Genomic DNA, 461,373 nt, shown 5'->3' with positions numbered 1-461,373 from the left:
GTGGCCAGACGTGTTCCTGCGTCGTTTGCTGAAAATCGTTAAATTTCAGTTTGATGCCCTGCCGGGCAATAAGCAGATCCGGTTTGACCTTCAGTAAGCGTCGTTCAAGTTCAGGATAGAGTTGTTCCGTAATAATGGTTTCACATTCGGTCCAGTCATGGATATCTTCACTCAGCGTGCGTTCAACGCCGACCGATTTACGCAGCCGTTCGTTGTTCACATCCCGGTCATCAATGCCCTGACTGCGTTCCCACAGTACGCGGCCAAACTTGCCAAAACGCTTAAGCAGCAGCGCCAGATCGCTGCGCTGAACGTCTTCGCAGGTGCGTAGCCCCATACTTTCCAGCTTCGCGGCGGAGACTTTGCCCACTCCGGGGATTTTGCGGAGCGGCAGCGTCTTTAAAAACGCAGAAACCTCTTCCGGAGTGATAACGTACTGGCCGTTGGGCTTATTTAAATCGGAGGCGATTTTGGCGAGAAATTTGACCGGCGCGACACCCGCCGATGCCGTCAGGTTCAGCTCGTTGAAAATAGTCTGGCGGATCTCCTGCGCCATCAGGGTGGCGGAGCCGTGGCAGTGCACGCTGTGGGTGACATCCAGATAGGCTTCATCCAGCGATAACGGTTCAATCAGTGAGGTGTAGCGGGAAAAGATCTCCCGAATGTGGCTCGATGCTTCTTTATAGGCATCAAAACGTCCGGGCAAAAGAGTGAGATGCGGGCACAGTTTCAGCGCCATCGCTGTCGGCATGGCGCTGCGCACGCCGTATTTGCGAGCAGGATAGTTGGCGGTGCTGATGACACCGCGCTGTACCCGGCTGCCGCCAATGGCAATGGGAATATCCCGCAGCGCCGGGTTGTCACGCATCTCCACTGCGGCAAAAAAGCAGTCCATATCGACGTGGATTATTTTGCGCATAGTAAGCCCTCACTCGTTACTGGATAAGTATACAGTAAACAAATGAGGGTTGAGAAGTGTGCATGGAAATTGTCGGGTGGCGGCGTTGCCTTACCCGACCAGGAAGACTAAATAATGCGTTGCTGCTCGCGAGCCATCCGCTTTTTCCGCGCATCGCACGGTTCCGGACAATCGCACACTTTTTCCATTCCGATGGAAGAGATGCCTCCGCAACTGCCCTGAATGCTTTTACGCTTGATGATCCAGCCTAAGGACATGCCGAAGATCACCAGCACAAACACCGCAAAGGTCGCCAGAAAGGTCAGCATAATCAGCCTCCGAAATCATCGAGCATGATGTTCTCATCTTCCACGCCAAGATCTTTTAGCATCTTAATCACGGCCGCGTTCATCATTGGTGGACCACACATATAGAACTCGCAGTCTTCCGGTGCCGGGTGCTGTTTGAGGTAATTTTCATACAGCACGTTGTGGATGAAGCCCGTATAGCCTGTCCAGTTATCTTCCGGCTGCGGATCGGATAACGCCACATGGAAGGTAAAGTTAGGGTTATCACGTGCCAGTTGTTCAAACTCATCGTCATAGAACATTTCGCGCAGTGAACGCGCTCCGTACCAGAAGCTGATCTTGCGCTTGCTGCCAAGTCGTTTGAGCTGGTCAAAGATATGCGAACGCATCGGCGCCATACCCGCTCCGCCGCCGATAAAGACCATCTCCGCGTCAGTATCTTTGGCAAAGAATTCGCCGAACGGGCCGGAAATCGTCACTTTGTCGCCAGGCTTGAGGGACCAGATATAGGATGACATGACGCCAGGGGGGGCATCAGGCACATTCGGTGGCGGCGTGGCGATACGCACGTTGAGCATAATAATGCCCTTCTCTTCCGGATAGTTAGCCATGGAATAGGCGCGGAGCGCGGGCTCTTTTACCTCGGAAACAAAGCGGAAGAGGTTAAATTTATCCCAGTCGGCCCGGTACTCTTCGGGCACGTCGAAGTCAGCATACGCGACGGTGTGTGCCGGACATTCAATCTGGATATACCCACCCGCACGGAACGGGACGCTCTCCCCTTCAGGGACACGCAGCTTGAGCTCTTTAATGAACGTGGCTTTGTTATCGTTAGAGATAACTTCGCACTCCCATTTTTTCACGCCGAAGATCTCCTCCGGCAGCTCAATCTTCATGTTCTGGCGCACAGCGACCTGACACGCCAGACGGCATCCCTCTTTCGCTTCACGCTTCGTAATATGCGACAGTTCCGTTGGCAGAATATCACCGCCGCCCTCTTTCACCGTCACACGGCACTGGCCACAGGAGCCACCGCCGCCACAGGCAGACGAGACAAAAATCCCGTTGCCGGAGAGCGTGTTAAGCAGCTTATCCCCTGCCGGGGTACGGATCTGATTCTGCGGATCGTCATTGATATCAATGATCACATCCCCGGAATTGACCAGCTTCGCACGCGCCGCCAGGATCAGCCCTGACAGCACCAGTACTATCAGCGTGAACATCACCACGCCAAGAATAATTTCCATTTGTTAGCCCTTATAGCTGCACACCGGAGAAGGACATAAAGCCCAACGCCATCAGGCCGGTGGTGATAAAGGTGATCCCTAAGCCACGAAGCCCCGCAGGTACGTTGGCATATTTCATTTTTTCACGGATCCCCGCCATGGTAACAATCGCCAGCATCCAGCCGATACCGGAACCGAAGCCATACACAACCGATTCACTGAAGTTGTAATCACGCTGAACCATAAAGGAAACACCGCCAAAAATGGCGCAGTTCACGGCGATCAGCGGCAGGAAGATCCCCAGCGCGTTGTACAGCGACGGGAAGTATTTATCGAGGATCATCTCCAGGATCTGAACAAGCGCCGCAATCACTCCGATAAAGGTGATGAAGTTCAGGAAGCTAAGATCAACCCCCTCCACCAGCGCGCCATCGCGCAGCACGAAGTTGAATACCAGGTTGTTAATCGGAACGGAAAGCCCCAGCACAACGGTAACTGCCACGCCCAGACCAAATGCCGTCGATACCTTTTTAGAAACGGCAAGGAACGTACACATGCCCAGGAAGAAAGCGAGCGCCATGTTTTCAACAAACACCGCGCGCACAAATAAACTCAGGTAATGAGCCATTGTCGGTTACTCCTTTTCCTGCTGTTCAGGCTTCAACGTACGAATCAGCCAGATCAGCAAACCGATAATGAAAAATGCGCTTGGGGCCAGCAGGAACAGGCCGTTCGGCAGATACCAGCCGCCGTTCTGTACCGTATCCAGCACCGAAATGCCAAACAGCTTGCCGCTGCCAATAAGTTCGCGCAGGAAACCAACCGTCAACAGGATTACGCCGTAACCCAGGCCGTTGCCGATACCGTCCATAAAGCTCGCCAGCGGCGGCATTTTCATCGCATAGGCTTCAGCACGCCCCATCACGATACAGTTGGTGATAATCAGGCCGACAAACACCGAAAGCTGCTTCGAGGTTTCATAGGCGAAGGCGCGCAGGAGCTGATCGACCACGATCACCAGCGAGGCGATGATCGCCATCTGCACGATGATCCTTACGCTGTTGGGTATGTGGTGGCGGATCATTGAGATAAACATGCTGGAAAAAGCTGTCACCAGCGTTACCGCCAGCGTCATGACCACCGCCGTTTCCAGCTTGGTGGTGACCGCCAGCGCCGAGCACACCCCCAGCACCTGAAGCGTTATCGGGTTATTGGCTAACAGCGGGCCAATCAGCACCTTTTTAACTTCTTTCAGTTCACCCGTATCAGCCATTATTCAGCGCTCCTTCACGTACATTCTTCAGGAAGGGACCAAAGCCCAGTTCACCCATCCAGAAATCAAAGCTGTGCTGCACACCGTTTGAGGTGAGCGTGGCGCCGGAAAGGCCATCAACGGCAAATTCATCGCCGGGACGCGCGCCCCCTTTTACCACCTTCAGCGCAGGCTGGCCGTTGTCGTCGAGCACTTTTTTACCAACAAACTGTGCCCGCCAGTTAGGGTTCTCAACTTCGCCCCCCAGCCCCGGCGTTTCGCCCTGATCGTAATAAGTAATGCCTTTAACCGTACGGCCGTCGGTATCCAGCGCCACAAAGGCGTACATCATTGACCATAAACCGTTGCCATAGATGGGCAACACGATTTTCTGAATGCGTTTTTGCTCGTCACGGACGAGGTAAATCTCCGCGACATTGCTGCGGCGCTTAATGCCTGCCGGATCCTGCGAGGCGTCAAGCGTGGTGCTCATTTGCGGATCTTTTAGCGCCAGCGCCTGGTTGTATTTCGCCGGGTCTTTATCCATTAACTCCCCGGTTTTTAAATCCACCAGCCGTGCGGTAATACGTTCGGCAAACACCGCTGCGACGTCATCCTTCGTCATGCCTTCCTGCATCAGCCCGGCAACGGCCAGGATGTTACGCTGTTTATCCAGCGCACGTTGCTCCTGCTGTAGCGGTTTCAACCCTACGGCAGAACCGGCCACGACAATGGAACAAACCAGACACAGTACCAGCACCACCAGCAGCGTTTTGCTGATGCTGTCGTTATTTTTGATCTCAGCCACGCGCCTTCCTCCGTTTAATGTTGGCGCGCACGACCAGGTAGTCGAACAGCGGCGCAAACAGATTGGCAAACAGAATGGCCAACATCATCCCTTCCGGATAAGCCGGGTTGACCACGCGAATCAGTACACACATCACCCCAATGAGCGCGCCGTAACACCATTTACCTCTGTCGGTAAACGAAGCCGAGACGGGATCGGTGGCCATGAACATCATGCCAAACGCAAAGCCTCCCAGCACGAGGTGCCAGTACCACGGCATGGAGAACATCGGGTTTGTGTCTGAACCAATGAAGTTGAAAAGCGTGGCGGTGAGTACCATCCCGAGCATGACGCCAGCGACAATGCGCCAGGACGCCACGCGGCCAAAGAGGATGATGGCTCCGCCGATCAAAATCATCAGGGTAGACACTTCACCGATGGAGCCTGGGATATTGCCGATAAACGCATCAAACCAGGTGACAGGCTGTCCGGTTGCATTATTGACCAGCGTTTCGCCGCCGCCTGCCGCCCACTGTGAAAGTGGCGTCGCGCCGGAGAATCCGTCTGCTGCCGTCCACACCAGGTCGCCCGAGATTTGCGCCGGATAAGCAAAGAACAGGAACGCGCGTCCTGCCAGCGCCGGGTTGAGGAAGTTGCGTCCGGTCCCGCCGAAGATCTCCTTGGCAATCACCACGCCAAAGCTGATCCCCATCGCCGCCTGCCAGAGCGGCAGCGTTGGCGGAACAATCAGCGCAAACAGAATAGAGGTAACAAAGAAGCCCTCGTTGATCTCATGTTTGCGAATAATGGCGAACAGCACCTCCCAGAAACCGCCCACGATAAAGACAGTCATATAGATGGGGAGGAAGAAGACAGCGCCCAGCGTCATCATGCTGATCCAGCCGGCATCTGCCGCAAAGCTCACCCCCAGCGACTGTGCCAGACGATAGTGCCAGTCAGACTGAATCACCTGCGCCAGCTGCTCTGCATCATACATATGGTGCAGCGCCGGAATAGACTGCAACCCAACGTTATACATCCCCCAGAACATGGCCGGGAAGACCGCAAACCAAACCAGAATCATCATTCGCTTGAGGTCGATGGCGTCGCGAACGTGCGCCGCGCCTTTCGTTACCAGACCCGGCGTGTAGAAAATGGTCGTTGTCGCTTCATACAGCGGGTAGTACTTTTTGAGCTTACCTTCGGTAAAGTGCGGCTCAATTTTTTCAAAGAGGTGTTTTAAGCCCATGTTTATCCTTCCTGCTCAATGCGGGTTAACACCTCGCGCAATACGGGTCCATATTCGTATTTACCTGGACACACATAGGTACACAGCGCCAGATCTTCTTCGTCCAGCTCCAGACAGCCCAGCGCCTGGGCACCGTCGGTATCACCGGCCAGGAGATCCCGCAGCAGCACGGTGGGCAGAATATCCAGCGGCATCACGCGTTCGTAGTTGCCAATCGGAACCATGGCGCGCTCACCGCCGTTGGTGCTGGTGGAGAAGTTAAACAGCTTATGACGCAGGAAGTGGCCGAGCGTGGTGCGGGTTACCGAGTATTTTTCTGCGCCAGGCAGTACCCAGCCGAACAGCTCTTTATCGCGTCCTTCAAGCACCACACTCACCTGAAGATGGAAACGACCCAGCCAGGCCATCGGGCCTGTCGCGTGCCTGCCGCTCAGCACCGAACCGGAAATAATACGGTTTTCACCCTCTTTCGTTTCGCCAGCCAACAGCGCCGTCAGGTCAGCCCCAAGCAGCGTGCGAACCAGACGCGGTTGGGTTGCCTGAGGGCCGCCGATGGCAATAATGCGTTCTGCGCACAGCTCACCCGTGGTGAACAGCTTACCGATAGCGATCACGTCCTGATAATTAAGATGCCAGACCTGTTTCGTCAGGCTTACCGGCTCCAGGAAATGAATATGCGTTCCCACCAGCCCCGCCGGATGCGGGCCGGCAAATTCATTAAAGGCCACCTGCCCTTGCGGATGACCGCCCAGCTTACCGCCGCTGGCCTGGCAGACATGCACTTTGCCCGGCGTCAGGCGTGTTAACACGGTGAGGCCGGCATCGAAAGCTTTTCGTTCCGCCAGGATAAGAGGCTGCGGATCTGCGCTGAGCGGGTTGGTGTCGATGGCCGTAACGAAGATAGCGGCCGGCACAGTGCCTGGCACGGGCGTTTTGCTATAGGGCCGCGTGCGAAGCGCCGTCCACAGTCCCGACTCCAGCAGTTGCGTCTGCACCACGTCGTGGCTGAGGGTGGCGAGATCGGCGGCGTCAAAACGCGCAAATTCGCGTTTCTCATCACCTTCAATTTGAATAACAACCGATTGCAGGACGCGACGCTCACCACGATGGATGGCAACAACGGTGCCGCTGGCTGGGGCTGTAAACATAACGCCAGGATTTTTTTTATCCTCGAAGAGTGCCTGGCCTTTTATTACGCGATCGCCTTCCTGTACCAGCATCGCAGGACGCATGCCCACGTAATCATCACCTACAATGGCGACATGATGAATACTGGCGCCGGTGGTAACGTGCTGTTCAGGCACGCCAGAGATTGGCAGATCGAGTCCTTTTCTGATTCTAAACATGTGGTTAGCAGGTATCCATGAACAACAATCCAGAGAGGCCGGAGTGTACCATTTTCGGCCCTGCCAGGGGCAGCAAATCCGCCGTCTGGCGCGCCGAAATGCGAGCTATTGCGCAAAGTTCCTGGAGTCAGGACAATGTGAATGGGTTATAAAGTAAAACTAATTTGTAAACGCAAAGGTTGGCTCTTGCGAAAATCTCCATCGGTGCTAATGTGAGCGCTCCTGTCCAGATTAGTCTGATTTCGGGTGTCTTTTGCCGTTCTGGCAAGTTGGTCATTGTTTTATCAAGGAACCAGTAGTATGCGTAAAATCGCATTGTTCATTGCGATGCTTCTGATACCGTGCATGTCGTTTGCCGGGCTGCTTGGCAGTAATAGTTCAACGACGCCGATCAGTAAAGAGTATAAACAGCAGTTGATGGGATCCCCGGTTTATATTCAAATCTTCAAGGAAGAGCGCACACTCGATCTGTTTGTCAAAATGGGCGAGACGTATCAGCTGCTCGATAGCTACAAAATCTGTAACTATTCTGGCGGGCTGGGGCCGAAACAGCGGCAGGGTGACTTCAAAAGTCCGGAAGGGTTTTACAACGTTCAGCGTAACCAGCTAAAACCGGACAGCCGCTTCTATAAAGCGATTAACATCGGTTTCCCCAATGCCTTCGACCGTGCGCACGGTTACGAAGGGAAATACCTGATGATCCACGGCGCCTGCGTGTCTGTCGGCTGTTATGCGATGACGGATTCCGGCATTGATGAAATCTTCCAGTTTGTCACGGGCGCACTGGTCTTCGGTCAGCCGAATGTTCAGGTCAGCATCTATCCGTTCCGTATGACGGATGCGAACATGGCACGCCATAAGTACTCTGTTTACACAGATTTCTGGAAACAGCTAAAACCGGGCTATGACTACTTCGAGCAGACCCATAAGCCGCCGGTGGTGTCCATCGTCAATGGCCGTTACGTGGTGAGTAAACCGCTCAGCCATGAAGTGGTTCAGCCGCAGCTGGCGTCAAATTACGCGGTCCCCGAGACAAAATAGCGCCCACTCGCCTGGCATGATCTTTTGCCAGGTTTCGTTGCCCGTCAGTGGCTGCGTTGCAATGACAGTGACCACATCGTTCGGTGTGGTCTCCTTCTGAAAATCAATTTCCACATCCTGATCGAGCAGCGTGGCGACGCCAAACGGCGCACGTCGGGTGATCCAGAACAGATTTGTCGAGCAGAACGCCATCACGTAGCGCCCGTCAGACAGCAGCATATTAAAGACGCCTTTCGCGCGTAACTCAGACGCCAGTGACGCTATGTACTTAAAAACGGCGGTCATGTTGCCGGGCGTACGGGGATAGCGCTCGGTCAGCTTGTGCAGCAGCCAGCAAAATGCTTTTTCGCTGTCCGTTTCACCGACAGGACGAAAATTGCCGGTTTCCAGCGATTTATAGCCCGAGAGCTGCCCGTTGTGCGCATAGGTCCAGTTACGGCCCCACAGTTCACGGGTAAACGGATGGGTATTTTCCAGCGCCACTTCGCCGCGATTGGCCTGGCGGATATGGGCGATCACCGAACAGGATTTAATAGGATAGTCCTGCACCAGTCTGGCAATGGGTGAGTTAAAGCTGGGCTGTGGATCTTTAAACGTGCGGCATCCTTTGCCTTCGTAGAAGGTAATGCCCCAGCCGTCTTTATGCGGCCCGGTTCCTCCACCGCGCTGAACCAGCCCGGTAAAACTAAAGCAGATATCGGTTGGCACATTGGCGCTCATCCCGAGCAGTTCGCACATAGATCACCTCCACAACAGCGGGGGGCACCGGCGCCCCCCAGCGAAGTCTTACTTAACCATCTCTTTTTCGATCAATTGGATCAGGATGTGGATCACTTTGATGTGAATTTCCTGAACGCGATCGGCATAACCGAAGTGTGGAACGCGGATTTCAATGTCCGCTGTACCGTCCATCTTACCGCCATCTTTCCCGGTCAGGGTGATCACTTTCATGCCCTTCTCACGCGCGGCGGCGATCGCTTTGATCACGTTAGCGGAGTTACCGGACGTGGAGATACCGAGAAGCACATCGCCTTCACGGCCTACGGCTTCAACGTAGCGGGAAAAGATGTGGTCGTAACCAAAGTCGTTGCCTACACAGGAGATGTGGCTCACGTCGGAAATCGCAATCGCCGGGTAGCCCGGACGGTTTTCGCGATAGCGTCCGGTCAGCTCCTCGGCGAAGTGCATGGCGTCACAGTGGGAACCGCCGTTACCGCAGGAGAGCACTTTACCGCCGGCTTTGAAGCTGTCGGCAAGCAGGACCGCCGCGCGCTGAATAGCGTGAATATTGGCATCATCTTTCAGAAAGTTCGCCAGCGTTTCCGCCGCTTCGTTCAGTTCGTTACGAATAAGATCCTGGTACATGAGGATAATCCTTCAGTATTGATGAAATAACACAGTGGAGTGTACCGGATAGCAGTAAAAGCGAGAAGCTAAAGCCATGCGAATCGTCCGGCGTTTTGATTTTTTGTGCCGGCTAAAACGCGAACAATGTGAACCAGGTTGTAATTATTTTGTAAACACATTGCTAAAGGAAATGACATCAACTACAACCATATCATCACAAGTGGTCAGACCTCCTACAAGCAAGGGAGCTTTTCTTTATGATGATTTTGAGCATTCTCGCAACCGTTGTACTGCTCGGTGTGTTGTTCTATCACCGTGTCAGTTTATTCCTGAGTAGCCTGATTCTTCTGGCCTGGACGGCTGCACTTGGCGTCGCTGGCCTGTGGAATATCTGGGTTCTTGTTCCCCTGGCCATCATTTTACTGCCGTTTAACCTGACGCCGATGCGTAAGTCGATGATCTCTGTGCCGGTGTTCAGGGGATTCCGTAAAGTGATGCCGCCGATGTCGCGTACAGAGAAAGAAGCGATTGACGCCGGTACGACCTGGTGGGAAGGCGATCTGTTCCAGGGCAACCCGGACTGGAAAAAGCTTCACAACTATCCACAGCCGCGTCTGACCGCCGAAGAACAGGCCTTTATTGATGGTCCGGTAGAAGAAGCGTGCCGCATGGCAAACGACTTTGCCATCACTCACGAAATGGCCGACCTGCCGCCTGAGCTGTGGGCATACCTGAAAGAGCATCGCTTCTTCGCGATGATCATTAAGAAAGAGTATGGCGGTCTGGAATTCTCCGCTTACGCTCAGGCTCGCGTGCTGCAAAAACTGGCGGGTGTCTCCGGGATCCTGGCGATTACCGTTGGCGTGCCAAACTCCTTAGGCCCGGGCGAGCTGTTACAGCATTACGGTACAGAAGAGCAGAAAGATCACTACCTGCCGCGTCTGGCGCGTGGCCAGGAAATTCCGTGCTTCGCGCTGACCAGCCCGGAGGCGGGCTCTGATGCCGGCGCGATCCCCGATACCGGCGTGGTTTGCATGGGCGAGTGGCAGGGCCAGCAGGTGCTGGGCATGCGCCTGACCTGGAACAAACGTTATATCACCCTCGCGCCTATCGCCACGGTGCTGGGCCTGGCGTTCAAACTCTCTGACCCGGAAAAACTGCTGGGCGGTGAAGAAGATCTGGGCATTACCTGTGCGCTGATCCCAACCTCGACCCCAGGTGTTGAGATTGGTCGCCGTCACTTCCCGCTGAACGTACCGTTCCAGAACGGTCCTACCCGCGGTCAGGATATCTTTGTCCCGATTGATTACATCATCGGTGGCCCGAAAATGGCCGGTCAGGGCTGGCGTATGCTGGTAGAATGTCTGTCTGTGGGCCGCGGCATTACCCTGCCGTCGAACTCAACCGGCGGTCTGAAATCGGTGGCGATGGGGATTGGGGCTTACGCGCATATTCGCCGTCAGTTCAAAATCTCCATCGGCAAGATGGAAGGTATCGAAGAGCCGCTGGCGCGTATTGCGGGCAATGCCTACGTGATGGACGCCGCAGCCTCGCTGATTACCTACGGAATTATGCTGGGCGAAAAACCCGCCGTGCTGTCGGCAATTGTGAAATACCACTGTACCCACCGTGCACAGCAGTCAATTATTGATGCAATGGATATCGCAGGCGGTAAAGGGATCATGCTCGGTGAAGGCAACTTCCTGGCACGCAGCTATCAGGGCGCTCCGATTGCCATCACCGTTGAAGGGGCAAACATCCTGACCCGCAGCATGATGATCTTCGGTCAGGGCGCCATTCGCTGCCATCCGTACGTGCTGGAAGAGATGGCCGCCGCGCAGAATAACGACGTGGATGCCTTTGACAAGCTGCTGTTCAAACATATCGGTCACGTGGGCAGCAATGAAGTGCGCAGCTTCTGGCTCGGCCTGACGCGCGGCCTGACCAGCGCGACGCCAACCGGCGATGCGACCAAACGTTACTACCAGCACCTTAACCGTCTGAGCGCCAACCTGGCTCTGCTGTCTGACGTCTCGATGGCCGTTCTTGGCGGAAGCCTGAAGCGTCGCGAGCGCATCTCTGCCCGTCTGGGCGACGTGCTGAGCCAGATCTTCCTGGCCTCTGCGGTTCTAAAACGTTACGACGACGAAGGCCGTCAGGAAGCGGATCTGCCGCTGGTGCACTGGGGTGTACAGGATGCGCTGTATCAGGCAGAACAGGCTATTGACGATCTGCTGGCGAACTTCCCGAACCGCTTCGTGGCAGGTGCCCTGCGCGTCGTGATCTTCCCGACCGGTCGTCATCACCTGGCGCCGTCCGACAAGCTGGATCACAAGGTAGCGAAGATCCTCCAGGTACCGAGCGCAACCCGCTCTCGTATTGGTCGGGGTCAATATCTGGCACCTACCCCGCATAACCCGGTAGGTTTGCTGGAAGAGGCGCTGCTTGACGTGATGGCCGCCGACCCGATTCACCAGAAGATCTGCAAACAGCTGGGCAAAAATCTGCCGTTTACACGACTGGATGAGCTGGCAAAACAGGCGCTGGCGGGTGGCATCATCGACAACAGCGAAGCTGCGATTCTGGTGAAAGCCGAAGAGAGCCGTCTGCGCAGTATTAACGTGGATGATTTCGAACCAGAAGAGCTGGCGACACAGCCGGTAAAGCTGCCGGAGAAGCACCGCAAACCTGAAGCCGCATAAGACGTTCAGCGTCCATCAACCCCGCTCCGTGCGGGGTTTTTTAATGCCACATTTTCTCGTAATGACGTGCTACAGTGTCAAAAAGCGATCTTTTAAGGAGTCGGTATCGTGCCTGGTTTGAAGATTTCTGTTTTGCAGCAGCCTTTAGTTTGGATGGACGGTCCAGCCAACCTTCGCCATTTCGATCGCCAGCTCGAAGAGATTAGCGGTCGCGATGTGATTGTCCTGCCGGAGATGTTCACCACGGGTTTTGCGATGGAGGCTGCAAAACAGTCGATGCCGCAGGACGAGGTTGTGGCCTGGATGCACGCCAAAGCGCAGGAGACAAACGCGCTGATTGCCGGTAGCGTCGCCCTCCAGACCGAACGCGGGCCGGTTAACCGCTTCCTGCTGGTCGAGCCAGAGGGAAAGGTGCATTTCTACGATAAGCGCCACCTGTTCCGCATGGCGGATGAGCATCAACATTATGTAGCCGGAAACGAACGCGTGGTGTTTGAATGGCGCGGCTGGCGTATTTTGCCGCTGGTCTGTTATGACCTGCGCTTCCCCGTCTGGTCCCGCAACCGCAACGATTACGACCTGGCGCTGTATGTTGCCAACTGGCCTGCGCCACGCTCCCTGCACTGGCAGGCTTTACTGACCGCGCGCGCGATTGAAAATCAGGCTTATGTCGTTGGCTGTAACCGCGTAGGAACGGACGGCAACGGGCATCACTATCGCGGTGACAGCCGGGTGATCAGTCCGCAGGGTGAGATTATTGCCACCGCCGAGCCGCATCAGGCAACACGAATTGACGCTGAGATCTCGTTAACGGCGTTAAAGGAGTATCGGGAGAAGTTTCCGGCCTGGCAGGATGCAGATCAGTTAACGATCGGATAAACGCAACCCGCGATGTTACCCTGGCTTATCGCCTTGCGTAACATCAGGGAAAAGCAGAAATGAAAAAGGCCCACGTTATAAATAACGTGGGCCTGAATAGTGGCGGAACGGACGGGACTCGAACCCGCGACCCCCTGCGTGACAGGCAGGTATTCTAACCGACTGAACTACCGCTCCACTGTTCCCGTTTGGGGAACGAGGCGAATATTACGGTTTGCCTCTGAACTCGTCAACGCTTTTTCTCAGGTTTTGAATCGTTTGCTGCAAAATTCACCCAAACGGTGATTTAACAAACGTTTCGGCACATTTTCACGTGCGCCACAAACAGCTTCCGCCCTTCTTCTGCACTAAATCGAGACGAGATTCATGGTTCATCAGTTCTTCATCACTGGCTAAAACAACCCGCAGGCGATTCGCCTGACGCACAATGCGCTGAATTCCCCCTTCATCCCGCGTCTGCTGGGATTCATTTTCCATACTGAATTTCATCGACGTTTGCCCGCCGGTCATGGTCAGGTAGACATCGGCCAGGATCTGGGCATCGAGCAACGCGCCGTGCAGCGTTCGCTTGGTGTTGTCTATCTCATAGCGAGAGCACAGGGCATCAAGGCTGTTACGCTTGCCGGGGAACATCTTCCTTGCCAGCGCCAGGCTATCCGTGACTTTACAGAACGTATTCGTCTTCGGAATATCACGGTTGAGCTTGCTGAACTCATAGTCCATAAAGCCGATATCGAACGACGCGTTATGAATGACAAGTTCCGCACCTCTGATGTAGTCGAGAAATTCATCTGCGACGTCGGCAAAGGTGGGCTTATCCAGCAAAAACTCGTCGGCAATTCCGTGAACGCCGAACGCTTCCGGGTCCACCAGCCGATCGGGTTTGAGGTAAACGTGGAAGTTGTTGCCCGTAAGGCGACGGTTCACCACTTCAACGGCACCAATCTCAATGATTTTATGCCCTTCGTAGTGGGCGCCAATCTGGTTCATACCGGTGGTTTCGGTATCGAGAACAATCTGGCGAGTAATTGCAGTGCTCATAGCGGTCATTTATGTCAGACTTATCGTTTTACTGAACGTTTCAAATACAGGAAGTCTACCAGAGATGCGTAAACAGGTAGAAATTTTCACCGATGGATCTTGTCTCGGTAACCCAGGGCCCGGCGGCTATGGTGCCATTATGCGCTATCGCCAGCATGAAAAAACCTTTAGTGAAGGCTATTTCCTGACCACCAACAACCGCATGGAGTTGATGGCGGCCATCGTGGCGCTGGAAGCGTTAAAAGAACATTGCGACGTGGTGCTGAGTACCGACAGCCAGTATGTCCGCCAGGGCATTACCCAATGGATCCACAACTGGAAAAAACGCGGCTGGAAAACGGCAGAGAAAAAACCGGTCAAGAATGTCGATCTCTGGAAGCGTCTTGATGCCGCCCTCGGTCAGCACGAAATCAAATGGGAGTGGGTAAAGGGGCACGCCGGTCATCCTGAAAACGAACGCTGTGACGAGCTGGCTCGCGCGGCGGCATCCAACCCAACCCATGAGGATGCAGGTTATCAACCTGAATCCTGATCACGGTTTTTTGTACTGCCGCGTGGCCCCCACGGTCTGGCGGATCCGCGTTTTTGATTTGCTTTGCTTCATTGGGTTGAGCGTAAGGGGGATCGTCCTCTTACGCGCGACAATAAATTGCATGCAGCCCAGCGCGGGTAAATGGGTGCTTAATAAAACCCCGCCTTTACGCGTCCAGGGGATGACCTGAAAACCCCCATAGCTCAGCACTTCGAAATTTAACAGTGAAAGCCAGTCCAGCTGGCGCATCATGGTAAACATCCTGCTGTTATAGGGCGGCGTGCGGCGCAGAACGGGCGTCAGTTTACGTAGCCCCATCAGACTCAGCGGATTAAAACCGCTCAGGATCAGCCAGCCGTCATCAATCAAAACGCGGTCGGCTTCCCGCAGCAGACGATGGGGATCGCTGCACCAGGGCAGCGTATGGGCGAGCAGACAGGCATCAATGGATTTTTCCGCAAACGGCAAATGCAGCGGATCCGCTTTCACCTGAACCGGGGAGCCATTAAGCGATACGCTAACCTGATGCGAGATAGCGCAGCTTTCGGTATTGATTTCTGCGCTCAGATTGCCAATCTTAAGCAGGTGAAAACCATACATTTTCGCGAGCCAGGGTTTAAGCTGAAGTTCTAAGGCCTCGCGATAATATTCACCCCAGGGCAACTCTGCCCAACGTTCCGGTGGTGCGACAGTCTGAGGTATCCTTGCCGGTTTCATCAAAACACCCGCCACGCTATAAGAGGTAATGCATGAATCTTATCAGTATTTCCGCCTTTCAGGACAATTACATCTGGGTTTTAGTCGACGACGATTGCAGATGCATCATTGTTGATCCAGGCGAATCCGCACCGATCCTGCACGCGATAAAAGAAAACGGCTGGCAGCCTGAAGCGATCCTACTTACCCATCACCATCACGATCATGTCGGCGGTGTTCCCGATCTCCTTGCGCGCTATCCTCATCTTCCCGTCTACGGACCGGCAGAGACACAGGATAAGGGTACGACGCAAGTTGTCGAAGAAGGCGAAAGTATCCTCATCCTCGGGTGGGAGTTTTCCGTATTCGCTACGCCAGGTCACACTTCCGGTCATCTCTGTTTCTACAGCAAACCTTATCTTTTTTGTGGCGACACGCTGTTTTCTGGCGGCTGTGGAAGGCTGTTTGAAGGCACGCCAGAACAGATGTATCAATCTTTACAAAAAATTAATGCGCTTCCAGCCGACACCGTAATTTGTTGCGCACATGAGTATACATTAGGGAATATGAAGTTTGCTGCAAGCGTGCTGCCTGAGGATCGGGCGATTCAGGATTATTACCTGAAAGTGAAGGAGTTACGTGCAAAAAACCAAAAAACACTCCCCGTAATTCTGAAAAATGAACGACAAATTAATTTATTTTTAAGAACTGATGATGTTGATTTAATTAATAAAATTAATCAAGAAACAAATTTGTTACAACCTGAAGCGCGATTTGCATGGTTAAGGTCAAAGAAAGATAACTTCAGATAATTGCGGGTTGCCTTTTCAAAATTTCGCCGTTATCATCGCTCGTCTTTTAAGCAACTATTGACACACACATGAAGGCAAAAGCGATATTACTCGCCTCTGTCCTGCTTGTAGGTTGCCAGTCACAAAACGGCAGCAACGTACAACAGCACGCACAGAGCCTTTCTGCGGCTGGTCAAGGGGAAGCAGGGAAGTTTACGAGTCAGGCGCGATGGTTGGACGATGGGACATCCTTCGCGCAGGAACAAGACTTGTGGGCCTCTATTGGCGACGAGCTAAAGATGGGAATTCCGGAAAACAGCCGGATTCGCGAACAGAAACAGAACTATTTGAGAAATAAGAGCTATCTCCACGATGTAACATTACGGGCAGAGCCGTATATGTACTGGATAGCCGGGCAAGTTAAGAAACGTAACATGCCTATGGAACTGGTACTACTACCCATAGTGGAGAGCGCTTTTGACCCGCACGCGACGTCTGGCGCCAATGCAGCAGGCATCTGGCAGATCATTCCGAGCACAGGGCGAAATTATGGTTTAAAGCAGACCCGCAACTACGATGCGCGTCGTGATGTTGTCGCTTCAACGACAGCCGCTCTCGACATGATGCAACGTCTGAACAAGATGTTTGACGGCGACTGGTTATTGACTGTCGCGGCGTATAACAGTGGTGAAGGTCGTGTACTGAAGGCAATGAAAGCGAATAAAGCGCGTGGAAAATCCACAGACTTCTGGTCGCTCTCACTGCCACAGGAAACAAAGATTTACGTACCGAAAATGCTGGCACTGAGTGACATTCTCAAGAACAGCAAACGTTACGGTGTACAACTGCCAACACCAGACGAAAGTCGTGCACTGGCGCGTGTCCGCCTCAGCAGCCCGGTTGATATTCAACAGGTTGCCGATATGACGGGTATGTCGGTAAGTAAGCTTAAAACCTTTAATGCAGGTGTTAAAGGCTCCACGCTGGGTGCTAGTGGCCCACGCTATGTGATGGTTCCGCAGAAACATGCGGAACAGTTACGAGAGTCTTTAGCTTCGGGTGAAATCGCAGCCGTTCAGTCCACGCTGATCGCTGATACGTCGCCTGTAAGCAGCCGCAGCTATAAGGTGCGTTCAGGTGATACGCTTTCAGGTATTGCATCACGTCTTGGCGTGAATGCGAAAGATCTCCAGCAGTGGAATAATCTGCGCGGATCTGGTCTGAAAGTGGGTCAAACGCTGAACGTAGGTGCAGGTAGCAGCGCACAGCGTCTCGCTAAAAACAGCGATAGCATTACCTATCGCGTACGTAAAGGCGACTCGCTGTCCAGTATTGCTAAGCGTCACGGCGTAAACATCAAAGATGTGATGCGCTGGAACAACGATACTGACAACCTGCAACCTGGCGACCAGCTGACGTTGTTTGTGAAAAACAGCGCTACGCCAGATTCCTGATAGTACGTTCGCTTGTTAAAAAGGCACCGATTCCCCTCGGTGCCTTTTTTGTTTATCCTGCTTTTTGCGCTTCAGCCATAATGGTGTCGCTAGTAAACGAACCATCGTCATGCAGCTCAAAGTACGCCTTCACATCAGCAGAGGCGCTCTCCTGGTACAATCGGATCGCCTGAGTTAATGCCTCGGGGGTGCGCATCCGCGCAATCCATGACGCAAACTCCAGCGGCAAACGGTCGGTTATCAATGAGCGTGAAATCAAGCCGGCTTCGGTGATAAACGTAAGCCACTCTCCACTGGAGTAGTTTTGCACGTGCGAGGTATCACGCAGCGCTTCAACCGTCTGGAGCCAGATATTTCGTACCGGATGTCCGGGAGACATCACGTCCATGATGATGAAGATTCCGCCCGGTTTGAGTACGCGTTTCACTTCCCGTAATGCCTGCCCCACATCATGCCAGTGGTGTGCAGAGTAACGGCTAATCACAACCTCAAACGATGCATCCTCAAAGGGTAATGATTCAGCGTAGCCCTGGCGCGTCGTGACGTTATTCAGTCCTTTCGCTTTCGCCGCTTCAGCGACCACATCGAGCATCTGGCTCGATAAGTCATACGCCGTCACCTGAGCAACCTGCTCTGCGGCGGTAAAACTGGCATGCCCTGCCCCGCAGCCTAAGTCCAGCACGTGCGCGTCAGGAAACGCGGCGAGCCGCTCGCCGAGACGCACCAGGTCGCGGCCAGAGGCGTGCACGGCGCTGCTCAGGTAGGCACTTGCCTGCGAACCAAACTGTTTTTCGACGTTGTCATGATGGGAGTGTGTTGTTGTCATGTTGCTGTCCTTTTATGGGTTAAAAAATAAAGGGCAGCACCCGCACAGGCCTGCCCCACGGCAGACCTGACGCACCATTATTTATCAGGTTTGCCGGGACTGAATTCAACTAGTAGAGGATTATGATCGGAGGCGCGCGTCACCAGAACGGAGGCGTCGTGCACGCTTAAACCCCGATAGAAGACAAAATCGAGAGGACGACCAAACGCTTTCTTGCGCTGGTCATCGTTAAAACGAACTTCACGCAGCGACATTTCACGCGCGAAGCGGTACAACGCGTTCATACGCGGACGGCTCCAGGCATTGAAGTCCCCTGCCATAATGATCGGCCCACTGTGATGAGCAATCTGATCGCCAATGGGAAGTAACTGCTTACTGTACACATCAACACCGAGGCTGAAGTTCACCGCATGAATGTTTACCACCATCAGCAGACGGGTGTCGGGCAACGGATAGACTGTGACCAGCGCCGATTTTGCCAGACGCAGGATCGGCTCACGTTCACGCAGCGGGCAGCAATAGACCGGATGTGCGGCTGAAAGGGTCATCACCCCAGAAGGATGCTGTGGCAGAACAAAGGCAGGCACCTGATCGGCTGCAAGATAGTTTGTCGTTGCAAACCTGACCAGCTCAGGCGTGGTTTGCGCCTCCTGTAACAGAACCAGATGCGCATCTTTACCAAAATTTTGAAGTACGGATAACCACTCCGCACGCTGTTGTTTAAAGATGTTCCACACCAGTACGCGAATTTTTTCGTCACTGCTTAATGGCGTACCCGCTGGTAATGCCTGACCCAGGCTCGCAAACGACCCCGGAGGCAAGATCCTCTCCGCGGGCATTCCGGCAACATAACGCATGGCATAGGTATTTTTTCGCACTTTTGGAAACGGCCTCTGTAACATGAACCAGCCCGGAAAACGGACTGGTTCTAATGTTATAGGGATTTTAGGTCACACTTTCAACGCAATTACTGAGAAACCGCTTTCCAGTTTTGTAAGCAAGCACTTACTGATACTTACCCAAGCGCGACACGAGCGGGTTTATCAAGCCGTCCACTCAGACCAATAAGGAGGAAAGCGACAAGCACAATTACCGCACCAATCCATGGCGTTTGGGTTAATCCAACGTGTTCAACCGTCTGCCCGCCGATAACCGATCCGAGTGCGATGCCGATATTGAATGCGGCGATATTCAGGCCGGATGCGACATCCACCGCATTGGGCGTATAGCGTTCGGCTTTCTGTACAACATAGACCTGCAATCCCGGTACGTTACCAAACGCGAATATTCCCATAACCAACACGGTTACCAGCGCGGCGTATTGTATCGACGCGGTGAACTGGAAAATCATCAGCAGGACAACCAGCGCGGCGAAAATGAATTTCAGCGCCGGTACCGCACCATGCTTATCCGCAAGTTTGCCGCCCCAGATATTGCCGATTGCGACGGAGATACCGTAGCCCAGTAAAATCCAGCTCACTGCGCCCGGAGAAAAACCAGCCAGTTCCTGCATCATCGGTGCAAGGAAAGTGAACGCAGTGAACACACCTCCATAACCCAGAGCCGTAACGGCATAGATCAGCAGCAGGCGCGGGTGTGTGAGAACCTTAACCTGATCGCTCAGGCTGGCGCTCGCGCGCCCCGGAATACTGGAGGGTACCAGCAGCAGGCTGGCTACCAGAGCAATCACGCCCAACAGCGATACCGCGAGGAAGGTTTCTCGCCAGCCAAAATGTTGCCCAATAAACGTTCCTAACGGCACGCCGGTGACCAGCGCAACGGTTAAGCCGCCAAACATAATCGCAATGGCTGACGCCGCTTTCTCTTTTGGCACCAGGCTGGTTGCAATCGTGGAACCGATGGAGAAGAAGACACCGTGCGCGAGGCCAGTCAGCAAACGGGCGATGACCAGAGTGGTGTAGTCCGGAGCCTGCCACGCCAGAATATTGCCGGCGGTGAAGAGCACCATCAGGGCAACTAACAGTTTTTTACGCGCAAAGCGCCCAGTCAATGCGGTCAGCACAGGCGCCCCAACAGCGACGCCTAACGCGTAAATAGATACCAGCAGCCCGGCAGAAGGCAGCGAAATGGCGAGTTGTTCAGCAATGGTGGGAACAAGTCCTACAATAACAAATTCGGTCGTGCCAATTGCGAAGGCACTGATCGTCAGGGCAAGAAGCGCCAGTGGCATAAATACTCCGTCTCTTCAGGATTAAGATGACAGGCAGTATGCGCCAGTGTTTAAATAACAAAAATGGTTAGAATCTCAATAGAATTTTGCGGATGATGCAATAATGAAAGCCACATCGGAAGAACTGACTATCTTTGTTGCCGTTGTTGAAAGCGGCAGCTTCAGCCGTGCGGCCGAACAGCTCGGGCAGGCGAACTCCGCCATTAGCCGCTCGGTGAAAAAGCTGGAGATGAAGCTCGGAGTGAGTCTGCTTAATAGGACAACGCGGCAGCTCAGCCTGACGGAAGAAGGTGAACGTTATTTTCGACGCGTGCAGTCCGTTTTGCAGGAGATGGCGGCGGCAGAAACGGAAATAATGGAATCGCGCAGCACCCCGCGCGGATTGCTGCGCATCGATGCGGCTACGCCGGTCGTGCTTCATTTTTTGATGCCGCTGATTAAGCCCTTTCGTGAGCGCTACCCGGAGATGACCCTGTCTCTGGTCTCCTCGGAAACGTTTATCAATCTTATTGAGCGTAAAGTGGATGTGGCGATCCGCGCCGGAACCCTGACGGATTCAAGCTTACGCGCTCGCCCTCTGTTCACCAGCTATCGCAAAATTATCGCGTCACCGCAATATATTGCAGAGCATGGCAAACCGGAGACCGTTGAGGAGCTGAAGCAGCACCTGTGCCTGGGCTTTACGGAACCTGTCTCGCTGAACACCTGGCCCGTAGCCTGTCATGACGGACAACTTCATGAGATCACCTGCGGACTTTCGTCTAATAGCGGAGAAACGCTGAAACAGCTTTGTCTTGAAGGAAATGGGATCGCCTGTTTATCAGACTATATGATTGATAAGGAAATAGCTGCGGGTCAGCTTGTAGAACTGATGGCTGACAAACGCTTACCTGTAGAGATGCCTTTTAGCGCAGTGTATTACAGTGACAGAGCGGTAAGTACGCGCATACGCGCTTTTATCGACTTCCTTAGCGAACATATAAAAACAGCTCCCGGAGGAGCTGTGTGAGGGTTTAAAGGTACAGAGGGAGGGTTTTTATTAATCCCAGTCTGGTGCTAACCCTTCCGGGCTGACAAGACGATCGTTGCATTCCAGTGCAGCGATCGCGTTTTTATCTTCATCATCAAGCTGGAGATCCCGCGCTAACAGGTTACTTGCCAGGTTTTCACGTTTGGTTGAAGACGGGATCACGGCATAGCCCTCACCCATCGCCCATGCCAGGATCACCTGTGCGGCTGTCGCATTGTGTTTCTCAGCGATGCGCGCAATCACTTCATCTTTCAGCGCCTTACCATATGCCAGCGTCATGTACGAGGTGATGTGAATACTATGCTGTTTCGCCCAGTCCACGACTTTGCGGTTTTGCAGGTAAGGAGAGAGTTCAATCTGGTTAGTAGCAATATTCTCTTTACCCACTGCGGCGATGGCCCTTTCCATCAACGGGATGGTGAAGTTAGAGATGCCAATTTCACGCGTTAAGCCTTGCTCTTTTGCTTCCAGCAGCGCCTGCATAAACTCTTCCACAGAGACGGCATCATCAGGAGATGGCCAGTGGATCAGCGTCAGATCAACATAGTCAGTACGCAGCTTTTTCAGACTTTCCTTCAGGCTTGGGATCAGCTTGTCTTTGCTGAGATTCTCAATCCAGATTTTAGTGTTGACGAAAAGTTCGTCGCGCGGTACGCCACTCTCTTCGATGGCCTGGCCTACGGCAGCTTCGTTATCATAAATCTGCGCCGTATCAATAGCACGATAGCCCAACTCGAGTGCGGTTTTAACAGATGCAATAACAACATCGTCTTTCAGGCGAAAAGTGCCCAGACCCAGTGCAGGGATAGTCATATGATTCCTCAATCGTTATGTTCGTAAACTGAGGAAGATTATCGCTGTAGTTGTTATGACGAAAAAGATCGTAAAAAGCAGAGGATTTTTGCTAATTTCGCAACAATCAAACGACAGATAAGAAAAAAGCCCTGAGCTAACGCTCAGGGCTTTTAATAAGTGGCGGAACGGACGGGACTCGAACCCGCGACCCCCTGCGTGACAGGCAGGTATTCTAACCGACTGAACTACCGCTCCACCGAATACTTCTGTAACCACCGGATTCATGCACCGGCTTACTACTTAATTTGATGCCTGGCAGTTCCCTACTCTCACATGGGGAGACCCCACACTACCATCGGCGCTACGGCGTTTCACTTCTGAGTTCGGCATGGGGTCAGGTGGGACCACCGCGCTAAAGCCGCCAGGCAAATTCTGTTTAATCTGTATCAGGCTGAAAATCGTGTCTGTCTCTTCGCCAAAACACCTTCGGCGTTGTAAGGTTAAGCCTCACGGTTCATTAGTATCGGTTAGCTCAACGCATCGCTGCGCTTACACACCCGACCTATCAACGTCGTCGTCTTCAACGTTCCTTCAGGAGACTTAAAGTCTCAGGGAGAACTCATCTCGGGGCAAGTTTCGTGCTTAGATGCTTTCAGCACTTATCTCTTCCGCATTTAGCTACCGGGCAGTGCCATTGGCATGACAACCCGAACACCAGTGATGCGTCCACTCCGGTCCTCTCGTACTAGGAGCAGCCCCCCTCAATTCTCCAGCGCCCACGGCAGATAGGGACCGAACTGTCTCACGACGTTCTAAACCCAGCTCGCGTACCACTTTAAATGGCGAACAGCCATACCCTTGGGACCTACTTCAGCCCCAGGATGTGATGAGCCGACATCGAGGTGCCAAACACCGCCGTCGATATGAACTCTTGGGCGGTATCAGCCTGTTATCCCCGGAGTACCTTTTATCCGTTGAGCGATGGCCCTTCCATTCAGAACCACCGGATCACTATGACCTGCTTTCGCACCTGCTCGCGCCGTCACGCTCGCAGTCAAGCTGGCTTATGCCATTGCACTAACCTCCTGATGTCCGACCAGGATTAGCCAACCTTCGTGCTCCTCCGTTACTCTTTGGGAGGAGACCGCCCCAGTCAAACTACCCACCAGACACTGTCCGCAACCCGGATCACGGGTCTACGTTAGAACACCAGCCATTAAAGGGTGGTATTTCAAGGATGGCTCCACGCAGACTGGCGTCCACGCTTCAAAGCCTCCCACCTATCCTACACATCAAGGACCAGTGTTCAGTGTCAAGCTATAGTAAAGGTTCACGGGGTCTTTCCGTCTTGCCGCGGGTACACTGCATCTTCACAGCGAGTTCAATTTCACTGAGTCTCGGGTGGAGACAGCCTGGCCATCATTACGCCATTCGTGCAGGTCGGAACTTACCCGACAAGGAATTTCGCTACCTTAGGACCGTTATAGTTACGGCCGCCGTTTACCGGGGCTTCGATCAAGAGCTTCGCGTTGCCGCTGACCCCATCAATTAACCTTCCGGCACCGGGCAGGCGTCACACCGTATACGTCCACTTTCGTGTTTGCACAGTGCTGTGTTTTTAATAAACAGTTGCAGCCAGCTGGTATCTTCGACTGATTTCAGCTCCGTCCGCAGGGACTTCACCTACATATCAGCGTGCCTTCTCCCGAAGTTACGGCACCATTTTGCCTAGTTCCTTCACCCGAGTTCTCTCAAGCGCCTTGGTATTCTCTACCTGACCACCTGTGTCGGTTTGGGGTACGATTTCGTGTTACCTGATGCTTAGAGGCTTTTCCTGGAAGCAGGGCATTTATCACTTCAGCACCGTAGTGCCTCGTCATCACACCTCAGCGTTAACAAGGTACCGGATTTACCTGGAACCTCCGCCTACATGCTTAAACCGGGACAACCGTCGCCCGGCTGACATAGCCTTCTCCGTCCCCCCTTCGCAGTAACACCAAGTACAGGAATATTAACCTGTTTCCCATCGACTACGCCTTTCGGCCTCGCCTTAGGGGTCGACTCACCCTGCCCCGATTAACGTTGGACAGGAACCCTTGGTCTTCCGGCGAGCGGGCTTTTCACCCGCTTTATCGTTACTTATGTCAGCATTCGCACTTCTGATACCTCCAGCATGCCTCACAGCACACCTTCAACGGCTTACAGAACGCTCCCCTACCCAACAACGCATAAGCGTCGCTGCCGCAGCTTCGGTGCATGGTTTAGCCCCGTTACATCTTCCGCGCAGGCCGACTCGACCAGTGAGCTATTACGCTTTCTTTAAATGATGGCTGCTTCTAAGCCAACATCCTGGCTGTCTGTGCCTTCCCACATCGTTTCCCACTTAACCATGACTTTGGGACCTTAGCTGGCGGTCTGGGTTGTTTCCCTCTTCACGACGGACGTTAGCACCCGCCGTGTGTCTCCCGTGATAACATTCTTCGGTATTCGTAGTTTGCATCGGGTTGGTAAGCCGGGATGGCCCCCTAGCCGAAACAGTGCTCTACCCCCGAAGATGAGTTCACGAGGCGCTACCTAAATAGCTTTCGGGGAGAACCAGCTATCTCCCGGTTTGATTGGCCTTTCACCCCCAGCCACAGGTCATCCGCTAATTTTTCAACATTAGTCGGTTCGGTCCTCCAGTTAGTGTTACCCAACCTTCAACCTGCCCATGGCTAGATCACCGGGTTTCGGGTCTATACCCTGCAACTTAACGCCCAGTTAAGACTCGGTTTCCCTTCGGCTCCCCTATACGGTTAACCTTGCTACAGAATATAAGTCGCTGACCCATTATACAAAAGGTACGCAGTCACCCCATAAAGAGGCTCCCACTGCTTGTACGTACACGGTTTCAGGTTCTTTTTCACTCCCCTCGCCGGGGTTCTTTTCGCCTTTCCCTCACGGTACTGGTTCACTATCGGTCAGTCAGGAGTATTTAGCCTTGGAGGATGGTCCCCCCATATTCAGACAGGATACCACGTGTCCCGCCCTACTCTTCGAGTTCACAGCATGTGCATTTTCGTGTACGGGACTATCACCCTGTACCGTCGGACTTTCCAGACCGTTCCACTAACACACAAGCTGATTCAGACTCCGGGCTGCTCCCCGTTCGCTCGCCGCTACTGGGGGAATCTCGGTTGATTTCTTTTCCTCGGGGTACTTAGATGTTTCAGTTCCCCCGGTTCGCCTCGTTAACCTATGTATTCAGTTAACGATAGTGTGTCGGAACACACTGGGTTTCCCCATTCGGACATCGCCGGGTCAAGGGTTCATATCACCTCGCCGGCGCTTTTCGCAGATTAGCACGTCCTTCATCGCCTCTGACTGCCAGGGCATCCACCGTGTACGCTTAGTCGCTTAACCTCACAACCCGAAGATGTTTCACTTCTGATTGCGAAAATTTGAGAGACTCGAACACACATGAGCTGTGTGTCGTTTCAATTTTCAGCTTGATCCAGATTTTTAAAGAGCAAAACTTCGCAGTGCACCTTTTCAGGTTCACTCTGAAGTTTTCTTGTGTTCGCAGTAAAAGATGGTGGAGCTATGCGGGATCGAACCGCAGACCTCCTGCGTGCAAGGCAGGCGCTCTCCCAGCTGAGCTATAGCCCCATCGTAGTCACCTCTGTACCGGTAATTTTTGTTGAGGCAAGGCGTGGTGACACGAAGCATACTCAGGTATGTGAGTGTCGCCGCAACGCAGCATCAGCAAAAATTTGGTAGGCCTGAGTGGACTTGAACCACCGACCTCACCCTTATCAGGGGTGCGCTCTAACCACCTGAGCTACAAGCCTGTAGAGGTTTTTTACTGCTGTTTTTCATCAGACAATCTGTGTGAGCACTGCAAAGGCAGGTTCTTTAAGGTAAGGAGGTGATCCAACCGCAGGTTCCCCTACGGTTACCTTGTTACGACTTCACCCCAGTCATGAATCACAAAGTGGTAAGCGCCCTCCCGAAGGTTAAGCTACCTACTTCTTTTGCAACCCACTCCCATGGTGTGACGGGCGGTGTGTACAAGGCCCGGGAACGTATTCACCGTGGCATTCTGATCCACGATTACTAGCGATTCCGACTTCATGGAGTCGAGTTGCAGACTCCAATCCGGACTACGACGCACTTTATGAGGTCCGCTTGCTCTCGCGAGGTCGCTTCTCTTTGTATGCGCCATTGTAGCACGTGTGTAGCCCTACTCGTAAGGGCCATGATGACTTGACGTCATCCCCACCTTCCTCCAGTTTATCACTGGCAGTCTCCTTTGAGTTCCCGGCCTAACCGCTGGCAACAAAGGATAAGGGTTGCGCTCGTTGCGGGACTTAACCCAACATTTCACAACACGAGCTGACGACAGCCATGCAGCACCTGTCTCAGAGTTCCCGAAGGCACCAAAGCATCTCTGCTAAGTTCTCTGGATGTCAAGAGTAGGTAAGGTTCTTCGCGTTGCATCGAATTAAACCACATGCTCCACCGCTTGTGCGGGCCCCCGTCAATTCATTTGAGTTTTAACCTTGCGGCCGTACTCCCCAGGCGGTCGACTTAACGCGTTAGCTCCGGAAGCCACGCCTCAAGGGCACAACCTCCAAGTCGACATCGTTTACGGCGTGGACTACCAGGGTATCTAATCCTGTTTGCTCCCCACGCTTTCGCACCTGAGCGTCAGTCTTTGTCCAGGGGGCCGCCTTCGCCACCGGTATTCCTCCAGATCTCTACGCATTTCACCGCTACACCTGGAATTCTACCCCCCTCTACAAGACTCTAGCCTGCCAGTTTCGAATGCAGTTCCCAGGTTGAGCCCGGGGATTTCACATCCGACTTGACAGACCGCCTGCGTGCGCTTTACGCCCAGTAATTCCGATTAACGCTTGCACCCTCCGTATTACCGCGGCTGCTGGCACGGAGTTAGCCGGTGCTTCTTCTGCGGGTAACGTCAATCGACAAGGTTATTAACCTTATCGCCTTCCTCCCCGCTGAAAGTACTTTACAACCCGAAGGCCTTCTTCATACACGCGGCATGGCTGCATCAGGCTTGCGCCCATTGTGCAATATTCCCCACTGCTGCCTCCCGTAGGAGTCTGGACCGTGTCTCAGTTCCAGTGTGGCTGGTCATCCTCTCAGACCAGCTAGGGATCGTCGCCTAGGTGAGCCGTTACCCCACCTACTAGCTAATCCCATCTGGGCACATCCGATGGCAAGAGGCCCGAAGGTCCCCCTCTTTGGTCTTGCGACGTTATGCGGTATTAGCTACCGTTTCCAGTAGTTATCCCCCTCCATCAGGCAGTTTCCCAGACATTACTCACCCGTCCGCCACTCGTCAGCGAAGCAGCAAGCTGCTTCCTGTTACCGTTCGACTTGCATGTGTTAGGCCTGCCGCCAGCGTTCAATCTGAGCCATGATCAAACTCTTCAATTTAAAAGTTTGATGCTCAATGAATTAAACTTCGTAATGAATTACGTGTTCACTCGTTGAGACTTGGTATTCATTTTTCGTCCGAGGACGTTAAGAATCCATGTCACTTTGAGTGCCCACACAGATTGTCTGATAAATTGTTAAAGAGCAGTTGCGACGCGCTTCAGCGCTCTGTCGCGAGGTGGCGTATATTACGCTTTCCTCTTTCAGAGTCAACCCTGATTTTCAGGATTTTTTCTCTTCAACCGACCGGGTTGTTTGTGAAGTGATTCACATCCGCCGTGTCGATGGAGGCGCATTATAGGGAGCCGCCGAGGAATGACAAGCGGAAAAATGCATTTTTATTTCAACCGCTCACCTTTTCGCCAAAACGCCTATTTTTGGTGCTTTTTAATCTCTTTTGGCAGTTCTGCCAGACTAGTTATCACCCAGTCGGCTGCATTTTCTGCTTCTGGGGTGACCGGTTTACCGGTACGCACTAATACTTTGGTACCTACACCTGCCGCCGTTGCTGCCTGCATATCTTCCAGTTTATCGCCCACCATATAAGATGCGGCCATATCAATGTGCAGGAATTCCTGTGCAGAGATAAACATGCCCGGGTGTGGCTTACGGCAATCGCAGGTCTGACGATACGCCTCTACACTTCCCTGCGGGTGATGCGGACAATAATAGATGCCATCAAGATCGACGCCGCGATCGGCCAGAGACCAGTCCATCCATTCCGTCAGCGTCTCGAACTGCGCTTCGGTAAATTTACCCCGGGCGATACCGGACTGGTTAGTTACCACCACCAGCGCATAGCCCATCTCTTTCAACTGGCGCATGGCATCTATTACGCCCTCGATAAATTCGAACTCATCAATCTCATGGACGTAACCGTGATCCACATTAATAGTGCCGTCACGATCGAGAAAAATTGCGGGTACAGATTTTGCCACCGGTTTGCTCCTGAAAAAGGCTTGTTCAGCTAGTATCTCATGAATCGCAGCGCAATAAAGTGCTCATCGCAAAGAGGTGGATTGATTTAGACGTCTGGATGCCTTAACATCCATTTTGTTTACGGTCATTCCCCGTATCTGGCAGAAGAAAATGCCACGGCTAACTTACTTACGATAAAAATAATCTAATGATTAAACTTTCCAATATCACCAAAGTGTTCCAGCAGGGGAACCGAACCATTCAGGCGCTGAACAACGTCAGCCTGCATGTGCCTGCTGGTCAGATTTATGGCGTCATTGGCGCATCGGGTGCAGGTAAAAGTACGCTGATCCGTTGTGTTAACCTGCTTGAGCGCCCAACCCAGGGCAGCGTAGAAGTTGGCGGCCAGGAGCTTACCGCTCTCTCAGAAAAAGAACTCACCAAAGCGCGTCGCCAGATTGGCATGATTTTCCAGCACTTTAACCTGCTGGCCTCACGCACCGTTTTCGGTAACGTTGCGTTACCCCTGGAGCTGGATAACACACCAAAAGAAGAAATTACGCGTCGCGTCACCGAACTGCTCGATCTGGTTGGTCTGGGTGATAAACATGACAGCTACCCGGCAAATTTGTCCGGCGGGCAAAAACAGCGAGTAGCAATCGCTCGCGCGCTGGCAAGCAACCCAAAAGTGCTGCTGTGCGATGAAGCCACCAGCGCATTAGATCCGGCTACCACGCGCTCTATTCTGGAACTGTTAAAAGACATTAACCGTCGTCTGGGCCTGACTATCCTCCTTATTACGCATGAAATGGATGTAGTGAAACGTATCTGCGACTGTGTAGCAGTCATCAGCAACGGTGAGCTGATTGAGCAGGACACGGTGAGCGAAGTCTTCTCGCACCCGAAAACGCCGCTGGCTCAGCAGTTCATTCAGTCCACACTGCATCTTGATATTCCGGAAGATTATCTGGAACGACTGAAAACAGAAGCCGTTGCAGACAGCGTTCCAATGCTGCGCATGGAGTTTACGGGTCAGTCCGTTGACGCACCGCTGCTTTCCGAAACCGCGCGTCGCTTTAACGTTAATAACAACATTATTAGCGCGCAGATGGATTACGCCGGTGGCGTGAAGTTCGGCATTATGCTGACGGAAATGCACGGCACACAGGAAGAAACCCAGGCGGCAATTGCCTGGCTGCAAGAACATCACGTAAAAGTAGAGGTACTGGGTTATGTCTGAGCCGATGATGTGGCTACTGGTTCGCGGCGTTTGGGAAACGCTGGCAATGACCTTCGTATCGGGCTTCTTTGGTTTTGTGATTGGGCTGCCGGTCGGCGTGTTGCTGTACGTCACGCGCCCGGGTCAAATTATTGAAAACGCGAAGCTGTATCGCACGCTCTCTGCGCTGGTGAACATTTTCCGGTCTATTCCGTTCATTATTCTGCTGGTGTGGATGATTCCGTTTACTCGCGTGATCGTCGGGACGTCGATTGGTTTGCAGGCGGCAATTGTCCCGCTGACAGTAGGCGCGGCACCGTTTATCGCCCGTATGGTGGAAAACGCCCTGCTGGAAATCCCAACAGGCCTGATTGAAGCTTCCCGCGCGATGGGTGCAACACCAATGCAGATCGTTCGCAAAGTACTGCTGCCAGAGGCGCTGCCTGGGCTGGTGAACGCAGCAACCATCACGCTTATCACCCTGGTCGGTTATTCCGCAATGGGCGGCGCCGTAGGTGCTGGCGGTTTAGGCCAGATTGGATATCAGTACGGCTATATTGGCTATAACGCTACCGTAATGAATACCGTTCTGGTATTGCTGGTTGTGCTGGTTTACTTAATTCAATTCTCTGGCGATCGTATCGTCCGGGCTGTTACGCATAAATAACGTTACAAACAACACAAACTCGACGAGTTAAGGATATAACATGGCGTTTAAATTTAAGACCTTCGCAGCAGTAGGCGCACTGATTGGCTCGCTGGCACTGGTGGGTTGCGGTCAGGACGAAAAAGATCCAAACCACATCAAAGTAGGCGTTATCGTCGGTGCAGAACAGCAGGTTGCTGAGGCCGCGCAGAAAATCGCTAAAGAGAAATATGGCCTGGACGTTGAACTGGTGACCTTCAACGATTACGTTCTGCCGAACGAAGCGCTGAGCAAAGGCGACATTGACGCTAACGCCTTCCAGCATAAACCGTACCTGGATCAGCAGATCAAAGATCGCGGCTACAAACTGGTTGCTGTCGGTAACACCTTCGTTTACCCGATTGCCGGCTACTCCAAGAAAATTAAATCTCTGGATGAACTCCAGCCGGGTTCACAGGTTGCCGTCCCTAACGACCCAACCAACCTTGGCCGTTCCCTGCTTCTGCTACAGAAAGTGGGCCTGATTAAACTGAAAGAAGGCGTTGGCCTGTTACCGACCGTTCTGGACGTAACCGAAAACCCGAAAAATCTGAAAATTGTTGAGCTGGAAGCACCACAGCTGCCACGTTCTCTGGACGATGCGCAGATCGCCCTGGCCGTGATCAACACCACTTACGCCAGCCAGATCGGCCTGACCCCAGCGAAAGATGGCATCTTCGTTGAAGATAAAGATTCCCCGTACGTCAACCTGATCGTGACTCGCGAAGACAACAAAGACGCGGAGAATGTGAAGAAATTCATACAGGCATATCAGTCTGAAGAAGTGTACCAGGAAGCCAATAAGGTGTTTAACGGCGGCGCGGTTAAAGGCTGGTAATCTCCCGGCAGTGTAATATCATCAAGACGGGCATTTGCCCGTCTTGTCATTTGTGCGGTCAACTGCTTCAATATCTGACGTTTTGATTATCCACTGAGGAATTATTATGCGTGCTTTACCGATCTGTCTTTTAGCACTGATGCTGAGCGGCTGTTCTATGCTAAGCAGATCTCCTGTTGAACCTGTTCAAAGCACTGCAACCCCGCCAAAAGCGGAGCCAGCAAAACCGAAAGCGCCTCGCGCTGCGCCGGTACGTATTATTACCAAAGCCGACGAGCTGGTCGGTAAGCCATTCCGTGAACTGGGCGAAGTGAGCGGCGAATCCTGCCAGGCAACGAATCAGGACTCTCCACCCAATATTCCGACAGCCCGCAAGCGTATGCAAATCAACGCGTCGAAAATGAAAGCCAACGCGGTGTTGCTGCACAGCTGTGAAGTCACCAGCGGCACACCAGGTTGCTATCGTCAGGCGGTATGTATCGGTTCTGCGCTTAACATTACGGCGAAATGAGTTCATTTCAGTTCGAGCAGATAGGCGTTATCCGCTCCCCTTATAAAGAAAAGTTCGCCGTGCCGCGTCAGCCGGGTCTGGTCATTCACGGCGGCGGCGAGCTTCATCTTGTCGCGCCGTATAACCAGGCCGATGCAGTGCGCGGGCTTGAGGCGTTCAGCCATTTATGGGTGGTCTTTGTGTTTCACCAGACCATGGAAGGCGGCTGGCGTCCCACTGTGCGTCCTCCTCGTCTGGGCGGAAATGCCAGAATGGGGGTCTTTGCCACCCGCTCAACCTTTCGTCCCAACCCCATCGGAATGTCGCTGGTCGAGCTGAAAGGCATACGTTGTCAGAAAGATCAGGTGATCCTGGAGTTAGGTAGCCTTGACCTGGTTGATGGCACACCGGTCATAGATATTAAGCCTTACCTGCCCTTCGCCGAAGCGCTGCCGGATGCCCGGGCAAGCTATGCTCAGGACGCACCGCAGGCAGATATGCCGGTTCACTTCACGTCTGAAATAACGACGCAAATCAGCGAGCTGGAAAAGCGTTATCCACGTCTGCGTGACTTTATCGTTGAAGTGCTGGCGCAGGACCCCCGTCCCGCCTACCGCAAAGAAGAGGAAGCCGGGAAAACGTACGCCGTCTGGCTGCTGGACTTTAACGTGCGCTGGCGCGTGACTGCGGCGGGTTTTGAAGTGTTTGCCCTGGAACCCAGGTAATTTTGTTCTCCTCTCTTTTGGCATCTTTGCCACACTGGTAAACTAAACCACTTTTTTTGTGTCAGGCTGGTGTTTCAGCCTGTTCCAATCGTCGAAATGGAACCGTAACAACATGCGTACTAGCCAATATCTGCTCTCCACTCTGAAGGAGACACCTGCCGACGCCGAGGTGATCAGCCACCAGCTGATGCTGCGCGCCGGGATGATCCGCAAGCTGGCCTCCGGGTTATACACCTGGCTGCCGACCGGCGTGCGCGTCCTGAAAAAAGTCGAAAACATCGTGCGTGAAGAGATGAACAACGCCGGTGCTATCGAGGTGTTAATGCCGGTCGTTCAGCCCTCTGAACTGTGGCAGGAGAGCGGTCGCTGGGAGCAGTACGGTCCTGAACTGCTGCGTATTGCCGATCGTGGCGATCGTCCATTCGTCCTCGGCCCAACGCATGAAGAAGTGATCACCGATCTGATCCGTAACGAGCTGAGCTCTTACAAACAGCTGCCGCTGAACTTCTTCCAGATCCAGACCAAGTTCCGTGACGAAGTGCGTCCACGCTTTGGCGTCATGCGTTCTCGCGAGTTCCTGATGAAAGATGCTTACTCTTTCCATACTTCTCAGGAATCGCTGCAAGAGACCTACGACAAAATGTACGCGGCCTACAGTAAAATCTTCTCCCGCATGGGGCTGGATTTCCGTGCTGTACAGGCTGATACCGGTTCAATCGGCGGTAGCGCCTCCCATGAATTCCAGGTTCTGGCGCAGAGCGGCGAAGACGATGTGATCTTCTCTGACTCCTCTGATTACGCCGCGAACATCGAATTTGCAGAAGCGCTGGCACCAAAAGAACCACGCGGCGCGGCAACGCAAGAGATGACGCTGGTTGATACGCCAAACGCGAAAACCATCGCCGAGCTGGTTGAGCAGTTTACTCTGCCGATCGAAAAAACCGTGAAAACCCTGCTGGTGAAATCGGCTGAAGGTAGCGCTTATCCACTGGTTGCCCTGCTGGTACGAGGCGATCACGAGCTGAACGAAGTGAAAGCCGAGAAGCTACCGCAGGTTGCCAGCCCGCTGACCTTCGCAACGGAAGCGGAGATCCGCGCCGTGGTGAATGCAGGTCCTGGTTCTCTGGGCCCGGTGAACATGCCTGTTCCGGTGGTCATTGACCGCACCGTTGCGGCGATGAGCGACTTCGCTGCGGGCGCAAACATCGACGGTAAACACTACTTCGGCATCAACTGGGATCGGGACGTGGCGACGCCGGAAGTGGCTGACATCCGTAACGTGGTCGCAGGCGATCCAAGCCCGGACGGCAAGGGTACCCTGATGATCAAACGCGGTATCGAAGTAGGCCACATCTTCCAGCTGGGCGATAAGTACTCACGCGCAATGAACGCTGCCGTTCAGGGCGAAGATGGTCGTAACCAGGTTCTGACCATGGGCTGCTACGGCATTGGCGTAACGCGCGTTGTTGCTGCCGCTATCGAGCAGAACTATGACGAACGCGGAATCGTCTGGCCGGATAACATCGCGCCGTTCCAGGTAGCGATCCTGCCAATGAACATGCACAAGTCTTACCGCGTGCAGGAGCTGGCTGAGAAACTCTACGCTGAGCTGAGCGCGAAAGGTATCGACGTGCTGATGGATGACCGTAAAGAGCGTCCTGGCGTGATGTTTGCTGACATGGAACTGATCGGTATTCCACATACCATCGTCATTGGCGACCGTAACCTCGACAGTGACGAGATTGAATACAAGTACCGTCGCAACGGCGAAAAACAGATGATCAAGACGGGCGATATTCTTGATTACCTGGTGAAAGCCATCAAAGGTTAAGAAACAAAAAACCCCGCCAGTGCGGGGTTTTTTAATGGCTATATCTTATTTGCTTTCGCAGTCTTTCCCCGCAGCAAACTTCGCGTCTTTATCAGCCACCAGCGTTTTCACCAGCTCGCCGCTATCCGGGTTTGGCTCCAGCGTAAAATGCCCTTCAACCGTCAGCAACACTGGCTTACTGTCGTTGCCGCGCGCGACGGCATAGTCTCGCTCCAGCTGGGCATTGTTCGCCACGCTGACTTTCTTCCCGGTTGCACAGTCAGTGAAGATCGCCGCATCCGCCATGTAGAAATACATTCCTCGCATCGCCATTGGGGTGGCTGGCAGGGTCGCTTTCACCGGGGCCAACGTGTAGTTGAACTGGGATTCAATCGGATTGCCTTCGCGATCGAGCATCTCCATCCCCTCGCCTTTGGCGCGGAAGAAGGTTTTATCGCCCGTGGTATCCGTCAATACCAGCTTCTCAGCCGTACGCGCCCATGTTCCGTAAGATGCAAAAGAAGACGGTTCTTTCGCCCCCTGGTAACGCTGGTTCATGACCCAGGTGCCATCTTTTTGCAGGAACAGAGAGGTTTCGATGCCCTCGCAATCTGCACACGGTAATACGCCGCGCCAGCTTTGCTGCATCGGCTTTAATTCTTCATTTTGCGTTGGCTGTAGTACCTGCGTTTCCGAACGGTTATTACAGCCAAAAAGCGCAAACAGGCTTGTCACGGCCAGCGCTGATAATAATGCTTTTTTCACAATACTTTCCTTATGAAAAAGGGTATCCCTTTCGTCACATTATGGGTGACGGACTTTGCCACGCAGTGATTTTACGGTGGATTTCTGCGCCTTCGATGACAACCGACGTTCTTTCGATGCCCGCGTTGGACGTGTTGCCCGGCGACTTTTTTGTACAGCCGTCAGCTCTTTGATGACCGCGACCAGCCGGGCAATTGCCGCTTCCCGGTTAAGCTCCTGGCTGCGATACTCCTGCGCTTTAATCACTATCACACCCTCGCTGGTGATCAGGTGATGGCTGGCGGCAAGCAGGCTTTCTTTATAATACTCTGGCAGGCTGGAGGCCCGAATGTCAAAGCGCAAATGGATAGCCGTTGAGGCCTTGTTAACGTGCTGCCCCCCTGCGCCCTGGGCCCGGATAGCGGTGATCTCCAGCTCGTTATCAGGGATGCTGACATTTCGGGACAATACAATCATGATGCGGGCTGCCAGGCCGTGAGATGAATTTCCAGATTATTCTGAGAATCGGAAAGCCAGATGGCACCGTCCTGAATTGTTGCCTGTAGCGCCATCGTCCGGCTGGCGAACGCACTCAGCTGCGCCAGCTGTTCATCATCCAGATACCAGACGGTAAGATTTTTGAACTGCGCACATTTATTTTTATTTTGTTGCCACCAGATCTCCGCCGCGCGCTGGTTGTAGGCAAACAACGCCACTTCAGCAGACTGGGTGCAGGCCTTTTTGATCCGGCGTTCATCCGGCAGGCCAAGCTCAATCCATAAATCGATACCCAGATGATCGTTGCGCAGCCAGGCTTCCGGTTCATCTTCCGCGCTTAAACCACGGGTAAATTGCAGACGCTCGTCGGCATTCTTAATCCACGCCAGCAGGCGCAGCATCATGCGCTCCTGGGTTTCAGAAGGGTGACGCGCCAGCGTCAATGACGCATCCAGAAACTGGTTACGGTCAAGATCCGCCACATTGACCACAGCTTTATAAATAGTCGCTTTCAGCGCCATGAGAGAACTCCTTTCGAATCAGGCGTACATTGTAGCGAAAACCGCGGCAAAAGGCTGTTACGAGGTGGTGGCTAACTCTTATCAAGGCGCTGATATTGCTTAAATGAGTATGGTATAGTCACCTTGCTAAACCGAGTTTAACTTCGTAGGCTTAATGATATCTCACAGTAAGTCAGTACGCTGGCAGGAGGTGATGTGAATAATTATTGTGAGTTGATTCGCAGACGGTATGCGGAGATCGCCAGCGGAGATCTGGGGTACATTCCGGATGCGTTGGGCTGTGTATTGAACGTGCTAAATGAAGTGGCCTCTGATGAGAGCCTTTCTGAATCGGTCAGGGAAAAAGCAGCGTATGCTGCGGCGAATTTACTGGTGAGCGATTATGTCGATGAATGATACTTATCAACCCATCAATTGTGATGACTATGACAACCTCGAACTCGCCTGCCAGCATCATTTAATACTGACGCTGGAGCTAAAAGATGGCGAAGTGCTAAAGGCAAAGGCCAGCGATCTGGTTTCCCGTAAAAATGTGGAATACCTGGTTGTGGAAGATGCAGGTGCAACGCGTGAGCTACGCCTCGACAAAATTGCCAGTTTCAGCCATCCGGAAATCGGCACCGTCGTGGTGAGCGAATCCTGATAACCAACGGGCAGCCAGGCTGCCCGTTACGCTTTCCATTCAAAATTAACACCCGCTTCAGCCCACCCCTCTTCAGTGATGAACCCCCCTGCCGCCGCGATGAGCGTGTCGCCGTAAAACAGAAGCGGCGTGGTATCACGTCGCCAGGGCGGAACGTTCTGTTCCTGCCAGATTTTCTTCAGCTTACGCCCGCCGTTACGACCGACGATATGCAGCATGCCGCTGGCCCTGAAGCGTATGGTAACGTTCTCGTCCGGCTCAGGTAGACGCACATTGCCCGAATGACTTAACGCAACGACACCGGCATTCATCGGTAGCGTTAATGCTTTTTCCGGCGACGGCCAGCCGAGCACAACGTCAGCCAGCGACGGCACAGATTTTACCCACCAGAGTTGCCCTTTATAACGCCTGACGTCATAACCATTCAGGTGTATACACGGTGCGGCATCTTCCCTCGCCTGTGCAACTTCCTCCCAGATACGGTTGAGCATCGCCCTGGACGGCATAACCGCACGGTGGTAAGCCAGCCAGCGGCGAATCAGAGCAGCCCGACGCACGGGGCTCATCACCTTCAACGGCGCAACGTTCAGGGCACCGTCAGCGGTAATCAGTGTATTCAGCTCCCCGCTCAGCAACTCATCCAGCAAGCTTTCCTGTTCAGCACACAGCATGGCGCTTCTGGCCGCCGCTTCGGAAAAATGCGCCCAGCGCTCACTCAGCAGCGGTAAGACGCGCAGGCGCAGGAAGTTACGGTCGTAACTGTCGTCCTGATTGCTGTCGTCTTCAATCCAGCACAGATGATGCTGCTGCGCCCAGGCTTCCAGTGATGCGCGCGTCTCACCCAGCAGCGGGCGGATGAGCTCTGTTTCAGCAAAATCAGCGCGCTCAGGCATGGCGGATAAACCCGCAGGCCCGCTGCCCCGCTTGAGCGCCAGTAAAAACGTCTCGCACTGGTCGTCCAGATGCTGCGCGGTGACCAACGCTTCTCCAGGCTGTAATGCGCCAGAAAACGCGGCGTAGCGGGCTTTCCGCGCCTGCGCCTCAATACCCAGCCCCTCATCCTCAAGCGTGACGCGTTCAACGATCAGCGGGATCTCCCACCCTGAGCACACCGCTTCGCAGTGCGCCACCCAGTCGTCGGCATGGGGGCTTAAGCCGTGATGGATATGCATCGCCCGCAGCTGGACGTCAGGCTCACGGTCGCGCCAGAGCTTAAGGCGGTGCAGCAAAACGGTGGAATCCAGGCCACCGCTGAACCCCACCAGCAGCTGGCGGTAGGGTGAAACGGCGTGCGCGATAGCGGGTAAGGTCATAGGAAATTACACATAAAAAATGCCCGAACTGAACGGGCATTATCACACATGACGGCGATTACTGCTGATAAAGCTCCAGCGGCAGGCCGTCCGGATCGTTGAAAAAAGTGAAACGTTTATCGGTAAAGGGATCGACACGAATCGCTTCGCAGGCCACGCCGTGGGCTTCCAGATGTTTTACCGCGCTGTCCAGGTCATCGACGCTGAAGGCCAGGTGGCGCAGGCCGCAGGCTTCCGGGCGTGAAGGACGCGCTGGCGGGAAAGGAAAAGAGAACAGCTCAATCACATATTGACCGTTTAACGCCAGATCGCCTTTCCAGGAGTCGCGCTCCTCACGGTAGGCCTCGCTCAACAGCGTAAAGCCGAGAACGTCGCAGTAGAATGCCTTACTTTTCGCATAATCGGTGGCAATGATCGCAATATGATGAACCGCTTTTAAACCCAGCATAGTTTCTCCTTTTTATGATGCCCTGAACGTTACAACCGACAACCCGCCCCTGGCAAGCGGCCCCTTTTATTTTAGGACTCTCACCCAGTACACGCCGTTATCGTCGCGTTTCGCGCCATGAATATCCGTTTCAAAGCCGGGATAGTGGCGCCCCACCGAACAGAGCATCAGCAGGAAATCGAGCACCGCCCGGCTCTCCTCGGTGATCATTTCACCCGGCATCAGCAGCGGCACGCCTGGCGGATAAGGCAGGATCATGTTGGCCGATACCCGCCCGACCAGGTTCTCCAGCTCAACGGTTTCAACCTCCCCTTTCACCTGGCGCTGCCACGCCCTGTGCGGCGTCAGCTTCATTTCAGGCAGAACATCAAATGCTTGCAACATCAGGCGCGGCAGATCGTGCTGGCGGATCAGCCTGTGAATCCCCTGGGCCAGATCCTGAATACGCATATTGCGGTAGAAGTCAGGATCTTCCGCGTAGAGATCCGGCAGCATGTTCTTCACCCGCAGGTTCAGATCGTATGCGCGCTTAAACTCCATCAGTCCCCTGAGCAGCCCCATCGCGCGGGTTTTATCGATCCCGATGCTGAACAGGAACAGCAGATTATAGGGGCCGGTTTTCTCCACCACCACGCCGCGCTCATCAAGGAACTTCGCCACCAGCGCTGCCGGGATCCCTTCCTCACCCATCACACCCTGCTCATCCATGCCCGGCGTCAGGATCGTCACCTTAACCGGATCGAGGAACATGTGGTCCGCATCAGCATCCCGAAAACCGTGCCAGCTCTCCCCCGGCGCGACGGGCCAGCATTCTGCCTCATCAATCTCTTCCGGCTGCCAGATATCAAAGAACCAGCCGTCCGCTTCATCTTTAAGTCGCTGAACCTCTTTTCGGAAATGCAACGCCCGCTCCACCGAACGATTGATCAGGCGTTTACCCGGATTACCGCGCAGCATCGCCGCCGCCGTTTCGATGGACGCCACCAGCGGGTAGCTTGGCGACGTGGTCGTGTGCATCATGAAAGCTTCGTTGAAGGTGTCCTCGTCGTACTCACCCTTGATGTGAATGAGAGACGCCTGGGAAAACGCGGCCAGCATTTTGTGCGTCGACTGCGTTTCGAAGAACACCTTGCCAGGCACCCGCTCGCCGCTCATCCCACTTTTACCCGAGTAAATCGGGTGGAAATTGGTGTAAGGCACCCACGCGGAGTCAAAGTGGATCGACGGTACGTCCAGCGTCTGCTTGATCCAGTTCGTGTTGTAAAGCAGCCCGTCATAGGTGGAGTTGGTGATCACCGCATGCACAGGCCAGCTTGCCTCGGGGATAGCCGCGATCTTATTTTCAATGGCTTCATGCGTGAACTCACGGCGAGGAATGCCGCCGAGAATACCTAGCGCATTACGCGTAGGCGACAGCCAGAGCGGCACCACGTCGCTCATCATCAGCAAATGCGCCAGTGATTTATGGCAGTTGCGGTCAATCAGCAGCGTACTGCCGGCAGGCGCGGCATACATCCCGACGATTTTGTTCGAGGTTGAGGTACCGTTGGTCACCATGTAGCTTTGCTCGGCGCCAAAGGTCCGGGCGATGTACTCTTCAGCTTCCAGATGCGGGCCGGTATGATCCAGCAGAGAGCCTAACTCGGTGACCGAAATCGACACGTCCGCCTTCAGCGTGTTACCGCCGAAGAAATCGTAGAACAGGCATCCCACCGGGCTTTTTTGATAGGCCGTTCCCGCCATATGGCCTGGCGTACAGAAGGTGTACTTCCCTTCTTTCACATAGGTGAACAATGCGCGCGTAAACGGCGGTGTGATGTTATCGAGGTATTCACCGGTGTACTGCTGAATGCGGGTCGCAATGTCCTCGGCAACGCCGAGTGAGTATTCGAAGAACCACAGCGCCATACGCATATCGTGCGCACTCACGTCCATGGTCGAGTGAGTGTTGATAAAGGCGTACAGCGGAAGATATTCGTTGAGCTTATTGATATCGCTGCACAACTCCATGTCGTATTCGTCCCAGTCGAATATCACGCCACAGATGCGCGGATTGTGTTCGATAAATTTCAGCAGGTCGGCGCTGTTTTGCGGCCAGATCAGCTGATATCCGCGTGCTTTAAGGGCTTGCTCCAGCTCCTTGATGGGTTCGTCTTTATAAAAGACGCCGTGTGGCCCCATGATGGCAATGATGTTCATGGTTTACCTCCTTGAAAAACATCAGATAAGCATAGTTAAGGTAAACGGCAGGTATAAAAAAAGCCGCAACAATGTGCGGCTTTTAGGATAATTGTGAGGCTTACGCGTAACCGTAGGTCATCAGACGCTGATAACGACGGTTGAGCAGATCTTCTGTGCTCAGCACGTCCAGGTCCGCCAGGTCTGCCAGCAGCTGCGCTTTCAGGGAAGCAGCCATCACTTCCGGCTTACGATGCGCGCCACCCAGCGGTTCAGGGATAACGGTGTCGATCAGCTTCAGCTCTTTCAGACGTGGGGCAATGATGCCCATCGCTTCAGCAGCCAGCGGCGCTTTATCGGCACTTTTCCACAGGATGGAGGCACAGCCTTCCGGAGAGATAACGGAATAGGTACTGTACTGTAGCATATTCACTTTATCGCCCACGCCAATTGCCAGCGCACCGCCGGACCCACCTTCACCGATAACGGTACAGATGACCGGCACTTTCAGGCGAGACATCTCACGCAGGTTGCGTGCGATGGCTTCAGACTGACCACGCTCTTCGGCGCCAACCCCCGGGTAAGCACCCGGCGTGTCGATGAAGGTGATGATTGGCATATTGAAACGCTCAGCCATCTCCATCAGACGCAGGGCCTTACGGTAGCCTTCTGGAGCTGGCATACCGAAGTTACGACGGATTTTCTCTTTGGTTTCACGGCCTTTCTGATGACCAATGATCATCACCGGACGTCCATCCAGACGCGCGATACCGCCGACGATAGCTTTATCGTCAGCGTATGCGCGGTCGCCTGCCAGTTCGTCAAATTCGTCAAACGCCAGGCGGACATAATCCAGGGTGTACGGACGCTGTGGATGTCGCGCCAGCTGGGCGATCTGCCATGCGCCGAGATCGGCAAAGATTTTGCGCGTCAGTTCTACGCTTTTTTCGCGCAGACGATGCACTTCTTCGTCAATGTTAATATCCAGTTTTTCATCCTGACGGCTCACGGCTGTCAGAGAATCGATTTTCGCTTCCAGCTCTGCAATCGGCTGTTCGAAATCAAGGAAATTCAGACTCATAGTATTCCTGTATTAGTCAAACTCCAGTTCCACCTGCTCCGAACCAATGAGGCCACGGAGATCGTTCAGTAAACGATCGCTCGGAGAGACACGCCACGTTGCACCAAAGCGCAACCGCGCGCGTGCATCCGCCCTCTGATAGTAGAGATGTACTGGAATGGTCCCCGAGCGGTGGGGTTCCAGAGACTGACGGAGTCGGTTTAAAAGCTGGTCATCAATTTGCCTGTCCGTCAGCGAGATAGCAAGCCCGCGAGCATATTTTTCCCGGGCTTCGTCAATGTCCATCACTTCGCGGGCGGTCATTTTAAGCCCCCCGCTGAAGTCATCAAAGCTGACCTGTCCGCTGACGATAAGTATGCGGTCTTTTTCCAGCAATTGCTGGTATTTATCCAGCGCGTCGGTGAACAACATCACCTCCAGACGCCCGGAACGGTCATCCAGGGTACAGATGCCGATACGATTGCCGCGCTTGGTGACCATTACCCTTGCAGCAATCACGAGCCCCGCAGCCGTGGTGATTTTACCACGTTCTGTCGGATGCATGTCTTTAAGCCTGTGGCCGCCGACATAGCGCTCAATTTCTTTAAGATACTGGTTGATCGGGTGTCCCGTCAGGTACAGACCTAACGTTTCCCGCTCTCCATCCAGCACTACCTGTTCTGGCCACGGCTGGCAGTTGGAATAGGACTGCTCGATCTGCTCTGGCTCTTCCGCCAGCACGCCGAACATATCCGCCTGGCCAATGGCTTCCGCTTTCGCATGCTGATCGGCCGCCTTCAGCGCATCGCCGAGCGAGTTCATCAGCGCGGCGCGGTGTGGCCCCAGACGGTCAAACGCGCCGGACATGATCAGTTTTTCCAGCACGCGGCGGTTCAGTTTTTTGGTATCGGTACGGGCGCACAGATCGAACAGCTCACGGAAGTAGCCGCCGTTGTTACGCGCTTCAATGATCGCCTCGATCGGCCCCTCACCCACGCCCTTGATCGCGCCGATCCCATAGACGATTTCCCCGTCATCGTTAACGTGAAAATGATACAGGCCCGAGTTAATATCCGGCGGCAGGATCTTCAGCCCCATGCGCCAGCACTCGTCCACCAGGCCAACCACCTTCTCGGTGTTGTCCATATCGGCAGTCATTACCGCTGCCATAAACTCAGCGGGATAGTGAGCTTTCAGCCACAGCGTCTGATACGAAACCAAAGCATAGGCGGCGGAGTGAGATTTGTTAAATCCGTACCCGGCGAATTTCTCCACCAGGTCGAAGATTTTCATCGCCAGTTCGCCATCGATGCCGTTTTTCTTCGCTCCATCTTCAAAGATGGAGCGCTGCTTGGCCATCTCTTCCGGCTTTTTCTTACCCATCGCACGACGCAGCATGTCTGCGCCGCCAAGGGTATAACCCGAAAGTACCTGGGCGATCTGCATCACCTGTTCCTGATACAGGATGATGCCATAGGTTGGCTCCAGTACCGGTTTCAGGCTTTCATGCTGCCACTGAACGTCCGGGTAGGAAATTTCTTCGCGCCCGTGCTTACGGTCGATAAAGTTATCCACCATCCCCGACTGCAACGGCCCCGGACGGAACAGGGCCACCAGCGCGATCATATCTTCGAAGCAGTCGGGTTGCAGACGCTTAATCAAATCTTTCATGCCGCGGGATTCAAGCTGGAAGACGGCTGTCGTCTCCGAGCGTTGCAGCATGTCGAAACTTTTCTTGTCATCAAGCGGGATAGCCGCGATATCCAGCGGCGGTTCGCCGTTCTTCTCGCGACGGGCGTTGATCATCTCCAGCGCCCAGTTGATGATGGTGAGCGTACGCAGGCCGAGGAAGTCAAACTTCACCAGCCCGGCGTATTCCACGTCGTTCTTGTCGAACTGGGTGACCGGATGCTGGCCCGCTTCATCGCAGTACAGCGGCGCGAAGTCGGTGATTTTGGTCGGGGCGATAACCACGCCCCCCGCATGCTTACCGGCGTTACGCGTGACGCCTTCCAGCTTGCGCGCCATGTCGATCAGCGCTTTCACCTCTTCGTCGGCTTCGTAGATTTCCGGCAGCTGAGGTTCGGCTTCAAAGGCTTTCGCCAGGGTCATGCCCGGATCGGGCGGGACCAGCTTAGAGATACGATCGACAAAACCGTACGGGTGGCCCAGAACGCGGCCCACGTCGCGGATAACCGCTTTCGCCGCCATCGTCCCGAAGGTAATGATCTGCGATACCGCATCACGGCCGTACATATCGGCCACGTGCTCGATCACCTGGTCACGTTTCTCCATGCAGAAGTCGACGTCAAAGTCGGGCATGGAGACACGTTCCGGGTTGAGGAAACGTTCGAACAGCAGGTCGAATTCCAACGGATCGAGGTCGGTGATTTTCAGTGCGTACGCCACCAGCGAGCCGGCACCGGAACCACGGCCCGGGCCTACCGGCACGCCGTTATCCTTCGACCACTGGATGAACTCCATCACGATCAGGAAGTAGCCAGGGAACCCCATCTGGTTGATCACCTGGAGTTCAATATCCAGGCGCTCGTCATATTCAGGACGCTTCTCTTTACGGACCGCTTCATCCGGGAAAAGGAATTCCAGACGCTCTTCCAGACCCTCTTTCGATTTCATGACCAGGAAATCTTCGGTGGTCATGTCGCCCGTCGGGAACTGCGGCAGGAAGTATTCGCCGAGACGCACGGTGACGTTACAGCGCTTGGCAATCTCTACGCTGTTTTCCAGCGCTTCCGGGATGTCCGAGAAAAGCTCACACATCTCCTCTTCGCTGCGCATGTACTGCTGCGATGAGTAGTTGCGCGGGCGTTTCGGATCGTCGAGGGTGAAGCCGTCGTGGATAGCGACGCGAATTTCATGCGCGTCAAAATCGCCCGCCTCAAGGAAGCGCACATCGTTGGTGGCCACTACAGGCAGGCCACGCGCTTCCGCCAGGGCGACGGCCGCATGCAGATAGCTCTCTTCGTCCGCACGCCCGGTACGGATCAGCTCCAGGTAATAGCGATCCGGGAAATACTCTTCGTAGAACGAGACGCACTGATCCACCAGCGCGTTGTTACCGCGCAGCAGACATTTGCCGACATCCCCCATACGACCACCGGAGATCAGCAGCAAACCTTCGTTCAGCTCTGCCAGCCAGTCGCGGTCAATCCATGGGCCCTGTGCGCCGTAGCCGCGCTGGTAGGCTTTTGAGATCAGCAGAGTGAGGTTCTGATAGCCCGTGTTATTCATGGCTAACACGGAAATTTGCGTCATCTCATCGCCGAGCAGGTCGCTCTGCACATGAAAATCCGCCCCGACAATAGGCTTCATCCCCGCGCCGTGCGCCGTTCCGTAGAACTTCACCAGGCCACACAGGTTGGTAAAATCGGTGATCGCCAGCGCAGGCATGCCAAGCGAGGCCGCCTTTTTTACCAGCGGCCCGGTCTTTGCCAGCCCATCGATCATGGAGTAGTCGCTATGCACCCGCAGGTGTACGAAACGTGGTTCAGCCATCTTCAAATCCCGCGTTACTTAATTGCTTGCGTCTTGATTCAGGACACCAGTCCCAGCGCGCGTTTCACCGGGCCAAAGCTGCGCCGATGATGTTCAGTTGCGCCATGTTCAGCCAGCTTTTCCAGATGGAAAGCCGTTGGATATCCCTTGTGCTGGGCGAAACCATACGCGGGATAAGTGAGGTCCAGCGCGGCCATTTCAGCATCGCGCGTCACTTTGGCAATGATTGACGCCGCACTGATTTCTGCGACGCGGCTATCGCCTTTAACAACAGCCATGGAAGGCATCGGCAGCGCCGGGCAACGGTTACCGTCGATCAGTACATACTCAGGCACAATCTTCAGGCCCGCAACGGCACGCTGCATCGCCAGCATGGTAGCGTGCAGAATGTTTAGATCGTCAATCTCATGCGGTTCTGCGCGCCCGAGACTCCAGGCCAGCGCTTTCTCTTTAATTTCATCGAACAGCGCTAAACGACGCTTTTCGCTCAGTTTTTTCGAGTCGTTCAGGCCAACGATCGGGCGGGCTGGATCGAGGATCACCGCCGCGGTCACAACGGCACCCACTAACGGGCCACGACCGACTTCATCCACACCGGCAACGAGGTGGGTATGGGGATAAATAAATTCCATCATTGTGCTAACTCCAGCACCGCATCGGCCGCCTGCTCATCAGCATTACAGCGGATCAGTTGATGCAGTTCACGGAAGGTATCATGCATCTGGTGGCTGGTTTTACCGTTGGCCAGCAGCGGCAGCAGCGCATCTGCCAGCGCCTGCGGCTGACATTCATCCTGCAAGAGCTCTTTCACCAGCTCGCGACCCGCAAGCAGGTTTGGCAGAGATACGTAATCTGTTTTTACCAGACGTTTTGCCAGCCAGAAGGTAAACGGCTTCATGCGATAACCGACCACCATCGGGCATTTCGCCAGCATACACTCCAGCGCAGCCGTGCCGGAAGCCAGCAGTGCGGCATCGCTCGCAAACATGGCTTGCCGCCCTTTTCCGTCCAGCAAGCGGACGTGAAGATCCGGGGCGACGTCGGCTTTGATACGCTCAAACTGCTCGCGGCGTTTGGCATTCACCAGCGGCACGACCACTTCAAGATCGGGGTAAGTCTTGCGAAGAATTTGCGCCGTTTTCAGGAAATCGGCACTGAGCATTTCAACTTCCGCACCCCGGCTTCCTGGCAGCAGCGCCAGACAATGCACATCATGCGGGATGCCCAGTTCGTCACGCGCCGCGTTTTTATCCGGATCCAGTGGCATGGCATCCGCCATGGTATGACCGATAAAACGGCACGGGACATTAAATCTGTCGTAAAACGCTTTTTCGAAAGGCAGAAAAGCCAGCACCAGATTGGTGGACCGTCCGATTTTGAAAACGCGTTTCTGTCGCCACGCCCACACGGATGGGCTGACGTAATGGATCGTTTTGATCCCCTGCTTTTTCAGGTTCCCTTCAAGGGTAATATTGAAATCAGGCGCATCAATGCCGACAAATACATCGGGCTTGAGGTCGGTAAAGCGGCGGGTAAGGTCGGCGCGGATATGCAGCAGGCGACGCAAGCGGCCCAGCACCTCGACGATGCCCATCACAGCCAGCTCTTCCATTTCATACCAGGCTTCGCAGCCTTCGGCCTGCATTAGCGGCCCAGCCACGCCCACAAAGCGGGCATTGGGTACACGGGCTTTAAGCGCGCGGATAAGACCTGCACCAAGAATATCGCCGGAGGTTTCTCCGGCGACCAGGGCGATGGTAAGCGGACGACTGTCGACCATTAACGAATCAGACCACGGGTTGAACGTTCAAAGAATTCCATGAACGTTTTCACTTCAGGGTGCTTATTCGCCAGCTCGGCAATTTCCGGCTTAGCCTCTTCCAGCGTTTTACCGCTACGGTACAGCAATTTGTACGCGTTGCGGATCGCGGTAATCGCTTCGCGGCTGAAGCCACGACGCTTGAGACCTTCAATGTTCACGCCAAACGGCGTGGCATGGTTGCCCTGCGCAATCACAAACGGTGGGACGTCCTGCGCCACACCGGAGCATCCGCCGACCATCACGTGTGCACCAATGATGCAGAACTGATGGACTGCGGTCATGCCGCCAATAATGGCGAAATCATCGACCGATACGTGTCCCGCCAGCGTTGCGTTGTTGGCGAGAATACAGCGGCTCCCCACGGTACAGTCGTGCGCAATGTGCGCATTAACCATAAACAGGTTGTCGCTGCCCACCTTCGTCAATCCACCGCCTTGCGTTGTACCACGATGAATGGTGACGCTTTCGCGAATGCGGTTACGATCGCCGATTTCCACGCGGGTCGGTTCGCCAGCATACTTGAGATCCTGGTTAACTTCGCCGATGGAGGCGAACTGATAGATCTCATTGTTGCAGCCAATGGTGGTATGACCATTCACGACAACGTGAGATTTCAGTACTGTACCCTCACCAATTTCGACATGGGGTCCAACAATACAAAACGGGCCGATGTGGACATTGGCACCAATGATGGCACCCGTTTCCACAATGGCGGTAGGATGAATAAAGGCGGATTTATCAATCACGTATCAGGCCTCCCGGCTACGCGCACACATCATTGTCGCTTCGCAAACAACTTTGCCGTCAACCATAGCTACGCCTTTGAAGCGAGTCAGGCCGCGACGCGTTTTTTCAAAAGTGACTTCCATGATCATTTGATCACCAGGCACGACCGGACGCTTGAAGCGCGCTTCATCGATACCCGCGAAGTAATAGAGTTCACCCGGTTCCAGTTTACCTACGCTTTTAAACGCCAGAATACCGGTAGCCTGTGCCATCGCTTCCAGGATCAATACCCCCGGGAAGATAGGCTTACCAGGGAAGTGCCCCTGGAAGAACGGCTCGTTAACGGAGACATTTTTCACTGCGCGCAGAAAACGACCTTCTTCAAAATCCAGCACACGGTCTACCAGTAAAAACGGATAGCGGTGCGGCAGAAGTTCTAAAATCTCTTCAATATGCAGAGTATGAGTGTCAGTAGTCAAAATACTCTTCCTGTCAAATGTACTAAGTAGCAATAATAACACGGCCTGCCGGTTTATAAACAAAGCCGACAGGCCGGGAAATTTAGCGTTAAACGGATGAACGCTTAGTCTTGTTGATCGATTTTGCGCTCAATCGCTTTGAGTCGCTTGCTCATATCATCAATATTCATCACCAGTGCAGCTGTTTTACGCCAGACCTTGTTCGGTTGCAGCGGAATACCGGAGGAATAAACGCCAGGCTCAGTGATTGGACGCATCACCATGCCCATCCCCGTCACCGTGACTTTGTCGCATATTTCCATATGGCCATTGATCACGCTGGCACCGCCAATCATGCAGTAACGGCCAATTTTCAGGCTGCCTGCCATGATAACACCACCCGCCACTGCGGTATTGTCGCCAATCACAACGTTATGTGCAATCTGGCACTGGTTGTCTATGATAACACCGTTACCAATAATGGTGTCGTCAAGCGCACCGCGGTCGATGGTGGTGCAAGCGCCGATCTCCACACGATCGCCGATAATCACGCGACCCAGCTGAGGGATCTTAACCCAGTTACCCCGATCGTTAGCGTAACCAAATCCGTCAGAACCAATCACCGTGCTGGACTGTACGAGACAATTCTCGCCAACCTCAACCTCATGGTAGACAGAGACATTGGCCCACAGACGAGTCCCTGCGCCAATTTTCGTATTTTTTCCAACAAAGCAGCCTGGGCCAATCACCACGTTATCACCCAGCACGACGCCGGATTCGATAACGGCGTTTGCGCCGACTGATACGTTGTTACCCAGCTGAGCCGTCGGATCAATCGCAGCACTGGCTGCAATGTTCTGTGCCGGCTGCGGCGTGGTATCAAGAATTTGGGCCATGCGCGCATAGGTCAGGTAGGGATTTTTCACTACCAGTGCAGCGCTAGTGGCAAACGGAAGATCGTCCTGCGTCAGAACAACGGCAGACGCCTGGCACTGGGCCAGGTGTTCACGGTACTTAGGGCTTACCATGAAGGTAATAGTGCCTGCTTTAGCAGATTGCATGGACGCAACAGCGGTGATGACGATATCGCCATCACCGTGTAATTCTGCATCCAACTGCTGAGCTAAATCAGCCAGTCGAATTGAAGGCATTACTTATTTAACCTGTTTCAGAACATCAGCGGTGATGTCTTTAACATCGCTGCTGTTGAATGCAACGGCGTTCGAATCAACAACCAGATCGATGCTCTGATCGGCTGCGACTGCTTTAACGGCAGACTGAATACGCGTCACCAGTTTGCCACGCTCTTCGTTAGAACGACGCTGACGATCCTGCTCGAAAGCCTGCGCTTTCTGAGAGAAGGTCTGGCGCTGAGACATGACGTCTTTTTCCAGTTTGCTGCGCTCGCTCGCTTTCATGGTAGAACCATCACGCTGAAGACGCTGCATCTTGGACTGAAGATCACCTTCCATACGTTGCAGTTCGCTCGCACGGCCTTTGAATTCGTTTTCCAGCGTTGCAGAAACACCGGTTTTCTGTGCAACCTGCTGGAACAAATTACCCATGTTGACGATTGCAATTTTATCCGCTGCCTGAGCAGAAGTTGCCATCGCTAAACCGAGACCTGCAGCTAATAACCACTTTTTCACAATTAACTCCTTACCATCCCATTGGCACCCGAGGGGTACCGTTCTTTGCGTGGCAAGGCGATCGTTTTACCGATCGCCGGTTGTCAGCGCTACACTGCCAACGCATTCCATTGCAGCGGATTATTACCAGGTTTTACCAATGTTAAACTGGAACTGCTCCGCTTTGTCTCCATCGTATTTCTTAAACGGCTGGGCGTAAGAGAAGACCAACGGCCCCAGCGGTGACATCCATTGTAATGCGATACCTGCGGACATGCGAATGTTGCTCGGATCGCTGTAGTCCGGAACCCCCGCCGCACGCATCTGGGCGGTGTTCTCCCAGTTGGTGTCCCACACTGTACCTGCATCCATAAAGAAGGAGGTGCGGACAGAGTTTGCGTACTTGTCGCTGATAAACGGCGTAGGCGTGATGAACTCGAGGCTCGCCACGGCCATAGCGTTACCACCTACTGCGTCATCAGAGCTACATACTTGCTTAGGATCACGGCTTGCGCAGTTATCTTCGTCATTACCGCCGTAATAAACCGCTTTCGGACCAATGTTATTGGACTGGAAGCCACGCACGGTGCTTGAACCACCGGCGTAGAAGTTTTCATAGAACGGCAGTTCTTTGCTTCCAATACCGTCACCATAACCCCAACGGGTACGACCCAGAACAACCCACTTGTGATCTTCATCAATTGGGAAGTAGGACGCCGTATCCAGCGTGACCTTGTAGAACTCGTTATCCGAGCCCGGGATAGTCACTTTACCGTTCAGGTTGACACGTGAACCTTCCGTCGGGAAGTAGCCACGGTCAAGACGGTTGTAGGTCCAACCGTAGTTGAAGGTGAAGTCATCCGCGGCGAAACCGTTGTCATCGCTGGACGTACTCGCCGACTGACCGATGGAGTCCAGGTAACGCCACATCGCCACCTGCGGTTGCATGTTGGACAGGTCGTTATGCACGTACCCTAAACCTGCGCGCAGGGTGTTGTATTCGTTAACCGGGAAGCCGAGCGTACCATCCAGACCGTAACTCTTGTTGGTATACGAGGAGAGGTCCGCGTCATCCGCTTTAAAGTCGTTATAGAAGATACGACCGCCCAGGCTTACACCGTCAACGGTGAAGTATGGGTTGGTAACAGAGAACTCAGAGTAGGTCTGGTAGTCGTTTTTCGTCCCGTTGATACCGACAGAGTAGCCCGTACCCAGCCAGTTATCCTGCTGAACACCGACCTGGAAGCTCACGCCACTTTCAGTACCGTAACCAATACCGAAGTTGAAGCTACCGGTATTACGTTCTTTAACTTTATAAACAACATCAACCTGATCCGGACGACCTGGTACACGCTGAGTATCGGTATCGACCGTTTCGAAATAGCCCAGACGGTTCAGACGCTCTTTACCCTGGTCTACCAGATCGCTTCCCAGCCATGCCCCTTCCATCTGGCGCATTTCACGGCGCAGAACGGAGTCTTTAGAGGTATCGTTACCTTCGAAGCGGATCTTACGCACATAGAAACGGTTGCCCGCATCAACGTTAACGTGCAGCTTAACGGTTTTATCCGTGTCGTTAATTTCCGGCTGCGTTTGCACACGCGGATACGCATAACCATAACGGCCGAGCAGCTTCTTAATGCTGTCTTCCATTTTGGTGACTTTAGATCCGCTGTACAGATCGCCCGGCTGAATTTTGGTCAGAGATTCAATTTCAGCTGAATGTCCTGCCAGGTTGCCGCTGACTTCAACACCTGAAAGCGTGTACTTATCGCCTTCAGTGATGTTAACGGTAATGTAGATACCTTTCTTGTCCGGAGTCAGACTCACCTGAGTTGAATCGATGTTGAAACGGGCGTAACCGCGATCCAGATAGTAGCTGCGCAGGGTTTCAAGGTCACCCGCCAGTTTCTGTTTCTGGTATTTACGATCGCCTACCACGTTCCACCACGGCACTTCGTCACGCAGCTGGAAGTTGGAGATCAGTTCGTCGGTGCTGAACGCGTGGTTACCCACGATGTTGATCTGCTGGATCTTCGCAGAAACACCTTCCTGGAAGACCAGTTTCAGGTCAACACGGTTACGTGGCAGCGGTGTAACAACCGCTTTAACGCTCGCACTGTATTTACCGACGCTGTAGTAGAAATCTTCCAGACCTTTTTCAATGTCTGCAAGGGTTGTGCGGTCCAGAGATTCCCCCACACGAACACCCGATGCCTCAAGGTTCTGCTTGAGCATGTCGTCTTTCACCGATTTGTTACCGGAGAAAGTGATGCTGGCAATCGTTGGACGTTCTTTTACCTGAACCACCAGCGTATCACCATCGCGCAGGACGCGGACGTCCTCAAAGTTGCCAGTGGCAAACAGAGCACGGATGGTGTTACTGATATCTTCATCATTAACCGTATCGCCGGGGCGCACAGGCATACTGAGGAGGGCCGCACCAACGGCGACACGCTGAAGGCCTTCGAAATGAATATCTTTCACTACGAACCCGTCAGCACCGTATACGGTCGCGCTGCTAAACAGCAGCGACGCTATGAGCAACTTTTTCATCGCCATCGTTATTATGCGTTCTTCCTAACTAACTCTCTTACAACCGAGAGAAATCATTGAAAAGTGCAAGCCCCATTAACAGCACCAGCAAAATCGAGCCAATGCGATAACTAAAGTCTTGAACTCGCTCGGATACCGGTCCGCCTTTTAGCTTTTCAATCGCTAAAAACAGCAGATGGCCCCCATCTAATACGGGAAGCGGGAACAGGTTGATTATCCCCAGGTTCACGCTAATCAGCGCAAGGAACATGAGATAGTAAATCACCCCGAACTCCGCTGACATCCCAGCCCCCTGAGCAATCGAAATTGGCCCACTGAGGTTGTTCAGTTTCACATCACCGGTTATCAATTTCCCCAACATGTTGACCGTAAGCTTCATCAGCTGCCATGTTTTATCCGTGGCCTCAACGATGGCGCTAAACGGCCCATACTGGCGTATTGTCTTGTACTCATCTGGCAGTGGGATCACTTTCGGCACAACGCCGGCAAACCCTTCCGCCTTACCGCCGCCCGATTTGGTATCCGGGGTGAGAGTCAGTGAGAGCGAACTCCCCTGCCTTTCCACTTCCAGCGCGAGCGGCTTGCCTGGATTATCGCGCACCAGAGTAACAAAGGTCATCCATTGTGTTAATGGCTGACCATCGACTTTAACGATCCTGTCACCCGCTTGTAAACCTGCTTTACTCGCTGCCGATTTGGCCTGTACTTCGGCTAATACCGGCTCGATCTGCGCGCCGCGCGGTCGAATCCCGAGTGCGGCGACAGGGTCCTCTTTGTCTGGCTCAAAGCGCCAGTGGCGTAAATCCAGCACTTTTTCCTGCCGCTGGTCGGAACCAAATGGCGATACGCTGACGGTTGTCTGCTCATCACCGATTTTGGCAACCAGTTGTAACCTCACGGCATCCCAATCAGGGGTTTCGATACCATCAATCGCTTTAAGTTCCATTCCCGGTGTAATTTGCGCCGTTGCCGCAATAGAACCCGTGGTGATTTCGCCCACGACCGGGCGCACGCCAGGCACGCCGATGATAAACACCAGCCAGTAGGCGAAGATAGCGAAGATGAAATTGGCTACCGGGCCGGCAGCGATGATGGCAGCACGTTGTCCAACAGTTTTATTGTTAAACGCGCGATGGCGAAGTTCCGGGGCGACAGGCTCAACGCGTTCGTCGAGCATTTTGACATAGCCGCCCAGGGGAATCAGAGCGATGACAAACTCGGTGCCATGCTTATCGGTACGCTTCCAGAGCGATTTGCCAAAGCCAATCGAGAATCGCTCCACCCGCACACCACAGCGCCGGGCAACCCAGAAATGGCCAAATTCATGCACGGTAATCAGTACACCCAGTGCAACAATGAACGCCGCCAGATTCCAGAGAATGCTCAGCATAAAACCTTCCGTTATATCGTCCCAAACACCAGTAAAAGCAGGCAAGCAAATACAGGAACAGCCGCGGTAAGGCTGTCAATGCGATCCAGTATTCCGCCATGTCCTGGAATCAGGTGACCACTGTCCTTAATCCCTGCTTCACGCTTAAACATACTCTCGGTTAAATCACCCAGCACCGATGCCAGCGCCGCGAAAATCGAACATACCAGCAGCGTGGAGGGGGCAACCTCAAGATTCGCCCAGACGCCATAGCCCCAGGAGATAATCGCTGCCGTAAACAGGCCGCCAATGAAGCCTTGCCAGGTTTTGCCCGGAGAAACCTTTGGCGCCAGTTTATGTTTGCCGAACAGTTTACCAAACATATAGGCCCCGGAGTCAGCCCCCCAGACGAGAATCATCACATAAAGCAGCCATATCGCGCCGCTGTAGTGGTTTTCGTCATAGTGCCAGGCGCGCAGCGCAACCATCCCCCAGAAAAAGGGAACAATCGTGAGCAGACCAAAAATAAGGCGCAACACTTTAGAGTTACGCCAGATCGCCGCAGAGCCCGGATAGAAAAGCACTAAAACAAGCGCAGCAATCCACCAGGCCAGCGATATCCATAAGGATCCGGCAACCAGCGGCTGGTGAACATCGTGATGATATTCAGGCAAGGTATACAGCATCAGGGCCAGTAAAAAACCACAGAGTACCGCCAGCCATACCCGCTGAGTGCGCGAGGTAAAGCCGCTAAGCTGCCCCCATTCCCACGCGGCGAGCATACACACCACCAGCGTAACAATAGCGAATCCCACCGGAGGCAGTAAAAACAGCGCTGCGATGACGACGGGTATTAATACAAAAGCGGAAATCAGGCGATACTTCAGCAAAAGCTACCCCCATCAGGCGTTATCGCCACCAGGCTCGGTGCCGCCGAAACGACGCTCTCGATTGGCAAAGGCATGCAGCGCACCTTCAAAGTCTTGTTCATCAAAATCTGGCCAAAGAACATCCGTAAAGTAAAGTTCGGCGTAGGCAATTTGCCACAGCAAAAAGTTACTAATGCGATGCTCCCCCCCTGTCCTTATAACCAAATCCACGGGTGCCAGTTCATTCATGCAGATTTGCTGACTCAGCGCCTCTTCATCAATCTGGTCGGGTCTTAACAGCCCTTCCTGAACCTGCTCAGCCAGATGCCGAACCCCCTGGATAATATCCCAGCGTCCGCCGTAATTCGCCGCGATATTGAGCGTCAGGCCGGTATTATTTTCCGTCAGCGCTTCTGCTTTGCGAATCCGTTCCTGCAAACGTGAGTTAAAACGACTGGTTTCGCCAATAATACGCAAGCGGACGTTGTGGCGGTGCAGGCTTTTTACTTCGCTATCGAGCGCCCACACGAACAGTTCCATCAACGCAGTCACTTCCTGCGCAGGTCGATTCCAGTTCTCACTGCTAAAAGCATAGAGCGTTAACGCATCAATGCCGTTATTGGCGGCAAAAGAAACGGCGCGGCGAACAGATTTCGCCCCAGCTTTATGCCCAAAGGCTCGTATCTTCCCTTGTCTTTTCGCCCAGCGGCCATTGCCATCCATGATGATTGCAACATGGCGACAGCCATGTGCTGGCAAGTTTTCGCTTATTGGTTGATTCGCAGACAACATAACGCGTTTTTAGTCCCTGAAAGGATTTAACGGTACACAGGAATACTGAAGCCTATACATAAAAAAGCCGTGTCAAACCACGGCTTACCTGACCACTTAAAGCCAAATACCTGCGATCAGGTGGCGCAGACTATATCACTGAAGCCCAACGCTAACAAATAGCACGACGACTAGTGCTTGCTTTATCACCAGCTTGCGAGACGTGTCACCTGTTTACGCGCAACAATGCGTGCCTGTTCATCCACGGCCAGCACCTCTTCCACGCTCTGCGGCTCACGCAAATCCATCATCTCCAGCACGGATAAATTCAACGCGGCGATATCAGTGAAGCGGATCTGCTGATTCAGGAATGCTTCAACGGTCACTTCATTGGCTGCATTAAGCGCCGTTGTCGCCGCCTGCCCCTGATCGAAGGCCGTCATCGCCAGTTTCAGACAGGGATAACGGTCGTAATCAGGCTCGCTAAAAGTCAGTGAACTCAGCTTGCAAAAATCGAGAGGCTTAACGCCCGATTTTACGCGGTTTGGCCACGCCATTGTATGAGCAATTGGCGTACGCATATCCGGTTCGCCCAGCTGGGCCAGCACGCTGCCGTCCTGATAGCGCACCATCGAGTGAATCACCGACTGCGGGTGGATCAGCACTTCCATCTGTTTCGCCGACGCATTGAACAGCCAGCGAGCTTCAATGTATTCCAGACCTTTGTTCATCATGGTGGCCGAATCGACGGAGATCTTACGCCCCATTGACCAGTTCGGATGACGACATGCCTGATCCGGCGTCATTGCGCTCAATTCAGACAGTGGCGTTTCACGGAACGGGCCACCAGACCCGGTAAGCAGAATCGACACAACGCCATTCTGCTCCAGGTCAGCGTACCCCAGGTTTTGTTGAAAAGGTTGGGGTAAACTCTGAAAAATGGCGTTGTGCTCGCTATCGACCGGCAAAAGACGCGCCCCACGCTGTTTTACCGCCTCCATAAAGAGGCGTCCGCAGGTGACCAGCGACTCTTTGTTCGCAAGCAGGACATCTTTTCCCGCATCGATCGCGGCAAGCGTCGGCAGAAGACCCGCCGCCCCGACGATTGCCGCCATAACCTGATCAACTTCATCAAGCGCGGCCATATCGCACGCCGCCTGTTGCCCGCTGAGCACCTCGGTACGGCAGCCCTTCTCCTGCAATAGCGCTTTTACCTGGCGGGCGCTCTCTTCATCATCCATCACCGCAAAACGGGGGGTAAACTCCAGGCACTGTTCGACCATTCGCTGCACGTTTTTTCCGGCCACAAGCGCGGCTACGGTGTAGCTGTCAGGATTATGACGTACAACGTCGAGAGTGCTGCAACCGATAGAGCCGGTCGAGCCGAGGAGAGTGAGATGCTTCATGAGATGCCCAAAAGTTAGATCAGATAAAAGCAAAACGCCGCCAGCAAGACTCAATGTCCTTCTGAACGGCGTTTATCAGTGTACAGCGAAAATCAGAACTGCATCAGTTCCGCTTCTTTTTCTGCCAGCGCCGCATCAATTTTCTTGATGGCCGCGTCGGTCATTTTCTGAATGTCGTCCTGTGAACGACGATCGTCATCTTCGCTGATCTCTTTTTCTTTCAGCAGGGCTTTCACTTTATCGTTCGCATCGCGACGCACGTTACGTACGGAAACGCGACCCTGCTCAGCTTCACCGCGAACCACTTTGATCAGGTCTTTACGACGCTCTTCCGTCAGCGGAGGCAGTGGTACGCGAATATCCGCGCCCGCTGAGCTTGGGTTCAGACCCAGGTCAGATGCCATGATCGCTTTTTCAACGGCCGGGCTCATTGAGCGATCGAACACGTTGATTTTCAGGGTACGGGTATCTTCTACCGTCACGCTCGCCAGCTGACGCAGTGGCGTAGGCGTACCGTAGTATTCTACGATGATGCCATCCAGCAGGCTTGGGGAAGCTCGGCCAGTACGGATTTTGCTGATTTGGTTTTTGAACGCTTCTACGCATTTGTCCATGCGTACTTCAGCATCTTTTCTGATGTCGTTAATCACGTTACGGATCCTTGAAAACTTGTCTCAGGCAGACTATCCGCCAGCACAGCGCTACAGGTGTGCTAAGTATAGTCGCGTTTAATTCATGACAACGCCAAAGGCGCGCCCGGGTAAGATACCACGTCGAAATAAAGCGGAATCTTACCTGTATTTATCGCCGACGGAAATTATTCCGTGATCAAAGTGCCTTCTTTTTCGCCCATAACAACGCGACGCAGCGCGCCAGGCTTGTTCATATTGAAGACACGGATCGGCAGTTTGTGGTCACGAGCCAGCGTAAAGGCGGCAAGATCCATCACTTTTAGCTCTTTTTCCAGCACTTCGCTGTAGCTCAGCTGATCGTACATGGTCGCTGAAGGATCTTTTGCCGGGTCGGCAGTAAACACGCCATCTACTTTGGTCGCTTTCAGCACCACATCGGCTTCGATTTCGATACCGCGCAGGCAGGCTGCGGAATCGGTGGTAAAGAACGGGTTACCCGTACCGGCGGAGAGGATCACCACGCGGTTGTTGCGCAGCAGGCTGATGGCCTCTGCCCAGCTGTAATTATCGCATACGCCATTCAAAGGAATAGCGGACATCAGGCGAGCGTTCACATAGGCGCGATGAAGCGCATCACGCATCGCCAGGCCATTCATCACGGTTGCCAGCATACCCATGTGGTCGCCCACTACGCGGTTCATCCCCGCTTTCGCCAGACCAGCACCACGGAAAAGGTTGCCACCGCCAATGACCACGCCAACCTGAATACCCAGTTCGACCAGTTCTTTGATTTCCTGTGCCATGCGATCAAGGATGCTTGCGTCAATACCGAAGCCTTCCGATCCTTGCAGCGCTTCGCCACTCAGCTTAAGCAGAATGCGTTTGTACACGGGTTTTGCATTGGTAGCCATGTTTCTTTCCTGAGACTGTCAACGATTAAGATGGGGTTAATTCTGGCGACATGATATGTCGCAAATCAGCACAGCGATACTGGAGCCTGTCTGATTTCGTGAGACGGGTGACAAAAAGAAGCCGCCCTCAGGCGGCTCCTTTTCAATCATTAAGACTGCTTGGACATTGCAGCAACTTCTGCTGCGAAGTCAGTCTCAACTTTCTCGATGCCTTCGCCCACTTCGAAGCGGATGAAGCCAGTTACATCAGCGTTGTGCTCTTTCAGCAGCTGAGCAACAGACTTGCTTGGATCCATAACGAAAGGCTGGCCAGTCAGAGAAACTTCGCCGGTGAATTTCTTCATGCGGCCTTCAACCATTTTCTCTGCGATTTCTTTTGGCTTACCAGACTGCATCGCGATGTCCAGCTGAACCTGGTACTCTTTCTCTACCACTTCAGCAGACACGTCTTCTGGCTTAACGAATTCTGGTTTGCTTGCAGCGATGTGCATTGCCAGCTGTTTAACCAGCTCTTCGTCAGCGCCTTTAGCCGCAACCAGAACACCGATACGCGCGCCGTGCTGGTAAGAGCCCAGAACGTCACCTTCCAGGGAAGCAACGCGACGGATGTTGATGTTCTCACCGATTTTAGCAACCAGCGCAACACGCTCTTCTTCGAACTGTGCTTTCAGAACTTCAACGTCAGTGATTTTGCCTGCAACCGCTGCGTCCAGAACTTTGTTAGCAAATGCCTGGAAACCAGCATCTTTAGCAACGAAGTCAGTCTGGCAGTTAACTTCCAGAATGATGCCGTAGTTGCCGTCGATTTTGGTGATGATCACGCCGTCAGCAGCAACGTTGCCTGCTTTCTTAGCTGCTTTGATCGCACCGGATTTACGCATGTTTTCGATTGCCAGCTCGATGTCGCCGTTCGCTTCGGTCAGCGCTTTTTTGCAATCCATCATGCCTGCGCCAGTACGCTCACGCAGCTCTTTTACCAGGGATGCGGTAATTTCAGCCATTCTTAAATCCTCGGGAGATGTGAACTGCCCGGCCGGGAGCCAAACAGTATAAATTGAAAAAAGGGGCCGATAATGGGCCCCTATTCATACACGGTACTAATAAGGGGTAAAACCTTATTATTCAGCTTCTACGAAGCTTTCTTCCGCCTGAGAAGCCAGATCCTGGGAACGGCCTTCACGAACGGTAGCAGCTACAGCGCTCAGGTACAGGCTAACAGCACGGATTGCGTCGTCGTTACCCGGGATAACGAAGTCAACACCGTCCGGATCGGAGTTGGTATCAACGATAGCGAATACCGGGATACCCAGGTTGTTAGCTTCTTTGATTGCGATGTGCTCGTGGTCTGCATCGATTACGAACAGCGCGTCTGGCAGGCCGCCCATATCTTTGATACCGCCCAGGCTGTTTTCCAGCTTGTCCAGTTCACGAGTGCGCATCAGCGCTTCTTTCTTAGTCAGCTTATCGAAAGTACCGTCCTGAGACTGGGTTTCCAGATCTTTCAGGCGCTTGATGGACTGACGAACAGTTTTCCAGTTGGTCAGCATGCCGCCCAACCAGCGATGGTTCACGAAGAACTGGTCGCAGCTGTTAGCAGCATCTTTCACAGCTTCGCTTGCAGCGCGCTTAGTACCAACGAACAGAATCTTACCTTTACGGGAAGAGATCTTGTTCAGCTCAGCCAGGGCTTCGTTGAACATTGGTACAGTCTTCTCAAGGTTGATGATGTGAACTTTGTTACGTGCGCCGAAGATGAAAGGCTTCATTTTCGGGTTCCAGTAACGGGTCTGGTGACCGAAGTGAACACCAGCCTTGAGCATGTCGCGCATGGAAACAGTTGCCATGTTTAAAACCTCTATATTGAAAGTTGGGGTTATGCCTCCACGTATCCCATATTACCGACCCCGAAGGGCACCCCGGAATATGTGCCGATACGTGTGTGTTGTTACACAAAGTGAGATTTGTCGCTCCCGTCCAGCCTGTGTATCTGAGATGGATCGGAAGTCCGGCGCGCTTTATATCACAAAACACGGCCAGAAACCAATAATTGTTGGCGGAGTGTGCTGTTAATGATTCTCAATTTGGCACGGGGTGCGCCTGACTGATACCATTGACAACACTTACACTAGTATTGTCGAAAAAATCGACACCGATGGACAGATTACATGGCTATCTCTATTAAGACACCTGAAGAAATTGAAAAGATGCGCGTCGCCGGTCGTCTGGCCGCGGAAGTGCTGGAAATGATCGAGCCGTTCGTGAAACCGGGCGTCAGCACTGGCGAACTGGATCGCATCTGTAACGACTATATCGTCAACGAGCAGCACGCGGTCTCTGCCTGCCTTGGCTATCACGGTTTCCCGAAATCCGTCTGCATCTCTATTAATGAAGTGGTTTGCCACGGCATTCCGGATGACGAGAAGCTGCTGAAAGATGGCGACATCGTCAACATCGACGTGACCGTCATCAAAGACGACTACCACGGCGACACCTCTAAGATGTTCATCGTTGGCAAGCCAACGATTCTGGGCGAGCGTCTGTGCAAAGTAACGCAAGAGAGCCTCTACCTGGCGCTGAAAATGGTGAAGCCGGGCATCCGCCTGCGCACCATCGGCGCCGCAATCCAGAAATTTGTGGAAGCGGAAGGTTTCTCCGTGGTGCGCGAATATTGCGGTCACGGTATTGGTCGTGTGTTCCATGAAGAACCGCAGGTTCTGCACTACGATGCAGACGACGGCGGCGTAGTGCTGCAAAAGGGCATGACCTTCACGATCGAGCCAATGGTCAACGCGGGTGATTACCGCATCCGTACCATGAAAGATGGCTGGACGGTAAAAACCAAAGACAGAAGCTTGTCTGCCCAGTACGAGCATACTATTGTGGTTACAGACAACGGCTGCGAAATTATGACGTTGCGCAAGGATGACACCATCCCGGCGATACTGACGAACATTGAGTGATAAGAAGCCGGCGAATGCCGGCTTTTTTAATGGCGATAGCTTTTTCTTATGGGTGGCGCACGATGAGTAATCTCTTACCCGAACAGTATGCTAACACAGCACTTCCCACCCTCCCCGACCAGCCTGATAACCCGGGCGTCTGGCCACCGCATGAACTGTCCTGCGCGCATATCAAAGCCCACATGGAGGTTTTCCATCGCTGGCTGGGAAGCGCATTTGACGCAGGCGTTTCGGCCGAGCAGCTCATTGAAGCGCGCACCGAATTTATCGACCAGCTTCTGCAACGTCTCTGGATCGACTACGGTTTCGGACAGGTGAGCGACGTCGCGCTGGTTGCTGTTGGCGGCTATGGCCGGGGTGAACTGCATCCGCTCTCTGATATCGACCTGCTGATCTTAAGCCGTAAAAAACTGCCGGACGATCGGGCGCAGAAAATCGGTGAACTGTTGACCCTGCTCTGGGACGTAAAGCTGGAAGTGGGCCACAGCGTACGCACGCTGGAAGAGTGTCTGCTGGAAGGGTTATCTGACCTGACCGTCGCCACCAACCTGATTGAAACCCGCCTCCTGATTGGCGACGTGGCGCTGTTCCTCGAACTGCAAAAGCACATCTTTAGCGACGGCTTCTGGCCTTCGGAAAAATTCTTCGCCGCGAAAGTCGAAGAACAAAACCAGCGCCACCAGCGCTATCACGGTACCAGCTATAATCTCGAACCGGATATTAAAAGCAGCCCCGGTGGCCTGCGCGATATCCACACGCTGCAATGGGTCGCCCGTCGCCATTTTGGGGCAACATCGCTGGACGAAATGGTCGGGTTTGGTTTTCTGACCGAAGCCGAACGTAACGAACTCAATGAGTGTCTGCATCTGCTGTGGCGCATCCGTTTTGCCCTGCACCTGGAAGTCACCCGCTACGATAACCGCCTGCTGTTTGACCGACAGCTCAGCGTGGCGCAGCGCCTGAATTACCAGGGCGAGGGCAACGAGCCGGTCGAGCAAATGATGAAGGATTTCTTCCGCGTCACCCGCCGCGTCTCTGAGCTGAACCAGATGCTGTTACAGCTGTTCGATGAGGCGATCCTCGCGCTGACGGCTGACGAAAAACCGCGTCCGATTGATGACGAATTTCAGCTGCGCGGCACGCTGATCGATCTGCGCGACGAAACGCTGTTCATTCGCGAACCGGAAGCGATCCTGCGAATGTTCTATACCATGGTGCGTAACAGCGCGATCACCGGGATCTACTCCACTACCCTGCGTCATCTGCGCCATGCACGGCGTCATCTGAAGCAGCCGCTGTGTTACATCCCGGAGGCGCGCTCGTTGTTCCTGAGCATGCTTCGTCATCCGGGCGCCGTCAGCCGCGGACTGCTGCCAATGCACCGTCACAGCGTGCTGTGGGCCTATATGCCTCAGTGGTCGCATATTGTCGGGCAGATGCAGTTCGACCTGTTTCATGCCTATACGGTGGATGAGCACACGATCCGCGTCATGCTGAAGCTGGAAAGTTTCGCTAAAGAAGAGACGCGATCCCGCCATCCGCTGTGCGTTGATCTGTGGCCACGTCTGGCACACCCGGAGCTGATCCTGATCGCTGCTCTGTTCCATGATATCGCCAAAGGTCGCGGCGGCGACCACTCCGTACTCGGTGCCCAGGACGTGCTGAAATTTGCCGAGCTGCACGGCCTGAACTCGCGTGAAACGCAGCTTATCGCCTGGCTGGTTCGCCATCATCTGCTGATGTCGGTTACCGCTCAGCGTCGTGATATTCAGGATCCGGAAGTGATCAAGCAGTTCGCCGAGGAAGTGCAAACGGAGAACCGCCTGCGCTACCTGGTCTGCCTGACGGTAGCCGATATCTGCGCCACCAACGAAACCCTGTGGAACAGCTGGAAGCAGAGCCTGCTGCGCGAGCTGTATTTCGCCACCGAAAAACAGCTGCGTCGCGGGATGCAGAATACCCCGGACATGCGCGAGCGTGTGCGCCATCACCAGTTGCAAGCGCTGGCCCTGCTGCGCATGGATGACATCAACGAAGAGGCACTGCATCAGATTTGGGCGCGCTGTCGCGCCAACTACTTTGTACGCCACAGCCCAAACCAGCTTGCCTGGCACGCCCGGCATCTGCTGAAGCACGACCTGACGAAACCGATGATTCTGCTTAGCCCGCAGGCCACACGCGGCGGGACGGAGATCTTTATCTGGAGCCCGGATCGGCCTTATTTGTTTGCAGCGGTCTGTGCCGAGCTGGACAGGCGTAACCTGAGCGTTCACGACGCGCAGATTTTTACCACCCGCGACGGCATGGCGATGGACACCTTTATTGTGCTGGAGCCGGACGGCAGCCCGCTGTCGTCGGACAGGCATGAGGGGATACGCTTTGGCCTTGAGCAGGCGATTACGCAGCGCAGCTGGCAACCTCCGCAGCCGCGCCGTCAGGCGGCAAAACTGCGCCACTTTACCGTCGATACCGAGGTCAATTTCCTGCCGACCCATACCGACCGTAAATCGTTCCTTGAGCTGATTGCGCTCGACCAGCCAGGGCTACTCGCCCGCGTCGGCCAGGTTTTTGCCGATCTGGGAATTTCGCTTCACGGCGCCCGAATTACAACGATTGGCGAACGAGTAGAAGATTTATTTATAATCGCGACGGCCGACCGGCGTGCCCTTAATAATGACCTGCAACTTGAAGTGCAACAACGGTTGACAGCAGCCCTCAATCCAAACGATAAAGGGTGACGTGTTTTTTAGTGAAATGGAAAGAGTAAACAATGCAGCAGTTACAGAACGTTATTGAGTCCGCTTTTGAGCGTCGCGCCGACATCACTCCGGCAAATGTGGATACCGTGACCCGTGAAGCGGTAAACCAGGTTATTTCCCTGCTGGATTCCGGCGCGCTGCGCGTGGCAGAAAAAATCGACGGTCAGTGGGTTACTCATCAATGGCTGAAGAAAGCTGTGCTGCTCTCTTTCCGCATCAACGATAACCAGGTTATCGACGGAGCAGAAAGCCGCTACTTCGATAAAGTGCCAATGAAATTTGCGGATTACGACGAAGCGCGCTTCCAGAAAGAGGGCTTCCGCGTAGTACCACCCGCAGCCGTTCGTCAGGGGGCATTCATCGCACGCAACACCGTGCTGATGCCATCCTACGTGAACATCGGCGCCTACGTTGACGAAGGCACCATGGTGGACACCTGGGCTACCGTCGGCTCCTGCGCGCAGATCGGTAAAAACGTTCACCTGTCCGGCGGCGTGGGCATCGGTGGCGTTCTTGAGCCACTTCAGGCTAACCCAACCATCATCGAAGACAACTGCTTCATCGGCGCACGTTCCGAAGTGGTTGAAGGCGTGATCGTCGAAGAAGGTTCTGTGATCTCCATGGGCGTGTACATTGGCCAGAGCACCCGTATTTACGATCGCGAAACCGGTGAAATTCACTACGGCCGCGTTCCAGCCGGTTCCGTTGTGGTTTCCGGCAACCTGCCGTCTAAAGATGGCAAATACAGCCTGTATTGCGCGGTCATCGTGAAAAAAGTGGACGCGAAAACGCGCGGTAAAGTAGGCATCAATGAACTGCTGCGCACCATCGATTAATCGGGTATAACAAAAAGCGGGGGCAACCCCGCTTTTTTTATATCCGAAGGTGGCGAAAATAGATTTTTTCGTTAATTATTCATAGGTTATGTTGAGATCAAGGGTACCGCTATGTACGATAATCTGAAAAGTCTGGGCATTACCAATCCTGATGAAATTGATCGTTATAGTCTTCGCCAGGAAGCCAATAACGATATTTTGAAAATCTATTTTCACAAGGACAAAGGAGAGTTCTTCGCCAAAAGCGTGAAGTTTAAATACCCTCGCCAGCGTAAGACCGTTGTCGCTGACGGTATCGGTCAGGGATATAAAGAAGTACAGGAAATCAGCCCTAACCTGCGCTACGTGATCGACGAACTCGATCAAATCTGCCAGCGCGATCGCAGCGAAGTCGATCTGAAACGTAAGATCCTTGACGACCTGCGTCACCTGGAAAGCGTTGTCACCAATAAGATCAGCGAGATTGAAGCGGATCTTGAGAAATTGACGCGGAAATAAGTTATTCCGGTGCGGTCTGATGCCCTCACCCCGGCCCTCTCCCACAGGGAGAGGGTGAAAACCGCACACAACCTTATCTCTGCTCATCCAGCTGCAACGCCACATACAGCAGTAGCCGGTCGTCAAAATTCCCTAAATCCAGCCCCGTCAGTTCCGAGATCCGGTTAAGCCGATACTCCAGCGTATTACGGTGAATAAACAGAGCTTTTGACGTTGCCAGCGGCTGCACGTTATGCCGGAACCACGCCTGCAACGTGCGGCGCAGCAGCCCGTTGTTGTCCATCGCTTTCAGACGCACCAGCGGGCGCGCCAGCTCGTTGGCCTGCCAGCCACCGCGCAGGCTGTCGAGCAGGACCGGCAGCATCAGATCCTGATAGAAATAACTGCGGCTCTCCGGCATGCGCTGTTTACCCACCATCATGGTGGTGCGCGCCGTTCGCCATGAACGGGCGATACTCCCCGGCCCGGTAAAGTAATTTCCCAGCGCGACGCGAAAACGGAGCTGTCCGTTCTCCTTCATGCGCTCGATGAGCAGCTCAACGCGGCGACGATGATCTTCCGCGTCCCAGCGGCCAAACTGATTAAGCGCAGGCTTGAGCACCACCATTTCCGTTAAAGAGACGATTGCCACCAGGTTGTTACGCTCCGGCGTCGCCAGCATGTTTTGCAGCTGCTGTAGCTCCACCATAGCGCTGTCCACGCCAAGCTGGCCGCTATCCACCTCAATAACGGCAACCACGCGCGGCTGATTCAGGTCGATACCCAGACGCTGCGCCCACTCGCTCAGGGCAGGCGTGTGCTCCTCCGCCTGGATCAAATTCATCACCAGCTCTTCACGCAGGCGGCTGTCCTGGGCGAGCAGGTGCATCAGACGCGACTGCTCCAGCATCATCTCCGCCGTCATGCAGACCAGCTCACCGTATTTACGCAGCGATTCAGGATCGCCGGTCAGACCGATAACGCCAACAATCTCTCCTTCCAGACGCAGCGGCAGGTTGATCCCCTGACGAACCCCGTGCAGATGTTTCGCCACGGCGTCATCGATGTCGACCACGCGCCCCTGAGAGAGCACCAGCAACGCCCCTTCGTGCAATTCCCCAATACGCTCACGATCGCCGCTGCCGATAATGCGCCCACGGGCATCCATTACGTTGATATTGGTATCAATGATGCGCATGGTTCGCGCCACGATATCCTGCGCCATTTTGGTATCAAGATGCCAGCCAGCCATAAAACCCTCCCGTGAGCAGAGCTCAAGCATAGGGAAGTTCAGCTAAGGCTGCATTGTGCAGATGCCCAAAGGCAGAGAGAGATGTATGGAGTTGTGGGAAAGGTCACAGAAACGAGAAAGCCCCTGCGAACAGGGGCTTAAGATGATTACTGCATCAGGAGATAAATAGAAGTATCACCACGCTGAATATTCAGTGCCAGCACGGACGGCTTGCTGTCGAGAATTTTGCGCAGTTCAGCGATGTTTTTCACCGGCTGCTGGTTAGCGCCCATGATCACATCACCTTTTTTCAGGCCGATACGGGCAGCAGGTGAGTTCGCTTTCACGTTGTTCACCACCACGCCTTTATCTGCCCCTTTGTTGCTCATCTCAGCACCTTCAATACCGCTGAAGATGGTGCTGGAATCCACCTGATTCTGACTGCTCTGTTGCAGTTCCAGGCTCACGTTAACCGGCTTACCTTCACGCAGCAGGCCGAGGGTCACTTTACTGCCGATTGGCATAGAACCCACTTCCGCACGCAGGGCGGCAAAGCTGCTGATCGGTTTACCGTTCAGCGAAGTGATCACGTCACCCGCTTTAATGCCGGCTTTCGCCGCCGAGGAGTTCGGCATGACCTGGCTTACGAATGCGCCGCGCTGAGCGTCTACTTTCATCGCTTTCGCCAGCTCGGAGTTCAGCTCGGTACCCATGATACCCAGCTCACCGCGTTTCACCTGTCCATATTGCACCATCTGCGCAGTCAGGTTTTTCACCATGTTGCTCGGGATAGCAAAGCCGATACCGATGTTGCCACCGTCCGGTGCCAGGATAGCGGTGTTGATACCGATCAGTTCACCATTCAGGTTAACCAGCGCACCGCCGGAGTTACCACGGTTAATGGCCGCATCCGTCTGGATGAAGTTTTCATAGTTTTCCGCATTCAGGCCGCTACGTCCCAGCGCCGAGACGATACCCGAGGTCACGGTTTCGCCCAGACCAAACGGGTTACCGATGGCGACGGTGTAGTCACCCACGCGCAGCGCGTCAGAGTCGGCAAGCTTAATCGCCGTCAGGTTCTTCGGATCCTGGATTTGAATCAGCGCGATATCGGAGCGCGGGTCTTTACCGACCACTTTGGCATCGAATTTACGGCCATCGCTCATCTGCACCTTAATGGTGTTAGCATTATCCACCACGTGGTTATTGGTCACCACGTAGCCTTTGGCTGCATCAATAATCACGCCCGAGCCGAGTGCCATGAATTTCTGCTGCTGGCCGCCGCCCATGCCGTCATCCCCTGCACCGCCGCCCTGACAGAACGGGGAGCTCTGGAATGGCGAACCGTCCTGGCAGAACGGCGAATTGTCGCCGAAGAACTGCTGGAAATTACGCGGCATACGCGGCGTATTGACGGTTGTGCTGCCCTCAACGTTAATACTCACCACCGATGGCATCACTTTTTCGAGCATCGGGGCCAGGCTTGGCATCTGCTGCGCAGTCGCTGCCGAGGAAGCTGTCTCGGCCGCCGTCGCCAGAGGGGACAGCGCTAAACCTAAACTCAGAGCCAGTGCACTCATTGCTAATGTGGTTTTTTTCATGTTTCTCAATCTCGATTTACCAGATAACGCAAAATTGCTGTGTAACTCAGATTCGTTTTATACCGCTTAGTTCCGGGATTAAGTTTATGGAAAAAGTAAAAATTTATTGGTCGTCTTTACAAAACTCATGGCTTATTCAACGGCCATAAGCTTGCGGTATTCATCCCAGGCATACAAATCTGTCATCCCGCTGATATAGTCCTGGATAAGACGACAGCGATAATAATATTCCATGACTGGCCATTGGGAAGAATGACGATCTATTTTACTGACGGCCTCAATGTATGCCAGCCGGTGGCGCGTTGAAAGCTTCTGATAGAGACGAGATTCAATCGGCAGGCGGCGAACACGTTCATTATCTGCCAGCTCGCTAAACTCATCGACCGTCAGCTGGAGCAGCGGGCCATAAATCTCCAGCAACCCGCTGATAACCCGGTATCCTTGCAGCTCCAGCTGTTCGACATCCGGGTGGCTGAAAACATGGCGGACAGCCACGTTTTTATATAATTCAAGAAGCTGGCTAAAACTGCTCTCATCTTCCAGCAGGGCGTGATTAAATTCCCCGCTAAATATCATCGGCAAATTATCAATGAAACGGGCGGCTGCATACGGCACCAGTTTATTCAGCGTGTTTACTCGCAAATACATAAAGAACTGATCTTCGGTACTGCGGCTCAGCGAATTTGAACGCGATTTATCCCAGGCATTCTCGACGACCTGCGCAAACAGAGAACCTTTTTCATGCTCTCCCCAGGCATCATGAAGATGCTGATACAGCTCCTCGACGCTGAATATTCTTTTTTCCACCGCGTCTTCCAGATCGGCCACGCAATAAGAAATGTCATCAGCCGCTTCCATAATCCATGTCAATGGAAAACGGCCATTGGGGGTCAGAGACAGTTCTTTACGCAACCGCGCGATATATGCTTCTTCCGATAAGTAATAGCCCGGTTTTTTCATCAGGTAGCTATGCGTGGCGGGCGTTTCTCCGGTCCACCACGCGGGACGCGTGTATTTAAGAATACAGCCCACCTGGGCCCAGGTCAGATTCATCCGCATCAGGGAGTGCACCAAACGGATCCCCTGCGCGTTACCTTCGAAATGACACAGATCCTGGCGCACCTTACGGCGCAGCTCGTTCAGGCTATCTTCACCTTCACGCAGGCGTAAATCGCGTACCAAACAGCGGTCATCGCTGAGCGGCTGGCTTATGGCATCAGAGGGAAAAAGCCGCTGTTTAAACCAGTCATTGATGGCGGCCTCGCCGAAATGACCAAAGGGAGGATTGCCGATATCGTGCATCAGGCAGGCCATCTCAACGATGCTTTCGAACGGGCCGGTCAGTTCATCCAGTCCGTAGGTTTCCAGCAAACGTTGCTCTTTAAGGCGGCTGAGGATCTCTTTCGCAATGTAGCGCCCCACCTGCTGCACTTCCATGGAGTGCGTTAACCGCGTACGCACCGCGGCGTTACGCTCCAGCGGGAACACCTGGGTTTTTTGCTGTAACCGGCGGATGGCGGGCGAATTGATGATGCGTCCGCGATCGCTTTCAAAAATGCGCAGGATCTCATGTTCGCTCTTATCGCCCTGTGGCGAACGGAAACGTCGGTGCCAGTTAATTTTGGTGCGAAAATCGATTGGTGCCATGTGCTCCCCCGCGTGAGAATGCGTTTCCCCTTAACCGCATGATAGACTATGCATCTTAACAAGGCACATCGCGAGTAAATCTATGAAAATCGGCATTATTGGTGCAATGGAAGAAGAAGTTACGCTGCTGCGTGACAAAATTGAGAACCGTCAGACCCTCTCCCTCGGTGGCTGTGAGATCTACACCGGCCAGCTGAACGGTGTTGACGTGGCTCTGCTGAAATCAGGCATCGGTAAAGTTGCAGCGGCACTGGGCGCGACCCTGCTGCTTGAGCGCTGCAAGCCTGACGTTATCATTAATACAGGTTCTGCGGGCGGTCTGGCGCCGACGCTGAAAGTGGGCGATATCGTGGTTTCCGACGAAGCGCGTTACCACGATGCAGACGTCACCGCATTCGGCTACGAATATGGTCAGCTTCCGGGCTGCCCGGCCGGGTTTAAAGCGGATGATAAGCTGATTGCCGCCGCTGAAAGCTGCATCAACGAGCTGAACCTCAATGCGGTGCGTGGCCTGATCGTCAGCGGCGATGCCTTTATCAACGGCTCTGTTGGTCTGGCGAAAATCCGTCATAACTTCCCGCAGGCTGTGGCCGTTGAGATGGAAGCCACGGCCATTGCGCACGTGTGCCATAACTTCAGCGTGCCGTTCGTGGTCGTTCGCGCGATCTCTGACGTAGCGGACCAGCAGTCCCACATCAGCTTCGACGAGTTCCTGGCCGTTGCGGCCAAGCAGTCCACCGTGATGGTGGAAACCCTGGTGCAGAAACTGGCGCGTGGGTAAGGTGTCATTCAGGGCGCTGGTCGCCCTGCTTCTGTTCGCTCCGGCCTGGCTCATCGCCGCGCCGCGGGTGATCACACTCTCCCCTGCCAATACGGAACTGGCGTTTGCCGCCGGGATCACGCCCGTTGCGGTGAGCAGCTTTTCCGATTATCCACCGCAGGCCGCCCAAATCGAACAGGTTGCCACCTGGCAGGGAATGAATCTGGAACGCATCGTTGCGCTAAAGCCCGATCTGGTACTCGCCTGGCGCGGCGGTAATGCCGAACGGCAGGTAAACCAGCTCTCTTCGCTGGGAATAACGGTTAAATGGGTGGACGCGGTGAGCATCGAACAGGTGGCGCAAACCCTTCGTGACCTCGCGCCCTTCAGCCCTACCCCCCAACGCGCCGGACAGGCTGCACAGCAGATGCTCAACGACTATGCCGCGCTAAAAGCCCGATACGGCACGCAACCGAAACAACGCGTTTTTCTGCAATTTGGCAGCCAGCCGCTGTTCACTACCGGGAAAGGTTCGATCCAGAACCAGGTGCTTGAAACCTGTGGAGGTGAAAATATCTTTGCCGAAAGCCGGGTCCCCTGGCCCCAGGTCAGTCGTGAGCAGGTTCTGGCGCGACAACCGCAGGCCATTGTGGTGGTCGGAAATGCGAGCGAGATTCCTAAAATAGAACAATTCTGGCATCGGCAGCTTAAAATTCCGGTCATCGCACTCAACAGCGACTGGTTTGAACGCGCCAGCCCGCGTATTATCCTCGCCGCAAAACAACTCTGCGCCGAACTGGCAGAGAGTCACTCAAACAGATAAACACCCCCTTCGAGGATTTAACGATGCTCGTGTATTGGCTGGATATTCTTGGCACAGCCGTTTTTGCTATCTCCGGCGTTTTGCTTGCCGGAAAACTACGCATGGATCCTTTTGGCGTACTGGTGCTCGGCGTCGTTACGGCGGTGGGAGGCGGAACGATCCGCGATATGGCGCTGGCAAATGGCCCGGTATTTTGGGTAAAAGATCCCACGGATCTGGTGGTGGCGATGGTCACCTGCCTGTTAACCATCGTGCTGGTTCGTCAGCCTCGCAGACTGCCAAAATGGATATTACCGGTGCTGGATGCCGTCGGTCTGGCGGTCTTTGTGGGAATAGGCGTGAACAAAGCCTTTATTGCCGGGACTGGCCCGCTGGTGGCGATCTGCATGGGGGTGTTAACTGGCGTGGGCGGAGGGATTATTCGCGACATACTGGCGCGAGAAGTCCCGATGATCCTGCGAACGGAAATCTACGCGACGGCCTGTATCATCGGGGGGATCGTTCACGCCACGGCGTATTACACCTTTGCTGTCCCGCTGGAGAATGCGGCGATGCTGGGGATGGTGGTCACGCTGGTGATCCGTTTAGCGGCGATACGCTGGCACCTGAAGCTGCCGACCTTTGCGCTGGATGAAAATTCAAGATAGGTATCATTTATAAGCCCGGTAGCGCTTCGCTTACCGGGCCTACAATCTGCGTTCAGGCTTAAATACTGAACGAAGAACCACACCCGCAGGTGCTGGTCGCATTCGGGTTAGTCACCACAAAGCGCGAACCTTCCAGACCTTCAGTGTAGTCCACTGAACCGCCCACCAGATATTGCAGGCTCATCGGATCAACCACCAGCGCGACGCCCTGTTTCTCGATAGTCATATCACCATCGTTAACCTGGTCGTCAAAGGTAAAACCATACTGGAAGCCACTACAGCCGCCGCCGGTAATATAAACACGCAGTTTCAGATCCGGATTGTCCTCGTCGGCAATCAGGGTTTTCACTTTTTTCGCTGCTGCTTCGGTAAATTCCAGCGGCAACGCTACGTCATCACTCATCTTATGCTCCCATGAATACTGCGACTGCTATTGGGCAAAAATCACCCAATTCTTTTTGTCATTATCTAATACCCTGGTAATTCATTCAAGTATTCTGCTTCAGGGCCTGTTCAGCTTCCTGTTTCGCCAGGGTACGGGCAAGAATGGTGGAGTATAGCGGTTTTCCACCCAGGAATTGGGCTAATAGTGTCGCGCCGAGACAGGTAATGATCATTGGCAAAATGAGCTGGTAATTGTCGGTCATTTCCAGCACCAGTACGATCCCGGTAAGCGGCGCGCGCAGGGAGGCCGCCAGCAGCGCCCCCATTCCCGCCACCGCAAACGTCCCCGCGTCCAGATGATAGGTCGGGAAGCCAACCGCTGCCGCCATGCCAAACGCCGTGCCCAGCAGCGTTCCCAGCGCCAGCATCGGGGCAAATATGCCGCCCGGTGCGCCGGAGGAGAAGCACAGCACGGTCGTGATAACCCGCGAGATAAACATAAACAGCAGCAGCCCCACGCTGAAATTCCCCGCCGCGGCAATGGGAATCAGGCCGAAACCGCCGCCCGCCGCGTTCGGTTCGATGAAGCCGAGGATCCCGCACACGCCGCCAAGCAGGCCCCCCACCAGCACCCATTTCGTGGTATTTCCGCCATGGATGCGCTGAAACATATCCTGAGCCCGTAAAATCAGGGTGTTAAAAAGCGGGCCAACGACGCCAAAAATCATCCCAAGAACCAGATACAGCCACAAAGTATTGACCGGCGCATTGGTCAGCTTGCCAACTTCAATCACCGCCCCTTCGCCATTAAAGACGCGAAAGACAATGCTCGACATAATCACGCCGGTAAACACCGCTTTAATGGAGATCAGGTTGTAGCGGAACTGGGCGCGCATCTCTTCAATGATAAACAGGATACCCGCCAGCGGCGCGTTAAACGCCGCAGACAGCCCCGCCGCCGCCCCCGTCGCCAGCAACGTATGCCGTGCTTCGGCGCTGCGCATACGGAACAGATCGCCGACCATGCGCCCGACGTTACCGCCCAGCTGTACCGTTGGCCCTTCCCGACCGAGCACCATGCCCGCCCCAAGCGTTCCCATCCCGCCGATAAATTTCACAGGAAGTACCCGCCACCAGCGAACCGGGCGTAGCTCCTCCAGCGCCCCCTCAATTTCCGGGATCCCCGAGCCGCCCGCTTCGGGTGCGAATTTACGTACCAGGAAATAGCCCACCATGGCAAACAGGGCCGAAAGGCCAAAGGCCCACACCCAGACCAGCCATTCCCGATCCGCAAAGCTGGCGACGGTGCCTATGCGCCAGTTGAGCACCGCGTTGACGGCTTTTTCAAACGCGACGCCCACGAGACCGGCCAGCGTGCCCACAACGGCAGCTGCCAGCAGAATGGCCAACGGGGTTTTGTCACGGTTGAGCAGCCGCCGGATGCTGACCCGGCGCTTCGCGCGCGTAAACTGCTGTTGTTCAAAAGACGGAGTGTTCTCGTTCATTACCTTTTCTGTTTCGTCATACAAATGGCCGCAGGGATTTTACCAGAGACAATCCCCTCGTCCCCTGAAAAATACTTAACAATTGTTAAGCCTTCTGAGGGGCAAAAATTTTATAACCTCTTCCGAATCACTTAGAATAGTTGCCTTAACTTATTTCTACGAACCAGGAACGACGCCATGAGCAAGTCTGAAAACCTCTACAGCGCAGCCCGCGAGCTTATCCCAGGCGGCGTAAACTCACCGGTGCGCGCCTTTACCGGCGTGGGTGGCACCCCGCTGTTTATCGAACGTGCGGATGGCGCATATCTGTATGATGTGGATGGTAAAGCCTATGTCGATTACGTCGGCTCCTGGGGCCCGATGGTACTGGGCCACAACCACCCGGCGATCCGCAACGCGGTGATTGAAGCCGCTCAGCGCGGCCTGAGCTTCGGCGCGCCAACCGAGATGGAAGTTAAAATGGCGGAGCTGGTCACCGAGCTGGTGCCAACGATGGACATGGTGCGTATGGTGAACTCCGGTACGGAAGCGACCATGAGCGCCATCCGTCTGGCGCGCGGCTTTACCGGCCGTGACAAGATTATCAAGTTCGAAGGCTGTTACCATGGCCACGCCGACTGCCTGCTGGTAAAAGCCGGTTCCGGCGCGCTGACGCTCGGTCAGCCTAACTCTCCGGGCGTGCCGGCTGACTTCGCAAAACACACCCTCACCTGCACCTATAACGATCTGGACACCGTTCGCGCGGCGTTCGAGCAGTATCCGCAGGAGATCGCCTGCATTATCGTCGAACCGGTGGCGGGCAACATGAACTGTATCCCACCGCAGCCTGACTTCCTGCCGGGCCTGCGCGCACTGTGCGATGAGTTCGGCGCGCTGCTGATCATCGACGAAGTGATGACCGGTTTCCGCGTCGCACTGGCGGGGGCGCAGTCATACTACGGCGTCGAGCCGGATCTGACCTGCCTCGGCAAGATCATTGGCGGCGGCATGCCTGTCGGCGCGTTTGGCGGCCGTAAGGACGTAATGGACGCGCTGGCGCCAACCGGTCCGGTTTACCAGGCGGGTACGCTCTCCGGTAACCCGATTGCGATGGCGGCGGGCTTTGCCTGTCTGACCGAAGTGGCGCAGCCGGGCATCCACCAAACCCTGACGGACCGGACGACGCAGCTGGCAAACGGCCTGCTGGAAGCCGCAGAAGACGCGGGTATTCCGCTGGTGGTAAACCACGTCGGCGGGATGTTCGGGATTTTCTTCACCGAGGCGAAAACCGTGACCTGCTATCAGGACGTGGTGAAATGCGACGTGGAACGCTTCAAACGCTTCTTCCACCTGATGCTGGAAGAAGGCGTGTATCTGGCCCCGTCAGCGTTTGAAGCGGGCTTTATGTCCGTGGCGCACAGCGAAGAAGATATCAATAACACCATCGACGCAGCGCGTAAGGTGTTTGCGAAGCTGTAAAATGTGCGGCCTGATGCCCTCACCCCAGCCCTCTCCCACAGGGAGAGGGAGCAAACGCTAAAACGGCGCTCTAAGGATTGCCGTTTACTTTTATTACCGACTCTGCTTTCTCAACAGATAGATAAAGTACGGCGCGCCGATAAAGGTCGACAGCAGGCCCGCCGGGATCTGATACGGGAACAGCACCATCCTTCCGCACCAGTCAGCAAAGACCAGGATCGCCCCGCCCGTCAGGGCAGAGATCGCGATATGTGGCAAAGTCCTGCGGAAGCCCATCATACGGGCGATATGCGGCGCCATTAATCCGACAAAACTGAGCGGGCCGATAGTCATGGTGGCCGTCGCCGTCAGGCACGCGGCCAGCAGCAACAGGGCGATGCGCGTTGGCGTCAGCGCCACCCCGACCGCGCGAGCGGTATCCCCACCCAACGGCAGAATGGTCATCCAGCGGCGGCACAGCGGCACAATCGCCAGCAGCACGATCATCACAATCCCGGTATGCACCACCTGACTGCCGGTGGCGTTGTATGTTGAACCGGAAATCCAGGTCAGGATCTGCGCCATGCGCGGATCGCCGCTCGCCTGCAACATCATCAGCAGCATAGTAAACGCGGTGCTGAGCGCCATCCCGGCCAGCAGCATGCGGTGAGGTGAGAAACCACCTCGCCCGGAGGCGATCAGGATAATCATCAGCGTGACTGCCGCACCGATACTCCCGGCAGGCATCAGCCAGCCGAAGGCATTTCCCGGCACGAGGAACAACATCAACACTACGCCAAACGCGGCGCCGGAACTGATGCCCAGGACTTCCGGGCTTGCCATCGGGTTACCGGTCAGACGCTGGATAATACAGCCCGCCACCGCCAGCATGACGCCCGCAATCAGCGCGGAGAAGATCCGCGGCCAGCGCCACTGCATGAGTTCATGCAGCAAATCCCCCGTCGCCCAGTGCCAGCCCGTGGCGTCGCGTCCCAGCGACAGTGCGGCAAACGAGGCGATAACCAGCACTGCCAGTCCGGCAAGGCTGAACCACACCACCGACTGACGCTCAGCATGTACTTTATCGCCGGCATCCATTGCCGGGGCGCTAATGCTGCGCAGGCGCGGCAAGAGCCACAGCAGCAGCGGCGCGCCGATCAGGGCCGTCACCGAGCCCGTGGAAACTTCCATCCAGACGCGCGCCAGCCAGAGAATGAGCTGATCGGAAAGCCAGAGGATCAGCGCACCAATCAGCGGCGCCAGCATCAGGCGCGCCAGCAGACGGCGTGCGCCGAGCATTTTTGCCAGCAGCGGCGCAAACAGGCCGATAAAGCCGATGATGCCGACGGCGTTAACCAGTAACGCGCTGAGCACAATCGCCAGGGTCAGGGCCGCCAGACGCGCCAGCGACAGCGCCAGCCCGAGATTGCGCGCCACGCCGTCGTCCAGGCCCATCAGCGTGAGCGGACGCAGCAGCAGCAGTGTCAGCACCACGCCGCCAAACAGCTGCGGCCACAGGCGCTGAACGATACTCCAGTCGGTCTGGGTGAGCGTGCCGGTACTCCACATAAACATGCTTTGCAACTGGTCGTGGTGAAACAGCACCAGCAGCTGGTTGATCGCCCCACAGTAGAGGCTGACGACCAGCCCCGCGAGGATCAGCGTGACCGGCGAGAGACGTTTTCCCCAGGCCACGCCAAAGACCAGCGCACCGACCACGCATGCGCCTGCCAGCGCGGCAAACTGCGAGGTTAACGCTCCCGGCAGGGTCCAGAGAGTGGTGATGGTGATCCCCAACTGAGCCCCCGTCGCCACGCCCAGCGTGGTGGGCTCCGCCAGCGGGTTACGTAGCACCTGCTGAAACAGTACGCCCACCAGTCCCAGTCCCGCCCCGACCAGCAGGGAGATAGCCAGACGCGGCAGCAGGCTGTAGTGGAACAGCATTTGCTGAATATTATCGATATCCGGTGCGGCAAACGCGGCTGCCCACTGATCGCGCGGCAACGCCGTGGTCAGGTTAAAGCCGGTTAACGCCAGGGCAGCCAGAAAAATGAGCGCTAACAGTAACATCGGGAAACGGGCCATACGCGTGCTCATGCCTTGCCTCCCAGTGCATTGTCCAGCACGCGGGCAAAATGCATGGCCGACAGCGTCGCGCCGTAGAACCATACCGCTGGCGCGCGCAGGAAGCGCTGCTCGCGGACGAACGGCATTGCCTGCCAGAGCGGGGTCGCCATCAGGGTTTGCATTTCGCGCTCGTTCCCGTGATCGAAGCACAGCACGTCCACATCACGAAACGCCGCCAGACGGTCAATCCCCACGGCGGTACTGCCCCAGAACGTCATCTCGCCTTCCCAGGCATTGCGAATGCCAAAGCTGTCGAGCACTTCCTGGAACAGACAGTTATTTCCAAAGACCAGCATATGGCGGGCATCCAACAGGGTCACCATCAGCAAAGGCCGATCGCCACGGTGGGCAAAGCGCGGCTTGAGGGAATCAATCAGCGCATCAAATTCATCGAGGTGTATTTTCGCCTGAGCCTCACGGTTGAGGAACTGCGCCATCTCGTGGATGGAATTTTTTGCCATGGTCAGCGGCTTTTTACCGTCGCTAAAGGAAAAGCCCCGTCCGGGCGCAATCTTCGCCATGGTCTCTTCCGACGGACCATACCCCGCAGACCAGAATAAATAAGACGGTTTCATCTGGGTGAGAAGCTCAAGGTTCGGCTCCGTACGCAGACCGATGTCGATGACGGAGTCCGGCAGTTTTGGCTCATTCACCCACAGGGTGTAGTTGGGAATATCGGCCACACCGTAAGGCGTCACGCCCAGCGCCATCATCAGTTCAACGGGCAACCACTCCAGCGCCACGATGCGGTGCGGATCGATAGCGGCAGCGCGGGCCGGGCCCATCTTTAACAGCAGCGGTGAGAGCGCCATGGCCGTCAGCAGGCGACGGCGGCTAATGAATGTTGAATCCAGCATCAGTAGACAAAGCTCACGGGTGCAGCCCCGGCCGGGTGAGGCAGGATGCCCATAGGTATACCGTAGATATGTTCCAGCGTTTCGCTGCGCATCAGCTCGTCAGGCGTGCCCTGGGCGATCATTTCACCGCCGCGCAGCGCCACCAGATAGTCGCAATAACGCGCGGCCATATTGATATCATGCAGAACGGCAATCACCGTCAGGCCGCGCTGCTGGCTTAAACGGTGCACCAGCGCCAGCACGTCCACCTGGTGGGCAATATCCAGCGCGGAGGTAGGTTCGTCGAGCAGCAGGCAGCGGCTGTCCTGGGCCACCAGCATTGCGATCCATGCGCGCTGACGCTCGCCACCGGACAGGCTATCCACCAGACGGTGCGCCAGCGGTTTTAACCCGACCAGCGCAATCGCCTCTTCCACTTTCTCTCTGTCAGCAACGCCAAAACGCCCGAGCGCACCGTGCCACGGATAACGTCCAATCGCCACCAGCTCGCGCACCGTCATCCCTTCCGCCTGCGGCAGCTGCTGCGGCAGATAGGCCACCTTGCGGGCAAAGGCCTTACTGCTCCAGCTCGCCAGCGGCTGCTCATCCAGCAAAATGTCGCCCTCGGACGGTGGCTGATGACGGCCCAGCATCTTCAGCAGCGTCGATTTACCGGAACCATTGTGCCCGATTAAACCGGTCACTTTACCTGCGGGAAACGTCAAAGAGAGCGGGTGCAGCAGGGTGCGCCCGGGTACGCGAAAGGAGAGATTGTTGAGCGTGAAGGTGGAGTCGGATTGCGTTTTGTTATCCTGCATATCAGCCAACTTAAATAAAATGGGCACGGCGAACCGTGCCCATAAAGAGGTTAGAAGCGGAAGGTCGCCGTGGCAACAACCTGGCGTCCTGCTCCCCAGTAGCATGCATACTCGCTGTAGCAGCTGGAGACGTATTCACGGTCAAAGATGTTGTTCACGTTGACGCCGACGGAAGAGCCCGGCAGACCGAAGCGCGCCAGATCGTATTTCACGGTCGCATCCGCCAGGGCATAACCCGCGACGTTAAAGGACTCATAGGCTTTAGGCGACGCTGAGGAGTAGTACGTCACCGTGTTACCGATGTAACGCGCGCCTGCACCGACGGTCAGGCCACTCAGCGCCGTCTCGTGGAAGGTGTAATCCGCCCAGAGGGATGCCATGTTGCGCGGTACTTCTGCCGGACGACGACCTTCATACCAGGTATCGTGGGTGTATTCCGCATCGGTGTAGCTGTAGGCCGCCGTCACGTTCACGTTAGCCGACACCGCCGCTTTCGCTTCCAGCTCAAAGCCACGGGAGCGGATTTCACCGCCCTGCACGCTGAAGCCGCTGGTCGGGTTCGCCGGATCGGCGGTCAGGTTATTGTTCTTGGTCAGCTGGTATACCGCTGCCGTCACCACAACAGGCAGATCTTTTGGAACATACTTCACGCCCGCTTCATATTGCTTGCCGCGTGCCGGATCGAACGGTTTACCACCCTGAGTAGTGCCAGAGAGCGGTTCGAAAGATTCACTGTAGCTGAAGTATGGTGTAATCCCGTTATCGAACAGGTAGTTAATCCCCCCGCGCCAGGTAAATGCCTGATCGTTAATTTCCGCGGTGGTTCCGTTATTACGGTTGAAGGCAGACGTTTTCGCAAAGTCATAGCGGCCACCCAAGGTGAGTACCCACTTATCCCATTCCGCCTGATCCTGCGCATAGAGCCCGGTCTGCTCCTGGCGATTGAGCATGGCATACGGGAAGTTCACATTAACGTTCGCATTGCCGTGCTGCGGATTGTTCATACTGATCGGATCGGCGGTACCGTAGTCAGCATCAATGTCATTGCGCATACGAAGGTAATCCACACCTGTCAGCAGGGTATGGTCAACGGCGCCGGTCGCGAATTTCGACTGGAGCTGTGTATCAACCGTGAACGAGTTGAGGTCTTCATCTGAGCGCACGTACGCGCGGCTGATCTGGGCCGGGGCGATATAGCCGTTACCGTAAACTGAACGGTAAAGCGTGTTGATTTTGGTATAACGCAGGTTCTGACGCACGGTGAAGGTGTCGTTGAATTCATGCGCGAAGCTGTAACCCACCATTTTCTGACGACGGGAGATTTTATTGTCTTCATCGCCTTCGTTGAAGTCGGTCGGCAGTTTGTGCGCTTTTCCGTTAGCATCATAGTAAGGCACAACGGTACCTTCACGCGGCAGCCAGCCGTAGTAACCCGCATCCGGATCGCTCTGGAAGTTGCTCAGGAAAGTGAAATCGGTTTTATCATCAGGGCGCCAGCTGAAAGACGGCGCAATCGCGTAACGAGTAGACTTCACCATTTCCTGCTGCGCATTTTCACTGCGCCCCAGACCGGTCAGACGGTAGGACCACACGCCGTCATCGTCAATCGCGTCGCTGAAATCAAACCCGGTCTGCCAGAGGTTATCCGTCCCCATTTTGAACTGAATTTCTTTCAACGGTTCCGTGGTTGGACGCTTGCTGACCATACTCACTACGCCGCCCGGATGGCTTTTGCCATACAGTACAGACGTCGGGCCACGCAGCAGCTCTACGCGCTCAAGGAAGTACGGATCCATGGACGCTTCAGAGTAGTTGTCTCCCTGCAACTTCATACCATCCAGATACTGGTTGGTATTCACGGTGCTGGAGGTCGTAAAACCACGAATCGAAACCACATCGTAAGTTGTTGATGCGCCGCGCGTTGCGAAAACGCTTGGGGTATAGGCCAGCGCCTGTTTAACCGTTCCCGGCTGTTTCATGTCCATCTCTTCACGTGTAACCACGGAAATAGACTGCGGGGTTTTCTCGATCGGTGTATCGGTTTTCGTCGCCGTTGCAGTGCGCTTTGCTGCAATCGTCGGTGCAGGACCCCAGGCACTTTCCTGTGCAGCCGGTGCGGCAGTCACGGTGATGGTTTCTTCTTTCTTGGGGGTTTCAGCGGCCTGTGCGTAAGCAGACATGCCGGCAACCGCTGTGGCTACGACGACTGCGAGTTTACGCAGCGACGTGTTAATTGGCTGAGCAGTATTGGAAAGCGCCATGATGGATCTCTGATGGAAAAGGTGAATGATAACGTAAACGAGAATTATTATTATGACCGCAGAATAATATGCGAAACGCTGACGGCATAGCAAGCGATATGCGGCCCTACAAGAATTGAGGGTTTAAGAAATAATCAACGGAAAATGGGTCGTTAATAAGGATTGTAAACAGGGTTAAGGAAATGAGTTACTGAGGTGAAAAAATACCCCCTTCCTGAGAAGGGGGTATCAGTAGGGTTAGTTCCCGCCGAACATATCCTTGATCCAGCCGGCGACGCCGTCGCTGTCTTTCTTCTCTTCCTGCTGCTGCGGCTGTTGCTGCTGCGGCTGCTGAGGTTGAGAAGACTGATCGAACGGGTTACCTGTCGGTTCTTCTGGCTGGCTTTGCTGGCACAGCGCATCCGGGTTGGTCGTCCAGACCGGCAGCGTACGCACGCCACCGCCGCAAATGAAGTTACCCGAGCTGTCCACGCCCATATCGACGATATCTTCCGGAGCAACGAGGTTCAGCGGCACCGGAGACTGATTCGCGAGGTAGCGCTGGTAAATCGACATCGCACCGCTCGCGCCATACAGTTTGGTCGGCTGGTTGTTATCGCGCCCCACCCAGGTGATGACCACTTCACGACCATCAATACCGGCGAACCAGGTATCGACATTGTTGTTGGTGGTCCCGGTTTTACCCGCCAGATGCAGACCAGGATACTTCGCCCCCAGCTGACGACCGGTACCGCGCTGAACCACCTGCTGCATGGTCCACAGCGTCATATAGGCCGCCTGTGCCGGAACAGCGCGCTCCGCCTGCGGGAAGCTCTGATACAGCACGGAGCCATCTTCGGCAATCACCGAACGCAGAGCGGAGAGCGGCGCTCGGTTACCGCCGCTGGCGATGGTCTGGAACGCCTGCGCCACTTCGATTGGCGTCAGGTTAAGCGCCCCCAGGATCATCGCTGGCACAGGGTGCAGCTGATCTTTCGGTACGCCCAGCTTCTGCCAGGTGTCGGTGATGGCTGGCAGGCCCAGCGCCATCCCGAGGTTAACCGTTGGCACGTTCATCGAGCGGGTTAACGCATCCACCAGCATCACCTGACCGCTGAACTGTCTGTCATCGTTCTGCGGTGACCATACCTGGCCGTTAGGCTGGCGCAGGGAGATTGGCGCATCGGCAATCCAGGTGTTCAGTCGATAGAGGTTCGGCTGGCTCAGCGCGGTCAGATAAGTCGCCGGTTTTGCCAGTGAACCAATCGAACGACGCGCCTGCATTGCGCGGTTATAGCCCGCATACTGCGGCTCAGCACCGCCCACCATGGCACGAACTTCGCCGGTGTTACGATCAACCACTACCATCGCGGTTTCCAGATCGCTCAGCTTACGCTGCTTTTTCAGCGCCGGAATACCTTCTACCGCCGCTTTTTCTGCCGCATCCTGCGCCACGGAATCAAAGGTGGTAAAGATCTTCACGCCTGAGAGATCTTTCACTTTATCTCCGAGCTTAGACTGCAACTCCTGACGCACCATCTGCATAAAGGCAGGCTGCGGAGAGATCACCCCACCGCGCGGCTGAACGCCCAGCGGACGTGCGCTCAGCATGTCGTACAGCTCCTGGTCAATCACCTGCTGTTGTTGCAGCAGACGCAGCACCAGGTTACGACGCTCCAGCGCCAGTTTCGGGTTACGCCACGGGTTGTAGATCGACGCGCCTTTCACCATGCCCACCAGCAGCGCCTGCTGGTCAAGGCTCAGCTCTTCTACCGGACGGCCAAAGTAGTACAGGCTCGCCAGCGGGAAGCCGCGGATCTCGTTATCGCCGCTCTGACCGAGGTACACCTCGTTCATGTACAGCTCAAGAATACGATCCTTGCTGTAGCGCGCATCCATCAGCACGGCCATGTACGCTTCGTTGGCTTTACGCCAGTAAGAGCGCTCGCTGGAGAGGAACAGGTTTTTCACCAGCTGCTGGGTCAGGGTACTCGCCCCCTGCACCGTACGCCCGGCGGTCAGGTTCGCCAGTACCGCACGACCAATGGAGTAAAGGCTGATACCGTCGTGCTCGTAGAAGTGGCGATCTTCGGTTGCCAGCAGGGTATCCACCAGCAAATCCGGGAAGCCGTTACGCGCCACGAACAGCCGCTGTTCGCCGTTTGCGGACGACAGCATGGTGATGAGACGCGGATCGAGACGGAAGAAACCGAACTGGCGATCGTTATCCATGTTCTCAATGGTTTCCAGACGATCGCCGTCAAAGGTCAGACGCGCGCGCACCTGCCCTTCTTTACTGTCCGGGAAGTCGAACGGACGGCGGATCATCTCAATACTTTTCGCCTGGACGGTAAATTCGCCTGGACGGGTCATTTTCGTGACCTGACGATACTGCGTGGCTTGCAGCAGCTTCACCATCTCGTTCTTGCTGATGGACATGTCCGGCTCAAGGTTCACCATGCGGCCGTATACTGCCGCAGGCAATTGCCAGACTTTCCCGTCAATACGGCTGCGGATCTTCTGATCCAGATAAACGCCGTAAATCGCGATCAGGACAACAAAAACAATGAACAGCTTCAGCAGCAGCCAGAACCAGCCGCGCTTACCACGAGGCTTACGCCCTTTGCCTTTCCCTTTACGCGGCATCGGTTCTTCATCCTCATAATCGTCTTCATAGTCATCGTCATACTCCTCATCTCTGAGGCGACGACGGCTTACCTTTTCTTTCGCCGGACGCGTCGGCTTTCCCTTACGTCCTATTGGCTCGCGGTCATTCCCCGCCATGCTTTTTCTCCGCAACATTCAGGCGCAAAGGCCAGATTTTCTTATCTTGCACAGGTCAGTGAAAGAAGAAATCTCTCAAAGTTTGTTTCTCCCTCTCCCTGTGGGAGAGGGCCGGGGTGAGGGCATCAGCCCGCACTTTCCCCATTACGAATATTTTTTCGTGCGCCGTGTCGGCGCGGTATTCGCCGGATCGTCCGGCCAGACGTGTTTGGGATATCGCCCTTTCATCTCTTTCTGCACTTCACGATAGCTCCCCGCCCAAAACGCCCCCAAGTCGCGGGTGATCTGCAAGGGACGATGCGCAGGCGAAAGCAGCTCAAGCACTAACGGCACACGGCCTTCAGCAATGGACGGCGTGGTGGCCTCACCAAACATCTCCTGCATCCGAACCGCCAGCGCCGGCGGATTATCCTCATGATAACGAATGGCAATCCGGCTCCCGGTTGGCACAGTGTAATGCCCAGGCAGTTCACTATCCAGACGTTGACGTAACGACCAGTCCAGTAAATTCTGTAACGCTGCCTTAACATCAAGCGCCTTCAGGGCGCGCAGGGAGTGTACGCCGCTCATCTGCGGCAACAGCCACTGTTCAAGCGTCGCGAGCAGCGTCTCATCATCCACCGCTGGCCACCCCTGTTCCGGCAGCCACTTCGCGGCGCAGTGCAGACGTATACGATATTGTTCAGCCTCCGGCGTCCAGTTCAGTACGCTCAGCCCTTTTTCCCGAATGCCATTCAGCATCGCTTGGTGTAACTCTTCCTCCGACGGCTTCGCCAGCGGTTTCGTCCCGAGCGTCAGTTTGCCAATCTGGCTACGACGGAACGCCTTCAGCGTGCCCTGGGTATCATCCCATTCCACGATGTCAGATTGCTGAAGCAGCTGCGGGCAGGCACGCGTCAGGAGGTCAATATCCACGGCAACCGCCTGTAAAATACGCGCGTCCGGGGAGTGGCTGCCCTGGAGTAAGAGCGGCGCGATCAGCCATTCATGACGCGTCTGGGCGTCATCGCTGTCCAGCATCGCGCCCATCCCATTTGCCAGCTGATAGCGACCATCCAGCCCGCGACGGCGCGCGATTCTGTCCGGGAAGGCCTGGGCCAGCAGAGGGATAACTTTATCGCTGTCAGGCGAACCGCCCCGGCAATTCAGGCGTTTACACAGCTGCTGCGCCCGCTGTTGCCAGTTTCCCTGATGGCGTGAAAAGGCCTGTCCCAGATCGCTGCCGCCACCGCGCGGCGGCTCCTCAAGAATAGCCGCCAGTTTTGCCGCCGTGGCAATTTCATCGTCGCCCTGTGCTGCTACCAGCATTGCCGCCAGACGTGGATCGTTGCCCAGCGCCGCCATTTTCTGGCCGCGCGCCGTCAGTCGCTCGCCTTCCAGCGCGCCAAGCTGGGTCAGCAGACTGCACGCGGCGGAAAGGTTGACGACAGGCGGAGGATTAAGCCAGGTGAGCTGGTCAGGGTCCGGACAGCCCCACTGCATCAGATCCATCACCAGTCCGGAGAGATCGCTTTGTAAAATCTCAGGCGTGCTCTGGAATGCCGCACGCTCCGCCTGCTCGGCGCTGGTTAAATGCAGGCAAATACCCGGCTCAAGACGCCCTGCTCGCCCTGCGCGCTGCACCATTGAGGCCTGGCTGATGCGCTGCGTCAGCAGCCTGGTCAGCCCGGTACGCGGATCAAAACTGGCCACCCTCTCCAGCGTACTGTCCACCACCAGGCGAATGCCTTCGATGGTCAAACTGGTTTCCGCGATATTCGTTGCCAGCACCACTTTGCGCTGCCCCGCCGGTGCGGGAAGGATCGCCTTGCGCTGGTCAGCCAACGGCAGCGCGCCGTAGAGCGGGCACAGCATAACGTCACTGTTCACCCGGGATGCCAGCTGCTCCTGTACGCGCTGGATTTCGCCTACGCCGGGTAAAAACAGCAGCAGCGAGCCGGGCTCCTGGCGGAGCAATTCGGCGGTGGCGATGGCAACCGCTTCGTCAAAACGCTGATGGGCAGGCAGCGGCTGATAGCGGCGCTCGACCGGGAACGCACGCCCTTCAGAGGAGATCATCGGCGCGTCAGGGAGCGTCTGCCGGAGCCGCTCGTTATCCAGCGTCGCCGACATAATCAGCAGCCGAAGGTCGTCGCGCAGCCCCTGCTGAACGTCGAGCAGCAGCGCAAGGGCCAGATCGGCCTGGAGGCTGCGCTCGTGAAATTCATCAAGGATCACCAGCCCGACGCCGGTCAGCTCCGGATCGTTTTGCAACATACGGGTAAGAATACCTTCGGTGACCACTTCCAGCCGCGTGGATGGTCCAACGCAGGTTTCGGCGCGCATCCGGTACCCTACCGTCTCACCCGGTTTTTCATTCAGCAGTTCCGCCAGGCGCTGCGCCACATTGCGCGCCGCCAGCCTGCGCGGCTCCAGCAGGATAATTTTCCCGCTGATGTTCCCATCGCGCAGAATTTGCAGGGGCAGCCAGGTGGATTTACCCGCTCCGGTGGGCGCGCTGAGCAAAACCTGTGGCGCATGTTCTAAGGCTGCGAGAAGCTCAGGAAGGACGACGGCGACGGGCAAAGAGGACACTTACGGCTCCAGAGGGTTAACATTAATCGGCGTACATTGTAGCATCGGCGCATATCATTACCGAGTCTTGCGCATGTCTGAGTCTAAACGGCTATTCTTCGCCATTGAATTACCCACCACGCTTCAACGGCAGATTGTTCGCTGGCGCGCCAGCCACTTCCCCGCGGAAGCGGGCCGCCCCGTCGTCGCCGCCAATATGCACCTGACGTTAGCCTTTCTTGGTGAAGTAAGCGCTGAAAAGCAGCGCGCGTTAAGCGCAATGGCCGGACGCATTTCGCAGCCGGGGTTTACGCTGCATCTTGACGATGCCGGGCAATGGCTGCGCTCTCGGGTGGTCTGGCTGGGGACGCGGCAGCCCCCTCGCGGACTGCTACAGCTCGCCAACATGCTGCGGGCGCAGGCCGCGCGCAGCGGCTGTTATCAGAGCCCGCAGCCGTTTCATCCCCACATTACCCTGCTGCGCGATGCGGGTCAGGCCGTTGCCATCCCGCCACCGGGCTTTCACTGGTCCTTTCAGGTGAATGAATTTGCGCTGTACGAATCTGCCTTTGTACAAGGACGCACCCGCTATACTCCGCTCCAGCGCTGGACGCTGGGCGACACGTTAAGGAATCCTGATGAAGTTTAGTCCTGCACTCCAGCCCGCCACGCTGATCCAGCGTTACAAACGCTTTCTCGCTGATGTGATCACCCCTGAGGGCGAAACGCTCACGCTGCACTGCCCTAACACCGGCGCCATGACCGGTTGCGCCACGCCGGGTGACACGGTCTGGTATTCCACATCAGAAAATACTAAACGCAAATATCCCCATACCTGGGAAATGACCGAGACGCAAAGCGGAGCATTTATTTGCGTTAATACCCTGCGCGCAAATCAGCTGGTTAAGGAAGCTCTGACAAATGGAATGCTTCCTGAACTGGTGGGTTACGGCACGCAAAAAAGCGAAGTGAAATATGGCGATGAAGGCAGCAGAATTGATTTTATGTTACAGGCGGAAGACCGCCCTGAGTGCTATATTGAAGTGAAATCAGTGACGTTAGCGGAACAGGAAAACGGCTTCTTTCCGGATGCGGTAACGCTACGTGGCCAGAAGCATCTGCGAGAGCTAATGAGTGTAGCGGCGGCGGGCAAGCGCGCCGTGTTGCTGTTTGCGGTTCTGCATTCAGCCATTGAACGGTTTTCCCCGGCCCGTCATATTGATCCTAAATACGCGCAATTGTTGAATGAGGCACAAAAGCAGGGGGTAGAGATTTTCGCTTATAAAGCGGAACTTTCTGCCGATAATATGACTCTGAGATCCTCTCTTCCCATTGTCTTATAAGGGATTAGACGATTGACTAATAAGTGTTCTGGCCGCGTGCGCAAATACGCTTTTCCTCACAGGGTTGTCAAGTGTTACGTTTAGATAATTGCCATACGGAAAAGCATCTGCTATTTATAGCGACCTGATTTTTCCCCCAACACGGGGATCGATAGTGCGTGTTAAGGAGAAGCAACATGCAAGAAGGGCAAAACCGTAAAACATCGTCCCTGAGTATTCTCGCCATCGCTGGGGTGGAGCCGTATCAAGAGAAGCCGGGCGAAGAGTATATGAACGAAGCCCAGCTGTCGCACTTCAAGCGTATTCTTGAAGCATGGCGTAATCAACTCAGGGATGAAGTCGATCGCACCGTTACACATATGCAGGACGAAGCTGCTAACTTCCCGGACCCGGTCGACCGTGCCGCTCAGGAAGAAGAGTTCAGCCTCGAACTGCGTAACCGTGACCGCGAGCGCAAACTGATCAAAAAGATCGAAAAAACGCTGAAGAAGGTCGAGGACGAAGATTTTGGCTACTGCGAATCCTGCGGTGTTGAAATCGGTATTCGTCGCCTGGAAGCGCGTCCAACAGCCGATCTGTGCATCGACTGTAAAACGCTGGCAGAAATCCGCGAAAAACAGATGGCTGGCTAACGCCTGCCCTCTCACTACTCTGCTAAGGCGGGAGTCTCTCCCGCCTTGTTACCGTAGATATGTCTGAATCTCACTATATCGGGCGCTTTGCGCCATCTCCCTCCGGTGAATTACACTTCGGCTCATTAATTGCCGCGCTTGGCAGCTACCTACAGGCTCGCGCCCGTCAGGGTCAATGGCTGGTCCGCATTGAAGATATCGATCCTCCGCGTGAAGTTCCCGGTGCAGCAGAAACTATTCTGCGTCAGCTGGAACATTACGGTCTTCACTGGGACGGCGACGTACTCTGGCAGTCTCAACGCCATGATGCCTACCGTGAACGTCTGGCGTGGCTTGCTGAACAGGGCCTTTCCTATAACTGCACCTGCACGCGGGCGCGAATTCAAAGCGTGGGTGGCGTTTACGACGGCCACTGTCGTACGCGGCGCAACGGTCCTGAGAATGCTGCCGTACGGCTGATACAGCGTTCTCCGGTGACGCAGTTTACCGACGTTCTCTCAGGAACCATTCAGGCGGATGAACGCCTGGCGCGTGAAGATTTTATTATTCACCGTCGTGATGGTTTGTTTGCCTATAACCTGGCGGTGGTTGTCGATGACCATTTCCAGGGCGTTACGGAAATCGTGCGCGGGGCGGATCTGGTTGAGCCTACCGTGCGGCAAATATCGCTTTACCAGCAGTTTGGCTGGACGGTGCCGGATTACATCCATCTGCCGCTGGCGGTCAATGAACAGGGAAATAAGCTGTCGAAACAGAATCATGCCCCGGCGCTGCCTGACGGCGATCCGCGCCCGGTTTTGATCGACGCGCTGCGATTTCTCAACCAGAATGTAACGCAGGAATGGCAGGATCTGAGTCTGGATGAATTGCTGAAAACGGCCATTGCTGACTGGGCGCTTATGGCCGTGCCAAAAATCCAGCATTCTCAAATGCGTTGCGCTGAGCTATGATTAGCCGCTTTTTTGATAACAAAACACACTACGAGGTGTACTATTTTTACCCGAGTCGCTAATTTTTGCCGTAAAGTGCTGAGCCGCGAAGAGAGCATGGCGAACGACGCTATTGCACAGCCACACATGTCGGTCATTCCGCGTGAGCAGCACAATATTTCCCGCAAAGATATCAGTGAAAATGCCCTCAAGGTGCTCTATCGTCTGAATAAAGCAGGCTACGAGGCCTATCTCGTCGGCGGCGGGGTGCGCGATTTACTGCTGGGCAAAAAACCAAAAGATTTCGACGTGACGACCAGCGCCACACCTGAGCAGGTGCGTAAATTATTCCGCAACTGCCGTCTGGTTGGCCGCCGTTTCCGTCTGGCGCACGTGATGTTTGGACCAGAAATCATTGAAGTGGCGACCTTCCGCGGTCACCACGAAGCGGGCGTCAACGATCGCACGACTTCCCAGCGCGGCCAAAATGGCATGCTGCTGCGCGACAACATCTTCGGCTCTATTGAAGAAGATGCTCAGCGTCGCGATTTCACCATCAACAGCCTTTACTACAGCGTGGCGGATTTTACCGTGCGCGATTACGTCGGCGGTATGCAGGATCTGAAAGACGGCCTGATTCGCCTGATCGGCACGCCGGAAACGCGCTATCGCGAAGATCCGGTCCGAATGCTGCGCGCCGTGCGTTTCGCCGCCAAGCTGAACATGCGTATCAGTCCGGAAACCGCAGAGCCGATCCCGCGCCTGGCGACGCTGATTAACGACGTCCCCCCTGCCCGTCTGTTTGAGGAGTCGTTAAAGCTGCTCCAGGCAGGCTACGGGTTTGAAACCTACAATTTGCTGCGTGAATACAACCTGTTCCAGCCGCTGTTCCCGACCATTACCCGCTACTTCACCGAAAACGGTGACAGCGCAATGGAGCGGATGATTGCACAGGTGCTGAAGAACACGGATACCCGTATTCATAACGATATGCGCGTGAATCCGGCGTTCCTGTTCGCGGCCATGTTCTGGTATCCGCTGCTGGAAACGGCGCAGCGCATCACTCAGGAGAGTGGTCTCGCCTATTATGATGCGTTCGCGCTGGCGGCAAACGACGTGCTGGACGAAGGCTGTCGCACGCTGGCGATCCCGAAACGTATTACCACGCTGGTGCGTGATATCTGGCAGCTTCAGCTGCGTATGTCCCGCCGTCAGGGTAAACGCGCCTGGAAGCTGATGGAGCATCCTAAGTTCCGCGCCGCGTTCGATTTGCTCTCTCTGCGTGCTGAAGTCGAAAGAAACCAGGAGCTACAGCGTCTGGCGCAGTGGTGGGGAGAATTTCAGGTCTCTGCACCACCAGAGCAGAAAGATATGCTTACGGATCTGGATGACGAGCCGGCACCGCGCCGTCGTCACCGTCGCCCGCGCAAACGCGCACCGCGTCGTGAAGGCACGGCATGACCCTTGCGTATATCGCCATCGGCAGCAATCTGGCCTCTCCGCTGGAGCAGGTTAACGCTGCCGTGCAGGCGCTGGGGAAGATCCCGCAAAGCCGCATCGTCGCGCTGTCCTCATTTTACCGTACGCCGCCGCTCGGCCCGCAGGATCAGCCTGATTATCTGAACGCCGCCGTGGTGCTGGAAACGACCCTTGACGCAGAAACGCTTCTGGATAATACCCAGCGTATTGAGCTACAGCAGGGTCGCGTCCGCAAAGCCGAACGCTGGGGACCGCGCACCCTCGATCTCGATATTATGCTTTTCGGCCACGAGGTGATTAACACCGAACGCCTCACCGTTCCGCATTACGACATGAAAAACCGCGGGTTTATGCTCTGGCCGCTGTTTGAAGTCGCGCCCGATCTCACCTTCCCTGACGGCGCCTCGCTGCAAGCCGTTCTGCAAAATCTCAACGCGGATAAACCGGCCCGCTGGTAATCCCGCCTCTGCATCGATTAACCATTCCTTATTTGCGGTTAATCGATTGCCTAAAATCATTGTTCCCTCGAATGTTACTGTTAGAATGCGCAAAGATTCGCTTTTGGGCCATCAGGAAACAGTATGAAACCAACCACCATCTCCTTATTGCAGAAATGCAAACAGGAAAAAAAACGCTTCGCCACTATCACCGCGTATGACTACAGCTTCGCAAAACTGTTTGCCGAAGAAGGGATCAACGTCATGCTGGTCGGGGACTCGTTAGGGATGACGGTACAAGGACATGATTCCACTCTGCCGGTCACGGTCGAGGATATTGCTTACCATACCCGCGCCGTGCGCCGGGGTGCGCCCGCCTGCCTGCTGCTTTCCGATCTGCCGTTTATGGCGTATGCCACCCCGGAACAGGCCTTTGAAAATGCGGCGACAGTGATGCGTGCTGGCGCCAATATGGTCAAAATCGAAGGCGGCGCCTGGCTGGTCGATACGGTAAAAATGCTTACCGAACGCGCCGTGCCGGTTTGTGGTCATTTGGGGCTGACGCCGCAGTCTGTCAACATCTTTGGCGGATATAAGGTGCAGGGCCGAGGCGATGCGGCGCAGACGCTTTTTGATGATGCCGTGGCGCTGGAAGCCGCGGGCGCACAGCTGCTGGTGCTGGAGTGTGTACCGGTTGAGCTGGCTAAGCGTATCACTGAGGCGCTGTCGATTCCGGTGATCGGCATCGGCGCGGGCAACGTCACCGATGGCCAGATTCTGGTCATGCACGACGCCTTCGGGATCACCGGCGGCCACATTCCAAAATTTGCTAAAAATTTCCTGACAGAAGCAGGCGACATGCGTGCTGCTGTGCGGCAGTATATTGCCGAGGTTGAGTCCGGCGTTTATCCGGGCGAAGAACACAGTTTCCATTAAGGAGTCCAGGTGTGCTAATCATAGAAACTCTGCCGCTGCTGCGCCAGCATATCCGCCGTGCACGTCAGGAAGGTAAACGTATCGCCCTTGTTCCAACCATGGGCAACCTGCACGACGGCCATATGAAGCTGGTCGATGAAGCGAGAGCCCGTGCAGATATTGTGGTAGTCAGTATCTTCGTTAACCCGATGCAGTTCGATCGCGAAGACGATCTGGCGCGCTACCCACGTACCCTGCAGGAAGATTGCGAGAAGCTCAAAAAACGTCATGCGGATATCGTCTTCGCTCCGGCCCCCGCAGATGTATATCCCCAGGGCACCACTGAATCGACCTACGTCGATGTGCCGGGTATTTCGACCATGCTGGAGGGCGCCAGCCGCCCGGGCCATTTCCGTGGCGTTTCTACCATCGTCAGCAAGCTGTTTAACCTGGTGCAGCCGGACATCGCCTGTTTTGGCGAGAAAGATTTCCAGCAGCTGGCGCTGATCCGCAAAATGGTTGCCGATATGGGCTACGACATTGAGATAGTCGGCGTACCGATTGTGCGTGCGAAAGATGGCCTGGCGCTCAGCTCCCGTAACGGCTATCTGACCGCCGAACAGCGTAAAATTGCGCCGGGTTTAAGCAAAGTCATGAATACCATGGCAGAGCAACTGCTGGCAAAAGAGTTAACCGCAGAAGAAATTATCGCTCTGGCTGAACAGGCGCTGAACGAGAAAGGTCTTCGTGCTGACGACGTTCAAATTCGGGATGCCGATACGCTTCTGGCGCTTACAGAGACCAGCAAACGTGCGGTAATTCTGGTGGCGGCATGGCTCGGCCAGGCCCGCCTTATCGATAACAAAGTGGTTGAACTGGCGTAGTTTTACTACCCGGAAGTGAAAGGTAAACGTAATGATTCGCAAAATGCTACAAGGTAAGCTTCACCGTGTGAAAGTCACCCAGGCCGACCTGCACTATGAAGGCTCCTGCGCGATCGACCAGGATTTTCTCGACGCGGCGGGTATTCTCGAAAACGAAGCTATTGATATCTGGAACGTTAATAACGGCAAACGCTTTTCAACGTACGCGATTGCCGCTGAACGCGGATCTAAAATCATCTCCGTTAATGGGGCAGCAGCGCACTGCGCGGACGTAGGCGATATCGTCATTATTGCCAGCTTTGTGATGATGTCTGACGAAGAAGCACGTCGCTGGCAGCCTAAAGTGGCCTACTTTGAAGGCGATAATGAGATGAAACGTACCGCGAAGGCGATTCCGGTGCAGGTTGCCTAAGCCAATAGTACTGTTATAAATTACCCGGCAAAATAGGTTGGGTAATTTATACATAATTAAAATGAATAGCGTTCTTTTTATATATTTTTATTAATATATTAAAGTCACCCTGCCGAACACCTGATCATCAAAATGATGAACAATTATTATCACTCACTATTAAATAATCTCATTGGCTTAAAGATCGTTTAAGTATTTCTAACATCTAACGGCTTCTCACAACCATTACTCATCACTTAGAATCCTTTTCCCGAAGCATCTGTTCGGAACGAACATAAGCCTTGCTTATGTGCACTTTTCTAGCATTTAAATATGGATATAAAAAATGTCTTTTAATAAATTAGGTCTGGCAACTGTAGTAGCAATGGTTCTGAGTGCGGGTTCTGCAATGGCAGCTGATATTCCTTCAGATACAGGCACTATTACTTTCCACGGTATGGTTTCTAATAACACCTGTAAAGTATCCCTGGATCAGAAGATTGACCAGGATGGTAATGATTTTGACGTTAACCTGGATACCGTGTTTGTAAAAGACTTCGCTAATGCGCTGGGTACCACCAGCACCCTGGGAGAAAAGAAATTCTCCCTCACCCTGACAGGTTGTGATTCTGCTACCGTCAAACAGGCATCCGCTCAGTTTGATTCCTGGGCGGGTTCTTCTTCAACTTCCGGCGGTCTGCTGGTTCCACCATCAAACACTCAAGGCGCCGCTAAAAACGTCAATCTGGTACTGTCAAACGATGGCAACTCCGCTACCGATCAGATCAAACTGGATCAGACCAACAATACCCAGAAAGCAACGATTGATACCACAGGCGCAGGCGCACTTTACTACCGTGTAGCGTATACCCAAGGTCAGAACTGGGATGCGGCCAACAACCCAGTGTCAGCTGGTGTGGTTCAGGCACAAGCTGCATTCACCATGATCTACGAGTAATTTTAAAAGCATAGATAAAATGCTCATATTATCCCCTGACGTACGTCAGGGGACTATTGATATCATTCCAACAGGAAGTGGAAAAATGTTAAGCACATCATTTTATAAAGGATTTAAAGCTGCCTGCTTTACAGCTGCTGCTGTCGCGTCATTCCAGGCAAGCGCAGATATCGTTATTTCGGGAACACGTATTGTTTATCAGCAGTCGCAAAAAGATGTCATCGTTTCTTTAGACAACCGTGGCAAAAAGCCACTATTAGTTCAATCATGGCTCGATGACGGTCGCGATGACACCAATCCACAGGAATTAAAACTTCCTTTTATTATTACTCCACCAGTATCCCGAATTGATCCCCAAAAAGGTCAATCCGTTCGGATCCCGTACCTGGGTGGTTCATTGCCGCAAGATCGCGAATCCCTATTCTGGTTCAATGTGCTCGAGATTCCACCGAAGTCAAAAGTGAAAGACGGTGAAAATCCTAACCAGCTCCAGCTGGCATTCCGCACACGTATTAAACTCTTTTTCCGACCTGACGGCCTGAAAGGTACGCCAGGAAATGCAGCAGCCAGGGTAACGTGGTCGCAACAAAAACAAGGTAATACGCTAAACCTGATTGCACACAATGATTCCCCTTACAACGTTTCTATTTCAAATGTAAAGCTGAAATCAGCAAATAAAGAGTACCAGGTTGAGCATAAATCTATTTTACCGTTTAGTACTCAAATAATGCAGGTAAAAGGTTTAGGTAGTACTGCCACCGGCACTGTTGCTTACGAAACCATTAATGACAATGGCGGCTCTGATACTTTTGAAAGCAAAGTAAACTAATAACCGCATCACCGCCACATTATAAATATAATACGTATGAATGATTCATAGCATTCATACGACGACTTGTCTGGATGAAGCATGCTATTTCAACGATCAATTTTATGTCTCGCAATCTGTGCAGCATTTCCTCTGCATGCCAGCGAGACTGAAAAAAAAGCTGTAGACACCTCATCCGAAACAGAATCGGCCATTGAATTTAATGACCAGTTCCTTATCGATAATGGTGGAGGTATCAATGTCGATCGTTATGCTTATGGCAACCCAGTTCTGCCAGGTACTTACCGTGTAAAAGTGAATTTGAATGGCAATTCAAAATCCACGGTCGAGATGAGATTCATTGATAACAAAACGCCACGTGCCTCAGCATGTCTGACTAAACTCACGCTGACACAGGCAGGCGTTGATACCAGCATATTAGGCGATGATGTCAAAGACGACGAAACGTCTTGCGTAGATATCAAAAAATATTATCCCGGTGCTTCTGAAAATTTTGATAGTAGCAAGCAGGAAATGGATCTTAATTTCCCGCAAATCTACGTGCTTAAGCTTCCAGCAGGGTATGTCGATCCTTCATTATGGGATAATGGTGTTCCGGCCGGATTACTTTCATACGATCTTAATACCTGGCACAGCGAGTCAAACGGCACCAATTCAGATACCGCTTATGCGGGCTTGCATTATGGCCTGAACGTGGGGCCGTGGCGTTTACGTTCTCGCGGCAGTCTGAACTGGGACAGTGATAATGGCACACATTATTCCAGCCAGGATATATACCTCCAGCGAGACATCACACCACTTAACGCACAGATGGTAATGGGTGATTCCTACACACGCGGTGATGTCTTTGACTCGGTGAGCCTGCGTGGTGCGCGTATGTATAACGATGACCGCATGCTCCCGCAAGGCACCTCTGGCTACGCGCCAGTAATTCGTGGTGTGGCAAACAGTAACGCCAAAGTTAGCGTTATGCAAAGCGGCAATAAAATCTATGAAACCACCGTTCCACCCGGTGCTTTCGAGATCAATGACCTCAGTACAACAGGCTATGGTAATGATTTGATTGTCACTGTAGAGGAAGCCGATGGAAGTAAACGGACGTTTACCGTTCCGTTCTCCTCAGTTACACAAATGCTCCGCCCAGGCTCCAGCCGCTGGGATGTGGGTATAGGTGAGCTGAATGATGATTCATTGCATGATAAGCCAAACGTTGGCTACGCAACTTACGCGTATGGTCTGAATAATACCTTTACCGGTTACGTGGGTGCGCAATATACGGATATGGATTTCTACGCCGGCCTGCTTGGTCTGGCTATGAATACCCGTATTGGTGCATTCGCTTTAGATGTTACCGGGTCCTATGCCGATATCGACGGGCTGGACACGCTTAAAGGGCAGAGTTATCGGCTGACCTACAGCAAAATGCTTGAAGCCACTAACACATCTCTTAACGTGGCAGCTTATCGCTTCTCAACAGAAGATTATCTCAGCCTTAACGATGCCGCCTCATTGCAGGACAGTATTCACCACGAGGAATATGGCAATCGATCTTATGACAGCAATGCCGAGCTTTATGCTGATTATCAGCGTACCAAAAACCAGATACAGGTCAGCCTGAACCAGCCATTGAATGTTAACGGTGATGAATACGGCTCACTCTATATTAGCGGTACCTGGCAGGATTACTGGAATAATTCCAGCTCCACTTCCGACTACAGCGTGGGTTACAACAATAGTTTTGCTTACGGTAGCTATAGCGTTTCTGTGCAACGCACGTACAACGAAACAGGGGAAAAGGATGACAGCGTTTATTTAAACGTCAGTATTCCATTCAGCATATTCAATAAGGATAACGCGCAGTCAGGCGGATTTAATAACGTCAACATGAGCCTGCGCACTGATTTAAAAGGCGGTACCAGTTTTAACTCTACGGCAAGCGGCAACTCCAAAAACAGTGAAGTGAGCTATTCCGTTAGCGCCTCATCAAGCGGGGGCAACTACGGCAACCTGAACCAGGTCAGTGGCTATAGCTCATGGAACAGTCCTTACGGGCCGCTCGGTGTCTCGGCGTCCTTTGGCGATGACAATAGTAAACAGTATTCCGCGAGTTATAACGGCGGAATGGTTGTTCACTCGGGTGGCGTTGTATTTACATCAGGCAGTATCGGCGAAACGGATTCACTTGCGCTGGTAAAAGCAAGTGGCGCAACGGGTGCTCGGCTGGGTTACGGCCAAAGCCGCATTAACAGTTCCGGGTACGGGATTATGCCGTATATGTCAGCCTACAGAGAAAACCGAGTATCGCTCGATATCAGCACTCTCGAAGCAGACGTTGAAATCAAAAATACAAGCGCAGTTGCCGTACCTCGCAATGGCTCCGTTGTATTTGTGAATTTTGAAACGGATGAAGGCCGTTCGCTTGTTCTGGAATTACAACGTTCTGATAACGGCTTTATTCCGCTAGGTGCTGACGTTCTGAATGAGAAAAACGAATCTATCGGAACGGTAGGCCAGGCAGGACAAGCTTATGTACGCGGTGTGGAAAACAAAGGCGCTCTCCGGGTGGTATGGGGAAGCGATGGTTCCAGCTCCTGCACGGTGCATTATCAGATTCCTGAAAATGCGAAGAAAGCAGGCTTAACCACGATTCTGAGTAATCAACAGTGCCAAATGTAATGATGTTAAAACAGGGAATCACACCCATGGGAAATAATATGAAGAAAAATCATTGCGGTTATTCATTAATCGCATTAGCAATGTTAGCGATGTCAGGTTCTGCTGCGGCAGCCGATCTCAATGTTAACTTTACTGCCAATATCCGCGAAACCACCTGCGATATGAAACTGGTCGGCGATACGGGTTCAGATACACAGCAAACGCTGACTATCGGTAATAACGGACAGGTACGTTTAGATGATGTCAAAGCCGGAACGGCAAATGCCAATTTCAAAATTGTGCTCGTTGAATGCCCGGCATCACTGACCTCATTGAAAACCAAAGTATCGGGAACAAGATCTGGATATTTGTACTCAGGCCTTATTAACCAAATACAAAAAATCGACGGAGGTGCAGACTACTCTGCTGTTGAGATTGCCAGAGCCAGCGCACCGGATGCCCCGTTTATCATTAACTCTGAGGACGATAACGAGCGCCTGGTCTGGAGTCCGACAGAAATCCAGAATAAGGAAGTTGCTCTGGTGGCCACCTTACGTGAAACACAGGAAAACAGGATGACCATAGGTGATTTTCAGGCCGTGGCGACCTTTGAATTTATCTACGAGTGATTAGTGCAGGAAAACGGAGCAACATTATGAAATTCAATTTTACTTTTATCGCCCTGTCCGTTTCTGCCCTTCTGTTCTCGGGAATGGCAAGCGCAGCTATTACAGGCACCCCTAGTGTCGAATTAACGATTAAATCAAAAATTGTATCAGGCACATGTACCGCAAAAGTACTTAACGATGCAGGCACAGCTTCCACTGAAATTGCGTTCGGCGACGTATACAAATCCGATCTGGTGAACAAAACCCGTGTCGAGCCGCTCAAGATTAGTTTCACCAACTGTTCTGGAGTAACCAAGGCAACGGTGTCCGCTGCGAAAGGCGCTGGTGGTGAATGCAGTGGCGTCAACAAGACGGGTGATTCTTACTCCGGCGGCTTAGCAACGGGCTTTGAGATCTGGTCGGGTGTTGTCGATACTGGCGAGCTTATGAGCTGCAACACGCCTCCGGCTGCTAAGGATGTCACCATTACTGATGGTACCGGTGAATTCCCGATGAATTCCCGTATCGTTATCGGACAAGGCCAAACCATTGCTGAAGTAGGCGCGGGGGCGGTTAATGCGCCAGTCACGTTTACTATCACTTATCCATAATACCAGGAACCAGCATGCAACAATCACCGTTTACTTTATACCAGCCCGGTCTTGTGTTGCTTATGGGCTTGGCTGGTGGCATCTTGCCTGGCGTAGGCCAGGCAAGCTCAGGATTAGACGTAAATATTACCGCTAACATTGTTAATAGCACTTGTAAGATGACCGTGGAAAATGACGGCGAAATTTATCTCCCCAATGTAATGCGCAGCTGGTTTTATAACCCGGATGGTAGCGATCGTTTTACTGCAACCGATGATGCAGGCGGTACGCCTTTTAAGATCCATGTAGATGATTGCTATGGAGACAGCAGTACGGCTAAAAAGCTGAGTTTTAGCTTTTCGCCGCAGTCGGGTTTCTGGCCAGGACAAAATCAGGTTTTCAAAAGTGATGATACCGCCGCAGGCGCGGCAAAAAATGTCGGCGTCGTCGTTTTCTCTGAAAGATATAAAAAGAATGTTTTAAACAACGACGGCACGTCAAAAATCACTTATGACGTAAGCGGTCAGGATACTGCATTTTTAACGGATTATCAGTTCTATGCCCGATATCAAAATATTGGCGTAGTGGCTGGTGGTGTCGTTACCAGTAAAGTATTAGTTGACGTCACTTACGAATAATAATCAGAACAGGAAAAAGGATGAGAATGTTCAATTTTATAAGACAGGGTTTCACCGTGAAAGGCACAATGGCGTTTGCCATGGCGAGCGTGTTATTAACCCTCAGCCACTCCTGCTGGGCAGCTGAGTGTCGCATGAATAATGGAAAAGGCGGCACAACCACGCTGATCAATTCCGAATACTCAGGTGGCACCGTACGTCTTCCCCCTCCGGGTAATTATGCCAGTACTCTTTTTAACGTTAACCTGACACCGGGCATTCAGGCCGAATGTGGTATGGGGGACGATGGTTTTAACCTCGTGTCACAAACAAACCCGACCTTGCTAAAGGGGAGCAGTTATGGCAGGGCTATGTTTGAAACAAATATTCCGGGGATTTATTATTCCGTAAGGGTCCACACCGCAGAAAGTGACGGAGGCATGGGTGGCTATTTCGCTATGAATACTACTGACTGGACTACCGTTGCATCCTCCGGAAATTCTGATCCCTGGGATGAAAAATGGATAAACACCTCAGTTCAAATTTATATTGATGCAGGTTACAGAGGCAACCCGAACAAAGAAACCTCAATCAGACCCAAACCCGGCACTCTGGGTAAAATGGCTATTGGTAATCCAAATGATTCTAACAACCAACCATGGACATTTGTGGTCAACGAAGACTCATTCCAGATCCCGATCGTTCTTCCAACCTGCGACATGGCCATGCTTTCAGATGGCACTAATGATGTTAACCTGGGAGAATATTATGTTTCAGACATTAAAAACAATCGGGTTAAGGATATCCCTTTTTCAATTAGCTTAAGCAATTGTACCAGTGTGGCAAATATCACAACCAAACTCACCACCTCAAAGCTAACCGGAAAAAATAATGATCTTCTTGGAAATACGCTTTCGTCCGGAGCTGAGGGCGCAGGCGTGAAAATTATGTATAACGGAACCTCTCAACTCCTGCCGAATAATCCTGACTCATCCTATGTCATAACGGATTACCAAACCCCGGAATCCAAGCAAATTAATTATGTTGCTCAACTGGTAGCAAACGGAAGCACAGTGAAACCGGGGTCGTTTAAAGCCACCGGCGTATTCACCCTTTCATACGACTAACCGCTATCCCTGCGGCTGATTACTGATCAGCCGCGACATCGTCTCCAGTGAGTCCGTTCTTAATATATACAAACGCTTCAACAGGAACGGATTATCCCCCGGCTTCACCTTCCCTTTCACCGTGGTCACCGCCAGATGAAACCCCGCATCGTTCGCCGCTTTAATCGCTTTATTGTCATAGCCGCCAAACGGATACGACACATACAACACGCGCGGGTTGAACTGCGCCAGTGCACGACGTGATCGTTCAAAATCAAACAGGATCACGTGATAGCTACGGCTCAACAGGATGGGGTGTTTATAGCCATCCACGCGATGCAGGAAATGGGTGTGAGACTGAATGTCGAACACATCCTGGATGCCCTTGATTTCCTGAACGCTCATAAACTGTAGCGATTTTGGATCCCACTTCTGCGGATGGCCTTTGATACGTGATGAAATTATAAACGCCGTCGCGTTGAAGCCATATTCTTTCAGAACAGGGTACGCGTAGCGGCTCACCGATTTGAGACCATCATCAAAGGTGATCACCACTGCTTTCGCGGGTAGGTTCATCTTGTTACGCACGTACCCTTCAAGCTGGTACATCGTCAGCGTGGTATAGCCTTGATCGCGTAACCAGGCCATCTGATTATTAAACGCACGTACGCTGGTCGTCGTGGAGGTATGTCGAAAACGGGTGTTCTCTTCATCACGCAAAATATGATGGTAAGTCAGAACCGGTAGCCCGTTATCTTCCTGTGCATCGAGGCTGCTGATCCACGCCAGACGATTACCGATACGGATCTGAAACCATGTCTGGTTCAGGCGGTCTTTCAGCTTATTCAGAATCGGATAGCGAAGATTGGCGCTTAAGGTGCCAAAAGGCGCGCTTCCGCTGCTGGGGGCGTTATACACCGGCGTGTCTTTCCAGGTGATGAGGTTTTGATTACTGAGCGGCTTGTTCAAGTCACCCAGGCTATCCTCAACACGTTGTTTGCCCTGCACTTTTTCAAGGTGGTCTTTATCAATAAACCCCGTGCCGAATCCGAAACGAAATTCATAGTAATCCGCCGCGGCCGGAAAGACAGCGAGGATCTGCCCGGCGCGAACATTCCCTACATTCACGACGGCATTTCCCACCTGCGCCCAGATGGCCGCATCTTCGGTGGTTTGCATATATTGGGCAGGAAGGCCTTGCTGACTGGTCAGGCTGGCAGACGCACCACCGGAAACCAGCACCAGAAGGATAAAGATAACGCGCATGAGCATGGGATATAAATCGATACGGAAAATCAGTCGCCATTGTAGCAAAAGCGACATCAATACCAATGTTTAATGCTTATACAGATCGTGAAGCAGAACGAAAGGCGGGTTCTTCTGCTGCTGGTGCCACAGGCTGCTCACGCCCGGGGAGCCCTGCGCCACAATGGCGTGGCGAAACTCAGCGCTGCTCAACGTTGCGCGCAGCGGATACATCGCTTCGAGTAAAGGCAGGCTGATACCGGAGATCACTTCACAATTATCATGCTTATGGCTCATTAACGCTGCTGAACGGTAAGGCGCCGCGCCCGATTTGTCGGTGAGAAAAATCACGCCATCACCGGTGTCGGTTTCATGCAGCGCGTCGCACATCATCCGGCTGAGCATGTTGGTGCTCAGCCCTCGCCAGTAATTTACCGCACGACATTGCGCCAGAGGGCCAAATCGGGCCTCCAGCTTCAGGAGCATTTCCTGTGCCTCTTCATCGTGGCAGGTGATAACCCATCCCAGCATAACGTCTCTCCTTAGCAGGCGAGTAGTTTATCCAGGTGAAGGTTAGTTTACGGTGATAACTGTCAAAGAAAGTGCCCGGCAAACAGAACGTCTGCCGGGCAGAAGGTTAGCTACGCAGCCCACGTCCACGCTGGATCAGATACCAGCACAGCAGGTAGAAGGCGATAATGAACACCACCAGCACCACCACCGTGGTAAACAGCGGGACATCGGTAATGCCGAGGAAACCAAAGCGGAAGCCGCTGATCATGTAGACAATCGGGTTCAGGTGCGAGAGTGCCTGCCAGAACGGCGGCAGCAGCGTCAGGGAGTAAAACACCCCGCCCAGATAGGTCAGCGGCGTCAGTACGAAGGTCGGGATCAGGCTGATGTCATCGAACGTTTTGGCGAACACGGCGTTCAGCAAGCCAGCCAGTGAGAACAGGATCGCCGTCAGCAATAATGTGAGCGCCACGAACAGCCACGAATGCACCTGGAACGGGACGAAGAACAGCGAAATCGCCGTCACCAGAATACCCACGCACAGCCCACGCGCCACGCCGCCGCCCACGTAACCGGCGATAATGACGTGCGTAGGCACTGGCGCTACCAGCAGCTCTTCAATGTTGCGCTGGAACTTGGCGCTGAAGAATGAGGACGCCACGTTCGCGTAGGCGTTGGTGATCACCGCCATCATGATCAGGCCCGGCACGATAAACTGCATATAGGTGAAGCCGTGCATCTCACCAATGCGGGAGCCAATAAGGTTGCCGAAAATGATGAAGTAGAGCGTCATGGTGATCACCGGCGGCACCAGGGTTTGCACCCAGATACGCATAAAGCGGTTAATCTCTTTCGCCCAGATGCTTTTCAGCGCGACCCAGTAAAGATGCGTCATGCCTTGTCTCCTTGTTTGTCGTGCACCAGAGAGACAAACAGCTCTTCCAGTCGGTTTGCTTTGTTACGCATGCTTAATACCTGAATGCCCTGCGCGCTCAACTGTGAGAACACGCTGTTAATACCCTGCTCGCGCAGCACTTCTACCTCCAGCGTCGAGGTATCGACCAGGCGATAGTTGTAGCCCTCCAGTTTCGGCAGCGCGCTTTTCGCCGCCAGATCGAGGATAAAGGTCTCTGATTTGAGCTTGGAGAGCAGATTCTTCATCGAGGTGTTTTCCACCAGCTCACCGTGCTGAATGATGCCGATATTGCGGCACAGCATTTCCGCCTCTTCCAGGTAGTGCGTGGTCAGAATGATGGTGGTGCCTTTGTCGTTCAGATCTTTCAGGAAACCCCACATGGAGCGACGCAGTTCAATATCCACACCAGCGGTCGGCTCATCAAGGATAAGCAGCTTTGGCTCGTGCATCAGCGCGCGGGCAATCATCAGGCGGCGCTTCATCCCTCCGGACAACATCCGCGCGCGCTCGTTACGTTTCTCCCACAGATCAAGCTGTTTCAGGTACTTTTCGCTGCGCTCAAGCGCCTCTTTGCGCTCCACGCCATAGTAACCCGCCTGGTTAACAACAATCTGCTGTACCGTCTCAAACGGGTTAAAGTTGAACTCCTGCGGCACCAGCCCCAACTGGCGCTTGGCGTTGACCACATCTTTTTGCAGATCGTAGCCAAACACGCTGACGCGGCCCGAGGTTTTATTGACCAGTGAACTGATGATCCCGATGGTGGTGGATTTCCCTGCCCCGTTCGGCCCCAGAAGCGCGTAGAAATCTCCCGCTTCGACTTTAAGATCTATCCCGCGCAGCGCCTGAACGCCCCCCGGGTAGGTTTTTTTGAGCTGTTCAAGCTCCAGTGCAATCGCCATGAATTCAACTTACCTTAAGTTCTGACACACGTTGTGTGGTTTCATTAAAAGTCGGGTTACCCTATAGTAGCGCAACGCAATCACTTGGTTACAGGTCGCTAACCTCCATGAACGACATAGATACACTCATCAGCAACAATGCACTATGGTCAAAAATGCTGGTGGAGGAAGACCCCGGATTTTTTGGAAAACTCGCGCAAGCGCAGAACCCACGCTTTCTCTGGATTGGATGTTCTGACAGCCGCGTCCCCGCCGAACGTCTGACTGGTCTTGAACCTGGCGAACTGTTTGTTCACCGCAATGTGGCTAACCTGGTTATTCATACCGATCTCAACTGCCTTTCGGTTGTTCAGTATGCCGTCGACGTTCTTGAGGTTGAGCACATCATTATTTGTGGTCACTACGGCTGCGGCGGCGTGCAGGCGGCAGTCGAAAATACAGAGCTGGGGTTAATCGATAACTGGCTGCTGCACATTCGTGATATCTGGTTCAAACATAGCTCACTGCTGGGCGAAATGCCGCAGGAGCGCCGTCTCGACACGCTGTGTGAGCTGAACGTGATGGAGCAGGTGTATAACCTGGGCCATTCGACGATTATGCAGTCTGCCTGGAAACGCGGGCAGAAGGTCTCCATCCACGGCTGGGCGTACGGTATTCACGACGGCCTGCTGCGCAATCTGGAAGTGACCGCCACCAACCGCGAAACGCTGGAACAGCGTTACCGCTCGGGAATTGCCAACCTCAAGCTTAAGCACGTTAACCATAAATAACAAAGCCGGGGGTTTTCACCCTCTCCCTGTGGGAGAGGGCTGGGGTGAGGGCATCAGCCCGCAATTATTCGTCCAGAATCACCACTTTCCCAACATACGGCAGATGGCGATAACGCTGTGCGTAATCAATGCCGTAACCCACCACGAACTCATCCGGGATGGAGAAACCAACGAACTCCACCGGCACCTGCACTTCACGGCGCTCAGGCTTATCCAGCAGTGTACAAATCGCCAGTGATTTTGGTTCACGCAGGCTCAGGATCTCACGCACTTTAGAGAGCGTGTTGCCGGAGTCGATGATGTCCTCAACAATCAACACATCTTTGCCACGAATATCTTCATCCAGATCTTTCAGGATTTTCACATCACGGGTTGTGGACATGCCGCTGCCGTAACTGGAGGCGGTCATAAAATCGACCTCGTGCGGCACCTGCACTTCACGGCACAGGTCTGCCATGAACATGAAAGAGCCACGCAACAAACCGACCAGCACCATTTCGCTGCCGCTGTCCTTGTAATGTTCGGTGATTTGACGACCCAGTTCGGCGATACGCGCTTTGATCTCGGCTTCCGGGATCATCACTTCAACAGTATGTTTCATATTACTAACCAAATGATTTTAGTGAAAATCTCTCAATGCGGATGACTCTCGCTCCGGCATCGATACGCAAGCCAGCCATTATACCAGTAAATGGATAAGCCTGGCGTATGAGTTATAAAAAGCAATATTTGTGATTCCGATCACAGTTGTTAATACCTATAATTAATTGCTAGCAAATAATTAACAAAACTGACGAGTACTTTTCTATGGCTGAAACAAAAACTAAACAGCCGCGTCTACTGGTGACATTAACAGCCGCGTTTGCCGCATTCTGCGCGCTGTATTTGTTAATCGGTGGCGTATGGCTGGTCGCGATTGGCGGCTCCTGGTACTACCCGATTGCGGGTCTGGTTATGGTTGGCGTAACCGTCCTGCTTTTACGCAGAAAACAATCTGCTCTGTGGTTGTACGCAGCGTTACTGCTCGCAACCATGATCTGGGGCGTCTGGGAAGTCGGGTTCGACTTCTGGGCGCTGACGCCGCGCAGCGACATTCTGGTCTTCTTCGGTATCTGGCTGATCCTGCCGTTTGTCTGGCGTCGTCTGATTGTCCCTTCCAGTGGCGCCGTGGTCGGTCTGGTCGTTGCTCTGCTGATTAGTGGCGGCATCCTGACCTGGGCCGGTTTTAACGACCCGCAGGAGATCAATGGCACGCTGAACGCGGAATCCACGCCGGCTGCGGCTATTTCGCAGGTGGCGGACGGTGACTGGCCTGCTTATGGTCGTAACCAGGAAGGTCAACGCTACTCCCCGCTGAAGCAGATCAACGCGGACAACGTGAAAAACCTTAAGGAAGCCTGGGTATTCCGTACCGGCGACCTGAAGATGCCAAACGATCCGGGTGAGCTGACCAACGAAGTGACCCCGATTAAAGTGGGCAACATGCTCTACCTGTGTACGGCGCACCAGCGCCTGTTCGCGCTCGACGCGGCCACCGGTAAAGAGAAATGGCACTTTGATCCACAGCTGAACTCCAACCCGTCGTTCCAGCACATCACCTGCCGCGGCGTCTCTTACCACGAAGCGCGCGCAGATAATGCCAGTCCGGAAGTCATTGCCGACTGTCCTCGCCGCATTATGCTGCCGGTGAACGATGGCCGCCTGTTTGCCATCAACGCTGAGACCGGTAAGCTGTGCGAAACCTTCGCTAACAAAGGCATTCTGAATCTTCAGACCAACATGCCGGACACCACGCCGGGTCTGTATGAGCCGACCTCCCCGCCAATCATCACCGATAAAACCATCGTGATTGCCGGTTCGGTAACGGATAACTTCTCTACCCGCGAAACCTCCGGCGTTATCCGTGGTTTCGACGTGAACACCGGTAAACTGCTGTGGGCCTTCGACCCGGGCGCGAAAGATCCTAACGCGATCCCATCCGATGAACACACCTTTACCTTTAACTCACCGAACTCCTGGGCACCGGCAGCGTATGACGCGAAGCTGGACCTGGTTTACCTGCCGATGGGCGTGACCACGCCGGATATCTGGGGCGGTAACCGCACGCCGGAGCAGGAACGTTACGCCAGCTCCATCGTGGCGCTGAACGCAACGACCGGTAAACTGGCATGGAGCTACCAGACCGTTCACCACGATCTGTGGGATATGGATATGCCGTCCCAGCCGACGCTGGCGGACATTACCGTTAACGGTAAAACCGTTCCGGTGATTTACGCCCCGGCCAAAACCGGCAACATCTTCGTGCTGGATCGCAGCAACGGTAAGCTGGTTGTTCCTGCGCCAGAAAAACCGGTTCCGCAGGGCGCGGCCAAAGGCGACTACGTCACCAAAACGCAGCCGTTCTCTGACCTGAGCTTCCGTCCGAAGAAAGATCTCAGCGGTGCAGACATGTGGGGTGCCACCATGTTTGACCAGCTGGTGTGCCGCGTGATGTTCCATCAACTGCGCTATGAAGGCATCTTCACGCCGCCTTCAGAGCAGGGCACGCTGGTCTTCCCGGGTAACCTGGGGATGTTCGAGTGGGGTGGGATCTCCGTTGACCCTAACCGTCAGGTCGCCATCGCTAACCCAATGGCGCTGCCGTTCGTTTCCCGTCTGATCCCACGCGGTCCGGGTAACCCAATGGAGCAGCCGAAAGATGCGAAAGGCAGCGGTACCGAAGCCGGTATCCAGCCGCAGTATGGCGTTCCTTATGGTGTGACCCTGAATCCGTTCCTTTCTCCGTTCGGTCTGCCGTGTAAACAGCCTGCCTGGGGTTATATCTCCGGTCTGGATCTGAAGACCAATAAGATCGTCTGGAAAAAACGTATTGGTACGCCACAGGACAGCATGCCGTTCCCGATGCCTGTTCCAGTGCCGTTCAATATGGGTATGCCAATGCTGGGTGGCCCAATCTCCACCGCCGGTAACGTGCTGTTCATCGCGGCAACCGCAGATAACTACCTGCGCGCGTACAACATGACCAACGGTGAGAAACTGTGGCAAGGCCGTCTGCCAGCCGGTGGACAGGCAACGCCGATGACCTATGAAGTGAATGGCAAGCAGTACGTTGTCATCTCTGCGGGTGGTCACGGTTCGTTTGGCACGAAGATGGGCGACTATATTGTCGCGTATGCACTGCCTGACGACGCTAAGTAACGAAAAAGCCCGGTGGCGCTAACGCATACCGGGCCTACGGGTGCCCTATGTAGGCCGGGTAAGGCGAAGCCGCCACCCGGCTTTTTTTTATACGGTAAAACCGAGCATCATCCCCGTATCTTCATGCTCCAGCAGATGACAGTGGGCCATATAGGCAAACTCTTTCGGCGCCTCGTGGTCGAACTTCACCAGCACCTCGCTGACGCCGCCTTCCACCCTCACCGTATCTTTCCAGCCCGCACGATGCGCCTCCGGTGCTTTACCATTTTCAGACAGAATACGGAACTGCGTGCCGTGGATATGGAACGGGTGCAGCATCATGTCGCCTTCGCCTGAAATCACCCAGCGTTCAAACTGCCTTTTCGTGGCGGCGAACATGGGCGTGTTCATATCGAACGCTTTGCCGTTGATGCGGTTGGCATTGTGGAAATCGAAACCATGGCCGCCGTGATTCATGCCGCCCATATTGCCGTGGTCCATATTCATATGGCCCATCATCTGGCCGTGATGCATTCCCGCCATGGCCTGATTGCCGTACTTCTTCATCAGCGCCTGCATGCCCATCATGTCGAGCATCGGGTCCATGGAAAGCTTAAGTTTACGCTGCGTAAGCCCGTCCAGCGACGGGAGTGCTGGCAGCGTGGTGAGGGTCTCCGGCAGCGTACCGGAGGCGGTGATCTGTAGCGGCTGAATGCGCAGGACCGGATGCGGCTTATCAAACGGCGCGACGGCCATCCCCATCTGGCTGACCGGCAGGGTCACCAGGTCAAACGCTTTGCCATCGCTGATATCCACCAACACCTCGAAGCGCTCGCCCATCAGCATCGGCAGCTCGCTCACCTTCACCGGCTCCGGCAGCAGGCCGCCGTCGCTTGCCACTACATAAAGCGGGCGTTTATCGCTGGTGGCGAAGTTCAGGGAGCGGGCGTTACAGCCGTTAAGCAGACGTAAGCGCAGCCAGCCTTTTGGCGCGGCATGCTGCGGGTAGATCGCGCCGTTGGTCAGCAGCGTATCGCCAAACCAGCCTACCGCCGCGCTCATTACGTCCAGCTGATAGTCAATTTGCCCGTCAGCGCTGAATTTTTTGTCCTGCACAATCACCGGGACATCGTCGATACCCCACTGTTTCGGCAGGCGCAGCAGGCGGCTTTCATCGTCTTCAATCAGCACCAGCCCGGCCAGCCCCATCGCCACCTGATGGCCCGTTTTGCCATGCTGATGCGGGTGGAACCAGCAGGTCGCCGCGCGTTGTTCCGGGGTAAAGGTTACGCTGCGTTTACCACCAGGCCTGATGACGCCCTGAGGCCCCCCATCCACTTCGCCCGGGACTTCCAGCCCGTGCCAGTGCAGCGTGGTCTCTTCCGCAAGCGTGTTATGAATGTCTACCGTCACCGCCTTCCCTTTGCGTAACTGCAACGCCGGGCCGAGCAGATTGCCGTTATACCCCCACGTCGTGGCGGCGTGCTGACCGAACGTGGTTTTACCGGCCTGCACCACAAGCTGAATGCGGCTGCGGGCATCTGGGGCGAGTAATTCAGGAATGGGTAAAGCCGTTCTGTCGGCGGCAAAAACGGCGCGGCTCCAGAGAGGTATCGCGCTGGCAACCCCCAGCGCGGCAGAAAATTTTAAAAAATCACGACGTTGCATGTGCATTTCCTTATTTCCAGCAGGCGATCTTTTGAGCATAAACCCTCCCCTTACCGGAAGGTCAAGCACGGCGGCAATAATAAAGATCGTCGGCCTGGCATCAAGTATGCTAACGTTAATTTTCCGTGATGCAGTGGTAAAGGCAATGAAGACGTTTTTCAGAACAATTTTGTTCGCCAGCCTGATGGCGATGTGTGCGAACAGTTACGCGCTAAGTGAAAACGAAGCGGAAGATATGGCCGATCTGACGGCAGTTTTTGTTTTTCTGAAAAACGATTGTGGTTACCAGAATTTACCCAATGGGCAAATTCGTCGCGCACTGGTCTTTTTTGCCCAGCAGAATCAATGGGACCTCAGCAACTACGACAGCTTCGACATGAAGGCGCTCGGTGAAGACAGCTACCGTGATTTAAGCGGTATTGGCATTCCCACTGCTAAAAAATGCAAAGCGCTGGCTCGCGATTCACTCAGCCTGCTCGCCTACGTGAAGTAACCTTCCCGACGCCCCTTGTTGACCCGCTAACCGCCTCACGGTGGTGTTGTGTTGCGCCCATCTGCCGGATGTAATGGATGTTAACGAAGGAGGTGCTCCCCATGACCGAAAAAACGGTATGGCAAGAAACGCTGCACGACCATTTTGGTCAGTATTTTGCCGTGGATAACGTGCTCTATCATGAGAAAACCGATCATCAGGATTTGATAATATTCGAAAACGCCGCTTTTGGCCGCGTGATGGCGCTGGACGGCGTGGTGCAAACCACCGAGCGCGACGAGTTTATCTATCACGAAATGATGACCCACGTCCCGCTGCTGGCCCACGGCCACGCGAAGGACGTGCTGATTATCGGCGGCGGCGACGGCGCGATGCTGCGTGAAGTCTCTCGCCATCAGAATGTCGAAACCATCACCATGGTGGAAATTGACGCCGGGGTCGTGTCGTTCTGCCGCCAGTATCTGCCCAACCATAATGCCGGCAGCTATGACGATCCGCGGTTTAATCTGGTTATCGACGATGGTGTCAATTTTGTTAACCAGACCACGCAAACGTTTGATGTCATTATCTCTGACTGTACCGACCCTATCGGTCCGGGCGCGTCGCTGTTTACCTCGTCGTTTTACGAAGGCTGCAAGCGCTGCCTGAAGCCTGGCGGAATTTTTGTGGCGCAAAACGGCGTTTGCTTCCTGCAACAGGATGAAGCGCTTGATAGCCACCGTAAGCTGAGCACCTATTTTGCTGACGTCAGCTTCTACCAGGCGGCGATCCCCACTTACTACGGCGGTATCATGACCTTTGCCTGGGCGACGGATAACGACGTATTACGTCATCTCTCCACCGAAATTATTCAGGCCCGCTTCCATCAGGCAGGTCTACAGTGCCGATACTACAATCCGGCTATTCATACCGCAGCCTTTGCGTTGCCTCAATATCTGCAAGACGCGCTGTCCTCAAAGGAGGTGAACTAATTGAAAAAGCTTAAACTGCATGGCTTTAACAATCTGACCAAAAGCCTGAGTTTTTGTATTTACGATATCTGCTACGCCAAAACAGCAGAAGAGCGCGATGGTTACATCGCCTATATCGATGAACTCTACAACGCCAACCGTCTGACCGAGATCCTGACAGAGACCTGCTCGATTATCGGCGCGAACATCCTCAATATCGCGCGCCAGGATTATGAGCCTCAGGGTGCGAGCGTCACCATTCTGGTGAGTGAAGAGCCGGTTGACCCACAGCTTATCGACAAAACCGAACACCCCGGCCCGCTGCCGGAAGTGGTGGTTGCTCACCTGGATAAAAGCCACATCTGCGTGCACACCTACCCGGAAAGCCACCCGGAAGGCGGGCTGTGTACCTTCCGCGCGGATATTGAAGTGTCCACCTGCGGCGTGATTTCACCGCTGAATGCGTTGAATTATTTAATCCACCAGCTGGAATCGGACATCGTCACCATTGATTATCGCGTACGCGGTTTTACCCGTGATATCAACGGCATGAAGCACTTCATTGATCATGAGATCAACTCCATTCAGAACTTCATGTCCGAGGACATGAAGTCGCTGTACGACATGATGGATGTGAACGTCTATCAGGAGAATATCTTCCACACCAAAATGTTACTTAAGGAATTCGACCTTAAGCACTACATGTTCCACACGAAGCCGGAAGATTTAAGTGAGGAAGAGCGAAAGGTCATTACCGACCTGCTCTGGAAAGAGATGCGCGAAATTTACTACGGCCGTAACATTCCGACCGTGTAAACGTGACCCGGAGCAGGGACGCTTCGGGAAGTTACTTCTGTTTCATAAAGTCGCGGTAGGCATTCACCACACTCAGGAAGTCTTCCACGCCGCACAGCGACAGGCTCTCTTCGTCGTAGTAGCTCATCCCCTCTTCAATTTCATCACCCGAGAACTCAAGCTGGTTGGCGCGCACCATCACCTCTTCGCCATCCATCCACAGGGTGTATTCGTGCCCGGCGCGTTGCCAGGAGCGTTCACTGCCTTTCACCGTTTCCGCCGCCTGCTCAACTTCATCCAGCAGCGCGAGGTTCTCTTTCACCTCTTCGTTAAACCAGTGTCCAACGGCTTCGTGCCCCATCGACATTCGCACTTTCACCACGCCGGTGATGTCGCGCAGAAATTCGTAATCCATAGTGTTTTCCTCTGCAAAGCCATTAAGGTAATTATCGCAGCAGCGAGGAAGAAAAAAAGCGTGGGAGGTGGGAGGAATGAAAATAAAAAGGTGAGAGCAAGACCTGCGGCCTGATGCCCTCACCCCGTCCCTCTCCCACGGGAGAGGGTGCAAACACTAAAAACCGTCTCGTAGAGACGGTTTTGCTGTTTATACCGCCGTCTGGAAGATCACCCCGTCTGCCTTCTCGGTGTACTGAGAGAGCTGGTCGAAGTTCAGGTAGCGATAGGTATCCACCGCCGTCTTATCCACCTGAGCCACAAAGGTCTGGTACTCTTCCGGCGTTGGCAGTTTGCCAATCAGCGCCGCAACCGCCGCCAGTTCCGCAGAGGCCAGGAAGACGTTCGCACCGGTACCTAAACGGTTCGGGAAGTTACGGGTCGAGGTGGAGACCACCGTCGCGCCGTCGGCTACGCGCGCCTGGTTGCCCATACACAGGGAACAGCCAGGAATTTCGATACGCGCACCGCTCTTACCAAACACGCTGTAGTAGCCCTCTTCGGTCAGTTGAGCCGCGTCCATACGGGTTGGCGGCGCCACCCACAGACGGGTTGGCAGCTGGCCTTTGTGGGTATCCAGCAGCTTGCCGGCTGCACGGAAGTGGCCGATGTTGGTCATGCACGAACCGATGAACACTTCGTCGATCTTCTCGCCCTGAACTTCGGACAGCGGACGCGCGTCGTCCGGATCGTTCGGTGCACACAGGATTGGCTCTTTGATATCCGCCAGATCGATGTCGATCACCGCCGCGTACTCTGCGTCAGCATCGGCTTCCAGCAGCTGCGGATCGGCCAGCCATTTTTCCATGCCCTGGATACGACGCTCCAGCGTACGACGGTCGCCGTAGCCTTCTGCAATCATCCACTTCAGCAGCACGATGTTAGAGTTCAGATACTCAATAATCGGCTCTTTGTTCAGCTTGATGGTACAGCCCGCAGCCGAACGCTCAGCGGAGGCATCGGTCAGCTCGAAAGCCTGCTCAACTTTCAGATCCGGCAGACCTTCAATTTCCAGAATGCGGCCAGAGAAGATGTTTTTCTTCCCTTTTTTCTCAACGGTCAGCAGACCCTGTTTGATGGCATACAGCGGGATCGCGTGAACCAGGTCGCGCAGGGTAATACCCGGCTGCATTTTACCTTTGAAGCGCACCAGCACCGATTCCGGCATATCCAGCGGCATCACGCCGGTCGCGGCAGCAAACGCCACCAGACCGGAACCCGCCGGGAAGGAGATACCGATTGGGAAACGGGTATGGGAGTCACCGCCGGTACCGACGGTATCCGGCAGCAGCATGCGGTTCAGCCAGGAGTGGATAACGCCGTCGCCCGGACGCAGAGACACGCCACCGCGGTTCATGATGAAATCTGGCAGCGTGTGGTGCGTGGTCACGTCAACCGGCTTCGGATACGCCGCAGTGTGGCAGAAGGACTGCATCACCAGATCGGAAGAGAAGCCCAGGCACGCCAGGTCTTTCAGCTCATCACGGGTCATTGGACCGGTGGTGTCCTGAGAGCCGACGGAGGTCATCTTCGGCTCGCAGTACGCGCCAGGACGGATACCAGCGACGCCGCAGGCGCGACCGACCATTTTTTGTGCCAGCGAGAAGCCACGGTTGCTTTCCGCCACGTCTTTCGCCTGACGGAACACGTCGCTGTGCGGCAGACCCAGCGCTTCACGCGCTTTGGTGGTCAGGCCACGGCCGATGATCAGCGGAATGCGGCCACCAGCACGTACTTCGTCGATCAGCACGTCGGTTTTCAGCTCAAAGCTTGCCAGCAGCTCATTAGTTTCGTGATTACGCACTTCGCCTTTATACGGGTAAACGTCAATCACGTCGCCCATGTTCAGGTTAGAGACATCCACTTCGATCGGCAGCGCGCCAGCATCTTCCATGGTGTTGAAGAAGATTGGCGCAATTTTGCCGCCGAGGCACAGGCCGCCGCCGCGCTTGTTTGGCACGTGCGGAATGTCGTCGCCCATGAACCACAGCACGGAGTTGGTGGCGGACTTACGGGAAGAGCCGGTACCCACAACGTCACCCACGTAAGCCAGCGGGAAACCTTTTTGTTGCAGGGCTTCGATCTGTTTGATCGGGCCAACGCTGCCCGGCTGGTCCGGCTCAATGCCTTCACGGGCGTTTTTCAGCATCGCCAGGGCGTGCAGAGGGATATCAGGACGAGACCACGCGTCCGGTGCCGGGGAGAGGTCATCGGTGTTGGTTTCACCGGTCACTTTGAAGACGGTAACGGTAATTTTTTCAGCAAGCTGAGGGCGGTTCAGGAACCATTCGGCATCGGCCCAGGACTGCATCACCTGCTTCGCATAGACGTTGCCTGCTTTGGCTTTTTCTTCCACATCGTAGAAGTTATCGAACATCAGCAGCGTTGAAGAGAGCGCTTTAGCGGCAATCGGTGCCAGCTTGTCGTTATCCAGCGCGTCAATCAGCGGATGAATGTTATAGCCACCCTGCATGGTGCCGAGCAGTTCAATCGCTTTTTCAGGAGTAACCAGTGGGGAGGTGGCTTCGCCTTTGGCAACGGCGGCAAGGAATCCGGCTTTTACGTAGGCAGCTTCATCTACGCCAGGCGGTACACGGTTGATCAGCAGATCTAACAGGAATTCTTCTTCGCCCTCAGGCGGGTTCTTCAGCAGCTCGACGAGCGCGGCCATTTGGGTTGCATCTAACGGTTTGGGTACAATTCCCTCGGCGGCACGTTCTGCTACGTGCTTACGGTATTCTTCTAGCACGACGGTTCTCCTCGCTCTCATTGTCATATGCGGCGGGCGTTCTCTTCACGCTCCTGTGAGACAGCAGTTTGTAGGGTAAATGCCCGATACCGCGTCGGGCAGCATAGCAGGATTTCTGCACAGTGTTAATCTGTTTACAAAAAAGCAACATTAAAAAATTTGCTGAATCGTTAAGCATGATGTAGCACCCCGTCACCGGGCCTGGAAGCAGTTCCGTAAGTCTGTCGTCCCCCCGGCAACGCGCTGCTGGTCGCTCGCAAGAGCGGCCTTCTGAATTTCCGTCGCCTGCTCAGCCATCCGATATAATTGTGTAATAAATACTCACACTCTTTATCCGGATGCTTCAGAGTTTTTCCCAACAAAAGTCAAAACTGTAAAACACGGGTGAATGATACTCGCGGCAACAGCAACGCCTCACGGCACTGCACTCGTCTCGTTGGAGTCAATCTATGAAGTTGCCTTTTAAACCACATCTTCTTGTTCTGCTTTGCAGTGCGGGGCTGTTTGCCGCCTCGGGCGTCATGTTCGTTAAAAGCCGCGCAACGGAACCCGCTCCCGCACCTGCGCCGGTAGCCCCGCAGCTCCCCGACCCGGCAGCACAGCCTGCCCCGGTGGCCACCCCTGCCTATACCGCCGCGCAGATCGATCAGTGGACCGCGCCCATTGCGCTCTACCCCGACGCGCTGCTGTCGCAAATTCTGATGGCCTCAACCTATCCGGCGAGCGTGATTCAGGCCGCCCAGTGGTCAAAGGACAACCCTAAAATGCAGGGCGATGCCGCCATTCAGGCGGTCAGCGGGCAGCCATGGGATGCCAGCGTGAAATCGCTGGTCGCCTTTCCGCAGTTAATGTCGCTGATGGGGGAAAACCCGTCGTGGGTACAAAGCCTCGGCGACGCCTTTCTGGCCCAGCCAAAGGATGTGATGGATTCCGTGCAGCGTCTGCGCCTGCTGGCGCAGCAGACAGGCACATTGCAATCCACCCCGCAGCAGACCGTCACCACCGTGAAAAAATCTGCGCCAGCCTCCGCCAGTACAGCCGCGACGTCAACGTCGGCTAGTCCGACGGTGATTAAAATTGAGCCAGCCGATCCACAGGTGGTTTATGTCCCTACCTACAACCCTTCCACCGTTTACGGCACGTGGCCAAATGCCAGCTATCCGCCGGTGTATCTGCCTCCGTCTCCCGGCCAGCAGTTTACCAATAGTTTTGTCAGAGGCTTTGGCTATAGCCTCGGCGTAGCCACCACCTATGCGCTGTTCAGTAACATCGACTGGGACGATGACGACGATCATCATCACGATCGTGATGACGATCACCACGGCAGTTATTCGCATAACGGCGATAACATTAATATTAATGTTAATAACTTCAATAAGATCACCGGCGAGCACCGTACCGATAATCACCAGGTCTGGCAGCATAACCCGGCCTACCGCAACGGCGTGCCCTACGCCAATAGCCAGCTTGCCAGCCGCTATCATCAGACTTCAGTGCCGGGCGGGTTGAGCGCTACCCGGCAGCAGCCGGTCAACCGCGATAGCCAGCGGCAGGCCGCGATGGCGCAGGTACAGCAGTCGACGGGCAAAACGCTCACACAGCTACAGCATGGCGACGCGCATTTCCCGCAACATTCAGCGTCCGCGCAGCAACTGAAGCAGCTCTCTCAGCGCAGCAACTACCGCGGCTACGACAGTGCGCGGCCCCACGCACAACAGATGAATAATACTCTTGCGCAAACCAGACGCCCGACGCAGGTTCAGCATCAGCCGCTGCGGGCAAACGCCCTGAGCGGCAACGACAGCCGTTCGGCCAGCTGGCAGGCCCAGCACCAGCGCGGGCTGCAAAGCCGCCAGCACGCGTCGCTGAACAGTGAGCAGCGTGCCAGCTTCCGCCAGCAGCTGTCCGAACACCATACCGAACACCATGAATTCCACCGTCGTTAAGGGAGCCGCTATGAACATGAAACCGATCGGTGGAATGCTGTTGTTGATGGTATCCACCTTCGCCTTCGCCCAGCAATCTTTCTCCACACCTGAGCAGGCGGCCAATGCCCTGACGAAGGCCATCAGCGAGCAGAATGAGAGCGCGATGGCCGACCTGCTGGGGGATAACTGGCGCGACTATCTGCCACCTGAAGGGGTTGATCCGGAGGCGGTGGCTCGATTCCTGCGTGACTGGAAGATAAACCATCGTACCGAAATCAGCGGCGATATTGCCCATCTGTCAGTTGGCGATAACGGCTGGCAACTCCCCATACCGGTAGTGAAGAAAAAAGAGGGCTGGCAATTTGATATGCAGAAAGCGGCTGATGAGATCCTGACCCGCGAAATCGGCCGCAACGAACTCGCGGCTATCGAAGCGCTGCACGCCTACGTCGACGCACAGCGGAGCTACTACGCCATGAACCACCGCTATGCGCAGAAGATTGTCAGCACGCCAGGGCTAAAAGACGGCCTGTACTGGCCCATCTCGCCGGGCGAAGCGCCAAGCCCGCTGGGTCCCGCCTTTAGCCCGCCGGAGCCTGGTATGGGCTATCACGGCTATCGGTTCCGCATTCTGTCGGATAAAAATGGCTTTGCGATGGATGCCTGGCCCGTAAGCTATGGTCAGACGGGGGTAATGAGCTTTGTCGTTAACCAGGAAGACAAGGTTTATCAGGCAAATCTCGGCAACGATTCGGCGCAGAAAGCGCAGGCGCTCGCTGCATACCACCCGGATAAAACCTGGCAGCCTGTCACCCCCTGAACGCAGTGCATAAAAAAAGCGGCCTGAGGCCGCTTTTTTCATCTGAAGAAACTTATTTCTTCTTCGCTTTCGCGTTTGGCAGGTCGGTGATGCTACCTTCAAACACTTCTGCCGCCAGGCCCACGGACTCGTGCAGAGTCGGGTGAGCGTGGATGGTCAGCGCGATGTCTTCCGCGTCACAGCCCATTTCGATAGCCAGACCGATTTCACCCAGCAGCTCGCCGCCGTTGGTACCGACAATCGCACCACCGATTACACGGTGAGTTTCTTTGTCGAAGATCAGTTTGGTCATACCGTCTGCGCAGTCGGACGCGATAGCACGGCCAGAAGCAGCCCACGGGAAGGTGGCGGTTTCGTAGCTGATGCCTTTCTCTTTCGCTTCTTTCTCAGTCAGACCAACCCATGCAACTTCTGGCTCGGTGTAGGCGATAGATGGGATCACTTTCGGATCGAAGTAGTGCTTCATGCCGGCGATAACTTCAGCGGCAACGTGACCTTCGTGAACACCTTTGTGCGCCAGCATTGGCTGACCGACGATATCGCCGATAGCAAAGATGTGCGGCACGTTGGTACGCAGCTGTTTGTCAACGCGGATGAAGCCACGGTCGTCCACTTCCACGCCAGCTTTGCCCGCGTCGAGGTTTTTACCGTTCGGCACACGGCCGATAGCCACCAGTACGGCGTCGTAACGCTGTGGTTCGGATGGGGCTTTTTTGCCTTCCATGGAAACGTAAATACCGTCTTCTTTCGCTTCAACGGCAGTCACTTTGGTTTCCAGCATCAGGTTGAATTTCTTGCTGATGCGTTTGGTGAAGACTTTAACGATGTCTTTGTCGGCAGCCGGGATAACCTGGTCGAACATTTCAACCACGTCGATCTCTGAACCCAGCGCATGGTACACCGTACCCATTTCCAGACCGATGATACCGCCGCCCATAACCAGCAGACGCTTAGGAACGGTTTTCAGCTCCAGCGCATCGGTGGAATCCCACACGCGTGGATCTTCATGTGGAATGAATGGCAGTTCGATTGGGCGAGAGCCTGCCGCGATGATCGCGTTGTCGAAGTTAATCACGGTTTTACCGTTTTCACCTTCCACTTCCAGGGTGTTCGCACCGGTGAATTTACCCAGACCGTTTACCACTTTCACTTTACGGCCTTTGGCCATACCCGCCAGACCGCCGGTCAGCTGAGTGATAACTTTCTCTTTCCAGGTACGAATTTTGTCGATGTCGGTCTTCGGCTCGCCGAAGACGATACCGTGTTCAGCCAGCGCTTTGGCTTCTTCGATAACTTTCGCTACGTGCAGCAGCGCTTTAGAAGGGATACAGCCGACGTTCAGACAAACACCGCCGAGGGTGCTGTAACGTTCTACGATGACGGTTTCCAGACCTAAATCCGCGGCGCGAAATGCTGCGGAATAACCTGCCGGGCCTGCCCCAAGTACTACGACCTGAGTTTTGATTTCTGTGCTCATCATGACCTCTTAATGTATACCCGTCGTCCACCGGGTCGTTCTATCCGCCCGTATTTTACAAAATTGTTAACAATTTTGAAACAACAAACGGCTCACGAATTATCGCTTTCACCAATAACCTCAAAAACCCCATGAGATTATCAGAAAAAAGCCGGCCGATTGGCCGGCTTTTCGATTACATCACCAGGCGGCGAATGTCGCTCAGCATGTTGTTAATGATGGTGATGAAACGCGCACCATCAGCCCCGTCGATCACGCGGTGGTCGAAGGACAGAGAGATTGGCATCATCAGACGCGGTACGAACTCTTTGCCATTCCACACCGGCTCCATCGCGGACTTGGACACACCGAGGATAGCCACTTCCGGCGCGTTCACAATCGGCGCGAAGTGGGTGGTACCCAGGCCGCCGATGCTGGAGATGGTGAAGCAGCCGCCCTGCATTTCGCCGGCAGTCAGCTTACCATCACGCGCTTTCTTGGAGATGGTGGTCAGTTCACGGGACAGCTCTGTGACGCTCTTCTTGTTCACGTCTTTGAAGACCGGAACAACCAGACCATTTGGCGTATCAACCGCAACACCGATGTTGATGTATTTCTTCAGCGTCAGCTTCTGGCCGTCTTCGGACAGGGAGCTGTTGAAGCGTGGCATCTGTTCCAGCGCCGCCGCAACCGCTTTCATGATGAAGACCACTGGGGTGAACTTCACGTCCAGCTTACGCTTCTCAGCTTCGGCGTTCTGCTGTTTACGGAACGCTTCCAGATCGGTGATATCGGTCTTATCGAAGTGGGTAACGTGCGGGATCATCACCCAGTTACGGCTCAGGTTAGCACCGGAGATTTTCTGGATACGGCCCAGTTCCACTTCTTCGATTTCGCCGAACTTGCTGAAGTCCACTTTCGGCCATGGCAGCATACCCGGGATACCGCCGCCAGCGGCTGCCGCAGGTGCAGCTTCGGCGCGTTTCACCGCGTCTTTCACGTAAGCCTGAACGTCTTCGCGCAGGATACGACCTTTACGGCCGGTGCCCTTCACTTTCGCCAGGTTCACGCCGAATTCGCGCGCCAGGCGACGGATCAGCGGAGTCGCGTGGACGTAAGCGTCGTTTTCAGCGAACTCAGATTTTTCTGCTTTAACAGCAGGGGCAGCAGCCGGTTTAGCAGCCTGAGCCGGTGCAGCAGCCGGTGCCGGAGCAGCCGCAGCAGCAGGAGCGGCGGCAGGTGCAGCGCCTTCCACTTCGAAGACCATGATCAGAGAGCCGGTAGAGACTTTGTCGCCGGTGCTGATTTTGATCTCTTTAACGGTACCCGCGAACGGCGCAGGCACTTCCATGGAAGCTTTGTCGCCTTCAACGGTGATCAGTGACTGTTCAGCGGCAACTTTGTCGCCCACTTTCACCATCACTTCGGTCACTTCAACTTCGTCACCGCCGATGTCTGGTACGTTAACGTCTTTCACGCCGCCAGCAGCCGCTGGTGCAGCAGCCGGAGCCGGAGCAGCTTCCGCTTTCGCTGGAGCCGCAGCGCCTTCAGAGCCCGCCACTTCGAAAATCATGATCAGGGAACCCGTAGACACTTTGTCACCGGTGTTGATCTTGATCTCTTTAACGGTACCGGCGAATGGCGCTGGTACTTCCATAGAGGCTTTATCGCCTTCTACGGTGATCAGTGACTGCTCAGCCGCAACGGTATCGCCCACTTTCACCAGGATTTCAGTGACTTCAACTTCGTCACCGCCGATGTCAGGCACGTTCACTTCTTTCGCTGCCGCGGCCGCCGCTGGAGCAGCAGCAGGAGCGGCTTCTTTCTTCTCTTCCTGCGCAGGTGCAGCAGCTGCTGCACCGTCGGCGGATTCGAAAATCATGATCAGTTTGCCAGTCTCGGTTTTATCGCCAACAGAGACTTTGATCTCTTTAACGATGCCAGCCTGAGGAGACGGGACTTCCATAGAAGCTTTGTCGCCTTCTACGGTGATCAGCGACTGTTCAGCTTCAACTTTGTCGCCCACTTTGACCAGGATCTCGGTGATTTCAACTTCATCAGCCCCGATGTCCGGTACATTGATTTCGATAGCCATTATTCTTTTACCTCTTACGCCAGACGCGGGTTAACTTTATCTGCATCGATGTTGAATTTAGTAATTGCGTCTGCAACCACTTTCTTATCGATTTCGCCACGTTTAGCCAGTTCGCCCAGTGCTGCTACAACCACGTAGGAAGCATCAACTTCGAAGTGGTGACGCAGGTTTTCGCGGCTGTCAGAACGACCGAAGCCGTCAGTACCCAGTACGCGATAATCATCAGCTGGAACGTAAGTACGAACCTGCTCAGCGAACAGTTTCATATAGTCAGTAGACGCCACCGCTGGCGCGTCGTTCATCACCTGAGCGATGTACGGAACGCGTGGGGTTTCCATTGGGTGCAGCATGTTCCAGCGCTCACAATCCTGGCCATCACGCGCCAGTTCAGTGAAGGAGGTAACAGAGTACACATCGGAACCCACACCGTAGTCTTTCGCCAGGATCTGCGCTGCTTCACGAACGTGACGCAGGATAGAACCGGAGCCCAGCAGCTGAACTTTACCTTTGCTACCTTCGATGGTTTCGAGTTTGTAGATACCTTTACGGATACCTTCCTCGGCGCCTGCTGGCATTGCCGGCATGTGGTAGTTTTCGTTCAGGGTGGTGATGTAGTAGTAAATATTCTCTTGCGCTTCACCGTACATGCGCTGCAAGCCGTCATGCATGATGACTGCCACTTCGTACGCGTAAGACGGATCGTAAGAGATACAGTTAGGGATAGTCAGTGACTGAATGTGGCTGTGACCATCTTCGTGCTGTAGACCTTCACCGTTCAGGGTCGTACGACCAGAAGTACCCCCGATCAGGAAGCCGCGAGCCTGCTGATCGCCTGCCTGCCAGCACAGGTCACCGATACGCTGGAACCCGAACATGGAGTAGTAGATGTAGAACGGGATCATCGGCAGGTTGTTGGTGCTGTAAGAGGTCGCAGCAGCCAGCCAGGATGCGCCTGCACCCAGTTCGTTGATACCTTCCTGAAGGATCTGGCCTTTCTCGTCTTCTTTGTAGTATGCAACCTGCTCACGGTCCTGCGGGGTGTACTGCTGGCCGTTCGGACTGTAGATACCGATCTGACGGAACAGACCTTCCATACCGAAAGTACGCGCTTCGTCGGCGATGATTGGAACCAGACGATCTTTGATCGACTTGTTCTTCAGCATCACGTTCAGGGCACGAACGAAAGCGATAGTGGTAGAGATCTCTTTGTTCTGCTCTTCCAGCAGCTGAGAGAAATCTTCCAGCGCTGGCAGTTCCAGCTTCTCGGTGAAGTTAGGCTGACGAGCAGGCAGGTAGCCTTTCAGCGCCTGACGACGTTCGTGCAGGTACTTGTGTTCTTCAGACCCTTCCGGGAAGGTGATGTAAGACAGTTTTTCTACCTGCTCATCGGTCACTGGAACGTTGAAACGGTCGCGGATATAACGCACGCCGTCCATGTTCATTTTCTTAACCTGGTGAGCGATGTTCTTACCTTCTGCGGTATCACCCATGCCGTAACCTTTGATGGTGTGGGCCAGGATCACAGTCGCTTTACCTTTGGTTTCACGCGCTTTTTTCAGTGCAGCGTAAACTTTCTTCGGATCGTGACCACCGCGGTTCAGCGCCCAGATCTGCTCGTCAGTCCAGTCTGCAACCAGGGCTGCGGTTTCAGGATATTTGCCGAAGAAGTGCTCACGAACGTAGGCACCGTCTTTGGATTTGAAGGTCTGGTAGTCGCCGTCAACGGTTTCGTTCATCAGCTGGATCAGTTTACCGCTGGTGTCTTTACGCAGCAGTTCATCCCAACGACCGCCCCACATCACTTTGATCACGTTCCAGCCAGCACCCGCGAAGATGCCTTCCAGTTCGTTGATGATCTTGCCGTTACCGGTTACCGGACCATCCAGACGTTGCAGGTTACAGTTGATGATGAAGCACAGGTTGTCCAGCTTCTCACGGGTCGCGATGGTGATCGCGCCTTTAGATTCTGGCTCATCCATTTCACCGTCGCCCAGGAAGGCGTAAACGGTCTGCTCAGAGGTGTCTTTCAGACCACGGTGTTCCAGGTACTTCAGGAATTTAGCCTGATAGATCGCACCGATTGGACCCAGACCCATAGATACGGTCGGGAACTGCCAGAACTCAGGCATCAGTTTAGGGTGCGGGTAAGAAGACAGACCCTTACCGTGAACTTCCTGACGGAAGTTGTTCATCTGCTCTTCAGTCAGACGACCTTCCAGGAAGGCACGTGCATAGATGCCCGGAGAGATGTGGCCCTGGAAGTACACCAGATCGCCGCCGTCTTTCTCGTTAGCTGCACGGAAGAAGTGGTTGAAGCACACTTCGTAAATGGTCGCAGAAGACTGGAAGGACGCCATGTGGCCACCCAGTTCCAGGTCTTTCTTGGATGCGCGCAGAACGGTCATGATGGCGTTCCAGCGGATAGCAGAACGGATACGGCGTTCCAGATCCAGATTGCCCGGGTATTCCGGTTCGTCTTCGACGGCAATCGTGTTTACGTAGTTGCTAGCCCCTGCACCTGAAGCCACTTTCACGCCGCCTTTGCGTGCTTCAGAAAGCAGCTGATCAATCAGATACTGAGCGCGCTCAACACCTTCTTCACGGATGACCGATTCGATCGCCTGTAGCCAGTCGCGAGTTTCGATCGGATCCACGTCATTTTGGAGACGTTCTGACATGGGGGTATTCCTTATCTATCTAATACGTTGATTTGTCTGGAACCTGTCCCATTGTATTTTCGCCAGAAAACACAATAAGACAGGTTCTGCGTTTAGTTGCCGCGCTCTAAAAGTACCTGGCGCTTAATCCTTTCGTTGCTGTATGCGGCGTAATGAACGTTCGCGACGCGATTGTTCACGGCTGCGGTCCAGCAAGATTTCCTCAATGAAAGCCAGATGGCGGTGCGACGCTTCGCGCGCCTGCTCCGGTTCCCCGGCCATTATCGCCTCGAATACTCGGGTGCGATGGTTGCTTACCAGCGGGAGCATCTCCCGACGGGCATACAACAATTCAAAATTCTGACGAACGTTCTGGGCCAGCATCGGCTCCATGCAGCGTAGCAGATGGAGGAGCACCACGTTGTGCGCCGCTTCGGTGACGGCAATTTGATACTGGACGACGGCGCTGGACTCGGCGTCTAAATCGCCGGACTGCTGTGCCCGTTCAATGGCCTGATGCAGCTCGCGAATACGTACGCGGTCTTCATCAGTGCTGCGAAGGGCGGCGTAATAGGCCGCGATACCTTCCAGCGCGTGACGGGTCTCAAGCAGATCAAACTGGGATTCTGGGTGGTCAGAGAGAAGTTCTACCAGCGGGTCGCTGAAGCTCTGCCACAGGCTGTTTTGCACAAAGGTTCCGCCACCCTGGCGACGGAGCAACAGGCCCTTTGCTTCGAGACGTTGAATCGCCTCACGCAGAGAGGGACGTGAAACGTCGAACTGTTTTGCCAGCTCGCGTTCTGGCGGGAGCTTCTCGCCCGGGCGCAGTGTCCCTTCGAGAATTAAAAACTCCAGCTGCTGCTCAATCACATCGGAAAGTTTTGGTTGGCGAATTTTGCTGTAGGCCATATTCCCTGTCTTACGCCTTTTTGCCCGGAGTCAATTGGTCTTACCAATTTCATGTTCGTATCGCTAAAGTAACAAAGTATTCACCTTCTGTCCATATTGGTTTTGATTGAAATCAGTAAACCCGGCACATTTTAACAACCTTACAGAACTAACGTTTCAGGAATGTAACTTTGCACAAATGAAATGGTTACTACCAAAGAGGCAGTTTTAACCATAGTGAAACGAGGGTTTTTGCAATCTGAAGCGATTCAACAAGGCAAAAAATGAAAATTCGCCCTCTTCTGACGCATTTCTATTCTATAGGTTGGGGTATGAGGGGTTAACGTACCGATTTACAATTGGTTTCTTTTTATTCAAGTCGTCATCGCCCCTTCATAAAGCAGGTGCATTCGCTGGCGCTTACCACTATTCTGGCGCTAACGGAAGCCATCTCCGCTTTTTTCGGTATCGTTAACCGTAAAGAAATAAATACAGAATATGGACTTTCATAATTACACACGCACAGCGTGAACATAACAACCACACACGAGGTTTCAAATGGAAGCTCAACAGCATGGCGATCAGCTAAAGCGCGGCCTTAAAAACCGCCATATACAGCTCATCGCCCTGGGCGGTGCTATTGGTACTGGCCTGTTTCTGGGCAGTGCATCGGTTATCCAGTCGGCCGGTCCGGGCATTATTTTGGGGTACGCGATAGCGGGTTTCATTGCATTTCTGATTATGCGTCAGTTAGGGGAAATGGTTGTTGAGGAGCCGGTCGCAGGCTCATTCAGCCACTTCGCCTATAAATACTGGGGCAGCTTCGCAGGTTTCGCCTCGGGCTGGAACTATTGGGTTCTGTACGTTCTGGTTGCCATGGCCGAGCTGACCGCCGTCGGGAAATATATTCAGTTCTGGTACCCGGAGATCCCTACCTGGGCGTCTGCGGCGGCCTTCTTCGTCCTGATTAACGCCATTAACCTCACCAACGTAAAAGTGTTCGGTGAGATGGAGTTCTGGTTTGCCATCATCAAAGTGATTGCCGTTGTAGCGATGATCATCTTCGGCGGCTGGCTGCTGTTCAGCGGCAACGGCGGCCCGCAGGCCACCGTGCGCAACCTTTGGGAGCAAGGCGGGTTCTTGCCTCACGGCATGACCGGCCTGGTGATGATGATGGCGATCATTATGTTCTCCTTCGGCGGTCTGGAGCTGGTGGGCATCACCGCCGCGGAAGCCGACAACCCGGAACAGAGCATCCCGAAAGCCACAAATCAGGTTATCTACCGCATCCTGATCTTCTATGTGGGCTCCCTGGCGGTGCTGCTCTCGCTGCTGCCATGGACGCGCGTCACGGCGGATACCAGCCCGTTTGTGCTCATCTTCCACGAGCTGGGCGATACCTTCGTGGCGAACGCGCTCAACGTCGTGGTGCTGACCGCTGCGCTCTCCGTTTATAACAGCTGCGTTTACTGCAACAGCCGTATGCTGTTCGGCCTGGCGCAACAGGGCAACGCACCGAAAGCGCTGCTCACCGTTGATAAGCGTGGCGTACCGGTTAATACCATCATCGTGTCGGCGGTCGTGACGGCGCTGTGCGTGCTGATTAACTACCTGGCCCCGGAATCAGCCTTCGGTCTGCTGATGGCGCTGGTGGTTTCCGCCCTGGTGATTAACTGGGCAATGATTAGCCTCGCGCACATCAAGTTCCGCCGCGCCAAGCAGCAGCAGGGCGTAACCACGCGCTTCCCTGCCCTGCTCTATCCGCTGGGGAACTGGGTTTGCCTGCTGTTCATGGCAGCTGTACTGGTCATCATGCTCATCACCCCAGGCATGGCGATTTCCGTCTACCTGATCCCGGTCTGGATTGCGATCCTCGGCGTGGGTTATATGGTGAAACAGAAAAATGCCAAAACGGTGAAAGCGCACTAAATGTTTTCTCGCTGTACTCGCGGTTGCGGGTACAGCGTCTTGTTACCTTCCTCACAAATTCGCGCCAACAGCAAAATCCTCCATATCACCGCCTTTATATTGCAACGCATATATTCGTTTGCCAGCGAATAATTCTCTCCATACCGAAACCCGGAGAGCTGTCGATGAATAACAACAAACTGTCAGTAAAAGAAAAGATCGGCTATGGCATGGGTGACGCCGGATGCAACATTATCTTTGGCGCCATCATGTTATTTGTTAACTATTTTTATACGGATATTTTTGGTCTGGCTCCTGCACTGGTTGGCGTTTTACTCCTGTCCGTGCGCGTCATTGATGCCGTAACGGACCCGATCATGGGCGCGATTGCTGACCGTACCCGCAGCAAATATGGCCGGTTTCGTCCATGGCTGCTGTGGATTGCCTTCCCCTATGCGCTGTTCAGCATTCTGATGTTCACCACGCCAGAGTGGAGCTATAACAGCAAAGTTATCTATGCCTTTGTCACCTACTTCCTGCTGTCGCTGACCTATACCGCCATCAATATTCCGTACTGCTCGCTCGGCGGCGTGATCACCAACGACCCGAAAGAGCGCGTTGCCTGCCAGTCCTACCGTTTTGTTATGGTTGGTATCGCCACGCTGCTGCTGTCGCTAACGCTCCTGCCAATGGCCGACTGGTTCGGTGGGGATAACAAAGCCAAAGGCTACCAGATGGCGATGACCGTGCTGGCGCTGATTGGTACCTGCATGTTCCTGTTCTGCTTCGCCACGGTGCGCGAGCGTGTGCGTCCGGCGGTGCAAACCCATGACGAACTGAAAAACGACCTGAAAGACGTGTGGAAGAACGACCAGTGGGTGCGGATCCTGCTGTTAACCCTGTGCAACGTCTGCCCTGGCTTTATCCGCATGGCGGCCACCATGTATTACGTCACCTGGGTCATGGGGCAAAGCACCCATTTCGCCACGCTGTTTATCAGCCTGGGCGTTGTCGGCATGATGTTCGGCAGTATGCTGGCGAAAGTGCTGACCGACCGCTGGTGCAAGCTGAAGGTCTTCTTCTGGACCAACATCGCGCTGGCGATTTTCTCCTGCGCCTTCTACTTCTTCGACCCGAAAGCGACGACAACCATTGTTGTGCTTTACGTCCTGCTGAACATCCTGCACCAGATCCCATCCCCGCTGCACTGGTCCCTGATGGCCGACGTGGACGACTACGGTGAATGGAAAACCGGGAAACGTATCACCGGGATCAGCTTCTCCGGCAACATCTTCTTCCTGAAACTGGGTCTGGCGATTGCCGGGGCAATGGTCGGTTTCCTGCTCTCCTGGTACGGCTACGATGCGGGCGCAAAAGCGCAGAGCGCGGATGCCATCAACGGGATCGTGCTGCTCTTTACCGTCATTCCTGGCATTGGATACTTAATTACCGCGGGCGTAGTACGTCTGCTGAAAGTGGACCGTGAGACCATGAAGCAGATCCAGTCCGATCTGGAAAAGCGTCGCACCAACTATCGCGAGCTGAACGATTATCAGGAACTCAAAGCCGCTGAGACTAAATAAGGAAAGCCGAATGCAAACCTGGCCAAACCCGTTTATTGAACAACGCGCCGACCCGTATATCCTGCGTCACGATGGGCAATATTACTTTATCGCCTCCGTACCGGAGTACGATCGGCTGGCGATCCGCCGCGCGGACTCGCTGGAAGGTTTACGCGATGCCGAAGAGGTGGTTGTCTGGCGCAAGCCCGACACCGGCCCGATGAGCCAGCTGATCTGGGCACCGGAACTGCATCATATCGACGGCAGGTGGTACATCTATTTTGCCGCCACGCATACCCAGGCGCTCGATCAGCTCGGGATGTTCCAGCATCGCATGTTTGCCATTGAATGCGCAGATCGCGATCCGCTCACCGGTACGTGGGTGGAAAAAGGGCAAATCAAAACCCCGTTTGACACCTTCGCGCTGGATGCCACCACCTTTGTTCATCAGGGTAAACGCTGGTATTTGTGGGCGCAAAAAGCCCCGGATATTTCCGGTAACTCGAATCTTTACCTGTGTGAAATGGAAAATCCGTGGACGCTGAAAGGCGAGCCGGTGATGCTCAGTAAACCGGAATATGACTGGGAGTGCCGCGGGTTCTGGGTCAATGAAGGCCCGGCGGTGCTGTTCCATGGCGATAAGCTGTTTATCAGCTATTCCGCCAGCGCCACCGACGAGACCTACTGCATGGGATTACTGTGGGCAGACCTGAATGCCGATCCGCAAAACCCGGCTAACTGGCATAAATCCCCGCGCCCGGTGTTCGTCACCAGCTACGAAAACCGTCAGTATGGGCCAGGCCATAACAGCTTTACGCAGACGCCGGAGGGCGAAGATGTGCTGGTCTACCACGCGCGAAACTACACTGAAATTGAAGGCGATCCGCTTTACGATCCCAATCGCCATACTCGCCTGAAACTCATCCGCTGGAACGAAAACGGGATGCCTGAATTCGGCATCCCGCCCGCAGATACACCGTAACGGCTTCGGCGCGCTGGCTTAAACCAGCGTGCCGTAAATCGTCAGCAGCGCCACAATCACCACCACCACAAACGACGTTTTCTTCGCCATCGAGACGGCAGCCTTTGGCGTTGCGACTTTGTCCGTGTGCGGCTCACGCGCCAGCGAGAACTGTGCCAGTCGGGTTAAAACCTGATACTGCGAGGTATGACGGTCAGCAAGGGAGACAAACCACGCGGGCAGCGCCTTTTCACCGTGACCGATGAGGGCATAGACCACGCCTACCAGACGCACCGGAAGCCAGTCGAGCACGTGCAGGATGGCATCAATGCCGGACTGTAGACGTTCATGCGGCGTAAGATAGCGGGCAAGCCAGGTCTGCCAGGCGCGCAGGAACGCGTAACCCATCAGCAGTACCGGCCCCCAGGGTCCGCCCACCACGAACCAGAACAGCGGCGCCAGGTAGTAACGGAAGTTAATCCACAGCAGCGCGTTTTGCAGCTCCCGCAGAAACTCGCGTTCATCGCAGTCCGGCGGTACGCCGTGGATCATCGTCAACTCGCTCGCCATCGCGCCGCGCGCGTGGGCATCATCCCGGGAAGCGGCTTTCAGATACGCGTGATAGTGCAAACGCACCTTGCCCGCGCCAATACACAACACACCGAGCAGGATCCACACCACCAGCAGCGGCACGTTGAAAAAGAGGCCGTAAAGCGAGCGCAGCAACAGGAACGTAATCACCATCACGCCTGCCGCCATCAGCAGCGTGCGCAGCATGGAAAAACGCCTGATGCGGCGGAATAACACCTCCAGCCGATGATCCAGATGCCAGTGCTCGCCGAGCTTAAACAGGCGTTCAGCGATCATAACCAGCAGCATGGTAAACAACGTCATGTTATCTCCTTATCTGACGACGTGGTAAGCATGGCGTGAAACCGGGACCAGTCAAACGCCGGGCCGGGGTCGGTTTTTCTTTCGGGGGCGATGTCGCTGTGCCCTGTAATATTGTCTGCAATGGCGGGATAGCGCCCGATTAACGTTTGCGTTACAGCAACCAGTTTCTCATATTGCGCATCGGTGTAAGGCGTGGTGTCCGTTCCTTCCAGTTCAATTCCAATGGAGAAATCATTGCACCGCTCGCGCCCCTGATACTTCGACACGCCGGCATGCCAGGCACGCTTATCAAAAGGAACATACTGAACCACTTCGCCATCACGTCGGATCAGACAGTGCGCCGATACGCGCAGATGCGCAATCTCAGCAAAGAAGGGGTGGGCATCGGGATCTATCGTTCCAGTGAATAACGCATCGATCCACGGACCGCCAAACTCACCCGGCGGGAGACTAATATTGTGAACCACCAGCAGTGTGGGCTTTTCATCCTCCGGGCGGCAGTCGTGGTGCGGCGACGGTACATGCCGCGCGTCCACCAGCCATCCGTTTTCTAACAACATGCTGGAACTCCTTATCTATGGTGCTGTTACTCGGTTCAGAGTAGCATGTTTCAATATTATGATTCGTTACCAATTTGGAGTTTTATCATGCCGCCTCGCCGCTATAACCCCGACCACCGACGTGACGCGCTTCTGGAACGTATTAATAGTGATATCCCGGCAAGCGTTGCCCATGCCCTGAGAGAAGACCTCGGCGGTGACGTCAGCGCCGATAACGATATTACCGCCCAATTGTTGCCAAAAGAGACACGCTCGCATGCGGTGGTTATCACCCGTGAAGCAGGGGTTTTCTGCGGCAAACGCTGGGTTGAGGAGGTCTTTACCCAGCTGGCGGGCGACGAGGTGCAGGTAACATGGCACGTTGAGGACGGCGATGCGGTCACGGCGAATCAGCCACTGTTCGAACTGGACGGCCCGTCCCGCGTCTTGCTGACTGGTGAACGCACCGCGCTCAATTTTGTGCAAACGCTCTCTGGCGTTGCCAGTGAAGTACGCCGCTACGTTGACCTGCTGGCAGGCACCCGCACGCAGCTGCTGGATACCCGTAAAACCCTGCCGGGCCTGCGCACCGCGCTGAAATACGCGGTACTCTGCGGTGGCGGCGCCAACCATCGTCTGGGGCTATCCGATGCCTTCCTGATCAAAGAGAACCACATTATTGCCTCTGGCTCGGTGCGTCAGGCCGTGGAAAAAGCCTTCTGGCTGCATCCGGATGTGCCCGTCGAAGTGGAAGTGGAAACGCTGGAGGAGCTGGACGAGGCCATTAAAGCGGGGGCTGACATCATCATGCTCGATAACTTCGACACGGAGCAGATGCGTGAAGCGGTCAAACGCACAAACGGCCAGGCGCAGCTTGAGGTGTCCGGCAACGTGACGTTCGACACCATCCGCGAATTTGCTGAAACCGGCGTCGATTACATCTCCGTAGGCGCCCTGACCAAGCACGTCCGCGCCCTCGACCTCTCGATGCGCTTCAAATAAATTATCCCCCCTCTCCGCCCGGAGAGGGGAAATACGAAACCGCTCGCAATTACGCTGTCCTTCTCTGCAACACTGAATCATTTCCCTGAAAGCCCCTTCACGTTCACGCTTTTGCCCCTCGTTTCTGCGCGCAGTCACTGCCACAGTAGCGCCACTTAACATAAGGAGCAGACATGAACAGACAACTAGGATTTACCCTGATTGAGCTAATGGTGGTCATTGGCATTATTGCCATCCTGAGCGCGATTGGCGTCCCGGCCTATCAGAACTACCTGCGAAAAGCGGCGCTCACCGATATGCTGCAAACGTTCATCCCCTACCGCACCGCCATTGAGCTTTGCGCCCTGGATCGTGGTGGTGTGGATCGCTGCGACGCAGGCACCAATGGCATCCCCTCCCCGACAACCACACGTTACGTTTCAGCGATGAGCGTGGCGAAGGGGATCGTATCGTTAACAGGGCAGGAAAGCCTTAACGGACTTGAAGTGCTCATGACACCGATCTGGAGCGACGGTAACGGTATGACGGGCTGGACGCGTGACTGCAAAATTGCGTCCGACACGGCGCTCAGACAAGCCTGTGAAGATGTTTTCCGCTTCGACAACAACTGACAGGAGTGGACAATGAATACCGAGCAGCTTATGACGCTCTGTCAGCGCCATCACGCACTGCTACTCGCAAGCGACACCGAGATGATCAGCATTGCGGTGGGGGGTAATCCTGCCTCTGAGCTGATGGAAGCGTTACGCTTCGCCACGCAGAAACGTATTGATATTGAGTGCTGGACGGCTGAACGGATGGAAAAAAGGCTTCAGTCCCTCTCATCATCACACCTGCCGGGCATCGCGCCAAACTCAGCCGCTGACGTGCTCAGTACAACCTTGCAGCAGGCAGTAAACCAGCGGGCTTCTGACATCCATATTGAACCGACGGAGCACGGCTACCAGATCCGTTTGCGAATCGACGGTGTTCTCTACCCGCAACCGCCGATCTCTGCCGCCCTCGGGACGACGCTTGCCGCACGCCTGAAGGTGCTGGGTCAACTGGATATTGCGGAGCGCCGCCTGCCGCAGGACGGTCAGTTTACGGTGGAGCTGGCAAGCGTCCCCGTCTCTTTTCGTATCGCAACCCTTCCCTGTAGCGGTGGAGAAAAAATCGTGCTTCGTCTGCTTCACCAAGTACAGCAGGCTCTGGAGCTTGAACAGCTGGGGATGAGCGCAGACCAGCAGGTCCGTTTTGCCGGGGCGCTTAACAGCCCTCAGGGGTTGATTCTGGTCACCGGCCCGACAGGTAGCGGGAAAACGGTGACGCTGTACAGCGCGTTACAGGCGCGAAATACACCTGACGTTAATATTTGCAGCGTGGAAGATCCCGTTGAAATCCCGCTTGCAGGCTTAAACCAGACGCAGATTAATCCGCGTGCGGGGCTGACCTTCCAGAGCGTGCTGCGCGCCCTGCTCAGGCAGGATCCTGACATCATTATGGTAGGTGAAATTCGTGACGGCGAAACGGCAGAAATTGCCATTAAGGCGGCACAAACCGGGCATCTGGTGCTGTCCACCCTCCATACTAATTCGACGACTGAAACGCTGGTACGGCTGCAACAGATGGGTGTCGCGCGCTGGATGATCTCTTCGGCGCTCTCGATGGTGATTGCCCAGCGGCTGGTGCGCCGTTTATGCCCGTACTGCCGACAGGAAGCCAGCCGCCATACCGAATTACCCCGCACGCTGTGGCCCCGGCCGCTTCCTCGCTGGCAACCCACCGGCTGCGATCGCTGCTACCACGGTTTTTATGGTCGCGTAGCCATTTTTGAAGTGCTCGTCATCGACGACACGCTGCGGCAGGCCATCGCCAGCGGAGCAAGCACGGAGGTGATTGGGTCCAGCGCTCGTCAGGCGGGAATGACCTCTTTGTTTGAGCATGGCTGCATGGCCGTAGAGCAAGGGCTGACTACGCTCGAAGAGTTGTTGCGCGTCCTGGGAATGCCCGATGGCTGCTAATTCGCTCTGGCGCTGGCGTGCCCTGACCACCGAGGGGGAGGTGCAAACCGGCACCCTCTGGGCCATCGACCGTAACGCAGCTTACACGGCTCTGGTGCTTAAACAGCTGCACCCGCTGGCGCTAAAACGCTGCCAGCAGCGCCACCGATGGCAAGTGCAGCACTGCTACGATATTTTTCGCCAGCTCGCCACGCTGCTACAGGCCGGACTCACGCTGTCCCAAAGCCTGCACATGCTGGCGGAACAGCATCCTTTGCAGCACTGGCAGGCGCTGCTGCACAGTCTTGCTGATGACCTGAGCGAAGGTTTCGCTCTGTCAGAGGCCATGAAGAAATGGCCAGAGGTGTTTAGCCCCCTTTATGTCTCGATGGTGAAGACGGGTGAACTGACGGGTAAGCTCGAAGCCTGCTGCCGTCAGCTTGCGCAGCAACAAAAATCCCAGCAGCAACTCAGTGCAAAGGTGAAGAAAGCGCTGCGCTATCCGCTGATCATCCTGACGCTGGCCGTTTTCGTGGTGCTGGCGATGGTCACGCTGGTTTTGCCTGAGTTTGCTGCAATCTACAAAACGTTCAACACCCCGCTCCCTTTGCTCACGCAGGCAGTCATGGGGCTGGCGGCCTTAGTTCAGGCGCATATCCTCACCCTTTTGGCCCTGCTCGTGGCAATGGTTGTCATCGCCTGTAAGCTGCGGCGGCATCCGCGCTGGCAGTATGTCTTGTTACATGTACCGGTGATGGGCACGCTGACGCGCGGGCAAAAACTGGGGCAAATTTTTACCGTACTGTCATTAACCCAGCAGGCCGGAATTGCCTTTTTACAAGGACTGGAGAGTGTGGAGGAGACCGTTGAGTGTGGCTACTGGCAGGAGAAACTCCGTGAGATACGCAGCGATATCGAACAGGGGATGCCCGTGTGGTCCTCCTTTCAGAAGGCCTCTGTTTTTACGCCACTGTGTATTCAGCTCATTCGCACCGGAGAAGTGTCGGGTTCACTGGATGTCATGCTGATGAATCTGGCCCGCCATCATACGGAACAGACATTTCAGCAGGCAGACAATCTGGCGGCGCTTCTTGAGCCTTTGCTACTGGTCGTGACAGGTCTGATTATTGGCACGCTGGTGGTGGCAATGTATCTGCCGATTTTCCATCTGGGGGATGCAATGAGCGCGGGGTAACGCTGGCGCACGGACGCGCGCCAGCCGTAGCCGTCAGAGGCTATTGAAAACGCGGTTTTCCTGCTCCTGAACGCGGATAAACGTCGTGCGTTTAGTCAGCTCTTTCAGGCGGGAAGCCCCAACGTAGGTGCAGGCAGAACGCAGTCCGCCGAGGATATCGCGCGCCGTGTTTTCGACCGGACCACGCAGTGGTAGCTTAACGGTTTTGCCTTCCGCCGCACGGTATTTCGCGACACCACCCACGTGACGGGTCATCGCGGATTCAGAGCTCATTCCGTAGAATAGCATGAATTTCTCGCCGTTCTCTTCCACCACGGTACCGCCGCTCTCTTCGTGGCCTGCCAGCATGCCGCCGAGCATCACGAAATCCGCGCCGCCGCCGAAGGCTTTCGCGACATCGCCTGGCATGGTGCAGCCACCGTCGCTGATGATCTGGCCGCCCAGACCGTGCGCAGCGTCAGCGCATTCAATTACCGCAGACAGCTGCGGATAACCCACACCGGTTTTCACGCGCGTGGTGCAAACGGAGCCCGGGCCAATGCCCACTTTCACAATGTCGGCTCCGGAGAGGATCAGCTCTTCACACATTTCACCGGTCACCACGTTGCCCGCGATGATGGTTTTGGTTGGCCAGGCTTCACGCGCCTTGCTGACGAACTGGACGAAATGTTCGGAATAACCATTTGCCACGTCAATGCAGACAAAATTCAGCGCCGGATTGGCGTTCAGGATCTGTTTGGTTTTCTCGAAATCTGCATCAGACGTACCGGTCGAGACCATCACATGCTTCACCACGTCAGCCGAGGCGGAGGCGACAAACGCATCCCACTCTTCAGCGCTGTAGTGTTTGTGTACCGCAGTAAGGATGTCGAATTGCGCCAGTGCGGTCGCCATCTCGAAGGTCCCGACGGTGTCCATGTTGGCCGCGATAATCGGCACGCCAGACCACGTCTGACCGGAATGCTTAAAGGTGAATTGACGTTCGAGTTCAACGTCTGAGCGACTTTTCAGTGTAGAGCGTTTAGGGCGGATAAGAACGTCTTTGAAACCTAACTTCAGATCTTCTTCGATACGCATGTGCGGATTCCTGGGGTTAGAGGCAAATATATTAAAAGCACAACTCCAGTGACGCTATCATACGCACTAATACCTGCTCCGCAAGACTGCGAAATTCTCTTTTTTTACGCTACAATCCTATAAATTTACCTGGTAAAAAGCGGGTAAAGAGAGCTAAACATTGGCTGTTGTAAGTTTGAATTTTAAGAAACTGATTTTAAAACTGAATAATTCCCAGGATCTGATTTAATGGGGTATATCGTCGCATTAACCGGCGGCATCGGTAGTGGTAAAAGCACCGTTGCGCACGCGTTTGCTCGTCTCGGCATCACGATTATCGACGCCGATATCATTGCCCGTCATGTGGTAGAACCCAATACACCCGCCTTAAACGCCATCGAAGCGCATTTTGGTCGCCGTGTGATACAGGCTGACGGCACCCTGAATCGTCGGCAGCTGCGTGAGTGCATATTTTCCGATCCAGCGGAAAAAGCCTGGCTTAATGCCCTGCTCCACCCCATTATCCACCAGGAAACTCAGCGTCAAATTGCCGCAGCCCGTTCGCCCTATGTGTTGTGGGTCGTCCCGTTACTGGTGGAAAATCAGCTTCAGAATAAAGCAGACAGAACGCTGGTGATTGACGTTTCCCGCGAAACGCAAATCCAGAGAACCATGGCGCGTGACCATGTTTCACGCGAACATGCTGAACAAATTCTTGCCGCACAGGCCACGCGCGAAGCGCGCCTCGCCGTTGCGGATGATGTTATTGATAATAACGGCGCACCAGATGCCATTGCATCGGATGTTGCTCGTCTGCACGCGCAGTATCTGACCTTCGCCGCGCAGGCCGTTGCACAGGAAAAACCATAATGTCGACTCATATCCTTTTTGAGCACCCGCTTAACGAAAAAATGCGTACCTGGCTACGCATAGAATTTCTTATTCAACAGCTTTCACAACATCTGCCTGTCAACGATCACGCCACCGCGCTGCATTTTTTCCGCAACGTGGGCGATCTGCTGGATGTGATTGAACGCGGTGACGTCCGCACTGAGCTGTTGAAAGAGCTGGAGCGCCAGCAGCGTAAATTACAGGCCTGGGCCGAAGTACCGGGCGTGGATCAAAGTCGAATTGACGCTTTACGCCAGCAGCTGAAAAACAGCAGCACGACGCTGATGGCCGCGCCGCGCGTTGGCCAGTTTTTACGAGAGGATCGTCTGATTGCGCTGGTGCGCCAGCGCCTGAGCATACCGGGCGGTTGCTGTAGCTTTGACCTGCCAACGCTGCATATGTGGTTGCACATGCCGCAGGAACAGCGCGATCGCCAGGTGAACAGCTGGCTGGGCAGCCTGGAGCCGATGAATCAGACGTTATCCTTGATCCTCGATCTTGTGCGTAACTCTGCCCCGTTCCGCAAACAAACCAGTCTCAACGGTTTCTATCAGGATAACGGCGACGACGCCGATCTTCTGCGCCTGAATCTGTCTCTTAGCGAGCAGCTTTACCCGCAAATTTCCGGACATAAAAGCCGTTTCGCGATCCGCTTTATGCCGCTGGACAGTGAACATGGCACCGTGCCGGAACGCCTCGATTTTGAACTGGCCTGTTGTTAAGGAGTGCCGATGTCTGACGTAACCACCGTAAACTGCCCAACCTGTGGGAAAACTGTCGTCTGGGGAGAAGTGAGTCCATTTCGCCCATTCTGCTGCAAGCGCTGTCAGCTTATAGACCTGGGCGAATGGGCGGCGGAAGAGAAACGCATTCCGAGCGAAGGCGATCTCTCGGATAGCGATGACTGGAGCGAAAACCAGCAGTAACGTTCAAAGCCTGCTGGCGCTTCGCTTAGCAGGCCTACGGTTGTGCAACCAGCCGGAGGATCACAGGCTCATTGGCGGGCGGGAATTTTTCCGCATCGCTGGCCTGAAGCTCAATCCAGTTACCCGGCTGCCCCTCTTTACCCCACGGTTCACCTTCCCAGCTTTCCACCAGCCAGAACCACAGCGTGATGTGACGATCCGGAAACTGGTACTCCAGCTTATCGAACAGCGTTGCGCCATGCGGGGTGATCCCCACCTCTTCCTGAAGCTCACGCACCAGCGCCTGCTCCGGCGTTTCACCTGATTCGATTTTCCCGCCGGGGAATTCCCATTTGTTGGCCATGTGCGCATCGGCGGCACGTTGGGTAATGAAGATCTGGTTTTGCGGGTTGCGAATGATCCCGACAGCAATTTGCAGTGTTTTCATCATGTCACTTCCATAAAAAAGGCGCAGATATCTGCGCCTTTTCAGTTTGTTATGTTCTTAGCTCAGACGGCCGTGGCACGCCTTGTATTTTTTGCCGGAACCGCATGGGCACGGATCGTTACGACCAACTTTACGATCGCCCGTCTGCGCTGCGATTGCTGCTGCGGCTTCGCTCTCATCGGTCTGATGGCTCAACTGCTGCATCTGTGCCAGACGCTCAGCTTCTTCACGACGCTGCTGCTCCATCGCTTCCACTTCTTCCGGCATACGCACCTGAACTTTGCTCAGAGTGCTGATGACTTCATACTTCAGCGACTCCAGCATGGCGGCAAACATGGAGAAGGATTCACGCTTGTACTCCTGCTTCGGATCTTTCTGCGCATAACCTCGCAGGTGGATACCCTGACGCAGGTAGTCCATTGCCGCCAGGTGCTCTTTCCACAGGGAGTCCAGGGTCTGCAACATTACGCCTTTCTCGAAGTGACGCATCATCTCTGCGCCAACCACTTCTTCCTTACGCTTGTAGACGTCCAGCGCGGTTTCGTAGATACGCTCGCGCAGGGTCTCTTCGTGCAGCTCAGGCTCTTTGTCCAGCCACTCTTTGATTGGCAGTTCGAGATCGAAGTCGTTTTTCAGACGTTCCTGCAAGCCTTCGATATCCCACATTTCTTCCAGAGACTGCGGTGGAATATGAGCGTCGATAGTGGCTTTGAACACATCTTCGCGAATGCTGTTGATGGTTTCGCTCACGTCGGACACGTCCAGCAGTTCGTTACGCTGGGTGTAGATCGCACGACGCTGGTCGTTGGCAACGTCATCATATTCCAGCAGCTGCTTACGAATATCGAAGTTGCGGCTTTCCACTTTACGCTGGGCGTTGGCAATCGCTTTGGTAACCCACGGGTGCTCGATCGCTTCGCCAGGTTTCATGCCCAGTTTACGCATCATGCCGGACACACGGTCAGAGGCGAAAATACGCATCAGCGCATCTTCCATAGACAGATAGAAGCGGGAAGAACCGGCATCACCCTGACGACCCGCACGACCGCGCAGCTGGTTATCGATACGACGAGATTCGTGACGCTCGGTACCAATGATGTGCAGACCACCGGATGCCAGCACCGCGTCGTGACGCACTTGCCAGTCGGCTTTGATCTGCGCGATTTGCTCTGGGGTTGGGTTTTCCAGCTCCGCCACTTCGGCCTGCCAGCTACCGCCGAGCATAATATCGGTACCACGACCCGCCATGTTGGTGGCGATGGTTACGGCTGCCGGGTAACCCGCCTGCGCAACGATATCTGCTTCTTTAGCGTGGAACTTGGCGTTCAGAACGTTGTGTTTGATGCCTGCTTTAGTCAGCTCGTTAGACACCACTTCGGACTTCTCGATGGAGATGGTCCCCACCAGTACCGGCTGGCCCTTCGCGGTACGTTCGCGAATATCTTCGATGATCGCCTGAATTTTTTCCGCTTCAGTCATGTATACCAGGTCCGGCATATCCTTACGGATCATCGGACGGTTGGTAGGTACTACCACGGTATCCAGCTTATAGATGGAGCTAAACTCAAACGCTTCGGTATCTGCGGTACCGGTCATCCCCGCCAGCTTCTCGTACAGACGGAAGTAGTTCTGGAAGGTGATGGATGCCAGCGTCTGGTTTTCGTTCTGAATATCCACGCCTTCTTTGGCTTCCACGGCCTGGTGCAGGCCATCGGACCAGCGACGTCCCTGCATGGTACGGCCGGTGTGTTCATCGACGATGATGACTTCCCCGTCTTTAACGATGTAGTCAACGTCGCGGGTGAACAGCGCGTGCGCGCGCAGTGCAGCCGTTACGTGGTGCATCAGCATGATGTTGCTCGGGGAGTACAGAGACTCGCCCTCTTCCATAATGCCTTCAGCAACCAGCAGCTCTTCGATTTTCACCAGGCCGCGTTCGGTCAGGTTGACCTGACGCGCTTTTTCATCCACGGAGAAGTGACCTTCACCCTGGAAGGTATCGGAGTCTTCTTTCTCCTGACGCAGCAGGTGAGGAATGATTTTGTCGACTTTACGGTACATCTCGGAGCTGTCTTCGGCAGGGCCGGAGATGATCAGCGGGGTACGCGCTTCATCGATCAGAATGGAGTCAACCTCATCCACCAGCGCATAGTGCAGTTTACGCTGGACGCGCTCTTCCGGGCTGAACGCCATGTTGTCACGCAGGTAGTCGAAGCCGTATTCGTTGTTGGTGCCGTAAGTGATGTCCGCGTTGTAGGCTTCACGCTTGGCAGGTGCCGGCAGGCCGGACATGTTAATGCCCACGGTCATGCCGAGGAATTCGAACAGTGGACGGTTGTTTTCGGCGTCGCGCTGCGCCAGATAGTCGTTGACGGTAACAACGTGAACACCCTTACCCGTCAGCGCATTCAGGTAAGCCGGCAGCGTTGCGGTCAGGGTTTTACCTTCACCGGTACGCATTTCCGCGATGCAGCGCTCGTTGAGCACCATCCCGCCCAGCAGCTGCACGTCGAAGTGACGCATGCCGAACACGCGTTTACTGGCCTCACGTACTACGGCAAAGGCTTCCGGGATCAGGCTTTCTAAGGTTTCGCCTTTCTCCAGACGCGCACGGAACTCCGCGGTTTTCGCTTTCAGCTCATCATCAGAGAGCTTCTCCATCGCCGGTTCCATACCGTTGATGACGTTCACAGCTTTGCGCATGCGGCGCAGGGTACGATCGTTACGACTACCAAAAACTTTGGTTAACAATTTGATTAGCATAATAAATTCTCAAACGCCCCAGTCGGGCAGATAAATTAAGGTATTGAAAAAGGTTAATTTAGCTGAGGCGTTGAGGCCCGGCACGGATGCCGTGAACCTGGCTAATCCATGTCGAAACAGAGAAGGATGCAGGGGAAACAAAATCCGTTTTCGCCGTCTGATTCACGGTCACTGGCGGCTGGTTGTCCTGCGTCAGAAGCGCATTAAGCGTATCGAGCAGGGCAAGATGCTGAGCCTGGACCGGCAGCGTTTCTTCCGCAACAGGCATCGTCTGCGGCGCCATCGCGAACGACAGATGGCGGATAACCGTGCGAATCGCGTGCTGCTGCCAGTAATCAACGGAGAAATTGGGACGACGGCTGGCTTCAAGCCATGCGAGATTAGTGAAGTTAACCCGTGTGGTGAGATCGTGTTTGGTCGTCGTGGAACGTGCTGGCGTTGCCGCGTCTGCGCTGTTGCTGAGCACAGGCAAGCCGAGACTCGCCGCGACCATCCCCAATAAGAGATGCGGCCAGAAGTAACGTCTGCCAAATTGTCGCCAGCGCGTCAGTATTCCGCTCACTTGCTCCACCACGTTCGCCCGCCAGTGCAGGCTGAGTTTAGTTATTCTTTTTTAGCGCCCAGATATTACCACTAAAGCCAATACACGGCAGCAGGAATGACACCTTGCAGCAGGTAAAAACGGTCAATAATGCAGCGAACACACCGTTATTCGGCACCCGACACAGGCCAGGGGTGAAAGGGACAAATTAAAGAAGGGCAGAAATAAAAACGACTGGCTTCCCTGGTCGGAGAGAGTACCAGGTGAACCAGTCGCTTTTCTTACGAAACGGGTTTAACCGTTACGCCAGGACCATAGTCGGTGCTTTGAACGCCAGCGGCAGTTCAGCTTCGTCTTCGAAGGTCACATATTCCCAGGCTTCCTGTTTTGCCAGGACTGCCTGCAACAGTTTGTTGTTCAGTGCATGACCGGATTTAAACGCGGTAAATGCACCAATGATGTTGTGACCACACATGAAGAGGTCGCCGATCGCGTCCAGCATTTTGTGACGAACAAATTCATCTTCAAAACGCAGGCCGTCTTCGTTCAGTACGCGATAATCGTCAACAACGATGGCACAATCGAAGCTGCCGCCCAGGCACAGGCCGCGGGATTGCAGATATTCGATATCACGCATAAAGCCGAAGGTACGTGCTCGGCTGATCTGGCGCATGAACGCATCCGCAGAGAAGTTCATCGCATAGCGCTGGGTGCTGGAGTCAATCGCCGGATGGTTAAAATCGATGGTGAAGTCCAACGAAAAACCATTGTACGGTTTGAATTCAGCCCATTTGTCGCCATCTTCGACGCGAACGGTCTCTTTAATGCGAACAAATTTCTTCGCGCAGTTCAGTTCTTCGATGCCGGCATCCAGCAACAAATAAACGAACGGAGCAGCACTCCCGTCCATGATCGGGATTTCTGGCGCATCGACTTCAACCATAATGTTGTCGATACCCAGACCCGCCAGGGCGGCGTTCAGGTGCTCTACGGTAGAAATCCGCACGTCATGCTCGTTCACCAGACAAGTACAGAGCATAGTATCACGCACAGATTTGGCATCGGCCGGAAAATCTACCGGTGGATTCAAGTCGGTGCGACGATAGATGACCCCGGTATTGGCCGGCGCAGGGCGTAACGTCAGTGTGACTTTCTTGCCGGTATGTAAACCGACACCCGTCGCCTGAACGATACGTTTAAGTGTCCTTTGTTTGATCATCGTATAATCTCGCCAAATTAACTATCCAACCGAGAGTGTATATCACTAACGGTGGGCCAGTTTAGCACAAAGAGCGCAAATCCCCAAATTCCAGCCAATTCTTAGTCAGCTTGCTTACGCAGGAACGCCGGGATATCCAGATAATCTGGCTCTTTTGCCGTTTGTGGAGTCGGGTCGTTCACCACTTTCGCAGCGGGTTTTTGCTCCTGAGTCAGAGGCGCCATACCGTGCTGCTGGTAACGATCCATAACCGGCTGCTGAGTCTGTTTGTTAGTCACCAGGGTGATCTCAGGACGCTTGTCCATACCGATACCGGTGGCCACAACGGTCACACGCAGTTCGTCGTTCATTTCCGGATCAAGGGAGGTACCGATAACGACGGTCGCGTTGTCAGAGGCGAATGCACGGATGGTGTTACCCACAGTTTCGAACTCATCCAGACGCAGGTCAAAGCCAGCGGTAATGTTGACCAGCACGCCGCGCGCGCCAGACAGATCGATATCTTCCAGCAGTGGAGAGGAGATCGCCATTTCAGCAGCTTCTTCCGCACGGTCTTCGCCGCTCGCCACGCCAGAGCCCATCATCGCGTAGCCCATCTCGGACATCACGGTACGAACGTCTGCAAAGTCGACGTTCATCAGGCCAGGACGGGTAATCAGTTCAGCAATACCCTGAACCGCGCCTTTCAGCACATCGTTTGCCGCGCCAAAGGCGTCCAGCAGAGAGATACCGCGACCCAGCACTTTCAGCAGCTTGTCGTTCGGAATGGTAATCAGAGAGTCCACGTGCTTGGACAGCTCGGTGATACCCTGCTCCGCGAAAGCCATACGCTTCTTACCTTCAAAGTTGAAAGGCTTGGTCACGACAGCAACGGTCAGAATACCTAAATCTTTAGCGACTTCCGCCACAACGGGTGCTGCACCGGTACCTGTACCGCCGCCCATACCCGCTGCGATGAAGACCATGTCTGCACCGTCCAGTGCAGCGCGCAGCGCTTCACGATCTTCTTCAGCCGCGTTGCGGCCCACTTCCGGGTTAGCCCCTGCTCCCAGACCTTTGGTGATGCCACCACCGATCTGAATCGTCTGGCCAACAGCCGTTTTACGCAGCGCCTGCGCATCGGTGTTCACCGCGAAGAATTCAACACCTTCGATGCGCTCGCGCACCATGTGCTCTACGGCGTTACCGCCGCCGCCACCGACGCCGATGACTTTAATCACCGCGTCGTTGGTTAATTCCATAGGTTCAAACATAATCTCTCTCTCCGTTGTGCCTGTCGCCCGAGACCGCTAATTCTCTCCGGTCTCTTAAAAAAATTAAAATTCTTTTCGCAGCCAGGTGTTAAGTCGTTTGACCCACGACCCCACCGAGACGCGTTTTTCCACCTCTGCCTCACCACTTAAATGGGACTCTTTCCCGTAGTGCAGCAGGCCCACCGCCGTTGAATAGTACGGCTCCTGGGCATAATCCGTTAAACCGGTGATATTCAGCGGCGCACCGATACGCACCTGCGTATGGAACACGCGCTGAGCGCAGGCCGCAAGACCTTCAATTTGCGCTGCCCCGCCGGTTAATACAATCCCCGCCGCGAGATGATGTTTCACACCCTGCTGGCGAAGCTGTTCCTGTAACTGCAAAATCTCTTCGTTGACCAGGTTGAGCAGCTCGGTATAACGCGGCTCAATTACCTCTGCCAGCGTCTGGCGTTGCAGGCTGCGCGGCGGTCGACCTCCTACGCTCGGCACTTCAACGCTCTCGTCTTTGCCGACGATAGAGCCCAGCGCGCAACCATGGCGCACTTTAATCGCCTCTGCATCGCTCGGTGGCGTACCAAAGGCGTAAGCGATATCGCTGGTAACCACATTCCCGGCGTACGGGATCACTTTGGTGTGGCGTAACGCACCGCCGGTATAGACAGCCATGTCCATTGTACCACCACCAATATCGACCACACAGACGCCCAGTTCACGTTCGTCTTCGGTCAGCACGGAATAGCTCGCGGCAAGTCCGGCGAAAATGAGTTGGTCAACTTTCAGGCCACAACGTTCAACGGCTTTTACAATGTTCTTCGCCATATCGTTGTGACATGTGATCAGGTGCACTTTTGCCTGCATACGCACGCCCGACAGACCGACCGGATTCTTGATGCCTTCCTGGTAGTCGATCGCGTATTCCTGCGGGATCACATGCAGCACACGGTGCTCGTCGCGAACACGCACGGATTTCGCCGTGTGGACAACGTTCTCAACGTCTTCCTGCGTCACTTCTTCTTCGGAAATCGGCACCATACCGATTTCATTCTGGCAGCTGATATGCTTACCAGAAAGGGCCAGATAGACAGAGGAAATTTGGCAATCTGCCATCAATTCAGCCTGGTCGATGGCGCGCTGAACGCATTTCACCACCGACTCAAGGTCGTTTACCCCACCTTTATCCATACCACGGGAGGGGCAGCTGCCCACGCCAATGATATTGACCATACCGTCGGGCAGAACTTCCCCTACCAAAGCGGCAACCTTCGCGGTGCCAATCTCCAGTCCTACTACCAATTTTCTGTCCGTCGACTTGATCATTGTTGTTCTGCCTGTACCTGTGCCTGATTTTGTTGCTGATTAGGTTCCTCGACCGGAGCCGGCTCCCAACCGACTGCTGCGCCTGAGTCATAGCGCAAATCAACGTAGCTTATCCGTTTGCCATCCGTCTGCGCCTGCTGCTGTAAAACCGGGTAAAGTTCGACAAAACGCGCCAGACGTTTCATTGTATCGCCGCGGCCAAGGTTGAGCTTGATGCCATTCGTTAAGGTCAACTGCCAGGAACGGCGCGCCGTCATCGCAGCATCTTTTAACGTAAAGCGATCCTTAGCCAGCACCTGCCCCATCTCACGAAAACCCTGCAATACTTCGTTTTCGCTGCCTTCCGGCCCATACAACATCGGTAAATTCTGCTTGTTGACACGATCGCTCGGGACGCTGAACGAATTTCCGTCTACATCAACCATATGCTGATCATTCCAACGCGCAATCGGCACATATTCAACCAGATGAATCTTCAATTCATCAGGCCATTGCTTTCTGACACTTGCCTGTTTTATCCACGGCAGACGTTCAATCTGACTCTGAATAATGTTGACGTCCTGCGTCATAAAGGTGCCAGGCGACCCAAGCGCCAGAATCGACTGGCGAATATCATCGTTACGCGTGTAGTGTCGCTCCCCGGTCACCACCAGCTTTGAAAGCGGCAACCGCTGCGCATCTTCCATCCAGCCCAGCACCATCCAGCCGCTGATAAACACGGTGCACAGCACCCCGAGCAGGAAGATGATCCCTGCAAGACGCGTTCCATTACTCCGGCGCGAAGAGGAATATTCTTCTTCGTCATCGCGGTTGCGCGTGTTCAATGCAGCCTGAGACATATCAGCCCGCCTGGTCCAAAATACGTACAACTAATTGCGAGAAGCTCATTCCCGCCTGACGCGCCGCCATCGGCACAAGGCTATGGCTGGTCATACCCGGAGACGTGTTTGCTTCCAGCAGATAAAATTGCCCGTCACCGTCAAGCATGACGTCAATGCGTCCCCAGCCACGACATCCCAGAACATTCCACGCTTTAAGCACCAGAGACTGTAATTCGGCTTCACGCTCTGCTTCAAGACCCGCTGGGCAGAAATATTGCGTCTCATCAGAGAGATACTTCGCCTCATAATCATAGAAGACTCCGGCGGGTTGGATGCGAATTGACGGTAAAATTTCTTCGCCAAGCATCGCGACGGTAAATTCCGGCCCGCTAAGCCATTTTTCAATCAGAACTTCTTCATCATGTTGAAATGCCAGTGCTAAAGCGTCAGCCAAATCTACAGCTTTATCAACTTTGGACATTCCCACGCTCGACCCTTCACGGCTCGGCTTAACAATAACCGGTAAGCCCAGTGCCGCAATGCGTGTATTAACGCTGTCCGACAGACCCAATTCATATTCACGACGCGTCAGTGCAACCCATGGCGCAACGGGCAGGCCCGCGCCCTGCCACAGCAGTTTGCTGCGCAGTTTATCCATGGAGATGGCGGATGCCATCACGCCGCTGCCGGTGTACGGTATACCGATCAGCTCCAGCAGCCCCTGCAACGTGCCGTCTTCACCACCGCGGCCGTGCAACGCGATGAAGGCTTTATCGAAGCCCATCGCTTTCAGCTGCGTGACGTCCACCTCTTTCGGATCAACCGGATGCGCGTCCACGCCACCTTCACGCAGGCCCGCCAGCACGGCAGCGCCCGAATTCAGAGAAACCTCGCGTTCGGCGGAAGTGCCGCCAAACAGGACAGCAATCTTATCAGCCATGACGCTCGTCCTCCTGAGTTTGCGGCTTCAGTTTGATTTCAGCTAAGGTACGGGCGATTTTGCCGATATTTCCCGCGCCCTGAATCAGGATCAGATCGTTACCCGTCAGGACCGGGGCAAGCATTTCAGCCACCTGCGCCGGGTCGGGAACCAGAATAGGATCCACTTTACCGCGTCCACGGATGGTACGACATAAAGAACGACTGTCCGCACCCGGAATCGGCGTTTCACCCGCAGCATAAACATCCAGCATCAGCAGGGTATCAACCTGAGAAAGGACGTTGGCAAAATCGTCATACAGATCGCGGGTACGCGTGTAACGGTGCGGCTGGAAGATCATGACCAGATTCTTTTCCGGCCAACCCGCACGTGCCGCTTTGATGGTTGCGTCCACTTCCGTCGGATGGTGACCGTAGTCATCCACCAGCATCGCAGACCCTGGCTTACCGTTTACCGGCTCCAGTGGGAATTCACCGAGGAAGTCGAAACGACGGCCCGTCCCCTGGAAGCTCTCCAGTGCACGCAGGATCGCTTCATCGTCAATGCCTTCTTCTGTCGCAACAGCCACCGCCGCCGCCGCATTCAGGGCGTTGTGACGTCCCGGCGCGTTCAGGGTGACATGCAGCAGGTCTTTATCCTGACGCGCGAGGGTGAAATGCCCCTGCGCACCGATCTGCTTGTAATCTTCTACGCGTACATCCGCGTCTTCGCTGAAGCCGTAGGTCGTAATTTGACGCCCGACACGCGGCAGCAGTTCGCGAATAACCGGATCGTCCACGCACATCACCGCACGGCCATAGAACGGCAGGTTGTGCAGGAAGTTAATAAAGGTCTGCTTTAAGTTCTCGAAGTCACCCTGGTAAGTGTCCATATGGTCAGCTTCGATGTTGGTGACGATCGCCACCATCGGCTGTAGATGCAGGAACGACGCGTCGCTCTCATCCGCTTCCGCAATCAGATAACGGCTATGGCCCAGACGCGCATGCACGCCAGCGGCTTTCACCAGACCACCGTTAACGAACGTCGGGTCGAGACCCGCTTCCGCATAAATGCTGGAGACCATCGCTGTTGTGGTGGTTTTACCGTGCGTGCCGGCCACCGCAATGCCGTGACGGAAACGCATCAGTTCCGCCAGCATTTCCGCGCGACGGATCACCGGAATGCGCGCCTCATGCGCCGCAACGATTTCCGGGTTATCCGCGGAGATAGCGCTGGACACCACAACCACGCTCGCATCGCTCACGTTTTCCGGGCGATGATTGAAATAGATAGTCGCCCCCAGCGACGCCAGCTGCTGCGTAACAGGGTTTGGCGCCAGGTCAGACCCGCTGATCTGATAGCCTTCGTTAGCTAACACTTCGGCAATACCGCCCATGCCAGCACCACCGATGCCGACAAAGTGAATGTGCCGGACGCGACGCATCTCGGGCACGATAGAACGCAGTTTTGCCAGTTGTTGTGTATTCATTCTCTAAACGCCATCGACTACTTCAAAAAAATCGTGCAGCGCAACACGCGCTGCGAGAATTATGCCTGGGCTGCCAGGCTCACTTCTTTTGCCACCCGTTCCGTTGCATCCGGGATAGCGGTCGCGCGTGCGCGTTGCGCCATCTCCAGTAATACATCCCGGTTCCAGCCCGCCAGGGTAGTGGCGACCGCATCAGCGGTAAATTGTGGCTGCTCAAAAATCTTCGCGGCACCCGCTTTTTCAAGCGGCAGTGCATTCCAGTACTGCTGTCGGTCTTTGTGCTGGAACGGCACAAACAGCGCCGGTAAACCGGCGGCGGCGATTTCGCTCACCGTCAGCGCGCCCGAGCGACAGACCACGACATCGGCCCATGCATAGGCTGCGGCCATATCATCAATAAATTCAGTTACTTTATGCTGCGGCTGACCTTCCTGCACGTAGGCCTGCTCAACGGTCTGCTGAGCGCCCTTCCCGCTCTGGTGCCAGATGGTCACTGCATCACCCAGTTTTGCCGCAACCTGCGGCATCGTCTGGTTTAAAATACGCGCGCCCTGGGAACCGCCGACGACCAGCACCCGCACCGGCCCTTCACGACCCGCCAGACGCGTATCTGGCAGCGCCAGCGCCAGCACGTCCACACGTACCGGATTCCCTACGACATCCGCTTTCGGGAATGCCCCGGGGAAGGCCTGCATAACTTTGGTGGCGATTTTTGCCAGCCATTTGTTGGTCAAACCGGCAATACCGTTCTGCTCATGCAGAACAACGGGGATCCCTAATGACCACGCCGCCAGTCCGCCAGGGCCGGAAACGTAACCGCCCATGCCCAGAACGACGTCAGGCTTAAAGCGCTTCATGATGGCGCGCGCCTGACGCCAGGCATTGAAAATGCGCACCGGCGCCAGCAGCAGCGCCTTGATCCCTTTGCCACGAAGGCCAGAAATACGAATAAAGTCGATCTCGATACCGTGCTTAGGTACCAGGTCGGCTTCCATGCGGTCTGCGGTTCCCAGCCAGCGTACCTGCCAGCCCTGTTCCATTAAATGGTGCGCAACCGCCAGCCCCGGGAACACGTGTCCACCGGTACCGCCTGCCATCACCATTAACCGCTTCGGTTGATTCATCGTGAACCTCGTGTAAACGCCTGAGCTTTCTCCAGACGCGTTTCATAATCTATGCGTAACAAAAACATGATGGCCGTCGACATGATCAACAGACTCGAACCACCATAACTGATCAACGGTAACGTCAGACCTTTAGTCGGCAACATACCCGCTGCCGCCCCAACGTTTACCAGTGCCTGGAAGCTAAACCAGATACCAATAGAGCAGGCCAGGAAACCGGAGAAGCGGTGATCGATCTCCAGCGCTTTCCGGCCAATCGACATGGCGCGGAAAGCGACGAAGAATACCATTAATAGCGCCAATACCACACCGATATAACCCAGTTCTTCCCCAATAATGGAGAAGATGAAGTCGGTGTGCGCCTCCGGTAAATACTCCAGTTTTTGCACCGAGTTGCCCAGGCCTTGGCCCCAGACTTCGCCGCGGCCAAACGCCATCAGCGACTGCGTCAGCTGGTAACCGCTGCCGAACGGATCTTCCCATGGGTTCCAGAACGAGGTCACACGGCGGATACGGTAGGGTTCGGCGAGGATCAGCAGCACCACCGCCGAAATCCCCATCCCGATGATGGCAATGAACTGCCACAGTTTTGCGCCCGCCAGGAACAGCATCGCCAGCGTAGTGACAAACAGTACGACTACCGTACCGAGGTCGGGCTGCGCCAGCAGCAGGATCGCGAGGACCAGAATCACGCCCATCGGTTTTAAGAAGCCGCGAAGGTTGTTACGGACTTCGTCAACTTTACGCACCAGGTAGTTAGCCAGGTAGCAGAACAACGACAGTTTGGTGAACTCCGCCGGCTGAATACGCAGTGGGCCAAAGGCAATCCAGCGTGATGCCCCGTTAACGGAGCTCCCGACAACCAGCACGATCAACAGCATGATGATTGAGGCGATGAGCATGGCCGTACTGTGCCGCTGCCAGAACGACATTGGCAGGCGTAAGGTGATCAGCGCCAGGCAGAACGCGAGAATGATGTAAAGCCCGTCACGCTTGGCAAACAGGAACGGGTCGTTTGCCAGACGCTGTCCGACAGGCATTGACGCCGAGGTGACCATAATAAAGCCGATCGCTGCCAGCCCCAGCGTGAGCCAGAACAGCGTGCGGTCGTACATGATCAGGCTGTCGGAATCTTTATCCCGTGAAGCCATCACCCAGCCTTTCAGCGCCGTAAACAGCCATACCAGGATACCAAATCCTGGCAGGCGCGGCATTTTCAGGCGAGGGAGAGATAAACGCATCAGCCTAACTCCTTCGCCAGGCGGGTAAAGACATCACCCCGCTGTTCGAAATTCTTGAATTGATCGAGGCTGGCACAGGCTGGTGAGAGCAGCACCATATCGCCGGGCTTCACGCGTGGGGCAATAAGACGCATCGCCTGCTCCATGGTCTCGGTTTGCTCGGCGACCTCAGGACGCAACGCCGCCAGCTCGCTACCATCGCGGCCAAAGCAATACAGGCGCACGTTATCACCGTTGAGGTACTGCTTCAGCGAGGAGAAGTCAGCCGATTTACCGTCGCCGCCCAGCAGCAGGTGCAGCGTGCCATCAACGTGCAGACCGTTCAGTGCCGCCTCGGTGCTACCCACGTTGGTCGCTTTGGAATCGTTAATCCAGCGTACGCCGTTGTGCTCCAGCGCAAGCTGGAACCGGTGCGCCAGGCCGGTAAAGGTGGTCAGCGCCTTCAGGCTTGAAGATCGCGGCAGGCCAACGGCATCCGCCAGCGCCAGCGCCGCCAGGGCATTGGTGTAGTTATGCTGGCCGGAGAGCATCATCTCTTTCACGTTCAGCACTTTCTCACCTTTCACCCGCAGCCAGGTTTCGCCCTGCTGACGGTTAAGGTGATAGTCACCCATATTAATACCAAAGCTAATGCAGCGATCGTCTGCGCCGCGCACCGGCATGGTGAGTGCATCATCGGCATTCACCACGCAAACTTTGGCATTTTCATAAACGCGCAGTTTGGCCGCACGGTATTGCTGCAAGCCGAACGGGTATCTGTCCATATGATCTTCGGTGACGTTTAGGATCGTCGCCGCCGCCGCATGCAGGCTTGAAGTGGTTTCCAGCTGGAAGCTGGAAAGCTCAAGGACGAACAGCTCGCACCCTTTATCAAGCAGCATCAGAGCGGGCAGACCAATGTTACCGCCCACGCCGACATTTTTGCCCGCCGCCTTCGCCATTTCCCCCACCAGCGTGGTGACGGTGCTTTTACCGTTCGAACCGGTAATGGCGACGATCGGCGCCTGCGCCTCCCGGCAGAACAGTTCAATATCGCCGACAATCTCAACGCCTGCATCCGCGGCGGCGCTCAGGGAAGGATGCGCCAGCGCCATACCGGGGCTGGCAACAATCAGATCGGCGGCCAGCAGCCACTCATCATTCAGACCACCCAGGTGGCGTTCAACCTGCTCCGGCAGCTTGTCCAGACCCGGCGGAGAGACGCGCGTATCCATCACGCGCGGCGTCACGCCACGCGCAAGGAAAAAGTCCACGCAGGAGAGGCCGGTGAGGCCCAACCCGATGATAACGACTTTTTTGCCCTGGTAATCTGCCATGATTAACGTACCTTCAGCGTTGCCAGGCCAATCAGCACCAGCATCAGCGAAATAATCCAGAAGCGCACAATGACGCGCGGCTCCGGCCAGCCTTTCAGTTCATAGTGGTGGTGAATCGGTGCCATACGGAAGATGCGCTGACCGCGCAGCTTGAAAGAACCGACCTGCAAAATCACCGACAGCGTCTCAACCACAAACACACCGCCCATGATCACCAGCAGGAACTCCTGACGCAGCAGCACGGCGATAATGCCCAGCGCGCCGCCCAGCGCCAGTGAACCGACGTCGCCCATAAAGACCTGCGCCGGATAGGTGTTAAACCACAGGAAGCCCAGCCCCGCCCCGACAATCGCCGTACAGACGATCACCAGCTCACCCGCGTGCCGCAGGTACGGAATGTGCAGGTAGTTTGCAAAGTTCATGTTACCGGTTGCCCACGCCACCAGCGCGAAACCGCCCGCGACAAACACGGTTGGCATAATCGCCAGGCCGTCCAGACCATCGGTCAGGTTGACGGCGTTGCCGGTGCCGACGATCACAAAGTAAGCCAGCAGAATGTAGAACAGCCCCAGTTGCGGCATCACGTCTTTGAAGAACGGCACCACCAGTTCGGTGGCCGGGGTGTCTTTTCCTGCCAGGTAAAGGGCGAAGGCCACGCCCAGCGCAATCACCGACATCCAGAAATACTTCCAGCGGGCGATCAAACCTTTGGTGTCTTTGCGTACGACTTTGCGGTAGTCATCAACAAAACCGATGATCCCGTAGCCAACCAGAACGGTCAGCACGCACCAGACGTAGGGGTTAGACGGATACGCCCACAGCAGCACGGACACCACAATCGCGGTCAGGATCATGATCCCGCCCATGGTCGGCGTACCCCGCTTGCTGAAGTGCGATTCCGGACCGTCGTTGCGCACAACCTGGCCGAAAGAGAGTTTTTGCAGACGGGCAATCATGCGCGGGCCCATCCACAGCGAGATGAACAGCGCAGTCAGCAGGCTGACGATGGCACGAAACGTCAGATAGGAAAAGACGTTAAAGCCTGAGTAATATTTGACCAAATGTTCGGCCAGCCAAACTAACATGTCCCGTTCTCCTGTAATGCGTGCACAACCTCTTCCATGGCGGCACTACGTGAACCTTTAACTAAAACAGTCACAATCTGTTTTTCTGTAATCAATGCCTTCAGGCGTTCGATCAGTGCAGATTTATCGGCAAAATGTTCGCCAACTTCACTGGCATCGGAAATGGCCTTGCTCAGCGGGCCTGCGCTCAATACGCGGTCAAGCCCGGCGGCTTTCGCCGCTTCACCCACCTGAACATGGCAGGCTTCGCTTTCATCACCCAGCTCGGCCATATCGCCCACAACCATCACGCGATAGCCCGGCATTTCAGACAAGACCTGCACGGCCGCCGTCATTGAGCCAACGTTAGCGTTGTAGGAGTCATCCAGCAGGAGTTTGTTTTCAGCCAGCTGGATCGGGAACAGACGCCCCGGCACGGCTTTTAAATTTGCCAAACCTGCTTTGATCGCCGCGTGTGAGGCACCTACCGCCATTGAGAGCGCTGCCGCAGCAAGCGCATTGGCGATGTTATGACGACCCGGCAGGGGCAGCAGCACGTCGATGTCGCCCGTTGGGGTTGTGAGGGTGAACTCGGTGCCGTGTGACGTCACATGAATGTTGGTCGCCGAAAAATCACTGTTTGCCGCATTCGGTGAGAAGCGCCAGGTTTTACGTGAACCAATGATGCTCTGCCAGTTCAGCCAGTCGTTGTTATCGGCGTTCATAATGGCGATGCCGTCATCCGGCAGGCCGGTATAAATTTCACCTTTCGCTTTCGCCACACCGGCCAGAGAACCAAAACCTTCAAGATGTGCCGCCGCCAGGTTATTCACCAGCGCCGCTTCAGGACGGGTCAGGCTCACGGTCCAGGCGATTTCGCCCTGATGGTTAGCCCCTAACTCAATCACCGCATATTCATGCTCGTGGGTCAGGCGCAGCAGCGTCATCGGCACACCGATGTCATTATTAAGGTTGCCCGCCGTATAAAGCGTGTTACCGCACTGGCTAAGGATCGCCGCGGTCATCTCTTTAACGGAGGTTTTGCCCGACGAGCCCGTCAGTGCCACGACGCGTGTTGGCACCTGCTGGCGAACCCATGCCGCCAGCTCGCCAAACGCCAGGCGCGTATCTTTCACCACAATCTGCGGCAAATCGATATCGAGCTTACGACTGACCAGCAGCGCGCCCGCGCCGTTATCTTTAGCCTGTTGCGCAAAATCGTGGGCGTCAAAACGTTCACCCTTCAGCGCCACAAACAGGCAGCCCGCCGTCACCTTACGGGTGTCGGTGGTTACAGCCTCGATGGTCAGATCCTGACCATGCAGCACCCCCTGCAATACCGCAGCGGCCTGGCTTAACGTAATGCTAATCATGCCACCACTCCCAGCAGACGCGCTGCCGTCACGCGGTCGGAGTAATCCAGACGACGATTGCCGACAATCTGATAATCTTCATGACCTTTACCGGCCAGCAGAACCACATCGTTCTCCTGCGCCTGCATAATGGCGTTAGTCACGGCCTCCGCACGGCCTTCGACCACGCGCGCACGTCCCGCATCCAGCATGCCCGCCAGAATGTCGTTGATAATGGCCCGCGGCTCTTCGGTACGCGGGTTGTCATCGGTTACCACGGGAATATCCGCGAACTGCTCAGCGATGGCGCCCATCAGCGGACGTTTGCCCTTGTCGCGATCGCCACCGCAGCCAAACACGCACCAGAGCTTGCCAGCGCAGTGCAGACGCGCCGCTTCCAGCGCTTTTTCCAGCGCATCCGGCGTGTGGGCGTAATCCACAACCACCGTCGGCTTGCCCGGCGCGCTAAACACTTCCATGCGGCCACAGACCGGTTGCAAACGCTCAGCCGTTTTCAGCAGATCCGCCATCGGGTAACCCAGCGCCAGCAGCGTCGCCAGCGCCAGCAGCAGGTTACTGACGTTAAAGGCCCCCATCAGGCGGCTTTCAATTTCACCTTCGCCCCAGATGGAAGCGAAGCGGATCGTCGCCCCACTATCGTGGTAGTTCACCTCGACCGCCTTCAGCCAGCGGCCGCGGCAGTTCGGATTAATGCGATCTTCCATCGACACCGCCACCGCATCTGGCAGTTTTTCCAGCCAGCGGCGACCGACTTCGTCGTCGGCGTTAATGATCGCCTGCCCGTGGTGGTGAGTGGAATAAAGCAGCCATTTCGCCGCTTCGTAGTGCTCCATATCACCATGATAATCAAGGTGATCGCGGCTCAGGTTAGTAAAGACAGAGGCAGCAAATTTCAGGGCCGCCACGCGATGTTGTACCAGACCATGGGAAGAGACTTCCATCGCAGCGAAGGTCGCCCCCTGCTCAGCGAGGCCCGCCAGCACACGCTGCACGTCAACCGCCGAGCCTGTAGTGTTTTCCGTCGGGCTTACTTTGCCCAGAAGACCGTTCCCCACCGTGCCCATGACGGCACCGGTTTCGCCCAGCAGCTGCGCCCACTGCGCCATCAGCTGAGTGGTGGTGGTTTTTCCGTTGGTTCCTGTCACGCCAACCAGCTTTAACTGGTCGGAAGGTTCGTTGTAAAAACGTCCTGCCAGCGCGGAGAGACGCTCATTCAGCTGGCTGAGATAGATGACCGGCACGCCGTGCATTTCACGGATCTCACCGTCTGTTGCCTCATCTTTGGCCTCAGCAATAATGGCAGCAACACCTTGCGCAATCGCCTGCGGGATATAACGACGCCCGTCCGCCTGATGACCCACCACTGCCACAAAAAGATCGCCAGAAGCCGCTACGCGGCTGTCCAGTACCATCTCTCGCAGTGCTCGCGCAGGTAGCATAGGCACCCACGGAGCAAGAAGGTCGCGCAAATTACGATCTGCCACCTGTTCCCTCGCCTTGATTAATTACAAATTCACTTTTTTCGCCCGTCGCCAGCGCATCCGGTTCAATGTTCATGGTGCGCAACACGCCGCCCATAATAGCCCCGAACACAGGCGCGGAGACGGCGCCGCCGTAGTATTTACCCGCCTGCGGATCGTTGATGACGACCACCAGTGCAAAACGCGGATTGCTTGCAGGCGCTACGCCTGCGGTATAGGCAATGTATTTGTTGATATAGCGGCCGTCCGGCCCCACTTTTTTCGCTGTACCAGTTTTAATGGCGATACGATAGCCCTTAATTGCGGCCTTCACGCCGCCACCGCCAGGTAACGCGACGCTTTCCATCATATGCACGACGGTACGAACGATAGATTCCGGGAAAACACGTTCCCCCGGAACCGGTGGATCAACTTTGGTGATCGACAGCGGACGATAAATGCCATAGCTGCCAATCGTTGCGTAGACTCGCGCTAACTGTAAGGGAGTTACCATTAGCCCGTAGCCGAAAGAGAAGGTGGCCCTCTCTATGTCAGACCACCGTTGTTTTTGAGGATATAAGCCACTGCGTTCTCCGACCAACCCCAAATTGGTCGCCTTTCCCAGCCCAAAACGTGAGTAAGTATCTACTAACGCTGAGGACGGCATCGCTAACGCCAGTTTTGACACACCGACGTTACTCGACTTCTGCAAGACCCCGGTCAGGGTCAGTTCGCTGTAACGTGCCACGTCTTTGATTTCGTGACCGTTAATTCGATAAGGGATCGTATTCAGAACGGTATTTTCGTTGACGATGCCTCGCTGTAGAGCCGTCATCACCACCATGGGTTTTACGGTCGAACCGGGTTCAAACACATCGGTGATGGAGCGGTTACGCATTGCATCTTTTGCTGTACCGGCAAAATTATTCGGGTTGTATGAGGGGCTACTGGCCATCGCCAGCACTTCACCTGTCGCCACATCCACCAGCACGGCGCTGCCCGATTCCGCCTTGTTAAACGCGACGGCGTTGTTCAGTTCACGATAGACCAGCGCCTGCAAGCGTTCATCAATACTCAGGGCCAGGTTGTGCGCGGCCTGGCTGTCTGTCGAGGAAATGTCTTCAATGACGCGACCATAGCGGTCTTTACGCACGATTCGCTCGCCAGGCTGGCCGGTAAGCCACTTGTCGAAGCTTTTTTCAACGCCCTCAATCCCCTGACTATCCACGTTGGTAAAGCCAATCAGGTGCGCGGTGACTTCGCCGGAAGGATAGTAACGGCGGGATTCTTCCCGCAGATGAATGCCCGGCAGCTTCAGTTTCTTAATGTAGTCAGCCATGTCAGGGTTCACCTGACGAGCAAGATAGATGAAGCGCCCTTTCGGGTTGGCGTTAACGCGCGACGCCAGCTGATCCAGCGGCATTTTCAACGCGTCTGAGAGCGCCTTCCAGCGGTTATCAAGGGTGATCCCGCCTGCGTCGTGCAGCTCTTTCGGATCGGCCCAGATCGCCTTCACCGGCACGCTCACCGCCAGCGGGCGGCCGGAGCGGTCGGTGATCATCCCACGAGAGGTAGAAACTTCCTGCACGCGCAGAGAACGCATATCCCCCTGACGCACCAGCATGTCAGGCGCGATGATTTGTAGCCACGCCACGCGTCCCAGCAGGAAACCCAGCGCCAGTAAAATGCAGCCGCAAAGCAACGCAAAACGCCAACTGACAAAGTTGGCCTGTTCTTCCTGGCGTTTTGGTTTTAGCGTTTTTGCCGCTGCTTTCATGCGTCGCGTTTTCCCTTATTTTTGTACTACGATATTTTCCTGCGAAGGATCAACATGCTGTAATTGCAGTTTTTCCGTTGCGATCCGTTCAACCCGGCTGTGATCGCCGAGCGCGTTTTCTTCAAGGATCAGATTTCGCCATTCAATATCCAGCGCATCGCGTTCCAGTACCATCTGTTCGCGCTGCGCAGTTAATAAACGGGTATGGTGAGCGGTGGTGACCACCATGACTGCCGTCACAATGATGCAAATGAACAAGCAGAGTGGCAGCTTCCCAAACCGCAAAAGATCGTCGCCGATCACGCCAGGCAAGGCATGGCGCTCGTTGCTTCCTAACGATCCCTTAACTTTGCTTAGGGTCTCTGTCACTCTGCTGATCATGCGTTCGTCCTCTCTGCAATACGCAGCACTGAACTACGGGCACGTGGATTCTCTGCCACCTCTTCTTCGCCCGGCATCAACTTGCCTAATGCTCGCAACTGACGGCCGCCCAGCTTTCTGAGTTGTTCTTCCGTCATCGGCAGCCCCGCCGGAACCTGAGGACCGCGGCTCTGTTCACGCATGAAGCGTTTTACGATGCGATCTTCCAGCGAATGGAAACTGATGATGGATAACCGCCCACCCGGGGCCAGCACGTCGAGCGAGCTTTTTAGCGCCAGCTCTATTTCCTCCAGTTCACTGTTTACCCAGATACGAACCGCCTGGAAGGTACGGGTCGCAGGATGTTTGTGCTTGTCCTTCACCGGCGTTGCCGCCGCGATGACTTCTGCCAGTTCTTTGGTACGGGTCATTGGCTCAACGCGGTTGCGCTCCACGATGGCGCGGGCAATACGTTTGCCAAAGCGTTCTTCGCCGAAGGTTTTGATTACCCAGGCAATATCCGCTTCGTCAGCAGTTTGTAACCATTCAGCGGCAGATTGGCCGCGAGTAGGGTCCATACGCATATCCAGCGGTCCATCACGCATAAAGGAAAAACCGCGTTCTGCATCATCAAGCTGTGGTGAAGAGACGCCAAGATCGAGGAGAATCCCGTCGATCTTGCCGGTCAGGCCGCGCTCAGCGACATAATCCGCAAGCGCAGAGAAAGGTCCATGCACGATGGAAAAGCGAGGATCATCGATGGTTTGCGCAACGGCAATCGCCTGCGGATCGCGGTCAATTGCCAGCAGGCGTCCTTCCGCTCCAAGCTGAGAGAGGATCAAACGCGAGTGACCACCGCGACCAAAAGTGCCATCAATATAGATGCCGTCTGGACGAATATTCAGGCCGTTAACGGCCTCATCCAGCAGCACCGTTGTATGTTTATAATTTTCCATCATATTTATAGAGACAAGTCCCGCAGCCGTTCCGATAATGTTTCGGAATCAGACTGCTCAGCGTCGATATCTTCCTTGACCTGTTGATACCAGGTCGTTTCGTCCCACAGTTCAAACTTGTTGAACTGTCCGACCAGCATCACTTCTTTAGTCAGACCGGCATGTTGCCGCAACACAGGCGCAATCAATAATCGCCCGGCGCTATCCATCTGACATTCACTGGCATGTCCCAATAACAGCCGCTGTACGCGGCGTTCCTGCGGGTTCATGCTCGACAGTCGCGACAGCTTTTGCTCAATGATTTCCCATTCAGGCAAAGGGTAAAGCAGCAGGCATGGGGAGTTGATGTCAATGGTGCAAACCAGTTGACCCGAAGCGTTCTCAATCAGCTGGTCGCGGTATCGGGTTGGTACCGATAAACGCCCTTTGCTGTCGAGATTGACTAACGTTGCTCCACGGAACATGCCAGTCTCACCCCTCCTCACCACTTTAACCCACAAATTCCCACCTGAAGGAGTTTACGGAGCGAGGGAAAAGCTTGTCAAGCCAGGACTCTCTCTATACCGGCGCGAAAGCACCGTATTTACAGAGCAAGCGTGACCTGGCTAATTACTACACAACTGGCGAGGCAAAATTAACGTTATGAATATTTGTAAGAAAAAAACAGAATATGCACACGAGCGTAAAGACTCACTCAATATCATCGCAGGGAAATATAAAGTGTCAGTTTGCGACGCGGGCAGCATTTTAAGGCATATCGCCGGGGGATAACAGCGCCAGATTAACCTCAAAGCCAGATGGATTCGTTCGTGTGCGTTGAGGTCTGAAGGGGGGAGTAAAAAATGGCTGAATATTCATCGGCTGGCACCTGTTTGTAACAAAACAATACAAAGAAATGCCCGTTAGAAATTATAATTGCACTTTTTAACGTCAAAATGGATTCAGAATAATAGCAGGCTATGAATCTTAGAGATAAATCCTAATTTTTATCCGGGAATTATTTCCCGCAATAAATGCGCTTCAAAAGGGGCAGTTTTACCGCCCCTGTGGAAATATTAATGGCGGCTCAAAATTCCGCGCCGATAGAGATTACGTTTGATACGCGTAAGCCCGGGTTTCGGTTTGCGGGGTTCATCCAGGCTTGCCAGAACAATCTCAAGCACGCGCTCGGCGACGTCGCGGTGACGCTGGGCCACGGCCAGCACCGGACATTGCAGGAAGTCGAGCAGTTCGTTATCGCCGAAGGTCGCAATCGCCAGATCGGATGGCAGTTTGCCATCGCGACGTAACGTCACATCCATCACCCCCTGCAACAGGGCAAACGAGGTGGTAAACAACGCCTGCGGCATCGGGTGCGTTTCCAGCCATTTCTCGAACAGCTGGGCAGCCGCTTCACGCTCATAGCTGTTGGCATACAGATAATGAACGTCACGCGGATCGTCTTTCCATGCCGTACGGAACCCTTGTTCACGCAGGAAGCTTACGGAAAGTTCAGGCAAAGCGCCAAGATACAGCACCGTTTCAGCCGGGAAGGTACGCAGCTCGGCAGCCAGCATTTCTGCATCGTCCTGATCGGCACCTACGACACTGGTGAAATGTTCACGATCCAGCGCACGATCCAGCGCCACAATCGGGAACGGATCGTTTGCCCAGCGCTGATAGAAAGGATGCTCTGGTGGTAAAGAGGTCGACACGATGATGGCGTCAACCTGACGTTGCAGCAGATGCTCAATGCAGCGCATCTCGTTGTCAGGCTGATCCTCGGAGCAGGCAATCAACAGCTGATAGCCCCGCTGACGAGCCTGACGTTCCAGATAGTTGGCGATGCGGGTATAGCTGGTATTTTCCAGGTCCGGGATCACCAGGCCAATCGAGCGGGTGCGCCCGGCACGTAAACCTGCGGCGACAGCATTCGGATGGTAATTATGCTCACGAACGACTGCCATCACTTTCTCAACGGTCTTATCGCTGACACGATACTGCTTTGCTTTACCGTTAATCACATAGCTGGCCGTGGTTCTCGACACGCCGGCGAGCCGGGCGATTTCATCCAGTTTCACAATTGCCCCTCAAAAAAAGAAAAAAGTCCATGGCCCTGTCAAGGTTATGGTTAAATATTTTAACATCTAAACGCAGAATAGCTTTCACGGCAACCGCTTTTGTCCGCGTTGTCGGTGGATTACGCAAAAAAAAGCCCGGCTTTGGCTACCGGGCTGAAAGAGGCGAACCTTTTGCGCAACTAACGCATGATTTTATCGCCGCGCGAGAGGCCAACAACGCCAGAGCGCGCAACTTCAACAATTTTTGCTACATCCCTGACGGAGGCCAGGAACGCATCCAGCTTATCGCTCGTTCCGGCAAGCTGCACAGTATATATAGAAGGCGTGACGTCGATGATCTGCCCACGGAAGATATCCGTGTTGCGCTTGACCTCTTCACGACCGTAACCGCTGGCCTGAATTTTCACCAGCATCACTTCACGTTCGACGTAAGCCCCCTGCCCCAGCTCGCTGACGCGCAACACGTCCACCAGTTTGTGCAACTGTTTTTCGATCTGCTCAAGCACTTTCGCATCGCCGACAGTCTGGATCGTCATGCGGGAGAGCGTTGGATCATCGGTCGGCGCAACGGTCAGGCTTTCAATGTTATAGCCGCGCTGCGCAAAAAGCCCAATGACGCGTGACAGTGCGCCCGACTCATTTTCCAGTAATACAGATAATATCCGGCGCATATCAGGTTCTCTCCGTTTTGCTTAACCACATTTCATCCATACCGCCGCCACGGATATGCATCGGATAAACGTGCTCTGTGCCGTCGACGATGACGTCCATGAAGACGAGGCGATTGTTTTTAACGTGCTCAAGCGCTTCGCCGAGCTTCGCTTCCAGCTCTGACGGATCGGTTACGCGCATGCCAATATGACCATAGGCTTCAGCCAGACGGACAAAGTCCGGAAGTGACTTCATATAAGACTGAGAGTGCCGGCCAGAATAAATCATATCCTGCCACTGCTTCACCATACCGAGGTAACCGTTATTCAGGTTCAGCACCAGCACTGGCAACTCATATTGCAGCGCAGTAGAAAGCTCCTGAATATTCATCTGTATGCTGCCATCACCCGTCACGCAGATAACCGTTTCGTTCGGCAACGCCAGCTTCACCCCCAGCGCGGCGGGCAGACCAAAGCCCATCGTGCCGAGCCCGCCAGAGTTGATCCAGCGACGCGGTTTATCAAACGGGTAGTACAGCGCAGCGAACATCTGATGCTGGCCCACGTCAGAAGTGACATACGCATCGCCATTGGTCAGACGCCAGATCGTCTCGATCACCGCCTGCGGCTTGATGTTCTCACTCTGCGTGTCGTATTTAAGGCACTGACGGCCACGCCATTGTTCGATTTGCTGCCACCAGTCGCGGATCTCGTCCAGCGGTTGAGACGCGGTCTCCTGCGCCAGCAGATCCAACATTTGATCCAGCACCTGTCGTGCGTCCCCCACGATCGGCACATCCGCCGGCACCGTTTTAGAGATTGAAGTCGGATCGATATCAATGTGCAGCACCGTCGCATGCGGACAGTATTTCGCCAGATTATTGGTGGTGCGATCGTCAAAACGCACGCCGACGGCAAAAATCACATCAGAATGGTGCATCGTCATATTGGCTTCATAGGTGCCGTGCATACCCAGCATGCCCAGCGCCTGACGGTGGGTAGCCGGGAATGCCCCCAGCCCCATCAGCGATGACGCGACAGGAAGATTCAGCTTCTCAATCAGTTCGCGTAGTTGCGTTTCACAGGCTGCATTGACGGCGCCGCCCCCCACATAGACTACGGGCTTTTTCGCAGCCAGCAGCGTTTGCAGCGCACGCTTAATCTGGCCTTTGTGCCCCTGCGTCGTCGGATTATATGAACGCATGCTCACCGACTCAGGCCACAGGTAAGGCAGTTTATTCGCGGGATTGAGAATATCTTTTGGCAGATCGACAACCACTGGCCCAGGACGACCGCTGGCGGCCAGCCAGAAGGCTTTTTTCAGTACGCCCGGGATGTCTTCCGTTTGTTTAACCAGAAAGCTGTGCTTCACCACGGGGCGTGAGATCCCCACCATGTCGCATTCCTGAAACGCATCATAGCCAATCAGTGACGTCGCCACCTGTCCGGAGAGAATGACCAGGGGAATGGAGTCCATATACGCAGTCGCAATGCCGGTAATGGCATTGGTCGCCCCCGGTCCGGAAGTGACGAGCACAACACCCACCTCGCCCGTGGCGCGGGCCAGGCCGTCAGCCATATGCACAGCAGCCTGTTCATGACGAACCAGAACATGATCAATACCGCCTACCGTGTGCAGCGCGTCATAAATATCAAGAACCGCACCTCCAGGATAGCCGAACACTTGCTTCACGCCCTGATCGATAAGCGATCGGACGACCATTTCCGCGCCAGACAACATCTCCATGCTTTGCCTCCAGGCTTTTGTTATAGACGGTCAACAGAATTCATTTCCGCGCCGTCTTCTGACAGGGTAAACCCATCTTATAATGTGCAGAGTGATGGATACCTTAACCGCTCGTTATGAGCCAGGCAATTAGCAAACGGAATGCGGGAATGGGCAATAAAAGCAGAAAAAACAGCTGTCAGACACGAATATGGTGAATTCATCTGCTATGAGGGGAGACGCTAATAATTCATCTCTTAAAAAGAGGATGGATCAGGAAATCATCTATTTTTAAGCCTCCCTGAATGTCTGAAAAAATGCGCACAGAACAAAATATTGCTTGCATAAAAAACCACAGAATAAACCGCATGGCACCATGCGGTTTATTCACCCTGTCTTATCGACGACAAATATTGATCAGCAGCTCTTCCATCCATTGATGCCCTTTATCCCGCCCCGCCGCTTCATGCCAGGAAAGATAACAGGTACGGCTATTCAGCTTGAGCGGCAGAGGTAAAATTTGCAGGCTCAGCGAATCGGAGAACTCTTCAGCAAGCCAGCGCGGTGCAATAGCGACTAGCTGCGTCTGAGAAACGACATTCAATACGCTGACCATCGCCATTCCCTGATAGGCCACGCTGGCTTGTTTATCGGCAGTGTCATACCACGGCAGACTAAATGAGGCATATCTGTCCAGAGCAACCACGGCATGCTGCTCGCTGTAAACATCGCTTTCACGCAGCGGAGAATTCATACGGGGATGTTTTTTGCTGGCGACTAACACCATTTCATCTTTAAACAATGGAACACAGGCAAACTCTGGACGGCGAAACTCTTCATAGCCCAGAACGAACTCCGTTTCCTGATAACGAAGCTGGTGCTCAGTATTTTGATTTAATGATGATTTAAAAACGAGATGAATATTAGGAGCAATCTGTTCAACTTTATTATATATAACAGACGTCAAATAATTGTCTAACGGACTGCAAACACAGAGATGGAAAACCCGTTCACTGCTTAAGGGTTCAAAACCCGAGCCGGGAAGCTCATTTTGTACCAGCTGTAGCGCCTGACGAATCGAACCGAATAGCTGGAATGCACGCGCCGTGGGCTGGATACCTCTTCCATAGCGGACGAATAACTCGTCGTTAAACATCACCTTAAGTCTGGCTACGGCATTACTCACGGCAGGTTGAGACATTCCCAGAGATTGCGCTGCTCGCGTAATATTCTGCTCCTGCATAACTGCATCAAATACAGTTAACAGATTGAGATCCACTGTGCGCAACTGAGGCTTAACCCCATCATAAGTCTGTGGTTGGTTAATATTATTTTCTGGCATTTCTGACTCCACCGTCACGCTAAATTCCCTTTGCCAAGGTACAGTAATAACTTCGAAAAATATGATTTACCATGCATATACAACAAGCGAAAGGAAATTATTTAAAATTCGGAATATATAAAGAAATCCCATTCAACGAGCGACTTTACGCATCCCATAAATGAAGAGCTAAAAATCGTTCAAAAGATATCTCAAACTTTAATGTGGGCATGAAACCATAAATCAGACAAATGCACAATCAACGCACTCATTAATAATGACTTAAGTGTTATTAAACTATTAATGGCATACATCGCATTTTCATTAACAAAATGATATCAATTTTGATAACTTACTCACCCGCAAATCATTCATGTAATTTATAAATCAATGATATGAAACAGATTCCATTTCACAGCACATTGGTAAAAATAGTATGTTTAATTGCTACCAATTATATTCAAATTATTCCAGAGATGAATCGCCAGTCCATTAATAGACAATAAAATCGGTTAGGCATGCAAAAACCAGCACAATTAGCTAATGTGTTTATCCTGTGCTAAGTGGCCGTTTTGCCTGAGAGGGGTTGACATGAGTTGGCGTATCCAGTACCACTAAAAGCATATCGCATTCACCTGGAGCACGATTCATGATTCGCACCCTTCGTTTCACCGGTCTACTACTACTAAACGCATCCACTGTGCGCGGTAGACTGGCGGGCGAAATTCAGCGTTGAATCGTCTTCAGTAAAACTAAAAACCCGCGCCACTGCGCGGGTTTTTTTATGCTCGTAGCAAGGCGCCCTAAGACTGACAAGGACCTAACCCATGAGCCAGCAAGTCGTTATTTTCGATACTACTTTACGTGACGGTGAACAGGCATTACAGGCGAGCCTGAGTGTTAAAGAAAAACTGCAAATTGCTCTGGCCCTCGAACGCATGGGTGTAGACGTAATGGAAGTCGGCTTTCCCGTCTCCTCGCCAGGTGATTTCGAGTCAGTGCAGACCATCGCCCGCACCATCAAAAACAGCCGCGTGTGCGGTCTGGCTCGCTGCGTAGAGAAAGATATTGATGTGGCCGCGGAATCCCTGAAAGTTGCAGAAGCCTTCCGTATCCATACATTCATTGCCACCTCCCCCATGCACATTGCGACCAAGCTGCGCAGTACGCTGGATGAAGTGATTGAACGTGCGGTGTATATGGTCAAACGCGCGCGTAACTACACTGATGACGTCGAATTCTCCTGTGAAGATGCAGGCCGCACGCCGATTGACGATTTGGCCCGGGTAGTGGAAGCCGCGATTAATGCCGGAGCCAGAACTATCAACATCCCGGATACCGTCGGCTACACCATGCCGTTTGAGTTCTCCAACATCATCACCGGCCTGTACGATCGCGTGCCAAATATTGATAAAGCCATCATCTCCGTGCATACCCATGACGATTTGGGCCTGGCTGTGGGCAATGCCATCGCCGCCGTTCACGCCGGCGCGCGTCAGGTAGAAGGGGCAATGAACGGCATTGGTGAACGTGCCGGCAACTGCTCGCTGGAAGAAGTGATCATGGCGATCAAGGTGCGCAAAGACATTATGAACGTGCACACTCGCATCAATCACAACGAAATCTGGCGCACCAGCCAGACCGTGAGCCAGATTTGCAACATGCCGATCCCGGCGAACAAGGCGATTGTTGGGGCTGGCGCGTTCGCCCACTCCTCCGGTATTCACCAGGATGGCGTGCTGAAGAACCGTGAAAACTACGAAATCATGACTCCGGAATCCATCGGTCTGAACCAGGTTCAGTTGAACCTGACCTCGCGCTCTGGCCGCGCGGCGGTAAAACACCGTATGGAAGAGATGGGTTATAAGGACAGCGATTACAACATGGATCAGCTGTACGACGCATTCCTGAAGCTGGCTGACAAGAAAGGCCAGGTCTTCGATTACGACCTGGAAGCACTGGCATTCATCAATAAACAGCAGGAAGAGCCAGAACACTTCCGTCTGGACTACTTCACCGTTCAGTCAGGCTCAAGCGATATCGCTACCGCCTCCGTCAAGCTGGCCTGCGGCGATGAAATTAAAGCGGAAGCCGCCAACGGTAACGGCCCTGTGGATGCCATTTACCAGGCGATTAACCGCGTCACTGAGTACGACGTAGAGCTGGTGAAATACGACCTGACGGCAAAAGGGCACGGTAAAGACGCCCTGGGCCAGGTTGATATCGTCGTCAACTACAACGGTCGCCGCTTCCACGGTGTGGGTCTGGCGACAGATATCGTCGAATCCTCCGCGAAAGCGATGGTGCATGTCCTGAACAACATCTGGCGCGCCGCCGAAGTCGAAAAAGAGTTGCAACGCAAAGCTCAGAATAAAGAGAACAACAAGGAAACCGTGTGATGTCGAAGAATTACCATATTGCTGTGTTGCCGGGTGACGGTATTGGCCCGGAAGTGATGGCACAGGCGCTGAAAGTACTGGAAGCCGTACGTTCGCGTTTTGCGATGAAAATTACCACCAGCCACTACGACGTGGGCGGTATTGCGATTGATAATCACGGTACTCCCCTGCCGAAAGGGACTGTAGAAGGCTGCGAAAATGCCGATGCCGTTCTTTTTGGCTCCGTGGGCGGCCCAAAATGGGAACACCTGCCGCCAGCAGAGCAGCCAGAGCGCGGTGCGCTGCTGCCGTTGCGTAAGCACTTCAAACTGTTCAGCAACCTGCGTCCGGCGAAACTGTACCCGGGGCTGGAAGAGTTTTGCCCGCTGCGCGCGGATATCGCGGCCAACGGTTTCGACATCCTGTGCGTGCGTGAGTTGACCGGCGGCATCTACTTCGGTCAGCCAAAAGGTCGCGAAGGCAGCGGTCAGCATGAGAAAGCGTTTGATACCGAGGTCTATCACCGTTTTGAAATCGAACGTATCGCCCATATCGCGTTTGAGTCAGCGCGCAAACGCCGCCGTAAAGTGACCTCTATTGATAAAGCAAACGTGCTCCAGTCGTCTATTTTGTGGCGCGAAATCGTCAGTGAAGTCGCTAAGCAGTACCCGGACGTTGCGCTGTCGCATATGTATATCGACAACGCAACGATGCAACTGATCAAAGATCCGTCTCAGTTTGACGTGCTGCTGTGCTCCAACCTGTTCGGCGATATTCTCTCGGATGAATGCGCCATGATCACCGGCTCCATGGGTATGCTGCCCTCGGCCAGCCTGAACGAAGAAGGCTTTGGCCTGTACGAACCGGCGGGCGGCTCCGCGCCGGATATCGCAGGCAAAAATATCGCCAACCCGATTGCGCAGATCCTCTCCCTGGCTCTGCTGCTGCGCTATAGCCTGGATGCAGGCGATGCAGCAACCGCAATTGAAAACGCCATTAACCGGGCGTTAGAAGAAGGTGTCCGTACCGGTGATTTAGCACGCGGCACGGCGGCAGTCAGTACCGATGAAATGGGCGACATCATCGCCCGCTATGTCGCTGAAGGGGTGTAATCATGGCTAAGACGTTATATGAGAAGTTGTTTGATGCGCACGTTGTCTACGAAGCACCAAACGAAACCCCACTGTTGTACATCGACCGTCATCTGGTACACGAAGTGACCTCTCCTCAGGCATTTGACGGCCTGCGCGCGCACAAGCGTCCGGTGCGTCAGCCGGGTAAAACCTTTGCCACGATGGATCACAACGTTTCCACCCAGACCAAAGACATCAATGCATCTGGCGAGATGGCGCGTATCCAGATGCAGGAGCTGATTAAGAACTGTAACGAGTTTGGCGTGGAGCTGTACGATCTGAACCACCCCTATCAGGGCATCGTCCACGTAATGGGGCCTGAGCAGGGGATTACCCTGCCGGGCATGACCATCGTCTGCGGCGACTCCCATACCGCGACGCACGGCGCGTTTGGCGCCCTGGCGTTCGGGATTGGGACCTCTGAAGTTGAACACGTTCTGGCGACACAGACCCTGAAGCAGGGCCGCGCCAAAACCATGAAGATTGAAGTGAAGGGTAAAGCCGCGCCGGGTATCACCGCGAAAGATATCGTGCTGGCGATTATCGGCAAAACCGGCAGCGCAGGCGGCACCGGTCACGTCGTTGAGTTCTGCGGCGACGCTATCCAGGCGCTTAGCTTGGAAGGTCGTATGACCCTGTGCAACATGGCCATTGAGATGGGCGCCAAAGCAGGCCTGGTGGCCCCAGACGAAACCACCTTCAACTATGTGAAGGGGCGTCTGCATGCGCCGAAAGGTCAGAATTTTGACGACGCGGTAGCGTACTGGAAAACCCTGAAAACGGACGAGGGGGCAATTTTTGATACCGTTGTGACGTTACAGGCGGAAGAGATCGCCCCGCAGGTCACCTGGGGCACCAACCCGGGCCAGGTGATTTCTGTCAACGACAGCATTCCTGACCCGGCTTCCTTCGCCGATCCGGTCGAGCGCGCCAGTGCAGAAAAGGCGCTGGCCTATATGGGGCTGAAACCCGGCGTACCGCTGACCGACGTGAGCATTGATAAAGTGTTCATCGGCTCCTGTACCAACTCCCGTATTGAAGATTTACGCGCTGCGGCAGAAATTGCTAAAGGCCGCAAAGTGGCGCCGGGCGTGCAGGCGCTGGTTGTGCCGGGCTCCGGTCCGGTGAAAGCCCAGGCGGAAGCGGAGGGTCTGGATAAGATCTTTATCGAAGCAGGCTTCGAATGGCGCCTGCCCGGCTGCTCCATGTGTCTGGCGATGAACAACGACCGCCTGAATCCGGGCGAGCGATGTGCCTCCACCAGCAACCGTAACTTTGAAGGCCGTCAGGGCCGCGGTGGCCGCACCCACCTGGTCAGCCCGGCAATGGCCGCCGCTGCGGCAGTCACCGGTCATTTCGCCGATATTCGCAGCCTGAAATAAGGAGACAATCATGGCAGAGAAATTTACCCAACATACGGGCCGTGTTGTCCCGCTGGATGCCGCTAACGTCGATACTGACGCGATCATTCCTAAGCAGTTTTTGCAGAAAGTGACGCGCACGGGTTTTGGTGCGCATCTGTTCAACGACTGGCGCTTCCTCGACGATAAAGGCGAAGTGCCAAACCCGGAATTCGTCCTGAACTTTCCGGAATACAAAGGCGCCTCCATTTTGCTGGCGCGGGAAAACTTTGGCTGCGGATCGTCGCGTGAACATGCGCCATGGGCATTGACCGACTACGGCTTTAAGGTGGTTATCGCCCCAAGCTTCGCGGATATCTTCTACGGCAACAGCTTTAACAACCAGCTGCTGCCGGTGACGCTGAGCGACGAACAGGTCGATGAATTGTTCGCGCTGGTTAAGGCAAATCCGGGCATGTCGTTTGAAGTGGATCTGGAAGGGGAAGTGGTGAAAGCCGGGGATAAAACCTACAGCTTCAGCATTGATGCGTTCCGTCGCCACTGCATGCTGAACGGTCTGGACAGCATTGGCCTGACGCTGCAACACGAAGAGGCTATCTCCGCCTACGAGAAAAAACAGCCTGCGTTTATGGGCTAAAGGCAATGGCCCGCAGGGCGCGGGCCATTGATAAGGGTGCGTTGAGGCTCAACCACTCTGGAGAGGCGGGGAAACCCCCCCGCCAATACCGCTAACGTTTCGCTTCGTAAGCCAACACTGCCGCCAGCTCTGTTTTCTCCTGTCTGAAGTGCAGCTCACACAGCGAGTCGCGCACCATCCAGGTGAAGATCAACAGCGTCGTACAGATCAGAAACAAACCTAACAGCAGAGTACGTTTTGGCATTCCAGCCTCCTTATTGCTTTTCGGCAATGAAGAGACTAACCTCGCAATGTGGGTTGTGAAGTTAATCTCCCCATCAGTTTTTTGATGTGGGACTCTCCACTGTTTGCCTCTTGCGAAAGCCTGAGGCAAACAGCCTCAAGCACCCGTCACGCACTCTATGCGCCTTCTCTGCGCCTGTCAGAAAGTCGTTTCATTTCGTGAAGCCGCCTTCCAGAATCAAACGTCTTTAACCCGGCACGTCAGCATCAGCGTGACAATCGAAATCGCTGCGATTACCCAGTACACGGATGCATGCCCATAGCTTTGCGACAGCGCCCCCTGAATTACCCCTGCCAGAATCACGCCGGTAGAGATACTGTTGGTAAACAGCGTAGTCGCGGAGCCTGCGCGCCCCGGCATTAAATCCTGGAACCAGAGCATGCCTATCCCGGCAACGATGCCGATAAATACCGCGTTAAACAGCTGTAACGTCAGCAAAGCTTCACGCGAATGGAACAGGATCAGCCCCGCGTAGAACACCACCCCAGCCGCCACGGCGACGACCATCATCCGACGCTTTCCGAAACGTTTGACGTAGTAACCCGCCAGAATCATCGCCGGGATCTCCAGCCCGGCAGCGGTGCCCATCAGGATCCCCGCGAGCTTGTCGGGCAGTCCCAGATCGCTGCTGATCCACAGCGGCATATCGATAATGTACATGGTGTTGCAGGTCCACATCAGCGTGGAGGCGATAAACAACATGCGGACGTTTTTATCCTGCCAGCCGCTCACCTGCGTGATGGGCTTGTCCGTCACCTGCTCTACGCGCGCCACCGATGGCAGCGCAAAGGCTATCAGCGCCAGGCTGATGACAAAAATCCCCGCCGCGATGGAAAACATGGTGGTGAAGCCGTAGTTCAGCGCCAGCATGAACGCCAGCGGGGGACCAATGACCCACGCCAGCGAGAGCTGCGCACGCATCACCGAGCTGAACATCACCACTTCCCTCGCCGAGTTGTCGGCGTACTCCCGTGCCAGGGCGAAGAGCTGCGGCATGGCGGTGTTCGCCAGAGAGGCCAGCAGCACGCCGCAGGTAATGAGCGTCAGGTAATGGCGGTTGAAGGCAAACAGCAGCGCGTTGCCCACGGCCATTGCGCAACAAAAGAGGATCAGCTTGCGGCGATCGCCCTGGCTGTCGGATCGTTTCGCCAGCCACAGGCTGACGAGGATCCCGGCAATGGCGTTGACGGTGTAGAACAGGCCCACCCAAAACGGCTGCGCCCCCACCTCGCGGCTGAGAAACAGGCTCAGCGTCGGCGCCTGTAGCGCGCCGGCTACGCCCATCATGAAGGCCACCAGCATAAAAGCGGCGTACACGCCATTCAGGCGTCGCCCCATCGTCATCAACCAGAGCATGCGCAAGTCCTTATGAAAGCGAATCGAAATTGGGTGAAATAGTAAACGAAAAAAGCCAGCAAAAAACATTTTGCTGGCGGGTGATTAGCACCAATACTCAGTCACACATGATCGAGGCGAGTTAGCGAGAAGAGGTCGGTTTCGTAACGTCCCACTGCATCAGATCTTCCAGTATTCTCAGCCGCTGCTCTGCGCACTGGCGGGCCAGCCAGGACACTCCCTTTGTCGCTGAAAAATAGTGCTGATAAAACTGACGTGCGGTAGACCTCTTCATAATTTACCTCCTCGCTTCATCGATAAGGATTATTGGCTTAATATAGGGATTAATAAATTGCTGATTTTTTGTCAGGAGTTCCCCTTTTATGCCTTCTGGTCGTCTGCAACAACAATTTATCCGCCTCTGGCAGTGCTGCGAGGGGCAATCGCAGGAGACCACGCTGAACGAGCTGGCTGAACTCCTCAACTGCTCCCGGCGTCATATGCGTACCCTCCTCAACACCATGCAGCAGCAGGGCTGGCTAAACTGGGAGGCTGAAGCCGGACGCGGCAAGCGCTCGCGCCTGACTTTCCTTTATACCGGCCTGGCGCTACAGCAACAGCGGGCAGAGGATCTGCTGGAGCAGGACCGCATCGATCAGCTGGTCCAGCTGGTGGGCGACAAAGCCGCCGTGCGCCAGATGCTGGTCTCGCATCTGGGACGCAGCTTTCGTCAGGGACGCCACATTCTGCGGGTGCTTTACTACCGCCCAATGAAAAATCTGTTGCCCGGTACGGCGTTACGTCGCTCTGAAACCCACATGGCCAGGCAGATATTCAGCGGCCTGACGCGGATAAATGAGGAAAACGGGGAACTGGAGGCGGATATCGCGCACCACTGGCAACAGCTTTCCCCGCGCCACTGGCGCTTTTTCTTACGCCCCGGCATTCATTTCCACCATGGACGCGAGCTGGAGATGCGCGACGTTATCGATTCCTTAGAGCGAGCCCGCACGCTGCCGCTCTATTCGCATATCGCGCGGATCCACTCCCCAACGGCCTGGACGCTGGATATTGAGCTATCGCAGCCGGACAAATGGCTTCCGTGGCTTCTGGGCTACGTCCCCTCAATGATCCTGCCTGCCGAGTGGCGCTCCCTGAACAATTTTTCCAGCCAGCCGATTGGTACGGGCCCCTACTCCGTTACACGAAACAACAGTAATCAGCTGAAGATCCGCGCCTTTGATGATTACTTTGGCTACAGGGCGTTGATCGACGAAGTGAACGTCTGGGTGTTACCGGATCTCAACGAAGAGCTGAGCGCAGGCCTGACCCTGGAAGGGCCAACAGCCGGTGAAAAGGCGTTCGAAAGCCGCCTGGAGGAGGGATGCTACTACCTGCTCTTTGATAGCCGCAGCCATCGCGGGGCAAACCACGACGTACGCAGGTGGATCAGCCATATTCTTGCCCCTGCTAACCTGATTTATCACGCAGAGGAGCAATACCAGACCTGGTGGTTCCCGGCCTATGGCCTGCTTCCGCGCTGGCACCATGCGCAGCCAGTGCGCAGTGAAAAACCTGCTGGACTGGAGACCATCACCCTCAGCTACTATCGCGATCACATTGAGCACAGGTTTATCGCAAGGATCATGAGCACGCTGCTGGCAGCCGAAGGCGTGACGCTGGCGATACAGGAAGTCGATTATGATGAATGGCATCGCGGAGACGTCATCAGCGATATCTGGCTCAACAGCGCAAACTTTACGCTGCCGCTTGATTTCTCGCTCTTTTCTCACCTGTACGAAGTGCCCCTGATTCAGCACTGTATCAACCGGGACTGGCAGCAGGACGCCGCACGGTGGCGGGCAGGAGAAATGGATCTGGCCGCCTGGTGTCAGGAATTACTGGCCGGGCAGACGATCGTACCGTTGATTCACCACTGGCTGCTGATCCAGGGCCAGCGCAGCATGCGCGGCCTGCGGATGAACACCCTGGGCTGGTTTGATTTTAAATCCGCCTGGTTTGCGCCGCCGGAGCCATAACGCTTTCGTAATATTCACCAAATCATTACAATAGCGCCGTTCTCAACGGGGTGCTGCATCACTGATGTGCGCTGAGATAATACCCGTCGAACCTGATCCGGATAACGCCGGCGAAGGGATTTGAGGCTGTCTCTCAAAATCCTTTGCCACTCAACCCTGAGGTGCAAAGTGTTAAAAAACGTTCTTCCTCTGCTGGCGCTGTTTGCGCTGCCTGTTTTTGCTAAGCCTGTTCTGACGGTCTACACCTACGACTCCTTCTCCGCCGACTGGGGCCCTGGCCCGGTGGTAAAAAAAGCCTTTGAAGCGGACTGCAACTGCGAGCTGAAATTCGTGGCGCTGGAAGATGGCGTCTCGCTGCTTAACCGGCTGCGCATGGAAGGCAAAAACAGCAAAGCCGACGTGGTGCTCGGGCTGGATAACAACCTGCTGGAAGCCGCCACCCAAACCAGACTGTTCGCCAAAAGCGGCGTGGCGGCAGATGCCGTTAACGTACCGGGCGGCTGGAAAAACGACACCTTCGTTCCCTTTGATTACGGTTACTTTGCGTTTGTCTACGATAAAAACAAGCTGAAGAATCCGCCCAAAAGCCTGAAAGAGCTGGTCGAAAGTGACCAGAAATGGCGCGTGATTTACGAAGATCCGCGTACCAGCACGCCGGGTCTGGGGCTGCTGCTGTGGATGCAAAAAGTTTACGGGGATAAAACGCCGGAAGCGTGGCAGAAGCTGGCCGCGAAAACCGTTACCGTCACCAAAGGCTGGAGCGAAGCCTATGGCCTGTTCCTGAAAGGCGAAAGCGACCTGGTGCTGAGCTACACTACCTCTCCGGCCTACCACATTATCGCCGAGAAGAAAGACAACTACGCCGCCGCGAACTTTGCTGAAGGGCATTATTTGCAGGTGGAAGTGGCCGCCCGCACCGCCGCGAGCAAACAGCCGGAGCTTGCCGAAAAATTCCTGAAATTTATGATCTCCCCGGCATTTCAGAACGCTATTCCGACCGGCAACTGGATGTACCCGGTCACTGACGTTGCGCTGCCGGCAGGCTTTGAGCAGCTAAACAAGCCGCAAACCTCACTGGAATTTACGCCGCAGCAGGTTGCCGCCCAGCGCGCCGCATGGATTAGTGAATGGCAACGCGCCGTCAGCCGCTGATCCCCGGCTGGTTAGTTCCCGGGCTGCTCGCCGCCGTACTGATGGTCGTCGTCAGCCTGGGTGCATTCCTTGCGCTGTGGTTTAACGCGCCAGAGAGCGATCTGCTCGCCCTCTGGCACGACAGCTATCTCTGGCACGTCATCCGCTTCTCCTTCTGGCAGGCGTTTCTCTCCGCGCTGCTGTCGGCGATCCCGGCCATTTTCCTTGCACGCGCCCTCTATCGCAGACGTTTCCCCGGCAGGCTTGCCCTGCTGCGGCTGTGCGCGATGACGCTGATCCTGCCCGTGCTGGTGGCGGTGTTCGGCATTCTGAGCGTCTACGGTCGGCAGGGCTGGCTGGCATCCCTCTTCAACCTGCTTGGTCTGGAATGGACCTTCTCCCCTTACGGCCTGAAAGGCATTCTGCTGGCGCATATTTTTTTCAATATGCCGATGGCGACGCGCCTCTTTTTACAGGCGCTGGAAAACATTCCCGGTGAGCAGCGTCAGATTGCCGCCCAGCTTGGCATGCGCGGCTGGTCGTTCTTCCGCTTTGTCGAATGGCCGTGGCTGCGACGCCAGATTGCTCCGGTTGCCGCGCTAATCTTTATGCTCTGCTTCGCCAGCTTCGCGACCGTACTTTCTCTCGGCGGCGGGCCGCAGGCCACCACCATTGAGCTGGCGATCTATCAGGCCTTAAGTTACGACTACGATCCGGGCCGCGCCGCGCTGCTGGCGATCGTGCAGATGGTCTGCTGCCTGGCGCTGGTGTTACTCAGCCAGCGGCTAAGTAAAGCGATCCCCACAGGTAGCAATAACCTGACAGGCTGGCGCGATCCGCAGGACAGCCTGCACAGCCGCGTCGCGGATTTTATGCTAATCGCATTGGCACTCCTGCTTCTGCTGCCCCCGCTGCTGGCCGTTATTGTTGATGGCCTGAATCGCAATGTGTTGTCGGTACTGCAACAGCCTGTCCTGTGGCAAGCAACGTGGACCTCATTGCGCATCGCGCTGGCTGCCGGGCTACTGTGCGTGATCCTGACCATGATGCTGCTCTGGAGCAGCCGCGAACTGCACGCGCGTCATGCCCGTAAAGCCGGACACGCGCTGGAACTGACGGGTATGCTGATCCTGGCGATGCCGGGCATTGTGCTGGCGACCGGATTCTTTTTACTGTTCAACAGCACCATCGGCCTGCCGGAAAGCGCCGACGGCATCGTCATTTTTACCAACGCACTGATGGCCATCCCTTACGCGCTCAAGGTGCTGGAAAACCCGATGCGCGACGTCAATAGCCGCTACAGTTTGCTGTGTCAGTCGCTGGGCATGCAGGGCTGGCAGCGTCTGAAGGTGGTCGAACTGCGCGCGCTAAAGCGTCCGCTGGCCCAGGCGCTGGCGTTTGCCTGCGTGCTGTCGATTGGCGATTTTGGCGTGGTGGCCCTCTTCGGCAACGAGGATTTCCGCACGCTGCCGTTCTGGCTTTATCAGCAAATTGGCTCCTATCGTAGCCAGGACGGCGCCGTCACGGCGCTGCTCCTGTTACTGCTGTGCTTTGCGTTATTTACCGTTATCGAAAAACTTCCGGGGCGTGATGTTAAAACTGACTGATGTAACCTGGCTTTATGAGCACCTGCCAATGCGTTTTACCCTCTCCGTTCGTCAGGGAGAGCGAATAGCAGTGCTTGGCCCCAGCGGGGCCGGAAAAAGTACCCTGCTCAATCTGATTGCCGGTTTTTTACAGCCTGCCAGCGGGTCGATCGTCATTGATAATGGCGAGTATACCTACGCTCCGCCAGCTAAACGCCCGGTGTCGATGCTGTTCCAGGAAAACAATCTGTTCAATCATCTTACGGTGTGGCAGAACATCGCGCTGGGTATGGATCCGGGGTTAAAGCTCAGTGCTGCGCAGCGTCAGACGCTGGAGGCAATCGCCGAACAAATGGGCCTGGCTGCGTTTATCAACAGACTACCGGGTGAGCTTTCCGGCGGCCAGCGCCAGCGCGTGGCGCTGGCGCGCTGCCTGGTGCGCAAGCAGCCGCTGCTGCTGCTCGATGAACCCTTTTCGGCGCTCGACCCCGCTCTGCGTCAGGAAATGCTCTCGCTGGTTGAGGAGGTTTGCGAGCGCGAACAACTGACGATGCTGATGGTTTCGCATAGCATCGAAGATGCCGCACGCATCGCGCCGCGATCGGTGGTGATCGCGGAGGGACGTATTTTGTGGGATGGGGAAACAGAAGAACTTCTGAGTGGTAAGGCGGGGGCATCTTCACTTTTAGGTATTCGTGAGGTCTGATGCCCTCACCCTTGCCCTCTCCCACAGGGGAGAGGGATCACCAGTAATTTGAAAGCAAAAGCGATAACGTTGCCTTCAGAATAACTGAGGGCTTTCAGCGATGCCCTGGTCCGGCTGTAAATCGCTGAGGCGTTTCCTGTAGGCCGGGGCGAGGCGCAGGGATGCGCCGAGAGGGCGTGGCCTGCATGGATGCAGGCTCATGCCCGACCCGATAGCCTGAAGGAATAAGCCGAAGGTACCGCGAAGCGGCGATTTTCCGCCGGGAGCTCGGGTCGCCAAGGGTGGTGGCGACTGAGCCACCCTGGCACGTTCACCGGCCATGTCGTGACAGAGTAGCAAGGAACATATAGTGAACGGAATGACCACCAGAGCCGTATGTTCCCCCTCACCCCAGCCCTCTCCCTCAAGGGAGAGGGGGCCGTCTGTGCAGGCATTATTTTGTGGGGAACCCTCAGCCCACAGGGAGAGGGAAAACACCTTAACGGCTCACCACCTTTAACAGGATCTCGCCGTACACCGGCATCAGCGGGTGACGAATCAGCGCGACCAGCGCGACCACTGCCACGCCGAGCGTCAGCGGGGCCAGCCAGAGCAGGCGAGTGCGCGGAAGATAGCGCGTCAGACGATCAACACTGGCTTTCGCGCTGCGCCACAGGCGCCAGCAGAGCCAGACCGCCAGCCACAGCAGCACCGCCGTGCCCAGCAGCAGCCATTTAAACTCACCGCTTTGCATACCGTCAGGAATATCAATCGCCGCGCCCGCCAGGATACCCGGCAGGAAGTAGAACGGCGGCCAGAAGACGCAGCCGATGATATTCGGCACCACAAACTTCGCGACGGGCAGATCCAGCATCCCGGCCACCATCGGCACCAGCGGACGCGTTGGGCCAACGAAGCGCCCCACGAGGATGGTGAACATGCTGTGCTGGTGCAGCGCATGCTCGGTTTTATCCAGCAGCGCTTTGTTTTTTTTCATGAACGACCAGCGGTGCAGCGGCTTCTTAAAGCGCCAGCCCAGCCAGAAGGAGATCCAGTCCCCCAGCAAACAGCCGATAATACCGGCCATCCACGCCTGCCAGAAATTGACCTCGCCGCTGCCGATAAGCGCCCCAAGCCCCGCCATCATCACGGTGCCGGGCAGGATCAGCCCGACCAGCGCCAGCGACTCCAGAAACGCCACCAGCGCCACGGCGATGAGCGAATACATAACGGACTGGGTAATAAAATGTTCCAGCAATGCCTGCATAACTATTCCGGTCAGAAAACGAATCAGCGATTCTGCTTAGCGCCCTGCACCGCGTCAAGGCATCAATTGTCTGAATAGTTTACAAGATGCGCCTGAAGTTCACCTGAATGTTTACCGATTATTCACATCCCGCACGGAATTCGCTCGGGCTGGCACCGGTGCACTTCTTAAACACGCGAGAGAAATAGAGCTGATCTTCAAAGCCGACGTTACGCCCGACGGTGGCGATAGGCATTCGGGTGGTGCTGAGCAGCAGTTTCGCCTGGCTGATGCGCTGATCCTCGCGCCAGCTGAGTACGCTCACGCCAAGCTGCTGGCGGAACAGATGCGACAGCCGTGACGGCGACAGGCACACATGCTGGGCGACGCTGGCAATATCAAACTGGCTGTCGGCAAGGTGGTCGCTGATGTACTGGCAGGCGTCGCGGACGCGGTTGTCCAGCGGCGGATTAAGCGACTCGTTGATGGCCTCCATGCGGCGCAGCAGCACCTGTTCAAGCAGGTTGATGGCCAGCAGTTCGGCGTAGCGCCCGCCCGCCTGCCCTGCCTCAATAATCTGTGCGAACAGCTCACGGAACTGCGCCAGATGCGCCTCATCCGGGCGATATAAACCGGTATGGGCGAAAATGGCCGGCCACGAGAGCCACTCCTGCCAGTAGGCGCGCGGACGGAAATAGACCCACTGGTGATACCACTCTTTGGCATCCGGGTGGCGCCCGTAGTGATGGATCTCCCCCGGCGGGAACAGCAGCATATCACCGGGGCGGCAGATAAACTGTTGATCCCCATTTTTGACGACCCCTTCTCCGCGTACGGTCAGGTTCAGGATATATCCCTTCATGCCAAGAGGGCGATCGACGTAAAAATCGAGATATCCCTCGGCCTCAATTGGCGTCAGTCCCGCCACCAGATGGGCGTTAAATGAGTAGCCCGGCAGTAAGGGATCGTTTTGCGGTTCGGCCATAGATTCAGTTCTCCCAAGGGTCCTGAAGGAAACCAATTGTCCATATCGATAAAAGCAGTATAAAAATGGCCCGCGAAAAGATCCAAAAAGCATCACGCCTCTTTTACGTCCGCCATGTTTCAGCCTTTCCCCCTGATTTCTCCGCCAGCACGGGCGGATAAGCAGTAACAAAAGTGTCTATAAGTGCGGCAGAAATGTCCACATAGAATATTTGCACGGCGTCACACTTTGCGTGGCTACAGCAATTTAGTCCATAAGATTAGCGGATCCTGCCTGACGATTTTTGTCCCTAGTCTCTAATGTTCTTCCATACCTGTTTTTTGGATGGAGCAACACCATGGCAATTGCAATTGGCCTCGATTTTGGCAGCGACTCAGTTCGCGCGCTGGCAGTGGACTGTACGACTGGCCAGGAGATAGCAACCAGCGTTGAGTGGTATCCGCGCTGGCAAGAGGGGCGCTACTGCGATGCGCCAAACAACCAGTTCCGTCACCACCCGCGGGACTACATCGAGTCGATGGAAGCGGCGATCAAAACCGTTCTGGCGGAGTTGACCGACGCCCAGCGGGCCGATGTCGTGGGGATTGGCGTCGACAGCACCGGCTCAACGCCTGCCCCTGTCGATGCCGAAGGCCGCGTACTGGCGCTGCGACCGGAGTTTGCCGACAACCCGAACGCCATGTTTGTGCTGTGGAAAGACCATACCGCCGTGGAAGAGGCGGAAGCCATCACCCGCTTATGCCATCAGCCGGGCAAAACTGACTACTCCCGCTACATCGGCGGGATTTACTCCAGCGAGTGGTTCTGGGCCAAGATCCTGCACGTTACCCGCGCGGACGCGTCGGTCGCACAGGCAGCGGCGTCATGGATTGAGCTGTGCGACTGGGTTCCCGCCCTGCTCTCCGGCACCACGCGTCCGCAGGATATTCGCCGCGGCCGTTGCAGCGCCGGGCATAAATCGCTGTGGCATGACAGCTGGGGTGGTCTGCCTCCGGCAGCGTTCTTCGATGAACTCGACCCGATCATCAACAAAAACCTGACATACCCGCTGTTCACCGACACCTTCACCGCCGATATTCCGGTCGGCACGCTCTGCGAAGAGTGGGCGAAACGCCTCGGTCTGCCGCAAAACGTGACCATTTCCGGCGGCGCGTTCGACTGCCATATGGGGGCCGTGGGCGCGGGTGCGCAGCCCAACACGCTGGTGAAAGTTATCGGCACCTCCACCTGTGACATTCTGACGGCAGATAAAGCCAGCGTCGGCGACCGCGCGGTGAAAGGCATCTGCGGCCAGGTTGACGGCAGCGTGGTGCCTGATTTTATCGGCCTTGAAGCGGGCCAGTCCGCCTTCGGTGATATCTATGCCTGGTTTGGCCGCGTGCTCGGCTGGCCGCTGGATCAGCTGGCTGCCGCGCATCCTGAACTGAAAACGCAGATTACGGCGAGCAAAAAACAGCTCCTGCCGCAGCTCACCGACGCCTGGGCAAAAAATCCGTCTCTCGACCACCTGCCGGTGGTGCTGGACTGGTTCAACGGCCGTCGTACGCCGTTTGCCAACCAGCGTCTGAAAGGAGTGATTACCGATCTCAACCTCGCGACCGACGCGCCCGCGCTGTTTGGCGGCCTGATCGCCGCCACCGCGTTCGGCGCGCGCGCCATCATGGAGTGCTTCATCGACCAGGGCATTGACGTGAACAACGTGATGGCGCTGGGCGGGATCGCCCGTAAAAATCCGGTGATTATGCAGGCCTGCTGCGACGTGCTGAACCGGCCGCTGCAAATTGTGGCCTCCGATCAGTGCTGTGCGCTGGGTGCCGCGATTTTCGCTGCCGTGGCCGCAGGCGTCCATGCGGATATCCCGACCGCGCAACAGCATATGGCGAGCGCCGTCGAAAATACGCTCCATCCGCAGACTCAGCAGGCACAACGCTTCGAACAGCTTTATCAGCGCTACCAGCAATGGGCAAAAAGCGCCGAACTTCACTATCTCCCTGTCGCCGCCCCGGCCAAAAGCACCGCGGACACTACGGCAACCCTGACACATTAAGGACACGATAATGACCATTTTTAATAATTATGAAGTGTGGTTTGTGATTGGCAGCCAGCATTTGTACGGACCGGAAGCGTTGCAGCAGGTGACGAAACACGCGGAGCACGTTGTGAATGCGCTGAACGCGGAAGCCAAACTGCCGTGCAAACTGGTGCTGAAGCCGCTGGGGACTACCCCGGACGAAATCACTAACATCTGCCGCGATGCCAATTACGATGACAAATGCGCTGGCCTGGTGGTGTGGCTGCACACCTTCTCACCAGCCAAAATGTGGATCAACGGCCTGGCTATCCTCAACAAACCGCTGTTGCAATTCCACACGCAGTTCAACGCCTCCCTGCCGTGGGACAGCATCGACATGGACTTCATGAACCTGAACCAGACCGCGCACGGCGGCCGCGAGTTCGGCTTCATCGGCGCGCGCATGCGTCAACAGCATGCCGTGGTGACCGGCCACTGGCAGGATGGCCAGGCACAAAAACGCATTGGCTCCTGGATGCGTCAGGCGGTATCTAAGCAGGATACCCGTCACCTGAAAGTGGTGCGTTTCGGCGACAACATGCGCGAAGTGGCGGTCACCGACGGTGATAAAGTGGCCGCGCAGATTAAATTTGGCTTTTCCGTCAACACCTGGGCGGTGGGCGACCTGGTGCAGGTGGTGAATGACATCAGCGATGGCGACGTTAACGCGCTGGTGGACGAGTACGAAAGCAGCTACCGTCTGACGCCTGCGGCACAGGTCAACGGCGACAAGCGCCAGAATGTGATGGACGCGGCGCGCATCGAGCTGGGCATGAAGCGCTTCCTGGAACAGGGCGGCTTCCACGCTTTTACCACCACCTTTGAAGATCTCCACGGCCTGAAACAGCTCCCGGGTCTGGCGGTACAACGTCTGATGCAGCAGGGCTACGGCTTTGCGGGCGAAGGCGACTGGAAAACTGCCGCTCTGCTTCGCATCATGAAGGTGATGTCGACCGGTCTACAGGGCGGCACCTCTTTTATGGAAGACTACACCTACCACTTCGAGAACGGCAACGATCTGGTGCTCGGCTCGCACATGCTGGAAGTGTGTCCATCCATCGCGGTTGAAGAGAAACCGATCCTCGACGTGCAGTACCTCGGCATTGGCGGCAAAGCGGATCCGGCCCGTCTGATCTTCAACACCCGTACCGGCCCGGCCATTAACGCCAGCCTGATCGACCTCGGCGACCGTTTCCGCCTGCTGGTGAACTGCGTCGATGCGGTGGAAACTCCGCATTCTCTGCCGAAACTGCCGGTCGCCAACGCTTTGTGGAAAGCACAGCCTGACCTGCCAACCGCCTCGGAAGCCTGGATCCTGGCCGGCGGCGCGCACCACACCGTATTCAGCCACGCGCTTGACCTGAACGATATGCGTCAGTTTGCCGAGCTGCACGACATCGAACTGACCGTGATTGATAACGATACCCGTCTGCCAGCCTTTAAAGACGCGCTGCGCTGGAACGAAGTCTATTACGGTTCAAAACGCTAAGCCCTGAATGCCCGGTGGCACTTCGTTTACCGGGCCTACGGTTCTGTAGGCCGGATAAGCGAAGCGCCATCCGGCAGGAGACGACAATGTTAGAAGATCTCAAACGTCAGGTACTCGAAGCCAACCTGGCGCTGCCAAAACATAACCTGGTGACCCTGACCTGGGGCAACGTCAGCGCCGTTGACCGGGAAAAAGGGGTGTTCGTGATCAAGCCTTCCGGCGTGGATTACACGGTAATGACCGCAGAAGACATGGTGGTGGTCAGCATCGAAACGGGTGAAGTGGTTGAAGGCAATAAAAAGCCCTCCTCCGATACGCCCACTCACCGCCTGCTGTATCAGGCCTTCCCGACCATCGGTGGGATTGTGCATACCCATTCGCGTCACGCGACCATCTGGGCGCAGGCGGGCCAGCCTATTCCGGCGACCGGCACCACCCACGCGGACTACTTTTACGGCACCATTCCCTGCACGCGTCTGATGACCGATGCGGAGATCAACGGTGAGTACGAATGGGAAACCGGGAACGTGATCGTCGAAACCTTCGAAAAACAGGGAATCGACGCGGCGCAAATGCCCGGCGTGCTGGTGCACTCCCACGGCCCGTTTGCCTGGGGTAAAAACGCGGAGGACGCGGTGCACAACGCGATCGTGCTGGAGGAAGTCGCCTATATGGGGATCTTCTGCCGCCAGATGGCACCGCAGCTGCCGGACATGCAGCAAACCCTGCTGGATAAGCATTACCTGCGTAAGCACGGTGCGAAAGCCTACTACGGGCAGTAAACCTTTGCCCGGTGGCGCTGCGCTTACCGTGAGTGCGGAACCTCTAGGCCGGATAAGCGCAGCGCCATCCGACTGAACAGGCACTGTATAAAACCCCAGCAAACACCCCTCAACCAGGCTATAATCAGGCCTGGTTTTGTTTTATGGGATAACGCCGTGACGCAGGCGCAAGAAGGCTTTTTACTGACCAGACACTGGCGGGATACCCCTCAGGGTACTGAGGTTGAATTCTGGCTGGCAACGGACAACGGCCCGCTAAACGTTACGCTCCCGCCGCAGGAGTCCGTGGCCTTTATTCCTGAAGCTCACGTCGAGAAAGTGAAACAAATGCTGCGCGGCGAAAACGGCTGGCGCATAACCCCGCTTGAACTGAAAGATTTCCACCGCCAGCCGGTTTACGGCCTCTATTGCCGCGCCCATCGCCAGTTAATGCGCTATGAAAAACTGCTCCGTGAAGCGGGCGTGACGCTTTACGAGGCCGACATTCGCCCGCCTGAACGCTTTCTGATGGAGCGGTTTATCACCGCCCCCGTCTGGGTAGATGGCACCGCGCAAAATGGCAGGATCGTTAACGCGCGCCTCAAGCCTAGCCCGAATTATCGCCCCCCGCTCAAATGGGTCTCGCTGGATATCGAAACCACCCGCCACGGCGAACTGTACTGCATTGGTCTGGAAGGCTGTGGGCAGCGAGTTGTCTATATGCTCGGGCCGCCAAACGGCGATGCGTCCGCGCTGGACTTTAATCTGGAGTACGTCAACAGCCGCCCGCAACTGCTGGAGAAGCTTAACCAGTGGTTTGCCGAGCACGATCCGGATGTTCTGATCGGCTGGAACGTAGTGCAGTTTGACCTGCGCGTGCTGCAAAAACATGCCGAGCGTTACCGTATCCCGCTGATGCTGGGGCGCGGAAACAGCGAGCTGGAGTGGCGCGAGCATGGTTTTAAGAACGGTATTTTCTTCGCGCAGGCCAATGGTCGCCTGATTATCGACGGCATCGAGGCGCTGAAATCCGCCTTCTGGAACTTCTCTTCCTTCTCGCTGGAAGCGGTCGCCCAGGAACTGCTCGGCGAAGGTAAATCCATCGACAATCCCTGGGACCGAATGGACGAGATCGACCGGCGCTTTAATGAAGATAAACCCGCGCTCGCCACCTATAACCTGAAAGATTGCGAGCTGGTGACGCAGATCTTCCACAAAACCGAGATCATGCCCTTCCTGCTGGAGCGGGCGACGGTGAACGGCCTTGCGGTCGACAGGCACGGCGGCTCGGTAGCGGCCTTCAGCCACCTCTATTTCCCGCGGATGCACCGGGCGGGCTATGTCGCCCCTAACCTCGGCGACGTGCCGCCGCAGGCCAGCCCCGGCGGTTACGTGATGGATTCACGGCCCGGGCTGTATGACTCGGTGCTGGTGCTGGATTATAAAAGCCTGTATCCATCCATTATCCGCACGTTTCTGATTGATCCGGTGGGGCTGGTGGAGGGGATGGCGCAGCCAGACGATGCGCACAGCACCGAAGGTTTTCTTGGAGCACGCTTCTCGCGGGAAAAACACTGCCTGCCCGAAATTGTGGGAAACATCTGGCACGGCCGCGATGAGGCCAAGCGCCACGGCAACAAGCCGCTCTCACAGGCGCTGAAAATCATTATGAACGCCTTTTACGGCGTGCTGGGTACCAGTGCCTGCCGCTTCTTTGATCCCCGTCTGGCGTCGTCCATCACCATGCGCGGGCACGAGATTATGCGCCAGACCAAAGCGCTGATTGAATCCCGGGGCTATGATGTGATTTATGGCGATACAGACTCCACCTTTGTCTGGCTGAAAGCCGCCCATTCGGAAGACGACGCCGCACAAATCGGCAAAGATCTGGTCGCCTTTGTGAACGACTGGTGGCGCGAAAGTTTGCAAAAAGAGCGGTTAACCAGCGCGTTAGAGCTGGAGTTTGAAAACCATTTTGCCCGCTTTTTAATGCCGACCATTCGCGGAACCGACCAGGGCAGCAAGAAGCGCTACGCCGGGCTGATTCAGGAAGGTGACACGCAGCGGATGGTGTTTAAAGGGCTGGAGACAGTGCGCACCGACTGGACGCCGCTGGCACAGCAGTTCCAGCAGACGCTCTACCTGCGGGTGTTCCGCAATGAGCCTTATCAGGATTATGTGCGCGACACCATCGCCAGCCTGATGGCGGGTGAACTGGATGACCAGCTGGTGTATCGCAAGCGCCTGCGCCGCCCGCTGGCCGAATATCAACGTAACGTTCCTCCCCACGTACGCGCCGCGCGGCTGGCGGATGAAGAGAACGTTCGCCGGGGCCGTGCGCCGCAGTATCAGAACCGGGGAACGATCAAATACGTCTGGACCACTAACGGCCCGGAACCCGTTGATTACCAGCAGTCTCCGCTTGATTACGATCACTACCTGACCCGCCAGCTTCAGCCGGTTGCGGAGGGAATTTTACCGTTCATCAATGACGACTTTGCTACACTAGTGACAGGACAACTTGGGCTATTTTGACGCGTGACGAAACCGTTGCCATCCAGTACCATAGCGCCCTTTCCATTCCCGGACCCATTTTTCGATGACCGTCTTTTTTGACGGGGTCGAACTATTGCCTGCAATTAAAGATTAGAGCCGAACAACTATGCCTTTTACACTTGGTCAACGCTGGATCAGCGATACAGAAAGCGAACTTGGATTAGGAACCGTCGTTGCCGTCGATGCGCGCATGGTTACCCTCCTTTTCCCTGCTACCGGTGAAAACCGCCTGTACGCTCGCAATGACTCCCCTGTTACCCGCGTAATGTTCAATCCGGGCGACACCGTGACCAGCCACGAAGGCTGGCAGCTGAAGGTTGAAGACGTAAAAGAAGAGAATGGACTGCTCGCCTACATCGGTACGCGTCTTGATACCGACGAGACGAATGTTATCCTGCGTGAAGTGCTGCTCGACAGCAAACTGGTTTTCAGCAAGCCGCAGGACCGTCTGTTTGCCGGGCAAATCGACCGAATGGATCGCTTCTCTCTGCGCTACCGCGCGCGTAAGTTCCAGAGTGAACAGTACCGCATGCCGTGGAGCGGCCTGCGCGGTCAGCGTACCAGCCTTATTCCCCATCAGCTGAATATCGCCCATGACGTGGGCCGTCGCCATGCGCCTCGCGTGCTGCTGGCTGACGAAGTGGGCCTGGGTAAAACCATCGAAGCAGGCATGATCCTGCACCAGCAGCTGCTCTCTGGCGCTGCCGAGCGCGTGCTGATTGTGGTGCCGGAAACGCTGCAACACCAGTGGCTGGTCGAGATGCTGCGCCGCTTTAACCTGCGCTTCTCCCTGTTCGACGACGAGCGCTATGCCGAAGCCCAGCACGACGCGGACAACCCGTTTGAAACCGAACAGTTGGTCATTTGTTCCCTGGACTTCGTGCGCCGCAGCAAGCAACGCCTGGAGCATCTGTGCGACGCTGAATGGGATCTGATGGTCGTCGACGAAGCACACCACCTCGTCTGGAGCGAGGACGCGCCAAGCCGCGAATACATGGCGATTGAGCAGCTTGCCGAGCGCGTACCAGGCGTTCTGCTTCTGACCGCCACCCCGGAGCAGCTGGGTCTTGAGAGCCACTTCGCCCGTCTGCGCCTGCTCGATCCGAACCGTTTCCACGATTTTGAGCAGTTTGTTGAAGAGCAGAAAAACTATCGTCCGGTGGCGGACGCCGTCGCGCTGCTGCTGGCCGGTAATCGTCTCTCTAATGATGAACTTAACACCCTCAGCGATCTTATCGGCGAGCAGGATATTGAGCCGCTGCTTCAGGCCGCGAACAGCGACAGCGATAATGCGGGATCTGCGCGTAAAGAGCTGATCGACATGCTGATGGACCGCCACGGCACCAGCCGCGTGCTGTTCCGTAACACCCGTAACGGTGTAAAAGGCTTCCCGAAACGCGAACTGCACACCATCAAATTGCCGCTGCCGACCCAGTACCAGACGGCGATCAAAGTCTCCGGCATTATGGGCACCCGTAAATCTGCGGAAGATCGCGCGCGCGACATGCTCTATCCGGAGCAGATTTATCAGGAATTTGAAGGCGACACTGGCACCTGGTGGAACTTCGATCCGCGCGTGGAGTGGTTGATGGGTTATCTGACCGCGCACCGTTCCCGGAAGGTGCTGGTGATCTGCGCCAAGGCAGCCACCGCCCTGCAACTTGAACAAGTGCTGCGCGAGCGCGAAGGTATTCGCGCCGCCGTGTTCCATGAAGGCATGTCTATTATCGAGCGCGACCGCGCTGCGGCGTGGTTTAGTGAAGAGGACAGCGGCGCGCAGGTTCTGCTGTGCTCCGAAATCGGTTCTGAAGGCCGTAACTTCCAGTTCGCCAGCAATCTGGTGATGTTCGATCTGCCGTTTAACCCAGATCTGCTTGAGCAGCGTATCGGCCGTCTGGATCGTATCGGTCAGGCGCACGATATCCAGATCCACGTTCCGTATCTGGAGAAAACCGCCCAGTCCGTTCTGGTTCGCTGGTACCACGAAGGCCTGGATGCGTTTGAACATACCTGCCCGACCGGCCGCACCATTTACGATCAGGTGCATGCAGACCTGATCGGTTACCTTGCGGCGCCGGAAAACACCGAGGGCTTTGATGAGCTGATCAAATCCTGTCGAGAGAAGCACGACGCGCTGAAAGCCCAGCTGGAGCAGGGGCGCGATCGCCTGCTGGAGATCCACTCCAACGGCGGTGAAAAAGCGCAGCAGCTGGCCGAAAGTATTGAAGAACAGGACGATGACACCAGCCTGATTAGCTTCTCCATGAACCTGTTCGACATCGTCGGCATTAACCAGGACGATCGCGGCGAGAACATGATCGTGCTGACCCCGTCCGATCATATGCTGGTGACGGATTTCCCGGGCCTGCCGGAAGACGGCTGCACCATCACCTTTGAGCGTGATGTGGCGCTGTCCCGCGAAGACGCACAGTTCATCACCTGGGAGCACCCGCTGATCCGCAATGGCCTGGATCTGATCCTCTCAGGCGATACCGGCAGCAGCACCATCTCCCTGTTGAAGAACAAAGCCTTACCTGTGGGCACGCTGCTGGTGGAGCTGATCTACGTTGTGGAAGCGCAGGCGCCGAAACAGCTTCAGCTTAACCGCTTCCTGCCGCCAACCCCGGTGCGTCTGCTGCTGGATAAAAACGGTACGAACCTGGCCGGTCAGGTGGAGTTTGAAAGCTTCAACCGTCAGCTGAGCGCGGTGAACCGCCATACCGGCAGCAAGCTGGTGAATGCGGTGCAGCAGGACGTGCATGCCATTCTGCAACTGGGTGAAGCCCAGGCCGAAAAAGCGGCCAGAGAACTGATCGATGCGGCGCGTAGCGAAGCCGATGAGAAGCTTTCTGCCGAGCTGTCGCGCCTGGAAGCGTTGAAAGCGGTGAACCCGAACATTCGTGACGATGAGCTGGCCGCCATTGAGAGCAACCGCCAGCAGGTGCTGGAAAGCCTGAATCAGGCGGGGTGGCGTCTCGACGCCCTGCGTCTTATCGTTGTGACGCATCAGTAAGCGGAGCGCAAGATGGTAATGGAGCCCTACAATCCCCCGATGGATCCGTGGCTGGTCATTCTGTATCAGGATGAGCACATTATGGTAGTTAACAAGCCGAGCGGCTTGTTATCCGTGCCGGGACGTCTGGAAGAGCATAAAGACAGCGTGATGACGCGTATCCAGCGTGATTATCCCCAGGCCGAGTCTGTCCATCGTCTGGATATGGCGACCAGCGGCGTGATTGTGGTGGCTCTGAATAAAGCGGCAGAACGCGAGCTGAAGCGTCAGTTCCGCGAGCGCGAGCCGAAGAAGCAGTATGTCGCGCGCGTCTGGGGTCATCCGGCGCAGGCGGAAGGGCTGGTGGATTTACCGCTGATTTGCGACTGGCCGAACCGGCCAAAGCAGAAGGTGTGTTATGAAACCGGCAAGGCCGCGCAAACCGAGTATGAAGTGCTGGAGTACGCGCCGGATAACACCGCGCGCGTCCTGCTAAAGCCGATTACCGGGCGCTCCCACCAGCTGCGTGTGCATATGCTTGCGATGGGTCACCCGATTCTGGGGGACAGATTCTATGCGCCGCCGGAAGCGCTGGCCTTAGCGCCGCGCCTGCAACTGCATGCGCAGACGCTCACCATTACCCACCCTGCTTTCGGCAACGCCATGACGTTCAAAGCCCCGGTGGACTTCTGAAAAAATGGCCCGACACTGTCGGGCCATTTTTTATTTAAAACCTTTCTGCTCTTTAATCAGCTCGTAGGCTTTCTGAATTTCCTGCGCTTTTTGCTTCGCCATCTCCATCATCTCTGGCGGCAGGCCTTTCGCCACCAGCTTATCCGGATGGTGCTCGCTCATCAGCTTACGATAGGCGCGTTTGATGGTCGTGACATCGTCAGACGGCTTCACGCCGAGGACGTTGCAGGCATCTTCAAGCGTGGGGCCACGCTGCGCCTGCTGCCAGCCGCCGGAGGAGTGCTGTTGCTGATAACCACCGCCAAACTGCGCGCCGCCCTGCATCATACGCAGGAACTGGTCGAACTGCATGCGGGAAATGCCCAGCTCTTCGGCAATCACATATAAAACGTCCCGTTCATTCGGATGCAGAGAACCATCCGCGAAGGCGGCCTGGATTTGAATTTCCAGAAACATCCGAATTAAATCAAAACGCCCGAAACAGATGCTACGGAACTGCCGCATTTTTTCACGCAGCGGGTAGTTATCTGATTTACCAATCCGGAACGCATTCTGCGCCGCGATGCGGGATTCGCCGTGCAGATTCATGCGATCCATAAAGACGCTGGCCACCTGAATATCGGCTTCCGTTACGCGCCCTTTTGATTTGGTTAAGTGCCCCATCACCTCGAAGGTGGTGGAGAAAAAGAGTGACTGGCGCTCGCGCTGGTTGGCAAACCAGGCCATTTTGCGGCTGCGTGCTTTATCAAACATATGGCCGATAATGAGGCCAAGAACGACACCCCAGAATCCGGCACCCATAATAATTGCGAACGCAACGCCGATTATTTTACCCCAATACTGCATATACTCCCCGAATGGTCATGTTCCTGGCCGACGCAACGCCATCATTACAGTGGTCGCGCCACGGTCAATTGAGGGACATCGCCTATAATTTGCATTATCATACTCGTCATTCGATAGCGAGCCTAACACTCTGGCGCGCAAACGGGCAGGATTAACGCTGGTACTGCGCTGATGAGTAAGATAGTCTCTGAGCGTTTGTAAGCCGTAGCCACTGATGACGGAACAATAAAATACAACGTATGAAAAAACGTATCCCCACCCTTCTGGCCACAATGATTGGCACCGCCCTGTATAGCCAACAGGGGCTCGCAGCCGATCTCGCCTCGCAGTGTATGCTTGGCGTCCCAAGTTACAATCGCCCACTGGTGAAAGGCGATACGAATGACTTACCCGTCACCATTAATGCCGACAGCGCAAAAGGTAATTATCCTGACAATGCAACCTTTACGGGCAATGTCGATATTAACCAGGGCAACAGTCGCCTGCTTGCTGACGAAGTGCAATTGCACCAGAAGCAACCGGAAGGTGCTCAGGCGCCTGTCCGTACGGTGGATGCGCTGGGTAATGTGCACTATGACGACAATCAGGTCATCCTGAAAGGTCCGAAAGCCTGGTCGAATCTGAATACCAAAGACACCAACGTCTGGGAAGGTGATTACCAGATGGTCGGTCGTCAGGGGCGCGGTACCGCGGACCTGATGAAGCAGCGCGGCGAAAACCGCTACACCATTCTCGAAAACGGCACGTTTACCTCCTGTTTGCCAGGGTCAAATACCTGGAGCGTTGTGGGCAGTGAAGTGATCCACGACCGTGAAGAACAGGTTGCAGAGATCTGGAACGCTCGTTTTAAACTCGGCCCGGTGCCCATTTTCTATAGTCCTTACCTGCAACTGCCCGTGGGTGACAAACGTCGTTCAGGTTTCCTGATCCCGAACGCCAAGTACAGCACATCGAACTACTTTGAGTTCTACCTGCCGTACTACTGGAACATTGCGCCCAACATGGACGCCACGATCACGCCGCACTATATCCATAAGCGCGGCAACATCATGTGGGAGAACGAATTCCGCTATCTGACCAAGGCGGGCGCGGGTCTGATGGAATTTGATTATCTGCCATCAGATAAGGTCTTCCAGGACGAACATCCAAGCGAAGGTGATAAGCACCGCTGGATGTACTACTGGAAGCACGCCGGGGTATTGGATCAGGTGTGGCGCTTCAACATCGACTACACCAAAGTCAGCGATCCGTATTACTTCAACGACTTTGATTCTAAATACGGCTCCAGTACCGACGGTTACGCCACGCAGAAATTCAGCGTGGGCTACGCCATTGAGAACTTTGACGCGACGGTGTCGACCAAACAGTTCCAGGTATTTGATACGCAAACAAACAGCACCTACGGTGCAGAGCCGCAGCTGGACGTGAACTGGTACCAGAACGATGTGGGTCCTTTCGACACGCGCGTTTACGCTCAGGCGGTCCATTTCGTCAACACCAACTCAGATATGCCGGAAGCTACGCGTCTGCATATCGAGCCGACGATCAACCTGCCGTGGTCAAACGACTGGGCTAGCCTGAATACCGAAGCCAAAGTGATGGCCACCCACTACCAGCAGAAAAATATTGATAAATACAATGCGAATCCGAACAACGCGAACGATCTTGCAGATTCAGTAAACCGTGTCCTCCCTCAGTTTAAAATGGACGGCAAGCTCATTTTCGAACGCGATATGGGCATGCTCGCGGATGGATATACCCAGACGCTTGAGCCACGTATGCAGTATCTGTACGTGCCTTATCGCGATCAGAGCAAGATTCAAAACTACGACTCGTCTTTACTGCAATCTGACTATAGCGGCCTGTTCCGCGACCGTACCTACGGCGGCCTTGACCGTATTGCGTCTGCTAACCAGTTAACGACCGGCGTCACAACGCGTATATATGATGATGCTGCCGTTGAACGTTTTAACGTTTCTGTTGGTCAAATCTACTATTTCACAGAATCACGCACTGGCGATGATAAAATTCAGTGGGAGAAAGACAACAAAACGGGCTCACTGGTATGGGCGGGCGACACTTACTGGCGCATGACGAATCGTTGGGGTCTGCGCGGTGGTGTTCAGTACGATACTCGACTGGACAATATCGCGACGGGCAGCGCTGCCATCGAGTATCGTCGTGATGAAGACCGTATGTTGCAGTTGACATACCGATACGCCAGCCCGGAATACATTCAGGCGACACTGCCTAATTATTCCACTTCCGACCCATACAAAGACGGTATTTCACAGGTGGGTACCGCCGCGAGCTGGCCGATTGCCGATCGTTGGTCAGTCGTCGGGGCCTACTACTATGACACGAATGCCCAAAAACCTGCTGACCAGATGCTGGGTCTGCAATATAACTCCTGCTGTTACGCAATACGTGTCGGTTACGAACGCAAACTTAACGGTTGGGATACGCAAAACAGTCAGGGTAAATACGATAACGTGATTGGCTTTAATATCGAGTTGCGCGGCCTGAGTTCTAACTACGGTCTGGGCACGCAGCAGATGCTGCGCTCGAACATTCTGCCGTATCGTAGTTCATTGTAATATGCTTGATTTACAACGTAATCCGCTTTGCGGTTAATTGAAATGGAAAAAGTATGAAGAACTGGAAAACGCTGCTACTCGGTGTCGCTATGGTTGCGAATACCAGCTTCGCGGCCCCACAGGTTGTCGATAAAGTCGCGGCTGTGGTTAACAACGGCGTCGTGCTTGAAAGTGACGTTGACGGTTTGATGAAATCTGTAAAGCTCAACTCGGGCCAGGCAGGTCAACAACTTCCGGATGACGCTACGCTGCGCCACCAGATCCTGGAACGTCTGATCATGGATCAGATTGTCCTGCAAATGGGCCAGAAAATGGGTGTGAAGATCTCTGACGAGCAGCTCGATCAGGCGATCGCCAACATTGCAAAGCAGAACAACATTACCCCGGACCAGATGCGTAGCCGCCTCGCCTATGACGGCATCAGCTACGCCACCTACCGCAATCAGATCCGTAAAGAGATGCTGATTTCAGAAGTGCGTAATAATGAAGTCCGTCGCCGCGTCACCATCCTGCCGCAGGAAGTGGATGCCCTGGCAAAACAGGTGGGGAATCAGAATGATGCCAGCACCGAGCTTAACCTGAGCCACATCCTGATCCCACTGCCGGAAAACCCAACCTCCGATCAGGCGGCAGAGGCGGAAAGCCAGGCGCGCGCTATCGTTGAGCAGGCGCGTAATGGCGATGACTTCGGCAAGCTGGCGATCACCTATTCCGCTGACCAGCAGGCGCTGAAAGGCGGCCAGATGGGCTGGGGGCGTATTCAGGAGCTGCCATCCCTGTTTGCCCAGGCGCTGAGCACCGCGAAGAAAGGCGATATCGTCGGTCCAATCCGTTCCGGTGTGGGCTTCCACATTCTGAAAGTGAACGACCTGCGCGGCCAGAGCCAGAACATTTCGGTTACTGAAGTTCACGCGCGTCATATCCTGCTTAAGCCGTCTCCGATCATGACTGACGATCAGGCCCGTGCGAAGCTGGAACAGATCGCCGCAGACATCAAGAGCGGTAAAACCACCTTCGATAAAGCAGCAAAAGAGTTCTCTCAGGATCCTGGCTCTGCAAACCAGGGCGGTGACCTGGGTTGGGCGGCCGCTGATATTTACGATCCGGCTTTCCGCGATGCGTTAATGAAGCTGAATAAAGGCCAGATGAGCGCGCCGGTACACTCCTCCTTCGGCTGGCATCTGATCCAGCTGATGGACACGCGCAACGTGGATAAAACCGACGCGGCGCAGAAAGACCGCGCGTATCGCATGCTGTTTAACCGTAAGTTCTCTGAAGAAGCCGCAACCTGGATGCAGGAACAACGCGCCAGCGCTTACGTGAAAGTGTTGAGCAACTGATGAAACCGCATCGTGTTGTGATCACCCCCGGCGAACCCGCCGGGATTGGGCCTGACCTGGTGGTTCAGCTCGCCCAGCGCAGCTGGCCGGTAGAGTTGGTTGTCTGTGCAGATGCAACACTGTTACAAGACCGGGCAGCTTTGCTCGGTCTGCCTTTAACGCTCCTCCCTTACGTTGAAGGCCAACAGCCCGCACCGCAGCAGTCTGGTACTCTCACCCTGCTTTCTGTTCCGCTCCGTGCGCCTGTTGTCCCCGGCGAGTTACACACCGAAAACGGCCACTACGTTGTCGAGACGCTGGCGCGCGCCTGTGACGGTTGCCTTCAGGGCGAATTTGCCGCCCTGATCACCGGTCCGGTGCATAAAGGCGTGATCAATGACGCGGGCATTCCGTTTACCGGGCATACCGAATTTTTCGAAGAGCGTTCGCACAGCCCGAAAGTGGTGATGATGCTGGCAACCGAAGCAATGCGCGTTGCGCTGGTAACAACGCACCTGCCGATCAAAGCCATTCCGGATGCCATTACGCCTGAACTCCTGCGTGAGATCATTGGCATTTTGCATCACGATCTGCAAACCAAATTCGGCATTCCGCAGCCGCATGTGCTGGTTTGCGGCCTGAATCCGCACGCGGGTGAAGGCGGACATATGGGCACCGAAGAGATAGACACCATCATTCCGGTGCTTGAGGAGATGCGGGCGAAGGGGATGAACCTCAGCGGGCCTCTGCCTGCCGACACCCTTTTCCAGCCCAAATACCTGGATAATGCCGACGCCGTACTCGCGATGTACCACGATCAGGGTCTGCCCGTGCTAAAATACCAGGGCTTTGGCCGCGGGGTGAATATCACCCTCGGTTTACCCTTTATTCGAACGTCCGTTGACCACGGTACTGCGCTGGATCTGGCAGGCCAGGGAAAAGCGGATGTCGGCAGTTTTATTACGGCGCTTAATCTCGCCATCAAAATGATTGTTAATACTCAATGACTAATCGAGTCCATCAGGGCCACTTAGCCCGTAAACGCTTCGGGCAAAACTTCCTCAACGATCAGTTTGTGATCGACAGTATCGTTTCTGCCATTAATCCGCAGAAAGGTCAGGCCATGGTCGAAATCGGCCCGGGACTTGCCGCGCTGACCGAGCCGGTAGGCGAACGCCTCGACGAACTGACCGTTATCGAACTCGACCGCGATCTGGCCGCGCGTCTGCAAACGCACCCGTTCCTCGGGCCGAAGCTGACGATTTATCAGCAGGATGCGATGACCATGAACTTTGGCGAACTGTCAGAAAAAATGGGACAGCCGCTGCGCGTGTTCGGTAACCTGCCGTACAACATCTCCACCCCGCTGATGTTCCATCTGTTTAGCTATACTGATGCCATTGCCGACATGCACTTCATGTTGCAAAAAGAGGTCGTTAACCGTCTGGTTGCAGGGCCGAACAGTAAAGCGTATGGTCGTTTAAGCGTGATGGCGCAATATTACTGCAACGTGATCCCGGTATTAGAAGTACCGCCTTCCGCATTCACGCCACCGCCAAAGGTAGATTCTGCGGTTGTGCGCCTGGTGCCACATAAAACGATGCCGTACCCGGTCAAAGACCTGCGCGTGCTGAGCCGTATCACGACAGAAGCCTTTAACCAGCGCCGTAAAACGATTCGTAACAGCCTTGGCAATCTGTTTACCGTTGACGTATTAGCTGAGTTGGGCATCGACCCGGCAATGCGTGCGGAAAATATTTCCGTAGAGCAGTACTGCAAGCTGGCTAATTACATCAGCGACAATGCGCCGCCGAAGGAGAGCTAAGCCATGATTGATTCGCCCCGCGTCTGTGTTCAGGTTCAAAGCGTCTACATTGAGTCCCAATCCACACCGGATGAAGAACGTTTTGTCTTTGCTTATACCGTAACCATTCGCAATCTGGGGCGGATGCCTGTGCAACTGCTCGGGCGCTACTGGCTTATCACCAACGGCAATGGCCGTGAAATTGAAGTCCAGGGCGAAGGTGTGGTCGGTGAACAACCCCATATCGCCCCTGGCGAAGAGTATCAGTACACCAGCGGCGCGGTAATTGAAACGCCGCTGGGTACCATGCAGGGCCATTACGAAATGGTCGATGCCGACGGTAATGCTTTCCGCATTGCTATTCCCGTATTCCGTCTCGCCGTACCTACACTTATTCATTAATCTAATGTCTACATATCTGATTGGCGACGTTCACGGTTGCTACGATGAACTGATCGCATTATTAAAACAGGTCGACTTCACCCCCGGGCAGGATACGCTCTGGCTGACGGGCGACTTAGTGGCGCGCGGTCCCGGTTCCCTGGACGTTCTCCGCTATGTCAAATCGCTGGGCGACAGCGTGCGCATGGTGCTGGGCAACCACGATCTGCATCTGCTGGCCGTATACGCCGGGATCAGCCGTAATAAGCCGAAAGATCGCATTACCCCCCTGCTGGAAGCGCCGGATGCCGATGAGTTGCTCAACTGGCTGCGTCGCCAGCCGCTGCTACAGATTGACGAAGAGAAAAAACTGGTGATGGCGCATGCCGGCATCACGCCTCAGTGGGATCTTGAGACGGCAAAAACCTGCGCGCGCGACGCCGAAGCGGTGCTGGCGAGCGACTCCTACCCGTTCTTCCTCGATGCGATGTACGGCGACATGCCAAATAACTGGAGTGATGATCTCAGCGGCCTGGCGCGACTGCGTTTTATCACCAATGCCTTTACGCGCATGCGCTACTGCTTCCCGAACGGACAGCTGGATATGTATTGCAAAGATACGCCGGAAAATGCGCCTGCGCCGCTTAAGCCGTGGTTTGCCATTCCGGGCCCCGTGACAAACGAATATAGCGTGGTATTTGGGCACTGGGCATCGCTGGAAGGAAAAGGCACCCCGGAAAATATCTACGCGCTGGATACCGGATGCTGCTGGGGCGGGGATTTAACCTGCTTACGCTGGGAAGATAAGACCTACTTTGTGCAGCCATCCAACCGACAGCTGGACTTAGGCGAAGGTGAGGCGGTCGCCTCCTGAAGATGTTTATCCTCTCCCTTCGAGGAGAGGATAAAACCGTTAACGACGTTCCAGAATTTCGAAGCAGTAGCTGTGCGAGTTTTGCGCATCCGCATCGTGAAACTCACTGAATACAGACTCCCACTCGTCCGGATCGTAATCCGGGAAATGGGTATCCCCTTCCACTTCCGCATCAATGTGCGTCAGATACAGTTTCTGCGCTTTTGGCAGGAACTGCTCATACACACGCCCGCCGCCGATCACCATGATCTCTTCGGCATCGCCGCAGGCGGCAATGGCTTCATCAACGGACTTAACCCACTGCACGCGATCGTCAGTGCCCGGCTGGCTACTGATCACAATATTCTTACGACCCGGCAATGGACGACCAATCGACTCCCAGGTCAGGCGGCCCATCACTACCGGCTTGTTTAACGTAGTACGTTTAAACCATGCGAGATCGGCAGGCAGGTTCCACGGCATGGCGTTTTCCATGCCGATAACGCGGTCTACCGCCAGCGCTGCAATCAGACTGATCATTGAAAATTTCCCGGATGCAAAAAATTGCCGCCACTATACGGAAAGCTTAATCTTTCGTCGACTGGCGGCAGGGTAAAGAATTAGAAATTTTTTAATATTGCTGGCAACTCCACTTCACGCAGAGGGTTTACTCTCCGGTTCATCCTCAGGATCACCGGTATGCTTGCCCTCTTCCGTTCCTTGCCAGCCGTGGCGCTGAACCAGCGACAGGTGATTACGATCCTCGTTGATGATCTCCGTCAGCATGGTGCTGGTGCGTTTAAACACCGCAGCGCGTTCGGTTGCCGTACTGCTCGCCATCGCCACCATCTCTTCCACCATCTCATGGTTAAAACGGCGGAATAAATCGGCACGCTCACGCGCTTCATACGCGCCAAGTCCCAGGCTTTCCAGCGCCATGCGGCCAGATTTGAGCGCCCCTTCGAAGGTTTCACGTTCAGGGGCTGCCACACCCGCCTGACGGAGCTGGATGTAATGATCCACATCGCGCGCACGAGAGATAATGGTCAGATGCGGAAAATGCTCTTTGACCAGCTCAACCATCTGCATACTGGTCTCTGGATCGTCGATGGCGTTAATCAGCACCTCGGCCTTCGCCGCGCCGGCGGATTCCAGCAGATCAACCCGGGTCGCATCACCGTAAAATACTTTCATATCGAATTTACGCAGCGTATCCACATGGTCAGGATCGTGATCGAGGATAACCATTTTGACTCCGCTGGAGAGCAGTAAACGGCCGGTAATCTGCCCGAAGCGGCCAAATCCGGCGATGATCACCCGCGGCTGCTCCTCGTCGATCTCATCGGCTTCTCGTTCCTGTTCGCTTCCCGTTTTTTCCAGACGCGTCAGCAACACCAGCAGGATCGGCGTTGCGGCCATCGACAGCGCAACCGCCAGCGTCAGCGCTTTTGCCCATTCCGGATCGAGTACATTTGCCATCTGCGCTGCGCCAAAGACCACGAAAGCAAACTCACTCCCCTGCCCCAGCAGCACGGCAAACCAGCGACGCTGCGGTTTTGGCACGTTTAACGGGCGGGCGATCAGCCACAGCATCGCCATTTTAATGACCAGGAAACCCACCAGCAGAATGATGATGCGCAGCGGATGGGTCACCAGCGTCCCGAAGTCGATAGACATCCCGACGCCGATGAAAAACAGCCCCAGCAGCAATCCTTTAAACGGCTCGATATCGCTTTCCAGCGCGTGACGGTATTCGGAGCTAGCCAGTAAGACCCCCGCGAGGAAGGCACCCATTGCCATCGACAGCCCGGCCTCTTCAAGCAGCAATCCAAAACCAAACACCAGGAATAACGCAACGGCGCTGAATACTTCGCGCAGGCCAGAGCGAGCAACAAAGCGCAGCAGCGGACGCGTTACGTAGCGACCAAGCAGAACAACCAGCGCCAGCGCACCAACAACCTTCAGCGCTGATAAGGCAAATGCCCCCAGCGTCGTTGATGCGCCGCTGGTTGCCAGCAGCGGGATCATCGCCACCAGCGGGATGGCAGCAATATCCTGGAACAACAGTACGGAGAAGGTGCTGCGCCCCATTTGCGACACCGTCAGGTTACGCTCGTTCATAGCCTGCATGGCAATAGCCGTCGAGGAGAGCGCCAGCGTCATGCCGATCAACTCCGCGACTTTCCACTCCATCCCGAGCAGAATGCAGAACCCGCCCAACAGCAGACCGCAGGCCAGCATTTGCAGAGCGCCTCCGCCAAACACCGAGGCGCGCAGTTTCCACAGCCGCTGCGGATCCAACTCCAGGCCAATCACGAACAGCATAAGCACCACGCCGATCTCCGCAAAATGCAGGATCGACTCGGCATCCGTCACCAGCCGAAAACCCCAGGGGCCAATTACACACCCGGCAATCAGATAGCCGAGCACCGAGCCCAGCCCCAGACGAACCGCCACGGGCACAATTAATGCCGCCGCGCCAAGATAAATCAGCGCCTGTATCAGCGTATGGCTATCCATTGTGCGTCTCCTGCCACTCAAGTAAGCGTTGTTTGTAGTGACGAGCCTGCGCCTGCAAGGTTTCATCGTCGCAGACAAAGGTACAGTGCATCGCAAAAGGCGGAAGCCAGTTCAGACCGCAGTAAAGGGCAGTAGCCTGGAGCGGCTGCGCCAGCACGTCAAATCCGGGGAAGGCGCCAATCTCAAAATGGCTTTCCCCCCCGCCGGTGGTAACAGCCCACATCAGGCTTTTGCCATGAAGCGCGTTGCCGTTGTGTCCGTATGCCCAACCGTGGGAGAAAACTTTGTCGATCCACAATTTCAGCAGCGGAGGGGTGCTGTACCACTGCATCGGATGCTGCCAGACGATCAGATCGGCACGAGAGAGCGCCTCCTGTTCGGCGGCGACATCGATATTAAAATCAGGATAGAGTTGATAGAGGGAACGTATCTCTACGTTTTCGAGCGTCCTTGCCTGCTCAAGCATCCGCTTATTCGCATGCGAATGCTGCGGATAGGGGTGCGCATAAATTATCAGAACCATGAATATGCCTGTCTTCTGCTTTTCTTGTAGCAATGAGTGTAGACAGTTCCCCCCCCAACTGAAAGAGGCTAACGACCGCTTCAAAGTAAATCGCAAGGATTGGCAACCTTTGTCGCCATACAAACGCGACTGACGCGAAAGAAGGAGCACCACGCTAGCGACGAATTAACCCTGCAAAATGATTATGCAGACTCATATTTTTAACGAATATTTTTAGATTATCTTAAGTCATATTTTAATAAATCAACCTGTACATAACTCATTGAAAAAATAATAATTTTATGCTTTTTTGTTTTGAGCTCAACCTTAAAGATAGTCAATATACGTTTTACACACGTTATCTGATGTTCCTTCTCACTCAAATGGATGTGTACATGAGCAAAAAATTCTTCAAATTAAATAATACAACCAAAACTCTAGGGAAGATATTTCCTGCTTTGTTGATATGCACCCCCGCGGTTGCATTTTCTGCAATCATTGATCAATCAACCTCAGTCCCTCAAGATTTTTCAGCCGATGCTGAATATGTTATTAATAAAGACGTGACGATATCCTCCGCGGGTAGTGAAGCGGCGGTGTCTGTCACTGGGTTTACTACCACTACTACCACTAATTATGGCAATATTTCTGGCACGGGAAATGGCCTGGATATTAATACTGGTGAACAGCGCATTTTAATTAATAACGACATCGGTGCAACCATTTCCTCCACCACCGCGAATGCTGTTAATATTCAGTCAATGCTCGGTGATTTTAATAACAGTGGAAATATTATCGGTGCGGAAAATGGCATGTTTGTCGGCGAAAACTCTTCCGCAGTAAACATTATCAATACCAGCACCGGAATGATAAAAGGAAAAACGGGTCTAAGTACTCGGTATGGTATTGGCATTAATAACAGTGGCGCAATTATCGGTACAAATGGTGATGCTATTACGGCAACTAATGGCAACACCAAGCTTACTAACAGTGCCCTTGTGCAGGGAACCGAGAACGGTATCAATGTAAAAGATACTGCAAAATTGGATATCAAGAATAGCGGAACGATTAGTGGTAATACAGCCGCTATTATTTTTGCCAGCAATAAAAATAACACGCTGGTGCTTGATACGGGTTCCGTCCTTGTCGGTGACGTTATTTCCACCAATTCCACGGGAAACACCCTCACTCTGATCGGCACCGGTACAGAAGACAGCAATTTTGTGGGTCTGAATGAAGGGGACGGTTTTGCCAGCGTCACAATGAACGGCGAAAACTGGGCGCTGTCGGGCGATATTGACATTATTGGCTCTGGCGACTCCTTGCTGATAGACAAGGGCGCGTTAACCCTGGCGGGCGAAGTATCCAACACCGGTAATACGCGGGTGGCCAAAGACGCCTCGCTGCAACTGGGCGATGGCGAAAAAACTGCGATGCTCAGCGGTGGGATCACCAACAACGGTACCGTCATTTTCAATCAGGGTAGCGATTTCACTTTCGCCACCGACATGACCGGTAGCGGTAACGTCGAAAAAGTAGACTCCAACACCCTGACCCTGACGGGCAAAAATAGCTACACAGGGGATACGGTTCTGCACGGCGGCACCACGCTGGTCTCCACCGGCGCAACGCTCGGCGTCAAGGGCAGTAACGCCACTGTTACCGTTGAAAATGGCGCGACCTTTGCCACCGCAGGCGAAGTGAACAACAACATCGCAGTTCTTAGCGGCGGTACGCTGGCGGCATGGAATGCCGTCCAGGGTAACTCCACGCTCAGCGCTTCCGACGTCGATACCATCAACGGTAACGTGACTAATGGTGGTACGCTGTTACTCAGTGCGGCTGATAATAGCGTTGGCAATAATTTTACGATTAATGGCGACTACACCGGCTCTGACGGTAGCCAGATTGTGATGAACAGCACCCTGGGTGAAGATAATTCACCAACTGACCACCTCACTATTACGGGCAGCAGCTTCGGTCAGTCCGGCGTCAGCATTACCAACATTGGCGGCGCAGGCGCGCAAACCATTAACGGTATGGAAATTGTCAGCATCGGCGGCAGTTCCGAAGCCCAACTGACGCTGGCAAAACCGGTCGTCGCAGGCGCCTGGGAATATAACCTCTACCAGCACAGTGACGGCAACTGGTATCTGGAATCAAAGGCGACGCCTTCTGATGATCCTTCTGACGACACCGATGACGGTGGCAATACCGATGATGGCGGCAACACCGATAACGGCGGCAACACCGATAACGGCGGCAACACCGATAACGGCGGTAACACCGATAACGGCGGTAACACCGATAACGGCGGTAACACTGACAACGGCGGCAACACCGATAACGGCGGTAACACCGACAACGGTGGTAACACCGACAACGGTGGTAACACCGACAACGGCGGTAACACTGACAACGGCGGCAACACCGACAACGGCGGTAGCACTGACAACGGCGGTAACAATGCGCCGGAAGTCATGGCGCCTGAAGTGGGTGCTTACTTAGGCAACTACCTTGCCGCACAGGGCATGTTCCTGCATAAACGTGACGATCGCGACCAGATCACCTTCCGCAATGAAGACGACCTGAACACCTGGATGTACGTTAAGGGTCGCTATCACGAGAACGATGCGGGTGGCGATAAAGTCAGCTATGACACCACCACGACCGTACTGCAAGTCGGCAGCGATTTCATGAGCAAGCCAATGGATAACGGTATCTTGCGTGCTGGCGGGATGTTCGGTGCAGGCCAGGCGAAGACCCACTCTGATGCGAAGCACAACGTGCGTGACGCACAGGGTAAGGTTGATGGTTTCAATGTTGGGCTTTACGCCACCTGGCAGGAAGATCAGAAATTACGTCTGGGCAGCTACGTTGATACCTGGGCCGCATACAGCTGGTACAACAACAAAGTCACCAGCAACCGCAACGACGAAGACTACGATAGCGAAGGTTTCGCCGCGTCTGTTGAAGTCGGCCACGCGTGGGTTATCCAGTCAGAAAATGAACGTACCTGGAAGATCGAGCCGCAGGCGCAGGTGATCTACAGCTATCTCGATCAGGAAAATCATACCGATCGCGACGGCGTACGCGTCACTACCCTGGACAACGACAGCGTCTTTGGTCGTCTCGGCGTTAAAGCAAGCTACTTCCAGCAGAAGGACGTCAAGGCCTGGCAGCCGTACGTCGCGGTTAACTGGTTGAAAGGTGCTGGTCAAAACGATCTGGCATTCAACGACGAGACCGTCAGCAACGATACGCCGGAAGATCGTGGTCAGTTAGAGCTGGGCGTAACCGGCAACCTGAACGAAACCACGACAATCTCCCTGCGAGCCAGCGGCGAATGGGGTGAAAACAGCTATGCCGCATACGGCGGTCATATTTTGTTAAACCATCGGTGGTAATCGATCATTCTGAAGCAAAAAAGCAGTGGCATGTGCCACTGCTTTTTTTTAGTTATCCAGCTCACCCATTGATTTAACCTGGTCGCGGTTAATCTGTTCAGTTTGACCGGTTTCGGCGTTTTTGTACGATACCAGACCGGTATCGTCATCCACCTGCGGTTTCCCGTCAGTAACAATCGTTTTGCCATCGGTGGTTTTTACGGCCTGATTGGACGAACAGCCCGCCACGGTGAACATTGCGGTGGCAGCCAGAACGGAAGCGATCAGTAATTTATTTTGCATGGTGTATTCCCCTGCTCTCAGTTGAATTTTCGTTATCGACCTAACTATTTTAGGCTAACTGACTGAAAGCGGATGAAAAACCAGAAGGTTCTTAAGATGGGAAAATTGCCCGGTAACCGAACGGTACCGGGCAATGGGGGTTACTTGCTAATCTGCGCGTGCATTTCCTGCACCGAAATCACCTTCTCGGTGGCATCCGCATTCAGCGCCATCGCTGTTGCGAAACCGCCGTTCAGGGTGGTGTCGTAGTGCACTTTGTATTGCAGCGCGCTGCGGCGAATCAGCTTGGAGTCTTCAATCGCCTGGCGTCCTGCGGTGGTGTTGATGATGTAGGTATATTCGCCATTCTTGATACGATCCTGAATGTGCGGACGACCTTCATGCACTTTGTTCACCAGACGCGGGTTGATACCCGCTTCACCCAACACAATCGCCGTACCGTGAGTGGCGTCCAGCTCGAAGCCCTGTTTCAGCAGCTTGGCGGCCAGGTCAACCACGCGCTCTTTATCGCCTTCGCGAACGGAGAGCAGCGCACGGCCAGATTTTCTCATGGTGGAGCTACTGCCCAGCTGCGCTTTCGCAAACGCTTCTGCGAAGGTGCGGCCCACGCCCATTACTTCCCCGGTAGAGCGCATCTCTGGCCCTAACAGCGGGTCAACGCCCGGGAATTTGTTGAACGGCAGCACCACCTCTTTCACCGAGTAGTACGGCGGGATGATTTCTTTCGTGACGCCCTGCTGAGCCAGCGTCTGGCCAGCCATCACGCGCGCCGCCACTTTCGCCAGCGGAATACCGGTCGCTTTAGAGACAAACGGTACGGTACGCGCCGCACGCGGGTTGACTTCAATCAGATAGACTTCGTTGTCTTTTACCGCGAACTGAACGTTCATCAGGCCGCGAACCTGAAGCTCGAAGGCCAGCTTCTGCACCTGCTGGCGCATCACGTCCTGAATCTCCTGGCTCAGGGTGTACGCTGGCAGAGAACAGGCGGAGTCACCCGAGTGCACGCCCGCCTGCTCGATGTGCTCCATGATGCCGCCAATCAGCACCATTTCGCCGTCGCAGATGGCATCCACGTCGACTTCAACCGCGTCGTCGAGGAAGCGGTCGAGCAGCACTGGCGCATCGTTGGAAACGCTCACCGCCGTCTGGAAGTAGCGACGCAGGTCCGCTTCGTCGTAGACGATTTCCATCGCGCGGCCGCCCAGTACGTAGGATGGACGCACCACCAGCGGGTAGCCGATCTCTTTCGCTTTCTCAACGGCCATTTCAATCGCGGTCACGGTGGCGTTCGCCGGCTGTTTCAGCTTGAGACGGTCAACCGCCTGCTGGAAACGCTCGCGGTCTTCCGCACGGTCAATCGCATCCGGGCTGGTGCCGATAACCGGTACACCTGCTGCTTCCAGCGCGCGCGCCAGCTTCAGCGGAGTCTGGCCGCCGTACTGCACGATCACGCCTTTTGGCTTCTCGATGCGCACGATTTCCAGCACGTCCTCCAGGGTAACCGGCTCGAAGTAGAGGCGGTCGGAGGTATCGTAGTCGGTCGAGACGGTTTCCGGGTTACAGTTGACCATGATGGTCTCGTAACCGTCTTCGCGCAGCGCCAGAGAGGCGTGTACGCAGCAGTAGTCAAACTCGATGCCCTGGCCGATACGGTTTGGACCGCCGCCCAGCACCATAATCTTGTCGCGGTCGACGGACGGGTTCGCTTCGCACTCGTCTTCATAGGTGGAGTACATGTACGCGGTATCGGTCGAGAACTCTGCCGCACAGGTGTCCACGCGCTTGTAAACCGGATGCAGGTCATACTGGTCGCGCAGCTTGCGGATCTCCGCTTCGCGCACGCCCGCCAGTTTAGCCAGACGCGCATCGGCGAAGCCTTTACGCTTCAGCATACGCAGGAAGTCAGCGTCCAGGCCGTTGATGCCCAGCTCCGCCACTTTCTCTTCCAGACGCACCAGCTCTTCAATCTGCACCAGGAACCAGCGGTCAATGTTAGTCAGGTTAAATACACCGTCGACGGACAGGCCCGCGCGGAAGGCATCGGCGATGTACCAGATACGCTCTGCGCCCGCGTCTTTCAGCTCACGGCGGATTTTGGTCAGCGCTTCCGGGTCGTCCAGGCTGACTTTCGGGTCAAAGCCGGTCGCGCCCACTTCCAGGCCACGCAGCGCTTTTTGCAGGGATTCCTGCTGCGTGCGGCCAATCGCCATGACTTCACCAACAGATTTCATCTGGGTGGTCAGACGGTCGTTGGCGCCGGCGAATTTCTCGAAGTTAAAGCGAGGAATTTTAGTCACAACGTAGTCGATGGACGGTTCGAAGGACGCAGGGGTGCGGCCACCGGTGATGTCGTTCATCAGCTCGTCAAGGGTGTAACCCACCGCCAGTTTCGCCGCCACCTTCGCAATCGGGAAGCCGGTGGCTTTGGAGGCCAGCGCGGAGGAACGGGACACGCGCGGGTTCATTTCGATAACAATCAGACGGCCGGTTTTCGGGTTCACCGAGAACTGCACGTTAGAGCCGCCGGTTTCCACGCCGATTTCACGCAGTACCGCCATCGAGGCGTTACGCATGATTTGGTACTCTTTGTCGGTCAGCGTCTGAGCTGGCGCAACGGTGATAGAGTCGCCGGTGTGGATCCCCATCGCGTCAAAGTTTTCGATGGAGCAGACGATGATGCAGTTGTCGTTTTTATCACGCACCACTTCCATCTCGTACTCTTTCCAGCCAATCAGCGATTCATCAATCAGCAGCTCTTTGGTTGGGGAGAGATCCAGGCCGCGCTCACAAATCTCTTCAAACTCTTCGCGGTTGTAGGCAATGCCGCCGCCGGTGCCGCCCATGGTGAACGATGGACGGATGATGCACGGATAGCCCACTTCAGCCGCAACGGCCAGCGCTTCTTCCATATTGTGCGCGATACCGGAACGCGCGGTATCAAGGCCAATTTTTTTCATTGCCACGTCGAAGCGGCGACGGTCTTCTGCTTTATCAATCGCGTCGGCGGTCGCACCGATCATGGTCACGCCGAACTCTTCCAGCACGCCCTGACGCTCCAGCTCCAGCGCACAGTTCAGCGCCGTCTGGCCGCCCATGGTCGGCAGCACCGCGTCCGGACGCTCTTTCTCGATAATTTTGCGTACCACTTCCCAGTGAATCGGCTCGATGTAGGTCGCATCCGCCATTTCCGGGTCGGTCATGATGGTCGCCGGGTTAGAGTTCACAAGAATGACGCGGTAACCCTCTTCACGCAGGGCTTTACACGCCTGCGCGCCAGAGTAGTCAAATTCACAGGCCTGGCCGATGACAATCGGGCCAGCGCCAAGGATCAGGATGCTTTTTATGTCTGTACGTTTTGGCATGGTCTTCTCAGCTCCTGATTATTTAGCGATCTTACGGTATTGCTCAATAAGTTCGATGAAGTGATCGAACAGCGGTGCGGCATCGTGTGGGCCCGGGCTGGCTTCAGGGTGGCCCTGGAAGCTGAACGCAGGCTTATCGGTACGATGGATACCCTGCAAGGTACCATCGAACAGTGATTTGTGCGTCACGCGCAGGTTAGCTGGCATCGTCGCTTCATCCACAGCGAAGCCGTGGTTCTGCGCGGTGATCATCACCGTGTTGTTGTCGATATCTTTCACCGGGTGGTTACCACCGTGGTGGCCGAACTTCATCTTGACGGTGTTCGCTCCGCTCGCCAGCGCCAGCAGCTGATGGCCGAGACAGATGCCGAATACCGGGATATCGGTTTCAAGGAAGGACTTGATGGCGTCGATAGCGTAGTCGCACGGCGCCGGGTCGCCAGGACCGTTAGAGAGGAAGATGCCGTCCGGGTTCATCTTCAGAACATCTTCCGCAGACGTTTGTGCCGGGACGACCGTCAGGCGGCAGCCACGGTCAACCAGCATACGCAGGATGTTGCGCTTGGCGCCAAAATCGTAGGCCACCACGTGGAACGGCAGCTCGCTTTCCGGTTTCGCTTCCGGCAGGTCGCCTTCCAGCGTCCAGCTACCCTGCGTCCAGCTGTAGGCTTCCGCCGTGGTCACTTCTTTCGCCAGGTCCATACCGTTCAGACCCGGGAAGGCTTTCGCTTTTTCCAGCGCCAGCGTCGCATCGAGGTTATCCCCTGCGATGATACAACCGTTTTGTGCGCCCTTCTCGCGCAGCAGACGCGTCAGCTTACGGGTATCGATATCGGCAATCGCCACAATGTTATGGCGCTTCAGGTAAGAAGAGAGGTCTTCGGTGTTGCGGAAGTTGCTGGCAATCAGCGGCAGGTCGCGAATGACCAGGCCTTGCGCATGTACCTGAGAGGATTCTTCGTCAGCCGCATTGGTGCCGACATTGCCGATATGAGGATAAGTAAGAGTAACGATTTGGCGAGAATAGGAAGGATCAGTGAGGATTTCTTGATAACCGGTCATTGAAGTATTGAAAACGACTTCCCCAACCGCCGAACCCGTTGCCCCTATGGCCCGACCGATAAACTGGGTTCCGTCTTCCAGAACCAATAGCGCTGACTTAATCAAAACACCCTCCAGAGAATATTCACTCACTTTATTTGCATATTAATTCATAACCATATCATGGATCAATGCAAATGTGTTGCCAGCGGATTTTTGGCAAACGGCGGCATTCTGGGGATTTGCCATGTAAAAGTCAACTTAAAACGGGAGTTTTGTTTATTCTTTTGCAAGCCTGGCATCTGGAATGGGATTTAATGGGCAAAAAGATCAGGTAAATCATTCCGGAAAACGCTTGCGCGGCAGGTTTGTTAGAATTTTAGGGAGGCGGGTGACAAAAAGTGGACCAGATGGTCAAAATTTACATATATTTCACAGAAAAATGGCACATCAATAAGCTTTATACCGCCTAAGCATTATTTTTTATCTAAAACGGATAAAATAAGAGGGCAATAAATTATTGCCCCATGCAATCAAGTAATTACGACTGCAATAACCACATCACGATGGGTAATATCGCTTACAAATTATTGAGATCAAGCACATCTCGCATATCAAAAAGACCCTTTTCCTTCGCGTTAAGCCACAAAGCGGCGCGAACTGCACCATTCGCAAACGTCATGCGGCTTGACGCTTTGTGGGTAATCTCAACACGTTCGCCAATATCGGCGAACATCGCCGTATGTTCACCGACGATATCGCCTGCACGAACGGTTGCGAAACCAATTGTCCCGGGCACGCGTTCGCCGGTATGTCCTTCACGGGTATAGACCGCGCACTCTTTTAAATCTTTATCAAGTGCATGAGCAATCGCTTCGCCCATCGCCAGCGCCGTGCCTGATGGAGCATCAACTTTATAGCGGTGGTGTGCTTCAACAATCTCAATGTCGGTATAATTGCCCATCACCTTCGCTGCCTTTTCCAGCAGTTTCAGCATGACGTTAACGCCGACGCTAAAGTTCGCAGCGAAGACAATCGCAATGTCGGTGGCTGCGTCCTGAATGGCCTGTTTACCGGCATCATCGAAACCAGTGGTACCAATCACCATCCCTTTACCGTGCTGACGGCAAAACGCCAGATGAGCCAGCGTGCCTTCCGGACGGGTAAAGTCGATGAACACATCAAAGTCTTCTTTCACTGCCTCAAGGCTGCTCTGTACGGTTACGCCTGTCTTGCCCGCGCCCGCCAGTTCGCCTGCATCGGCTCCCAGCAGGGATGAACCCTCACGCTCCAGCGCCGCGCCGAGTGCCACGCCATCCATCTGTAGTGCCGCCTGAATCAGCTGGTGACCCATACGTCCACCCGCGCCCGCAATAGCAACGCGGATCTGTGCATCATGCATAGTTATTCTCTTACGTTAAAATGATGTAAACCGTTTTCAGATTAACCAGCCTTGGCAAAGCCTGCCAACTGAAAACACCGATAATTAGAATTTAACGTGAAACCGACTTAAATATCAGTAAAAGACATGATTTTGTCGTCACGATAAAGTTTGGGGCAAAAAAAAGGCCAGCACAGGAGGTGCTGGCCTTTCATCAGATAAAGAACTATTCCACTTCTCGCGCGTCAATACGCAACTCTTTCGGCACTTCAAAGACAATGTTCTCTTCGCGGCCTTCCAGCGGCACCGCTTCGCCACCGCCCAGCTCTTGCAGGCGGGCAATGACGTTCTGCACCAGAATATCCGGCGCTGAAGCGCCTGCGGTAACACCGACGCAGACCGCGTTTTTCACCCACGCTTCCTGAATGTCCGTTGCGTCGTCGATTAAAAACGCCGCTTTCCCCATACGCTGCGCCAGTTCGGCCAGACGGTTAGAGTTAGAGGAGTTTTTCGAGCCGACCACCAGCACCACGTCCGCCTGTTCAGCCAGCGCGCGCACGGCTTCCTGACGGTTGGTGGTTGCGTAGCAGATATCATCTTTGCGCGGCCCGACGATTTTCGGGAAGCGCTGGCGCAGGGCGTCAATCACGTCTGAGGTGTCGTCCACGGAAAGCGTCGTCTGGGTCATAAACGACAGTCGGGCTTCGTTTTTCACATTCAGCGTAAAGACGTCTTCCGGTGACTCAACCAGATACATGCCCCCTTCCGGGTTGCTGTACTGGCCCATGGTGCCTTCCACTTCCGGGTGACCGGCGTGACCAATCAGAATTGACTCTTCACCGCGACGGCTGGCGCGCGCCACTTCCATATGCACTTTGGTCACCAGCGGACAGGTGGCATCGAAAACGGTCAGATCGCGGTTTTTCGCCTCGTTGCGTACCGCCTGCGAGACGCCGTGCGCGGAGAAGATGAGAATTGCGCCGTCCGGCACTTCGCTGATCTGCTCGATAAAAATCGCACCGCGCTCGCGCAGGCTGTCGACCACGTAGCGGTTGTGCACCACTTCGTGACGCACGTAAATCGGCGCGCCGTAAATCTCCAGCGCGTTTTCAACAATGCTGATAGCGCGGTCTACACCGGCGCAAAAACCGCGCGGGTTAGCCAACAGGATCTGCATTTCAGGCCTCCAGTGCCGGATCGATCTCCAGCACTTCTACATCAAAATGGACAGTGCGCCCGGCAAGCGGATGGTTGAAGTCAACGGTAATCGAGTCGCCGTTGATTTCGCGGATCACGCCAGGCATTTCGCTGCCGTCCATAGCGGTAAAGAGCATAATTGCCCCGATCTCCGGTTCACCCGCGTCCATAAACTCACGACGGGAGAAGTACTGGATCAGATCCGGGCTTGGCACGCCAAACGCGGCATCCGGCTCCAGCGAAAAGGCTTTTTTCTCACCCTCTTTCAGACCGAGAAGCTGCTGCTCAAGACCTTCAGACAGGGAGGTATCGCCAAGACGAAACAGGGCTGGTTTGCCGTTGTTGCGGGTGGATTCGGCCGTAGAGCCGTCATCCAGCTTCAGCGTAAAGTGAACGAGAACCGCGCTGTTGCTCTGTACGGATTTAGACATGCAAATTGCTCGCTTGTTTTGGGTCACCTGTTGCCCGGTGGCGCTACGCTTACCGGGCCTACGGGGGCCACAAATTCTGTAGGCCGGGATCGCTACGCGTCACCCGGCTGGTTTTGTTACGCCTGCTCTTTCGCTGCCGGTTTAGGCAAGAAGCCTTCCAGCACGATTAACGCCGCACCAACGCATATTGCGCTATCGGCGAGGTTAAAGGTCGCGAAGTGCCAGTCGCCGACGTAGAAGTCGATCATATCGACCACAAAGCCGTGCCACAGGCGGTCAAACAGGTTACCCAGCGCGCCGCCAATAATCAGCGCGTAGGCGATGTTATTCAGCTTTTGCGTGGCCTTCGAGCGGTACATCAGCACCGCCAGCACGACGCAGATACCGATAGCGATACCCGCGAAGAACCAGCGCTGCCAGCCACCGCTGTCGGCAAGGAAACTAAACGCCGCACCGTAGTTGCGGGCGTAGTGCAGGTTAAGCGACGGGAATAGCGGGACCGTATCCCCCAGAGCGAAATTCTGGAGGATCAGGAACTTGCTCCCCAAATCAATAATCAGCACCACTACCACCAGCCACAGCCAGCGCAGTCCTGTTGAACAGAGAGTTTTACTCATCAGGCAAACTTACGTTTTTCGCCGTCACCGGCGACGTTGCTTACACAGCGTCCGCAGATGTCTGCGTGTTCCGCCACCTGACCGACATCGGTAGTGTAATGCCAGCAACGCGGGCATTTCTCACCGTCGGCTTTGCTCAGTGCGACCTTCAGTCCTTTGAGCAGTTCGCTCTGCTGAGCATCAGCAGACGCCTCGGCATAATCCGCAACTTTCGCACCGGAGGTCAACAGGACAAATCGTAATTCATCGCCCAGCGCGGTCAGCTTCGCGGCCAGCTCAGGCTCTGCGTACAGGGTCACCGTCGCTTCCAGAGAGCCACCGACTTTCTTGTCAGCGCGCGCCTGCTCGATAACCTTGTTCACTTCGCCACGCACTTTCAGCAGCTCGTCCCAATAGGCATCGTTCATCGCTTCGGTGCTGGAGAGATCGAACAGACCTTCATACCACTCGCCGGTGAAGACATACTTCTCACGGTCGCCCGGCAGGTAACCCCAGATTTCATCCGCGGTGAAGGACATGATCGGCGCCATCCAGCGCACCAGCGCTTCTGCGATGTGGTACAGCGCAGACTGACAGCTGCGGCGCGCCACGCTGTCCGCTTTCGCGGTGTACTGACGGTCTTTAATGATGTCGAGGTAGAACGAGCCCATCTCGATGGAGCAGAAGCGCATCAGGCGCTGCACCACTTCGTGGAAATCGTAAGACTCATACGCTTTCAGGATATCTTCCTGCGCCGCTTTCGCGCAGCCTACCGCCCAGCGATCGAGCACGACCATCTCTTCCGGCTTCACCATATCTTTTACCGGATCGAACCCGTTCAGGTTCGCCAGCAGGAAGCGCGCGGTGTTACGGATACGACGATAGCTGTCGGCAGCACGCTTCAGGATCTCGTCAGACACCGCCATTTCGCCGGTGTAGTCGGTAGAGGCTACCCACAGACGCAGGATGTCCGCGCCCAGCTTGTTCATTACGTCCTGCGGCGAAACGGTGTTACCGATGGACTTGGACATCTTACGGCCCTGACCATCCACGGTGAAGCCGTGAGTCAGTACCTGACGGTAAGGTGCTTTGCCCTTCATGGCGGTGGAGATCATCAGGGATGACATGAACCAGCCGCGGTGTTGGTCGGAGCCTTCGAGATACATGTCGGCAGCGTGACCGGCGAACTCAGGGCGCACGTCAACCACAGAGGCATGGGTTGAACCGGAGTCGAACCACACGTCCAGGGTATCCGGCACTTTCTCGTAGTTGTCCGCGTCCGCGCCCAGGATGTCGCGGGCGTCGAGATCCCACCACGCCTGAATGCCGTCAACTTCAACGCGTTTCGCCACTTCTTCCATCAGTTCCAGGGTGTTCGGATGCAGTTCCTGCGTCTCTTTGTGCACGAACAGCGACATCGGCACGCCCCAGGTGCGCTGACGGGAGATACACCAGTCAGGACGGTTAGCCACCATGGATTCGATACGCGCCTGGCCCCAGTCCGGGATCCACTGCACGCCTTTGATCTCTTTCAGAGACTGCTCGCGCAGGCCCTTCTGATCCATGCTGACGAACCACTGCGGGGTCGCACGGAAGATGATTGGCGTCTTGTGACGCCAGCAGCACGGATAGCTGTGCTGCATTTTTTCAACGTGCAGCAGCGCGCCGCTGGTGCGCAGCATGTCGACAATAATGTCGTTCGCTTTGAAGACGTTGATGCCGTCCAGCGCCGGGTAGGTGCCAGGCAGGTAGGAGCCGTCCGGCCCAACCGGGTTGGCGATTTCCAGACCGTACTTCAGGCTGATGTTGTAGTCGTCAGGGCCGTGGCCACCGGCGGTATGTACCGCACCGGTACCCGCGTCCAGCGTTACGTGGTCGCCCAGAATCGCCGGAACGTCGAAGTCCAGGAACGGGTGTTTGAAGCGCATCAGTTCCAGCGCGTCGCCTTTTACGGTGCCCAGCACGGTGTAATCGGTGATGTTCGCGCGTTTCAGTACGCTTTCGACCAGGTCTTTCGCCAGGATAACCGCACGGCCATCAATCTGCACCAGCGCATACTCAAACTCGCCAGAGAGGGAGATCGCGCGGTTAGCAGGCAGCGTCCACGGGGTGGTTGTCCAGATAACCAGCGAGACTGGACCGCTTACCCCAGGCAGACCAAATTTAGCTTTGATCGCATCCTGATCGACCGCTTCGAACGCCACGTCGATAGAAGGCGAGGTTTTGTCGTAATACTCTACTTCCGCTTCTGCCAGCGCAGAACGGCAGTCCACGCACCAGTGCACCGGCTTCGCGCCTTTGTGCAGGTGACCGTTACCGATGATTTTACCCAGCGCACGGATGATGTTGGCTTCGGTTTTGAAATCCATGGTCAGGTACGGATGCGACCAGTCGCCCAGCACGCCCAGACGGATAAAGTCAGCGCGCTGACCGTTAACCTGGGTGGCAGCGTATTCGCGGCATTTCGCGCGGAATTCTGCGGCGGTGAACTTCTCACCCGGCTTACCGTACTCTTGCTCCACTTTCAGCTCGATTGGCAGACCATGGCAGTCCCAGCCCGGAACGTAAGGCGAGTCATATCCCGCGAGTCCTTTGGACTTCACGATAATGTCTTTCAGAATCTTGTTTACAGAGTGACCAATATGAATGCTGCCATTCGCATATGGAGGGCCATCATGCAGAATGAAGGTTTTTTTGCCTTTTTTGGCTGCACGAATGATGCCGTACAGGTCATCATCGGTCCAACGCGCCAGCATTCCCGGTTCACGCTTGGCGAGATCGCCGCGCATCGGGAACCCTGTTTCCGGCAAATTCAGGGTTGATTTATAGTCACTCATCAGATTCTCGGTTCCGTATTTATCACGTAGGCAGTTAAGCCGGTTCTAAAGCCCAAAAAACTCGCGGGCCGTTAATTCATCTCGCGCGATTTGCGCCTTAAGTTCATCCAGCGAAGCGAATCGCTGTTCATTGCGTATTTTTTTACGCAGTATCACATCTATATGGCGACCATACAGGTCCATTACAACGTCCAGCAGGTGTACTTCTAACTGTTGACGCACACCGGCAACCGTTGGACGTGTGCCAATGTTGGCGACGCCGTAGAAAGGCTTCTCGCCCAGTCCTGCCACTTCCACCGCATAGACCCCTTTAACCGGGGAGACCTGACGACGCAGCGGTATATTCGCCGTCGGGAAACCTATCGTGCGGCCCAGCGCATCGCCATGGACCACGCGACCTGAAATCGTGAACGGGTGACCCAGCAGCGTTTCTGCCGTGTCCAGTTCATCGTTCGCCAGCGCCTGACGTACCGCCGTGCTGCTGACGCGCACGCCGCCCTCGCAGAAGGTCATTGTACTGGTGACGTCAAACCCGTACTCCAGGCCAGCCTTCTGTAATAACAAGAAATCGCCCTGACGACCAGCGCCAAAGCGGAAATCATCGCCCACGGCGAGAAACTGCACGCCAAGCTGCCTGACCAACAGGTCGCTGACAAAATTTTGTGCGGTCAGCGCGGCAAAACGACGGTCGAACCGTACACACAGGACGTAGTCCACCCCTGACTCCGCCAGGTAGCGTAACTTCTCACGCAGACGCGTCAGCCGCGCGGGGGATTTCTCGCCTGCAAACAGCTCCAGCGGCTGAGGCTCGAAAATCATCACCACGACGGGCAGGCCTCGCGCCTCGCCTTCTTTACGCAATCCCTGCAACAGCGCCTGATGCCCACGATGCACGCCGTCGAAATTACCAATGGTCAGCACGCACCCGTGCGGGGCTTGACTGAGATTATGTATGCCGCGTATCAGCTTCATGACTGGCTCAAAACAGTGAAAATCGCCAAAGTATACCTTGTACAGCGGTTAAGGTTAACCGGCGATTGTTCACGCTAAACAGAAAGCCGTATGATTTCATCACGCTGACCTTTCACAGCAAAAAAATCTGCCCGCCAACTGCGATTTTTACGCCGAAAAGCTGTATTCACGAACGACAAGCTGGTAGAATCCTGCGCCATCACTACGTAACGTAGCGTCGCCACATTAACGGCGCTTATTTGCACAAATCCATTGACAAAAGAAGGTATAGAGGGCATATTCCTCGGCCTTTGAATTGTCCACATAGATCATATTTGGGAGTTGGACCTTGGCTAATATCAAATCAGCTAAGAAACGTGCCGTTCAGTCTGAAAAGGCTCGTAAGCACAATGCAAGCCGTCGCTCTATGATGCGTACTTTCATCAAGAAAGTATACGCAGCAATCGAAGCTGGCGACAAAGCTGCAGCGCAGAACGCATTTAACGAAATGCAACCAATCGTGGATCGTCAGGCTGCTAAAGGTCTGATCCACAAAAACAAAGCAGCGCGTCATAAAGCAAACCTGACCGCGCAGATCAACAAACTGGCTTAATCGCCACTTGTTGTTGCTTGTTTGAAAGAACCCGCTTAACGCGGGTTTTTTTATGCCTTCAGATTGCCGGCGGCGTAAACAGCGCCGAGTAGTCCCGGTTGCAGATTCGCTGCACCGCCGGATGCTGAATCATCCTTTCGGCGAATATGGCGTGATACTCTTCCATCACGTTATCCACCCTGCCAATCTCGGTAATCTTGTCGTCTGAATAGAGATCGTGCGCATACAGCGTCGGGGCAACGAAGATAGCGTTGTGCGCCTCGCCAAAGGCTTTCATCAGCGCCGCATCGTCGAACTCACCGAGAATTTCTACGTTTAGCCCCTGCGAATTAAACCAGTTCAGCAGCTTACGTCCGAGCATGGACCGCCTCCCCGGAACCAGCAAGCGGCGCTCTTCCAGGCAAGCCGGAAACGGTTTTTCCGGCGGTGGATTGATGCACCAGAAACTGACACCGCATTCGCCAATTTTCACCGAGAACAAGCCTTCCTGCTGCGTGGAATCGATAGGACAATCCGAAATAATCATATCCAGCTTATGCTGGCTCAGCTGTTCCAGCAGCATCTCGTGAGTGGACTCAAAGCAGCGTAAATGTATCTGTTCATCTTCCACCACCGCCGCATCCAGCACACCGCTTACCAGCCGTTTGGACAACGCATCCGCCACGCCCACGTCAAAGAGCAGGTTCGACTCTTTGCGATAGTTAACGATATCCAGCATCTCCTGGCTCAGGGTGAACATCTTGTCCGCATAGCGGAATACCAGTTCACCCAGCTCGCTCGGCTCAATGCCACGCCCTTTCCGCTTAAAAAGCTTTCCCTGCAAGCGCTCTTCCAGGGCTTTGATTTGCCCGGTGATAGTCTGTGGCGTCAGGTAGAGCGCCTCTGCGGCACCCACGACCGAGCCCTGCTTGTAGACATGCCAGAAGTAATAGAGATGGTTATAGTTCAAATGAGACATCACGTTTTCACTCCCTGATAGTTTATCGGGAGAAGGCTTCCCTTCTCCCGGTTTCCTGTTATGCCTGGACAGCCTGTCCGGACAACTTCACCTTCAACAAGGTGTAACCCATAACCGCGGCCAGGAACGACCCGATAAGAATGCCGAGTTTCGCCCAGACGATAAGCTCAGGCGCGCTTGCGCCAAACGCCAGCGTCGAGATAAAGATCGACATGGTGAATCCAATACCGCACAGCACGCCAACGGCCATAATCTGGCTAAAGGTGGTTCCGTTTGGCAATGACGCCAGCTTCAGCTTCAGCGCCAGCCAGCAGAACAGGCTGATGCCCAGCGGCTTACCAATAAACAGACCGGCGATGATACCCAGCGGCAGCACAGAGGTGAGTCCGTCCAGGGTAACCCCGGCCAGGGAAACACCCGCGTTGGCAAACGCAAACAGCGGCAGGATCATAAAACCCACCCACGGATGAAGCACATGCTCCAGCTGTCTGGCAGGCGATTTGCCGTCCTGTTCCTTCAGCGGAATAAAGAAGCCAACGATGACGCCCGCCAGCGTGGCATGCACGCCAGACTTCAGCACCGCCGTCCACAGCACCATCCCCACCAGAATATAAATCCCCGTGCGTCGAACGTTGAAGACGTTCAGCAACGCCAGCACCGCAATAGCCACGGCCGCCACGCTCAGCGACAGAACGGACAGATCGCTGGTGTAGAACAGCGCGATAATCACGATAGCGCCAAGATCATCGATAATCGCCAGCGCCATCAGGAAAATTTTCAGTGCTACCGGGACGCGGCTACCGAGCAAGGCTAAGACCCCGAGCGCAAACGCGATATCCGTTGCGGCCGGGATCGCCCAGCCGTCACGAGCAACCGGATCCTGCCACGCAAATGCGAGAAAGAGCAACGCCGGAACGATCATCCCGCCAATAGCCGCGATCACCGGAAACGCCGCACGCTGACGGCTGGCAAGCGAACCGCTCACCAGCTCACGTTTAACTTCCAGGCCCACCAGCAGGAAGAACACCGCCATCAGCGCATCGTTGATCCACAGCAGCATGTTCTTATTAATTTCCAGCGCCCCGACCTTCAGCTCGACGGGCGTTTCCAGAAATGCGTGATAGAGATCGCGTGTCATGCCCATATTGGCGAGCAGCATGGCAGCCGCAGCAGCAATAATCAGGATAACGCCGCCGGATGCCTCACTGCTAAAGAAACGGTGTAGTAATTTCACGTTTAAACTCTCTTTTACAACAATACCTCGGTAAAACCATAATATCAGCGCAAACAGATCGGTAAAAACAGATTAATATTGGTTATAGATTCAGTTTAACCGAGGTATAACGCTATAAAGCAAAAAGCCCGGAATCGCTTCCGGGCTTTAAATGATAGTAACCAGCTGGCGGGTTAGCGGGTTAAATCGTCGAAGAATTTTTTGACGCCATCGAAGAAGCTTTTGGAGCGCGGGCTGTTTTTCTCACCTGTCGGGCCACCAAAGCTTTCCTGAAGCTCTTTCAGCAGCTGTTTCTGCTTATCGTTCAGGCCGACCGGCGTTTCCACGACCACGCGGCATAACAGGTCACCCTGCGCGCCACCGCGAACGGATTTAACGCCTTTGCCGCGCATGCGGAACAGTTTCCCGGTCTGGGTTTCGCCAGGGATTTTCAGGTTAACGCGACCGTCCAGCGTCGGCACTTCGATTTCGCCGCCCAGCGCCGCCATCGCAAAGTTGATCGGCACTTCACAGTACAGGTTGTTACCTTCACGCTCGAAGATGGCGTGCTGCTTCACCTGAACCTGAACGTACAGATCGCCTGCCGGTGCGCCGTGCTCGCCGGCTTCACCCTCACCTGCCAGACGGATGCGGTCGCCCGTATCGACGCCTGCCGGGATCTTAACGGACAGCGTTTTGGTTTTCTCCACGCGACCGTGACCATGACATTTGGTGCACGGATCTTTAATCAGCGTACCGCGACCATGACAGTGCGGACAGGCCTGCTGCACCGCGAAGAAGCCCTGGCGCATCTGCACCTGACCGGAACCGTGACAGGTTGGGCAGGTCTGTGGCTGAGTCCCCGCTTTCGCACCGCTGCCGTGGCAAACGTCACACTCTTCCAGCGTCGGAATACGGATCTCTTTGGTGACGCCACGAACCGCTTCTTCCAGCGTCAGGTCCATGTTATAGCGCAGGTCTGCGCCGCGCGCCGCGCGCTGACGGCCACGCCCGCCACCGAAGATATCGCCAAATACATCACCAAAGATATCGCTGAAATCAGCGCCGCCGCCGAAGCCGCCGCCACCAAATCCACCGCCGCCCATGCCGCCCTGTTCAAAGGCCGCGTGTCCGTACTGATCATAGGCCGCACGTTTTTGTGCATCGGTCAGGACTTCGTAGGCTTCTTTAATCTCTTTAAATTTGGCTTCAGCCTCTTTGTCACCCTGATTACGGTCAGGGTGGAATTTCATGGCCAGGCGCTTATACGCCTTTTTGATTTCACGCTCTTCCGCAGTTTTCGGAACGCCTAAAATCTCGTAATAGTCTTGCTTTGCCATTGGTTTTTTTAAGCCCCTTAACATGCGAGCACGGGCGTGGAGAATTCTCCTACGCCCGTGCCGATTACTTACCCTGCATCAGGGCGATTATTTTTTGTCTTTCACTTCTTCGAACTCAGCGTCGACAACATCGTCGTCTTTCGCGTTGTTCGCCGAAGCATCAGCGCCCGCCTGCTGCTGTGCGTGCTGCTGCTGAGCGATTTCCATCAGCTTCTGAGAAACCTGTGCCAGCTCCTGCATCTTCGCTTCGATGTCCGCTTTGTCTTCGCCTTTCAGAGACGTTTCCAGCGCGCTCAGTGCAGTTTCGATTGCAGTTTTGTCTTCCGCTGGCAGTTTATCGCCCGCTTCTTCAACCTGCTTACGGGTGCTGTGCAGCAGATGGTCACCCTGGTTACGGGTCTGAACCAGCTCTTCAAACTTACGGTCGGATTCCGCGTTAGCTTCGGCATCACGAACCATTTTTTCGATTTCCGCTTCGTTCAGGCCAGAAGATGCCTTGATGGTAATCTTCTGTTCTTTACCGCTGTTTTTGTCTTTCGCAGACACGTGCAGGATACCGTCAGCATCGATGTCGAAGGTGACTTCGATCTGTGGCATGCCGCGTGGTGCCGGGTTAATACCGTCCAGGTTGAACTGACCCAGAGATTTGTTATCCGCCGCGCGCTTACGCTCACCCTGAATCACATGGATGGTTACCGCAGACTGGTTGTCTTCAGCGGTAGAGAACACCTGGCTGTGTTTCGTCGGGATAGTGGTGTTTTTGTTGATGAGCGGAGTCATCACGCCACCCATGGTTTCGATACCCAGAGACAGCGGGGTAACGTCCAGCAGCAGTACGTCTTTCACTTCACCGGTCAGTACACCACCCTGAACCGCAGCACCGATAGCAACCGCTTCGTCCGGGTTCACGTCTTTACGTGGCTCTTTACCAAAGAATTCAGCCACTTTCTTCTGAACCATCGGCATACGAGTCTGACCACCTACCAGGATAACGTCCTGAATGTCAGACACGGACAGGCCAGCGTCCTGCAATGCAACTTTCAGTGGCTCGATAGAACGGTTCACCAGGTCTTCTACCAGGCTTTCCAGTTTCGCACGGGTCACTTTGATGTTCATGTGTTTTGGACCGGTCGCGTCTGCGGTGATGTAAGGCAGGTTCACGTCGGTCTGCTGAGCGGAAGACAGCTCGATCTTCGCTTTCTCAGCGGCTTCTTTCAGGCGCTGCATAGCCAGCGGGTCGTTACGCAGGTCAATGCCCTGATCTTTCTTGAACTCGTCAACGAGGTAGTTGATCAGACGGGTATCGAAGTCTTCACCACCCAGGTGGGTATCACCGTTGGTTGCCAGAACTTCGAAGGTTTTTTCGCCGTCAACATCGTCGATTTCGATAATAGAAATATCGAAGGTACCACCACCCAGGTCGTAAACCGCGATAGTACGGTTGCCAACTTCTTTATCCAGACCGTAAGCCAGTGCTGCTGCGGTTGGTTCGTTGATGATACGTTTTACTTCCAGGCCTGCGATACGGCCAGCATCTTTGGTTGCCTGACGCTGAGCATCGTTGAAGTAAGCAGGTACGGTGATAACAGCTTCAGTTACCGGTTCACCCAGGTAATCTTCCGCAGTTTTCTTCATTTTCTTCAGCACTTCAGCAGAGATCTGCGGAGGTGCAGTTTTGGTGCCTTTCACATCAAGCCATGCATCGCCGTTATCGGCTGCGATGATTTTGTAAGGCATGATGGAAACGTCACGCTGAACTTCTTCGTCCTGGAAGCGGCGGCCAATCAGGCGTTTGATCGCAAACAGGGTGTTTTGCGGGTTTGTCACTGCCTGACGTTTAGCCGGCTGACCAACCAGAGTTTCACCATCCTGGGTATAAGCAATGATAGAAGGCGTGGTGCGATCGCCCTCGGCGTTCTCCAGCACACGTGCAGTAGTGCCATCCATAATCGCTACACAAGAGTTGGTAGTACCCAGGTCGATACCAATAATTTTACCCATCTAAACGTCTCCACTAAAAATTCAGTCAACATGTGGTTGTGTACCTGTAATAAGGGCAGAACGTGCTTTTTCAACTGCCCAGATTTGATTTTTTTCAGGTCCACACACTGCGGTTGCTTACAAGATGGGGTCACAACGGCATCCATCAAGGGGGAAGGATAAAAAATTTTTTAATTTCACCCCGATGAGATCATAGACGGCGTCGATGCCGCCCATTATGATGCCGCGCCCCGTCAGGGAGAACTGGCGCGGGTTTAACCATTTCACCATATTAATGATGATTTTTTGAGGACTTATGGGCAACACTAAGTTGGCTAATCCGGCTCCGCTGGGCCTGATGGGTTTTGGCATGACCACCATTCTGCTGAACCTGCACAATATCGGGATGTTCCCGATGGACGGCATTATCCTGGCGATGGGCATTTTTTACGGCGGTATCGCACAAATCTTTGCGGGCCTGCTGGAATATAAGAAAGGCAACACCTTCGGCTTAACCGCCTTTACCTCTTACGGTTCTTTCTGGCTGACTCTGGTCGCGATTCTGCTGATGCCTAAAATGGGCCTGGCGGAGGCGGCAAACGCCCATTTCCTGGGCGTGTACCTGGGACTGTGGAGCGTGTTCACCCTGTTCATGTTCTTTGGCACCCTCAAGGCGAACCGCGCGCTGCAATTCGTCTTCCTGAGCCTGACCGTCCTGTTCGCCCTGCTGGCCATCGGTCACCTGGCGGATAACGAAGGCATCGTTCACGTTGCCGGCTGGGTCGGTCTGGTTTGCGGCGCAAGCGCAATCTACCTGGCCATGGGTGAAGTGCTGAACGAGCAGTTCGACCGCACCATTCTACCGATTGGTGAAAAACACTGATCCCTCTGTCGTGCCCGCGTCACGGGCACGACGTCCCTCTGACTGGCGAAGCCACATCCCCAATACCAGCCCCATCAGCGATAACGCCAGCACGTACCACGCAGGTGCAAGGGGCGACAGCCCCATCAACACCGTCACCACAATCGGGGTCAGCCCGCCGAAAATGGCATACGAGACGTTATAAGAGAAAGAGATTCCGGTGAAGCGTACCTCCGGCGGAAAGGCGCGGACCATCACGTACGGTACGGCGCCAACGACGCCCACACACAGCCCGACGACACCGTACAGCAGGAACAGCTGTTCAGGATGGGTGCCCGCAAGATGATAGAATGCCCAGCTCGACGCGGCCAGCAGCAGGCTGCCGACAATAAAGGTCACGCTGGCGCCGAAACGATCCGCCGCCAGCCCGGCGGCCAGACAGCCAAAGCAGAGCATAATTGTCGCGATACTGTTCGCCTGTAACGTCACGGCAGGCGCAAAACCGTACTGTTTTTGCAGCCAGACCGGCGACATCAAAATGACCACCACGATACCCGCAGACAGCAGCCAGGTCAGAAGCATCGACACGACTACCGCTTTTTTATGCCGCACTACTACGGTTTTCACCGGCAGTTCTTGCGCCAGCGCCTTCCGCTGCTGCATTTCCAGAAATATAGGCGTCTCCTGCAACCAGCGTCGCAGGTACATTGCCACCAGCCCAAACGCCCCGCCCAGCAGGAACGGTATACGCCAGCCCCAGTCGTGAACGGCCTGTTGCGTCATGCTGGTATTGATGATGGTTGCAACTACGGAGCCAAGCAGGATCCCGATCGTCAGCCCTGCGGTCAGCGTTCCGCACGCAATGCCGATGCGGCGCACCGGGACGTGCTCAGCGACAAACACCCACGCGCCAGGCACTTCCCCGCCGATGGCCGCGCCCTGGAGAATACGCATCAGCAGCAGCAATAACGGGGCGATAATGCCCATCGACTCATAGGTAGGCAAAAGGCCAATCGCCAGCGTCGGCACGGCCATAAGCAGGATGCTGAGGGTAAACATCTTCTTGCGCCCAACCAGATCGCCAAAGTGCGCCATGACAATGCCGCCCAGCGGACGCGCCAGATACCCGGCAGCGAAAATGCCGAAGGTTTGCACCTGACGCAGCCATTCCGGTATATCCGCCGGGAAAAACAGCGCCCCCACAACGGCGGCGAAGAAGACAAAGATGATGAAATCGTAAAACTCCAGCGCGCCGCCCAGGGCAGCGAGCGTGAGGGTTTTGTAGTCCTGTCGATTCAGAGGTCGGGTATTATGTGACATAGCGAACCATTGTGCATGTGTTGTGGATTATTTTTTACAGCAATCGTAAAGAAAAAATTACTATATCGTAAATCCATTTACACGCTACTGCGGCTGGCGCTTATGTCACATTTTAATCATTTTCAGGAGATTGTTTCGCGGCGAGCGCTTTTAGGGCGAAATGCTGCTACCACGTTGCCGTCAGTTTCCACGTACGGACCGTCAAGCAGTTGTATACAATACGGTACACTTGCAAAGATACCGTGGACGATAACGCTTCCGTCCTCGGCTTTTACCCCTTCCAGCGTCTCTTTTATCGACTTCGGCTGCCCCGGCAGGTTCAGGATCAGCGCCTGTTTGCGGATCACCCCGACCTGACGGGAAAGAATGGCCGTCGGGACAAAATGTAGACTGATCTGGCGCATCTGTTCACCGAAGCCCGGCATTTCACGATCGGCGATAGCCAGCGTCGCGTCCGGTGTCACATCGCGGCGCGCGGGGCCGGTGCCGCCCGTCGTCAGCACAAGGTGGCAGCTCATCTCATCCACCAGCTCACACAGGGTTTGCTCAATGATCGGCTGCTCATCCGGGATCAGGCGAGTCTGGATCTCAAACGGGGTAGTGAGCGCGCTGCCCAGCCACGCTTCCAGAGCAGGGATGCCTTTATCCTGATAAACACCGCTGGAGGCGCGGTCAGAAATCGACACTAAGCCGATGCGTAAGGTATTCATATCCATTCCATTCAAAAAGTACTGATTAAAGGGAATGATACACGCAGAGAGAAAATTCAGACAGAGGCGGGGGAAAGACGCGTGACCGGGAACCCGGTCACGCAGAATGATTACAGCAGGTCGCCGATCATTTTTTCCAGTTTTTCCTGGTCGATAGCAAACTTACGGATACCGTCCGCCAGTTTATCTACGGCCATTGGATCCTGGTTGTGCTGCCACAGGAACTCGGACTCGGTGATACGCTCAGGGCGCGCTTTCACTTCGCCGGTGTAAGACAGTTTACGCTCGATAGCACCTTCGCTTTCTGCCAGCTCTTTCAGCAGCGCAGGGGCGATGGTCAGGCGGTCACAGCCAGCCAGCTCGATGATTTCGCCGACGTTACGGAAGCTTGCGCCCATAACAACGGTCTCATAGCCGTGCTGTTTGTAGTATTCGTAGATTTCAGTCACAGAAATCACGCCTGGATCTTCAGACGCCGCGTACTCTTTCTTGTCGGTGTTGGCTTTGTACCAGTCCAGAATACGGCCCACGAACGGAGAAATCAGGTATACGCCAGCTTCGGCACATGCACGCGCCTGTGCGAAGGAGAACAGCAGAGTCAGGTTACAGTTGATGCCTTCTTTTTCCAGCTGCTCAGCGGCGCGGATGCCCTGCCAGGTAGAGGCCAGTTTGATCAGGATACGGTCGTTGCTGATGCCCGCATCGTTGTACAGTTTGATCAGGCGTTTTGCTTTGGCGATAGAGGCTTCGGTGTCGTAGGACAGGCGAGCATCAACTTCGGTAGAGATACGGCCAGGAACGAGCTTCAGGATTTCCAGACCGATGTTCACTGCCAGTTTGTCAGTGGCATCCACAACCTGCTGCGCGCGGTCATTGCTCTGTGCTTTTGCCCAGGTCACCGCCTCGTCGATCAGTTTGCGATACTCAGGGATCTGCGCGGCGTTAAGGATCAGAGAAGGGTTGGTTGTGGCATCCTGCGGCTGGTACAGCTTCATTGCCGCAATATCTCCGGTGTCAGCGACGACAGTGGTGAACTGACGAAGGGAGGTCAATTTATCCGTCATGATAGTGTTTCTCTTTTAACGTGCCCTGGATAATTCACACTACCGACAGCTTGCCAGCAGCGGAAAAATGACAGGTTTACTTGTTAGGGGGATGTAACCGGTCTGCCCTGATGATAACACGAGTGAGAGGCAGCGCAACCGCAGACAGTGCGCTTAGGCAGAGTATGATAAACTCAGAATATTAACAGGCTGCTAAGTAACAGCATGCACACTCAGTGGTAGCGCTTACATATTCACTTTGGCATCAACAAGAGGGACGTTAGTGCCTGATTTCTTTTTCTTTATTAACGAAGTCCTCTGGGGTTCGATCATGATATACCTGCTTTCTGGAGCAGGTATCTGGTTTACGTGGCGCAGCGGGCTGATTCAGTTTCGCTATATCCGCAAATTTGGCAGAAGTCTGAAAAACAGCGTCACCCCACAGCCGGGCGGCCTGACATCGTTTCAGGCGCTCTGTACTAGCCTTGCCGCGCGCGTCGGCAGCGGTAACCTGGCCGGTGTCGCGCTGGCGATCGGCGCGGGCGGTCCGGGCGCGGTATTCTGGATGTGGGTGACGGCGATTATCGGTATGGCCACCTCCTTTGCTGAATGCTCGCTTGCACAGCTCTACAAAGAAAAAGACGGCAAAGGTCAGTTTCGCGGCGGTCCCGCCTGGTATATGGCTCGCGGGTTGGGAATGCGCTGGATGGGCGTTCTGTTCTCGATCTTTTTGCTGATTGCCTATGGCCTTATTTTCAATACCGTTCAGGCAAATTCCGTCGCCCACGCGCTGCGCTTTGCCTTTAATTGTCCGGAGTGGCTGACGGGCGGCGCGCTTGCCCTTCTCACCCTGCTGACCATTGTGACCGGGCTCAAAGGGGTTGCCCGCCTGATGCAGTGGCTGGTTCCGCTGATGGCGCTGCTGTGGGTGTCCACCAGCGTGATGGTATGCGCGATACATATTGACGAGGTGCCGAACGTCATCGTCACCATTTTCCAAAGCGCGTTCGGCTGGCGCGAAGCGGCTTCAGGCGCGTTGGGTTACACCCTTAGCCAGGCTCTCACTGCGGGTTTTCAGCGAGGCATGTTCTCCAACGAAGCGGGAATGGGCTCCACGCCGAATGCCGCCGCAGCGGCCGCATCCTGGCCCCCGCATCCCGCCGCGCAGGGCATTGTACAGATGATTGGCGTCTTCACAGACACCATTGTTATCTGCTCCGCCAGCGCGATGATCATGCTGCTGGCCGGTGCCGCTGAGCAACCGTCCGGTAGTACGGCAGGCATTCATTGGGTACAACAGGCGCTGGTCTCCCTCGTCGGCGGCTGGGGCGCGGGCCTTGTCGCACTTGTCGTGGGACTTTTTGCCTTTAGTTCCATTGCGGTGAACTATATCTATGCCGAAAACAACCTTATCTTCCTGAAAGTCAATTCGCGTCTGACCCGCAACGTCCTTCGCGCGGGTGTGCTGGGAATGGTTTTCGTCGGCTCCCTGCTCAGTATGCCGTTGGTCTGGCAAATAGCGGACGTCATCATGGCGCTGATGGCCATCACGAACCTGACGGCCATTTTGCTGCTTTCACCGGTTGTGGCGCTGATCGCGCGCGATTATCTGCGTCAGCGCAAGCTCGGCGTACAGCCCGTCTTTGACGCCTCACGCTATCCCGAAATCGAGTCACAAATTGCCCCTGGCACCTGGGATGATTTGCCGCGGCAATAACAGCTATCGATCAATTCAGGGCGATTTTTTGTTAAAGTCGCTCTAAATTTCCTGCAAGGACTGGATATGCTGATTCTGATTTCACCTGCCAAAACGCTCGACTACCAGAGCCCGCTCGCCACTGAGCGTTATACCCAGCCGGAATTGCTGGACTACTCGCAACAGTTGATCCACGAAGCGCGTAAGCTTTCGGCTCCGCAAATCGCTTCGCTGATGAGCATCAGCGATAAACTTGCCGACCTGAACGCCACCCGTTTTCATGAGTGGCAGCCTGACTTCACGCCCGCCAACGCCCGCCAGGCGCTGTTGGCCTTCAAAGGTGACGTCTACACTGGCCTGCAAGCAGAAACGTTTAGCGAAGCCGATTTCGATTTTGCCCAGCAGCATCTGCGCATGTTATCCGGCCTGTACGGGGTGCTGCGCCCGCTGGATCTGATGCAGCCGTATCGTCTGGAGATGGGTATCCGCCTGGAAAACGCTAAAGGTAAAGATCTGTACCAGTTCTGGGGCGATGTCATTACCGACAAGCTTAACGCGGCGCTGCAAGCCCAGGGGGACAACGTGGTGATCAACCTGGCCTCCGATGAGTACTTCAAATCGGTGAAACCGAAAAAGCTGGATGCGGACATTATCAAGCCGGTATTCCTCGACGAGAAAAACGGCAAATTTAAAGTAATCAGCTTCTACGCCAAAAAAGCGCGCGGTCTGATGAGCCGCTTCATCATTCAAAACCGCCTGACGAAGCCAGAGCAGCTCACCGGCTTTAACAGTGAAGGGTATTTCTTCGACGAGGCATCGTCAGGAAAAAACGAGCTGGTGTTTAAGCGTCACGAGCAATAAAAGACAACCCCGCCAGCTGGCGGGGTTTATGTTAATGGTGCTTCCGGTCCGGGCCCGGGCGGCGCTCGTCATGACGGTGGTGATCGTCACGATCGCGATGTTCATCGTGCGGACGCCAGTGGTTATCGCGCCAGTCATAGTGTGCTTTCCACCAGTCATGGTCGCGCCAGCGGCCGCCATCCCAGTAGTGCCCGTTATTATCCCGATCGCCAATTTGCAGTTTTACCGCGGGCACGAGGGTGATCTCAGCTGCCTGCACCGCCATGGGAGCGACCAGCATCAGTGAAAGCGCGATAAGTGCAGGTTTCAGGGTAGACATAGGTGACTCCTTATTCTTCTTGCCCAACGTGGGCCGATGTAAGGAGAGTACGTGATGGGAACGGGGGATGTTATTCTCTGCAATCCTAAACGCTAAGTGACCGCATTTATTGGGAATTTCTGCTTTTTTCCTGCTGTTTTTCTCCTTAATTTCTCCATAAAAAAGCCGGGTGGCGCTGCGCTTACCCGGCCTACGTTCTGAGCCGTTGTAGGCCCGGTAAGGCGTAGCCGCCACCGGGCAACAAACTTACGCTCGGGTCATCATCAGCTTACGCAGCGCGGCAAAGTCTGCGGGCAGCTCATGAGACAGCAGCGGCAGGTCGGCACGCTCGGCCAGCTCTTTTGGCAGCGGCAGCGTTTCCCCCAGGATCGCTTCCACACTCTCTTTGAACTTGGCCGGATGGGCGGTGCCGAGGAACAGGCCATACTCACCCGGTTGAAGCTGATCGCGCAGGGCACGATAGGCAATCGCCGCGTGCGGCTCAGAGGTATAGCCCACCGCTTTCAGCTCGCGCATGGTGGCTTTCGTGGTTTCGTCCGTCACCGCTGCGTAACCCAGATCGCCCAGACGCCAGACCTTACGGCGGAACAGCTCTTCCACACGCGGCCAGTTGTTAGGCTGTGACACATCCATCGCATTGGAGAGCGTGGCCTGAGTCGCGTTCGGCGCCCATTTTCCGTCCTTCAGGAAACGCGGCACGGTGTCGTTGGCGTTGGTGGCGGCGATAAAGCGCTTCACCGGCAGGCCGAGTGATTTCGCCAGCAGGCCTGCCGTCAGGTCGCCGAAGTTCCCGCTTGGCACGGAAACCACCAGCTGATTGCGCGCGCCCTGCGGCAACTGCGCCACCGCTTCGAAGTAGTAGCAGATCTGCGCCAGCAGACGGCTGATGTTGATGGAGTTGGCAGAGTTCAGCCCCAGCGCCGCCTTCAGCTCTTCGTCATCGAAGGCTTGCTTCACCAGCGCCTGACAGGCATCGAAATCGCCGTCGATCGCCACGGTTTCAATGTTGCCCCCAAGGGTGCAGAACAGTTTTTCCTGAAGCGGGCTGATTTTGCCTTTCGGATAGAGGATCACCACGCGGACGTTTTTCAGGCCGTAGAACGCATGGGCCACCGCCGCACCGGTATCGCCTGAAGTCGCGGTCAGAATGGTCACCGGTTTGTCGCCGCTGATGTGGGTCAGCATCTGCGCCATAAAGCGACCGCCGAAATCTTTGAACGCCAGCGTCGGGCCGTGGAACAGCTCCAGACAGCCAACGTCAGGCTCCACCTGCTTCACCGGCGCCGGGAAAGCAAACGCCGCACGCACGCGCTCTTCCAGCAGCTCCTGTGGGATTTCGTCGCCGATAAACGCAGACAGAATTTTGGTGCTGCGGGTGACAAAGTCCTGCTTCAGCAGTTCATCGATTTCGGTCAGCTGAAATTCCGGCAGGTCGTGGGGGAAGAACAGCCCCTGATTTTTGCCCAGCCCCTGCGTTACCGCCTGCGCAAAGCTGACCTGCTCGTTATGATCTTTAAGGTTGTAGAGTTTCATTCGTTATCCCAGTACTCGTGCGCCAGCCGTGTCCAGACGGCAAATATGAACAAAGCCTTCCTGATTTTGCAGGTAGTGTTTAGAGAGCCAGTCCGCCACGCGCTGCGCGGTGTCTGGCTTGTCGCATAAGGCGAACAGCGTCGGGCCGGAGCCGGAGATGCCGCACGCCTGTGCGCCGATATCCATGGATGCCTGTCGCGCTTCGTTAAAGCCCGGCAGCAGCTTCGTGCGATACGGCTCGGCAATAACGTCTTTCATCAGTTTCGCCGCCAGCTGCGGCTGTCGGGTGTAGCAGGCATGAATAAAGCCCGCCAGATGACGCCCGTGGGCAATACAGTCCTGACGACGATACTGCGCCGGCAGGATCGCACGCGCTTCGGCAGTAGACACTTTAATGCCCGGATAGGCCAGCACCCACAGCCACTCATCAAACCCTGGCACCTGCTGGCTGATGATGCCATTTTCTTCAATCATCAGCTGCATGCCGCCAAGGAAGCACGGCGCCACGTTATCATAATGAATGCTGCCGGAGATGCGCCCTTCCAGCTCGCCCATCAGCGCCAGCAGACGGCTGTTGTTCAGCGGCTTGCCGCAGTGCTCATTCATCGCCACCAGCGCGGCGACCACCGAGCAGGCGCTCGAGCCCAGCCCCGAACCAATCGGCATGCTCTTTTCCAGCGTCATGGCGACCGGCACGTTTTTGCCAATCTCCTGACAGAAGCGTTCCCAGCACTGATAAACGATATTCTCGCGCGGTTCAGACGGCAGCTTACTGGCGAAACGGCCGATGTTATTCAGGCTGAAGCGCTCTGCCGCCTCAACCGTAACCGTATCGCCCAGCAGCGAACCGTCCACCGGCGTTACCGCCGCGCCCAGCACGTCAAATCCGACGCTCATATTGGCGCTGGAAGCCGGGGCATATACTTTAACCATCTTAAACTCCTAACTTCCATGACAGGGTACGCAGCAGATCGGCAAACACACCTGCCGCCGTCACATCATTCCCTGCGCCATAGCCGCGAAGCACCAGCGGCAGTGGCTGATAATAATGGCTGTAGAACGCCAGAGCGTTCTCGCCGTTTTTCACCTTGTACAGCGGATCGTTGCCATCCACTTCGGCAATCTTCACCCGGCAGACGCCGTCTTCTTCAATGTTGCCAACATAGCGCAATACCTTACCTTCATCACGGGCTTTCGCAACGCGTGCGGCAAAGGCATCGTCAAGCTGAGGTAAATTCGCCATAAAGGCGCTGACGTCACCGCTGTCATCAAATTCTGCTGGCAGCACTGGCTCAATCACGATATCAGAAAGCTCCAGCTCGCGGCCGGTCTCGCGCACCAGGATCAGCAGCTTACGCGCCACGTCCATACCGGAGAGGTCGTCCCGCGGATCCGGCTCGGTGTAACCCAGCTCGCGCGCGGCGCGGGTGGCTTCCGACAGGCTCATCCCTTCGTCCAGCTTGCCGAAGATAAACGACAGGGAGCCGGAGAGGATGCCGGAGAAACGCTGTAGTTCGTCGCCCGCGTTCAGCAGGTTTTGCAGGTTCTCGATGACCGGCAGGCCCGCGCCCACGTTGGTGTCATACAGAAACTTGCGGCGCGACTTACTCGCCGCCAGACGCAGCTGGTGATAGTAATCCATCGACGAGGTGTTGGCCTTTTTGTTCGGCGTCACCACGTGGAAACCTTCGCGCAGGAAATCCGCGTACTGATCGGCCACCGCCTGGCTGGAGGTACAGTCAACGATCACCGGGTTAAGCAGGTGATATTCTTTCACCAGACGGATCAGGCGGCCCAGGTTAAACGGCTCTTTCGCCTCTTCCAGCTCCGCCTGCCAGTTTTCCAGGTTCAGACCGTGGACGTTAGTCAGCAACGCTTTCGAGTTCGCAATGCCGCAGACGCGCAGATCGATATGTTTCTTCTTAAGCCACTCCTGCTGACGCTTTACCTGCTCCAGCAGCGCGCCGCCGACGCCGCCGACGCCCACCAGGAACAGCTCAATCACCTGGTCGGTGTTGAACAGCATCTGATGCACCACGCGCACGCCGGTAGTGGCGTCATCGTTATCCACGACAACGGAAATGGAACGCTCGGATGAGCCCTGGGCAATAGCCACGATATTGATATTGGCCCGCGCCAGCGCGGCAAAGAATTTGGCGGAGATACCGCGCAGGGTGCGCATACCGTCGCCGACCACCGAGATAATCGCCAGACGCTCCTGAATGGAAAGCGGCTCCAGCAGCTCTTCTTTCAGCTCCAGATAGAACTCTTCTTCCAGCGCGCGACGGGCGCGCAGGCAATCGCCCTGCGGAACGCAGAAGCTGATGCTGTATTCGGAAGAAGACTGCGTGATCAGCACCACGGAGATCCCGTTGCGGGACATAGCGGCAAAGACGCGTGCCGCCATGCCGACCATGCCCTTCATCCCCGGGCCGGAGACGCTGAACATCGCCATGTTATTGAGGTTAGAAATGCCTTTCACCGGCAGGTCATCTTCATCCGCGCTGGCGCCAATCAGCGTACCCGGCGCCTGCGGATTACCGGTATTCTTAATCAGGCAAGGGATCTGGAACTGGGCAATCGGGGAGATGGTACGCGGGTGAAGAACTTTAGCGCCGAAGTAGGAAAGCTCCATCGCTTCCTGGTACGACATCGACTTCAGCAGCCTGGCATCCGGCACCTGGCGCGGATCGCAGGTATAAACGCCGTCGACATCAGTCCAGATCTCACAACAGTCTGCGCGTAAACAGGCCGCCAGCACCGCAGCGGAGTAGTCAGAGCCGTTACGCCCCAGCACCACCAGTTCGCCCTTCTCGTTACCGGCGGTAAAGCCTGCCATCAGGATCATATGGTCAGACGGGATTTTGCTCGCCGCAATACGGCGTGTCGACTCGGCAATGTCGACGGTGGATTCAAGGTAGTGGCCCACAGCCAGCAGTTTTTCAACCGGATCGATGACCGTCACGTGGTGACCGCGCGCTTCCAGCACGCCTGCCATGATGGCGATAGAGAGTTTTTCACCCCGGCAAATCAGCGCCGCGTTGATGCTGTCCGGGCACTGGCCAAGCAGGCTGATACCGTGAAGAACGTGTTTAATCTGGGCAAATTCAAGTTCAACGGTGCTTTTCAGCTGCGCCAGCGGGAAACCAGGCTGGGCGTCGGCCAGCCCCTGAAGCAGATCGGCGAAGATACGCTCGGCGTCGCTGATATTCGGCAGTGCATCCTGACCACCGATGGTTTTTTCAATCATCGCCACCAGGTGGTTCGTGATTTTGGCCGGGGCAGAGAGCACGGTGGCAACCTGCCCCTGCCTGGCGTTGCTTTCCAGGATATCGGCAACACGCAGAAAACGTTCTGCATTTGCCACTGACGTACCGCCGAACTTCAACACTCGCATGGTTCTACCTCATTTCCTTTAGCCGAAAAAAAAGCCCGCACTGTTCAGGTGCGGGCTTTTTTCTGTTTTTCCTGTACGCGTCAGCCCGCATCGTTACCTGTGGTAATGATGATGGTTGTAGTAATGGTGGTGATGCTGATGCGTTTCATGGATGTTGTGTACTCTGTCATTATTATCTGTCTGTGCTCTATTCTTTTAGGGTTAAAGGATCGAGCCCCTTAAGTCAATGAATTTTTAATTCGATCACAATTCGGGACATTCTCACGTCCCGCTGCGCGCAGATTTATTTTCATCGGAATACCCCAGTTGCAACCCCAGACATCAGCAGGATCGGCCATAATAAAAACCTATGGCACTATTTTACTCCGCTAATTTTTTTTCAATATCATGAAGCAATCGGTGCAGCATTGCCGTGTCACGCTGTTCAAGACGCCCCAGGCGCTGCTGTAACCAGTCCACCATTTTTTGATCGTCAGCGACGCCCAACTGCGCAAGAAGCTTATCTGCACGAACACGCAGTGCCGCCAGCTGGTTTTCATCCGAAACTGTCACCGGTGGCTGAGAAATTTGTATTAAGGATGCTAATTGATAGCAATAGACCATCACCGCCTGCCCCAGATTGAGTGACGGGTAATCCGCCACCATCGGCGCGCCCGTCAGCACGTCAGCCAGCGCCAGCTCTTCGTTAGTCAGCCCGGAATCTTCTCGCCCAAACACCAGCGCGGCTTTCTCCAGCCACTGGCTTTTCTCTTCCAGCATCGGCACCAGTTCAGCAGGCGTGGCGTAATAGTGAAACTTCGCCCGGCTGCGCGCGGTCGTCGCGACGGTAAATGAAATATCGTGGAGTGCGTCGGCGAGCGTAGCGTAAGTGGTTATATTATCGAGAATATCACCCGAACCGTGCGCCACCCAGCGCGCAGCAGGCTCCAGATGCGCCGTGCTGTCCACAATACGCAAATCGGTAAAACCCATAGTCTTCATGGCACGCGCCGCAGCGCCAATATTTTCAGCTCTTGCTGGTGCCACCAGCACAATCGACAGATGCATTTACGCTCTCTTTTTAATCAGTTAGCAGGTAAAAATGTGATTCAGTTCAACATATTACGCAGCACGAATTTACATTTTTGCAACACAAATCACCGAAATAGCGTTTCATAACAATTAAAAAAAGCTAAACTATTTTGTGGCTGAACAATCAGTTAGAATGTTAACAGAAGACCATTATCCTTATGTTTTGTAATGATAATGACCATATGAATACTCTTTTCTGATTGGATTCGTACCGTTTATCAATCAATGTCCGCAACTAGTTGGTTTATTGAAAAATTGTGACAAAGGCTAGCATTCAGCTACGATGATTTCATCAAACTGTTAACGTGCTACAATTGAACTTGATATATGTCAACGAAGCGTAGTTTTATTGGGTGTCCGGTGTCACTTAGCCTGTTATGTTGCTGTTAAAATGGTTAGGATGACAGCCGTTTTTGACACTGTCGGGTCCAAAGGGAAAGTACCCACGACCAAGCTAATGATGTTGTTGACGTTGATGGAAAGTGCATCAAGAACGCAATTACGTACTTTAGTCACGTTAAGCCGATCATGTTAATTTGCGACATGCATCAGGCAGGTCAGGGACTTTTGTACTTCCTGTTTCGATTTAGTTGGCAATTTAGGTAGCAAACATGCAGACCCCGCACATTCTTATCGTTGAAGACGAGTTGGTAACACGCAACACGTTAAAGAGCATTTTCGAAGCAGAAGGCTACGATGTCTTTGAAGCGACCGATGGCGCAGAGATGCATCAGATCCTTTCTGAAAATGATATCAACCTGGTGATTATGGATATCAACCTGCCGGGCAAAAACGGGCTTCTTCTGGCGCGCGAACTGCGTGAACAGGCGAACGTCGCGTTGATGTTCCTGACAGGCCGTGACAACGAGGTTGATAAAATTCTTGGTCTGGAAATCGGCGCGGATGACTACATCACCAAGCCGTTCAACCCTCGCGAGTTAACCATTCGTGCACGCAACCTGCTGTCCCGCACCATGAATCTGGGTACGGTCAGTGAAGAGCGTCGTAGCGTCGACAGCTACAAATTCAACGGCTGGGAACTTGATATCAACAGCCGTTCGCTGATTAGCCCGAACGGTGAGCAGTACAAACTGCCGCGCAGTGAATTCCGCGCGATGCTGCACTTCTGCGAGAACCCGGGCAAGATTCAGTCTCGTGCAGAACTGCTGAAGAAAATGACCGGTCGTGAGTTGAAGCCACACGATCGTACCGTTGACGTAACCATCCGTCGTATTCGTAAACATTTCGAATCTACGCCTGATACGCCGGAAATCATCGCCACGATCCATGGTGAAGGCTATCGTTTCTGCGGTGACCTCCAGGAGTAATCCTCACGTCACGCAGTAAAGAACGGCGCATTTGCGCCGTTTTTTTTATCAATGCCACGGCATAATCGGCACCGCGCTAATCGCGTTTTTCGGTGAGCCTTCCACGACTTTGTCCGAGTAGGCCAGATAAGCCAGGGTGTTACGCTTCGCGTCATAAAAACGGACCACCTGTAGCTTTTTGAACACCAACGAGGTCCGTTTCTGGAATACAACGTCGCCCTGCGCTTTGCCGTTTTTAATTTTGTCACTCAATTCCACCGGTCCAACCTGCTGGCAGGAGATGGCCGCGTCAGACGTGTCTTCAGCCAGCCCCAGGCCGCCTTTAATCCCGCCGGTCTTCGCCCGGCTGACATAGCAGGTGACGTTTTTAACGTCCGGATCGTCAAACGCCTCCACCACAATTTTGTGGTCCGGCCCAAACATTTTAAACACGGTATCCACGGAGCCAATTTGCTCCGCCTGCGCCACGCGCCCTGCCATCAGCGCCAGTGCTGCAAAGACTAAAACCTTGTATTTCATATTGTTACCATTCATAAAAAATTACGCTGAGCGATTATTCAACAGGTTAGATAAAAATGTAGCAAGATCACAGGATTAGAATATATCCGCACATAAATCACCATAAAAAGCATTTATGCGCAAAAAAAACACTGAATGCTAAAACGTCAAAAAATGCTATTATCCGCTAACCTGTAAACAGGCACCTGCGGCAGTTTTAAGGATGAGGATAGTATATGGATCAGGCTGGAATTATTCGCGACCTGCTCACCTGGCTGGAAGGTCATCTCGACCAGCCATTGTCACTGGATAATGTGGCGGCAAAAGCAGGCTATTCCAAGTGGCATCTGCAAAGGATGTTCAAGGATGTCACCGGTCATGCTATCGGTGCCTATATTCGCGCACGTCGTTTATCAAAGTCTGCTGTTGCGTTGCGCCTGACCGCGCGACCAATCCTTGATATTGCCCTGCAATATCGTTTCGATTCACAGCAAACTTTCACCCGCGCCTTTAAAAAGCAGTTCTCGTTAACGCCAGCGCTTTATCGCCGCTCGCCGGACTGGAGCTCCTTTGGTATGCGTCCGCCGCTGCGTCTGGGCGAGTTTGCGATGCCAAAATATGAAATCATCACCCTGCCAGAAACGCACCTGGTCGGCACCACGCAGAGCTACTCCTGTTCCCTTGAGCAGATCTCCGAGTTCCGCCATCAGATGCGCGTTCAGTTCTGGCGCGAATTTTTAAGCCATGCTCCGGCGATCCCGCCGATTCTGTATGGTTTGAACGAAACGCATCCAAGCCAGGAAAAAGATGACGAGCAGGAGGTGTTCTATACCACGGCGCTGACGCCTGATATGGCGAACGGTTACATTCATGGCTCGAAGCCTGTCGTGCTGGAAGGCGGCGAGTATGTGATGTTCTCATACGAAGGTTTAGGAACGGGCGTTCAGGAGTTCATCCTGACCGTTTACGGGACCTGCATGCCGATGTTGAATCTGAATCGCCGTAAAGGTCAGGACATTGAGCGCTACTATCCGGCGCAAGATGCTAAACCGGAAGAAGGCCCTATCAATCTGCGTATGGAATTCCTGATTCCGGTACGTCGTTAACGCTGCAATTCGTCCAGTGCAGGGGCATCAAGATGCGAAATGTCCCCTGCCATCTCAACCACCCACCCCGATGCCAGCCAGGCACTTTCCTGATAGTCGATACGGGAAATGGAACAGTTGCGCAGACGCAAACGGCGTTCGGCGTAAGCGGGCAGTCCCAGAATGGTGCTCACCAGACAACCCAGCGCGATACCGTGGCTCACCAGCAGCGGTCGGCTACCTGCCGGGAGTTTCAGGCACTCGGCCAGGGCGGCATGCATACGTACGCTGAGCTCCTGCATGGATTCGCCCTCAGGAATACGGCCATCTTCGGTACCGTTTACCAGCGTGCGTCGCCAGCCCTCTTCCGTTTCCGTCAGCGTATCGATAGGACGTTTTTCCAGCACGCCCATATCCAGCTCGCGCAGGCGCGGCTCAAGCATGACGTCACAGCCGCAGGCGTCTGCGATGATGCGCGCCGTCTGCTGTGTGCGACCTAAGTCGCTGGTAATCACGTGGGTAATGCCCAGCGTTCTGGCGCGTTCCGCCACCTGCCACGCTTGCTGCACCCCCTTCTCAGTGAGAGGACTGTCTGACTGGCCTTGAATACGTCGCTCGGCGTTCCACTGCGTTTCACCGTGGCGAACAAGGTATACCTGTAACATGCTTTTTTTCCGTTATACTGCGATGAATTTTTTAAATCGAGCTTAATTATGCACCATGTTGTCTCTGCTACCACCAATCCTGCCAAAATTCAGGCAATTCTAAGGGCATTTGACGAGATCTTCGGCGCAGGATCCTGCCATATTGAGGCCATCGGCGTCGAGAGTGGCGTTCCTGAACAGCCGTTTGGCAGCGAGGAAACGCGCGCTGGCGCACGAAATCGCGTGGCAAATGCAAAAGCCGCCGCGCCAGACGCTGACTTCTGGGTCGCGATTGAAGCTGGTATCGACGAAGGAGCGACCTTCAGCTGGGTTGTCATCGAAAGCCGCGAGCAGCGCGGCGAAGCGCGTTCTGCCACGCTGCCGCTGCCGGAGGTCATACTGGAGAAAGTCCGCGCGGGTGAGGCGCTGGGGCCGGTAATGTCGCACTATACCGGCATTGATGAGATTGGTCGTAAAGAGGGGGCGATTGGCGTCTTTACCGCGGGCAAGCTCACCCGTTCGAGCGTTTACCACCAGGCCGTTATTCTGGCGTTAAGTCCGTTCCATAACGCGATTTATCGTTAAGTCTGTAGGCCGGATAAGGCGAAGCCGTCATCCGGCGTTTTTCAGCAATACCGCTTCCAGCCACTGACGCAGTTCAACCGGCGCCGACTTCAGGCTGTTTGAACCACGGGTAATGGTCGCGATGCCCGCGCCCAGCTCGTTTTTCAGCTCGCGCTGGCTCATTTCGCCGCGCAGCAGTTCCTCAATAATGCGTACCCGCGTGCCCAGCGCTTCGCGTTCATCGGGCGTCAGCATCAGCTGTAGCAACGGTAAATGCAGATCTTTGTCGTAAGACTGGCGGAGCAACTCCACAAAACGAAGCCACTCCTGATGACGCTGTTCGGCCATGGCCGAGGAATACGGGGAATGCTGGGTCATGTTATGCTGCCTCTTGTACTCATTAGCGAGTACAGCATAACACAACCCGCGCCGATCAGTAACGTCTCTGCCACTCGGCATCGCTCATCAGGGTATCTTTCTGCCCCATGAAGTAGCGATAGTAGGCGTCATAGGCCAGCACGTTCTTCACATAGCCGCGCGTTTCCGAGAACGGAATGCTCTCGACAAACGCCACGGCGTCGATACGCCCTGCGCTGTTACCAAGCCATGTCCGCACGCGGCCTGGCCCGGCGTTGTACGCCGCTGACGCGAAGATACGGTTATTACCGAACTGCTGATAGACGTACTGCAAGTAGCTGGTACCGATGTTGATGTTGGTCTCCGGATCCAGCAGCTGGGACGGGCTGCTGTAGCCTGGAATATTAAACATCTTCACCGTGTGCGTCGCGGTGCCCGGCATAATCTGCATCAGGCCGCTGGCACCCACTGGTGAACGCACTTTCGGGTTCCAGGCGCTCTCCTGACGGGCAATGGCCATCGCGTAGCTTTGCGGAATATCTTTGCCGCTGGTGTAGCGATCGAACAGATCCTTATAAGCCAGCGGGAAACGCTCTTCGAGATGATCCCACAGTTTGCCGGCGATCGTCGCCTGCACGCTCAGATCCCACCAGCGATTATCAAACGCATAGCGGGCAAGCTGCGCTTTCTCTTCAGTGGTACGGCTGGTGACCAGATTCGCCCATTCGCTGCGCGCGGTATTATCCAGATTCCAGTACATCAGCTCGCGCACGCGCGCCATTTCCGGCCCCTGCGTCAGCGCCGGGTTCGCGTTGGCTGGCGCTTTGTCGATCTTCAGGGTGTACTCCTCGCCCAGACGCTGCGCCGCCGCCATCGGGTAGAATCCGCGCTGCTGCATCAGGGAGTGGAGGATCTCTTTGGCTTCATCGTCACGACCACGTTCCAGCAGCAGGTCTGCCTGCCAGTAACGCCATTCATCTTTCTCTTTGGCATCCATCGGCAGACGCGCCAGCCAGGTATTGAGGCCACGACGATCGCCCGTTCCCAGCGCCATGCGCACGCGACGCTCCACCAGCGAGACAGAGTTTGAACGCATCACCGCATCATCACGCCAGCGCGCCTGTTCGTCGGTGACATCTGTTCCCATCAGTCGCCATGCCACGATATCGCGCAGCTCCTGAGTTTGATCGTCATTAAGCTGCTGGGCCTGCACCAGCTGCGGGATCATCAGCCTGGCGTTTTCCACATCATCACGCGCCACGCTGGCAAAGGCCACCGCCGCCATCTGGCGGGTAAAATCGGTCGCGCCGGTGGTACGCGCAAACGTCAGGACAGTGTTCGGATCGTTTGCCAGGCCGATAACGGCAGAAGCAATGGTCTGATAATCCGCCGGCATTTGCCCCGCCAGCACGGTGACCAGCCGGGTGTTTCCGGCCTTCATCGCCAGGCGAATACGTTCCAGGTAAGAGAGCGGATCCTGCTTGCCCGAGGCGCGCCAGGCGCTGAACAGCGGGTCACAGGCGTTTGGCTGGCTTTTGCCCGTCAACCACAGCTCTTTCGCACCGACCCAGGCTTCCTCCTGCTGACCGGTCGCCCATTTCGCATAATAGTAATTACACTGCGCTTCCGTCGCGCCCGGTTTATCCGGGCTGAAGGCCAGCAGGCCGCGCCAGTCTTCGCGACGGGCAAGCTCGTTCACGAACCGGGACTTCAGGGTGCGCGCAGGCGGCAGGGTCGGGTTCGCCTGAATGAAGTTGTTCACGGTGACGGTTGGTTGATTCATCAGATCGTCAGTAATCTGGCGATACTCCAGATACGGATACAGCGGATAATCCTTCAGCGTCGGCATCAGCGCCTGCACGGTATCCATCTGCCTGTTGTCCCATGCCTGCTTAATCTGGGCATAGCGGCTACGTTGTTCGTCCAGTGAATCGGCATGCACCGCCTGGCTTACCGCCATTACGCATACGCTGGCAGCCAGCAGACGCCAGACCACCCGTTTGGCTTTTTCCACAAGCTCTTCCTCATTGTTTTTCGTCAGTTGCAGCGTCTTGCCACGTCAAAGTTACATCAACTTATGCTAACCAGGCATCCCACAACGCGCCACGTCATGGACACTTTTTTACCTTTCTTGCGCGTTTTAACACTCCCGACGTTCCTGGCTGGGATTAGGGCGTGAAAAAGGCTACACTTCGAGGCTGAAATTCATTCTCATCACGATAAAAGAGGCGAAGTCCAACGTGGCTCAATTCGTTTATACCATGCATCGTGTCGGCAAAGTTGTCCCGCCGAAACGTCATATTCTTAAAAATATCTCGCTGAGCTTCTTCCCGGGCGCAAAAATCGGTGTTCTGGGTCTCAACGGTGCCGGTAAGTCCACCCTGCTGCGCATCATGGCCGGCATCGATACAGACATCGAAGGTGAAGCCCGTCCGCAGCCTGGCATTAAGATCGGCTACCTGCCGCAGGAACCTCAGCTGAACCCGGAGCACACCGTGCGTGAATCCGTTGAAGAAGCGGTATCCGAGGTGGTTAACGCCCTGAAAGGTCTGGATGAAGTGTATGCCAAATACGCCGAGCCGGATGCGGACTTCGACAAACTGGCCGCTCAGCAGGGCAAATATGAGGAAATTATCCAGGCGCACGATGGTCACAACCTGAACGTGCAGCTGGAGCGCGCGGCTGATGCCCTGCGTCTGCCAGACTGGGATGCGAAAATCGCAAACCTGTCCGGTGGTGAACGCCGCCGTGTGGCGCTGTGCCGCCTGCTGCTGGAAAAACCAGACATGCTGCTGCTCGACGAACCGACCAACCACCTGGATGCCGAATCCGTGGCGTGGCTGGAGCGCTTCCTGCATGACTTCGAAGGCACCGTGGTAGCGATTACCCACGACCGTTACTTCCTCGACAACGTTGCGGGCTGGATCCTGGAGCTGGACCGCGGCGAAGGTATTCCGTGGGAAGGCAACTACTCCTCCTGGCTGGAGCAGAAAGACCAGCGTCTGGCGCAGGAAGCGTCTCAGGAAGCCGCCCGCCGTAAGTCTATTGAGAAAGAGCTGGAGTGGGTGCGTCAGGGCGCGAAAGGCCGTCAGTCTAAGGGCAAAGCCCGTCTGGCACGCTTCGAAGAGCTGAACAACACCGAATACCAGAAACGTAACGAAACCAACGAACTGTTTATTCCACCTGGAGCTCGTCTGGGGGATAAAGTGGTTGAAGTGACTAACCTGCGTAAGTCCTACGGCGACCGCGTGCTGATCGACGATCTGACCTTCTCCGTTCCGAAAGGCGCTATCGTCGGCATCATCGGTCCGAACGGCGCGGGTAAATCCACCCTGTTCCGCATGATGTCTGGTCAGGAACAGCCTGACAGCGGCTCTATCACCCTGGGTGAGACCGTGAAGCTGGCCTCCGTTGACCAGTTCCGCGACGCGATGGACAACAGCAAAACCGTGTGGGAAGAAGTCTCCGGCGGTCTGGATATCATGCGTATCGGCAACACCGAGATGCCAAGCCGCGCCTATGTTGGCCGCTTTAACTTCAAGGGCACCGACCAGGGCAAACGCGTGGGCGAGCTGTCCGGCGGTGAGCGCGGTCGTCTGCACCTGGCAAAACTGCTCCAGGTTGGCGGCAACGTTCTGCTGCTCGATGAACCCACCAACGACCTGGACATCGAAACCCTGCGCGCACTGGAAAACGCCCTGCTGGAGTTCCCGGGCTGCGCGATGGTTATCTCGCACGACCGCTGGTTCCTGGACCGTATCGCGACCCACATCCTGGACTACCAGGACGAAGGTAAGGTGGAGTTCTTCGAAGGTAACTTCACCGAATACGAAGAGTACAAGAAACGCACGCTGGGCGCAGACGCGCTGGAGCCGAAGCGTATTAAGTACAAGCGTATTGCGAAATAAAAGCAAAACGGCAACTTCGGTTGCCGTTTTTTATGTTTGTTCCCTCTCCCCATGGGAGAGGGCCAGGGTGAGGGCATCAGGCCGCACAAAATCACCCGCCCACGTAATACCGCTTCACCTCATCAAACTGCATCGCAAAGTCGATATAGCTCATCAGCGCAGGCGAATTGAGCTTACGGCTCGGGTAGGCCAGCCAGAGATCGTTTCCCTCAACGCTCCACGCCGACAGCACCTTCACCAGCGCGCCCTTTTCGATCTTATCTTCCAGCAGGAATGCGGGTAACAGCGTGATCCCCGCCCCGGCAATGGCGCATTCCCTGGCGTACACCAGATTATCCGTCATATGAGCGTTATCCGGCAGGTAGCGGTAATCCTCATTCTCGCTTCGCAGAAGCCACTCCGACCATGCCCGGTGCGTAATGCAGCGATGCTCCACCAGCTGTCGGGGATGAATTAACGGCTCCCGGCGTGCCAGGTAGTCGGGCGAGGCCAGCATGTAGCGCGGACAGTGCCCAATCATGCGGCCAATCAGGGAAGAATCCTGCGGTTTGCCGGTGCGCAGCGCCACGTCAAAGCCAGACTCGACCAGATCCACCACGTCGTCTGAGATCGACACATCCAGTGACACGTCCGGATAGCGAAGCTGGAACTCGGCATTCATATGCGCCAGCAGCGTCGCGCCAATTCCTGCCGGACAGGTGATCCGCAGCCGCCCGCTGGGGTTTTCTCGCAGCCGCTGAATGGCATACTCCGCGCGCTCGCTGGCAGCCAGCATCTCGCGACAGTGCACCAGATAGTGCTCGCCCGCAAACGTCAGGCTTATTCTGCGCGTCGTGCGATTCAACAGACGGATCCCCACCTGCTGCTCCAGCTGGCTAATGCGCTGGCTGACGCTGGATTTTGGCAGTTCCGCCTTCTGCGCCGCCGCGGTAAAGCTGCCCATCTCGGCCACCAGCGCAAACAGTGCCATATCCTGAAGCTGTTTAAACATGATTGTTCACTCTGTACGAACGCTGAGTTCTGGATTGTCCATCTTATCATGCGGCTGACCACTTAATAGACTAGCCTCAACAAAACGAATGCCATTGAGGAGCACACCATGTCAGTGAAAGCCATTGCCGTTAACCCAGAAAATCCCTCCACCTTCGTTGAAATCACCCCGCCGATGCCGCAGCCCGGCGAACACGATCTGCTGGTGGAGGTGAAAGCCGTCTCCGTAAACCCGGTGGACACCAAGGTACATGCAGGCATTGCTAAAAGCGGGCTGAAGGAGCCGCGCATTCTCGGGTGGGATGCCAGCGGGATCGTAAAAGCCGTTGGGGCTGGCGTCACCGGATTCAAACCGGGTGACGAAGTGTGGTACGCGGGGGATATCACCCGACCGGGCAGCAATACCACACATCAGCTGATCGATGCGCGCATTGTCGGGCACAAGCCTGCAAGCCTTGACTGGGCCGCCGCGGCTGCACTGCCGCTGACGGCGCTCACCGCGTGGGAAGGCCTGTTTGAACGGCTGAAGATTCAGGATGCCGACGCAGATAAAACGCTGCTGATTATTGGCGGCGCGGGCGGGGTGGGATCGCTGGCGATCCCGTTTGCGAAGCACAACAGCAAGGTAAAGGTGATCGCAACGGCGTCCCGTGAAGATTCCGCCCGGTGGTGCCGCGATCGCGGTGCAGATGTGGTGGTGAACTACCGCGATCTGAAAGGCGAACTGGCGAAGCACGGGCTGACCTTTGTGGATTACATTTTCATCCTCAACGACACCGACGGGCACTGGGATGCGGTCAGCGACCTGATTGCACCGCAGGGGCATATCTGTTCCATCGTTGAGAATGAACATCCGCTGAACCAGGACAAGCTGAAGTCCAAATCCGCCGCGCTGCACTGGGAATTTATGTACACCCGCAGCATGTATCAGACGGCGGATATGGCGCGTCAGGGAGAGATCCTGGACGAAGTCGCGAAGCTGGTGGATAACGGCGTAGTGGAAAGTTCGCTCAGCGAAACGCTGCACGGGCTAAGCGTGGAAAGCATTACCGAAGCGCACCGCAAGGTGCTGGAGGGGCATATGCGTGGGAAGGTGGTGGTTGAGTATTGATTGGACTGATTCCCTTACCCTGGCCCTCTCCTAAAGGGAGAGGGTGATTAAAGTCCCCTCTCCCTTTGGGAGAGGGTTAGGGTGAGGGGTAAATCTTTTACCCCTGCTCCCCCATCATCTCCTTCACCAGCTCGACGCAGCGCAGGAAACGGGTGTCGTAGTCCGACTCTTCCACATGGACAAACTCAACGTTGTTCTCGTTAAGCATCTCTACCAGCATGGTCTGGAACTCACGCCTGTCCACGGAGCTGCCCAGGCTGCGCATGCCGTCGGCCACCCATGGGGTGTTGTTTTCCAGCAGGATCACCAGGTCAAAGCGGTATTCGTCAATCAGCGCCTGCACAAACGGGTGCTCGCGCCCCTCGTACTTTTTGCAGAACGCCTGCGTGGTGACGAAATCGGTATCAATAAAGGCGACTTTATTGGCGTATTTCACCGCGAAATCAATGTACTGGGCATGACCGAGCGCGATTTTATCGTAGTCGGAATACTGCAACGCCATCTCGTCGCCGCCAAGGTGTGAAAAGACATAATCGCGGCCATACTCCCACGCGCTGGTGGTGTTGAAGATGTTCGCCAGCTTATTGACCAGCGTCGATTTCCCGCTCGACTCGCCGCCGAGGATCGCCACCGTACGCACGAAGAACGGCTTCACCTCGGTCGGGATGTAGTCCCAGTAACGGAACGGGTTCTCGCGAATCTGCGCCCCGCTGATGTTCATGAAGGTGCGTTTAGGATCGATCAGCACCGTCTCGATACCCAGATGCTCGCGGAACTGCGGCGCGTCGGACTCTTCAGAGGTGTAGATCCAGTTAGGCGCAATGCCCTTCTCTTCCATAAACGCTTTGATGCCGTTGCTCCACACGTCCCAGCCGTGCGGATACGGCTCCATGCCCTCTTCGTTAAAGGCATGAATACGAATATTTTTCTGATATTTAAAGGTCTGAAGCAGCCAGCGCAGGCGGTCCGGCACGGTGGGCTGCTGCGACATGGCGCTGTCTTCAAACAGCTGGCGATCGCGGGTTTCATCATAACCCATGATGATATGCAGCTCGTCGACCTGGCTACAGGCGCGCTGGATCAGATAGATATGCCCGGTATGCAGCGGGTAGAACTTACCGAACACCACGCCAATGTTCTTTTGCATCCGCGGAAATTCAAGCCCCAGAAAACGGTGCAGCGCTTCCAGCTTCTGCGCGCTGGGGCTTTTGATTTTGGCGTTCAGCAGTTGGCTCAGGTAGCCCTTGGTCATGCCGCTGGCGTCCGCCACCTGCTGCAACGTGCAGCCCTTCTGGCGGATAGCGGTCTTGATGTAGTCAAATGATGACATAAATTACGGTGCCTCCTGCAAAATCGAATACGTAATTATAAGTCGTCAAAGACATTTAACGCATCTGCGAGTTTTTTAACGCCGAAAACCTGCATCCCTTCCGGAATTTTTTTCGGCACGTTGGCGGCCGGAACAATCGCGCGGCGGAAGCCATGTTTTGCCGCTTCGGAGATACGCTCCTGACCGCTCGGCACCGGGCGGATCTCGCCGGCCAGCCCTACCTCACCAAATACCACCAGATCCTGCGGCAACGGTCTGTCGCGCAGGCTGGAGACCATTGCCAGCAGCAGCGCCAGGTCCGCGCTGGTTTCCGTAACCTTCACCCCACCAACCACGTTGACGAACACATCCTGATCCGCCATTTGCAGACCGCCGTGACGGTGCAGCACCGCCAGCAGGATCGCCAGGCGGTTCTGTTCCAGACCGACCGCCACGCGCCGCGGATTGCCCATCATCGAGTGATCCACCAGCGCCTGAATTTCAACCAGCAGCGGACGCGTTCCTTCCCACAGCACCATCACCGAACTCCCGGACGTGATCTCGTCGCCACGGCTCAGGAAGATGGCCGACGGGTTGCTGACTTCGCGAAGCCCCTGCTCGGTCATGGCAAACACGCCCAGCTCATTCACCGCGCCAAAGCGGTTTTTATGGCTGCGCAGGGTACGAAAACGGGAATCCGCATCGCCATCGAGCATCACCGAGCAGTCGATACAGTGTTCAAGCACTTTCGGTCCCGCCAGCGAGCCGTCTTTGGTCACATGACCAACCATCACAATCGCCACGCCGCGCGTTTTGGCAAAGCGCGTCAGGTAGGCCGCGGTTTCACGCACCTGCGCCACGCTTCCCGGTGACGACTGAATGTCAGCCATATGCATCACCTGAATGGAGTCGATCACCATCAGCTTCGGCTGCTCTTCTTCGGCGATCATGCAGATCTGCTCGATGCTGGTTTCCGACAGCATATTCAGATTGCCGGTCGGCAGGCCGAGGCGGTGCGCGCGCATCGCCACCTGCTGGAGTGATTCTTCCCCCGTGACGTACAGGGTTTTCATCTGTTCGGCGAGCTTGCAGAGCGTTTGCAGCAGCAGGGTCGATTTACCCGCGCCCGGGTTACCGCCGATCAGAATGGCGCTGCCCGGCACTACGCCACCGCCGAGCACGCGGTCAAATTCTTTGAATCCGGTTGAGAAGCGCGGCAGCGCCTCAAGGCTGATATCCGAAAGTTTTTGTACCTTCGACACGCCTGCATTGCCCGCATAGCCGCTCAGCCGTTCATTGCGGGCCACGCTCGGCGAAGCCGCCACACCACGCACTTCGGTGATGGTGTTCCAGGCATGACAGGCGCTGCATTGCCCCTGCCAGCGCGGATAATCCGCACCACATTCATTACAGACAAATGCGCGTTTTGGAGCTTTCGCCACGGTTTACCTCGTTATTTTTGATTAATGCTGCCGGAGAGAATACAGAACACCCCCATCAGATCAGCATGACGGATAGTGACTTCCGTCTTTTCATTCACTTTCGGTTTGGCATGGTAGGCAATACCCAGCCCGGCAACTTTGATCATCGGCAGATCGTTCGCGCCATCGCCGATGGCGACGGTTTGCTCGACCGGGATGGCATATTTCTCTGCCAGACGCGTCAGCGTATTGGCTTTGTACTGCGCATCCACGATGTCGCCGATGACCTGTCCGGTGAGTTTGCCGTCCATGATCTCCAGCTCGTTTGCCACCACGGTGGTCAGACGCAGCTTGTCACGCAGGTAGTCGGCAAAGAAGGTGAACCCGCCGGAGGCAATCGCCACTTTCCAGCCGAGCGTCTCCAGCTTGAGTACCAGCTGCGTAAGCCCAGGCATCAGGGGCAGTTCATCGCGCACCTGACGCAAAATGTTAGCATCGGCCCCCTTCAGGGTCGCCACGCGCTGTCTCAGGCTGGCGGTGAAATCCAGCTCGCCGCGCATCGCGCGCTCGGTGACTTCCGCCACCAGCTCTCCGCTGCCCGCCAGTTTAGCAATCTCGTCAATACACTCGATCTGAATGGCGGTGGAGTCCATGTCCATTACCAGCAGGCCGGGCGTTTTCAGGTGCGGAATTTTGCCGAGGGGAGCAACGTCCAGCCCGGCGTCGTGCGCCAGACGCGTGGCGCGCTGCGTCAGGGAACCCGCCAGGCGAATGACCTGATAATCTTCCACACACCAGGCCGCAACGATGACCATCGCTGCGCCCAGTTTGGTTTGATACTGGGTGAGGCGTTGCTTATCCAGGCCGCGTCCGTACAGCAGCCAGCCGCTACGGCCAGCGTGGTAATCGAGAGGCATCACCTCATCGCCACTTAAAGAGAGCGGCAATCCTGGCCATAAAGAGACATCCGTTGGCAGGTCGCACCAGGTAATGTTCGGCATTGAAGCTCCTGTAATTTCGTTCGCGCCGGAAGGTTCCAGAGGGAAAATAACGCATGAGGCTACCCTGTAACCATCACTTCTGGCAACATTAAGCCGTAAATTTTAAGCAGGTGGAATATGGCTCGCGCAAAACTGAAATTCCGGCTTCATCGCGCCGTGATTGTCCTGATCTGTCTCGCACTATTAGTGGCGCTGATGCAGGGGGCATCCTGGTTTAGCCAGAATCACCAACGACAGCGTAACCCGCAGTTTGAGGAGCTGGCCCGGACGCTGGCGCGCCAGGTGACGCTCAACGTTGCGCCGTCTATGCGCACCGAAACGCCGGATGATAAGCGAATAGCCCTGGTATTGCGCCAGCTTACGGAAAACAGCCGCATTCTGGATGCGGGCGTGTACGATGAACAGGGCGACCTGATTGCCCGCGCGGGTGAGCATGTCGACGTGCGCGACAGGCTGGCGCTGGATGGCAAAAAAGCCGGTGGTTATTTCAACCAACAAATCGTCGAACCCATTCAGGGCAAAAATGGTCCGCTCGGCTATTTACGTCTGACACTCGACACCCACACCCTGCCAACCGAAGCCAAACAGGTAGATAACACCACCAATATTTTGCGCCTGATGCTGCTGCTCTCACTGGCGATTGGCGTGGTACTGGCACGTACGTTGCTCCAGGGCAAGCGCACCCGCTGGCAGCAGTCGCCGTTCCTGTTAACCGCCAGCAAGTCGGTTCCCGAAGAGGAAGAGAGCGAGAAGAAAGAATAGTGATAAAGTAGGCGGATGATTCGGAAAAGGAACTCTGCCATGTCGACGTTACGCCTGCTAATCTCTGACTCTTACGATCCCTGGTTTAACCTGGCGGTAGAAGAGTGCATCTTCCGCCAGATGCCTGCCACCCAGCGCGTCCTGTTTCTCTGGCGCAACGCTGATACGGTCGTTATTGGCCGCGCGCAAAATCCGTGGAAAGAGTGTAACACCCGCCGTATGGAAGAGGACAACGTCCGCCTGGCGCGCCGCAGCAGCGGTGGCGGTGCGGTATTCCACGATCTGGGCAATACCTGCTTTACCTTTATGGCGGGCAAGCCGGAATACGACAAAACCATCTCGACCTCCATTGTGCTTAATGCGCTCAATTCGCTCGGCGTGACGGCTGAAGCCTCGGGACGTAACGATCTGGTGGTCAAAACGCCCGATGGCGACCGCAAGGTATCCGGCTCTGCCTATCGCGAAACGATGGATCGGGGATTCCACCACGGCACATTATTGCTGAATGCCGATCTGAGCCGTCTGGCTAACTACCTTAATCCAGATAAGAAAAAGCTACAGGCTAAGGGTATTACCTCCGTGCGCGGGCGCGTGGCGAATCTGGTGGAACTGCTGCCCGGGATTACTCATGAGCAGATTTGCGATGCGATCCGTGAAGCCTTCTTCGAACATTACGGTGAGCGGGTAGAAGCTGAAGTGATCTCCCCTGACAAAACACCGGACCTGCCCAACTTCGCGGAAACCTTTGCGCGCCAGAGCAGCTGGGAGTGGAACTTCGGCCAGGCACCGGCCTTTTCACACCTGCTGGACGAACGGTTTACCTGGGGCGGAGTGGAGCTGCACTTTGACGTGGAGAAGGGCCATATTACCCGCACGCAGGTCTTTACGGATAGTCTCAATCCTGCACCGCTGGAGGCGCTGGCCGCACGTTTACAGGGCTGTCTGTACCATGCAGACAGTCTGCAACAGGCGTGCGAAGCGCTGTGGGTGGATTTCCCGGACCACGAGCGGGAGCTACGGGATCTCTCCCAATGGATCGCTGGCGCGGTGCGTTAATAAAAACACATAAGGGAAGTGAATACGCTTCCCTTATTCCTGAAAATTAACACACGTATATAAATAAACAGGGAACATACACAAAATATATATTTATAGCTTATATATTAAGGGGAATTACATTCAAAAATTAACACTCCTTAATGTAAAGTTAACTTTTCCTCTAGAATAATAGACAGCAAGAAATAGTTTTTCTATTTCTTCTCCACACGTCTGTTTCGAACGTTAAGGATTAACGATGAAAAAAATCATTATTGCAACCGCTGTTGCAATGACCCTCTCTGCGACTGCACATGCCGACTCTACTGCGGTATTAAAATTAAAAGGCGTATTAACCAACAACGCCTGTACCCCAACGCTGAGCGATGGCGCTGTCGTTGATTTCGGCACCAAATATATCAGTACGCTCTCCGCAAAGGCAGATAACCAGCTGGGTTATAAAGATATTTCTCTGACTATCAACTGCTCTGCCGCAACGAAAGTAGCGTGGTCCATTACCGATGATCACGCAGATTCAATGAAGAAAATGACCATCGATAACGCCACTTTCGCGGGCGATCAGGCATGGAGTTCAACTAACCAGTACGGCGTAGGTAAAACGGCTGGCGGCGTCAATATCGGCGCTTACTCCGTGGGTATGAATTCGAATGTAACCGTAGATGGAAACGTCAAAGCATTAGGTTATTCTGCGATAGCAGATGATCCAATGTGGTTACTTGCGAATACGGGTTCGCAGCTCGTCACTCATAGTGACGGTTCTATCCAGTATAGCGCACTAAATAGCAGTGATCGGACGTTGGTTCCCTTTATGAATGCCGTATTCCCGCTGCGCGTTGCGCTGGCGGTGCAGAAAACTGACACCCTGGCAATTACCGACGATACCCCGATCGACGGCCAGGCCACCATCACTTTGCATTATCTGTAACTGGCTCATTTCGCTTGTGAACTGAGCGTGATGGCCTGCATTTGTTAAGGAACAACAATGAAAAAGATTTTAGTTGCCACTGCCGTTGCGCTGGCCCTCTCCGCGACTGCCGCTAACGCCGCCTCTACCGCCGTACTGAAAGTGACCGGTTTACTCTCCGTTGCCGCCTGCACCCCGCAGTTAAGCGGCGGCGGCGAGGTGGATTATGGTCTTATCCACCTGGCGGATCTCTCCGCGACCAGCGTTAACCAGTTGGGTCAGAAAGATATCTCCCTGACCATCACCTGCCCGGTAGCCACTAAAGCTGGCTGGACCATCAGCGATGACCGCGCAGACACCCATCCGGGTGCTTCTGTGATCACCATTAACACCGCAGACGCGGCGGGCGGCAACGTTTCCGACACCACCCAGTCCTACGGCGTGGGCAAAACCGCGGGCGGCGTGAAAATTGGCGCTTACTCCATCTTTGCTGATGTGGCGAACGTCACCGCCGACGGCGTGAAATCAGACGTTATCTCCGGTACCGTGGACAGCCCGTCCTGGCAGAAAACCGCTACCGGTATCATCAAAAACGCCAACATGGAAATGATGACCGTGGCCGCTTCCGGCACCACTGCGCCGCTGCCTTTCACGACCGCAGTATTTCCGCTGAAAACCTCCCTGGCGATTCAGAATACCGCGGCCCTCGCGATTACCGATGATACCAACCTGGATGGTCAGGCCACGATTACCGTTAAATATCTCTGATTATCAACCCGATAAAGTGTGAACTATGCCTCCTCTTAACAGAGGAGGTATTTTGTCAGGTTAAAGGATTAATCTTGATGTCAGTTGAATCCACGATCGCTCAGTGCGCCATTGCCGCACCGTTATTATTCTCTGCTCTCTTTGCTCAGGCGTATGCCGCCGGAATGGTGCCAGAAACCACGCTGCTGGTTATTGAAGAGTCGACTCACAGCGGCACCATGAACGTAAAAAATACCGACACCTTCCCGGCCCTGATCTATACCATCATTGTCGATCTTCCTGACGATACAGGCGTGACGTTAAACGCGTGACCCTTGAGGCTATCCCGCCGAAAAACACCGATAAACATATGTGGATCGGCTTTAACCTGAGTCAGGATCTGCCCAACGGCATCAAGAACATTTCTGTCGCCCATACAGCCTTCAGGGAGCTGGATTTCAAAGTACTGAATACCCGTCGCGTAATGCTCGAAGTGAAACGTGCAGACGGCTCGTGACTGTCAAAAGGGACCAGTATCGTGGATGAGAAAAACAACTACCTGGTCAGCGCGGTGGACAGCGGGCGTGTTTTTGTCACTGATATGTCCAATAGCCCGGCACTTTATGCCGTTGACGATAATATGCAGCGCATCTGCCGCATCGATTAATCCCTGAGTGAGACTCAGGACAAAGAATCGTTTTATGAAACTGCTAAAGGAGTCTGTAAATGAAACACCTGGGTAAACATTTACTGATGACTTTTTCGCTAATGGCTACGCTTTTTACGCCTGCCTCGTGGTCCGCCGATGAGTGCCAGCTCACCCTCACCCCGGTGCTGAATGACCGCCAGTTTAATCACATAGGTGATACGGTGACGCTGGAAAGCAATTTGATGTGGGAAGTGTTGACGAAGTAAGCACCATAGGGGGCAAACCTGCCCCCCTGAAGAAAACGAAATTACTCTTGATCGCCCAGCAGAACGGATTCCAGCGCGATTTTGATCATGTCGTTGAAGGTGGTCTGACGCTCGGCAGCGGTGGTCTGCTCGTGAGTACGGATATGGTCAGACACGGTGCAAATGGTCAGCGCTTTCGCACCGAATTCAGCCGCCACGCCGTAGATACCGGCCGCTTCCATTTCCACACCCAGAATGCCGTATTTTTCCATCACGTCGAACATGTCGCCTTCTGGCGAGTAGAACAGATCGGCAGAGAACAGGTTGCCCACGCGCGCGTCTACGCCCAGCGCTTTTGCCGCGTCAACCGCGTTACGCACCATGTCAAAGTCAGCAATGGCCGCAAAGTCATGATCTTTAAAGCGAATGCGGTTGACTTTAGAGTCGGTGCACGCGCCCATGCCGATCACCACGTCACGCAGCTTAACGTCCATGCGAACCGCGCCGCAGGAGCCGACACGGATGATTTTCTTCACGCCGAAATCGGTGATCAGCTCTTTGGTGTAGATGGAGCAGGATGGGATACCCATGCCGTGACCCATCACGGAGATTTTGCGGCCTTTATAGGTACCGGTGAAGCCCAGCATGCCGCGCACGTTGTTCACTTCACGCACGTCTTCGAGGAAGGTTTCTGCAATGTGCTTCGCGCGCAGCGGGTCGCCCGGCATCAATACGACGTCAGCGAAATCACCCATTTCTGCATTAATGTGAGGAGTTGCCATCTTCAGTTCCTTTTACATTGTTGTTTTTTCCGGGTGGCGGCTGCGCCTTACCCGGCCTACATTCTGTTTTCCCTCTCCCTGTGGGAGAGGGTCGGGGTGAGGGCATCAGGCCTCACCCAATCCGTTTAGAACATAGCCTTGCCATATTCCATGTCAGACGTACCAAAGTATTTCGCAATCGTCTGGCCGATGTCCGCGAAGGTTTCACGGTGACCCAGCGAGCCCGGTTTGACTTTCGGGCCGTACACCAGCACCGGAATGTGCTCACGGGTGTGGTCGGTACCGGTCCAGGTCGGGTCACAGCCATGGTCAGCGGTCAGGATCAGAATGTCATCTTCTCCCACCAGCTCCATCAGCTCTGGCAGACGGCGGTCAAACAGCTCCAGACCCGCAGCATAACCGGCGACGTCGCGACGGTGGCCCCAGGAGGAGTCGAAGTCCACGAAGTTGGTGAAGACAATGGTCTTATCGCCCGCTTCTTTCATCTCTTTGATGGTGGCGTCGAACAGCGCATCCAGACCGGTCGCTTTGACCTTTTTGGTAATGCCGCAGTTGGCGTAAATGTCCGCGATTTTACCCACGGAAACCACGTGACCGTCTTTCTCGTCGACGAGTTTTTGCAGCACGGTCGGCGCCGGTGGCTCCACGGCCAGATCGTGACGGTTGCCGGTACGCTGGAAGTTACCCGCTTTGTCGCCGATAAACGGACGCGCGATAACGCGGCCAATGTTGTAGCCGCCTTCGGTCAGCTCTTCACGGGCGATTTCGCACAACTCGTACAGTTTATCCAGGCCAAACGTCTCTTCATGGCAGGCGATCTGGAAAACGGAGTCAGCAGAGGTATAGAAAATCGGCTTGCCGGTTTTCATGTGCTCTTCGCCGAGCTGGTCCAGAATCACGGTACCGGAAGAGTGGCAGTTACCGAGGTAGCCCGGCAGGTTGGCGCGCTTCACCAGCTTATCAAGCAGCTCTTGCGGGAAGCTGTTCTCGTGATCGGAGAAGTAACCCCAGTCGAACAGCACCGGCACGCCGGCGATTTCCCAGTGGCCGGACGGAGTATCTTTACCGGAAGAGAGCTCGTGCGCCCACGCGTAGGCGCCCACCACTTCCGCGTTACCGTCCATACCGGCTGCGATCTTACCGGTAGAGCCTTCATGCGCTTTTACCAGCCCCAGACGGGTCAGGTTTGGCAGGTTCAGAGGGCCTTTACGACCGTTGTCCGCTTCGCCTTTTGCACAGGCTTCCGCGATGTGACCCAGGGTATCGGAACCCACGTCACCAAATCGTTCTGCATCTTCGGTTGCGCCGATGCCGAATGAGTCCAGCACCATAATAAATGCACGTTTCATAATTGTTCTCCGTACTTAGTGCTTCATAAAAATGCGATCAGATCAGTATACCGCTATTCAGTGATACGACGATAGACCGTCGGTGTGGTTTCCGGTGCTTTATCGTCAAGAGATATTGCCGCCTTCACCGCTTTCGCCGCGTCCTGCCAGCTGACTTCATCTCTCGCGTGGATCACCGCCAGCGGACGTTGGCCGTCAACGCAGTCACCCAGACGGGCCATATCGGTAAAGCCGACGCTGTAATCAATGGTGTCCGATGCCTGACGACGACCGCCGCCCATAGACACGACAGCCATGCCGAGCGCGCGGGTATCCATAGCCGAGACAAAGCCTTCGCTGTCCGCATAGACCGCTTTGCTGAGCATCGCGGTGGGCAGGTATTTCGCGTAATTTTCCACGAAGTCGGTCGGGCCTTTCTGCGCCGCCACCATCCGACCAAAGATCTCCGCCGCTTTGCCGTTGTCCAGCACCGTCTGAAGCTTCGCGCGCGCGTCAGCGTCGTCTTTGGCCAGCTTGCCGGAGATTAACATCTCAACGCACAGCGCCATGGTGACATCGAACAGGCGCGGGTTACGGTATTCGCCTGTGAGGAACTGCACAGCCTCGCGGACTTCAACCGCGTTACCGGCGCTGGAGGCCAGCACCTGGTTCATGTCCGTCAGCAGTGCGGTGGTGCGCACGCCCGCGCCGTTGGAAACGCCAACGATCGCTTCGGCCAGCGCCTCAGAGAGTTCATAGGTCGGCATAAACGCGCCGCTGCCCACTTTCACATCCATCACCAGCGCATCCAGACCTTCCGCCAGTTTTTTGGCAAGGATAGAGGCGGTGATCAGCGGGATGGAGTCTACAGTCGCGGTAATGTCACGCGTCGCGTAGAAACGCTTGTCAGCCGGAGCAAGAGAGCTGGTCTGGCCGATAATCGCCACGCCAACGTCTTTAATAATGTCGCGGAAGCGGTTGTCATCCGGGAAGATATCGAAGCCCGGAATGGCTTCCAGTTTGTCGAGCGTACCGCCGGTGTGGCCCAGGCCGCGCCCGGAAATCATCGGGATGTAACCGCCGCAGGCTGCCACCATCGGGCCAAGCATCAGGGAGGTCACGTCGCCCACGCCGCCGGTGGAGTGTTTGTCCACAATCGGGCCGTTGAGGTTGAGGCTTTTCCAGTCCAGAACGGTTCCTGAATCTCGCATCGCCATGGTCAGCGACACGCGCTCAGGCATCGACATATCGTGGAAGAAAATGGTCATCGCCAGAGCCGCAATCTGCCCTTCAGAGATGGTGTTATCACGAATGCCATTGATAAAGAAGCGGATTTCTTCGTCGCTTAATGCATGACCATCACGTTTTTTACGAATAATTTCTTGTGCGAGAAACACGGTAACCTCCATGCGGAATCGGGTGAATGGCGGCGGGTATGTTGACCCGCCCCACGATCCTTTAGGCCGGGTTAGCGTAGCGCCACCCGGCAATTCAACTTAGTAGCTGCTTGCGCTCTTACCGTCGCCGTGACCCAGCGCTTTCAGCAGGCTGGCCAGCAGGCTGGACGCGCCGAAGCGGTAGTGGCGGGAGTCCGCCCAGTCGGCGCCGAACAGCTCGTCGGCAATCGCCAGGAACTGCTGCGCGTCTTCTGCGGTACGCACGCCGCCTGCCGGTTTGAAGCCAACGGTTTTGGACACGCCCATATCACGGATGACTTCCATCATGATGCGTGCGCTTTCCGGGGTAGCGTTGACCGGCACTTTACCGGTAGAGGTTTTAATGAAATCCGCGCCCGCTTTGATGGAGATTTCAGACGCCTTACGAATCAGCGCCTCTTCTTTCAGCTCGCCGGTTTCAATGATCACTTTAAGCAGCACGTTTGCCGCCGCACACGCGTCTTTACAGGCTTTCACCAGGTCAAAACCGACCTGCTCGTTGCCGGCGATCAGCGCGCGGTACGGGAATACCACGTCAACTTCGTCTGCGCCGTACGCAATCGCCGCGCGGGTTTCTGCCAGCGCGATCTCGATATCGTCATTGCCGTGCGGGAAGTTAGTTACGGTGGCAATGCGCACGTCCGGCGTGCCCTGCTCTTTCAGCGTTTTGCGGGCAATCGGGATGAAGCGCGGATAGATACAAACGGCGGCGGTGTTACCCACTGGCGTTTTCGCCTGATGGCACAGGGCGATGACTTTTTCATTGGTGTCGTCATCGTTCAGGGTGGTCAGGTCCATCAGTTTCAACGCGCGCAGGCTGCTTGCAGTTAAATCGGTCATAACATTCTCCAACGGCAGTGCCGTATAAATTTTACCTTGCGGGTCTGTGAGTATTCTAACATTCACCCGCATCCACACTTCGACATTCATCACAGTTAATGAAAACTGTGTGCAAATTTGCATTACTGTAATGAGATCTGCTTCAAATTTTAGTGCGTTAATTGCTGACTAAATCGGCGATATCCCCTTTCTGATCAAAAGCGCCACCAGGCTGGCTTCCTACAATTCGTTCACTATCCGCAGAACAACCAAGGAAGTGAACATGCCCGACGCCCTGCAACAACGTTGCCAGCACATTGTGACCAGCCCGGTGTTAACCCCGGAACAAAAACGTCATTTTCTGGCGCTGGAAGCGGAGAACAATCTGCCCTATCCCGCTCTGTCAGAGGCGGCCCGCGCCGCGCTGGACGAGGGATTCATCTGCGACATGTTCGAAGGCCATGCGCCTTACAAACCGCGCTACGTGCTGCCGGACTACGCTAAATTTCTGGCTAACGGCTCAGAATGGCTGGAGCTGGAAGGGGCGAAAGATCTGGATGATGCCCTCTCGCTGCTCACTATCCTTTACCACCACGTTCCGTCCGTCACGTCCATGCCGGTCTATCTGGGCCAGCTCGATGAAATCCTCAGCCCTTATGTTAAAATTCTAACACAGGATAAAATCGATAGCCGAATAAAACGTTTCTGGCGTTACCTGGACAGAACGCTGCCCGATGCGTTTATGCATGCCAATATCGGCCCGGCGGATACGCCTGTCACCCGAGCAATCCTTCGTGCGGATGCCGAACTTAAGCAGGTTGCGCCGAACCTGACCTTTATCTACGACCCGGATGTTACCCCCGGCGATCTGCTGCTGAGCGTGGCGAAAAACATTTGTGAATGTAGTAAACCGCATATTTCTAATGGCCCGGTGAATGATAAAATTTTCACAAAAGGTCGCTATGGCGTGGTGAGCTGTTACAACTCCCTGCCGCTGGCGGGCGGCGGCAGCACGCTGGTGCGCCTAAACCTGAAAGCGATTGCGGAACACAGCCACTCATCGGAAGACTTTTTCACCCGTACCCTTCCCCACTACTGCCAGCAACAAATCGCGATCATTAATGCGCGCTGCGATTTTTTATATGAACAATCCGGCTTCTTTGAGAATAGCTTCCTGGTAAAAGAGGGGCTGATTGATGCCGATCGCTTTGTGCCGATGTTTGGCATGTACGGTCTGGCCGAAGCGGTGAACGTGCTGTGCCAGAAAGCAGGCATTACGGGACGTTACGGTAAGAACGAACAGGCCAATGCGCTGGGCTACCGCATCAGTGAACAGCTTGCGGCGTTTGTCGAAAACACGCCGGTGAAACACGGCTGGAAGCAGCGCGCGATGCTTCATGCGCAGTCGGGGATCAGCTCTGACTCGGGCACCACGCCGGGCGCGCGCCTGCCCTACGGCGACGAACCGGACCCAGTCAGCCACCTGCTGACCGTGGCACCGCACCATAAACACTACGCTTCCGGGATCAGCGATATTCTCACCCTGGAGGAAACGGTTAAACGCAATCCTCAGGCTGTGGTGCAGCTGTGCCTGGGGGCGTTCAACGCCGGTATGCGCGAGTTTACCGCCAACGTTGCGGGTAACGATCTCGTGCGCGTTACCGGCTATATGGTGCGGCTCTCCGATCTGGAGAAATACCGGGAGGCCGGCTCGCGCACCAACACCACCTGGCTCGGCGAGGAGGCCGCGCGCAATACCCGTATTCTGGAACGTCAGCCGCGCGTGATAAGTCATGAACAGCAGATGCGCTTTAGTTAGTCAGGTCATACCCTTCTCCTGCGTGGACGGGCCGGGCAGCCGCCTGGCGTTGTTCCTCCAGGGCTGTAACCTGCGCTGCAAAACCTGCCACAACCCGTGGACGATAGGGCGCTGCAACGACTGCGGCGACTGTGTACCCCACTGTCCGCATGATGCGCTGACGATTCAGGCCGGGCGCGTCTGGTGGCAGGAGAGTCACTGTCAGCAGTGCGACACCTGTCTGCACCTGTGTCAGCAGCAGGCGACGCCGATGGCGCAGCGCTATAGCGTCGAGGAGATCCTCTCCCGGGTGCTCACGTCCGCGCCGTTTATTGAGGGCGTGACCGTCAGCGGGGGTGAGGCCACCACGCAGCTGCCGTTTTTGGTTGCGCTTTTCACCGCGATCAAAGCCGATCCGTCCCTGCGCCATCTGACGTGCCTGGTGGACAGCAACGGCCTGTTAAGCGAAACCGGCTGGCAAAAGCTGTTTCCGGTGTTTGACGGCGCGATGGTGGATCTGAAAGCCTGGGGCAATGAACATCACCGTTTTCTGACCGGGCGCGAAAACACGCTGATCAAGCAGAGCATCCGCTGGCTGGCCGATCGTCATCGCCTGACGGAGCTGCGCCTGCTGGTGATCCCCGATCGGTGTGATTATCTGCAACATCTGCCATCGCTGACCGCTTTTATCCACACGTTGGGGAACGTTCCGGTGCGGATCAACGCGTTTCATGCCCATGGGGTTTACGGGGAGGCGGCGAGATGGCGGAGCGCCACGCCGGAGGACATCGAGCCGCTGGCGCAGGCCCTGGAACGGCAGCAGATCACGGTGATCCGCCCGGCCCTTTATCTATAGCGTGATGCCGAAGACCGCTCGGGTATTTTCCAGCAGCGCGCTGGCAATCACATCTTCAGGCTCCTGACGCAACTCACACAGCACATCAAAAACGCGCGCCGCCTGCTCCGGACGGTTAGGCTGGCCCTGAAAACCATTCAGCGGCATGTCAGGCGCATCCGTTTCCAGCAGGAGCGAGGTCAGCGGGAGCTGTGCCATCACATCACGGGTTTTGCTGGCACGCGGATAGGTAATGGTGCCACCGACGCCAATTTTATAGCCCAGCTCGATAAAACGCTGCGCCTGCTGAAGGCTTCCAGCGAAACCATGGACCACGCCCCTGCGCGGCACGTCGATGCGCTTCAGGTGCATCGCCAGTTTGTCATGGGTACGTCTGGAGTGGAGGATCACCGGCAGATCGTGGCGCTTTGCCAACCGGAGCTGCGCGTCCAGAATCGTCTGCTGGCGTTCAAACTGCGGATCTTCACGATAGAGATCGAGGCCGATCTCACCGATGGCAACCAGCTTCATATCCGCGTTTTGCAGCGTGGCATTCAGCCTGTCGAGATGGTCATCAAGATGGTGCTCAATAACGATCGGATGCAAACCCAACGCGGCATACAGCGCATAGTGCCCCCGGGCAAGCGCCAGAACTTTGTCGAATCTCGCCGCTTCAATAGCGGGCACAATAATGGCTCTCACACCGGCCTCAGCCGCACGCGCAAGACTGGATGTTTCCTCCCCGCTAAACGGCGGGAAATCAAAGTGGCAATGGGTATCGATAAAGCAGTGCGTCATGCCAGATCCTCGTTATCGAGTAAGCCATCGTTGGCCTGCGGCGCGTCCACCAGCGGCATCGCCACCGCGTCATTGGCCACAACGGCAGGCGGCAAAATGATGCTTTTATGCCGATGAAGAGGCGGTTGCTCGGCCAGCATTTTCCCGACGGTCGCCAGGAAGTAACGCCCGCACAGCCGCCCCGTTTTGTAATCCATACGCAACGCAGGCAGCCGACTGCCCAGCGCCATGCTCAACAGCGGCTTCGGCGGATAAATTTCAAAGATGCGCAGCTTGCCCGGTGGTTTTTCAATAAAACGCTGCATCGCGCCGTAGGTGGTTTCATGCTGCTTCGCAATATTCACCAGCGGTTGCAGGCTGCTGTCGCCCAGCCAGCGTTCCATCCGCTTAAACCACTGTGGGGTGTAATACATCTGCGAAGGCACCGTACGGATCACCACAATGGTTTTTGCCCCGCGCCGCGCCGCCTCCTGTACCGGCACCGCGTCGCTGATACCACCGTCAAGATAGCTTATCCCCTCCAGCAACGCGCCGGTGCGGTAGAATCCCGGGATCGCGCTGGACGCGCGGATGATATCCAGCCAGTTCTCTTTCTGCGGCGAAAAGTAACCCGGCGAATAGTCATCGCCACGGCTGGCGCACATCCAGAACTCTTTGCCGGTATCGAACAGTCGTGACGCGGTATCCATGGCCAGCGGCATCTGGCTGGAGGTGGCATCCAGTAACCAGTCGAGATCGATCAGGTTCCCGCCGCGCACGAAGCGTACCGGATTGAAGAATTCTTTCGAGGTGGTATAGCGCATAATCACTTTGCGCGCATAGCCGGGCTGGTTGCAGACATAGGCGGAGAGGTTCTGCGCCCCGGCAGAGGTACCGAAATAGAGATCGAACGGGTTGAATTGCGCGCGCATAAATTCGTCGAGCACGCCGGCGGTAAAAATACCGCGCTGCCCGCCCCCTTCACAGACCAGCGCAAGCTGGCCTGCATGAAACGGTTTTAACGTCAGCGGCGCAATATTGCCGAGCGTAACGGGAATTCGTTGCCCCACCTCTGCCTTCCTGTTTTCATTATTGTGATGAGACACAGTAACGCACTTCACCGGTGGTTCTCAAACGAGAAAAAGCCAGTCACGAGGACTGGCTTGAGTTTGTTTAGTAAATATTGCGTTTGCTACGGGCGACGTCGACCCGTAAACAGGCTGACCAGGAACAGAATAATACCGACGACGAAGACAATTTTCGCTGCCCATGCCGCGGTACCCGCCAGTCCACCAAAGCCCAATGCGGCGGCAATTAACGCGATAACCAGAAATATAATGCCCCAACGAAACATAAGCCTCTCCTTTACCATAGTTAATGTCGGCCGCTAAACGTGAGCGCTCAGGTCACTCACCGGCTTTTCCAGAATCGTTTTTATTTCGCCCGCGGTTTTAAGCCTTACGGGCGAATGGTACTGCTTTACTTCGTTTTCAGATCGTTTTTGACGCTTTTCACACCATCAATAGCTTTCGCAATTGACTCGGCACGATCGCTCTGTGCCTGATTCTCAACCGTACCGGACAGCTGGACCACACCATCGGTGGTTTCAACTTTCACCATACGGGATGGCACGATGTCGTCAGCTAACAGTTTAGCTTTGATTTCGCTGGTAGTTGCTGCATCTCCGGCATAGCCCTTCACGGACGATTCTTTGCTGTCACGTACGTGCAGTTTGTCGCTGACGGAGCTTACGCCCTCAACACCTTTCGCCACTTTAACGGCTTCTTCAGCCTGGGTCTGGCTTTCAACGAAACCGCTCAGGGTGACAACCTTGTTGTCGGTTTTAACAGAAATATCGGTGCTCTTAATGGAGTCGTGATCCACCAATGCGGCTTTCACTTTTGCTGTGATTGAGCTGTCATCCATGAAATTACCGACTTTATTCATAGAGCTATCGATTTTTTCCCCTGCGGTATTGGCGGAACTTTGCGCTTTATCCATGGTGCTGGATTCCGCCAGAGCAGAACCGCTTACCAGGACACTACCCAACGTTACAGCCAGCAGAGTTTTAGAAATCTTCAGTCTTGTCATATTCATCGATTTATTCCTGTGTTTTGCCCGTTATTTGGGCGACATACTTCCCTAAATCTTGGTTTTATATATTGCGAATTAACACCGGGGCAAAATGGAGAACCAATGGACATGCATTGAACAGTTAATTCATCCACGCCCGGTGCTAAACACTGAGTTAAATATAGATCACAATCAGAGGGGTGCATTCAGAATTGGGGAAAAAACGAACGAATAGCGAAAAATTGCGGTGAATTAAGAACATTCCGCAAGGGTTTAATAACACAGGAATTAAAGAAGAGCACGGCGGCTGCCGTGCTCTGAGAGGGAATTAATGCTCGCGCGTTTTGCGGAACTGAACATCAGGATAACGTTCCTGCGTCAGGTTCAGGTTAACCATGGTCGGGGCGATATAGGTCAGGTTATCGCCACCGTCCAGCGCCAGCTGAACTTCGTTCTTACGTTTAAATTCTTCGAATTTCTTCACGTCTGAACATTCAACCCAGCGGGCGGTCGCCACGTTCACCGATTCGTAAATCGCTTCCACGTTGTACTCGCTCTTAAGACGGGCAACCACCACGTCAAACTGGAGCACACCCACCGCGCCCACGATCAGATCGTTGTTAGCAATAGGGCGGAACACCTGTACAGCCCCCTCTTCGGAAAGCTGGACCAGGCCTTTCAGCAGTTGCTTCTGCTTCAGCGGATCGCGCAGGCGAATGCGGCGGAACAGTTCCGGCGCGAAGTTCGGGATACCGGTGAACTTCATCATCTCGCCCTGCGTGAAGGTATCGCCAATCTGAATGGTACCGTGGTTGTGTAAACCAATGATGTCACCCGGATAGGCTTCTTCTACATGCGAACGGTCGCCCGCCATGAAGGTCAGCGCGTCGGAGATCACCACGTCTTTACCGATACGGACCTGACGCAGCTTCATGCCCTTCTCGTACTTACCGGAGACCACGCGCATAAAGGCAACGCGGTCGCGGTGTTTCGGGTCCATGTTGGCCTGAATTTTAAAGACGAAGCCGGAGAACTTCTCTTCCTTTGCTTCTACTTCGCGGGTGTCGGTTTTACGCGGCATTGGCTGCGGGGCCCACTCCACCAGACCGTCGAGCATATGGTCAACGCCGAAGTTGCCGAGGGCGGTACCGAAGAAGACCGGGGTAATTTCACCGCTCAGGAACAGCTCTCGGTCGAACTCGTGCGACGCGCCTTTAACCAGCTCCAGCTCATCGCGCAGCTGCGCGGCCAGCTCTTCACCGACCGCTGCGTCCAGATCCGGGTTGTCCAGACCTTTCACGATGCGCACTTCCTGAATGGTGTGACCCTTACCGGTCTGGTACAGGTAGGTTTCGTCTTTATAGAGGTGGTAAACCCCTTTGAACAGCTTGCCGCAGCCAATCGGCCAGGTGATTGGCGCGCAGGCAATCTTCAGCTCGTTTTCCACTTCATCCATCAGCTCCATCGGATCACGGATGTCACGGTCGAGTTTGTTCATAAAGGTGAGGATCGGCGTATCGCGCAGACGGGTGACTTCCATCAGCTTGCGGGTACGATCTTCAACACCTTTCGCGGCGTCGATCACCATCAGGCAGCAGTCCACCGCCGTCAGGGTACGGTAGGTATCTTCGGAGAAGTCTTCGTGCCCCGGGGTGTCCAGCAGGTTCACCAGACAGTCGTGATACGGGAACTGCATCACGGAGGTGGTAATCGAAATACCACGCTGCTTTTCCATCTCCATCCAGTCGGATTTAGCATGCTGGCTGGAGCCACGGCCTTTAACGGTACCCGCGGTCTGGATCGCCTGTCCGAACAGCAACACCTTCTCGGTGATGGTCGTTTTACCGGCATCCGGGTGCGAGATAATGGCAAAAGTGCGGCGTTTGGCCACCTCTTGCAGATAAGGAGACAACGTCATAATCAATTCTTCTTAGGTAAGCGCGGCAGCAGGCCGCGCATCATGGAATACGAAAAATGCGGCTATTTTACCCATCAACAGGGGGCAGGCAATCATTGTTTACACAGGAGCTGCTCCAGTTCGTTCAATGACGTAACGGTCCAGGTCGGCTCGATGCCTTCCGGCAGCATGCGGCCATGCGCATTCAGCCAGACGGTCGACAGGCCCGATCTCATACCTCCCAGAATATCAGATTCTGCCGTATCCCCCACCATCAGCACGCGATCGCGGTCAGGATTGCCCGCTTGCGCCAACGCATAATCGAAAATACGCGGATCCGGCTTCGGTACGCCCACCTCTTCGGAGATCACCAGCGCGTCGAAATGATCGCGCAGGCCGGTGCGTTCAAGGCGAATCTGCTGAAGCGCGGTAAAGCCGTTGGTAATGATCCCAAGCTTCACCTTCCCTTTCAGCGAATCCAGCAAAGAAACGGCGCCGGGCAGCGGCGCGCAGATATCCGCCATCGCATTCAGGAAGGCCTCGTTCAGCACCCCAGGACTCACGTTTAACCGTTCAGCCCACACGTCAAAACGCTGATGCTGAAGCTGTAACGCGGTGATGGCTCCGTTCTGGTAATCCACCCACAGCGGTTTGTTCACCGCCTGATAGTCCTGAAAATCTTCCGCGGTGAACGTCACGCTATAGTCGAGAAACATCCGCTGTAGGCCGCCGAACGAGTCAAACGTAAACAGCGTTTCGTCGGCATCAAAGAAAATCCAGTCCCATTTCATCGTTACAACCTTATTTTCGTTATCCAATCGGCAGAGCCATGATAATGGCGTCTTCACGTCCCTCTGCGGTGGGGTAGTAGTTACGGCGGATAGTCGCCTCGTTGAAGCCTAAGCTTTCATAGAGCGCGATGGCGGCGACATTGGACGCGCGCACCTCCAGCCACAGGGTGAAAACGTCACGGGTTTCCAGCTCACGAATGAGGTGCTCAAGCAGTTCCCTGCCCAGCCCGCGGCGCTGGTATGCGGGATCGACCGCGATATTAAACAGCGTCGCCTCGTCCAGAACGACCTGCGTGATGGCGAACGCAGCCATCGCACCGTCAACGTCCAGGCGGAGATTTAAATAGCGTTCGCCCTGATTGCTGGCAAACGTCTTTTCGCTCCACGGAAAGGCATGGGCGCGGGTTTCAATCGCGAACGCGGGGGTCAGGTCAGCCGTCGTGAGGGAAGAAATCGTGTTCATATTCGCAAATTTGTTGCCATAGCGCGCTACGCGCTTTTGGGTTGGCTTTCAGTTCGTCCAGCGCTGGAGAACTGATCTGGCTTCCTTCAAGGGGTAGCTCATCCACCGCCCCGATTCGCCAGCTGTTACAGCGGCTGTCAGAGGGAAGCATCGCGACGCTTTCGGGCGCCAGCTGTAATACCTGATCGTGGGTCACCTTCAGGCTGCGAAGGACATCCTCAATCAGGGGCTCGTTCAGGGCAGGCGGCGCTTCTGCCACCATCACCAGGCGGACATGCGCAGGGATGGAGATGGCTATTTCGCCCCGCAACGCCGTCGGGCGACGCAAAGCCCACTGGGTGATGCCCAGTTGCTGCAACTGCCAGTCTCGTCGGGATGTCATAGCGAAAACTCCTGTCTCTCAGGCGCGCAAATATAGCAAATGTGTCGAAACTGCGCCATCTACCTACTATAATCCCCGCCTGAGTTTATTGAGGAACAATTCATGTCTGCATTTACCCCGGCAAGTGAAGTCTTGCTGCGTCACAGTGATGATTTCGAAGAGAGCCGTATTCTGTTTGCCGGAGATATGCAGGATGACCTGCCCGCACGTTTCGACTGTGCTGAAAGCCGTGCCCACACCCAGTACTATCACCACTGGCAGGTGCTGAGCCGCCAGATGGGCGAGCGCGCGCGCTTTAGCCTGGCGGCGGAGCAGAGCGATATTGCTGACTGCGATACGCTCATTTACTACTGGCCGAAAAACAAACCGGAAGCCCAGTTCCAGCTGATGAACCTGCTTTCTCTGCTGCCGGTCGGCTGCGATATTTTTGTTGTCGGTGAAAACCGCAGCGGGGTGCGTAGCGCAGAGCAGATGCTCGAAGCCTGGGCGCCGCTGACGAAAATCGACAGCGCCCGTCGCTGCGGCCTGTACCATGGTCGTCTGGAAAAACAGACCACCTTCGATGCCGACGCCTTCTGGGACGAGTACCAGCTTGACGGCCTGACCATTAAAACCCTGCCGGGCGTGTTCAGCCGTGATGCGCTCGATACGGGCAGTAAGCTGCTGCTGTCCACCCTGACGCCTCATACCAAGGGCAAAGTGCTGGACGTCGGCTGTGGCGCGGGCGTGCTGTCAACGGTTCTCGCCAGTCACTCACCAAAAGTGCGTTTAACCCTGTGTGACGTGAGCGCTCCGGCGGTAGAAGCCAGCCGCGCCACGCTTGCTGCGAATGGCATTCAAGGCGACGTGATTGCCAGCAACGTCTTCTCCGACGTGACCGGTCGCTTTGACATGATCATCTCTAACCCGCCGTTCCACGACGGAATGGAGACCAGCCTTGAAGCGGCGCAAACGCTGATCCGTGGCGCAACCCGTCACCTCAACAGCGGCGGTGAGCTGCGTATTGTGGCGAACGCCTTCCTCGCATACCCGAAAGTACTGGATGAAACCTTTGGCTTCCACGAAGTGATCGCCCAGACGGGTCGCTTTAAGGTCTATCGCACCGTGATGACGCGCCAGGCGAAAAAGTAACCCCCCCGGTCCGGCGATGGCTGACGCTGCCATCGCCCAATTTTGCAGCAATCAAAACAACGTGCGCAATTTTCTGTTGACGTAAAGCTGAAAACATCTAGAATGCGCCTCCGTGGTTACGATACTTTTACAGTGTCGATGGTATGCGAAGGTGGCGGAATTGGTAGACGCGCTAGCTTCAGGTGTTAGTGTCCTTACGGACGTGGGGGTTCAAGTCCCCCCCCTCGCACCATAAATCACGTTGATATTGCTCGCACTGGGCGAAGGTGGCGGAATTGGTAGACGCGCTAGCTTCAGGTGTTAGTGTCCTTAGGATGTGGGGGTTCGAGTCCCCCCCCTCGCACCAACGAGGCGATATCAAACCAGTAAGATGACTGTGCGAAGGTGGCGGAATTGGTAGACGCGCTAGCTTCAGGTGTTAGTGTCCTTACGGACGTGGGGGTTCAAGTCCCCCCCCTCGCACCAATTATCTTACATCCTCTCAGCAGTCCCTCTTATTTTTCTCTTTTATTTCAAACTCATCAGAATCACCAGCAGTCCACTGATTAGCGCCACGCATGAAGGCAGCAGGACATAATGCCGTAACTGTTTGTGCCAGATCATCGCGGATGTCACCAGCAAGCCTGAAACAATCATTGCTTTCCAGACATCAATGGGGAGATCGGCAAACATCAGCCCACCGATAATGGAACCAGGCAGTAATATTCCCCACCCACTTCCCAGCGCTTTGCTCAACATGGTTTCACCTCTCGCACTGATAATGATAACCAGTATCATATGATAGTAATTATCACTTGTCAGCAGGCGACGTAAGAAATTGCGCCAGCAATTGCTTTCCCATAATGACAGAGAATGTGTAAGGTGATAAATTGCCCACCTGTTAACTTCCGATAAAGTTTTTCTGATAATAAAAATTCAATTTTGTAGCGACCAATATTACACAACAACACCTTGCTCATTGTTTTAATTGAGTTTTAATAAAAACGCACGCATATGACATCACAATCCTGGCTGTCTTTAGTCAACAAGAAATATCAGCTATCTTTACGTTTGTTTTTATTTCTGAACGCCGCATCAGCATTGTTCTCGGTAACAAATCCTCTCTATTCCGTGCGTGTGTTATCAGTCCCGCTCTTTGCCGTACTGACTATCAGCACAGGCTTACTTATCTGGCACTGGAAAAACAGCACGCGAAAAATAAATATCCCTGTTGTTTCAGCTATTTTTGGTCTTTTATGGGCCTGGCAGATCGTCTCTAAATTTCTGTTAATCACGCACGATCACGCGACCTATTTAATGATGGCGCTATTAACAGTGCTTTTTATAGGGTCTCTGGCGTTCGCGAGTAATATTAAAGCCTTTACGTTACATTCATTTCCCGCATTTATATCCTGCCTGTGGCTTAGCCCGTCCGAAAACTGGCTGAGAATGGCCTATTTTTTCGCGCTGCCGGTGGTCGCCATTGGTATCCATCATGTTCTTCAGCGGCGCAATGACCGTTTCGCCCAGGAGCTGCTTTCCGAACTGCTGGAGGAGCGCGAAACCCTGACCGATCTTAGCATGATGGACCCGCTCACCGGCCTGTATAACCGTCGCGGGCTGCAAAGCCGGCTGGAGAACCTTCCCAGGCCTGACGCTGGCGAGCACTTCGTGCTGCTGATGGATATCGACCACTTCAAAGCCTACAACGACCATTACGGCCATATGATGGGCGATCAGGCCTTGATCAGGGTCTCGGCTGCGATACGCGACGCCGTGCGCTCACGCGATGTTGTCGCCCGGTTTGGCGGGGAAGAATTTATGGTGCTGTTGAGTAACATCCCGCTGGAGCAAGCGCGCCAGACGGCTGAACGCATACGTCAGAAGGTTTACGATCTTAAAATCCCCCATATGTTTAACGAAAGCGTCGCCACTAACGTGACCATCAGCATCGGCATCGCCATGTTCGAAGGTGAAGACGTTGAGGGCGCGCTGGCGAATGCGGATAAAGCCCTCTATGAAGCCAAGCATATGGGACGTAACAGCATTCTGCTGAGCGAAGAGCTTCATACTGCCTGAAACCGCCTTCACAGCGCCAGGATAAAACGCTTGCGCTTGGTTTTATCTATAGTTAGGATTGGCAATCATTATCATTTAGATTTGTAATCCACACTATGGCGACTCGTACCGCACACATCGTTGAGCCCCTGCTCTGGCGAGCTCCACTCTCCGCCGGGGAAACGACGCTTGCGGATGCCATTCGGGAAAAAATTGCCGTAACGCGCGCCCATCTGCTGGATTTCATCAAACTGGATGAAGCACCGCCGCATCATGCGCTGACGCTGACTGAGTGGCAACGTCCTGCCGAGCTGCGGTCGCTGCTGGCAACCTATTCCGACCATATTTATCGTAACCAACCTACCCTGACGCGGGAAAATAAACCGCTGTTATCCCTCTGGGCACAGTGGTATATCGGGCTGATGGTGCCGCCTGTCATGCTAGCCCTGCTGACCCAGGAAACGATGCTCGATCTCTCGTCGGAACATTTTCATGTTGAATTTCATGAAACCGGGCGCGCTGCCTGTTTCTGGATTGATGTACATAAAGATCCGAGCGCGAGACACCTGTCAGCGCAGGCGCGTATGGAACGGCTGATTACAAGAGCGCTGGTTCCGGTCATTGATGCGCTGGAAGCGACGGGAGAGATTAACGGCAAACTGATCTGGAGTAATACCGGGTATCTTATCCACTGGTATTTAACGGAAATGAAGCCGCTGCTCGGCGACGAGAAAGTGGATGCACTGCGTCAGAGCTGTTTCTTTGCCAGACAGCTGTCGGATGGACGGGATAACCCTCTTTACCGCACCGTGGTTCCGCGTGAGGGACTTCTGGTACGTCGTACCTGCTGTCAGCGCTACCGTCTGCCGGACGTCCAGCAGTGCGGCGATTGCACGCTTAAGTAGTCTGGCCCGGCCTGATACCCGCAGTGAGAGAGAACAAACACTAAAAACGGCAACCTGCGTTGCCGTTTTGCTTTTACCTAAGCGACCTGCTGATTTTCCTCTTCTCCATTACGCTGTGCTTCTTCCGCTTCCTGCTGAAGCAACTGTTTCTCGTACACCTTGAAGAACGGGAAATAGATAATGGCGGAAACGCAGGCCAAAACCAGCACCAGAATGGCTGCACGGAAATCCCAGCCCAGCGCCCAGGCGGCACCAACCGGAGCCGGTGCCGTCCACGGCACGACGGAAATTACGCGGCCAATCAGATCAAACTTCATCGCTGCCCATGCCAGCACGGCATTAACCATCGGCGCCAGCAGGAAAGGAATAAAGAACACCGGGTTCATCACAATCGGCGTACCGAAAATCACCGGCTCATTGATATTGAAAATGCTTGGCACCACGCTCAGACGTCCAATAGAGCGCAGGTGCGCGGAGCGGCTACGCAGATAGCAGAACACCAGACCCATCGTCGCCCCCGATCCGCCGATAACGATAAAGAACGTCCAGAAGGCTTCCATAAAGATGTGTGGCAAAGGCTGGCTTGCCGCCAGCGCGGTCTGGTTCGCCCCCAGGTTCGTCAGCCAGAACATTTGCAGCATCCCGGAGACAATCGCCGCGCCGTGGATCCCGGCAAACCACAGCAGGTGGCCAATCAGCACCGCCAGCAGGATCGCAGGCAGCGAGTCAGCCGCAGAGACCAGCGGTTTGAATATCGACATGATGGCCTGTGGGATCAGCATACCGAACTGCGACTGGATCAGCAGACTCAGCGGATAGAGCGTCAGCACCACCACCAGCACCGGGATCAGCAGATCAAACGAGTTTTTGATCATCGGCGGAACCTGGTCTGGCAGGCGGATCCCGATATTGTGTGCTTTCAGGAAACGCATCATCTCAACGCAATAGATCGCCACCAGAATCGCGGTGAAAATACCGGTCCCTCCCAGGCTATCGACCGGCAAAGCGCCTTTGGTTTTAGGGGCGGCGACCAGCAGGAACGCCATCAGCGACAGCATCGCGCACATGAACGGATCCAGCTGATGGGTTTTAACGTAATGTTTGCCCAGGTTGTAGGCAATAGCCGCACAGATATAAAGGGACATCACCCCCATTGTCATATCAAACGGCGTCAGAATTTGGCCTTCAAACTGCTTCGCCATATCCAGCCAGGCGCGAGCAAAACCCCAGGTGGTATCAGGCGAAAAAGGTGGGTAAGCGAACACTAACAGAAACGAGCCCACAATCATAAACGGCATCGCTGAGATAAACCCGTCACGAATAGCCATAACGTGACGCTGGGAAGAGATGCGCCCGGCAATAGGGCTAACATAATTTTCAACGAAGCGGAAAATCAGATTAAATGCAGCATGGTTGGCAGACATAGCAGATCTCCTGTCATACGTTCGTTTCGGACGTTCTCACGTCACACGTTGTTCCATACATCAGCGTCACAACCTTGCCGGATCGTGTACCTGCGGTACTGCTCAAACGGAATGGTTTCATAATTAGCTCTTATTATTAGATACAGGGGAAGTTACACACTCAGTATTAATCTCTGCATCACGCTCTGCAACCGGTTACTGTAACCGGTTTCTGTGAATGTGAAGGCGATCCAGAAATCGCCCCTGACGGATATTTGTTACTTAAGGGATATTTACAGCGACTAAATTCTTATGACAGATTACGCAGGATATTTGTCAGGAGGAATCAATGAGTTTGCAGTCTGTACAACAGTTTTTTGCCGAACACGCTCCGGATATAGAGATCATTGAGCTTAACCAAAGCACAGCGACTGTTGCCCTTGCTGCTGCCGCGCACAACGTTGAACCCGGCCAAATTGCCAAAACGCTGTCACTAAAAATTAAAAATGACGTGATTCTGGTGGTTGCAAAAGGCGATGCGCGTCTGGATAACAAAAAGCTTAAAGAGACATTCGGCGCAAAAGCCCGCATGCTCAGCAGCGATGAGGTAGTCACCCTGACAGGTCATCCTGTTGGCGGCGTCTGCCCTTTCGGACTGGAAAACCCGCTTTCTGTTTACTGTGACATCACATTAAAACAATACGCGGAAGTGTTACCCGCAGCGGGCGCCATCCACAGTGCGGTGCGTATATCGCCCGACAGAATGGCGGAACTGACCGCAGCAAAATGGGTAGATGTGTGCATTTGAACGATGCGCCAGAAGCACTCTGGCGCATCATTTAACGCTAAGAGAATGAAGGAACGGTGAGAGCGGAACGACGAACTTCCCGGGCAGGGAGATGCGCCAGGATATCCGCCGCATCCAGTAATCCCACGTCAGAATTGACGCCCAGCTTTACCATGGCGTTAAACTTATGCGCCCGGATAGTTTTAATATTGCGTTCAAGCTGTGCTGCAATTTCAGGGATCGAAAAACCCGATGACATATAACGCAGAATCGCCCTCTCGGTTGGGCTTAACATACGATTGCTAACACACCAGTGATTGTACATGTTGTCGTTCACCTGATGCGTTTCGCTGAGTAATGTCTTCAGGCCCTCCATTAGCTGCTTTAGCGGAACCGATTTACTGATGATTCCATGCAAGCGAGAAGGCGAAAGATGGCTGACCAGCCTCGCCTCCATTTCGTCAGAGGCCAGCACAATACGCTGGACGTCGCTGTGGGTGAAGGTGAGATCCCGTAAACAGGCAAGACAGTTTCTCCGCTCCTCACGCTCATCAGACAGTGAATAGATAACCGCATAGAATGAGATATCCGAGAGCGCCGCTTTAAAGCTGGCGAATCTGCTAAACAGGTGCACCTGGTAATGGCTCAGGCTGGGCATCGCAAAGAGATGCTTCAGCCCCACAGCGCTCATTGAGCAGCTTTCGATGACGGCGATATGTCTTGTTGCAGTGGTCTTTTCCATTCCTCAAACTCTCCATAAGCCGACATTAAACTGAGTTCTCGCATTCCCTGGGTACTGCTTATCCACGCGTACATATCGGCATTACTGCGAAGTGATAAGCGACGCATTGCACTGTTTTTCTGTGCGCTGATCGTTTTATTACTTTTATTCAGTAGTGTGGCAATTTGGTTGATTCCCCAACCTTTACCGAGTAAACGCAACACCTTGCGTTCAGAGTGAGTGAGTGCAATCATTTGCTCACTCTCCTCTTCAATATCGGGCGTTTCCGGTATTAATAACGTCTGGCTTATTCGCTCGGCACGTTCACTGCCCGCGCGAATAGCGTTAATGACGCCTTCAATAGGCTCCATATCTGAAAGCAGCGTGCTTTCCGGACGCATAAGAAGCTCTACTGCAAGCGGATAAAGAGGACGCGAGACAAGGAATATCCAGTGAATATCCCGATACTGATTCATTAATCCATAATACTGCTCAAGCGTGCCGCGAGGATTACGATACTCACCCGAAATATCGGCAATAACGACCCCGGCGCGACGCAACTGAAGTAGCGTCAACTCCTGCATCGAACGGCAGTACGTTATCTCAAAATCGGGAAAATGACGCGACATGACGCCACCTAACCCATTTTGCATAACCGGCACTCTGCTAATCACAACTCCGTGTTTACCATTCAATGGCAACATAGACCCTCCATGTCATGAATTCATTATTTAAGAACGAACTAACCCTACGAGGTTAAACACGTTTGTATTCCTTAGTACAAAACGGCTTAATATTCGTAAATCAGAAGAAATGTCACATGGGTTATGAAACGCCCAATACAGTCTTAATATCGCATAAAGACTACAAGAATTTAATTCTGGTTGTGTGAAAAGATCGAAAATATGAAATTAGAAATACTTAATATATTTTTTTTATAAATTCTCGTCACATATTCATTAAATAAATAAAGATACGGCCTCTTCGCCATGCTGGACACGCAACTGATCGCACAAATGTTGATCTGGCCCAGCGCAAAGGGCCCTGCCCTTTGTGTTAAAAGTAAGCAATCTCTCTTCTCTTCAGGGCGTTTCATGCAGGCAAATCGGTCTACGCAACGTGCTACCACGCGGCTATGTATTCAGTGCGGACTTTTTCTTTTACAACACGGGGCAGAAAGCGCCCTCGTCGAAGAACTTTCCACACGCCTTGGTCTGGCGCTGGGGATGGACAGCGTTGAGAGCTCCATCTCGTCAAATGCCATTGTACTGACCACCATTAAAGACGGACAGTGCCTCACCTCCACTCGTAAAAATCATGACCGCGGCATTAACATGCACGTCGTGACGGAAGTGCAGCACATTGTGATCCTTGCTGAACACAGGCTGCTCGATCTGCGGGAAATAGAGAAACGCTTCAACCAGATCAAACCTCTCCGGTATCCACGCTGGCTGGTTGTGCTGATGGTGGGACTCTCCTGCGCCTGCTTCTGCAAGCTCAACGCGGGCGGCTGGGACGGCGCTGTCGTGACCTTCTTTGCCAGCAGCATCGCGATGTATGTCCGCCAGTTGTTGACGCACAGGCAACTGCATCCGCAAATTAACTTCTGCATCACGGCATTTGTGGCGACAACCGTATCCGGCCTGCTTTTGCGCCAGCCTTACTTCGCCAGCACGCCTACTGTTGCGATGGCCGCCAGCGTATTGCTGCTGGTGCCGGGTTTTCCCTTAATCAATGCCGTCGCTGATATGTTCAAAGGCCACATCAACACCGGTCTGGCGCGCTGGGCGATAGCCAGCCTGCTGACGCTGGCGACCTGTATCGGGGTGGTAATGGCCATGACACTCTGGGGGTTACGCGGATGGGCGTGATCGATTTTCTGCTCGCACTGGCGCAGGACATGCTCCTGGCAGCCCTTCCCGCCGTTGGCTTTGCGATGGTGTTTAACGTCCCGCAGCGTGCATTACCCTGGTGTGCGCTGCTGGGTGCCATTGGCCACGGCTCACGTATGATCATGATGACCGCGGGCTTTAATATCGAATGGTCGACGTTTATCGCCTCCATGCTGGTCGGCAGCATCGGTATTCAGTGGTCCCGCTGGTATCTGGCGCATCCGAAGGTGTTCACCGTGGCGGCAGTCATTCCTATGTTCCCGGGTATTTCAGCCTATACGGCGATGATTTCCGCCGTCAAAATCAGCCACTTTGGCTACAGCGAACCGCAGATGATCCTGCTTCTGAGCAACTTCCTTAAAGCCTCGTCGATTGTGGGCGCGCTCTCCATCGGCCTGTCGATCCCCGGCTTATGGCTTTACCGCAAACGTCCACGCGTATAATAAAATAGCTTGCAATTGTATCGTGCACTATCTATATTCATTTCATGGATGCAAAAATGAACGACACCACTAACGCGCTTCTGCTGGATAACCAGCTCTGTTTTGCCCTCTATTCGGCAAATCTGGCGCTTAACAAGCTCTACCGGCAACTGCTGGCGCCGCTTAACCTGACCTACCCGCAATACCTGGTGATGCTGGTGCTGTGGGAGCAGGATGATATTACGGTATCAGACATTGGCGAGCGGCTGTTCCTGGATTCCGCCACGCTGACGCCCCTGCTGAAACGCCTGGAAAGTGCAGGATTAATCTTCCGCCAGCGTTCCCGTCAGGATGAGCGTCAGGTCGCCGTCACCCTGAGCGACGCGGGTCGGGCGCTGCAACAGCAGGCCGTGACGATACCCCACGCCGTGGGCTGTGCAGCGCAGTGTGATACCGACACCATGCTGGCGCTCAAGCACCAGCTCGAACTTTTGCGCCAACAGCTTCATCGCGCGTAAGGCTATACTTTACGCGCCTGATTTTAACTTAATACATCGCGCACTATTTAATAGTGCATATAAACGTAAGATGAGGAACCTGCCATGTCTTTAGAAAAAGTTGTTTACACTGCCAAAGCCAAAGCAACCGGAGGCCGTGATGGCCGCGCAACGTCTTCCGATGGCGTTCTGGATGTCAAACTGGGTGTCCCCAAAGAGATGGGTGGCATGGGGGGTGAAGTAACCAACCCTGAACAGCTGTTCGCTGCGGGCTACTCCGCCTGCTTCCTGGGCGCAATGAAGTTCGTTGCGGCACGCGACAAATTCGCTCTGCCAAAAGATGCCTTTATTGAAGGCGAAGTGGGGATTGGCCCGCTGCCAACCGGTTTTGGTATCGAAGCGAAGCTGAACATCCACGTTGAAGGGATGGACGCAGCGGAAGCCAAAAAACTGGTGGATGCGGCGCATATCGTCTGTCCGTACTCTAACGCGACGCGCGGCAATATCGACGTGACGCTGAACATCATCGCGTAATCAGCTCCTGTGATTTTAGCCCCGGTAAGCGTAACGCCGCCGGGGAAATCCTCTCCTTTCCTCTCCTCCCTCTGTGCTACCATAACCCTCAATCACGCCCGTAGTAATCAGTTGAGAAAGTGTTATGTCCTCCAGAATCCTGACCACCAGCATTGCTGGCATTGATGCCTTTATGCGCGATCCTCGCGGTGTGTTGACGCACGCCGAAGGCGGCACGCTCGCGGTATTTGCCGACAACGCCCCGGCGTTTTATGCGGTCACGCCGGAACGTCTGGCGCAGCTTCTGGAAATTGAAGCGAAGCTGTCGCGCCCGGCGAGCGATGTCATGCTGGATAATCAGTTTTTTGACGAACCCGCCAGCGCTCCGGTGGCCGTTCCAATGGGGAAATTTCCCATGTACGCCGGTTGGCAGCCGGACGCCGATTTTCAGCGGCAGGCGGCCTTATGGGGAATAGCCCTCGCGCAGCCCGCGACGCCAGAAGAGCTGGCGGCCTTTACCGCTTACTGGCAGGCTGAAGGAAAAGTCTTCCACCATGTTCAGTGGCAGCAAAAGTTCGCGCGCAGTCTGCAAATCAACCGCGCCAGCAACAATGGCCAGCCAAAACGTGATATCAATGCCTTTTCAGAACCGGACAAAAAAATCCCTGATGGATTCCGAGGTGCGAAATGAAAAACGTCGGCGACCTGATGAAACGTTTGCAGAAGATGATGCCCGCCAACGTGAAGCCCGCCTTCACCACCGGTGAAGAGCTGCTGGCGTGGCAAAAAGAGCAGGGTAAAATTCGCGCGGCTGCCCTCGCCCGCGAAAACCGCGCGATGAAAATGCAGCGCACCTTTAACCGCTCTGGCATTCGCCCTCTGCACCAGAACTGCTCCTTCGAGAATTATAAGGTCGAGTCGCAGGGGCAGATGAACGCCCTCAACCAGGCGCGCCAGTATGTGGATGAATTTGACGGCAACATTGCCAGTTTCATCTTTAGCGGAAAACCCGGCACGGGGAAAAATCACCTTGCGGCCGCTATCTGCAACGAGCTGCTGCTGCGCGGGAAGTCAGTGCTGATTATCACCGTGGCCGATATTATGTCCGCCATGAAGGACACCTTCAGCAACCGCGAAACCAGCGAAGAACAGCTGCTGAATGATTTAAGTAACGTGGATTTGCTGGTCATCGACGAGATCGGCGTCCAGACGGAGTCCCGCTACGAAAAAGTGATCATCAACCAGATTGTCGATCGCCGTTCGTCGTCAAAACGCCCAACCGGTATGCTGACGAACCACAATATCGACGAGATGACCCGACTTCTTGGCGAGCGGGTGATGGATCGCATGAAGCTGGGTAACAGCCTGTACGTCATCTTCGACTGGGACAGCTATCGCAGCCGCGTCACCGGCAAAGAGTATTAAGATATTTCCAGGGAGCGCCGGAAGAGCAGAGGTATATACTGAACCCACTTCTGGCCCAAAACGGACCTTGTTGAGTAAATCATTATGAAAAAACAGTTTCTTATCAGCATCCTTACTGGCACCCTGCTGGTGACTGGCGCAGCGCAGGCCGCATCATGGCAGGAGTCGCTCTCCAGCGCAGCAAGTGAGTTAACCAAAGAGAGCGGCACGTCCCAGGGCGGGCTGTCAGCCTCGTCCCTCACCGGCCTGCTGAGTAACAGCTCCCAAAGCCTGAGCGCCAGCACGATGAACAATGCGGCGGGCATTCTGGAATACTGCGCGAAGCAGAAACTGGCTTCCGTCACCGATACCGAAAACATCAAAAACCAGGTGCTGGGTAAACTGGGTCTGGACACCCAGGAGCAGAAAGCGGACACCAACTATATGGACGGTATTCAGGGCCTGCTGAACGCGCAAAATGGCCAGCAGCTGAACCTCAGCACCCTTGGAAATTCATCTCTGGCGAAACAGGTGAAAACGAAAGCCTGCGATCTGGTGCTGAAACAAGGCGTTAATTTCCTCTCCTGATCGTCTCCCATTTTCTGCCACAACACGCCGGGTTTATTACGTTAGTCTTACACCGCGGCGTGAAGTGCGTTTTTTTATCCCCTGCCACCACCTCAGCCTCCGTATACCACGATGCGACTATATTCAAAAATCCGATTTTATAAACCAAATCCTAACAACAGCACACTTTCGTGACACTAAAATTGCAGCTAAGCGACATCGCAATTACATTGTATTACCCAAAAAATAAGCAATTAGCCGGCTAAGCGTCCGGCATGATGAGGATCTGCTGTTGTCAGAGTTAATATCCCTTGTCCTTTTCCTGGCTTCCATCGGCGTTTATGCCTGGAAAGCCGGTCGTCACACCTGGTGGTTTGTGGCCACCCTGGTGGTGCTCGGCATTTTTATTGTTTTAAACATTACGTTATATGCCAGCGATTATTTTACCGGCGACGGTATTAACGACGCGGTGCTCTACACGTTGACCAACAGCCTGACCGGCGCTGGTGTAGGTAAGTATATCCTTCCGGGTCTGGGGCTGGTGGTCGCCCTGGTGGGCATCTTCGCCGCGCTGGCCTGGGTTCTGCGCCGTCGCCGTCACCGTCCGCATCATCATGGCTACAGCCTGCTGGCGCTGTGCCTGGCGCTGGCCTCCGTGGATGCCAGCCCCGCATTCCATCAAATTACCGAGCTGGTAAAATCCCAGTCGCGCGATGGCGACCCGGACTTTGCGGCCTATTACAAAGAACCCTCGAAGAAGATCGACAATCCCAGACTCAACCTGGTCTATATCTACGGCGAAAGTCTGGAGCGCACCTATTTTGATAACGATGCTTTCCCGAACCTGACGCCAGAGCTTGGCGCGCTGAAAAACCAGGGCCTCGACTTCAGCCACACCATGCAGCTCCCTGGCACGGATTACACCATCGCCGGGATGGTGGCCTCCCAGTGCGGCATTCCGCTGTTCGCTCCGTTTGAAGGCAACGCCTCCGCCTCGATGTCGAGCTTCTTCCCGCAGAACATTTGCCTCGGCGATATCCTGAAAAACTCGGGCTATGAAAACTACTTTATGCAGGGCGCTAACCTGCGCTTTGCCGGGAAAGATGTGTTCCTGAAATCCCACGGTTTCGATCACTTGTATGGTTCCGAAGAGCTGAAAACCACGGTGGCCGATCCGGCCTACCGCAACGACTGGGGCTTTTACGACGATACCGTTCTGGATGAAACCTGGAAGAAATTCGAGGAGCTTTCCCGCGCCGGTAAACGCTTCTCGCTGTTTGCGTTGACCGTCGACACGCATCATCCGGATGGTTTTGTCTCACGCACCTGTAAACGTCAGGGCTACGACATTGACGGTAAAAACAACAAGTCGTTCAGCGCCGTGACCTGTAGCCAGGAGCATATCGCGGCGTTAATCGAGAAAATCAAAGCGTCGCCGTATTTCAAAAATACGGTCATCGTCGTCTCATCTGACCATCTGGCGATGAAAAACAGCGCCTGGGATGAGCTGAATAAGCTGGATCGCAGCAACCTGTTCTTTGTGCTGCGCGGCGATAAACCGCAGCAGGAGATCATTGCCGCTAAACGTAACTCGATGGATAACGGCGCTACCGTGCTGGATATTCTGGGTGGCGATAACTTCATTGGACTGGGTCGCAGTACGCTGTCGGGCCAGTCCCTGTCGGAAATCTTCCTCAACATGAAGGAAAAAATCCTCGCCTGGAAGCCGGATATCATTCGTCTGTGGAACTTCCCGAAAGAGATAAAAGACTTCACCATCGATCAAGATAAAAAAATGATCGCGTTCTCCGGCAGCCATTTCCGCCTGCCACTGCTGCTGCGCGTGTCGGATAACCGCGTCGAGCCGCTGCCGGAAAGCGAATACTCCGCGCCACTGCGCTTCCAGCTGGCGGAATTCGCCCCGCGCGATAATTTCGTCTGGGTCGACAAATGCTACAAAATGGGCCAGCTCTGGTCGCAACAGCTGTCGCTGTCCACCGACTGGTGCGTCTCTCAGGGGCAACTCGGCGGCGAGCAGGCCGTGCAACACGTTGACAAACCGCAGTGGCAGGGAAAAACCGCGTTTAAAGATACGGTTATTGATACCGCACGCTATCAGCGCAACGTAGACCTGCTGAAAATCGTCGACAACGACATTCGTTATAAAGCAGACAGCTTCATCTTTAATGTTGCCGGCGCGCCGGAAGAGGTGAAGCAGTTCAGCGGTATTTCGCGGCCGGAATCATGGGGGCGCTGGTCTAACGCCCAGTTAGGCGATGAGGTGAAAATTGAATATACCCATCCGCTGCCGGAGAAATTCGATCTGGTGATCACCGCCAGGGCATTTGGTCCCAACGCAAACCGTCCTATACCGGTGCGCGTCGGCGATAAAGAACAGACGCTGACGCTGAGCAATGATGTCACCACCAGCACGCTGCACTTCGATAACCCAACGCGCAGCAATACGCTGGTCATTGTGCCGCCCGATCCGCAGTCCACTAACGAAGGGAATATTCTCGGTCACGCTCCGCGCAAGCTGGGGATCGGCATGGTGGAGATTAAAATTGTGAGCAGCGCTGGCTGATGACGGCGTTCACCCTTCGCCCGACGCGCATCGACGACGTCGCTGCCCTGCCCGCCATCGAACGTGCGGCGGGGCAGCGGTTTCGCGACGTTCCTGAGCTGGCCTGGCTGGCAGACAATGAGGTTATTTGTGTTGAAGATCACCTCGGTTACGCCGGACGCGGATTAAGCTGGCTGGCGCTGGCTGACGACAGGCCTGTGGGCTTTATTCTCGCCGAAGCTCATCCATCGTCGCTGTTTATTGTGGAACTGTCGGTTCACCTGGACTGGCAGGGACGAGGTCTCGGACGCCAGTTAATCGCCCGTGCCGTCGCGCATGCCCGCAGTCTGGGGCTGAACTCGCTGACGTTAACGACGTTTCGTGATGTCCCGTGGAATGCGCCCTTCTACAGGCGATTAGGGTTTGAAATGCTGACGACGCTGACGCCGGAACTGCGCCAGAAACGCGAGGAAGAGACGGCGCACGGTTTAGCGTATGGTTCCCGCTGCGCCATGCGCCTGCCTCTGTAAGATCGCCCGGTGGCGTTGCGCTTACCGGGCCTACAAAACCCATTTCCGCAGGCCGGGTAAGGCGCAGCCGCCACCCGGCAAAACGCACAGCGTCAGAACGTTTCCCAGTTATCGCCCGCATCTGCGGTCGCCGGTTTACGCGCCACTACCGGAGCGGCAACGCTTTTCGCGGAGGCGAACTCGCGCGCCTTCATCTGTTCCTGCTGAATACGGAACACCGCAACAGCCTGCGTCAGACGGCTCGCCTGCTCTTCCAGTGCCGCGGCCGCCGCCGCAGACTCTTCCACCAGCGAGGCGTTCTGCTGGGTCACGCGATCCATCTCAGCCACCGCCAGCCCAACCTGGTCGATACCGCGGCTCTGCTCGTCAGACGCAGACGCGATTTCGCCCATGATGTCCGTCACGCGCGTTACCGCATTCACGATCTCACCCATGGTTTCACCCGCGCTTTCCACCAGCGTTGAACCAATTTCCACGCGCCCCACGGAGTCTTCAATCAGGCTCTTGATCTCACGGGCCGCCTGGGCGCTGCGCTGCGCCAGGTTTCGGACTTCACCTGCAACCACCGCAAAGCCGCGGCCCTGCTCGCCCGCACGCGCCGCTTCTACCGCCGCGTTCAGCGCCAGAATATTGGTCTGGAAGGCAATCCCGTCGATCACGCTGATGATATCGGCGATTTTCTGCGAACTGCCGGCGATATCGCGCATGGTCTGCACCACGTTATCCACCACCTTGCCGCCTTTCTGCGCGGTTTCAGACGCGCTCAGGGCCAGGTTGCTCGCCTGACGGGCGTTCTCGGCGTTCTGCTTCACGGTGGCAGTCAGCTGTTCCATGCTGGCGGCGGTCTCTTCCAGAGAGGCAGCCTGCTGTTCGGTACGGGATGAGAGATCGTTATTGCCCATCGAGATTTCGCTCGCACCGCTGTAAATGGCGTTTGCGCCGTTACGCACGTCACCCACGGTACGCACCAGCTCGCCCTGCATGTGGCGCAGGGAGTCAGCCAGTTCCCCCATCTCGTTGGAGCCTTCCACGTCGATGCGCTTCACCAGGTCGCCGCTGGCGATATGACGAATGCTGTCAATCAGACGGTTCAGCGGCGAAATCAGCGCCTGACGAATACCCAGCCAGACGGCAACAATCACCACCAGCACCGCAGCCAGCACGCTAATCAGCACCCAGATAGCCTGGCGGTAAGAACTGTTGCTGTCTTCAACCGCGGTCTGATACAGCGCGTCGTTCTGTTGCAGATAGGTGACGTACTGCTTCTCAAAGCCATCCTGATAGCTCTGGGTCGGCTGGTCGAAGAACTCATTGATCTTGCCCGCCCCCAGCAGCTGGATCAGCTCGGCCAGCGCGCCGTGGTAGATATCGTAATTACGTTTGATTTCCAGTGCCGCAGCGTCGCTCTGACGCGGGTCGCGCGGCAGCGCTTCGTAATCCGCCCAGTTTTTTTCCGCCTGTTTCAGAGACGCAGAGGCAATTTGCATCAGCTCGGCGACGGTTGAGCCGCTACCGATATTGTTCTGATCCATCATATAGCGGATACCCGCGCGGTTCAGAGTGTTACGGGTTTGCAGCAGCGCCACCCAGCTACCGTTCAGGGTGGATTGTTGCTGGCGAATGGTTTGCAGGATGGTGAAATTCTCTTTGTCATGCTTCAGGGCATTGAAGAAAAGACCACCGGATGTGAGTTGTAAAAGGCCAAATATCGCTAAAACCAGCAGTAAGCTGGTGACAATCTTGATACGATTTAACATGTTTTCTCTTTCCTCAGACAGATACAGAATTTTCGGCCTGGAAAGGGAAAACTTTACGAAAATCATCCTGGAATTTAGGGTTTTTACTCTTCGTCCCGCGCGGCAATATGTCGGTTTCCAAGTTCAATAAATTCTTCCAGCAGCGCCGTGAGCTGCGTCATCTTCTCCGGGGTATATTCCGCCTCAATCTGCTGGTACGCCTCTTCCACCTGAGCCTGAGCACGCTGGTACAGCGCGTTGCCTTCTTTCGTCAGCGATACGTACAGCTTGCGCTGGTCATTCACCGGCTTTAAGCGCAGCACCAGACCGTCGCGCTCCATCCGCGTCAGAATGCCGGTCAGGCTTGGGCGCAAAATGCAGGTGCGGAACGCCAGATCGTGAAAATCCATGGAGGGATGCTCGGCCAGCACGCGGACGATACGCCACTGCTGCTCGGTCAGATTATGCCGCTTCACTATCGGGCGGAAGTAGCCCATCGCCGCTTCACGCGCCTGCAACAGCGCGATGGTTAATGAGTCATGCATCACCTTCCCCTTACATCATTAACAAGTAAACAATTTAAAACAGATGCTTTTATAGACAACACGTTGTAACCCAAAAAGTCTAACAGAAACAACGCAATTTTTTTAATCCATTGAATTAAAAGATAATTAACTCATTTATGTAAATTTATTGTTATTCATATCACAAATTATTCACTTCTGATTGCGAAACGAACAGCAAAAGCATAAAACCAGATCATTAACATATTAATGAAATCAAAACCGGACAGCCGGTTTGAGGAGTATGGGAATGAAAGGTACTGTTTTTGCCGTAGCGCTAAACCACCAAAGCCAGCGTGCAGCCTGGGCTGAGGCGTTTGAAAAAGCCCCCTATAACGCGCCGCCAAAAACGGCGGTGTGGTTTATCAAGCCACATAACACCGTTATTCGCGCAGGCGAGCCGATTCCCTTCCCACAGGGAGAAACCGTGTTAAGCGGCGCAACGGTGGCGCTGGTGGTGGGCAAAACCGCCAGCAAAGTCCGCGTTGAAGAGGCGGCGGCGTACATCGCTGGCTACGCGCTGGCCAACGAAATCAGCCTGCCGGAAGAGAGCTTCTACCGTCCGGCGATCAAGGCCAAATGTCGGGATGGATTTTGCCCGCTCGGCGAACCTGTCGCCGTTGATAACGTGGACAACCTGACCATCATCACCGAGATCAACGGTCGCGAAGCGGACCACTGGAACACGGCCGATCTGCACCGCAACGCCGCCGAACTGCTGAGCGCGCTGAGCGAATTTGCCACCCTGAACCCCGGCGATGCGATATTGCTCGGTACCCCACAAAGCCGTGTCGAAATTCGCCCGGGCGATCGGGTACGCATTCTGGCAGAGGGATTTCCGCCGCTGGAAAACCCGGTGGTAGTGGAACGCGACGTTACCATTGCTTCGCGCACGCCGCCGCACGCCACGCTGTTCGCACTCGGCCTGAACTACGCCGATCACGCCAGCGAGCTGGACTTCAAACCGCCTACCGAGCCGCTGGTGTTTATCAAAGCGCCGAACACCTTTAATGGCGACAACCAGACCTCGGTGCGCCCAAACAACATTGAATACATGCATTACGAAGCCGAGCTGGTGGTGGTCATCGGTAAAACCGCGCGTAAGGTCAGCGAAGCCGAGGCGATGGACTATGTTGCGGGCTACACGGTGTGCAACGATTACGCCATCCGCGATTATCTCGAAAACTACTATCGCCCAAACCTGCGGGTGAAAAGCCGCGACGGGCTGACCCCTATCAGCCCGAACGTGGTGCCAAAAGAAGCCATCCCTGACCCGCACAACCTTCGTCTTCGCACCTACGTTAACGGTGAACTGCGTCAGGAAGGCACCACCGCCGATCTCATTTTCAGCATCCCATTCCTGATTGCGTATCTGAGCGATTTCATGACCCTGCAACCGGGCGACATGATTGCCACCGGCACGCCGAAGGGGCTGTCCGACGTGGTACCGGGCGATGAAGTGGTGGTGGAAGTGGAGGGCGTAGGCCGTCTGGTAAACCGAATTGTCAGTGAGGAGACTGCAAAATGAAAAAGATTAACCACTGGATCAACGGGAAAAACGTCGCCGGAAGTGAGTACTTCCAAACCACTAACCCGGCCTCCGGCGAGGTGCTGGCTGAAGTAGCCTCCGGGGGCGAAGCCGAAATCCATCAGGCCGTTGCCGCCGCCAAAGAGGCGTTCCCGAAATGGGCCAACCTGCCGATGAAGGAGCGTGCGCGCCTGATGCGTCGCCTGGGGGATCTGATTGACCAGAACGTGCCGGACATTGCCGCGATGGAGACCGCCGACACCGGCCTGCCGATCCACCAGACCAAAAACGTGCTCATTCCGCGCGCCTCGCACAACTTCGAGTTCTTCGCCGAGGTGTGCCAGCAGATGAACGGCAAAACCTACCCGGTCGACGACAAGATGCTCAACTACACCCTGGTGCAGCCGGTGGGTGTCTGCGCGCTGGTGTCGCCGTGGAACGTGCCGTTTATGACCGCCACCTGGAAGGTCGCGCCCTGTCTCGCGCTGGGTAACACCGCGGTGCTGAAGATGTCTGAACTCTCCCCGCTGACCGCCGACCGTCTGGGCGAGCTGGCCCTCGAAGCGGGCATTCCGGCGGGCGTGCTCAACGTGGTGCAGGGCTATGGCGCCACGGCGGGCGACGCGCTGGTGCGTCATCATGACGTGCGCGCCGTCTCCTTCACCGGCGGCACCGCCACCGGGCGTAACATCATGAAAAACGCCGGGCTGAAGAAGTATTCTATGGAACTGGGCGGCAAATCTCCGGTGCTGATTTTTGAAGACGCGGACATCGAGCGCGCGCTGGACGCCGCCCTGTTCACCATCTTCTCCATCAACGGCGAACGCTGCACCGCCGGCTCGCGCATCTTCATCCAGCAGAGCATCTACCCGGAGTTCGTCAAACGCTTTGCCGAGCGCGCCAACCGCCTGCGCGTGGGCGACCCGACCGATCCGAACACCCAGATTGGCGCGCTCATCAGCCAGCAGCACTGGGAAAAAGTCTCCGGCTATATCCGCCTCGGCATTGAAGAGGGGGCAACCCTGCTGGCGGGCGGCCCGGACAAACCGACCGATCTGCCTGCGCACCTGAAAGGCGGCAACTTCCTGCGCCCGACCGTGCTGGCGGATGTCGATAACCGCATGCGCGTGGCGCAGGAAGAGATCTTCGGGCCGGTGGCCTGCCTGCTGCCGTTTAAGGACGAAGCGGAAGGGCTGCGCCTGGCGAACGACGTGGAGTATGGCCTGGCGTCGTACATCTGGACCCAGGACGTCAGCAAAGTGCTGCGTCTGGCGCGCAACATCGAAGCGGGTATGGTGTTCGTCAACACCCAGAACGTGCGCGACCTGCGCCAGCCGTTTGGCGGCGTGAAGGCCTCCGGCACCGGCCGCGAGGGGGGCGAGTACAGCTTCGAGGTCTTCGCGGAGATGAAGAACGTCTGCATCTCCATGGGCGACCATCCGATTCCAAAGTGGGGGATCTGAAAATGGGCAAATTAGCGTTAGCGGCAAAAATCACCCACGTGCCGTCGATGTATCTCTCCGAACTGCCGGGCAAAAACCACGGCTGCCGCCAGGGCGCCATCGATGGGCATAAAGAAATTAGCAAGCGCTGCCGGGAGCTGGGCGTCGACACCATTATCGTCTTCGACACCCACTGGCTGGTGAACAGCGCGTATCACATCAACTGTGCGGACCATTTCTCAGGCGTCTACACCAGCAACGAGCTGCCGCATTTTATTCGCGACATGACCTACGACTACGACGGCAACCCGGAACTCGGCCAGCTGATTGCCGACGAAGCGGTGAAGCTTGGCGTTCGCGCCAAGGCGCACAACATCCCGAGCCTCAAGCTGGAGTACGGCACGCTGGTGCCGATGCGCTACATGAACGCGGATAAGCACTTCAAAGTGGTCTCCATCTCGGCGTTCTGCACGGTTCACGACTTCGCCGACAGCCGCAGGCTGGGCGAGGCCATCATCAGCGCCATCGAAAAATACGACGGCACCGTGGCGGTGCTCGCCAGCGGCTCGCTGTCGCACCGCTTTATCGACGACCAGCGCGCGGAGGAAGGGATGAACAGCTACACCCGCGAGTTTGATCGCCAGATGGACGAGCGCGTGGTGAAGCTGTGGCGCGAGGGGCAGTTCAAGGAGTTTTGCAGCATGCTGCCGGAGTACGCCGACTACTGCTACGGCGAGGGCAACATGCACGACACGGTGATGCTGCTGGGGATGCTCGGCTGGGACAAATACGACGGTAAGGTGGAGTTTCTCACCGAGCTGTTCGCCAGCTCCGGCACCGGCCAGGTCAACGCCGTTTTCCCGCTGCCCGCCTAAGGAGTCGTTATGCCGCACTTTATTGCTGAATGTACCAACAACATCCGCGAGCAGGCCGACCTGCCGGGTCTGTTCGCCAAAGTGAACGAGGCGCTCGCCGCCACGGGGATCTTCCCGCTCGGGGGCATCCGCAGCCGCGCCCACTGGCTGGATACCTGGCAGATGGCCGACGGTAAGCACGATTACGCCTTTGTGCATATGACGCTGAAGATCGGCGCGGGGCGCAGCCTGGAAAGCCGGGAAGAGGTCGGTGAAATGCTGTTTGCGCTGATCAAAACGCACTTCGCAGAGCTAATGGCGGGCCGATATCTGGCGCTCTCGTTCGAGCTGGACGAGCTGCACCCGACGCTTAATTACAAGCAAAACAACGTGCACGCGTTGTTTAAATAACACCGCACGGTCTGTCCCCTCTCCCACAGGGAGAGGGAGAAAACAAATAAAAACAGGATATCGCCATGCTCGACAAACACACCCATACCCTGATCGCCCACCGTCTGCATCAGGCGGAACAATCCCGGGAGCAGATCCGCGCGATCTCGCTGGAGTACCCGGAGATCACCATTGAAGACGCCTACGCCGTCCAGCGCGAATGGGTGAGCCTGAAAATTGCCGAAGGCCGCGTGCTGAAAGGCCACAAGATCGGCCTTACCTCCAAAGCGATGCAGGCCAGCTCGCAGATCAGCGAGCCGGACTACGGCGCGCTGCTGGACGATATGTTCTTCCACGACGGCAGCGACATCCCCGTGGATCGCTTTATCGTCCCGCGCATCGAAGTGGAGCTGGCCTTCGTGCTGGCAAAACCGCTGCGCGGCCCGAACTGCACGATCTTCGACGTCTACAACGCCACGGATTACATCATCCCCGCCCTGGAGCTGATCGACGCCCGCTGCCATAACGTTGACCCGGAAACCCAGCGCCCGCGCAAGGTGTTCGACACCATCTCCGATAACGCCGCCAACGCGGGCGTGATCCTCGGCGGCCGCCCGATTAAACCCGACGAGCTGGATCTGCGCTGGATCTCCGCCCTGCTTTACCGCAACGGCGTGATCGAAGAGACCGGGGTCGCCGCAGGCGTGCTTAACCACCCGGCGAACGGCGTGGCGTGGCTGGCGAACAAACTCGCGCCATACGACGTGCAGCTTGAGCCAGGGCAAATCATCCTCGGCGGCTCGTTTACCCGCCCGGTTGCCGCCAGCAGAGGCGACACCTTCCACGTCGACTACGGCAACATGGGCTCCATCAGCTGCCGCTTTGTGTAAGGAGATGACCATGCAAAACGCATTCAAAGCGGCGCTGAAGGCGGGCCGTCCGCAAATCGGGTTATGGCTGGGGCTGACCAGCAGCTACAGCGCTGAGCTACTGGCCGGGGCCGGTTTTGACTGGCTGCTGATCGACGGAGAGCACGCGCCGAACAGCGTGCAAACCATCCTGACTCAGCTCCAGGCCATCGCCCCTTATCCCAGCCAGCCGGTGGTGCGCCCGTCGTGGAACGATCCGGTGCAGATCAAGCAGCTGCTGGACGTGGGGGCGCAAACCCTGCTGGTGCCGATGGTGCAAAACGCCGACGAAGCCCGTCTGGCTGTCAGCGCCACCCGCTACCCGCCTGCCGGCATTCGCGGCGTCGGCAGCGCGCTGGCGCGGGCGTCGCGCTGGAACCGCATCCCGGAGTATCTGCATCAGGCTAACGACGCCATGTGCGTGCTGGTGCAAATCGAAACTCGCGAGGCGCTGAAAAACCTGCCGCAGATCCTGGACGTGGAAGGGGTGGACGGCGTGTTTATCGGCCCTGCGGATCTGAGCGCCGACATGGGCTTCGCCGGTAATCCGCAGCACCCGGAGGTGCAGGCCGCCATAGAGCAGGCGATCGCCCAAATCCTCAGCGCGGGCAAAGCGCCCGGCATCCTGATGGCGAACGAGCAACTGGCAAAACGTTATCTTGAACTCGGCGCGCTGTTTGTCGCGGTCGGCGTGGATACCACCCTGCTCGCCCGCAGCGCCGAAGCGCTGGCGGCCCGCTTTACCGATGTCACCACAGCAGTTGATAACAATAAATCCGTCTACTAAACGTACGATGTGGAGCGCAACATGACGACCTCAACCCTGCACAATAAAGCTGTTGAACATCGCGTTATTAATAAGCTGTTCCGTCGTTTGATCGTGTTTCTTTTTATCCTGTTTGTCTTCTCGTTTCTCGATCGCATCAACATCGGCTTTGCCGGGCTGACGATGGGCAAAGATCTGGGCCTCACGTCGACCATGTTTGGCCTGGCCGCGACGCTGTTTTACGTGACCTACGTGCTGTGCGGGATCCCCAGCAACATCATGCTGGCGAAGATCGGCGCCCGCCGCTGGATCGCCGGGATCATGGTGGTGTGGGGCATCGCCTCTACCTGCACCATGTTCGCCACCAGCCCCGAAACGCTCTACGTCCTGCGCATGCTGGTGGGCATTGCCGAAGCCGGTTTCCTGCCGGGCATTCTGGTCTATCTCACCTGGTGGTTCCCGGCGTATCACCGCGCCCGCGCCAACGCGTTGTTTATGATCGCCATGCCGGTGACCATGATGCTCGGTTCGATCCTCTCCGGGTACATTCTGGCGATGGACGGACTGTGGAACCTTAAGGGCTGGCAGTGGCTGTTCCTGCTGGAGGGGCTGCCGTCGGTGGTGCTCGGCGTGGTGACCTGGTTCTACCTTAACGACACCCCGGATCAGGCCACCTGGCTGGATGATGACGAAAAGCAGGCACTCAAAACGATGATCGCCCGCGAGCAGGAGCTGGCCATTGCGCATGCCGCCACGCCGCGATCGACGCTGCGCGAGGTGCTGACGCCCGCCGTGCTGCTCTACACGCTGGCCTACTTCTGCCTGACGAATACGCTGAGCGCGATCAACATCTGGACGCCGCAGATCCTGCAAAGCTTCAACACCGGCAGCAGCAATATCGTGATTGGCCTGCTGGCGGCGATCCCGCAGTTTTGCACCATCCTCGGGATGATCTGGTGGAGCCGCCGCTCCGACAGGCTGAAAGAGCGAAAAAAGCACACTATCCTGCCGTATCTTTTTGCAGCGGCGGGATGGATGCTGGCCTCGGCGACCGATCACAGTCTGATCCAGCTGCTTGGCATCATCATGGCCTCAACCGGATCGTTTACCGCCATGGCGATATTCTGGACCACGCCGGATCAGGTTATTAGCCTGCAATCCCGCGCGGTGGCGCTGGCGGTAATCAACGCCATCGGCAACGTCGGGTCTGCCGTCAGCCCATTGCTGATAGGTATTTTGCGCGACGCGACCGGCAGCTTCAGCTCGGGACTGTGGTTCGTGGCAGGTCTGCTGGTGGTGGGCGCGCTGGTGCTGACGCGCATTCCGATGACGCGCCGTGAAAGCCTTGAGCGTGAGCCGGACATCGCGGCGCAAAAGATCCACTGAGGAGCCGCTATGTGTCAGAGCCCCATCACCAACATCGATATCAGCAAGGAGTACGACGAAAGTCTGGGCACCGACGATGTGCACTACCAGTCGTTCGCCCGCATGGCGGCCTTTTTTGGCCGCGACATGCAGGCGCACCGCCACGACCAGTATTTTCAGATGCATTTTCTCGACACCGGGCAGATTGAGCTCCAGCTCGACGACCACCGTTACTCGGTGCAGGCGCCGCTGTTCGTGCTGACGCCGCCGTCGGTGCCGCACGCGTTTATCACCGAATCCGACAGCGACGGCCACGTGCTGACGGTGCGCGAGGATCTCATCTGGCCGCTGTTAGAAGTGCTCTACCCGGGCACGCGGGAAGCGTTCGGCCTGCCGGGGATCTGCCTGTCGCTTGCCGACAAGCCTGATGAGCTGACGGCGCTGAAGCACTACTGGCAGCTGATTGCCCGGGAATCCACGGAACAGCTGCCCGGTCGCGAGCATACGCTGGTCCTGCTGGCGCAGGCCGTTTTTACCCTGCTGCTGCGCAACGCGAAGCTCGACGACCACGCGTCAGGCGGCATGCGCGGTGAGCTGAAGCTGTTTCAGCGCTTTAACCAGCTGACAGATGCTCATTACCACGAGCACTGGACGGTGCCGGAATACGCCAGCGAACTGCATCTCACCGAATCCCGCCTGACCGATATCTGTCGCCGCTTCGCCAACCGCTCGCCGAAACGGCTGATCTTCGACCGCCAGCTGCGGGAAGCCAGACGCCTGCTGCTGTTTTCCGACAGCACAGTGAGCGAAATTGCCTGGCAGCTGGGTTTTAAAGATCCGGCCTATTTCGCCCGTTTTTTTAACCGACTGACGGGGTGCTCACCCAGCGCGTACCGGGCGCAGAAAGTACCGGTGTCGCCTGTTCCCCTCACCCCTGCCCTCTCCCAGAGGGAGAGAGAGTAACCGTCCCCTCTCCCTCTGGGAGAGGGTTAGGGTGAGGGAAATCACACTCTGTGATCTCTCGCGAAAAGTACCTGCCGTTGTCCCAATCGTCCCTTCACGTTCCGCCCCTCTCACGCTTCAATTAAACAACAAAAACAAAACATAAATTTAACAACCATCTTCCGATACGAGGTCCCTATGAAGCCTGAAGATTTCCGCGCTGATGCCAAACGTCCGTTAACCGGTGAAGAGTATTTAAAAAGCCTGCAAGATGGCCGTGAGATTTATATCTACGGCGAGCGCGTTAAGGACGTCACTACCCACCCGGCATTTCGCAATGCGGCGGCGTCCATCGCCCAGATGTACGATGCCCTGCACAAGCCAGACATGCAGGATACCCTCTGCTGGGGCACGGACACCGGCAGCGGCGGCTACACTCATAAATTCTTCCGCGTGGCAAAAAGCGCCGACGATCTGCGCCAGCAGCGTGACGCCATCGCCGAGTGGTCGCGCCTGAGCTACGGCTGGATGGGGCGTACGCCTGACTACAAAGCCGCGTTCGGCTGCGCGCTGGGGGCGAACCCTGCCTTCTACGGTCAGTTCGAGCAGAACGCCCGCAACTGGTACACACGTATTCAGGAAACCGGCCTGTACTTTAACCACGCCATCGTCAACCCGCCGATCGACCGCCATAAACCGGCAGACGAGGTGAAAGACGTTTACATCAAGCTGGAGAAAGAGACCGACGCCGGGATCATCGTCAGCGGCGCGAAAGTGGTGGCCACCAACTCCGCCCTGACCCATTACAACATGATCGGCTTCGGCTCTGCGCAGGTGATGGGCGAAAACCCGGACTTCGCGCTGATGTTCGTCGCGCCGATGGATGCCGAAGGGGTGAAGCTGATCTCCCGCGCCTCTTACGAGATGGTGGCAGGGGCGACCGGTTCCCCGTACGACTACCCGCTCTCCAGCCGTTTTGACGAGAACGACGCCATTCTGGTGATGGATCATGTGCTGATCCCGTGGGAAAACGTGCTGATCTACCGCGATTTCGACCGCTGCCGTCGCTGGACGATGGAAGGTGGCTTCGCCCGCATGTACCCGCTTCAGGCCTGCGTGCGTCTGGCTGTGAAGCTCGACTTCATCACCGCTCTGCTGAAGAAGTCGCTGGAGTGTACCGGCACCCTCGAGTTCCGCGGCGTGCAGGCGGATCTCGGCGAAGTGGTGGCGTGGCGCAACATGTTCTGGGCGCTGAGCGACTCCATGTGCTCCGAAGCCACGCCGTGGGTAAACGGCGCGTATCTGCCTGACCACGCGGCGTTACAGACCTACCGCGTGATGGCGCCAATGGCCTATGCGAAGATCAAGAACATCATCGAACGTAACGTGACCTCCGGGCTGATCTACCTGCCGTCCAGCGCGCGGGACCTGAACAACCCGCAGATCGACCAGTATCTGGCGAAGTACGTGCGCGGCTCCAACGGGATGGATCATGTCGAACGCATCAAGATTCTGAAACTGATGTGGGATGCCATCGGCAGCGAGTTTGGCGGACGTCACGAGCTGTACGAAATCAACTACTCCGGTAGCCAGGATGAGATCCGCCTGCAATGCCTGCGTCAGGCGCAAAGCTCCGGCAACATGGACAAGATGATGGCGATGGTTGACCGCTGCATGTCCGAGTACGACCAGCACGGCTGGACCGTACCGCACCTGCACGACAACACTGATATCAACATGCTGGATAAGCTGCTGAAATAACGCAGCGGGAGGTTTCAATGCAATCTGAAGAACGCCTGCGTTTTCGCGACGCGATGGCCAGCCTGTCGGCGGCGGTGAATGTGGTCACCACCGAGGGCGATGCGGGTCGCTGCGGCATTACCGCCACCGCCGTCTGTTCGGTCACGGACACCCCGCCTTCGGTCATGGTCTGCATCAACGCCAACAGCGCCATGAACCCGGTCTTCCAGGGCAACGGCAAACTGTGTGTCAACGTGCTGAACCACGAGCAGGAGATCATGGCCCGCCACTTTGCCGGGATGACCGGCATGGCAATGGAGGAGCGCTTTGCTCTCTCCTGCTGGCAGAAAGGACCGCTGGCGCAGCCGGTGCTGAAAGGCGCTCTGGCAAGCCTGGAAGGCGAGATAACCCAGGTGCAAACCATCGGTACCCATCTGGTCTACCTTGTGGAGATTAAGAACATCATCCTCAGCAGCGAGGGGCACGGCCTGATCTACTTCAAACGCCGTTTCCACCCGGTGATGATGGAGATGGAAGCCGCGGTTTGATCCCGTTGCACAAAAAAACGCTAAGGTTTCCGCAAAGGTGCGCCGTTAACTATCCATAAGATAAATTTTCCGGGGCGGCTGGCGACGTCGTCAGGCGCCCCCTTAACGCTGGAAAGTCTTATGGCCCCTTCACCCCGAAGCCGCTCGGCTGAACGTCTGGTTGACATCATTATTGCCCTGCACCGCAACGGAAGCGTTAATCGCCGCGATCTGATGCAAAAATTTGGCATTACCGAACGTACGGTGTACCGCGATTTGCAGGCGCTTTCCCCGATTATTGAACACGACGGCAAAGGGCGCTATCAGCTGCTGCCTGCGTATCAGACCTGCCGCTGCGTGCACTGCCCTGAAGCGAACGACGAAACCCCGCAGGGGTAGATTATTCTCAGTGATCTCAATCACATATTTTCTTCCACCGTGGGTGAGCCTTAACCACTCACCCTCGCTTTTGACCGCTCACGCATCGCTTTCAACCACTCACCTATTTACCGTGCTTTATACGCGCGAGGATCTGGCACGATCGCTCCAGCATTAATCAATACCTCCTCACAACGAACCCTGACCCTTTTTTCTTTACATAAAAAACCAGGTCTTACTATGGATACTAAAAAACTACTTAAGCACGTGCCCTGGGCCATCCTCGGGATCATCGGTGCTTTCTGTCTGGCGGTTGTCGCATTACGCCGGGGCGAACACGTCAGCGCCCTGTGGATCGTGGTCGCGTCGGTTTCCGTCTATCTTGTGGCTTATCGCTACTACAGCTTGTACATCGCGCAGAAGGTCATGAAGCTCGACCCGACGCGCGCCACCCCGGCGGTCATTAACAATGACGGCCTGAACTACGTGCCAACCAACCGTTACGTGCTGTTTGGTCACCACTTTGCCGCCATTGCAGGCGCGGGTCCGCTGGTCGGTCCGGTGCTGGCTGCGCAGATGGGCTACCTGCCGGGTACGCTCTGGCTGCTGGCGGGCGTGGTGCTGGCGGGAGCGGTGCAGGACTTTATGGTGCTGTTTATCTCCTCGCGCCGTAACGGTTCGTCGCTGGGTGAGATGATCAAAGAAGAGATGGGCCGCGTGCCGGGCACCATCGCCCTCTTTGGCTGCTTCCTGATCATGATCATCATCCTCGCGGTGCTGGCGCTGATCGTGGTGAAAGCGCTGGCCGAAAGTCCGTGGGGCGTCTTCACCGTCTGCTCTACCGTACCGATTGCGCTGTTCATGGGCATCTACATGCGCTTCCTGCGCCCTGGCCGCGTTGGCGAGGTGTCGGTCATCGGTATCGTGCTGCTGGTCGCCTCCATCTACTTCGGCGGCGTGATTGCGCACGACCCGTACTGGGGCCCGGCGCTGACCTTTAAAGACACCACCATCACCTTCGCGCTGATCGGTTACGCGTTCATCTCAGCGCTGTTGCCGGTGTGGCTGATTCTGGCTCCGCGCGACTACCTGGCGACCTTCCTGAAAATCGGCGTGATCGTCGGGCTGGCAATCGGGATTGTGATCATCAATCCTGAGCTGAAAATGCCAGCGGTGACGCAGTACATTGACGGTACCGGTCCGCTGTGGAAAGGCGCTCTGTTCCCGTTCCTGTTTATCACCATCGCCTGCGGTGCCGTGTCTGGCTTCCACGCGCTGATCGCCTCGGGCACCACGCCGAAGCTGATGGCCAACGAAACCGACGCGCGCTTCATCGGTTACGGCGCGATGCTGATGGAGTCCTTCGTGGCGATCATGGCGCTGGTTGCAGCGTCGATTATCGAGCCAGGTCTGTACTTTGCGATGAACACCCCACCAGCGGGTCTCGGCATCACCATGCCAAACCTGCATGAGATGGGCGGCGAAAATACCGCGCTGATCCTGGCGCAGCTGAAAGACGCCAGCGCACACGCGGCGGCGACCGTCAGCTCCTGGGGCTTCGTAATTTCGCCTGAGCAGATCATGCAGACCGCGAAAGACATCGGCGAACCGTCCGTGCTGAACCGCGCAGGTGGCGCGCCAACGCTGGCGGTGGGTATCGCACACGTGTTCCACAAAGTGCTGCCGTGGGCGGACATGGGCTTCTGGTACCACTTCGGTATTCTGTTTGAAGCGCTGTTCATCCTCACCGCGCTGGATGCCGGTACGCGTGCAGGCCGCTTCATGTTGCAGGATCTGCTGGGTAACTTCGTGCCATTCCTGAAGAAAACCGACTCTCTGGTGGCCGGTGTTCTGGGTACCGCGGGCTGCGTAGGCCTGTGGGGTTATCTGCTGTATCAGGGCGTTGTTGACCCGCTGGGCGGCGTTAAGAGCCTGTGGCCGCTGTTCGGCATCTCTAACCAGATGCTGGCGGCTGTGGCCCTGGTGCTGGGTACCGTTGTCCTGGTGAAGATGAAACGCACCAAATACATCTGGGTCACCGTGGTGCCTGCGCTGTGGCTGCTGCTCTGCACTACCTGGGCGCTGGGTCTGAAACTGTTCAGCACCAACCCGCAGCTGGAAGGCTTCTTCTTCATGGCTAACCAGTACAAAGAGAAGATTGCCGCAGGCGGCGCGGATCTGACCGCGCAGCAGATTGCCAACATGAACCATATCGTGGTGAACAACTACACCAACGCGGGTCTGAGCATTCTGTTCCTGGTGGTGGTGTACAGCATTATCTTCTATGGCATCAAAACCTGGATGAAAGTGCGTAACGTTGAGGGCCGTACGGATAAAGAAACCCCGTACGTGCCGGTGCCGGAAGGCGGCGTGAAGACCTCATCACACCATTAATTAAGCATGTTACTGTAGGCCCGGATCGCTGCGCGCCTCCGGGCTTCTTCTATCTGGAACCCTCAATGTTTGGTAACTTAGGCGAAGCAAAAAAATACCTCGGTCAGGCGGCGAAAATGCTGATTGGCATTCCGGACTATGACAACTACGTTGAGCATATGAAGACCAACCATCCGGATAAGCCGTACATGACTTACACTGAATTCTTCCGCGAGCGTCAGGAAGCGCGCTACGGCGGAAGTGGAGAAGGCGGCGTCCGCTGCTGCTAAAGGAGAAACCATGACCCCGATTGCCGTTACCCTGCTGACCGGTTTTCTCGGCGCCGGTAAAACCACCCTGCTGCGCCACATTCTGAACGAGCAGCACGGCTTCAAAATCGCCGTCATCGAAAACGAATTTGGCGAAGTCTCCGTTGACGATCAGCTGATTGGCGACCGCGCCACCCAGATCAAAACCCTGACCAACGGCTGCATCTGCTGCACCCGCTCTAACGAATTAGAAGACGCCCTGCTGGACCTGCTCGACAGCCGCGATCGCGGTGACATCGTCTTCGACCGTCTGGTGATCGAGTGCACCGGCATGGCCGACCCCGGCCCGATTATTCAGACCTTTTTCTCCCACGAGATCATCTGCCAGCGCTACCTGCTGGACGGTGTCATCGCTCTGGTGGATGCGGTACACGCCGACGAGCAGATGAACCAGTTCACCATCGCCCAGTCTCAGGTGGGCTACGCCGACCGCATCCTGCTGACCAAAACCGACGTGGCAGGTGAAAGCGAAAAACTGCGCGAGCGCCTGACGCGCATTAACTCGCGTGCGCCCATTTATACGGTGACGCACGGCGATATCGATCTCGCTCAGCTGTTCAACACCAACGGCTTTATGCTGGAAGAGAACGTTACCGCGAAACCGCGCTTTCACTTTATGTCCGACAAGCAAAACGACGTGGCGTCGATTGTGGTGGAGCTGGACTACCCGGTAGACATCAGCGAGGTCTCCCGCGTGATGGAAAACCTGCTGCTGTCGTTTGCCGACAAGCTGCTGCGCTATAAAGGGATGCTGTGGATCGACGGCGAGCCGAACCGCCTGCTGTTCCAGGGGGTGCAGCGCCTGTACAGCGCCGACTGGGATCGCCCGTGGGGCGATGAAACGCCGCACAGCGTGATGGTGTTTATTGGAATACAGCTGCCGGAAGAAGAAATTCGGGCAGCGTTTGCGGGGCTGAAAAAGTAAATCGTCGCTCCCTTTTAAACAGTAAAAGGGGCTTATTTCATTAAGGCAAAATGCGGGTTTCGCCCTTTCTGTTTGCAATATTGTCTGTTAATGTTCTTATCATGAATGAAATCATGCTTTGATTAATATTGTTTACAATATTAATTAATTGGATTTATATAATTTTCATGAATTGGTAGGCGTAATATGGCAATCATTATTCCCACGGTTAGCAGCTGTAGCGAGAAAATTACGGCAGGAGAAAAAAGACTGGCAAGGCTTCTGGAGGGTGGGCTCAGCGAACAATGTACCTGCTGGTATGATACCCGAATGGGAGACAAAGACGATCATCCTGATTTTGTGATTCTGGCCCCCGATAAAGGGCTGCTGTTTATAGAAGTGAAAGACTGGTATATCACAAAAATAAAATCGGCTAATAAAACCCATATTAATTATGAAACCAAAAACGGCATAGAGCCGTTGAAGAACCCACTCGAACAAGTTCGACAATATACCTTTCATATCATCAATAGCCTGAAAAAAGATCCCCTGCTTCGCCAGAAACAGGGAGATCATGAGGGCGGTTTTATTATGCCGTATGGATACGGCGTTTATTTGAGCAACATCACTCGGGCACAGCTGGAAAAGAGTTTTACACCTGAGGAGTTGAATGAAATATTGCCCGCCAGCCAGGTAATATGCAAAGACGAACTCAACGAGTTTATGACTCGAGAACAAATCTCTGGCCGGCTCGAATCCCTTCTCAAACATCACTTTGTTCATAACACAACACCACAGCAGCTCGACCGCATCCGGTGGCATCTTTATCCCGATGTCCGCATTAACCCATCCGTTACGCGGGTTGGCCTGGATAATTTTACTTTCCACACCCCTGATGTGGTATGCATGATGGACAGGAACCAGGAACAACTCGCCAGAAGTATGGGGGCGGGACACAGGGTAATTCATGGCGTGGCAGGTTCGGGCAAAACGCTCATTTTGCACCACCGATGTATTGAGCTTGCCAACAACATTGAAAACACCAAACCGATACTGGTGATTTGCTACAACATTACGCTGGCTAAAAAACTCAAAGCGCAGCTCGAACAGCATAGCCTCAGACTTCCCGTCGAAGTTATCCATTTCCACGCCTGGTGTTATCAGCAATTAAACGCGCATCGACGTCTTCCCCCCAGGAGCAAAAACTTTATTGAGCTGATGGAAAATGCGCTGACGGTGGCATTTGAAGAGGGAGCAATCAAACCGGAGCAGTACAGCGCCGTTTTGATAGATGAAGGACACGATTTTAAACCGGAATGGCTAAGAATCCTCGCCAAAATGCCGGACAATAAAGATAGCTCCCTGCTGTTCCTGTACGATGACGCTCAGTCAATTTATCAGAAAAAGAAAGCTCTCGATTTTACCCTGTCCAGCGTCGATATAAAGGCTCAGGGCCGTACAACTATTTTGGATACCAATTATCGCAACACCCGGCAAATACTCCATTTTGCCAGCAGCGTAGCATTTAATTATCTCAATAATCACATAGAAGCTTCTCTCAAATACCAGCAGCCTGCCGCAGGTGGCCTGTCCGGGAAGTATCCCGCGCTGGCCAGCTTTGATAATCAGGACGAGGAGATTACACGCGTCCTCGATTGGGTCACAGAGCAGCGACAGGAAGGTGTTGCGTGGTCAGAAATCGCCATACTGTGCCCCTCAACCTACAGCATTTCAGGCATGCTCGCGCCAAGGCTTGAAGCCCGCAAGATCCCATACCAGATGATTGTCTCCAGCGATGATAAAAAGCACTGGTCCCCGCAGAATGATTACCTCTGCGTCATGCCGCTGCCCAGCAGCAAGGGGCTTGAGTTTAATTCGGTCGCCATTATGGATGCGGCAAAGGAAAGAGACAGTGAAGATCTGAGTGACGATATCAAGCGCCTTTACGTCGGCATTACCCGCGCACGACAGAATCTTCTGGTGACAATGCACGGAACCGGAAGCCTGCGAGATCATCTGGTCGAGACCTGGGAAAAGAGCGTTAAGTCGATCTAACTATTCCGCGTTGAAAAGTATCTGCACCGAACAATCCCCTCTCCCCCGCGGGGAGAGGGTTAGGGTGAGGGGGAAACTTATTTCAACGCCTCCGGCAGCGTCACAATCCACAGCTCGCTGTCGGACTCCGGCTTCTTCAGCGGCTTCACGCTGAGCGTGGTTTCCACCGGTTTATCATCCAGCGTCAGCTTGCCTTCCGCGTTCACCCGGTAATCCTTAAGCTTCTTGCCCTCGACCGGGTTTTGCATCGCTACCTTCACGCCAAAATCGTTATCGTTCGCTACCGCCAGCGTTTTGCTGTCAATCAGCGCCAGTCCTTCGGCCTTTTCCTGCTGCCAGCCCAGCGCACGCAGATCGACCACCTGCGTTTTTTCAGCAAGTGTAATGCCGCGCTGCGCCAGCGTTTTCTCATCATCAAACTCCGGGTATTCGCCCGGCTTGTCGAAGGCGGCCAGATCGCTCGCCTTGCTCAGATCCACCCTGTAGATGAGGTTACGCATTGCGTCATTTTTATCCTCACCCTGTTCAATCAGCAGGATGGTGTGGTTATCCAGCGCCACTATGTCGCCGATTTTGGCGTCGCTGTTTTTGCTGTAGGCCGCGCTGTCGACAGGGTAGCCGTACATCGCGGTTTTCCCGGTCGCCGGATCGAAGCTCACCAGACGCGTAAACAGCGCCTGTTTTTTGCTCTTCCCGTCAATATCCAGCGTGCTTTGCACGGCGGCGATAATGCGTCCGTCCGGCATGCGGGTCAGCCCTTCGAAGCCCCGGTTTGCCTGACGCCATTTGATAACGTTTGGCAGACCGCCCGCGATGGACTTCTCCCCTTGCGTCGCCTGCGGACCGTGGATCGCGAGGATTTTCCCTTTACTGTCGACGTTAATCAGGAACGGGCCATACTCATCGCACAGCCAGTAGCCGTCCTTCCCGTCCGGCGTGATGCCTTCCGTATCCAGCCCGCGGTTATCGCCTTTCAGTACTTTTAAGGTGTCGCTTAGCGCGACTTCATTGGTGGAACCAATCACACCGCTTTGCAGCGGCAGGCCGTTGATCTCGCCTTTATCGTCATGCAGCGGTCGCGCGTCCACGGCCTCCGCTTTACCGTTTTGCACGCGGATCGTCATCAGCAGCGGAGCGAAATCCGGGGTAACAAAGATTTTGGCATCGTTTTTCCCCATTTTTGGCGAATCCGCGTTAGGACCGCGATCGGTCACGGTCGCAAACGTCAGCGCATCGCCCTGCTTGCCCGTGAACAACAGACCAGAACCCATCCCCACCGGGAGCCCGTTCGGGAACGCATCGGCAAACGCGCCGCTGTATTTCACATGGGAGCCGTCAGGGAAGCTGACGATATAGCGCTCAGCGGTAGGCTGCGCAGCCAGGCCAGAGAAAGAGAGCGCACAACCGATAAGCACAGGAATAATTTTTCTTTTCATATTGTTAGCATCCAGTAAGTGAAGCCAACAACGTAATGAAGAAACGTGTCAGAAAAATGACATGAAAAGACAGCGGATCGGCAAAGAAATACGTATAGCAATCACCAGAAATGTAAACCTCTGTCTTGATCTGTGACAGCCGAAATACTTTTGGAAATTATTAGAAACTTAATTAATTCACCTCAAACGGCTTTCTTCGCCTCGTTCATTAAACGTTTAGCCAAAAATATAAACTTTCCCTAAACACGAATGGATTGAGGATTGACGATCTGCCATAAAAACATCTCATCAACATTTAAGATTAAAAAACCCAACAAATAACAGCATAAAACTGCGATACTCATCACATTTGCAGTCATAAACATCCCTTGTTAAGGTGCCCTCAGATTAATTTGATGACGAGGAAACACGCATGAAAAAGCTTAACGTTCTCATCCTTTCCGCTCTCACCGCCGTATCGGGCTCCGCACTGGCAATGGGCGGCAGCATTGAGCAGGGTAAAAACTTTACCAATCTGAATGTGGAAATGGGCAAATCAACCTCCGGTCTTTACACCGAAGGTAATTGGCTGAAAAACACCGACGACGGCACCACGACCGGTGGCGTGGGCGCAGGCTACAATTTCGAAGTCGGCCCGGTAATGCTGAACGCAGGCGCTAAGGCCCTCTACGTTGGCCCGAAGAAAGGTGATAACGGCGTGGCGTTCCCGGTCGGCGGCGGTGTGAACGTTGCCCTGACCGACAGCATCAGGGTATTCGGTGAAGGCTACGTTGCGCCAGACGGACTGAACAACAGCGTGAAGAACTACGTTGAAGCTAACGGCGGCGTAAGCTGGACCCCGGTCAAACCGGTTACGCTGAAAGTGGGCTACCGCCACGTGAGCGTTGATGGCAAAGACGGTCGTCCAAACCACACGCTGGTAGACGGCGCTTACTTCGGCGGCGGCGTGAGCTTCTAAGCCACCTGATAGATAAAAAAACCTGCCCTTCGGCAGGTTTTTTATTACTACGTCACTTACGCACCACCACCAGCTTCTGGTTCACAAACTCTTTGATCCCCAGATCCGACAGCTCGCGTCCGTAACCCGAACGTTTTACGCCGCCGAACGGCAGTTCTGCCGCCGTATCGGTGAGCCAGTTGATGTACACCATCCCGGTCTCAATGCGCGACGCCATTTTCTTCGCGCGCTCGATGTTCTGGCTGAACACCGCTCCGCCCAGACCGTAGTGGGAGTCGTTCGCCAGGGCAACCGCCTCGTCGTCGTTTTTCACCACATAAATCTGCGCTACCGGACCAAAGAACTCTTCGAAATACGCCGGGTTATCGCGCGAGATATTGGTCAGGATGGTCGGCTCAAAGAAGCTCCCGTCACGCTGCACCGGCTTGCCGCCATGGTGCAGCTTCGCGCCGTTTTTCACCGCCTCGTTAACCTGCTTAGTTAGCGTCTCCAGCGCGTCTTTGGATGACAAAGGCCCCAGCGTGGTACTTTCGTCCAGCGGATCGCCAATCTTCACCTGCTTAAACGCCTCGGTGAATTTGTTCAGGAAGGCGTCTGCAATCTTTTCATGCAGGATAAAGCGCTTCGCCGCGGTACAGACCTGCCCGGCGTTATTAAGCCGCGCGTTAACGCCGATCTTCACGGCTTTCTCCAGATCCGCATCGTCCAGCACCACGAAGACGTCGTTCCCGCCCAGTTCAAGGGTCGATTTTTTGATGTGTTTCGCAGCCTGTGCCGCAACTACGCTACCCGCTTTTTCTGAACCGGTCAGCGCCGCCCCCTGTACGCGATCGTCGGCGATGATGTTCGCCACCTGTTCGGACGAGATAAACAGGTTGGTCCACGCCCCTTCCGGCGCGCCCGCTTCACGTACCAGCTGTGCAAAGGTTTCTGCACAGTGCGGCACGATACTGGCATGCTTGGCGATCACCGGGTTGCCCGCCGCCAGGTTTGGCGCCAGAACGCGCATCAGCTGATAGTATGGGAAGTTCCATGGTTCGACGGCCATCAGCACGCCGATGGGGTGATGTTCAACCCATGCTTCCCCGAGTTCAGAGTCATACTTCACCGGGGCCAGGAACTGCTTCGCGTTGTCAGCATAGTAGCGGGCGATTTGCGCGCATAGCTTCACTTCACCGCGGCTTTGTTCGATGAGCTTACCCATCTCCTGACTGGCGATTTTCGCCAGATCCTCCACGCGTTCGTCGATCAGGTCCGCCAGCTTATGCAGCACCGGCAGGCGCTGGCTTATGTCGCCTTTCGCCCAGTCGGAGTGATAGAGCGCATCGGCTGCCTTCAGCGCCGCTTCAACGTCTGCGTCAGTGTGAGAGGGATATTCTTTGATGAGCTGGTTCGTGGCAGGATTTACTGTCTGGTAAGCCATATCGAATCTCCTTGTTTTACCGCTTAGGGTATTAAGGGTAGTCAATGTGACTGGCTATGAAGGTAAAGTTGGGTATATACGGAAGGTTCTTAATGAAGCGCTGCCAGACGGTTCGCTGACGTGGTATAAAAAACGTCCAGAAGGAGTTCATATGACCGATACCCGACACATCCGGCAGACTTTTCACCGCGCCTCAGGCCTTGAGCTGCGCAGCACGTGGCAGAGCACGCAGGCCTATAAGCGTCATTGTCACCCGCAGCTCTCCATCGGCGCGATTGTGGAAGGCCAGACCTGCTGCGTCAGTCATGGGAGAGAGTCTATCCTGAACCCCGGCGATCTCATTGTCATCCCGGCTTACGCGCCGCACAGCTGCAATCCCGTCAACGGGCAACCGCGCAGCTACCATATGCTCTATATCGACACCGCTCTTCCTCTGGCGTTCCAGGTGATTCGCGACCCTGCGCTCTTTAAGCGCTACCTTGATGTTGTTGAGACGATGTCACCTGCCTCCGTGGACACGCTACTTTCTGCCCTTCCCCGCAGCGTGGAAAACGCAGACGCGCTTCGCTCTACCAGTCAGCACCTTCAGCAGGCATTTCTTGCCGACCTGGCCGCACCACCTTCGCTTGACGAACTTGCGCAACGATTCTCGCTGCGCAAGGAGACGCTGATCCGCACCTTCCGGCAGGACACCGGCCTGACGCCGGTCAGCTTTCTCAACGTCTCCCGCGTGGAGTACGCCAAAGCGCGGCTGCGTGCCGGAGACGACATTGCCGACGTCGGCTACCAGAGCGGGTTTGCCGACCAGAGCCATTTTCATAAGACCTTTGTGCGCTACACCGCCGCCACACCGCGCCAGTACGCTACGGGCCGATCAATAACAGACAATAAATAGGTTCTGTGTTTTCGTAGTCTGGCCCCAGTTTTGCATTCTGAGGTCGCTATGGAACTATTCTTCCCTTCCGCTTTTCTCGCCCTGGCGCTGGCGCATTTTGTTGCCCTGTTAAGCCCTGGCCCGGATTTCTTCCTGCTGATGGGCTACGCCGCCCGCTACCGACTGCGCGGCAGCGCCGGATTGTGCATCGGGATAGCGGCAGGAAACGGGCTTTACATTTTGCTGGTCATTATAGGATGGAGCGCGCTGCGTCAGTTCGCGTGGCTGTTCACGTTGATTGAATTATCCGGTGCACTGTATTTGCTCTGGATCGGCTCGCATCTTGTACGCAGCCGACCGCAGACGCTGGCGCTAAATGAAACAGATGAGCGCTGCCCTTCGCTGCGTAAGCAGATCCTGCTGGGGCTGGGTTCGGCGTTGTTAAATCCCAAAAACGCGTTGTTCTACCTGGCGCTAATGACGGCGTTACTCGGGCCGCACGTCACGCTGCTTCAGCAGGCGACCTGCGGCGTCTGGATGGTGATGGTAGTACTGGTATGGGATTTTGCGCTGGTATCGCTGATGGGGTTACCGGCGGTTCAGCGAAAGCTCAGCCGTTCGCTCTGGCTGATAGAGCGCACGGCGGGGGTGGTATTGATGGGGTTTGGTGGGTGGGTGCTGTGGCGGTTTTTGCACTTTTCCCCCGTATCCCTCTATCCTTAACCCATGGAAAAGCATACCGAACTCAAACGCGCCAAGCTTCTCGCGCTGTCGCTGCTGCTGATTGCCGTCGCAGCGTTTATCACCACCCTGTTCATGCCGCAAACCTTCTGGGTGCGCGGCGTAAAGGCCATTGCCGAGGCGGCGATGGTTGGCGCGCTGGCGGACTGGTTTGCCGTTGTCGCGCTGTTCCGCCGGGTGCCCATTCCCTTTATCTCGCGCCATACGGCGATTATCCCGCGCAATAAAGACCGCATCGGCGACAATCTCGGCCAGTTCGTGCAGGAAAAGTTTCTCGATACGCAATCCCTTGTCGATCTTATCCGTCGCTACGAGCCCGCACAGATGATTGGGACCTGGTTCAGCCAGCCCGATAACGCCCGGCGCGTGGGGCAGCATCTGGTGCAGGTGATGGGCGGTTTTCTGGAACTTACCGACGATGGGCGCATCCAGCGCCTGCTCAAACGCGCGGTGCATAAGGCTATCGACAAGGTCGATTTAACCGAGACCAGCGCCGTCATGCTGGAAAGCATGACCAAAAACAACCGTCACCAGGTGCTGCTGGACGCCATCATAAACCGCCTGATTACCCTGATTCAGCGGGAAAGCACGCGGGAATTTATTGCTGACCAGATCGTTCACTGGCTTAAGACCGAGCATCCGCGCAAGGCCATGGTGCTGCCCACCGAGTGGCTGGGCGATCAAAGCGCGGAGATGGTGTCGAACGCGGTGAACACGCTGCTGGACGATATCAGCCACGACCGTACGCACCAGATCCGTCAGGCATTTGACCGCGCCACAATCAAGTTCATCGACAATCTGAAAAACGATCCGGAGATGACGGCGAAAGCCGAGAATATCAAACACTACCTCAAGAATGATGAGGCCTTTAACCGCTATCTGGGGGAAATGTGGGCTGACCTGCGCCAGTGGCTGAAAAATGACATGCAGAGCGATGATTCCCGCGTGAAGCAGCGTATCGCCAACGCCGGGCTGTGGTTTGGCGAAACGCTGACCAACGACGCCAGCCTGCGGGCGTCGCTGAATGAGCATCTGGAGCAGGCCGCGCACCGCGTGGCGCCGGATTTCGCCGCGTTCCTGACGCGCCATATCAGCGACACGGTGAAAAGCTGGGATGCCAAAGACATGTCACGTCAGATAGAACTCAATATCGGTAAAGATCTTCAGTTCATTCGCGTTAACGGTACCCTGGTGGGCGGTACGATTGGCCTGATCCTGTTTCTGCTCTCGCAGCTACCCGCCGTGCTGGGGCATTAATCCGCTTCTGGCGGCGCGATAACGTAGCGCGTCGCCTCGAAGCGATTCAGGATCAGGTGCACCAGAAAGACCATCGTCAGCGTGACCACCAGCGCGAAGGTAACGGAGGTGATGCGGTATAGATCGCTGAACACCAGGTCGCTGTCCGGGTGCATGTTCTGCCCGAACATAATGCCGATGGTGGTGATACTGGCGAAGCCTACCCCGGCGCCGACCTTCTCCATTACGTGCAGACGCGCGCCAAACGCCAGACCAAGGCCAATCAGCGGCATCATCAGCAGCATATGGCTGCTGTGATCGTAGAGGATAAGCTGGACGACAAGGATATAGAGGCACCCCAGCACCACGCCAACCACGCGCCAGATGGAGCTGATAACCGAGCCGCGATAGTGCATCGGGAACAGGATCAAAATCCCCGCCATCAGCGCCGAAAGCGAATCGCTTAAGTCGCTAATCTGGAACACGACGAAAATCAGCGTCGCCACGGTGCCGGATAGCAGCGACTCGTGGCGCACGCGGGCATCGTCTTTCTCAATCAGCGGCGGCGGCTTACGCGGCTCCACGTCCGGCAGCAGGTAGTTCATCAGCGCGCTCAGGCACACCGCCATCACGCTCGCTTCGATGTTAGAGAATAAAAGCGTGTGCCAGTTGGTGGTGGGGTAGCTCATAAAGTTGAGCATCACGCTCTGGCAAACCACGCCCATCGAGCCGAACAGGAACAGCGGCCCCTTACTCATAAAGCGAAAACGCATCACGTACAGGGCAAACACCACCAGCGTCATGATGACCGGCCACTGCGACAGATAGCCGATAATCAACACCATTTCGACGCAGTTCAGCGAGGCGCTGAAGATAAACTGCTTCGCCACGTGGCGATTAAACACCGGTACCAGCGAGAGAAGCATGATCGGGTAGACCACAAAAAACACGCCGTAGCTGGTGTTGTAGAAACTCGAAATACTGAGCGCAATCATCCCGGCAAAGACGATACGCAGGGTCTGGCGAAAGTCGTTTGCCGTATAGACGATGTTGCCGTGCGGGGTAAATACCCGTGCCAGGGTGCTAATAGACATAGTGAAGCAGGCTCACCAGATGGATTTGCATCCCGGAGAAGAATCGCGCAAACGGCCCTTCGCTGTTGTAGAGCTGCACGGTGGCGCGCGCGCCGGTCGGCAGCGGCTTCGGTAAGGCTTCGTCCAGCGCTACGTGAATGCGCATACGCTGGGCATCACGCACCCAGCGGTTGGAGGTTTCCGGTTCAGAAAGTTGACCGTTTACGGCCTCCTGTCCGGCGAGGATCCCCGCGTCGCTGCTGGTAACGTGGGCACGGAAAACGTGCCCCGGGAAGGCGTCAAACACCACGGCAGCGTCGGTCCCCTGATGGGTATGACGCAGGCTCTTCTCGCGGAAATCCGCCACGATATCGATCCGGGTGTTCACCAGCGCCAGCGCAGCCGAACCGGATGAGGCGTAAAAACCGGGGCTTAATTGCAGGTTACTGACCGTGCCGTCCGCCTCGGCGTAGACCTTCGTCCAGCCAAGATTCAGCTCCGCTTCATCCAGCGCGTTACGGTATTTTTGCAGCGTCACGTTACGGTGCTCATCCCGCTCGCCGCGCTGAATGCGCAGGTTATGAATATTCGCCTGGATCGAGCTGACGGACTGCTCGCTGCTCTGCCAGGTGGTACGGACCTTATCCAGATCCGCCTGCGATACGTTCTGCAAGGTGCTCAGTTTCTGGTAGCGGTCGAATGTCACTTTGTCGTTACGCGCGGTCAGCACGGCGGTTTTCAGGCTGGCCTGCGCTGCGGCAATCTGCGCATCCAGCTGATCGTTAGACAGACGCGCCTGTTCCAGCGCGATCTGCGCCGCCTCGACCTTATTGCGAAACGGCGTGGCGTCGAGCTCAAACAGCAGATCGCCTTTCTTAACCTGGCTATTGTTATGGACATGTACCGCCGCCACATACCCGGAGACGCGGGCAGACACCGGGGTCACCACGCGCATCACGGTGGAGTCCGGCGTCAGCGGGATCCAGATATCCGCGACGATAAAGTAAACAAACATCAGCAGGAAAGAGGCAATACTCACCCTTACCCAGCGGGCAAACTTTTGTTCAGGAGTCATTATTTTTCGGTCTTATTATCTTCTTCGCGGATTGTCCGCAAATTGCAGGCGATTTGATTGAGAGTAGCGCTGAAAATATCGATATGTTCCGGCGCGATGTTTTGCGATACGCGCGCCTGGAACGTCTCAATCACCTGAGAGAGCCTTTCAAGAATGGCTTTTCCCTCAGGCGTCAGCGTCAGCAGCCGGATACGCTTGTCATACGGCGAGACGGTGCGCAGCAGGTAGCCCTGCTTTTCCAGCTGTGTCAGCGTGCGCATTAGGGGAGGCAGTTCAATGCCCTGCACTTCCGCCAGCTCGCTGACCGAGACGTTATCCCCGAGTTGATGAAGCTGCATCATCACCGTCCAGCTCGACTGGGTTAACCCGGTGTCGAGAATGGCGTCGTCGATGACTGCGCGCCACTGACGCACGATCATCGCCATCCGCATGCCCATCGGCCTGCGGCTAAACAGATCTTCTTCACTCATGGGGAGCCCTCTCGTAGTACGCCATCACAATAATAGTTATCAGGATAAGTATCAAGAAACGAGAAGTTAAAGCGCAGGAATTGCGAAACGATGTTCTCCCTCTCCCTGTGGGAGAGGGTCGGGGTGAGGGCATCAGCCCGCAGCGGCGTTTAGCGGCTAAAATGCTTCCTGACGGCACTTTTCCCCGAAGCCGTCACCACCACCTCCCGATAACCCGCCACCCGCTGGATCCAGCCTTTGCTTTCCATGTGGATAAGCAGCGCAGCGCCCGCCTCACCGCCAAGATGAAACCGCCGCTCGCTCCAGTCCAGGCAGGCGCAGCAGGCCTTCCGACGCGGATGAGCGCTTAACGGAATACCGAGCGCCAGGAACTGCTCCCGACCATACAGGGTCAATGCGGAACCGTCAGCCTCCAGCCAGCCTTCCGCCTGCATGAAATCATAGATCTGCACCGCCACCGCGCCTGCGAGATGGTCGTAGCAGGTCCGGGCTTCACGCATGGCTTTCGGCGCGCTGGTTTCCGGCGGGGTAATGCGGCTCCACGAAAGCCCCATCATCTGTTCCACCAGCGCCGCCACGTCGTGCCCGGCAAGACGATAATAACGATGCCGCCCTTGCGACAGGCAGGTAATTAGCTGCCCTTCAACCAGCCGGGCAAGATGCCCGCTGGCGGTCGACGGCGCAACGTCTGCCGCCGCACTCAGTTCAGTGGCCGTCCACGCACGCCCGTCCATTAGCGCACAAAGCATCTTCACGCGCGACGGATCGGCCATTGCAGCCGCCACCGCGGCAATCGCCTTTTCCAGCATCGCGCTGTTGTCAGGAGGTAAACTCGTCTTAAGCATGGGCCGCCCAGGGTTCGGTGATCTCAGCGGCCAGCTTATCATCATCCGTCAGCAGAATAAGGTGATTCGCATGGTCACTGTACTGAGTCAGGATAGACACGCCGCGTGCCGCCAGCGCCGCCGCTATCTCGCCCAGCTCGCCAGGACGCTCCTGCTTAAGCTTTCTGATCACCGGCTTTCGCAGCGCCTGCACGGTAAACCCGGCGTCGAGCAGCACACGGCGGGCTTTTTCCCCGTCCTCCACCAGGAAATGGGCATCGGTACCGAATACGCCGCCACCCTCAAGCCCCACGCCGTTGCGCCCCAACAGCTGTCCAAAGCGCGCCAGCTCGCCGGGCCCGTCGCGGAAAATCACGTGAACGTCATACATCCGCGTGCCCTCCGGTTTCGGAACTGTATTCCCGCACCAGCTGCGCCACGCGAATACGGTAGAAAGAGAAAATCGACGCCCGTCCTTCGGCCTGCGCCGCCTGATGAAAGACGTTCTGCTTCCAGCGGCGGACGGCCTCTTCATCCCGCCACCAGGAAAGGGAAAGAATTTTGCCGTCGGTCGTCAGGCTCTGGAACCGTTCGATATCGATAAAGCCGTCGATGTCGGCCAGCAAAGGCTTAAGCTCTGCGGCAAGTTGGAGGTAGCGCGCCTGATGGGCAGGCGCGGCTTTGGCTTCGAAAAGGACTGCGATCATGATGGTCTCTCCGCTGTGATGTTGAGGAGAGAATGCAGGATGGAAAAGCACAATGCTTCGGTAAAGAGCGAAGCTTTAGCCCAGAACCGACCTCGGCTCCATAAACGCGCGGATCCCCCACTCGCCCATCTCGCGCCCCACGCCGGAGTGCTTAAACCCGCCAAACGGCGCTTTCGGTTCATGAGCCAGGGTGTTCACCAGCACGCGACCGGAAACAATCTGCTGTGCCACGCGTCGCGCGCGGTCCACATCGCCACCCAGCACCATCGCGCTCAGGCCGTACTCGGTATCGTTGGCAATGGCAATCGCCTCCGCCTCGTCCTGATAAGGGATTACGCACAGCACCGGGCCGAAAATCTCGTCGCGGGCAATGGTCATCCGATTGTTCACGCCGGCAAACAGCGTCGGACGCACAAACCAGCCGTCCCGCGTGCCTTCCGGTCGCCCTTCGCCGCCCGCCAGCAGGCGCGCCCCTTCTTCGATTCCTTTGCGGATATAGCCCTGCACCCGCAGCCACTGCTTTTCGCTGACCATCGGGCCGACGTCTGTCGTGCTGTTGCGCGGGTCGCCGGATTTCACCGCCGCCACGGCCTGCGCCAGCGCGGTTTCGATCTCCGCCTTGCGCGAGTAAGGCACCAGAATGCGCGTCCCGGCCACGCACGCCTGCCCGCTGTTCATAAACCCGGCCTGGATCACCAGCGGGATCGCCTGCTCGAGATCCACATCATCCAGCAGGATCGTCGGCGATTTACCGCCCAACTCCAGCGTTACGCGCTTAAAGCTTTCCGCCGCGTTGCGCAGGATCGCCTTGCCGGTATTCGTGGAACCGGTGAACGAGATTTTCGCGACGTCCGGATGGCGGCTGAGGGTTTCGCCCACCGTCTCGCCGCGTCCGGTGACGATGTTAAACACGCCCGGCGGCAGCGCGGCGTCGCGCAGCGCTTCGGTGACAATCTGCGTTTGCAGGGCGCTCATTTCGCTCGGCTTGATGACCGCCGTGCAGCCCGCCGCCAGCGCGGCCGCCAGTTTGCCGCAGATAAACCCCGCATCGCTGTTCCACGGCGTAATCAGCCCGGCCACGCCGAGCGGCGTCATCTGCACCGTTGCGGCACCTGCGGAGGTGACAAACTCAAATGCCTCCAGCGCCTCGATGGCCTGAGCAATCACCTCTGCCGGATAGCTTGCCATCCACGCCGAGCGCGAGGCGGGCGCGCCGTACTCTTCAATGACCGCTTCCAGCAGATCGTCGTGACGAGCGGCCACGGCGGCGTGCATGCGCTTCAGCACGGCGATGCGTTCCTGCTTTGTGGTCTGCGACCACGCGGGGAACGCCGCTTTTGCCGCCGCGATAGCGCGTTCAGCGTCAACCTCATCCGCCAGGCGAACCTGACCGATGACCTGCGCCGTCGCCGGATTGTACAAATCAAACCGTTCGGTACCGTGCGGGGTAACAAACTCGCCGTTAATAAAGATCTGTTCGATGGTGTGCATATAAACCTCCTCAGGCTGTGTGAGCCCAGTCTGTCACGGCTTCTCCGTTGCGATAATCCACGCTATGCTGCAAGGGTTGTTTCGATTTTCAGGATAATCTATGCATCGTTCAGGTCTGACAGAGCTGGAAGTGGTGATGGCGGTGGTGCGGCGCGGCAGCTTTCGCGGCGCGGCGCAGGAACTGGGGATGTCCGCCACGGCGGTCAGCAACGCCATCGCCGGGCTGGAGAGCCGCCTTGAGACGCGGCTTTTCAACCGCACCACCCGCAGCGTGGCGCTCACCGACGCCGGACAGCGCTACGTGGCGCGTATCGGCCCGGCGCTACAGGAGATCCGCCTCGCCGGGGAGGAGATCCACAGCGACACCGGGGAACCCGCCGGAACGCTGCGCCTCAACGTGCCGAACCATATCGGCACCCTGTTTCTGGACCAGCTGCTGATCGATTTCATGATCCGCTACCCGAAAATGCGCGTGGAAACGGTGAGCGAAGCGAGGATGATCGACATCGTAGCGGAAGGCTATGACGCGGGGATCCGCCTCGAAGAGTCCGTTCCGCAGGACATGATCGCCGTGCCGCTGACCGGTGAGATCCGCCAGCTCGTCACCGCCACGCCGGACTATTTCGCCCGTCACGGCATACCCGAGACGCCGGACGATCTGCTTTCGCATCAGGGGATCGGCATGCGTATGGCCCACGGCGGGATCTACCGCTGGGAGCTGGCCCGTCGGGGGGAAACGTACGCCCTTGCCGTGCCGCCGCGCTTTGCGACGTCCGATCTTTTTGCCTCGATCCGCGCCGTAAAAGCGGGGTTAGGGGTGGGATTTTTACCGGAAATCTATATTCAGGACGAACTGAAAAGCGGGGAGCTGGTGAGCGTCTTAAACGACTGGGCGCAGCCGTTTGCCGGGCTGCGCCTGTACTACCCCGGCCATCGCCACGTCCCGCCGGGACTGCGGGCGCTGGTGGCGATGATCCGCGAGCGCGGGATTATTCCAGGTTAGCCTTGTTCAGCCCGTACGCCGCATCCAGCGAGCCCGGCTCCATGCGGGAGGTAATGCCCAGGCGGTTCCAGGCGTTGATCGCCACGATGGCGAAGTTCAGCTCTGAAATCTCCACGTCCGAGAAGTGCTCCGCCACGCTGCGGTACAGCGCATCGCTCACGCCGTGAACGCCGATTTGGGTCAGCGCTTCGGTGAAGGCCAGCGCCGCTTTCTCGCGGGCGCTGAACAGCGGGGACTCGCGCCAGGCCGCCAGATGGTACAGGCGCAGCTCGCGCTCGCCGGCAATTTTCGCCTCTTTTGAGTGCATATCGAGACAGAACGTACAGCCGTTCAGCTGCGACACGCGAATGTCGATCAGGTGCTTCAGCGCCGGATCAATAGAGGTTTTCGCCACTTCCATGCTCAGGGCGGAAAGCGCGTTGGTGAGTGCAGGTGTGGCTTTGTGGTGGTTTACGCGAGTGCTCATTGTCTTTCCTCTTTTTTGTGCGGCATGTGTCATGCGATGAAGCAAATCTACGCCGTTCATGACATAGTAAAAAGATACAAAAAGCGTGAAATGAGGTAGGACATGAAGCCGGGCTATCACGAGATTTATTCCCGCTATCGCGACAACATCATGCGCGGCGTGCTGAAGCCGGGCGACAAGGTACCTGCCATCCGCGTGCTGGCGGAAGAGCTGAAGGTGGCGCGCAAAACCGTCGAGACGGCGTATGCCATTCTGACGGGCGAAGGGTATCTGGTGAGCCAGGGCGCGCGCGGGACGCGGGTGAATCCGGATCTTCTGCTGCCCGCGCAAAACGCCCCCACAGAACAAGCGACCGGCACGCTGCCGGCGTCGTTGATTAGCCAGCGCGAACGGGCCGGTTTTCTGCGCCCCGGCATTCCCGCGCTCGACAGCTTCCCCTATAAAAAATGGCTGCTGCTGGCGGGCCAGGCGACGCGCGCCATGCGTCAGGATGAAATGCTCAACCCGCCCGTTCTGGGCTGGTATCCGCTGCGCGAGGCGATAGCCCGCTATCTCAATATCTCGCGCGGGTTATCCTGCACTGCGGAACAGGTAATGATCACCAGCGGCTACAGCGGCAGCCTGCGCCTGATCCTCGACACGCTCGCCAGCCGCAGCGATAAGGTGGTATTTGAGGATCCAGGCTACTTTATGGGCCAGCAGTTGCTCAAGCGCATTGTGCCCCGCCTGCACACCGTGCCGGTCGATCGCGCAGGGATGGATACGGACTACCTGCTGCGTAATCACCACGATGCCCGCTTCGCCATCGTTACTCCGTCGCACCAGAGCCCGCTGGCGGTGACGCTCTCCCTGCCGCGCAAGCAGCAGTTGCTCGACTGGGCGTCACAAAACGAGGCGTGGATTATCGAAGATGATTATGACGGCGAATTTCACTACACCCGCAAAGTGCTGCCGTCGCTGAAAAGCCTCGACCAGCATGACAGGGTGATCTTTATGGGCACCTTCAGCAAAACCATCATGCCATCGCTGCGCATGGGGTACGTGGTGATGCCCGCCAGCACCGTCGGCGCGTTTACCGACAGCGCGGACATCCTCACCAGCGGCCAGCCGGTGCTGACGCAAAAGATCCTCACCGCGTTTCTCAACGAAGGGCATTTTTTCCGTCATCTGAAAAAGATGCGCGCGCTCTATCAGATCCGCCGCGACTGGATGATTGCCGCCCTGCAGGAGGTATATGGCGATCTGTTTTTCACCGAGCAAAACGACGGCGGGATGCATATTGTCGCGTTCCTCGCAAAGGGAAGCGCTGACCGGGAGATCGCCCGCTGCTGGCAGGAACAGCAATTGCAGGTCAATGCGCTTTCGGCGTGGTATCACGGATCAGGAAAACGCTACGGGCTGGTGATGGGCTATAACAACGTGCGGTCGTATCAGGAGGCGCTGGATTTGCTGGAAAGGCCGAAACGGCAGACGCTGGAACTGTTGAGCTGAAAACCGCCGGGTGGCGGCTGCGCCTTACCCGGCCTACGGTCTCCTGTAGGCCCGGTAAGCGTGGCGCCACCGGGCAACCCTATGCTCACACATCATATCGCGATAACCCGACGTCCTTGAGCTGCTCGTCGCTCATCTGGCTCAGAATACGGCGGGTACGGTTGATGCGATACCAGTTACGCAGCGTTTTCGCTACCCAGACAAACGCGATAAACGGACGTTTTGAACAATTCTCGTAGAATTCCATGATGCTCTCCTCGCTATGCCAGTGGGGTTATCATCATGGAAAACGGCCAGTACAATACAGATTCAAAAACTGCTTTTGTTTACCATACAGATCCGCTAAAACGGTATCTGCATGGTGGTTTATTCATCCATCTGTACTGGTTTAATGCTCTGTATGGTGAAAACAAAGGATACAGCATGACGCGCTATCAACATCTGGCCAACCTCCTGGCGGAACGCATTGAACAAGGGCTGTATCGCAGCGGCGAACGTCTGCCGTCGGTACGCACGCTGAGCCAGGAGCACGGCGTGAGCATCAGCACCATACAGCAGGCCTACCAGATCCTCGAAAACCTCCAGCTGATCACGCCTCAGCCGCGCTCCGGCTATTTCGTCTCGAAACGCAAAGCCCAGCCGCCCGTCCCGGCGATGACCCGTCCGGTGCAGCGCCCGGTGGACGTTACCCAGTGGGATGAGGTGATGATGCTGCTGGACGCCCGCGCCGACAAAGAGATGATCTCTTTTGGCGGCGGCTCGCCGGATATTAACCAGCCGAGCCTGAAGCCCCTGTGGCGCGAGATGAGCCGCATCGCGCAGCATAACCCCGGCGAGATGCTGAGCTATGACGTGCTCGACGGGCGCCTGGAGCTGCGCGAGCAAATCGCCCGCCTGATGCTGGACGGCGGCTCCACCGTCGCGGCAAACGAAATTGTCATTACCAACGGCTGCCACGGCGCGCTGTCGATCGCCCTGCTCTCGGTGTGCAAACCGGGGGATATCGTGGCGGTGGAATCACCGTCGTTTCACGGCACCATGCAGATGCTGCGCGGCTTTGACATCAAGGCCATTGAAATTCCCACCGATCCTGAAACCGGGATCAGCATCGAAGCGTTGGAGCTGGCGCTGGAGCAGTGGCCGATCAAGGCGGTGATCCTGGTGCCAAACTGCAATAACCCGCTCGGGTTTATCATGCCGGAGGCGCGGAAGAAGCAGGTCTTAGCCCTGGCACAGCGGCACGATATCGTGATTGTTGAGGATGATATCTACGGCGAGCTGGCGGCGGAGTATCCGCGTCCGCGCACCATTCATTCTATGGATATTGATGGTCGCGTGCTGTTATGCAGTTCGTTTACCAAGACCGTGGCGCCGGGCCTGCGCGTCGGCTGGATTGTGCCGGGGCGCTATTACGATCGGGTGATGCACATGAAGTACGCCGCGGGCGGGTTTAACGTGCCGGGCACGCAGATGGCGGTGGCGGCGTTTATCCGCGACGGCCATTACCATCGCCACGTGCGGCGTATGCGCCAGATTTATCAGCAGAATATGGAGACCTACACCTGCTGGGTGCGGCAGTATTTTCCGGCAGAGATATGCGTCACCCGCCCGCAGGGCAGCTTCCTGCTGTGGGTTGAGCTGCCGGAGACGGTCGATATGGTGTGCGTCAGCAAGCAGCTGTGCCGGCTGAAGATCCAGGCCGCGGCCGGGTCGCTGTTTTCCGCCTCCGGGAAGTACCGCAACTGCCTGCGGATCAACGTAGCGCTGCCGCCGACAGACAAAAATCGCGAGGCATTAAAAAAGATGGGTGAAGCGATTGTGATTGCGATGGAGGAGTAGTGCGGCATTTTGCCCTCACCCCGCCCCTCTCCCACAGGGAGAGGGAGAAAACCGCTCCCGCCCCCCGGCAAAATCAACAACTCAGAACTTCCACGAAACGCTGCCCACAATGCTGCGTTCTGCACCGAAGTAGCAGTAAGAGAGAGAGTTACAGGCCGCGACGTAGCTTCTGTCCGTCAGGTTATTGACGTTCAACTGCGCGCTCACGCCCGTGAGCCCCACTTTCGACAGGTCATACCCTACGGTCATATCCACCAGCGTGTACGACGGAAGCGTATGGGTGTTCTGGCGATCGCTGGCGATCCCGTTGACATAGCGCACGCCGGAGCCGACGGTCAGGCCGTCCAACGGGCCGCTTTTGACGTCGTAGCTCAGCCAGGCGCTGGCCATGTTACGCGGGGCATAAACGGCGCGCTTGCCCTCCTCTTCCGGGCTGCTCTTCTTGTAGCGAATATCCGTGTAGGTGTACGCCGCCTGCATACGCAGGCTGTCGGTCAGCTGACCAATCGCCTCCAGCTCAACGCCTTCGGATTCGATTTCACCAATGGAACGGTACGGATCGGTCGGCTCCTCTTTAGTGGCAATGTTCTTCTGGTTGATGCGGAACACCGAGGCGCTGAACTGGCTGTTCATCCCTTCTGGCTCATACTTCACGCCCGCTTCCCACTGCTTGCCCTTCATCGGATCCAGGATATTGCCCTGCTCGTCGGCAAAGCTGGTCGGCGTAAAGGCGGTGGAGTAGCTGACGTACGGCGCAACGCCGTTATCAAACAGATACAGCAGCGCCGCGCGGCTGCTGAAGTTGTTTTTATCCAGATCGCTGCGGGTGTGGTTAAAGTTGTCGACGTTCGACACGCTCACCTGGTCGTAACGCCCGCCGAGCGTCAGGCGCCAGCGGTCAACGGACATCTGATCCTGTAGGTAGTAACCGGTCTGGCGAAGCTTATGCTTTTCCCGGCTGTACTGGGTGATGTAGTCCGGCTTCGCACCGTAAACCGGGTGGAAGGCGTCAATCGGCGGGAAGCCGCCATAGTAGCCGGTCACGTTGTTGGTGCGGTCCTGATAGTCCATGCCGATCAGCACGCGGTGGTTCACCGCCCCGGTGTCGAAGCTGCCGTCGACCTGGTTATCCAGGGTGATGGCGTTCATCTTCTCGTCAGAGCCGGAATAGCCGCGATTCAGCTCGGTGTCATTCAGCCAGCCTGCGGCATACACCTGGTTCAGCTCGACTTTGGTGTGCAGGTAGCGCAGCTTCTGGCGCACAGACCAGCCGCTGTCAAACAGGTGCTCGATGTTATAGCCGACCATTTTTTCCCGACGATCGTACTTGTCGTAATCGTCCTCGCCCTCGAAGAAGGTGTTGGAGATTTTCTTACCGCTGTGCGGTACAACGGTGCCCTCATATGGCAGGCCGGAGTGGCTGCCGCCTTCCGGATCGCGGTGCAGGTAGGCCATCAGATCCAGACGGGTGCTGTCGGTGATACGCCAGGTCAGGCTCGGCATCAGGGCGTAACGCTCTTCTTTGAGCGGATCGAACTGGGAATCAGCATAGCGGGTCATCCCGCTGAGGCGCACCGCCACGCGGTCGTTATCATCAACCGGGCCGGTCACGTCGAACATCGCCCCACGCTGGTTATTGTTACCGGCGAAGAGCTTAATCTCCCCGCCAGGATCGAACGATGGCTTACGGGAGGTGAGCGCCACAATCCCGCCCGGCGATGAGCGGCCATAGAGCACGGAGGCTGGACCGCGCACGACTTCGATACTGTCCAGGAACCACGGGTCAACCACCAGCGAGCTGTGGGAATTGGTGTCGCCCATCATCTTCAGGCCGTCGAGGTAGACGTTGTCCAGACTGCCGTCCGAGAAGCCGCGCAGCACCATGTAGTCAAAGCGGTTTGACGCCCCGATCTGGTTGCTGTAGACCCCCGGCGTGTAGCTCACGGCCTGACGCACGCTGGTTGCGCCCTGCTCTTCGAACTGCTCGCGCGTGACGATAGAGACCGACTGCGGGGTTTCAATATCCGGTGTTTCAAGCTTGGTGGCCGCAGACTGCATCTGCGAGGTCACCACCACGGTGTCAGTTTTTTGGGCATCCTGCGCCAGTAAAGGAAAAGCGACGCTACCGGTAACCCATCCCACCAGCAGTGCCAGACGCGATTTAGCAAACATAACCCTCTCCAGAGATATTTCTTATTGTTAATAAGAATTATTACCTTTTTGAGAGTGCAAACGGCTATGCGTACAGCCAGGTTACGTATGCGCGATGCTAAACCGCACGGGATGCATTCGCGCGACAGGAGAAATTACGTTAGCGGAGTTTGCGCACGTCACCCGGTGAAATCCCGTAATGACGACGAAACGCGGTGGCGAAGTTGGTGGCATGCTGATACCCGCACATCCACGCCGCCTGCTGCACGCTGTGGCCTTCCAGCAGATAGCGTCGCGCCAGCGCAAGGCGACAGTTGCGGAGATAGTCGAAGAGGGTGCAGCCATAGCGCTGACGGAACTTGCTACGCAGGCTGCTTGGGCTCATTGCAGCCAGGGCTGCCAGCTGCGCGAGAGTATGATCCCGTTCAGGAGACTGTTCCAGCAGGCTCCGCACGCGTTCAAGACGCGCATGCTCAGGGCGGCTTGGGCAAGGCTGCTGGCGCTGGTTGAGGCCATGGCCGAGCAGCTGATACATCAGCCCCTCAAGCAACAGCTTGCGTGAAAGCACGCTTACCCCCTGCCGCTGCGCATGCAGAATACCTGACATCACAAACTCGGGAACCTGCCAGACAAACGCGGGTGCATTCAGGCTTTGCCATTCCAGAAGCAATGACTCAAGCAAGGCTTCACGTCCGGCATCGTGCGGGTACACGCCAAACGAGAGCGTTTTCAGCGTGCTGTCGGCATCGTGACGCGCGCTCATTACCTGATCTTCACTCAGACGTGAGCTGAACGCCATGCCCGGGCGGACGGGATAATTGATACCATTGAGCGTGAGCGTCACGCACCCTTCCAGCACCACCAGCATATAGAGCGGGCTGCTGTGGCGAGAGGTGGTTTCATAGGGCTGTAATACACGTACGTCGGAATGGGTCAGCGAAATGCCGGACGAGAGCATCATCTCTTCAACATTCCCCTGCAACACGGGGCTACCGCTGACCTGCGCCTCTTTTAACTGGGGGAAACGGTAGTCGATGCCATAGCGCTCGCCGAATACCTGAAAATCTTCAACAAAAAATATGCGTTTCGCTGATTTATTTTCACTCTGGAGCATCATTCGGGGCCTGCATCGGGAAAGGACAGGCAAAACAGTACCATCCATTTGCAATGGCAGCAATCACCGGGCGCAGACACTATTACGCTCCGGACGAAGCCGGAGCGAAGGCATATATTTCCTTGCGAGAGATATATTTATGCTTCCTGCCACTCAGCAAAAACCTCTTTATGGTTTTTGGTCAGGACAACTTTATTATCTTCGACTTTATCAACCCAGCCGAGAGGAATAAAATGGTGCTTGCCGCCCGATTCCGGATCGCTCTTCGCAAGCTTGATACGCTCACCATCAAGATGGTCCACAACCCCGACGTGCGTTCCGCAGCTGGCGACAACCTGAGTGTGATCCTTAATTGCGCTTTTATCTACCATAATTATTCTCCTGTTTCGGTTATTTGCCTGTTGCACGAAATTAACTGTAGCGCATAAATTAAGGCTTAAACGCCCTATTAGCATTTTGAAACATCATTGACAGAACCGAATATTCATTCTACTTAACGCCGAAATGAAAAAATAAGAATGAGATGAATTATTACCGACTGATTATTTCCCGTTCATAATTAACTTATCGCAACCAACGAGGAGGTATTTATGACGATTCGCAACAATCGGACAGAAATTTCGCTGGCTCTTGGTGAAGCGGTTTTAGACATCGTGCAAAAAGGCCATGAGTTATCGCGAGAGAATCTCGCCCAGGCGATGAAAATCAAAGCGGAGAAAGAGCGCGACGACGAGCGGCTTTTGAACTACTGGAAGGCGTGTAATATGCTGGTTTGAACGTAGCGGCGTTTAGGCTGACTAAACGCCGCCTGCTGTTACTCGTCGAAGTACCAGTACCCCTGGTTAATCAGCCCGGTGAGTTCGTCCACAAACGCCGGATTATTCAGCGCCTCGCCCAGCTCGGCCTGGCCGAGCTCGGTGTAGCGGCACAGCGCGTCTGCCCCGTTCACATCCGCCGTTTCCAGCTGTTCACTGTTGATAAAGAAGCTGCCGTTAACGTTCAGCACGCGCAGGCCGCTCAGGCGCGACAGCGTTTCGCCGCCCTGAAGCGCGTCCAGCACCTCTTCTGCGGAATACGGCGGCTCGGCGGCGGCAATATCCAGCTCGTGACGTGGCGTGGAGACGAAGCTGCCAAACCATTTCGTGAAATCATCCGGCTTGCTAATCATGTCGATCATCATCTCGCGAATGCGATCAAGCTCGTACTGCTCCACGCGGCCCGGGTGTTCGCGGCAGGTCAGATCCGGATCGCTGTAGTGTTCGCCGCCCAGATCGTTCTCCAGCGCATAGTCGGCAAAGCTGCTGATCAGATCGCGACCGTTCGGCCCGCGAAAACCGACAGAGTAGTTGAGCGCGGTTTCATGGGTGAAGCCGTCATGCGGGAATCCAGGCGGAATGTAGAGGATATCGCCCGGCGCCAGATCTTCGTCGATGATCGGCTCAAAAGGATCGACATGTAGCAGAGCCGGATGCGGGCAGAACTGACGCATCGGCAGCTTTTCACCCACGCGCCAGCGGCGGCTGCCCATCCCCTGGATGATAAACACATCGTACTGATCGATATGCGGCCCAACGCCGCCGCCCGGGACAGAAAAGGAGATCATCAGGTCATCGAGACGCCAGTCCGGCAGGACGCGGAACGGACGCACCAGCTCTGCGGCGGGCATATGCCAGTGGTTCACCGCCTGCGCCAGCAGGGACCAGCCGGTTTCACCGAGGTTATCGAAATGCTCAAACGGGCCATTGCTCGCCTGCCACTTGCCGTTAGCATGGCTTACCAGGCGGCTATCGACTTCCGGCTCCATCGCCAGACCCGCCAGTTCATCAGGGGTAATGGGGTCGACAAAATTCGGGAAGGCATTTTTCAGTACAACGGGTTGTTTTTGCCAGTATTTTTCAAGAAATTCCGGCCAGTTCAGGTTCAGTTGATACGCCATGGTTAGCACCAGTGAGAGGGTAAACAGGCGCGATTATAGGTAAGAAAGCAGAGGGGGAACTTGTCATGGGTCAATCGAGCGCGTGTAGGTCGGGTAAGGCGAAGCCGTCACCCGACGCACACGCGGGCTAAAACTTAATCCAGGTTCAGCTCGTCATAATGGGTGATCAGTTTGCCCACGATGCCGTAGTCCAGCGCTTCCGCCGGTGACATCCAGAAGTTACGGTCGGTGTCTTTCTTCACTTTCTCCAGCGGCTGGCCGGTGGCGTCGGCAATCAGCTTGTTCACGCGTTCCAGCATGCGGATGATCTCCCGCGCTTCGATCTCAATATCCGTTGCCTGACCGCGCACGCCGCCCAGCGGCTGGTGGATCATAAAGCGGGTATTTGGCAGCGAGTAGCGGTGCTCTTTTTTCGCCGCCAGGAAGATGGTGATCCCGGCGCTTGCCACCCAGCCGGTGCCAATAACGTGTACTTCCGGACGGATAAACTTAATGAAGTCGTGGATGGTATCGCCCGCTTCTACATGGCCGCCCTGGCTGTTGATGTACAGCTTGATCGGATCGTTACTGACGCTTTGCAGCAGGATCATCTGAGTGATGACTTTCTGGGCCAGCTCCTGGTTGATTTCACCGGAGATGACAATCGAACGGGATTCCAGCAGTTTTTGCTGTAGAGCGCCCGCGCCGTTTGTTCCTTCCGCTTTTTCTTTATCGTCACTGCTTTTCAGTGTGTAGTGCATCGTTATGTCCTCAGCTTGTCGCGCTCAAAATCAGAGTGTAGCCTGTTTTACCCGTCGGCGTCCTCACACAAAACATCGCGTGTCGTGCGCTGGCTCCGCCCCCGGAAAGGTCACTAAAAACAGCGCTCCACTCCTAACTAATTCGCCACATTTTTATTACACTTTCATATCATCTTCATATTGGTAAATGATAATAATAATTAATGTGTTAGTATGAATGAGGATAGCAAACAGTCGCTTACGTTCAAAAAGGCGCTATTTTATTGTCGATGATTTACTGATCACACACCGGGGCGGTGAATGGAACACATTGTTTATGTGGTTGATGACGATGACACAGTCAGACAGTCCGTTGTCAGGCTGCTGGAATCCGCGGATATGCACGCCCTTGGCTTTTCCTCAGCAGAAGCCTTTCTCAGCCATCCCTTTGAGGATCTGCCCTCCTGCGTGATCCTCGATATGCAGATGCCCACGATAACCGGATTTGATGTCGCAGATGCGCTGAAAGCCAGCGGGCGGGAAATACCGATCATCTTTCTCACCGGTCACGGCACCATCCCTATGTCCGTCCGGGCGATCAAAGGCGGAGCCTACGAATTTCTCACTAAGCCCGTTGAATCCAGCGCGCTCATCGGCTCCATCGAATCCGCGCTCAGACTGGCACAGCACAACGCCGCCCGCGTCAAAGAGCACTACGCCCTGAAGCAGCGCCACATGTCCCTCACGCCGCGCGAGCATGAGGTGCTTGAGCTGGCCATCAGCGGCAAGCTCAACAAGCAGATCGCCGCCGAGCTGGGCGTCAGTGAGATCACGGTGAAAGTGCACCGCCGCCGGGTAATGGAGAAAATGCAGGTCCGCTCCGTGGCCGAACTGGTCAGGGCCGTCGAGCGCCTGACCAAACATCAACCAGTGGAATAACCGTTACTCCTCCTGTCCGGCAAGCGGCAACGCGAAGGTAAATACCGTGCCGTACGGCTCTCTGCGGCGCGCGCTCAGTTTCCCCCGGTGCCGTTCAATGATGCTGGCGCTGATGGTCAGCCCCATCCCCATTCCCTGCGCTTTGGTCGAATAGAACGAGTCAAAGATCCGCTCGGTGAGCTCCGGCTCAATGCCGCTGCCGGTATCGGCGATCTCAAAGATCACCTTCCCCTCGCCGCAGTTCGCGGTGGAGATCGTGATGCTGCACGGGCGATCCGTCACTTCCGCCATCGCTTCCATCGCATTCATCACCAGGTTAAGCAGCACCTGCTGGATCTGCACGCTGTCGCCGATGATAAAGCTGTCGTCAGCGTTCAGAAGATAATCAACGCTTATGTGTCGCAGCTCAAGTTCGCTGCGTGAAAGCATAATGATGTGGTGGATCAGGAAGTGCAGATCAATACGCGTAAACGTGGGGTCCTGCTTGCGCGTCAGAGACTGAATGCTGCGAATGATCTCCCCTGCCCGCTCGCCCTCGGCGGCGATCTCCTCCAGCCCCTCGCGCACTTTGTCCAGCCGCGCCGGATCGCGGTTGAGCCAGCGCAGGCTCGCGCCGGCGTTCGAGACAATCGACATCAGCGGCTGGTTGATCTCGTGCGCGATCGAGGAGGTCAGTTGCCCGACGGTGGTGGCCCGTGAGACTCGCGCCAGATCCGCCTGCGCCACCCGCATCGCATCTTCCGCCGCCCGCTGGCTGGTGATGTCGGTAATGATGCCGTAATACTCATTCACTTCGCTGCCGACGCCGACCGGATCGCCAATCCCGAGGATGTAGCGAACGGAGCCGTCGGTGCGGATAATGCGAAACTCCGCGCGCATCGACAGCCCGTCGCGCACGCTCTGGTTAACGAGGGTGCTGATCCGGCCATAATCGTCCTCATGCACGAAGGTTAAAAACTCCGCCATTGAGATCATCTTTTGCTGCTCCGGCAGGCCAAGGATACGGGCGTACTCTTCAGACATAAACATCAGATCCTGCACCAGCTCCCAGCGCCAGCTGCCGGTATGGCTGATCTGCTCGCCCAGCATCAGTGAGGTCTGGCTGGCGCGCAGCTCTTTCTCCACCCGTCGGCGCTGGATGTTTTCCGCCAGCAGCTCGGCGTAAAGCCGCGCCGTCTCCAGCGAAACCGCCGCCTGCGCGCCCAGCAGGCTGACCACGCGCGAATGTTCGGCGGTAAACACTTCCGGCATCAGGCGGTTTTCCAGATACAGCACCCCCACCAGCCGCGCCTGTTTGAACATCGGGACACACATCACGGCGGCGCCGGACGTCACCAGATACGGATCCTGGCTGAACGGGTGGAACTCCTCCGGTTTGCCGGTGCGGATCTCCTGCCCGGTGCGGATCACTGCGGCCAGCACCGACAGCGGCATGTCCGTCGCCATCGGTGACGCCTTCAGGATGCGTACCCGCACCCCGTCGGTACTGGTCCAGGCACTGGCCTCGATCTCCGGGATGTGATTATCGCTAACGCGCAGCAGCAGGCCACGCTGCGCCCCGGCCCGTTCAAGCAGCAGCGTCATCAGGTTTTCAATTAAACGCTCGAGGTTAATTTCTTCGGACAAGGCGCGTGAGGCTTTGATGACGCTCTGTAAATCGCGGATCACCTCGTTCTGGGCGAAGGCCGCCGTGTCATACGCGCGGCTCTGCCCGGAGGCCAGCAGATGCGGGAAATCCTGCTCCAGCTGGCGCACCTTGGCCTGCGCCCCGGCGCGCCCCCAGGCGGCAATCGCGCCGCGGAAATGGGCGTCGGAGGCGGTCGGGTAGCCGCAGGCCAGCGAGAAACGCCCTGCCAGCTCGTGCGCCAGGGCATTGATCGGGTTAAAGCCGCCCTCCCGCGAGAGCCGCACCGCTTTTTCATACTGCTCCAGCGCGATGCTGTTCATGCCGTCCAGACGGACGATTTCGGCGTAAATCAGCGCTTCTTTATCGGCAAACGTGCCCGAATTGATCCGCGCCCAGAGGGCAATTTTGTCGTAATGGTGATGAATACTGCGGCGATAATCCGCCGAGAAGGTCTCCGGCGTGAGCTGACGGGAGAGCGCCAGCGCGCTGTAAAAATGGTAATCCAGCAGATGAATATGACCCGGCGCGGACCACGCATACCAGCCCGCCCTCTCTAAATCCGCCTGCGCGTCGGCGTATTCGCCGCAGGAAAAGTGCGCCATCCCGCGATAGAGCCAGTACCAGAACAGCATGGTCGAGGTCTGCTCGGGCGCCTGCTCCGGCGGCGCGGGCAGCAGATCGTCAGGCAGCGCCTGGGCGGCGCTCCATGGGCCCGTCACCGGCGTGCGTAAAAACTCCACGTAGCGGCGCTGAATGTGCAGAACGGTTTCAATGTCCTGGTAATCCGTTTTGCGCACAAAGGCCAGACCGCGATCGATGCTGGTCAGCACGCCATCCAGATGATCGCCCCGGGAGAGGAAGTTAATGATCTGATGACAGGCCGCGAAACAGGCCATCGTCATGTCGCCGTGGGTCACCGCCGAGGTAAAGCAGGCCTTTGCGCACTCGATAGTGTACGACAGCGGCTGGGTCCAGACGCTGAGCTGGTCGAGCGGCAGCAGAGTTTTGGCTTCATAGGCATCATAGCCGTGGCGGTTCACCAGCTCACGAGCCAGCGTGCCGTACTCAAATCCGAGACGGTATTCGGCGTAGCGGTGACCAATCAGCACGCCAAACCAGGCCATCGCCGTGGTGGAGGCGCCGGTGATGCCGTGATCGAGCGTGAGGTGCATCATCCGGCACAGGAGTAAAAAGTGCAGGCGCGGGCAGGTAAAGCTGGCGAAAATACTGGCGCTGTAAAGCAGGTTCATCACCGCTTCGGTCTCTGCGTTCTCCATCAGCTTAAGCTGAGAAAACGGGTTCAGCGGCGAGTCGGCGGTGCGTTGACAGAACTGCTGCCAGGCCTCGTCACATTCGGCATTTTCCGGGTAGCGGCTGATCTGGATCCCGAACACGCCCAGCCAACATAACGACGCCTCCAGCGCCAGTCGGATCTCCGACTGGCGCATATACACTTCCGCCAGCAGGTTGGCGGCCAGCGCTTTCTCCGTCAGCCCGCCCGGTGAACCGAGGATCGCATCGCACAGCGCACGCGTACGCTCCAGGTGCCCGAGCGCAAACTCACAGCCCGCCTCTTCGATATCCAGCATAAAGTCCGAGACCGGGCCCGCATTCCCCAGCGCTCTGGCGGTCTGGATATAGCTTAAGGCGGAAAGGTAATCGCCGGTACGCTTCGCACGCCGCGCGGCCTGAAGGCTCAGCTCCCGGAATCGCTGCCGCTGGGGTGCAGGCTGGATGCAGTCCAGCGCGGCGCTGACGTGGTGAACCGCGCGGAACAGCAGTTCGTTGCCCGCCGTCTGCCGCGCGGCATCCGCCAGCAGGCTGGCGGTGGTCAGGTGCAGATGGCTTTTCTCGCCCTCATCCAGCAGGGCAAAGGCGGCTTCCTGCACCCGATCGTGAGTAAAAGCGTACTCTTTCTCCGTCAGCACAATCAGCTGAGCAGTAACCGCCGGGTGAAGCGCGTAGCGGATTTCCGCCGCCGACCGCCCCACCACGCGGCACAGCATCTCCAGCTCGCCCGTGCAGCCGAGGCAGGCGATGCAGCCCAGCAGGCGGCGCGTCTCGACGGGCATCTCCTTGAGCTGTTCAAGAACCAGCGTCACCACGTTTTCGGTGTAGTGCCGGGCGCGGATGGCCTGGAGATCGTAATGCCATTTCCCCTGATATTTGTTGTGCACCACCAGTCCGTCATCGACGATGCGACGGAAAAACTCCTGCACGAACAGCGGGTTGCCGCCGGTTTTTTCATGGATCAGCGTGGCAAGATCGGCGGTGCCGCTACTGCGGGCATGAAAAATTCCCCCGAGCCAGCGCGCCACGGCCTTCACCGACAGCGGCTGCGGCACAATCGTCGTGGCGTATTGCGCCGCCTCCGGCAGGCTCGCCAGCGCGGTCTGCAAGGTGGGATCGGAAAGCGAACTGAGATCGCGGTGCGCCACCACCACCAGCAGCGGGATGGCGCCGCAGGCGCGCAGCAGGTGATCGAGCGTTTGCAGGCTGGCGGCGTCGATCCACTGCACATCATCCAGCAGCAGCACCAGCGGCGCGCCCTGGGTGGCGAAGGTTTTCACCAGCTCCAGCACCATATGGCTGAAGCGCGCCCGCGCGTCGATGGAAAAGGTATCCGCGGAGAAACGCGGTTTGTTCTCAAGGAGTAAATTCAGCTCCGGCACCAGGCTGACGGCCAGCTCCTCGAAGCCTTCCAGCGCGCGCGACAGACGGATTCTCCACGTCGCCACCTCCCCGGCTGGCAGCCCGAGCAGGTGCAGCGTGAGCGTCCGAAACGCCGAACTCAGCACGCCGTAGGGCAGCGTGGGGGAATATTGATCGACCTTGCCCACCGCCAGCAGCACCTTGCGCTGTTGCAGCGATTTCAGCGTGGTGGCGATCACGGAAGATTTGCCGATCCCCGAAGGCCCCCCAATCGTCACCAGTTCCGGCGCACCGCTCTGGCTGACCCGCTCAAACGCGGCGATGACGTCGCTGGCCTGCGGATGCGCAGAGAAAAGCGAATCGGCCAGATGGATCGCCGGAGAGCGATCCTGCTGGCCGGGAATAAAGTCGACAATTTCGCCTTCAACGGTCAGCGTAGCCTGGCAGCGCCTGAGGTCGGCAATCAGCCCGTCGACGGTCTGATAGCGATTCTCCGGATTCTTCTCCAGCAGCTTAAGGATAATGGTCGACAACATGCCGGGTACGTCCGGGCGCACCCGACCCGGCGCAAGCGGTTCAGAGGCAATGTGATAATGCGCCCAGTTGGTCTGGTCATCAGCGCTCAGTTCAAACGGCAATCGCCCGGTCAGAAGTTCATAAAGCACGATACCCAGACTGTAGAGATCGCTCCGGCTGTCGACGGCGCGCCGGGTACGCGTGGTGTGTTCCGGTGACATGTAGGCGGGCGTGCCGCCAGACGTGGCAAGCCGGGACTGGGAGAACGCGTCGGAGGTGCCGCAGGAAAGACCGAAGCTGCAAAGACGGCAGGTGGCGTCGTGATGAACGAAGAACGCCCCGGGTTTGATATCGCCGTGGATCAGGTTGTGCAGATGCATCTGGCGCAGGGGACCGCAGATGCGGATCGCCATTTCGATAAAGCGGGCGATCCCGGAAATCGCCTTACCTGCCCGGCACGCCAGCAGTTCAAAGCAGAACGGCGCGTAGACCAGCGCAAAACGTCCGCGGTACTGGGTTGAAGCGACGGGCCGGATAGCCCAGCCGTCATGAAGCCGGTCGCGCAGGGCAAACTCGTTTTTCAGCAGCCGCGTTGCCCGCTCCTCTTCTTCATCGCTGACCGCGGTGGCAATAATAAACGAACCGCCGGACTGGGGATGCCGCCCGTTCATCCAGGAGATGCCGCCCTCCTGCGCCAGCACGGTAAAAATGACATCCTCTTTCAGAACAAAAGCCCGCCCTTCATGGAGACTTCCCCGGGCGGGCCAAAATGCAGGCGACGTATGTTCGTTCATCCGCGATCCTTATTGTCGGCGGGTCAGCTCCCGATGAATATGATCCAGCAGAATATCGATGTTAATCGGCTTACGCAAAAATGCAGCGGCGCCCAGACTGAGTGCATACCGCTGCATATTTTCATCAGCATGGCCGGAGATAAACAGTATTGGCGGCGGCGGCGCGGCCAGCAACCGCAGCTTCTCAAACAGCTCGATGCCGTTCATGCCGCGTAGCTTGATGTCGGCGATCACCAGCGACGCGCCTGACAGGGCGAGAGGGTGGCTCAAGAACACCTCTGCCGAATCGAAGGTATCGGTAGCATACCCTTCCGATTGCAGCAGATTACTGAGCCCGCTGCGAACAGAGCGTTCGTCATCGATGATGGCAATGCGCCACGGCAGCGTCATGCTGTCTTTCCTCAAACAAATCGTTACGCGTCGCGGCTTTCCTTCGCGGGCGCGGGGGGCGCAGTACCGCTGATTTTCGGTACGCATTCATGACGAAACCAGGCCAGGGTCAGCGGTTCGCGGCTCACCAGACGACGCCCGATGGGGATCAGCTGTTCACCCACCAGCATGCCGAACAGGCCTAGCAGCGCGACGACCGGCGGCGCCGGGGAATGCACGTCGAGCAGGGCGTAAAGTACCCCAGCCGCGGCCCCGCACACCAGCGAAATAATCCAGGCCTTCATGATGACGCTCCGGTCGGGTGTTGAACGTGGGGAACCGTCACCTGCACGGCAGCCGGATTATCGCGGGATAAAAGATGGCGCATCGCCTGTTCACCCGCCAGCATCCCCAGCAGGCCAATCAGCGCCAGCGCGGGCGGCGCGGGGGAGCGCACCTTCAGCACGGCATACATCAGGCCAATCAATACGCCTGCCGCAAGGGATATCAGCCCAGTACTCATTGTGAACTCCAGAGAAAGAGGCAGCGGCGAGCCGGATGAGGGACCAGCCCGCCGACGGGAATTAGCGAGCCGGAACCGGCGCTAAGGTGCGGTGCTCGCTCTTCTGGCGAGACGGCGCTTTGTGCACCATGGTGTAGGCGTAATCCACGCCCATGCCGTAGGCGCCGGAGTGCTCGCGCACGATATCCATCACCGCGGTGTAGGTCTCTTTGCGCGCCCAGTCACGCTGCCACTCCAGCATCACCTGCTGCCAGGTCACCGGGATCACGCCCGCCTGGATCATGCGCTGCATCGCGAAGTCGTGGGCTTCTTTGGAGGTGCCGCCGGAGGCGTCTGCCACCATATAAATTTCGTAGTCGCCTTCCAGCATCGCGCACAGGGCAAAGCTGTTGTTGCACACTTCGGTCCACAGGCCGGCAACCACCACCTTCTTCTTGCCGTTGGCCTTCAGCGCGTCGCGCACCTTCTGGTCGTCCCAGGAGTTCATGGAGGTACGCTCCAGAATGTCCTGGCCCGGGAACACGTCCAGCAGTTCCGGATAGGTATTGCCGGAGAAGCTTTCAGTCTCAACGGTGGTGATGATGGTTGGGATGTTGAACACCTTAGCCGCTTTCGCCAGCGCCACGGTGTTGTTTTTCAGCACCTGGCGGTCAATAGACTGCACGCCGAACGCCATCTGCGGCTGGTGGTCGATGAAAATGATCTGACAGTTGGCAGGGGTTAAGACTTCGAGCTTAGAAGTGGTCATAAGATTATCCAGTGAGGTTAAAGGTTAAAATCGCCGCGAACAGCACGCCGATAAAATCGCGTTCATCCTATGACCCACAGCGCTGTGGTGTAATTATCTCTTCGTATAGTTAACCTTAGGTATAGTTATACTTTGGTATACCTATCCTATTGTATAACTGGATCTTTGCCGAAACCGGTTCCCATAATCCTGACCATTCCCCTCTTAGTCTGGAGCTCTTATGGTTACCCTCGGTAAAGCCGATCTCATTCTGGTTAACGGCCAGTTTCACACCGTCGATCGCGAGAATCCTCTCGCAGAAGCCGTTGCCGTGCGCGACGGAAAATTTCTGGAAGTGGGTACCGTCGCCGAGGTGATGCAGCACCACGGCGACGGCACCAAAGTGATCGATCTGAAAGGCCATACCGCCATCCCCGGCCTGAACGACTCGCACCTGCACCTGATCCGCGGCGGGCTGAACTACAACCTTGAGCTGCGCTGGGAAGGCGTGCCGTCGCTCGCCGACGCCCTGCGGATGCTGAAAGAGCAGGCGCTGCGCACGCCGTCGCCCCAGTGGGTGCGCGTGGTGGGCGGCTGGAGCGAGTTCCAGTTTGCCGAGCGCCGCATGCCAACCCTGGACGAAATTAACGACGCCGCGCCGGACACCCCGGTCTTCATCCTGCACCTGTACGACCGCGCCCTGCTCAACCGCGCCGCGCTGAAGGTGGTCGGCTACACCAAAGACACGCCAAACCCGCCGGGCGGGGAGATCCAGCGCGACGCCAACGGCAACCCGACCGGGATGCTGATTGCCCGTCCGAACGCCATGATCCTCTACGCCACGCTGGCGAAAGGGCCGAAGCTGCCGCTGGAGCAGCAGGTCAACTCCACGCGCCAGTTCATGCGCGAGCTGAACCGCCTGGGGCTGACCAGCGCCATCGACGCGGGCGGCGGCTTCCAGAACTACCCGGAAGATTACGAGGTGATTGCCGAGCTGCACGAGAAAAAGCAGATGACCATCCGCATCGCCTACAACCTGTTTACCCAGCGTCCGGGCCACGAGCTGGAAGACTTTGAAAAATGGACCGATATGCTTACGCCGGGCCAGGGCAGCGATTTCTTCCGCCACAACGGCGCGGGCGAGATGCTGGTCTTCTCCGCCGCCGATTTTGAAGACTTCCTCGAGCCGCGCCCGGACCTTGCGCCGGGCATGGAGGACGAGCTGGAGCGCGTAGTGCGCCATCTGGTGGAGCACCGCTGGCCGTTCCGCCTGCACGCCACTTACAACGAATCCATCAGCCGCATGCTGGACGTGTTCGAGAAGGTGAACCGTGACATTCCGTTCAACGGGCTGCACTGGTTCTTCGACCACGCCGAAACCGTGTCGCAGGCCAACATTGACCGCATCAAAGCACTCGGCGGCGGCATTGCCGTCCAGCACCGCATGGCCTTCCAGGGCGAGTACTTTGCCGAGCGCTACGGCATCGAAGCCACCCGCCACACGCCGCCGGTGGCGAAAATGCTCGAGACCGGCGTGCCAGTGGGATTAGGCACCGATGCCACCCGCGTGGCGAGTTACAATCCGTGGACCGCGCTCTACTGGCTGGTCTCCGGCCGCACCGTCGGCGGGATGCAGATGTACGACCACAGCGCCCGCCTGGATCGCGATACCGCCCTGATGCTCTGGACCCAGGGCAGCGCGTGGTTCTCCAGCGAGCAGAATCAAAAGGGGCAGATCAAGGTCGGCCAGCTCGCGGATCTGGCGGTGCTCAGCAAAGATTACTTCCGCGTGCCGGAGGAGGAGATCAAGGGCATCGAGTCCGTCATCACCGTGGTGAACGGCGATATCGTCTATGCCGCTGGCAGCTTTGGCCCGCTCGCGCCGCCGGCCATCCCGGTCCTGCCCGAGTGGTCCCCGGTGGTGAAGGTGCCGGGCCACTACCGCAGCGCGCCGCCGCAGGCCGCACGCGTGGGTATGAGTGTGGTTCACCACTGTAGCGGCCCGTGCGGGGTTCACAGCCACCAGCATGACTTTGCCCGCACGTCAGCGATGCCGGTATCCGACGATAACGCTTTCTGGGGGGCGCTGGGTTGCAGCTGCTTTGCATTCTGATGAAACAAAATGACGCTTCGCCCCGGATCGATCCGGGGCTGTTCTTTCTGCGCCTGACCGGCAGCCTGCTGCTGCTTTACGTGCACGGCCTGCCGAAGGTGCTGCACTTCAGCGAAGAGCTGACGCGCATCGAAGATCCGTTTGGTTTCGGGCCGTATGCCAGTCTGATCCCGGCGATCGTCGCCGAGGTGATCTGCCCGCTGTTTATCATTGCGGGGGTTTACACCCGCATGGCGTGCCTGCCGATTATCGCCGTGCTGCTGGTGGCGATGCTGGCGGTTCATCCGAACTGGTCGATTGCCGAGGGGCAGTTTGGCTGGCTGCTGCTGATTATCTTCACCACCCTTGCCCTCACCGGGCCGGGCCAGTGGCGAGTGCAGCGTAAAACAACGGAGAGGTTCGCATGACCCAGGTAAACGACGTTCGCGACGCACACGTCGAGACGACGCCCGCCCCGGCGGTTTCACCCTGGCAGCCGCTGAGCCAGCCGGTGTTCCGCATGCTGTGGATCGCCACGGTGGTCTCTAACGTCGGCTCATGGATGAGCGACGTCGGCATCAACTGGAGCATGCTGACGCTCAGCGCCGATCCGCTGGATATCGCGCTGGTGCAGGCGGCGAGCAGCCTGCCGATGTTCCTCTTCGCCCTGCCGTCCGGGGTGATGGCGGACATCGTTGACCGACGTAAATACCTGCTCTTCTCCCAGCTGTGGGTGTTCATCGCCGCCGCCGGGCTGACGGTGCTCTCCTTCACCGGACACGTCACCCCTACCGTTCTGCTGTTGGCGACGTTCCTGCTGAGCGTGGGCGCGGCGATGAGCTCGCCGCCGTTCCAGGCGATTGTGCCCGATCTGGTGAGCAAGCCTGAGCTGGGTGCCGCCGTGGCGCTTAACTCGCTCGGGGTCAATATCAGCCGGGCGATTGGCCCCGCGCTGGGCGGTTTTCTGCTGTCGCTTGCCGGACCGTGGATGGTGTTTGCCCTGAACGCGCTCTCCGTGGTCGGCGTGGCGTGGGTGCTGTGGCGCTGGCGTCCGGCGCCGTCCGTGCAGCGTTTGCCACCAGAGCACTTCTTCTCCGCGGTGCGCTCCGGCATTCGCTACGTGCACGCCGCCCCGGTGCTGCGCAACGTGCTGGTGCGCACCGTGGCGTTCTTCGTTTTCGGCAGCGCGGGCTGGGCACTGCTGCCGCTGGTGGCGCGCCGCGAGCTGGGCCTGGGCCCGGCGGGCTACGGCGTGATGCTGGCGTGTATCGGCCTTGGCGCCATTGCCGGGGCCATCCTGCTGCCGCGCCTGCGCCAGCGGCTGAACGCCGACCGCCTGATGGTGGCCGCGAGCCTGACCTTTGCCCTCACCATGCTGGCGCTGGCGTTCGTGCGCCACGTCTGGCTGCTCAACCTGTTTGAGTTCTTCACCGGCTTCGCGTGGATTGCGGTGCTCTCGACGCTGAACCTCGGCGCGCAGCGCAGCGCCGCCCGCTGGGTTAAGGCCCGCGCACTGGCGGTGTACCTGACGGTGTTCTTCGGCTCGATGACCGCAGGCAGCGCCATCTGGGGGCAGATTGCCTCTCAGTTCGGCACCCCGACCTCGCTGGTGGTCGCCACGCTGGGGATGGTGCTGGCAAGCGCCACCGTGTTCCGCTGGAAGCTGGAGAAAGATCCTGATTTAAACCTCGACCTGAGCGGCCAGCCGCTGGACGGCGTGGAGATCGACCTGCCGAACGAGCGCGGCCCGGTGCTGGTCTCGCACGAGTACATCATCGACCCGCACAACGCAAAAGCCTTCCTGGAGGCGGTCCACGAGCTGCGCCGGGTGCGACGCCGCGCCGGGGCGATGAGCTGGGCGGTATACGAAGATATTGAGCGCCCCGGCCTGTTTATCGAGACCTTCCTGATGGGCTCCTGGATTGAGCATCTGCGCCAGCAGGAGCGCCACACCATGAATGACCTCCTGCTGCAGAGCCGCGTTCTGGCTTTTCATCAGGGCACAACATCACCGGCAATTCGTTATCTGGTCGCGCCGGTATAACCCTAACCATCACCTGTACAGGAACACACTATGGCAACGTTTAAGGCAAAAGACGGCACGCAGATTTACTACAAGGACGGCGGCGCGGGCAAACCGGTTCTCTTCAGCCACGGCTGGCCGCTGGACGGCGACATGTGGGACAGCCAGCTGAACTATCTGGCCGAGCGCGGCTTTCGCGCCATCGCCTTTGACCGTCGCGGCTTTGGCCGCTCGGATCAGCCGTGGAACGGCTACGACTACGACACCTTTGCGTCCGACATTAACGACCTGATCACCACGCTGGATCTGCGCGACGTGACGCTGGTGGGCTTCTCCATGGGCGGCGGCGACGTGACGCGCTACATCAACAACTACGGCAGCGAACGCGTGGCCGGTCTTGCCCTGCTGGGCGCGGTCACGCCAATCTTCGGCAAATCCGACTCCTTCCCGCAGGGTGTGGATCAGAGCGTGTTCGACGGCATTCGCGACGGACTGCGTAAAGATCGCGCCCAGTTCATCAGCGACTTCGCCACCCCGTTCTACGGCATCAACGCCGGGCAGACCGTTTCCGCGGGTGCCCTGACCCAGACGCTGAACATCGCCCTGCTGGCGTCCCTGAAGGGCACCATCGACTGCGTGACCGCCTTCGCCGAAACCGACTTCCGCCCGGATATGGCGAAAATCGACGTGCCGACGCTGGTGATCCACGGCAGCAACGACCAGATCGTGCCGTTTGAAACGACCGGCAAGCTGGCGGCAGAGATGATCAAAAACGCCACGCTGAAGGTGTACGACAACGCGCCGCACGGCTTCGCGCTGACCCACCAGGATCAGCTCAACGAAGATCTGCTGGCGTTTGTGAAGTCGCTGTAAGTCATTACGCGAAGCCTGATGGCGCTTCGCTTATCAGGCCTACAAGGGCTGGTCCTGTAGGCCGGGTAAGGCGCAGCCGCCACCCGGCGCTTTCGCAGACGCATTCCGCTCCGCCAGCAGCCGACAAACCTCCGCATGCTTCTCCTCGGTAAAGGTGAAGCGCGACATAAACCCCATTCGAATCAGCGAGCCTATCGCCGGTAACAAACAAATCCCGAAGAACAGCCCCGACAGCACGCTATCGCTCTGGGCCTGCGCCTGCGGCACATAGTCGATCATCGTCAGAAACACGCCGATTAACCCGCCGCCCACCGCCACCGACATCTTGCCGGTAAAGGTCTGCCCGGAGAAAGTGATCGCCGCGCAGCGCTTGTTAGTGTGGTACTCCGCGTACTCGATGGTGTCGGCAATCATCGACGAGGTGAGGATGTTGGTCATCATCACGAACAGCGTGCTCAGGCCAAGCAGAATGAACAGCATCGTCACCTGCTGATAACCGACAAACCACATCACCACGCGCACCGCCACGTCCAGCCCGCAGAGGATCATAAACAGCTTCCGCTTCTGCATCCGGCGCGTCAGCATCGGGGCGACCAGGCACAGCACCGCCGCGACAATGCCCATCACGCCAATCGCCATTTGCAGGCTGCCGTCGCCCATATTGTTGATAAAGAAGTAGATATAAAGACCGCCCGCCACGTTATGGAACACACAGAAAAAGAACGACAGCAGGACGATAAACAACGGTTTGTTCTGGCGCAGGTTGTGGAAGGTGTCGCGGATGGTCACCTTTTCCGGGCTCGGCGGCACGCGCTCTTTGATCTGCATAAAGCCGTTGAGCATCAGCGGCAGGCCCACCAGCATCATCACCAGCGCCGCCATAAAGTAGCCTTTATCGCTGCTGTACTGGGCGAAGAACGCCGCCAGCTTCGGGAAGAAGATGTTGGCGCAAGCGATCCCGGCGTTCACCCCGAGCATCGCCGCCGTCACCGCGCGGGTGCGCTGGCCGGAGTCGTTGGTCATCACCGACGACATCGACCAGAACGGGATATCGGAGATGGCGTACAGCGTCCCCCACAGGATATACGTCACCCCGGCGTAGAGGATTTTGGTGGTCATGTCCGCTTCGATTTTATAGAACGACAGCAGCGTGACGCCGGTGATCAGCAGCGGGGCGATCAGCAAAAAGTGGCGAAACTTGCCGAACCGGCTGTTAATGGTGTCCATAATGCTGGCAAACAGCGGATCGTGAACCGCGTCCCACGCGCGGGCAATCAGGAAGATGGTACTGGCCGCCAGCGCCGAGATCCCCAGCACGTCGGTGTAAAAATAGTTAATAAACGAACCCACTAAACCAAAGCTAAAACACTGACCTAAACCATAGCCAAAATAAGACCACAGCTCGCGAGACGGTATTTTCATTGTCATTGCCATTGTTATATGCCTGCCTGGTTGCCCGGCGGTCGGCCGCCGGGTCGATATTATTAGTCCTGCGCCTGCGGGGCGATCTTGCGCAGCTGCTGCATTAATGCGATTTCACGGCGTGAGAACGGAATGCCGTTCTCCTCAAACACGTCGTGGAACCAGAGGCGGCAGTAGTCCGTGGACTCCTTCATCACCACCGGCCACGGCAGCCAGGTCTGGGTTTTGCCGCGCACCAGCCCCCACTGGTACGGCGCGACCTTCGCCGCGTACATCAGCGGGAGCTGCTCTTCGATGGTGCTGCCCACGTGGCGCGCCAGCCATTCGGTGCAGAACAGCGGACGGCCAAGCTGTTGCAGCTGCTGAATAATCGCCGTCATGCGCCCCGTGTGGGTGTAGGCGTGGAAGCTCACCACGTCCGAGAGCGCCAGCGCGGTCTGGTCCAGCGGATGCTGGAAGAACGTCTCGCCCTCCTCTTCCGGCGGCAGGCGCCACGCGCAGACGGTGATCGGCTGGGTTGGGTCTTCTTCGCGCACCCACTGGAATGCGAGCTTCATCAACTCGTGCGCGCAGGTCTCCAGCTTCGCGTCGTACTGCACCTCCTGCGTGCCCGTCGCGAAAATGCCGCGGTTGCCCGGCTCGTTGTAGAGATCCCACAACAGCACGCGCTTATCGTCGCGGAACTGGCGCACAACGTCGCGGATATAGCGCTCAATGTCTGCCCAGCAGTCCGGATCGCAAACCTTGTCGCGCCCCGGGCTCGCCGCCGCCTGACTGTTGTGCTTGCCCGGCACGGGCGGCTTTTGCGGGCCGAGGTACGGTTCGTCGCCGGAGAAGCCGCAGTCGTCCATCAGGGTCAGCATGGTGCTGAAGCCGTGACCGTCGGCAATCGTCAAAAACCGGTCGATGCGCGCCATCAGCCCGTCGCGGTCATGCTCCCAGACGATAAACGGCAGGTTGATGCGCAGGGTGTTATAGCCCGCCTCCGCCGCCCAGCCCAGCTCGCGCTCGATGGTTTCGGCATCGAAGGTCTCTGCCTGCCAGATATCGGTCCAGTTCACCGCCGTCGACGGCAGATAGTTAAACCCGCACAGCCAGCCTTTTTGCTGATACCACGCCTGTGCCTGCTCCCTGCTCCACTGCTCTTTCATTACGCGCCCTCTCACTGATAATGTTTAGCTAATAAATATTAGTTGCAGGATAAATGCGCAAATCACGGTGTTTAGAAAAGCGATGCCCCTCACAAAGTTCACGCTTCGATGAATGAGAAACGTGATCGACGGCGCTAAAGCGTGCGGTTAGGGTATGATGCGAATTCGCGAAAGGGAGAGGACGGATGAAGCGAAAAACGAAAGTGACGATGAACGATATTGCGCGAGCGGCAGGGGTGTCGCAGGCGACGGTATCGCTGGTGCTTAACCAGTCCCGCAACATCAAGCTCAGCGACGACACCCGCCAGCGGGTGATCAACGTCGCTACCGAGCTCGGCTACGACCGCCTCCCCGCCGTTCACGCCCCGCGCAACCAGGAAGAGATCGCCCTGCTGGTGAGCTCCATGCAGAGCTTCGACCCGTTTATCGACGCCATCAGCCAGGCGCGGGAGGCAGCGTGGCGCAACGAGACCCTGCTCACCGTCTACGACTACGGCGACGACATCGAGCTGGCGCTGAACATCATCCGCCAGCTGGAGAAGCGCAACTGCATCGGGATTGTCCTCGCCTCACCGGTCACCACGCTGGTGGACATGACGGCGTTTCATGACTGCACCCGCATCCCGCTGGTGCTGCTCAACCAGCGCGACCCTGGCTCGCCGCTGCTGCCGTCGTTTATCCCGGACGACTACGCCAACGCTTTCCAGGTGACTAAACACCTCATTGCCTGCGGGGCCACGCGCATCGCCCACATCACCGGCGAGAGCTGGATGGAGGCCTCGCGCCAGCGTCTGGCGGGCTACCGGGCGGCGCTACAGCAGGCCGGACTCGCGTGTGACGACGGCCTGGTGCGCCAGACCAACTGGCAGTTCAGCGAGTCCTTCACCGCGACAGCTTCGCTGCTGGAACTGGCCGAGCGCCCGGACGCCATCTTCTGCGCCAGCGACTGGCTGGCGATTGGCTGCTACCAGGCGCTGGCGGTGAACGGCGTGCGCATCCCGCAGGACATGCTGCTGGCGGGCTACGACGACCAGAAGATCTCCGAGCAGCTCACCCCGCCGCTGACCAGTATCCAGCTGCCCTACAGCGAGCTGGGACGGCTGGCGGTGGAGTACCTGTGCAATCAGGAAGATGCCGCCACGCACGTGACGCTGGCGGGCAGGCTAAAGGTGCGGGCCTCAAGCCTCGTCTGAGGTAAACACCATGCCCGCGTAGGGCTTCTCGCGACACGCCGCCAGCCGCGCGGCGAGGCTGCCCACGTGCAGCTCCAGCTTGTGCCCGTCCGGGTCGAGAAAATAGAACGACGCCCCCTCGCTTTTGTTCTGCTTCCAGACGGTGACGCCCGCCTGCTCCAGCCTGTGCGAGAACGGTTCAAAATCTTCTTCCGCCACGGTAAATGCGTAGTGGGTGTAGTCGCTCTCCTGCGGCGGCACGTACCGGCGCGCCTCGTCGTACGACAGGCAGACCCACAGTTCGCCGCAGGTGAGATAGGCCCCGGTATTCCAGCGGGCGTGCAGGGGCAGCCCCAGCAGCTCGTGCCAGAAGGTGACGCTTTTTTGCAGGTCGCTGACCGCGAGGGTCAGGTGGTTGAGAGATTGCAGCATGACGAGCCCTTTTGTTTTTCGCGCCGGACGTGGTACGGTAAAGAGATGAACATAAACCACGCCGTGCTCACCGTAAACCGCTGGTGGCTGCCTTCTTAAAGGCGGCACGGAGTAGTTTTCCCCATTTTCAGATAGCCGCCGAAAGGCGGCTTTCTCACATCTCAGACCCCTTTCGGCAACTGCACATTAAGGAGTCTTTATGAACACGCAAACCATCCTCACCGGCGACCGCCCAACCGGCCCGCTGCACCTCGGCCACTTCGTCGGATCGCTGCGCCAGCGCGTGGCGCTCCAGCACACGCACAACCAGTTTGTGCTAATTGCCGACCTGCAGGGGCTGACCGACAACGGCAGCAACCCGCAGAAGATCCGCGATAACATCCCCGAAGTGCTGGCCGACTACCTCGCCGCCGGCATCGACCCGAGCCTGACCACGATCTGCCTGCAGTCCGCCCTGCCCGCCCTCGCCGAGCTGACGATGCTGTATATGAACATCGTCACCGTCGCCCGCGTGGAGCGTAACCCGACGGTGAAAAACGAGATTGTGCAGAAAGGCTTCGCCCGCTCGCTGCCGGTCGGGTTTATGGCCTACCCCATCAGCCAGGCGGCGGATATCACCGCGTTTAAGGCCGAGTGTGTGCCCGTCGGCGACGACCAGCTGCCGATGATTGAGCAGACCAACGAGATTGTGCACAAGATGAACAGCCTGCTGCCCGCCCCGGTGCTGCGCCACTGCAAGGCGATGCTGAGCGACACCAGCCGCCTGCCCGGCATCGACGGCAGCGCCAAGATGTCGAAATCGCTGGGCAACACGCTGCACCTTTCGGCCAGCGAAGAGACCATTCACCGTGCGGTGAGCGCCATGTACACCGACCCGAACCACCTGAAGGTGAGCGACCCGGGGCAGATTGAGGGGAACGTGGTGTTTACGTATCTCGACGCGTTTCATCCCGATAAGGACAAGGTGGCGGCGATGAAGGCGCACTATCAGGCGGGTGGGCTGGGCGACCGGGCGTGTAAGAACGAACTGGAGGCGTGTTTGCAGGAGCTGATTGCGCCGATGCGGGAGCGGAGGGCGATGTATTTGCGGGATAAGGGGGAATTGATGGCGATGCTGAAGCGCGGGACGGAACGGGCGCAAGGGGTGACGCAAGGGACGTTGAGGGAGGTGAAGGTTGGGCTGGGGGTGCCGGTGTTTAGTTAAAGTCGATTTAGCGGTGGAGTGCGGGGGATTGGCATGAAGCCGCTAACTTGATTATTGCGGAAATAAGCGAGGAGCAAAAATTCTTAAATGCATTATTAGTCAATGTCGTTTGTCATTCTGTTAAGAGCGCTATATTCATAGACTCTTAATATTTTAAACGCCACGGCAACTGCTATGAGTAAGTTTATTATTTCCATGCTGAATACGTTACTTTGTGTATTTGTGATTGTGCTATGCCTCATATGCGTGGGCGTCACTGATAACTGGAAAGAATGCACTATAGCTATAATCATCACTTTAGGATGCGCACATTTCATGGCCGTTTTACTGAATCGTGTATTGCCTCATAAGTTATCTATCTTAGAAGGAATACTGGAATTATTGGGAGGGCCGCTATTAGTTATAGGCGCAATGGTGTGCTTTGATGTATTCGAACCCTGGCCGCTAAAAATCATTGGGATGTTTGCGTGGATTGTTTTGATTTTCTTTGTACCTTCAATAATAAGCCACAGGCGTTAACTCGGTCTATTAATCAATGTCTACGTCATTTCTTCACCCACGGAATCCAACATAATGTACCCCACTCTTTCGCAGGTCATTGAGGTTGTACGTCAGTCCTCGGGACATCATCGCAAGCACACTGATGAGAACACCCTAATCGAAGCCGACCTTGATATATGCGGCATGGATGGCGATGCCCTGATTGATGACTGCGAGGCAGCGTTTGGCGTTACGCTTGTCACTGAAGAAGATGGCTATGAGAAAACTTTTTCCCTCGCTGAAAACGAGTTTCTTTTTAGCACCGAGGGCATAGATTACTTTGGTATCTGCCGCTTGATTCGCAGGATACGTGGCATACCTGAACCTGTGATACGCGATTTAACCGTTGGCGAACTCCATGCTGTACTTGTTAAGGCTGTCAGAGAACAAAGACATGATGTTTGAGTTATTTTTAGCGTAGTGCGGGCATGTCCTCACATGCCCGTGCAGACTGGCTTGAAGTTTAAACAGCCTTCCCACTCCCACGCTTAATCACCGGCATATCACCCGTATCATTCAGCGCTCCCGGAAACGTCTTCAACCACTGCGCGACTTTCTGTTTATTGATATTCACCACACTCATACCTTCCAGGCATCCCCATAATTCTCTTGTATGTTGTGGCGTAATCACAATGCAGTCTTTCATTGCGCGGATTTTTACCGGCATGCCGTCGATAAAGCCCGCACGGGTTAACCACTCGCCGCCCAGAAGAAGGTATTTAATATCTATGCGGGAATAAAGTTCGCAGCAGGCGGCACTGTCCTGCGGCGTCTCCGCGCGGGGATGGACGGGGGCCGCGTTGAGCTGGTTGCCGTGTAAACGGCGGGCGCTGTTTTTGCGTACCAGCTCGCGGTTTTCAATCACGCCGGTGAAAGCGTCTGATTCTGTTTTGCAAACAGTAAACTCTGGCTTAAAATTCGTCGCAGCCATTTTCAACTCCTTTTCAGTTGCTGGTGGTTAGCGGTATGGGGGTGTTGCAGCACCTTCATATCGCGAATTCTTCTTTATATATTCTTTGATACTTCCTTTGCCGTTCGGCGTAATTTCTGGTGACCATTATACAGGGCTGAATATAAATACAGCGGTTTTGGGTGGGGGAAATTTGGAATTTGCGAGGGGGATTCAGGAAATCGCGTAGTGTGCGGTAAGGTCATGTTTTTGTTAGTTGCGGGTTGATTGGTCTGAGTTTTGCGAGCATCATCGCAATTATTTACCTTCTTCCGTAACGCGATGGCTTCCAGCAAAACTCTCGAACAGGCAATTGCCGACATCACCATCTGGCGCAAAGGCGAACAACGCGCGCCGCATAAGCCTTTATTGCTTCTGTACGTGCTGGCGAACTATCAGCAGGGGCATGCGCGACTGTTTGATTACGGAACCGAGGTCCACGAGCAGTTGCTTAGCCTATTAGAACGCTTTGGCCCACAGAGGAAGGCGCATTATCCGAATATGCCCTTCTGGCGGCTCAGAGGGGATGGATTTTGGGATCTGAAGAATACTGAGTTCTGTTCAACTACTGGCAATAAGCAACCGCCTGTTAAAGAACTTGTGGAACATAATGTCGCAGGTGGGTTTGATGAAGAACACTTTGCATTGCTGAGTAAGAACAAAAACCTGATCGGCTCGCTGGCGCAGCAGATCCTTGAAGCGCACTTTCCTGAAAGCATTCAGGAAGAGATCGCGGATGAGATGGGCTTTAATATTCAGCAGATCCGTAAGGTTCGCGATCCGCTTTTCCGCAAGCAAGTGTTGCGGGCTTATAACTATGAGTGCGCAATCTGCGGGTTTAACATGCGACATGATAACGCCTCTGTAGGACTTGAAGCCGCGCATATAAAATGGAAGCAGTTTGGCGGGCCATGCGAGATCCCGAACGGACTGGCGCTATGTGCGATTCATCATAAGGCGTTTGATAAGGGATCGATTGGACTAGATGAGAGTATGCGGGTACTGGTGTCTGAGGCGGTGAATGGGGGCGGGATTGTTGGGCGGCTGTTCTGGGATTTTGCAGGGAAGCAGATTGCTTTGCCGATGGTCAAAGGGAATTATCCAAGGGAGGGGTTTGTGGAGTGGCATTGGAGGGAGGTGTTTAGAGGATGAGTGCGAAGGCCGCACCGCGATTTAATCCATAACCAATTGAAATAAGTAACTTTATAAAAACAATGAATCACGATGTATACTCACATGTATACTCAACGCGATTCCCTGTGAATACAGCTAGCTAAAAACTACTCTTCATCTTCTTCCACAGGCTCCAGCGCGTCAAGTACGACTCGTACCATGGCAATAGAACCAATACGGATAAAAGCATCTTCTCCATCTTCGTCGGTTAACATATAACGATCTGTGGTTTCAGGCTCACAGTCCAGTTTGTCAAAGAACGCATTCAACTGACCGATATCATGCGCCTCTTCATTTTGCGGCGCATCAGGCTCAACGCTCAGCGGAATCACAGGGCCACCGTTCACCAGGGTGATATGGACATTAAAATAATCGTCTTCGTAATCATCATCTTCTTTAGCAACGATTGGCGGTAGACTATCAGACAAGAACTGGTGAAATACCACTTCACGCATATTTAACGCATAACGATACTGGTCCGAGTCAAAGACAAAGAACCGCTCTACATTCGGGCTAGCTGTTTCCTGAAAATAATAATAAAACCTCCGCTTATCAGCAGCAGAAATGGGCAACAATAAATAATCCGGCAGCCCCTGTAGCCAAAGTTTTACGGTCCAGAGACCGCTATCCATTTCAATACCACTTGTAGCTATTACCTCAAGATCTTCATCGGTTTTACGACGCTTCTTACGGAAGTCGTCTATCAACCGATCGCTTTCCGGGAATACGACGTTTAGAGGTTTATCCAGAGCATTGCATATTGCCTGAGCAAGGCCCAACTTTGCTGCAACCTTCCCGGTTTCGATGCGCTGGATTTGCTGCTGGCTGGTGCCGACCATAAACGCCAGTTCGCGCTGAGTGATCGACAATTGGGTACGAAGCTGTTTGATGTTGTTCTGTAACATGGCATCGCTCTTCTCATGAGGTTGATGGCTTACACTAAAACACAAAAACGCGTAAAAACACATATATGTGTTTTCAGATAGAAACTTGTCATAAGTGTGGATGATTTAAAAAGTCCTCACCCAAAAGAGAAGACCTTTTACACTTACTTAGCAGCCAGCATCCCCGGATAATACCTGGCAACAATGTCATTCATCTTCTCAACCAAATCAGGGCGTTTGAAAGTAATGTGCCCTGAGCCCTTCTGGAAGTAGCGTATCGACACGTACTCATCTTCGTATACGTTACTGTGTTGCTTGCTTATGTGATCATCTAATCTGATGCTAAGATCATGACGGTTTTCGGGAACAGGTTTACCATCGAGCAGATTCAGCATGCGATCCAGATCCGCCAACTGAGCCCGTCGTTTCCCGTGAAGTAATCTAAATCCCCAACGGCCATAATTCACCAGTCCATCGACGATAATCTTTTTGCCAAACCGGCACGGTGAGTTCGACTTGTAATCCCAGCTCAGGCTCTTAAATACGTTGATGATACCACGCTCAAACACATCGTCTTTGCTGTGGTGCAGTTGCTTAAAGGTACTGATAATGTTCTCTTCGCTGATGGCGGGGATATCATCCTGCTCAAGATTACGATTCCATTCGTCGCGAGCGGCGGCATCCATCAGCGCAATCATGCCGGATTTCTTCATCAAATCGCGCCAGATGCTACGGTCGAGATTGCAGGTGATCACGTTCATGGCGGTTTGTTCTTTCTCAAGTAACCAGCAACCACGGCGAAATTCCTGACGCATTGCCCAGTCAATGGCTGTTTTACCCCCAATACTCTCGGTTAGCGCAGAGATATCAGCGAGCTGATGGATCATCGCTTTGATTTGTTCCAGTGCGGCATTGCGCCCGACAACGATACGTTCAATGCTGGTGGAGCTGATAAGCTCGGTATGGCCTGTCAGAACATCGGATTCAGTGTGGGTGTATTGTTCGGACATTTGCTTTCCTTTATATAAACGCAAAACGCCAGCCGGGTCAGGGCTGGCGTTTATGCTGTTTGATGAGAGGCTACGGTTTATTGACGTTGTGCAGGAGCTGAAGATGGCAGAGATCCCGGACATCGTTCCTTGCCTGCTGGATGCAGGGTAATAGCGTGGCGGAATCGGTTCTGTCTTCGTCGTTATCGAAAATTAGCGTGGATTCACAGTCGATATTGTCCTGCAGCCAGTCGATCAGAATATCCAGCGCCGCTTCGGTAGTGAGTGTCAACATGGGGTTGCCTGTGATAATGAAGAGAAGATTTACCAGTCGAAGATCTCAAAGCCTGGTAGCAGTTCACCAAAGGCATCGAGGTGAATGATGCTCAATGGGTAGCGACGCATCAGAGTGATAATCAACCGGCGACCGGCTTTCGACAGTCCGCATCGTTTCAGTTGCAGAACCGGAAAAGCCCACGCATCCAGACGGATGAGATAGCCTGATCCGGTATAGCAAATCCACTCCGCATCCTCGTGAGCTTCCCGTTGTTGCGAGAGCCGATACAGCAGATCGTTGTCATCGCAGGTGATATGCGCCGTGCTGCACTGAATGCCATGGTAGCGGGCGCTGGCAGGAAGCGGATCTTCAATCAGCAGTTTTCCGGGCTCGTCTGCAATGCGAAGCGAATAGCCATTATCACAGACCACATCGATCAGATCGGTCAGTTCAATACCATCGATATCCACGGAAATCCGGCCCATGTTGAGGGCCAGGACGTTGACAGTATCAGCTTCCACTGTGAGGGAGAGTTTCATCGTGTCCCCCCGCTGTATTTGCCGGTGGTGATGTCGGTGACCACTTTGTAATCGTTGCGGGTCATCAGCCCGGTCGCTTTTCGTGCACGAAGGATATCGATGCTGCCAATAAGCGGTGACTGTGTTTCTGTGCTGAAACCGTGGCGATCGATACGGACCAGTTCGTACTTTTCGACGATAAAATTGACGCCATCGCACAGTGAGATACCAGCCTCAATATGCTCCTGGATCACCATGTCGTTGCCAAACGGGGTGTCGTTAAGTGTGAGCCCGTAATGTTGCTCCAGGAGGTACGTCAACAGGGTTTGCCAGATATCGACAGGAGATGGGCGTGACGCCGTCGCCCGTACAGGGTGTATAGATTGGGTTTGCATGATGTTCTCTTTCTGAGGTGAAACGAGGAAGGTGGTGCCGGATGCTGTTGCAGGTCTGGTGATTACGCTGCTGGCGGTTCCCCCGGATAAATCGCGAGGTAGATATAACCACAACTGCCCAGTGTGTCCGCTTCGCAGATGAGACCATTGTGATACAACGTGACGCAGTGCTGGTGGCGTGGGTTGAGCTCACCGGATACCAACATCAACTCAAGCTGTTTGAGCATCAGGGGAAAAGCCTGATTAAGCTGCAATGCTTCGCTTTCGTGAAATGTTCCGGTGAAATTGCTCCGGTCAGACAGGAAGTGTAGCTGATTGCCCTCCTGGACCAGGCGGGTACCAAAACAGGGTGTGGTGTCGCACTTCAGCCCCCACCAATGGGAAGCGATTGTGTGCTGAGGTATCGCCCCGACATCGGTACTTTCAGTATCGAACATTTAAGCACTCCTTAACAGTGATGGTAAGTGATTAATTAAGTGTGACGCTGCGTAGAACCACATACGGACCGTGACGGTCATGACGGCGCTCCGCGAAGACCGCCAGCACACCGCTGACATCCTGTACCTCCCGCCCTGCGTAGTGGCAGATACTGCCGGACCATGCGTATTTGCCGGTACAGAAGCGAAACAACCGGGATTGCGGATGCTGACGATAAATCGCCATGGCCTGACGCTTGCTGATAATTTTCATCACAGGTCCCCTTACAGCCAGCCGCGTTCAGCTAGCGAGACGATCTCCATCCCGCCAACAACCAGGTGATCCAGAAGACGGATGTCCATCAAATCCAGCGCCTGCTTAAGACGTTCTGTGATCCGTCTGTCTGCCTCGCTGGGCTCTGCGTGCCCTGAAGGGTGGCTGTGTGCAACGAGCATGGCAGCAGCGTTATGTTTCAGTGCAGCCTTCACTACTTCCCGTGGATGGACCTGCGTATGGTTGATGGTGCCGGTGAAGAGGGTTTCATGCGCAATCAGCCGGTGCTGGTTATCCAGGAAGAGCGCAATAAATTCTTCACGCTCCTGCGTGGCAAGCTGCAGGCGTAACCAGTCCCGGACGGTGTGGCTGGAGGTAAATGACGCACCGGGTTCACGTAACTGACGCTCCAGCAGGGTTAGAGCCTCACGGATGGTGTGCTGTGCGGATGCCGGTAATTTGGCGGCAAACAGCGGTAACTGTGTTTCCATTGTGGGGTCCTCAGTCGATGATATGCATGATGGCGCTGCATTCTGCGTGGTTGAGCGCGTAGTCCCGCAGACGGTAATAGTGCTCCATCATGGCGTCGCATTCGGTGCGCATGGCGTGGTGGCTGTAAGTCATCAGACAGACGGCTATTCCGGCGGCTTCGGCGCTGAGTTCACCACCGTTGCCGTTCATCGGATTGAACAGCGTCCATTTTTCATCGATATCCTCATTCGCTTCCGGGGCCATAAAAGCACCGCCGTTGCTCAGCGTGTAAAACTGCCAGATGCCGCCACTGTAGCTGGCGCAGAAGCGGTCCATCCAGGCGAAGGCTGTCGGTTCAAGGATTATCCACTGTGGTATGTTGCCGAAGTGCAGTGGCCAGAAGCCAACACGCTGTTCGTCCGGTACGAGCGTGGCGGCCAGTGCGGAGACTTCATCGGCAGATTTCTGGTGTAACAGGTTGTTATCGTTAAGGTTGATAATGTCGGTCATGTCAGTTGTTCCTTTTGTAGAGGTCATAAGCGCACTCCCGCTGAGCGGGAACGTGTAAGTCGTGTGATTTTTGGCGTAACAGGCGTGCCGTGTTACCGGCAGGTAAGTTCAGCAGGTGATGTGGTCAGGAGTTGCCGTGGGCAGGATTGTGCATAGCCATCGATATCGCACCGTGAGGGCCAGATACCATTCGCATCAGCCTGCTGACAAAGGCTAAGTTCACCAGGCCGGTAGCAGAGATGCCTGCACCAGGCGCAGAGGTCATCGTCGGATACAGAACGGCAGCCGGGCTGGTTTTGCAGAGAGACGGGCCAGACTGCTGTCTGATAAGCATTCGCAGGAACGTGCTGCATCAGCTCAGTGCCTGTTGTAATTCTTCGGCCATCACCCACAGCGCTCGGTTCAGCTTGATATCGCCGTCGATACCGTTAACCGCGCGTGTACGGCTGCGTTTACCCTGTGCGGAGCGACCATTTAAGCCTCCCTTACTCAAATTTTCCTGAAGCGTATTGAAAGTCGTCCACAAATCACTTTTTTCGTCCTGCCAGCGACGTGGCGTCAGTACCTGGGATTCGGTGATGGGCTGATGCTCTTCGCCAAAACGGTAGGCCAGCGCTGCTTTCGCAAACGCCTGCTGAGCGGGTGGCGGCACCAGCAGTGACTGCATGGCCTCGCGTTTCTCCTCCACCCGGTCAAACACGCCGAGGACTTCGTAAGCGCCTTCAATCACTTTTTCAACGACATCACCGCGATGCGGTACGCGGATCTCGCCAAACGACTGACCGCAGACGAGCGAGTTTGTACAAACACTTCTGAAGATCCCTGGTAATAACTGAAAGCTGGATGCGCCATCGTGCGAATTAAGAATGATGATTTCCGGCACCTGCTGACCGTTTATCTGCCCGGCACGGCGCAGACGGAGCATGTGCTTCGTATGCTCACGCTTGCTCTGATCGCGCACTTTAGTCTGACAGGCAAAGAAAGGCTCAAATCCTTCGCGATGAAGGTTCTCCAGCAGAGTGATAGTCGGGATATAGCAGTAGCGCTCCGAGCGGGATTCGTGCTTGTCTTCGCCAAAAACGCTGGGAACATGCTGGTGTAATTCGTCGTGGGTTAGTGGACGATCACGGCGTATCTGGTTGGTTCGGCCAAAGCGGCTGGCTAATCGCATAATGAAAACTCCTTGTGGCTAACGGCATAAAAGCAAAAGACCATGCTCCGAAGAACATGGCCTGATGCAGGGGGTGGCGGTTGTGATAAAGAACGACGATGGACGCTGACTGTGGTTAGTTGTCGTCAGAGAGTGAAGGAACAGGGATACCATCACTGACGATATAGCGATTGAGCATCACCCCGGCATCCGGGGCAAAGTTCCAGTCGCGCCAGATAAGCATGTCGTCGGTATCGCGGATAACCAGACGAAAATGGATGCCCTGGTCATCTTCTATAGAAATATTGATGTATGCGGCGGCTATAGCTTCAGCCTGAGCGCGGGTGAACGTCCCTTGTGGCAACGAGGGAACCTGATGATTTCTCATGATTTCCGTTGCCCCGGATAAGGTGGCAGAAACGTGGTGCAGGCAATGCGGCCAATTGTGCGGGTGGTGGTGACATCCACCACCCCGCTGACCACACCACCGGCCAGGGGCACCAGACGAATAAACTGACCGCCGGTGCGTATGCCTGTCCGGGTAGCCATCAGCACCAGGGTTTTCTCCACAATCCTCCGTGTGAAGGGCCGGGTCCAGTTCTCCATCGCCTGTAACGCCACTTCCTGCAACAGCGCTTTGGCAGCGTTACCGCACAGACACAGCCCGGCAAGTGCCCGGATACGTTCATCAGCCAGATTGCGTTTACCAAGGCAGGCGATGGCTGCCACCAGTCGGGTCTGGAGAAACAGTACGCTGGTGATGTTCAGGGGCAGCGTGACGGGCATCGCCACCACCCCGCCCACTCCGGATAAAAAGCCGGTACTGCCCGCCTTAACGCTCTCCCAGCGGATCATCGCGTGAGCGGCCTTTGTCACATCCCCCTCCGCATCCGTGAGATAGCGTTCTGCCAGGGTTTCAGCCGACTCGATCCCGGCAATCCCACTGACGGCTTTGTCATAGAGCCAGCCCATCATCGCCTGAATGCTGCGGGGGGTGTGTTCTTCTGCTGGCATCTCATCGTCATACTCAACGTCAATATCATCGTTATTTTCCATTCGTTCTCCTGCTTAAACAGTGGATAAAAGAAAGGCCAGGGACATTGCTGTAATGAGCCTGGCGGGGGGGTTTGCTGTCAGAGGACATAAAAGCAACAGGCCACGCCCTCCTGAGAGGGTGTGGCCTGCTGGCAAGGGTTATCCCTGTGATTAATGATTTTTACTGTCAGTTCAGGGTGAAGTGTTCACCCATTTTTTCGTTGTCAACGTGACTGTCCTGGAGAAGCTCGCGGGTATCGAGCGTCAGACGGGTTTTACATTCATGAGCCGAAATCAGATCCCCGTTTTTGTACACCCGGATGCCCTGAAACTCTTCATGACCGGTGTCTTTATTCAGCAGAATGTAGTCATATACCCCTTTGTTAAAGCGGATGTAACTGGCCGACCCCATTCCCAGCGGTGCGTGGTAGTGGAAGGCTTTCACACCGAACAGCCCTTCCGTTAACTCCAGCTCGGGTTTATCGTTCTTATCCGTGTAGGTGTAGCGATAATCCTTCCCTGCGGCGGCATAGACCCCCACATTTTTCCCGTTATCCAGGGTACAGAACGCATTCACCGGGAGATCCGCAGGCTGCTGAGCTGTCTGCTTCTCTGGTTCTGTTATTTTTGGGGTAGTTTTCGACACACGATTTTGTGCCGCGAGGCGGCGGGCTTCGTTTGCCGCTTCTGCATCCTTTTGCGCCAGGCTACCCGGGCCATAAAGATTTTTACTGGCTCCCTCTCCATGGAACCCACCTTTTCCAGAGCCTTCAGCAACGCCCGCTTTTGGATTGTAACTGGCAGCTATTTCCGGGTCAGCCTCGCGTGAAAATGCCTGCTTTGACTGTTTATGCCATTGGCCGTTTTCACCCTGTTTGTAACCCATCTTTGCCATGCCCTGTTTGTATTCCGACTGGGGATCGAAATCAGTCACCTTCTGATTAATCACTGAGCCGCACACGCTGGCAAAATCAGAGGTACTGAAGGTAAAAGAAGAACCAAACGTGCTCATGTTGGCTTTTTTGTTTTCTTTCAATGAATTAATAACTGACTGAATATCACTTTTTGCCACGGTTGTCTGCACTGACTGGTATTGGGACTGGCTGTTACACATCACACTGGATGGATAAGAAGTGTTATTAATCCTGAAATTACTACCGGTAAGTTCAGTGGTGCCACGACCGCCGCACTGTGGCTTATTCTCAATGATACCAATCGTTGACGGCTTAACCCGTAGCAGAACCTGACCGTCATCGCTGTACGACTGGCAGAAGGTACCATTGACGGTCCATGCGGCAGAAGCATTAAACGCCGCCATGCTGAGCACAACAGCCAGCAAGGTTTTCTGATGTGGACGGTATTTTTTCATTCAATTTTTTCCTTTTTAATTGCTGAGCGGGAAACGGGTCTGTTTCCCGAATGGTTTTACTTCCTGAAAATACTCATCACCCACTAATCAGCGGGAAACCTTCATCCTGCCCTCTTCACTGTTGATAACCCTTCCGGGCCGTGGAAATGACCCGACTAAAACCCATGCCAGGGTGCGTGTAACCGGCAACACCATGATCGTTTTTATCGATCGATTTAATAGAATTGATCTGTATAATCAATTAATAATTTTATAAAGACAACACATGAACGACGGTGAAATATTGTTAATGGTCTGTTTTATAGAGATTTACCTAACCAGGATTGAAAGTGGCTGGCTCAAAGGGATACAGGTGTCGGAATGAAAAGATGTGCAAGATGTAACAAGAGAAGGGGCGTCATCAGCCTCCTGTTTGGGCTTGATAAGGAATACTGCGACGAATGCTTATTTGATACTGAGCAGGAAATCAGGGAAAAACACATCCTCCCCGTCAGGCGTCAGAAAGATGACAGCGAAGGGAAAGCGTAGCCCGATATGCAGCCTAAAATTGATGTCAGCGCCATTATCCCGGTCTTCAATGCGCAGACCACCATCGACCATCTGGTGAATAGGCTCCTCAGCGAGCAAACACTCAGCACTGAGGTGATTGTTGTGGATGATGGCTCTACCGACGAAACGTCGACCATACTCAGCACCATCGAAGATGAACGGCTGGTGGTTATCAGCCAGCAGAACCTTGGTGTATATGCTGCAAGAAATGCCGCACTGGCAGTGCACCGGGGTGAATGGGTGGTTTTTCTTGATGCGGATGACCGGATTGAAGAAGGTTTTCTCCGGGAGAGACTGAAAAGCGCACGAGCGGCCCAGGCCGATGTTGCTCTTTTCAATGGCTGGTACACCGACAGCAGTTGCCTGCAACTAAGACCTGTTCATCGTAAGCAACCTTATGCTCAGGCACTCAACGGGCATGCGTGGATACAACATTGCGTGGCACAGAAAGAATGGCCGCATTACCTGTGGCTACAAATGGTGCGCTCGTCCTATATAAGGAAGAATAATCTGCACTTTCAGGAAGGAAAAAGCCACAAGGACATCCTCTGGACGATTAACCTCGCCGCTGCAAATGGCCAGTTTTATTTCGCTGACAGGAAGGACTATTTCTACATCACAAACCCGGCATCGATTACCCACCGGCAGGACTACTACGATATCCGGGCGCACAGCTACATTGATGTTATCAGCGACATTCTCGTTCTTTCATCCTTGCCACAGCACCATGAAATCAAAACGCCTCTGAGAAGGCATGCGCTGGTTGAGTGTCGCCATTTTCTCGGGTTGTTCCGGCGAAAGATTGCAAACCGGCAGGCAGCCCGACAGTTGTTCAGGCAACGAATCGTATTGCGTCAGTTGGTTGCAGGGGTCAGCGGTCTGAGCGACCTCTTTTTTGTGCTGAAACTCGTGAGAAAGATTTATCTGTAGCCAGGGAGATTACAGCTGTGAATCTCGTGAGATAGATGCAACAGAGAATTTCCGCATAAAACTAAAAAACCCGGAACGCTACATCAGTAACGAACCGGGTAAGTCACGCAGGAAGTGGTTATTTCACCGCTGCAGAAAATATTCTTGATCTGTTCAGATAAGTAATATAGCCGCAAAAATATCTGGAATATTCTTTATTCAAAAGTAAGGTCTGCCCCCATAAGACGCCATAAATCGACAGGTTCCTTCTTCTGTGGTGGTACATAGAAAAAGGTGGTAGCAGAACGTCTGACGCCAGTGAAATAGCGATAACACACGACTTCATCTTCAGAATCGCCAGGCGCGATTATCTCCTGTGAATAGAACCCATTGTAGAACGCCACCACAGCCTCCCTGTTGTCTATATCAATACTGAAGTAGCGTCGAAGATACTTACTCAGTAAACGATACATCAGACAGATACACTGCTTGTGTGGCTCACGTAATGACGAGTTGATATTAAAGCATTTATCAAAAACACGGCATAAAAGCGCCATGATGCGATCAGGATCGCCAGATAACACCGCATGGAAGCCCACAATTGCCAGCAACTCCAGATAGAGAGGGTATTCAGGGAATAGTTGTTTTATTTCCATCAAACATTCTGAAACCCTGTGATGCCCAAGACGCCACAACTCCCCATGAAGTAAAGTGAACAAGGGAAGCTGTTGCTCGATACCCCCAAACTCAATCTTCCTAGGAACATTGCCATAAAAACGTTTGGCCGGAGTTATTTCTCTCAATGCCGCATTCACATCCTCTGAGCCAAATCGCACAATTAAACTGTCATACAGACTGCCGTTAAAAGGGAACAATTCACCCGTTGACTGAACCCCCCCGAAACCATGTCCCTGATACGGGATAGCATCATTATTTCTGCGATTAATAAATGAAGGCGCTATAATAAGATTCTCAGCGGAACTTGCTCCGCCCTTTGCATTCGGATACAAATGACAGATATCCAGAAACAACAATTGCTCAAGCGTCATTTTTTCATCATCTCCACTCGGCGGAGGAGTATAACTTCGTTGGTGACGAGACTTGAGTATATACAGATGATAGTAATTTATTATATCTCTCATATCCGAAACTGATCCTAAAAAATAAAGATTCCGTTTGATTGAGTTTCCCATATGCGTCCAGTACGATGAGCTCAGAATGCTGAAAGCATTGAAGTTATCGAACTTCCTGGAATCACGTTGACGGCAAACTTTACTGCAATATTTTTCATTCCTTGTTCCTGATAACGTATTCTTACAAGGAGGATATCCGCATCGGGTATTTTCTCTCCCTTTACGCCTGTTGGCTCCGGATAAAAAAATCAGATAATGGCCATCACATAACCGTTCCTGTAGTGCTGGTCTGAGTCTGGAAACAAGGTTATCGCAATGATCTCTCCTGCATTTAGTCATGATGTGTATGTACTTTAATTCATTGAATGTTATCACTAATGATTACTATAACTGGTAAAGAATAGTGATGTGATATTTAGGTAATATATATTACGCATAATTACCTTATTGCGTTACACCCACCCGGTAGTTGAATACAGTCATACTGCACAATTTTCCAATATCAAATCAAAAGTGACGATCTGCTTCATGGGGTGTTCCGGGCATCATACACTCCAAACATCATGAGTGATTTTTGAACAAACACCCGTCACCATCCCCCCTGAAAAGCTGAGATTTCTGCTAAATTAGCAATACCAGCAATTGTTTTAAGACAGACAAGCGCATGTCTGGTTATTTATCAATCAACCTCAGTATGCTTACTACGATGGTAGGCATGCTTTCAAATGAAGTAAAGTTAGCATTCGAAAGTAACTAAGGCAGTTATTGCTTAATAATTGATTGTGCCGTCATCAATATCTTACAAATCAACTTGCCAGAAATTTTCGTCAGCGAAGCTTCTTATCTGTACAATCGCATACTGCTCTCTTACGCCGCCTAAACATACATTGCCGTTATAAATACCCGCGATGTACAAAGCACTGGAGCCATTGAACCGTATAATGCAACACATTCCCTGATTGATTAGCTGATTTAACGCAGGCGTTAATTTATCTATGTGTCTGAGACGACCCGGACCAGACTGAAGCAGTTCATACTTAGGAAATGGTATACCTTGATTTTTGTTCAGTCTTTTAACAATAAAGCTCCAGAGGCTTCGGACATCGCATTCAAACTGGTATCGCTCTGACAGTGGATAAAATAAGTCGCTCGCCTGTTGCAAATACCATTCCACCATTGTCAGTGCATTGCTTATTTGACGTGCATCGATAATCTTTGTATAAATAAGATCAGCGGCCGAACTGTCTCCTGTAGGTTTAGTTGAATAAAAAGTCATTATTGTAGCCAGTCGCAGTGCCTGCTCTATTGCTTTTGACGCAAAATCTCGGATATGTACAAAACGCCCGCCAGGTAAAATAGCCTTTTCAATTTCTTTCTGTCTTTCCTGAAGAACCATTTTTGCATCATCAGACAGTCTTAGTTGATCTTTCGGTATGCTGTCATCATAAAATCGGGTTTCAAGAAGACTTAACAGCCCCTGTATTTTGCTATAAAACGGAGCTAATACTGCATTCACCCCCTCTTCATCAATACGACTATTACGTTGCCCTATTGAGCTTTTTACCTTCATAACAAGGAAGCGGGCAAGTAAACCGCTACTTTTAACCATCTCGCCATGTTTTTCTAAATAATTAGTAAATACGCCAGGCTGAATCATTAGTGAAAGCATCAGACATAATGGGAGTTCATAGTTCTCGCCATCCGTTCTGTCAAATGAATATTTCCCTCCATCCCAGCCTTTATTCAACAGTCCGAGGTGATTTTTCAACCCACTTCTGAAAAAAGAGATCGCTTCATCCATGATGATGCCAGCTTCAGCATGCAGGCTTAAGCCCTGGATAAGAGCTTTAAATGTCACATCCTGATAGATGAACTTTGGCTCAACAGGACGTTTAGGTTCACGTTTATAATGCTGCTCCAGCTGAGCCTGAGCATCCTCGACACCATATCCCTTTTTTATAGCCTGCCGCTGATTGGCATTGAGTCCCTGTAAAATAGTTTTCCAGATCAGATGCTCCCTTTTATAGGCAACAAGTCGGTCTCTGTATTCAAGCTGCATTTTCTCGAATCGACTATAAACGGGTCTCATTAGCAGTCGTGACAGAAATGTCTTACCCTCACCAGACTCGGCAAGCGTAAGAAGGTATAAAGAGCATGGCCCAGATATACTTGAGTAAGGCGATACAACACCGACAAGGTACTGGCATATAATTGAAAGCATGGTGAAAATAATGTTTACCATCAGTTCCATTGACATTCCTGTAAACATATTTACACGTTCAACTGTCTCTTTTAATTGCTCAGGTAAACAGTGTAAAGGGAAAGTTGTCCCGCTTTTTTTCTCTGGATTGTTATTTAAAGACATAGCCTCATTTCCTGTGTACGGAAAACTTGATTCTGCTTCTTTTGCATTGCACGAAAATATATTACCTGCATTTTTCAATGCATAATGCACTTGTTACTATCTCCTGCGTATTACCTTGCAGCAGCGCGTTCTTCGATCCACTGTTTAAACTCACTCATCTTCCAGCGGGAGGACCGTCCTAATTTTATTGGGCGGGGGAATGCTCCGCGCCTGATAAGGGCGTAAAAAAATTTATCACTCAACCCACTATGGGTCGTAATGTATTTCATATCGACAAGGTGGTCTTCATCCTTAGGTGGTGTGATTCCATTGCTATTTTCAGCACCCGTTTTTTTCTTTCCCTGAAAGGCAATCTTTTCCACATTACCTGATAAGAGGAGGTTTACATTGCTTTCCTGGTGTGAGACTGAATCCGTTGTTTGAAACTGACGGATGGCAGAGGATGCCAGCTCGCTCATACGCATCTTTTTACTATGGGGTTTATGCATTTTCTTCTTCCTGGTTACCCTCAGGAGCACTCTGCTCCGGATGGGGCAAATCTACAGGGGCAGGACTTTTGCGGTCTACAGACCAAGAGCAACTTTATTTTCTCGTTTTTACCGCATACCGCATTTCTGCCTAACGAGCAGGATTTTCTATACCTAAACCAGCTGTACCCTCACTTTGTTCTGGATATAATCAGGGTAAAAACCAACCTGGGCAAGAGAGCATCATGATGTTTGATAAGGAAAATTTACTGTCAGTCAGGAAATATATTAGCGAACTGGAGGCACAGGGCACTGCTTCCCCAACGGATTTTTATATTCGGGAATTTGCTACGGAACCTGGCTTATTGACCCTCATTCTGAATGGCGGTTTTTTGAAAGAAGAATGGAAAAATTTCTGTCGCCATGAAAAACGATTTATTGCCCGGCTGTATGAGCAGTATTACGTCTGGCGATATTTTTTGCTCGAAATCAGATCCCGGAGTAAAACATCAACCAGCATTACTCCATTGCAACGGATAACGATTGAAAGCCAATGGGATGCGAATGATTTTTTTTCCTATCTGTTGGAAGAGATTATAACGCTCGAGCAAATATCAGAAGGGTTGGATCACATTAAGGATAGAAAGAGATATCAACCAGCGGATGCATTTGAGGTCTCCTGTTATCTCTTCCTTATTGCTTACCGATATCTGAGAGATGAGAGTATTCTTGATCAATATCAAAACGCTCTTGCTGAAGCGCTTGAACATCAGGGGGAGTTTCGGGGCTGGGCTGCAGCAATGCTTTATAAAAGTGAGCTGTATGAGAAATTTGAGAGGAAAGACAGGGACCTAGGTATATTTAAGATGAAAGCTGTTGATCAACTTGAAGATTGGTACGCTTGTTCTGGTGGTGAGATGTTCAGTACAGATACAGAGGTTCAGAACAGGCTGAACGATAAGCTAATTGAATTCAATAAAACAATAAAATCCGGGCGAGAAGATTTTTCTGGCTCAATTAAAAATTGGTATGATGCCAAAGATCCCGAATTTAAAATGCTGATAAAGAGACTGGTGAAAAAATAAATGTGGTTACATTCACCTCAAGCATAACGGAATCAGGTCGGGCCGCTCTGCTATAGCCTTTCTATCCTTAATGTTACACACGGGGATCTATTGAGCATGAAAAAGCGAGGAAACTGGAAACAGCACGTAAGCTCAGACGAACTCTGGGCGCAGTGTACTCGAAAGTAAAATTGATGAAGTGCAGTGATCGCACGCCAAGCTGGACTGGTCAGATCGCAGCGAAAGAAAACCTGTATTCTTTGTTCTACATAAGGACTAAGTGATGGAATCTGCTCGTGATAAACGCACCGGAGAGATCGTGGAAGCGGAGGACCTCTGGTTGCTGGATAGCGTTGATACTGAAGGTTATGTGTGCTGGGGATGTGGTATAACCATGTATCCTGCTGCATGGGAAAAAGATAAAAAAGTCAGAGCTTATTTTAAAAAGAAACGCCATATCCATCATCAGCCTGAATGTGATGCTGATGCCGAAAGCATAGTAATTCGACAGGGCCAAAAGGAGAGTGTCCGCAACATACTGGACAGTGCTCCAGGTTTAATCCCTTCGGGATTAAAGTTGATTGAACAACGCCCGGTTGTTGAGCCAGGCATTGCAGGTGATGAAATCAAGTCCAGTTCGACGAGTTCAGCATCCTCAGGGTCTGGTGAAGGTCATTCACCCGAACGACAATCCCGGCGTCAAGTGCATACTATCCGCAATATTTGCCGTGCGTTCCTCAGCTTCCCATATGATCGAGGAATGTCGCTAAACGTCCCTGGTATTAAGGGGCGAACTTACTCAGAGGTGTTTAAAAAGCTCCAAAGTAAAATTCAGCCCTACCCGGAGCCAAAGATCTTTTATGCTGAACTACTCTGGAATAAATTTATTGAAGATGATGAAAAACTCATCATCCCGTTGTCTGGCGAGTGGACGGAAGATGAATCCGGAAAACGTAAATCATCCCGAAGTTACCAGATCCACATAAAATGGGCTGGGTGGTCAAAAGCCAAGCGTACAGTGGTGCGCAAAGAGTTGGAAATTGCTCGGACAGAGGCACAGGAAGCTAAAGCAAAAAGATTGAAAGATAAGGCCAATGTCTTCTTTATCGGTGAGCAAAGTGCTGATAACCCGGAGATGTTCTACGTCACTGATTATCGATTAATTTGTGCGATCGTTGGGCATTTTACTTAACTTTGGTGGAAAAAGCTTCCCATACAGAGGCTCTCAGCGGATTACTTGAGCTTTTACAAGTATAGAAACACAGCCAATACGATGACTGTCTACTTTTGAGACATCATTTCTTGCTGTTACATAAGTATTAATGCATGATTATCATCAATTTGATTACAACCATGGCACTTTATGGATTACCGTATTCAATTTTCATTTTCCCATATAGTGATGATTCATGCCTAGCTCCCCTTCTAAGCGGCTTGAAGACTTGAGTGTGGCCCAGCGAGAGCGGCTGGCCTACATCGATTTTCGGCTCTATTTCTTCGGTGAGATCGGTCGCCCAGATCTGATTGAGCGCTTCGGCGTGGCTCCAGCAGGGGCGACACGCGATTTGGCTTTGTACCGGGAAATCGTGCCGCATAACATCACCTTCGATGGTAGCAACAAGATCTATCGCATCGGGCAGGCGTTTTCCCCGTTGTTCAAACACGCATCGCAGCGTGTTCTGTCGGCGCTGGCTTTCGGCTTTGGCGATGGCGTGAACGGCTCAATGCAGGCGCTGCTACCATGTGAATCCCCCGCAGCCCTGTGCATCCCCAAGATGGATGTGTTAGCAGCGATTTGCCGAGCCATCCACTCCAAGCGACCTGTCGCCATCCGCTACCACTCGATGAGCGGCGGCGAGTCCGAGCGGGTAATTGTGCCCTTTGCCTTGGTTGATACCGGCCTACGCTGGCACGTCCGGGCCTTTGATCGCAAGAGTAGAGAGTTTCGGGATTTCGTCGTCACCCGCATCGAAGCACCAACATTGCTCGACGAGGAGCCACAGGCCAACGAACGACAGGATAACGACATCCAATGGACGCGCATCGTCGAGCTGGATTTCGTGCCGCACCCGAACGTTGATCGGCCCGATATTATCAAGATGGACTACGGGATGACAGATGGTTCGATCAGAATGCGAGTTCGCGCTGCGGTGGTGGGCTATATGTTGCAGCGCTGGCGGGTAGACTGCTCACCCGATCATTGCCTTCGCGGACCGGAGTACCGGTTATGGCTCAAAGATCATCTCGCAATTTACGGCGTAAAAAATGCCTTACTGGCACCAGGCTATAGCGCCACTAAGAAGGCTGACTATTAATGGAACTGATCGACAATATCAACCGTCTGCTCGGAGACGACCTAAAGCAGACGCTCAAACCTGGTGCTCGCCTGAAGATCGCCGCCTCCTGCTTTTCGATGTACGCGTTCGAAGCGCTCAAAGCAGAACTGGAAAAAATCGACGAACTGCAATTCATCTTTACCTCGCCGACGTTTACCGCTAACGAGGTTACCGACAAGATTCGCAAGGAACGCAGAGAATTCCACATACCGAAGGCTGACCGCGAACGAAGCTTGTACGGGAGTGAGTTCGAAATTCAGCTGCGTAACAAACTGACCCAGCGCGCAATTGCAAAAGAGTGCGCGGACTGGATGCGGCGCAAGGCAACATTCAAGTCCAATCGCAGCAAGGCACCGATGCAGCAGTTTACTTGCATTCAGGCTGCTGCTGCTGCAGATACTGCCTACATGCCACTGCACGGCTTTACCGCCGTCGATCTTGGCTACCAGCAGGGCAACGCTGTCTCCAACTTCGTCAACAAGATGGACGAGCCGACATTTACGGCGACCTACCTCAGTCTGTTTAACCAGATCTGGCAAGACCCCGAGAAGCTGGAGGATGTAACGGCGCAGATCTGCGACCACATTGCATCCGTCTACCAAGAAAACTCGCCTGAGAGCATCTACTTCCTGATGCTCTACAATATCTTCAATGAGTTTCTGGACGACATCAACGAGGATGTCCTGCCGAACGACCGCACGGGCTATCAAGACACGCTCATTTGGAACAAACTCTTTAATTACCAGAAAGATGCTGCCACCGGGATCATCAACAAACTTGAGAGCTACAGCGGCTGCATCCTGGCCGACAGCGTGGGCCTGGGCAAGACTTTCACCGCGCTGGCCGTGATAAAATATTACGAACTACGCAACAAGTCAGTTCTGGTGTTATGCCCCAAGAAGCTGGCGGACAACTGGCTGAACTACAGCCGTAACCTCAAGACCAACATCTTTGCTCGCGACCGGTTCAACTACGACGTGCTTTGTCATACCGACCTCAGCCGTACGAGCGGTGAGTCGTTCGGCACACCGCTGAATCGCATTAACTGGGGCAACTACGACCTCGTCGTCATCGACGAGTCGCACAACTTCCGCAACAATGACGCCTATAAGGACAAGGAAACCCGCTACCAGAAGCTGATGAACAAGGTTATCAAGGAGGGGGTGAAAACCAAGGTGCTGATGCTTTCGGCCACCCCGGTGAACAACCGCTTCAATGACCTGCGCAACCAACTGGCACTGGCCTACGAAGGCGATTCCGAAAACCTCAGCAAGAAGCTGCGTACCAGCAAGACGGTAGAGGACATTTTCCGTGGTGCGCAGGCCAGCTTCAATGCATGGGCAAAGCTTCCACCGGAAGAGCGCACAGCGCGGGCCATCCTGGATTCGTTAGACTTCGACTTCTTCGAATTGCTCGACAGTGTCACCATCGCACGCTCGCGCAAGCATATCCAGACCTTCTACGATACCACGGAAATCGGCCAATTCCCCGAGCGCCGCAAGCCTTTGTCGTTCCACTCTCCGCTCACGCCGCGAACGGATGTGATGAGCTTCAACGAGATCTTCGAGCAGCTGTCTTTGCTCAAGCTTGCCGTTTACGCTCCGATCAGCTACATCCTGCCCAGTCGGCTCAAGAAATACGAGGAGATGTATGACACTCAGGTCGCAGGCAAAGGCAAGCTTAAGCAAGTCGACCGCGAAAAGAGCCTGCAGGCATTGATGACGACCAACCTGCTCAAGCGCTTGGAAAGCTCGATTGAGTCCTTCCGCTTGACGCTCCAGTCCCTGCGCGCGAACCACACGAATACGCTAGGCAAGATCAGCATTTTCAATCAGACTGGCGGCCTCGGTGGCATTGACAGCAGAATAAATGACCTGACCGACCAGTTAGAAAACCTCGATGCGGACGACGACTTGCCTGACATTGGCGACAGCGAGATTGGCGGCAAGGTCAAGATCAGCCTCGCCGATATGGACTTACCTTCATGGGAGCACGAGCTGAAGGTCGATCTGGAAATCATTGATGCCTTGCTGACGTCGATGAACAAGATCACGGCTGCCGATGATGCCAAACTGCAGCATCTCAAGACACTGGTTCTGGAGAAGATCGCCGCACCGCTGAATCCCGGCAACAAGAAGGTTCTGATCTTCACCGCCTTCGCCGACACCGCTGACTATCTGTATGCCAATTTGGCTCCGGAATTGCTGGCTACACAGACCTTGCACAGTGCAAAAGTCACCGGCAAAGGGGTACCGAAGAGCACGCTCAAGAAGAGCTATGACTTCCAGGAACTGCTCACCCTCTTCTCGCCACACTCGAAGGAGAAAGCCATCGTGCTGCCAAATGAGGAGGCAGAGATAGATGTGTTGATCGGCACCGATTGTATCTCTGAAGGCCAGAACCTGCAGGACTGCGACTATCTCATCAACTACGATATCCACTGGAACCCCGTGCGCATCATCCAGCGCTTCGGCCGTGTGGATCGCATCGGCTCACCCAACAGCTGCATCCAACTGGTTAACTACTGGCCAGACATCTCTCTCGACGAATACATCAACCTGAAGGAACGGGTTGAGAGCCGAATGATGATTGCCGATGTTACAGCCACCGGTGATGACAATGTGCTGAGCGCCCAAGCCAACGATGTGTCTTATCGCAAAGAGCAATTGCGACGTTTGCAAGAGGAAGTGATTGAGCTGGAAGACCTGAAAACCGGAGTGTCGATTACTGATCTCGGGCTCAATGACTTCCGAATGGATTTGCTCAACTATGTGAAGGTCAATGGCGAATTGAGCAACGTGCCAAGCGGGATGCACGCCGTAGTGCCAGCCAAGCCGGAGATGGGCCTACGCCCGGGTGTGATCTTCACGCTACGCAACCGGAATCCAAGCGTCAACGTCAGTCAGCACAACCGCCTGCACCCTTATTACCTCGTCTACATTAATCGCGAGGGGGAAGTCATTCACGATCACACCGAAGTCAAACGTTTGCTGGATCTGGTTCGCACCTGCTGTAAGGGACAAGCCCAGCCTATTACAGATGCCTGTCTCTTGTTCAATAAGGAAACGGCCGATGGCCGCAAGATGCAGATGTATTCGGACCTGCTTGGCAAGGCCATCCGCTCAATGATCGAGGTGAAGGAAGAGAAGGATCTGGACAGCCTCTTCTGCAGCGGAAAGACCACCGCGTTGGTCAATACTATCGTCGGACTGGACGACTTCGAACTGATTACCTTCCTCGTGATTCAGGAGGCCGGATGAGTCAGTCTGCGCGATTTGAGTCGAATACCGCGTTCATTAACTATCCGAAGCAGGCTGTCTTTGGTCGTATCCTGCCAAAGAATAAGATCTACGAACACAGCGGCGCTAATACAAGGCTGAAGGACTTGTTCGTCGAGCAGGTGGAGCAAATCGTCTGGCAATACAAGTTGGCCCCAGAAACGATCAACCTGCCCGCCAGGCCGGGAGTACCAGAGCTTCAGATTTTCTCAATTCAGCTCAAGACATTGGAGCTGAATATGGACGTTTTGCGTTGCATCGATGGCGCGGTGCAGTTTCCCGTCATCTTCGAGCTGAGCTTTGATGAGCGAACAAAGGTGATCGCTGCATACAAACGCCCCAATGAGTCAGACGCCAGTCGTTGGGTCTTGAGTGACTACTTTGCCACAGCCTGGTTGTCGAGTGACTATGAGCGCGCCGCCATGCCCTTAGCACTCGACCTGGGCAGCTTGTATGAGCAGGTGCTTCACCGTCTGATCCCCATGCCTGCGCGCCCACAAGAAACTCTCGCTGACTTGGTTTCACGTGTGGAACTGGTTGCAGCCAAGCAGCGTGAGGTTGAGAAAGCTGCCAGCAGACTTGCCAAAGAAAAACAATTCAACCGCAAAGTAGAGATCAACGCGCACTTGCGGCGGCTCAAAAATGAACTTGAAGAATTGACTGGGAGAGAGAGTGCATGACGCAAAGCCTGAATGAAGAGTCAAGGAAACACATTGAGCAATTCGCTGATGAAGCGTTGGCGCAACTCGAAAGCATCGCTGAAACCGCCAAAGGTAAACTGTACGATGGGCGGACACCTGGTTCCGATGCGCTGGCAAACATCAACACAATGACGTCCAGTTCAGCCATACAAAGGCTGGATAAGATCGGTCAGGAGAACCGTGAAAGCTATCAGGTACTAGTGGCGGAGCCTGCCATCGCTCGTGTTGTGGTGGTCGATGAAGAGGGTGAAGAGAAAACCTACTACATCTGCCGCACGACGCCGGTATCGGGCTTCCCCAATTTGGCCAGCTACCGCGCACCGGTTGGACGCTTGGCCTCGTTGGCAATAGGCACAGAGTTCACGCTTCCCAATGGAACCGTCGTTGAGGTTCTTGAGCGAGCCCAGCTTCGGCCCAATGCGCTTGCCGGTGGGTGGGATTCACGCGACACCGTAGTTGAAGCCGAGCATTTTGGGCCGTTCACTATCGAGTCGCTGCGTGCGCTGCTGACCGAGGTTGCGGGAGAAGAAGTCACCGAAGACATTCTTGGCCAATTGCTGGCCGAGGAGTCAGTCAAGGCCAACATCATCGACGGTGTTCGCCGCAGCGTCATCACCAAGATGGGACTGCGTGATCAGCCTATCCTCGATCAATATCAAGATGAGATTTTCCGTCGCCCTATCGACAATCGTCTTTTGATCTTGGGCCCGCCAGGTACAGGCAAGACGACCACCCTGATCCGCCGCCTCGGCCAAAAACTCGACACCGCCTACCTGGATGAAGGTGAACAACGTCTGGTTGAAACAATCGCTTCAGCCCAAGGCATTGCGCACGCCAACAGCTGGCTGATGTTTACGCCCACGGAATTGCTCAAGCAGTATCTCAAGGAGGCTTTCGCGCGTGAAGGTGTTCCCGCCTCGGATCAGCGCATCAGAACGTGGCAAGACTATCGACGCGAGCTGGCCCGAAACGCATTCGGCGTCCTCAGAACGGCTTCAGGTGGAGGTACCTTCGTACTGAAAGACGGACTGACCAACCTGACCAATGCCGCACTAGAGCGTCCCATTCAATGGTTTGACGATTTCAACGAATACCAGCAGAAGGCCTATGTGCAGGAGCTGCGTGAAGCCGCAACCCAACTCCACGATGCCAAAACTCCCGAAGTCCTAAGTCTCAGCACACGCTTGCAAAACATCTTGTCTCGGGCGGCCGATGGCGCACTGGCGACAATGTTTGGTTCGCTGGCGGTGGAGATAGCCAAAGTGCAGGTACTCGTCAGCAACCTGAAGGAAGGCTCGGACATCAAGATCAAAGCCGCACTCAACCTGCAACTCAACCGCAACCGAGGTTTTCTGGATGAGTTGGCCCACGTGATCGACAGCCTGCAACAGGCGCAAGCGGCTGATGTAGACGACCAGGACGACCCGGATACCGATGAAGAAGAAGACGCCACCGCACCCCGTACAGGCCGTGCCGCCGCGCTCAATGCCTACATGCAAGCGGTACGCGCCCAAGCCCGGGCAGCAGCATCCAAGCGCACTGTCAGCAAAGCCTCTCGCAATGGCAAAATCATCGAGTGGTTGGGAGAGCGTGGGCTGACAGAAGCGGATCGCGCTGAAGTGGGCGCAAGCCTTCTGGTGCAGGCCAGTGCACGCCGCTTCGTTAATCCGGTCAAGCGCTACCTAGACGGCATCCCGAAGCGCTACCGTGCATTCAGGCGTGAACGCCAACCGGCAAATGCCTGGTATAGCCACGAAGGCTTTGAGGCGCGCGACATCCATCCACTGGAGTTGGACATCGTACTGCTCGCGATCTTGCGCGCCGCAGGCAACCTGCTCAGTCGGCCCAACGTCCAGCGCGACATTGATAGTCCCGCTTGGTCATCACTTCAGCCCATACTGGGGCATTACTGCAACCAGCTCCTGGTGGATGAAGCCACTGACTTCTCACCTATTCAGCTCGCGAGTATGGCGGCGCTTGCGCATCCACGACTGCGCTCATTCTTTGCCTGTGGTGACTTTAATCAGCGCCTGACCGCCTGGGGCACACGCTCTGTCGACGACTTGAAGTGGATCTTTGAGGATTTTGATATCAAGGAGATTACTGTCTCCTATCGGCAGAGTAAGCAACTGAACGATCTGGCTCGCGCCATGATCCGCGCTGTCGGTGGCACCGAGCAAAACGCCAGCTTGCCTGCGTATATGGACAGCATTGGTGTTGCACCTGCCTTGCTGGAGCACGCGACCAACGCAGAAACCATTGTCGGTTGGCTGGCGGATCGCATTCGCGAGATTGAGCGCTTTGTCGGTCAGTTGCCATCCACCGCTATTTTTGTGAACACCGAGGACGACGTTGCTCCGGTGGCCGACGCGCTGAACATCACCCTAGCCGAGCACAATATCCAGGTCATCGCTTGCCGAGAGGGCCAGGCTGTGGGGCAGGAAAGCAACGTGCGCGTGTTCGACATCCAGCACATTAAAGGCCTTGAGTTCGAGGCGGTATTCTTTGTCAGCATTGACCAGCTCGCCACGCTGCACCCGGCGCTGTTCGACAAATACCTATACGTCGGCACCACCCGCGCGGCCACCTACCTGGGCGTGACCTGCCAGGGGAGCTTGCCATCCGCCATCGAAAGTCTGCGCCCGCACTTTTGCCAGGACTGGCAACAAGGCGACTGAACATACCAATAAGAATTTGAATTGTGAGCCGCCATGCTTTTTCCATAAAAAGCATGGCGACAAGAGGAAAAGAACATGGAAAAGCTAAAAATGCATTCACCCAATCTCACGCAGGAGAATATCGCCCGCATTCGCGATCTGTTTCCAGGCTGCATCACCGAAGCCAAGGGCGAGGACGGCAGCGTGAAGTTGGCAGTGGATTTCGACCAGTTGCGACAAGAGTTGGCCGAGTCAATTGTGGAAGGTCCACAGGAACGCTACCACCTGAACTGGCCGGGCAAGCGTGAAGCCTTGCTTACGGCCAACGCGCCGATTGCCAAGACCTTGCGGCCTTGCCGCGAAGAAAGCGTGGACTTCGATACGACGAAGAACCTTTTCATCGAGGGGGACAACCTTGATGCTCTGAAGCTCTTGCAGGAGACGTATCTGGGCAAGGTGAAGCTGATCTACATTGATCCGCCGTACAACACCGGGAATGACTTCATTTACGAGGATGACTTTGCCGAAGATACAGACGAATACTTGCGTCGTTCAAATCAAGTAGATGAAGACGGAAATAGGTTGGTGGCTAACACAGTATCGAATGGTCGCTTTCATTCCGATTGGCTCTCAATGATTTATTCACGGCTTCGTCTTGCCAGGGGGTTATTAAAAGAAGATGGTGCCATCTTTATCTCGATCAATGATGCTGAATTTGAGAACTTAAAAAGTATAGCCAGTGAAGTTTTCGGTGCAGAGAATTTTGTAGGTACGATGGTTTGGGCTGCTGGACGAAAGAATGACTCGCGCTTTATATCGGCGTCACATGAATACATCATTTGCTTTGCGCGTAGTATGAATGCTCTTAAAGAGCGAGGAGCCTCGTGGCAAATTCTGAAAAAGGGTCTCACCGAAATTGAGAAAACCTATTCGGAGTTGCGCCGTAAGTTTGGTGGTGACGATGCGGCTGTCGAAGTTGGCTTGCGAAAATGGTATAGCAGTCTCTCCGATAGCGATCCAAGTAAGCGGCATAAACACTATCAATACGTTGACAAGCGAGGTATCTATTTTGCAAGTGATCTTCGCAAACCACAGCCCACATCGCGCTCGCGCTATGAAATTTTGCATCCAATAACTGGGAAGCCAGTGAATATGCATCCTAATGGCTGGTCATTTGCCCCGGAGCGCATGAAGGAGTTGCTTGCAGATGAGCGTATTCGATTTGGTGCAGACGAAAAGACGCGGCCAACATTAAAGGTATATCTTCACGAGGCAAACAAAGAAGCTGCTTACAGCGTTTTCTATCAAGATGGGCGTGGTGCATCAATTCGACTTGATGCGTTGATGGAAGCACATGTTTTTGATTTTCCGAAGGATGAAACGATCATTCAGGCACTAGTGGAAATGACCACGGCAGGCGACGATATAGTGATGGATTTTTTTGCAGGATCGGCGACTACCGCACATGCAACTATTGCAGCAAATAGCGTAGATGGTTCGTCTCGAAGATTCGTCATGATTCAACTTCCAGAGGAAATTGATGATAAATCAGATGCTTACAAGGCTGGCTACACAACCATTGCAGATGTGAGTCGGGAGCGCATCCGCCGCGCGGGTCGGAAAATCGTCTCTGAATTTGCCAATGGAAATATAGACACCGGGTTCCGCGTATTGAAGATCGATACGTCCAACATGGCCGAGGTCTTCTACACGCCTGATGCTGTCACTCAAGCAAATTTGCTTGACGCCTTGGATAACATCAAGCCAGACCGGACCCCCGAGGACTTGCTGTTCCAAGTGATGCTGGACTGGGGCGTTGACCTCGCCCTGCCCATCGAGAAGAAGGTTATCCAGGGCAAAGAAGTATTCTTCGTGGACAGCAACGCCTTGGTCGCCTGCTTCGACGCCAGCGGCAGCATCGACGAAGACTTTGTGAAGGAGTTGGTCAAATATCAGTCGCTGCGCGTGGTGTTCCGCGACGCGGGATACAAGAACAGCGCGGTTAAGATCAACGTCGAGCAGCTTTTCAAGCTCGCGTCGCCCGTCACCGAAGTGAAATGTATCTAAGGGGACGTGCAATGAAGCTTAAATTCAAACATCAGCCCTATCAGGCTGCTGCCGTGCAGGCGGTCGTCGATATTTTTCAGGGGCAGCCACCGGCCTCTAATGCAGCTATGAGCTATCGCCTTGACCCTGGTAATACCAAAAACGGTATGGGCGATCTGTTTGCGGTAGATACCGGTTTTAAAAATGCTGAGCTAACCCTCAGTGAGGATACCTTGCGGGAAAACATCCAACTGGCGCAGCGCCAGCAAAACCTGCCGTTGTCGAAAGACTTGATCAAGACTAAGGTCGCAAGGCTAAATCTCGATATCGAGATGGAGACAGGCACTGGCAAGACCTACTGCTATATCAAAACGATCTTCGAGCTGAACAAGCAGTATGGCTGGAGCAAATTCGTCATAGTGGTACCGAGCATTGCCATCCGCGAGGGCGTGGCCAAGTCGTTGGAAATCACGGCCGAGCACTTTCAAGAGTCCTACCACAAGAAGGCGCGTTTCTTTATTTACAACTCTAAGCAGTTGCACCATCTGGAGAGCTTCTCCTCAGATGCCGGTATCAATGTCATGGTGATCAACGTACAAGCGTTTAACGCCACTGGCAAAGATAACCGCCGCATCTATGAAGCGCTTGATGATTTTCAGTCACGTCGCCCGATCGATGTGATCAGCGCAAACCGGCCCATCTTGATCCTCGATGAGCCGCAGCGGATGGAGGGTGGCAAGACGCTGGATTCCTTGGCTAATTTCAATCCGTTGATGGTGTTGCGCTATTCCGCTACCCACAAGACCACACACAACAAGATCCACCGCCTGGATGCGCTTGATGCTTACAACCAGAAGCTGGTGAAGAAGATTGAGGTGCGCGGGATCTCGGTGAAGGGACAGGCGGGAACCAACGCCTATCTCTATTTACAAGCCATCGAAATCTCAAACAAAAAACCGCCAGTCGCGGTTGTGGAGTTCGAACAGAAACTCAGCGGGGGAAACATCAAGCGCGTCACTCGCAAACTGGGCAAGGGTGACAATCTGTTTGTGCTATCGAACGAGCTGGATCAATACCGCGATGGGTTTGTGGTATTGGACATCAATGCCAATACGGACACCTTGAGCTTTACCAATGGTGTAGAGCTGATGGTGGGTGATGCGACTGGTGATGTTTCCGAGATAGCGCTGCGCCGCATTCAGATCCGTGAGACGATCAGGGCCCACTTTGATAAGGAGATGGAGCTCTTCGATAAAGGGGTGAAGGTTCTCTCGTTGTTCTTTATCGACGAAGTAGCCAGGTACCGGGACTACTCCGCTGCCGATGAAAAGGGCGAGTACGCGAAAATGTTTGAAGAGGAGTACACCAAGCATCTTCAAGAAGCCTTTGATAATGGGTTTATGGAAGGGGATGCGCCTTATGCTAAATATCTACGCCGCATTGCGGCCGATAAGACGCACAGCGGCTACTTTTCCATCGACAAAAAGAGCAAGCGCCTCACTGATCCCAAGGTCGCTGCGCGCGGTGAAAATGCGGGCTTGTCGGATGACGTAGATGCTTATGATCTGATCCTCAAAGACAAGGAACGGCTATTATCACTCGCTGAGCCGGTGCGTTTTATATTCTCACACTCGGCCTTGCGTGAGGGTTGGGATAACCCGAACGTGTTTGTTATCTGCACGCTCAAGCATAGTGATAACACCATTTCACGTCGCCAGGAGGTCGGGCGTGGCCTGCGTTTGTCCGTCAATCAGAATGGTGATCGCATGGATCACCCGTCCATTGTTCATGACATTAACGTACTGACAGTTGTGGCCAGCGAAAGTTACAAGGACTTCGTAACAGCCTTGCAGAAGGACATTAGCGAGTCCTTGTCAGCTCGTCCTCGTGTGGCGGACAAGGCCTACTTCACGGGCAAGATGCTGAATACGAGCGAAGGCCCGGTTACGGTCTCTGACGACCAGGCCACGGACATTGAGTTTTATTTGATCCAGAACGGCTACGTCGATAAAAAACGCAATATCACGGAGAAGTACCATCAAGACAAGAAAGACGGCACGCTTGAGGCATTGCCGGATGAACTGCAACCCTATACAGAGCAGATATTTCAGCTGATTGATAGCGTATTTAGCGAAAACCAACTCATGCAGATAGACGATGGTCGCAAGCCCAAAAGACTGCAGACCAACGCCAACTTTGAAAAGAAGGAATTCAAGGCGCTGTGGGGGCGAATCAATCGCAAGGCTACTTACAACGTGGTGTTTGATGATGTTGAGCTAGTGAAAAATGCGATCAAGGCGCTCAATGACAAGAATGCTGGGTTGCGAGTGATGCCGTTGCAATACACCATTCACCGTGGCGAGCAGGCTGATACGGCAACTTACGATGACCTCAAAAAGGGTAATGCCTTCGAGTTGAAAGTTACCGAAACAGAATCGCACAACGCCTCCATCCACTCCGCTGTGCAGTATGATCTGATTGGCAAGTTAGCAGAGGGGACTTTGCTTACAAGACGCACCGTTGCCGAAATTCTAAAAGGCCTTAATGCTGATATCTTCGCACAATTCAAGAGCAACCCGGAAAGTTTCATTGCCGAAGCCATTCGCTTGGTCAACGAACAAAAGGCCAATGTCATTATTGAACATCTGGCCTATGACACGCTAGAAGACAAGTTTGATTTGGACATCTTTACCACGGGTCAGAGCAAACAGGATCTCAGTAAGGCTGGGAATAAATTGCAAAATCACATCTATGATTACGTGCTTACCGACTCTGCGATTGAGCGCAAGTTCGTCGAAGAGTTGGATACCAGCAAGGATGTGGTGGTATATGCCAAGTTGCCACGTGGTTTTCTGATCCCAACCCCAGTCGGTGATTACAACCCCGACTGGGCCATTTCCTTCAAAGAAGGCTCAGTCAAACATGTGTATTTCGTTGCTGAGACCAAGGGCTCAATGTCGTCACTGGATTTACGGCCTGTTGAAGCCACCAAGATTAAATGTGCCCGTAAGTTCTTTGATGAGATTAATAAGAAGTTTGCTCCAGAAAATGTGAAGTATGACGTAGTGGATAGCTTCGGTAAGCTGATGGAAGTGGTGAAGTAAGATTAACCCCAGCCTACCATTGTAGAGGTCGGCTGGGGTGTATGCTGTATTTTACTTCATTGGGCTGTTGAGCTTTGCATAATCGAATGGTGAAACGGTTTTCTCCCGGTTTGCATCCAGAAAATCAGCCCACCACTGCAACATCAACTTTCGCTCATCCAGATGTTCCGCTTTATGGATATACGCCGCCCTAACCGAATTGCGTTCCATATGGCTCATCTGGCGCTCCACCGCATCCTTCGACCACAGCCCTGACTCAATCAACGAACTACAAGCCATTGTACGAAAGCCGTGGCCGCAAACCTCAATTTTAGTGTCATAGCCCATCACCCGTAGCGCACTGTTTACCGTATTCTCGCTCATGGGCTTACGCGGATTGTGATCGCCAATAAAAATAAGTTCATGTGCGCCGCAGAACTGTTTTATCTGCTTCAGGATTGCCAGAGCCTGCTTTGAAAGCGGCACCAGATGAGGTGTACGCATCTTTGATCCTCGCTGAGAATATTTCACGCCGGGAATAGGCTCTCGCTCAGGCGGGATAGTCCACATTGACGTTTCAAAATCGATCTCTGACCAGCGAGCAAAACGCAGCTCACTGGATCGAATAAAGATAAGCAAAGTGAGTTCCGTTGCCCAACGGGTTAGCGGCCTGCCGGTATAGCCGTCTATTTTCTCGAGTAACTCAGGGATGCGCTTTAATTCCAGCGCCGGGCGATGTTGCCGATTGCCAGATGCGACGGCCCCAGCCATCTCCTGCGCCGGGTTGTAATCAATCAATCCGCTTTGCACCGCATAACGCATGATGGCCGTGGTGCGCTGTTGAAGACGGGAGGCTACTTCAAGACGGCCAGATATCTCGACGGCTTTAATGGGAATTAACAGATCGCGGGTACTCAGTTCAGCAATATTGCGAGTACCAATTGCCGGGAAGATATTGTCCTCTAAACTCTTTTTTACGCGATTAGCATGATCTTCCGACCATTTTTGGTTGGTCACGAGCCACTCTCTGGCAACCTTCTCGAAAGTAATAATTTCTTTCGCCTGCTCTTCTTTCACAGCACGTTTATGCTCACGAGGATCGATACCAGCAGCTACCAACCTTCTGGCCTCTTCCCTTTTCTTCCTGGCATCCGCCAGTGAAATTTCAGGATAGACACCGAACGCCATCAAATGCTGTTTACCGCCAAAACGGAAACGAAATCGCCAATACTTGGAACCGTTAGGTTTTACAAGTAAGAACATGCCGTCACCGTCAACAAGTGAATACTCTTTCTCCTCAGGTTTTGCAGAACGAACTTTAGTATCCGTTAGGGCCATAATGGTCCTCCTTCCATTGGTATTTCGTGAGTATACAAGCAATATCGAATCGGCAAATATACTCATTAGTATACTCACAAGCTTGTTGATGTGGGTTGAGTTAGGTTGACTTCAGTTGAGGAGAAAATCGTGGAAAGCCTTGTATGGCCCGGATTTCAGACATAAAAAAAGACCTCAGTTGAGGTCCACTTACATACTTTTGGTGCCGAAGGCCGGACTCGAACCGGCACGTATTTCTACGGTTGATTTTGAATCAACTGCGTCTACCGATTTCGCCACTTCGGCACTGAAGGGGATGCGGAAACGTTGTGGATTATACCTGTCGCGCGCCGCCATGCAAGCGACGACGCGCGAAACCCGCGCTAAGTGCCCAAAAAACCAGCGTCCTTCGTCAGTCCAACTCAGACACCGCCAGCCGAATCACCCCCGCCGCCTTCTGCTCTGGCATCGCCAGCACCTTCGCCCACATCTCCTGCACCATATCGCAGGAGAGCTTCTCTTTGCCCACCGCCTTCTCCGGCATCTGCAGCAGCTGGATGTCCTCGCCGTACTTATCGGCAAGTGCCTTCATAATCGGTCGCACATCCTCGACAGCCGCCTCGCGCTCGGCCGGGGTCACGGTGTGGCGGTTTTTGCCGTAGGCCGCGCGCATCATGTCGGCGTCGGCCTGCATGCGCCGCGTCATCAGGTCTTTATCCAGCATACGCATCGGGTTGATGCCGCCCTTCACCATCGGGTAGAGGAAGCGGAAGCAGGCGTCGTCGCTCACCTTCTGGATGGCGGCGGTCTGCTCCATGTTGATGGTCATGTAGTTCACCACGTTGGCGTCCGGGGCGTTCTGCAGGCGCGACATCTGCAGATGCAGGATCTGCGGCTGGATGGTGTCGATAATCTGCTGCTCCGGCTCGCCCGCTTTTTGCAGGGCGGCCATCTGGTCGAGGATGCGCTGATGCAGCGCGGGCTCCTGCTCCTTAATCACCTGCCAGGCGGGCATCGCGTTAAGGGCGTTATCCATCTGCCGTTCCGGGGCGCGCTGCCTGTCGAAAAACACCCAGAACGCCACGGCGGCAGCCGCAATGACGACAATCACAATACGGGTCCACGTTTTATTCATCTCGCATCCTTATCCTTGAGTTATGCCGGTTTACACCGGCACGCCGCTGTGGAAGCGAAACTCGTTGTCCGGTGTCGAGATAAGTGTGGCTTCAATTTCGCCAAAAAGCTTTATGCGCGGTGAGATATCGTCGTCGCTCACCTGCTGGGCCAGCGTCAGGTAGTCCTGATAATGGCGCGCTTCCGAGCGCAGCAGCGAGAGATAGAACTTCTGTAAGTCATCGTCGAGGAACGGGGCCAGCGCGGCGAAGCGTTCGCAGGAGCGGGCTTCGATGTAGGCGCCGCAGATGAGCTTGTCGATTAGCGTCAGCGGTTCGTGGGTGCGCACTTCCTTCAGCATCCCTTTGGCGTAGCGGCTGGCGGTGATTTTGACGTACGGAATGTCGCGGGCCAGCATCGCCTCTCGCACCTGCCAGAAGTGGTGCAGCTCCTCTTTAATCAGCAGCACCATGCTGTCGATGAGCGCCTGGCCCCACGGGTCGTCGGTTTTGGGCATCACGCTTTTGCCAATCTGCCTGTGCAGGGCGATGAAGTCCGGCTCCGGACCGTCGCGGAAGGTGAACTGTTCGTAGGGTTTGAGCCAGTCGAGCAGCGCGTCGGCACCGCTTTCGTCGGCGACGTATTTACGTACCAGCAGCAGCGCGGTCTGGGCGGCCTTGAGCTCGCACACCATGTGGTCGGTGAGCAGCAGCGGCAGGTTCGCCGGGTCGCGGGCTTTATCAATCCATGCTTGCGGGGTCGGGCACTGGAGGAAGTTGAGTACGGGGGCGAGTATCTGCGGGTAATCCATGGTTCTGCCTTGAAAAAGCGGTGGCGCGCGCCACCGCCTGAAACGCTTAGTGACGCACGCCGTCGTCGTCTTCGTCGACGTAATCTTCGTCGTCGCCTTCTTCGCCGTCTTCACCGTTCGGATCTTCGAAGTAGGTTCCCCAGCCGTCGTATTCCACGTCAAACTTCTCGGCCAGGTTCATCAGCTGTTCTACCTGCGCGTCGATCAGCTCCGCCTTCAGCGCGCCTTCGCTCAGGATGTCGCAGCAGATGACGGTGTCGCCCTCTTCCACTTCCAGCTCTTCCGGCTCGGTCACTTCGTAACCCAGCTTGAAGGCTTCTACCGCCAGTTTTTCCAGCGCGTCGAAATCATCCGCAGAGAAATGGTGCTCGATGGTGTACAGCGCGTCCGGATCGCTACCGTCTTCCAGCAGTTCTTCAATAATCAGACGCGTCTCTTCGCGTTGCTCTTCCAGGTGTTCCGGGTTTGCCATGGCTCAATCCTCTTTAAAGTGCGGCAGATACTTCTATTTTCACACACGGACGGGTTTGCCTCCACCTTTGTTGGAAAGATTTGTGAAACGGGGTTGCAAATGAATAATTACACATATAAAGTGAATTTTAATTCAATAGGTGACGTTCGCCATGTGAGGATAAAATGTCTGATCTGTACAAGAAACACTTTCTGAAATTGCTCGACTTTACCCCTGCACAGTTCACTTCTCTGCTGACTCTTGCCGCACAGCTCAAAGCCGATAAAAAAAATGGTAAGGAAGTACAAAAGCTTACTGGCAAAAACATCGCGCTCATCTTCGAAAAAGACTCAACCCGTACACGATGCTCTTTCGAAGTTGCCGCATTTGACCAGGGCGCGCGCGTTACCTATTTAGGGCCGAGCGGCAGCCAGATTGGGCATAAAGAGTCAATTAAGGACACCGCGCGCGTGCTCGGGCGGATGTACGACGGCATTCAGTATCGCGGCCACGGCCAGGAAGTGGTCGAAACGCTGGCGCAGTACGCGGGCGTGCCGGTGTGGAACGGGCTGACCAACGAGTTCCATCCGACGCAGCTGCTGGCGGATCTGCTGACCATGCAGGAGCACCTGCCGGGCAAGGCGTTTAACGAGATGACGCTGGTCTACGCGGGCGATGCGCGCAACAACATGGGCAACTCGATGCTGGAAGCGGCAGCGCTGACCGGGCTGGATCTGCGCCTGGTGGCCCCGAAGGCCTGCTGGCCGGAAGAGAGCCTGGTGGCGGAGTGCAGCGCGCTGGCAGAGAAGCACGGCGGGAAAATTACCCTGACGGAAGACGTGGCGGCGGGCGTGAAGGGCGCGGACTTTATCTATACCGACGTGTGGGTGTCGATGGGCGAAGCCAAAGAGAAGTGGGCGGAGCGGATTGCGCTGCTGCGCGGGTATCAGGTGAACGCGCAGATGATGGCGCTCACCGGCAACCCGGACGTGAAGTTCCTGCACTGTCTGCCGGCGTTCCATGACGACCAGACCACGCTCGGCAAGCAGATGGCGAAAGAGTTCGACCTGCACGGCGGGATGGAAGTGACGGACGAGGTGTTTGAGTCGGCGGCGAGCATCGTGTTCAACCAGGCGGAAAACCGGATGCATACGATTAAGGCGGTGATGGTGGCGACGCTTGGGGAGTGATTGGGTCCTCTGCGCGCTGGTGCCCTCACCCCGGCCCTCTCCCACAGGGAGAGGGAGAAAACCCTAAAAACGACAACAGCGTTATCGTCAGGCAGAAAAATTCATTTTAGTGATGCTTTCTCAGATACGCATTAACCATAATAGATATTTATATTTTTATTAACCATTATTTACTGAGTAGATAATGGTTAATATCAGGTCATTATCAATTACAAAACACCGTATATTATCGGCGTAATATTTCCTTATTGCTGCATTTCGTTAATAAGGATTATTTATGTCATGGAATAAGCGTGAAGCTGTGTCATACGCCCGTAGCCACGCACTAACCCATACTGGACACTATTGCGCTTGAGCAATCGCCGCCGCCATTCGTGCCGGAGGCCTTGAAATCGAAGGGGCCAACCTATCGCCAACTCCAGCCAGCCGTCACCTTATACAGGCATTATTAATATGAATAAGCTCATCTTAATTGTGTTATTCAGCACAGCCGCATTGGGGGCCGAAGATTTTCAGATACCGATGCAGCGCGCTCTTGAATTCAATCGCTGGTACATTAAACAAGTGAACAATGATCGTTATCCCATCCAACAGGGAAATGAAATCGATGAGTTCGTTACGGCCAGCACCATGAAAAAATTACGTCATGCAGCCGATCCCCGTTATGCCGACGCTGAATTTTACGAGGCTGATTTTTTTATGAAATCGCAATATATCGGCGAGGACTGGGCTGAGAATGTGGCTATTGATTCGTATGATTCAGACCCGGTCTGTGTAAACGTGAATATCACGTTTGGCAAAAAGACCCAGCACACAGTCATTGATCGCATGGTTAAAGAAGATGGGGTCTGGAAAATCCAGTCTGTCACCGCTCGGGATAATAATTGATGTCCCCCGCTAACAATAATGTAGCCGCCTTTGTTGCCGGATGGCGCTGCGGCCTGATGCCCTCACCCCGGCCCTCTCCCACGGGGAGAGGGAGAACACCGGCTCCACTTCATTGATTTTTCACCCCGAAAAAGGTACGTTTTCGCCTTAATTCCAGCGTGGACATGCCAGCATTATGCCGATTATTCAGTCTGTTGAACGTGCGTTGCAGATCCTCGACCTGTTCAACGAGCAGGCCACCGAGCTTAAGATCACCGACATCAGCAAACTGATGGGGCTGAGCAAGAGTACCCTCCACTCGCTGCTGAAAACCCTCCAGCTTCACGGCTATATCGATCAGAACCCGGAGAACGGTAAGTATCGCCTCGGCATGAAGCTGGTCGAGCGCGGCCATTTTGTCGTGGGCTCCATCGATATTCGTCAGAAGGCGAAAGGCTGGCTGACGGAGCTGTCCCGGCGAACCGGGCAGACTACCCATCTGGGGATCCTGGACGGGCGTGAAGGGGTCTATATCGAGAAGATTGAAGGCAAGCTGGCCGCCATCGCCTATTCGCGCATTGGCCGCCGCCTGCCGGTTCACGCCACCGCCATCGGTAAGGTGTTGATTGCCTGGCTGGGCGAGGCCGAGCTGAACACCCTGCTTGAGGGCTATCAGTACACCACCTTTACGCCCGCTACTCTCTCCTCTCGCGAAGCCTTAATGAGCGCCCTGGCGCAGACCCGCGAGCAGGGCTATGCCCTGGATAGCGAAGAGAACGAGCAGGGCGTGCGCTGCGTGGCGGTGCCGGTGTGGAACCATGAATCCCGCGTGATTGCCGCCCTGAGCCTGTCGACGCTGACCTCGCGCGTGGACGACGCCGAGCTGGCTAATTTCCGCGAGGAGCTTCGGCAGGCCGGGCTCCAGCTTTCACGCGCGCTGGGCTACCCGGCCTGAGCCGTCAGGCCGGCTCGTAGGTGAAGTAGTCGAAGTCCGCGTGACAGCCGTCGCCGCTGATGTCCTCGCAGTGCAGCCCCACAAACGCGCCGGTGAAGAAGCCCCGCCCGCCGATGTAGTCGTCCGATAGCTTCCACGCCTCATAGGTTACCGGCACGGCGTGCCACGTCTCGCCGTCGAAAGAGTAGCTGTAGCGGTAGACCAGCCTATCCACGTCCACCCGCAGCCAGACGCTCTCCGCCTGTTCCGGCACCGGAATGGGCTGCTCGTGCAGCGGCCACGACGGTACGTTGTGGTCGAGCTGAATAACCTTGATGGTTCTCCCCTGCCCCTCCTCGTAGTCCACAAAGCAGTAGCTCCAGTTTTTGCTGTTGTAGTAGCAGGTCAGCCCCGCGCTCTGCTGGAAGTGAACCGGCGAGAACTGCATCCGCGTCTCCGCCCGGAAGGTGAAGTGCTGCCAGCGGCGCGCCACGGTCGACTGTGTAAAGGTCGAATTGAGCGAGTCGTTGCCGTAGAGCCGTAAGTAGCCCGGGCGGGCGGTGAGCGAGCCGAGGGTGTCGTCGAACGGAATGCGCAGAGTCTGCAATTCAGGGTCAAGCGTGCTGCCGTCAAAGTCCTCCCGCCAGTTGCCTTGAATGGATGCAGGCTGTTCCGCCATCTGCGGGCCTTTCACGGTCAGCTGCGCGTGCTTGCCGCCTTCCACGTATGGCCAGCCGTCGCGCCATTCAATGCGGGCGATGCCGGTCTCGCGCCCCAGCGGGCAGTAGCCGCGCCCGCCGGAGGCCAGCAGCGGCACGCCGGGCAGGCGCAGCGGGCGGCTGGTGAGGTAGGCCATGTACCATTCCCCGGTGTGGGTCTGCAGCAGCGAGCCGTGGCCGCTCTTCTGCAGCGGGTTCTCCGGCAGGTGCCAGCTGGTCATCATCGTCACGTCCGGGTGCAGCTCGTACGGTCCGTCGATGTTTTTGGAACGCAGTACCACGACCGCGTGCTCGTAGCTGGTGCCGCCCTCGGCAACCATCAGGTAGTACCAGCCCGCGTGGCGATACAGGTGCGCCCCCTCGGTGTAGCAGAGCGGCGTGCCGGTAAACAGGGTTTTGCGCTCGGGCGAGAGGGTGCCGGTCTGCGGGTCAAACGCCTGCAACACGATGGTGTTGTGCGGGTTGCTGTGGTGGCGCGGCCCCCACGGGCGGTAAATATAGTATTTGCGGCCATCGTCGTCGTGGAACAGGGACGGGTCAAACCCGCCGTTGCCCATCGGGATCGGCTCGCTCCACGGTCCCTCGATGGACGGCGCGGTGACGAGGAAGTTGCGGCCGTTTTTCCACGGCGAGTCGACAATCTTCACGTCGGTGTAGAGCAGCCAGAATTTGCCGTCGGCGTAGCTCAGGCACGGCGCCCAGATGCCGCCGGAGTCCGGGTTGCCCTTCATGTCCAGCATCGACACGCGGTCCAGCGGGGTGCTGACCAGCGACCAGTTTTTCAGGTCGCGGGAGTGGTAGATGCGCACGCCCGGGAACCACTCGAAGGTCGAGGTGGCGATGTAGTAGTCCTCGCCCTGACGGCACAGGGACGGGTCCGGGTTGAAGCCGGTCAGAATAGGGTTAGTGATTTCCATATTGCCTCCGGTTAATGGGATGCGGCTGTCGCGGCGTCGGGAACGGCCTCGCCCTGCGCCGCGCGGTGCTTGATCAGCTGCTGGCTGATGGCCTCCACGCGGGCGTCGGTGAGCTTGTAGAACGACAGCATGATGAACATGCCCGCGTAGAGCACCACCGGCACCACGCAGAACAGAATTTTGATGGTGGTCAGCACCTCTACCGGCTGCACGCTGCTGCTGGCGGAGTAGTTCACCCAGGCCAGGATCCAGCCCACCACCGCCCCGCCAATCGCCAGGCCAATCTTCAGGCTGAACAGGTAGGTGGAGAACACCAGCCCGTCGAGGCGGCGTCCGCTGCGGCTCTCCTCGTAATCCACCACGTCAGAGGCCATCAGCCACTGTAGCGGCGTGGTGGTGTTAAAGACGAACAGGAACAGGATGTTGAGGGCGAAAATCAGGGCAATATGCTCCGCCGGCGTGAAGAAGATCAGCAGGCTAATCAGAGAGTAAGCGACGATGATCCACTTAAAGGCGGTGACGCGGTCGAAGCGGCCCAGCAGACGAGACGAGCAGAGCGAGCCGAACATGGTGGCGAGGCTGCCGTAGAGTAAAAACTGCGTCGCCATCTCCGGGTGATCCATCACGTATTTCACGAAGTAGAGCGTCGCCCCGCCGCGCACCACGTTGGAGCAGGTCGCCATCATCTTGAACGCGCACATGATGCGCCACTGGCCGTTGCCCAGCAGCAGCTTAAGGTCTTTCGCCACTGACGAGCCCGGCTGAACCTCAAAGGTGTAACGCTCTTTGGTGGTAAAGAAGCAGACGTAGAGCAGCACCACGCCGGTCAGTCCCAGCACGCACATGGCGCCGAAATAGCCCACCTGCTCATTCCCCTTGCCGATGATGCTCACCAGCGGCAGGGCAATGCCGCTGATGGCGAGCGAGCCCGCCGCCGCCAGGAAGAAGCGCCAGGACTGCAGGGCGTGACGCTCTTTCGGGTCGGCGGTGATCACCCCCGGCATGGCGCAGTACGGGACGTTAACGAAGGTGTAAACCAGGGTCAGGAGAATGTAGGTCGCGCAGGCGTAGATGATTTTGCCCTGCGCGGAGAAGTCCGGCGTGTAGAATGTCAGCATGCATACGATGCCAAACGGGATGGCGCCCCACAGCAGGAACGGGCGGAACTGGCCGTGCCGCGTGCGGGTGCGGTCGACCAGCAGCCCCATCAGCGGGTCGGTCACGGCGTCGAGCACGCGGGAGACCAAAAACAGCGTACCCATAATGCCCGCCGACAGGCCGAAGACGTCGGTGTAGAAATAGGCCAGCAGGAACATCGTGGCCTGCCAGACGAAGCCGCAGGCGGTGTCACCCAGCCCGTAGCCAATTTTGTCTTTCATGGTTAATTGCGTCATCAGAATTACACCCTTATGTAGTGTGCTGAATTACAACATCGTGTTAATGGAGTGTAATGAGCTGTTCAATTAACCAGCAATGGTCATATCTTATTTCCGAATTACGTTATTTTGCTTTTGTGACGCCAACGATATATCACAACTTATTGTTTAAATTAGCAAATTACAGACATGCGAAAACCGTCCGCGGAATATTTCCCGCAGACGGTTTTATCTTAGAAAATAATTAAATGCCGAGCGCTTTTTTACCGGCGTTAATTACCTCGATAATTTTATCGGTGTCATAAATACAGCCTTTCCAGGTGCCGCCGCTCACCGACTGCAGCGCCGCCCACAGCCGGGTATCGTCCGGCAAAAAGTCGTGGGCGTGCAGGTCCGGGTGCGTCTGCCGCATTGCCAGCTCGCGTGCCCCCTCCTCCGGCGTCAGCGGGTTGTCCGCGGTGCCGATAAAGTTCACGCTGCCCGTTAATGTCAGTCGGTCGACGGCTATCTCGATGATGTCGTTATCGCGCAGCTTGCCAATCGGCCCGCCCGCTAGCGCCTCCGGCGACACGTGGCCGAAGCAGGCGCCCGTCGACACGCCCGAGAAGCGCGCATCGGTGATTAACGACACCGTCTTGCCCCACGAGATATGCTTCAGCGCGGAGGTAAGCTGGTAGGTCTCTTCCATGCCGGTGCCGGACGGCCCGCCGCCGATCACCACCATGATATCGCCCTGCTTGATCTCTTCCCGCTTGATGGCCTTGATTGCCTGCGCTTCCGAGACAAACACCCGCGCCCGGCCGGTGTGGCGGTAAACGCCATCTTCACCGACGACCGACGGGTCGATCGCCGTGGCCTTGATTACCGAGCCTTCCGGCGCGATGTTGCCCGTCGGGAAGCAAACCGTTGAGGTCAGCCCTTTCGCTTTTGCCTTCTCCGGCGGCAGGATCACGTCATCCGGCTCCACACCGTCCTGCTCGCGCAGGCACTGGCGGAAGCGCTCACGGCGCTCGGAGGCCTGCCACCAGTCGAGGTTTTCGCCCACCGTCTGGCCGGTCACGGTCATGGCGTCCAGATGCAGAAGGCCAAGATCGCGCAGGTGAAGCATCACCTCCGGCACGCCGCCTGCCAGGAACGCGCGCACGGTCGGGTGATAGTCCGGGCCGTTGGGCAGCACGCTGACCAGGCGCGGCACCTTACGGTTGACGCGCGTCCAGTGCTCTACGTCTGGGATCGTGCAGCCCGCCGCGTGGGCGATGGCCGGGATGTGCAGCAGTAAATTGGTGGAGCCGCCGAACGCCGCGTGGATCACCATGGCGTTTTCGATGGCTTTATCGGTGAGGATATCGCGCGTGGTGATGCCACGGTTATCCAGCTCGCTCACCGCACGCGCCGACTGGCGGGCAATTTCCAGCCACACCGCCTGCCCGGACGGGGCCAGCGCGGAGTGCGGCAGCGCCAGACCCAGCGCTTCCGCCACCACCTGCGAGGTGCCCGCCGTGCCGAGGAACTGACACCCGCCGCCCGGCGAGGCGCAGGCGCGACAGCCCAGCTCGGCGGCCTCCTGCAGGGAGAGTTCGTGGTTGGCAAAGCGCGCGCCGATGGTCTGCACTTTGCCCGCATCTTCCCCCACGGTCGGCGGCAGCGTCGCCCCGCCCGGCACCAGAATGGTCGGCAGGTCGTGCATCGAGGCCAGCGCGATCATGGTGGCGGGCAGCCCTTTATCGCAGGTCGCGACGCCGATCACCGCCCGGCGCGTCGGGAGGGAACGGATCAGGCGGCGAAACACGATCGCCGCGTCGTTGCGGTACGGCAGGGAGTCGAACATGCCGTGCGTGCCCTGAGAGCGCCCGTCGCACGGATCGCTGACGAAGGCCGCAAACGGGATCCCGCCGTTGCGGGTGATCTCCTTCGCCGCCGCCTGCATCTGCATGCCGATCTCCCAGTGGCCGGTGTGGTAGCCCAGCGCAACCGGGCGTCCGTCCCCGGCGCGGATGCCGCCCTGGGTGCCGATGATCAGCACCTCTTTGCCGGTCAGCTTGTTGGCATCCCAGCCCATCCCGGCGTTCTGCGTCATGCCGAACAGGTTGCCGCTGGGGGATTCCATCACCATCTGCGGGGTCAGCGGCAGCGCGCCCTGTGGCCCCGCCGCGTGGGTGATCACCGCATAAAACGCATCGTCCTGTGGGGTAAAAATTTTCTCAATGGTCATCGTTATCGTCCGGCTCAGCAGAGCTTGAGCTGTTGTAACAGGGTTTTCAGCTGCGCCTTGCGCGGCTCGTCCAGCGGCGAGGCTGGCGGCAGGACGTGCGTGGAAATCGGACGACCGCAGAGCACAATCGCCTCTTTAATAACGTTCACAAACGGCGTATCCAGCTGATACATCTGCGGGATTTGCAGCAGGGTCTGATGATACTCAACCGCTTTCGCCACGTCGTTATCCCGCCAGGCTTTCAGAAGATTTACCGACACCTGTGGGGCAAAGTTGCCGCTGGCCGAAATCGCCCCGTCGCCGCCGAGCAGCAGGGTATTAAACAGATGATCGTCGTAGCCGCACAGCACGGTGAAGTGCGGATGGGCGCCTTTAACGGTGTGGATCATGCTGCGCAGGTGGGCGACGGAGTCGATGGTGTCTTTGATGCCGACGATGTTGCTGCGCGAGTCGGCCAGGGTTTTGACCAGCGCCGGGGTCAGATCCTGCCCGGTCAGCGCCGGGAAGTTATAGAGCATCACCGGCAGCGTGACGCTGTCCGCCACCTGCTCGAAATAGCGGATCAGGTTCGCTTCCGACACTTTCCAGTAGTAAGGGTTGATCACCACGATGCCGTCCGCCCCTGCCTGCTGCGCGTGCTGGCTCAGCTCAATGGTTTCCCGGGCGTTGGTGCCGCCGGTGCCGATCAGGACCGGCACGCGACGATCGACATGATCGATAGCAAATTGGGCAATGGTTTTACGCTCTTCGGCGCCGAGCTGGGAGAACTCGCCGCCGCTGCCCAGGAAAAACAGGCCGTCGACGCCTGCTTTGATCAGATCGTCGATCAGCGCGGCGGTGCCCTGCTTATCGAGCTGGCCATCGGCGGTAAAAATGGTGGAGACAGGGGGAATGATACCCGTGAACAACGCGGACTGCGGCATGTGATCTCCTTATTGAATCATTTTGTTCTACATTGTAGAACAGCGTTCGTTAAATTAACGATCATACTATGACGCAGGAAAAGCGCAGGTAAATGAGAGATGAGGAGGGAGTGCGGGAAGTTTAAGCTGGATCACATTATGCGTGGGTGCGGTCTGGTGCCCTCACCCCGGCCCTCCCCCACGGGGAGAGGGTGTAAAAGTTCCCTCTCCCCGTGGGAGAGGGTTAGGGTGAGGGAAAATTACTCCACCAGCATTTTAACAACCACTTTCCTGACCTTAGCAGGTGCCCCCACCGCGCACAGCGGCTTATGCACCTCACCCGGCCAGAACACCACAAAATCCCCTTCGCTCAGCACCACGGTTTTCTCCTGCTCGCCTTCCGGCAGGAACGCGATGTCTTTGTCCGCCAGCCAGTCGGTGTCCGGCGTACCGTGCGGCAGGGTACTGAAGGTCATCCCTTCCTGACCCTTCAGCACAATCTGAATATCCAGATAGCGTGCATGGTATTCAGCACGACGCTCGGCGAACGGCTGGGTCATGTCCTCCGAAACCAGATAAAACAGGCTGTTGCCATTGATGTCGTGCTTACCGGTCGGCGTTGCGTCGGTGACGTGGGCCTTAACGTGCTCAATGGCCTGGCGCAGCTCTTCTGGCAGCCAGGACTGGAGATGATGAATATTGCCAATAATCATGATACAACCCTCAGATTAAAACATTGTTTCATTTTCATGTTTTATACGAGAATTGCTTCTTCCATACCAGCCCTTTTTTGACAAGATTTGCGTCAGCGCATGTTTATCGGGAAATGTGTTAATCCACTGTTAATTGCACACAGGCATTTATGCAGTGGTTATGCATAACCTCATTTCATGCACTTTGCACATAGGGTCTAACTCACTGAATTTAAAACGTAACTCACAAAACCTGTTGGCATATCACACTTTATCACTTTGGTTATTTCCTTTAAAAATCCATAATTATTTATTGATTTATCTTAAGTGAAAAATAGTTAACTGTCATTATTGCATAGCTATTCCCGAATCAACATTTTATCTATTAAAATCAACCATATAACTAAATATTTCAAAACGTGTAATTCTACAAAATAATAACAAACTCAAATATTGCCACCCGTTCCTGCTTAGCTATTCATCCCGTAATAATATGAAATTAATCATTATCTGATACGAATCATGCAATTGAAAACAAACTCATCAATATCGGTTTTCGCGTGAGCAATGTCACAATAACCATTATTTAAGCGCCTACTATAACTCACGAAATCTATTGAGCTTAGCCGCCATGAAATTAAACACCTCACATGGCGCATGCCCTTTTTATTCTGAAAAAAGTTAAAGGAATAATTATGGAAAAGCATTACGTCGGTTCTGAAATTGGTCAATTGCGTAGCGTTATGCTGCACCGTCCTAATTTAAGTCTGAAACGGTTAACTCCCTCAAACTGTCAGGAGCTGTTATTTGATGACGTGCTCTCGGTTGAACGGGCGGGTGAAGAGCATGACATCTTCGCAAACACGCTGCGCGAGCAGGGTGTGGAAGTCCTCCTGTTGACCGACCTTCTTACGCAAACGCTTGATATTGCGGAAGCAAAAGCCTGGCTTCTTGAAACACAAATCTCCGACTATCGCCTGGGGCCAACCTTCGCCGCCGACGTACGCGGCTGGCTGGCGGATATGCCGCACCGCGAACTGGCGCGCAGGTTAAGCGGCGGATTAACCTACGGTGAAATTCCGGCGGCCATTAAAAATATGGTGGTCGATACCCACACGGCGAATGATTTTATTATGAAGCCGCTGCCGAACCACTTATTTACCCGCGATACCTCCTGCTGGATATATAACGGCGTCTCCATTAATCCGATGGCGAAACCCGCCCGCCAGCGTGAAACGAATAACCTGCGGGCAATATATCGCTGGCATCCCGCATTTGCCGACGGCGAGTTTATTAAGTATTTCGGCGACGAGAATATTAATTACGACCACGCCACTTTAGAAGGCGGCGACGTATTAGTCATTGGTCGCGGGGCGGTATTGATCGGCATGTCCGAACGCACCACCCCGCAGGGCGTGGAGTTCCTCGCTAACAGCCTGTTTAAACACCGCCAGGCCGAGCGCGTGATTGCCGTTGAGCTGCCAAAACACCGCTCCTGCATGCACCTCGACACCGTCATGACCCACATCGACGTGGATACCTTCTCCGTCTACCCGGAAGTGGTGCGCAAAGACGCCCAGTGCTGGACGCTCACCCCGGACGGCCGCGGCGGCCTGCTGCGCACCCAGGAAACCGACCTGCTGCACGCCATCGAGAAAGCGCTCGGCATTAACCAGGTACGTCTGATCACCACCGGCGGCGATGCCTTTGAAGCCGAACGCGAGCAGTGGAACGACGCTAACAACGTCCTGACCATCCGCCCGGGCGTGGTGATCGGCTACGAGCGCAACGTCTGGACCAACGAGAAGTACGACAAGGCGGGCATCACCGTGCTGCCGATCCCGGGCGACGAGCTGGGACGCGGTCGCGGCGGCGCACGCTGCATGAGCTGCCCACTGGAACGCGACGGAATTTAAAGGAGCCATCATGGAACGAAAACCCACTCTGGTTGTGGCCCTTGGCGGCAACGCGCTGCTCAAGCGCGGCGAACCGCTTGAAGCGGACATCCAGCGCCAGAACATCGAGCAGGCCGCCCGCACCATCGCCGGCTTAACGGAGCAGTGGCGCGTGGTGCTGGTGCACGGCAACGGCCCGCAGGTCGGACTGCTGGCGCTGCAAAACAGCGCCTACGACAAAGTCACGCCCTACCCGCTGGACGTTCTCGGCGCCGAAAGCCAGGGGATGATCGGCTACATGCTCCAGCAGGCGCTGAAAAACAATCTGCCCCAGCGCGAGGTCAGCGTCCTGCTCACGCAGGTGGAAGTGGACGCCGCCGACCCGGCCTTCAGTAACCCGACCAAGTACATCGGCCCGGTCTACAGCGAAGCCCAGGCAAAAACGCTGGCCGCGGAGAAAGGCTGGGTGTTTAAGGCCGACGGCAGCTACTTCCGCCGCGTGGTGCCCTCTCCGCAGCCGAAGCGCATTGTCGAGAGCGACGCCATCACGGCGCTTATCCAGCGCGACCATCTGGTGATCTGCAACGGCGGCGGCGGCGTGCCGGTGGTGGAAAACGCCAACGGCTATCGCGGCATTGAGGCGGTGATCGACAAAGACCTCTCCGCCGCCCTGCTGGCGCGCCAGATCGAGGCCGACGCCCTGCTGATCCTCACCGATGCCGACGCGGTGTACCTCGACTGGGGCAAGCCAACCCAACGTCCGCTGGCGCAGGTGACGCCTGAGCTGCTCAGAGGCATGCAGTTCGACGCCGGATCGATGGGGCCGAAAGTAGCCGCCTGCCGCGAGTTTGTTGAGGCCTGCGGCGGCATTGCCGGGATCGGCGCGCTGAATGACGGCGCGGAGATCCTGGCGGGCGAGAAAGGCACGTTGATTCGTAACTAAACCCCTCCCCTCACCCTAACCCTCTCCCGGAGGGAGAGGGAATGTAAGCCCCCCTCTCCCCGTGGGAGAGGGCCGGGGTGAGGGCATCAGACAGCTAACAATTTAAAAAGGATTTCCCCATGACCATTAACCTGAAAAACCGCAACTTCCTGAAACTGCTGGACTACACCCCGGCGGAGATCCAGTACCTGATTGACCTCGCCATCGAGCTCAAGGCCGCCAAAAAAGCCGGGCGCGAGAAGCAAACCCTGGTCGGGAAAAACATCGCCCTGATCTTTGAAAAAACCTCCACCCGCACCCGCTGCGCCTTCGAAGTGGGCGCGTTCGACCAGGGCGCGCAGGTCACCTATCTCGGCCCAAGCGGCTCGCAGATTGGCCATAAAGAGTCGATGAAAGACACCGCCCGCGTGCTGGGCCGCATGTATGACGGCATCGAATATCGCGGCTACGGCCAGGCCATCGTTGAAGAGCTGGGCGAGTACGCGGGGGTGCCGGTGTGGAACGGCCTGACCGACGAGTTCCACCCAACGCAAATTCTCGCCGATCTGATGACCATGCTGGAGCACTCCCCGGGCAAAACCCTGCCGGAGCTGAGCTTTGCCTATCTCGGCGACGCGCGCAACAACATGGGCAACTCGCTGATGGTCGGTGCGGCCAAGATGGGGATGGATATCCGCCTCGTGGCGCCGAAATCCTTCTGGCCGGAGGCAGGCCTGGTTGAGCAGTGCCGCGCCATTGCGAAAGAGACGGGCGCGCGCATCACCCTCACCGACGACGTGGAAGAAGGCGTGCAGGGGACCGATTTCCTCTACACCGACGTGTGGGTCTCCATGGGCGAGCCGAAGGAGGCCTGGGCCGAGCGCGTCAGCCTGATGAAGCCGTATCAGATAAACGCGCAGGTGATGAAGGCCACCGGTAACCCGAACGTCAAGTTCATGCACTGCCTGCCAGCGTTCCACAACGAGCACACCAAAGTGGGCCGCGAAATCGAAATGGCGTACGGCCTGAAGGGGCTGGAAGTGACGGAAGAGGTCTTCGAATCACCGAACTCCATCGTCTTCGACGAAGCAGAGAACCGCATGCACACCATTAAAGCGGTCATGGTGGCGACACTCGGCGACTAATCACCGCCCGGCGCGCCGCGGGGTGCGCCGGGTTCAGGAGAACATCATGGGCAAGTTCAAGTTTCCCTCCGCTTACACCATTCTCTTTTTTCTGATTGCCGTGGTTGCCGTGCTGACGTGGATTGTTCCGGCCGGGCAGTACCATATGGCAATGAACGAGGCGCTCGGTAAAGAAGTGCCGGTTGCTGGCACCTACGCGCACGTGGCAGCGCACCCGCAAGGTCTGGTCTCCGTGCTGATGGCGCCGATTGCCGGGCTGTACGATCCGGAATCCGGCCAGGCCGGAGCCATCGACGTGGCGCTGTTTATTCTGATCATCGGGGGATTCCTCGGGATCGTCACCAAAACCGGGGCGATTGACGCCGGGATCGAGCGTGTGACTACCCGGCTGCGCGGACGCGAAGAGTGGATGATCCCGATCCTGATGGCGCTGTTTGCCGCGGGCGGAACGATTTACGGCATGGCAGAAGAGTCGCTGCCCTTCTATACCTTACTGGTGCCGGTGATGCTGGCGGCGCGGTTCGATCCGGTGGTTGCGGCCTCTACCGTGTTGCTCGGCGCGGGGATCGGCACCCTCGGCTCCACCATCAACCCGTTCGCCACGGTGATCGCCGCCAACGCCGCCGGGATCCCCTTCACCAACGGCATCATGTTGCGCATCGCGCTGCTGGCGATCGGCTGGATCATCTGCGTGGCGTGGGTAATGCGTTACGCCCGTAAGGTGCGCAAGGATCCGTCGCTGTCGATCGTGGCGGATAAGCAGGAAGAGAACCGCGCCCACTTCCTCGGCAACAAGGGCGAGCAGTCGCTGGAGTTTACCCCGGTGCGCAAACTCATCCTGGTGATCTTCGCCCTCGCCTTTGCGGTGATGATCTACGGCGTGGCGGTGCTGGGCTGGTGGATGGCGGAGATCTCGGCGGTGTTCCTCGCCAGCGCGATTATCGTCGGGCTGATCGCCCGCATGAGCGAAGAGGAGCTGACCTCAACCTTTATCAACGGCGCGCGAGATTTGCTGGGCGTCGCGCTGATTATCGGCATCGCGCGCGGTATCGTAGTGATCATGGATAAGGGCATGATTACCCACACCATTTTGCACAGCGCCGAGGGAATGGTCACCGGATTGTCGACGGTGGCGTTCATCAACGTGATGTACTGGCTGGAAGTGGTGCTGTCGTTTCTTGTGCCTTCTTCGTCCGGCCTGGCCGTTCTGACGATGCCGATCATGGCGCCCCTTGCCGATTTCGCTAACGTCAACCGCGACCTGGTGGTTACGGCTTACCAGTCGGCGTCCGGCATCGTTAACCTGATCACTCCCACCTCTGCCGTCGTGATGGGCGGGCTGGCTATCGCCCGCGTGCCCTACGTGCGTTATCTGAAATGGGTCGCGCCGCTGCTGGGGATTTTAACGGTGGTGATTATGGTGGCGTTAAGCCTGGGCGCTTTGTTGTGATTTGCCGGATGGCGCTGCGCTTATCCGGCCTACGGATCGGTGCGGTGCCACCGGTTATTTCGGGAACTGATATGGGAACTATGATGGATTACGAAGAGTACTCTCCCAAAGAGCAACTACAGCTAACGGTCTGCCAGCGTCTGATCGCGGAAAAGAGCTATCTCTCCCAGGAAGAGATCCGCCGCGACTTACAGGAGCGGGGTTTTGAGACCATCAGCCAGTCCACCGTTTCACGTCTGCTCAAGTTGCTCGGTGTCATAAAAATTCGCAATGCCAAAGGGCTAAAGATTTATTCGCTGAATCCCCAGCTGCGCCCGGCCCCCGACGCGGCACGTACCGTCTCTGAAATGGTGGTGAGCGTGGAGCACAACAGCGAATTTATCCTTATCCATACCGTCGCCGGATATGGCCGCGCGGTGGCGCGTATTCTGGATTATCACCAGTTACCGGAAATTTTAGGCGTGGTGGCCGGAAGCAGTATTGTCTGGGTCGCGCCCCGCATAGTGAAGCGCACCGCGCTGGTGCATAAGCAAATTAATTATTTACTCAGAACGCATTAATATTCATAAAGAACCGTTTGCATTGAGTAAAGCGTGCATTAAATCGCTTGATCCCAAAAGCGAGCTGCGTATAATGCCCGACAATTTGCCGGGAGGAAGCATGGTCAAGCGTGTACGACATAACGTCTTACCGCGTCTGAAATCAGACGCTGGCCTGCCGTTTTTCTTCCCGTTGCTAAACCTATTCCCAGAGCCCCTCATTTGAGGGGCTTTTTTTTGCCCGGCGTCAGGAGATAAACATGAATCCGCTTTATCAAAAACACATCATTTCCATAAACGACCTCAGCCGCGAAGAGCTGGAACTAGTTCTGGAAACCGCGGCAAAACTGAAGGCCAATCCGCAACCGGAGCTGCTGAAGCACAAGGTGATTGCGAGCTGCTTCTTTGAAGCCTCGACCCGCACCCGCCTCTCCTTTGAGACCTCCATGCACCGCCTGGGCGCGAGCGTGGTGGGCTTCTCTGACAGCAGCAACACGTCGCTGGGTAAAAAAGGCGAGACCCTGGCGGATACCATTTCAGTGATCAGCACCTACGTCGACGCGATTGTGATGCGCCACCCGCAGGAGGGCGCGGCGCGTCTGGCGACCGAGTTTTCCGGCGGCATTCCGGTGCTGAACGCCGGTGACGGTGCCAACCAGCACCCGACGCAGACCCTGCTGGATCTGTTCACCATTCAGGAGACGCAGGGCACGCTTGAGAACCTGAACATCGCCATGGTCGGCGACCTGAAGTATGGCCGCACCGTCCACTCCCTGACCCAGGCGCTGGCGAAATTTAACGGCAACCGCTTCTTCTTCATCGCGCCGGACGCGCTGGCGATGCCGCAGTACATTCTCGATATGCTGGACGAAAAAGGCATCGCGTGGAGCCTGCATGCCAGCATCGAAGAGGTGATGGGCAACGTGGATATTCTCTACATGACCCGCGTGCAGAAAGAGCGTCTTGACCCATCCGAGTACGCCAACGTGAAGGCGCAGTTCGTACTGCGCGCCAGCGACCTCGAGGGCGCGCGCGACAACATGAAGGTGCTGCACCCGCTGCCGCGCATCGATGAGATCACCACAGACGTGGATAAAACGCCGCACGCCTGGTACTTCCAGCAGGCCGGAAACGGCATCTTCGCCCGCCAGGCGTTACTGGCACTGGTTCTGAATCGCGAATTAGCTCTGTAAGGGGAGACGACCATGACACACGATAACAAACTCCAGGTTGAAGCCATCAAGCGTGGCACCGTGATTGACCACATCCCTGCGCAGGTGGGCTTTAAGCTGCTGACGCTGTTCAAACTGACCGAAACCGACCAGCGCATCACCATCGGCCTGAACCTGCCGTCCGGCGAGATGGGCCGCAAAGACCTGATCAAGATCGAGAACACTTTCCTGACCGACGAGCAGGTTAACCAGCTGTCGCTGTACGCGCCGGACGCCACGGTTAACCGCATCGACGATTACGACGTGGTGGGCAAATCCCGCCCAAGCCTGCCGGATCGCATCGAAAGCGTGCTGGTCTGCCCGAACAGCAACTGCATCAGTCATGCTGAGCCGGTTTCCTCCAGTTTCGCAGTGAAAAAGCGCGCCAATGACATCGCACTCAAATGCAAATACTGCGAAAAAGAGTTTTCTCATTATGTGGTGCTGGCCAACTAATTGAGGTTGGTAATGAAATCCCGGCTGTTATAATGGCCGGGAACATTCTTAACGCTGTAATTCTGGAGAAAAAATGAGCAAAGTACTCGCGACGGAAAATGCACCAGCGGCTATCGGCCCATACGTTCAGGGCGTTGATCTGGGCAGCATGATCATCACTTCTGGCCAGATCCCGGTGAACCCAAAAACCGGTGAAGTACCTGCCGACGTAGCGGCGCAGGCGCGTCAGTCGCTGGAAAACGTGCAGGCGATCGTCGAATCTGCCGGTCTGAAAGTGGGCGATATCGTCAAAACCACCGTGTTCGTGAAAGATCTGAATGATTTTGCGACCGTTAACGCCACTTACGAAGCGTTCTTCACCGAGCACAACGCCGCCTTCCCGGCGCGCTCCTGTGTGGAAGTGGCGCGTCTGCCAAAAGACGTGAAAATTGAAATTGAAGCGATTGCCGTACGTCGCTAATTTATTTCAAGAAAGAGAAGGCAGCTCTGGCTGCCTTTTTTTATTTCGACCATTTTTACTCTCTCCGGGAAATGACGCATCCGCCACTCCATTAATAGACTGACGCTGCCTTGCTCTATTCTAATTAATGGATGATGAATGAAACTCTCTAAAATTGCGCTGGCGGTAACCACATTAACGGTTGCGTCTTCCGCACTTGCACACGGATATATAGAATCCCCTGCCAGCCGCGCTTATATGTGTAAGCTCGGCCAGAATACTGACTGTGGCTCTGTACAATATGAACCGCAGAGCGTAGAAAAGACCTCCGGCTTCCCGACGGGTGCGATGCCGCCTGACGGCCAGCTTGCCAGCGCCGGTATTGCCAGCTACTCCCAGCTTGATAAGCAGAGCCTGAACGCCTGGACCAAAAATCCCATGACGGCAGGCCCGCATGAATTTGTCTGGCACCATACCGCGCCGCATAAAACCACCAACTGGCGTTATTACATTACCAAACAAAACTGGGACCCCAATAAACCGCTGACCCGTGACCAGTTCGAATTAACGCCGTTCTGTACTATTAACGGAAATGGTCAGGCACCGGCGATGACAAAATCCATGACCTGTAATGTCCCGGAACGTACGGGCTACCAGGTTATTTATGGCGTGTGGGAAATTGCGGATACCGCAAACAGTTTCTATCAGGCCATTGACGTTGATTTCGGTAACGGCGGCAACGTCACGCCGGACGGCACCCCAGCGGTGATATCCCAGTGGAGTAAAACCCTGAGCGGACAGATTGCCGGGAATAACCTGAACACGGGCGATAAAGTGATTGCACGCTTCTTCGACGCCAACGGGGAAGTTGCCGCCCTGCGTACCGAGCTGACCATCGGCTCCGTTGCCCAGGGGGATGCGAACCAGTGGTCCTACGATCTGGCGCAGAAGATCAACGCCGCGTACAGCGATGTGCGTGTCGGGGTGAAGGATGAAGCGGGCGAAATTAGCCCGGTTCACGGCGCGAACAGCGTCTTCGTCAAAGACGGCAGCGCCCTCCAGTCCGTTGCGATTTCGTACGAAGAGCAGAAGGCGGAAGTGAATGAAACCATCGCTGTATCTAACCTGCACTACAGCAAAATCGAGAATGGCAAGGCATCCGTCACCTTCCACGTGAACACCAAAGGCGACGTGAACGTTGAAGCGCACGTGATGAACCACAGCGGTGCGGAAAAGGGGTATCTGAAGCAGGAGATGAATAACGCCAGCCAGGACGTGACCATGACCCTGACTGACGTCACGGCGGGGCACCATATGCTGAAATACTACGCCACCAACAAAGACGGCACCCTGTTCGCGCAGGACGTGCTGGATCTGATGCTGGAAAGCGACGCGGCGGACAGCAACGGCCCGCATGACTTTATCTTCCCGGATAACGTCGCGTCCTACAAAGCGGGCACCGTAGTGCTACAGCCGAAAGACGGTAAGACCTACGAATGCAGGCCTGTCCCGTTCAGCGGCTACTGCGTGCAGTACAGCCCAACCGCAAACCAGTTTGAACCAGGCGTGGGCGCGCACTGGAGAGAGGCATGGGTGTTGAAGAACTGAGTGATCTGATTCCCTCACCCTAACCCTCTCCCAAAGGGAGAGGGAATTTATACACCCTCTCCCTTTGGGAGAGGGCTGGGGTGAGGGTTCTTTACTACTGATTCCGCGTCGCGCGCAGCAGCGTTTCCAGCGGGTACACCGCCGCAATCACCACCTCGTCCTGAACCTTCGCCGCGTTATCCAGTTCGCTCTGGATCGACGCGATCTCTTTATCATCCAGCGTGCCCTGGCGCGCCACCAGATCCGTCAGCCGCAGGCCAATCGACGAAAGCTTGTCGACTTCCTGAATCACCGGCTTGATCGCCTTCAGCTGATAGCTGTTTTCGCTTAGCGCCAGCGCGTCGCTGGTGTTGCTCTGCCAGCGGTTGAAGACGTGGCGCAGCGCGTCGGCGCTTTCCGTGTCTTCCGCGTCGCTCACCAGACGGTCCGCCCATTTATTCATCTGACGCACGGTCGCACTTTCCGCGTTTAGCGCATCAGCGAGCCGGTTGAGCGGCTCAAACTGATGATAGTTTCCAGCCTGGAACTTAAGATGCTGGCGGGTGTAATACTGCGCCGGTTCAAGCGCCTGGGTGAGAATTTGCAGCGGCAGGGTATCCGCATTGTTGGCGAGGCGCGTGAACTGCACCTGCTGCTGGGTATGCTGCTGTAGTCCAGCCGACACCGTCGACCAGCTGTCCATCGCCTGGAGCCGGGTATACATGTTGTCGATGTCGTTGACGTCCTTCGCCGACCATAGCCGCTCCGCCACCGCAAAGGCGCGCGGCCACAGACGGATATCCAGCACCGGCGCAACCACGTTTTCCGCCCACAGCGCGGCTTCACCGCCGAGCAGATTGGCCTCGTTCGCCGGGTCCGGCACCACTGGCGGTATGCCTTTTGGGACCGCGTCCAGACGCGTGCCGCTAATCGGGTAGCGGGCGTTACCCACCTGGAAATAGCCGCTGAGCTTATCGTTCTCAACAGAAACGACCGGACGCGTTTCACCCATCCAGGTATCAACGGTAAACGTTACCTGATTGTCGTCCCGCCATTGAATGTTATCCACCGCCCGACGCGATTTCCCGGCAAAATCAATAAACCCGCGCCAGCCGGCATCCCCTTTCACTAGGGTGAAGCTCCCCTCCACCGGCTTGCCCTTCAGGCGCGGCATGGAGAAAGCCCAGCTCTGGACGCTGTCGGTGTCCGCTATCACATCCACGCCGTTCAGCCCCTGCGGCACAATTTCATTGCGGTAGTGGTAGGCGGTTGATTGCGGCTGATCGAGGTAGAAACCGGTTGAGAGAATGCCCTTATAACCGTTCTGCGCCACCTGCCCCAGCGCGTCCTGTCCCTGCCAGGACTGGATCAGAATGCTTTTCGGCAGATCGGGATGGTAGATCTCATCCCAGCCAACCATCTGCCGGTGGTGCTTCTCAAGGATCGTCTCCAGCTTGCGGTTGAAATACGCCTGCAACGCGTGGCTGTCCGCCAGTTTATTGTCGCGCATGAATCTCTGGATCGCAGCGTTCGCTTTCCACTGGCTGTCGTCAACCTCATCGCCGCCAATATGCAGATATGGATCCGGGAAGATCGCCGCCAGTTCGCTGACCATCGCGTCGGCAAAGGTATAAGTTGCCTCTTTGGTGGGATCCAGCACTGGCTTCAGCACGCCCCAGTGGCGCTCCATGGCGTACGGCCCCGGCGCGCTCATCAGCTCCGGGTAGGCGACGGCAATCGCCGAGGCGTGGCCCGGCATATCAATTTCCGGCACCACGCGTATGCCGCGCTCGGCAGCGTAACGCACAATCTCGCGCATCTGCTCAGGGGTGTAGAACAGCCCGTCGCTGGCAAGCTGGGTCAGCTTAGGGTAGCGCTTTGAGCTGAAGCGCCAGCCCTGATCGTCGGTCAAATGCCAGTGCAGCACGTTGAGCTTCGCCGCGGCCATGCCGTCGATCTGGCGTTTAATATCCGGAATCGGGAGGAAGTGGCGCGCCGAATCGAGCAGCAGCCCGCGCCACGGGAAGCGCGGCGAATCTTCAATGGTCACCCACGGGATCGAGGTGTTTTCGGCGCCGTTCTGCATCAGCTGAAGCAAGGTTTCCATGGCGCGCAGCGCGCCGAAGCGGGTATTGGCGGAGATATTTACGCCGTTGGCGTCCACCGTGAGTTTATAGCTCTCATCGCTGTCCGGCAGCGGCTGCGGCTTCACCTTTTTGGCGATGGCGATGCGGATGGTCGGCTTGTCAGGTTTTTCGGCCTGCGGCTGTAGCGTCCAGCCGGTTTGAAGGGCGATGCGCTGGCGCAGGCGGTTGACCGCATCCCCCAGATCGTCGCCACTTACGCTCACGGTGAGTTGATTGTTAAGCTCCAGCGCGCCCTGAGTGGTCGGGCGTTCAACCTTCGCAGGCCAGGGCATTAAGGGAAGGTCGCCTGCCGGTGCGGCAAAGGCGGAGGCGCCGAGCATGAGCCCGGCGGTTAAGAGACTGTACCGTAACATGAATGTTCCTTATCTGACGGGCCAAATACAGGCAAAACATTCTGTTAACATGCGCTCAAATTGTCGTCAAGCGAATGCGCCGACGGAGATCACAGGTTGTTGAATTTGGGAGGAAAGCCAGCTGCCGGGTGGCGGCTTCGCCTTACCCGGCCTACGTTCGGATCGTAGGCCCGGTAAGCGCAGCGCCACCGGGCTTGCCGTTACTGCCACCCATACCGACGGCTATAGAACCCCTTCACCATCTGCGTCAGCACCATGTAACCCGCGAGGATCGCCACCAGCCATGGGAAGTAGCTCAGCGGTAGCGCCTGAAGTTGCAGGTAGCTTGCCAGCGGCGAGAACGGCAGCGCGATCCCGAGCGCCATCACAATGCCCGTCATCACAATCAGCGGCCACGCGGCACGGCTCTGAATGAACGGAATGCGGCGGGTGCGGATCATATGCACAATCAGCGTCTGAGACAGCAGTCCCACCACGAACCAGCCGGACTGGAACAGCGTCTGGTGTTCCGGGGTGTTGGCGTGGAACACAAACCACATCAGGCAGAAAGTCAGAATGTCGAAGATAGAGCTGATCGGCCCAAAGAACAGCATAAAGCGTCCCAGATCGGCGGGGTTCCAGCGCTGAGGCTTCTGGATCTGCTCGTCGTCCACGTTATCAAACGGGATGGCGACCTGAGAGACATCGTACATCAGGTTCTGGATCAGCAGATGCAGCGGCAGCATCGGCAGAAACGGCAGAAACGCGCTCGCCACCAGCACGCTGAAGACGTTGCCGAAGTTCGAGCTGGCGGTCATTTTGATGTATTTGAGCATATTGGCGAAGGTGCGACGCCCTTCGATGACGCCCTCCTCCAGCACCATCAGGCTCTTTTCCAGCAGAATGATATCCGCCGCTTCGCGGGCAATATCCACCGCGCCGTCTACGGAGATACCGATATCCGCCGCACGCAGGGCTGGCGCATCGTTGATGCCGTCGCCCATAAAGCCCACTACATGCCCTTCGAGACGCAGCAGAGTGACGATGCGTTCTTTATGCATCGGCGTCAGGCGGGCAAACAGCGTGGTGCGTTGGGCAAGGTCGGCCAGCTCATCGTCAGACAGGAGCTCAATGTCGCTCCCCACGACGACGTCGCCCGCGTCCAGGCCGACTTCGTGGCACACTTTGGCCGCCACCAGCTCGCTGTCGCCGGTGAGAATTTTGACGGTGATACCGCTCGCTTTCAGCGCTTTCAGCGCAGGTGCGGTGGTCTCTTTCGGCGGATCGAGGAATGCGATGTAACCCTCGAGGATCAAATCAGATTCATCGATACGCTGGTAGTCCCCTTCCCGCGCGGGCAGGAACTTGCTGGCTACCGCCACCACGCGCAGCCCCTGGCGGTTCAGGTTATCGGTGACGCGTTTGATGCGGCGCAGCATGGTCTCATCCAGCGGCACGATCTCGCCGTTATGGCGCACCTGCGTGGAAACATTCAGGATCTCCTGCAATGCCCCTTTGCAGATCAGCTGATGCACGTCCGGCTGCTCGCTGACCACCACCGACATGCGGCGTCGTTCAAAGTCGAACGGAATTTCGTCCACCTTCTGCCAGCGCCCGGAGAGCATGCGGGCAGACTCTTCATCCACACCTTCCAGCACCGCCACGTCGAGCAGGTTTTTCAGCCCGGTCTGGTAGTGGCTGTTCAGCCACGCGCTGTACAGCACCCGTTCGCTGGTCTTTCCGGCGATATCGGTGTGGTTCTCCAGCACGATTTTGTCCTGGGTCAGGGTGCCGGTTTTATCGGTGCAAAGAATGTCCATCGCGCCAAAGTTCTGGATGGCGTCGAGGTGTTTAACAATCACCTTTTGTTTAGAGAGTTTCACCGCCCCGCGCGCCAGCGTGGAGGTGACAATCATCGGCAGCATTTCCGGCGTTAAGCCCACAGCCACGGAGAGCGCGAACAGCGCCGCTTCCCACCAGTCGCCTTTGGTGTAGCCGTTGATCAGCAGGACAATCGGCGTCATGACCATCATAAAGCGGATCAGCAGCATGCTGACGCGGCCAATGCCTTTCTGAAACGCATTCGGCTCGCTCTCCTGCTCGCTGACGCGTCCGGCAAGCTGTCCAAACCAGGTATTGCCGCCGGTGGCGGTGACAATCGCCTGCGCGGTGCCACTAACCACCGTGGTGCCCATAAAGCACAGGGTGTCGCACTCCAGCGGGTTCATCTGCTGCGGATCGCGGGTCCGCGCTACCTTCTCTACGGGCAGGGACTCACCGGTGAGTGACGCCTGCGCGACGAACAGATCCCGCGCCTGGATGATACGTAAATCCGCCGGGATCATGTCCCCCGCAGCCAGCTTCACCAGATCGCCCGGCACCAGCTGGTCAATGGGAAGCTCAATCCAGGCGTTTTCGCCGAGGTCGTTAATCACGCGCGACACGGTGGCGGTGTTGCTGACCATCGCTTTCAGCGCATCCGCCGCTTTGGTGGAGCGCGCTTCCTGGATAAAGTTCAGCAGCGTGGAGATCCCTACCATCAGGGCAATCACGCCTGCGGCAAACAGATCTTCAGTGGCGTAAGAGATAATACCGAGCACCGTCAGCAGCAGGTTGAACGGATTGCGGTAGCAGAGCCACAGGTGGACCCACCAGGGAGAGGGTTTCTGCGCCGGGATCTGGTTATCGCCATGTTCCGCGCGGATTTTTGACACTTCTTGCGCGTTCAGCCCTTCCGGGTGGCCGCCAAAGGCGCGCCAGACTTCGTTTTCATCCATCGCCGCCACGTTCAGGCAGCGCTCGGTCAGGGAGGCGGGAATCGCCGCTCCCGCCATGGTGTTGGCATTTGGCAGCGGATCGCGCGCAATCAGGCGATGTGGCAGGTGACGGCTCAGCAGCGCTTGCAGCTGCCGGGTGATATTTTTCAACATAGTCATTCCCCCGCATCCGCAAAGGCGGACGCAGTCTTTCCCGCAGGCGTGGCAAAGCCGTACCTGTCAGGCACTTAATTTATCAAGCAGGAACGTATGAACGTTGCTGCCTCACGCCGGTGAGACAGCAAAAAGCTGGCTTACCGGTAAGAAGGTTTTCTCCGGGTCAGGAGAGGTGTGGGATCGGGATCCATGTGGCCTCCGGTAAGTAAAAAGTTGGGTATCGGCGCGCAGTATAGAGATTTATCCATACCGTTTGTGACTAATCGGGCGGTATTATAACGCCCTGCAAATAAACCGAACGTAAACCAGACTTTGCCCATAGCGAATTCGCAGGATAGCATTAGGCTCAATTGATTATTTTATCGTTGTTACAGGGAATACAGCATGCAGAACCGCCTTACGATTAAAGACATCGCGCGTTTAAGCGGCGTGGGGAAATCGACTGTCTCACGCGTGCTGAACAACGAAAGCGGTGTCAGCGAGCGCACACGCGAGCGCGTCGAGGCGGTGATGAATCAGCACGGTTTTTCCCCTTCCCGCTCCGCGCGCGCCATGCGCGGGCAGAGCGATAAAGTGGTCGCCATTATCGTCTCGCGTCTGGATTCCCTCTCCGAAAACCTCGCCGTACAGACGATGCTGCCCGCGTTCTACGAGCAGGGCTACGATCCGATCATGATGGAGAGCAAGTTCTCCGCGCAAATGGTGGAGGAGCATCTCGGTATGCTTCAGCGCCGTAATATTGATGGGGTGGTGCTGTTCGGATTTACCGGCCTAAAAGAGGACGTGCTTAAACCCTGGCAGCCGTCACTGGTGCTGCTGGCGCGCGACGCAAGCGGGTTTGCCTCTGTCTGTTACGATGACGAAGGGGCGATCGTGATCCTGATGCAGCGCCTGTATGAACAGGGCCATCGGCATATTAGCTATCTCGGCGTGCCGCATGCCGACATCACCACCGGCAAGCGTCGCCATGAAGCGTACCTGGCGTTTTGTAAAAAACACAATCTCCCCGCCGTGGCCGCGCTGCCTGGTCTGGGTATGAAACAGGGATATGAACAGGTCGCCAGCGTGCTGACGCCACAAACCACCGCCCTGGTATGCGCCACGGATACCCTTGCATTGGGTGCGAGCAAATATTTGCAGGAGCAGCGCATCGGGGAACTGCAATTAGCGAGCGTGGGAAGCACGCCGCTGATGAAGTTCTTACACCCGGAGATTATCAGCGTTGATCCGGGTTACGCCGAGTCTGGCCGGCAGGCTGCCGCGCAGCTGATCGAGCAGATTACCGGGCGTACCGAGCCCCGTCAGATCGTTATTCCAGCCCATCTCTCATAATTCTTTTGAATAGATTATTGTGATCTTCGCCCGATTTCGGGAACGTTCCCATTTTCGCCGTCACGTTGAAGGAGTAGGCTTGCGCACAGGTCATAACCCCTATCACCATCTGTCATGAGGTTTCATGATGAGTAAAGTCAAACAAACAGATATCGATCAGCTGATCGTCCTGGTCGGCGGACGCGATAACATCGCCACCGTCAGCCATTGCATTACCCGCCTGCGCTTCGTGCTGAACGATCCGGCCAAAGCCAACCCGAAGGCCATTGAAGAGCTTTCTATGGTTAAAGGCTGCTTCACCAACGCCGGGCAGTTTCAGGTGGTGATTGGTACCGAAGTGGGCGATTACTATCAGGCTCTGCTGGCGACTACCGGGCACTCTTCCGCCGATAAAGAGCAGGCGAAGAAGGCCGCGCGCCAGAATATGAAATGGCATGAGCAGCTGATTTCCCATTTTGCGGAGATCTTCTTCCCGCTGCTGCCAGCGCTGATCAGCGGGGGCTTAATTCTGGGCTTCCGTAACGTCATCGGCGATGTGCCAATGAGCGACGGCAAAACCCTGGCGCAGATGTACCCGGCGCTGCAAAGCATCTATGACTTCCTGTGGCTGATTGGCGAAGCGATCTTCTTCTATCTGCCGGTCGGGATCTGCTGGTCCGCGGTGCGCAAGATGGGCGGAACGCCAATTCTCGGTATCGTGCTCGGCGTGACGCTGGTCTCTCCGCAGTTAATGAACGCTTACTTACTTGGTCAGCAAACGCCAGAGGTGTGGAACTTCGGCCTGTTTACCATCGCCAAAGTGGGCTATCAGGCGCAGGTGATCCCGGCATTGCTGGCGGGTCTGGCGCTGGGCTTTATTGAGACGCGCCTGAAGCGCATCGTGCCGGATTACCTGTATCTGGTGGTGGTCCCGGTCTGCTCGCTGATCCTGGCGGTGTTCCTGGCGCACGCCTTTATCGGTCCGTTTGGCCGCATGATTGGCGACGGCGTGGCCTTCGCGGTCCGTCACCTGATGACCGGCAGCTTCGCGCCAATCGGTGCCGCGCTGTTTGGCTTCCTCTACGCTCCGCTGGTGATCACCGGCGTGCACCAGACCACGCTGGCGATCGATATGCAAATGATCCAGAGCCTCGGCGGTACGCCTGTCTGGCCGATCATCGCCCTGTCTAACATTGCGCAGGCCTCGGCGGTAACCGGCATCATCATCGTCAGCCGTAAGCACAACGAGCGTGAGATCTCCGTTCCGGCTGCCATCTCCGCTTACCTCGGCGTCACTGAACCGGCGATGTACGGTATCAACCTCAAATACCGCTTCCCGATGCTTTGCGCGATGATCGGCTCCGGTCTGGCGGGCTTGCTGTGCGGCCTGAACGGCGTGATGGCGAACGGGATTGGCGTCGGCGGCCTGCCGGGGATCCTCTCCATTCAACCCGCTTTCTGGCAGGTATTTGCGCTGGCGATGGCGGTGGCGATTATCATCCCAATGGCGCTGACTACCGTGGTTTATCAGCGTAAGTTCCGTCAGGGCACGTTGCAGATTGTTTAATTCTCTCTTTCGGGGCGCAGTTGCGCCCCTTCGCATTTGCAGGAACGCACTATGAATACCCTTCCTCACTGGTGGCAGAACGGCGTCATCTATCAGATTTACCCAAAGAGTTTCCAGGATACCACCGGCAGCGGCACGGGCGATCTACGCGGCGTAACGCAGCGCCTGGACTACCTGAAAACCCTCGGCATTGACGCTATCTGGCTGACGCCGTTTTATATCTCGCCGCAGGTGGATAACGGTTACGACGTGGCGAACTACACTGCCATTGACCCGACCTACGGCACGCTGGATGATTTCGACGAGCTGGTCGCTGAGGCGCACGCGCGCGGCATTCGCATCGTGCTGGACATGGTGTTTAACCACACCTCCACGCAGCACGCCTGGTTCCGCGAGTCGCTGAACAAAGCGAGCCCGTACCGCCAGTTCTACATCTGGCGAGACGGCACGCCGGAGCAGCTTCCCAACAACTGGCGCTCCAAGTTTGGCGGCAACGCCTGGCGCTGGCACGCCGAGAGCGAGCAGTATTACCTGCACCTGTTCGCACCGGAGCAGGCGGACCTCAACTGGGAAAACCCGGCGGTGCGCGCCGAGCTGAAAAAGGTGTGCGAGTTCTGGGCCGATCGCGGCGTGGACGGCCTGCGTCTGGACGTCATTAACCTGATTTCAAAAGATCAGGATTTCCCTGATGACAACATCGGCGACGGTCGCCGCTTCTATACCGACGGGCCGCGCATTCATGAATATCTCCAGGAGATGAGCCGCGACGTCTTTACGCCGCGCAACCTGATGACGGTGGGCGAGATGTCCTCCACCTCGCTGGAGAACTGCCAGCAGTATGCGTCTCTCGATGGCCGCGAGCTGTCGATGACCTTTAACTTCCACCACCTCAAGGTGGACTACCCCGGCGGCGAAAAATGGACGAAGGCAAAGCCGGACTTCGTGGCGCTGAAAACCCTTTTCCGCCACTGGCAGCAGGGGATGCACAACAAAGCCTGGAACGCGCTGTTCTGGTGTAACCATGACCAGCCGCGCATCGTGTCGCGCTTTGGTGACGAAGGGGAACGCCGCGTGGCGGCGGCGAAAATGCTCGGCATGGTGCTGCACGGGATGCAGGGCACGCCGTATATCTATCAGGGTGAAGAGCTTGGCATGACCAACCCGCACTTCAGCCGCATCACCGATTACCGCGACGTGGAAAGCCTGAACATGTTCGCCGAACTGCGCGCCAGCGGCCGCGAGCCGGATGAATTACTGGCGATTCTGGCGAGTAAGTCACGCGATAATGGCCGCACGCCGATGCAGTGGGACGCCTCGCATAATGCGGGCTTTACCGAGGCCGAGCCGTGGATTGGCGTTTGCGACAACTACGAAACCGTGAATGTCCGCGCGGCGCTGGACGACCCCGATTCGGTGTTCTACACCTACCAGTCGCTGATTCGCCTGCGCAAAACCCTGCCGGTACTGACGTGGGGGGATTATGAGGATCTCCTGCCTGACCACCCTTCCCTGTGGTGCTATCGCCGCCAGTGGCAGGGGCAAACGCTGATGGTGGTGGCGAACCTGAGCCATTTGCCTCAGGAATGGCAAGCGGACGCTCTCAGCGGCGAGTCGCAGGTGGTGATAAGCAACTACCCCGCCCCTCACACCTCAATGCTTCGTCCGTTTGAAGCCGTGTGGTGGCTAAAGCAGTAATTCCTCCGCCGGGCACGATGCCGTGTCCGGCTTACTTTGCTGTTTTTGTTGAATAATTAATCAGATTTTTCCTTCGCGTCTTTACAATTGCCCCAGCGCCCGCCGTTTGTACTCTCGTCTTTTTACTTTGTCCTGCATCAAAAAAATCGCAAACATGTTTGATGCAAATCACTATATGTAGCACTTAAAATGCACGCCGACCCAACATCTTGTATTTATCATCTACTATTCCAACAACAAGACGGCGCTTACGCTGGCCGGAATTGTGGATAACACGGGCTGGGCACGCGGGAAGTCTTTGCCGCGGCGAGGAATACGCCCGGTGAATACTTCTCCACCTCTGTGGATAACCTGTTTTTAAAATGGAGTGATCATGACACCGCATGTGATGAAACGTGATGGCTGTAAAGTGCCGTTTAAATCAGAGCGCATCAAAGAAGCCATTCTGCGTGCAGCTAAAGCAGCGGGAGTCGATGACGCAGATTACTGCGCCACCGTCGCAGAAGTCGTTAGCAGCCAGATGCATGAACGCAGCCAGGTGGATATCAGCGAGATCCAGACCGCGGTTGAAAACCAGCTGATGTCTGGTCCGTACAAGCAGCTGGCGCGCGCCTACATTGAGTATCGTCACGACCGTGACGTCCAGCGTGAGAAACGGGGTCGCCTTAACCAGGAGATCCGCGGCCTGGTAGAGCAAACCAACTCGTCGCTGCTCAATGAAAATGCCAATAAAGACAGCAAAGTGATCCCGACCCAGCGCGACCTGCTGGCCGGTATCGTCGCCAAGCACTATGCCCGTCAGCATCTGCTGCCGCGCGATGTAGTCTCGGCGCACGAGCGCGGTGAGATCCACTATCACGATCTCGACTACTCGCCGTTCTTCCCGATGTTTAACTGCATGCTGATCGACCTGAAAGGCATGCTGACCCACGGTTTTAAAATGGGTAACGCCGAGATTGAGCCGCCGAAATCCATCTCCACCGCGACGGCGGTCACGGCGCAGATCATCGCCCAGGTGGCGAGCCACATCTATGGCGGCACCACCATTAACCGCATTGATGAAGTGCTGGCCCCGTTCGTGACCGAGAGCTTCAACAAACACCGTAAAACGGCGGAAGAGTGGCAGATCCCGGATGCTGACGGTTACGCCCGTTCCCGCACCGAGAAAGAGTGCTACGACGCCTTCCAGTCGCTGGAATATGAGGTAAACACGCTGCACACCGCCAACGGCCAGACGCCGTTTGTGACCTTCGGGTTTGGCCTCGGCACCAGCTGGGAATCACGCCTGATCCAGCAGTCTATTCTGCGCAACCGTATCTCCGGCCTCGGTAAAAACCGTAAAACGGCGGTGTTCCCGAAACTGGTGTTCGCCATTCGCGACGGCCTGAACCACAAGTTTGGCGATCCGAACTACGACATCAAACAGCTGGCGCTGGAGTGCGCGAGCAAGCGTATGTACCCGGATATCCTCAACTACGACCAGGTGGTAAAAGTCACGGGTTCGTTTAAAACGCCAATGGGCTGCCGCAGCTTCCTCGGCGTGTACGAGGATGAGAACGGCGAGCAGATCCACGACGGGCGCAACAATCTGGGCGTCATCAGCCTGAACCTGCCGCGCATCGCGCTGGAAGCCAAAGGGAATGAAGCGGCCTTCTGGACGCTGCTGGATGAACGTTTACAGCTGGCACGTAAGGCGCTGATGACCCGCATCGCCCGTCTTGAAGGGGTGAAAGCCCGCGTCGCGCCAATTCTCTATATGGAAGGGGCCTGCGGCGTGCGCCTGAAAGCGGACGATGATGTGTCGGAGATCTTCAAAAACGGTCGCGCGTCGATCTCTCTTGGCTATATCGGCATTCACGAAACGATTAACGCGCTGTTTGGCGACAAGCATATCTATGACAACGACGCCCTGCGTGAGAAGGGTATCGCGATTGTGCAGCGCCTGCGCGATGCGGTAGACCAGTGGAAAGAGGAAACTGGTTACGGTTTCAGCCTGTACAGCACGCCGAGTGAAAACCTCTGCGATCGCTTCTGCCGCCTGGACACCGCCGAATTCGGCATCGTGGAAGGCGTGACCGACAAAGGTTACTACACCAACAGCTTCCACCTCGATGTGGAGAAGAAGGTGAACCCGTACGACAAGATCGACTTCGAAGCGGCTTATCCGCCCATCGCGAACGGCGGTTTTATCTGCTATGGCGAGTACCCGAACATTCAGCACAACCTGAAGGCGCTGGAAGACGTGTGGGATTACAGCTATCAGCACGTGCCGTACTACGGAACCAACACGCCAATTGACGAGTGCTACGAGTGCGGCTTTACCGGTGAGTTCGAGTGCACCAGCAAAGGCTTCACCTGTCCGAAATGCGGTAACCACGATGCAGCCCGCGTCTCCGTGACCCGCCGCGTGTGCGGCTACCTCGGCAGCCCGGATGCCCGTCCGTTTAACGCCGGTAAGCAGGAAGAGGTGAAGCGCAGGGTGAAACATCTGGGGAATGGGCAGATCGGGTAAGTTCTGCGCAGGGTGTCCCCCTCACCCTACCCCTCTCCCTCAAGGGAGAGGGAACCGATCGAGCACATTGTTATTCCGGCCACCGGTGTTCTCCCTCTCCCTGTGGGAGAGGGCCGGGGTGAGGGCATCAGGTTAACGCTATGAATTATCACCAGTACTACCCCGTCGACATCGTCAACGGCCCCGGCACCCGCTGTACCCTGTTTGTATCAGGCTGCGTTCACGAGTGCCCCGGCTGCTACAACAAAAGCACCTGGCGCCTGAACTCGGGTATGCCGTTTACCGCTGAGATGGAAGACCGCATCATCAACGACCTGAACGACACGCGCATCAAACGCCAGGGGATCTCGCTCTCCGGCGGCGACCCGCTCCATCCGCAAAACGTGCCGGAGATCCTGAAGCTGGTAAAACGCATCCACCACGAGTGCGCGGGAAAAGACATCTGGGTCTGGACGGGCTATAAGCTGGATGAACTGAATGCGCAGCAGATGGAAGTGGTGGATCTAATTAACGTCCTGGTCGACGGCAAGTTCATGCAGGATCTAAAAGATCCTATGCTTATCTGGCGCGGCAGCAGCAACCAGGTTGTGCATCATCTGCGTTGAATGAAGGCGGATATCCTCTGTCCGCCTGAACGTCAAAACCGACTCAAACTCTCCATCGCCACAGCCTTAAACGCCGCAAAATTCTCGCACTGGCACAGGCGCGCCATCGCGCGTTCACGCAGGAAAGTGACAAAGATGTCGTAAATCGCCATTGCCTCTTCGTACTCGCTTTTGCTGATGGCGAGCAGGAAGATGACATGGGCGGTTTCATCTCCCCACTGAATGCCCTGCGGCGCCAGCACGGTGTAGACCACCGTTTTTTGCGCCAGCAGGCCGAGGGAGTGCGGCAGCGCAATGCCGTCGCCGAGCATGGTGCTGACGATGGCTTCACGCTCGATAACCGAATCCAGAAACTCCGCACCGACAAAGCCCTCTGCTTCAAGCTGTTCACACAGCTCGCGGAACAGCGTTTGCTGGTCGACAGGCTTGTCGATAATGCGGAAATGGGCCGCGTCGAAGTATTTTTCCAGCATCCACGGCCGGGTGCGGTCCACCAGCACCAGCTTGCCGATCTGCTCTAACTGATAATCGGTCGGGAACGGGGCGATCATCACCACCGGTTTGGATTTTTCGCTCACACGGGCGGTGGAGATCACAAAGTCTTCGCCAATGGCATCGGCAAGCTCGTACTCGCGAAGGGTGAGCGTGCGCGTCACCTCAATCTGCGGGTATTTACGCTGAAGTACCGCCTCGATCATGCGCACCATCGCGTTACCTGCGTCGCATACCAGCAGCACCCGCGGCTGGCGCTGGTAGCCGATGTTGTAGTGGCGCTCCAGCCCGACGCCGATATGCAGCACCAGAAAACCAATTTCGTTTTCGCTGATCACATACGGGGTGTATTTTCCCCAGCTCGACACCGCCGCGAGGGTCATATCCCACGCCATCGGGTAGTGCTGCTTGATGTTATCCAGCAACGGATTGGGGATCATGATTTGATACCGCACGCGGGTAATCATGGTTTTGATGTGCGTGAGCAGATCTGCATGCAGTTGCTCGTCGCTCAACAGGTTGTAGTTATAGTGGGTGTTGATGTAGCGCAGAATGTAGTTGACCAGGGCTTCGTCGTCGTCAGCGTTAATGGCGCTCGGGGCGATCTCCTGGATCTGCCGCGCCGCAATGTGCACGCACAGCCAGCTCTCTTCTGACGGCGACAGCGCTTTGCCCGCCAGCTCCTGGATAGCCACCGCGATATCTTTCGCCGCCTCATGCACGTTCTCTTCCACGTCTTCCGCGTGGAATTCCGGCAGCGGATACCCTTCGCTGATGCGCCGCACCGACACCGCGCAGTACAGGCGCAGGAACAGCTCGCCTTCGTCGGTCAGGCGAATGTGATGGCGCGTCAGCGCATCGTGCAGCACCGGCACCATCTTTTCCGCCACGCCCGCGTTCAGCGCCACGTCGGTCACCAGCGGGTTCAGGCTGTCCTGCTGCGCCAGCTCCCACAGGAGGTCGGTCAGGCAGGCGCGGATCGCCATCTCGCTGCCAAACAGCTTCATGCCGTGGCGAGGGCGGGTTTCCAGCGTCAGGTTGTAACGGTGAAACCACTCGCGCACTTCCACCATGTCGCTCTGCAACGTGGCCCGGCTGACGAACCACTCATCGGCCAGATCCTCCAGCTTGATGGAAAAGGCTGACGTCAGAAAACGCACCACCAGATAGTGCACGCGCTCAGGTCCGGTTCGCGGAATACGCAGCGCGCGCGGGTGGGACGCCTGCAATTGCTGATAGCGCGCCACATCATTAATTTTGAGCTGATAGCCGTTGCCCCGGCTCAAAATGAACTGCGCGCCGTGGCTAGCCAGCAGCGCGTTCAGGGCGGTGATATCCGCCCGGACGGTTCGCGTGGAAACCGACAGCCGCTGCGCCAGCTCGTCCTGCGGCAGCGTCTCGTTTTGCAACAGATCGAAAAGTTGCGCTAAACGTTGGTTCGGAAATCGCACGTCGTTGTCCTCTTACGGCTTAAGGTGAAATGACCATCTGGGATGGGCTGCCGACCGGGGTATAGTCTGGCTCGGCGCTCAGCTTGCCGTCCGGTGCCACGCGGAAACGGGTAATGTTGTCGCTGCGCTGGTTCATGACGTACAGCCAGCGACCCTGCTTATCGAGCGTCAGGGTGCGCGGATAGTCGCCGCGCGTCCAGACATCATCCTGATGCGTCAGCGTACCCTCTGCCGTTACGGTAAAGTGCCCGATGCTGTTATGCAAACGGTTAGCGACATACAGCTGTTTCCCGTCGGCACTTAGCGCCAGCCCGGCAGCAAAACTGGTGCCTTTATAACCGTCCGGCAGGGCTGAAACCGTTTTACCCTCTTTCAGCCTGCCATTACTGTCCAGCGCATAATGGGTGAGCGTAGACGCCTCTTCGTTAATCAGCCACAGGGCATCACCTTTCGGCGTAAAGACGAAGTGGCGCGGCCCGGCCCCTTTTGAGGAGGCGCTGATAAACGGCGGATCGTTCGGAGTCAGCTTCCCGGTTTGATCGTCAAAACGGTACTGATAGATGCGATCCAGCCCCAGATCGGTGGAAAAAACGTATTTCCCGCTCGGATCGGCGGCGATCATGTGCGCATGCGGGCCGTTATGATCGCTGATGGCGAAACTGCCCTCGACGGCAGCTTCCGGCTTCGCCGCGCCCGGTTCGCCTTTGTCCTGATGGGTGTCCGTAGCATCGCTCAGGCTGCCGTCTGCGTTAACGGGCAGCACCGCGACAGTTCCGCTGATGTAGTTTGCCACCAGCAGATGTTTACCGTTCGGCGTCAGGGAAAGATATACCGGCCCCGCGCCGCCGGAGGCCACCTGATTCAGCTCGCTCAGCGTGCCGTTATCGCCGATGCGCAGCGCCTGCACCACGCCCTGCTCCACTTCGCTTGCCAGATAGAGCGTTTTGCCGTCGTGTGAGACGGTTAACTGCGCGGCGTTCGGCAGCTTGCTCACCAGCGTTTTATCGTTCAGCGCACCGGTTTGCGGGTCGACGGTAAAGCGGTACAGCCCTTCGCCGTTGGGGTTGTAGGTGCCCACCCAGGCGTACTGGTTTTGAGCGATAGCAGAGGTAGCAAGTAAAGAGAGTGAAGCAACAAGCAGGGTACGGGTGTGCATGGTGGCTCCTTCGGGTGTGTGCGGTTTGTTTCCCCTCACCCTAACCCTCTCCCCAAAGGGGAGAGGGGACGATTACACCCTCTCCCCTTTGGGGAGAGGGCTGGGGTGAGGGGCAGGTTTTACTTCACCAGCTTCTTCGTTATCTCCAGCAGCGTGCGCACATCTTCTGGGCGCGTATCACCGCTGGCTTTATCGATAATCGAGCTGTAGATATGCGGGATGATTTTGCTCACGCCCGCGTCGAGGGCGATCTGCAAGATCGCCTCGAAGTTCTCCAGATCGATTCCCCCGGTCGGCTCCAGCCAGAAGTCGTGACGGGCGCAGGCTTCCGCCACCGCCTGGTATTCGTCACGGCATTTCAGGCCGCCCATCGGAAAGTACTTGATGGAGCTCCCGCCGAAATCTTTCAGCAGGGCGATGGCGGTTTCAACCGGCACAATGCCGTCCGGCGCGTTGCTGCTCAGCGGGCCGGTGGAGATTTTCACCATCCCGACGGTACCGGTCGGAGAGACCAGACCGTTGACCACGGAGTCATTTTGCCCCAGCAGCGCGCGGCTGGTGGCCACGCCGGTAAAGACCTGGTTAACGTGCTGCGGCTGCACCTGGCGGGAGATTTCACTCACCATCGCCGACTGGTTCGGATCGCCCGCGCCCAGGCCAACGGAGAGCGCGTTATCAATCAGCTTCGCGTATTCACGCATATCCGCGACCGCGCTCGCCACGTCCGGGTAATTTTTGGAGAGCACGCCCACCAGCACGTGGCCTTCCGCCGCCTCATAGATGGCGCTGGCGTTGGCCTTTGAGCCAGCCAGCACGTTCAGACAGACGCGGTCACGGTAAAAGTTGGGGGTCAGTTTCATGCGTTTTTCTCCTGTCCTAATACTTCACTAATGCGGCGGTACACAATGTTCAGCTGGTCAGCGTTTACGCTGCGCACGTCCGCCTCAATAATCCCTTCGTTGGCCTTGTAGCCACGGAAATAGATGGCGTATTCGCCCTGCTTGAGCGCATTCACCAGGTCACCCGTGCCGACGCCCGTGGAGGCTTCGTCGAACTTAATTTCGGTGCGGGCGATGTCGCGTCCGGCGCTGTCCCAGACCACGCGCGCGGTCACACCGTTCAGGGTGTTGAGCGCCTCGATAAACGGCGTCATTTTCGCCACCATCTCGGCGCCGCTCTCTTTGGTGGCCGTCAGGTAGTGTTCGATGGCGCAGGTCAGGCCAAGAATGCCCTCTTTGCCCACCTTCATCGCGCGGCCAATGCCCGCCGTCTGGCGCTTCACCCACTCAACGTACTGGGTTTTGCCAATCACCAGGCCGCTGGTTGGGCCTTCGATCGCCTTCGCGCCGCTGTAGATCACCAGATCGGCGCCGGATCGGTAATAGGTATGCAGATCTTCTTCCGCCGCGGCATCAACGATCAGCGGCAAGTCGTGTTTACGCGCGACAACCGCCGCCTGCTCGACGCTGAGCATGCTTTTCTGCACGCAGTGGTGCGATTTAATGTAGAGGATAGCCGCCGTGCGCGGGGTGATCGCCGCCGCCAGCTGATCGGCGGAACATTCGTTGGCGTAGCCCGCTTCCACCAGCTTGCCGCCGCCAAGCGCCACCATGGTGCCCACCGGCGCGCCAAAATTCACGTTGTGGCCTTTCGGCAGGACGATCTCGTTATTTTCAATCGGTGTGACGTGCAGGTTTTCCAGCAGCCAGTCGCTATCTTTCACCAGCACAGCCGCCACGGACTGGGCAATGCCCGCCGACGCGCATGAGACCACCGTCGCCCCTTCCACCTCCAGCAGCTTCGCGATGTATTCCCCGGTTTTATTGACCAGATCCTTCATCTCGAAATAGTGATTCATGCCGTCCATCGCCGCCTGCACCACTTCCGGGCGCGGCGTGGAGACGCCCAGCGCCGTCATGCGGCCAGAGGTGTTGATAACCTGCTTTAAGTTGTACTTCTCATAAATCGAAGGCATGTTCCGTGCTCCCTTGTTCGGTCATGTAGCCCTTGCCCGCGCGGATCGCGGCAAGCGGCACCAGAATGTGTTCAGCCTGTAGGCTGTCGTTTTCGGCATCCGTCAGCACCGTCGGCTGGCGCTTGAGGGTAAACAGCGTCAGATCGGCGTCGAGGCCAGGCTGAATGCGGCCTTTGCGCGTCAGGCGCAGGCCGTCGGCGGCGTTGGCGGTGACGCAGTCAATCACCTGCGGCAATGACATGCCGATGGCGAGGAATTTCGACATCACGCTTGCCAGCGAGCCGACCGGACCGTTGATGCGGTTGCGGCAGTAAATATCCGAGCTGATGGTGTGCGGCAAAATGCCCATCGCAATAGCGCGCTTCGCCACTTCAAAGCTGAAGCTCGCCGTACCGTGGCCAACGTCCAGACGCACGCCGCGCTTCAGGGCGGAGGTAATGGAGGCATGCAGCTCGCCGGAGGGCGTCAGGATGCGGTTTGGCTTGCCGTTGTAGCAGTGGGTAATGATGTCGCCGGAGCTCAGCAGCTCGGCGATTTCGTCGAGGTTCGGCGGGTTGTTGCCAATGTGCACCATCAGCGGCAGGTCGCCGTTCTCTTTCTGGATCGCTTTCGCGCGCGCCAGCGGGGTGATGCCGTTTTCACCGACCACGCTGCTGCTCATGCGCGCCTTCAGGCCGACGATAAAATCAGGATGGCGTTTCACCGCCTCTTTCACCGCGTCGGCGTCAATATTGGCCATATTGGCCAGCTCGTTCTGGGCGATCAGCCCCACGCGGGAGATGTTCAGCAGGGCAAACACCTCGGTGGAGGCTTTGCGGGTGATGGCGTAGAAATCGTCCACGTCGTCGGCCCCGGTGCTGCCCGCGTCCACCACGGTGGTGACGCCGGTGGCAATGCCCACGCTGTCCGGCTCGTCGTGGTAAATCGGGGAGTTCGGGTAGCAGTGGACGTGGGAGTCAATCCAGCCCGCGCTGACGAACACATCACCGTTAAGCTCAACCGTTTTACGGGCGGGAGCGTCAATTTCGCCCGTCGCGGCGATCTTCCCGTCCTGAATGGCGATATCGGTCAGGGTATCGTCGGCGAGGCGCGCACGGCGCAGGAGTAAATCAAACATGGGGTTCTCCTGATAGGGCGGGCGCCGGAGCGCCCGCGGGTATTAAAGGGCGACCGGGAACAGCCATCCCAAAATCATTGCGCCGAGGATGGCGCCACCGGTAATCGGCTTCTGCCAGATGTAGAACAGCAGCGCGCCTACCAGGGAACCGACGCCGATTGGAATGGAGGCGGTCATGGCGCTGAGGATAATCAACGGCCCGAGGAAGCGGCCGGAGGCGTTACCCGCGCCCATCATCACGTCTGCGCCGTAGGTGGAGTTGCTCTGGTTGATGGTGAACTTACGCGCCAGGATGATGACGTAGCCAATCGCCAGACCAATCACCAGGCCGGTAATCAGCGAGGCAATGAAGTTGGTCACCGGGAACATGATCCCCGCGCCCAGCAGCAGCGCCGGTACGCCGAGGCCCACGCCGGTCTGGATCGCCCCGCCGATATCAAGAATACCTACCAGCGACCCTTCGATAATTCGGGCGAACAGGAAGCTCGCGCCAAATGCCGCCACCGCGCCGTAAACGCCGGTATCAATGCCCGCTTTCAGCATCGCCACGAAGGCCACTTCGTTAAACGCGCCGATGCCGTAGAGGTAGTACATGTGCGTCCCGGCAAAGACGCCGGAGGAGAGCAGGCCAACGAAGATCGGGAACGACCAGTCGGCATACCAAAAACCTTTATTCTGTTCCATGTCGAGGCTCCTGTTATTTACCGCTGAGCGAGTTGTGGATCATGTCGAGCCAGTTCGGCACGGTCAGATGGAAGGATTCGATCATCTTCATGTCGAAGCCGCGGAAGAAGCCGCTCAGCACGAAGAGCAGAACGATCGCCGCCATCATCACTTTGGTGACGTGGTTCCAGCCGCTCTCCTCCACGCCTTTACCGATCAGAATACCCAGTACCAGACCCGGTACGGCGTTACCCATGATCAGCTGTGCCGCGCCGCCAAAGATGGTGGCCCAGAAGCCCGATTTTTTACCCGCGTCGATGGCCGCCAGCCAGAAGATTACCGGCATCACGGTGTTGACCAGCAGGTTCGCGGCAGGCACCAGCACCTTCACGGCGGTGACCTGAAGCGCTGCGGGCACGGAGGAGGCGGTCAGGTTAAGGAAGGTCACGACAATCATGCCGATGATGCCGCAGGCAATCGCCATTTTGCGCGGGTCATGCAGCGTTTCACCGACGTTACGGTTTTTGATCATCAGCGCGGCAGCACCCCAGTTTGGGATGATGCGGTGGTCAACGTCCTGTGTGAAGGCACCTGCGGCCACGGAAGAGGCCCAGGCGTTAAAGAAGAAACCTAACCCAAAGGAGAAGTGGGACGCCGGATCCCCTTCGCAGGAGTTCAGTTCCCCCAACGTACGAAACGCGCCCATACCCTGAGTGGTAGGCGCATGAAACATGCGTGCAGCCCCGGCCCCGACACCGACGCCTACCAGGCCGCCGATGATGAGCGATTTTATTAATATAATTAAGAACATCAGTCTGCCCTTTTATGAATAATCAGCGTTGCGTGACGAAATCCACCTGGTCGAGATTGATGGCTGTCACGTTGACGGTCACATCCAGCTCCACGCTGTAGGTGCGTCTTTCCCGGCGCAGAAAGAAGAACAGAAACGCTTCTTTTCGCACCGCTTCTTGCGCCTGAACGACCTGCACATCCTGTGGCTCAATACGCAGTAAGATATGCGGTGAGGCTTTCATCACCGCGGCCTGAACGTGGTTGAGCGCGTCGGCAAAGGCGCGCGCTTTGGCGTCGCCCTTCCCCTTCACTCTCACCGTGGTTGTGAACTGTTCTTTCATGCTTATGCGCCGTATTTTTTCTGCCACGCCTGTACCAGACGCTCGCCCAGCTCTTCTTTATCCATAAAGCCAAAGCCCAGCACGTTGCAGCCTTCGTTGATGGCGGTGACGCCTTCATCCACGGAACGCATGCCGTATTTGGCCTTGTAGCCATATTTGGTCTGAGCGGTGATGGCACCCGCGCCGCCGCTGCCGCAGAAGGAGATGCCGAAGGTGGCGTTTTCCGCTTTCATCACGTCGCCGAGCTTCATGTCTGCCGCCATGCCCGGTACGACAACCGCGCGTCCACCTGCTTTTTCCACACCGGCCGCCACCTTCTGACCTTTACCCAGGCGATCGCCAATCACGACTGTAATCTGTTCCATGTGTTGCTCCTTAAAGGTTGTCTTTCGCGACTTCGAAGTGAACGGAGAGCAGCCAGGCCTCTTCATCAGGAAGGTTGCCGAACTGCGCTACCACTTCACGGGCAAGTTGCATTGAATCTGGTGAAATTTCGTCGAACAGCTCTGCTTCAACCTCCGGCAGCGGCTCGCCGGTCACGGACCGGTGCGCCATTGCGCGAACGTGGGAGGTCAGCATCTGCTCCTGTACCGCGTTGGGGATGATGTTGTGCCGGGCCAGCAGGGCGTAGACCTGCTGAAGCATGGTGTTCGCGAGCTGTTCTGTTTGCACCGCCTGTTCCCCAACGTCGTTCATTACCGCTCCGTTAATCACTCGTCTTACCCCGTTAATGGCTCTGGAATAAAACTAACGTCGAGGGGGAATTGTTTGTAGCGAGTTGTTTTCCACTTCGAAGTGGAAAGGCGAGCAGCGGCAGTGATCTGTGCCACATAAATGCGGTGAATCTGTATAAATCGCTGGATTTACGTGATGAATATCACGCTATTACGCGGTATTAGACTGATAAGCGGAGTGGAAAAGATTACGAGCAGGCTCGTAGAAATGTGACGTGGATAAGGTTTTCTTATGGAGATTCGCTAGAGTGGCGGCGGGTGCTTGAGACTGACCGTCTCAGGCATGGGACGGAAAGTGGAAAGCCCCGCCTGATAAAAAATCAGGGCGGGGGCTCGAAACGACACGTCACACCGTGGAGTTCGCTACCTCGCCCGCTTTAAAGCAAGGAGGCATCCATGAAACGCAGAAACCCAAGTATCGGGGTTTTGATGATTATTTCTTTGACAATAATCATCTTAACGCTGGTAACGAGGAAAACACTGTGCGAGATCCGTTTTCGTAATGGCTCGCTTGAAGTGACAGCGCGGATGGATTGTCGCTCCGGCAAGTAGGGAGCAACGATGCGGGGGCGCATCATGCGCCTCCGCATACGGAGAGAGGACGTACAGCTCAGGCACCCAATTAACGATACTTCTTGTGATACGCGTTGCGGGTCGCCGCAAACTGGTCGGCTGCCGCCTGGGCTTCCTTCACTTTGCCTTCGTTCGCCAGCTTCAGCGCGCCGTCAATCTGGCCGACCAGCACGTCAAAGCCGTGGCGGTAGTCTTTCATCTCGGCGCTGTCTGCCGCTTTGCTTTCCAGCTTCGGCGGCGTCGCTTTTTGCGCATCCAGCGCAGCTTCACGCATCTTCGTCAGTGCGTCTTTCATTTCCGCCGCATTGTCGGTTTTCTGCACCACCTTCAGATTTTGACTGAGGATGTCCATGTTGTCTTCGAGATCGGCAGCAAACGCAGATGAGCCAAGAACCAGCGTTGAAGCCGCGACGATCGCTAACAGGTGTTTACGCATTGCTCACTTCCTTTTTTATTATTAATCACGCTTTTACGGGGATTATTGCCCGGCGATTTTCATCTCAGGCAGTAATACAGAACCACACTGAATATTGCTGCGTGTTTCAATATCGTTACCGACCGTAACAATATTGCGCCACATGTCCTTGAGGTTGCCGGCGATGGTGATTTCGCTCACCGGATACTGAATTTCACCGTTTTCGACCCAGAAGCCCGCTGCACCGCGAGAGTAATCGCCGGTGATACCGCTCACGCCCTGCCCCATCAGCTCGGTGACCACCAGGCCGGTGCCCATCTCTTTCAGCATCTGTTCAAAATTCAGGCCCTGTCCGGCAATGCGCCAGTTGTGGATGCCACCCGCGTGCCCGGTGCTTTTCAGCCCCAGCTTACGCGCAGAGTAGTTGGTCAGCAGCCACTGGGTCAGAATGCCGTCTTTCACGATATCCCGGCGTTCCGTGCGTACGCCTTCGCTGTCGAACGGCGTGGAGGCCAGCCCTTTCAGCAGGTGTGGGTGCTCTTCGATGGTCAGCCATTCCGGCAGGATCTGCTTGCCCAGCGAGTCGAGCAGGAAGGTCGATTTACGGTACACCGAACCGCCCGCGATAGCGCCTACCAGATGGCCAAACAGACCGGTCGCCACTTCGTTGGCAAAAATCACCGGGGCTTTCATGGTGGAGAGCTTGCGCGGCGACAGGCGAGACAGCGTGCGTTCGGCGCACGCTTTACCCACCCACTCCGGAGACTGCAAATCCCCCAGCGCGCGGCCAATGGTATAGGCGTAGTCGCGCTCCATGTCGCCGTTTTCTTCGGCGATGACGCAACTGGAAAGCGAGTGGCGGGTTGAGCAGTACCCCTGCAACATGCCATGGGAGTTACCAAACACTTTGATGCCGTAGTGGCTGTTAAAGCTGCCGCCTTCGGTATTGGTGATGCGTTTGTCAGCCTGCAAAGAAGCCTGCTCGGCTCGCGCGGCCAGCTCAATGGCTTCGTCCGGCGTCACTTCCGCGGGATGGAACAGAGCGAGATCCGGCGCGTCAAACGCCAGCAGCTCTTTATCGGCCACGCCAGCGTAAGGATCCGGGGAGGTGTAACGCGCGATATCCAGCGCCGCCTGCACCGTTCGGGCGATGGCATCCGGGCTGAGATCGGTAGACGACGCGCTGCCTTTGCGATTCTGGTGATACACGGTGATCCCCAGCGCGCCATCGCTATTAAATTCTACATTCTCCACTTCGCCATAGCGGGTGCTCACGCTAATGCCGGTGGTTTTGCTGACCGCCACTTCGGCGCCATCTGATTTACCTGAAGCGAGCGTCAGCGCGGTGGAGACGGCTTCTTCCAGAATCTTACGCTGCGCTTCAACTTGTGAGGTTACTTTCATCGCAAATGCCATACTGTAAGAGAGAGTTAAGTGAAGTCTAACAGAGAACCGTTTTTCAGTGCGCGTCTTAACTGGTAACATTAGCCTCTTTTTTTAAGGAGCCTGACATGACTAAGCAGCCCGAAGACTGGCTCGACGACGTTCCCGGTGATGACATCGAAGACGAAGATGATGAGATCATCTGGGTCAGTAAAAGTGAAATTAAACGTGACGCCGAAGAGTTAAAACAGCTTGGCGCAGAAATGGTAGAACTGGGTAAAAACGCGCTGGATAAGATCCCGCTCGACCAGGATCTGCGTGATGCCATTGAACTGGCACAGAAAATCAAGAAAGAAGGGCGTCGCCGCCAGCTTCAGCTTATCGGGAAACTGCTGCGTCAGCGCGACGTGGAGCCGATCCGTCAGGCGCTGGACAAACTGAAAAACCGCCACAACCAGCAGGTTGCGCTGTTCCATAAGCTGGAGCAGATCCGCGATCGTTTGATCGAGCAAGGTGATGACGCGGTACCTGAAGTGCTGAACCTGTGGCCGAATGCCGACCGCCAGCAGCTGCGTTCTTTGATCCGTAACGCGAAGAAAGAGAAAGAAGGGAATAAGCCGCCGAAGTCAGCGCGTCTGATTTTCCAGTATCTGCGCGAGCTGTCTGAGAACGAAGAGTAAACCCCTCACCCCAGCCCTCTCTCCAAAGGGGAGAGGGAGAAGAGATAATGTAGGCCCGGTAAGCGCTAGCGCCACCGGGTCTTTTTTTACTCTGCGGCCGCGGCTTTCTTCGCCAGACCGTCCAGCAGCTTCTGATGGATCCCGCCAAACCCGCCGTTGCTCATCACCAGAATGTGATCGCCAGGCTGTGCGGCTTTCACCACCATATCCGCTAAGACATCCACGTCCGCACTCCAGTGCGCCGGCTGAATGCAGGCGTCGGCCACTTCGGCCACCTGCCACGGAATATGCTGCGGTTGCAGCAGGAAGACTTCGTCGGCACGCCCTAAGGACGGCGCGAGATCGTCTTTGCAGATGCCCATTTTCATGGTGTTCGAACGCGGTTCCAGTACGGCCAGAATGCGCGCGGTGCCGCCAACTTTGCCACGCAATGCGGCAAGCGTCGCCAGAATGGCCGTTGGGTGGTGCGCGAAATCGTCATACACCGTCACACCGTGGGCTTCGCCACGCAGCTCCAGACGGCGACGGGCGTTGATAAACGTGCCCAGCGCATTGGCGGCATCCGCAGGCAGTACGCCAACGTGACGCGCCGCGGCGATCGCCATCAGGCCGTTGTGCATGTTGTGCTCGCCCACCAGGCCCCACTTCACCTCGCCCACTTTCTCACCGTCGAGCAGCACTTCCCATTCGGAGGCATCCGCGTTGAGCTTTTTCGCCTGCCAGTGCCCCTGCTCGCCCACCAGCTCCTGCTCGCTCCAGCACCCCATCGCCATAGTCTGCTTCAGGTTGATGTCGTTCTCCGGCAGGATAATGCGGCCCTGACCCGGAACAATGCGCACCAGATGGTGGAACTGTTTCTGAATCGCTTTCAGGTCGTCAAAGATATCCGCGTGATCGAACTCAAGGTTGTTGAGGATCAGCGTGCGTGGGCAGTAATGCACGAACTTGGAGCGCTTGTCGAAGAACGCGCAGTCGTATTCATCCGCTTCAATCACAAAGAACGGGCTGTCGCCCAGACGTGCGGAGACGTCGAAATTGCCCGGCACGCCGCCGATCACAAAGCCCGGCTTGTAGCCGCAGGCTTCGAGGATCCAGGTCGCCATACCGGCGGTGGTGGTTTTGCCATGCGTCCCAGCAACGGCGACAACCCAGCGGTCGCGCAGGACAAAATCATGCAGCCACTGCGGGCCAGACATGTACGGGATATTGCGCTCCAGCACCGCTTCAACGCATGGATTCCCACGGGTCATGGCGTTACCCACGATCACCAGATCCGGCTGCGGCTCCAGCTGGCTGGCGTCGTATCCCTGAATCAGAGAAATTCCCTGCTTCTCGAGCAGCGTGCTCATCGGCGGATACACATTGGCGTCCGAACCTGTCACTTCATGGCCCAGCGAGCGCGCCAGCATTGCCAGTCCGCCCATGAAAGTGCCACAAATCCCCAATATATGAATGCGCATACGTCACTATCCTTCTTCAATGTGGCGCACATTTTACTCACATGTCAGCGGCTGTGAAACGCATTTCAGGTAAATCCGTATTTTGCTGGCGCGATTCACCTCTGCGCTAATATTTGAATGTTTGTTAAGATTGTTGGACATCAACCGCTTTACTCAACATAAGATGCAGGGAAAGTGTTATGAAAACGTTAGGTGAATTTATTGTCGAAAAGCAGCACGAGTTCTCTCATGCTACGGGTGAGCTCACTGCTTTGCTGTCGGCAATAAAGCTGGGCGCTAAGATCATCCACCGCGATATCAACAAGGCCGGTCTGGTCGATATCCTGGGTGCCAGCGGTGCCGAGAACGTTCAGGGTGAGGTTCAGCAGAAACTCGACCTGTTCGCCAATGAAAAACTGAAAGCAGCACTGCGCGCGCGCGACATCGTTGCGGGTATCGCCTCTGAAGAAGAAGATGAGATCGTCGTATTCGAAGGGTGTGAACACGCGAAATACGTTGTTCTGATGGATCCGCTGGACGGCTCCTCCAACATCGACGTTAACGTTTCTGTCGGTACCATTTTCTCCATCTACCGTCGCGTAACGCCGGTTGGCACGCCGGTGACGGAAGAAGACTTCCTGCAACCGGGCAGTAAACAGGTTGCTGCCGGTTATGTGGTGTATGGCTCGTCCACCATGCTGGTGTACACCACCGGCTGCGGCGTACACGCCTTTACCTACGATCCGTCCCTGGGCGTGTTCTGCCTGTGCCAGGAGCGTATGCGCTTCCCGGAGAAGGGCAACACCTACTCCATCAACGAAGGCAACTACATCAAATTCCCGAACGGCGTGAAGAAGTACATCAAATTCTGCCAGGAAGAGGATAAAGCCACCCAGCGCCCGTACACCTCACGCTATATCGGCTCGCTGGTGGCGGATTTCCACCGTAACCTGCTGAAGGGCGGTATTTACCTCTACCCAAGCACCGCCAGCCACCCGGACGGAAAACTGCGTCTGCTGTACGAGTGCAACCCAATGGCATTCCTGGCCGAACAGGCAGGCGGCAAGGCGAGCGACGGTAAAGAGCGTATTCTGGATATCGTGCCAGAAAGCCTGCACCAGCGCCGTTCGTTCTTCGTCGGCAACCGCCATATGGTGGATGACGTTGAACGCATGATCCGCGAATTCCCGGACGCGTAACGCACGAAAAGGGGAGCCCGTCAGGCTCCCCTTTTTTTCGTCATGCCGTTTGCGTCGTCAATTTGAAGGAGGCCATCGCTTCCATCAGCTCGCGAGACTGCTCCTCCAGGGAACGTGTTGCCGCAGATGATTGCTGGACCAGCGCCGCATTTTGCTGCGCCGTTTCATCCATCTGATTGACGGCGATATTCACCTGCTCAATACCGCGGCTTTGCTCCTGAGAGGCCGTCGCAATTTCACGCATCAGTTTGGTCATACGCAGTACTTCGGTGGCGATCTCGTCCATCGTCTCACCGGCCTGCTGCGCCAGCTCGCTGCCCTCGTTCACGTGGGTTTGCGAATCGCTGATAAGCGAGCGGATCTCTTTCGCCGCATCAGCACTGCGGCTGGCGAGATTACGCACCTCACCCGCCACGACCGCAAAACCTCGCCCCTGCTCACCCGCACGCGCCGCTTCAACGGAGGCGTTCAGCGCCAGAATATTGGTCTGGAAGGCAATGCCGTCGATGACGCTCAGGATATCGGCGATGCGTGCCGAGCTGCCGGAGATGTCGCGCATCTTCTCAATGACATAGCAGACCATTTCGCTGCCGTGATCGGCGGTATCGGAGACCGACTTCGCCAGCTGGTGCGCCTGCTCGGCGTTATCGGCGTTAAGTTTCACCGTGGCGGTGATCTCTTCCATGCTGGCGGCCGTCTGCTCCAGCGAGGTGGCGGTGGATTCCGTGCGCTGAGCCAGGTTCATATTCCCGGCCGTCAGCTCGCGGCTGCCGGTATCAATCTGCGAGCTGGCGTCACGCACCCGCAGAACGGAGTCCATCAGCGACTGGCGCATCCCTTCGATCGCCGCGTTAAGGCGATTAAATTCCTGGCTCGCCGGCGCGTTCAGGGTATGGGTTAAATCCCCGGCCGCCACATGTTCCAGCTGGGCAATCGAGGCTGAAAGCGGCTTGAGCAGCATATGGCGCAGAACCAGCCAGGCCAGCACGATAATGCCAGCCGTCAGCAGCGCCGCGACGATAATCAGGATCAGCACGCGGGTTTTACTCGCCTGCACGGCGCTCACCTCCGCTTTGCCGCGCGCCTCGCTCCATGCCTGGAACGCCTGCATATCGTTATCAAACTGCTTCGCCACCGGGACCAGCTTGTTTTCCAGCAGATCGTAATAGCTGTCCGCGCTTTGCTCGTTCAGGGCTTTCAGCATCGGGCTGATACCCTGCTGGTTGTACACCGCCAGGCTCGCGGCGACGTTATCCAGCAGCTTTTGCCCCTGCTCATCCGCCACGCCGCTGCCGATCACGCCCTTCAGCGTTTTCTGTGCCAGCGCCACTTCCTGGTTAATGGTTTTGACCGCCCTGGCCGCATCGTCCAGCAGGCCGACCTCCATCATGCGGACGGCCTGCCCCGCTTCGTTACGCGCGCGCAGGATCAGCGTATAGCCGGCATTCAGCTGCACCATCTGTTCACCCTGAAGATGATTGATGCGCTGGAGAGAAGCGGAACTTTGTGTAAGGGCATAAATGCCGATGCCGCTGACAATCAGCAGCAGAAGGGTCATAACGGCCAGTAAAGAGAGCAAGCCGGTACGAATCGATAGCGTTTTAAGCATGATGTTATTTCCGGTAGCGAGATATTTCTGGGCATAAAAAAAGAGTATCGGCCGCTACCGGAAAATGTTTAGAGTTTAAGCAATTTCAGCATGTTATCGCCCTGTTACAGAGGTATTCACCCGGGTAACAGGCGAGCTCTGGCGGTTCTCCCACAGCACCGTCAGGCCGCGCTGGAGCGCGATAAAAATAAACAGCAGAATGCCGATGGCGATTTTGGTCCACCAGGAGCTGAGCGTGCCGTCGAAGTTGATATAGGTCTGAATCAGCCCCTGGATCGCCACGCCAAACAGCGTGCCGAGCACCGTCCCCACCCCGCCGCTGAGCAGCGTACCGCCAATCACCACCGAGGCAATGGCGTCCAGCTCAACGCCCACCCCCGCCAGCGCATAGCCTGCCTGGGTATAAACCGAGAATACAATCCCCGCGAGCGTGGCCAGCCCGGTCGAAAGCATGTAGATGCGGATAGTCGTGCTGCGCGTGGAAATTCCCATCAGGTTCGCGGACGTGGCGCTGCCGCCAATGGCATAAACCTGGTTACCAAACCGGGTACGGTGGGCGAGGAAGATCCCGATCACCACCACGCCCAGCATCAGCAGCCCCATTGCGCTCAGGCGCCCCCCGCCGGGGATTTTCCACGCCAGGCTGGAGAGCGTGTCGTAGATCGGGTGGTTAATGGGAATTGACTCCTCCGACACCAGATAGCTCACGCCGCGCAGGAAGAACATCCCGGCGAGGGTGATAATAAAGGCCGGGATTTTCAGCGCATCGATCAAAAGCCCCATAAAGGCGCCGAACGCGCAGCCCATGACCAGCACCAGCGGAAAAGCCAGCAGCGGCGAAATGCCCCAAAAGCCAATCGCCTTGGCAAGGAACACGCCGGTAAAGGCGATCACCGACCCAACGGAGAGATCGATCCCGCCGGAGAGGATCACAAACGTCATGCCGACGGCGATAATGCCTAAAAAGGCATTGTCGGTCAGGATGTTGCAAATCACCCGCGTGGAGGCGAAGCCCGGGAACTGGGTCAGGCAGTAAAGGTATCCCAGCACGAACACGCCCAGCGTGATCATTAACGGCAAATTACGTTTTATCATGACCGCGGAACCTCTTAATGAGAGTGATAAAGCGCGGCGACTGCACGATAAGCACGATAAGCACCACGACCGCTTTGACGACCTGATTCAGCTCCGGCTGGAACCCGGAGAGCAAAATACCGGTATTCATACCCTGAATAATCAACGCCCCCACCACTGAGAGCAGCAGATTAAAACGTCCGCCCATCAGCGATCCACCGCCGATAACCACCGCAAGGATTGCATCCAGCTCGAGCCAGAGTCCGGCGTTATTGGCATCCGCTCCGCGAATATCGGCGGCCACGATCACCCCGGCAATCGCAGCACAGACGCCACTCAGCACGTAAGTCAGCATCACCATCAGCCGCGTATTTACCCCGGCGTTTTTCGCGGCCCGAATGTTAATCCCCACCGCTTCGATGAACATCCCGAGCGCCGTTTTGCGGGTGAAAAGCCAGAACACCACCAGCGTCACCAGCGCGACGATCACCGGCGTCGGGAAGAACAGAAAATTACCGCTGCCGATCCACGCAAGATTCGGGGAGTTAAAGGTGACGATTTGACCGGAGGTGATAAGCTGCGCCACACCGCGCCCGGCCACCATCAAAATCAACGTCGCGACAAACGGCTGGATCTTGAGCACCGCGACCAGAATGCCGTTCCACAGCCCGGCTAGCACGCCGGAGCCCAGCGCGGCCAGCAGGACCACCGGCAGGCTGTGCCCGGCGACGGTCATCGAGGCGGCGGTGGCGCCCGCAATCGCCATTACCGCACCGACGGAGAGGTCGATCCCGCCGGTGGCAATGACCAGCGTCATACCAATCGCCAGCAGCGCCACGGGCGCGGCACGGTTTAAGATGTCGATCGGGCTACCAAACAGGCGGCCATCCTGCACGACGATCTGGAAAAAATGCGGAGCCACCAGGCTATCCACCAGCAGAACCAGCAGCAGCGCCACAATTTGCGGCGTGCCGGTCGGCCAGGTGAAGCGGCGCTTCGCTTCGCCAGTTTGCGAAAGAGAACGGGACATCACATTTGACTCCTTACGCCGCGATGGCATTCATGATCGCCGGAACCGACAGTTTATCCAGCGGGATCTCTGCCACCTGCCTGCGATCGCGCATGATGATGACGCGATCGGCATAGCCAACCAGCTCCTCCAGCTCGGACGAGATCACCAGCAGCGCCAGACCGTCGGCGCAGAGCGTTTCGATAAGCCGGATGATTTCGGCGTGCGCGCCCACGTCGATACCGCGCGTGGGCTCGTCGAGGATCAGGAATTGCGGTTTGGTCAGCAGCCAGCGCGAGAGGAGAACCTTCTGCTGGTTACCGCCCGAGAGGAACTCGATGGGCTGTTCCGCGCTCGGGGTACGTATACCGAGCTGGCGGATGAAGCGCTCGGCAATCGCGTTCTGCTCGCGCTTAGGGATCGGACGCAGCCAGCCGCGCTGGGCCTGTAGCGCCAGAATGATGTTTTCCCGCACCGAGGCGGCGGCAATAATACCGTCCGTTTTCCTGTCCTCCGGGCAGAAGCCCACGCCGAGGCACGACGCCTGATGCGGTGAACGTAGCGTTTGTGGTTTGCCTTTGATCAGCGCCGTTCCGCTGTCGGCAGGTTTGATCCCGAAGATGACTTCGGCGGTTTCGGTGCGCCCGGAGCCTAACAGACCCGCCAGTCCCACAATTTCACCGGGGCGTACCTCGAGGTTAAACGGCGCGATGGTCCCTTTTCTGCCGTAATCGTGAAACGCGGCGATCGGTTTTTCGCTCAGCAGCGTACGGCCCGCGCGCTGAAGCGCGTTGGTCTCCAGCTCGCGGCCCAGCATCATTTTGACCAGCTCTATCTGCGGCAGCTCGCGGGTTTCCCGGCAGCCGACAAAGCTGCCGTTGCGCAGCACCGTAATACGGTCGCTCACCTCGTAAACCTGATCGAGGAAATGCGTCACGAAAATCAGGCTAACGCCCTGATTACGCAGCTGGCGCATCAGGGTAAAAAGCATCTCCACTTCCTGGGTATCGAGGCTGGCGGTGGGTTCATCGAGGATCAGCACTTTCGCCGAGAGATCGATAGCGCGACAGATCGCCACGATCTGCTGCATCGCCACGGAGAAACGGTTCAGCGGTTCGCGCACGTCGAGAGAGAAGCCATACGATTCCATCAGCTTCGCGGCGCGCGCTTCCATCTCTTTGCGGCGCAGCAGGCCAAAACGTCTGGGCTCGCGGCCAATAAACAGGTTGTCCGCTACCGACATGTTTGGCAGCAGGTTCACTTCCTGGTAGACCGTGCCGATCCCCAGTTGCTGCGCATGCGCGGTGTTTTTGGGCGAAATGGCGTTACCTTCCAGCCAGATAGCGCCGCGATCGGCGTGATAGACCCCGGTCAGGGTTTTAATCAGCGTCGACTTCCCCGCCCCGTTTTCGCCGAGCAACGCCATGATCTCCCCCCGCCGCAGGCTGAAATCAACGTTATCCAGCGCCTTAACGCCAGGGAAAAATTTACTCAGGCCCTCTGTGCGAAGGATTTCCTGGTGTTGTTCGGTGGTCATGGTTTCCCCCTCACCCTGACCCTCTCCCCGGAGGGGAGAGGGGACTATGTCGTGCCCATCTTTAATTTTCTGCCCAACCCGCCCTTTTCCCTCTCCCCTCCGGGGAGAGGGCTAGGGTGAGGGGGCGAGGGCTTAGTAGCCCATATTTTTCTTCTTCTCTAACTCTTCTTTCGCCGTGTCCGGCAGGTAGAGCGTGGATTTGGTGATGGTCAACTTCTCAGGCTGGGTGCCGTCTTTCTTGAATTTCTCCAGCGCATCGAATGCCGGGCCCGCCATATTTGGCGTCAGCTCCACGCTGGCGTTCGCTTCGCCGTCAATCATTGCTTTGTAGATGTCCGGTACGCCGTCGATCGAGCCGGTGAGGATATCTTTGCCCGGCTTCAGGCCCGCTTCTTTGATGGCCTGGATGGCGCCGATCACCATGTCGTCGTTGTGGGCGTAAACCATGCAAATATTTTTGCCGTTATTTTCTGCCTTGATGAAGCTTTCCATGACCTCTTTACCCTTGCTGCGGGTGAAGTCGCCGGACTGAGAACGGATGATTTTGATGTTTGGTGCTTTGGCGATGGCCTCCGCGAAACCTTTCTTACGGTCGATAGCCACGCTCGCTCCGACGGTGCCCTGCAACTCAACCACGTTACACGGCTTGCCATCCACCTGCTTCACCAGCCAGTCACCAATCAGTTTGCCTTCCAGCACGTTATCGGCGGTGACGGTGGTCATATAGAGAGATTTGTCTTTTACGTCGATGGAACGGTCGAGCAGGAAGACCGGAATTTCAGCATCTTTGGCTTCCTTCAGCACCGGCTCCCAGCCCGTAGCGACAACCGGGGCAATAAAGATGGCATCCACGCCCTGAGCGATAAACGAGCGCACCGCTTTAATCTGGTTCTCTTGCTTTTGCTGACCATCGGCGATTTTCAGCGTAATACCGCGCTTTTCGGCCTCACTTTTCGCCACATTCGTTTCAGCGGCGCGCCAGCCGGATTCAGATCCGACTTGCGAAAATCCCACGGTTAAAGGTGCGGCCATCGCCATAGACGACATGGCTGCCGAAACTGCTGTAACAAGAAGTAAGCGCTTCCACATATGAACGTCCTCGTAGGGTAGGTTATTGTTGGTTAAAAGATGTTCCGCGGATGAACTATAGCCAATGGAATATGTTACGGATTGCGTTACATCACACTTCAGAAAAGTGAATAAAACGTTAATCACAAGTTTGTAATCGCTTTCATTTCAACATTTAAAATGCGGCTGAGTTTATGGATTATCCTGTCATGGAAACGGTCTGAAAAGTGAAGGCGCGAGGGAGAGAAGTCGAAAACAGGCGGAGACTTTCAGCGCCAGTTGGCTATAATACCTGCCACTTGTTTACCATCCATTTTAAAGGACACCGACATGAGCTTACTCAACGTCCCTGCGGGTAAAGAACTGCCAGAAGACATCTACGTTGTGATCGAAATCCCGGCCAACGCAGATCCAATCAAATACGAAATCGACAAAGACACCGGTGCGCTGTTCGTTGACCGTTTCATGTCTACCGCCATGTTCTATCCGTGCAACTACGGCTACATCAACCACACTCTGTCTCTGGACGGTGACCCGGTTGACGTACTGGTCCCGACGCCATACCCATTGCAGCCAGGCTCCGTCATTCGCTGCCGTCCTGTTGGCGTGCTGAAAATGACTGACGAAGCGGGTGAAGATGCGAAACTGGTTGCTGTACCGCACACCAAGCTGAGCAAAGAGTACGATCACATTAAAGATGTGAACGACCTGCCAGAGCTGCTGAAAGCGCAGATCGCCCACTTCTTCGAGCACTACAAAGATCTCGAAAAAGGCAAATGGGTTAAAGTTGAAGGCTGGGATAACGCAGAAGCGGCGAAAGCAGAAATCATCGCCTCTTTCGAGCGTGCTGCTAAGAAGTAATTCTTACTGCTGATACTAAGCCCCGCGCGTCGGGGCTTTTTTGTGCCTTTCGATCCCGGTAACCCGTGCTAATGGGCGCAAAAAAACAACGCCACCTTACGGTGGCGTTGTCATTTTTCAGAACTGGTCTCTGTCTAACCAGTTACCGCTTTCAATCAGCGTTAACCCGTCGACCGAACGTTGGTACACGTACATCCATGCACTGCCGTAAGGTGTCTGGATCAACTGGCGAGCGTATTCACCGCCCCTGGTGCGCAAGGCATCAAGTTCGGCCAGCGTGGCATTATCAATACGATAAACCTCACCCTGTACCGTTCCGTTCCCCGGAACTGCGCCTGGATAGTGGCCCAGACTGTACAACTGGTAGTTTTCGATTGTGTAATTTCCCAGCAACTGGGCGTTGGTCATCCAGTGGCTGTTGCCTTGCCTGGTTCGTAAACTGCCGTAAACAAATATTCGCATTGCTAAAACTCAAACTGATAGAGCAGATCAAGTGCCTGGTCTACGCCGGACACTGCTTCCAGATATAGCTTAGGCATCAGGCGATAACGTAACGTGAGTGTAGCCAGTGAGTCAAAGATCCCCACGCCATATTTTACCTGTAGACCCGGCAGTACATAGCCGCTGACCACTACCTGCGAAGAGTCACCCACGCCCTGAGTGTCCAGCGCCAGATTGCTTACGCCAAACGTCTCGCCGATTTTACCCACAACCTGACCACTTTGTGCAACCCCCAGACCGACTAACATTGATGTCATTGCCGCACCATCGCCCTGTTGGCTATCCAGACCCTGGCCGCGCAGCAGGTAAGAGAGCGCTTCCTGTTGCGACATGGCCGGGTCAGAGAAGATCTCTGCCTTAGGTTCATCGGCGGAGCCCGTCACGCGCACGCCCGCAATCACATCATCTTCGGTGGCTTCCGGGTTACGTATCGCTTCGATATTGAGTACCGGCTGATCCGGTGGACCGGAGAACAGCAGCTCGCCTTTACGCACAATCAAATCCTGACCGTAGGCATGGAAGCGCCCTTCAGGAATATTGATTTGTCCATTGAGGCCAAGCCCCTGTTGATCCTGCGCCACTTTCAGGTCACCCGTGAGTCTCGCCTTCAGCCCAAACGCGTCCAAACGCACGTTATTCCCCACGTGCACGATAAGATTACTATTAATCGGTATGCCAGCGCTCTTCTGTTCAACAGGTTTCAGATTTTCATTGAGCATAACTTCATCACTGGAGACGCCAACCGCGCTTTCCGGCACTTCGTGAACCACGATGCGCGCCCACGGTACGTCAACACGGCCGTCCAGGGTGAAGAGACTCGGCGTTGCCTCAAAGACCACGTCTGGCGACACGTCCAGGCGCACCATCGGCGGTACCGTGATACGCACCCTGCTGCCCTTGGCCGCAATACGGGCGCGCCAGTTGTCGAGCTGGCTCCAGTCTGCGTCACCGCTCAGGTTGATTTGTCCCTGCTGCGTCAGTACTGAGCCACTGAGGGTTGAGCTTTGGCCGTTAAAGTTCATCGTCAGCTGGCTTGGCTGCATATCGAACGGCATAAAGTTACCGTCAATGTCCACGCCGTTTAACCGCATCTGGCCAAACAGCTGCGGGCTTTGCGCATCCCCCGCCAGACGCAGGTTGGCGCTGAGCATCCCCGCCGCCTTTTCTCCCCGCGAGAAGATCGGATTCACCATCGCCAGGTTGAAGTTGCGAATATTGACGTTGCCGCCGAGATTGCGCCGCCCTTGCGGATCGGTAATTTGCACCTGTCCGTCAAACTGACCGTTGTTGGTCAGGCGGATCAGCCATCCCAGTTCAGCACGATTGTTACGCAGGTCAGCGTTCACATTCAGGGTGTCGAACGCTACCGGCAGCGGCGCGTCATTGACCTCCTGCGTCACCTTCACGTTACGCCCGGAGAGCGTAACGCTGCCCTGCGGCAGCCCCTCTTTGGTGGTGTCCCACGCGACGTCCGCTTTACCGCTGAAGACCCCGCTGGCCTGGGTGGTTTCCGGCATAAACGGTTTCAGCATCGCCAGGTCGAAACGGTTGAGGTTGATCTGCGCGCGTCCTTCCGCGCCCGCATCAATGGTCTGCGGCACGCACAGCTCAGCATTCGGGTTGGTCCAGCAGTGTGGCCCAATGCTTAACTTTTGCTCCGCATTGCGGTAGTCCAGCGCGATGGATCGGGACAGCACCAGCGGGCCGACCGGCGTGCTGAAGCGGGTGTTATCCAGTACGCCCTTCCAGCGCGTTGCCTGGCGATCAAAACTGCCCGTCAGGTGCAGCTGCCCGGAGACCGGCTCGCCCTGCACGCGCAGCTGGAGATCGTGCTGCTTTTCGTTACCTTTTGCCGCCAGCGTGACCAGACTGATGTTCACGTCCGGCTGGGAGATACGCTCCACGCGCAGGTCCAGGTTTCCGCCGATCTGATCGGTGGATTTCACGTCCCCTTCGACGCGCACGCGGGCAATGGAAAGTTCCTGCCAGCGCAGGTTATTAGCGGTGATGTCCGCCAGCAGCTGCGGCGCCTCCACCGTACCGCGAACCTTCACTAACCCCTTCGCCGTGCCGCCAAGACCCGGCAGGGCGTTATCGAGATTTGGCGCGTCGATGGTGGCATCCAGATCGAGATCTTTCACCCCCAGCTCGCCTTTGATATCTGCCGTGTTGCGGCCCAGCGCCACGTGCAGGCCCGGGATCACCCACTGGAGATAGCTGTTGCCCTTAAGCGAGCCCTCTACGTTGACTTTGTTCTGCTTCACGTTGCCGGTGAGCTTGAGTTCCGGCACGTCCATCTGCCAGGTGCCACCGTACAGGCTACCGCGGGTTTTGATCAGGCCATCCAGTTTTGACGGCCAGTCCGGGACCTCTTTAGCGGTGTTGATCCCGGTCAGCTTCAGCTCGCCGCGCCAGCTGATCGCCTGCTGCCAGTCGAGCAGCGCGGTCAGCTCTGTTTTTCCTTCCAGCGCCGCCACGGTCAGCTTGTCGAGGTTAACCTGCAACTCGTTACCCTTCGCATCCAGGGTGATATCGGCGGGCGGTACCCCCTGCCCCTTCACTGCCGTGCGGAACGACAGCGTGTAGTCGGTCATTTTGCCACTCAGCTTCAGCTTCAGATCCTCAGCCTGGAACTGTTTTTCGCCGGTGAACGGCCAGTAAAGCTGCTTGCTGACAACCTCAAGGTTGAGCGGTAAACCGGCCTCTGCCAGCTGGGTTTGCCCGCGCAGCACCATATCCACCGGTCCGGAAAGGTTCACGCCGAACTCCAGCTTCTCACGCAGCGCGCCGCCGACCTTCACCTTCACCTTTTCGCCCTTCAGCGGATCGATGTTCAGGGCGCTGTTCAGCGTAATATCAACCGGCCAGTTGTCGCGCAGCAGCGCATTGCCTGAGGCGTTCACCGAGCCCTGACTGGAGTCGATATCCAGCGCGTCGAGCTTCATGTTGCCGTCGATACTGCTGACTTTAAGCAGCATGTTGAAGACTGTCAGATCGGTATCACCCGTCAGACGCAGCTGCTCGCCCTTAAACTCTTCGATATTGAGGTTCAGCGGCAGATGCACGTCGGTCATCTCCGGCAGAACCGGTTTCGAGAAGAGATCTTTCAGCGTTTCGCCCAGCGGTTTTTCTTCCGGCTGCGGGTTCTGGATCTTCGGCTCGACGACCTCTTCCTGCGCCACGTCGGCCACCTTCGGCAGCGCAATCAGCAGCCCTTGCAGGGAGGTTGGGGTCAGGGTGAGGTTTTTCTCCTGCCAGCGCAGACCGGAGGTGAAATCCATCACGGATACCGTCGTATCGTCGATTTTGATATTGACGTTATCCAGCGCAACCCGGTAGAGCGCAATCGGGTACGGCGTGGAGAGATTCAGCGGGCCGCTGTCCTCTTCTTCGACAGGCTCAGACTTCGGCATTTTTTTGGAATCTATCGCCACGTTAACGTCTTTTAGCGACAGATCGTTTACGCACAGCTGGCTGTCACGCAGGCAGCCGAGCTTGACCGCCAGATGAAACTCGCCCGCGTTCACCGCCACGCCGGGCTGTTCGTAACGGATATTTTTCAGGCGCAGATCGCGCCAGCCGCCCGTCACCTGGCCGATTTCCAGCCCCGGCACCCAGCGGTTCGCGGCGTTAAACAGCAGATGCAGGCCCGTGGTGGTGCCCACCAGAAACGCCACCGTACCGAGCAGTAATACGATAAAAATCAGCACCCCGAGGCTTATCTTCTTCCATAAACTCATAATTCAGGCCCCAGACCGATGTAAAACTGTAAACCGTGTTCGTCTTTGTCGCCCACCGGAACGGCGAAATCGAGCTTGATGGGCCCGACCGGTGACTGCCAGCGCACGCCTACGCCCGCGCCGGTTTTGAAATCGCTGCGGCGGATATCGTTCACCGCTTCACCGCCGTCAACGAACATCGCCCCCCACCACTTGCCGCTGACGTTGTACTGGTACTCCAGCGAGCCGGTCGCCAGTTTTGACGCTCCGGTCAACTGTCCTTTGTCGTTTTCAGGTGAGATCGATTTGTACTTATACCCGCGAATGCTGCGGTCGCCCCCGGCGAAGAAGCGCAGATCCGGCGGGACGCGTTCGAAATCACCGGTTTCGATCCAGCCGAGATTACCGCGCATCACAAAGCGGTGTTTGTCGTACAGCGTGCGGATCCAGACGTTTTGCGCCTGAAAGACGGAGAAGTCTACGTCGGAGCCCCAGGCAGTGTTGGAGTAATCGATGGAGTAGCGCTGAGAGTCGCCCCAGGTCGGCATCAGGCCACCGCGCGAGCGGGTACGGCTGATCATCACGCCCGGATAAAGCAGCATGGTGGTGTTGGTAACGTTTGCCTGGGTAAAGTGGTCGAGGCTCCAGCGCAGGTTAATGGCGCGCTGCCAGCCGCTGGAGAGATCCCAGAAGCGTGATACCGCAAGCGTCGTCGAGTCCTGCTCGGTATCGTTCAAATCGGTACGTTTAAAGCCGCCCTGCACGAGGTAGTATTGCTCAAGCGGATTTTTCAGCAGCGGCATTTTATAGCTGAAGTCCAGCTGCTGTTCAGGCGCAGACAGGCTCACGCTGGTGGTCAGGCTGTGGCCGTAGGAGTTCATCCACGGTTTTTTCCACGAGGCTTTCACGCGCGGGCCGACGTCCGTGGAGTAGCCGACACCGGTCTCAATGGTGTTTTCGGTGCGCGGAGAGACCACGCCATGCAGCGGTAACACTTTCGTTTTACGGGATTTATCAAATTCCGGTGCCACCACCACGGAGTTAAACCAGCCCGTCGCGGACAAACGACGGTTCAGCTCGCCCAGGTCGCTGGACTGGTAGTAGTCGCCCTTTTTAAACGGCACCAGGTTTTGCAGATACTCATCACGGATTTGCGATCCTTCGAAGGTCACATCGCCAAACCGGTAGCGCTCGCCGCTGTCGTAATCGATATCCCAGAATGCCTGACGTCGCTCAAGCGCAACGCCTAGCTGGCTTTTGTTGAACTGGCTGTCAAAGTAGCCTTTGCGCAGCGAAACGCTGGTTAAGGATTTTTTAAAGCGATCGTAATCCCCGTGATTGAGCACGGTGCCCACTTTCGGACGGGTGCTGAGCAGATCCAGGTAGTCACGATCGGTGCGCGCACCGCCGCGCAGCACCACGTTCGTGCCGCCAATCAGGACGGGTTCGCCCGGCGAGACGCGGGCAATCAACACCTGGCGTCCTTTCGCCGGCGGCGGGCGTAAATCGAAATCGATGGTGGGTTCGTAGTACCCCAACGCCTTTAAGCCTTCGCGAATGGCGTCATCCACGCGCGCGCGAAAACGCCGATCCGGCGTGACCTCATCGCTCTGGATAGTAGAAAGCTGCGCACGCACGTTTTTTTCCAGCGCCCCGGATAACCCCTCAACCTGCAAACGGACATTCGCCGCGCTGGCAATCCCGCTGGTCAGCAGTAAGCTGACTAAACATAACTGGCGGATCTTTGTCACGTTTTCTCCTGAATATCCCTGTTTCCACCCTGGAAGCAAATGCAGTGCCGCTCCGCGGCAAAATACGGCCTGAAAGCCAAAAACCCAAATTACGGGTTGAAAAAGGGTGTAACACCCAAATATTTCTTATGATTAAATCTAGACTCATTCATCGCATTTATTGTGTTCAATTAAACGCTTCGTGACAACCTTAACCGAAACAACGCTACCCCGGAGGCCCCACCGTGAGTTTATTTGATAAAAAGCATCTGGTATCACAAGCCGATGCGTTACCGGGACGCAACACCCCTATGCCAGTGGCGACATTACACGCCGTAAACAACCATTCAATGACAAACGTTCCTGATGGAATGGAGATCGCCCTGTTTGCCATGGGCTGCTTCTGGGGCGTAGAACGCCTGTTCTGGCAATTGCCGGGCGTGTACAGCACCGCTGCGGGCTACACCGGAGGATATACGCCTAACCCAACCTACCGCGAAGTCTGTTCCGGTGAGACCGGTCATGCTGAAGCGGTGCGTGTGGTGTATGACCCGAGCGTCATTAGCTATGAACAGCTGCTCCAGGTGTTCTGGGAAAACCATGACCCGGCGCAGGGCATGCGTCAGGGTAACGATCACGGCACCCAATACCGTTCGGCCATCTACCCGCTCACCCCAGAGCAGGAGGCCGCGGCCCACGCCAGCCTGACGCGTTTCCAGGAAGCGATGCAGGCGGCCGGTGATAAACGTCAGGTCACGACGGAAATCGCTACCGCGAAACCGTTCTACTATGCCGAAGACGACCACCAGCAGTACCTGCATAAAAATCCGTACGGCTACTGCGGCATTGGCGGCATCGGCGTCTGTCTGCCTCCACAACAGGACTGATTACGGCTTCAGCGCCACGCGAGCCGCGTGGCGCACAGCCTCTCCCTCCGGCCACTTTTTGCCGAAAACGTGACCTCTGGCAGGTTTACACGTCTTTACGCTATACTACCGCTGAAATAATCGGCTCAACGCTACGAGCTGACTTCAATGTGTCTTCACACGAATGGTATCAACTCCCCTTCTGAGGATCTGGCGAGAAGCCGGATAAACTATGTTAAACAGTATTTTAGTAATACTTTGTCTTATTGCCGTCAGTGCATTTTTCTCGATATCGGAGATCTCGCTGGCTGCCTCCCGTAAAATCAAACTGAAGCTGCTTGCCGACGAGGGCAACATCAACGCATCACGCATTCTGAAAATGCAGGAAAACCCCGGCATGTTCTTTACCGTGGTGCAGATTGGCCTGAACGCGGTCGCCATTCTTGGCGGTATCGTGGGTGATGCAGCGTTTTCTCCGGCGTTTTATGGCCTCTTTGTTAAGTACATGTCCGTAGAGCTGGCCGAGCAGTTGAGCTTCATCCTCTCCTTCTCCCTGGTGACCGGCTTGTTCATTTTATTCGCGGACCTGACCCCGAAACGCATCGGTATGATTGCGCCAGAAGCTGTGGCTTTGCGTATCATCAACCCGATGCGCTTCTGCCTTTATGTCTTCCGTCCGCTGGTGTGGTTCTTTAACGGCCTGGCGAACGTCATTTTCCGCATCTTCAAGCTGCCGATGGTGCGTAAAGACGACATCACCTCCGACGATATTTATGCCGTGGTGGAAGCCGGGGCGCTGGCAGGCGTGCTGCGCAAGCAGGAGCACGAGCTGATTGAGAACGTTTTCGAACTGGAATCCCGTACCGTGCCGTCCTCCATGACCGGCCGTGAAAACATCATCTGGTTCGATCTGCATGAAGACGAGCAGAGCCTGAAGACCAAAGTGGCGCAGCATCCACATTCCAAGTTCCTGGTCTGTAACGAAGATATCGACCATATCATCGGCTATGTGGACTCCAAAGACCTGCTGAACCGCGTGCTGGCAAACCAGAGCCTGGCGCTGAACAGCGGCGTGCAGATCCGCAACACCCTGATTGTGCCGGACACCCTGACGCTCTCCGAAGCGCTGGAAAGTTTCAAAACCGCCGGGGAAGACTTCGCGGTGATCATGAACGAATACGCGCTGGTGGTGGGCATTATCACCCTCAACGACGTTATGACGACCCTGATGGGCGACCTGGTCGGCCAGGGGCTGGAAGAGCAGATTGTTCAGCGTGACGAAAATTCATGGCTCATCGATGGCGGTACGCCGATTGAAGACGTCATGCGCGTGCTCGACATCGACGAGTTCCCGCAGTCCGGCAACTACGAGACCATCGGCGGCTTTATGATGTTTATGCTGCGTAAAATCCCGAAACGTACCGACTCGGTGAAGTTCTCCGGCTTCAAGTTTGAAGTGGTGGATATTGATAACTACCGCATCGATCAGCTGCTGGTAACGCGTATTGATAGCAAACCGACCGTGCTGGTGCCGAAACTGCCGGATGCGGAAGAGAAGGTGTCGGCGTAATTTATGAAGGGCAGCGTTGAGCTGCCCTTTTTGTTTTAAAACGGAAGCTGCCGTTTATGTAATTTAAATAATTTTTTAAGTCCTTAGAAGGGGGACGAATTGAGATAAATAAAGGCAGAGCCTACGATATTATTAAATTTAAAAATATCCCCGTTTACTTTAAGAAAAATCGTTCTGTCTTCAATGCTAACTTTCACGCCAGGATCGGTGGTGACAAGGAAAGGTTCATAACCATTTTTAATGTCTTCTAAAAAAACTTCATCGGTCTTTTGTGCCGTGTAAAGATAATATTTATAAACGAAAGAAGTCGTCGCACCCGCGCTGCTTTCCGTGATATACAACATAGACTTATCAGCTACGGCATGCCGATAAACTATAGTCTGTTCAAGGTAAAAAAAGTCACCAAGCATGCGCCAAATCCCATATCCTATGGTAGCTAACATAAATAACACAAATATATTCTTATTTTTAAAAACCAGATCTCGATGCATAATTATTCCATTTATTTTCCATGCGTACGGCTTCCCTTCTCAGCCAACAGTTAAAGCTGACCTTTTTACAACTCGCTTATAAAAAGTATAGGGGTATTGTTTATGCCATGGATAATAAGTCCAATAGTGATCCAAGTTTTTAATGTTTTATATCAATTTTTAGCACTGAAAAAGATTTTAAGAAAAACTTCATCAATTCATGGTTATGCCCGTTAATACAAATAACGCCAAGTCAAAACTATCTGCTTCAGGGTATGTCTCTGGACTGGCCCTACAAACATCAACGGCTCCCATTGGGAGCCGTCTTTTTAACAACTACTGCATAGCACGTTGGTTAAGCCATCTCAGTTTGCAGACGCATAACCTGACGGTTGACTTCGGACATCACAGACAAGTGCTGTTTGTCCTTCACTTTCGGGATAAGGATTTTGCCCTTATCGAACTCAAAAGCGCCAACATCCTTGATGTACAACCGTCCACGGAACAGGATCTTCACGTACTTCGCCACCTGAAGCGGGTTGTAGCGTTGGAAAATTTTCATTCTTGTATCTCCTGCGAATCATACGCTCTTGCGGTGCCACAATCGGCCCGACTGTCCTGAGCGCAAATTTTGATGCCCAATGACTATAGACCAGAACCTCGTACTTACCCAGTGTGCATAAGTTTATTTACCGTTTGATTACAATTATTCAGAATAATCTTTGCAAAGCGTGATACAGCGCAGTATATGCCGTCGTTTTTGCATAGATATGTGCGTTCGCCCGCAAACTGGCATCGGGATTGCGGGAAAAGCCTATTGATCGCACTTATGATTAAAAGCGCATGACCAAGTGGTCGGATCACCTGCTAACAATAAGGAAACACCATGACCCTACGTAACCTCCTGGCAGCAGCTTGCCTGTTGCTGCCGCTGATGGCTTCCGCACACAACATTGAAAAAGGACAACGTGTCCCGCCGGTCGGGATTGCTGACCGGGGAGAATTGATTCTCGACAATGATAAGTTTAGCTATAAAGCCTGGAATAGCGCGCAGCTTGCGGGCAAAGTGAGAGTTGTACAACATATTGCCGGACGTACATCCGCTAAAGAGAAAAACGCTACCCTCGTGGAGGCGATCAAGGCCGCAAAACTCCCGCACGATCGCTACCAGACCACTACCATCGTGAACACCGACGACGCCATTCCCGGCTCCGGCATGTTTGTGCGCTCAAGCCTTGAGAGCAATAAGAAGCTCTATCCCTGGTCGCAGTTTATTGTCGACAGCAACGGCGTGACGCGTAAGGCGTGGCAGCTGGAAGAGGAGAGTTCAGCGATTGTCGTGCTGGACAAAAACGGTCGCGTAGAGTGGGTTAAAGACGGCGCGCTGACGCAGGATGAGGTGCAGCAGGTGGTTGCCCTGCTGCATAAGCTGCTGACTCAGTAAAGTGACACCCGGAAGCCCGGATTCAGGAATGACTCGCGCGGGGTGTAGTCCAGTGGCTTACCCTGCCAGTCATGCACATGCGCGCCAGCGGCCGCCGCCACCGCATGCCCTGCCGCCGTATCCCAGACGTTCGTCGGCCCGAAACGTGGGTACAGCTGCGCCTGCCCTTCCGCCACCAGACAGAACTTCAGCGACGAGCCAATCGACGTCGTCTGGTGTTCACCCAGCTGTTGCAGATACTCCTCCAGCTCGCTGTCACTGTGCGAGCGGCTGATCACCACCAGCGGAGGACGGGCATCACGCACCTGGATCTGCTTACGCACGCCGCACTCTTCCTTCCAGGCTTTACCTTCCGCCGCGCTGTACATCACCTTCATCACCGGGGCATAAACCACGCCCAGTACCGCTTTCCCGTTTTCAATCAGAGCGATGTTGACGGTGAATTCACCGTTACGCTTGATAAACTCTTTCGTGCCGTCCAGCGGGTCGACAAGCCAGTAACGCTGCCAGTGCTGACGTTCATCCCAGCTCTGGGGCGCTTCTTCAGAAAGGACCGGAATATCCGGCGTCAGGGCCTGCAAACCTTTCAGGATCACTGCATGCGCCGCGATATCCGCCGCCGTCACCGGGGAGTCATCCGCTTTGCTGACAACATCCATCGGTTTCGCACCGTCGTACACCTGCATAATGGCATCACCCGCATCCCGTGCGAGCTGACAAATTTTATCTAACATTCTCCACCTCTTCGTTAACGCAGTGGGCATAACTTATTGTTTTAGTTATATCGTAATGTGAACAATTCCGCTATCTGTGAAGCAATTCTGGTTTCAGCGCCCTTTTTTCTGGCAGCATTCACACTTCTGTAAGCAACAAATACTACATACATATTCTTTTGTGGCTTGGATCGAAAAAAGGACTCCTCAGATGATTAAGTTTAGCGCAACGCTCCTGGCAACGCTGATTGCGGCAAGCGTTCAGGCAGCGACGGTGGATCTCCGTATTCTGGAAACCACCGATCTGCACAGCAATATGATGGACTTCGATTACTACAAAGATACCCCTACGGAAAAATTCGGACTGGTACGCACGGCAAGTTTGATCAACGCCGCCCGCGGTGAAGTGAAAAACAGCGTGCTGGTCGATAACGGGGACTTAATTCAGGGCAGCCCGCTCGGCGACTACATGGCGGCGAAGGGGCTGAAAAAAGGCGAGATCCACCCTGTCTATAAAGCGATGAACACCCTGGATTATGCGGTTGGCAACCTGGGCAACCACGAATTTAACTACGGCCTGAAATACCTGCACGACGCGCTGGCAGGGGCAAAATTCCCGTACGTTAACGCCAATATCATCGACGTTAAGACGAAGAAGCCGCTCTTCACCCCTTATCTGATTAAAGAGACCGAGGTTGTCGACCAGGACGGTAAAAAACAGACGCTGAAAATCGGCTATATCGGTTTTGTACCGCCGCAGATCATGACGTGGGATAAAGCCAACCTCGACGGGAAAGTAACCGTCAACGACATTACCGAAACCGCGCGCAAATACGTGCCGGAGATGCGGGCGAAAGGGGCGGATGTGGTGGTCGTCGTGGCACACTCCGGCCTCTCGGCCGACCCGTATCAGGTGATGGCTGAGAACTCCGTGTACTATCTCAGCCAGGTGCCGGGCGTGGATGCGATCCTGTTTGGTCACGCCCATGCCGTCTTCCCGGGTAAAGATTTCGCTGATATCAAAGGCGCGGACATCGAAAAAGGGACGCTCAACGGTGTGCCATCGGTGATGCCGGGCATGTGGGGTGACCACCTTGGCGTGGTGGATCTGGTGCTGAATAACGACAGCGGAAGCTGGAAAGTCACGCAGTCGAAAGCGGAAGCGCGTCCGATCTACGACGCAGCGGCCAAAAAATCTCTGGCAGGGGAAGATAAAAAGCTGGTCGACGTCCTGAAGCATGACCACGACGCGACGCGTGAATTTGTCAGCAAGCCGATCGGTAAATCGGCTGATAACATGTACAGCTTCCTCGCGCTGGTACAGGATGACCCGACCGTGCAGGTAGTCAACATGGCGCAGAAAGCCTATGCGGAGCACTATATTCAGGGCGATCCGGATCTGGCAAATCTGCCGGTACTGTCTGCCGCGGCGCCATTCAAAGTGGGCGGACGTAAGAACGATCCGGCCAGTTACGTTGAGGTGGAAAAAGGCCAGCTGACCTTCCGTAATGCCGCCGATCTCTACCTCTATCCCAACACACTCGTGGTGGTGAAAGCCACCGGGAAAGAGGTGAAGGAGTGGCTGGAGTGCTCTGCCGGACAGTTCAACCAGATCGATCCGCACAGCAGCAAACCGCAGTCGCTGATTAACTGGGACGGTTTCCGCACCTACAACTTCGACGTGATCGACGGCGTGGATTATCAGATTGACGTTACCCAGCCCGCGAAATATGACGGCGAATGTCAGGCCATTAATCCGCAGGCAGAACGCATCAAAAACCTAACCTTCAACGGCAAAGCGATTGATCCTAATGCCACTTTCCTGGTGGTGACCAACAACTACCGCGCCTATGGCGGCAAGTTTGCCGGTACGGGTGACAGCCATATCGCCTTTGCCTCACCGGATGAGAACCGTTCGGTGCTGGCGGCGTGGATCAGCGCGGAGTCGAAAAAGGCGGGTGAAATTCATCCGGCGGTGGATAACAACTGGCGTCTGGCACCGATCCACAGCGACACTAAGCTGGATATTCGCTTTGAGACATCTCCGTCCGATAAAGCAGCCGCGTTTATCAAGGATAAGGCGCAGTATCCGATGCAAAAGGTCGCGACGGATGATATTGGGTTCGCGATTTATCAGGTGGATTTGAGCAGGTAGCGATGATTGTGCCGGGTGGCGGCTTCGCCTTACCCGGCCTACCCGCAATCCTCGATCCCGTAGGCCGGGTAAGCGCAAGCGCCACCCGGCATTTCATGCCGCACGCTCGTCCCTATTCGCCATCACCTGCGGCGTATTGACCTCAATCCAGTCGGCCAGCGCGGCCACCTTCTCGCTTACCTCCCGCCCCAGCGGCGTCAGGCTATACTCCACATGCGGCGGCACGACCGGATACGACACGCGATCGACAAACCCGTCATGTTCCAGCGCCTGTAAAGACTGAGCCAGCATCTTCTCGCTGACGCCGCCCATCTTGCGGCGCAGATCGCTGAAGCGATGCGTCCCCTGACGTAACGCCACCAGGATCAGCACGCCCCAGCGGCTGGTTACGTGTTTGAGCACCTCCCGTGACGGGCACTGTTCCGCAAAGAGGTTGCCATCGCGCATTTGCTCGCTGAGCGTTGGTATTGTTGTTTTCATACTTACCTTTTTGTACGTACTTACTAAAAGTTAGTTATGGTGATAGTGTGCCACAACACCAGACAAACACGAAGGAGATTCATCATGATCGCGATTACCGGCGCAACCGGCCAGCTTGGCCAACACGTTATTGAAGAACTGCTGAAAACCGTTCCGGCCAGCCAGATCGTGGCTATTGTGCGTAACCTGGCGAAAGCCGAAGCGTTGCGTCAGCAAGGGGTCGTTGTGCGTCAGGCGGATTACACCGATGAAGCCGCATTTACCACCGCGCTGAACGGCGTGGATAAACTACTGCTCATCTCCTCCAGCGAAGTGGGCCAGCGCGCCGTACAGCACCAGAACGTGATAAACGCCGCCAAAGCCGCCGGGGTGAAATTCATCGCCTATACCAGCCTGCTGCATGCTGACAAATCCCCGCTGGGTCTGCACGTTGAGCACGTCGAAACCGAAAATGCCCTGGCGGCCTCCGGCGTGCCTTACGCCCTGCTGCGCAACGGCTGGTACACCGAAAACTACCTGGCAAGCGCGCCGCCAGCGCTGGAACACGGCGTGTTTATGGGGGCCGCAGGCGAAGGCAAAATTGCCTCTACGACCCGTGCGGATTACGCGGCGGCGGCAGCGAAAGTGATTTCTGAAGAGGGTCATGCCGGCAAGGTGTATGAACTGGCGGGTGATAATGCCTGGACGCTGAGCGAACTGGCTGCGGAACTGAGCAAGCAGAGCGGTAAGCCGGTAACGTATCAGAACCTCAGCGAAGCCGATTTCGCCGCTGCGCTGAAGGGCGTTGGTCTGCCTGCCGGGCTGGCGGAAATGCTGGCGGACTCCGACACCGGCGCGTCCAAAGGCGGCCTGTTCGACGACAGCCATACCCTGAGCAAGCTCATTGGCCGCCCAACCACACCGCTGGCGGAAAGCGTCAAAGCCATCCTGTAGTTGTTAAAAATTGGTTATTTTTTGTGGCGTCCCCTCGGGTCATCTCTGATAATGAAGCGATGACCCACAAGGAGGCTCACCGTGCAAGGCGTACCGGAACAGTTCACTGATGAGAGAGACAGCGCGCGCTTTCGCCATCTGGCGCAGCTGCCGGGCCTGGAGCTTTATCACGCCCATATCTCTGACTACGCCTTCGAGCCGCACACTCATGAAGCCTTCGGTATCGGCACCATCGAAACCGGTGCCGAACGCTTCCGCTATCGCGGTACCCAGCATCTTGCCGCGGAAAAATCCGTCGTGACCATGAACCCGGACGAGATCCACACCGGGGAATCCGCCACTGAAGGCGGCTGGCGCTACCGGATGGTCTACATCGAACCCGACCTGCTGGAAGAGGTCACTGGCCTGCGTCACTGGTGGTTTAGCGACGTCACGCGTCACGATCCGCTGCGCTCGCAACAGATAGGCCAGTTGATTTATGGCCTGTGGCACACGGACGATCCGCTGGCGCAGAAGGGGCTGCTACTGGATTTGATTCAGACTTTTCAGCCGCTGGCCCACCATGCGCCGGTGGTGCAGGAGGCCACGCACCGCTTCGAACGCGTTCGCGACTACCTGCACGACAACTATATGCGCTCGCTGACCCTGGACGAGCTGGCTAACGTTGTCTCGCTCAGCCCGTACCATTTTCAGCGCCAGTTCAAAGCCCATTTCCACGTTACGCCCCACCAGATGCTGATGGCCATCCGGCTGTGGCGCGCCAAAGCATTCCTCACCCATGGCATGCCTGCCGCCGAGGTGGCCGCCGCGACCGGGCTGACCGATCAGTCGCACCTGACCCGCGCCTTCACCCGTCGCTACGGCATCACGCCCGTGCGCTACCAGAAACAGGTTATGCCGCGCTAATGCGCAACCTCATACAATACGCGCCCGTTTTGCCCTCCTACACTGAGCGCAAAGTGAATCAAGATGGATGGAAAAATGATTAGCGGCGTGTTGTATGCCCTGCTTGCGGGTTTGATGTGGGGGCTGATTTTTGTCGGCCCGCTGATTGTGCCGGAGTACCCGGCAATATTGCAGTCGACCGGACGTTACCTGGCGCTGGGGCTGATTGCCGTGCCGCTGGCGTGGCTGGGGCGCACGCGTCTGCGTCAGCTGGGCCGCCAGGACTGGCTCACCGCGCTGGCGCTGACCATGATGGGTAATCTGATCTACTACGTCTGTCTGGCGAGCGCCATTCAGCGCACCGGTGCGCCGGTGTCGACCATGATTATCGGCACGCTGCCGGTGGTCATCCCGGTTTTCGCGAACCTGCTTTACAGCCAGCGTGACGGCAAACTGGCGTGGTCAAAAATGGCGCCGGCGCTGGTCTGCATTGCCGTGGGGCTGGTGTGCGTGAATATTGCCGAGCTTCGCCATGGTCTGGAAAATTTCAGCGTGTGGCGTTACGGTTCAGGGATCTTTCTGGCGTTTATTTCGGTTGTCTGTTGGGCCTGGTATGCCCTGCGCAACGCACGCTGGCTGCGGGAAAACCCGGATAAGCATCCGATGATGTGGGCCACGGCGCAGGCGCTGGTCACCCTCCCTGTCTCGTTGCTGGGCTATGTGGGCGCGTGTGTCTGGCTGGGTAGCCAGCAACCGGCATTTACCCTGCCCTTCGGACCGCGCCCGTGGGTATTCGTCGGGTTAATGGTCGCCATTGCCGTGCTCTGTTCGTGGGTGGGCGCGCTGTGCTGGAACATTGCCAGCCAGAAGCTGCCGACGGTGATACTGGGGCCGCTGATTGTCTTTGAGACACTGGCCGGGCTGCTCTATACCTTCCTGATGCGCCAGAGCGTGCCGCCGTTGCTAACGGCCTGCGGGATCGCGCTACTGGTCGTTGGGGTGGTGATTGCGGTGAGAGCGAAGCCGGAAAAACCGATGGTCGTTCCGGCGTCGGAGGGGTGAGCTTTTCGCCCGGCGGCGCTTCGCTTGCAGGGCCTACAAAACCGTAGGCCGGGTAAGCGTCAGCGCCACCCGGCACAGTATCAGAACGTTTCCCAGTTCGCTTCAGACGCCGCCGCGACGGGCTGCGCTTTAGGTGCATAGGTCTTTACCGGCGCGGCTTTCACCGCCTGATTGCGGGTGATCTTAAACACCGCCACCGCGTCGTTCAGGCGTGCAGCCTGATCTTCCAGCGCCGCCGCTGCCGCCGCAGACTCTTCCACCAGCGAGGCGTTCTGCTGGGTGACGCGATCCATCTCCGCCACCGCCTGACCCACCTGGTCGATACCGCGGCTCTGTTCGTCGGAGGCCGACGCAATCTCCCCCATGATGTCCGTCACGCGCGTAACCGCATTGACGAGCTCTGCCATCGTCGCGCCCGCCTCATTCACCAGCTGAGAACCCGCGTTGACGCGTTCGCCGGAATCATCGATCAGCGCTTTGATCTCTTTCGCCGCCTGCGCACTGCGCTGGGCAAGGGTACGCACCTCGCCCGCGACAACCGCGAAGCCACGTCCCTGCTCGCCCGCGCGCGCCGCTTCTACCGCCGCGTTCAGCGCCAGAATATTGGTCTGGAAAGCAATGCCGTCGATCACGTTAGTAATTTGCGCGATTTTGCTGGAACTGGTGGCGATTTCGTCCATCGTCCGCACCACGCCTTCCACCACGTTACCGCCCTTCTTCGCGGTGGAAGAGGCGTCCAGCGCCAGACGCGACGCCTGACGCGCGTTATCGGCGTTTTGCTTCACGGTGGCGGTTAACTGTTCCATGCTGGCTGCCGTCTCTTCCAGAGAAGCGGCCTGTTGCTCGGTACGGGAGGAGAGATCGTTGCTGCCCGCCGAGATTTCACCCGCGCCGGTGTAGATGGTATCAGCGCCTTCACGCACCACGCCCACCGTGTTGGCCAGCGCAGTCTGCATCTCCTGAACGTTGCGCGCCAGGATCGCCATTTCATTTTTACCCTCAGCCTGAATCGGCTGGGTTAAATCCCCTGCGGCAATGGCGCGGATATGGTTGATCACCTCTTCCAGCGGCAGCAGCAGCACGCGGCGCATCGCAATCCAGCTGGAAATAATCACCGCGATCACCAGCAGCATCACCGCAGAAAGGATCCACAGAATGCGTTTGTAGTCGCTTTCATTGTCCTGGATACCTTTGGCGGTCAGCGCGGCCTGCACCTCACGCCACTCGCGATAAACCTTTTGCATCGCGGTCTGCTTCTGTTCGGCATTTTGTTTGAACATATCTTCCAGATTGCCCTGCCCCAGCAGAACGTTCATTTGCGTCAGCGTGGCGGAGTAGACGCGGTACTGCTCTTCCAGACGATCGGCCAGGTGCTCGTCCATACCCGGCGTTTCCGGCAGCGCATAGTATTTATCGTAATGGGTCTGGGCATCGGCCAGCAGGTTTTTCGCGGTATTGACCAGTTCGTTCAGCTGCCCGCCGTTAATCTGCGACGCCATGCTGCTTTGCAGGCGCAGCATGCCGCGGTTGAGGGTGACGCGCGCCTGGTTCAGGCTGATCCAGGCGTCGGTAAACTCCGCGACGTTCTGGCTGGAAAGCTGAGAAACGGTGAAGTTCTCTTTATCGTTATTGAGCGCGTTAATGAAAATGCCAGCGGAGATCAGTTGCATGATGCCGAGCACAAGCAGCACCGAAATCAAAAGAGTAATGACTTTTATACGTTTAAACATGCGTTGCCTTTTTTATATACAGGTATTGTCTGACCTGTATCTATCGGCACGCGCGGCAGGTTGTTTACTGTTTCTCCACCTTTAAAAACTTTCGAAAGCCCTTTTCTGCATTCAATCAGCAAGTTAAAAGCACGCTTTTTTTGTGATCCCTTTCTCGTTTTCACCCTTGCCTCTAAAGGGTTATAGTATCCACTTAAAGATGCATTTAAAATGCATCTTATATTTCTGATGATGAGGTAACTGCTATGGCCTTCCGCGACCAACCCTTAGGCGAGCTGGCGCTCTCCATCCCTCGCGCTTCTGCGCTGTTCCGTAAATACGATATGGATTACTGCTGCGGTGGTAAGCAAACGCTGGCGCGCGCAGCGTCGCGTAAAGAGCTGGATGTGGAGGCTATCGAAGCGGAGCTGGCTCAGCTGGCTGAACAGCCCGTCGACAAAGACTGGCGCACTGCGCCGCTGGCTGAAATCATCGACCATATCATTGTGCGTTACCACGATCGTCACCGCGAGCAGCTGCCGGAGCTGATTTTACAGGCGACCAAAGTTGAACGCGTTCATGCCGATAAACCTTCCGTACCGCGCGGCCTGGCGAAATACCTGACCATGCTGCACGAAGAACTTTCCAGCCACATGATGAAAGAGGAGCAGATCCTCTTCCCGATGATCAAACAGGGCATGGGCAGCCAGGCCATGGGGCCCATCAGCGTGATGGAAAGCGAACATGATGACGCCGGCGAACTGCTGGAAGTGATCAAACACACCACCGACAACGTCACACCGCCGCCAGAAGCGTGCACCACCTGGAAAGCCATGTACAACGGCATTAACGAGATGATCGACGATCTGATGGAACACATCAGTCTTGAGAATAACGTTCTGTTCCCGCGTGCATTAGCGGGGGAATAAAAAAGCCCGGCGGCGCTAGCGCTTACCGGGCCTACAACGTCCGCGAACGTAGGCCGGGTAAGCGTCAGCGCCACCCGGCAACATGCTTAACGCATGCTCGCCATACGTTTCTTACCGATAAACAGCCAGCCCAGCCCCAGCGCAATAAACCACAGCGGCGTGACGATCAGCGCCTGGCGGGTATCTTCTTCCAGCGTCAGCAGCACCAGCACGAAGACGAAGAACGCCATGCACACCCAGCACATCAGCTTGCCCAGCGGCATCTTGTAGATCGACTTCTCATGCAGGTGTGGACGCTGTTTGCGGTACACCAGGTATGAGCAGAGGATAATGGTCCAGACGAACATGAACAGGATCGCCGACACCGTAGTGATCATGGTGAACGCGCCGATTACGCTCGGGTTGACGTAGAGCATCACCACACCGCCCAGCAGACAGATGCAGGAGAAGGTCAGCCCTTTCGCCGGTACCGCGCGTTTAGACAGTTTGGCAAACGCGCTCGGGGCAACGCCCTCCTGCGCCAGACCGAACAGCATACGGCTGGTGGAGAAGACGCCGCTGTTCGCGGAAGAGGCCGCAGAGGTCAGCACCACGAAGTTAATCAGGCTCGCGGCAGCAGGCAGCCCCACCAGCACGAACAGCTCGACGAACGGGCTCTTGGTTGGCACCACCGAGCTCCATGGCGTCACGGACATAATGACGATCAGCGCGAACACGTAGAACATGATGATACGCAGCGGAATGGAGTTGATCGCGCGCGGCAGGGATTTCTCCGGATCTTTGGTTTCCGCCGCCGTGGTACCGACCAGCTCAATCCCGACAAACGCGAACACCGCAATCTGGAAGCCGGCAAAGAAGCCGCTGATCCCTTTCGGGAACCAGCCGCCGTCATTCCACAGATGGGCAAACGACGCCTGTACGCCGGTTGGCGACTGGAAGTGCGTCAGCACCATCACCAGCCCGACGACAATCAGCGCGATGATGGCGACGATTTTGATCATCGCGAACCAGAACTCCATCTCACCGAACATTTTAACGGTGGCGAGGTTCAGGCTCAGCAGCAGGACAATCACCGCCAGCGAAGCCACCCAGTCCGATAGCCCTGGGAACCAGAATTGCGCGTACGCCGTGATGGCCACAACGTCAGCCATGCCGGTGACCACCCAGCAGAACCAGTAGGTCCAGCCGGTAAAATAGCCCGCCCACGGGCCGAGCAGGTCTGACGCGAAGTCGCTGAAGGATTTGTATTCAAGATTCGAGAGCAGCAATTCACCCATTGCACGCATCACGAAAAAGAGCATAAAACCGATGATCATATAAACGAAGATGATCGACGGGCCGGCAAGACTGATGGTTTTGCCCGAGCCCATAAACAGCCCTGTGCCGATGGCTCCGCCAATGGCAATAAGCTGAATGTGACGGTTCGTGAGATTTCGCCGTAGCGACTGTTCAGACGTCGCCTCTTCTGCGGCGGCGACTTTGACCTGATCTACCATGTGATATTTTCCTGTTTATGCCTGTCTGTGTTGTTAAGGCTCTTCTGGCCTTTATTTACGCCAAATAAATGACGGCCCCTGTGTAAGGACTAATCGATAGTAGGTAAGAATCGGCGGGATGAATACTATGATTTGAATATTATGTTAATAATATGTTGAAAGTGAGTGTCATATCACTCATACAGCGCGAAACAGCTCACAAAAATACACGTAACAGTTTCGTTTGCAATACAAAATGTTGATTCCGTCGTAACTCCGGGTTTTATCGCTATTTTCCTCTCCCCGATAGGAGAGAGGAAAATAAGAAAAACCGATTACAGGATTTCCAGCAGCTCGACTTCAAACACCAGGGTGCTGAATGGCGGAATGGACGCGCCAGCGCCACGCTCGCCGTAAGCCAGGTTGTGCGGGATAGTCAGTTCCCATTTGGAACCTACTGGCATCAGGGTCAGGGCTTCGATCCAGCCTGCGATAACGCCGTTGACCGGGAACTCAGCCGGTTCGCCACGCGCTACGGAGCTGTCGAACACGGTACCGTCGATCAGCTTACCGGTGTAGTGTACGCGAACGTGGTCGGTACGCGCCGGGATTGCGCCATCACCCTGATTGATTACGCGGAACTGCAAGCCGGACTCGGTGCTGTTCACGCCTTCACGCTCACGGTTCTCTTCCAGATATTTCACGCCTTCTGCCGCCATCTCTTCGAAACGCGCGCGACGTACGGCGTCAGCACGTTCGTGGATTTCACGCAGCGCACGGTGCACAACGTCAACCGGCACAGCGGGCTGCTTGCCTTCCAGCGCGTCAGCGATACCCGCCACCAGCGCTTCCGGTAACAGACCTTCCAGGCCGGATTCGCTCAGCTGCTGTCCTACCTGCAAGCCGATGCCGTAGCTTGCCTGCGCTTCGATAGTGTCAAAAGTCGGGGTGGTCATGGGTTTTCCTTCCATCACATTTAAAGTAGCGGGCAGCATATCAGCCATGCCCTTATGGGTAAAACTTTGTCTTAAGTAAAGGTGACAAACTGCGACGAAACGGAAACAATAGTAGCCGTCAGGATTTTCCCTAATATATGTCACGAAAGCTGGCTTTGTTACGCCCATCAGGCAGTTAGCAAACTACACTTCTCAGGACAGGATAAAAAGACGCGGAGCAGGAGGAGAGCCATGCCCGGGCGATTTGAACTGAAACCTACCCTGGCGAAAATCTGGCATGCGCCGGATAACTTTCGCATCATGGACCCGCTGCCGCCTTTGCATCGCAGAGGCATTATCATCGGCGCGTTGCTGATCGTCATCGGCTTCCTGCTTCCTTCCGGCAGTGACAACGTTGATACCGCGCCGGTCAGCCGGAATGCTGAGCTGGATATCCAGTCGCAAAGCCAGCCGCAGCCTGGTTCACAGCCGATGCAGACGCAGCTGGTCACACCGTCTAACGATCCGGGCCAGGTTGCGCCGGTTGAACCTGAACCGGTTCAGGAAGATCAGGAGCAGGCCGCCACCCCTTCAGAGCCACAGGCGCAACAGCCCACCGGCATTGAGCAGCAGTGGCGTTCGTATCGCGTAGAGCCTGGGAAAACTCTTGCCCAGCTGTTCCGCGACCACAATTTGCCAGCAACGGATGTGTATGCCATGGCGCAAGTCGAGGGGGCAGGCAAGCCGCTCAGCAACCTGCAAAATGGTCAGATGGTGCAGATCCGTCAGAATGCCAGCGGCGTGGTGACCGGGTTAACGATCGATACCGGAAACGGGCAGCAGGTACTGTTTACCCGCCAGCCGGACGGCAGTTTCATCAGAGCACGTTAATGGCCCAGGCCGGGTAAGGCGATGCCGCCACCCGGCACTTTTGTTCTCAGGCACGCCGTTTATTCACCCACCAGATCCCCGAGCAGACCAGCACCAGCGCAATCGCGTATTTGATGTCCAGAATGTTTTCGCCGAGGAAGATGGCGGAGAGCACCGTCCCTGCTACAGGTATGACAAAGTTGAACGGGGCAATCATACTCACGCGGTTTACTTTCAGCAGCGCGCTCCACAGGGCGAACGCCACGGATGAGAGCAGCGTCAGATACCCCAGCACGGCGACGGCTTTCATGCTGTGCACCTCCAGCGTCCCGCCCGTGGCATAGCCTCCCGCAACCAGTGCCGCCCCGCCTATCCCCAGCTGCCATCCCGTCATCACCGTCGGGTCAACGGTCTGGGAAATGCGTTTCCCGTAAAGCGTGGCCGCAGAGAGAATAAAGGCGGCCAGCACCACAAATCCGTCACCTTTCCACACAAACTGGAACTCACTTAACCCGCTGTGGAAGTTCACCAGCATCACCCCGGCAAAGCCCAGAACACACCCCAGCGTTTTGTTATAGCTGAGTTTGTCGTTGTGGTAGATAAAGTGCGCCAGCAGCACGCTGAAGAAGGTCCCGGTGGCATTCATGATGGAGCCGTTCACCCCGGTCGTGTAGGCCAGGCCGATATAAAAGAAGGTGTACTGGAGGGAGGTCTGGGTCAGTCCGAGGATCGTGAGCTGGCCAAACTGCGTGGGCGTGAGCCTGCCAATCGGTTTTCGCTGGGCCAGGGCAAAAAGCAGCAGCAACGCGCCGGCAAACAGAAAACGGTATCCGGCAAAGACGACTTTGGAGGGGATATCATCGGTCGCGATCTGAAAGAGTTCGTAGCCACTTTTAATGGCCGGGTACTAGCTTCCCCAAAGCAGACAGCAGAGCGTGGCGCAGGCATAGGCCACATTTCGACGGGCAAAGACGGGCGTGGGCAGAGCAGTATCCATGACAAATCTCATAAATAAAATTGCGTTTCAATTTATTATCAGAGAATGCGTCAGGAATAGCGACCTTACAAGAGCAAAAGATGACGCAGGGTCACGCTAAAAAGCAAAACGCCGGCACAAGGCCGGCGCTTCGACGCGAGCAGAGTAAAAAATTACTCAGCTACTACGTTAACAACCAGTTTAGCGAACACTTCGCTGTGAACCTGGAAGTCAACTTCGTGCTCACCAGTGGTACGCAGAACGCCGTTCGGCAGACGAACTTCGCTCTTAGCCACTTTAACGCCTGCCGCAGTAACTGCATCAGCGATATCGCGGGTACCGATGGAACCGAACAGTTTACCTTCGTCGCCAGCTTTGGACGCGATGGTAACGGTGCCCAGTGCGTTGATTGCTTCAGCGCGAGCGTTAGCAGCCGCCAGAACGTCAGCCAGTTTGGCTTCCAGTTCAGCACGACGTGCTTCGAAAAACTCTACGTTTTTCTTAGTAGCTGGAACAGCTTTACCCTGTGGAACCAGGAAGTTACGAGCGTAACCCGCTTTAACGTTTACCTGATCACCCAGGCTGCCCAGGTTTGCTACTTTATCAAGCAGAATAACTTGCATTACCTTATCCTCTTAAAGTCGTATTAATGGACCGTGCCCGATTACTGATGACGATCAGTGTACGGCAGCAGAGACAGGTAGCGAGCGCGTTTGATAGCGCGAGCCAGCTGACGCTGATATTTTGCACGAGTACCGGTGATACGGCTTGGGACAATCTTACCGCTTTCGGTGATGTAGTTTTTCAGCGTTGCGATATCTTTATAGTCGATCTCTTGAACGCCTTCCGCGGTGAAACGGCAGAACTTGCGACGACGGAAATAACGTGCCATATGGCTAGTCTCCAGAATCTATCAAATCAATCTGCTCGGCATGCAGAACCATTTTGCTCAGGCCGTTCTTTGCCTTGTGGCAAGAAATGAACCCCTGAACGATTACTGCGCTACCGACCGTTAAACTGTGAGTAATGGCCTGGTTTTCGTGTCCGCTAATAATTACGGGCATTTGGCACCACGCCTGCCGGTGAAACCCGGCTTCCTCTTGCACAGAACGATGCTCAAGCACGAACTGGCAATGCGGAATTCCTGATGGGCTGACCTTTCGAAGGGGGGTCCTGCACACGGTGCCGGACAACACCAGACGGTTGGTCATCAGAAATTACTCTTCAGAATCCCCAGCATCAGAATCATCTGCGGTTTCGTTTGCGAAATCATCGCGACGCTCACGGCGCTCGTCTTTCGCTTTAACCATCGGAGATGCTTCGGTCACTGCGTGTTTGGTACGCATAACCATGCTGCGGATAACGGCATCGTTGAAGCGGAAGGTAGTTTCCAGCTCATCGATCACTTCCTGCGGAGCTTCAACGTTCATCAGAACGTAGTGTGCTTTGTGCAGTTTGTTGATCGGGTAAGCCAGCTGACGGCGGCCCCAGTCTTCCAGACGGTGGATCGTGCCTTCTGCACCAGTGATGGCAGCAGAGTAACGCTCGATCATGCCCGGAACCTGTTCGCTCTGGTCAGGGTGGACCATAAAAACGATTTCGTAATGACGCATCGAATTGCTCCTTACGGATTATTCAGCCTCCTGTCTGGGTCAGCCGAGGCCCGGGGAGGCAAGGAACGTGTTAAAGGTCGGCTGAAAAATTGACGCGTCATAATACTTGCGCCCCCCAGGAAACTCAAGCTGATTGCACAAATAATTCGCACAAAGGGTAAAGCTGTTCTAAGTGGGTGATTTAAAATCGCACTCATCAGAAGCGCTGTTTTTTTGAACAACATCATCAGAAATGGTCACCCATCCCACCCCGGGTAGCGATTACACTTTAATCAGAAACCCTGAACAGAGAAGGAGAGCATTCCCCCGTATCACAGCACGCAGTCGTGGAGCGCATATCATGAAAAGAATCGCAATCGCCATTTTGGCTGCGCTTTTGCTCAGTGCAAACGCGATGGCAGCCATCAGAATAGACAGCCAACAGGCCAGAAACATGGATGATGTGCAGAGCTTAGGCGTTATTTACATCAATCATAACTTCGCCACTGAAAGTGAAGCAGATCAGGCGCTTAATGAAGAAACCGATGCGCAGGGCGCAAAATACTATCACGTCATGCTGACACGTGAGCCCGGCAGCAACGGTAATATGCACGCCAGTGCAGATATTTACCAGTAACGCTTTATCGCTAGCACCAGGAAAGCCAAAGAAAATCAAAGCCATATATAATTTGCCCCCTGCCCGGGGGCTTTTTTATGAATGGCTCCGGAATACCACCGGTTACAACTGTTTCGGTATTCCAGAGCACTTATTCACTTCTGCCCGTAATAAGCATTCGGGCCGTGCTTACGCATGAAATGCTTGTTCATCAGATAATCATCAATGCCCTGAAGCTGTGGGTTAATGCCGCGCGCAATCCACGCCATTCTGGCCACCTCTTCCATCACCACCGCGTTATGCACGGCGTCATGCGCATCTTTACCCCAGGAGAATGGACCATGCTGGTACACCACAATACCCGGCGTATGCAGTGGTTCCGTCTCACGCAGCGTTTCGATAATGACCCTGCCGGTGTTAAGTTCGTACTCGCCTTCGACCTCAGTCTGCGTTAACGCCCGCGTGCAGGGAATATCACCGAAGAAGTAGTCCGCGTGCGTTGTACCCAAAGCAGGGATCGCCAGCCCGGCCTGTGCCCAGGCGGTGGCGTGCGTGGAATGGGTATGTACAATCCCCCCCAAGGACGGGTAACGCTGGTACAGCGCCAGATGGGTTGCCGTATCAGAAGAAGGACGCCATTTGCCTTCAACGACCTGTCCTTCCAGGTCAACCACCACCATATCGTCCGCTTTCATGGCGTCATAGGCCACGCCGCTCGGCTTAATCACCACCAGCCCCTGCTCGCGATCGATGGCGCTTACGTTGCCCCAGGTAAACGTCACCAGTCCATAGCGCGGGAGATCCATATTGGCTTCAAAGACCTGCTGTTTCAGCTTAAGCATGTTCCGCCTCCATCAGTCCTGCCCGCGCCATGCGCTCGCACACCCAGTCCCGGGCTTTCGCCACTTCTGCCGCCGGATCGTCCGCGGTTTCGCTCCACATCTCAATCAGGTAAGGCCCGCAATAACCTGTCTGTTTGAGCGTCTGGAAGCACCGTTCGAAATCCACCACCCCGGTGCCGAACGGTACGTTTTTAAACACGCCGGGACGGGTATCTTTAACGTGCACCGCCACGATATGCCCGATGCCCGCCTGAAGCTCCATCTGTACGTCGTTATCCCATGCCGACAGGTTGCCGATATCCGGATAAAGCTGGAACCACGGGTTATTCAGATAGTGCGCGTAGCCCAGCGCCTTGCTGATGGAGTTCATCAACGGATAATCCATGATCTCCATCGCCAGCGTCACCTGCGCACGGCTTGCCATCTCAACGCTCTCTTTCAGGCCGTCACGGAAACGACGGCGCGTTTCATCATTGGCTTCCTGATAGTAAACATCATAACCCGCCAGTTGGATCACGCGGATGCCGACATCCTGTGCGAAGCGAATAGCTTTACGCATGATCTCCAGCCCTTCGGCGCGTACGGCATCATCTTCGCTGCCAAGCGGAAAACGACGATGAGCGCTCAGGCACATGGATGGCACGCGCACGCCGGTTTCGGCAATGGCGCTCACCAGCGCCAGACGCTGGTCGCGGCTCCAGTCCAGGCGAGCAAGACGCTCGTCCGTCTCATCCAGCGACATTTCGACAAAATCGAAACCCAGCTGCTTCGCCAGCTGTAACCGCTCCAGCCAGCACTCCCCCGCAGGGAGTGCCTTTTCATAGATGCCAAGCGGGACCTGTTTTGACAACATACCCGCTCCTTAACCCCAAAGCTGAGCGATTGAGCGTTTAAACTGACGCGCCGCTTCCACCGGAGATTCCGCATCGCGAATGCTACGACCGGCAATAAAGACGTGAATTGGAATCCCCTTGAACAGCGGCAGATCTTCCAGCGCCAGGCCACCGGTTACGGTCACTTTGAAGCCCATATCGGCCAGACGTTTGATCGCGCTGATATCGGCTTCACCCCACGCCACGCCTGCGGCCTGCGCATCACGGCTGCGGTGATAAACCACCTGCTGGATACCTGCTTCGCGCCACTCCTGCGCCTGCTCCCAGGTCCAGAAACCGGTCAGTTCAATCTGCACGTCGCCATTGAACTCCTTCGCCACGTCCAGCGCGCCTTTCGCAGTGTTGATATCCGCACAGCAGATCACGGTGACCCAGTCGGCGTTGGCTTCAAAGCACATGCGAGAGAGAATTTTGCCCGCATCGGCGATTTTGGCATC

The 461,373-nt window shown here is 55.5% G+C and carries 415 protein-coding genes, 8 tRNA genes, 3 rRNA genes, 5 pseudogenes, 1 riboswitch and 1 other annotated feature (2 of these 433 running past the window's edge); of the genes and pseudogenes, 185 read left to right on the top strand and 246 right to left on the bottom strand.

The genetic code is table 11. The annotated features are described in order from the left end of the window. From dinB to RY075_RS04920, 8 genes are all read right to left on the bottom strand, one after another. Positions 1-919, bottom strand: the 5' portion of a protein-coding gene (gene dinB, locus RY075_RS04955; protein ID WP_302378267.1) for a DNA polymerase IV. 140 nt of this gene lie to the left of the window's left edge; the window shows 919 of its 1,059 coding nt (coding positions 1-919); it begins with the start codon at positions 917-919; the stop codon falls past the left edge of the window. A 107-nt stretch (positions 920-1,026) separates the two neighbouring features. Then, complete coding sequence (gene nqrM / locus RY075_RS04950) at positions 1,027-1,227, bottom strand: (Na+)-NQR maturation NqrM (protein ID WP_003863212.1); 201 nt, start codon at positions 1,225-1,227, stop codon at positions 1,027-1,029. Positions 1,228-1,229: 2 nt separating this feature from the next. Continuing rightward, on the bottom strand, positions 1,230-2,453 hold the full coding sequence (gene nqrF, locus RY075_RS04945) for an NADH:ubiquinone reductase (Na(+)-transporting) subunit F (protein ID WP_023315477.1): 1,224 nt from the start codon (positions 2,451-2,453) through the stop codon (positions 1,230-1,232). A 10-nt stretch (positions 2,454-2,463) separates the two neighbouring features. After that, positions 2,464-3,060 (bottom strand): NADH:ubiquinone reductase (Na(+)-transporting) subunit E, encoded by a 597-nt coding sequence (nqrE, locus tag RY075_RS04940; RefSeq protein WP_003863217.1) that lies wholly within the window; start codon positions 3,058-3,060, stop codon positions 2,464-2,466. A gap of 6 nt (positions 3,061-3,066) precedes the next feature. Beyond that, positions 3,067-3,705, bottom strand: a complete 639-nt coding sequence (locus tag RY075_RS04935) for an NADH:ubiquinone reductase (Na(+)-transporting) subunit D (protein ID WP_058645998.1) — start codon at positions 3,703-3,705, stop codon at positions 3,067-3,069. Beyond that, positions 3,698-4,492 carry a Na(+)-translocating NADH-quinone reductase subunit C gene (locus RY075_RS04930; protein ID WP_003863221.1) on the bottom strand — a complete coding sequence of 265 codons (795 nt, stop codon included), beginning with the start codon at positions 4,490-4,492 and terminating at the stop codon, positions 3,698-3,700. The genes RY075_RS04935 and RY075_RS04930 overlap by 8 nt, the downstream gene beginning before the upstream one ends. Then, positions 4,485-5,720, bottom strand: a complete 1,236-nt coding sequence (locus RY075_RS04925; RefSeq protein ID WP_022650427.1) for an NADH:ubiquinone reductase (Na(+)-transporting) subunit B — start codon at positions 5,718-5,720, stop codon at positions 4,485-4,487. The genes RY075_RS04930 and RY075_RS04925 overlap by 8 nt, the downstream gene beginning before the upstream one ends. A 2-nt stretch (positions 5,721-5,722) precedes the next feature. Next, positions 5,723-7,066, bottom strand: coding sequence for a Na(+)-translocating NADH-quinone reductase subunit A (locus RY075_RS04920; protein ID WP_023315474.1), 1,344 nt, complete (start codon positions 7,064-7,066; stop codon positions 5,723-5,725). Positions 7,067-7,366: 300 nt separating this feature from the next. Between RY075_RS04920 and dpaA the strand changes: the two genes are divergently transcribed. Continuing rightward, positions 7,367-8,107, top strand: a complete 741-nt coding sequence (dpaA, locus tag RY075_RS04915; RefSeq protein WP_023315473.1) for a peptidoglycan meso-diaminopimelic acid protein amidase — start codon at positions 7,367-7,369, stop codon at positions 8,105-8,107. On the opposite strand, the gene RY075_RS04910 is transcribed toward dpaA, so the two are convergent. Together RY075_RS04910 and lpcA are read right to left on the bottom strand one after the other, a co-directional pair. After that, on the bottom strand, positions 8,078-8,845 hold the full coding sequence (locus RY075_RS04910; RefSeq protein ID WP_003863229.1) for a class II glutamine amidotransferase: 768 nt from the start codon (positions 8,843-8,845) through the stop codon (positions 8,078-8,080). The two genes, dpaA and RY075_RS04910, sit on opposite strands and share 30 nt — an antisense overlap. 48 nt (positions 8,846-8,893) lie before the next feature. Next, entirely contained in the window at positions 8,894-9,472 is a 579-nt protein-coding gene (lpcA, locus tag RY075_RS04905) for a D-sedoheptulose 7-phosphate isomerase (protein ID WP_003863232.1), read from the bottom strand. Positions 9,473-9,711: 239 nt separating this feature from the next. On the opposite strand from lpcA, the gene fadE reads away from it, so the two are divergent. Continuing rightward, positions 9,712-12,156 carry an acyl-CoA dehydrogenase FadE gene (fadE, locus tag RY075_RS04900; protein WP_058659215.1) on the top strand — a complete coding sequence of 815 codons (2,445 nt, stop codon included), beginning with the start codon at positions 9,712-9,714 and terminating at the stop codon, positions 12,154-12,156. 108 nt (positions 12,157-12,264) lie between these two features. Continuing rightward, complete coding sequence (locus RY075_RS04895) at positions 12,265-13,035, top strand: amidohydrolase (RefSeq protein WP_063944993.1); 771 nt, start codon at positions 12,265-12,267, stop codon at positions 13,033-13,035. A 100-nt stretch (positions 13,036-13,135) separates the two neighbouring features. Here the strand turns inward: RY075_RS04895 and RY075_RS04890 are convergent. After that, positions 13,136-13,212: transfer RNA gene (locus tag RY075_RS04890), tRNA-Asp, on the bottom strand. Positions 13,213-13,344: 132 nt separating this feature from the next. Next, the gene (gene dnaQ, locus RY075_RS04885; RefSeq protein ID WP_003863237.1) at positions 13,345-14,076 is read right to left on the bottom strand and encodes a DNA polymerase III subunit epsilon; all 732 of its coding nucleotides are present in this window, start codon (positions 14,074-14,076) and stop codon (positions 13,345-13,347) included. On the opposite strand from dnaQ, the gene rnhA reads away from it, so the two are divergent. Further along, positions 14,030-14,608 (top strand): ribonuclease HI, encoded by a 579-nt coding sequence (rnhA, locus tag RY075_RS04880; protein ID WP_160840538.1) that lies wholly within the window; start codon positions 14,030-14,032, stop codon positions 14,606-14,608. The two genes, dnaQ and rnhA, sit on opposite strands and share 47 nt — an antisense overlap. Here rnhA and RY075_RS04875 read toward each other — a convergent pair whose 3' ends face one another. After that, positions 14,609-15,325 (bottom strand): class I SAM-dependent methyltransferase, encoded by a 717-nt coding sequence (locus RY075_RS04875; protein ID WP_017383714.1) that lies wholly within the window; start codon positions 15,323-15,325, stop codon positions 14,609-14,611. It lies immediately after the preceding gene. A gap of 32 nt (positions 15,326-15,357) precedes the next feature. Between RY075_RS04875 and gloB the strand changes: the two genes are divergently transcribed. Together gloB and mltD are read left to right on the top strand one after the other, a co-directional pair. After that, positions 15,358-16,116 (top strand): hydroxyacylglutathione hydrolase, encoded by a 759-nt coding sequence (gene gloB, locus RY075_RS04870; protein ID WP_338628233.1) that lies wholly within the window; start codon positions 15,358-15,360, stop codon positions 16,114-16,116. 68 nt (positions 16,117-16,184) lie between these two features. After that, a complete protein-coding gene (gene mltD / locus RY075_RS04865) occupies positions 16,185-17,549 on the top strand; it encodes a murein transglycosylase D (protein ID WP_232961619.1) in 1,365 nt (454 codons plus the stop codon). Between the two features lie 52 nt (positions 17,550-17,601). Here the strand turns inward: mltD and RY075_RS04860 are convergent, their stop codons facing one another. From RY075_RS04860 to RY075_RS04850, 3 genes are all read right to left on the bottom strand, one after another. Next, on the bottom strand, positions 17,602-18,375 hold the full coding sequence (locus RY075_RS04860) for a class I SAM-dependent methyltransferase (protein WP_003863245.1): 774 nt from the start codon (positions 18,373-18,375) through the stop codon (positions 17,602-17,604). 77 nt (positions 18,376-18,452) lie between these two features. Further along, the gene (locus RY075_RS04855; RefSeq protein ID WP_003863247.1) at positions 18,453-19,253 is read right to left on the bottom strand and encodes an endonuclease/exonuclease/phosphatase family protein; all 801 of its coding nucleotides are present in this window, start codon (positions 19,251-19,253) and stop codon (positions 18,453-18,455) included. A 137-nt stretch (positions 19,254-19,390) separates the two neighbouring features. Next, complete coding sequence (locus tag RY075_RS04850; protein WP_003863248.1) at positions 19,391-20,566, bottom strand: MFS transporter; 1,176 nt, start codon at positions 20,564-20,566, stop codon at positions 19,391-19,393. 103 nt (positions 20,567-20,669) lie between these two features. Between RY075_RS04850 and yafC the strand changes: the two genes are divergently transcribed. After that, complete coding sequence (gene yafC / locus RY075_RS04845; protein WP_015571393.1) at positions 20,670-21,575, top strand: DNA-binding transcriptional regulator YafC; 906 nt, start codon at positions 20,670-20,672, stop codon at positions 21,573-21,575. A 30-nt stretch (positions 21,576-21,605) separates the two neighbouring features. On the opposite strand, the gene dkgB is transcribed toward yafC, so the two are convergent. The 8 genes from dkgB to gmhB form a co-directional block, all read right to left on the bottom strand. Then, positions 21,606-22,409, bottom strand: coding sequence for a 2,5-didehydrogluconate reductase DkgB (dkgB, locus tag RY075_RS04840; RefSeq protein ID WP_338628229.1), 804 nt, complete (start codon positions 22,407-22,409; stop codon positions 21,606-21,608). A gap of 160 nt (positions 22,410-22,569) precedes the next feature. Continuing rightward, a tRNA-Asp gene (locus RY075_RS04835) sits at positions 22,570-22,646 on the bottom strand. A 55-nt stretch (positions 22,647-22,701) separates the two neighbouring features. Further along, a 5S ribosomal RNA gene (rrf, locus tag RY075_RS04830) occupies positions 22,702-22,817 on the bottom strand. Positions 22,818-22,887: 70 nt separating this feature from the next. After that, positions 22,888-25,793: ribosomal RNA gene (locus tag RY075_RS04825) — 23S ribosomal RNA — on the bottom strand. A gap of 170 nt (positions 25,794-25,963) precedes the next feature. Beyond that, positions 25,964-26,039 (bottom strand) — tRNA-Ala (locus RY075_RS04820). A gap of 105 nt (positions 26,040-26,144) precedes the next feature. Beyond that, positions 26,145-26,221, bottom strand: a tRNA-Ile gene (locus tag RY075_RS04815). A gap of 70 nt (positions 26,222-26,291) precedes the next feature. Continuing rightward, positions 26,292-27,833: ribosomal RNA gene (locus RY075_RS04810) — 16S ribosomal RNA — on the bottom strand. Together the 16S, 23S and 5S rRNA genes with 3 tRNA genes alongside form the textbook arrangement of a ribosomal RNA operon. Before the next feature lie 371 nt (positions 27,834-28,204). Then, positions 28,205-28,771 (bottom strand): D-glycero-beta-D-manno-heptose 1,7-bisphosphate 7-phosphatase, encoded by a 567-nt coding sequence (gene gmhB / locus RY075_RS04805; protein ID WP_003856122.1) that lies wholly within the window; start codon positions 28,769-28,771, stop codon positions 28,205-28,207. Positions 28,772-28,959: 188 nt separating this feature from the next. Here gmhB and metN point away from each other — a divergent pair, with 188 nt between their 5' ends. The 6 genes from metN to proS all read left to right on the top strand — a co-directional run bounded on the left by metN (position 28,960) and on the right by proS (position 34,539). Further along, positions 28,960-29,991, top strand: coding sequence for a methionine ABC transporter ATP-binding protein MetN (gene metN, locus RY075_RS04800; protein ID WP_003856124.1), 1,032 nt, complete (start codon positions 28,960-28,962; stop codon positions 29,989-29,991). Next, positions 29,984-30,637: a methionine ABC transporter permease MetI gene (locus RY075_RS04795; RefSeq protein WP_003856130.1), complete on the top strand. Its 654-nt coding sequence runs from the start codon at positions 29,984-29,986 to the stop codon at positions 30,635-30,637. Before metN ends, RY075_RS04795 begins: the two co-directional genes overlap by 8 nt. Before the next feature lie 40 nt (positions 30,638-30,677). Further along, positions 30,678-31,493 carry a methionine ABC transporter substrate-binding lipoprotein MetQ gene (metQ, locus tag RY075_RS04790; protein WP_003856132.1) on the top strand — a complete coding sequence of 272 codons (816 nt, stop codon included), beginning with the start codon at positions 30,678-30,680 and terminating at the stop codon, positions 31,491-31,493. Positions 31,494-31,599: 106 nt separating this feature from the next. Then, positions 31,600-32,004, top strand: a complete 405-nt coding sequence (gene rcsF, locus RY075_RS04785) for an Rcs stress response system protein RcsF (protein WP_003856133.1) — start codon at positions 31,600-31,602, stop codon at positions 32,002-32,004. Then, positions 32,001-32,708 carry a tRNA (N6-threonylcarbamoyladenosine(37)-N6)-methyltransferase TrmO gene (gene tsaA / locus RY075_RS04780; protein ID WP_032661668.1) on the top strand — a complete coding sequence of 236 codons (708 nt, stop codon included), beginning with the start codon at positions 32,001-32,003 and terminating at the stop codon, positions 32,706-32,708. The genes rcsF and tsaA overlap by 4 nt, the downstream gene beginning before the upstream one ends. 112 nt (positions 32,709-32,820) lie before the next feature. Next, positions 32,821-34,539 (top strand): proline--tRNA ligase, encoded by a 1,719-nt coding sequence (gene proS / locus RY075_RS04775; RefSeq protein WP_003856138.1) that lies wholly within the window; start codon positions 32,821-32,823, stop codon positions 34,537-34,539. Between the two features lie 45 nt (positions 34,540-34,584). Here the strand turns inward: proS and nlpE are convergent, their stop codons facing one another. From nlpE to RY075_RS04760, 3 genes are read right to left on the bottom strand one after another with little or no spacing between them, the layout of a single operon-like run. Continuing rightward, complete coding sequence (gene nlpE / locus RY075_RS04770) at positions 34,585-35,283, bottom strand: envelope stress response activation lipoprotein NlpE (RefSeq protein ID WP_017383734.1); 699 nt, start codon at positions 35,281-35,283, stop codon at positions 34,585-34,587. A 39-nt stretch (positions 35,284-35,322) separates the two neighbouring features. After that, entirely contained in the window at positions 35,323-35,739 is a 417-nt protein-coding gene (arfB, locus tag RY075_RS04765; protein WP_003856142.1) for an alternative ribosome rescue aminoacyl-tRNA hydrolase ArfB, read from the bottom strand. Continuing rightward, entirely contained in the window at positions 35,736-36,281 is a 546-nt protein-coding gene (locus tag RY075_RS04760; protein WP_232961581.1) for a YaeQ family protein, read from the bottom strand. Before RY075_RS04760 ends, arfB begins: the two co-directional genes overlap by 4 nt. Before the next feature lie 195 nt (positions 36,282-36,476). Between RY075_RS04760 and RY075_RS04755 the strand changes: the two genes are divergently transcribed. After that, positions 36,477-36,677 (top strand): YaeP family protein, encoded by a 201-nt coding sequence (locus RY075_RS04755; protein ID WP_003856146.1) that lies wholly within the window; start codon positions 36,477-36,479, stop codon positions 36,675-36,677. Further along, the gene (gene rof, locus RY075_RS04750) at positions 36,664-36,924 is read left to right on the top strand and encodes a Rho-binding antiterminator (protein ID WP_003856148.1); all 261 of its coding nucleotides are present in this window, start codon (positions 36,664-36,666) and stop codon (positions 36,922-36,924) included. Before RY075_RS04755 ends, rof begins: the two co-directional genes overlap by 14 nt. Positions 36,925-36,950: 26 nt before the next feature. Here rof and tilS read toward each other — a convergent pair whose 3' ends face one another. From tilS to rpsB, 20 genes are all read right to left on the bottom strand, one after another. Continuing rightward, positions 36,951-38,237: a tRNA lysidine(34) synthetase TilS gene (tilS, locus tag RY075_RS04745; RefSeq protein WP_063978712.1), complete on the bottom strand. Its 1,287-nt coding sequence runs from the start codon at positions 38,235-38,237 to the stop codon at positions 36,951-36,953. 58 nt (positions 38,238-38,295) lie between these two features. Continuing rightward, positions 38,296-38,685 (bottom strand): VOC family protein, encoded by a 390-nt coding sequence (locus RY075_RS04740; protein WP_003856151.1) that lies wholly within the window; start codon positions 38,683-38,685, stop codon positions 38,296-38,298. A gap of 66 nt (positions 38,686-38,751) precedes the next feature. Beyond that, positions 38,752-40,884, bottom strand: a complete 2,133-nt coding sequence (locus tag RY075_RS04735; protein WP_109949048.1) for a lysine decarboxylase LdcC — start codon at positions 40,882-40,884, stop codon at positions 38,752-38,754. Between the two features lie 100 nt (positions 40,885-40,984). Then, positions 40,985-41,944, bottom strand: coding sequence for an acetyl-CoA carboxylase carboxyl transferase subunit alpha (accA, locus tag RY075_RS04730; protein ID WP_003856154.1), 960 nt, complete (start codon positions 41,942-41,944; stop codon positions 40,985-40,987). Positions 41,945-41,956: 12 nt separating this feature from the next. Beyond that, positions 41,957-45,439 carry a DNA polymerase III subunit alpha gene (gene dnaE, locus RY075_RS04725; protein ID WP_232961580.1) on the bottom strand — a complete coding sequence of 1,161 codons (3,483 nt, stop codon included), beginning with the start codon at positions 45,437-45,439 and terminating at the stop codon, positions 41,957-41,959. 38 nt (positions 45,440-45,477) lie between these two features. Then, the gene (rnhB, locus tag RY075_RS04720) at positions 45,478-46,074 is read right to left on the bottom strand and encodes a ribonuclease HII (protein WP_003856158.1); all 597 of its coding nucleotides are present in this window, start codon (positions 46,072-46,074) and stop codon (positions 45,478-45,480) included. Then, a complete protein-coding gene (lpxB, locus tag RY075_RS04715) occupies positions 46,071-47,219 on the bottom strand; it encodes a lipid-A-disaccharide synthase (protein WP_003856161.1) in 1,149 nt (382 codons plus the stop codon). The genes rnhB and lpxB overlap by 4 nt, the downstream gene beginning before the upstream one ends. Next, positions 47,219-48,007, bottom strand: a complete 789-nt coding sequence (gene lpxA / locus RY075_RS04710; protein ID WP_003856164.1) for an acyl-ACP--UDP-N-acetylglucosamine O-acyltransferase — start codon at positions 48,005-48,007, stop codon at positions 47,219-47,221. Before lpxA ends, lpxB begins: the two co-directional genes overlap by 1 nt. Positions 48,008-48,010: 3 nt before the next feature. Next, positions 48,011-48,466 (bottom strand): 3-hydroxyacyl-ACP dehydratase FabZ, encoded by a 456-nt coding sequence (fabZ, locus tag RY075_RS04705; protein ID WP_003856165.1) that lies wholly within the window; start codon positions 48,464-48,466, stop codon positions 48,011-48,013. 104 nt (positions 48,467-48,570) lie between these two features. Further along, positions 48,571-49,596 (bottom strand): UDP-3-O-(3-hydroxymyristoyl)glucosamine N-acyltransferase, encoded by a 1,026-nt coding sequence (gene lpxD, locus RY075_RS04700; RefSeq protein ID WP_032608546.1) that lies wholly within the window; start codon positions 49,594-49,596, stop codon positions 48,571-48,573. 3 nt (positions 49,597-49,599) lie between these two features. Next, on the bottom strand, positions 49,600-50,094 hold the full coding sequence (gene skp / locus RY075_RS04695) for a molecular chaperone Skp (RefSeq protein WP_003856169.1): 495 nt from the start codon (positions 50,092-50,094) through the stop codon (positions 49,600-49,602). Positions 50,095-50,217: 123 nt separating this feature from the next. Beyond that, complete coding sequence (gene bamA / locus RY075_RS04690; RefSeq protein WP_003856172.1) at positions 50,218-52,635, bottom strand: outer membrane protein assembly factor BamA; 2,418 nt, start codon at positions 52,633-52,635, stop codon at positions 50,218-50,220. A gap of 31 nt (positions 52,636-52,666) precedes the next feature. Next, a complete protein-coding gene (rseP, locus tag RY075_RS04685; protein ID WP_003856174.1) occupies positions 52,667-54,019 on the bottom strand; it encodes a sigma E protease regulator RseP in 1,353 nt (450 codons plus the stop codon). A gap of 11 nt (positions 54,020-54,030) precedes the next feature. Then, the gene (cdsA, locus tag RY075_RS04680) at positions 54,031-54,888 is read right to left on the bottom strand and encodes a phosphatidate cytidylyltransferase (RefSeq protein ID WP_003856175.1); all 858 of its coding nucleotides are present in this window, start codon (positions 54,886-54,888) and stop codon (positions 54,031-54,033) included. A 12-nt stretch (positions 54,889-54,900) separates the two neighbouring features. Next, the gene (gene ispU, locus RY075_RS04675; RefSeq protein WP_003856176.1) at positions 54,901-55,659 is read right to left on the bottom strand and encodes a (2E,6E)-farnesyl-diphosphate-specific ditrans,polycis-undecaprenyl-diphosphate synthase; all 759 of its coding nucleotides are present in this window, start codon (positions 55,657-55,659) and stop codon (positions 54,901-54,903) included. Positions 55,660-55,844: 185 nt separating this feature from the next. Next, positions 55,845-57,044 carry a 1-deoxy-D-xylulose-5-phosphate reductoisomerase gene (gene ispC / locus RY075_RS04670; RefSeq protein ID WP_023315432.1) on the bottom strand — a complete coding sequence of 400 codons (1,200 nt, stop codon included), beginning with the start codon at positions 57,042-57,044 and terminating at the stop codon, positions 55,845-55,847. Positions 57,045-57,136: 92 nt separating this feature from the next. Further along, the gene (gene frr, locus RY075_RS04665) at positions 57,137-57,694 is read right to left on the bottom strand and encodes a ribosome recycling factor (RefSeq protein WP_003856180.1); all 558 of its coding nucleotides are present in this window, start codon (positions 57,692-57,694) and stop codon (positions 57,137-57,139) included. Positions 57,695-57,861: 167 nt separating this feature from the next. Then, positions 57,862-58,587, bottom strand: coding sequence for a UMP kinase (pyrH, locus tag RY075_RS04660; protein WP_003856194.1), 726 nt, complete (start codon positions 58,585-58,587; stop codon positions 57,862-57,864). A 149-nt stretch (positions 58,588-58,736) separates the two neighbouring features. Further along, positions 58,737-59,588 carry a translation elongation factor Ts gene (tsf, locus tag RY075_RS04655; protein ID WP_003856196.1) on the bottom strand — a complete coding sequence of 284 codons (852 nt, stop codon included), beginning with the start codon at positions 59,586-59,588 and terminating at the stop codon, positions 58,737-58,739. A gap of 117 nt (positions 59,589-59,705) precedes the next feature. Next, entirely contained in the window at positions 59,706-60,431 is a 726-nt protein-coding gene (gene rpsB, locus RY075_RS04650; protein ID WP_003856207.1) for a 30S ribosomal protein S2, read from the bottom strand. A 321-nt stretch (positions 60,432-60,752) separates the two neighbouring features. Here rpsB and map point away from each other — a divergent pair, with 321 nt between their 5' ends. The 4 genes from map to RY075_RS04630 all read left to right on the top strand — a co-directional run bounded on the left by map (position 60,753) and on the right by RY075_RS04630 (position 65,640). Then, positions 60,753-61,547 carry a type I methionyl aminopeptidase gene (map, locus tag RY075_RS04645; protein ID WP_109949046.1) on the top strand — a complete coding sequence of 265 codons (795 nt, stop codon included), beginning with the start codon at positions 60,753-60,755 and terminating at the stop codon, positions 61,545-61,547. 62 nt (positions 61,548-61,609) lie between these two features. Next, positions 61,610-64,285 carry a bifunctional uridylyltransferase/uridylyl-removing protein GlnD gene (gene glnD / locus RY075_RS04640; RefSeq protein ID WP_109949049.1) on the top strand — a complete coding sequence of 892 codons (2,676 nt, stop codon included), beginning with the start codon at positions 61,610-61,612 and terminating at the stop codon, positions 64,283-64,285. 32 nt (positions 64,286-64,317) lie between these two features. Continuing rightward, a complete protein-coding gene (gene dapD, locus RY075_RS04635; RefSeq protein ID WP_003856214.1) occupies positions 64,318-65,142 on the top strand; it encodes a 2,3,4,5-tetrahydropyridine-2,6-dicarboxylate N-succinyltransferase in 825 nt (274 codons plus the stop codon). 111 nt (positions 65,143-65,253) lie between these two features. Beyond that, the gene (locus RY075_RS04630) at positions 65,254-65,640 is read left to right on the top strand and encodes a DUF3461 family protein (RefSeq protein WP_003856216.1); all 387 of its coding nucleotides are present in this window, start codon (positions 65,254-65,256) and stop codon (positions 65,638-65,640) included. A 73-nt stretch (positions 65,641-65,713) separates the two neighbouring features. Here RY075_RS04630 and RY075_RS04625 read toward each other — a convergent pair whose 3' ends face one another. From RY075_RS04625 to dgt, 3 genes are all read right to left on the bottom strand, one after another. After that, positions 65,714-66,871, bottom strand: a complete 1,158-nt coding sequence (locus RY075_RS04625) for a CdaR family transcriptional regulator (RefSeq protein ID WP_003856217.1) — start codon at positions 66,869-66,871, stop codon at positions 65,714-65,716. Positions 66,872-67,017: 146 nt separating this feature from the next. Further along, positions 67,018-68,451 (bottom strand): serine endoprotease DegP, encoded by a 1,434-nt coding sequence (gene degP / locus RY075_RS04620; protein ID WP_003856219.1) that lies wholly within the window; start codon positions 68,449-68,451, stop codon positions 67,018-67,020. Positions 68,452-68,583: 132 nt separating this feature from the next. Beyond that, complete coding sequence (gene dgt / locus RY075_RS04615) at positions 68,584-70,098, bottom strand: dGTPase (RefSeq protein WP_109949068.1); 1,515 nt, start codon at positions 70,096-70,098, stop codon at positions 68,584-68,586. Positions 70,099-70,180: 82 nt separating this feature from the next. Between dgt and mtnN the strand changes: the two genes are divergently transcribed. Genes mtnN through RY075_RS04600 form a run of 3 tightly spaced genes read left to right on the top strand, consistent with a single transcriptional unit; the run spans position 70,181 to position 72,328 of the window. After that, a complete protein-coding gene (gene mtnN / locus RY075_RS04610) occupies positions 70,181-70,879 on the top strand; it encodes a 5'-methylthioadenosine/S-adenosylhomocysteine nucleosidase (RefSeq protein ID WP_003856223.1) in 699 nt (232 codons plus the stop codon). Further along, the gene (btuF, locus tag RY075_RS04605; protein ID WP_032608538.1) at positions 70,872-71,681 is read left to right on the top strand and encodes a vitamin B12 ABC transporter substrate-binding protein BtuF; all 810 of its coding nucleotides are present in this window, start codon (positions 70,872-70,874) and stop codon (positions 71,679-71,681) included. The genes mtnN and btuF overlap by 8 nt, the downstream gene beginning before the upstream one ends. A 23-nt stretch (positions 71,682-71,704) precedes the next feature. After that, entirely contained in the window at positions 71,705-72,328 is a 624-nt protein-coding gene (locus tag RY075_RS04600; protein WP_003856227.1) for a TRIC cation channel family protein, read from the top strand. A 58-nt stretch (positions 72,329-72,386) separates the two neighbouring features. Here RY075_RS04600 and erpA read toward each other — a convergent pair whose 3' ends face one another. Both erpA and clcA read right to left on the bottom strand, forming a co-directional pair. Further along, a complete protein-coding gene (gene erpA / locus RY075_RS04595; protein ID WP_003856230.1) occupies positions 72,387-72,731 on the bottom strand; it encodes an iron-sulfur cluster insertion protein ErpA in 345 nt (114 codons plus the stop codon). Between the two features lie 85 nt (positions 72,732-72,816). Next, positions 72,817-74,217 carry a H(+)/Cl(-) exchange transporter ClcA gene (gene clcA / locus RY075_RS04590; protein ID WP_109949067.1) on the bottom strand — a complete coding sequence of 467 codons (1,401 nt, stop codon included), beginning with the start codon at positions 74,215-74,217 and terminating at the stop codon, positions 72,817-72,819. A gap of 177 nt (positions 74,218-74,394) precedes the next feature. Here clcA and hemL point away from each other — a divergent pair, with 177 nt between their 5' ends. After that, a complete protein-coding gene (hemL, locus tag RY075_RS04585) occupies positions 74,395-75,675 on the top strand; it encodes a glutamate-1-semialdehyde 2,1-aminomutase (protein ID WP_003856235.1) in 1,281 nt (426 codons plus the stop codon). Between the two features lie 93 nt (positions 75,676-75,768). Here the strand turns inward: hemL and fhuB are convergent, their stop codons facing one another. The 6 genes from fhuB to hrpB all read right to left on the bottom strand — a co-directional run bounded on the left by fhuB (position 75,769) and on the right by hrpB (position 87,033). After that, positions 75,769-77,751, bottom strand: a complete 1,983-nt coding sequence (gene fhuB / locus RY075_RS04580) for a Fe(3+)-hydroxamate ABC transporter permease FhuB (RefSeq protein WP_193132846.1) — start codon at positions 77,749-77,751, stop codon at positions 75,769-75,771. Then, a complete protein-coding gene (gene fhuD / locus RY075_RS04575) occupies positions 77,748-78,638 on the bottom strand; it encodes a Fe(3+)-hydroxamate ABC transporter substrate-binding protein FhuD (protein WP_063855424.1) in 891 nt (296 codons plus the stop codon). Before fhuD ends, fhuB begins: the two co-directional genes overlap by 4 nt. Further along, complete coding sequence (gene fhuC / locus RY075_RS04570) at positions 78,638-79,435, bottom strand: Fe3+-hydroxamate ABC transporter ATP-binding protein FhuC (protein ID WP_232961578.1); 798 nt, start codon at positions 79,433-79,435, stop codon at positions 78,638-78,640. The genes fhuD and fhuC overlap by 1 nt, the downstream gene beginning before the upstream one ends. 50 nt (positions 79,436-79,485) lie before the next feature. Next, a complete protein-coding gene (gene fhuA, locus RY075_RS04565) occupies positions 79,486-81,696 on the bottom strand; it encodes a ferrichrome porin FhuA (RefSeq protein WP_003856244.1) in 2,211 nt (736 codons plus the stop codon). A 237-nt stretch (positions 81,697-81,933) separates the two neighbouring features. Beyond that, entirely contained in the window at positions 81,934-84,459 is a 2,526-nt protein-coding gene (gene mrcB / locus RY075_RS04560; RefSeq protein ID WP_003856245.1) for a bifunctional glycosyl transferase/transpeptidase, read from the bottom strand. A gap of 144 nt (positions 84,460-84,603) precedes the next feature. After that, complete coding sequence (gene hrpB, locus RY075_RS04555; RefSeq protein WP_063944549.1) at positions 84,604-87,033, bottom strand: ATP-dependent helicase HrpB; 2,430 nt, start codon at positions 87,031-87,033, stop codon at positions 84,604-84,606. A 73-nt stretch (positions 87,034-87,106) separates the two neighbouring features. Between hrpB and thpR the strand changes: the two genes are divergently transcribed. From thpR to RY075_RS04475, 16 genes are all read left to right on the top strand, one after another. Further along, complete coding sequence (thpR, locus tag RY075_RS04550; protein WP_003856249.1) at positions 87,107-87,661, top strand: RNA 2',3'-cyclic phosphodiesterase; 555 nt, start codon at positions 87,107-87,109, stop codon at positions 87,659-87,661. Further along, positions 87,651-88,355 carry a DNA/RNA nuclease SfsA gene (sfsA, locus tag RY075_RS04545; protein ID WP_017694492.1) on the top strand — a complete coding sequence of 235 codons (705 nt, stop codon included), beginning with the start codon at positions 87,651-87,653 and terminating at the stop codon, positions 88,353-88,355. The genes thpR and sfsA overlap by 11 nt, the downstream gene beginning before the upstream one ends. A gap of 176 nt (positions 88,356-88,531) precedes the next feature. Further along, the gene (gene dksA / locus RY075_RS04540; protein ID WP_001155232.1) at positions 88,532-88,987 is read left to right on the top strand and encodes an RNA polymerase-binding protein DksA; all 456 of its coding nucleotides are present in this window, start codon (positions 88,532-88,534) and stop codon (positions 88,985-88,987) included. Between the two features lie 59 nt (positions 88,988-89,046). Continuing rightward, positions 89,047-89,937 carry a tRNA glutamyl-Q(34) synthetase GluQRS gene (gene gluQRS, locus RY075_RS04535; protein WP_045897382.1) on the top strand — a complete coding sequence of 297 codons (891 nt, stop codon included), beginning with the start codon at positions 89,047-89,049 and terminating at the stop codon, positions 89,935-89,937. 42 nt (positions 89,938-89,979) lie between these two features. Beyond that, on the top strand, positions 89,980-91,377 hold the full coding sequence (gene pcnB, locus RY075_RS04530) for a polynucleotide adenylyltransferase PcnB (protein WP_071785222.1): 1,398 nt from the start codon (positions 89,980-89,982) through the stop codon (positions 91,375-91,377). Next, positions 91,374-91,853: a 2-amino-4-hydroxy-6-hydroxymethyldihydropteridine diphosphokinase gene (gene folK, locus RY075_RS04525; RefSeq protein ID WP_045346807.1), complete on the top strand. Its 480-nt coding sequence runs from the start codon at positions 91,374-91,376 to the stop codon at positions 91,851-91,853. The genes pcnB and folK overlap by 4 nt, the downstream gene beginning before the upstream one ends. 123 nt (positions 91,854-91,976) lie before the next feature. Then, positions 91,977-92,768, top strand: a complete 792-nt coding sequence (panB, locus tag RY075_RS04520) for a 3-methyl-2-oxobutanoate hydroxymethyltransferase (protein WP_003856280.1) — start codon at positions 91,977-91,979, stop codon at positions 92,766-92,768. 11 nt (positions 92,769-92,779) lie between these two features. Next, positions 92,780-93,631: a pantoate--beta-alanine ligase gene (gene panC, locus RY075_RS04515; RefSeq protein WP_003856282.1), complete on the top strand. Its 852-nt coding sequence runs from the start codon at positions 92,780-92,782 to the stop codon at positions 93,629-93,631. A gap of 31 nt (positions 93,632-93,662) precedes the next feature. Further along, positions 93,663-94,043: an aspartate 1-decarboxylase gene (gene panD, locus RY075_RS04510; RefSeq protein WP_003856284.1), complete on the top strand. Its 381-nt coding sequence runs from the start codon at positions 93,663-93,665 to the stop codon at positions 94,041-94,043. 325 nt (positions 94,044-94,368) lie between these two features. Then, positions 94,369-94,980: a fimbrial protein gene (locus RY075_RS04505; protein ID WP_023324169.1), complete on the top strand. Its 612-nt coding sequence runs from the start codon at positions 94,369-94,371 to the stop codon at positions 94,978-94,980. Positions 94,981-95,065: 85 nt separating this feature from the next. Further along, positions 95,066-95,809: a fimbrial chaperone gene (locus tag RY075_RS04500; RefSeq protein WP_338628215.1), complete on the top strand. Its 744-nt coding sequence runs from the start codon at positions 95,066-95,068 to the stop codon at positions 95,807-95,809. A gap of 81 nt (positions 95,810-95,890) precedes the next feature. Further along, a complete protein-coding gene (locus RY075_RS04495) occupies positions 95,891-98,485 on the top strand; it encodes an outer membrane usher protein (protein WP_059294280.1) in 2,595 nt (864 codons plus the stop codon). A 38-nt stretch (positions 98,486-98,523) separates the two neighbouring features. Beyond that, positions 98,524-99,093, top strand: a complete 570-nt coding sequence (locus RY075_RS04490) for a fimbrial protein (protein ID WP_032610176.1) — start codon at positions 98,524-98,526, stop codon at positions 99,091-99,093. 26 nt (positions 99,094-99,119) lie between these two features. Beyond that, complete coding sequence (locus RY075_RS04485; RefSeq protein ID WP_023324165.1) at positions 99,120-99,683, top strand: hypothetical protein; 564 nt, start codon at positions 99,120-99,122, stop codon at positions 99,681-99,683. Positions 99,684-99,697: 14 nt separating this feature from the next. Beyond that, the gene (locus RY075_RS04480) at positions 99,698-100,300 is read left to right on the top strand and encodes a fimbrial-like protein (RefSeq protein WP_045895257.1); all 603 of its coding nucleotides are present in this window, start codon (positions 99,698-99,700) and stop codon (positions 100,298-100,300) included. Between the two features lie 20 nt (positions 100,301-100,320). After that, complete coding sequence (locus RY075_RS04475) at positions 100,321-101,406, top strand: fimbrial protein (protein ID WP_049126913.1); 1,086 nt, start codon at positions 100,321-100,323, stop codon at positions 101,404-101,406. A gap of 3 nt (positions 101,407-101,409) precedes the next feature. On the opposite strand, the gene RY075_RS04470 is transcribed toward RY075_RS04475, so the two are convergent. The 4 genes from RY075_RS04470 to RY075_RS04455 form a co-directional block, all read right to left on the bottom strand. Beyond that, complete coding sequence (locus tag RY075_RS04470) at positions 101,410-102,657, bottom strand: polysaccharide deacetylase family protein (protein WP_032608523.1); 1,248 nt, start codon at positions 102,655-102,657, stop codon at positions 101,410-101,412. 63 nt (positions 102,658-102,720) lie between these two features. After that, positions 102,721-103,161 (bottom strand): PTS sugar transporter subunit IIA, encoded by a 441-nt coding sequence (locus RY075_RS04465; RefSeq protein ID WP_032608521.1) that lies wholly within the window; start codon positions 103,159-103,161, stop codon positions 102,721-102,723. Between the two features lie 106 nt (positions 103,162-103,267). Then, the gene (locus tag RY075_RS04460; RefSeq protein ID WP_023324161.1) at positions 103,268-104,038 is read right to left on the bottom strand and encodes an ABC transporter permease; all 771 of its coding nucleotides are present in this window, start codon (positions 104,036-104,038) and stop codon (positions 103,268-103,270) included. Then, positions 104,035-104,961, bottom strand: coding sequence for an ABC transporter ATP-binding protein (locus RY075_RS04455; protein ID WP_003856300.1), 927 nt, complete (start codon positions 104,959-104,961; stop codon positions 104,035-104,037). Before RY075_RS04455 ends, RY075_RS04460 begins: the two co-directional genes overlap by 4 nt. Positions 104,962-105,068: 107 nt before the next feature. On the opposite strand from RY075_RS04455, the gene can reads away from it, so the two are divergent. Next, positions 105,069-105,731, top strand: coding sequence for a carbonate dehydratase (gene can, locus RY075_RS04450; protein ID WP_003856301.1), 663 nt, complete (start codon positions 105,069-105,071; stop codon positions 105,729-105,731). Positions 105,732-105,795: 64 nt separating this feature from the next. Here the strand turns inward: can and hpt are convergent, their stop codons facing one another. Then, a complete protein-coding gene (hpt, locus tag RY075_RS04445; protein ID WP_003856303.1) occupies positions 105,796-106,332 on the bottom strand; it encodes a hypoxanthine phosphoribosyltransferase in 537 nt (178 codons plus the stop codon). 206 nt (positions 106,333-106,538) lie between these two features. On the opposite strand from hpt, the gene RY075_RS04440 reads away from it, so the two are divergent. After that, positions 106,539-108,929 carry a glucose/quinate/shikimate family membrane-bound PQQ-dependent dehydrogenase gene (locus RY075_RS04440; RefSeq protein ID WP_063864407.1) on the top strand — a complete coding sequence of 797 codons (2,391 nt, stop codon included), beginning with the start codon at positions 106,539-106,541 and terminating at the stop codon, positions 108,927-108,929. An 87-nt stretch (positions 108,930-109,016) separates the two neighbouring features. Here the strand turns inward: RY075_RS04440 and cueO are convergent, their stop codons facing one another. Next, complete coding sequence (cueO, locus tag RY075_RS04435) at positions 109,017-110,576, bottom strand: multicopper oxidase CueO (RefSeq protein WP_050871277.1); 1,560 nt, start codon at positions 110,574-110,576, stop codon at positions 109,017-109,019. A 145-nt stretch (positions 110,577-110,721) separates the two neighbouring features. Here cueO and RY075_RS04430 point away from each other — a divergent pair, with 145 nt between their 5' ends. From RY075_RS04430 to speD, 3 genes are all read left to right on the top strand, one after another. Continuing rightward, positions 110,722-111,069, top strand: coding sequence for a YacC family pilotin-like protein (locus tag RY075_RS04430; RefSeq protein WP_003856306.1), 348 nt, complete (start codon positions 110,722-110,724; stop codon positions 111,067-111,069). 101 nt (positions 111,070-111,170) lie between these two features. After that, complete coding sequence (speE, locus tag RY075_RS04425) at positions 111,171-112,040, top strand: polyamine aminopropyltransferase (protein WP_045330972.1); 870 nt, start codon at positions 111,171-111,173, stop codon at positions 112,038-112,040. Next, the gene (gene speD / locus RY075_RS04420) at positions 112,041-112,835 is read left to right on the top strand and encodes an adenosylmethionine decarboxylase (protein WP_003856308.1); all 795 of its coding nucleotides are present in this window, start codon (positions 112,041-112,043) and stop codon (positions 112,833-112,835) included. 31 nt (positions 112,836-112,866) lie between these two features. Here the strand turns inward: speD and yacL are convergent, their stop codons facing one another. Further along, positions 112,867-113,229: a protein YacL gene (yacL, locus tag RY075_RS04415; protein ID WP_032608514.1), complete on the bottom strand. Its 363-nt coding sequence runs from the start codon at positions 113,227-113,229 to the stop codon at positions 112,867-112,869. 189 nt (positions 113,230-113,418) lie between these two features. Beyond that, positions 113,419-116,016: a bifunctional aconitate hydratase 2/2-methylisocitrate dehydratase gene (acnB, locus tag RY075_RS04410; protein ID WP_023315407.1), complete on the bottom strand. Its 2,598-nt coding sequence runs from the start codon at positions 116,014-116,016 to the stop codon at positions 113,419-113,421. A 449-nt stretch (positions 116,017-116,465) separates the two neighbouring features. Here acnB and RY075_RS04405 point away from each other — a divergent pair, with 449 nt between their 5' ends. Together RY075_RS04405 and RY075_RS04400 are read left to right on the top strand one after the other, a co-directional pair. After that, complete coding sequence (locus RY075_RS04405; protein ID WP_058652476.1) at positions 116,466-117,962, top strand: DUF3300 domain-containing protein; 1,497 nt, start codon at positions 116,466-116,468, stop codon at positions 117,960-117,962. Positions 117,963-117,972: 10 nt separating this feature from the next. Then, a complete protein-coding gene (locus tag RY075_RS04400) occupies positions 117,973-118,764 on the top strand; it encodes a DUF2950 family protein (RefSeq protein ID WP_109949061.1) in 792 nt (263 codons plus the stop codon). Between the two features lie 52 nt (positions 118,765-118,816). Here the strand turns inward: RY075_RS04400 and lpdA are convergent, their stop codons facing one another. The 4 genes from lpdA to pdhR form a co-directional block, all read right to left on the bottom strand. Further along, positions 118,817-120,241: a dihydrolipoyl dehydrogenase gene (gene lpdA, locus RY075_RS04395; protein WP_003856313.1), complete on the bottom strand. Its 1,425-nt coding sequence runs from the start codon at positions 120,239-120,241 to the stop codon at positions 118,817-118,819. A gap of 175 nt (positions 120,242-120,416) precedes the next feature. Next, positions 120,417-122,315, bottom strand: a complete 1,899-nt coding sequence (gene aceF, locus RY075_RS04390) for a pyruvate dehydrogenase complex dihydrolipoyllysine-residue acetyltransferase (RefSeq protein ID WP_338628209.1) — start codon at positions 122,313-122,315, stop codon at positions 120,417-120,419. A 14-nt stretch (positions 122,316-122,329) separates the two neighbouring features. Beyond that, on the bottom strand, positions 122,330-124,993 hold the full coding sequence (aceE, locus tag RY075_RS04385) for a pyruvate dehydrogenase (acetyl-transferring), homodimeric type (protein ID WP_003856315.1): 2,664 nt from the start codon (positions 124,991-124,993) through the stop codon (positions 122,330-122,332). Between the two features lie 123 nt (positions 124,994-125,116). After that, positions 125,117-125,881 carry a pyruvate dehydrogenase complex transcriptional repressor PdhR gene (gene pdhR, locus RY075_RS04380; RefSeq protein ID WP_006173806.1) on the bottom strand — a complete coding sequence of 255 codons (765 nt, stop codon included), beginning with the start codon at positions 125,879-125,881 and terminating at the stop codon, positions 125,117-125,119. 537 nt (positions 125,882-126,418) lie between these two features. On the opposite strand from pdhR, the gene aroP reads away from it, so the two are divergent. The 3 genes from aroP to RY075_RS04365 all read left to right on the top strand — a co-directional run bounded on the left by aroP (position 126,419) and on the right by RY075_RS04365 (position 130,312). After that, complete coding sequence (aroP, locus tag RY075_RS04375; protein WP_003856317.1) at positions 126,419-127,789, top strand: aromatic amino acid transporter AroP; 1,371 nt, start codon at positions 126,419-126,421, stop codon at positions 127,787-127,789. Positions 127,790-127,953: 164 nt separating this feature from the next. Continuing rightward, positions 127,954-129,351, top strand: coding sequence for an MFS transporter (locus tag RY075_RS04370; RefSeq protein WP_003856318.1), 1,398 nt, complete (start codon positions 127,954-127,956; stop codon positions 129,349-129,351). 10 nt (positions 129,352-129,361) lie between these two features. Then, positions 129,362-130,312, top strand: a complete 951-nt coding sequence (locus RY075_RS04365) for a family 43 glycosylhydrolase (protein ID WP_338628208.1) — start codon at positions 129,362-129,364, stop codon at positions 130,310-130,312. An 18-nt stretch (positions 130,313-130,330) separates the two neighbouring features. On the opposite strand, the gene ampE is transcribed toward RY075_RS04365, so the two are convergent. Continuing rightward, positions 130,331-131,185, bottom strand: a complete 855-nt coding sequence (gene ampE / locus RY075_RS04360; RefSeq protein WP_109949059.1) for a beta-lactamase regulator AmpE — start codon at positions 131,183-131,185, stop codon at positions 130,331-130,333. After that, on the bottom strand, positions 131,182-131,745 hold the full coding sequence (gene ampD, locus RY075_RS04355) for a 1,6-anhydro-N-acetylmuramyl-L-alanine amidase AmpD (protein WP_003856321.1): 564 nt from the start codon (positions 131,743-131,745) through the stop codon (positions 131,182-131,184). Before ampD ends, ampE begins: the two co-directional genes overlap by 4 nt. 87 nt (positions 131,746-131,832) lie before the next feature. On the opposite strand from ampD, the gene nadC reads away from it, so the two are divergent. The 4 genes from nadC to hofC all read left to right on the top strand — a co-directional run bounded on the left by nadC (position 131,833) and on the right by hofC (position 135,903). Then, positions 131,833-132,726 (top strand): carboxylating nicotinate-nucleotide diphosphorylase, encoded by an 894-nt coding sequence (gene nadC / locus RY075_RS04350; RefSeq protein WP_032608506.1) that lies wholly within the window; start codon positions 131,833-131,835, stop codon positions 132,724-132,726. Positions 132,727-132,899: 173 nt separating this feature from the next. Continuing rightward, on the top strand, positions 132,900-133,337 hold the full coding sequence (gene ppdD, locus RY075_RS04345) for a prepilin peptidase-dependent pilin (RefSeq protein ID WP_109949058.1): 438 nt from the start codon (positions 132,900-132,902) through the stop codon (positions 133,335-133,337). 12 nt (positions 133,338-133,349) lie between these two features. After that, positions 133,350-134,729, top strand: coding sequence for a type II secretion system protein GspE (gene gspE, locus RY075_RS04340; protein WP_338628206.1), 1,380 nt, complete (start codon positions 133,350-133,352; stop codon positions 134,727-134,729). Continuing rightward, complete coding sequence (gene hofC, locus RY075_RS04335) at positions 134,719-135,903, top strand: protein transport protein HofC (protein WP_045895242.1); 1,185 nt, start codon at positions 134,719-134,721, stop codon at positions 135,901-135,903. The genes gspE and hofC overlap by 11 nt, the downstream gene beginning before the upstream one ends. A gap of 33 nt (positions 135,904-135,936) precedes the next feature. Here the strand turns inward: hofC and RY075_RS04330 are convergent, their stop codons facing one another. Continuing rightward, positions 135,937-136,980 (bottom strand): GMP reductase, encoded by a 1,044-nt coding sequence (locus RY075_RS04330; protein ID WP_017383777.1) that lies wholly within the window; start codon positions 136,978-136,980, stop codon positions 135,937-135,939. Between the two features lie 228 nt (positions 136,981-137,208). Here RY075_RS04330 and coaE point away from each other — a divergent pair, with 228 nt between their 5' ends. Genes coaE through yacG form a run of 3 tightly spaced genes read left to right on the top strand, consistent with a single transcriptional unit; the run spans position 137,209 to position 138,776 of the window. Then, positions 137,209-137,829 (top strand): dephospho-CoA kinase, encoded by a 621-nt coding sequence (coaE, locus tag RY075_RS04325; protein ID WP_003856328.1) that lies wholly within the window; start codon positions 137,209-137,211, stop codon positions 137,827-137,829. Further along, positions 137,829-138,572, top strand: a complete 744-nt coding sequence (gene zapD / locus RY075_RS04320) for a cell division protein ZapD (RefSeq protein ID WP_003856329.1) — start codon at positions 137,829-137,831, stop codon at positions 138,570-138,572. The genes coaE and zapD overlap by 1 nt, the downstream gene beginning before the upstream one ends. Positions 138,573-138,581: 9 nt before the next feature. Continuing rightward, on the top strand, positions 138,582-138,776 hold the full coding sequence (gene yacG / locus RY075_RS04315; protein ID WP_003856332.1) for a DNA gyrase inhibitor YacG: 195 nt from the start codon (positions 138,582-138,584) through the stop codon (positions 138,774-138,776). Positions 138,777-138,810: 34 nt separating this feature from the next. On the opposite strand, the gene mutT is transcribed toward yacG, so the two are convergent. The 23 genes from mutT to leuO form a co-directional block, all read right to left on the bottom strand. After that, entirely contained in the window at positions 138,811-139,203 is a 393-nt protein-coding gene (mutT, locus tag RY075_RS04310; protein WP_032610174.1) for an 8-oxo-dGTP diphosphatase MutT, read from the bottom strand. Between the two features lie 57 nt (positions 139,204-139,260). Continuing rightward, positions 139,261-141,966 carry a preprotein translocase subunit SecA gene (gene secA / locus RY075_RS04305; protein WP_003856335.1) on the bottom strand — a complete coding sequence of 902 codons (2,706 nt, stop codon included), beginning with the start codon at positions 141,964-141,966 and terminating at the stop codon, positions 139,261-139,263. 58 nt (positions 141,967-142,024) lie between these two features. Next, positions 142,025-142,528 carry a secA translation cis-regulator SecM gene (secM, locus tag RY075_RS04300; protein ID WP_032628081.1) on the bottom strand — a complete coding sequence of 168 codons (504 nt, stop codon included), beginning with the start codon at positions 142,526-142,528 and terminating at the stop codon, positions 142,025-142,027. 280 nt (positions 142,529-142,808) lie between these two features. Then, the gene (gene lpxC / locus RY075_RS04295; RefSeq protein WP_003856337.1) at positions 142,809-143,726 is read right to left on the bottom strand and encodes a UDP-3-O-acyl-N-acetylglucosamine deacetylase; all 918 of its coding nucleotides are present in this window, start codon (positions 143,724-143,726) and stop codon (positions 142,809-142,811) included. Between the two features lie 101 nt (positions 143,727-143,827). Beyond that, positions 143,828-144,979, bottom strand: a complete 1,152-nt coding sequence (ftsZ, locus tag RY075_RS04290; protein WP_003856338.1) for a cell division protein FtsZ — start codon at positions 144,977-144,979, stop codon at positions 143,828-143,830. A gap of 63 nt (positions 144,980-145,042) precedes the next feature. Beyond that, entirely contained in the window at positions 145,043-146,299 is a 1,257-nt protein-coding gene (gene ftsA / locus RY075_RS04285; protein WP_003856340.1) for a cell division protein FtsA, read from the bottom strand. Next, the gene (gene ftsQ, locus RY075_RS04280; protein ID WP_003856342.1) at positions 146,296-147,138 is read right to left on the bottom strand and encodes a cell division protein FtsQ; all 843 of its coding nucleotides are present in this window, start codon (positions 147,136-147,138) and stop codon (positions 146,296-146,298) included. The genes ftsA and ftsQ overlap by 4 nt, the downstream gene beginning before the upstream one ends. Position 147,139: 1 nt before the next feature. Continuing rightward, positions 147,140-148,060 (bottom strand): D-alanine--D-alanine ligase, encoded by a 921-nt coding sequence (locus tag RY075_RS04275; RefSeq protein ID WP_003856344.1) that lies wholly within the window; start codon positions 148,058-148,060, stop codon positions 147,140-147,142. Continuing rightward, positions 148,053-149,528, bottom strand: coding sequence for a UDP-N-acetylmuramate--L-alanine ligase (gene murC / locus RY075_RS04270; protein WP_003856345.1), 1,476 nt, complete (start codon positions 149,526-149,528; stop codon positions 148,053-148,055). The genes RY075_RS04275 and murC overlap by 8 nt, the downstream gene beginning before the upstream one ends. 59 nt (positions 149,529-149,587) lie before the next feature. Next, positions 149,588-150,652 carry an undecaprenyldiphospho-muramoylpentapeptide beta-N-acetylglucosaminyltransferase gene (gene murG, locus RY075_RS04265; RefSeq protein ID WP_109949056.1) on the bottom strand — a complete coding sequence of 355 codons (1,065 nt, stop codon included), beginning with the start codon at positions 150,650-150,652 and terminating at the stop codon, positions 149,588-149,590. Next, a complete protein-coding gene (gene ftsW, locus RY075_RS04260; RefSeq protein ID WP_003856348.1) occupies positions 150,649-151,893 on the bottom strand; it encodes a cell division protein FtsW in 1,245 nt (414 codons plus the stop codon). The genes murG and ftsW overlap by 4 nt, the downstream gene beginning before the upstream one ends. Then, the gene (gene murD / locus RY075_RS04255) at positions 151,893-153,209 is read right to left on the bottom strand and encodes a UDP-N-acetylmuramoyl-L-alanine--D-glutamate ligase (RefSeq protein WP_023315390.1); all 1,317 of its coding nucleotides are present in this window, start codon (positions 153,207-153,209) and stop codon (positions 151,893-151,895) included. The genes ftsW and murD overlap by 1 nt, the downstream gene beginning before the upstream one ends. Before the next feature lie 2 nt (positions 153,210-153,211). After that, positions 153,212-154,294: a phospho-N-acetylmuramoyl-pentapeptide-transferase gene (gene mraY / locus RY075_RS04250; protein WP_003856353.1), complete on the bottom strand. Its 1,083-nt coding sequence runs from the start codon at positions 154,292-154,294 to the stop codon at positions 153,212-153,214. After that, positions 154,288-155,646, bottom strand: coding sequence for a UDP-N-acetylmuramoyl-tripeptide--D-alanyl-D-alanine ligase (gene murF / locus RY075_RS04245; protein WP_023315389.1), 1,359 nt, complete (start codon positions 155,644-155,646; stop codon positions 154,288-154,290). Before murF ends, mraY begins: the two co-directional genes overlap by 7 nt. Then, positions 155,643-157,130, bottom strand: a complete 1,488-nt coding sequence (gene murE, locus RY075_RS04240) for a UDP-N-acetylmuramoyl-L-alanyl-D-glutamate--2,6-diaminopimelate ligase (protein WP_023315388.1) — start codon at positions 157,128-157,130, stop codon at positions 155,643-155,645. Before murE ends, murF begins: the two co-directional genes overlap by 4 nt. Further along, complete coding sequence (gene ftsI / locus RY075_RS04235; protein WP_003856361.1) at positions 157,117-158,883, bottom strand: peptidoglycan glycosyltransferase FtsI; 1,767 nt, start codon at positions 158,881-158,883, stop codon at positions 157,117-157,119. Before ftsI ends, murE begins: the two co-directional genes overlap by 14 nt. 15 nt (positions 158,884-158,898) lie before the next feature. After that, complete coding sequence (gene ftsL / locus RY075_RS04230; RefSeq protein WP_003856363.1) at positions 158,899-159,264, bottom strand: cell division protein FtsL; 366 nt, start codon at positions 159,262-159,264, stop codon at positions 158,899-158,901. Further along, positions 159,261-160,202 carry a 16S rRNA (cytosine(1402)-N(4))-methyltransferase RsmH gene (rsmH, locus tag RY075_RS04225; RefSeq protein WP_003856366.1) on the bottom strand — a complete coding sequence of 314 codons (942 nt, stop codon included), beginning with the start codon at positions 160,200-160,202 and terminating at the stop codon, positions 159,261-159,263. The genes ftsL and rsmH overlap by 4 nt, the downstream gene beginning before the upstream one ends. Before the next feature lie 2 nt (positions 160,203-160,204). Further along, positions 160,205-160,663 (bottom strand): division/cell wall cluster transcriptional repressor MraZ, encoded by a 459-nt coding sequence (gene mraZ / locus RY075_RS04220; RefSeq protein ID WP_003856368.1) that lies wholly within the window; start codon positions 160,661-160,663, stop codon positions 160,205-160,207. Positions 160,664-161,254: 591 nt separating this feature from the next. After that, on the bottom strand, positions 161,255-162,259 hold the full coding sequence (gene cra, locus RY075_RS04215; RefSeq protein WP_003856369.1) for a catabolite repressor/activator: 1,005 nt from the start codon (positions 162,257-162,259) through the stop codon (positions 161,255-161,257). Positions 162,260-162,438: 179 nt separating this feature from the next. Further along, positions 162,439-162,930: an acetolactate synthase small subunit gene (ilvN, locus tag RY075_RS04210; RefSeq protein WP_003856371.1), complete on the bottom strand. Its 492-nt coding sequence runs from the start codon at positions 162,928-162,930 to the stop codon at positions 162,439-162,441. Between the two features lies 1 nt (position 162,931). Beyond that, positions 162,932-164,656, bottom strand: a complete 1,725-nt coding sequence (ilvI, locus tag RY075_RS04205) for an acetolactate synthase 3 large subunit (RefSeq protein WP_003856373.1) — start codon at positions 164,654-164,656, stop codon at positions 162,932-162,934. 376 nt (positions 164,657-165,032) lie between these two features. Next, positions 165,033-165,977, bottom strand: coding sequence for a transcriptional regulator LeuO (gene leuO, locus RY075_RS04200; protein WP_022650390.1), 945 nt, complete (start codon positions 165,975-165,977; stop codon positions 165,033-165,035). An 806-nt stretch (positions 165,978-166,783) separates the two neighbouring features. Here leuO and leuA point away from each other — a divergent pair. From leuA to leuD, 4 genes are read left to right on the top strand one after another with little or no spacing between them, the layout of a single operon-like run. Then, a complete protein-coding gene (leuA, locus tag RY075_RS04195) occupies positions 166,784-168,355 on the top strand; it encodes a 2-isopropylmalate synthase (RefSeq protein WP_023315385.1) in 1,572 nt (523 codons plus the stop codon). After that, on the top strand, positions 168,355-169,446 hold the full coding sequence (gene leuB / locus RY075_RS04190) for a 3-isopropylmalate dehydrogenase (RefSeq protein WP_003856380.1): 1,092 nt from the start codon (positions 168,355-168,357) through the stop codon (positions 169,444-169,446). Before leuA ends, leuB begins: the two co-directional genes overlap by 1 nt. Positions 169,447-169,448: 2 nt before the next feature. Beyond that, on the top strand, positions 169,449-170,849 hold the full coding sequence (gene leuC, locus RY075_RS04185) for a 3-isopropylmalate dehydratase large subunit (RefSeq protein WP_109949055.1): 1,401 nt from the start codon (positions 169,449-169,451) through the stop codon (positions 170,847-170,849). Between the two features lie 10 nt (positions 170,850-170,859). After that, complete coding sequence (leuD, locus tag RY075_RS04180; protein ID WP_109949054.1) at positions 170,860-171,465, top strand: 3-isopropylmalate dehydratase small subunit; 606 nt, start codon at positions 170,860-170,862, stop codon at positions 171,463-171,465. A gap of 91 nt (positions 171,466-171,556) precedes the next feature. Here leuD and RY075_RS04175 read toward each other — a convergent pair whose 3' ends face one another. From RY075_RS04175 to sgrT, 3 genes are all read right to left on the bottom strand, one after another. Next, positions 171,557-171,709, bottom strand: coding sequence for a Hok/Gef family protein (locus tag RY075_RS04175; RefSeq protein WP_010427008.1), 153 nt, complete (start codon positions 171,707-171,709; stop codon positions 171,557-171,559). 216 nt (positions 171,710-171,925) lie between these two features. Beyond that, the gene (locus RY075_RS04170) at positions 171,926-173,104 is read right to left on the bottom strand and encodes a sugar efflux transporter (RefSeq protein ID WP_109949053.1); all 1,179 of its coding nucleotides are present in this window, start codon (positions 173,102-173,104) and stop codon (positions 171,926-171,928) included. 121 nt (positions 173,105-173,225) lie between these two features. Next, entirely contained in the window at positions 173,226-173,378 is a 153-nt protein-coding gene (gene sgrT, locus RY075_RS04165) for a glucose uptake inhibitor SgrT (protein ID WP_003856388.1), read from the bottom strand. Between the two features lie 88 nt (positions 173,379-173,466). On the opposite strand from sgrT, the gene sgrR reads away from it, so the two are divergent. The 4 genes from sgrR (at position 173,467) to thiQ (ending at position 178,545) form a co-directional block, all read left to right on the top strand. Continuing rightward, the gene (sgrR, locus tag RY075_RS04160) at positions 173,467-175,122 is read left to right on the top strand and encodes an HTH-type transcriptional regulator SgrR (protein WP_023324147.1); all 1,656 of its coding nucleotides are present in this window, start codon (positions 173,467-173,469) and stop codon (positions 175,120-175,122) included. 36 nt (positions 175,123-175,158) lie between these two features. Continuing rightward, a riboswitch (TPP riboswitch) is annotated at positions 175,159-175,259 on the top strand. Between the two features lie 31 nt (positions 175,260-175,290). Then, positions 175,291-176,274 carry a thiamine ABC transporter substrate binding subunit gene (thiB, locus tag RY075_RS04155; RefSeq protein ID WP_003856391.1) on the top strand — a complete coding sequence of 328 codons (984 nt, stop codon included), beginning with the start codon at positions 175,291-175,293 and terminating at the stop codon, positions 176,272-176,274. Beyond that, positions 176,250-177,860, top strand: a complete 1,611-nt coding sequence (gene thiP / locus RY075_RS04150; RefSeq protein WP_003856395.1) for a thiamine/thiamine pyrophosphate ABC transporter permease ThiP — start codon at positions 176,250-176,252, stop codon at positions 177,858-177,860. The genes thiB and thiP overlap by 25 nt, the downstream gene beginning before the upstream one ends. Beyond that, on the top strand, positions 177,844-178,545 hold the full coding sequence (gene thiQ, locus RY075_RS04145; RefSeq protein WP_109949052.1) for a thiamine ABC transporter ATP-binding protein ThiQ: 702 nt from the start codon (positions 177,844-177,846) through the stop codon (positions 178,543-178,545). The genes thiP and thiQ overlap by 17 nt, the downstream gene beginning before the upstream one ends. A 478-nt stretch (positions 178,546-179,023) precedes the next feature. Here the strand turns inward: thiQ and RY075_RS04140 are convergent, their stop codons facing one another. After that, the gene (locus RY075_RS04140; protein WP_017383796.1) at positions 179,024-179,791 is read right to left on the bottom strand and encodes a DedA family protein; all 768 of its coding nucleotides are present in this window, start codon (positions 179,789-179,791) and stop codon (positions 179,024-179,026) included. Positions 179,792-179,909: 118 nt separating this feature from the next. Further along, complete coding sequence (araC, locus tag RY075_RS04135) at positions 179,910-180,755, bottom strand: arabinose operon transcriptional regulator AraC (protein WP_003856402.1); 846 nt, start codon at positions 180,753-180,755, stop codon at positions 179,910-179,912. Between the two features lie 337 nt (positions 180,756-181,092). On the opposite strand from araC, the gene araB reads away from it, so the two are divergent. From araB to rluA, 6 genes are all read left to right on the top strand, one after another. Next, a complete protein-coding gene (araB, locus tag RY075_RS04130; protein WP_023315377.1) occupies positions 181,093-182,802 on the top strand; it encodes a ribulokinase in 1,710 nt (569 codons plus the stop codon). A 10-nt stretch (positions 182,803-182,812) separates the two neighbouring features. Then, entirely contained in the window at positions 182,813-184,315 is a 1,503-nt protein-coding gene (araA, locus tag RY075_RS04125; protein ID WP_045330932.1) for an L-arabinose isomerase, read from the top strand. Positions 184,316-184,401: 86 nt separating this feature from the next. Next, complete coding sequence (gene araD / locus RY075_RS04120) at positions 184,402-185,097, top strand: L-ribulose-5-phosphate 4-epimerase (protein ID WP_045330930.1); 696 nt, start codon at positions 184,402-184,404, stop codon at positions 185,095-185,097. A gap of 156 nt (positions 185,098-185,253) precedes the next feature. After that, positions 185,254-187,611 (top strand): DNA polymerase II, encoded by a 2,358-nt coding sequence (polB, locus tag RY075_RS04115; RefSeq protein ID WP_338628199.1) that lies wholly within the window; start codon positions 185,254-185,256, stop codon positions 187,609-187,611. A gap of 127 nt (positions 187,612-187,738) precedes the next feature. Continuing rightward, positions 187,739-190,645, top strand: a complete 2,907-nt coding sequence (gene rapA / locus RY075_RS04110) for an RNA polymerase-associated protein RapA (RefSeq protein ID WP_338628198.1) — start codon at positions 187,739-187,741, stop codon at positions 190,643-190,645. Between the two features lie 12 nt (positions 190,646-190,657). Next, positions 190,658-191,317, top strand: a complete 660-nt coding sequence (rluA, locus tag RY075_RS04105; protein ID WP_003856412.1) for a bifunctional tRNA pseudouridine(32) synthase/23S rRNA pseudouridine(746) synthase RluA — start codon at positions 190,658-190,660, stop codon at positions 191,315-191,317. Positions 191,318-191,347: 30 nt separating this feature from the next. Here the strand turns inward: rluA and djlA are convergent, their stop codons facing one another. Continuing rightward, the gene (gene djlA / locus RY075_RS04100) at positions 191,348-192,163 is read right to left on the bottom strand and encodes a co-chaperone DjlA (protein WP_023315375.1); all 816 of its coding nucleotides are present in this window, start codon (positions 192,161-192,163) and stop codon (positions 191,348-191,350) included. Positions 192,164-192,402: 239 nt separating this feature from the next. On the opposite strand from djlA, the gene lptD reads away from it, so the two are divergent. Genes lptD through apaH form a run of 6 tightly spaced genes read left to right on the top strand, consistent with a single transcriptional unit; the run spans position 192,403 to position 199,138 of the window. Further along, a complete protein-coding gene (gene lptD / locus RY075_RS04095) occupies positions 192,403-194,760 on the top strand; it encodes an LPS assembly protein LptD (protein ID WP_048241407.1) in 2,358 nt (785 codons plus the stop codon). 53 nt (positions 194,761-194,813) lie between these two features. Further along, positions 194,814-196,100, top strand: a complete 1,287-nt coding sequence (gene surA / locus RY075_RS04090; protein ID WP_003856417.1) for a peptidylprolyl isomerase SurA — start codon at positions 194,814-194,816, stop codon at positions 196,098-196,100. Then, positions 196,097-197,086 (top strand): 4-hydroxythreonine-4-phosphate dehydrogenase PdxA, encoded by a 990-nt coding sequence (gene pdxA, locus RY075_RS04085; RefSeq protein WP_161353900.1) that lies wholly within the window; start codon positions 196,097-196,099, stop codon positions 197,084-197,086. The genes surA and pdxA overlap by 4 nt, the downstream gene beginning before the upstream one ends. Continuing rightward, positions 197,083-197,904 (top strand): 16S rRNA (adenine(1518)-N(6)/adenine(1519)-N(6))-dimethyltransferase RsmA, encoded by an 822-nt coding sequence (rsmA, locus tag RY075_RS04080; RefSeq protein WP_003856423.1) that lies wholly within the window; start codon positions 197,083-197,085, stop codon positions 197,902-197,904. The genes pdxA and rsmA overlap by 4 nt, the downstream gene beginning before the upstream one ends. A gap of 3 nt (positions 197,905-197,907) precedes the next feature. Continuing rightward, positions 197,908-198,285 (top strand): Co2+/Mg2+ efflux protein ApaG, encoded by a 378-nt coding sequence (gene apaG / locus RY075_RS04075; protein WP_003856425.1) that lies wholly within the window; start codon positions 197,908-197,910, stop codon positions 198,283-198,285. Positions 198,286-198,289: 4 nt separating this feature from the next. After that, on the top strand, positions 198,290-199,138 hold the full coding sequence (gene apaH, locus RY075_RS04070) for a bis(5'-nucleosyl)-tetraphosphatase (symmetrical) ApaH (RefSeq protein ID WP_015572649.1): 849 nt from the start codon (positions 198,290-198,292) through the stop codon (positions 199,136-199,138). A 39-nt stretch (positions 199,139-199,177) separates the two neighbouring features. Here the strand turns inward: apaH and folA are convergent, their stop codons facing one another. The 3 genes from folA to kefF form a co-directional block, all read right to left on the bottom strand. Then, complete coding sequence (gene folA / locus RY075_RS04065; RefSeq protein ID WP_003856431.1) at positions 199,178-199,657, bottom strand: type 3 dihydrofolate reductase; 480 nt, start codon at positions 199,655-199,657, stop codon at positions 199,178-199,180. Positions 199,658-199,771: 114 nt separating this feature from the next. Further along, entirely contained in the window at positions 199,772-201,637 is a 1,866-nt protein-coding gene (gene kefC / locus RY075_RS04060; RefSeq protein WP_003856433.1) for a glutathione-regulated potassium-efflux system protein KefC, read from the bottom strand. Next, positions 201,630-202,160: a glutathione-regulated potassium-efflux system oxidoreductase KefF gene (gene kefF / locus RY075_RS04055; protein ID WP_003856435.1), complete on the bottom strand. Its 531-nt coding sequence runs from the start codon at positions 202,158-202,160 to the stop codon at positions 201,630-201,632. Before kefF ends, kefC begins: the two co-directional genes overlap by 8 nt. Positions 202,161-202,534: 374 nt before the next feature. On the opposite strand from kefF, the gene RY075_RS04050 reads away from it, so the two are divergent. Continuing rightward, positions 202,535-205,546: an autotransporter outer membrane beta-barrel domain-containing protein gene (locus tag RY075_RS04050; RefSeq protein WP_080461308.1), complete on the top strand. Its 3,012-nt coding sequence runs from the start codon at positions 202,535-202,537 to the stop codon at positions 205,544-205,546. A 48-nt stretch (positions 205,547-205,594) separates the two neighbouring features. Here the strand turns inward: RY075_RS04050 and RY075_RS04045 are convergent, their stop codons facing one another. The 10 genes and pseudogenes from RY075_RS04045 to RY075_RS04000 all read right to left on the bottom strand — a co-directional run. Next, a complete protein-coding gene (locus RY075_RS04045; RefSeq protein ID WP_003856439.1) occupies positions 205,595-205,828 on the bottom strand; it encodes a YgdI/YgdR family lipoprotein in 234 nt (77 codons plus the stop codon). 140 nt (positions 205,829-205,968) lie between these two features. Beyond that, on the bottom strand, positions 205,969-209,193 hold the full coding sequence (gene carB / locus RY075_RS04040) for a carbamoyl-phosphate synthase large subunit (protein WP_023315370.1): 3,225 nt from the start codon (positions 209,191-209,193) through the stop codon (positions 205,969-205,971). 18 nt (positions 209,194-209,211) lie between these two features. Then, entirely contained in the window at positions 209,212-210,360 is a 1,149-nt protein-coding gene (carA, locus tag RY075_RS04035; RefSeq protein WP_032608475.1) for a glutamine-hydrolyzing carbamoyl-phosphate synthase small subunit, read from the bottom strand. A gap of 454 nt (positions 210,361-210,814) precedes the next feature. Further along, positions 210,815-211,636: a 4-hydroxy-tetrahydrodipicolinate reductase gene (dapB, locus tag RY075_RS04030; protein WP_109948595.1), complete on the bottom strand. Its 822-nt coding sequence runs from the start codon at positions 211,634-211,636 to the stop codon at positions 210,815-210,817. A gap of 205 nt (positions 211,637-211,841) precedes the next feature. Next, positions 211,842-212,792 carry a 4-hydroxy-3-methylbut-2-enyl diphosphate reductase gene (ispH, locus tag RY075_RS04025; RefSeq protein ID WP_003856448.1) on the bottom strand — a complete coding sequence of 317 codons (951 nt, stop codon included), beginning with the start codon at positions 212,790-212,792 and terminating at the stop codon, positions 211,842-211,844. Position 212,793: 1 nt separating this feature from the next. Next, positions 212,794-213,243, bottom strand: coding sequence for an FKBP-type peptidyl-prolyl cis-trans isomerase (fkpB, locus tag RY075_RS04020; RefSeq protein WP_003856450.1), 450 nt, complete (start codon positions 213,241-213,243; stop codon positions 212,794-212,796). Between the two features lie 116 nt (positions 213,244-213,359). After that, a complete protein-coding gene (gene lspA, locus RY075_RS04015) occupies positions 213,360-213,860 on the bottom strand; it encodes a signal peptidase II (RefSeq protein ID WP_003856452.1) in 501 nt (166 codons plus the stop codon). Continuing rightward, positions 213,860-216,676 (bottom strand): isoleucine--tRNA ligase, encoded by a 2,817-nt coding sequence (gene ileS / locus RY075_RS04010; RefSeq protein WP_109948596.1) that lies wholly within the window; start codon positions 216,674-216,676, stop codon positions 213,860-213,862. Before ileS ends, lspA begins: the two co-directional genes overlap by 1 nt. A gap of 45 nt (positions 216,677-216,721) precedes the next feature. Then, positions 216,722-217,648, bottom strand: a complete 927-nt coding sequence (gene ribF, locus RY075_RS04005) for a bifunctional riboflavin kinase/FAD synthetase (RefSeq protein WP_003856456.1) — start codon at positions 217,646-217,648, stop codon at positions 216,722-216,724. Positions 217,649-217,655: 7 nt separating this feature from the next. Then, a pseudogene (locus RY075_RS04000) lies at positions 217,656-217,861 on the bottom strand (DUF2575 domain-containing protein); the annotation flags it as partial. Positions 217,862-217,976: 115 nt separating this feature from the next. On the opposite strand from RY075_RS04000, the gene rpsT reads away from it, so the two are divergent. Beyond that, entirely contained in the window at positions 217,977-218,240 is a 264-nt protein-coding gene (gene rpsT, locus RY075_RS03995) for a 30S ribosomal protein S20 (protein ID WP_003856458.1), read from the top strand. Between the two features lie 58 nt (positions 218,241-218,298). Here the strand turns inward: rpsT and nhaR are convergent, their stop codons facing one another. From nhaR to dnaK, 4 genes are all read right to left on the bottom strand, one after another. Then, entirely contained in the window at positions 218,299-219,198 is a 900-nt protein-coding gene (gene nhaR / locus RY075_RS03990; protein WP_003856462.1) for a transcriptional activator NhaR, read from the bottom strand. Between the two features lie 58 nt (positions 219,199-219,256). Then, positions 219,257-220,432, bottom strand: a complete 1,176-nt coding sequence (nhaA, locus tag RY075_RS03985; protein ID WP_022650383.1) for a Na+/H+ antiporter NhaA — start codon at positions 220,430-220,432, stop codon at positions 219,257-219,259. A 173-nt stretch (positions 220,433-220,605) separates the two neighbouring features. After that, complete coding sequence (gene dnaJ / locus RY075_RS03980) at positions 220,606-221,751, bottom strand: molecular chaperone DnaJ (RefSeq protein ID WP_008502040.1); 1,146 nt, start codon at positions 221,749-221,751, stop codon at positions 220,606-220,608. Between the two features lie 87 nt (positions 221,752-221,838). After that, complete coding sequence (dnaK, locus tag RY075_RS03975) at positions 221,839-223,752, bottom strand: molecular chaperone DnaK (protein ID WP_003856470.1); 1,914 nt, start codon at positions 223,750-223,752, stop codon at positions 221,839-221,841. A gap of 295 nt (positions 223,753-224,047) precedes the next feature. Between dnaK and satP the strand changes: the two genes are divergently transcribed. Further along, complete coding sequence (gene satP, locus RY075_RS03970) at positions 224,048-224,614, top strand: acetate uptake transporter (protein WP_109948597.1); 567 nt, start codon at positions 224,048-224,050, stop codon at positions 224,612-224,614. On the opposite strand, the gene RY075_RS03965 is transcribed toward satP, so the two are convergent. The 3 genes from RY075_RS03965 to tal form a co-directional block, all read right to left on the bottom strand. Then, positions 224,591-225,913 carry an MFS transporter gene (locus RY075_RS03965; protein WP_003856476.1) on the bottom strand — a complete coding sequence of 441 codons (1,323 nt, stop codon included), beginning with the start codon at positions 225,911-225,913 and terminating at the stop codon, positions 224,591-224,593. The genes satP and RY075_RS03965 overlap by 24 nt on opposite strands. Before the next feature lie 122 nt (positions 225,914-226,035). Next, positions 226,036-226,623 carry a molybdopterin adenylyltransferase gene (gene mog, locus RY075_RS03960; protein ID WP_003856479.1) on the bottom strand — a complete coding sequence of 196 codons (588 nt, stop codon included), beginning with the start codon at positions 226,621-226,623 and terminating at the stop codon, positions 226,036-226,038. A 110-nt stretch (positions 226,624-226,733) separates the two neighbouring features. Continuing rightward, positions 226,734-227,687, bottom strand: a complete 954-nt coding sequence (tal, locus tag RY075_RS03955) for a transaldolase (protein ID WP_003856481.1) — start codon at positions 227,685-227,687, stop codon at positions 226,734-226,736. 262 nt (positions 227,688-227,949) lie between these two features. On the opposite strand from tal, the gene RY075_RS03950 reads away from it, so the two are divergent. Both RY075_RS03950 and yaaA read left to right on the top strand, forming a co-directional pair. Further along, positions 227,950-229,383, top strand: a complete 1,434-nt coding sequence (locus RY075_RS03950) for a sodium:alanine symporter family protein (RefSeq protein ID WP_022650382.1) — start codon at positions 227,950-227,952, stop codon at positions 229,381-229,383. A gap of 66 nt (positions 229,384-229,449) precedes the next feature. Further along, positions 229,450-230,223 (top strand): peroxide stress protein YaaA, encoded by a 774-nt coding sequence (gene yaaA, locus RY075_RS03945; protein WP_022650381.1) that lies wholly within the window; start codon positions 229,450-229,452, stop codon positions 230,221-230,223. Between the two features lie 31 nt (positions 230,224-230,254). Here yaaA and RY075_RS03940 read toward each other — a convergent pair whose 3' ends face one another. The 7 genes from RY075_RS03940 to yjjY all read right to left on the bottom strand — a co-directional run bounded on the left by RY075_RS03940 (position 230,255) and on the right by yjjY (position 237,059). Beyond that, the gene (locus tag RY075_RS03940; protein ID WP_003856489.1) at positions 230,255-230,542 is read right to left on the bottom strand and encodes a DUF2502 domain-containing protein; all 288 of its coding nucleotides are present in this window, start codon (positions 230,540-230,542) and stop codon (positions 230,255-230,257) included. A 246-nt stretch (positions 230,543-230,788) separates the two neighbouring features. Continuing rightward, positions 230,789-232,075: a threonine synthase gene (thrC, locus tag RY075_RS03935; protein ID WP_109948598.1), complete on the bottom strand. Its 1,287-nt coding sequence runs from the start codon at positions 232,073-232,075 to the stop codon at positions 230,789-230,791. A 3-nt stretch (positions 232,076-232,078) separates the two neighbouring features. Continuing rightward, positions 232,079-233,008, bottom strand: a complete 930-nt coding sequence (gene thrB, locus RY075_RS03930; protein WP_022650380.1) for a homoserine kinase — start codon at positions 233,006-233,008, stop codon at positions 232,079-232,081. Position 233,009: 1 nt separating this feature from the next. After that, positions 233,010-235,472, bottom strand: coding sequence for a bifunctional aspartate kinase/homoserine dehydrogenase I (thrA, locus tag RY075_RS03925; protein ID WP_003856494.1), 2,463 nt, complete (start codon positions 235,470-235,472; stop codon positions 233,010-233,012). Positions 235,473-235,496: 24 nt separating this feature from the next. Then, positions 235,497-235,614: a sequence feature (Thr leader region), on the bottom strand. Beyond that, entirely contained in the window at positions 235,553-235,621 is a 69-nt protein-coding gene (gene thrL, locus RY075_RS03920; RefSeq protein ID WP_015572623.1) for a thr operon leader peptide, read from the bottom strand. It overlaps the preceding feature by 62 nt. Before the next feature lie 211 nt (positions 235,622-235,832). Then, the gene (locus RY075_RS03915; RefSeq protein ID WP_003856496.1) at positions 235,833-236,519 is read right to left on the bottom strand and encodes a tRNA/rRNA methyltransferase; all 687 of its coding nucleotides are present in this window, start codon (positions 236,517-236,519) and stop codon (positions 235,833-235,835) included. 399 nt (positions 236,520-236,918) lie between these two features. Beyond that, a complete protein-coding gene (yjjY, locus tag RY075_RS03910) occupies positions 236,919-237,059 on the bottom strand; it encodes a protein YjjY (protein WP_001541509.1) in 141 nt (46 codons plus the stop codon). Between the two features lie 95 nt (positions 237,060-237,154). Between yjjY and arcA (RY075_RS03905) the strand changes: the two genes are divergently transcribed. Next, on the top strand, positions 237,155-237,871 hold the full coding sequence (arcA, locus tag RY075_RS03905) for a two-component system response regulator ArcA (protein ID WP_003856501.1): 717 nt from the start codon (positions 237,155-237,157) through the stop codon (positions 237,869-237,871). Between the two features lie 48 nt (positions 237,872-237,919). Here arcA (RY075_RS03905) and creA read toward each other — a convergent pair whose 3' ends face one another. Beyond that, on the bottom strand, positions 237,920-238,390 hold the full coding sequence (creA, locus tag RY075_RS03900; protein WP_003856503.1) for a protein CreA: 471 nt from the start codon (positions 238,388-238,390) through the stop codon (positions 237,920-237,922). A gap of 215 nt (positions 238,391-238,605) precedes the next feature. On the opposite strand from creA, the gene robA reads away from it, so the two are divergent. Further along, positions 238,606-239,475 carry an MDR efflux pump AcrAB transcriptional activator RobA gene (gene robA, locus RY075_RS03895; RefSeq protein WP_003856504.1) on the top strand — a complete coding sequence of 290 codons (870 nt, stop codon included), beginning with the start codon at positions 238,606-238,608 and terminating at the stop codon, positions 239,473-239,475. Here the strand turns inward: robA and gpmB are convergent. Continuing rightward, positions 239,472-240,119 (bottom strand): 2,3-diphosphoglycerate-dependent phosphoglycerate mutase GpmB, encoded by a 648-nt coding sequence (gene gpmB, locus RY075_RS03890; RefSeq protein ID WP_032661523.1) that lies wholly within the window; start codon positions 240,117-240,119, stop codon positions 239,472-239,474. The two genes, robA and gpmB, sit on opposite strands and share 4 nt — an antisense overlap. Before the next feature lie 48 nt (positions 240,120-240,167). On the opposite strand from gpmB, the gene yjjX reads away from it, so the two are divergent. Further along, positions 240,168-240,683, top strand: coding sequence for an inosine/xanthosine triphosphatase (gene yjjX, locus RY075_RS03885; RefSeq protein ID WP_063401838.1), 516 nt, complete (start codon positions 240,168-240,170; stop codon positions 240,681-240,683). Between the two features lie 27 nt (positions 240,684-240,710). Here yjjX and trpR read toward each other — a convergent pair whose 3' ends face one another. Next, positions 240,711-241,040 (bottom strand): trp operon repressor, encoded by a 330-nt coding sequence (gene trpR / locus RY075_RS03880; protein ID WP_003856511.1) that lies wholly within the window; start codon positions 241,038-241,040, stop codon positions 240,711-240,713. 55 nt (positions 241,041-241,095) lie between these two features. Then, entirely contained in the window at positions 241,096-243,033 is a 1,938-nt protein-coding gene (gene sltY, locus RY075_RS03875) for a murein transglycosylase (protein WP_104468789.1), read from the bottom strand. 226 nt (positions 243,034-243,259) lie between these two features. On the opposite strand from sltY, the gene ettA reads away from it, so the two are divergent. Next, on the top strand, positions 243,260-244,927 hold the full coding sequence (gene ettA / locus RY075_RS03870; protein ID WP_003856515.1) for an energy-dependent translational throttle protein EttA: 1,668 nt from the start codon (positions 243,260-243,262) through the stop codon (positions 244,925-244,927). Between the two features lie 91 nt (positions 244,928-245,018). Here the strand turns inward: ettA and RY075_RS03865 are convergent, their stop codons facing one another. Continuing rightward, on the bottom strand, positions 245,019-245,918 hold the full coding sequence (locus RY075_RS03865) for a LysR family transcriptional regulator (protein WP_022650376.1): 900 nt from the start codon (positions 245,916-245,918) through the stop codon (positions 245,019-245,021). A 108-nt stretch (positions 245,919-246,026) separates the two neighbouring features. Between RY075_RS03865 and RY075_RS03860 the strand changes: the two genes are divergently transcribed. Then, positions 246,027-247,028: a zinc-binding alcohol dehydrogenase family protein gene (locus RY075_RS03860; RefSeq protein WP_022650375.1), complete on the top strand. Its 1,002-nt coding sequence runs from the start codon at positions 246,027-246,029 to the stop codon at positions 247,026-247,028. 97 nt (positions 247,029-247,125) lie between these two features. On the opposite strand, the gene nadR is transcribed toward RY075_RS03860, so the two are convergent. From nadR to serB, 3 genes are read right to left on the bottom strand one after another with little or no spacing between them, the layout of a single operon-like run. Continuing rightward, positions 247,126-248,358: a multifunctional transcriptional regulator/nicotinamide-nucleotide adenylyltransferase/ribosylnicotinamide kinase NadR gene (nadR, locus tag RY075_RS03855; RefSeq protein ID WP_003856522.1), complete on the bottom strand. Its 1,233-nt coding sequence runs from the start codon at positions 248,356-248,358 to the stop codon at positions 247,126-247,128. A gap of 35 nt (positions 248,359-248,393) precedes the next feature. Then, positions 248,394-249,779, bottom strand: coding sequence for a DNA repair protein RadA (gene radA / locus RY075_RS03850; RefSeq protein WP_003856523.1), 1,386 nt, complete (start codon positions 249,777-249,779; stop codon positions 248,394-248,396). 11 nt (positions 249,780-249,790) lie between these two features. After that, the gene (gene serB, locus RY075_RS03845) at positions 249,791-250,759 is read right to left on the bottom strand and encodes a phosphoserine phosphatase (RefSeq protein WP_003856524.1); all 969 of its coding nucleotides are present in this window, start codon (positions 250,757-250,759) and stop codon (positions 249,791-249,793) included. Positions 250,760-250,876: 117 nt separating this feature from the next. Here serB and RY075_RS03840 point away from each other — a divergent pair, with 117 nt between their 5' ends. The 7 genes and pseudogenes from RY075_RS03840 to RY075_RS03810 all read left to right on the top strand — a co-directional run. Further along, the gene (locus RY075_RS03840) at positions 250,877-251,521 is read left to right on the top strand and encodes a YtjB family periplasmic protein (protein WP_003856526.1); all 645 of its coding nucleotides are present in this window, start codon (positions 250,877-250,879) and stop codon (positions 251,519-251,521) included. 39 nt (positions 251,522-251,560) lie between these two features. After that, a complete protein-coding gene (gene lplA / locus RY075_RS03835) occupies positions 251,561-252,577 on the top strand; it encodes a lipoate--protein ligase LplA (protein ID WP_023324128.1) in 1,017 nt (338 codons plus the stop codon). Between the two features lie 238 nt (positions 252,578-252,815). Then, positions 252,816-253,502, top strand: a complete 687-nt coding sequence (locus tag RY075_RS03830; protein WP_338628183.1) for a DUF1120 domain-containing protein — start codon at positions 252,816-252,818, stop codon at positions 253,500-253,502. Between the two features lie 57 nt (positions 253,503-253,559). Continuing rightward, on the top strand, positions 253,560-254,249 hold the full coding sequence (locus tag RY075_RS03825) for a DUF1120 domain-containing protein (protein WP_003856531.1): 690 nt from the start codon (positions 253,560-253,562) through the stop codon (positions 254,247-254,249). A 77-nt stretch (positions 254,250-254,326) separates the two neighbouring features. Continuing rightward, positions 254,327-254,560 (top strand): hypothetical protein, encoded by a 234-nt coding sequence (locus tag RY075_RS03820; protein ID WP_022650371.1) that lies wholly within the window; start codon positions 254,327-254,329, stop codon positions 254,558-254,560. 59 nt (positions 254,561-254,619) lie between these two features. Beyond that, positions 254,620-254,958 (top strand): annotated as a pseudogene (locus RY075_RS03815) (FimD/PapC C-terminal domain-containing protein); the annotation flags it as partial. Between the two features lie 86 nt (positions 254,959-255,044). After that, positions 255,045-255,143 (top strand): annotated as a pseudogene (locus tag RY075_RS03810) (hypothetical protein); the annotation flags it as partial. A 41-nt stretch (positions 255,144-255,184) separates the two neighbouring features. Here the strand turns inward: RY075_RS03810 and deoD are convergent. The 4 genes from deoD to deoC all read right to left on the bottom strand — a co-directional run bounded on the left by deoD (position 255,185) and on the right by deoC (position 259,508). Beyond that, positions 255,185-255,904 (bottom strand): purine-nucleoside phosphorylase, encoded by a 720-nt coding sequence (gene deoD, locus RY075_RS03805; RefSeq protein WP_022650368.1) that lies wholly within the window; start codon positions 255,902-255,904, stop codon positions 255,185-255,187. Positions 255,905-256,029: 125 nt separating this feature from the next. Next, positions 256,030-257,253 carry a phosphopentomutase gene (gene deoB / locus RY075_RS03800; RefSeq protein WP_003856540.1) on the bottom strand — a complete coding sequence of 408 codons (1,224 nt, stop codon included), beginning with the start codon at positions 257,251-257,253 and terminating at the stop codon, positions 256,030-256,032. A 53-nt stretch (positions 257,254-257,306) separates the two neighbouring features. Continuing rightward, the gene (gene deoA, locus RY075_RS03795; protein WP_063937920.1) at positions 257,307-258,629 is read right to left on the bottom strand and encodes a thymidine phosphorylase; all 1,323 of its coding nucleotides are present in this window, start codon (positions 258,627-258,629) and stop codon (positions 257,307-257,309) included. 99 nt (positions 258,630-258,728) lie between these two features. Next, the gene (gene deoC, locus RY075_RS03790) at positions 258,729-259,508 is read right to left on the bottom strand and encodes a deoxyribose-phosphate aldolase (RefSeq protein WP_003856543.1); all 780 of its coding nucleotides are present in this window, start codon (positions 259,506-259,508) and stop codon (positions 258,729-258,731) included. 262 nt (positions 259,509-259,770) lie between these two features. On the opposite strand from deoC, the gene RY075_RS03785 reads away from it, so the two are divergent. Continuing rightward, positions 259,771-261,306, top strand: a complete 1,536-nt coding sequence (locus RY075_RS03785; RefSeq protein WP_232967449.1) for a YjjI family glycine radical enzyme — start codon at positions 259,771-259,773, stop codon at positions 261,304-261,306. Further along, positions 261,281-262,141, top strand: a complete 861-nt coding sequence (locus RY075_RS03780) for a YjjW family glycine radical enzyme activase (protein WP_023324124.1) — start codon at positions 261,281-261,283, stop codon at positions 262,139-262,141. The genes RY075_RS03785 and RY075_RS03780 overlap by 26 nt, the downstream gene beginning before the upstream one ends. Here the strand turns inward: RY075_RS03780 and RY075_RS03775 are convergent. The 8 genes from RY075_RS03775 to RY075_RS03740 form a co-directional block, all read right to left on the bottom strand. Further along, complete coding sequence (locus tag RY075_RS03775; RefSeq protein ID WP_338628180.1) at positions 262,136-262,918, bottom strand: TatD family hydrolase; 783 nt, start codon at positions 262,916-262,918, stop codon at positions 262,136-262,138. The genes RY075_RS03780 and RY075_RS03775 overlap by 6 nt on opposite strands. Next, complete coding sequence (locus RY075_RS03770; protein WP_003856550.1) at positions 262,915-263,967, bottom strand: patatin family protein; 1,053 nt, start codon at positions 263,965-263,967, stop codon at positions 262,915-262,917. Before RY075_RS03770 ends, RY075_RS03775 begins: the two co-directional genes overlap by 4 nt. Positions 263,968-264,089: 122 nt before the next feature. Continuing rightward, positions 264,090-264,251 (bottom strand): DUF1328 domain-containing protein, encoded by a 162-nt coding sequence (locus tag RY075_RS03765; protein ID WP_003856556.1) that lies wholly within the window; start codon positions 264,249-264,251, stop codon positions 264,090-264,092. A gap of 125 nt (positions 264,252-264,376) precedes the next feature. Continuing rightward, the gene (gene osmY, locus RY075_RS03760) at positions 264,377-264,994 is read right to left on the bottom strand and encodes a molecular chaperone OsmY (RefSeq protein ID WP_003856559.1); all 618 of its coding nucleotides are present in this window, start codon (positions 264,992-264,994) and stop codon (positions 264,377-264,379) included. A gap of 304 nt (positions 264,995-265,298) precedes the next feature. Next, positions 265,299-266,888, bottom strand: coding sequence for a peptide chain release factor 3 (prfC, locus tag RY075_RS03755; protein ID WP_003856562.1), 1,590 nt, complete (start codon positions 266,886-266,888; stop codon positions 265,299-265,301). Positions 266,889-266,980: 92 nt separating this feature from the next. Further along, the gene (yjjG, locus tag RY075_RS03750) at positions 266,981-267,658 is read right to left on the bottom strand and encodes a pyrimidine 5'-nucleotidase (RefSeq protein ID WP_003856564.1); all 678 of its coding nucleotides are present in this window, start codon (positions 267,656-267,658) and stop codon (positions 266,981-266,983) included. Positions 267,659-267,677: 19 nt separating this feature from the next. After that, positions 267,678-268,121 carry a ribosomal protein S18-alanine N-acetyltransferase gene (gene rimI, locus RY075_RS03745; RefSeq protein ID WP_045331757.1) on the bottom strand — a complete coding sequence of 148 codons (444 nt, stop codon included), beginning with the start codon at positions 268,119-268,121 and terminating at the stop codon, positions 267,678-267,680. Then, complete coding sequence (locus RY075_RS03740) at positions 268,090-268,503, bottom strand: DNA polymerase III subunit psi (RefSeq protein ID WP_003856566.1); 414 nt, start codon at positions 268,501-268,503, stop codon at positions 268,090-268,092. Before RY075_RS03740 ends, rimI begins: the two co-directional genes overlap by 32 nt. A gap of 102 nt (positions 268,504-268,605) precedes the next feature. On the opposite strand from RY075_RS03740, the gene rsmC reads away from it, so the two are divergent. The 4 genes from rsmC (at position 268,606) to RY075_RS03720 (ending at position 270,099) form a co-directional block, all read left to right on the top strand. Then, on the top strand, positions 268,606-269,634 hold the full coding sequence (gene rsmC, locus RY075_RS03735) for a 16S rRNA (guanine(1207)-N(2))-methyltransferase RsmC (protein ID WP_023315349.1): 1,029 nt from the start codon (positions 268,606-268,608) through the stop codon (positions 269,632-269,634). 145 nt (positions 269,635-269,779) lie between these two features. Then, positions 269,780-269,866, top strand: a tRNA-Leu gene (locus RY075_RS03730). A 28-nt stretch (positions 269,867-269,894) separates the two neighbouring features. Continuing rightward, positions 269,895-269,980 (top strand) — tRNA-Leu (locus tag RY075_RS03725). Between the two features lie 32 nt (positions 269,981-270,012). Then, a tRNA-Leu gene (locus tag RY075_RS03720) sits at positions 270,013-270,099 on the top strand. Positions 270,100-270,141: 42 nt separating this feature from the next. Here RY075_RS03720 and RY075_RS03715 read toward each other — a convergent pair. Then, the gene (locus tag RY075_RS03715; protein ID WP_026080652.1) at positions 270,142-270,411 is read right to left on the bottom strand and encodes a DUF1435 domain-containing protein; all 270 of its coding nucleotides are present in this window, start codon (positions 270,409-270,411) and stop codon (positions 270,142-270,144) included. A 216-nt stretch (positions 270,412-270,627) separates the two neighbouring features. Between RY075_RS03715 and RY075_RS03710 the strand changes: the two genes are divergently transcribed. Further along, the gene (locus tag RY075_RS03710; RefSeq protein ID WP_338628176.1) at positions 270,628-271,692 is read left to right on the top strand and encodes a GGDEF domain-containing protein; all 1,065 of its coding nucleotides are present in this window, start codon (positions 270,628-270,630) and stop codon (positions 271,690-271,692) included. A gap of 95 nt (positions 271,693-271,787) precedes the next feature. After that, on the top strand, positions 271,788-272,576 hold the full coding sequence (gene fhuF, locus RY075_RS03705; protein ID WP_338628175.1) for a siderophore-iron reductase FhuF: 789 nt from the start codon (positions 271,788-271,790) through the stop codon (positions 272,574-272,576). 77 nt (positions 272,577-272,653) lie between these two features. Here the strand turns inward: fhuF and RY075_RS03700 are convergent, their stop codons facing one another. After that, positions 272,654-274,000 carry a PTS cellobiose transporter subunit IIC gene (locus RY075_RS03700; protein WP_003856571.1) on the bottom strand — a complete coding sequence of 449 codons (1,347 nt, stop codon included), beginning with the start codon at positions 273,998-274,000 and terminating at the stop codon, positions 272,654-272,656. A 328-nt stretch (positions 274,001-274,328) separates the two neighbouring features. Here RY075_RS03700 and RY075_RS03695 point away from each other — a divergent pair, with 328 nt between their 5' ends. After that, positions 274,329-274,787 carry a YbaK/EbsC family protein gene (locus RY075_RS03695; RefSeq protein ID WP_003856572.1) on the top strand — a complete coding sequence of 153 codons (459 nt, stop codon included), beginning with the start codon at positions 274,329-274,331 and terminating at the stop codon, positions 274,785-274,787. A gap of 37 nt (positions 274,788-274,824) precedes the next feature. Here RY075_RS03695 and bglJ read toward each other — a convergent pair whose 3' ends face one another. Then, the gene (bglJ, locus tag RY075_RS03690; RefSeq protein ID WP_003856573.1) at positions 274,825-275,457 is read right to left on the bottom strand and encodes a DNA-binding transcriptional activator BglJ; all 633 of its coding nucleotides are present in this window, start codon (positions 275,455-275,457) and stop codon (positions 274,825-274,827) included. Beyond that, a complete protein-coding gene (locus RY075_RS03685; RefSeq protein ID WP_003856574.1) occupies positions 275,454-276,191 on the bottom strand; it encodes a response regulator transcription factor in 738 nt (245 codons plus the stop codon). Before RY075_RS03685 ends, bglJ begins: the two co-directional genes overlap by 4 nt. A gap of 390 nt (positions 276,192-276,581) precedes the next feature. On the opposite strand from RY075_RS03685, the gene RY075_RS03680 reads away from it, so the two are divergent. The 9 genes from RY075_RS03680 (at position 276,582) to RY075_RS03640 (ending at position 283,875) form a co-directional block, all read left to right on the top strand. Then, complete coding sequence (locus RY075_RS03680) at positions 276,582-277,358, top strand: threonine/serine exporter ThrE family protein (protein ID WP_022650357.1); 777 nt, start codon at positions 276,582-276,584, stop codon at positions 277,356-277,358. Beyond that, on the top strand, positions 277,349-277,822 hold the full coding sequence (locus RY075_RS03675; RefSeq protein WP_003856576.1) for a threonine/serine exporter: 474 nt from the start codon (positions 277,349-277,351) through the stop codon (positions 277,820-277,822). Before RY075_RS03680 ends, RY075_RS03675 begins: the two co-directional genes overlap by 10 nt. A gap of 44 nt (positions 277,823-277,866) precedes the next feature. Continuing rightward, positions 277,867-278,319: a MarR family transcriptional regulator gene (locus tag RY075_RS03670; protein WP_032608457.1), complete on the top strand. Its 453-nt coding sequence runs from the start codon at positions 277,867-277,869 to the stop codon at positions 278,317-278,319. Positions 278,320-278,403: 84 nt separating this feature from the next. Continuing rightward, positions 278,404-278,832: an organic hydroperoxide resistance protein gene (locus tag RY075_RS03665; protein ID WP_003856578.1), complete on the top strand. Its 429-nt coding sequence runs from the start codon at positions 278,404-278,406 to the stop codon at positions 278,830-278,832. A gap of 124 nt (positions 278,833-278,956) precedes the next feature. Further along, positions 278,957-279,502 (top strand): primosomal protein DnaT, encoded by a 546-nt coding sequence (dnaT, locus tag RY075_RS03660; protein ID WP_003856579.1) that lies wholly within the window; start codon positions 278,957-278,959, stop codon positions 279,500-279,502. Next, positions 279,499-280,236, top strand: coding sequence for a DNA replication protein DnaC (dnaC, locus tag RY075_RS03655; protein ID WP_003856580.1), 738 nt, complete (start codon positions 279,499-279,501; stop codon positions 280,234-280,236). Before dnaT ends, dnaC begins: the two co-directional genes overlap by 4 nt. Positions 280,237-280,320: 84 nt before the next feature. Beyond that, positions 280,321-280,803, top strand: a complete 483-nt coding sequence (locus RY075_RS03650; RefSeq protein ID WP_199129214.1) for a DUF2501 domain-containing protein — start codon at positions 280,321-280,323, stop codon at positions 280,801-280,803. Between the two features lie 271 nt (positions 280,804-281,074). Continuing rightward, positions 281,075-283,366 carry a phosphatidylglycerol--membrane-oligosaccharide glycerophosphotransferase gene (gene opgB / locus RY075_RS03645; RefSeq protein WP_045331747.1) on the top strand — a complete coding sequence of 764 codons (2,292 nt, stop codon included), beginning with the start codon at positions 281,075-281,077 and terminating at the stop codon, positions 283,364-283,366. Further along, the gene (locus RY075_RS03640; protein ID WP_003856587.1) at positions 283,366-283,875 is read left to right on the top strand and encodes a GNAT family N-acetyltransferase; all 510 of its coding nucleotides are present in this window, start codon (positions 283,366-283,368) and stop codon (positions 283,873-283,875) included. The genes opgB and RY075_RS03640 overlap by 1 nt, the downstream gene beginning before the upstream one ends. A 92-nt stretch (positions 283,876-283,967) precedes the next feature. Here the strand turns inward: RY075_RS03640 and tsr are convergent, their stop codons facing one another. Beyond that, the gene (gene tsr, locus RY075_RS03635) at positions 283,968-285,632 is read right to left on the bottom strand and encodes a methyl-accepting chemotaxis protein (protein ID WP_003856589.1); all 1,665 of its coding nucleotides are present in this window, start codon (positions 285,630-285,632) and stop codon (positions 283,968-283,970) included. Between the two features lie 83 nt (positions 285,633-285,715). Next, positions 285,716-286,156 (bottom strand): homoprotocatechuate degradation operon regulator HpaR, encoded by a 441-nt coding sequence (gene hpaR / locus RY075_RS03630; protein ID WP_003856591.1) that lies wholly within the window; start codon positions 286,154-286,156, stop codon positions 285,716-285,718. Between the two features lie 268 nt (positions 286,157-286,424). On the opposite strand from hpaR, the gene hpaG reads away from it, so the two are divergent. The 15 genes from hpaG (at position 286,425) to RY075_RS03555 (ending at position 302,675) form a co-directional block, all read left to right on the top strand. Further along, entirely contained in the window at positions 286,425-287,702 is a 1,278-nt protein-coding gene (gene hpaG / locus RY075_RS03625; protein ID WP_045331739.1) for a 4-hydroxyphenylacetate degradation bifunctional isomerase/decarboxylase, read from the top strand. Then, a complete protein-coding gene (gene hpaE / locus RY075_RS03620) occupies positions 287,699-289,165 on the top strand; it encodes a 5-carboxymethyl-2-hydroxymuconate semialdehyde dehydrogenase (protein ID WP_003856594.1) in 1,467 nt (488 codons plus the stop codon). The genes hpaG and hpaE overlap by 4 nt, the downstream gene beginning before the upstream one ends. 2 nt (positions 289,166-289,167) lie before the next feature. After that, positions 289,168-290,019 carry a 3,4-dihydroxyphenylacetate 2,3-dioxygenase gene (gene hpaD / locus RY075_RS03615; protein WP_003856598.1) on the top strand — a complete coding sequence of 284 codons (852 nt, stop codon included), beginning with the start codon at positions 289,168-289,170 and terminating at the stop codon, positions 290,017-290,019. Positions 290,020-290,028: 9 nt separating this feature from the next. Continuing rightward, positions 290,029-290,409: a 5-carboxymethyl-2-hydroxymuconate Delta-isomerase gene (locus RY075_RS03610; protein ID WP_003856599.1), complete on the top strand. Its 381-nt coding sequence runs from the start codon at positions 290,029-290,031 to the stop codon at positions 290,407-290,409. 65 nt (positions 290,410-290,474) lie between these two features. Beyond that, the gene (hpaH, locus tag RY075_RS03605) at positions 290,475-291,278 is read left to right on the top strand and encodes a 2-oxo-hept-4-ene-1,7-dioate hydratase (protein ID WP_003856601.1); all 804 of its coding nucleotides are present in this window, start codon (positions 290,475-290,477) and stop codon (positions 291,276-291,278) included. Positions 291,279-291,288: 10 nt separating this feature from the next. Then, a complete protein-coding gene (hpaI, locus tag RY075_RS03600) occupies positions 291,289-292,083 on the top strand; it encodes a 4-hydroxy-2-oxoheptanedioate aldolase (RefSeq protein ID WP_022650349.1) in 795 nt (264 codons plus the stop codon). Between the two features lie 21 nt (positions 292,084-292,104). Beyond that, positions 292,105-293,448 (top strand): 4-hydroxyphenylacetate permease, encoded by a 1,344-nt coding sequence (gene hpaX / locus RY075_RS03595; protein WP_003856603.1) that lies wholly within the window; start codon positions 292,105-292,107, stop codon positions 293,446-293,448. Between the two features lie 9 nt (positions 293,449-293,457). Next, positions 293,458-294,390 (top strand): 4-hydroxyphenylacetate catabolism regulatory protein HpaA, encoded by a 933-nt coding sequence (gene hpaA, locus RY075_RS03590; RefSeq protein ID WP_048243487.1) that lies wholly within the window; start codon positions 293,458-293,460, stop codon positions 294,388-294,390. A gap of 177 nt (positions 294,391-294,567) precedes the next feature. Next, positions 294,568-296,130: a 4-hydroxyphenylacetate 3-monooxygenase, oxygenase component gene (gene hpaB, locus RY075_RS03585; protein WP_045897426.1), complete on the top strand. Its 1,563-nt coding sequence runs from the start codon at positions 294,568-294,570 to the stop codon at positions 296,128-296,130. Between the two features lie 17 nt (positions 296,131-296,147). Next, positions 296,148-296,657 carry a 4-hydroxyphenylacetate 3-monooxygenase reductase subunit gene (locus RY075_RS03580; protein WP_003856606.1) on the top strand — a complete coding sequence of 170 codons (510 nt, stop codon included), beginning with the start codon at positions 296,148-296,150 and terminating at the stop codon, positions 296,655-296,657. 120 nt (positions 296,658-296,777) lie between these two features. Beyond that, positions 296,778-297,035, top strand: coding sequence for an HTH domain-containing protein (locus RY075_RS03575; RefSeq protein WP_003856607.1), 258 nt, complete (start codon positions 296,778-296,780; stop codon positions 297,033-297,035). A 219-nt stretch (positions 297,036-297,254) separates the two neighbouring features. After that, the gene (locus RY075_RS03570) at positions 297,255-299,408 is read left to right on the top strand and encodes a carbon starvation CstA family protein (RefSeq protein WP_003856608.1); all 2,154 of its coding nucleotides are present in this window, start codon (positions 297,255-297,257) and stop codon (positions 299,406-299,408) included. A gap of 65 nt (positions 299,409-299,473) precedes the next feature. Further along, the gene (locus RY075_RS03565; protein WP_003856610.1) at positions 299,474-299,677 is read left to right on the top strand and encodes a YbdD/YjiX family protein; all 204 of its coding nucleotides are present in this window, start codon (positions 299,474-299,476) and stop codon (positions 299,675-299,677) included. A gap of 10 nt (positions 299,678-299,687) precedes the next feature. Next, positions 299,688-300,641, top strand: a complete 954-nt coding sequence (gene yjiA, locus RY075_RS03560) for a GTPase (RefSeq protein ID WP_003856612.1) — start codon at positions 299,688-299,690, stop codon at positions 300,639-300,641. 186 nt (positions 300,642-300,827) lie between these two features. Further along, complete coding sequence (locus RY075_RS03555; protein ID WP_045340721.1) at positions 300,828-302,675, top strand: 3'-5' exonuclease; 1,848 nt, start codon at positions 300,828-300,830, stop codon at positions 302,673-302,675. Positions 302,676-302,752: 77 nt separating this feature from the next. Here RY075_RS03555 and RY075_RS03550 read toward each other — a convergent pair whose 3' ends face one another. Beyond that, the gene (locus tag RY075_RS03550; protein WP_032661466.1) at positions 302,753-304,111 is read right to left on the bottom strand and encodes an esterase-like activity of phytase family protein; all 1,359 of its coding nucleotides are present in this window, start codon (positions 304,109-304,111) and stop codon (positions 302,753-302,755) included. Between the two features lie 412 nt (positions 304,112-304,523). Between RY075_RS03550 and RY075_RS03545 the strand changes: the two genes are divergently transcribed. After that, positions 304,524-305,069: a YfaZ family outer membrane protein gene (locus RY075_RS03545; RefSeq protein WP_003856615.1), complete on the top strand. Its 546-nt coding sequence runs from the start codon at positions 304,524-304,526 to the stop codon at positions 305,067-305,069. A gap of 52 nt (positions 305,070-305,121) precedes the next feature. Here the strand turns inward: RY075_RS03545 and RY075_RS03540 are convergent, their stop codons facing one another. Next, positions 305,122-306,492 carry an NAD-dependent succinate-semialdehyde dehydrogenase gene (locus RY075_RS03540; protein WP_023324109.1) on the bottom strand — a complete coding sequence of 457 codons (1,371 nt, stop codon included), beginning with the start codon at positions 306,490-306,492 and terminating at the stop codon, positions 305,122-305,124. 151 nt (positions 306,493-306,643) lie between these two features. Between RY075_RS03540 and RY075_RS03535 the strand changes: the two genes are divergently transcribed. Genes RY075_RS03535 through RY075_RS03525 form a run of 3 tightly spaced genes read left to right on the top strand, consistent with a single transcriptional unit; the run spans position 306,644 to position 309,364 of the window. Further along, positions 306,644-307,387, top strand: coding sequence for an AraC family transcriptional regulator (locus RY075_RS03535; protein WP_032661449.1), 744 nt, complete (start codon positions 306,644-306,646; stop codon positions 307,385-307,387). A 48-nt stretch (positions 307,388-307,435) separates the two neighbouring features. Continuing rightward, positions 307,436-308,089 (top strand): LysE family translocator, encoded by a 654-nt coding sequence (locus RY075_RS03530; RefSeq protein ID WP_023315331.1) that lies wholly within the window; start codon positions 307,436-307,438, stop codon positions 308,087-308,089. A 3-nt stretch (positions 308,090-308,092) separates the two neighbouring features. Then, on the top strand, positions 308,093-309,364 hold the full coding sequence (locus RY075_RS03525; protein ID WP_032608445.1) for a DUF445 domain-containing protein: 1,272 nt from the start codon (positions 308,093-308,095) through the stop codon (positions 309,362-309,364). Here the strand turns inward: RY075_RS03525 and RY075_RS03520 are convergent. From RY075_RS03520 to RY075_RS03490, 7 genes are all read right to left on the bottom strand, one after another. Further along, positions 309,361-310,437, bottom strand: coding sequence for a DUF2955 domain-containing protein (locus tag RY075_RS03520; RefSeq protein WP_045331719.1), 1,077 nt, complete (start codon positions 310,435-310,437; stop codon positions 309,361-309,363). The two genes, RY075_RS03525 and RY075_RS03520, sit on opposite strands and share 4 nt — an antisense overlap. Continuing rightward, complete coding sequence (locus RY075_RS03515) at positions 310,427-311,494, bottom strand: HlyD family secretion protein (RefSeq protein ID WP_086527941.1); 1,068 nt, start codon at positions 311,492-311,494, stop codon at positions 310,427-310,429. The genes RY075_RS03520 and RY075_RS03515 overlap by 11 nt, the downstream gene beginning before the upstream one ends. Then, positions 311,491-311,961, bottom strand: coding sequence for a MarR family transcriptional regulator (locus RY075_RS03510; protein ID WP_003863089.1), 471 nt, complete (start codon positions 311,959-311,961; stop codon positions 311,491-311,493). Before RY075_RS03510 ends, RY075_RS03515 begins: the two co-directional genes overlap by 4 nt. A gap of 149 nt (positions 311,962-312,110) precedes the next feature. Further along, complete coding sequence (locus tag RY075_RS03505) at positions 312,111-312,806, bottom strand: winged helix-turn-helix domain-containing protein (RefSeq protein ID WP_045340719.1); 696 nt, start codon at positions 312,804-312,806, stop codon at positions 312,111-312,113. Continuing rightward, positions 312,799-313,176, bottom strand: a complete 378-nt coding sequence (locus RY075_RS03500) for a hypothetical protein (RefSeq protein ID WP_003863084.1) — start codon at positions 313,174-313,176, stop codon at positions 312,799-312,801. Before RY075_RS03500 ends, RY075_RS03505 begins: the two co-directional genes overlap by 8 nt. After that, on the bottom strand, positions 313,169-313,492 hold the full coding sequence (locus RY075_RS03495) for an antibiotic biosynthesis monooxygenase (RefSeq protein ID WP_003863082.1): 324 nt from the start codon (positions 313,490-313,492) through the stop codon (positions 313,169-313,171). The genes RY075_RS03500 and RY075_RS03495 overlap by 8 nt, the downstream gene beginning before the upstream one ends. A 75-nt stretch (positions 313,493-313,567) precedes the next feature. Then, positions 313,568-314,983 carry an aldehyde dehydrogenase family protein gene (locus RY075_RS03490; RefSeq protein ID WP_058675352.1) on the bottom strand — a complete coding sequence of 472 codons (1,416 nt, stop codon included), beginning with the start codon at positions 314,981-314,983 and terminating at the stop codon, positions 313,568-313,570. Between the two features lie 100 nt (positions 314,984-315,083). On the opposite strand from RY075_RS03490, the gene RY075_RS03485 reads away from it, so the two are divergent. Next, entirely contained in the window at positions 315,084-315,986 is a 903-nt protein-coding gene (locus RY075_RS03485) for a LysR family transcriptional regulator (RefSeq protein WP_003863079.1), read from the top strand. Here the strand turns inward: RY075_RS03485 and RY075_RS03480 are convergent. Then, the gene (locus RY075_RS03480; protein ID WP_003863077.1) at positions 315,973-316,452 is read right to left on the bottom strand and encodes a carboxymuconolactone decarboxylase family protein; all 480 of its coding nucleotides are present in this window, start codon (positions 316,450-316,452) and stop codon (positions 315,973-315,975) included. The genes RY075_RS03485 and RY075_RS03480 overlap by 14 nt on opposite strands. Before the next feature lie 102 nt (positions 316,453-316,554). Between RY075_RS03480 and RY075_RS03475 the strand changes: the two genes are divergently transcribed. Further along, positions 316,555-317,943, top strand: coding sequence for a PLP-dependent aminotransferase family protein (locus tag RY075_RS03475; protein WP_302378191.1), 1,389 nt, complete (start codon positions 316,555-316,557; stop codon positions 317,941-317,943). A gap of 85 nt (positions 317,944-318,028) precedes the next feature. Here RY075_RS03475 and RY075_RS03470 read toward each other — a convergent pair whose 3' ends face one another. After that, positions 318,029-318,190 carry a DUF1127 domain-containing protein gene (locus RY075_RS03470; RefSeq protein ID WP_045350441.1) on the bottom strand — a complete coding sequence of 54 codons (162 nt, stop codon included), beginning with the start codon at positions 318,188-318,190 and terminating at the stop codon, positions 318,029-318,031. Between the two features lie 176 nt (positions 318,191-318,366). Between RY075_RS03470 and RY075_RS03465 the strand changes: the two genes are divergently transcribed. Further along, positions 318,367-319,782 (top strand): PLP-dependent aminotransferase family protein, encoded by a 1,416-nt coding sequence (locus RY075_RS03465; RefSeq protein ID WP_003863072.1) that lies wholly within the window; start codon positions 318,367-318,369, stop codon positions 319,780-319,782. 81 nt (positions 319,783-319,863) lie between these two features. Here RY075_RS03465 and foxA read toward each other — a convergent pair whose 3' ends face one another. The 3 genes from foxA to RY075_RS03450 form a co-directional block, all read right to left on the bottom strand. Then, the gene (foxA, locus tag RY075_RS03460) at positions 319,864-321,972 is read right to left on the bottom strand and encodes a ferrioxamine B receptor FoxA (protein ID WP_302378198.1); all 2,109 of its coding nucleotides are present in this window, start codon (positions 321,970-321,972) and stop codon (positions 319,864-319,866) included. 121 nt (positions 321,973-322,093) lie between these two features. Further along, on the bottom strand, positions 322,094-323,050 hold the full coding sequence (locus RY075_RS03455) for an AraC family transcriptional regulator (protein WP_022650335.1): 957 nt from the start codon (positions 323,048-323,050) through the stop codon (positions 322,094-322,096). Positions 323,051-323,184: 134 nt separating this feature from the next. Continuing rightward, positions 323,185-323,418, bottom strand: coding sequence for a DUF2171 domain-containing protein (locus RY075_RS03450; protein WP_003863067.1), 234 nt, complete (start codon positions 323,416-323,418; stop codon positions 323,185-323,187). A gap of 219 nt (positions 323,419-323,637) precedes the next feature. Between RY075_RS03450 and RY075_RS03445 the strand changes: the two genes are divergently transcribed. Next, positions 323,638-323,823 (top strand): hypothetical protein, encoded by a 186-nt coding sequence (locus RY075_RS03445; protein WP_003863066.1) that lies wholly within the window; start codon positions 323,638-323,640, stop codon positions 323,821-323,823. Between the two features lie 38 nt (positions 323,824-323,861). Here RY075_RS03445 and RY075_RS03440 read toward each other — a convergent pair whose 3' ends face one another. Continuing rightward, positions 323,862-324,983 (bottom strand): cupin domain-containing protein, encoded by a 1,122-nt coding sequence (locus RY075_RS03440; protein WP_003863064.1) that lies wholly within the window; start codon positions 324,981-324,983, stop codon positions 323,862-323,864. Between the two features lie 134 nt (positions 324,984-325,117). Then, positions 325,118-325,723, bottom strand: coding sequence for an ATP-dependent Clp protease proteolytic subunit (locus RY075_RS03435; protein ID WP_003863062.1), 606 nt, complete (start codon positions 325,721-325,723; stop codon positions 325,118-325,120). A gap of 300 nt (positions 325,724-326,023) precedes the next feature. Between RY075_RS03435 and RY075_RS03430 the strand changes: the two genes are divergently transcribed. After that, entirely contained in the window at positions 326,024-326,641 is a 618-nt protein-coding gene (locus RY075_RS03430) for a response regulator (RefSeq protein WP_003863061.1), read from the top strand. Between the two features lie 3 nt (positions 326,642-326,644). Here RY075_RS03430 and RY075_RS03425 read toward each other — a convergent pair whose 3' ends face one another. From RY075_RS03425 to RY075_RS03405, 5 genes are all read right to left on the bottom strand, one after another. Beyond that, a complete protein-coding gene (locus RY075_RS03425) occupies positions 326,645-332,230 on the bottom strand; it encodes an AAA family ATPase (RefSeq protein ID WP_338628170.1) in 5,586 nt (1,861 codons plus the stop codon). Between the two features lie 9 nt (positions 332,231-332,239). After that, positions 332,240-332,620 carry a response regulator gene (locus RY075_RS03420; RefSeq protein WP_325773854.1) on the bottom strand — a complete coding sequence of 127 codons (381 nt, stop codon included), beginning with the start codon at positions 332,618-332,620 and terminating at the stop codon, positions 332,240-332,242. Positions 332,621-332,643: 23 nt separating this feature from the next. Further along, positions 332,644-332,904: a XapX domain-containing protein gene (locus tag RY075_RS03415; protein ID WP_023324098.1), complete on the bottom strand. Its 261-nt coding sequence runs from the start codon at positions 332,902-332,904 to the stop codon at positions 332,644-332,646. Then, the gene (locus RY075_RS03410; protein ID WP_003863054.1) at positions 332,901-333,122 is read right to left on the bottom strand and encodes a DUF1427 family protein; all 222 of its coding nucleotides are present in this window, start codon (positions 333,120-333,122) and stop codon (positions 332,901-332,903) included. Before RY075_RS03410 ends, RY075_RS03415 begins: the two co-directional genes overlap by 4 nt. A gap of 61 nt (positions 333,123-333,183) precedes the next feature. Next, positions 333,184-333,870: a hydrolase gene (locus RY075_RS03405; RefSeq protein WP_003863053.1), complete on the bottom strand. Its 687-nt coding sequence runs from the start codon at positions 333,868-333,870 to the stop codon at positions 333,184-333,186. A gap of 220 nt (positions 333,871-334,090) precedes the next feature. On the opposite strand from RY075_RS03405, the gene RY075_RS03400 reads away from it, so the two are divergent. The 4 genes from RY075_RS03400 to RY075_RS03385 are packed head-to-tail and all read left to right on the top strand — an operon-like array spanning position 334,091 to position 338,837. After that, complete coding sequence (locus RY075_RS03400; RefSeq protein WP_003863052.1) at positions 334,091-335,962, top strand: amidohydrolase; 1,872 nt, start codon at positions 334,091-334,093, stop codon at positions 335,960-335,962. After that, positions 335,962-336,369, top strand: coding sequence for a DoxX family protein (locus RY075_RS03395; RefSeq protein ID WP_003863050.1), 408 nt, complete (start codon positions 335,962-335,964; stop codon positions 336,367-336,369). The genes RY075_RS03400 and RY075_RS03395 overlap by 1 nt, the downstream gene beginning before the upstream one ends. Beyond that, entirely contained in the window at positions 336,366-337,985 is a 1,620-nt protein-coding gene (locus RY075_RS03390; protein ID WP_058658776.1) for an MFS transporter, read from the top strand. Before RY075_RS03395 ends, RY075_RS03390 begins: the two co-directional genes overlap by 4 nt. Positions 337,986-338,015: 30 nt before the next feature. Then, positions 338,016-338,837, top strand: coding sequence for an alpha/beta hydrolase (locus RY075_RS03385; protein ID WP_058658777.1), 822 nt, complete (start codon positions 338,016-338,018; stop codon positions 338,835-338,837). A 39-nt stretch (positions 338,838-338,876) separates the two neighbouring features. Here RY075_RS03385 and RY075_RS03380 read toward each other — a convergent pair whose 3' ends face one another. Both RY075_RS03380 and RY075_RS03375 read right to left on the bottom strand, forming a co-directional pair. Then, complete coding sequence (locus RY075_RS03380) at positions 338,877-340,271, bottom strand: MFS transporter (protein ID WP_302378188.1); 1,395 nt, start codon at positions 340,269-340,271, stop codon at positions 338,877-338,879. A 50-nt stretch (positions 340,272-340,321) separates the two neighbouring features. Beyond that, positions 340,322-341,410, bottom strand: a complete 1,089-nt coding sequence (locus tag RY075_RS03375) for a cellulase family glycosylhydrolase (RefSeq protein ID WP_211988814.1) — start codon at positions 341,408-341,410, stop codon at positions 340,322-340,324. Between the two features lie 185 nt (positions 341,411-341,595). Between RY075_RS03375 and RY075_RS03370 the strand changes: the two genes are divergently transcribed. Further along, complete coding sequence (locus RY075_RS03370; RefSeq protein ID WP_063864425.1) at positions 341,596-342,603, top strand: LacI family DNA-binding transcriptional regulator; 1,008 nt, start codon at positions 341,596-341,598, stop codon at positions 342,601-342,603. Here RY075_RS03370 and fosA read toward each other — a convergent pair. Next, entirely contained in the window at positions 342,589-343,014 is a 426-nt protein-coding gene (gene fosA / locus RY075_RS03365) for a FosA/FosA2 family fosfomycin resistance glutathione transferase (RefSeq protein WP_109948614.1), read from the bottom strand. The two genes, RY075_RS03370 and fosA, sit on opposite strands and share 15 nt — an antisense overlap. A 199-nt stretch (positions 343,015-343,213) precedes the next feature. On the opposite strand from fosA, the gene trpS reads away from it, so the two are divergent. Together trpS and RY075_RS03355 are read left to right on the top strand one after the other, a co-directional pair. Beyond that, positions 343,214-344,218: a tryptophan--tRNA ligase gene (gene trpS, locus RY075_RS03360; protein ID WP_109948615.1), complete on the top strand. Its 1,005-nt coding sequence runs from the start codon at positions 343,214-343,216 to the stop codon at positions 344,216-344,218. A 573-nt stretch (positions 344,219-344,791) separates the two neighbouring features. Further along, positions 344,792-345,163, top strand: a complete 372-nt coding sequence (locus RY075_RS03355) for a hypothetical protein (protein ID WP_061855991.1) — start codon at positions 344,792-344,794, stop codon at positions 345,161-345,163. 58 nt (positions 345,164-345,221) lie between these two features. Here the strand turns inward: RY075_RS03355 and RY075_RS03350 are convergent, their stop codons facing one another. Next, the gene (locus RY075_RS03350) at positions 345,222-345,689 is read right to left on the bottom strand and encodes a SymE family type I addiction module toxin (protein ID WP_073970427.1); all 468 of its coding nucleotides are present in this window, start codon (positions 345,687-345,689) and stop codon (positions 345,222-345,224) included. Positions 345,690-345,989: 300 nt separating this feature from the next. Here RY075_RS03350 and RY075_RS03345 point away from each other — a divergent pair, with 300 nt between their 5' ends. Beyond that, positions 345,990-346,859: a phosphorothioated DNA-binding restriction endonuclease gene (locus RY075_RS03345; protein ID WP_063855377.1), complete on the top strand. Its 870-nt coding sequence runs from the start codon at positions 345,990-345,992 to the stop codon at positions 346,857-346,859. Positions 346,860-346,987: 128 nt separating this feature from the next. On the opposite strand, the gene RY075_RS03340 is transcribed toward RY075_RS03345, so the two are convergent. The 14 genes from RY075_RS03340 to RY075_RS03275 all read right to left on the bottom strand — a co-directional run bounded on the left by RY075_RS03340 (position 346,988) and on the right by RY075_RS03275 (position 355,168). Next, positions 346,988-347,785, bottom strand: coding sequence for a helix-turn-helix domain-containing protein (locus RY075_RS03340; protein WP_168978619.1), 798 nt, complete (start codon positions 347,783-347,785; stop codon positions 346,988-346,990). A gap of 143 nt (positions 347,786-347,928) precedes the next feature. Further along, the gene (locus tag RY075_RS03335; protein WP_023320257.1) at positions 347,929-348,774 is read right to left on the bottom strand and encodes a DUF4942 domain-containing protein; all 846 of its coding nucleotides are present in this window, start codon (positions 348,772-348,774) and stop codon (positions 347,929-347,931) included. Positions 348,775-348,844: 70 nt separating this feature from the next. Next, positions 348,845-349,048, bottom strand: a complete 204-nt coding sequence (locus RY075_RS03330; protein ID WP_023312607.1) for a DUF957 domain-containing protein — start codon at positions 349,046-349,048, stop codon at positions 348,845-348,847. Positions 349,049-349,077: 29 nt separating this feature from the next. After that, a complete protein-coding gene (locus RY075_RS03325; RefSeq protein WP_023312606.1) occupies positions 349,078-349,569 on the bottom strand; it encodes a DUF5983 family protein in 492 nt (163 codons plus the stop codon). After that, a complete protein-coding gene (locus tag RY075_RS03320) occupies positions 349,566-349,943 on the bottom strand; it encodes a TA system toxin CbtA family protein (protein WP_023312605.1) in 378 nt (125 codons plus the stop codon). The genes RY075_RS03325 and RY075_RS03320 overlap by 4 nt, the downstream gene beginning before the upstream one ends. Positions 349,944-350,005: 62 nt before the next feature. Continuing rightward, on the bottom strand, positions 350,006-350,380 hold the full coding sequence (locus RY075_RS03315; protein ID WP_338628164.1) for a type IV toxin-antitoxin system YeeU family antitoxin: 375 nt from the start codon (positions 350,378-350,380) through the stop codon (positions 350,006-350,008). A 31-nt stretch (positions 350,381-350,411) separates the two neighbouring features. Then, positions 350,412-350,633, bottom strand: a complete 222-nt coding sequence (locus tag RY075_RS03310; protein WP_045405097.1) for a DUF987 domain-containing protein — start codon at positions 350,631-350,633, stop codon at positions 350,412-350,414. Between the two features lie 11 nt (positions 350,634-350,644). Then, the gene (gene radC / locus RY075_RS03305) at positions 350,645-351,124 is read right to left on the bottom strand and encodes a DNA repair protein RadC (protein ID WP_338628163.1); all 480 of its coding nucleotides are present in this window, start codon (positions 351,122-351,124) and stop codon (positions 350,645-350,647) included. A gap of 10 nt (positions 351,125-351,134) precedes the next feature. Next, a complete protein-coding gene (locus tag RY075_RS03300; protein ID WP_338628161.1) occupies positions 351,135-351,614 on the bottom strand; it encodes an antirestriction protein in 480 nt (159 codons plus the stop codon). A gap of 124 nt (positions 351,615-351,738) precedes the next feature. Beyond that, positions 351,739-351,948, bottom strand: coding sequence for a hypothetical protein (locus RY075_RS03295; RefSeq protein WP_160311370.1), 210 nt, complete (start codon positions 351,946-351,948; stop codon positions 351,739-351,741). Positions 351,949-351,966: 18 nt separating this feature from the next. Continuing rightward, positions 351,967-352,785 (bottom strand): DUF932 domain-containing protein, encoded by an 819-nt coding sequence (locus RY075_RS03290; protein ID WP_045405091.1) that lies wholly within the window; start codon positions 352,783-352,785, stop codon positions 351,967-351,969. A gap of 115 nt (positions 352,786-352,900) precedes the next feature. Continuing rightward, the gene (locus tag RY075_RS03285; RefSeq protein WP_023312599.1) at positions 352,901-353,152 is read right to left on the bottom strand and encodes a DUF905 family protein; all 252 of its coding nucleotides are present in this window, start codon (positions 353,150-353,152) and stop codon (positions 352,901-352,903) included. Then, complete coding sequence (locus RY075_RS03280; RefSeq protein ID WP_023312598.1) at positions 353,149-353,820, bottom strand: EcsC family protein; 672 nt, start codon at positions 353,818-353,820, stop codon at positions 353,149-353,151. The genes RY075_RS03285 and RY075_RS03280 overlap by 4 nt, the downstream gene beginning before the upstream one ends. A gap of 166 nt (positions 353,821-353,986) precedes the next feature. After that, entirely contained in the window at positions 353,987-355,168 is a 1,182-nt protein-coding gene (locus RY075_RS03275; protein ID WP_338628159.1) for a hypothetical protein, read from the bottom strand. Positions 355,169-355,702: 534 nt separating this feature from the next. Here RY075_RS03275 and RY075_RS03270 point away from each other — a divergent pair. After that, positions 355,703-356,647, top strand: a complete 945-nt coding sequence (locus RY075_RS03270) for a glycosyltransferase (protein ID WP_023312595.1) — start codon at positions 355,703-355,705, stop codon at positions 356,645-356,647. Positions 356,648-356,841: 194 nt separating this feature from the next. Here RY075_RS03270 and RY075_RS03265 read toward each other — a convergent pair whose 3' ends face one another. The 3 genes from RY075_RS03265 to RY075_RS03255 form a co-directional block, all read right to left on the bottom strand. Further along, positions 356,842-357,675 (bottom strand): hypothetical protein, encoded by an 834-nt coding sequence (locus tag RY075_RS03265; RefSeq protein ID WP_338628157.1) that lies wholly within the window; start codon positions 357,673-357,675, stop codon positions 356,842-356,844. An 883-nt stretch (positions 357,676-358,558) separates the two neighbouring features. Next, the gene (locus RY075_RS03260) at positions 358,559-360,214 is read right to left on the bottom strand and encodes a YfjI family protein (RefSeq protein WP_210870595.1); all 1,656 of its coding nucleotides are present in this window, start codon (positions 360,212-360,214) and stop codon (positions 358,559-358,561) included. Between the two features lie 20 nt (positions 360,215-360,234). Continuing rightward, a complete protein-coding gene (locus RY075_RS03255; protein WP_311382404.1) occupies positions 360,235-360,612 on the bottom strand; it encodes an AlpA family phage regulatory protein in 378 nt (125 codons plus the stop codon). A 224-nt stretch (positions 360,613-360,836) separates the two neighbouring features. Here RY075_RS03255 and RY075_RS03250 point away from each other — a divergent pair, with 224 nt between their 5' ends. The 8 genes from RY075_RS03250 to RY075_RS03215 all read left to right on the top strand — a co-directional run bounded on the left by RY075_RS03250 (position 360,837) and on the right by RY075_RS03215 (position 375,777). Next, a complete protein-coding gene (locus tag RY075_RS03250; protein WP_210870598.1) occupies positions 360,837-361,676 on the top strand; it encodes a hypothetical protein in 840 nt (279 codons plus the stop codon). Between the two features lie 262 nt (positions 361,677-361,938). Beyond that, a complete protein-coding gene (locus tag RY075_RS03245; protein WP_338628152.1) occupies positions 361,939-362,847 on the top strand; it encodes a hypothetical protein in 909 nt (302 codons plus the stop codon). Between the two features lie 217 nt (positions 362,848-363,064). Beyond that, complete coding sequence (locus RY075_RS03240) at positions 363,065-363,970, top strand: WYL domain-containing protein (RefSeq protein WP_338628151.1); 906 nt, start codon at positions 363,065-363,067, stop codon at positions 363,968-363,970. Further along, positions 363,970-367,251 carry a helicase-related protein gene (locus RY075_RS03235; RefSeq protein WP_338628150.1) on the top strand — a complete coding sequence of 1,094 codons (3,282 nt, stop codon included), beginning with the start codon at positions 363,970-363,972 and terminating at the stop codon, positions 367,249-367,251. The genes RY075_RS03240 and RY075_RS03235 overlap by 1 nt, the downstream gene beginning before the upstream one ends. Continuing rightward, the gene (locus RY075_RS03230) at positions 367,248-367,949 is read left to right on the top strand and encodes a DUF4391 domain-containing protein (protein ID WP_210870609.1); all 702 of its coding nucleotides are present in this window, start codon (positions 367,248-367,250) and stop codon (positions 367,947-367,949) included. Before RY075_RS03235 ends, RY075_RS03230 begins: the two co-directional genes overlap by 4 nt. Beyond that, positions 367,946-370,648, top strand: a complete 2,703-nt coding sequence (locus RY075_RS03225; protein ID WP_247609034.1) for an ATP-binding domain-containing protein — start codon at positions 367,946-367,948, stop codon at positions 370,646-370,648. The genes RY075_RS03230 and RY075_RS03225 overlap by 4 nt, the downstream gene beginning before the upstream one ends. 75 nt (positions 370,649-370,723) lie before the next feature. Further along, positions 370,724-372,694 (top strand): site-specific DNA-methyltransferase, encoded by a 1,971-nt coding sequence (locus RY075_RS03220; RefSeq protein ID WP_338628148.1) that lies wholly within the window; start codon positions 370,724-370,726, stop codon positions 372,692-372,694. A gap of 11 nt (positions 372,695-372,705) precedes the next feature. Further along, positions 372,706-375,777 carry a DEAD/DEAH box helicase family protein gene (locus RY075_RS03215; protein ID WP_210870617.1) on the top strand — a complete coding sequence of 1,024 codons (3,072 nt, stop codon included), beginning with the start codon at positions 372,706-372,708 and terminating at the stop codon, positions 375,775-375,777. A 51-nt stretch (positions 375,778-375,828) separates the two neighbouring features. Here RY075_RS03215 and RY075_RS03210 read toward each other — a convergent pair whose 3' ends face one another. The 5 genes from RY075_RS03210 to rraB all read right to left on the bottom strand — a co-directional run bounded on the left by RY075_RS03210 (position 375,829) and on the right by rraB (position 379,469). Continuing rightward, a complete protein-coding gene (locus RY075_RS03210) occupies positions 375,829-377,094 on the bottom strand; it encodes an integrase arm-type DNA-binding domain-containing protein (protein WP_338628145.1) in 1,266 nt (421 codons plus the stop codon). Positions 377,095-377,294: 200 nt separating this feature from the next. Then, a tRNA-Leu gene (locus RY075_RS03205) sits at positions 377,295-377,379 on the bottom strand. A gap of 106 nt (positions 377,380-377,485) precedes the next feature. Then, on the bottom strand, positions 377,486-378,208 hold the full coding sequence (locus RY075_RS03200) for a topoisomerase II (RefSeq protein ID WP_109948618.1): 723 nt from the start codon (positions 378,206-378,208) through the stop codon (positions 377,486-377,488). Positions 378,209-378,238: 30 nt separating this feature from the next. After that, entirely contained in the window at positions 378,239-378,997 is a 759-nt protein-coding gene (miaE, locus tag RY075_RS03195; RefSeq protein ID WP_003862942.1) for a tRNA isopentenyl-2-thiomethyl-A-37 hydroxylase MiaE, read from the bottom strand. Positions 378,998-379,043: 46 nt separating this feature from the next. After that, the gene (gene rraB, locus RY075_RS03190; protein ID WP_023334329.1) at positions 379,044-379,469 is read right to left on the bottom strand and encodes a ribonuclease E inhibitor RraB; all 426 of its coding nucleotides are present in this window, start codon (positions 379,467-379,469) and stop codon (positions 379,044-379,046) included. A 99-nt stretch (positions 379,470-379,568) separates the two neighbouring features. Here rraB and RY075_RS03185 point away from each other — a divergent pair, with 99 nt between their 5' ends. The 4 genes from RY075_RS03185 (at position 379,569) to xynR (ending at position 382,460) form a co-directional block, all read left to right on the top strand. Beyond that, entirely contained in the window at positions 379,569-379,664 is a 96-nt protein-coding gene (locus tag RY075_RS03185) for a hypothetical protein (RefSeq protein ID WP_218969434.1), read from the top strand. Further along, entirely contained in the window at positions 379,634-380,638 is a 1,005-nt protein-coding gene (gene argF / locus RY075_RS03180) for an ornithine carbamoyltransferase (RefSeq protein WP_063855365.1), read from the top strand. Before RY075_RS03185 ends, argF (RY075_RS03180) begins: the two co-directional genes overlap by 31 nt. Positions 380,639-381,091: 453 nt before the next feature. After that, on the top strand, positions 381,092-381,526 hold the full coding sequence (locus RY075_RS03175; protein ID WP_232967444.1) for a DUF3828 domain-containing protein: 435 nt from the start codon (positions 381,092-381,094) through the stop codon (positions 381,524-381,526). A 175-nt stretch (positions 381,527-381,701) separates the two neighbouring features. Then, entirely contained in the window at positions 381,702-382,460 is a 759-nt protein-coding gene (gene xynR / locus RY075_RS03170) for a DNA-binding transcriptional repressor XynR (protein ID WP_045336813.1), read from the top strand. Positions 382,461-382,464: 4 nt separating this feature from the next. Here xynR and RY075_RS03165 read toward each other — a convergent pair whose 3' ends face one another. From RY075_RS03165 to RY075_RS03145, 5 genes are all read right to left on the bottom strand, one after another. After that, on the bottom strand, positions 382,465-384,075 hold the full coding sequence (locus tag RY075_RS03165) for a glycoside hydrolase family 43 protein (protein ID WP_045336803.1): 1,611 nt from the start codon (positions 384,073-384,075) through the stop codon (positions 382,465-382,467). An 11-nt stretch (positions 384,076-384,086) separates the two neighbouring features. Continuing rightward, entirely contained in the window at positions 384,087-385,469 is a 1,383-nt protein-coding gene (locus tag RY075_RS03160) for an MFS transporter (RefSeq protein ID WP_048241475.1), read from the bottom strand. Positions 385,470-385,695: 226 nt separating this feature from the next. Further along, positions 385,696-387,663, bottom strand: coding sequence for a xylonate dehydratase YagF (gene yagF, locus RY075_RS03155; RefSeq protein WP_232967442.1), 1,968 nt, complete (start codon positions 387,661-387,663; stop codon positions 385,696-385,698). 14 nt (positions 387,664-387,677) lie between these two features. Beyond that, on the bottom strand, positions 387,678-388,586 hold the full coding sequence (yagE, locus tag RY075_RS03150) for a 2-keto-3-deoxygluconate aldolase (protein ID WP_063868782.1): 909 nt from the start codon (positions 388,584-388,586) through the stop codon (positions 387,678-387,680). A 239-nt stretch (positions 388,587-388,825) separates the two neighbouring features. After that, positions 388,826-389,278, bottom strand: coding sequence for a YhcH/YjgK/YiaL family protein (locus RY075_RS03145; protein WP_023315297.1), 453 nt, complete (start codon positions 389,276-389,278; stop codon positions 388,826-388,828). Between the two features lie 674 nt (positions 389,279-389,952). On the opposite strand from RY075_RS03145, the gene arcA (RY075_RS03140) reads away from it, so the two are divergent. From arcA (RY075_RS03140) to RY075_RS03120, 5 genes are all read left to right on the top strand, one after another. Then, positions 389,953-391,173, top strand: coding sequence for an arginine deiminase (gene arcA, locus RY075_RS03140; RefSeq protein WP_023305333.1), 1,221 nt, complete (start codon positions 389,953-389,955; stop codon positions 391,171-391,173). A 10-nt stretch (positions 391,174-391,183) separates the two neighbouring features. After that, positions 391,184-392,095: a carbamate kinase gene (locus tag RY075_RS03135; RefSeq protein WP_003862918.1), complete on the top strand. Its 912-nt coding sequence runs from the start codon at positions 391,184-391,186 to the stop codon at positions 392,093-392,095. A 119-nt stretch (positions 392,096-392,214) separates the two neighbouring features. Next, positions 392,215-393,219 carry an ornithine carbamoyltransferase gene (argF, locus tag RY075_RS03130; protein WP_008501386.1) on the top strand — a complete coding sequence of 335 codons (1,005 nt, stop codon included), beginning with the start codon at positions 392,215-392,217 and terminating at the stop codon, positions 393,217-393,219. Between the two features lie 46 nt (positions 393,220-393,265). Continuing rightward, positions 393,266-394,669 carry a YfcC family protein gene (locus RY075_RS03125; RefSeq protein WP_099543782.1) on the top strand — a complete coding sequence of 468 codons (1,404 nt, stop codon included), beginning with the start codon at positions 393,266-393,268 and terminating at the stop codon, positions 394,667-394,669. 80 nt (positions 394,670-394,749) lie between these two features. Then, positions 394,750-395,229, top strand: a complete 480-nt coding sequence (locus RY075_RS03120; protein ID WP_032608385.1) for an ArgR family transcriptional regulator — start codon at positions 394,750-394,752, stop codon at positions 395,227-395,229. On the opposite strand, the pseudogene RY075_RS03115 reads toward RY075_RS03120, so the two are convergent. Continuing rightward, positions 395,226-395,350: pseudogene (locus RY075_RS03115) on the bottom strand (hypothetical protein). The gene RY075_RS03120 and the pseudogene RY075_RS03115 overlap by 4 nt on opposite strands. Here RY075_RS03115 and RY075_RS03110 point away from each other — a divergent pair. From RY075_RS03110 to gbpA, 5 genes are all read left to right on the top strand, one after another. Continuing rightward, positions 395,330-395,434, top strand: coding sequence for a pyrBI operon leader peptide (locus tag RY075_RS03110; RefSeq protein ID WP_022646880.1), 105 nt, complete (start codon positions 395,330-395,332; stop codon positions 395,432-395,434). The pseudogene RY075_RS03115 and the gene RY075_RS03110 overlap by 21 nt on opposite strands. A gap of 34 nt (positions 395,435-395,468) precedes the next feature. After that, entirely contained in the window at positions 395,469-396,401 is a 933-nt protein-coding gene (gene pyrB, locus RY075_RS03105) for an aspartate carbamoyltransferase (protein ID WP_003863368.1), read from the top strand. Positions 396,402-396,413: 12 nt separating this feature from the next. Next, complete coding sequence (pyrI, locus tag RY075_RS03100; RefSeq protein ID WP_003863370.1) at positions 396,414-396,875, top strand: aspartate carbamoyltransferase regulatory subunit; 462 nt, start codon at positions 396,414-396,416, stop codon at positions 396,873-396,875. A gap of 73 nt (positions 396,876-396,948) precedes the next feature. After that, complete coding sequence (gene ridA, locus RY075_RS03095) at positions 396,949-397,335, top strand: 2-iminobutanoate/2-iminopropanoate deaminase (protein ID WP_058656238.1); 387 nt, start codon at positions 396,949-396,951, stop codon at positions 397,333-397,335. Between the two features lie 138 nt (positions 397,336-397,473). Beyond that, positions 397,474-398,922, top strand: coding sequence for an N-acetylglucosamine-binding protein GbpA (gbpA, locus tag RY075_RS03090; RefSeq protein WP_109948623.1), 1,449 nt, complete (start codon positions 397,474-397,476; stop codon positions 398,920-398,922). A 94-nt stretch (positions 398,923-399,016) separates the two neighbouring features. Here the strand turns inward: gbpA and RY075_RS03085 are convergent, their stop codons facing one another. Together RY075_RS03085 and mgtA are read right to left on the bottom strand one after the other, a co-directional pair. After that, positions 399,017-401,401 (bottom strand): family 20 glycosylhydrolase, encoded by a 2,385-nt coding sequence (locus RY075_RS03085; protein ID WP_063855360.1) that lies wholly within the window; start codon positions 401,399-401,401, stop codon positions 399,017-399,019. A gap of 200 nt (positions 401,402-401,601) precedes the next feature. Then, positions 401,602-404,310, bottom strand: coding sequence for a magnesium-translocating P-type ATPase (mgtA, locus tag RY075_RS03080; protein WP_059294454.1), 2,709 nt, complete (start codon positions 404,308-404,310; stop codon positions 401,602-401,604). Between the two features lie 387 nt (positions 404,311-404,697). On the opposite strand from mgtA, the gene treR reads away from it, so the two are divergent. The 5 genes from treR to nrdG all read left to right on the top strand — a co-directional run bounded on the left by treR (position 404,698) and on the right by nrdG (position 412,003). Then, a complete protein-coding gene (gene treR / locus RY075_RS03075; protein ID WP_015572520.1) occupies positions 404,698-405,645 on the top strand; it encodes a trehalose operon repressor TreR in 948 nt (315 codons plus the stop codon). A gap of 127 nt (positions 405,646-405,772) precedes the next feature. Continuing rightward, positions 405,773-407,191, top strand: a complete 1,419-nt coding sequence (treB, locus tag RY075_RS03070) for a PTS trehalose transporter subunit IIBC (protein ID WP_003863402.1) — start codon at positions 405,773-405,775, stop codon at positions 407,189-407,191. 51 nt (positions 407,192-407,242) lie between these two features. Next, positions 407,243-408,886 carry an alpha,alpha-phosphotrehalase gene (gene treC / locus RY075_RS03065; protein WP_109948626.1) on the top strand — a complete coding sequence of 548 codons (1,644 nt, stop codon included), beginning with the start codon at positions 407,243-407,245 and terminating at the stop codon, positions 408,884-408,886. Positions 408,887-409,259: 373 nt separating this feature from the next. After that, complete coding sequence (gene nrdD, locus RY075_RS03060; protein WP_032608376.1) at positions 409,260-411,398, top strand: anaerobic ribonucleoside-triphosphate reductase; 2,139 nt, start codon at positions 409,260-409,262, stop codon at positions 411,396-411,398. 140 nt (positions 411,399-411,538) lie between these two features. Then, complete coding sequence (gene nrdG, locus RY075_RS03055) at positions 411,539-412,003, top strand: anaerobic ribonucleoside-triphosphate reductase-activating protein (protein ID WP_003856093.1); 465 nt, start codon at positions 411,539-411,541, stop codon at positions 412,001-412,003. A gap of 32 nt (positions 412,004-412,035) precedes the next feature. Here the strand turns inward: nrdG and RY075_RS03050 are convergent, their stop codons facing one another. The 10 genes from RY075_RS03050 to RY075_RS03005 all read right to left on the bottom strand — a co-directional run bounded on the left by RY075_RS03050 (position 412,036) and on the right by RY075_RS03005 (position 420,704). Then, positions 412,036-413,946 (bottom strand): PRD domain-containing protein, encoded by a 1,911-nt coding sequence (locus RY075_RS03050; protein WP_032608374.1) that lies wholly within the window; start codon positions 413,944-413,946, stop codon positions 412,036-412,038. 19 nt (positions 413,947-413,965) lie between these two features. Next, the gene (locus tag RY075_RS03045; protein ID WP_023324063.1) at positions 413,966-415,102 is read right to left on the bottom strand and encodes a lactonase family protein; all 1,137 of its coding nucleotides are present in this window, start codon (positions 415,100-415,102) and stop codon (positions 413,966-413,968) included. A gap of 119 nt (positions 415,103-415,221) precedes the next feature. After that, positions 415,222-415,962, bottom strand: a complete 741-nt coding sequence (locus tag RY075_RS03040; RefSeq protein WP_058648476.1) for a KDGP aldolase family protein — start codon at positions 415,960-415,962, stop codon at positions 415,222-415,224. Further along, entirely contained in the window at positions 415,959-417,077 is a 1,119-nt protein-coding gene (locus RY075_RS03035; protein ID WP_063944781.1) for a DgaE family pyridoxal phosphate-dependent ammonia lyase, read from the bottom strand. Before RY075_RS03035 ends, RY075_RS03040 begins: the two co-directional genes overlap by 4 nt. Beyond that, a complete protein-coding gene (locus RY075_RS03030) occupies positions 417,061-418,194 on the bottom strand; it encodes an amidohydrolase/deacetylase family metallohydrolase (protein ID WP_338628137.1) in 1,134 nt (377 codons plus the stop codon). Before RY075_RS03030 ends, RY075_RS03035 begins: the two co-directional genes overlap by 17 nt. A 42-nt stretch (positions 418,195-418,236) precedes the next feature. Then, positions 418,237-418,878, bottom strand: coding sequence for a DUF4310 family protein (locus RY075_RS03025; RefSeq protein ID WP_003856081.1), 642 nt, complete (start codon positions 418,876-418,878; stop codon positions 418,237-418,239). Between the two features lie 13 nt (positions 418,879-418,891). After that, positions 418,892-419,668, bottom strand: coding sequence for a DUF4311 domain-containing protein (locus RY075_RS03020; RefSeq protein ID WP_006810337.1), 777 nt, complete (start codon positions 419,666-419,668; stop codon positions 418,892-418,894). A 22-nt stretch (positions 419,669-419,690) separates the two neighbouring features. Continuing rightward, positions 419,691-419,990, bottom strand: coding sequence for a DUF4312 family protein (locus RY075_RS03015; protein ID WP_006810338.1), 300 nt, complete (start codon positions 419,988-419,990; stop codon positions 419,691-419,693). Positions 419,991-419,992: 2 nt separating this feature from the next. Further along, on the bottom strand, positions 419,993-420,355 hold the full coding sequence (locus RY075_RS03010; protein WP_006810339.1) for an SFCGS family glycine-rich protein: 363 nt from the start codon (positions 420,353-420,355) through the stop codon (positions 419,993-419,995). Positions 420,356-420,365: 10 nt separating this feature from the next. After that, a complete protein-coding gene (locus tag RY075_RS03005) occupies positions 420,366-420,704 on the bottom strand; it encodes a PRD domain-containing protein (RefSeq protein WP_026080657.1) in 339 nt (112 codons plus the stop codon). A gap of 416 nt (positions 420,705-421,120) precedes the next feature. Here RY075_RS03005 and RY075_RS03000 point away from each other — a divergent pair, with 416 nt between their 5' ends. Further along, positions 421,121-421,276 carry a Hok/Gef family protein gene (locus RY075_RS03000; protein ID WP_017383916.1) on the top strand — a complete coding sequence of 52 codons (156 nt, stop codon included), beginning with the start codon at positions 421,121-421,123 and terminating at the stop codon, positions 421,274-421,276. 70 nt (positions 421,277-421,346) lie between these two features. Here the strand turns inward: RY075_RS03000 and cybC are convergent, their stop codons facing one another. Continuing rightward, entirely contained in the window at positions 421,347-421,733 is a 387-nt protein-coding gene (cybC, locus tag RY075_RS02995; protein WP_022650280.1) for a cytochrome b562, read from the bottom strand. A gap of 42 nt (positions 421,734-421,775) precedes the next feature. After that, entirely contained in the window at positions 421,776-423,128 is a 1,353-nt protein-coding gene (pmbA, locus tag RY075_RS02990) for a metalloprotease PmbA (protein ID WP_063945152.1), read from the bottom strand. Between the two features lie 95 nt (positions 423,129-423,223). Here pmbA and yjgA point away from each other — a divergent pair, with 95 nt between their 5' ends. Continuing rightward, a complete protein-coding gene (yjgA, locus tag RY075_RS02985) occupies positions 423,224-423,775 on the top strand; it encodes a ribosome biogenesis factor YjgA (protein ID WP_003856072.1) in 552 nt (183 codons plus the stop codon). An 86-nt stretch (positions 423,776-423,861) separates the two neighbouring features. Here yjgA and mpl read toward each other — a convergent pair whose 3' ends face one another. Next, positions 423,862-425,235 (bottom strand): UDP-N-acetylmuramate:L-alanyl-gamma-D-glutamyl-meso-diaminopimelate ligase, encoded by a 1,374-nt coding sequence (mpl, locus tag RY075_RS02980; protein WP_032608369.1) that lies wholly within the window; start codon positions 425,233-425,235, stop codon positions 423,862-423,864. Positions 425,236-425,414: 179 nt separating this feature from the next. On the opposite strand from mpl, the gene fbp reads away from it, so the two are divergent. Then, positions 425,415-426,413, top strand: a complete 999-nt coding sequence (fbp, locus tag RY075_RS02975; protein WP_003856070.1) for a class 1 fructose-bisphosphatase — start codon at positions 425,415-425,417, stop codon at positions 426,411-426,413. A gap of 40 nt (positions 426,414-426,453) precedes the next feature. Here the strand turns inward: fbp and RY075_RS02970 are convergent, their stop codons facing one another. The 5 genes from RY075_RS02970 to ytfQ form a co-directional block, all read right to left on the bottom strand. Beyond that, positions 426,454-428,022, bottom strand: a complete 1,569-nt coding sequence (locus RY075_RS02970; RefSeq protein WP_044704215.1) for a methyl-accepting chemotaxis protein — start codon at positions 428,020-428,022, stop codon at positions 426,454-426,456. Between the two features lie 93 nt (positions 428,023-428,115). Continuing rightward, positions 428,116-429,117, bottom strand: coding sequence for a galactofuranose ABC transporter, permease protein YjfF (gene yjfF / locus RY075_RS02965; RefSeq protein ID WP_023302976.1), 1,002 nt, complete (start codon positions 429,115-429,117; stop codon positions 428,116-428,118). Beyond that, positions 429,104-430,129 (bottom strand): galactofuranose ABC transporter, ATP-binding protein YtfT, encoded by a 1,026-nt coding sequence (gene ytfT, locus RY075_RS02960; protein ID WP_160850693.1) that lies wholly within the window; start codon positions 430,127-430,129, stop codon positions 429,104-429,106. Before ytfT ends, yjfF begins: the two co-directional genes overlap by 14 nt. A 10-nt stretch (positions 430,130-430,139) precedes the next feature. Next, the gene (gene ytfR / locus RY075_RS02955) at positions 430,140-431,642 is read right to left on the bottom strand and encodes a galactofuranose ABC transporter, ATP-binding protein YtfR (RefSeq protein WP_017383923.1); all 1,503 of its coding nucleotides are present in this window, start codon (positions 431,640-431,642) and stop codon (positions 430,140-430,142) included. Positions 431,643-431,774: 132 nt separating this feature from the next. Next, entirely contained in the window at positions 431,775-432,731 is a 957-nt protein-coding gene (gene ytfQ / locus RY075_RS02950) for a galactofuranose ABC transporter substrate-binding protein YtfQ (protein ID WP_017383924.1), read from the bottom strand. A 309-nt stretch (positions 432,732-433,040) separates the two neighbouring features. Here ytfQ and ppa point away from each other — a divergent pair, with 309 nt between their 5' ends. Continuing rightward, positions 433,041-433,571, top strand: coding sequence for an inorganic diphosphatase (ppa, locus tag RY075_RS02945; protein WP_006810347.1), 531 nt, complete (start codon positions 433,041-433,043; stop codon positions 433,569-433,571). Between the two features lie 117 nt (positions 433,572-433,688). On the opposite strand, the gene RY075_RS02940 is transcribed toward ppa, so the two are convergent. The 3 genes from RY075_RS02940 to tamA are packed head-to-tail and all read right to left on the bottom strand — an operon-like array spanning position 433,689 to position 439,542. Continuing rightward, positions 433,689-434,033, bottom strand: a complete 345-nt coding sequence (locus tag RY075_RS02940; RefSeq protein WP_017383925.1) for a gamma-glutamylcyclotransferase — start codon at positions 434,031-434,033, stop codon at positions 433,689-433,691. A 2-nt stretch (positions 434,034-434,035) separates the two neighbouring features. Continuing rightward, complete coding sequence (gene tamB, locus RY075_RS02935) at positions 434,036-437,812, bottom strand: autotransporter assembly complex protein TamB (RefSeq protein WP_302378172.1); 3,777 nt, start codon at positions 437,810-437,812, stop codon at positions 434,036-434,038. Beyond that, entirely contained in the window at positions 437,809-439,542 is a 1,734-nt protein-coding gene (gene tamA / locus RY075_RS02930; protein ID WP_022650273.1) for an autotransporter assembly complex protein TamA, read from the bottom strand. Before tamA ends, tamB begins: the two co-directional genes overlap by 4 nt. Before the next feature lie 224 nt (positions 439,543-439,766). Here tamA and msrA point away from each other — a divergent pair, with 224 nt between their 5' ends. Next, positions 439,767-440,408, top strand: coding sequence for a peptide-methionine (S)-S-oxide reductase MsrA (gene msrA / locus RY075_RS02925; RefSeq protein ID WP_003856057.1), 642 nt, complete (start codon positions 439,767-439,769; stop codon positions 440,406-440,408). Between the two features lie 211 nt (positions 440,409-440,619). Beyond that, the gene (locus RY075_RS02920; protein WP_022650272.1) at positions 440,620-441,957 is read left to right on the top strand and encodes a hemolysin family protein; all 1,338 of its coding nucleotides are present in this window, start codon (positions 440,620-440,622) and stop codon (positions 441,955-441,957) included. Positions 441,958-442,040: 83 nt separating this feature from the next. On the opposite strand, the gene RY075_RS02915 is transcribed toward RY075_RS02920, so the two are convergent. Beyond that, a complete protein-coding gene (locus RY075_RS02915) occupies positions 442,041-442,448 on the bottom strand; it encodes a hypothetical protein (RefSeq protein WP_048209732.1) in 408 nt (135 codons plus the stop codon). Between the two features lie 334 nt (positions 442,449-442,782). Beyond that, the gene (locus RY075_RS02910) at positions 442,783-442,989 is read right to left on the bottom strand and encodes a DUF1107 domain-containing protein (protein WP_003856054.1); all 207 of its coding nucleotides are present in this window, start codon (positions 442,987-442,989) and stop codon (positions 442,783-442,785) included. A gap of 324 nt (positions 442,990-443,313) precedes the next feature. On the opposite strand from RY075_RS02910, the gene RY075_RS02905 reads away from it, so the two are divergent. Beyond that, positions 443,314-443,871 (top strand): YtfJ family protein, encoded by a 558-nt coding sequence (locus RY075_RS02905; protein ID WP_022650270.1) that lies wholly within the window; start codon positions 443,314-443,316, stop codon positions 443,869-443,871. Here RY075_RS02905 and cysQ read toward each other — a convergent pair. Next, positions 443,865-444,605, bottom strand: a complete 741-nt coding sequence (cysQ, locus tag RY075_RS02900) for a 3'(2'),5'-bisphosphate nucleotidase CysQ (RefSeq protein WP_003856050.1) — start codon at positions 444,603-444,605, stop codon at positions 443,865-443,867. The two genes, RY075_RS02905 and cysQ, sit on opposite strands and share 7 nt — an antisense overlap. Positions 444,606-444,795: 190 nt before the next feature. On the opposite strand from cysQ, the gene RY075_RS02895 reads away from it, so the two are divergent. Then, positions 444,796-446,739 (top strand): bifunctional 2',3'-cyclic-nucleotide 2'-phosphodiesterase/3'-nucleotidase, encoded by a 1,944-nt coding sequence (locus RY075_RS02895; RefSeq protein WP_032608365.1) that lies wholly within the window; start codon positions 444,796-444,798, stop codon positions 446,737-446,739. Between the two features lie 93 nt (positions 446,740-446,832). On the opposite strand, the gene RY075_RS02890 is transcribed toward RY075_RS02895, so the two are convergent. Next, positions 446,833-447,219, bottom strand: coding sequence for a helix-turn-helix domain-containing protein (locus tag RY075_RS02890; RefSeq protein WP_022650268.1), 387 nt, complete (start codon positions 447,217-447,219; stop codon positions 446,833-446,835). An 84-nt stretch (positions 447,220-447,303) separates the two neighbouring features. Here RY075_RS02890 and RY075_RS02885 point away from each other — a divergent pair, with 84 nt between their 5' ends. The 3 genes from RY075_RS02885 to RY075_RS02875 all read left to right on the top strand — a co-directional run bounded on the left by RY075_RS02885 (position 447,304) and on the right by RY075_RS02875 (position 450,099). Further along, complete coding sequence (locus RY075_RS02885; protein WP_338628134.1) at positions 447,304-448,152, top strand: SDR family oxidoreductase; 849 nt, start codon at positions 447,304-447,306, stop codon at positions 448,150-448,152. An 81-nt stretch (positions 448,153-448,233) separates the two neighbouring features. Next, complete coding sequence (locus RY075_RS02880) at positions 448,234-449,058, top strand: AraC family transcriptional regulator (protein WP_023315272.1); 825 nt, start codon at positions 448,234-448,236, stop codon at positions 449,056-449,058. Between the two features lie 75 nt (positions 449,059-449,133). Then, positions 449,134-450,099: a DMT family transporter gene (locus RY075_RS02875; RefSeq protein ID WP_022650265.1), complete on the top strand. Its 966-nt coding sequence runs from the start codon at positions 449,134-449,136 to the stop codon at positions 450,097-450,099. 80 nt (positions 450,100-450,179) lie between these two features. Here RY075_RS02875 and RY075_RS02870 read toward each other — a convergent pair whose 3' ends face one another. Next, on the bottom strand, positions 450,180-451,829 hold the full coding sequence (locus RY075_RS02870) for a methyl-accepting chemotaxis protein (protein WP_232967438.1): 1,650 nt from the start codon (positions 451,827-451,829) through the stop codon (positions 450,180-450,182). 245 nt (positions 451,830-452,074) lie between these two features. Between RY075_RS02870 and ytfE the strand changes: the two genes are divergently transcribed. Next, positions 452,075-452,737: an iron-sulfur cluster repair protein YtfE gene (gene ytfE / locus RY075_RS02865; protein WP_003856046.1), complete on the top strand. Its 663-nt coding sequence runs from the start codon at positions 452,075-452,077 to the stop codon at positions 452,735-452,737. 86 nt (positions 452,738-452,823) lie between these two features. Here the strand turns inward: ytfE and cycA are convergent, their stop codons facing one another. Further along, entirely contained in the window at positions 452,824-454,233 is a 1,410-nt protein-coding gene (gene cycA, locus RY075_RS02860; protein WP_003856045.1) for a D-serine/D-alanine/glycine transporter, read from the bottom strand. A gap of 314 nt (positions 454,234-454,547) precedes the next feature. Next, complete coding sequence (gene fklB / locus RY075_RS02855; RefSeq protein ID WP_008502892.1) at positions 454,548-455,168, bottom strand: FKBP-type peptidyl-prolyl cis-trans isomerase; 621 nt, start codon at positions 455,166-455,168, stop codon at positions 454,548-454,550. Positions 455,169-455,399: 231 nt separating this feature from the next. On the opposite strand from fklB, the gene RY075_RS02850 reads away from it, so the two are divergent. After that, entirely contained in the window at positions 455,400-456,038 is a 639-nt protein-coding gene (locus tag RY075_RS02850; protein WP_023315270.1) for an OapA family protein, read from the top strand. A gap of 46 nt (positions 456,039-456,084) precedes the next feature. Here RY075_RS02850 and RY075_RS02845 read toward each other — a convergent pair. From RY075_RS02845 to rpsF, 5 genes and pseudogenes are all read right to left on the bottom strand, one after another. After that, positions 456,085-457,014, bottom strand: a pseudogene (locus RY075_RS02845) (DMT family transporter). A 152-nt stretch (positions 457,015-457,166) separates the two neighbouring features. Then, positions 457,167-457,616, bottom strand: a complete 450-nt coding sequence (gene rplI, locus RY075_RS02840) for a 50S ribosomal protein L9 (RefSeq protein WP_003856039.1) — start codon at positions 457,614-457,616, stop codon at positions 457,167-457,169. A gap of 41 nt (positions 457,617-457,657) precedes the next feature. Then, the gene (gene rpsR, locus RY075_RS02835; RefSeq protein WP_000135199.1) at positions 457,658-457,885 is read right to left on the bottom strand and encodes a 30S ribosomal protein S18; all 228 of its coding nucleotides are present in this window, start codon (positions 457,883-457,885) and stop codon (positions 457,658-457,660) included. A gap of 4 nt (positions 457,886-457,889) precedes the next feature. Beyond that, complete coding sequence (gene priB / locus RY075_RS02830) at positions 457,890-458,204, bottom strand: primosomal replication protein N (RefSeq protein WP_003856035.1); 315 nt, start codon at positions 458,202-458,204, stop codon at positions 457,890-457,892. 6 nt (positions 458,205-458,210) lie between these two features. After that, on the bottom strand, positions 458,211-458,606 hold the full coding sequence (gene rpsF, locus RY075_RS02825) for a 30S ribosomal protein S6 (protein WP_003856034.1): 396 nt from the start codon (positions 458,604-458,606) through the stop codon (positions 458,211-458,213). 340 nt (positions 458,607-458,946) lie between these two features. On the opposite strand from rpsF, the gene yjfY reads away from it, so the two are divergent. After that, positions 458,947-459,222, top strand: a complete 276-nt coding sequence (gene yjfY, locus RY075_RS02820) for a DUF1471 family protein YjfY (RefSeq protein ID WP_017383944.1) — start codon at positions 458,947-458,949, stop codon at positions 459,220-459,222. 134 nt (positions 459,223-459,356) lie between these two features. Here yjfY and RY075_RS02815 read toward each other — a convergent pair whose 3' ends face one another. The 3 genes in view from RY075_RS02815 to ulaD are tightly spaced (at most 9 nt apart) and all read right to left on the bottom strand, a layout consistent with a single transcriptional unit that may run on beyond the window. After that, positions 459,357-460,043 carry an L-ribulose-5-phosphate 4-epimerase gene (locus tag RY075_RS02815; RefSeq protein WP_325773868.1) on the bottom strand — a complete coding sequence of 229 codons (687 nt, stop codon included), beginning with the start codon at positions 460,041-460,043 and terminating at the stop codon, positions 459,357-459,359. Then, entirely contained in the window at positions 460,036-460,896 is an 861-nt protein-coding gene (locus RY075_RS02810; protein ID WP_003856027.1) for an L-ribulose-5-phosphate 3-epimerase, read from the bottom strand. The genes RY075_RS02815 and RY075_RS02810 overlap by 8 nt, the downstream gene beginning before the upstream one ends. 9 nt (positions 460,897-460,905) lie before the next feature. Then, a protein-coding gene (gene ulaD, locus RY075_RS02805) for a 3-keto-L-gulonate-6-phosphate decarboxylase UlaD (protein ID WP_003856025.1) crosses the window boundary here: on the bottom strand, positions 460,906-461,373 show its 3' portion. The gene runs 183 nt beyond the window's last position; the window shows 468 of its 651 coding nt (coding positions 184-651); its start codon lies beyond the right edge, outside the window — the gene reads right to left on this strand; its stop codon occupies positions 460,906-460,908.

This window comes from Enterobacter sp. JJBC (genome assembly GCF_036936505.1).
Taxonomy (GTDB): domain Bacteria; phylum Pseudomonadota; class Gammaproteobacteria; order Enterobacterales; family Enterobacteriaceae; genus Enterobacter; species Enterobacter hormaechei_C.
Note: the sequence above shows the minus strand (reverse complement) of the source record. Positions and strands in the feature narration are given on the sequence as shown.

Excerpts from the sequence above, each read along its gene's own strand:
- proS (WP_003856138.1), top strand. The coding sequence starts at position 32,821 with ATGCGTACTAGCCAATATCTGCTCTCCACTCTGAAGGAGACACCTGCC.
- RY075_RS02850 (WP_023315270.1), top strand. The coding sequence starts at position 455,400 with ATGCCCGGGCGATTTGAACTGAAACCTACCCTGGCGAAAATCTGGCAT.
- serB (WP_003856524.1), bottom strand. The coding sequence starts at position 250,759 with ATGCCGAACATTACCTGGTGCGACCTGCCAACGGATGTCTCTTTATGG.
- nrdD (WP_032608376.1), top strand. The coding sequence starts at position 409,260 with ATGACACCGCATGTGATGAAACGTGATGGCTGTAAAGTGCCGTTTAAA.
- fbp (WP_003856070.1), top strand. The coding sequence starts at position 425,415 with ATGAAAACGTTAGGTGAATTTATTGTCGAAAAGCAGCACGAGTTCTCT.
- RY075_RS04465 (WP_032608521.1), bottom strand. The coding sequence starts at position 103,161 with ATGCTGGGATGGGTTATCACCTGCCACGATGAAGAGGCACAGGAAATG.
- RY075_RS03370 (WP_063864425.1), top strand. The coding sequence starts at position 341,596 with ATGAAGCGAAAAACGAAAGTGACGATGAACGATATTGCGCGAGCGGCA.
- leuA (WP_023315385.1), top strand. The coding sequence starts at position 166,784 with ATGAGCCAGCAAGTCGTTATTTTCGATACTACTTTACGTGACGGTGAA.
- lptD (WP_048241407.1), top strand. The coding sequence starts at position 192,403 with ATGAAAAAACGTATCCCCACCCTTCTGGCCACAATGATTGGCACCGCC.
- RY075_RS03230 (WP_210870609.1), top strand. The coding sequence starts at position 367,248 with ATGAGTCAGTCTGCGCGATTTGAGTCGAATACCGCGTTCATTAACTAT.
- yjjG (WP_003856564.1), bottom strand. The coding sequence starts at position 267,658 with ATGAAATGGGACTGGATTTTCTTTGATGCCGACGAAACGCTGTTTACG.
- yagE (WP_063868782.1), bottom strand. The coding sequence starts at position 388,586 with ATGCCGCAGTCCGCGTTGTTCACGGGTATCATTCCCCCTGTCTCCACC.
- RY075_RS03015 (WP_006810338.1), bottom strand. The coding sequence starts at position 419,990 with ATGAAAGAACAGTTCACAACCACGGTGAGAGTGAAGGGGAAGGGCGAC.
- hpaD (WP_003856598.1), top strand. The coding sequence starts at position 289,168 with ATGGGCAAATTAGCGTTAGCGGCAAAAATCACCCACGTGCCGTCGATG.
- RY075_RS03575 (WP_003856607.1), top strand. The coding sequence starts at position 296,778 with ATGGCCCCTTCACCCCGAAGCCGCTCGGCTGAACGTCTGGTTGACATC.
- RY075_RS03380 (WP_302378188.1), bottom strand. The coding sequence starts at position 340,271 with ATGGCAATGACAATGAAAATACCGTCTCGCGAGCTGTGGTCTTATTTT.
- RY075_RS03275 (WP_338628159.1), bottom strand. The coding sequence starts at position 355,168 with ATGAAAAAATACCGTCCACATCAGAAAACCTTGCTGGCTGTTGTGCTC.
- thrB (WP_022650380.1), bottom strand. The coding sequence starts at position 233,008 with ATGGTTAAAGTATATGCCCCGGCTTCCAGCGCCAATATGAGCGTCGGA.
- rsmC (WP_023315349.1), top strand. The coding sequence starts at position 268,606 with ATGTCTGCATTTACCCCGGCAAGTGAAGTCTTGCTGCGTCACAGTGAT.
- hpt (WP_003856303.1), bottom strand. The coding sequence starts at position 106,332 with ATGAAACATACTGTTGAAGTGATGATCCCGGAAGCCGAGATCAAAGCG.
- rof (WP_003856148.1), top strand. The coding sequence starts at position 36,664 with ATGTCGATGAATGATACTTATCAACCCATCAATTGTGATGACTATGAC.
- can (WP_003856301.1), top strand. The coding sequence starts at position 105,069 with ATGAACGACATAGATACACTCATCAGCAACAATGCACTATGGTCAAAA.
- thiQ (WP_109949052.1), top strand. The coding sequence starts at position 177,844 with ATGTTAAAACTGACTGATGTAACCTGGCTTTATGAGCACCTGCCAATG.
- bglJ (WP_003856573.1), bottom strand. The coding sequence starts at position 275,457 with ATGAGCGCTGTGGGGCTGAAGCATCTCTTTGCGATGCCCAGCCTGAGC.
- mtnN (WP_003856223.1), top strand. The coding sequence starts at position 70,181 with ATGAAAATCGGCATTATTGGTGCAATGGAAGAAGAAGTTACGCTGCTG.
- RY075_RS03020 (WP_006810337.1), bottom strand. The coding sequence starts at position 419,668 with ATGTTCTTAATTATATTAATAAAATCGCTCATCATCGGCGGCCTGGTA.
- RY075_RS03525 (WP_032608445.1), top strand. The coding sequence starts at position 308,093 with ATGGAAAAGCATACCGAACTCAAACGCGCCAAGCTTCTCGCGCTGTCG.
- RY075_RS04630 (WP_003856216.1), top strand. The coding sequence starts at position 65,254 with ATGTACGATAATCTGAAAAGTCTGGGCATTACCAATCCTGATGAAATT.
- cycA (WP_003856045.1), bottom strand. The coding sequence starts at position 454,233 with ATGGTAGATCAGGTCAAAGTCGCCGCCGCAGAAGAGGCGACGTCTGAA.
- leuD (WP_109949054.1), top strand. The coding sequence starts at position 170,860 with ATGGCAGAGAAATTTACCCAACATACGGGCCGTGTTGTCCCGCTGGAT.
- RY075_RS03510 (WP_003863089.1), bottom strand. The coding sequence starts at position 311,961 with ATGAGTGAAGAAGATCTGTTTAGCCGCAGGCCGATGGGCATGCGGATG.
- RY075_RS03175 (WP_232967444.1), top strand. The coding sequence starts at position 381,092 with ATGAATAAGCTCATCTTAATTGTGTTATTCAGCACAGCCGCATTGGGG.
- RY075_RS03640 (WP_003856587.1), top strand. The coding sequence starts at position 283,366 with ATGACGGCGTTCACCCTTCGCCCGACGCGCATCGACGACGTCGCTGCC.
- RY075_RS03245 (WP_338628152.1), top strand. The coding sequence starts at position 361,939 with ATGGAATCTGCTCGTGATAAACGCACCGGAGAGATCGTGGAAGCGGAG.
- hpaE (WP_003856594.1), top strand. The coding sequence starts at position 287,699 with ATGAAAAAGATTAACCACTGGATCAACGGGAAAAACGTCGCCGGAAGT.
- RY075_RS04795 (WP_003856130.1), top strand. The coding sequence starts at position 29,984 with ATGTCTGAGCCGATGATGTGGCTACTGGTTCGCGGCGTTTGGGAAACG.
- leuB (WP_003856380.1), top strand. The coding sequence starts at position 168,355 with ATGTCGAAGAATTACCATATTGCTGTGTTGCCGGGTGACGGTATTGGC.
- apaG (WP_003856425.1), top strand. The coding sequence starts at position 197,908 with ATGATTGATTCGCCCCGCGTCTGTGTTCAGGTTCAAAGCGTCTACATT.
- RY075_RS03355 (WP_061855991.1), top strand. The coding sequence starts at position 344,792 with ATGTACCCCACTCTTTCGCAGGTCATTGAGGTTGTACGTCAGTCCTCG.
- RY075_RS03450 (WP_003863067.1), bottom strand. The coding sequence starts at position 323,418 with ATGGTAGATAAAAGCGCAATTAAGGATCACACTCAGGTTGTCGCCAGC.
- RY075_RS03820 (WP_022650371.1), top strand. The coding sequence starts at position 254,327 with ATGTCAGTTGAATCCACGATCGCTCAGTGCGCCATTGCCGCACCGTTA.
- RY075_RS04455 (WP_003856300.1), bottom strand. The coding sequence starts at position 104,961 with ATGGCGATTGCACTGGAGCTTGAACAGCTCAAAAAAACCTACCCGGGG.
- thrC (WP_109948598.1), bottom strand. The coding sequence starts at position 232,075 with ATGAAACTCTACAACCTTAAAGATCATAACGAGCAGGTCAGCTTTGCG.
- RY075_RS04935 (WP_058645998.1), bottom strand. The coding sequence starts at position 3,705 with ATGGCTGATACGGGTGAACTGAAAGAAGTTAAAAAGGTGCTGATTGGC.
- clcA (WP_109949067.1), bottom strand. The coding sequence starts at position 74,217 with ATGAACGAGAACACTCCGTCTTTTGAACAACAGCAGTTTACGCGCGCG.
- treC (WP_109948626.1), top strand. The coding sequence starts at position 407,243 with ATGAATACCCTTCCTCACTGGTGGCAGAACGGCGTCATCTATCAGATT.
- thrA (WP_003856494.1), bottom strand. The coding sequence starts at position 235,472 with ATGCGAGTGTTGAAGTTCGGCGGTACGTCAGTGGCAAATGCAGAACGT.
- gbpA (WP_109948623.1), top strand. The coding sequence starts at position 397,474 with ATGAAACTCTCTAAAATTGCGCTGGCGGTAACCACATTAACGGTTGCG.
- rpsR (WP_000135199.1), bottom strand. The coding sequence starts at position 457,885 with ATGGCACGTTATTTCCGTCGTCGCAAGTTCTGCCGTTTCACCGCGGAA.
- arfB (WP_003856142.1), bottom strand. The coding sequence starts at position 35,739 with ATGATTGTATTGTCCCGAAATGTCAGCATCCCTGATAACGAGCTGGAG.
- RY075_RS04495 (WP_059294280.1), top strand. The coding sequence starts at position 95,891 with ATGCTATTTCAACGATCAATTTTATGTCTCGCAATCTGTGCAGCATTT.
- RY075_RS03285 (WP_023312599.1), bottom strand. The coding sequence starts at position 353,152 with ATGAGAAATCATCAGGTTCCCTCGTTGCCACAAGGGACGTTCACCCGC.
- RY075_RS04050 (WP_080461308.1), top strand. The coding sequence starts at position 202,535 with ATGAGCAAAAAATTCTTCAAATTAAATAATACAACCAAAACTCTAGGG.
- pyrI (WP_003863370.1), top strand. The coding sequence starts at position 396,414 with ATGACACACGATAACAAACTCCAGGTTGAAGCCATCAAGCGTGGCACC.
- RY075_RS04475 (WP_049126913.1), top strand. The coding sequence starts at position 100,321 with ATGAGAATGTTCAATTTTATAAGACAGGGTTTCACCGTGAAAGGCACA.
- lpxB (WP_003856161.1), bottom strand. The coding sequence starts at position 47,219 with ATGGTCGACAGTCGTCCGCTTACCATCGCCCTGGTCGCCGGAGAAACC.
- fosA (WP_109948614.1), bottom strand. The coding sequence starts at position 343,014 with ATGCTGCAATCTCTCAACCACCTGACCCTCGCGGTCAGCGACCTGCAA.
- RY075_RS03565 (WP_003856610.1), top strand. The coding sequence starts at position 299,474 with ATGTTTGGTAACTTAGGCGAAGCAAAAAAATACCTCGGTCAGGCGGCG.
- dapD (WP_003856214.1), top strand. The coding sequence starts at position 64,318 with ATGCAGCAGTTACAGAACGTTATTGAGTCCGCTTTTGAGCGTCGCGCC.
- mrcB (WP_003856245.1), bottom strand. The coding sequence starts at position 84,459 with ATGGCGGGGAATGACCGCGAGCCAATAGGACGTAAGGGAAAGCCGACG.
- RY075_RS03505 (WP_045340719.1), bottom strand. The coding sequence starts at position 312,806 with ATGCTTAAGACGAGTTTACCTCCTGACAACAGCGCGATGCTGGAAAAG.
- ispC (WP_023315432.1), bottom strand. The coding sequence starts at position 57,044 with ATGAAGCATCTCACTCTCCTCGGCTCGACCGGCTCTATCGGTTGCAGC.
- metQ (WP_003856132.1), top strand. The coding sequence starts at position 30,678 with ATGGCGTTTAAATTTAAGACCTTCGCAGCAGTAGGCGCACTGATTGGC.
- RY075_RS03695 (WP_003856572.1), top strand. The coding sequence starts at position 274,329 with ATGAGTTTGCAGTCTGTACAACAGTTTTTTGCCGAACACGCTCCGGAT.
- RY075_RS03265 (WP_338628157.1), bottom strand. The coding sequence starts at position 357,675 with ATGACGCTTGAGCAATTGTTGTTTCTGGATATCTGTCATTTGTATCCG.
- arcA (WP_003856501.1), top strand. The coding sequence starts at position 237,155 with ATGCAGACCCCGCACATTCTTATCGTTGAAGACGAGTTGGTAACACGC.
- RY075_RS03740 (WP_003856566.1), bottom strand. The coding sequence starts at position 268,503 with ATGACATCCCGACGAGACTGGCAGTTGCAGCAACTGGGCATCACCCAG.
- speE (WP_045330972.1), top strand. The coding sequence starts at position 111,171 with ATGACCGAAAAAACGGTATGGCAAGAAACGCTGCACGACCATTTTGGT.
- RY075_RS03500 (WP_003863084.1), bottom strand. The coding sequence starts at position 313,176 with ATGTATGACGTTCACGTGATTTTCCGCGACGGGCCCGGCGAGCTGGCG.
- RY075_RS04440 (WP_063864407.1), top strand. The coding sequence starts at position 106,539 with ATGGCTGAAACAAAAACTAAACAGCCGCGTCTACTGGTGACATTAACA.
- RY075_RS04505 (WP_023324169.1), top strand. The coding sequence starts at position 94,369 with ATGTCTTTTAATAAATTAGGTCTGGCAACTGTAGTAGCAATGGTTCTG.
- RY075_RS03085 (WP_063855360.1), bottom strand. The coding sequence starts at position 401,401 with ATGTTACGGTACAGTCTCTTAACCGCCGGGCTCATGCTCGGCGCCTCC.
- fadE (WP_058659215.1), top strand. The coding sequence starts at position 9,712 with ATGATGATTTTGAGCATTCTCGCAACCGTTGTACTGCTCGGTGTGTTG.
- RY075_RS03915 (WP_003856496.1), bottom strand. The coding sequence starts at position 236,519 with ATGCATCTGTCGATTGTGCTGGTGGCACCAGCAAGAGCTGAAAATATT.
- murF (WP_023315389.1), bottom strand. The coding sequence starts at position 155,646 with ATGATTAGCATTACGTTAAGCCAGGCCGCTGCGGTATTGCAGGGGGTG.
- ftsQ (WP_003856342.1), bottom strand. The coding sequence starts at position 147,138 with ATGTCTCAGGCTGCATTGAACACGCGCAACCGCGATGACGAAGAAGAA.
- RY075_RS03200 (WP_109948618.1), bottom strand. The coding sequence starts at position 378,208 with ATGAATAAAACGTGGACCCGTATTGTGATTGTCGTCATTGCGGCTGCC.
- ftsW (WP_003856348.1), bottom strand. The coding sequence starts at position 151,893 with ATGCGTTTATCTCTCCCTCGCCTGAAAATGCCGCGCCTGCCAGGATTT.
- RY075_RS04875 (WP_017383714.1), bottom strand. The coding sequence starts at position 15,325 with ATGAAACCGGCAAGGATACCTCAGACTGTCGCACCACCGGAACGTTGG.
- surA (WP_003856417.1), top strand. The coding sequence starts at position 194,814 with ATGAAGAACTGGAAAACGCTGCTACTCGGTGTCGCTATGGTTGCGAAT.
- RY075_RS03250 (WP_210870598.1), top strand. The coding sequence starts at position 360,837 with ATGATGTTTGATAAGGAAAATTTACTGTCAGTCAGGAAATATATTAGC.
- dgt (WP_109949068.1), bottom strand. The coding sequence starts at position 70,098 with ATGGCACCAATCGATTTTCGCACCAAAATTAACTGGCACCGACGTTTC.
- priB (WP_003856035.1), bottom strand. The coding sequence starts at position 458,204 with ATGACCAACCGTCTGGTGTTGTCCGGCACCGTGTGCAGGACCCCCCTT.
- fkpB (WP_003856450.1), bottom strand. The coding sequence starts at position 213,243 with ATGTCTAAATCCGTACAGAGCAACAGCGCGGTTCTCGTTCACTTTACG.
- murG (WP_109949056.1), bottom strand. The coding sequence starts at position 150,652 with ATGAATCAACCGAAGCGGTTAATGGTGATGGCAGGCGGTACCGGTGGA.
- gluQRS (WP_045897382.1), top strand. The coding sequence starts at position 89,047 with ATGTCTGAATCTCACTATATCGGGCGCTTTGCGCCATCTCCCTCCGGT.
- RY075_RS03110 (WP_022646880.1), top strand. The coding sequence starts at position 395,330 with ATGGTCAAGCGTGTACGACATAACGTCTTACCGCGTCTGAAATCAGAC.
- RY075_RS04170 (WP_109949053.1), bottom strand. The coding sequence starts at position 173,104 with ATGCTCTGGTTGATGACGATGGGGCGACGCCTGAATGGCGTGTACGCC.
- RY075_RS04910 (WP_003863229.1), bottom strand. The coding sequence starts at position 8,845 with ATGTGCGAACTGCTCGGGATGAGCGCCAATGTGCCAACCGATATCTGC.
- fklB (WP_008502892.1), bottom strand. The coding sequence starts at position 455,168 with ATGACCACCCCGACTTTTGACACTATCGAAGCGCAGGCAAGCTACGGC.
- RY075_RS03445 (WP_003863066.1), top strand. The coding sequence starts at position 323,638 with ATGACGATTCGCAACAATCGGACAGAAATTTCGCTGGCTCTTGGTGAA.
- RY075_RS04045 (WP_003856439.1), bottom strand. The coding sequence starts at position 205,828 with ATGCAAAATAAATTACTGATCGCTTCCGTTCTGGCTGCCACCGCAATG.
- RY075_RS04485 (WP_023324165.1), top strand. The coding sequence starts at position 99,120 with ATGAAATTCAATTTTACTTTTATCGCCCTGTCCGTTTCTGCCCTTCTG.
- RY075_RS03965 (WP_003856476.1), bottom strand. The coding sequence starts at position 225,913 with ATGTCACATAATACCCGACCTCTGAATCGACAGGACTACAAAACCCTC.
- dpaA (WP_023315473.1), top strand. The coding sequence starts at position 7,367 with ATGCGTAAAATCGCATTGTTCATTGCGATGCTTCTGATACCGTGCATG.
- dnaC (WP_003856580.1), top strand. The coding sequence starts at position 279,499 with ATGAAAAACGTCGGCGACCTGATGAAACGTTTGCAGAAGATGATGCCC.
- RY075_RS03375 (WP_211988814.1), bottom strand. The coding sequence starts at position 341,410 with ATGAAAGAGCAGTGGAGCAGGGAGCAGGCACAGGCGTGGTATCAGCAA.
- RY075_RS02870 (WP_232967438.1), bottom strand. The coding sequence starts at position 451,829 with ATGTTTAAACGTATAAAAGTCATTACTCTTTTGATTTCGGTGCTGCTT.
- deoB (WP_003856540.1), bottom strand. The coding sequence starts at position 257,253 with ATGAAACGTGCATTTATTATGGTGCTGGACTCATTCGGCATCGGCGCA.
- RY075_RS04500 (WP_338628215.1), top strand. The coding sequence starts at position 95,066 with ATGTTAAGCACATCATTTTATAAAGGATTTAAAGCTGCCTGCTTTACA.
- nhaR (WP_003856462.1), bottom strand. The coding sequence starts at position 219,198 with ATGTCTCATTTGAACTATAACCATCTCTATTACTTCTGGCATGTCTAC.
- argF (WP_008501386.1), top strand. The coding sequence starts at position 392,215 with ATGACCATTAACCTGAAAAACCGCAACTTCCTGAAACTGCTGGACTAC.
- RY075_RS04405 (WP_058652476.1), top strand. The coding sequence starts at position 116,466 with ATGAAGTTGCCTTTTAAACCACATCTTCTTGTTCTGCTTTGCAGTGCG.
- rnhB (WP_003856158.1), bottom strand. The coding sequence starts at position 46,074 with ATGATGGAATTTATTTATCCCCATACCCACCTCGTTGCCGGTGTGGAT.
- RY075_RS03485 (WP_003863079.1), top strand. The coding sequence starts at position 315,084 with ATGCATCGTTCAGGTCTGACAGAGCTGGAAGTGGTGATGGCGGTGGTG.
- aceF (WP_338628209.1), bottom strand. The coding sequence starts at position 122,315 with ATGGCTATCGAAATCAATGTACCGGACATCGGGGCTGATGAAGTTGAA.
- hofC (WP_045895242.1), top strand. The coding sequence starts at position 134,719 with ATGGCTGCTAATTCGCTCTGGCGCTGGCGTGCCCTGACCACCGAGGGG.
- RY075_RS03025 (WP_003856081.1), bottom strand. The coding sequence starts at position 418,878 with ATGGAACAGAATAAAGGTTTTTGGTATGCCGACTGGTCGTTCCCGATC.
- bamA (WP_003856172.1), bottom strand. The coding sequence starts at position 52,635 with ATGGCGATGAAAAAGTTGCTCATAGCGTCGCTGCTGTTTAGCAGCGCG.
- RY075_RS03390 (WP_058658776.1), top strand. The coding sequence starts at position 336,366 with ATGACCCAGGTAAACGACGTTCGCGACGCACACGTCGAGACGACGCCC.
- ampD (WP_003856321.1), bottom strand. The coding sequence starts at position 131,745 with ATGTTGTTAGAAAACGGATGGCTGGTGGACGCGCGGCATGTACCGTCG.
- RY075_RS03475 (WP_302378191.1), top strand. The coding sequence starts at position 316,555 with ATGAAGCCGGGCTATCACGAGATTTATTCCCGCTATCGCGACAACATC.
- RY075_RS03300 (WP_338628161.1), bottom strand. The coding sequence starts at position 351,614 with ATGACCGACATTATCAACCTTAACGATAACAACCTGTTACACCAGAAA.
- RY075_RS02905 (WP_022650270.1), top strand. The coding sequence starts at position 443,314 with ATGACCCTACGTAACCTCCTGGCAGCAGCTTGCCTGTTGCTGCCGCTG.
- RY075_RS03405 (WP_003863053.1), bottom strand. The coding sequence starts at position 333,870 with ATGACCACTTCTAAGCTCGAAGTCTTAACCCCTGCCAACTGTCAGATC.
- yjjX (WP_063401838.1), top strand. The coding sequence starts at position 240,168 with ATGCACCATGTTGTCTCTGCTACCACCAATCCTGCCAAAATTCAGGCA.
- RY075_RS03040 (WP_058648476.1), bottom strand. The coding sequence starts at position 415,962 with ATGAAACTGACCCCCAACTTTTACCGTGACCGCGTCTGTCTGAACGTG.
- RY075_RS03765 (WP_003856556.1), bottom strand. The coding sequence starts at position 264,251 with ATGTTTCGTTGGGGCATTATATTTCTGGTTATCGCGTTAATTGCCGCC.
- yaaA (WP_022650381.1), top strand. The coding sequence starts at position 229,450 with ATGCTGATTCTGATTTCACCTGCCAAAACGCTCGACTACCAGAGCCCG.
- mpl (WP_032608369.1), bottom strand. The coding sequence starts at position 425,235 with ATGCGCATTCATATATTGGGGATTTGTGGCACTTTCATGGGCGGACTG.
- pmbA (WP_063945152.1), bottom strand. The coding sequence starts at position 423,128 with ATGGCATTTGCGATGAAAGTAACCTCACAAGTTGAAGCGCAGCGTAAG.
- RY075_RS03580 (WP_003856606.1), top strand. The coding sequence starts at position 296,148 with ATGCAATCTGAAGAACGCCTGCGTTTTCGCGACGCGATGGCCAGCCTG.
- yagF (WP_232967442.1), bottom strand. The coding sequence starts at position 387,663 with ATGACCATTGAGAAAATTTTTACCCCACAGGACGATGCGTTTTATGCG.
- dkgB (WP_338628229.1), bottom strand. The coding sequence starts at position 22,409 with ATGACTATCCCTGCACTGGGTCTGGGCACTTTTCGCCTGAAAGACGAT.
- rsmA (WP_003856423.1), top strand. The coding sequence starts at position 197,083 with ATGACTAATCGAGTCCATCAGGGCCACTTAGCCCGTAAACGCTTCGGG.
- rcsF (WP_003856133.1), top strand. The coding sequence starts at position 31,600 with ATGCGTGCTTTACCGATCTGTCTTTTAGCACTGATGCTGAGCGGCTGT.
- RY075_RS03225 (WP_247609034.1), top strand. The coding sequence starts at position 367,946 with ATGACGCAAAGCCTGAATGAAGAGTCAAGGAAACACATTGAGCAATTC.
- ytfR (WP_017383923.1), bottom strand. The coding sequence starts at position 431,642 with ATGACCACCGAACAACACCAGGAAATCCTTCGCACAGAGGGCCTGAGT.
- RY075_RS03290 (WP_045405091.1), bottom strand. The coding sequence starts at position 352,785 with ATGCGATTAGCCAGCCGCTTTGGCCGAACCAACCAGATACGCCGTGAT.
- erpA (WP_003856230.1), bottom strand. The coding sequence starts at position 72,731 with ATGAGTGATGACGTAGCGTTGCCGCTGGAATTTACCGAAGCAGCAGCG.
- hpaX (WP_003856603.1), top strand. The coding sequence starts at position 292,105 with ATGACGACCTCAACCCTGCACAATAAAGCTGTTGAACATCGCGTTATT.
- coaE (WP_003856328.1), top strand. The coding sequence starts at position 137,209 with ATGGGGTATATCGTCGCATTAACCGGCGGCATCGGTAGTGGTAAAAGC.
- RY075_RS03145 (WP_023315297.1), bottom strand. The coding sequence starts at position 389,278 with ATGATTATTGGCAATATTCATCATCTCCAGTCCTGGCTGCCAGAAGAG.
- treB (WP_003863402.1), top strand. The coding sequence starts at position 405,773 with ATGAGTAAAGTCAAACAAACAGATATCGATCAGCTGATCGTCCTGGTC.
- mraZ (WP_003856368.1), bottom strand. The coding sequence starts at position 160,663 with ATGTTCCGTGGAGCAACGTTAGTCAATCTCGACAGCAAAGGGCGTTTA.
- apaH (WP_015572649.1), top strand. The coding sequence starts at position 198,290 with ATGTCTACATATCTGATTGGCGACGTTCACGGTTGCTACGATGAACTG.
- RY075_RS03865 (WP_022650376.1), bottom strand. The coding sequence starts at position 245,918 with ATGTTTAAACAGCTTCAGGATATGGCACTGTTTGCGCTGGTGGCCGAG.
- RY075_RS03400 (WP_003863052.1), top strand. The coding sequence starts at position 334,091 with ATGGTTACCCTCGGTAAAGCCGATCTCATTCTGGTTAACGGCCAGTTT.
- RY075_RS03780 (WP_023324124.1), top strand. The coding sequence starts at position 261,281 with ATGAACAGCAGATGCGCTTTAGTTAGTCAGGTCATACCCTTCTCCTGC.
- ppdD (WP_109949058.1), top strand. The coding sequence starts at position 132,900 with ATGAACAGACAACTAGGATTTACCCTGATTGAGCTAATGGTGGTCATT.
- RY075_RS02920 (WP_022650272.1), top strand. The coding sequence starts at position 440,620 with ATGTTAAACAGTATTTTAGTAATACTTTGTCTTATTGCCGTCAGTGCA.
- RY075_RS03335 (WP_023320257.1), bottom strand. The coding sequence starts at position 348,774 with ATGTCCGAACAATACACCCACACTGAATCCGATGTTCTGACAGGCCAT.
- RY075_RS03530 (WP_023315331.1), top strand. The coding sequence starts at position 307,436 with ATGGAACTATTCTTCCCTTCCGCTTTTCTCGCCCTGGCGCTGGCGCAT.
- RY075_RS04275 (WP_003856344.1), bottom strand. The coding sequence starts at position 148,060 with ATGGCTGATAAGATTGCTGTCCTGTTTGGCGGCACTTCCGCCGAACGC.
- rimI (WP_045331757.1), bottom strand. The coding sequence starts at position 268,121 with ATGAACACGATTTCTTCCCTCACGACGGCTGACCTGACCCCCGCGTTC.
- rsmH (WP_003856366.1), bottom strand. The coding sequence starts at position 160,202 with ATGATGGAAAATTATAAACATACAACGGTGCTGCTGGATGAGGCCGTT.
- RY075_RS03030 (WP_338628137.1), bottom strand. The coding sequence starts at position 418,194 with ATGTTTGATTTACTCCTGCGCCGTGCGCGCCTCGCCGACGATACCCTG.
- RY075_RS02890 (WP_022650268.1), bottom strand. The coding sequence starts at position 447,219 with ATGAAAACAACAATACCAACGCTCAGCGAGCAAATGCGCGATGGCAAC.
- araB (WP_023315377.1), top strand. The coding sequence starts at position 181,093 with ATGGCAATTGCAATTGGCCTCGATTTTGGCAGCGACTCAGTTCGCGCG.
- RY075_RS03280 (WP_023312598.1), bottom strand. The coding sequence starts at position 353,820 with ATGGAAAATAACGATGATATTGACGTTGAGTATGACGATGAGATGCCA.
- cysQ (WP_003856050.1), bottom strand. The coding sequence starts at position 444,605 with ATGTTAGATAAAATTTGTCAGCTCGCACGGGATGCGGGTGATGCCATT.
- ftsA (WP_003856340.1), bottom strand. The coding sequence starts at position 146,299 with ATGATCAAGTCGACGGACAGAAAATTGGTAGTAGGACTGGAGATTGGC.
- RY075_RS03035 (WP_063944781.1), bottom strand. The coding sequence starts at position 417,077 with ATGCCTTCGATTTATGAGAAGTACAACTTAAAGCAGGTTATCAACACC.
- RY075_RS04740 (WP_003856151.1), bottom strand. The coding sequence starts at position 38,685 with ATGCTGGGTTTAAAAGCGGTTCATCATATTGCGATCATTGCCACCGAT.
- yafC (WP_015571393.1), top strand. The coding sequence starts at position 20,670 with ATGAAAGCCACATCGGAAGAACTGACTATCTTTGTTGCCGTTGTTGAA.
- thpR (WP_003856249.1), top strand. The coding sequence starts at position 87,107 with ATGTCTGAGTCTAAACGGCTATTCTTCGCCATTGAATTACCCACCACG.
- RY075_RS03435 (WP_003863062.1), bottom strand. The coding sequence starts at position 325,723 with ATGCACTACACACTGAAAAGCAGTGACGATAAAGAAAAAGCGGAAGGA.
- RY075_RS03330 (WP_023312607.1), bottom strand. The coding sequence starts at position 349,048 with ATGTTGACACTCACTACCGAAGCGGCGCTGGATATTCTGATCGACTGG.
- RY075_RS03310 (WP_045405097.1), bottom strand. The coding sequence starts at position 350,633 with ATGAAAATTATCAGCAAGCGTCAGGCCATGGCGATTTATCGTCAGCAT.
- ampE (WP_109949059.1), bottom strand. The coding sequence starts at position 131,185 with ATGACGTTGTTTACCATGCTGCTGGTTATGATCGCTGAACGCCTGTTT.
- creA (WP_003856503.1), bottom strand. The coding sequence starts at position 238,390 with ATGAAATACAAGGTTTTAGTCTTTGCAGCACTGGCGCTGATGGCAGGG.
- panD (WP_003856284.1), top strand. The coding sequence starts at position 93,663 with ATGATTCGCAAAATGCTACAAGGTAAGCTTCACCGTGTGAAAGTCACC.
- RY075_RS03540 (WP_023324109.1), bottom strand. The coding sequence starts at position 306,492 with ATGGCTTACCAGACAGTAAATCCTGCCACGAACCAGCTCATCAAAGAA.
- leuO (WP_022650390.1), bottom strand. The coding sequence starts at position 165,977 with ATGCCAGAAAATAATATTAACCAACCACAGACTTATGATGGGGTTAAG.
- cybC (WP_022650280.1), bottom strand. The coding sequence starts at position 421,733 with ATGCGTAAACACCTGTTAGCGATCGTCGCGGCTTCAACGCTGGTTCTT.
- RY075_RS04925 (WP_022650427.1), bottom strand. The coding sequence starts at position 5,720 with ATGGGCTTAAAACACCTCTTTGAAAAAATTGAGCCGCACTTTACCGAA.
- tsf (WP_003856196.1), bottom strand. The coding sequence starts at position 59,588 with ATGGCTGAAATTACCGCATCCCTGGTAAAAGAGCTGCGTGAGCGTACT.
- RY075_RS02810 (WP_003856027.1), bottom strand. The coding sequence starts at position 460,896 with ATGTTGTCAAAACAGGTCCCGCTTGGCATCTATGAAAAGGCACTCCCT.
- RY075_RS04470 (WP_032608523.1), bottom strand. The coding sequence starts at position 102,657 with ATGCTCATGCGCGTTATCTTTATCCTTCTGGTGCTGGTTTCCGGTGGT.
- RY075_RS03665 (WP_003856578.1), top strand. The coding sequence starts at position 278,404 with ATGTCTTTAGAAAAAGTTGTTTACACTGCCAAAGCCAAAGCAACCGGA.
- RY075_RS03685 (WP_003856574.1), bottom strand. The coding sequence starts at position 276,191 with ATGTTGCCATTGAATGGTAAACACGGAGTTGTGATTAGCAGAGTGCCG.
- nqrF (WP_023315477.1), bottom strand. The coding sequence starts at position 2,453 with ATGGAAATTATTCTTGGCGTGGTGATGTTCACGCTGATAGTACTGGTG.
- RY075_RS03840 (WP_003856526.1), top strand. The coding sequence starts at position 250,877 with ATGGCTCGCGCAAAACTGAAATTCCGGCTTCATCGCGCCGTGATTGTC.
- RY075_RS03430 (WP_003863061.1), top strand. The coding sequence starts at position 326,024 with ATGGAACACATTGTTTATGTGGTTGATGACGATGACACAGTCAGACAG.
- RY075_RS02910 (WP_003856054.1), bottom strand. The coding sequence starts at position 442,989 with ATGAAAATTTTCCAACGCTACAACCCGCTTCAGGTGGCGAAGTACGTG.
- RY075_RS02940 (WP_017383925.1), bottom strand. The coding sequence starts at position 434,033 with ATGCGAATATTTGTTTACGGCAGTTTACGAACCAGGCAAGGCAACAGC.
- rplI (WP_003856039.1), bottom strand. The coding sequence starts at position 457,616 with ATGCAAGTTATTCTGCTTGATAAAGTAGCAAACCTGGGCAGCCTGGGT.
- RY075_RS03350 (WP_073970427.1), bottom strand. The coding sequence starts at position 345,689 with ATGGCTGCGACGAATTTTAAGCCAGAGTTTACTGTTTGCAAAACAGAA.
- RY075_RS03775 (WP_338628180.1), bottom strand. The coding sequence starts at position 262,918 with ATGACGCACTGCTTTATCGATACCCATTGCCACTTTGATTTCCCGCCG.
- RY075_RS03710 (WP_338628176.1), top strand. The coding sequence starts at position 270,628 with ATGACATCACAATCCTGGCTGTCTTTAGTCAACAAGAAATATCAGCTA.
- RY075_RS04760 (WP_232961581.1), bottom strand. The coding sequence starts at position 36,281 with ATGGCGCTGAAAGCGACTATTTATAAAGCTGTGGTCAATGTGGCGGAT.
- RY075_RS03415 (WP_023324098.1), bottom strand. The coding sequence starts at position 332,904 with ATGAAGGCCTGGATTATTTCGCTGGTGTGCGGGGCCGCGGCTGGGGTA.
- nqrE (WP_003863217.1), bottom strand. The coding sequence starts at position 3,060 with ATGGCTCATTACCTGAGTTTATTTGTGCGCGCGGTGTTTGTTGAAAAC.
- RY075_RS04860 (WP_003863245.1), bottom strand. The coding sequence starts at position 18,375 with ATGACAACAACACACTCCCATCATGACAACGTCGAAAAACAGTTTGGT.
- gpmB (WP_032661523.1), bottom strand. The coding sequence starts at position 240,119 with ATGTTACAGGTATACCTTGTTCGCCACGGTGAAACGCAGTGGAACGCC.
- murD (WP_023315390.1), bottom strand. The coding sequence starts at position 153,209 with ATGGCAGATTACCAGGGCAAAAAAGTCGTTATCATCGGGTTGGGCCTC.
- RY075_RS03420 (WP_325773854.1), bottom strand. The coding sequence starts at position 332,620 with ATGACGCTGCCGTGGCGCATTGCCATCATCGATGACGAACGCTCTGTT.
- gloB (WP_338628233.1), top strand. The coding sequence starts at position 15,358 with ATGAATCTTATCAGTATTTCCGCCTTTCAGGACAATTACATCTGGGTT.
- RY075_RS03165 (WP_045336803.1), bottom strand. The coding sequence starts at position 384,075 with ATGGAAATCACTAACCCTATTCTGACCGGCTTCAACCCGGACCCGTCC.
- mraY (WP_003856353.1), bottom strand. The coding sequence starts at position 154,294 with ATGTTAGTTTGGCTGGCCGAACATTTGGTCAAATATTACTCAGGCTTT.
- RY075_RS03255 (WP_311382404.1), bottom strand. The coding sequence starts at position 360,612 with ATGCATAAACCCCATAGTAAAAAGATGCGTATGAGCGAGCTGGCATCC.
- RY075_RS04625 (WP_003856217.1), bottom strand. The coding sequence starts at position 66,871 with ATGGCTGGCTGGCATCTTGATACCAAAATGGCGCAGGATATCGTGGCG.
- RY075_RS03440 (WP_003863064.1), bottom strand. The coding sequence starts at position 324,983 with ATGGCGTATCAACTGAACCTGAACTGGCCGGAATTTCTTGAAAAATAC.
- RY075_RS03215 (WP_210870617.1), top strand. The coding sequence starts at position 372,706 with ATGAAGCTTAAATTCAAACATCAGCCCTATCAGGCTGCTGCCGTGCAG.
- rpsB (WP_003856207.1), bottom strand. The coding sequence starts at position 60,431 with ATGGCAACTGTTTCCATGCGCGACATGCTCAAGGCTGGTGTTCACTTC.
- araC (WP_003856402.1), bottom strand. The coding sequence starts at position 180,755 with ATGGCCGAACCGCAAAACGATCCCTTACTGCCGGGCTACTCATTTAAC.
- mutT (WP_032610174.1), bottom strand. The coding sequence starts at position 139,203 with ATGAAAACACTGCAAATTGCTGTCGGGATCATTCGCAACCCGCAAAAC.
- gspE (WP_338628206.1), top strand. The coding sequence starts at position 133,350 with ATGAATACCGAGCAGCTTATGACGCTCTGTCAGCGCCATCACGCACTG.
- radC (WP_338628163.1), bottom strand. The coding sequence starts at position 351,124 with ATGGAAACACAGTTACCGCTGTTTGCCGCCAAATTACCGGCATCCGCA.
- RY075_RS04140 (WP_017383796.1), bottom strand. The coding sequence starts at position 179,791 with ATGCAGGCATTGCTGGAACATTTTATTACCCAGTCCGTTATGTATTCG.
- ispU (WP_003856176.1), bottom strand. The coding sequence starts at position 55,659 with ATGTTGTCTGCGAATCAACCAATAAGCGAAAACTTGCCAGCACATGGC.
- RY075_RS04490 (WP_032610176.1), top strand. The coding sequence starts at position 98,524 with ATGAAGAAAAATCATTGCGGTTATTCATTAATCGCATTAGCAATGTTA.
- RY075_RS03385 (WP_058658777.1), top strand. The coding sequence starts at position 338,016 with ATGGCAACGTTTAAGGCAAAAGACGGCACGCAGATTTACTACAAGGAC.
- RY075_RS03235 (WP_338628150.1), top strand. The coding sequence starts at position 363,970 with ATGGAACTGATCGACAATATCAACCGTCTGCTCGGAGACGACCTAAAG.
- hpaH (WP_003856601.1), top strand. The coding sequence starts at position 290,475 with ATGCTCGACAAACACACCCATACCCTGATCGCCCACCGTCTGCATCAG.
- murC (WP_003856345.1), bottom strand. The coding sequence starts at position 149,528 with ATGAATACACAACAACTGGCAAAACTGCGTTCTATCGTGCCCGAGATG.
- yjfY (WP_017383944.1), top strand. The coding sequence starts at position 458,947 with ATGAAAAGAATCGCAATCGCCATTTTGGCTGCGCTTTTGCTCAGTGCA.
- RY075_RS03345 (WP_063855377.1), top strand. The coding sequence starts at position 345,990 with ATGGCTTCCAGCAAAACTCTCGAACAGGCAATTGCCGACATCACCATC.
- nadC (WP_032608506.1), top strand. The coding sequence starts at position 131,833 with ATGCCGCCTCGCCGCTATAACCCCGACCACCGACGTGACGCGCTTCTG.
- djlA (WP_023315375.1), bottom strand. The coding sequence starts at position 192,163 with ATGCAGTATTGGGGTAAAATAATCGGCGTTGCGTTCGCAATTATTATG.
- pdhR (WP_006173806.1), bottom strand. The coding sequence starts at position 125,881 with ATGGCCTACAGCAAAATTCGCCAACCAAAACTTTCCGATGTGATTGAG.
- sgrT (WP_003856388.1), bottom strand. The coding sequence starts at position 173,378 with ATGAAGAGGTCTACCGCACGTCAGTTTTATCAGCACTATTTTTCAGCG.
- RY075_RS03860 (WP_022650375.1), top strand. The coding sequence starts at position 246,027 with ATGTCAGTGAAAGCCATTGCCGTTAACCCAGAAAATCCCTCCACCTTC.
- pyrB (WP_003863368.1), top strand. The coding sequence starts at position 395,469 with ATGAATCCGCTTTATCAAAAACACATCATTTCCATAAACGACCTCAGC.
- fhuC (WP_232961578.1), bottom strand. The coding sequence starts at position 79,435 with ATGCAGGATAACAAAACGCAATCCGACTCCACCTTCACGCTCAACAAT.
- RY075_RS03240 (WP_338628151.1), top strand. The coding sequence starts at position 363,065 with ATGCCTAGCTCCCCTTCTAAGCGGCTTGAAGACTTGAGTGTGGCCCAG.
- aceE (WP_003856315.1), bottom strand. The coding sequence starts at position 124,993 with ATGTCAGAACGTCTCCAAAATGACGTGGATCCGATCGAAACTCGCGAC.
- RY075_RS03000 (WP_017383916.1), top strand. The coding sequence starts at position 421,121 with ATGAAACGCAGAAACCCAAGTATCGGGGTTTTGATGATTATTTCTTTG.
- dksA (WP_001155232.1), top strand. The coding sequence starts at position 88,532 with ATGCAAGAAGGGCAAAACCGTAAAACATCGTCCCTGAGTATTCTCGCC.
- RY075_RS03650 (WP_199129214.1), top strand. The coding sequence starts at position 280,321 with ATGAAAAAACAGTTTCTTATCAGCATCCTTACTGGCACCCTGCTGGTG.
- RY075_RS04735 (WP_109949048.1), bottom strand. The coding sequence starts at position 40,884 with ATGAACATCATTGCCATCATGGGGCCACACGGCGTCTTTTATAAAGAC.
- RY075_RS02970 (WP_044704215.1), bottom strand. The coding sequence starts at position 428,022 with ATGCTTAAAACGCTATCGATTCGTACCGGCTTGCTCTCTTTACTGGCC.
- mltD (WP_232961619.1), top strand. The coding sequence starts at position 16,185 with ATGAAGGCAAAAGCGATATTACTCGCCTCTGTCCTGCTTGTAGGTTGC.
- aroP (WP_003856317.1), top strand. The coding sequence starts at position 126,419 with ATGGAAGCTCAACAGCATGGCGATCAGCTAAAGCGCGGCCTTAAAAAC.
- yacG (WP_003856332.1), top strand. The coding sequence starts at position 138,582 with ATGTCTGACGTAACCACCGTAAACTGCCCAACCTGTGGGAAAACTGTC.
- accA (WP_003856154.1), bottom strand. The coding sequence starts at position 41,944 with ATGAGTCTGAATTTCCTTGATTTCGAACAGCCGATTGCAGAGCTGGAA.
- RY075_RS03185 (WP_218969434.1), top strand. The coding sequence starts at position 379,569 with ATGAATAATTACACATATAAAGTGAATTTTAATTCAATAGGTGACGTT.
- metN (WP_003856124.1), top strand. The coding sequence starts at position 28,960 with ATGATTAAACTTTCCAATATCACCAAAGTGTTCCAGCAGGGGAACCGA.
- glnD (WP_109949049.1), top strand. The coding sequence starts at position 61,610 with ATGAGTAATCTCTTACCCGAACAGTATGCTAACACAGCACTTCCCACC.
- xynR (WP_045336813.1), top strand. The coding sequence starts at position 381,702 with ATGCCGATTATTCAGTCTGTTGAACGTGCGTTGCAGATCCTCGACCTG.
- RY075_RS03700 (WP_003856571.1), bottom strand. The coding sequence starts at position 274,000 with ATGTCTGCCAACCATGCTGCATTTAATCTGATTTTCCGCTTCGTTGAA.
- trpR (WP_003856511.1), bottom strand. The coding sequence starts at position 241,040 with ATGACCCAGCATTCCCCGTATTCCTCGGCCATGGCCGAACAGCGTCAT.
- tsaA (WP_032661668.1), top strand. The coding sequence starts at position 32,001 with ATGAGTTCATTTCAGTTCGAGCAGATAGGCGTTATCCGCTCCCCTTAT.
- degP (WP_003856219.1), bottom strand. The coding sequence starts at position 68,451 with ATGAAAAAAACCACATTAGCAATGAGTGCACTGGCTCTGAGTTTAGGT.
- RY075_RS03680 (WP_022650357.1), top strand. The coding sequence starts at position 276,582 with ATGCAGGCAAATCGGTCTACGCAACGTGCTACCACGCGGCTATGTATT.
- folA (WP_003856431.1), bottom strand. The coding sequence starts at position 199,657 with ATGATCAGTCTGATTGCAGCGCTGGCGGTAGACCGCGTTATCGGCATG.
- hpaA (WP_048243487.1), top strand. The coding sequence starts at position 293,458 with ATGTGTCAGAGCCCCATCACCAACATCGATATCAGCAAGGAGTACGAC.
- araD (WP_045330930.1), top strand. The coding sequence starts at position 184,402 with ATGTTAGAAGATCTCAAACGTCAGGTACTCGAAGCCAACCTGGCGCTG.
- RY075_RS03825 (WP_003856531.1), top strand. The coding sequence starts at position 253,560 with ATGAAAAAGATTTTAGTTGCCACTGCCGTTGCGCTGGCCCTCTCCGCG.
- RY075_RS03675 (WP_003856576.1), top strand. The coding sequence starts at position 277,349 with ATGGGCGTGATCGATTTTCTGCTCGCACTGGCGCAGGACATGCTCCTG.
- ilvI (WP_003856373.1), bottom strand. The coding sequence starts at position 164,656 with ATGGAGATGTTGTCTGGCGCGGAAATGGTCGTCCGATCGCTTATCGAT.
- tal (WP_003856481.1), bottom strand. The coding sequence starts at position 227,687 with ATGACGGATAAATTGACCTCCCTTCGTCAGTTCACCACTGTCGTCGCT.
- RY075_RS04850 (WP_003863248.1), bottom strand. The coding sequence starts at position 20,566 with ATGCCACTGGCGCTTCTTGCCCTGACGATCAGTGCCTTCGCAATTGGC.
- yacL (WP_032608514.1), bottom strand. The coding sequence starts at position 113,229 with ATGGATTACGAATTTCTGCGCGACATCACCGGCGTGGTGAAAGTGCGA.
- RY075_RS03395 (WP_003863050.1), top strand. The coding sequence starts at position 335,962 with ATGAAACAAAATGACGCTTCGCCCCGGATCGATCCGGGGCTGTTCTTT.
- cueO (WP_050871277.1), bottom strand. The coding sequence starts at position 110,576 with ATGCAACGTCGTGATTTTTTAAAATTTTCTGCCGCGCTGGGGGTTGCC.
- hpaI (WP_022650349.1), top strand. The coding sequence starts at position 291,289 with ATGCAAAACGCATTCAAAGCGGCGCTGAAGGCGGGCCGTCCGCAAATC.
- lpcA (WP_003863232.1), bottom strand. The coding sequence starts at position 9,472 with ATGTACCAGGATCTTATTCGTAACGAACTGAACGAAGCGGCGGAAACG.
- kefC (WP_003856433.1), bottom strand. The coding sequence starts at position 201,637 with ATGGATAGCCATACGCTGATACAGGCGCTGATTTATCTTGGCGCGGCG.
- ppa (WP_006810347.1), top strand. The coding sequence starts at position 433,041 with ATGAGCTTACTCAACGTCCCTGCGGGTAAAGAACTGCCAGAAGACATC.
- panB (WP_003856280.1), top strand. The coding sequence starts at position 91,977 with ATGAAACCAACCACCATCTCCTTATTGCAGAAATGCAAACAGGAAAAA.
- RY075_RS03550 (WP_032661466.1), bottom strand. The coding sequence starts at position 304,111 with ATGAAAAGAAAAATTATTCCTGTGCTTATCGGTTGTGCGCTCTCTTTC.
- RY075_RS03045 (WP_023324063.1), bottom strand. The coding sequence starts at position 415,102 with ATGCACACCCGTACCCTGCTTGTTGCTTCACTCTCTTTACTTGCTACC.
- fhuA (WP_003856244.1), bottom strand. The coding sequence starts at position 81,696 with ATGGCGCTTTCCAATACTGCTCAGCCAATTAACACGTCGCTGCGTAAA.
- yjiA (WP_003856612.1), top strand. The coding sequence starts at position 299,688 with ATGACCCCGATTGCCGTTACCCTGCTGACCGGTTTTCTCGGCGCCGGT.
- secA (WP_003856335.1), bottom strand. The coding sequence starts at position 141,966 with ATGCTAATCAAATTGTTAACCAAAGTTTTTGGTAGTCGTAACGATCGT.
- deoD (WP_022650368.1), bottom strand. The coding sequence starts at position 255,904 with ATGGCAACTCCTCACATTAATGCAGAAATGGGTGATTTCGCTGACGTC.
- RY075_RS04430 (WP_003856306.1), top strand. The coding sequence starts at position 110,722 with ATGAAGACGTTTTTCAGAACAATTTTGTTCGCCAGCCTGATGGCGATG.
- RY075_RS02885 (WP_338628134.1), top strand. The coding sequence starts at position 447,304 with ATGATCGCGATTACCGGCGCAACCGGCCAGCTTGGCCAACACGTTATT.
- RY075_RS03830 (WP_338628183.1), top strand. The coding sequence starts at position 252,816 with ATGAAAAAAATCATTATTGCAACCGCTGTTGCAATGACCCTCTCTGCG.
- hpaB (WP_045897426.1), top strand. The coding sequence starts at position 294,568 with ATGAAGCCTGAAGATTTCCGCGCTGATGCCAAACGTCCGTTAACCGGT.
- RY075_RS02915 (WP_048209732.1), bottom strand. The coding sequence starts at position 442,448 with ATGCATCGAGATCTGGTTTTTAAAAATAAGAATATATTTGTGTTATTT.
- RY075_RS03270 (WP_023312595.1), top strand. The coding sequence starts at position 355,703 with ATGCAGCCTAAAATTGATGTCAGCGCCATTATCCCGGTCTTCAATGCG.
- RY075_RS02815 (WP_325773868.1), bottom strand. The coding sequence starts at position 460,043 with ATGCTTAAGCTGAAACAGCAGGTCTTTGAAGCCAATATGGATCTCCCG.
- sfsA (WP_017694492.1), top strand. The coding sequence starts at position 87,651 with ATGAAGTTTAGTCCTGCACTCCAGCCCGCCACGCTGATCCAGCGTTAC.
- lspA (WP_003856452.1), bottom strand. The coding sequence starts at position 213,860 with ATGAGTAAAACTCTCTGTTCAACAGGACTGCGCTGGCTGTGGCTGGTG.
- RY075_RS03120 (WP_032608385.1), top strand. The coding sequence starts at position 394,750 with ATGATGGATTACGAAGAGTACTCTCCCAAAGAGCAACTACAGCTAACG.
- RY075_RS03480 (WP_003863077.1), bottom strand. The coding sequence starts at position 316,452 with ATGAGCACTCGCGTAAACCACCACAAAGCCACACCTGCACTCACCAAC.
- RY075_RS03210 (WP_338628145.1), bottom strand. The coding sequence starts at position 377,094 with ATGGCCCTAACGGATACTAAAGTTCGTTCTGCAAAACCTGAGGAGAAA.
- dnaK (WP_003856470.1), bottom strand. The coding sequence starts at position 223,752 with ATGGGTAAAATTATTGGTATCGACCTGGGTACTACCAACTCTTGTGTA.
- ftsL (WP_003856363.1), bottom strand. The coding sequence starts at position 159,264 with ATGATCAGCAGAGTGACAGAGACCCTAAGCAAAGTTAAGGGATCGTTA.
- rluA (WP_003856412.1), top strand. The coding sequence starts at position 190,658 with ATGGTAATGGAGCCCTACAATCCCCCGATGGATCCGTGGCTGGTCATT.
- RY075_RS04920 (WP_023315474.1), bottom strand. The coding sequence starts at position 7,066 with ATGTTTAGAATCAGAAAAGGACTCGATCTGCCAATCTCTGGCGTGCCT.
- dnaT (WP_003856579.1), top strand. The coding sequence starts at position 278,957 with ATGTCCTCCAGAATCCTGACCACCAGCATTGCTGGCATTGATGCCTTT.
- yjfF (WP_023302976.1), bottom strand. The coding sequence starts at position 429,117 with ATGATAAAACGTAATTTGCCGTTAATGATCACGCTGGGCGTGTTCGTG.
- ftsI (WP_003856361.1), bottom strand. The coding sequence starts at position 158,883 with ATGAAAGCAGCGGCAAAAACGCTAAAACCAAAACGCCAGGAAGAACAG.
- rpsF (WP_003856034.1), bottom strand. The coding sequence starts at position 458,606 with ATGCGTCATTACGAAATCGTTTTTATGGTCCACCCTGACCAGAGCGAA.
- rraB (WP_023334329.1), bottom strand. The coding sequence starts at position 379,469 with ATGGCAAACCCGGAACACCTGGAAGAGCAACGCGAAGAGACGCGTCTG.
- dapB (WP_109948595.1), bottom strand. The coding sequence starts at position 211,636 with ATGCATGATGCACAGATCCGCGTTGCTATTGCGGGCGCGGGTGGACGT.
- rapA (WP_338628198.1), top strand. The coding sequence starts at position 187,739 with ATGCCTTTTACACTTGGTCAACGCTGGATCAGCGATACAGAAAGCGAA.
- fhuB (WP_193132846.1), bottom strand. The coding sequence starts at position 77,751 with ATGAGCACGCGTATGGCCCGTTTCCCGATGTTACTGTTAGCGCTCATT.
- RY075_RS03410 (WP_003863054.1), bottom strand. The coding sequence starts at position 333,122 with ATGAGTACTGGGCTGATATCCCTTGCGGCAGGCGTATTGATTGGCCTG.
- lpxC (WP_003856337.1), bottom strand. The coding sequence starts at position 143,726 with ATGATCAAACAAAGGACACTTAAACGTATCGTTCAGGCGACGGGTGTC.
- zapD (WP_003856329.1), top strand. The coding sequence starts at position 137,829 with ATGTCGACTCATATCCTTTTTGAGCACCCGCTTAACGAAAAAATGCGT.
- RY075_RS03520 (WP_045331719.1), bottom strand. The coding sequence starts at position 310,437 with ATGTCTATTAGCACCCTGGCACGGGTATTTACCCCGCACGGCAACATC.
- RY075_RS04460 (WP_023324161.1), bottom strand. The coding sequence starts at position 104,038 with ATGACGCATCTTTACTGGGTCGCGCTGAAAAGCATCTGGGCGAAAGAG.
- RY075_RS03940 (WP_003856489.1), bottom strand. The coding sequence starts at position 230,542 with ATGTCTACCCTGAAACCTGCACTTATCGCGCTTTCACTGATGCTGGTC.
- leuC (WP_109949055.1), top strand. The coding sequence starts at position 169,449 with ATGGCTAAGACGTTATATGAGAAGTTGTTTGATGCGCACGTTGTCTAC.
- RY075_RS04175 (WP_010427008.1), bottom strand. The coding sequence starts at position 171,709 with ATGCCAAAACGTACTCTGCTGTTAGGTTTGTTTCTGATCTGTACGACG.
- RY075_RS03315 (WP_338628164.1), bottom strand. The coding sequence starts at position 350,380 with ATGTTCGATACTGAAAGTACCGATGTCGGGGCGATACCTCAGCACACA.
- satP (WP_109948597.1), top strand. The coding sequence starts at position 224,048 with ATGGGCAACACTAAGTTGGCTAATCCGGCTCCGCTGGGCCTGATGGGT.
- RY075_RS04480 (WP_045895257.1), top strand. The coding sequence starts at position 99,698 with ATGCAACAATCACCGTTTACTTTATACCAGCCCGGTCTTGTGTTGCTT.
- mgtA (WP_059294454.1), bottom strand. The coding sequence starts at position 404,310 with ATGTTGAAAAATATCACCCGGCAGCTGCAAGCGCTGCTGAGCCGTCAC.
- RY075_RS04365 (WP_338628208.1), top strand. The coding sequence starts at position 129,362 with ATGCAAACCTGGCCAAACCCGTTTATTGAACAACGCGCCGACCCGTAT.
- treR (WP_015572520.1), top strand. The coding sequence starts at position 404,698 with ATGCAGAACCGCCTTACGATTAAAGACATCGCGCGTTTAAGCGGCGTG.
- map (WP_109949046.1), top strand. The coding sequence starts at position 60,753 with ATGGCTATCTCTATTAAGACACCTGAAGAAATTGAAAAGATGCGCGTC.
- prfC (WP_003856562.1), bottom strand. The coding sequence starts at position 266,888 with ATGACGTTGTCTCCTTATCTGCAAGAGGTGGCCAAACGCCGCACTTTT.
- RY075_RS03545 (WP_003856615.1), top strand. The coding sequence starts at position 304,524 with ATGAAAAAGCTTAACGTTCTCATCCTTTCCGCTCTCACCGCCGTATCG.
- nrdG (WP_003856093.1), top strand. The coding sequence starts at position 411,539 with ATGAATTATCACCAGTACTACCCCGTCGACATCGTCAACGGCCCCGGC.
- yjgA (WP_003856072.1), top strand. The coding sequence starts at position 423,224 with ATGACTAAGCAGCCCGAAGACTGGCTCGACGACGTTCCCGGTGATGAC.
- RY075_RS04400 (WP_109949061.1), top strand. The coding sequence starts at position 117,973 with ATGAACATGAAACCGATCGGTGGAATGCTGTTGTTGATGGTATCCACC.
- RY075_RS03555 (WP_045340721.1), top strand. The coding sequence starts at position 300,828 with ATGGCAATCATTATTCCCACGGTTAGCAGCTGTAGCGAGAAAATTACG.
- RY075_RS03295 (WP_160311370.1), bottom strand. The coding sequence starts at position 351,948 with ATGCTTATCAGACAGCAGTCTGGCCCGTCTCTCTGCAAAACCAGCCCG.
- nadR (WP_003856522.1), bottom strand. The coding sequence starts at position 248,358 with ATGTCATCATTTGACTACATCAAGACCGCTATCCGCCAGAAGGGCTGC.
- RY075_RS03785 (WP_232967449.1), top strand. The coding sequence starts at position 259,771 with ATGCCCGACGCCCTGCAACAACGTTGCCAGCACATTGTGACCAGCCCG.
- RY075_RS03220 (WP_338628148.1), top strand. The coding sequence starts at position 370,724 with ATGGAAAAGCTAAAAATGCATTCACCCAATCTCACGCAGGAGAATATC.
- hpaR (WP_003856591.1), bottom strand. The coding sequence starts at position 286,156 with ATGCATGACTCATTAACCATCGCGCTGTTGCAGGCGCGTGAAGCGGCG.
- RY075_RS04330 (WP_017383777.1), bottom strand. The coding sequence starts at position 136,980 with ATGCGTATCGAAGAAGATCTGAAGTTAGGTTTCAAAGACGTTCTTATC.
- lpdA (WP_003856313.1), bottom strand. The coding sequence starts at position 120,241 with ATGAGCACAGAAATCAAAACTCAGGTCGTAGTACTTGGGGCAGGCCCG.
- tilS (WP_063978712.1), bottom strand. The coding sequence starts at position 38,237 with ATGACCTTACCCGCTATCGCGCACGCCGTTTCACCCTACCGCCAGCTG.
- RY075_RS03495 (WP_003863082.1), bottom strand. The coding sequence starts at position 313,492 with ATGATCGCAGTCCTTTTCGAAGCCAAAGCCGCGCCTGCCCATCAGGCG.
- folK (WP_045346807.1), top strand. The coding sequence starts at position 91,374 with ATGACCCTTGCGTATATCGCCATCGGCAGCAATCTGGCCTCTCCGCTG.
- RY075_RS03135 (WP_003862918.1), top strand. The coding sequence starts at position 391,184 with ATGGAACGAAAACCCACTCTGGTTGTGGCCCTTGGCGGCAACGCGCTG.
- RY075_RS02875 (WP_022650265.1), top strand. The coding sequence starts at position 449,134 with ATGATTAGCGGCGTGTTGTATGCCCTGCTTGCGGGTTTGATGTGGGGG.
- carB (WP_023315370.1), bottom strand. The coding sequence starts at position 209,193 with ATGCCAAAACGTACAGACATAAAAAGCATCCTGATCCTTGGCGCTGGC.
- arcA (WP_023305333.1), top strand. The coding sequence starts at position 389,953 with ATGGAAAAGCATTACGTCGGTTCTGAAATTGGTCAATTGCGTAGCGTT.
- thiP (WP_003856395.1), top strand. The coding sequence starts at position 176,250 with ATGGCAACGCGCCGTCAGCCGCTGATCCCCGGCTGGTTAGTTCCCGGG.
- pyrH (WP_003856194.1), bottom strand. The coding sequence starts at position 58,587 with ATGGCTACCAATGCAAAACCCGTGTACAAACGCATTCTGCTTAAGCTG.
- trpS (WP_109948615.1), top strand. The coding sequence starts at position 343,214 with ATGAACACGCAAACCATCCTCACCGGCGACCGCCCAACCGGCCCGCTG.
- deoC (WP_003856543.1), bottom strand. The coding sequence starts at position 259,508 with ATGACCGATTTAACTGCAAGCAGCCTGCGCGCGTTGAAACTGATGGAC.
- araA (WP_045330932.1), top strand. The coding sequence starts at position 182,813 with ATGACCATTTTTAATAATTATGAAGTGTGGTTTGTGATTGGCAGCCAG.
- dnaQ (WP_003863237.1), bottom strand. The coding sequence starts at position 14,076 with ATGAGCACTGCAATTACTCGCCAGATTGTTCTCGATACCGAAACCACC.
- RY075_RS03535 (WP_032661449.1), top strand. The coding sequence starts at position 306,644 with ATGACCGATACCCGACACATCCGGCAGACTTTTCACCGCGCCTCAGGC.
- sgrR (WP_023324147.1), top strand. The coding sequence starts at position 173,467 with ATGCCTTCTGGTCGTCTGCAACAACAATTTATCCGCCTCTGGCAGTGC.
- fhuF (WP_338628175.1), top strand. The coding sequence starts at position 271,788 with ATGGCGACTCGTACCGCACACATCGTTGAGCCCCTGCTCTGGCGAGCT.
- nqrM (WP_003863212.1), bottom strand. The coding sequence starts at position 1,227 with ATGCTGACCTTTCTGGCGACCTTTGCGGTGTTTGTGCTGGTGATCTTC.
- RY075_RS03325 (WP_023312606.1), bottom strand. The coding sequence starts at position 349,569 with ATGAAACTCTCCCTCACAGTGGAAGCTGATACTGTCAACGTCCTGGCC.
- RY075_RS04370 (WP_003856318.1), top strand. The coding sequence starts at position 127,954 with ATGAATAACAACAAACTGTCAGTAAAAGAAAAGATCGGCTATGGCATG.
- RY075_RS03125 (WP_099543782.1), top strand. The coding sequence starts at position 393,266 with ATGGGCAAGTTCAAGTTTCCCTCCGCTTACACCATTCTCTTTTTTCTG.
- RY075_RS03610 (WP_003856599.1), top strand. The coding sequence starts at position 290,029 with ATGCCGCACTTTATTGCTGAATGTACCAACAACATCCGCGAGCAGGCC.
- kefF (WP_003856435.1), bottom strand. The coding sequence starts at position 202,160 with ATGGTTCTGATAATTTATGCGCACCCCTATCCGCAGCATTCGCATGCG.
- miaE (WP_003862942.1), bottom strand. The coding sequence starts at position 378,997 with ATGGATTACCCGCAGATACTCGCCCCCGTACTCAACTTCCTCCAGTGC.
- RY075_RS04600 (WP_003856227.1), top strand. The coding sequence starts at position 71,705 with ATGCTCGTGTATTGGCTGGATATTCTTGGCACAGCCGTTTTTGCTATC.
- ytfE (WP_003856046.1), top strand. The coding sequence starts at position 452,075 with ATGGCCTTCCGCGACCAACCCTTAGGCGAGCTGGCGCTCTCCATCCCT.
- dnaE (WP_232961580.1), bottom strand. The coding sequence starts at position 45,439 with ATGGCTGAACCACGTTTCGTACACCTGCGGGTGCATAGCGACTACTCC.
- ridA (WP_058656238.1), top strand. The coding sequence starts at position 396,949 with ATGAGCAAAGTACTCGCGACGGAAAATGCACCAGCGGCTATCGGCCCA.
- tamB (WP_302378172.1), bottom strand. The coding sequence starts at position 437,812 with ATGAGTTTATGGAAGAAGATAAGCCTCGGGGTGCTGATTTTTATCGTA.
- ribF (WP_003856456.1), bottom strand. The coding sequence starts at position 217,648 with ATGAAGCTGATACGCGGCATACATAATCTCAGTCAAGCCCCGCACGGG.
- RY075_RS03320 (WP_023312605.1), bottom strand. The coding sequence starts at position 349,943 with ATGCAAACCCAATCTATACACCCTGTACGGGCGACGGCGTCACGCCCA.
- RY075_RS03570 (WP_003856608.1), top strand. The coding sequence starts at position 297,255 with ATGGATACTAAAAAACTACTTAAGCACGTGCCCTGGGCCATCCTCGGG.
- lpxD (WP_032608546.1), bottom strand. The coding sequence starts at position 49,596 with ATGCCTTCAATTCGACTGGCTGATTTAGCTCAGCAGTTGGATGCAGAA.
- fhuD (WP_063855424.1), bottom strand. The coding sequence starts at position 78,638 with ATGCTGGATTCAACATTCATTAGCCGCCGTCGCCTGCTGACGGCCATG.
- RY075_RS02895 (WP_032608365.1), top strand. The coding sequence starts at position 444,796 with ATGATTAAGTTTAGCGCAACGCTCCTGGCAACGCTGATTGCGGCAAGC.
- RY075_RS03425 (WP_338628170.1), bottom strand. The coding sequence starts at position 332,230 with ATGAACGAACATACGTCGCCTGCATTTTGGCCCGCCCGGGGAAGTCTC.
- dnaJ (WP_008502040.1), bottom strand. The coding sequence starts at position 221,751 with ATGGCAAAGCAAGACTATTACGAGATTTTAGGCGTTCCGAAAACTGCG.
- mog (WP_003856479.1), bottom strand. The coding sequence starts at position 226,623 with ATGAATACCTTACGCATCGGCTTAGTGTCGATTTCTGACCGCGCCTCC.
- osmY (WP_003856559.1), bottom strand. The coding sequence starts at position 264,994 with ATGAATATGACAAGACTGAAGATTTCTAAAACTCTGCTGGCTGTAACG.
- ileS (WP_109948596.1), bottom strand. The coding sequence starts at position 216,676 with ATGAGTGACTATAAATCAACCCTGAATTTGCCGGAAACAGGGTTCCCG.
- lplA (WP_023324128.1), top strand. The coding sequence starts at position 251,561 with ATGTCGACGTTACGCCTGCTAATCTCTGACTCTTACGATCCCTGGTTT.
- robA (WP_003856504.1), top strand. The coding sequence starts at position 238,606 with ATGGATCAGGCTGGAATTATTCGCGACCTGCTCACCTGGCTGGAAGGT.
- ftsZ (WP_003856338.1), bottom strand. The coding sequence starts at position 144,979 with ATGTTTGAACCTATGGAATTAACCAACGACGCGGTGATTAAAGTCATC.
- RY075_RS03490 (WP_058675352.1), bottom strand. The coding sequence starts at position 314,983 with ATGCACACCATCGAACAGATCTTTATTAACGGCGAGTTTGTTACCCCG.
- RY075_RS03670 (WP_032608457.1), top strand. The coding sequence starts at position 277,867 with ATGGATGCAAAAATGAACGACACCACTAACGCGCTTCTGCTGGATAAC.
- ilvN (WP_003856371.1), bottom strand. The coding sequence starts at position 162,930 with ATGCGCCGGATATTATCTGTATTACTGGAAAATGAGTCGGGCGCACTG.
- RY075_RS03465 (WP_003863072.1), top strand. The coding sequence starts at position 318,367 with ATGACGCGCTATCAACATCTGGCCAACCTCCTGGCGGAACGCATTGAA.
- tsr (WP_003856589.1), bottom strand. The coding sequence starts at position 285,632 with ATGTTAAATCGTATCAAGATTGTCACCAGCTTACTGCTGGTTTTAGCG.
- RY075_RS03470 (WP_045350441.1), bottom strand. The coding sequence starts at position 318,190 with ATGGAATTCTACGAGAATTGTTCAAAACGTCCGTTTATCGCGTTTGTC.
- RY075_RS03010 (WP_006810339.1), bottom strand. The coding sequence starts at position 420,355 with ATGGAACAGATTACAGTCGTGATTGGCGATCGCCTGGGTAAAGGTCAG.
- hemL (WP_003856235.1), top strand. The coding sequence starts at position 74,395 with ATGAGCAAGTCTGAAAACCTCTACAGCGCAGCCCGCGAGCTTATCCCA.
- RY075_RS03340 (WP_168978619.1), bottom strand. The coding sequence starts at position 347,785 with ATGTTACAGAACAACATCAAACAGCTTCGTACCCAATTGTCGATCACT.
- RY075_RS03160 (WP_048241475.1), bottom strand. The coding sequence starts at position 385,469 with ATGACGCAATTAACCATGAAAGACAAAATTGGCTACGGGCTGGGTGAC.
- argF (WP_063855365.1), top strand. The coding sequence starts at position 379,634 with ATGTCTGATCTGTACAAGAAACACTTTCTGAAATTGCTCGACTTTACC.
- ytfQ (WP_017383924.1), bottom strand. The coding sequence starts at position 432,731 with ATGTGGAAGCGCTTACTTCTTGTTACAGCAGTTTCGGCAGCCATGTCG.
- rseP (WP_003856174.1), bottom strand. The coding sequence starts at position 54,019 with ATGCTGAGCATTCTCTGGAATCTGGCGGCGTTCATTGTTGCACTGGGT.
- hpaG (WP_045331739.1), top strand. The coding sequence starts at position 286,425 with ATGAAAGGTACTGTTTTTGCCGTAGCGCTAAACCACCAAAGCCAGCGT.
- RY075_RS03455 (WP_022650335.1), bottom strand. The coding sequence starts at position 323,050 with ATGATGCTCCAGAGTGAAAATAAATCAGCGAAACGCATATTTTTTGTT.
- RY075_RS03715 (WP_026080652.1), bottom strand. The coding sequence starts at position 270,411 with ATGATACTGGTTATCATTATCAGTGCGAGAGGTGAAACCATGTTGAGC.
- ispH (WP_003856448.1), bottom strand. The coding sequence starts at position 212,792 with ATGCAGATCCTGTTGGCTAACCCGCGCGGTTTTTGCGCCGGTGTAGAC.